398 protein-coding genes, 1 tRNA gene, 5 pseudogenes and 1 CRISPR repeat array (1 of these 405 cut by a window edge) are annotated in these 461,373 nt (G+C 39.6%); of the genes and pseudogenes, 201 read left to right on the forward strand and 203 right to left on the reverse strand.

Annotation, left to right across the window (positions count from 1 at the left end; all coding sequences use genetic code 11):
- A protein-coding gene (locus NMG86_RS18420) for an aldo/keto reductase (RefSeq protein WP_043939567.1) crosses the window boundary here: on the reverse strand, positions 1 to 948 show its 5' portion. It extends 51 nt beyond the left edge of the window; 948 of the gene's 999 nt are visible here — the first part of the coding sequence; the start codon lies at positions 946 to 948; its stop codon lies off the left edge, out of view.
- 253 nt (positions 949 to 1,201) lie between these two features.
- Between NMG86_RS18420 and aerA the strand changes: the two genes are divergently transcribed.
- The 9 genes from aerA to NMG86_RS18465 all read left to right on the forward strand — a co-directional run bounded on the left by aerA (position 1,202) and on the right by NMG86_RS18465 (position 21,855).
- Positions 1,202 to 5,446, forward strand: a complete 4,245-nt coding sequence (gene aerA, locus NMG86_RS18425; protein ID WP_026796214.1) for an aeruginoside biosynthesis non-ribosomal peptide synthetase/polyketide synthase AerA — start codon at positions 1,202 to 1,204, stop codon at positions 5,444 to 5,446.
- A gap of 175 nt (positions 5,447 to 5,621) precedes the next feature.
- Positions 5,622 to 10,382, forward strand: a complete 4,761-nt coding sequence (locus tag NMG86_RS18430; RefSeq protein WP_026796215.1) for a non-ribosomal peptide synthetase — start codon at positions 5,622 to 5,624, stop codon at positions 10,380 to 10,382.
- Between the two features lie 36 nt (positions 10,383 to 10,418).
- A complete protein-coding gene (locus NMG86_RS18435) occupies positions 10,419 to 11,285 on the forward strand; it encodes a hypothetical protein (RefSeq protein WP_051319629.1) in 867 nt (288 codons plus the stop codon).
- A gap of 40 nt (positions 11,286 to 11,325) precedes the next feature.
- On the forward strand, positions 11,326 to 13,536 hold the full coding sequence (gene aerC, locus NMG86_RS18440; RefSeq protein WP_026796216.1) for an aeruginoside biosynthesis protein AerC: 2,211 nt from the start codon (positions 11,326 to 11,328) through the stop codon (positions 13,534 to 13,536).
- 100 nt (positions 13,537 to 13,636) lie between these two features.
- A complete protein-coding gene (aerD, locus tag NMG86_RS18445) occupies positions 13,637 to 14,245 on the forward strand; it encodes an aeruginoside biosynthesis prephenate decarboxylase AerD (protein ID WP_026796163.1) in 609 nt (202 codons plus the stop codon).
- Positions 14,246 to 14,292: 47 nt separating this feature from the next.
- The gene (aerE, locus tag NMG86_RS18450) at positions 14,293 to 14,934 is read left to right on the forward strand and encodes an aeruginoside biosynthesis protein AerE (RefSeq protein WP_026796217.1); all 642 of its coding nucleotides are present in this window, start codon (positions 14,293 to 14,295) and stop codon (positions 14,932 to 14,934) included.
- A 28-nt stretch (positions 14,935 to 14,962) separates the two neighbouring features.
- Positions 14,963 to 15,757, forward strand: a complete 795-nt coding sequence (aerF, locus tag NMG86_RS18455; protein WP_026796218.1) for an aeruginoside biosynthesis putative reductase AerF — start codon at positions 14,963 to 14,965, stop codon at positions 15,755 to 15,757.
- 129 nt (positions 15,758 to 15,886) lie between these two features.
- A complete protein-coding gene (gene aerG / locus NMG86_RS18460) occupies positions 15,887 to 20,755 on the forward strand; it encodes an aeruginoside biosynthesis non-ribosomal peptide synthetase AerG (protein WP_052338533.1) in 4,869 nt (1,622 codons plus the stop codon).
- A gap of 131 nt (positions 20,756 to 20,886) precedes the next feature.
- A complete protein-coding gene (locus tag NMG86_RS18465) occupies positions 20,887 to 21,855 on the forward strand; it encodes an isopenicillin N synthase family dioxygenase (protein ID WP_026796219.1) in 969 nt (322 codons plus the stop codon).
- Between the two features lie 42 nt (positions 21,856 to 21,897).
- Here NMG86_RS18465 and aerI read toward each other — a convergent pair.
- Positions 21,898 to 23,157 (reverse strand): annotated as a pseudogene (gene aerI / locus NMG86_RS18470) (aeruginoside biosynthesis putative glycosyltransferase AerI).
- Between the two features lie 183 nt (positions 23,158 to 23,340).
- On the opposite strand from aerI, the gene NMG86_RS18475 reads away from it, so the two are divergent.
- From NMG86_RS18475 to NMG86_RS18500, 6 genes are all read left to right on the forward strand, one after another.
- On the forward strand, positions 23,341 to 24,468 hold the full coding sequence (locus NMG86_RS18475; RefSeq protein WP_026796220.1) for a sulfotransferase: 1,128 nt from the start codon (positions 23,341 to 23,343) through the stop codon (positions 24,466 to 24,468).
- Between the two features lie 63 nt (positions 24,469 to 24,531).
- Positions 24,532 to 25,692 carry an aldo/keto reductase gene (locus NMG86_RS18480; RefSeq protein ID WP_026796221.1) on the forward strand — a complete coding sequence of 387 codons (1,161 nt, stop codon included), beginning with the start codon at positions 24,532 to 24,534 and terminating at the stop codon, positions 25,690 to 25,692.
- 124 nt (positions 25,693 to 25,816) lie between these two features.
- Positions 25,817 to 27,811 carry an ABC transporter ATP-binding protein/permease gene (locus NMG86_RS18485; protein WP_026796222.1) on the forward strand — a complete coding sequence of 665 codons (1,995 nt, stop codon included), beginning with the start codon at positions 25,817 to 25,819 and terminating at the stop codon, positions 27,809 to 27,811.
- An 86-nt stretch (positions 27,812 to 27,897) separates the two neighbouring features.
- Positions 27,898 to 28,797, forward strand: coding sequence for a CoB--CoM heterodisulfide reductase iron-sulfur subunit B family protein (locus tag NMG86_RS18490; protein ID WP_373282708.1), 900 nt, complete (start codon positions 27,898 to 27,900; stop codon positions 28,795 to 28,797).
- A gap of 188 nt (positions 28,798 to 28,985) precedes the next feature.
- Entirely contained in the window at positions 28,986 to 29,231 is a 246-nt protein-coding gene (gene psaC, locus NMG86_RS18495) for a photosystem I iron-sulfur center protein PsaC (RefSeq protein ID WP_026785716.1), read from the forward strand.
- Positions 29,232 to 29,295: 64 nt separating this feature from the next.
- Positions 29,296 to 29,430: a hypothetical protein gene (locus tag NMG86_RS18500; protein ID WP_269147387.1), complete on the forward strand. Its 135-nt coding sequence runs from the start codon at positions 29,296 to 29,298 to the stop codon at positions 29,428 to 29,430.
- A gap of 652 nt (positions 29,431 to 30,082) precedes the next feature.
- Here the strand turns inward: NMG86_RS18500 and arsH are convergent.
- From arsH to NMG86_RS18525, 5 genes are all read right to left on the reverse strand, one after another.
- On the reverse strand, positions 30,083 to 30,736 hold the full coding sequence (arsH, locus tag NMG86_RS18505) for an arsenical resistance protein ArsH (RefSeq protein ID WP_026796223.1): 654 nt from the start codon (positions 30,734 to 30,736) through the stop codon (positions 30,083 to 30,085).
- Between the two features lie 155 nt (positions 30,737 to 30,891).
- Positions 30,892 to 31,287, reverse strand: a complete 396-nt coding sequence (arsC, locus tag NMG86_RS18510; RefSeq protein WP_026785714.1) for an arsenate reductase, glutathione/glutaredoxin type — start codon at positions 31,285 to 31,287, stop codon at positions 30,892 to 30,894.
- A gap of 58 nt (positions 31,288 to 31,345) precedes the next feature.
- A complete protein-coding gene (gene arsB / locus NMG86_RS18515) occupies positions 31,346 to 32,494 on the reverse strand; it encodes an ACR3 family arsenite efflux transporter (RefSeq protein WP_026796224.1) in 1,149 nt (382 codons plus the stop codon).
- 232 nt (positions 32,495 to 32,726) lie between these two features.
- Complete coding sequence (locus NMG86_RS18520; RefSeq protein ID WP_026796150.1) at positions 32,727 to 33,401, reverse strand: HAD-IA family hydrolase; 675 nt, start codon at positions 33,399 to 33,401, stop codon at positions 32,727 to 32,729.
- Positions 33,402 to 33,498: 97 nt separating this feature from the next.
- A complete protein-coding gene (locus NMG86_RS18525; protein WP_026785711.1) occupies positions 33,499 to 34,044 on the reverse strand; it encodes a hypothetical protein in 546 nt (181 codons plus the stop codon).
- A gap of 309 nt (positions 34,045 to 34,353) precedes the next feature.
- Between NMG86_RS18525 and NMG86_RS18530 the strand changes: the two genes are divergently transcribed.
- A complete protein-coding gene (locus NMG86_RS18530) occupies positions 34,354 to 34,569 on the forward strand; it encodes a DUF7219 family protein (protein WP_026785710.1) in 216 nt (71 codons plus the stop codon).
- A 93-nt stretch (positions 34,570 to 34,662) separates the two neighbouring features.
- Positions 34,663 to 35,625, forward strand: a complete 963-nt coding sequence (locus NMG86_RS18535; protein WP_026796225.1) for a CHAD domain-containing protein — start codon at positions 34,663 to 34,665, stop codon at positions 35,623 to 35,625.
- A gap of 79 nt (positions 35,626 to 35,704) precedes the next feature.
- On the opposite strand, the gene NMG86_RS18540 is transcribed toward NMG86_RS18535, so the two are convergent.
- The 8 genes from NMG86_RS18540 to NMG86_RS18575 all read right to left on the reverse strand — a co-directional run bounded on the left by NMG86_RS18540 (position 35,705) and on the right by NMG86_RS18575 (position 45,905).
- Positions 35,705 to 37,414 (reverse strand): DUF3352 domain-containing protein, encoded by a 1,710-nt coding sequence (locus NMG86_RS18540; RefSeq protein WP_043939101.1) that lies wholly within the window; start codon positions 37,412 to 37,414, stop codon positions 35,705 to 35,707.
- Positions 37,415 to 37,637: 223 nt separating this feature from the next.
- Positions 37,638 to 38,168, reverse strand: coding sequence for an REP-associated tyrosine transposase (locus tag NMG86_RS18545; protein ID WP_026785708.1), 531 nt, complete (start codon positions 38,166 to 38,168; stop codon positions 37,638 to 37,640).
- A 410-nt stretch (positions 38,169 to 38,578) separates the two neighbouring features.
- Positions 38,579 to 40,558, reverse strand: coding sequence for a bifunctional serine/threonine-protein kinase/formylglycine-generating enzyme family protein (locus NMG86_RS18550; protein WP_026796226.1), 1,980 nt, complete (start codon positions 40,556 to 40,558; stop codon positions 38,579 to 38,581).
- An 86-nt stretch (positions 40,559 to 40,644) separates the two neighbouring features.
- A complete protein-coding gene (gene corA / locus NMG86_RS18555) occupies positions 40,645 to 41,823 on the reverse strand; it encodes a magnesium/cobalt transporter CorA (RefSeq protein ID WP_026785706.1) in 1,179 nt (392 codons plus the stop codon).
- 105 nt (positions 41,824 to 41,928) lie between these two features.
- Complete coding sequence (locus tag NMG86_RS18560; RefSeq protein WP_026785705.1) at positions 41,929 to 42,393, reverse strand: nitrate reductase associated protein; 465 nt, start codon at positions 42,391 to 42,393, stop codon at positions 41,929 to 41,931.
- A gap of 151 nt (positions 42,394 to 42,544) precedes the next feature.
- The gene (locus tag NMG86_RS18565) at positions 42,545 to 43,612 is read right to left on the reverse strand and encodes an LOG family protein (protein WP_026796146.1); all 1,068 of its coding nucleotides are present in this window, start codon (positions 43,610 to 43,612) and stop codon (positions 42,545 to 42,547) included.
- Positions 43,613 to 43,829: 217 nt separating this feature from the next.
- Entirely contained in the window at positions 43,830 to 44,153 is a 324-nt protein-coding gene (gene trxA / locus NMG86_RS18570; RefSeq protein ID WP_026796145.1) for a thioredoxin, read from the reverse strand.
- Between the two features lie 588 nt (positions 44,154 to 44,741).
- A complete protein-coding gene (locus tag NMG86_RS18575; protein WP_026785702.1) occupies positions 44,742 to 45,905 on the reverse strand; it encodes a GuaB3 family IMP dehydrogenase-related protein in 1,164 nt (387 codons plus the stop codon).
- A 266-nt stretch (positions 45,906 to 46,171) separates the two neighbouring features.
- Here NMG86_RS18575 and NMG86_RS18580 point away from each other — a divergent pair, with 266 nt between their 5' ends.
- Both NMG86_RS18580 and NMG86_RS18585 read left to right on the forward strand, forming a co-directional pair.
- Positions 46,172 to 46,810, forward strand: a complete 639-nt coding sequence (locus NMG86_RS18580; RefSeq protein WP_026785701.1) for a peroxiredoxin — start codon at positions 46,172 to 46,174, stop codon at positions 46,808 to 46,810.
- Positions 46,811 to 46,921: 111 nt separating this feature from the next.
- Positions 46,922 to 47,905 (forward strand): cysteine synthase A, encoded by a 984-nt coding sequence (locus NMG86_RS18585; protein WP_026796227.1) that lies wholly within the window; start codon positions 46,922 to 46,924, stop codon positions 47,903 to 47,905.
- Between the two features lie 211 nt (positions 47,906 to 48,116).
- Here the strand turns inward: NMG86_RS18585 and rsgA are convergent, their stop codons facing one another.
- From rsgA to grpE, 5 genes are all read right to left on the reverse strand, one after another.
- On the reverse strand, positions 48,117 to 49,256 hold the full coding sequence (gene rsgA / locus NMG86_RS18590) for a small ribosomal subunit biogenesis GTPase RsgA (RefSeq protein ID WP_026785699.1): 1,140 nt from the start codon (positions 49,254 to 49,256) through the stop codon (positions 48,117 to 48,119).
- Positions 49,253 to 49,519 carry a sulfurtransferase TusA family protein gene (locus NMG86_RS18595; protein WP_026785698.1) on the reverse strand — a complete coding sequence of 89 codons (267 nt, stop codon included), beginning with the start codon at positions 49,517 to 49,519 and terminating at the stop codon, positions 49,253 to 49,255. Before NMG86_RS18595 ends, rsgA begins: the two co-directional genes overlap by 4 nt.
- A gap of 129 nt (positions 49,520 to 49,648) precedes the next feature.
- The gene (gene dnaJ / locus NMG86_RS18600; RefSeq protein ID WP_026796142.1) at positions 49,649 to 50,779 is read right to left on the reverse strand and encodes a molecular chaperone DnaJ; all 1,131 of its coding nucleotides are present in this window, start codon (positions 50,777 to 50,779) and stop codon (positions 49,649 to 49,651) included.
- Between the two features lie 18 nt (positions 50,780 to 50,797).
- Positions 50,798 to 52,867 (reverse strand): molecular chaperone DnaK, encoded by a 2,070-nt coding sequence (gene dnaK / locus NMG86_RS18605; RefSeq protein ID WP_026796228.1) that lies wholly within the window; start codon positions 52,865 to 52,867, stop codon positions 50,798 to 50,800.
- A gap of 225 nt (positions 52,868 to 53,092) precedes the next feature.
- Complete coding sequence (grpE, locus tag NMG86_RS18610) at positions 53,093 to 53,827, reverse strand: nucleotide exchange factor GrpE (protein ID WP_026796229.1); 735 nt, start codon at positions 53,825 to 53,827, stop codon at positions 53,093 to 53,095.
- A gap of 635 nt (positions 53,828 to 54,462) precedes the next feature.
- Between grpE and NMG86_RS18615 the strand changes: the two genes are divergently transcribed.
- The 5 genes from NMG86_RS18615 to NMG86_RS18635 all read left to right on the forward strand — a co-directional run bounded on the left by NMG86_RS18615 (position 54,463) and on the right by NMG86_RS18635 (position 61,065).
- Positions 54,463 to 55,557, forward strand: a complete 1,095-nt coding sequence (locus NMG86_RS18615; RefSeq protein WP_036832703.1) for an RRXRR domain-containing protein — start codon at positions 54,463 to 54,465, stop codon at positions 55,555 to 55,557.
- Between the two features lie 61 nt (positions 55,558 to 55,618).
- Positions 55,619 to 57,622 (forward strand): GspE/PulE family protein, encoded by a 2,004-nt coding sequence (locus tag NMG86_RS18620; protein ID WP_026785694.1) that lies wholly within the window; start codon positions 55,619 to 55,621, stop codon positions 57,620 to 57,622.
- A gap of 184 nt (positions 57,623 to 57,806) precedes the next feature.
- Positions 57,807 to 58,907, forward strand: a complete 1,101-nt coding sequence (locus NMG86_RS18625; RefSeq protein ID WP_036832404.1) for a type IV pilus twitching motility protein PilT — start codon at positions 57,807 to 57,809, stop codon at positions 58,905 to 58,907.
- Between the two features lie 233 nt (positions 58,908 to 59,140).
- On the forward strand, positions 59,141 to 60,274 hold the full coding sequence (locus tag NMG86_RS18630) for a type II secretion system F family protein (protein ID WP_026785692.1): 1,134 nt from the start codon (positions 59,141 to 59,143) through the stop codon (positions 60,272 to 60,274).
- 182 nt (positions 60,275 to 60,456) lie between these two features.
- Positions 60,457 to 61,065 carry a hypothetical protein gene (locus NMG86_RS18635; protein ID WP_026796230.1) on the forward strand — a complete coding sequence of 203 codons (609 nt, stop codon included), beginning with the start codon at positions 60,457 to 60,459 and terminating at the stop codon, positions 61,063 to 61,065.
- Positions 61,066 to 61,090: 25 nt separating this feature from the next.
- Here NMG86_RS18635 and NMG86_RS18640 read toward each other — a convergent pair whose 3' ends face one another.
- Positions 61,091 to 61,681 carry a DUF4126 domain-containing protein gene (locus NMG86_RS18640; RefSeq protein WP_026785690.1) on the reverse strand — a complete coding sequence of 197 codons (591 nt, stop codon included), beginning with the start codon at positions 61,679 to 61,681 and terminating at the stop codon, positions 61,091 to 61,093.
- Between the two features lie 264 nt (positions 61,682 to 61,945).
- Between NMG86_RS18640 and NMG86_RS18645 the strand changes: the two genes are divergently transcribed.
- From NMG86_RS18645 to NMG86_RS18655, 3 genes are all read left to right on the forward strand, one after another.
- Positions 61,946 to 63,946 carry an FAD-dependent oxidoreductase gene (locus tag NMG86_RS18645; protein WP_043939565.1) on the forward strand — a complete coding sequence of 667 codons (2,001 nt, stop codon included), beginning with the start codon at positions 61,946 to 61,948 and terminating at the stop codon, positions 63,944 to 63,946.
- 136 nt (positions 63,947 to 64,082) lie between these two features.
- Positions 64,083 to 64,745, forward strand: coding sequence for a vWA domain-containing protein (locus NMG86_RS18650; protein ID WP_026785688.1), 663 nt, complete (start codon positions 64,083 to 64,085; stop codon positions 64,743 to 64,745).
- 58 nt (positions 64,746 to 64,803) lie between these two features.
- Entirely contained in the window at positions 64,804 to 65,565 is a 762-nt protein-coding gene (locus tag NMG86_RS18655; RefSeq protein WP_026796232.1) for a PP2C family serine/threonine-protein phosphatase, read from the forward strand.
- Here NMG86_RS18655 and NMG86_RS18660 read toward each other — a convergent pair.
- Positions 65,562 to 66,302, reverse strand: coding sequence for a Uma2 family endonuclease (locus tag NMG86_RS18660; protein ID WP_026796233.1), 741 nt, complete (start codon positions 66,300 to 66,302; stop codon positions 65,562 to 65,564). The two genes, NMG86_RS18655 and NMG86_RS18660, sit on opposite strands and share 4 nt — an antisense overlap.
- A 185-nt stretch (positions 66,303 to 66,487) precedes the next feature.
- Here NMG86_RS18660 and NMG86_RS18665 point away from each other — a divergent pair, with 185 nt between their 5' ends.
- Positions 66,488 to 67,984 carry a UDP-N-acetylmuramoyl-L-alanyl-D-glutamate--2,6-diaminopimelate ligase gene (locus NMG86_RS18665; RefSeq protein WP_026785685.1) on the forward strand — a complete coding sequence of 499 codons (1,497 nt, stop codon included), beginning with the start codon at positions 66,488 to 66,490 and terminating at the stop codon, positions 67,982 to 67,984.
- A 197-nt stretch (positions 67,985 to 68,181) separates the two neighbouring features.
- On the opposite strand, the gene NMG86_RS18670 is transcribed toward NMG86_RS18665, so the two are convergent.
- The gene (locus tag NMG86_RS18670) at positions 68,182 to 68,991 is read right to left on the reverse strand and encodes a sulfite exporter TauE/SafE family protein (RefSeq protein ID WP_026785684.1); all 810 of its coding nucleotides are present in this window, start codon (positions 68,989 to 68,991) and stop codon (positions 68,182 to 68,184) included.
- 30 nt (positions 68,992 to 69,021) lie between these two features.
- On the opposite strand from NMG86_RS18670, the gene NMG86_RS18675 reads away from it, so the two are divergent.
- The 3 genes from NMG86_RS18675 to clpB all read left to right on the forward strand — a co-directional run bounded on the left by NMG86_RS18675 (position 69,022) and on the right by clpB (position 74,068).
- The gene (locus NMG86_RS18675; protein WP_026796234.1) at positions 69,022 to 70,506 is read left to right on the forward strand and encodes a mechanosensitive ion channel domain-containing protein; all 1,485 of its coding nucleotides are present in this window, start codon (positions 69,022 to 69,024) and stop codon (positions 70,504 to 70,506) included.
- 394 nt (positions 70,507 to 70,900) lie between these two features.
- Positions 70,901 to 71,086 (forward strand): hypothetical protein, encoded by a 186-nt coding sequence (locus tag NMG86_RS18680; protein ID WP_026785682.1) that lies wholly within the window; start codon positions 70,901 to 70,903, stop codon positions 71,084 to 71,086.
- 357 nt (positions 71,087 to 71,443) lie between these two features.
- Positions 71,444 to 74,068, forward strand: coding sequence for an ATP-dependent chaperone ClpB (gene clpB, locus NMG86_RS18685; RefSeq protein WP_026796129.1), 2,625 nt, complete (start codon positions 71,444 to 71,446; stop codon positions 74,066 to 74,068).
- A 127-nt stretch (positions 74,069 to 74,195) separates the two neighbouring features.
- On the opposite strand, the gene NMG86_RS18690 is transcribed toward clpB, so the two are convergent.
- Positions 74,196 to 74,459, reverse strand: a complete 264-nt coding sequence (locus NMG86_RS18690; RefSeq protein WP_026785680.1) for a ParE family toxin-like protein — start codon at positions 74,457 to 74,459, stop codon at positions 74,196 to 74,198.
- Complete coding sequence (locus NMG86_RS18695) at positions 74,456 to 74,707, reverse strand: hypothetical protein (protein ID WP_026785679.1); 252 nt, start codon at positions 74,705 to 74,707, stop codon at positions 74,456 to 74,458. Before NMG86_RS18695 ends, NMG86_RS18690 begins: the two co-directional genes overlap by 4 nt.
- Before the next feature lie 183 nt (positions 74,708 to 74,890).
- Here NMG86_RS18695 and NMG86_RS18700 point away from each other — a divergent pair, with 183 nt between their 5' ends.
- Positions 74,891 to 75,091 (forward strand): hypothetical protein, encoded by a 201-nt coding sequence (locus tag NMG86_RS18700; protein WP_026796235.1) that lies wholly within the window; start codon positions 74,891 to 74,893, stop codon positions 75,089 to 75,091.
- Between the two features lie 55 nt (positions 75,092 to 75,146).
- On the opposite strand, the gene NMG86_RS18705 is transcribed toward NMG86_RS18700, so the two are convergent.
- Complete coding sequence (locus NMG86_RS18705; protein ID WP_026796236.1) at positions 75,147 to 75,395, reverse strand: glycosyltransferase; 249 nt, start codon at positions 75,393 to 75,395, stop codon at positions 75,147 to 75,149.
- A gap of 234 nt (positions 75,396 to 75,629) precedes the next feature.
- On the opposite strand from NMG86_RS18705, the gene NMG86_RS18710 reads away from it, so the two are divergent.
- A complete protein-coding gene (locus NMG86_RS18710; RefSeq protein ID WP_026796237.1) occupies positions 75,630 to 76,421 on the forward strand; it encodes a VanW family protein in 792 nt (263 codons plus the stop codon).
- A gap of 4 nt (positions 76,422 to 76,425) precedes the next feature.
- Here NMG86_RS18710 and NMG86_RS18715 read toward each other — a convergent pair.
- The 5 genes and pseudogenes from NMG86_RS18715 to NMG86_RS18735 form a co-directional block, all read right to left on the reverse strand.
- Positions 76,426 to 76,557 (reverse strand): annotated as a pseudogene (locus NMG86_RS18715) (DUF1257 domain-containing protein); the annotation flags it as partial.
- A gap of 45 nt (positions 76,558 to 76,602) precedes the next feature.
- A complete protein-coding gene (locus tag NMG86_RS18720) occupies positions 76,603 to 77,100 on the reverse strand; it encodes a hypothetical protein (RefSeq protein WP_026785674.1) in 498 nt (165 codons plus the stop codon).
- 16 nt (positions 77,101 to 77,116) lie between these two features.
- A complete protein-coding gene (locus NMG86_RS18725) occupies positions 77,117 to 78,310 on the reverse strand; it encodes a CAAD domain-containing protein (protein WP_499103716.1) in 1,194 nt (397 codons plus the stop codon).
- A 20-nt stretch (positions 78,311 to 78,330) separates the two neighbouring features.
- A complete protein-coding gene (gene gltX / locus NMG86_RS18730) occupies positions 78,331 to 79,779 on the reverse strand; it encodes a glutamate--tRNA ligase (RefSeq protein WP_026796240.1) in 1,449 nt (482 codons plus the stop codon).
- A 112-nt stretch (positions 79,780 to 79,891) separates the two neighbouring features.
- On the reverse strand, positions 79,892 to 80,644 hold the full coding sequence (locus NMG86_RS18735) for a class I SAM-dependent methyltransferase (RefSeq protein WP_026796241.1): 753 nt from the start codon (positions 80,642 to 80,644) through the stop codon (positions 79,892 to 79,894).
- A 90-nt stretch (positions 80,645 to 80,734) separates the two neighbouring features.
- Here NMG86_RS18735 and NMG86_RS18740 point away from each other — a divergent pair, with 90 nt between their 5' ends.
- Together NMG86_RS18740 and NMG86_RS18745 are read left to right on the forward strand one after the other, a co-directional pair.
- The gene (locus NMG86_RS18740; RefSeq protein ID WP_026796242.1) at positions 80,735 to 81,061 is read left to right on the forward strand and encodes a nucleoside triphosphate pyrophosphohydrolase; all 327 of its coding nucleotides are present in this window, start codon (positions 80,735 to 80,737) and stop codon (positions 81,059 to 81,061) included.
- Positions 81,062 to 81,079: 18 nt separating this feature from the next.
- Positions 81,080 to 81,550: a DNA phosphorothioation-associated protein 4 gene (locus tag NMG86_RS18745; RefSeq protein ID WP_026796243.1), complete on the forward strand. Its 471-nt coding sequence runs from the start codon at positions 81,080 to 81,082 to the stop codon at positions 81,548 to 81,550.
- 187 nt (positions 81,551 to 81,737) lie between these two features.
- On the opposite strand, the gene NMG86_RS18750 is transcribed toward NMG86_RS18745, so the two are convergent.
- The 4 genes from NMG86_RS18750 to NMG86_RS18765 all read right to left on the reverse strand — a co-directional run bounded on the left by NMG86_RS18750 (position 81,738) and on the right by NMG86_RS18765 (position 85,837).
- On the reverse strand, positions 81,738 to 83,795 hold the full coding sequence (locus NMG86_RS18750; protein ID WP_026796244.1) for an elongation factor G: 2,058 nt from the start codon (positions 83,793 to 83,795) through the stop codon (positions 81,738 to 81,740).
- Between the two features lie 248 nt (positions 83,796 to 84,043).
- Positions 84,044 to 84,355, reverse strand: coding sequence for a glutaredoxin 3 (grxC, locus tag NMG86_RS18755; protein ID WP_026796245.1), 312 nt, complete (start codon positions 84,353 to 84,355; stop codon positions 84,044 to 84,046).
- Between the two features lie 83 nt (positions 84,356 to 84,438).
- Complete coding sequence (locus NMG86_RS18760; RefSeq protein WP_233422924.1) at positions 84,439 to 84,606, reverse strand: hypothetical protein; 168 nt, start codon at positions 84,604 to 84,606, stop codon at positions 84,439 to 84,441.
- A gap of 469 nt (positions 84,607 to 85,075) precedes the next feature.
- The gene (locus NMG86_RS18765) at positions 85,076 to 85,837 is read right to left on the reverse strand and encodes a PspA/IM30 family protein (RefSeq protein ID WP_026785664.1); all 762 of its coding nucleotides are present in this window, start codon (positions 85,835 to 85,837) and stop codon (positions 85,076 to 85,078) included.
- A 340-nt stretch (positions 85,838 to 86,177) separates the two neighbouring features.
- Between NMG86_RS18765 and NMG86_RS18770 the strand changes: the two genes are divergently transcribed.
- The 6 genes from NMG86_RS18770 to NMG86_RS18795 all read left to right on the forward strand — a co-directional run bounded on the left by NMG86_RS18770 (position 86,178) and on the right by NMG86_RS18795 (position 91,699).
- Positions 86,178 to 86,354: a hypothetical protein gene (locus NMG86_RS18770; RefSeq protein WP_158295776.1), complete on the forward strand. Its 177-nt coding sequence runs from the start codon at positions 86,178 to 86,180 to the stop codon at positions 86,352 to 86,354.
- Positions 86,355 to 86,362: 8 nt separating this feature from the next.
- Positions 86,363 to 86,488 (forward strand): hypothetical protein, encoded by a 126-nt coding sequence (locus tag NMG86_RS18775; RefSeq protein WP_264477046.1) that lies wholly within the window; start codon positions 86,363 to 86,365, stop codon positions 86,486 to 86,488.
- A 162-nt stretch (positions 86,489 to 86,650) separates the two neighbouring features.
- The gene (locus NMG86_RS18780) at positions 86,651 to 88,603 is read left to right on the forward strand and encodes an AMP-dependent synthetase/ligase (protein ID WP_026796246.1); all 1,953 of its coding nucleotides are present in this window, start codon (positions 86,651 to 86,653) and stop codon (positions 88,601 to 88,603) included.
- Positions 88,604 to 88,762: 159 nt separating this feature from the next.
- Positions 88,763 to 89,209, forward strand: a complete 447-nt coding sequence (locus NMG86_RS18785) for a YlqD family protein (RefSeq protein ID WP_026785661.1) — start codon at positions 88,763 to 88,765, stop codon at positions 89,207 to 89,209.
- Between the two features lie 88 nt (positions 89,210 to 89,297).
- Entirely contained in the window at positions 89,298 to 90,557 is a 1,260-nt protein-coding gene (locus NMG86_RS18790; protein ID WP_043939096.1) for a dihydrolipoamide acetyltransferase family protein, read from the forward strand.
- Positions 90,558 to 90,697: 140 nt separating this feature from the next.
- A complete protein-coding gene (locus NMG86_RS18795; RefSeq protein WP_026796248.1) occupies positions 90,698 to 91,699 on the forward strand; it encodes a zinc-dependent alcohol dehydrogenase family protein in 1,002 nt (333 codons plus the stop codon).
- 112 nt (positions 91,700 to 91,811) lie between these two features.
- Here the strand turns inward: NMG86_RS18795 and NMG86_RS18800 are convergent, their stop codons facing one another.
- The 3 genes from NMG86_RS18800 to mrdA all read right to left on the reverse strand — a co-directional run bounded on the left by NMG86_RS18800 (position 91,812) and on the right by mrdA (position 98,187).
- The gene (locus NMG86_RS18800; RefSeq protein WP_026785658.1) at positions 91,812 to 92,195 is read right to left on the reverse strand and encodes an aspartyl protease; all 384 of its coding nucleotides are present in this window, start codon (positions 92,193 to 92,195) and stop codon (positions 91,812 to 91,814) included.
- Entirely contained in the window at positions 92,192 to 92,515 is a 324-nt protein-coding gene (locus NMG86_RS18805; RefSeq protein ID WP_026785657.1) for a hypothetical protein, read from the reverse strand. The genes NMG86_RS18800 and NMG86_RS18805 overlap by 4 nt, the downstream gene beginning before the upstream one ends.
- Before the next feature lie 2,288 nt (positions 92,516 to 94,803).
- A CRISPR array of direct repeats spans positions 94,804 to 95,849; the repeat unit is 36 nt; unit sequence CTCCCTACTCGCTAGGGAAATTAATTGATTGGAAAC.
- Between the two features lie 529 nt (positions 95,850 to 96,378).
- Positions 96,379 to 98,187, reverse strand: a complete 1,809-nt coding sequence (gene mrdA / locus NMG86_RS18810; RefSeq protein WP_026785647.1) for a penicillin-binding protein 2 — start codon at positions 98,185 to 98,187, stop codon at positions 96,379 to 96,381.
- A 351-nt stretch (positions 98,188 to 98,538) separates the two neighbouring features.
- Between mrdA and cysE the strand changes: the two genes are divergently transcribed.
- Positions 98,539 to 99,354 carry a serine O-acetyltransferase gene (gene cysE / locus NMG86_RS18815; protein WP_026785646.1) on the forward strand — a complete coding sequence of 272 codons (816 nt, stop codon included), beginning with the start codon at positions 98,539 to 98,541 and terminating at the stop codon, positions 99,352 to 99,354.
- Here cysE and NMG86_RS18820 read toward each other — a convergent pair.
- Entirely contained in the window at positions 99,334 to 103,557 is a 4,224-nt protein-coding gene (locus NMG86_RS18820; RefSeq protein WP_026796249.1) for a response regulator, read from the reverse strand. The genes cysE and NMG86_RS18820 overlap by 21 nt on opposite strands.
- Before the next feature lie 295 nt (positions 103,558 to 103,852).
- On the opposite strand from NMG86_RS18820, the pseudogene NMG86_RS18825 reads away from it, so the two are divergent.
- A pseudogene (locus tag NMG86_RS18825) lies at positions 103,853 to 105,102 on the forward strand (RNA-guided endonuclease InsQ/TnpB family protein).
- A gap of 164 nt (positions 105,103 to 105,266) precedes the next feature.
- Here the strand turns inward: NMG86_RS18825 and NMG86_RS18830 are convergent.
- The 3 genes from NMG86_RS18830 to zds all read right to left on the reverse strand — a co-directional run bounded on the left by NMG86_RS18830 (position 105,267) and on the right by zds (position 107,806).
- Complete coding sequence (locus NMG86_RS18830; RefSeq protein WP_026796252.1) at positions 105,267 to 105,704, reverse strand: DUF4079 domain-containing protein; 438 nt, start codon at positions 105,702 to 105,704, stop codon at positions 105,267 to 105,269.
- 60 nt (positions 105,705 to 105,764) lie between these two features.
- Complete coding sequence (locus tag NMG86_RS18835) at positions 105,765 to 106,211, reverse strand: SRPBCC family protein (RefSeq protein ID WP_026796253.1); 447 nt, start codon at positions 106,209 to 106,211, stop codon at positions 105,765 to 105,767.
- 125 nt (positions 106,212 to 106,336) lie between these two features.
- Positions 106,337 to 107,806: a 9,9'-di-cis-zeta-carotene desaturase gene (zds, locus tag NMG86_RS18840; protein WP_026796254.1), complete on the reverse strand. Its 1,470-nt coding sequence runs from the start codon at positions 107,804 to 107,806 to the stop codon at positions 106,337 to 106,339.
- Positions 107,807 to 107,956: 150 nt separating this feature from the next.
- Here zds and NMG86_RS18845 point away from each other — a divergent pair, with 150 nt between their 5' ends.
- Entirely contained in the window at positions 107,957 to 109,153 is a 1,197-nt protein-coding gene (locus NMG86_RS18845; protein WP_026796255.1) for a M20 family metallopeptidase, read from the forward strand.
- A 231-nt stretch (positions 109,154 to 109,384) separates the two neighbouring features.
- Here the strand turns inward: NMG86_RS18845 and NMG86_RS18850 are convergent, their stop codons facing one another.
- Complete coding sequence (locus NMG86_RS18850) at positions 109,385 to 110,857, reverse strand: DASH family cryptochrome (RefSeq protein WP_026796093.1); 1,473 nt, start codon at positions 110,855 to 110,857, stop codon at positions 109,385 to 109,387.
- Positions 110,858 to 111,280: 423 nt separating this feature from the next.
- Here NMG86_RS18850 and NMG86_RS18855 point away from each other — a divergent pair, with 423 nt between their 5' ends.
- Positions 111,281 to 113,716 (forward strand): exonuclease domain-containing protein, encoded by a 2,436-nt coding sequence (locus NMG86_RS18855; RefSeq protein ID WP_026796256.1) that lies wholly within the window; start codon positions 111,281 to 111,283, stop codon positions 113,714 to 113,716.
- A 247-nt stretch (positions 113,717 to 113,963) separates the two neighbouring features.
- Here the strand turns inward: NMG86_RS18855 and glmS are convergent, their stop codons facing one another.
- Entirely contained in the window at positions 113,964 to 115,880 is a 1,917-nt protein-coding gene (glmS, locus tag NMG86_RS18860; protein WP_026796257.1) for a glutamine--fructose-6-phosphate transaminase (isomerizing), read from the reverse strand.
- Positions 115,881 to 116,552: 672 nt separating this feature from the next.
- Here glmS and NMG86_RS18865 point away from each other — a divergent pair.
- Positions 116,553 to 122,768 (forward strand): RHS repeat-associated core domain-containing protein, encoded by a 6,216-nt coding sequence (locus NMG86_RS18865; protein WP_043939631.1) that lies wholly within the window; start codon positions 116,553 to 116,555, stop codon positions 122,766 to 122,768.
- Between the two features lie 209 nt (positions 122,769 to 122,977).
- Here NMG86_RS18865 and NMG86_RS18870 read toward each other — a convergent pair whose 3' ends face one another.
- From NMG86_RS18870 to hemH, 3 genes are all read right to left on the reverse strand, one after another.
- Positions 122,978 to 123,403, reverse strand: coding sequence for a type II toxin-antitoxin system VapC family toxin (locus tag NMG86_RS18870; RefSeq protein WP_026785636.1), 426 nt, complete (start codon positions 123,401 to 123,403; stop codon positions 122,978 to 122,980).
- On the reverse strand, positions 123,400 to 123,636 hold the full coding sequence (locus NMG86_RS18875) for a type II toxin-antitoxin system Phd/YefM family antitoxin (protein ID WP_026785635.1): 237 nt from the start codon (positions 123,634 to 123,636) through the stop codon (positions 123,400 to 123,402). The genes NMG86_RS18870 and NMG86_RS18875 overlap by 4 nt, the downstream gene beginning before the upstream one ends.
- Before the next feature lie 221 nt (positions 123,637 to 123,857).
- Positions 123,858 to 125,021: a ferrochelatase gene (gene hemH, locus NMG86_RS18880; protein ID WP_026785634.1), complete on the reverse strand. Its 1,164-nt coding sequence runs from the start codon at positions 125,019 to 125,021 to the stop codon at positions 123,858 to 123,860.
- A 97-nt stretch (positions 125,022 to 125,118) separates the two neighbouring features.
- On the opposite strand from hemH, the gene NMG86_RS18885 reads away from it, so the two are divergent.
- Positions 125,119 to 125,748: a class I SAM-dependent methyltransferase gene (locus tag NMG86_RS18885; RefSeq protein ID WP_026785633.1), complete on the forward strand. Its 630-nt coding sequence runs from the start codon at positions 125,119 to 125,121 to the stop codon at positions 125,746 to 125,748.
- A gap of 51 nt (positions 125,749 to 125,799) precedes the next feature.
- On the opposite strand, the gene NMG86_RS18890 is transcribed toward NMG86_RS18885, so the two are convergent.
- From NMG86_RS18890 to NMG86_RS18925, 8 genes are all read right to left on the reverse strand, one after another.
- Complete coding sequence (locus NMG86_RS18890; protein WP_026785632.1) at positions 125,800 to 126,366, reverse strand: Uma2 family endonuclease; 567 nt, start codon at positions 126,364 to 126,366, stop codon at positions 125,800 to 125,802.
- Between the two features lie 58 nt (positions 126,367 to 126,424).
- Positions 126,425 to 127,003 (reverse strand): Uma2 family endonuclease, encoded by a 579-nt coding sequence (locus NMG86_RS18895; protein WP_026785631.1) that lies wholly within the window; start codon positions 127,001 to 127,003, stop codon positions 126,425 to 126,427.
- 169 nt (positions 127,004 to 127,172) lie between these two features.
- On the reverse strand, positions 127,173 to 129,656 hold the full coding sequence (glgP, locus tag NMG86_RS18900) for a glycogen/starch/alpha-glucan family phosphorylase (RefSeq protein ID WP_043939090.1): 2,484 nt from the start codon (positions 129,654 to 129,656) through the stop codon (positions 127,173 to 127,175).
- 112 nt (positions 129,657 to 129,768) lie between these two features.
- Positions 129,769 to 130,947: a transaldolase gene (locus NMG86_RS18905; RefSeq protein WP_026785630.1), complete on the reverse strand. Its 1,179-nt coding sequence runs from the start codon at positions 130,945 to 130,947 to the stop codon at positions 129,769 to 129,771.
- A gap of 200 nt (positions 130,948 to 131,147) precedes the next feature.
- Complete coding sequence (locus NMG86_RS18910) at positions 131,148 to 131,645, reverse strand: DUF1269 domain-containing protein (RefSeq protein WP_026796258.1); 498 nt, start codon at positions 131,643 to 131,645, stop codon at positions 131,148 to 131,150.
- Between the two features lie 202 nt (positions 131,646 to 131,847).
- Positions 131,848 to 132,864, reverse strand: a complete 1,017-nt coding sequence (locus NMG86_RS18915) for a DUF4435 domain-containing protein (RefSeq protein WP_026785628.1) — start codon at positions 132,862 to 132,864, stop codon at positions 131,848 to 131,850.
- Position 132,865: 1 nt separating this feature from the next.
- Entirely contained in the window at positions 132,866 to 134,287 is a 1,422-nt protein-coding gene (locus NMG86_RS18920; RefSeq protein ID WP_026785627.1) for an AAA family ATPase, read from the reverse strand.
- A gap of 262 nt (positions 134,288 to 134,549) precedes the next feature.
- Positions 134,550 to 136,958, reverse strand: a complete 2,409-nt coding sequence (locus NMG86_RS18925) for a phosphoketolase family protein (RefSeq protein ID WP_026796259.1) — start codon at positions 136,956 to 136,958, stop codon at positions 134,550 to 134,552.
- Between the two features lie 396 nt (positions 136,959 to 137,354).
- On the opposite strand from NMG86_RS18925, the gene NMG86_RS18930 reads away from it, so the two are divergent.
- Positions 137,355 to 137,993 carry a histidine phosphatase family protein gene (locus tag NMG86_RS18930; RefSeq protein ID WP_026785625.1) on the forward strand — a complete coding sequence of 213 codons (639 nt, stop codon included), beginning with the start codon at positions 137,355 to 137,357 and terminating at the stop codon, positions 137,991 to 137,993.
- A 43-nt stretch (positions 137,994 to 138,036) separates the two neighbouring features.
- The gene (locus NMG86_RS18935) at positions 138,037 to 139,263 is read left to right on the forward strand and encodes an acetate kinase (RefSeq protein WP_026796260.1); all 1,227 of its coding nucleotides are present in this window, start codon (positions 138,037 to 138,039) and stop codon (positions 139,261 to 139,263) included.
- Positions 139,264 to 139,292: 29 nt separating this feature from the next.
- Here NMG86_RS18935 and NMG86_RS18940 read toward each other — a convergent pair whose 3' ends face one another.
- Positions 139,293 to 143,657, reverse strand: a complete 4,365-nt coding sequence (locus NMG86_RS18940) for a non-ribosomal peptide synthetase (protein WP_026796261.1) — start codon at positions 143,655 to 143,657, stop codon at positions 139,293 to 139,295.
- A 439-nt stretch (positions 143,658 to 144,096) separates the two neighbouring features.
- On the opposite strand from NMG86_RS18940, the gene NMG86_RS18945 reads away from it, so the two are divergent.
- Positions 144,097 to 144,477, forward strand: a complete 381-nt coding sequence (locus NMG86_RS18945) for a diacylglycerol kinase (RefSeq protein ID WP_026796262.1) — start codon at positions 144,097 to 144,099, stop codon at positions 144,475 to 144,477.
- 113 nt (positions 144,478 to 144,590) lie between these two features.
- Here NMG86_RS18945 and NMG86_RS18950 read toward each other — a convergent pair whose 3' ends face one another.
- Positions 144,591 to 144,821, reverse strand: coding sequence for a photosystem II protein, Psb35-related (locus NMG86_RS18950; RefSeq protein WP_026796263.1), 231 nt, complete (start codon positions 144,819 to 144,821; stop codon positions 144,591 to 144,593).
- Between the two features lie 402 nt (positions 144,822 to 145,223).
- Between NMG86_RS18950 and pedR the strand changes: the two genes are divergently transcribed.
- The 4 genes from pedR (at position 145,224) to NMG86_RS18970 (ending at position 147,972) form a co-directional block, all read left to right on the forward strand.
- Positions 145,224 to 145,526, forward strand: coding sequence for a photosynthetic electron transport-dependent transcriptional regulator PedR (gene pedR, locus NMG86_RS18955; RefSeq protein WP_026785618.1), 303 nt, complete (start codon positions 145,224 to 145,226; stop codon positions 145,524 to 145,526).
- A gap of 24 nt (positions 145,527 to 145,550) precedes the next feature.
- Positions 145,551 to 145,862, forward strand: a complete 312-nt coding sequence (locus tag NMG86_RS18960) for a hypothetical protein (RefSeq protein WP_026785617.1) — start codon at positions 145,551 to 145,553, stop codon at positions 145,860 to 145,862.
- 18 nt (positions 145,863 to 145,880) lie between these two features.
- Positions 145,881 to 147,164 carry a histidine--tRNA ligase gene (gene hisS / locus NMG86_RS18965; RefSeq protein WP_026796264.1) on the forward strand — a complete coding sequence of 428 codons (1,284 nt, stop codon included), beginning with the start codon at positions 145,881 to 145,883 and terminating at the stop codon, positions 147,162 to 147,164.
- Between the two features lie 343 nt (positions 147,165 to 147,507).
- The gene (locus NMG86_RS18970) at positions 147,508 to 147,972 is read left to right on the forward strand and encodes an ABA4-like family protein (RefSeq protein ID WP_026796265.1); all 465 of its coding nucleotides are present in this window, start codon (positions 147,508 to 147,510) and stop codon (positions 147,970 to 147,972) included.
- Positions 147,973 to 148,136: 164 nt separating this feature from the next.
- Here NMG86_RS18970 and NMG86_RS18975 read toward each other — a convergent pair whose 3' ends face one another.
- The gene (locus NMG86_RS18975) at positions 148,137 to 149,117 is read right to left on the reverse strand and encodes an ABC transporter ATP-binding protein (RefSeq protein WP_026796266.1); all 981 of its coding nucleotides are present in this window, start codon (positions 149,115 to 149,117) and stop codon (positions 148,137 to 148,139) included.
- 221 nt (positions 149,118 to 149,338) lie between these two features.
- Here NMG86_RS18975 and NMG86_RS18980 point away from each other — a divergent pair, with 221 nt between their 5' ends.
- Entirely contained in the window at positions 149,339 to 150,205 is an 867-nt protein-coding gene (locus NMG86_RS18980; RefSeq protein ID WP_026796267.1) for a lysophospholipid acyltransferase family protein, read from the forward strand.
- A gap of 135 nt (positions 150,206 to 150,340) precedes the next feature.
- Here NMG86_RS18980 and NMG86_RS18985 read toward each other — a convergent pair whose 3' ends face one another.
- The 5 genes from NMG86_RS18985 to NMG86_RS19005 all read right to left on the reverse strand — a co-directional run bounded on the left by NMG86_RS18985 (position 150,341) and on the right by NMG86_RS19005 (position 155,284).
- A complete protein-coding gene (locus tag NMG86_RS18985; RefSeq protein WP_026796268.1) occupies positions 150,341 to 151,414 on the reverse strand; it encodes a WD40 repeat domain-containing protein in 1,074 nt (357 codons plus the stop codon).
- Entirely contained in the window at positions 151,411 to 152,382 is a 972-nt protein-coding gene (locus tag NMG86_RS18990; RefSeq protein WP_026785612.1) for a CobW family GTP-binding protein, read from the reverse strand. Before NMG86_RS18990 ends, NMG86_RS18985 begins: the two co-directional genes overlap by 4 nt.
- A gap of 145 nt (positions 152,383 to 152,527) precedes the next feature.
- Positions 152,528 to 153,367 carry a metal ABC transporter permease gene (locus NMG86_RS18995; RefSeq protein ID WP_026785611.1) on the reverse strand — a complete coding sequence of 280 codons (840 nt, stop codon included), beginning with the start codon at positions 153,365 to 153,367 and terminating at the stop codon, positions 152,528 to 152,530.
- A 12-nt stretch (positions 153,368 to 153,379) separates the two neighbouring features.
- Positions 153,380 to 154,144, reverse strand: a complete 765-nt coding sequence (locus NMG86_RS19000; protein WP_026796269.1) for a metal ABC transporter ATP-binding protein — start codon at positions 154,142 to 154,144, stop codon at positions 153,380 to 153,382.
- Positions 154,145 to 154,153: 9 nt separating this feature from the next.
- Entirely contained in the window at positions 154,154 to 155,284 is a 1,131-nt protein-coding gene (locus NMG86_RS19005) for a metal ABC transporter solute-binding protein, Zn/Mn family (protein WP_043936789.1), read from the reverse strand.
- 48 nt (positions 155,285 to 155,332) lie between these two features.
- On the opposite strand from NMG86_RS19005, the gene NMG86_RS19010 reads away from it, so the two are divergent.
- The gene (locus NMG86_RS19010) at positions 155,333 to 156,571 is read left to right on the forward strand and encodes a SidA/IucD/PvdA family monooxygenase (protein ID WP_026796270.1); all 1,239 of its coding nucleotides are present in this window, start codon (positions 155,333 to 155,335) and stop codon (positions 156,569 to 156,571) included.
- 212 nt (positions 156,572 to 156,783) lie between these two features.
- Here NMG86_RS19010 and NMG86_RS19015 read toward each other — a convergent pair whose 3' ends face one another.
- The 3 genes from NMG86_RS19015 to NMG86_RS19025 form a co-directional block, all read right to left on the reverse strand.
- The gene (locus NMG86_RS19015) at positions 156,784 to 159,420 is read right to left on the reverse strand and encodes a sensor histidine kinase (RefSeq protein ID WP_043939089.1); all 2,637 of its coding nucleotides are present in this window, start codon (positions 159,418 to 159,420) and stop codon (positions 156,784 to 156,786) included.
- Positions 159,421 to 159,533: 113 nt separating this feature from the next.
- A complete protein-coding gene (radA, locus tag NMG86_RS19020; protein WP_026796272.1) occupies positions 159,534 to 161,114 on the reverse strand; it encodes a DNA repair protein RadA in 1,581 nt (526 codons plus the stop codon).
- Positions 161,115 to 161,291: 177 nt separating this feature from the next.
- Complete coding sequence (locus NMG86_RS19025; protein ID WP_026796273.1) at positions 161,292 to 161,549, reverse strand: helix-turn-helix domain-containing protein; 258 nt, start codon at positions 161,547 to 161,549, stop codon at positions 161,292 to 161,294.
- A gap of 394 nt (positions 161,550 to 161,943) precedes the next feature.
- Here NMG86_RS19025 and NMG86_RS19030 point away from each other — a divergent pair, with 394 nt between their 5' ends.
- The 6 genes from NMG86_RS19030 (at position 161,944) to NMG86_RS19055 (ending at position 167,303) form a co-directional block, all read left to right on the forward strand.
- The gene (locus tag NMG86_RS19030; protein ID WP_498606935.1) at positions 161,944 to 163,107 is read left to right on the forward strand and encodes an RICIN domain-containing protein; all 1,164 of its coding nucleotides are present in this window, start codon (positions 161,944 to 161,946) and stop codon (positions 163,105 to 163,107) included.
- A gap of 63 nt (positions 163,108 to 163,170) precedes the next feature.
- Positions 163,171 to 164,343, forward strand: coding sequence for a C39 family peptidase (locus tag NMG86_RS19035; RefSeq protein WP_026796274.1), 1,173 nt, complete (start codon positions 163,171 to 163,173; stop codon positions 164,341 to 164,343).
- Between the two features lie 552 nt (positions 164,344 to 164,895).
- On the forward strand, positions 164,896 to 165,627 hold the full coding sequence (rpaB, locus tag NMG86_RS19040) for a response regulator transcription factor RpaB (RefSeq protein WP_026796275.1): 732 nt from the start codon (positions 164,896 to 164,898) through the stop codon (positions 165,625 to 165,627).
- 181 nt (positions 165,628 to 165,808) lie between these two features.
- Positions 165,809 to 166,474 carry a cofactor assembly of complex C subunit B gene (locus NMG86_RS19045; protein ID WP_026796276.1) on the forward strand — a complete coding sequence of 222 codons (666 nt, stop codon included), beginning with the start codon at positions 165,809 to 165,811 and terminating at the stop codon, positions 166,472 to 166,474.
- A gap of 108 nt (positions 166,475 to 166,582) precedes the next feature.
- Positions 166,583 to 166,996, forward strand: a complete 414-nt coding sequence (locus tag NMG86_RS19050; protein ID WP_043939085.1) for a hypothetical protein — start codon at positions 166,583 to 166,585, stop codon at positions 166,994 to 166,996.
- Positions 166,968 to 167,303: a hypothetical protein gene (locus NMG86_RS19055; RefSeq protein WP_026796277.1), complete on the forward strand. Its 336-nt coding sequence runs from the start codon at positions 166,968 to 166,970 to the stop codon at positions 167,301 to 167,303. Before NMG86_RS19050 ends, NMG86_RS19055 begins: the two co-directional genes overlap by 29 nt.
- A 202-nt stretch (positions 167,304 to 167,505) precedes the next feature.
- On the opposite strand, the gene rfbB is transcribed toward NMG86_RS19055, so the two are convergent.
- The gene (gene rfbB, locus NMG86_RS19060) at positions 167,506 to 168,609 is read right to left on the reverse strand and encodes a dTDP-glucose 4,6-dehydratase (RefSeq protein WP_026796278.1); all 1,104 of its coding nucleotides are present in this window, start codon (positions 168,607 to 168,609) and stop codon (positions 167,506 to 167,508) included.
- Between the two features lie 196 nt (positions 168,610 to 168,805).
- Here rfbB and NMG86_RS19065 point away from each other — a divergent pair, with 196 nt between their 5' ends.
- The 6 genes from NMG86_RS19065 (at position 168,806) to NMG86_RS19090 (ending at position 173,856) form a co-directional block, all read left to right on the forward strand.
- Complete coding sequence (locus tag NMG86_RS19065; protein ID WP_026785601.1) at positions 168,806 to 170,461, forward strand: CapA family protein; 1,656 nt, start codon at positions 168,806 to 168,808, stop codon at positions 170,459 to 170,461.
- Between the two features lie 84 nt (positions 170,462 to 170,545).
- Positions 170,546 to 170,980 (forward strand): hypothetical protein, encoded by a 435-nt coding sequence (locus NMG86_RS19070; protein WP_026785600.1) that lies wholly within the window; start codon positions 170,546 to 170,548, stop codon positions 170,978 to 170,980.
- 301 nt (positions 170,981 to 171,281) lie between these two features.
- Entirely contained in the window at positions 171,282 to 171,656 is a 375-nt protein-coding gene (rplU, locus tag NMG86_RS19075) for a 50S ribosomal protein L21 (RefSeq protein ID WP_026785599.1), read from the forward strand.
- A 54-nt stretch (positions 171,657 to 171,710) separates the two neighbouring features.
- On the forward strand, positions 171,711 to 171,995 hold the full coding sequence (gene rpmA / locus NMG86_RS19080; RefSeq protein WP_026785598.1) for a 50S ribosomal protein L27: 285 nt from the start codon (positions 171,711 to 171,713) through the stop codon (positions 171,993 to 171,995).
- Between the two features lie 349 nt (positions 171,996 to 172,344).
- Complete coding sequence (locus NMG86_RS19085) at positions 172,345 to 172,821, forward strand: GNAT family N-acetyltransferase (protein WP_026785597.1); 477 nt, start codon at positions 172,345 to 172,347, stop codon at positions 172,819 to 172,821.
- 108 nt (positions 172,822 to 172,929) lie between these two features.
- On the forward strand, positions 172,930 to 173,856 hold the full coding sequence (locus NMG86_RS19090; protein ID WP_026796279.1) for a class I SAM-dependent methyltransferase: 927 nt from the start codon (positions 172,930 to 172,932) through the stop codon (positions 173,854 to 173,856).
- 88 nt (positions 173,857 to 173,944) lie between these two features.
- Here NMG86_RS19090 and NMG86_RS19095 read toward each other — a convergent pair whose 3' ends face one another.
- From NMG86_RS19095 to NMG86_RS19110, 4 genes are all read right to left on the reverse strand, one after another.
- Positions 173,945 to 174,592 carry a Uma2 family endonuclease gene (locus tag NMG86_RS19095; protein WP_026796280.1) on the reverse strand — a complete coding sequence of 216 codons (648 nt, stop codon included), beginning with the start codon at positions 174,590 to 174,592 and terminating at the stop codon, positions 173,945 to 173,947.
- Positions 174,593 to 174,645: 53 nt separating this feature from the next.
- Complete coding sequence (locus tag NMG86_RS19100) at positions 174,646 to 175,302, reverse strand: Uma2 family endonuclease (protein ID WP_026796281.1); 657 nt, start codon at positions 175,300 to 175,302, stop codon at positions 174,646 to 174,648.
- Positions 175,303 to 175,371: 69 nt separating this feature from the next.
- Entirely contained in the window at positions 175,372 to 176,187 is an 816-nt protein-coding gene (locus NMG86_RS19105; RefSeq protein ID WP_026796282.1) for a circadian clock KaiB family protein, read from the reverse strand.
- A gap of 71 nt (positions 176,188 to 176,258) precedes the next feature.
- Positions 176,259 to 177,506, reverse strand: a complete 1,248-nt coding sequence (locus NMG86_RS19110; RefSeq protein WP_026796283.1) for a type IV pilus twitching motility protein PilT — start codon at positions 177,504 to 177,506, stop codon at positions 176,259 to 176,261.
- A gap of 218 nt (positions 177,507 to 177,724) precedes the next feature.
- Between NMG86_RS19110 and NMG86_RS19115 the strand changes: the two genes are divergently transcribed.
- The 3 genes from NMG86_RS19115 (at position 177,725) to NMG86_RS19125 (ending at position 181,261) form a co-directional block, all read left to right on the forward strand.
- The gene (locus NMG86_RS19115) at positions 177,725 to 179,134 is read left to right on the forward strand and encodes an amidase (protein ID WP_026796284.1); all 1,410 of its coding nucleotides are present in this window, start codon (positions 177,725 to 177,727) and stop codon (positions 179,132 to 179,134) included.
- A gap of 40 nt (positions 179,135 to 179,174) precedes the next feature.
- Positions 179,175 to 180,851: an alpha/beta hydrolase gene (locus tag NMG86_RS19120; protein ID WP_052331123.1), complete on the forward strand. Its 1,677-nt coding sequence runs from the start codon at positions 179,175 to 179,177 to the stop codon at positions 180,849 to 180,851.
- 182 nt (positions 180,852 to 181,033) lie between these two features.
- Positions 181,034 to 181,261, forward strand: coding sequence for a hypothetical protein (locus NMG86_RS19125; protein WP_026785589.1), 228 nt, complete (start codon positions 181,034 to 181,036; stop codon positions 181,259 to 181,261).
- Between the two features lie 41 nt (positions 181,262 to 181,302).
- On the opposite strand, the gene ilvC is transcribed toward NMG86_RS19125, so the two are convergent.
- The 3 genes from ilvC to NMG86_RS19140 all read right to left on the reverse strand — a co-directional run bounded on the left by ilvC (position 181,303) and on the right by NMG86_RS19140 (position 184,078).
- On the reverse strand, positions 181,303 to 182,298 hold the full coding sequence (gene ilvC / locus NMG86_RS19130) for a ketol-acid reductoisomerase (RefSeq protein WP_026795810.1): 996 nt from the start codon (positions 182,296 to 182,298) through the stop codon (positions 181,303 to 181,305).
- 122 nt (positions 182,299 to 182,420) lie between these two features.
- Positions 182,421 to 183,179 (reverse strand): CorA family divalent cation transporter, encoded by a 759-nt coding sequence (locus NMG86_RS19135; RefSeq protein WP_043939084.1) that lies wholly within the window; start codon positions 183,177 to 183,179, stop codon positions 182,421 to 182,423.
- A gap of 377 nt (positions 183,180 to 183,556) precedes the next feature.
- Positions 183,557 to 184,078, reverse strand: coding sequence for a hypothetical protein (locus NMG86_RS19140; protein WP_026785587.1), 522 nt, complete (start codon positions 184,076 to 184,078; stop codon positions 183,557 to 183,559).
- 162 nt (positions 184,079 to 184,240) lie between these two features.
- Between NMG86_RS19140 and NMG86_RS19145 the strand changes: the two genes are divergently transcribed.
- Positions 184,241 to 184,492: a DUF8620 family protein gene (locus NMG86_RS19145; RefSeq protein WP_026785586.1), complete on the forward strand. Its 252-nt coding sequence runs from the start codon at positions 184,241 to 184,243 to the stop codon at positions 184,490 to 184,492.
- A gap of 55 nt (positions 184,493 to 184,547) precedes the next feature.
- On the opposite strand, the gene gatB is transcribed toward NMG86_RS19145, so the two are convergent.
- The gene (gatB, locus tag NMG86_RS19150; RefSeq protein ID WP_026796286.1) at positions 184,548 to 186,032 is read right to left on the reverse strand and encodes an Asp-tRNA(Asn)/Glu-tRNA(Gln) amidotransferase subunit GatB; all 1,485 of its coding nucleotides are present in this window, start codon (positions 186,030 to 186,032) and stop codon (positions 184,548 to 184,550) included.
- 126 nt (positions 186,033 to 186,158) lie between these two features.
- On the opposite strand from gatB, the gene egtD reads away from it, so the two are divergent.
- Positions 186,159 to 187,187 (forward strand): L-histidine N(alpha)-methyltransferase, encoded by a 1,029-nt coding sequence (gene egtD, locus NMG86_RS19155; protein ID WP_026785584.1) that lies wholly within the window; start codon positions 186,159 to 186,161, stop codon positions 187,185 to 187,187.
- A gap of 52 nt (positions 187,188 to 187,239) precedes the next feature.
- Here the strand turns inward: egtD and NMG86_RS19160 are convergent, their stop codons facing one another.
- From NMG86_RS19160 to NMG86_RS19170, 3 genes are all read right to left on the reverse strand, one after another.
- Positions 187,240 to 188,544, reverse strand: a complete 1,305-nt coding sequence (locus NMG86_RS19160) for an LCP family protein (RefSeq protein ID WP_026785583.1) — start codon at positions 188,542 to 188,544, stop codon at positions 187,240 to 187,242.
- Positions 188,545 to 188,667: 123 nt separating this feature from the next.
- A complete protein-coding gene (locus tag NMG86_RS19165) occupies positions 188,668 to 189,351 on the reverse strand; it encodes a HEAT repeat domain-containing protein (protein WP_026785582.1) in 684 nt (227 codons plus the stop codon).
- A gap of 69 nt (positions 189,352 to 189,420) precedes the next feature.
- Positions 189,421 to 190,074 (reverse strand): methyltransferase domain-containing protein, encoded by a 654-nt coding sequence (locus tag NMG86_RS19170; protein ID WP_193372452.1) that lies wholly within the window; start codon positions 190,072 to 190,074, stop codon positions 189,421 to 189,423.
- Between the two features lie 103 nt (positions 190,075 to 190,177).
- Between NMG86_RS19170 and NMG86_RS19175 the strand changes: the two genes are divergently transcribed.
- The 3 genes from NMG86_RS19175 to NMG86_RS19185 all read left to right on the forward strand — a co-directional run bounded on the left by NMG86_RS19175 (position 190,178) and on the right by NMG86_RS19185 (position 194,504).
- The gene (locus NMG86_RS19175) at positions 190,178 to 192,007 is read left to right on the forward strand and encodes a CBS domain-containing protein (RefSeq protein ID WP_026796288.1); all 1,830 of its coding nucleotides are present in this window, start codon (positions 190,178 to 190,180) and stop codon (positions 192,005 to 192,007) included.
- A gap of 121 nt (positions 192,008 to 192,128) precedes the next feature.
- Entirely contained in the window at positions 192,129 to 193,142 is a 1,014-nt protein-coding gene (locus NMG86_RS19180) for a S66 peptidase family protein (protein WP_193372453.1), read from the forward strand.
- Between the two features lie 321 nt (positions 193,143 to 193,463).
- Positions 193,464 to 194,504 (forward strand): hypothetical protein, encoded by a 1,041-nt coding sequence (locus NMG86_RS19185; RefSeq protein WP_144018131.1) that lies wholly within the window; start codon positions 193,464 to 193,466, stop codon positions 194,502 to 194,504.
- A 162-nt stretch (positions 194,505 to 194,666) separates the two neighbouring features.
- On the opposite strand, the gene pheA is transcribed toward NMG86_RS19185, so the two are convergent.
- Complete coding sequence (pheA, locus tag NMG86_RS19190; RefSeq protein WP_026785578.1) at positions 194,667 to 195,509, reverse strand: prephenate dehydratase; 843 nt, start codon at positions 195,507 to 195,509, stop codon at positions 194,667 to 194,669.
- Positions 195,510 to 195,727: 218 nt separating this feature from the next.
- On the opposite strand from pheA, the gene NMG86_RS19195 reads away from it, so the two are divergent.
- Complete coding sequence (locus NMG86_RS19195; RefSeq protein ID WP_026785577.1) at positions 195,728 to 196,312, forward strand: DUF1997 domain-containing protein; 585 nt, start codon at positions 195,728 to 195,730, stop codon at positions 196,310 to 196,312.
- 18 nt (positions 196,313 to 196,330) lie between these two features.
- Positions 196,331 to 197,335, forward strand: coding sequence for a DUF4351 domain-containing protein (locus tag NMG86_RS19200; protein WP_026785576.1), 1,005 nt, complete (start codon positions 196,331 to 196,333; stop codon positions 197,333 to 197,335).
- A 2-nt stretch (positions 197,336 to 197,337) separates the two neighbouring features.
- Here the strand turns inward: NMG86_RS19200 and NMG86_RS19205 are convergent, their stop codons facing one another.
- Positions 197,338 to 197,943, reverse strand: a complete 606-nt coding sequence (locus NMG86_RS19205; protein ID WP_026785575.1) for a ribonuclease HII — start codon at positions 197,941 to 197,943, stop codon at positions 197,338 to 197,340.
- A 71-nt stretch (positions 197,944 to 198,014) separates the two neighbouring features.
- Between NMG86_RS19205 and bchH the strand changes: the two genes are divergently transcribed.
- The 3 genes from bchH (at position 198,015) to NMG86_RS19220 (ending at position 202,564) form a co-directional block, all read left to right on the forward strand.
- Positions 198,015 to 201,686, forward strand: a complete 3,672-nt coding sequence (gene bchH, locus NMG86_RS19210) for a magnesium chelatase subunit H (RefSeq protein WP_026796290.1) — start codon at positions 198,015 to 198,017, stop codon at positions 201,684 to 201,686.
- A gap of 140 nt (positions 201,687 to 201,826) precedes the next feature.
- A complete protein-coding gene (locus tag NMG86_RS19215; protein WP_026795819.1) occupies positions 201,827 to 202,168 on the forward strand; it encodes an ArsR/SmtB family transcription factor in 342 nt (113 codons plus the stop codon).
- 162 nt (positions 202,169 to 202,330) lie between these two features.
- Positions 202,331 to 202,564 carry a DUF7219 family protein gene (locus NMG86_RS19220; protein ID WP_036833641.1) on the forward strand — a complete coding sequence of 78 codons (234 nt, stop codon included), beginning with the start codon at positions 202,331 to 202,333 and terminating at the stop codon, positions 202,562 to 202,564.
- 309 nt (positions 202,565 to 202,873) lie between these two features.
- Here NMG86_RS19220 and NMG86_RS19225 read toward each other — a convergent pair whose 3' ends face one another.
- Both NMG86_RS19225 and rnhA read right to left on the reverse strand, forming a co-directional pair.
- The gene (locus NMG86_RS19225; protein ID WP_026795821.1) at positions 202,874 to 203,416 is read right to left on the reverse strand and encodes a Uma2 family endonuclease; all 543 of its coding nucleotides are present in this window, start codon (positions 203,414 to 203,416) and stop codon (positions 202,874 to 202,876) included.
- A gap of 99 nt (positions 203,417 to 203,515) precedes the next feature.
- Positions 203,516 to 203,998, reverse strand: coding sequence for a ribonuclease HI (gene rnhA, locus NMG86_RS19230; protein WP_026795822.1), 483 nt, complete (start codon positions 203,996 to 203,998; stop codon positions 203,516 to 203,518).
- A gap of 90 nt (positions 203,999 to 204,088) precedes the next feature.
- Between rnhA and NMG86_RS19235 the strand changes: the two genes are divergently transcribed.
- Positions 204,089 to 204,688 carry a chorismate lyase gene (locus NMG86_RS19235; RefSeq protein WP_227351486.1) on the forward strand — a complete coding sequence of 200 codons (600 nt, stop codon included), beginning with the start codon at positions 204,089 to 204,091 and terminating at the stop codon, positions 204,686 to 204,688.
- Between the two features lie 83 nt (positions 204,689 to 204,771).
- Here the strand turns inward: NMG86_RS19235 and cobJ are convergent, their stop codons facing one another.
- Genes cobJ through cobG form a run of 4 tightly spaced genes read right to left on the reverse strand, consistent with a single transcriptional unit; the run spans position 204,772 to position 209,062 of the window.
- A complete protein-coding gene (gene cobJ, locus NMG86_RS19240; protein ID WP_026795823.1) occupies positions 204,772 to 206,235 on the reverse strand; it encodes a precorrin-3B C(17)-methyltransferase in 1,464 nt (487 codons plus the stop codon).
- Positions 206,232 to 206,936, reverse strand: a complete 705-nt coding sequence (gene cobI / locus NMG86_RS19245) for a precorrin-2 C(20)-methyltransferase (protein ID WP_026795824.1) — start codon at positions 206,934 to 206,936, stop codon at positions 206,232 to 206,234. The genes cobJ and cobI overlap by 4 nt, the downstream gene beginning before the upstream one ends.
- Positions 206,933 to 207,562, reverse strand: a complete 630-nt coding sequence (locus NMG86_RS19250) for a precorrin-8X methylmutase (RefSeq protein ID WP_036833638.1) — start codon at positions 207,560 to 207,562, stop codon at positions 206,933 to 206,935. The genes cobI and NMG86_RS19250 overlap by 4 nt, the downstream gene beginning before the upstream one ends.
- Positions 207,563 to 207,586: 24 nt before the next feature.
- Positions 207,587 to 209,062, reverse strand: coding sequence for a precorrin-3B synthase (gene cobG / locus NMG86_RS19255; protein ID WP_237747541.1), 1,476 nt, complete (start codon positions 209,060 to 209,062; stop codon positions 207,587 to 207,589).
- A 217-nt stretch (positions 209,063 to 209,279) separates the two neighbouring features.
- Here cobG and NMG86_RS19260 point away from each other — a divergent pair, with 217 nt between their 5' ends.
- The gene (locus NMG86_RS19260; protein WP_026796292.1) at positions 209,280 to 210,509 is read left to right on the forward strand and encodes a bifunctional cobalt-precorrin-7 (C(5))-methyltransferase/cobalt-precorrin-6B (C(15))-methyltransferase; all 1,230 of its coding nucleotides are present in this window, start codon (positions 209,280 to 209,282) and stop codon (positions 210,507 to 210,509) included.
- 425 nt (positions 210,510 to 210,934) lie between these two features.
- Here the strand turns inward: NMG86_RS19260 and NMG86_RS19265 are convergent, their stop codons facing one another.
- Positions 210,935 to 211,687, reverse strand: a complete 753-nt coding sequence (locus tag NMG86_RS19265; protein WP_026796293.1) for a cobalt-precorrin-6A reductase — start codon at positions 211,685 to 211,687, stop codon at positions 210,935 to 210,937.
- Positions 211,688 to 212,325: 638 nt separating this feature from the next.
- On the opposite strand from NMG86_RS19265, the gene NMG86_RS19270 reads away from it, so the two are divergent.
- Both NMG86_RS19270 and NMG86_RS19275 read left to right on the forward strand, forming a co-directional pair.
- Positions 212,326 to 216,285 carry an EAL domain-containing protein gene (locus tag NMG86_RS19270; protein WP_026796294.1) on the forward strand — a complete coding sequence of 1,320 codons (3,960 nt, stop codon included), beginning with the start codon at positions 212,326 to 212,328 and terminating at the stop codon, positions 216,283 to 216,285.
- Positions 216,285 to 216,551: a glutaredoxin family protein gene (locus NMG86_RS19275; protein WP_026795832.1), complete on the forward strand. Its 267-nt coding sequence runs from the start codon at positions 216,285 to 216,287 to the stop codon at positions 216,549 to 216,551. Before NMG86_RS19270 ends, NMG86_RS19275 begins: the two co-directional genes overlap by 1 nt.
- A gap of 89 nt (positions 216,552 to 216,640) precedes the next feature.
- On the opposite strand, the gene hisB is transcribed toward NMG86_RS19275, so the two are convergent.
- Together hisB and fabI are read right to left on the reverse strand one after the other, a co-directional pair.
- A complete protein-coding gene (hisB, locus tag NMG86_RS19280) occupies positions 216,641 to 217,249 on the reverse strand; it encodes an imidazoleglycerol-phosphate dehydratase HisB (protein ID WP_026785558.1) in 609 nt (202 codons plus the stop codon).
- A gap of 267 nt (positions 217,250 to 217,516) precedes the next feature.
- Positions 217,517 to 218,293 carry an enoyl-ACP reductase FabI gene (gene fabI / locus NMG86_RS19285; protein WP_026785557.1) on the reverse strand — a complete coding sequence of 259 codons (777 nt, stop codon included), beginning with the start codon at positions 218,291 to 218,293 and terminating at the stop codon, positions 217,517 to 217,519.
- A gap of 178 nt (positions 218,294 to 218,471) precedes the next feature.
- Between fabI and ntcA the strand changes: the two genes are divergently transcribed.
- From ntcA to NMG86_RS19300, 3 genes are all read left to right on the forward strand, one after another.
- Positions 218,472 to 219,137, forward strand: a complete 666-nt coding sequence (gene ntcA, locus NMG86_RS19290) for a global nitrogen regulator NtcA (protein ID WP_026795833.1) — start codon at positions 218,472 to 218,474, stop codon at positions 219,135 to 219,137.
- Between the two features lie 163 nt (positions 219,138 to 219,300).
- The gene (locus tag NMG86_RS19295) at positions 219,301 to 220,926 is read left to right on the forward strand and encodes a DUF3084 family protein (RefSeq protein WP_071783161.1); all 1,626 of its coding nucleotides are present in this window, start codon (positions 219,301 to 219,303) and stop codon (positions 220,924 to 220,926) included.
- 1 nt (position 220,927) lies between these two features.
- Complete coding sequence (locus NMG86_RS19300) at positions 220,928 to 221,341, forward strand: pre-16S rRNA-processing nuclease YqgF (protein WP_026785555.1); 414 nt, start codon at positions 220,928 to 220,930, stop codon at positions 221,339 to 221,341.
- A 172-nt stretch (positions 221,342 to 221,513) separates the two neighbouring features.
- On the opposite strand, the gene NMG86_RS19305 is transcribed toward NMG86_RS19300, so the two are convergent.
- The 5 genes from NMG86_RS19305 to NMG86_RS19325 all read right to left on the reverse strand — a co-directional run bounded on the left by NMG86_RS19305 (position 221,514) and on the right by NMG86_RS19325 (position 223,353).
- The gene (locus NMG86_RS19305) at positions 221,514 to 221,705 is read right to left on the reverse strand and encodes a hypothetical protein (protein WP_036833336.1); all 192 of its coding nucleotides are present in this window, start codon (positions 221,703 to 221,705) and stop codon (positions 221,514 to 221,516) included.
- Positions 221,706 to 221,863: 158 nt separating this feature from the next.
- Entirely contained in the window at positions 221,864 to 222,208 is a 345-nt protein-coding gene (locus NMG86_RS19310; protein ID WP_026785554.1) for an immunity protein CdiI family protein, read from the reverse strand.
- A gap of 20 nt (positions 222,209 to 222,228) precedes the next feature.
- Entirely contained in the window at positions 222,229 to 222,609 is a 381-nt protein-coding gene (locus tag NMG86_RS19315) for a hypothetical protein (protein ID WP_026785553.1), read from the reverse strand.
- Between the two features lie 178 nt (positions 222,610 to 222,787).
- A complete protein-coding gene (locus NMG86_RS19320) occupies positions 222,788 to 223,078 on the reverse strand; it encodes a hypothetical protein (RefSeq protein WP_026785552.1) in 291 nt (96 codons plus the stop codon).
- A complete protein-coding gene (locus NMG86_RS19325) occupies positions 223,075 to 223,353 on the reverse strand; it encodes a hypothetical protein (RefSeq protein WP_026785551.1) in 279 nt (92 codons plus the stop codon). The genes NMG86_RS19320 and NMG86_RS19325 overlap by 4 nt, the downstream gene beginning before the upstream one ends.
- A 134-nt stretch (positions 223,354 to 223,487) precedes the next feature.
- Between NMG86_RS19325 and NMG86_RS19330 the strand changes: the two genes are divergently transcribed.
- The 3 genes from NMG86_RS19330 to NMG86_RS19340 all read left to right on the forward strand — a co-directional run bounded on the left by NMG86_RS19330 (position 223,488) and on the right by NMG86_RS19340 (position 224,368).
- Positions 223,488 to 223,646 carry a hypothetical protein gene (locus NMG86_RS19330; protein WP_193372454.1) on the forward strand — a complete coding sequence of 53 codons (159 nt, stop codon included), beginning with the start codon at positions 223,488 to 223,490 and terminating at the stop codon, positions 223,644 to 223,646.
- A 186-nt stretch (positions 223,647 to 223,832) separates the two neighbouring features.
- Complete coding sequence (locus tag NMG86_RS19335) at positions 223,833 to 224,177, forward strand: hypothetical protein (protein ID WP_026796295.1); 345 nt, start codon at positions 223,833 to 223,835, stop codon at positions 224,175 to 224,177.
- A complete protein-coding gene (locus NMG86_RS19340; protein WP_026785549.1) occupies positions 224,174 to 224,368 on the forward strand; it encodes a hypothetical protein in 195 nt (64 codons plus the stop codon). Before NMG86_RS19335 ends, NMG86_RS19340 begins: the two co-directional genes overlap by 4 nt.
- Before the next feature lie 288 nt (positions 224,369 to 224,656).
- On the opposite strand, the gene NMG86_RS19345 is transcribed toward NMG86_RS19340, so the two are convergent.
- Together NMG86_RS19345 and NMG86_RS19350 are read right to left on the reverse strand one after the other, a co-directional pair.
- Positions 224,657 to 226,138 (reverse strand): RDD family protein, encoded by a 1,482-nt coding sequence (locus tag NMG86_RS19345; RefSeq protein WP_026785548.1) that lies wholly within the window; start codon positions 226,136 to 226,138, stop codon positions 224,657 to 224,659.
- Positions 226,139 to 226,142: 4 nt separating this feature from the next.
- Entirely contained in the window at positions 226,143 to 227,561 is a 1,419-nt protein-coding gene (locus NMG86_RS19350) for a protein kinase domain-containing protein (protein WP_026785547.1), read from the reverse strand.
- A 257-nt stretch (positions 227,562 to 227,818) separates the two neighbouring features.
- On the opposite strand from NMG86_RS19350, the gene NMG86_RS19355 reads away from it, so the two are divergent.
- Positions 227,819 to 229,342: an NB-ARC domain-containing protein gene (locus tag NMG86_RS19355; protein WP_081695661.1), complete on the forward strand. Its 1,524-nt coding sequence runs from the start codon at positions 227,819 to 227,821 to the stop codon at positions 229,340 to 229,342.
- Positions 229,343 to 229,502: 160 nt separating this feature from the next.
- Here the strand turns inward: NMG86_RS19355 and NMG86_RS19360 are convergent, their stop codons facing one another.
- Both NMG86_RS19360 and petM read right to left on the reverse strand, forming a co-directional pair.
- The gene (locus NMG86_RS19360; protein WP_026788241.1) at positions 229,503 to 230,414 is read right to left on the reverse strand and encodes an IS5/IS1182 family transposase; all 912 of its coding nucleotides are present in this window, start codon (positions 230,412 to 230,414) and stop codon (positions 229,503 to 229,505) included.
- Between the two features lie 265 nt (positions 230,415 to 230,679).
- Positions 230,680 to 230,769, reverse strand: coding sequence for a cytochrome b6-f complex subunit PetM (gene petM / locus NMG86_RS19365; protein ID WP_071782609.1), 90 nt, complete (start codon positions 230,767 to 230,769; stop codon positions 230,680 to 230,682).
- Positions 230,770 to 230,854: 85 nt separating this feature from the next.
- Between petM and NMG86_RS19370 the strand changes: the two genes are divergently transcribed.
- From NMG86_RS19370 to NMG86_RS19380, 3 genes are all read left to right on the forward strand, one after another.
- A complete protein-coding gene (locus NMG86_RS19370; RefSeq protein ID WP_052338538.1) occupies positions 230,855 to 231,697 on the forward strand; it encodes an alpha/beta hydrolase in 843 nt (280 codons plus the stop codon).
- Positions 231,698 to 231,709: 12 nt separating this feature from the next.
- On the forward strand, positions 231,710 to 232,021 hold the full coding sequence (locus NMG86_RS19375) for a cupin domain-containing protein (protein WP_026785546.1): 312 nt from the start codon (positions 231,710 to 231,712) through the stop codon (positions 232,019 to 232,021).
- A 117-nt stretch (positions 232,022 to 232,138) separates the two neighbouring features.
- On the forward strand, positions 232,139 to 232,930 hold the full coding sequence (locus NMG86_RS19380) for a PHP domain-containing protein (RefSeq protein ID WP_026785545.1): 792 nt from the start codon (positions 232,139 to 232,141) through the stop codon (positions 232,928 to 232,930).
- Between the two features lie 128 nt (positions 232,931 to 233,058).
- Here NMG86_RS19380 and NMG86_RS19385 read toward each other — a convergent pair whose 3' ends face one another.
- The 6 genes from NMG86_RS19385 to NMG86_RS19410 form a co-directional block, all read right to left on the reverse strand.
- On the reverse strand, positions 233,059 to 234,498 hold the full coding sequence (locus tag NMG86_RS19385) for a sensor histidine kinase (protein ID WP_026785544.1): 1,440 nt from the start codon (positions 234,496 to 234,498) through the stop codon (positions 233,059 to 233,061).
- A 465-nt stretch (positions 234,499 to 234,963) separates the two neighbouring features.
- Positions 234,964 to 236,067, reverse strand: a complete 1,104-nt coding sequence (locus NMG86_RS19390; RefSeq protein ID WP_052338539.1) for a GGDEF domain-containing protein — start codon at positions 236,065 to 236,067, stop codon at positions 234,964 to 234,966.
- A 246-nt stretch (positions 236,068 to 236,313) separates the two neighbouring features.
- A complete protein-coding gene (locus NMG86_RS19395) occupies positions 236,314 to 237,348 on the reverse strand; it encodes a hypothetical protein (RefSeq protein WP_026785543.1) in 1,035 nt (344 codons plus the stop codon).
- A gap of 304 nt (positions 237,349 to 237,652) precedes the next feature.
- The gene (locus NMG86_RS19400) at positions 237,653 to 238,000 is read right to left on the reverse strand and encodes a type II toxin-antitoxin system PemK/MazF family toxin (protein WP_026785542.1); all 348 of its coding nucleotides are present in this window, start codon (positions 237,998 to 238,000) and stop codon (positions 237,653 to 237,655) included.
- Complete coding sequence (locus NMG86_RS19405; RefSeq protein ID WP_026785541.1) at positions 237,997 to 238,212, reverse strand: hypothetical protein; 216 nt, start codon at positions 238,210 to 238,212, stop codon at positions 237,997 to 237,999. Before NMG86_RS19405 ends, NMG86_RS19400 begins: the two co-directional genes overlap by 4 nt.
- A 179-nt stretch (positions 238,213 to 238,391) precedes the next feature.
- A complete protein-coding gene (locus NMG86_RS19410; protein ID WP_026785540.1) occupies positions 238,392 to 239,567 on the reverse strand; it encodes an aminotransferase class V-fold PLP-dependent enzyme in 1,176 nt (391 codons plus the stop codon).
- 119 nt (positions 239,568 to 239,686) lie between these two features.
- Between NMG86_RS19410 and NMG86_RS19415 the strand changes: the two genes are divergently transcribed.
- The 3 genes from NMG86_RS19415 to NMG86_RS19425 all read left to right on the forward strand — a co-directional run bounded on the left by NMG86_RS19415 (position 239,687) and on the right by NMG86_RS19425 (position 244,125).
- Complete coding sequence (locus NMG86_RS19415; RefSeq protein ID WP_026796297.1) at positions 239,687 to 241,234, forward strand: TM0106 family RecB-like putative nuclease; 1,548 nt, start codon at positions 239,687 to 239,689, stop codon at positions 241,232 to 241,234.
- Positions 241,235 to 241,315: 81 nt separating this feature from the next.
- Complete coding sequence (locus NMG86_RS19420) at positions 241,316 to 242,443, forward strand: esterase-like activity of phytase family protein (protein ID WP_026796298.1); 1,128 nt, start codon at positions 241,316 to 241,318, stop codon at positions 242,441 to 242,443.
- Between the two features lie 698 nt (positions 242,444 to 243,141).
- Positions 243,142 to 244,125: a GNAT family N-acetyltransferase gene (locus NMG86_RS19425; RefSeq protein ID WP_042153801.1), complete on the forward strand. Its 984-nt coding sequence runs from the start codon at positions 243,142 to 243,144 to the stop codon at positions 244,123 to 244,125.
- A gap of 70 nt (positions 244,126 to 244,195) precedes the next feature.
- On the opposite strand, the gene hslO is transcribed toward NMG86_RS19425, so the two are convergent.
- Positions 244,196 to 245,128: an Hsp33 family molecular chaperone HslO gene (gene hslO / locus NMG86_RS19430; RefSeq protein WP_026795847.1), complete on the reverse strand. Its 933-nt coding sequence runs from the start codon at positions 245,126 to 245,128 to the stop codon at positions 244,196 to 244,198.
- 175 nt (positions 245,129 to 245,303) lie between these two features.
- Here hslO and NMG86_RS19435 point away from each other — a divergent pair, with 175 nt between their 5' ends.
- From NMG86_RS19435 to NMG86_RS19445, 3 genes are all read left to right on the forward strand, one after another.
- The gene (locus NMG86_RS19435; RefSeq protein WP_051319731.1) at positions 245,304 to 245,570 is read left to right on the forward strand and encodes a hypothetical protein; all 267 of its coding nucleotides are present in this window, start codon (positions 245,304 to 245,306) and stop codon (positions 245,568 to 245,570) included.
- 6 nt (positions 245,571 to 245,576) lie between these two features.
- On the forward strand, positions 245,577 to 245,834 hold the full coding sequence (locus tag NMG86_RS19440) for a type II toxin-antitoxin system RelE family toxin (RefSeq protein WP_026785535.1): 258 nt from the start codon (positions 245,577 to 245,579) through the stop codon (positions 245,832 to 245,834).
- 79 nt (positions 245,835 to 245,913) lie between these two features.
- Positions 245,914 to 246,309 (forward strand): hypothetical protein, encoded by a 396-nt coding sequence (locus NMG86_RS19445; RefSeq protein ID WP_026785534.1) that lies wholly within the window; start codon positions 245,914 to 245,916, stop codon positions 246,307 to 246,309.
- A 44-nt stretch (positions 246,310 to 246,353) separates the two neighbouring features.
- Here the strand turns inward: NMG86_RS19445 and NMG86_RS19450 are convergent, their stop codons facing one another.
- The 3 genes from NMG86_RS19450 to NMG86_RS19460 all read right to left on the reverse strand — a co-directional run bounded on the left by NMG86_RS19450 (position 246,354) and on the right by NMG86_RS19460 (position 254,467).
- Positions 246,354 to 247,514 carry an AAA family ATPase gene (locus NMG86_RS19450; RefSeq protein ID WP_026796300.1) on the reverse strand — a complete coding sequence of 387 codons (1,161 nt, stop codon included), beginning with the start codon at positions 247,512 to 247,514 and terminating at the stop codon, positions 246,354 to 246,356.
- A gap of 106 nt (positions 247,515 to 247,620) precedes the next feature.
- Positions 247,621 to 251,307, reverse strand: coding sequence for a helicase-related protein (locus NMG86_RS19455; RefSeq protein WP_043939079.1), 3,687 nt, complete (start codon positions 251,305 to 251,307; stop codon positions 247,621 to 247,623).
- A 25-nt stretch (positions 251,308 to 251,332) separates the two neighbouring features.
- Positions 251,333 to 254,467, reverse strand: a complete 3,135-nt coding sequence (locus tag NMG86_RS19460; RefSeq protein WP_026796302.1) for a hypothetical protein — start codon at positions 254,465 to 254,467, stop codon at positions 251,333 to 251,335.
- Positions 254,468 to 254,517: 50 nt separating this feature from the next.
- On the opposite strand from NMG86_RS19460, the gene NMG86_RS19465 reads away from it, so the two are divergent.
- The 6 genes from NMG86_RS19465 to NMG86_RS19490 all read left to right on the forward strand — a co-directional run bounded on the left by NMG86_RS19465 (position 254,518) and on the right by NMG86_RS19490 (position 264,577).
- Positions 254,518 to 255,120, forward strand: a complete 603-nt coding sequence (locus NMG86_RS19465) for a Uma2 family endonuclease (protein WP_026796303.1) — start codon at positions 254,518 to 254,520, stop codon at positions 255,118 to 255,120.
- A gap of 51 nt (positions 255,121 to 255,171) precedes the next feature.
- Positions 255,172 to 256,206, forward strand: coding sequence for a dual-specificity RNA methyltransferase RlmN (gene rlmN / locus NMG86_RS19470; RefSeq protein ID WP_043939078.1), 1,035 nt, complete (start codon positions 255,172 to 255,174; stop codon positions 256,204 to 256,206).
- An 86-nt stretch (positions 256,207 to 256,292) separates the two neighbouring features.
- Positions 256,293 to 257,510, forward strand: a complete 1,218-nt coding sequence (locus NMG86_RS19475) for an amino acid ABC transporter permease (protein WP_026796305.1) — start codon at positions 256,293 to 256,295, stop codon at positions 257,508 to 257,510.
- 423 nt (positions 257,511 to 257,933) lie between these two features.
- On the forward strand, positions 257,934 to 258,731 hold the full coding sequence (locus NMG86_RS19480; RefSeq protein WP_026796306.1) for a Clp protease N-terminal domain-containing protein: 798 nt from the start codon (positions 257,934 to 257,936) through the stop codon (positions 258,729 to 258,731).
- A 61-nt stretch (positions 258,732 to 258,792) separates the two neighbouring features.
- Complete coding sequence (locus NMG86_RS19485) at positions 258,793 to 263,136, forward strand: serine/threonine-protein kinase (protein WP_026796307.1); 4,344 nt, start codon at positions 258,793 to 258,795, stop codon at positions 263,134 to 263,136.
- A gap of 100 nt (positions 263,137 to 263,236) precedes the next feature.
- Positions 263,237 to 264,577, forward strand: a complete 1,341-nt coding sequence (locus tag NMG86_RS19490) for a protein kinase domain-containing protein (protein ID WP_026796308.1) — start codon at positions 263,237 to 263,239, stop codon at positions 264,575 to 264,577.
- A gap of 99 nt (positions 264,578 to 264,676) precedes the next feature.
- Here the strand turns inward: NMG86_RS19490 and NMG86_RS19495 are convergent, their stop codons facing one another.
- Positions 264,677 to 264,922 carry a type II toxin-antitoxin system RelE/ParE family toxin gene (locus tag NMG86_RS19495; RefSeq protein ID WP_071783053.1) on the reverse strand — a complete coding sequence of 82 codons (246 nt, stop codon included), beginning with the start codon at positions 264,920 to 264,922 and terminating at the stop codon, positions 264,677 to 264,679.
- A gap of 294 nt (positions 264,923 to 265,216) precedes the next feature.
- Here NMG86_RS19495 and NMG86_RS19500 point away from each other — a divergent pair, with 294 nt between their 5' ends.
- Complete coding sequence (locus NMG86_RS19500) at positions 265,217 to 266,554, forward strand: CHASE3 domain-containing protein (protein WP_158442125.1); 1,338 nt, start codon at positions 265,217 to 265,219, stop codon at positions 266,552 to 266,554.
- Between the two features lie 219 nt (positions 266,555 to 266,773).
- Here NMG86_RS19500 and NMG86_RS19505 read toward each other — a convergent pair whose 3' ends face one another.
- Together NMG86_RS19505 and NMG86_RS19510 are read right to left on the reverse strand one after the other, a co-directional pair.
- Positions 266,774 to 271,579 (reverse strand): PAS domain S-box protein, encoded by a 4,806-nt coding sequence (locus NMG86_RS19505; RefSeq protein ID WP_052338540.1) that lies wholly within the window; start codon positions 271,577 to 271,579, stop codon positions 266,774 to 266,776.
- A gap of 17 nt (positions 271,580 to 271,596) precedes the next feature.
- Positions 271,597 to 272,679: a hybrid sensor histidine kinase/response regulator gene (locus NMG86_RS19510; RefSeq protein WP_026785520.1), complete on the reverse strand. Its 1,083-nt coding sequence runs from the start codon at positions 272,677 to 272,679 to the stop codon at positions 271,597 to 271,599.
- A gap of 462 nt (positions 272,680 to 273,141) precedes the next feature.
- Between NMG86_RS19510 and NMG86_RS19515 the strand changes: the two genes are divergently transcribed.
- The 6 genes from NMG86_RS19515 (at position 273,142) to fbp (ending at position 283,113) form a co-directional block, all read left to right on the forward strand.
- Positions 273,142 to 273,921 (forward strand): amino acid ABC transporter ATP-binding protein, encoded by a 780-nt coding sequence (locus NMG86_RS19515; RefSeq protein ID WP_026785519.1) that lies wholly within the window; start codon positions 273,142 to 273,144, stop codon positions 273,919 to 273,921.
- Positions 273,922 to 274,082: 161 nt separating this feature from the next.
- Entirely contained in the window at positions 274,083 to 275,609 is a 1,527-nt protein-coding gene (crtD, locus tag NMG86_RS19520) for a C-3',4' desaturase CrtD (RefSeq protein ID WP_026796310.1), read from the forward strand.
- A gap of 386 nt (positions 275,610 to 275,995) precedes the next feature.
- Entirely contained in the window at positions 275,996 to 280,306 is a 4,311-nt protein-coding gene (locus NMG86_RS19525) for a hypothetical protein (protein ID WP_026796311.1), read from the forward strand.
- Positions 280,307 to 280,473: 167 nt separating this feature from the next.
- On the forward strand, positions 280,474 to 280,836 hold the full coding sequence (locus NMG86_RS19530) for a rhodanese-like domain-containing protein (protein WP_026785516.1): 363 nt from the start codon (positions 280,474 to 280,476) through the stop codon (positions 280,834 to 280,836).
- A gap of 36 nt (positions 280,837 to 280,872) precedes the next feature.
- Complete coding sequence (locus NMG86_RS19535; protein ID WP_233423127.1) at positions 280,873 to 281,982, forward strand: fatty acid desaturase; 1,110 nt, start codon at positions 280,873 to 280,875, stop codon at positions 281,980 to 281,982.
- A 54-nt stretch (positions 281,983 to 282,036) separates the two neighbouring features.
- Positions 282,037 to 283,113: a class 1 fructose-bisphosphatase gene (gene fbp / locus NMG86_RS19540; RefSeq protein WP_026785514.1), complete on the forward strand. Its 1,077-nt coding sequence runs from the start codon at positions 282,037 to 282,039 to the stop codon at positions 283,111 to 283,113.
- Positions 283,114 to 283,125: 12 nt separating this feature from the next.
- Here fbp and NMG86_RS19545 read toward each other — a convergent pair whose 3' ends face one another.
- The 3 genes from NMG86_RS19545 to patR all read right to left on the reverse strand — a co-directional run bounded on the left by NMG86_RS19545 (position 283,126) and on the right by patR (position 287,448).
- Positions 283,126 to 284,115 (reverse strand): DnaJ C-terminal domain-containing protein, encoded by a 990-nt coding sequence (locus NMG86_RS19545; RefSeq protein ID WP_026795861.1) that lies wholly within the window; start codon positions 284,113 to 284,115, stop codon positions 283,126 to 283,128.
- A 79-nt stretch (positions 284,116 to 284,194) separates the two neighbouring features.
- Positions 284,195 to 286,222, reverse strand: a complete 2,028-nt coding sequence (dnaK, locus tag NMG86_RS19550; protein ID WP_026785512.1) for a molecular chaperone DnaK — start codon at positions 286,220 to 286,222, stop codon at positions 284,195 to 284,197.
- 170 nt (positions 286,223 to 286,392) lie between these two features.
- Positions 286,393 to 287,448: a heterocyst master regulator PatR gene (gene patR, locus NMG86_RS19555; protein ID WP_026796313.1), complete on the reverse strand. Its 1,056-nt coding sequence runs from the start codon at positions 287,446 to 287,448 to the stop codon at positions 286,393 to 286,395.
- Positions 287,449 to 288,000: 552 nt separating this feature from the next.
- Between patR and NMG86_RS19560 the strand changes: the two genes are divergently transcribed.
- Positions 288,001 to 288,771: a Uma2 family endonuclease gene (locus tag NMG86_RS19560; RefSeq protein WP_026796314.1), complete on the forward strand. Its 771-nt coding sequence runs from the start codon at positions 288,001 to 288,003 to the stop codon at positions 288,769 to 288,771.
- Positions 288,772 to 288,934: 163 nt separating this feature from the next.
- Positions 288,935 to 290,029, forward strand: coding sequence for a CAP domain-containing protein (locus NMG86_RS19565; RefSeq protein WP_026796315.1), 1,095 nt, complete (start codon positions 288,935 to 288,937; stop codon positions 290,027 to 290,029).
- 73 nt (positions 290,030 to 290,102) lie between these two features.
- Here NMG86_RS19565 and NMG86_RS19570 read toward each other — a convergent pair whose 3' ends face one another.
- Together NMG86_RS19570 and NMG86_RS19575 are read right to left on the reverse strand one after the other, a co-directional pair.
- A complete protein-coding gene (locus tag NMG86_RS19570) occupies positions 290,103 to 291,977 on the reverse strand; it encodes a tetratricopeptide repeat protein (RefSeq protein WP_026796316.1) in 1,875 nt (624 codons plus the stop codon).
- 96 nt (positions 291,978 to 292,073) lie between these two features.
- On the reverse strand, positions 292,074 to 292,835 hold the full coding sequence (locus NMG86_RS19575; protein ID WP_052338541.1) for a FecR family protein: 762 nt from the start codon (positions 292,833 to 292,835) through the stop codon (positions 292,074 to 292,076).
- A 136-nt stretch (positions 292,836 to 292,971) separates the two neighbouring features.
- On the opposite strand from NMG86_RS19575, the gene NMG86_RS19580 reads away from it, so the two are divergent.
- On the forward strand, positions 292,972 to 295,701 hold the full coding sequence (locus NMG86_RS19580) for a CHAT domain-containing protein (RefSeq protein ID WP_237747543.1): 2,730 nt from the start codon (positions 292,972 to 292,974) through the stop codon (positions 295,699 to 295,701).
- A gap of 60 nt (positions 295,702 to 295,761) precedes the next feature.
- Here NMG86_RS19580 and NMG86_RS19585 read toward each other — a convergent pair whose 3' ends face one another.
- Positions 295,762 to 296,139, reverse strand: a complete 378-nt coding sequence (locus NMG86_RS19585; protein ID WP_026796318.1) for a type II toxin-antitoxin system RelE/ParE family toxin — start codon at positions 296,137 to 296,139, stop codon at positions 295,762 to 295,764.
- Positions 296,129 to 296,374: a type II toxin-antitoxin system RelN family antitoxin gene (locus NMG86_RS19590; protein WP_026785504.1), complete on the reverse strand. Its 246-nt coding sequence runs from the start codon at positions 296,372 to 296,374 to the stop codon at positions 296,129 to 296,131. The genes NMG86_RS19585 and NMG86_RS19590 overlap by 11 nt, the downstream gene beginning before the upstream one ends.
- Positions 296,375 to 296,741: 367 nt before the next feature.
- On the opposite strand from NMG86_RS19590, the gene NMG86_RS19595 reads away from it, so the two are divergent.
- Together NMG86_RS19595 and NMG86_RS19600 are read left to right on the forward strand one after the other, a co-directional pair.
- Positions 296,742 to 297,521, forward strand: coding sequence for a DUF928 domain-containing protein (locus NMG86_RS19595; protein ID WP_026796319.1), 780 nt, complete (start codon positions 296,742 to 296,744; stop codon positions 297,519 to 297,521).
- Positions 297,522 to 297,553: 32 nt separating this feature from the next.
- Positions 297,554 to 299,818, forward strand: coding sequence for a CHASE2 domain-containing protein (locus tag NMG86_RS19600; protein WP_026796320.1), 2,265 nt, complete (start codon positions 297,554 to 297,556; stop codon positions 299,816 to 299,818).
- A gap of 79 nt (positions 299,819 to 299,897) precedes the next feature.
- Here the strand turns inward: NMG86_RS19600 and dusB are convergent, their stop codons facing one another.
- A complete protein-coding gene (gene dusB / locus NMG86_RS19605) occupies positions 299,898 to 300,905 on the reverse strand; it encodes a tRNA dihydrouridine synthase DusB (protein WP_026795872.1) in 1,008 nt (335 codons plus the stop codon).
- 78 nt (positions 300,906 to 300,983) lie between these two features.
- Here dusB and NMG86_RS19610 point away from each other — a divergent pair, with 78 nt between their 5' ends.
- Positions 300,984 to 301,268 (forward strand): hypothetical protein, encoded by a 285-nt coding sequence (locus tag NMG86_RS19610; protein ID WP_026796321.1) that lies wholly within the window; start codon positions 300,984 to 300,986, stop codon positions 301,266 to 301,268.
- A gap of 62 nt (positions 301,269 to 301,330) precedes the next feature.
- Here NMG86_RS19610 and NMG86_RS19615 read toward each other — a convergent pair whose 3' ends face one another.
- A complete protein-coding gene (locus NMG86_RS19615) occupies positions 301,331 to 302,701 on the reverse strand; it encodes an ion transporter (RefSeq protein WP_043939076.1) in 1,371 nt (456 codons plus the stop codon).
- Positions 302,702 to 302,796: 95 nt separating this feature from the next.
- On the opposite strand from NMG86_RS19615, the gene arsS reads away from it, so the two are divergent.
- Entirely contained in the window at positions 302,797 to 303,783 is a 987-nt protein-coding gene (gene arsS, locus NMG86_RS19620) for an arsenosugar biosynthesis radical SAM (seleno)protein ArsS (RefSeq protein ID WP_026795875.1), read from the forward strand.
- 138 nt (positions 303,784 to 303,921) lie between these two features.
- Positions 303,922 to 304,539, forward strand: a complete 618-nt coding sequence (locus NMG86_RS19625; protein ID WP_036833210.1) for a TVP38/TMEM64 family protein — start codon at positions 303,922 to 303,924, stop codon at positions 304,537 to 304,539.
- A 33-nt stretch (positions 304,540 to 304,572) separates the two neighbouring features.
- Here the strand turns inward: NMG86_RS19625 and NMG86_RS19630 are convergent, their stop codons facing one another.
- Positions 304,573 to 305,124 (reverse strand): DUF1269 domain-containing protein, encoded by a 552-nt coding sequence (locus tag NMG86_RS19630; protein WP_026796322.1) that lies wholly within the window; start codon positions 305,122 to 305,124, stop codon positions 304,573 to 304,575.
- Positions 305,125 to 305,310: 186 nt separating this feature from the next.
- Between NMG86_RS19630 and NMG86_RS19635 the strand changes: the two genes are divergently transcribed.
- Complete coding sequence (locus NMG86_RS19635; protein ID WP_026796323.1) at positions 305,311 to 306,402, forward strand: calcium/sodium antiporter; 1,092 nt, start codon at positions 305,311 to 305,313, stop codon at positions 306,400 to 306,402.
- Between the two features lie 124 nt (positions 306,403 to 306,526).
- Here the strand turns inward: NMG86_RS19635 and NMG86_RS19640 are convergent, their stop codons facing one another.
- The 4 genes from NMG86_RS19640 to NMG86_RS19655 all read right to left on the reverse strand — a co-directional run bounded on the left by NMG86_RS19640 (position 306,527) and on the right by NMG86_RS19655 (position 309,736).
- The gene (locus NMG86_RS19640) at positions 306,527 to 307,609 is read right to left on the reverse strand and encodes an ATP-dependent 6-phosphofructokinase (protein ID WP_026785494.1); all 1,083 of its coding nucleotides are present in this window, start codon (positions 307,607 to 307,609) and stop codon (positions 306,527 to 306,529) included.
- Between the two features lie 130 nt (positions 307,610 to 307,739).
- Positions 307,740 to 308,294, reverse strand: a complete 555-nt coding sequence (locus NMG86_RS19645) for a Uma2 family endonuclease (protein ID WP_026785493.1) — start codon at positions 308,292 to 308,294, stop codon at positions 307,740 to 307,742.
- Positions 308,295 to 308,348: 54 nt separating this feature from the next.
- Entirely contained in the window at positions 308,349 to 309,197 is an 849-nt protein-coding gene (locus NMG86_RS19650) for a DUF2726 domain-containing protein (RefSeq protein ID WP_052338542.1), read from the reverse strand.
- 341 nt (positions 309,198 to 309,538) lie between these two features.
- Entirely contained in the window at positions 309,539 to 309,736 is a 198-nt protein-coding gene (locus tag NMG86_RS19655; protein ID WP_193372455.1) for a hypothetical protein, read from the reverse strand.
- A gap of 213 nt (positions 309,737 to 309,949) precedes the next feature.
- Between NMG86_RS19655 and NMG86_RS19660 the strand changes: the two genes are divergently transcribed.
- From NMG86_RS19660 to NMG86_RS19680, 5 genes are all read left to right on the forward strand, one after another.
- Entirely contained in the window at positions 309,950 to 310,471 is a 522-nt protein-coding gene (locus NMG86_RS19660; RefSeq protein ID WP_043939074.1) for an FxLYD domain-containing protein, read from the forward strand.
- Between the two features lie 77 nt (positions 310,472 to 310,548).
- Entirely contained in the window at positions 310,549 to 311,616 is a 1,068-nt protein-coding gene (locus NMG86_RS19665; protein ID WP_026796326.1) for a M14 family metallopeptidase, read from the forward strand.
- Between the two features lie 57 nt (positions 311,617 to 311,673).
- Positions 311,674 to 311,976 (forward strand): ceramidase domain-containing protein, encoded by a 303-nt coding sequence (locus NMG86_RS19670; RefSeq protein ID WP_237157130.1) that lies wholly within the window; start codon positions 311,674 to 311,676, stop codon positions 311,974 to 311,976.
- A complete protein-coding gene (locus tag NMG86_RS19675) occupies positions 311,966 to 312,331 on the forward strand; it encodes a hypothetical protein (protein WP_237157129.1) in 366 nt (121 codons plus the stop codon). The genes NMG86_RS19670 and NMG86_RS19675 overlap by 11 nt, the downstream gene beginning before the upstream one ends.
- A gap of 130 nt (positions 312,332 to 312,461) precedes the next feature.
- Complete coding sequence (locus NMG86_RS19680) at positions 312,462 to 312,905, forward strand: retroviral-like aspartic protease family protein (protein WP_026785490.1); 444 nt, start codon at positions 312,462 to 312,464, stop codon at positions 312,903 to 312,905.
- A 121-nt stretch (positions 312,906 to 313,026) separates the two neighbouring features.
- Here the strand turns inward: NMG86_RS19680 and NMG86_RS19685 are convergent, their stop codons facing one another.
- Both NMG86_RS19685 and rimI read right to left on the reverse strand, forming a co-directional pair.
- Entirely contained in the window at positions 313,027 to 315,504 is a 2,478-nt protein-coding gene (locus NMG86_RS19685) for an ATP-dependent Clp protease ATP-binding subunit (RefSeq protein ID WP_026785489.1), read from the reverse strand.
- A gap of 396 nt (positions 315,505 to 315,900) precedes the next feature.
- Positions 315,901 to 316,518, reverse strand: a complete 618-nt coding sequence (gene rimI, locus NMG86_RS19690) for a ribosomal protein S18-alanine N-acetyltransferase (protein WP_026796327.1) — start codon at positions 316,516 to 316,518, stop codon at positions 315,901 to 315,903.
- Between the two features lie 460 nt (positions 316,519 to 316,978).
- On the opposite strand from rimI, the gene rsfS reads away from it, so the two are divergent.
- Positions 316,979 to 317,395: a ribosome silencing factor gene (rsfS, locus tag NMG86_RS19695; protein ID WP_026785487.1), complete on the forward strand. Its 417-nt coding sequence runs from the start codon at positions 316,979 to 316,981 to the stop codon at positions 317,393 to 317,395.
- Between the two features lie 15 nt (positions 317,396 to 317,410).
- On the opposite strand, the gene NMG86_RS19700 is transcribed toward rsfS, so the two are convergent.
- From NMG86_RS19700 to NMG86_RS19715, 4 genes are all read right to left on the reverse strand, one after another.
- Positions 317,411 to 317,668 carry a tetratricopeptide repeat protein gene (locus NMG86_RS19700; protein WP_081692402.1) on the reverse strand — a complete coding sequence of 86 codons (258 nt, stop codon included), beginning with the start codon at positions 317,666 to 317,668 and terminating at the stop codon, positions 317,411 to 317,413.
- A complete protein-coding gene (locus tag NMG86_RS19705; RefSeq protein WP_026796328.1) occupies positions 317,643 to 318,578 on the reverse strand; it encodes an NAD-dependent epimerase/dehydratase family protein in 936 nt (311 codons plus the stop codon). The genes NMG86_RS19700 and NMG86_RS19705 overlap by 26 nt, the downstream gene beginning before the upstream one ends.
- A 337-nt stretch (positions 318,579 to 318,915) precedes the next feature.
- Entirely contained in the window at positions 318,916 to 319,137 is a 222-nt protein-coding gene (locus NMG86_RS19710; RefSeq protein ID WP_026796329.1) for a hypothetical protein, read from the reverse strand.
- A 66-nt stretch (positions 319,138 to 319,203) separates the two neighbouring features.
- Positions 319,204 to 320,196, reverse strand: coding sequence for a ribose-phosphate pyrophosphokinase (locus NMG86_RS19715; RefSeq protein ID WP_026785484.1), 993 nt, complete (start codon positions 320,194 to 320,196; stop codon positions 319,204 to 319,206).
- A gap of 185 nt (positions 320,197 to 320,381) precedes the next feature.
- On the opposite strand from NMG86_RS19715, the gene NMG86_RS19720 reads away from it, so the two are divergent.
- The gene (locus NMG86_RS19720) at positions 320,382 to 322,373 is read left to right on the forward strand and encodes a serine/threonine-protein kinase (RefSeq protein WP_043936754.1); all 1,992 of its coding nucleotides are present in this window, start codon (positions 320,382 to 320,384) and stop codon (positions 322,371 to 322,373) included.
- On the opposite strand, the gene NMG86_RS19725 is transcribed toward NMG86_RS19720, so the two are convergent.
- The 5 genes from NMG86_RS19725 to NMG86_RS19745 all read right to left on the reverse strand — a co-directional run bounded on the left by NMG86_RS19725 (position 322,350) and on the right by NMG86_RS19745 (position 330,298).
- Positions 322,350 to 324,056: a response regulator gene (locus tag NMG86_RS19725; protein ID WP_026785483.1), complete on the reverse strand. Its 1,707-nt coding sequence runs from the start codon at positions 324,054 to 324,056 to the stop codon at positions 322,350 to 322,352. The two genes, NMG86_RS19720 and NMG86_RS19725, sit on opposite strands and share 24 nt — an antisense overlap.
- Before the next feature lie 113 nt (positions 324,057 to 324,169).
- A complete protein-coding gene (locus tag NMG86_RS19730) occupies positions 324,170 to 325,024 on the reverse strand; it encodes a response regulator transcription factor (RefSeq protein WP_499103717.1) in 855 nt (284 codons plus the stop codon).
- A 602-nt stretch (positions 325,025 to 325,626) separates the two neighbouring features.
- Positions 325,627 to 326,043 (reverse strand): response regulator, encoded by a 417-nt coding sequence (locus NMG86_RS19735; RefSeq protein ID WP_237157128.1) that lies wholly within the window; start codon positions 326,041 to 326,043, stop codon positions 325,627 to 325,629.
- Between the two features lie 390 nt (positions 326,044 to 326,433).
- A complete protein-coding gene (locus NMG86_RS19740; RefSeq protein ID WP_026785481.1) occupies positions 326,434 to 326,808 on the reverse strand; it encodes a response regulator in 375 nt (124 codons plus the stop codon).
- A 52-nt stretch (positions 326,809 to 326,860) separates the two neighbouring features.
- Positions 326,861 to 330,298, reverse strand: coding sequence for a PAS domain S-box protein (locus NMG86_RS19745; RefSeq protein ID WP_026796330.1), 3,438 nt, complete (start codon positions 330,296 to 330,298; stop codon positions 326,861 to 326,863).
- A 446-nt stretch (positions 330,299 to 330,744) separates the two neighbouring features.
- Between NMG86_RS19745 and NMG86_RS19750 the strand changes: the two genes are divergently transcribed.
- From NMG86_RS19750 to NMG86_RS19760, 3 genes are all read left to right on the forward strand, one after another.
- Positions 330,745 to 330,888, forward strand: coding sequence for a hypothetical protein (locus NMG86_RS19750; RefSeq protein WP_158295758.1), 144 nt, complete (start codon positions 330,745 to 330,747; stop codon positions 330,886 to 330,888).
- A 284-nt stretch (positions 330,889 to 331,172) separates the two neighbouring features.
- Entirely contained in the window at positions 331,173 to 333,323 is a 2,151-nt protein-coding gene (locus tag NMG86_RS19755; protein WP_026785480.1) for a polyribonucleotide nucleotidyltransferase, read from the forward strand.
- A 290-nt stretch (positions 333,324 to 333,613) separates the two neighbouring features.
- Positions 333,614 to 334,252, forward strand: coding sequence for a Uma2 family endonuclease (locus tag NMG86_RS19760; RefSeq protein ID WP_306439069.1), 639 nt, complete (start codon positions 333,614 to 333,616; stop codon positions 334,250 to 334,252).
- A 60-nt stretch (positions 334,253 to 334,312) separates the two neighbouring features.
- Here NMG86_RS19760 and NMG86_RS19765 read toward each other — a convergent pair whose 3' ends face one another.
- The 7 genes from NMG86_RS19765 to NMG86_RS19795 form a co-directional block, all read right to left on the reverse strand.
- The gene (locus NMG86_RS19765; RefSeq protein WP_026785478.1) at positions 334,313 to 335,923 is read right to left on the reverse strand and encodes a B12-binding domain-containing radical SAM protein; all 1,611 of its coding nucleotides are present in this window, start codon (positions 335,921 to 335,923) and stop codon (positions 334,313 to 334,315) included.
- A gap of 125 nt (positions 335,924 to 336,048) precedes the next feature.
- Positions 336,049 to 336,168, reverse strand: coding sequence for a photosystem II reaction center protein J (locus NMG86_RS19770; protein WP_071782612.1), 120 nt, complete (start codon positions 336,166 to 336,168; stop codon positions 336,049 to 336,051).
- 138 nt (positions 336,169 to 336,306) lie between these two features.
- The gene (gene psbL / locus NMG86_RS19775) at positions 336,307 to 336,426 is read right to left on the reverse strand and encodes a photosystem II reaction center protein PsbL (RefSeq protein WP_071782613.1); all 120 of its coding nucleotides are present in this window, start codon (positions 336,424 to 336,426) and stop codon (positions 336,307 to 336,309) included.
- A gap of 10 nt (positions 336,427 to 336,436) precedes the next feature.
- Positions 336,437 to 336,574: a cytochrome b559 subunit beta gene (psbF, locus tag NMG86_RS19780; protein ID WP_026785477.1), complete on the reverse strand. Its 138-nt coding sequence runs from the start codon at positions 336,572 to 336,574 to the stop codon at positions 336,437 to 336,439.
- Between the two features lie 21 nt (positions 336,575 to 336,595).
- Positions 336,596 to 336,844, reverse strand: coding sequence for a cytochrome b559 subunit alpha (gene psbE, locus NMG86_RS19785; protein WP_026785476.1), 249 nt, complete (start codon positions 336,842 to 336,844; stop codon positions 336,596 to 336,598).
- A 99-nt stretch (positions 336,845 to 336,943) separates the two neighbouring features.
- The gene (locus NMG86_RS19790; protein WP_026785475.1) at positions 336,944 to 337,951 is read right to left on the reverse strand and encodes a photosynthesis system II assembly factor Ycf48; all 1,008 of its coding nucleotides are present in this window, start codon (positions 337,949 to 337,951) and stop codon (positions 336,944 to 336,946) included.
- A 25-nt stretch (positions 337,952 to 337,976) separates the two neighbouring features.
- Positions 337,977 to 338,306: a rubredoxin gene (locus NMG86_RS19795; RefSeq protein WP_026785474.1), complete on the reverse strand. Its 330-nt coding sequence runs from the start codon at positions 338,304 to 338,306 to the stop codon at positions 337,977 to 337,979.
- Positions 338,307 to 338,510: 204 nt separating this feature from the next.
- Here NMG86_RS19795 and ndhC point away from each other — a divergent pair, with 204 nt between their 5' ends.
- From ndhC to NMG86_RS19820, 5 genes are all read left to right on the forward strand, one after another.
- Positions 338,511 to 338,873, forward strand: coding sequence for a photosynthetic/respiratory NAD(P)H-quinone oxidoreductase subunit C (gene ndhC, locus NMG86_RS19800; protein ID WP_026785473.1), 363 nt, complete (start codon positions 338,511 to 338,513; stop codon positions 338,871 to 338,873).
- 20 nt (positions 338,874 to 338,893) lie between these two features.
- Complete coding sequence (locus tag NMG86_RS19805; RefSeq protein ID WP_199918569.1) at positions 338,894 to 339,616, forward strand: NADH dehydrogenase subunit K; 723 nt, start codon at positions 338,894 to 338,896, stop codon at positions 339,614 to 339,616.
- Positions 339,609 to 340,112 carry an NAD(P)H-quinone oxidoreductase subunit J gene (locus NMG86_RS19810; RefSeq protein WP_026785471.1) on the forward strand — a complete coding sequence of 168 codons (504 nt, stop codon included), beginning with the start codon at positions 339,609 to 339,611 and terminating at the stop codon, positions 340,110 to 340,112. Before NMG86_RS19805 ends, NMG86_RS19810 begins: the two co-directional genes overlap by 8 nt.
- 230 nt (positions 340,113 to 340,342) lie before the next feature.
- Positions 340,343 to 341,923 carry an SdrD B-like domain-containing protein gene (locus NMG86_RS19815; RefSeq protein WP_026796331.1) on the forward strand — a complete coding sequence of 527 codons (1,581 nt, stop codon included), beginning with the start codon at positions 340,343 to 340,345 and terminating at the stop codon, positions 341,921 to 341,923.
- 254 nt (positions 341,924 to 342,177) lie between these two features.
- Positions 342,178 to 343,440: a M16 family metallopeptidase gene (locus tag NMG86_RS19820; RefSeq protein ID WP_026796332.1), complete on the forward strand. Its 1,263-nt coding sequence runs from the start codon at positions 342,178 to 342,180 to the stop codon at positions 343,438 to 343,440.
- A 51-nt stretch (positions 343,441 to 343,491) separates the two neighbouring features.
- Here the strand turns inward: NMG86_RS19820 and nuoK are convergent, their stop codons facing one another.
- The 9 genes from nuoK to sixA form a co-directional block, all read right to left on the reverse strand.
- Positions 343,492 to 343,803 carry an NADH-quinone oxidoreductase subunit NuoK gene (nuoK, locus tag NMG86_RS19825; RefSeq protein ID WP_026785468.1) on the reverse strand — a complete coding sequence of 104 codons (312 nt, stop codon included), beginning with the start codon at positions 343,801 to 343,803 and terminating at the stop codon, positions 343,492 to 343,494.
- A gap of 123 nt (positions 343,804 to 343,926) precedes the next feature.
- Positions 343,927 to 344,547, reverse strand: a complete 621-nt coding sequence (locus tag NMG86_RS19830; RefSeq protein WP_026785467.1) for an NADH-quinone oxidoreductase subunit J — start codon at positions 344,545 to 344,547, stop codon at positions 343,927 to 343,929.
- Positions 344,548 to 344,661: 114 nt separating this feature from the next.
- Positions 344,662 to 345,258: an NAD(P)H-quinone oxidoreductase subunit I gene (gene ndhI, locus NMG86_RS19835; protein ID WP_026785466.1), complete on the reverse strand. Its 597-nt coding sequence runs from the start codon at positions 345,256 to 345,258 to the stop codon at positions 344,662 to 344,664.
- Positions 345,259 to 345,404: 146 nt separating this feature from the next.
- A complete protein-coding gene (gene nuoH / locus NMG86_RS19840; RefSeq protein WP_026785465.1) occupies positions 345,405 to 346,523 on the reverse strand; it encodes an NADH-quinone oxidoreductase subunit NuoH in 1,119 nt (372 codons plus the stop codon).
- Positions 346,524 to 346,627: 104 nt separating this feature from the next.
- Entirely contained in the window at positions 346,628 to 347,845 is a 1,218-nt protein-coding gene (locus NMG86_RS19845; protein WP_498606983.1) for an RNA-guided endonuclease TnpB family protein, read from the reverse strand.
- Between the two features lie 209 nt (positions 347,846 to 348,054).
- Positions 348,055 to 348,240 carry a helix-turn-helix domain-containing protein gene (locus tag NMG86_RS19850; protein ID WP_071782614.1) on the reverse strand — a complete coding sequence of 62 codons (186 nt, stop codon included), beginning with the start codon at positions 348,238 to 348,240 and terminating at the stop codon, positions 348,055 to 348,057.
- 10 nt (positions 348,241 to 348,250) lie between these two features.
- On the reverse strand, positions 348,251 to 348,826 hold the full coding sequence (locus NMG86_RS19855) for an IS607 family transposase (protein WP_026798537.1): 576 nt from the start codon (positions 348,824 to 348,826) through the stop codon (positions 348,251 to 348,253).
- A gap of 116 nt (positions 348,827 to 348,942) precedes the next feature.
- Entirely contained in the window at positions 348,943 to 350,115 is a 1,173-nt protein-coding gene (locus NMG86_RS19860) for a citrate synthase (protein WP_026796334.1), read from the reverse strand.
- A gap of 120 nt (positions 350,116 to 350,235) precedes the next feature.
- Entirely contained in the window at positions 350,236 to 350,730 is a 495-nt protein-coding gene (sixA, locus tag NMG86_RS19865) for a phosphohistidine phosphatase SixA (protein ID WP_026796335.1), read from the reverse strand.
- A gap of 227 nt (positions 350,731 to 350,957) precedes the next feature.
- Between sixA and NMG86_RS19870 the strand changes: the two genes are divergently transcribed.
- The 6 genes from NMG86_RS19870 to NMG86_RS19895 all read left to right on the forward strand — a co-directional run bounded on the left by NMG86_RS19870 (position 350,958) and on the right by NMG86_RS19895 (position 357,120).
- Positions 350,958 to 351,956, forward strand: a complete 999-nt coding sequence (locus tag NMG86_RS19870; RefSeq protein WP_026798799.1) for a polysaccharide deacetylase family protein — start codon at positions 350,958 to 350,960, stop codon at positions 351,954 to 351,956.
- Positions 351,957 to 352,140: 184 nt separating this feature from the next.
- Positions 352,141 to 352,626: a molybdenum cofactor biosynthesis protein MoaE gene (locus NMG86_RS19875; protein WP_026796336.1), complete on the forward strand. Its 486-nt coding sequence runs from the start codon at positions 352,141 to 352,143 to the stop codon at positions 352,624 to 352,626.
- A gap of 107 nt (positions 352,627 to 352,733) precedes the next feature.
- Positions 352,734 to 353,342: a Uma2 family endonuclease gene (locus tag NMG86_RS19880; RefSeq protein WP_026795901.1), complete on the forward strand. Its 609-nt coding sequence runs from the start codon at positions 352,734 to 352,736 to the stop codon at positions 353,340 to 353,342.
- Positions 353,343 to 353,501: 159 nt separating this feature from the next.
- Positions 353,502 to 354,971, forward strand: a complete 1,470-nt coding sequence (locus tag NMG86_RS19885; protein WP_071783054.1) for a serine/threonine-protein kinase — start codon at positions 353,502 to 353,504, stop codon at positions 354,969 to 354,971.
- A 555-nt stretch (positions 354,972 to 355,526) separates the two neighbouring features.
- Positions 355,527 to 356,330, forward strand: coding sequence for a TPM domain-containing protein (locus tag NMG86_RS19890; RefSeq protein ID WP_026796339.1), 804 nt, complete (start codon positions 355,527 to 355,529; stop codon positions 356,328 to 356,330).
- A 163-nt stretch (positions 356,331 to 356,493) separates the two neighbouring features.
- Positions 356,494 to 357,120, forward strand: coding sequence for a precorrin-8X methylmutase (locus NMG86_RS19895; RefSeq protein ID WP_026796340.1), 627 nt, complete (start codon positions 356,494 to 356,496; stop codon positions 357,118 to 357,120).
- A gap of 407 nt (positions 357,121 to 357,527) precedes the next feature.
- On the opposite strand, the gene NMG86_RS19900 is transcribed toward NMG86_RS19895, so the two are convergent.
- Positions 357,528 to 358,271, reverse strand: coding sequence for a DUF8619 family protein (locus NMG86_RS19900; RefSeq protein ID WP_043939071.1), 744 nt, complete (start codon positions 358,269 to 358,271; stop codon positions 357,528 to 357,530).
- Positions 358,272 to 358,625: 354 nt separating this feature from the next.
- A complete protein-coding gene (gene dapB, locus NMG86_RS19905; RefSeq protein ID WP_026796341.1) occupies positions 358,626 to 359,453 on the reverse strand; it encodes a 4-hydroxy-tetrahydrodipicolinate reductase in 828 nt (275 codons plus the stop codon).
- Positions 359,454 to 359,580: 127 nt separating this feature from the next.
- Here dapB and NMG86_RS19910 point away from each other — a divergent pair, with 127 nt between their 5' ends.
- Positions 359,581 to 361,305 (forward strand): CHASE2 domain-containing protein, encoded by a 1,725-nt coding sequence (locus tag NMG86_RS19910; protein ID WP_237747545.1) that lies wholly within the window; start codon positions 359,581 to 359,583, stop codon positions 361,303 to 361,305.
- On the forward strand, positions 361,238 to 361,762 hold the full coding sequence (locus NMG86_RS19915) for an EAL domain-containing protein (RefSeq protein ID WP_237747546.1): 525 nt from the start codon (positions 361,238 to 361,240) through the stop codon (positions 361,760 to 361,762). The genes NMG86_RS19910 and NMG86_RS19915 overlap by 68 nt, the downstream gene beginning before the upstream one ends.
- 467 nt (positions 361,763 to 362,229) lie before the next feature.
- Here the strand turns inward: NMG86_RS19915 and NMG86_RS19920 are convergent, their stop codons facing one another.
- Positions 362,230 to 363,417, reverse strand: a complete 1,188-nt coding sequence (locus NMG86_RS19920) for an AAA family ATPase (RefSeq protein WP_026796342.1) — start codon at positions 363,415 to 363,417, stop codon at positions 362,230 to 362,232.
- A 179-nt stretch (positions 363,418 to 363,596) separates the two neighbouring features.
- Here NMG86_RS19920 and NMG86_RS19925 point away from each other — a divergent pair, with 179 nt between their 5' ends.
- Positions 363,597 to 364,247 (forward strand): DUF938 domain-containing protein, encoded by a 651-nt coding sequence (locus NMG86_RS19925; protein WP_026795907.1) that lies wholly within the window; start codon positions 363,597 to 363,599, stop codon positions 364,245 to 364,247.
- Between the two features lie 17 nt (positions 364,248 to 364,264).
- On the opposite strand, the gene NMG86_RS19930 is transcribed toward NMG86_RS19925, so the two are convergent.
- Positions 364,265 to 365,344: a helix-turn-helix domain-containing protein gene (locus NMG86_RS19930; RefSeq protein WP_043939635.1), complete on the reverse strand. Its 1,080-nt coding sequence runs from the start codon at positions 365,342 to 365,344 to the stop codon at positions 364,265 to 364,267.
- 484 nt (positions 365,345 to 365,828) lie between these two features.
- On the opposite strand from NMG86_RS19930, the gene NMG86_RS19935 reads away from it, so the two are divergent.
- From NMG86_RS19935 to NMG86_RS19950, 4 genes are all read left to right on the forward strand, one after another.
- Complete coding sequence (locus NMG86_RS19935; protein WP_026785449.1) at positions 365,829 to 366,131, forward strand: type II toxin-antitoxin system HigB family toxin; 303 nt, start codon at positions 365,829 to 365,831, stop codon at positions 366,129 to 366,131.
- A 116-nt stretch (positions 366,132 to 366,247) separates the two neighbouring features.
- On the forward strand, positions 366,248 to 366,658 hold the full coding sequence (locus NMG86_RS19940; RefSeq protein WP_026785448.1) for a helix-turn-helix domain-containing protein: 411 nt from the start codon (positions 366,248 to 366,250) through the stop codon (positions 366,656 to 366,658).
- A gap of 48 nt (positions 366,659 to 366,706) precedes the next feature.
- Complete coding sequence (locus NMG86_RS19945) at positions 366,707 to 366,925, forward strand: type II toxin-antitoxin system HicA family toxin (protein ID WP_026785447.1); 219 nt, start codon at positions 366,707 to 366,709, stop codon at positions 366,923 to 366,925.
- Positions 366,922 to 367,131: a type II toxin-antitoxin system HicB family antitoxin gene (locus NMG86_RS19950; protein ID WP_026785446.1), complete on the forward strand. Its 210-nt coding sequence runs from the start codon at positions 366,922 to 366,924 to the stop codon at positions 367,129 to 367,131. The genes NMG86_RS19945 and NMG86_RS19950 overlap by 4 nt, the downstream gene beginning before the upstream one ends.
- Positions 367,132 to 367,202: 71 nt before the next feature.
- Here the strand turns inward: NMG86_RS19950 and NMG86_RS19955 are convergent, their stop codons facing one another.
- A complete protein-coding gene (locus tag NMG86_RS19955; RefSeq protein ID WP_026785445.1) occupies positions 367,203 to 367,667 on the reverse strand; it encodes a DUF29 domain-containing protein in 465 nt (154 codons plus the stop codon).
- 124 nt (positions 367,668 to 367,791) lie between these two features.
- Between NMG86_RS19955 and bchI the strand changes: the two genes are divergently transcribed.
- From bchI to NMG86_RS19975, 4 genes are all read left to right on the forward strand, one after another.
- Positions 367,792 to 368,883: a magnesium chelatase ATPase subunit I gene (gene bchI / locus NMG86_RS19960; protein WP_026796343.1), complete on the forward strand. Its 1,092-nt coding sequence runs from the start codon at positions 367,792 to 367,794 to the stop codon at positions 368,881 to 368,883.
- Between the two features lie 55 nt (positions 368,884 to 368,938).
- Positions 368,939 to 369,457: a crossover junction endodeoxyribonuclease RuvC gene (gene ruvC / locus NMG86_RS19965; RefSeq protein ID WP_026796344.1), complete on the forward strand. Its 519-nt coding sequence runs from the start codon at positions 368,939 to 368,941 to the stop codon at positions 369,455 to 369,457.
- Between the two features lie 6 nt (positions 369,458 to 369,463).
- Complete coding sequence (locus NMG86_RS19970; protein WP_026785442.1) at positions 369,464 to 369,838, forward strand: hypothetical protein; 375 nt, start codon at positions 369,464 to 369,466, stop codon at positions 369,836 to 369,838.
- 86 nt (positions 369,839 to 369,924) lie between these two features.
- The gene (locus tag NMG86_RS19975; RefSeq protein WP_026796345.1) at positions 369,925 to 371,184 is read left to right on the forward strand and encodes an aspartate aminotransferase family protein; all 1,260 of its coding nucleotides are present in this window, start codon (positions 369,925 to 369,927) and stop codon (positions 371,182 to 371,184) included.
- 101 nt (positions 371,185 to 371,285) lie between these two features.
- Here NMG86_RS19975 and NMG86_RS19980 read toward each other — a convergent pair whose 3' ends face one another.
- Both NMG86_RS19980 and NMG86_RS19985 read right to left on the reverse strand, forming a co-directional pair.
- Positions 371,286 to 371,465 carry a hypothetical protein gene (locus NMG86_RS19980; RefSeq protein WP_026796346.1) on the reverse strand — a complete coding sequence of 60 codons (180 nt, stop codon included), beginning with the start codon at positions 371,463 to 371,465 and terminating at the stop codon, positions 371,286 to 371,288.
- Entirely contained in the window at positions 371,462 to 371,806 is a 345-nt protein-coding gene (locus tag NMG86_RS19985; RefSeq protein WP_026796347.1) for a hypothetical protein, read from the reverse strand. The genes NMG86_RS19980 and NMG86_RS19985 overlap by 4 nt, the downstream gene beginning before the upstream one ends.
- Before the next feature lie 158 nt (positions 371,807 to 371,964).
- On the opposite strand from NMG86_RS19985, the gene NMG86_RS19990 reads away from it, so the two are divergent.
- Positions 371,965 to 373,605, forward strand: coding sequence for a HAMP domain-containing protein (locus tag NMG86_RS19990; protein WP_499103718.1), 1,641 nt, complete (start codon positions 371,965 to 371,967; stop codon positions 373,603 to 373,605).
- A 123-nt stretch (positions 373,606 to 373,728) separates the two neighbouring features.
- Here NMG86_RS19990 and NMG86_RS19995 read toward each other — a convergent pair whose 3' ends face one another.
- On the reverse strand, positions 373,729 to 374,640 hold the full coding sequence (locus NMG86_RS19995) for an IS5/IS1182 family transposase (RefSeq protein WP_026788241.1): 912 nt from the start codon (positions 374,638 to 374,640) through the stop codon (positions 373,729 to 373,731).
- 62 nt (positions 374,641 to 374,702) lie between these two features.
- Between NMG86_RS19995 and NMG86_RS20000 the strand changes: the two genes are divergently transcribed.
- The 3 genes from NMG86_RS20000 to NMG86_RS20010 all read left to right on the forward strand — a co-directional run bounded on the left by NMG86_RS20000 (position 374,703) and on the right by NMG86_RS20010 (position 377,568).
- On the forward strand, positions 374,703 to 375,212 hold the full coding sequence (locus NMG86_RS20000) for an adenylate/guanylate cyclase domain-containing protein (protein ID WP_026796348.1): 510 nt from the start codon (positions 374,703 to 374,705) through the stop codon (positions 375,210 to 375,212).
- A 109-nt stretch (positions 375,213 to 375,321) separates the two neighbouring features.
- Positions 375,322 to 376,779: a mechanosensitive ion channel family protein gene (locus NMG86_RS20005; RefSeq protein WP_026796349.1), complete on the forward strand. Its 1,458-nt coding sequence runs from the start codon at positions 375,322 to 375,324 to the stop codon at positions 376,777 to 376,779.
- A 150-nt stretch (positions 376,780 to 376,929) separates the two neighbouring features.
- Positions 376,930 to 377,568, forward strand: a complete 639-nt coding sequence (locus NMG86_RS20010; protein ID WP_026796350.1) for a Uma2 family endonuclease — start codon at positions 376,930 to 376,932, stop codon at positions 377,566 to 377,568.
- 57 nt (positions 377,569 to 377,625) lie between these two features.
- Here the strand turns inward: NMG86_RS20010 and NMG86_RS20015 are convergent, their stop codons facing one another.
- Together NMG86_RS20015 and NMG86_RS20020 are read right to left on the reverse strand one after the other, a co-directional pair.
- A complete protein-coding gene (locus NMG86_RS20015; RefSeq protein ID WP_026785435.1) occupies positions 377,626 to 378,480 on the reverse strand; it encodes an NAD(P)-dependent oxidoreductase in 855 nt (284 codons plus the stop codon).
- A 48-nt stretch (positions 378,481 to 378,528) separates the two neighbouring features.
- A complete protein-coding gene (locus NMG86_RS20020) occupies positions 378,529 to 379,296 on the reverse strand; it encodes a proteasome-type protease (RefSeq protein WP_026796351.1) in 768 nt (255 codons plus the stop codon).
- Positions 379,297 to 379,720: 424 nt separating this feature from the next.
- Between NMG86_RS20020 and NMG86_RS20025 the strand changes: the two genes are divergently transcribed.
- From NMG86_RS20025 to mutT, 3 genes are all read left to right on the forward strand, one after another.
- Positions 379,721 to 380,680, forward strand: a complete 960-nt coding sequence (locus NMG86_RS20025; RefSeq protein WP_026785433.1) for an RNA polymerase sigma factor, RpoD/SigA family — start codon at positions 379,721 to 379,723, stop codon at positions 380,678 to 380,680.
- A gap of 146 nt (positions 380,681 to 380,826) precedes the next feature.
- On the forward strand, positions 380,827 to 381,168 hold the full coding sequence (locus NMG86_RS20030) for a DUF760 domain-containing protein (protein ID WP_026785432.1): 342 nt from the start codon (positions 380,827 to 380,829) through the stop codon (positions 381,166 to 381,168).
- A gap of 166 nt (positions 381,169 to 381,334) precedes the next feature.
- Positions 381,335 to 381,748, forward strand: a complete 414-nt coding sequence (gene mutT, locus NMG86_RS20035) for an 8-oxo-dGTP diphosphatase MutT (RefSeq protein WP_026796352.1) — start codon at positions 381,335 to 381,337, stop codon at positions 381,746 to 381,748.
- Between the two features lie 39 nt (positions 381,749 to 381,787).
- Here the strand turns inward: mutT and NMG86_RS20040 are convergent, their stop codons facing one another.
- A complete protein-coding gene (locus NMG86_RS20040) occupies positions 381,788 to 385,510 on the reverse strand; it encodes a PAS domain S-box protein (protein ID WP_052338546.1) in 3,723 nt (1,240 codons plus the stop codon).
- A 381-nt stretch (positions 385,511 to 385,891) separates the two neighbouring features.
- On the opposite strand from NMG86_RS20040, the gene NMG86_RS20045 reads away from it, so the two are divergent.
- Complete coding sequence (locus tag NMG86_RS20045) at positions 385,892 to 386,248, forward strand: response regulator (protein WP_087882095.1); 357 nt, start codon at positions 385,892 to 385,894, stop codon at positions 386,246 to 386,248.
- A 69-nt stretch (positions 386,249 to 386,317) separates the two neighbouring features.
- Here NMG86_RS20045 and NMG86_RS20050 read toward each other — a convergent pair whose 3' ends face one another.
- Positions 386,318 to 387,781: a bifunctional orotidine-5'-phosphate decarboxylase/orotate phosphoribosyltransferase gene (locus tag NMG86_RS20050; protein WP_026796354.1), complete on the reverse strand. Its 1,464-nt coding sequence runs from the start codon at positions 387,779 to 387,781 to the stop codon at positions 386,318 to 386,320.
- A gap of 186 nt (positions 387,782 to 387,967) precedes the next feature.
- Between NMG86_RS20050 and cax the strand changes: the two genes are divergently transcribed.
- From cax to argB, 5 genes are all read left to right on the forward strand, one after another.
- Positions 387,968 to 389,083 (forward strand): calcium/proton exchanger, encoded by a 1,116-nt coding sequence (gene cax, locus NMG86_RS20055; RefSeq protein WP_026785424.1) that lies wholly within the window; start codon positions 387,968 to 387,970, stop codon positions 389,081 to 389,083.
- A 193-nt stretch (positions 389,084 to 389,276) separates the two neighbouring features.
- Positions 389,277 to 390,317, forward strand: a complete 1,041-nt coding sequence (locus NMG86_RS20060; protein ID WP_071782882.1) for a rod shape-determining protein — start codon at positions 389,277 to 389,279, stop codon at positions 390,315 to 390,317.
- Between the two features lie 77 nt (positions 390,318 to 390,394).
- The gene (gene mreC, locus NMG86_RS20065) at positions 390,395 to 391,171 is read left to right on the forward strand and encodes a rod shape-determining protein MreC (protein WP_026785422.1); all 777 of its coding nucleotides are present in this window, start codon (positions 390,395 to 390,397) and stop codon (positions 391,169 to 391,171) included.
- Positions 391,172 to 391,199: 28 nt separating this feature from the next.
- On the forward strand, positions 391,200 to 391,739 hold the full coding sequence (gene mreD / locus NMG86_RS20070; RefSeq protein ID WP_026795927.1) for a rod shape-determining protein MreD: 540 nt from the start codon (positions 391,200 to 391,202) through the stop codon (positions 391,737 to 391,739).
- 79 nt (positions 391,740 to 391,818) lie between these two features.
- The gene (gene argB, locus NMG86_RS20075; protein WP_026795928.1) at positions 391,819 to 392,712 is read left to right on the forward strand and encodes an acetylglutamate kinase; all 894 of its coding nucleotides are present in this window, start codon (positions 391,819 to 391,821) and stop codon (positions 392,710 to 392,712) included.
- A 213-nt stretch (positions 392,713 to 392,925) separates the two neighbouring features.
- Here the strand turns inward: argB and NMG86_RS20080 are convergent, their stop codons facing one another.
- Entirely contained in the window at positions 392,926 to 394,353 is a 1,428-nt protein-coding gene (locus NMG86_RS20080; RefSeq protein ID WP_499075385.1) for an ATP-binding protein, read from the reverse strand.
- A gap of 174 nt (positions 394,354 to 394,527) precedes the next feature.
- Between NMG86_RS20080 and NMG86_RS20085 the strand changes: the two genes are divergently transcribed.
- The 3 genes from NMG86_RS20085 to NMG86_RS20095 all read left to right on the forward strand — a co-directional run bounded on the left by NMG86_RS20085 (position 394,528) and on the right by NMG86_RS20095 (position 396,034).
- The gene (locus NMG86_RS20085) at positions 394,528 to 395,118 is read left to right on the forward strand and encodes a hypothetical protein (RefSeq protein ID WP_026796356.1); all 591 of its coding nucleotides are present in this window, start codon (positions 394,528 to 394,530) and stop codon (positions 395,116 to 395,118) included.
- A gap of 297 nt (positions 395,119 to 395,415) precedes the next feature.
- The gene (locus NMG86_RS20090; protein ID WP_026796357.1) at positions 395,416 to 395,658 is read left to right on the forward strand and encodes a hypothetical protein; all 243 of its coding nucleotides are present in this window, start codon (positions 395,416 to 395,418) and stop codon (positions 395,656 to 395,658) included.
- Entirely contained in the window at positions 395,651 to 396,034 is a 384-nt protein-coding gene (locus NMG86_RS20095; protein ID WP_026796358.1) for a type II toxin-antitoxin system VapC family toxin, read from the forward strand. Before NMG86_RS20090 ends, NMG86_RS20095 begins: the two co-directional genes overlap by 8 nt.
- A gap of 95 nt (positions 396,035 to 396,129) precedes the next feature.
- Here the strand turns inward: NMG86_RS20095 and NMG86_RS20100 are convergent, their stop codons facing one another.
- Both NMG86_RS20100 and NMG86_RS20105 read right to left on the reverse strand, forming a co-directional pair.
- A complete protein-coding gene (locus tag NMG86_RS20100; protein WP_026796359.1) occupies positions 396,130 to 396,528 on the reverse strand; it encodes a type II toxin-antitoxin system VapC family toxin in 399 nt (132 codons plus the stop codon).
- Positions 396,525 to 396,782, reverse strand: coding sequence for a type II toxin-antitoxin system Phd/YefM family antitoxin (locus NMG86_RS20105; protein ID WP_043939069.1), 258 nt, complete (start codon positions 396,780 to 396,782; stop codon positions 396,525 to 396,527). The genes NMG86_RS20100 and NMG86_RS20105 overlap by 4 nt, the downstream gene beginning before the upstream one ends.
- A 181-nt stretch (positions 396,783 to 396,963) precedes the next feature.
- Here NMG86_RS20105 and NMG86_RS20110 point away from each other — a divergent pair, with 181 nt between their 5' ends.
- The 3 genes from NMG86_RS20110 to NMG86_RS20120 all read left to right on the forward strand — a co-directional run bounded on the left by NMG86_RS20110 (position 396,964) and on the right by NMG86_RS20120 (position 397,910).
- Entirely contained in the window at positions 396,964 to 397,212 is a 249-nt protein-coding gene (locus tag NMG86_RS20110; protein ID WP_036831938.1) for an AbrB/MazE/SpoVT family DNA-binding domain-containing protein, read from the forward strand.
- Between the two features lie 2 nt (positions 397,213 to 397,214).
- On the forward strand, positions 397,215 to 397,619 hold the full coding sequence (locus tag NMG86_RS20115) for a type II toxin-antitoxin system VapC family toxin (RefSeq protein ID WP_026785412.1): 405 nt from the start codon (positions 397,215 to 397,217) through the stop codon (positions 397,617 to 397,619).
- Positions 397,620 to 397,685: 66 nt separating this feature from the next.
- A complete protein-coding gene (locus tag NMG86_RS20120; protein ID WP_237747547.1) occupies positions 397,686 to 397,910 on the forward strand; it encodes a hypothetical protein in 225 nt (74 codons plus the stop codon).
- 6 nt (positions 397,911 to 397,916) lie between these two features.
- On the opposite strand, the gene NMG86_RS20125 is transcribed toward NMG86_RS20120, so the two are convergent.
- Both NMG86_RS20125 and NMG86_RS20130 read right to left on the reverse strand, forming a co-directional pair.
- On the reverse strand, positions 397,917 to 398,237 hold the full coding sequence (locus tag NMG86_RS20125; RefSeq protein ID WP_237157247.1) for a type II toxin-antitoxin system VapC family toxin: 321 nt from the start codon (positions 398,235 to 398,237) through the stop codon (positions 397,917 to 397,919).
- A complete protein-coding gene (locus NMG86_RS20130) occupies positions 398,234 to 398,509 on the reverse strand; it encodes a hypothetical protein (RefSeq protein WP_026785410.1) in 276 nt (91 codons plus the stop codon). The genes NMG86_RS20125 and NMG86_RS20130 overlap by 4 nt, the downstream gene beginning before the upstream one ends.
- Before the next feature lie 420 nt (positions 398,510 to 398,929).
- Here NMG86_RS20130 and vapB point away from each other — a divergent pair, with 420 nt between their 5' ends.
- Positions 398,930 to 399,151, forward strand: coding sequence for a type II toxin-antitoxin system VapB family antitoxin (vapB, locus tag NMG86_RS20135; protein ID WP_026785409.1), 222 nt, complete (start codon positions 398,930 to 398,932; stop codon positions 399,149 to 399,151).
- A 335-nt stretch (positions 399,152 to 399,486) separates the two neighbouring features.
- Here vapB and NMG86_RS20140 read toward each other — a convergent pair whose 3' ends face one another.
- From NMG86_RS20140 to NMG86_RS20175, 8 genes and pseudogenes are all read right to left on the reverse strand, one after another.
- Complete coding sequence (locus NMG86_RS20140) at positions 399,487 to 399,702, reverse strand: DUF2949 domain-containing protein (protein ID WP_036831945.1); 216 nt, start codon at positions 399,700 to 399,702, stop codon at positions 399,487 to 399,489.
- Between the two features lie 468 nt (positions 399,703 to 400,170).
- Complete coding sequence (locus tag NMG86_RS20145; RefSeq protein ID WP_233423139.1) at positions 400,171 to 400,722, reverse strand: DUF192 domain-containing protein; 552 nt, start codon at positions 400,720 to 400,722, stop codon at positions 400,171 to 400,173.
- A gap of 206 nt (positions 400,723 to 400,928) precedes the next feature.
- Positions 400,929 to 401,411, reverse strand: a pseudogene (gene nblR, locus NMG86_RS20150) (response regulator transcription factor NblR); the annotation flags it as partial.
- A gap of 140 nt (positions 401,412 to 401,551) precedes the next feature.
- Complete coding sequence (locus tag NMG86_RS20155) at positions 401,552 to 402,469, reverse strand: NAD(+) kinase (RefSeq protein ID WP_026785405.1); 918 nt, start codon at positions 402,467 to 402,469, stop codon at positions 401,552 to 401,554.
- A gap of 145 nt (positions 402,470 to 402,614) precedes the next feature.
- Complete coding sequence (locus NMG86_RS20160; protein ID WP_026785404.1) at positions 402,615 to 403,595, reverse strand: SDR family oxidoreductase; 981 nt, start codon at positions 403,593 to 403,595, stop codon at positions 402,615 to 402,617.
- 900 nt (positions 403,596 to 404,495) lie between these two features.
- Positions 404,496 to 404,972 (reverse strand): Tic20 family protein, encoded by a 477-nt coding sequence (locus NMG86_RS20165; protein WP_026796361.1) that lies wholly within the window; start codon positions 404,970 to 404,972, stop codon positions 404,496 to 404,498.
- Positions 404,973 to 405,098: 126 nt separating this feature from the next.
- Positions 405,099 to 405,296: a hypothetical protein gene (locus tag NMG86_RS20170; protein ID WP_026785402.1), complete on the reverse strand. Its 198-nt coding sequence runs from the start codon at positions 405,294 to 405,296 to the stop codon at positions 405,099 to 405,101.
- A gap of 420 nt (positions 405,297 to 405,716) precedes the next feature.
- Positions 405,717 to 406,982 (reverse strand): IS701 family transposase, encoded by a 1,266-nt coding sequence (locus NMG86_RS20175; RefSeq protein ID WP_026796362.1) that lies wholly within the window; start codon positions 406,980 to 406,982, stop codon positions 405,717 to 405,719.
- Between the two features lie 251 nt (positions 406,983 to 407,233).
- Here NMG86_RS20175 and glyA point away from each other — a divergent pair, with 251 nt between their 5' ends.
- Positions 407,234 to 408,517 carry a serine hydroxymethyltransferase gene (glyA, locus tag NMG86_RS20180; RefSeq protein WP_026796363.1) on the forward strand — a complete coding sequence of 428 codons (1,284 nt, stop codon included), beginning with the start codon at positions 407,234 to 407,236 and terminating at the stop codon, positions 408,515 to 408,517.
- Between the two features lie 115 nt (positions 408,518 to 408,632).
- Positions 408,633 to 409,328: a Uma2 family endonuclease gene (locus NMG86_RS20185; RefSeq protein WP_026796364.1), complete on the forward strand. Its 696-nt coding sequence runs from the start codon at positions 408,633 to 408,635 to the stop codon at positions 409,326 to 409,328.
- A gap of 43 nt (positions 409,329 to 409,371) precedes the next feature.
- Here the strand turns inward: NMG86_RS20185 and NMG86_RS20190 are convergent, their stop codons facing one another.
- The 4 genes from NMG86_RS20190 to nagA form a co-directional block, all read right to left on the reverse strand.
- Positions 409,372 to 410,247 carry an alpha/beta fold hydrolase gene (locus NMG86_RS20190; RefSeq protein ID WP_026796365.1) on the reverse strand — a complete coding sequence of 292 codons (876 nt, stop codon included), beginning with the start codon at positions 410,245 to 410,247 and terminating at the stop codon, positions 409,372 to 409,374.
- A 163-nt stretch (positions 410,248 to 410,410) separates the two neighbouring features.
- On the reverse strand, positions 410,411 to 410,761 hold the full coding sequence (locus NMG86_RS20195; protein WP_026796366.1) for a DUF1815 family protein: 351 nt from the start codon (positions 410,759 to 410,761) through the stop codon (positions 410,411 to 410,413).
- A 209-nt stretch (positions 410,762 to 410,970) separates the two neighbouring features.
- Positions 410,971 to 411,183, reverse strand: coding sequence for a DUF2839 domain-containing protein (locus NMG86_RS20200; protein WP_026785397.1), 213 nt, complete (start codon positions 411,181 to 411,183; stop codon positions 410,971 to 410,973).
- A 28-nt stretch (positions 411,184 to 411,211) separates the two neighbouring features.
- Positions 411,212 to 412,489 (reverse strand): N-acetylglucosamine-6-phosphate deacetylase, encoded by a 1,278-nt coding sequence (gene nagA / locus NMG86_RS20205; RefSeq protein ID WP_043939068.1) that lies wholly within the window; start codon positions 412,487 to 412,489, stop codon positions 411,212 to 411,214.
- A gap of 66 nt (positions 412,490 to 412,555) precedes the next feature.
- Between nagA and purE the strand changes: the two genes are divergently transcribed.
- The 3 genes from purE to NMG86_RS20220 all read left to right on the forward strand — a co-directional run bounded on the left by purE (position 412,556) and on the right by NMG86_RS20220 (position 414,343).
- On the forward strand, positions 412,556 to 413,035 hold the full coding sequence (gene purE, locus NMG86_RS20210; RefSeq protein ID WP_026796367.1) for a 5-(carboxyamino)imidazole ribonucleotide mutase: 480 nt from the start codon (positions 412,556 to 412,558) through the stop codon (positions 413,033 to 413,035).
- Positions 413,036 to 413,101: 66 nt separating this feature from the next.
- On the forward strand, positions 413,102 to 413,614 hold the full coding sequence (locus NMG86_RS20215; RefSeq protein WP_026795941.1) for a hypothetical protein: 513 nt from the start codon (positions 413,102 to 413,104) through the stop codon (positions 413,612 to 413,614).
- 117 nt (positions 413,615 to 413,731) lie between these two features.
- The gene (locus NMG86_RS20220; RefSeq protein ID WP_026785394.1) at positions 413,732 to 414,343 is read left to right on the forward strand and encodes a hypothetical protein; all 612 of its coding nucleotides are present in this window, start codon (positions 413,732 to 413,734) and stop codon (positions 414,341 to 414,343) included.
- Positions 414,344 to 414,370: 27 nt separating this feature from the next.
- Here NMG86_RS20220 and NMG86_RS20225 read toward each other — a convergent pair whose 3' ends face one another.
- The 3 genes from NMG86_RS20225 to NMG86_RS20235 all read right to left on the reverse strand — a co-directional run bounded on the left by NMG86_RS20225 (position 414,371) and on the right by NMG86_RS20235 (position 417,548).
- Positions 414,371 to 415,924 (reverse strand): radical SAM protein, encoded by a 1,554-nt coding sequence (locus tag NMG86_RS20225; RefSeq protein WP_026796368.1) that lies wholly within the window; start codon positions 415,922 to 415,924, stop codon positions 414,371 to 414,373.
- Between the two features lie 260 nt (positions 415,925 to 416,184).
- A complete protein-coding gene (locus NMG86_RS20230; RefSeq protein WP_043939066.1) occupies positions 416,185 to 416,886 on the reverse strand; it encodes a glycoside hydrolase family 24 protein in 702 nt (233 codons plus the stop codon).
- Positions 416,886 to 417,548: an NAD(P)H-binding protein gene (locus NMG86_RS20235; RefSeq protein WP_026796369.1), complete on the reverse strand. Its 663-nt coding sequence runs from the start codon at positions 417,546 to 417,548 to the stop codon at positions 416,886 to 416,888. The genes NMG86_RS20230 and NMG86_RS20235 overlap by 1 nt, the downstream gene beginning before the upstream one ends.
- Before the next feature lie 132 nt (positions 417,549 to 417,680).
- On the opposite strand from NMG86_RS20235, the gene NMG86_RS20240 reads away from it, so the two are divergent.
- The 7 genes from NMG86_RS20240 (at position 417,681) to NMG86_RS20270 (ending at position 425,902) form a co-directional block, all read left to right on the forward strand.
- Entirely contained in the window at positions 417,681 to 418,382 is a 702-nt protein-coding gene (locus NMG86_RS20240; RefSeq protein ID WP_026796370.1) for a DUF1997 domain-containing protein, read from the forward strand.
- Positions 418,383 to 418,830: 448 nt separating this feature from the next.
- Complete coding sequence (locus NMG86_RS20245) at positions 418,831 to 420,204, forward strand: CmpA/NrtA family ABC transporter substrate-binding protein (RefSeq protein ID WP_026796371.1); 1,374 nt, start codon at positions 418,831 to 418,833, stop codon at positions 420,202 to 420,204.
- 51 nt (positions 420,205 to 420,255) lie between these two features.
- Entirely contained in the window at positions 420,256 to 421,104 is an 849-nt protein-coding gene (gene ntrB, locus NMG86_RS20250) for a nitrate ABC transporter permease (protein WP_026785389.1), read from the forward strand.
- 58 nt (positions 421,105 to 421,162) lie between these two features.
- Positions 421,163 to 423,169 carry an ABC transporter ATP-binding/substrate-binding protein gene (locus NMG86_RS20255; protein ID WP_043939064.1) on the forward strand — a complete coding sequence of 669 codons (2,007 nt, stop codon included), beginning with the start codon at positions 421,163 to 421,165 and terminating at the stop codon, positions 423,167 to 423,169.
- Between the two features lie 69 nt (positions 423,170 to 423,238).
- Positions 423,239 to 424,093: a nitrate ABC transporter ATP-binding protein gene (locus NMG86_RS20260; RefSeq protein WP_026785387.1), complete on the forward strand. Its 855-nt coding sequence runs from the start codon at positions 423,239 to 423,241 to the stop codon at positions 424,091 to 424,093.
- A gap of 178 nt (positions 424,094 to 424,271) precedes the next feature.
- Positions 424,272 to 425,330, forward strand: a complete 1,059-nt coding sequence (locus tag NMG86_RS20265) for an IS630 family transposase (protein WP_042152127.1) — start codon at positions 424,272 to 424,274, stop codon at positions 425,328 to 425,330.
- Positions 425,331 to 425,353: 23 nt separating this feature from the next.
- A complete protein-coding gene (locus tag NMG86_RS20270) occupies positions 425,354 to 425,902 on the forward strand; it encodes a hypothetical protein (protein ID WP_026796375.1) in 549 nt (182 codons plus the stop codon).
- 210 nt (positions 425,903 to 426,112) lie between these two features.
- On the opposite strand, the gene NMG86_RS20275 is transcribed toward NMG86_RS20270, so the two are convergent.
- Positions 426,113 to 427,108, reverse strand: a complete 996-nt coding sequence (locus tag NMG86_RS20275; RefSeq protein WP_081694498.1) for a LysR family transcriptional regulator — start codon at positions 427,106 to 427,108, stop codon at positions 426,113 to 426,115.
- A 601-nt stretch (positions 427,109 to 427,709) separates the two neighbouring features.
- Between NMG86_RS20275 and NMG86_RS20280 the strand changes: the two genes are divergently transcribed.
- A tRNA-Gly gene (locus NMG86_RS20280) sits at positions 427,710 to 427,781 on the forward strand.
- 62 nt (positions 427,782 to 427,843) lie between these two features.
- On the opposite strand, the gene NMG86_RS20285 is transcribed toward NMG86_RS20280, so the two are convergent.
- The 3 genes from NMG86_RS20285 to NMG86_RS20295 form a co-directional block, all read right to left on the reverse strand.
- Positions 427,844 to 428,368 (reverse strand): cupredoxin domain-containing protein, encoded by a 525-nt coding sequence (locus NMG86_RS20285; RefSeq protein ID WP_026796376.1) that lies wholly within the window; start codon positions 428,366 to 428,368, stop codon positions 427,844 to 427,846.
- Between the two features lie 176 nt (positions 428,369 to 428,544).
- Positions 428,545 to 430,815 carry a heavy metal translocating P-type ATPase gene (locus NMG86_RS20290; protein ID WP_026796377.1) on the reverse strand — a complete coding sequence of 757 codons (2,271 nt, stop codon included), beginning with the start codon at positions 430,813 to 430,815 and terminating at the stop codon, positions 428,545 to 428,547.
- A 138-nt stretch (positions 430,816 to 430,953) separates the two neighbouring features.
- Positions 430,954 to 432,393, reverse strand: coding sequence for a sensor histidine kinase (locus NMG86_RS20295; RefSeq protein ID WP_026785381.1), 1,440 nt, complete (start codon positions 432,391 to 432,393; stop codon positions 430,954 to 430,956).
- A gap of 64 nt (positions 432,394 to 432,457) precedes the next feature.
- Between NMG86_RS20295 and NMG86_RS20300 the strand changes: the two genes are divergently transcribed.
- Complete coding sequence (locus NMG86_RS20300; RefSeq protein ID WP_026785380.1) at positions 432,458 to 433,033, forward strand: Uma2 family endonuclease; 576 nt, start codon at positions 432,458 to 432,460, stop codon at positions 433,031 to 433,033.
- Positions 433,034 to 433,135: 102 nt separating this feature from the next.
- On the opposite strand, the gene NMG86_RS20305 is transcribed toward NMG86_RS20300, so the two are convergent.
- The 5 genes and pseudogenes from NMG86_RS20305 to NMG86_RS20325 form a co-directional block, all read right to left on the reverse strand.
- Positions 433,136 to 433,933 carry a hypothetical protein gene (locus NMG86_RS20305; RefSeq protein ID WP_026798796.1) on the reverse strand — a complete coding sequence of 266 codons (798 nt, stop codon included), beginning with the start codon at positions 433,931 to 433,933 and terminating at the stop codon, positions 433,136 to 433,138.
- Positions 433,926 to 435,041 carry an AAA family ATPase gene (locus NMG86_RS20310; protein ID WP_026785378.1) on the reverse strand — a complete coding sequence of 372 codons (1,116 nt, stop codon included), beginning with the start codon at positions 435,039 to 435,041 and terminating at the stop codon, positions 433,926 to 433,928. The genes NMG86_RS20305 and NMG86_RS20310 overlap by 8 nt, the downstream gene beginning before the upstream one ends.
- Positions 435,038 to 436,120 carry a DUF262 domain-containing protein gene (locus NMG86_RS20315; RefSeq protein ID WP_043936740.1) on the reverse strand — a complete coding sequence of 361 codons (1,083 nt, stop codon included), beginning with the start codon at positions 436,118 to 436,120 and terminating at the stop codon, positions 435,038 to 435,040. Before NMG86_RS20315 ends, NMG86_RS20310 begins: the two co-directional genes overlap by 4 nt.
- Positions 436,121 to 436,128: 8 nt before the next feature.
- On the reverse strand, positions 436,129 to 436,296 hold the full coding sequence (locus NMG86_RS20320; RefSeq protein WP_071782617.1) for a type II toxin-antitoxin system HicB family antitoxin: 168 nt from the start codon (positions 436,294 to 436,296) through the stop codon (positions 436,129 to 436,131).
- Positions 436,297 to 436,379: 83 nt separating this feature from the next.
- A pseudogene (locus NMG86_RS20325) lies at positions 436,380 to 436,636 on the reverse strand (ferredoxin:protochlorophyllide reductase (ATP-dependent) subunit N); the annotation flags it as partial.
- A gap of 93 nt (positions 436,637 to 436,729) precedes the next feature.
- Between NMG86_RS20325 and NMG86_RS20330 the strand changes: the two are divergent.
- The 7 genes from NMG86_RS20330 (at position 436,730) to NMG86_RS20360 (ending at position 441,113) form a co-directional block, all read left to right on the forward strand.
- On the forward strand, positions 436,730 to 437,269 hold the full coding sequence (locus NMG86_RS20330) for a rhodanese-like domain-containing protein (protein WP_026785377.1): 540 nt from the start codon (positions 436,730 to 436,732) through the stop codon (positions 437,267 to 437,269).
- Between the two features lie 10 nt (positions 437,270 to 437,279).
- Complete coding sequence (locus NMG86_RS20335) at positions 437,280 to 439,001, forward strand: SulP family inorganic anion transporter (protein ID WP_043939062.1); 1,722 nt, start codon at positions 437,280 to 437,282, stop codon at positions 438,999 to 439,001.
- A gap of 87 nt (positions 439,002 to 439,088) precedes the next feature.
- Positions 439,089 to 439,562, forward strand: a complete 474-nt coding sequence (locus tag NMG86_RS20340; RefSeq protein ID WP_026785376.1) for a hypothetical protein — start codon at positions 439,089 to 439,091, stop codon at positions 439,560 to 439,562.
- A 225-nt stretch (positions 439,563 to 439,787) separates the two neighbouring features.
- Complete coding sequence (locus tag NMG86_RS20345) at positions 439,788 to 440,042, forward strand: type II toxin-antitoxin system Phd/YefM family antitoxin (RefSeq protein ID WP_026785375.1); 255 nt, start codon at positions 439,788 to 439,790, stop codon at positions 440,040 to 440,042.
- The gene (locus NMG86_RS20350) at positions 440,035 to 440,184 is read left to right on the forward strand and encodes a type II toxin-antitoxin system YoeB family toxin (protein WP_081693770.1); all 150 of its coding nucleotides are present in this window, start codon (positions 440,035 to 440,037) and stop codon (positions 440,182 to 440,184) included. The genes NMG86_RS20345 and NMG86_RS20350 overlap by 8 nt, the downstream gene beginning before the upstream one ends.
- A gap of 35 nt (positions 440,185 to 440,219) precedes the next feature.
- Positions 440,220 to 440,492, forward strand: coding sequence for a hypothetical protein (locus tag NMG86_RS20355; RefSeq protein ID WP_026785374.1), 273 nt, complete (start codon positions 440,220 to 440,222; stop codon positions 440,490 to 440,492).
- 219 nt (positions 440,493 to 440,711) lie between these two features.
- Positions 440,712 to 441,113, forward strand: coding sequence for a DUF4346 domain-containing protein (locus NMG86_RS20360; RefSeq protein WP_026785373.1), 402 nt, complete (start codon positions 440,712 to 440,714; stop codon positions 441,111 to 441,113).
- A 42-nt stretch (positions 441,114 to 441,155) separates the two neighbouring features.
- Here the strand turns inward: NMG86_RS20360 and psb30 are convergent, their stop codons facing one another.
- Positions 441,156 to 441,287 (reverse strand): photosystem II reaction center protein Ycf12/Psb30, encoded by a 132-nt coding sequence (psb30, locus tag NMG86_RS20365; protein ID WP_026796378.1) that lies wholly within the window; start codon positions 441,285 to 441,287, stop codon positions 441,156 to 441,158.
- A 276-nt stretch (positions 441,288 to 441,563) separates the two neighbouring features.
- On the opposite strand from psb30, the gene NMG86_RS20370 reads away from it, so the two are divergent.
- Positions 441,564 to 442,781, forward strand: coding sequence for a glycosyltransferase family 4 protein (locus tag NMG86_RS20370; protein WP_026796379.1), 1,218 nt, complete (start codon positions 441,564 to 441,566; stop codon positions 442,779 to 442,781).
- Between the two features lie 145 nt (positions 442,782 to 442,926).
- Here the strand turns inward: NMG86_RS20370 and NMG86_RS20375 are convergent, their stop codons facing one another.
- On the reverse strand, positions 442,927 to 444,702 hold the full coding sequence (locus NMG86_RS20375) for a hypothetical protein (RefSeq protein WP_026796380.1): 1,776 nt from the start codon (positions 444,700 to 444,702) through the stop codon (positions 442,927 to 442,929).
- Between the two features lie 3 nt (positions 444,703 to 444,705).
- A complete protein-coding gene (locus NMG86_RS20380) occupies positions 444,706 to 445,281 on the reverse strand; it encodes a hypothetical protein (RefSeq protein WP_026796381.1) in 576 nt (191 codons plus the stop codon).
- A gap of 329 nt (positions 445,282 to 445,610) precedes the next feature.
- Here NMG86_RS20380 and NMG86_RS20385 point away from each other — a divergent pair, with 329 nt between their 5' ends.
- Complete coding sequence (locus tag NMG86_RS20385) at positions 445,611 to 445,790, forward strand: hypothetical protein (protein WP_087882097.1); 180 nt, start codon at positions 445,611 to 445,613, stop codon at positions 445,788 to 445,790.
- Between the two features lie 34 nt (positions 445,791 to 445,824).
- Here NMG86_RS20385 and cobN read toward each other — a convergent pair whose 3' ends face one another.
- The 4 genes from cobN to NMG86_RS20405 form a co-directional block, all read right to left on the reverse strand.
- Positions 445,825 to 449,709 carry a cobaltochelatase subunit CobN gene (gene cobN, locus NMG86_RS20390; RefSeq protein WP_026796382.1) on the reverse strand — a complete coding sequence of 1,295 codons (3,885 nt, stop codon included), beginning with the start codon at positions 449,707 to 449,709 and terminating at the stop codon, positions 445,825 to 445,827.
- Positions 449,710 to 449,964: 255 nt separating this feature from the next.
- Entirely contained in the window at positions 449,965 to 452,508 is a 2,544-nt protein-coding gene (gene priA, locus NMG86_RS20395) for a primosomal protein N' (RefSeq protein WP_026796383.1), read from the reverse strand.
- A gap of 80 nt (positions 452,509 to 452,588) precedes the next feature.
- Positions 452,589 to 453,746, reverse strand: coding sequence for a nucleotidyltransferase family protein (locus NMG86_RS20400; RefSeq protein ID WP_026785366.1), 1,158 nt, complete (start codon positions 453,744 to 453,746; stop codon positions 452,589 to 452,591).
- Between the two features lie 217 nt (positions 453,747 to 453,963).
- Positions 453,964 to 454,809, reverse strand: coding sequence for a segregation/condensation protein A (locus NMG86_RS20405; protein ID WP_026785365.1), 846 nt, complete (start codon positions 454,807 to 454,809; stop codon positions 453,964 to 453,966).
- A 324-nt stretch (positions 454,810 to 455,133) separates the two neighbouring features.
- On the opposite strand from NMG86_RS20405, the gene NMG86_RS20410 reads away from it, so the two are divergent.
- From NMG86_RS20410 to NMG86_RS20420, 3 genes are all read left to right on the forward strand, one after another.
- Positions 455,134 to 455,688 carry a hypothetical protein gene (locus tag NMG86_RS20410; RefSeq protein WP_026785364.1) on the forward strand — a complete coding sequence of 185 codons (555 nt, stop codon included), beginning with the start codon at positions 455,134 to 455,136 and terminating at the stop codon, positions 455,686 to 455,688.
- 113 nt (positions 455,689 to 455,801) lie between these two features.
- Entirely contained in the window at positions 455,802 to 458,180 is a 2,379-nt protein-coding gene (gene pcrA, locus NMG86_RS20415) for a DNA helicase PcrA (RefSeq protein WP_026796384.1), read from the forward strand.
- Between the two features lie 238 nt (positions 458,181 to 458,418).
- Positions 458,419 to 459,834 (forward strand): M10 family metallopeptidase, encoded by a 1,416-nt coding sequence (locus NMG86_RS20420; protein ID WP_052338547.1) that lies wholly within the window; start codon positions 458,419 to 458,421, stop codon positions 459,832 to 459,834.
- A gap of 91 nt (positions 459,835 to 459,925) precedes the next feature.
- Here the strand turns inward: NMG86_RS20420 and NMG86_RS20425 are convergent, their stop codons facing one another.
- The 3 genes from NMG86_RS20425 to NMG86_RS20435 are packed head-to-tail and all read right to left on the reverse strand — an operon-like array spanning position 459,926 to position 461,276.
- Positions 459,926 to 460,267 carry a DUF5615 family PIN-like protein gene (locus tag NMG86_RS20425; RefSeq protein WP_026796385.1) on the reverse strand — a complete coding sequence of 114 codons (342 nt, stop codon included), beginning with the start codon at positions 460,265 to 460,267 and terminating at the stop codon, positions 459,926 to 459,928.
- 3 nt (positions 460,268 to 460,270) lie between these two features.
- Positions 460,271 to 460,597 carry a DUF433 domain-containing protein gene (locus NMG86_RS20430; RefSeq protein ID WP_026796386.1) on the reverse strand — a complete coding sequence of 109 codons (327 nt, stop codon included), beginning with the start codon at positions 460,595 to 460,597 and terminating at the stop codon, positions 460,271 to 460,273.
- Positions 460,598 to 460,655: 58 nt separating this feature from the next.
- Positions 460,656 to 461,276, reverse strand: a complete 621-nt coding sequence (locus NMG86_RS20435) for a tetratricopeptide repeat protein (protein WP_043939059.1) — start codon at positions 461,274 to 461,276, stop codon at positions 460,656 to 460,658.
- Between the last annotated feature and the right edge of the window lie 97 nt (positions 461,277 to 461,373).

Here is a 461,373-nt window from a genome sequence, read left to right on the forward strand (position 1 = left end):
TAACGGGGTTTGATCAAGTATTCCTTCCAGAGCTTCTGGAATTTGACCAACGGCCTTGGTCTGACCAATGGAGGCACTAGAAATCACGGATAGACCCAAACGGTGAGCCACTTCTAGGACAGGAAGCCATGTTCGTTTCACTTGTTGAGTGGGTTGAACCAATGCCTCTAGCATCGTGGCATTGAAAGGTAACTGAAGGAATTTGAAATGATCTGTCCCATTGGGGGCCACTTGAGATGCAATCGCTTTTGCCTTGGCTAAATCAAGATGGTTGGGGTGGGTTGGTGGGACTCGGAAGCCATCCCAAGTAGCTAACCCATAGCTACTAATTTTTCCTTGACTAACGGCTTTTTCTAATACTTCAAATGCCAGCATTAAACGGTGATAAAAAATTTCTGGCGAAACTTCAGATAATTGCATTTCAGGGTTATGAAGATAATAAATATCAATTGTTTCTACTCCCAAATTATCCAAACTGCGCTCCAGTTGATCCCAAATATATTCCGGGTGTAGGCAGTGACATTCTGCCACTAAATCCCCAGGTTTGATTGAAAATCTACTGTTTTCAATATATCGAGAATAAAACCAACTGATCCGATCTAAATCGGGAATAAAACCTCCTTTCGTACAAATAATTAATTCATCTCTGGAGACAACTTCATCCCGGATTAAAGCGCGTAAAGCATGGCTTAGACTCCATTCAGCGTGCATATAGCGATAATTAATTGCGGTATCAATCAAATTAATTCCATTTTTAACCGACTCGATAATTGCGTCGGTGACCCGATCATCTGTTCGGGAGTCTGCGGCACCTAAATAAGTACCAATACCTATCGAACTTACAACCCAATCATTGGCTTCTCGAAAATGAGCAGCAATACAGTCTTGGTGATGCCGTTCTCGATATTTTTGGGTTCCTGTTAAAGTCGCTTTACCTGAAATTTTCATACTGTTCTAGGTTAAATGGGCCAATAAACCTCTAAACACTTTTACGGAATCTTAACAAGTTTTTCCTACATCTCCATATTATAATTGACAAAGACAAAGACTAATACTCAAATCAAAACAATGCAATCTTTTTCTTTCTGTTTGTAATTAAGCTGTTCCATTTTATATGCTATCATAATAAACCAACAGGTTCAACCCTAAAAGCTCCTTTTTGAGAGGCTTTCAAAAAGTATATCCAGTTATTTTTTTAGGTATGACTACTAATCAACAAAATTCACAATTAAATTGCCAGAAAATCGCGGAAGTCTTGTTGTCAAATCCATTGGTAGAAGATTGCTATTTACTGGTACGGGATAGTGAATTAGTCGCTTATATCGTTTACTCTGGAACTGGGAATCCAGAACAATTATCCTCTGATGTGAAGTCAAAATTACCCGATCATCTCTTACCCACTTTCTATGTGCAAGTTTCTAATTTACCCTTAACAAATACTGGTTGTGTAGATGAGTTAGCCTTAAAAAATATAGAAATTATCGACGAAAATTTAGTAAATAATACCGAAAAAAAACTACAGTCTTTATCAGGAATTGAGCAAGTTGCTGTGGTCATTACTTCCCAAAAATACAAAAATCTCCCGCTACATCTATCGGAATTATTGCCATTAAAACAACCAGAAACAGTTGAGAAGCAAAATCAAGAAATCGAAACCCGGATCACTCTACCCATTCACGCTTCTAATGCTCAACAAGCTATTAGTCACGGACAACCTTTAGTAGAGTCTGTACTACAGCCAAAAACCTTGGGAGATATACTCCAGAAAACAGCCGAAAACTATCCGAATAGAGGAATTATCTATATTCAATCTAATGGTTCTCAGATATTTCAATCCTATCAACAATTATGGGAACAAGCCCAAAGAATACAAACAGGATTACAAAAGCTAGGTTTACAGAATCAAGATAAAGTCATTTTCCAATTATCGGAAAATTGTGACATCATTTCCGCATTTTGGGGATGTATTTTAGGGGGCTTTATTCCTGTGATTCTCTCAGTTCCACCCACCTACAAAGAGATTAATCATGAAATTAATAAAATTTGTCAGGTCTGGGAATTGTTAGAACATCCTCTAATTATCACGAATGAATCCCGACAACAAGACGTAAAAAAATTAGAAAAATGGCTATCTAATCAACCAATTAAACTGAGTTGTATTGAAGAATTAAAAACCTACTCCCCCGATCATCCCCATATTAGTCAACCTGATGATATAGCTTTTTTCAATCTGACATCAGGTAGCACGGGAATGTCTAAATGTATATCATTAACCCATAAAAATGTTATCTCTCGTGCGAGAGGAGCCAACATAATTTGTGAATATAATAACGACGATATTATCCTGAATTGGCTGCCTTTTGACCATATCGGGAGCATTTCTGAGTTGCATATTCGCTGTGTTGATTTAGGATGCCAAATGGTCTATGTTCAAACGGAATATATATTAGGTCGTCCTCTCAATTGGTTAGATTTAATTCATCAATACCGGATTACTCATAGTTGGGCTCCTAATTTTGCTTATAATCTGATCAATGAAGCTCTTAAAAAAGAACCCTCTCAGACTTGGAATTTAGACTCGATTAAATTCTTTTTAGTAGCTGGTGAAGCAGTTTCCGATCAAGTGGTCGGAGAATTTACTAATAAACTTCATAGCGAATATAAATTGAAAACAACGGCGATTCGTCCTGCTTTTGGGATGGCAGAAATGGGATCGGGAATTACTTATTATCAACCGACAATAGAACAGCCTTTACTCTTTCATACGGTTGATAAATATTCCTTGACTCATACTTTAAAAAGAGTCCATCCTGAACATCCCAATAGCACAACCTTTACGGATTTAGGATTACCTATTCCGGGCGTATCAATTAGAATTGTTGATCAAGAAAATTCCCTACTTCCAGAAGAAACGATTGGTCATTTACAAGTCAAAGGAGATCCAGTTTCACCGGGATATTATAAAAATCCAGAAGCAAATCAAGAAGCTTTCTTAAAAGATGGCTGGTTTAAGACAGGAGATTTAGGATTTATTAGCAACGGACATTTAGTGATTACAGGAAGAAGTAAAGAAACGATTATTATTAATGGGGTGAATTATTACAGTCACGAAATTGAAACAGTTGTTGAAGCTATTGAAGAAGTAGCAGCATCTTATACTGCCGCTTGTGCTGTTCATGATCCTAAGAGTAGTACAGATCAATTAGCTTTATTTTTTAGTGTAGAAATCGATCCCCAGGATTTACCTGAACTGCTGAAAAAGATTAGACGAAAAGTGATTAACAGTTTTGGCGTTAATCCCGAATATTTAATCCCCTTAAATAAAAACGAAATCCCCAAAACTTCTATCGGTAAAATTCAGCGATCGCAATTAACTAAACGTTTTGAAGCCGGGGAATTTAATCCTGTTCTTAAAGAGATAGATATTCTTTTAGAAAATGCGAATACTATTCCTGATTGGTTTTACCGGAAAGTTTGGAAGTCCAGATCTCCGGTTAATCTGAAGCCAGAACTTTCTAACAATTATACTTTAATTTTTTTGGATCAGTTAGGTTTAGGAGAATTTTTAGCTGCACAAATCCAAGCCAAAAACTTACCCTTTGTAACGGTTTTGGCGGGAGAAGAATTTTCTAAATTAAGTAACGATCGCTATACAATAAAACCAGGGGAAGCAGAACACTATCAACATTTAATGGCATCTTTAGCAGAGGAAAAAATTACTATTGGGAATATTATTCATCTCTGGACGTATCAAAAATATTCGGGAGAAATTGATAGTATAGAGCAGCTAGAAAAAGCACAAAATCTAGGAATCTATAGTTTATTGTTCCTCGTTCAAGCCCTAGCTAAAATTCACGATTTAAACCGAACAATTCAATTGTTATTTGTTTCTAGCCATAGCCAATTTGTTACTAAAGCTGATGAAATTGCTTATGAAAAATCTCCCGTTTTAGGACTGATTAAAAGCCTAGCTCAAGAAATTCCTTGGTTAAATAGTCGTCATCTCGATTTACCCATTGATAAAAATGAAATCAATGGGGCTGATCTTCTCCAAGAACTTTACGTTTTATCAAGGGAAAGAGAAATTGCCTATCGAGCAGGAAAGCGTTTTATTTCTGGCTTGAAAAAAGTCAATTTACCTGAACAACTTAAACAAGAATTACCCTTTAAACCAGGGGGAATTTATCTAATTACTGGGGGCTTAGGAGGAATAGGCATAAAAGTTGCTGAATATTTGCTTAAAAATTATCAGGCTCGGTTACTATTGATTGGAAAAACCGCTTTACCGGAAAAACATCTCTGGAATGATCATCTGAAAAAAGAAGATGAATTTTCCTTGAAAATCAAAAATTTACAAGCCTTAGAAAACCTGGGGGGAGAAGTAATTTACCAAGCGGTAGATGTTGCTAATTACACTCAAGTACAGCAAGCTGTAGACGAGGTGAAACAGCATTGGAAAGGAGAACTCGATGGAGTCATTCATCTAGCAGGAATCTATAAAAATTGTTTACTGCTGGACGAAACAAAACAAGGTTTAGCAGCCATTCTTCGTCCCAAAGTATTAGGCACTTGGATCTTACATCAACTGATCAAAGAATCTCAGGGAATTTTTATCAGTTTTTCATCCTTAGCTAGTTTTTTTGGAGGAGCAACTTTGGGTTCCTATGCGGCGGCAAATACTTTCCTAGAACATCTTAATAACTATCAAAAATCTAAAAATTTATTCCCCAGTTATTGTTATAGTTGGACAACTTGGAAAGAAACAGGAATTAGTAAAGGCTATCAGATGCAATATCTAACCCAATCTCAAGGGTATTACGATATGACAGTACAGCAAGGATTAGACTCATTTTTAGCGAGTTTATATCATAACCAAGGACAGTTAATGATCGGTTTAGATGGGAGCAATTCTAAAATTAAACGTTTTACATCTTTGTCTGAGGGATTACAGAAATTAACGGCTTATTACATCCCGAAATCACCTCCTAATCCGATTAATTTAGCCGATCATTTAACCCTAAAAGATCGATTTGGAACTCCCTATAACTGTTCATTGATTCCTAGACAATCCTTCCCTCTTACAGACCAGGGTGAAATTGATAAACAACAATTACTAAAGGAACTTCAGGGTCAAGAAAATAGCGAATGGATAGCGCCCAGAACTGAAGCAGAAAGTAAAGTTGCTCAAATTTGGCAAAATGTCCTTAACCTACCCCAAATCGGTATTCACGACAATTTCTTTGAACTCGGAGGACATTCATTGCTGGCGAGTCAAGTCATATCTCGTTTGCGGGATGTTTTCTCGTTGGAATTATCTTTACAGAGTTTATTAGAATACCCGACTGTGGCTAGTTTAACTCAAACCCTTGAGGTGCTTAATGTGGCAAAAAATAGTCACAGTGCTATTAGAGAAACCCAAGAAGATTACGAAGAAGGAGAATTATAAAAATATGTTGATTGAGGCTTTTTGGAGTTCGTTTCCTGTAGAATGTAAAGTTATATATATGTATTTGATATTTCTGATCAGGGATATGCTATAAACAATGACCAGAAAATAAACCCAAATCCAAAAAAACTAAACCGCTATTCACACAAACAGAAATTCAGGAAAAAGACACCGAATGAAAGTAGTAGAATTTTTATCTTACTTAAATAGTTTAGAGATCAAACTTTGGCTTGAGGAAGATAAGTTAAAATATCAGGCTCCCCAGGGAGTAATGACAGCCGAAATCAAGCAAGAAATCGGGACAAGAAAATCTGAAATTCTCGACTTTTTAAGCAGAGAAGCCCAACCATCCCCTAACTCTCCTGAATCAGTAATTATTCCCGTTTCACGGGATGAAGATTTACCCCTATCTTTTGCTCAACAGAGGATGTGGTTTCTCTATCAGATGGATAGTCAAAATCCTGCTTACAATGAGTGTCCAGCCATCCGTTTAACGGGAAACTTAAATATTGATATTTTGGAGCAGAGTCTCAACGCCATTATTCAACGTCATGAAATTTTGCGGACAACCTTTCCGATGGTAGAAGGAAAACCCATCCAGAAAATTGCTCCCTTCCTGAAGGTGAATTTGTTAAAAGTTGAGTTAAAAGACTTACCGATAGAAAAAGTAGAAGAAATCGTCGCTCAAGAACTACAAAAACCCTTCGATTTAACTCAATCTCCGTTGTTAAGATTTACTCTTTTTGATTTGGGATATGAAGATTATATTTTAGTTCCAGTTATTCATCATATTATTATTGATGGTTGGTCAAAAGGGATCTTATTTAAAGAATTATCTAGCTTTTATCAAGCATTATTATCAAATTCGACTGCTTCTTTACCCGAATTAACGATTCAGTATGCAGATTTTGCAGTTTGGCAAAGACAATGGTTACAAGGAGAAGTTTTAGCAAACCAGCTAAACTATTGGAAAAAACAATTAGCTGCTGCTCCCCCTTTATTAGAACTTCCCACAGACAAACCTCGTCCTCCCATCCCCAGTTTTCGAGGCTCTAGTATTTGCTTTAAAATCGACTCGGATGTAACAGAAAAACTGAAAAGTCTCAGTCAAAAATCAGGGGTTACTCTATTTATGACCTTACTGGCTACTTTAAACACTTTACTCTTTCGTTATAGCAGCCAAAAAGATATTCTGGTAGGAACTCCCACGGCGAACCGAAATCGACAAGAAATTGAACCCCTGATTGGTTTTTTTGTTAATACTTTAGTGATGCGAAATTCCCTAGAAGGGAATCTTTCTTTTTCAGAATTATTGCAACAAGTTCGCAATGTTGTCTTAGAATCTTATGCGAACCAAGATGTCCCTTTTGAGCAAGTCGTAGATGGCTTACAGATAGAACGGAGCTTGAGTTATAATCCCCTATTTCAAGTGATGTTTGCCCTACAAAATACCCCTCTAACAGCCTTAGATATACCGGGGTTAAGGGTGAAATCTATGGCGGTAGAAAACGTCAGAGTGAAATTTGATCTGACCTTAATTTTAGAAGAAATAGAGACAGATCAAGGAACTTATTTAGAAGGTTATTGGGAATATAATGGCGATCTATATACAGCCGAAAGAATCACCCGTTTGATGGGTCATTTCCAAACTTTATTAAAGGGAATTGTGAAAAATCCCCAGCAAAAAGTCGGGGAATTACCCTTACTGACTGACCCAGAAAAACAACAAATATTAGTGGAATGGAATCAAACTCAAGTCCCCTATCAGGATCATCAATGTATTCATCAGTTATTTGAAGAACAAGTTGCCAAAAATCCTGATGCTGTAGCGGTCATTTATGAACAGGAATGCCTCACCTATCAACAGTTAAATCAAAAAGCAAATCAACTCGCCCATTATCTGCAAAGTTTAGGGATTAAAACCGAGGAATTAGTAGGAGTTTGTGTAGAGCGATCGCCATTAATAATTATTGGTATTTTAGGAATTCTTAAAGCGGGTGCAGCTTATTTACCTCTTGATCCCAGCTATCCGCCAAACCGCTTAATTTATATGGTAGAAGATTCTGGCGTATCCGTAGTATTGACTCAAGAAAAGTTAGCCAATACGTTACAATTAGAAAATCTTCAAAAAGTTTACTTAGATCAAGATTGGCCGATCATCTCACAGCAAAGTTCAGATCCTCCTGTTAGTGAAACTCAGGCTAAAAATCTAGCTTATGTGATTTATACTTCGGGATCAACCGGAAAGCCAAAAGGGGTTTTACTTGCCCACAAAGGAGTCTGTAACTTAGCAACGCAACAAAGAAAAATTTTTAATATTAAAGCTCAGAGTCGGGTTTTGCAATTTGCTTCCTTTAGTTTCGATGCTTCCGTGTGGGAAATTTTTATGGCCCTGGGTTCTGGGGCAACCTTAGTCATGGGCGACAGTGATTCTTTGTTACCAGGAGAAAATTTACTAAATCTGTTAAAAAAACAAAAGATTACTATAGCAACATTGCCACCCTCAGCCTTAGCGGTCATGCCTACAGATGAATTACCAGATTTACAGAGTCTTATCGTAGCTGGGGAATCTTCATCGGCTGATTTATTAAAAAAATGGTGTCAGAATCGTCATGTATTTAATGCCTATGGGCCTACGGAATCGACGGTTTGTACGACCATCGCGTTAATTAAAGATCCCCAGGAAAAACCACCTATTGGAAAACCTCTGGGGAATTTTCAGGTTTATATTTTAGATCCTTGTTTGAATCCTGTTCCGATTGGAATTAATGGAGAATTATACATTGGTGGCGAAGGTTTAGCAAAGGGTTATCTGGGTCAGCCGGAGTTAACAAACTCTAAATTTATATCGAATCCTTTTAATGATGATCCAGCCTCCCGTTTGTACAAAACTGGGGATATAGTGCGCTATCTAGCAGATGGCAATATTGATTTTATGGGTCGTATTGATCATCAGATCAAAATCAGAGGTTTTAGAATTGAATTAGGAGAAATAGAAACTGTTCTCAGTCAGCATCCTCAAGTCCAGGAAGGAATCGTCATTGCCAGAGAAGATGAACTAGGGGTCAAGCGTTTGTCTGCTTATGTTATCCCAGTGACTCAACAATTAACCCGGCAAGAATTGCGCCAATTTTTGCAAGATAAGCTTCCCAATTATATGGTACCTGCTTTCTTGATGCTCTTAGACTCTTTTCCCCTGACTCCTAATGGAAAAGTAGATCGTCGTGCTTTACCGATACCGGAAATTGATCTCCATGAATTAGAAAATTATATTGCCCCCAGTACCGACACAGAAACAATCCTCGCTCAAATTTGGCAAAGTGTTTTGGGACGGGAAAGAATTAGTATTCATGACAACTTTTTTGAATTAGGGGGAGATTCAATTATTGGGATTCAAATTGTGGCTAAAGCCAATCAAGCCGGACTAGGAATTACCCCAAAACAGTTATTTAGCCATCAAACTATTGCCCAATTAGCAACAGTAACTGAGAAAGCTCCTGTCACTCAAATCATGCAGGATTTGGTTAGCGGTCAAGTTCCTTTAACGCCGATTCAACAGTGGTTTTTTGAGCAAAATTTACCCGAACTCCATCACTTTAATCAATCGGTATTCTTAGAAGTTCCGGCCCATCTACAGCCGGATTTATTAAAACCAGCCATTGCCAAATTACTGTATCATCATGATGCTTTACGTTTACGCTTTGTGCATAAACAAGGACAATGGCAACAGTATCACAGCGATGATTGGGAGTCTTTTGGTTTTGAAGTCATGGATTTATCCCCGATGTCTTCGGGTGAACAATTGACCACAATGGCAGAAATTTCAGAGGCTCAACAGCGCTCCCTAAATTTAGAAAAAGGCCCCTTAATTTCGGTGGTTTTCTTTCAATTAGGTGACGCAGGAAGATTGTTAATTATTATTCATCATCTAGTAGTCGATGGGGTTTCCTGGCGCATTTTCCTAGAAGATTTACTCACCAGTTACCACCAATTAGAAACCGGAAAACCTCTGGAATTACCCCTAAAAACTAGCTCCTTTAAACATTGGGCTGAGGAAATCCAAAATTATGCTCAAAACCCAGAACACAAGTCTTACTTAGATTACTGGTTAAAGCAGGATTTTCCCTCAATTCCCCATCTTCCCTTGGATTATCAAACTGATATCAAGTCTAATACCGTTGCTCATGCGAGAACGGTCTCTTTTACCCTGGGCGAAGAACAAACTCGCTTACTATTGCAGGATGTTCCTCAAGCATACAACACCCAAATTAATGATGTATTACTGACGGCTTTAGTACAAGCTTTTGCTCGTTGGACAGGGTTTTGTGATCTTGTTATTGACATTGAAGGTCATGGCAGGGAAAATGTAATCAACTCCCTGAGTTTGTCCCGAACTATTGGTTGGTTTACCAGTATTTTTCCTGTCATTTTGACTTTAAAAAATATTGACCATCCTGGTGAATGTCTCAAGTCAGTTAAAGAGCAATTACGACAAATTCCAAATCGGGGAGTTGATTATGGAATTGGATATTATCTTAACCCAGATTTAACCATTCAATCCCGTCTAAGAAGTTATCCGAAACCAGAAATCAGCTTTAATTATTTGGGGCAATTTACTCGCCCACAAATAGGTTCTGTTGACTGGAAATTTTCTAAAGAAGCGAGTGGTTCTATTCATAGTCCCTTGGGGCAACGTTGCCATTTAATTGCGATTAATGGACTCGTTGTTGATGGGAAACTAGAAATGGAATGGCAATATAGTGAGAATTTTCATCAAAAAACAACGATAGAAAATTTAGCTAATGCTTATCAAGAATCTTTAGAAATCCTAATTAACCATTGTTTATCAGGAGACGGAGGTTATACTCCATCGGATTTTCCCGATGCTGATCTCAATCAAGCAGAATTAGATGAACTGCTTTTGGAACTAGATTAAATCATTTCTGTACTCTAACTGGAGATTTAAGCCCTTATGTTGCCATCTATTGAAAGCCTCACTCAAAGCAAAAATGGATTACTCAAGCAAGACATTGTATGTCAGTCAATGGATAAAGATATATGTAATTCATTAGCCCTAGAAATTCCCTGTATTTCTTATCAAAGTATGAAGCGTTCTTCTCGAGTATTAAGAGAATTTGTACTCTATTATTTTCCGCTTTATAATCTTTCTTGGAGTGACTTTTTTAGATTTTATCCAATTTTAGGTTTTATGGAAGCGCTGGTTTATGAAACCGATGAAGAAGTTGAGCAAATCCAAGCAACAAATTGTCTACTAAAACAACATTCCCCTTGGAAAACCAAACAAGAAATGATTTTAGCAGTTTTAGAAAAATCTAATTTTAAACATCATCAAGTTGAAACCTATTTAGATAACTTAGGAGAATACTTTGAACTAGAAACCCATTTATTAATTTCTCCTGAGATCACTCATCAAGAGATTATGAAAGCTGCTCAATTACGCTCTTCTGACTATCGATTTTTACATTGTACATTGCTAAAAATGTTAGGACAAAACTTTCATGATGAAGAATTAAATGAAGAGTTAAGATTAATGTGGTCATTAGAAGTTTTAAATGATATCGAAGACGACATAGAATCTTATGAAAAAGATGTGGCTACCAAACATTATAATACTTACAGGATGTTTGTTAAAATTTATGGACAACAAGCTCCTTATTATCTCAAAAAAGAATTGGATTACTATGAACATTTATTCCATCAAGGGGTTGAAAAAATATCAGACAATCCCTTAAAATATAAAGGATTTAAAAAATCTTGGAACGCCTATCGTCTTGATCATCCTGTTCCCTTAATTCCCCAGCCAATTTTGGAAAATTAATTTTTCAACAGAAAACATCTTTAAACATACCTAAGAGCCAATGAATCACATTAAGATTAAGTCGGAAACCCTAAATAAACTGTTCATTAATATAGGACAACAGCAAGGAGAAATTGTTTATAGAGGGCGTAAACTTGCTCAAAAATCTCAAAAAAATTGGGATGAATTTATCACCACTTTACTAGAAGGAAAAGGAAACCCACAGATAGGGAAAGTCTATCAAGATTTATCTCTAGCTGTAGAACAGTATAATCAAGAAGGTCAAAACCCCGTTGCTTTTGAAGTTGTTTATCATTACTTTGTCGCTAAAATTATCCGTTTAATCAATCTTAATCCAGCAGATTTTCCTCATCAATGGTATCTAGCTTGTAAAACAGAAGATATTTCCCATCCAGGAGATTTTATTACTCTGAAACTGTTTCAAGAACCGCTAGTCATTGTCCATCAAGAAGACGGAACAATTGGATGTTTTCTTAATGTTTGTACTCACCGTCAATCTCCTGTTTTTGAAGGAAAAGGATGTGCGAGTCGTAATAAAAAAGTCCTTTGTCCCTATCATGGATGGGCGTTTGATTTAGACGGAAATTGTCAAAATGCCCCAGGAGCAAGTCGAGGGGAATTTGGCAGTAATTTTGACCTTAATCTATATGGGTTGCAAGAAATAGAAGTCAAGCAAGATGGGGAATATATTTTTGTCAAATTATTGCCAACCAAACCAGAAGAAAATGAGACAAAGAGAGATTATAATTCAGAAAATATCGGAGTAGCAATTGCCAACTTACTAGACCAAGTAAGTCCTGGTTATGCAGAAGGAAAAAGTGCTTCACTTCCTGAAGCTATTCGTCTCTGGCTAAAAATTGGTTATTTAGAAAAAGAGTTAACTTTTCTCGTAGCATCCCTTAATCATTCTCCAGGAATTATTTCTGAAGATGTTAATTATTCCCAAGAAACTGAATTATTGATTGAGTCTTTAGTTAGAGAACTTAAGCAAGCAATTTTGATGGTAGAGAATCAAGAGTTAACGGTCAATTTTGGGGAAATTTTAGAGCGTATTGGACTACCGCAAGAAATGGAAAAACCAACGAAATTTAATCCCTTTGAAGATTCAGAGTTAGGGGGAGAAAATGACTCAGAGGATGAACTAGCACAATTGAATACAGAACCTTTGCCTATTTGGATTTATGGGGATACAGCCCTATTTACCCTAGAAATTGACCATTTAATCGCTCCTACTTGGCAATTTGTCTGTCATATAAATGAAGTTCCCGAAGCAGGAAACTTCACTTGGTTAGATATTATTGGCGAGAGAGCTTATGTTATACGAACCAATGAAGGAGAATTATTTGCTGGAAGACTTAAACATCTAGATGAGCGCAATAATTCTCCTAATTTCAGTTTACCCAATTACGGATTAGAACCGATTGATATTGATATTTTTTATGGCTTTGTTTTTATTCGTTTCAGTTGGGAAGGAGCCAGACTCAAAGAACTTTGGTATCAAGCGGATTTACTAAAACCCTATAACCTCGAAGCCATGCAGCCTATTAATGGTCTTGGACGGTACGATATTAATGTCGAAGTTGACTATAAATTATTGTGGGAAAACTTTTTAGAAGACTACCATTTCCCCATGATGCACAAAGGCTTAACCCGTCGCTTTAAACTATCGAGTGATTGCGAAGGAATAAACGGGATGATTATTCCCATGAAAGACCCTCCATCTCCCTATTTAAACCCTACTGAACGCAAGTATTATGACTGTGCAAAAAGTTTAGGCAGACATTCTTGGGAACATGAAACCAAATTACAAGAAATAGCAGCACAAACCCAATCACTCCCAGAAACTTTGTGTTATTCTGCTTTTTGTTCCATGTCATCTCAAGAAGAGATGCCCATGCCCTTTTCTTTGAGTATCTTTCCTGAACACGTTCAAACATTTTCCATAGTGCCAGGAGGAGCTAGAGAAAGTCGTTTTCACGTCCGCAGTTATGCCCATCCAGTTGACCCAAATTCTCCCCATAGTCAAACCATAAAAGATGCCCAACTGGCTAATATTCAACTGTTGATTGAATCCTTACACGAAGACATTAGAGTTAACTATATTACCCAGGATAGTGTATCATCTATATTGTTTGAAAAAAAGGGAATATTTAGCATTGCCGAGTTGGATGTTGCTAAATTTCAACAAGCCATTCGTCTTAAATTACCTATGACCAAATTTCAAAATAGAACTTTCTTAGTAAATCATTAATCCCTTTTTATTCCCACAATTTTTCTGAACTTGAAATTGCTTTATTTTGTACAGGAAATGCTAATTTATCAACCCTTAAAAAATCTGGAGCCTTAAAACCATGTTAAAGTTTTCGATGGAATTTTGTTATCCCCAACCTGATGTAAAAACTTTAATCGTTGGCACTTTAGGGCCAAAAGAAACCAGTAGTGAACAGACCTTAAATTATCTGATTACTCAATGGCAAGCGGAACAAATTTCTGTTACCAGTCATTTATTTGATACCTTTACAGAGTTGAAAGAATCTTTGCTCCAAGATCAGGTGGATTTGGCTTTGGTTCCCCATGCTTATGAAAGAGTTAATGATTTTTATATGGAACCCAGTTTAAAACTAGGTTTTGTTTTTACCTATCCCACACCAGTTTATGGATTAGCCAAGCGCAAAAATGAAGAATTAGTTTGGGAAAATTGCACCCTAGTTACTCATCCCGCTCCCTTTCCTTTACTCCCTTATTTATTACCCGGCTACCCCAATCAAAAAAATATTAAAGTGGAGTTTGTTAATTCTACAAGTGCAGCCGCTATTCAAGTTAAGCAAGGGTTAGCCGATTTAGCAATCACCAATGAGAATGCTCTCAAAGAAAATGATTTAGAGTTTATTGCAGAATATGGGAAAATTGAGATGAGTTGGTCTATTTTTCATAAAAAAGGAACAGTCCATAGAGAATAAATAATTAAGAATTAATTTTTGAGAAAAACTTAATTAAGGAGATCAAAATGCCTACATTTTTCCCCGAAGGAAAAACAATTAATATCAATGGAGAAGTGGAGTTATTGGCATTCCAATGTCAGGATACAGTCGTCCAATTAGCCGCCATTGCACCAGGTGCTATTTTTCCCCTGCACCAACACACAGAAAGTCAAATCGGAATGATATTTAACGGCAATTTGGAAATGAATCTCAACGGGAATAAAACTGTTATTCAACCTTTAGATCATCTCTATGTTGCCGGGGCTAATGTTCTTCACGGTTCAGCTAATCTTTTGCATGAAACTATCTTAGGATTTGATGTCAAAAGAATCATCAACCCTCCCATACAAGGAGAAGATGAACCCACAATCCTGCGCGTGACTCCCAGTGAAAATCATGCCACTGGTTTAGTTTGTCAATCTGTGACTGGTTCTTGGTTTGAGATTATTATTACTCAGATTCCTCCAGGAAAAACAATCCCTAAACATCAGTCTAGTTGCCAAAAAATGGGAATTATTCTTAATGGAAAACTTGATGTTTATGTAGGGGGGGAAGAACAGCAACTAGCTTATGGTAATATTTACTATGCACCCCCTGAGATACCGCACGAAATATCTAATTTTACTGACGAAACAGTATCTTTACTTGATATTTTGATTACACAATAAATGTTTATACATTAGAGGACGAATAATTATGGATTTAGGATTAACAGGAAAAGTTGCTTTAGTAACAGGAGCTAGTGCAGGAATTGGTTTTGCTGTAGCCGAAAGATTAGCCGAAGAAGGCTGCCGATTAATAATTTGCGGTAGGAATGGTGAACAACTGGAGAAAGCCAGTCAATCTTTACTGAATTTTAATGTAGAAGTAATCCCTTTAATTGCCGATGTTCAAAACGAATCGGACTCGCAAAAGCTAGTAGAAAGATCCCTTAGTAAGTTGGGCAGAATTGATATTTTAATTAATAACTCAGAAGGGGCTAGTTTTTCTGGAGAATCAATAGAAGATATCTCAGATGCAGAATGGAGAGGCGTATTTGAAGGAAAATTAATGGGCTATATTCGCATGACTAACTTAGTTTTGCCTAGTATGAAAAATCAGCAATGGGGACGAATTATTAATATTATTGGAACATCAGGAAAAGAACCTTCTCCCCGTCTGATAAAATCAGGAGTTGCTAATGCCGGGTTAATTAACTTCACTAAAGCAGTCGCAACTGAAGTGGCTAAGTATAATGTTTTAGTGACTGCTATTAATCCGGGTATTATTGATACACCCAGACATCGACAATATTTAACGGTGAATGCTGAAAAACAAGGTGTAACCGTGGATAATATTCGAGCCGGAATTATGAATAATATTCCACTTCGTCGTATTGGTAATTCTGGTGAAGTAGCTAATTTAGTCGCTTTTTTATCGTCAGAATGTGCCAGCTATATCACAGGAATAACAATTCCGGTGGATGGAGGTTTATCTTCTGGAGCTTTCTAAGAAGACTTAGATAATTTATACAAATTTATGATCTAAGTATCTGTTTTAAATATCTTGACTCATAGTTCTAGTTATTCTCAAGTAATGAATTTAATTCTTCATCAAAAAAACAAACAATAAATTCAACTCATGGTTAACTCAAATAATTCCAATAAAAGCAAAGATATCGAAGCAATTTATCCCCTTTCTCCCACTCAGGAAGGGATGTTATTTCATACTCTCTACAACCCAGAATCTAATACTTATTTTGATCAATTTCAATTAACATTTCAGGGAGAACTAGATATTTCTGCTTTTGAAAAATCTTGGCAACAAATACTAGATAGACACACGATTTTACGAACCCAATTTATTTGGAAAAATCGTAAAAAGCCCCTTCAGATCGTGCGAAAAAAAGTTAAATTACCTTGGATTAATATAGACTGGAGATCCCTGTCTCAGAGCGATCAACAAACTCACCTGAATCGTTTCTTAGAGGAAGATAGACAACGAGGTGTTGAAACGGATAAAGCTCCTCTGATGCGATGTACCTTAATTCAATTAGAGAACCAAACTTATCAACTGATCTGGAGTTTTCATCACATCCTCTGTGATGGTTGGAGTTGGCCGATTCTTTTTCAAGAAATCTTCACCTTTTATGATGCGATTAAGCAAGGAAAAGAGTGTCATTTACCAACACCTCGCCCTTACCAAGACTATATTAATTGGTTACAACAGCAAGATATTTCCGCCTCAGAAACATTTTGGCGAAAAACCCTTCTGGGGTTTAGTATTCCGACTCCTTTAATTGGGGAACAAGCCCGCGAAAGGAATAATAAAACCTACAATATCCGCCAAATCAATCTATTAGCTAAAACCACCGCCAACTTAAAATCTTTTGTAGCTCAAAACCATTTGACTCTTTCTACTTTAGTACAAGCAGCTTGGGCGTTATTACTGAGTCGTTATAGCGGTGAGGAAGATATCGTTTTTGGAAGTGTTGTCTCTGGTCGTCACCCTAGTTTATCAGGAGTAGAATCAATGGTCGGGTTATTTATTAATACCCTACCTGCTAGGGTATTAATCCCAGAAACAACAGAATTATTACCCTGGTTACATCAATTACAAGAACAACACATTCAGCGAGAACAATATTCTTATACTCCACTGGTAGACATTCAAGGATGGAGTGAAATTCCCAGAAACGAGTCTTTATTTGAAAGCATTATCGCTTTTGAAAATTATCCTGCAACAGCAAATTTTTCCGAACTTCCTGGGGGAATAAAAATTAGTAATATTGAAGACATCGGACAAACTAATTATCCGCTTGTTTTGCGTGCTGTTCCGGGTCAAGAAATGGCATTAATCATCAATTACGAGGAAAATCGTTTTGATTTACCAACCATTGAACGGATGCTGGGTCATCTGCAAACTTTACTCGAAGAAATGGTGATTAATCCCCATCGTTTCCCTAAAGATTTACCGATTCTTACTGAATCAGAACGGGAAATGCTGTTAGAAGAATGGAACCATACTGAATCTTTATTTCCGATTAGCCAATGTATTCATCAATTATTTGAGGAACAGGTTGAAAAAACACCGAATGCAGTCGCAGTAGTCTATGAAAATCAACAGTTAACCTATCAACAGTTAAACCAAAAGGCGAATCAATTAGCACATTCTTTACAATGCTTAGGAGTTACACCCGATAGTTTAGTTGCGATATGTCTTGAACGATCTTTAGATATGGCTGTAGCAATTTTGGGGACTCTCAAGGCTGGAGGAGCTTGTGTTCCGATTGACACTAAATATCCAGAGGAACGAATTAATTTTATCCTGGCAGATAGTGGTACAAAAGTTGTGTTAACACAAAATTCTTGTGCTTCAATGCTGTCTCAAAATTTCTCCCATCATCTGCTGATATTAGAAGATAAATGGGATGATATTACTCAAGAATCCGATCAAAATATTACGATTGAAATCAATAATGATCATTTAGCTTATCTGATTTATACTTCCGGTTCCACAGGAGTTCCTAAAGGTGTTGCTGTCCCCCATCGCTCCCTCACCAATTTAGTTGAACACCATCGAGATCAAATGCTGACAGGAGGAGGTGTTCTTCAGTTTGCATCTTTTAGCTTTGATGTTAGCTATCACGAAATAGTTGCGGCTTGGTGTTTTGGAGGAACTTTATATATTGCTTCTGAAGATACCCGCCTAGATTTAGATAAATTAGTCAATTTACTTACAAATAATCCTATTGAAAAAGTTATTCTTCCTGTGACTTTGTGGCAGCAAATTGCCGAACTCTATGGAGCAAAACCCGATCTTTTTAAGAATTTAAAAGAGGCCATAACTGCTGGAGAACAACTGCAAATTACTCAACCGATGGTTGAAATGTTTAAAAGTTTAAAAAACTGCACCTTGTATAACTTTTATGGGCCTTCTGAAGCTGATTTAGTCACCGCTTATCGTTTTAGCCATCAACCTGAAGAATGGCCCCTTTATCCTCCCATTGGTAAACCGGCTGTTAATGTCAAAGTTTATTTATTAGATAGTAATTTCCAACCTGTTCCTTTAGGTAGTATAGGAGAGTTATATGTTAGTGGTGCGGGACTCGCTCGCGGTTATTTTAATTGCCCAGAGTTAACCAAAGAAAAATTTATTCCTAATCCTTTTCATCAAAATTCTTATTCATGTCTGTATAAAACTGGAGACTTAGCTCGTTATTTGTCAGATGGAAATATTGAGTTTTTAGGACGAATAGATGACCGGGTAAAAATCAGGGGTTATAGTATTGAATTAGGAGAATTAGAAGCGGTATTAAATAAACATCCCTTCCTAAGTCAAGCTGTGGTTAAAGTCTATGGGGAAAGTGCTAGAGAAAAATATTTATGTGCTTATTTTGTTCCCCTGCAATTACAAACAATTACTATTGAACAACTGCGTCACTTTCTCCAAGAACAACTTCCAGAATATATGATTCCTTCCGCCTTCGTCCCGATGGAATCTTTTCCCTTAACTTCTAATGGCAAAGTTGATCGGCGAAAACTCCCAAAACCCACAACTAGCAGACCCGAATTAAGTCAAATTTATGTCGCCCCATCCACTCCTACAGAAGAAATATTAACAGCCATCTGGCAAGATATTTTAGGATTAACTAAAATCGGGGTCAATGACAACTTCTTTACTGTAGGGGGGCATTCTTTATTCGCGACTCAAGTTATTGCGATGACCCGCAAAGCTTTTAATTTGGAATTGCCCATCAGAAGTCTATTTCAATCTCCTACTATTGCTGAATTAGCGAAAAAGATTGAGATCGGAAGTTATCAAGAATTAGAACAAGAAATTATTCCGATTACACGCCAAACCTCTGATTCTGAATTAGTACCAATTTCTTTAACTCAGTTAGAGCTTTGGTTTTTCAACCAATTTTATCCCGATAATTCTGTCTATAATCTACCCTTAATTTATCGAATTGAAGGCTCACTTAACGTTCCTGTACTAGAGCAAAGCTTAAAAGAAATTGTTAAACGTCATCAAACTTTGCGAACTAATTTTATTTGTATAGACGGACAAGTTTTCCAAAAAATTTCGTCTGAACCCCGTTTTGATTTTTCAATTATTGATCTCCAAGGGTTAAGTGAAATAGAACGGGAGCGAGAATCTGAACGATTAGCATCAGAAGAAATTGCTCGAATTTTTGACCTAAAACAAGGTTCATTATTCCGAAGTAAACTTATACAATTAGCTGAAAATGACTATCTGTTTATTGTTACTATGCACCATATTATTTCTGATGGTTGGTCTTTCGGTGTTTTGATTCGGGAATTAACCTTAATTTACGAAGCGTTTTCTGAGGGTAAACCTTCACCACTACCCCCTTTACCGATTCAATATTCCGATTTTGCCCTGTGGCAATGGCAATCTATAGAAGACAAATCATGGCAATCTCAGCTTGATTTCTGGAAGCAGCATATCGGCGTTAATCCACCGATTTTAAAATTCCCTACTGACCATCCAAGGCCCTCTAAGCTAACATTTAAGGAAGCCCATCATCCTATTACTATTTCCCCAGAATTAACTGATGCTTTAAAAAGATTAAGCCAGCAAGAAGGCGTAACTTTATATATGACTTTGTTAGCGACTTTTAAAGCACTCATCCTTTACTATACACAACAGGAAGACATCATTGTTGGTGGTATTATTGCCAATCGTAACAGACCTGAAACACAGGATTTAATTGGACTTTTTGTGCAGTTTCTCCCCTTGTATACAAATGTAGGAGGTAATCCCAATTTTCGAGAATTACTGCGTCGAGTTAAGGAGACGAGCTTAGGATTTTATGCTCATCAGGAAATTCCTTTTATCAAGTTAGTAGAAGAATTAAAACCTATCAGAGAACCTCAATATACTTTGTTTAATCAGGTGATATTTCTTTTCCAGAATACTCCGAAACAAGATTTAAAATTTGCCAATCTCACTCTAAAAGACCAGTTACTAAAAATATATACAGAAGCAGATACGGCAGAAAATGATTTAACTCTATCCCTCGAAGAAACTGATAACAGCATTGAAGGAATTATATCTTATAAAGTTAATTTATTTACTACTACAAGTATAGCTAAAATGGGAGAGCAGTTTATCAAAATTTTAGAAAATATTATTGTTAATCCCCAGGAAAAAATTATGGCTATTTCTCCTTTTTCTGAACAGGAACGTTACTCAATCAATAATTATCACTGGTCTTCACCAATTGAGGAAGTTAAATCAACTGACTTCATGAAACCACGTAATTTAACTGAAGAATCTTTGCTCAAGATTTGGCAAGAAGTGTTAAATTTAGAAGATATTAGCATTGATGATAACTTTTTTGAACTGGGAGGAACTTCTCAAAAAGTTCTTCAAGTCATAGATAAAGTTACTAAAAAATTTCCGATTGATTTACCCCTGCGTAACTTCTTTGCTAACCCAACCTTAGCCGATTTAGCAGCAACAATTGAGCATCATATCTTATAAATCTATCTTGATTCAGACAATAGACGGGTTATATTGACCGTCTATTTGGCTTTTAAAATCAGGATTATGAATTTTTATTTCAAAATATTGTTTTCTTAATCTTTACTGATAAATTAAATATTGAATTGAGAATGATTACCAAAGATATTGCCATGAATAAAATAGTTCCCGTAATTGATTTTCAGCCCTTTTTTGATGGTGACACAAAGGAAAAGGAAACTGTGGCCAAACAAATCTATGAAGCTTTTGATAAAGTTGGTTGTATATATCTAAAAAATTACGGTTTTTCCCCCGATTTAGTTAACAAAGCTTTTTCTCAATCTCAGGCTTTTTTTGCTCTACCAATAGAAGACAAACAAAAAATTGCCATGGGCAAGATGAACCCAGGATATGAGCAAGCACGAGATCAAGAGGGAAAAGATTTCAGAGAAGTATTTCATTATGGGTTAGAAAGAACTCCAGAGGAGATAAGTTCTGGTCGCTATCTGGCTACTGCTCCTAATCAATGGCCTGAAAATCTACCAGAATTTCGAGATACTTTTATCCAATTTTTCCAAGAATGTGAGAAAATGTCATGGAAGTTATTCCAAGCACTTGCTATTGCCTTAAAAGTACCGGAAACAGTTTTTACAGATGTAATTTCTGACAGAAATTGCTATTCGTTTTTAGCTCATTACCTACCCCTGACCGAACCTATAAAGCTAAACCAAACTCGCGCTAAACCTCATTATGGTTCAGGAACTTTTGGGTTAATATTCCAAGATGACGGTAAAGGTTTAGAAATCTGTCCTCTTGGTGAGGAATGGATTCCTGTTCCTCCAATTCCTGGTACGGTAGTAGTTATTATGGAAGATCTGATCCAAAGGTGGACAAATGATCGGCTTTATTCCACGCTGCATCAAGTTTCAATTCCAGAAGAAGACTTCTATAAGGCTCGTTCTAGGTACTCAATTGCCTTTAAGATAACTCCTAATAATGACACAGAAATTCGCTGTGTTGAAACTTGTGTCACCGAGGATAATCCTCTTAAATATCCTCCCATTTCCGTTGATGATTATTATAAAGAGTGGGACGCGAAACACGAAAATACTTATAAGTAGGTAGGCAGAATTAAACATCAAATATCATCGCAGTACCCTAATCTATTTAACAGTAGGATCACAAATTTTCTGAAACTCTACCAATAGAGTTTCACTAATTTGTTCCCAAGAAAACTTGTCAACAACTCTTTGGCGTCCAGCTTTTCCCATTTCTTGACTAAGATTTTCATCGGAAAGAAGGCGTAAAATTGCTTCAGCTAGAGCATCAGCGTTACTTCTTTCCACCAATAAACCCGTTTTTTCATCCTCGACAATTTCTGGAAAAGCACCGCTATAAGTAGCAATAACGGGTAATTCCATAGCCATCGCTTCCACTAAGGGAATTCCAAAAGGTTCATTCCACACAGAGGGAAAGATGAAAATGTCCGCATCTTGATAATGTTCAACTAAATCGAGTTGTTCAACCGGCCCAAAGAAACACACTGAATTAGCTGCATTGGGAGAAATAATTTGTCGCAGTTGATCACTATATTCTCCCTGGTAAAATGGAATGAGAGTTTGAACATAAGGATCTTCTGTATTGATCATTTGTATGGGTAATACGCCATATTTTCCTTCTGGCCCGATCAATTTAAGCTGTACTTGGGGATACTGCAAGATCACTTTGTTAAACGCTTCTAGTAAAATATGTAATCCTTTTTCGGGTGAAATTCTACCCACAAAAAGAAGAGTTTTTATCTCTTTCTTTTTATTTTTTTTGGCTTCATTATTAACAACAAAATGATTAATATCTACGCCATTAAAAATTGTTTAACAAGGAACATTAGGAAATCTTGTCCGAATTTGATTGGTAATATAGTCACTACATCCAATCACAAGATCCACCGCTTTTAATTTCCGTTCAATCATTTTAGGATCAAGTTGTGTTAACCACTCAGTCTGTAGAAAGATGACAATTTTTGCCTGTGGATTAAAAGCTCGAATTAGTGGGGAAACATGAAAGGCAAAGTTAATTTGAATAATATCACAATTCTGGGATTGCAAATCTTTTGCTATTTGCCAATAATATTTGAAGTCAGATAAAATTGAAGTAAAAAAAGGACGTTTTGCCGGAAAGATTTTCCAGTCATCTAGTACATATAATAAGCCTAATATTTTATCAATAAAGTTATTAGGAATCCTCCGATATGTAATTCCATCTTCTGAATATTCTAACTCTTGGTGATGAGCAGCTTTTGAACCATAGAAAATCAGATCATTGCCGCGAGCTAAACGAAGTGCTAACTGGTAACAGAGGATACCTGATCCAAATTTGGGAGGTTCAGCAAAAGTCCAAACATAATCAAAGAATGCTATTTTCATGTTTTTTGTTTAGTAATGATAACCGAATATCGTGTGATTTCATGCTAATATCACTATATTAGCTAATTACCTCCCGATCAAGAGCTTCCTTCTTTCTCAGATTTGATCAACTCTGATATTATTAGGGGTTGGCGTAAATGGGGATTTGATCTTTACACGATATCTTAACTTAAATCTATCACAATGCCAGCCAAATTTTTTAAAATCCAGAGCAAAAATAAACCCTATTTCTTAAGTATTCCTTCCCTAGATGATTTTCATTATCAAGAAGCAAATACGGTTGATATTAATATTATCTTAGAAAAGCCTAATATTAGTTTATATTGCCTTGATTTTTCCAGAAAATGGGCAATTTTTGTAGAAACTGATCCAGAGGTTGATATTGATCAATTTCCTTTTTTTTATCAAGCGCAATATGACCATGCAAAAAACCTAATTGCCATTACTTTTTCGGAATTATTAGAAATCGGAAAACAACTAGAAATCCCTGAAAATCTTGTAATTGTTTATTCAGTAGGACGCTGTGGATCAACCCTAGTTCATTCGGCATTTAATCAGCTAGAAAATACCCTAAGTCTTTCTGAACCAGGTGTCTATGATCAGCTTGTCATTATGCGTCAATGGGATGGAAGTAATGATGCTGAAATTAGTGAATTAATAGAAAGCTGTACCAAAATATTATGTACATCCTCACGATTAGATGATCATTCATATAGATGGGTGATTAAATTGAGAAGTTATGGAATTGAGATAGCAGATCTAATCTTTAAGCATTTTCCCAAAGCCAAAATTATTTTCTTATATCGGGATACTGAAACTTGGATGAAGTCTGTTTTTCGTGCATCTTTAGGAGAAATTCCTAATACAGTTGATTCTCTAAAAGCAATGCAAAATCAAGTCAGTCAAGTTAGTCCCCTAATTCATCAGGATGAACAGGATCAACCCTTATCTTATCTGCAAATTTTAACCTTAGCATGGTTATCAGTCATGGAAGGTTATTTGCGACTCCATCAACAAGGAGTTTTGGCTCTAGCGATTCGTTTTCAGGATTTGATAACAGCACCACAACAGACAATTATAGAGATATTAAAATACTGTGATATACCCACTACCAACCTAACCCAAATATTTGAAGTATTGCAGAAAGATTCACAAGCTGATACTATTTTATCAAAAGCCAATCTCAACAATCAACAAGTTAAGTTAACTCAAGAAGATTTAAAGGAGATCAGAGCAACTTTACAAGAACATTCAACCATCAAGACTTCTGATTTTATAGTCCCTAATACATTACAGCTAGGAGAATTTTGAATTCCACTTAGAAGCCCAAGAAATTACAATTAATTAGAATCCACTAATTTATAGCTAGATAAAATGAAATATCGTAGATTTGGACGTACAGAAATTCCCATGCCTATTTTTTCTTGCGGGGGTATGCGTTACATTTATGATGAGTTTAAAGAGTATCCTAAAGAACAAATTCCCCTGGATAATCAACAAAATTTAGAAGCGACCATCCGCCGCTCCCTAGAAATTGGTATTAATCACCATGAAACTGCTCGAATGTATGGCACATCTGAGATGCAGTTAGGGGAAATTTTGCCGAAACTACCCCGTCAAAAACTGATTATACAAACGAAAGTTACACCCCAATCTGATCCTCAACAATTTCGTCATTTATTTGAACAATCCTTAGCTTATTTAGGACTAGATTATGTTGACTTGTTGACGATACATGGTATTAATTACAAACCACAACTAGATGATACTATTCGTCCTGGCGGGTGTCTTGATGTGATTAAACAATTACAAATGGAGGGGAAAGTTCGCTTTAGGGGATTTTCTACCCATGGGCCGACAAACCTAATTATCAAAACCATTGAAACCGATCAATTTGATTATGTAAATCTGCATTGGTACTATATTAATCAATTCAATTGGTCAGCAATTGAAGCCGCCAATCGTTATGACATGGGGGTGTTTATTATTAGTCCTTCGGATAAAGGGGGAATGCTTTACAAACCGCCCCAAAAATTAGTAGACTTGTGCTATCCTCTGAGTCCGATGCTATTTAATGATCTGTTTTGTTTGAGCCATCCCCAAGTTCATACATTAAGTCTAGGTGCAGCCAAACCTTCGGATTTTGATGAACATTTAAAAGTGATTGAACTTTTAGAAAAAGCCGATGAAATTTTACCTCAAATTATAAATCGTTTGGAAACAGAAGCGATCGCTAAATTAGGCGAAAGTTGGTTTCATACTTGGAATCTTGGTTTACCTTCCTATCAAGAAACTCCTGGGGAAATCAATATTCCCGTGATCTTATGGTTAAGAAATTTAGCTTTAGCATACGATATGTTTGACTTTGCCAAAAGGCGTTACAATCACTTAAAAACTCGTGATCCCTGGTTTCCGGGTAATACGGCCGCAGGATTATCCGAATTTGACTTAGAGCCTGATCTAAAAAACAGTCCCCATCGAGATAAAATTGTCGCAATACTAGAAGATACCCATCAGCTATTAAATATTTCATAAACCATCTTTTTTTGTTTGCGTCAGTCTTGTCTTTTGGCAGAACATGGTATGCTTAATTATTATCTAACTCAATAGATAGGCATTAAAGATTATAACGTCCCTCCCGTAACATCAGGAAAACCCAATGAATGTTTCAGAAAAAAGCTCAGAGCATATCGATCTCAAAGAGGATATCAAAACTTTTAATAAATCTCTACAACAATTTTTAGGGTTTCTTCAAGTTTATTGGTATCCAAAAGAAACCCAGGATAGAGCCTTTTCAGAGATTATTCGCTCTTGGGGAATGATCTGTTTATTATTTTTATTATTGGTGGGAATCGTTGGTTTTAATGCTTTTAATAGCTTCGTTTTTAGAGACTTAATTGATTTTACTGAATCAAAAGATTTATCTAAATTAACTCATCTAGTAATAATTTATAGTATAGCCCTTGGGAGTATGACCCTATTAACAGGGTTTTCTAAATTTCTTAAAAAGATAATTGCACTCGATTGGTATCAATGGATCAACAATAATATTTTGAATCAATATTTTAAAAATCGGGCTTATTATCAAATTAATTTTAAAGAAAACATTAAAAATCCCGATCAACGTTTGGCTCAAGAAATTGAGCCGATCACTAAAACAACGATGAATTTTTTAACCACCTGCGTCGAAAAGTTCATGGAGATGATGGTTTTTATTGTCATTCTCTGGTCAATTTCTGAAACCATTTCTATTATCCTGATTATTTATACGATTCTTGGCAACATTCTGTCTACCTATATTACTCAACAATTAAATAAAATTAGCAAACAAGAATTAGAAATGGAAGCAAACTATAATTATGCCCTGACTCATGTTCGTAACCATGCAGAATCCATTGCTTTTTTTAGGGGCGAAGAAAAAGAATTAAATATTATTCAGCGAAAATTCAATCAGATGATTGAAATAGTTATTAATAGAGTTAATTGGGAAAGAAACCAAGATTTTTTTAACAGAGGCTTCCAATCCATTGTTCAAATATTTCCTTTCTTAATTGTCTCTCCCTTATATATTAGTGGTCAAATTGAGTTGGGAGAAGTCAACCAAGCCAGCTATTGTTGCTATTTCTTTTCAACGGCGTTATCCGTATTAGTAGAGGAATTTGGTAGGTCAGGTGAGTTTATCAATTATATTGAACGTTTAGATAGCTTTTCCCAAGCCTTAGAAGCCGTCGGGTACCAATCTAACCCGGTGAATACCATTAAAGTTATTGAAAACGATCATCTTGCTTTTGAGGATGTTACCTTACAAACACCAGACTTTACCAAAGTCATCGTCGAACATTTATCAGTTTCAGTTGAACCCGGTGAAGGTTTATTAATTGTAGGGCCAAGTGGTCGAGGGAAAAGTTCTCTTTTACGCGCCATTTCTGGGTTATGGAATACAGGTACAGGGGATTTAGTGCGACCTCCCCTAGATGACATCTTATTTTTACCGCAACGTCCTTATATCATTTTAGGAACCTTGCGCGAACAGCTAATTTATCCTCAGACAACAAATCCAATTAGTGATTCAGAATTAAAAGAAATCTTGCACCAAGTTAACCTACAAAATGTCCTGACTCGAATCGAAAATTTTGATGAGGAACTGCCTTGGGAAAGTATTTTATCTTTGGGAGAACAACAACGTCTCGCCTTTGCTCGACTGTTAGTTAATCATCCTAACTTCGTTATTTTAGATGAAGCTACCAGTGCTTTAGACTTAAAAAATGAGGATAATTTATATAAACAGTTACAAGAAACTGGTAAGACATTTATTAGTGTCGGACATCGGGAAAGTTTGTTTAATTATCATCAAAAAGTTTTAGAAATGTCAGAGGATTCTAGTTGGCGTTTAGTTGACATTAAAGACTATCCTGTGAGCGCAGTGTTCCCTCTTAATCCCAACAATACAAAAGTAAGTCTTGAAACCGTAGAAATTCTGTCAGAAATTGATCAGAAAAATCATTTTTCCCATCAAGAAATACAAAAATTAACCCGTTATAGCTTAAGTACCATCAAAAATAAAGCCAGTCGAGGTCAAACGATTGTTGCTGATGATGGTTTTACCTATCGTTATGACAAAACCCTCGATCAATTAAAATGGGTGAGAATTTAGCAACTCTGTCTTTGGGCGTGCTTTTAATTCTTAATTCTTAATTCCTCGCCATCGCTGTAAGTACATTCGTAGAGAAGGTTATTCCTATGCCATCCTTGAAATATGCCTATTTTCCTGGCTGTGTTGCCCAGGGAGCTTGTCGAGAACTGTATCAGTCTACGCAAGTTCTCACCCAAGCGTTAGGTATTGAACTAATTGAACTGAAAAAGGCATCTTGCTGCGGTTCAGGAACCTTCAAAGAAGATTCCCGACTGTTGGAAGATACGGTCAATGCCCGGAATATTGCCTTAGCAGAAGAACTAAATTTACCCTTACTGACCCATTGCAGCACCTGTCAGGGGGTAATTGGTCACGTTGACGAACGGTTAAAAGAATTTCAGGAAAATGATCCAGCCTATATTGAAAAAGTGAATGGGTTACTTAGCAAAGAAGGTTGTTCACCCTATCAAGGAACAACGGAAGTTAAACACCTGCTGTGGGCCTTAGTCGCCGATTATGGTTTAGCCGAAATTGAACTCCGAGTCCGTCGCAAACTATCGGGTTTGAAGTGTGCTGCCTTTTATGGTTGCTATCTCCTCCGTGCTCAAACCCATTTGCCCTATGATGACCCCCAGCAACCGGAATCCATGGAAAACCTGTTTCGGGCTGTAGGGGCAACTCCGGTCTATTATCGGGGGAGAACCCAATGCTGCGGTTGGCCTCTATCGAGTTACGCCACGGAATCCGCCTTTCAAATGGCTGGAAACCATATTCAAGAGGCAATTGATCACGGTGCAGATTGTCTGGTTACGCCCTGTCCCCTGTGTCATCTGAATTTAGATTCACGTCAACCGGAAGTGGAAAAAGTGATCGGTCGTCCCTTGGGTTTACCTGTCCTCCATCTTCCCCAATTAGTGGCCCTTGCCCTGGATATTGACCCCAAACAACTGGGTTTAGACCGCCATGTTGTTTCCACAAAGTCTGTGTTGGACAAAATTAGAGCCTGAACTGTGAACTGTTAAGGCGGGAAATATTACATTGTTTAAAGTTTTATCGCCTTATGTGTATTGGAAGTGAAACACTGGAGTATTGTGATGCAATATATGGGATGATCCCGCTCCTATTAAGCTGGACTTCTAACCTGTATTTAGGGCAGAACTTGTAACATTTTGATATCTACTGGAGAAATCATTCAATGTCTCATTCAGTCAAAATTTACGATACCTGTATCGGCTGTACTCAGTGCGTTCGCGCTTGCCCCACTGACGTCCTAGAGATGGTTCCCTGGGATGGTTGCAAGGCGGCTCAGGTAGCTTCCTCTCCCCGCACCGAAGATTGTGTCGGCTGCAAACGTTGTGAAACCGCCTGTCCTACGGATTTCTTGAGTATTCGGGTTTATCTCGGTGCTGAAACCACTCGTAGTATGGCTCTAGCCTACTAAACTCTGCCTGAAAGCGGGTGTTTATCTCGATCCATAATGTATTGCTTTCACCGGAAAGGATACAGTGGATTCAATCTTTACGGAGGGAGGAAATTCCACCCTCTTTTTTGTTGAGATGTTGACGGTTGACCGGGTTGGCACAGATATTGACAAAACCGATCACCAGGGACGGGTTTATAGCAACCGCCAAGGCAGTTAAGACACCAGACGGATCTTAGAACCCAGACGGTGAAGTATTTTCTCCCCTGTTCCCTCCCCCCCTAGCCCCCAGGGCTGTTTGGGGGGGCTGTTCCCTATTCCCTATTCCCTATTCCCTATTCCCTGCTATAAAAGTTTTACAAGTTCTCGACACAAAGCCCACCTCTTTCAAGGGTGGGATGTAGTGTCGCCACCTTTAGGTGGAGTCAAGATTTTAATATAATCCCTAAGAACTTCAGCCATTGATACAGATTGGCTTCCGGCATATATCTTCAACTTTTCGTACTCCCTATCAGTCATCCACATTGAAAATCGTTTTTCTCTTGACATGGCTTCTATTCCGGTATACGATTAGGAGTATAGCAGGATGTTCCTAGCTTGTCTAGTCGGATGTTCCGACAACCAAACAAGTTGTCAATAGCGAGAAAAAGGCAACCACTGTAACAACCTTAGTGAGCTATAGAGAACTACGCAAAATCCAATCAGAGATTGAGACCGTAATAGTCGTAGTTGCTAATTAGGGCGAGGTGTTTGGCAATCCTCAGAGTCCTCGTACTCTCCTCTAATGTTGCTGTGAAGCAACTCTGGAAACAGTAAGGAGGCAACTCCATGAATACTACTTAGGTAGGGCTAGATAGGAGAATCCCACGACTTTAGCGTAGCGTAGTCGTGGGAGTGTCAACAATATCAATCATCGTTTCCTGAACTCCTTTTTCTTTTCTTTCACTATAGCGATCGCTCAGATAATCTGTATGTCCTCTTAATAACAAAGTGAATTTGTAGAGTTCTTCCATCACGTCAACCACGCGATCTCGATAGGGAGAATCCTTCATCACCCCATCTTCATCGAACTCCTGATAGGCTTTAGCCACCGAAGACTGATTAGGAATCGTAAACATCCGCATCCAGCGCCCCAAAATTCGTAGGGTGTTAACCGCATTAAAAGACTGGGAACCGCCACAAACCTGCATCACGGCCAAAGTTCGGCCCTGGGTTGGTCTAATCGCCCCCATGGTCAGGGGAATCCAATCAATTTGATTTTTCATCACCCCACTAATTTGGCCATGGAGTTCTGGACTAGACCAGACTTGGCCCTCTGACCACAAACTCAATTCCCGTAACTCCTGAACTTTGGGGTGAGTATCCGGTACGCTTCCATAAATCGGCAATTCTCGTGGGTCAAAAAACCTGACTTCTGCACCAAAATCCTGAATAATTAGGGCTGCTTCTTCTGCTAATAAACGACTATAAGACCGTCCTCTTAAGGAGCCGTATAATAATAGAATTCGAGGTGGATGATTAGACATATATTAGGTAATGGGGATCACAGATTAAAGAGGATTTCACGGATTTCACGGATTTTAATCTGTGTAATCCTCTTAAATCCGTGATCAGGAATGGGTAATGGTAATAGCATTTCATATTACCCTAGCCAGGGAGGACGCTGGTAGTGCAAAAATTGTTAACTCAAACTATCAATTAACTTTTGAACTCTTGCTTTAATTTCATCTCTGACTCGATGAAAAGTTTCAATAGGTTGTCCATCGGGATCATCTAATTGCCAATCTTCAAACACTTCTTGCATTACCCAAGATTCAGGTAAGTTTACCCCACAACCGCATAAAGAAATCACTGCATCATAATCTTCTGCTTGGAAATCACTTAAAGGGTTAGAAGTTTGATTGGTAATATCAATTCCGATTTCATCCATGACTTGAATTGCCGTAGGATGCACCCGACTGGCTTCTAAACCAGAACTGGTGACGGCTATTTTTCCCGCCCCTAAAGTTCTAGCAAATCCTTCGGCCATTTGAGAACGGCAAGAATTTCTTTTGCAAACAAACATAACTTTTTTCATGTAAATCTCCAATGTTTAGAATAGCTAAATGATCTAAAAAATCAGGATATTTATTGATTTAACCCTTAAAACAACGCGGATCAAGTAAACTGGCTTTTTCTGGTTCTCTGGGGAACCAAAAAGCTGTTTTTTTACAAAGTTCAACTAACATTAACATTACTGGAACTTCAATTAATACCCCCACAACCGTTGCTAAAGCAGCACCCGAATTTAAACCAAATAAGGTTACGGCTGTTGCGATCGCTACTTCAAAATGATTACTCGCCCCAATTAAAGCCGCCGGAGCCGCATCTTCATAGGACATTTTCATTTTTAAAGCAATCAGATAGCTAATCAGAAAGATAAAATTGGTTTGGATAAATAAAGGAACTGCAATTAACAGAATATGAAAAGGATTGTTAACAATCAATTCCCCTTTAAAGGCAAATAGTAACACCAAAGTAATCAACAATGCCGAGATAGCAATTGGGCTTAAATAGTGCAGAAATTCCCGTTCAAACCAAGCCTTACCCTTGTTTTTAAAAATCCAATGGCGACTATACATTCCCGCCACTAAAGGTAATCCCACATAAATTATAACCGACAAAAAAATCGTTAGCCAAGGAACAGTTAAATCATTTGCTGCTAGTAACCAACGCCCTAACGGTGCATATAAAAATAACATCGCTAAGGAATTAACCGCCACCATCACTAAAGTATGACCTTGATTCCCATAACATAGATAACCCCACATCAAAACCATCGCGGTACAGGGAGCAATTCCTAATAAAATAGTTCCCGCAATATAGGAATTTGCCAAAGAAACTTCCTGTCCTCCGATCAGTTCTGTTCCAGTAATTAAAGGACGAAATAACCATCCCAAAAAGAACTGAGAAAACGCCACCATTGTAAAGGGTTTAATTAACCAATTTACAACTAAAGTTAGTAATACTGGTTTCGGGGCGTGGATAGCGTTTACAGCCTGGGTAAAATCAATTTTTACCATGATGGGATACATCATAAAAAACAGGCAAATGGCAATGGGAATTGAGATTTGATAGACGCTCATCGAGTCCAAAGTAACCGCAACTCCGGGGAATAAACGCCCTAAAATAATACCGCCAATAATACATAAAAACACCCAAACGGTTAGGTATTTTTCAAAAATACTTAGTTTACCCCCAGCTTGCACTGCTGATGGGTTAACTTGAGGTGAATTTCTACTCATTAAACCTCCTGAAAAATCAGTATTCTGCTTTGTGTCTTTGTGTCTTTGTGGTTAAATTAGGCCTTAATAGCCATCTAAATCATATCAAATTTTTTTGATATGTCAAGTTAAAAAAAGGTTAAGATTCTTTTAGATCATCTAAAAATGCTAAATTAGTCCGGTAAAGATTAGGGAAAATAGGAAAATTGCGATCGCTAATTTCCCCTTAAAAATCTCATCTTAGAATTATTAATTAAAACTTTGGTAACTGCCATAACTCCGGTTCAAATTCACTTAGAGAATTAAGAATTTGATCAGCTTCTTGATAAAGGGATTTATCCATATCCGACGAGGGAACTGCTATTACGGACATTCCCGCCGCCCGAGCCGCAGAAACCCCCGCCAAGGCATCTTCAAAGACTAAACAGTTTTCGGGATTTGCCCCTAAACGTTGTGCGACTAATAGGAAAATATCCGGTGCGGGTTTGCCATTTTTAAGTTCAGGATCATCTCCCCTAACAATAGATTGAAACAGGGAAAACCATTGTTGATGACTTTGGGTTTTTGCGGTAAAAGGGCGATTTCCTGAACTGGTTGCGATCGCTTGGGGAATATTATGAGCCGCCAGATGTTCCGTGAGAAAAACCGCTCCCTCTAAGGGCAAAACATGGGGATACAATTGATAAATAATGGCATCTTTTCGCTCTAAAAATTGTTCAACAGTTACTGACAATTCCAACTCCTGAATTAAGAGTTTAACGGAATCATGGGATTTTCTCCCCCTAACTTTACAACCGAGGGCATGATCAATAGTTTTGCCATAATAGTTGGCAACCATTTGATTAACTTTCGTATGAAGGGGTTCTGTATCTAACAGTAAACCGTCTAAATCGTAAATAACGTGGGTAATTTTGTTAAAATTTGGCATTGGTCAAGGAATAAAGCATTATAATTATTATGAATTAAATTGACTGATAAATCAAGAGATCAAAATTATCGGGAATCAAACCGAAAATCAATTGAGTCTAGGGTGTTAATTGCCAAGATTGATGACAAGTCCAAGATTGATCTAGGTGTCGCTGATAAAACCTTAATTCCCAGTCCGCTTGGGCGTAGGGATTAATTTGATTTTGAGCTAAATCTTGTAATTGTCGAGCGTGTTGGGGCTGAAATTCATAGGCTAAACTCAAATGGAGCCAAGTTTTTAATCGCAAGGCTTCTAAACGAGTTGCTGAATTGACTAATTGACTAAAATGAATCAATAACAATGGAATGCCTTGGGCTTGTAATTCCAAACCATACCAAGTGGCTTGAAATGTCATTTGAGTCACATTAATCTTTAAGGGAATCGCGGTTAATTGTGCGGTATTGTAAGCGGTTTCTATGGCTTGAATATATAGGTTAATTTGTGATTCTTGATCTTGAAAAAAGCCAGTTAAGGTACAATGGGGCATATAATTATGGGCAGCATTTGATCCGCACAATTTCAGACTTTCTTGATAAAAGGTTTCAATTTGTTCCGCTAATTCTCCCTGGGGACAAGCATAAACAATAAATTGACTGAGTGACATATAGCAGGAAATAGGGAGTACAGTATGGTTTTAACATGACAAATGTTTCCTTAAACAAATCTTAATAAGATCATCAGTATTTTACTAGATAAAGTTAGTTAAATTTAGGTAATCTTAGGATTAAATTTAATTTAATTTTTTAGAAAAAATAAAAATTCAAACAATAGTATTATTTTTTAAAGTAATTATAACTTTTGTAAAAAAATCTAATAATTGAATCCCTTGACTTTAATATCTTTTTGCTTTAAGATAGGATTTTAGTTTTAGAATGAACAGTATAACTAGAATTTGCAGAATTTGGATATAATTATGAGATCAACCCCAGATTTTTTTGATCAGACTCAGATTGATCATTGGGAAACTCAGATCCCTCCTGTATCTAATCAAGCTCAATTACAAGGGTTTGTGATTGATATTACCCAAATTTTTAGCTTAGAAACCCAAGGAACACTCTCTTCCAGACAAGCCTATAGCCAGATTAAGCAGTTAGTCACGGAATTACAAAACAGTGTGATTAATGACTAAACTCAATTTTATAACAATCTTAAATCCTCTGTAAAAACTATTTGGGATTGTTATAATAAGACGGTTATCAATTAGTATTTTTAGGTGCTTATAATGGAAACAACAATTAATCCTCAAACCCAGACTTTAGGATATTCGGCGGTACAAGCTATTCAGAAACACCTAGAAAAAGTTATTAGTCATGAATCTGAAGTTTTAAAAGATCATGATCCTGAAGAATTACATCAAATGCGGGTAGGAATGCGACGGTTAAGATCTGCGGTGGTTGGTTTTGCTCCAGTATTAAAATTACCTGAATCTGCCCAGGATGAAAAAATTGGTAGAATTGCCCGTCGTTTGGGAAAATTGCGAGATTTAGATGTTTTATTAGAAATATTACAAAATACTTACTATTCACAATTACCGCCATCGGAACAAGAAATTTTAGATAAAATATTAATAGATTGGATCAAACAACGTCACAAAGCTTTTCGAGTTGTGGAATGGAGTTTAGAACATAAAATATATCAAAACTTGAAAGAAGATTTGCAAGATTGGATAAAAGAACCTAGTTTTACGACTCTGGAAGCACTACCAATTAATGAAGTCTTACCGGATTTATTACTTCCCCAAATTAGTCATTTATTCCTGCATCCAGGTTGGCAAGTGGGAGTAACTCAAGATCCAGTTAATTCTGCTGAAATTACTTCAGAAACCTTAGAAATAATCTTAGATAAACAGGGAGAATCTTTGCACGATTTAAGAAAGCAAGCTAAGAAAGTCCGTTATCAAATGAGTTTGTTTAATGATTTTTATAGTCCTAAATATTCAACTTATTTAGAAGATATCAAAGCCATTCAAGAACATTTAGGAGATATTCAAGATAGTATGGTTTTGATGGAAAAAATAGCTGATAAAATCCCATCAAAAATTAGGTCTAAACTTCCAACTTTTATCAATCTTCTAGCGGAAAAACGCTATGAATCTTGGCAAAAATGGCAAGAACTTCAACAGCGTTATTTAAAGGCTGAAAATCGCCAGGAATTTCGCTTAGAATTACTGCATCCTGTGATCTAGGAGGGAATAATAAAACCGTCAAAGTCCCCCTTTTTAATGGGGATTTAGGGGGATCTAATCTCATGCTAAAACATAGTATTTAAGGTTCTTTTTTGGGAGTTGCAGTTGCAGGAAGTTGAGTGCTAGGGGTTTTAATTTTAACAAAAATATCATAACGGCTGGTGCGATCGCTTATAATTGCAGTAGTTAATCCAATTGATTGAATCGCATCAATCCATAACTTTTGACCCGGGGGAAGTTGAGGTAAGGATAGAGTTCTAACATTCGGATTAAATACCCGTTCAAGATTTATAAAAAAGTTGCCATTATTGGGGTTTAATCCCATTGGAACAGTTTGCTGAAATAGCGGATTAGCAGTGATTTGAGCTTGAGGTAAAGGTACAATTTGATCCGCCACCGCTCCCCCCAAAGTAACAAAAGCCACATCGGATTCTAACCAACCACGAGTTACCATAAATCCCCCAAAGGGAGACACCCATTGCACCGCCGATTGCTCCTTAACTTTAATTTCACTAACCTTAAATTTCTTATTCTTCATCACTTCATCTAACTGGGTTAAAGCCTTATCCGCCGCACTGCGATCGGAAACCTTCACCATTAATACTAACCCCGCCGTAAATCGTTCTAAAGCTCTAGGATTTGGATTAGCGGGAACTAAAGATAAAGAAAATTCCCCACCCATCCAATTAAGAACATCTTTTTCTAACTCCATCCCCGTCGCTGATTTAAAACTAGAACTCAAAACTTGAGGATTCAAGGGCGCTATCGGATTAGCATTTGCCCCTTGAGTATAATCTTCCCAAACCCGTTTTAAATTACTTCCAGAAACCATCATTAATGTATTTTCTGGAATCCGAGGTAGAATCTCTTGAGCTTTATTTTCAACGGTAAATTTTTTCTGACTATTCGGTTTTAACCAAGACACTCCCTTAAACCCAACTCCCTGAGATTCTAAACTAATATTAGTTGCTAATCCTTGATGCTGTTGTACCTGTTCTAAATTTTTATCAGGAATCGGATTAGGAGAACGATAGGAGGCAATTTTTGTGGCGACGGGAATATTTAGGTAAACTTGAGCAAAGGGATTAGTAGTTTTAATCGTCTCTAAATTAGCAGCATATCCAGGGGTTTTCGCTAAAGAATCTGAACCTCTATAAGTATCAATTACCCGTTCAGTTGCATTCGGATCGGTGGTGACAACTAAAAAATCTTGTCCCAGGACAGAAATCGAATAATTCTGTTTAGGATTTCCCTGGGTTTCAATAATATCAACCCCTCGATAGGAGCGCTGAGTAGTTTGGCCCTGTTGTAGTGTTCTCGGTCGTGATAATAATTCTTTAGCTTTGGTAGGGTTAGCAATAGGAAGCACCACCACCATCGTCTGTTGATTTAAGGAGGTGGAAGTATCAGAGTTAGGAGCAGTCCCAGAAATCAAGCTAGAATTAGGTAAAGAAGCGATCATTACTTCTTGACCGACCCAAGGCTGAATATCCTGTTGATAATTATAGCCATTGTCTGTAAATACCCGATTTTGCCAATTTTTGAGAATATCTTGCAACGCCGCTTGAGATTGAACCGTACCGTATTGGCTTAATTTATCCCATTGTTGGGGATTTGTGGAGAGGGATACAGCCACCATTGCTTCCTGGGGTACAACATTCGCACCCAGGGGAACACCTTCTAAAAATTTACGCGAAACTAAACCGTAGTAGGCTGCAATTCCACCTCCAACCAGCAGTGTCGCAACTCCCACAGTCAAAACTAGATTGGGTTTAATTTTTTGGATCATGAATAGCAAGGATGGCTCTAGCCTGTAAACAAAATGATTCGGTGTCGAGGGAGATTTTAACCCAGGGGGTTGCACTTTGCAAATTCCCTCGTCCCTCGTCCCTCGTTGCTAGGTTCTACCTAGCAATGCCTTCTTGCAGGCTCCGCCTGCTTCTTGACCGGAGGCAGAGCCTCCTGTTGGGGTTCCCTGGTGGAACCAGGGGAACCAGAGGTAGTGCTGTGGTTTATGAAATAATTTCGATGGGGATTAATCCCGGTAAATCTTGATAGTTTCGATAACTAGAATATCGCCAGTGTAGGGGATCGTCAATATAACCGCGTTTGACTGGATTGTTATGAATATAGTCTAATTTTTGCCATAACATTTCTTCTGTGAGAATGGCTTGAGGATGAAAGCCTTCTTGCCAAAGTTGATATTCTTGATCGGTTTTATGGGGAAGTTTAGCGGCTTTAAGTTGAGTTAAGAGGTGATGACTTTGATTTTGTTTTAATTGATCAATAATGGAACGAGCAGTAAAGGATTTAAAGGTTCTAATTTCTTTGGATAGGTTTTCGGCAGTGCCAATTAAATGCAGATGGTTTTCCATTAAAACATAGCTATGTAAAATTAAGCGGTGTTGGTCGTGTAAAAACTTTAAAGAATTAAGGATAATTTGAGCAAATTCTGGATGGCTGAAAATCGGAATCCAGTTAACCGTAGTACAGGTCACAAAATGGGGTCTGTCTTCTAATACTTTATAGCGGCTGCGTCCCATCTCTGTTTAATATTATTGAGAGTTTTCGGGTTGACTGATCTGAATTATATAACGACTTACCCTCGTCGCCTCCCTCCTTCCCCTCGTTGCTAGGTTCTACCTAGCAATGCCTTCTTACAGGCTCCGCCTGCTATTTTGTTTTCACTGAAGGCAGAGCCTCTATTATCGGTTCCCTGGTGGAACCAGGGGAACCAGGGAACGACTTCCCCTCGTTGCTAGGTTCTACCTAGCAATGCCTTCTTACAGGCTCCGCCTGCTATTTTGTTTTCACTGAAGGCAGAGCCTCTATTATCGGTTCCCTGGTGGAACCAGGGGAACCAGGTAAAAAAAAAGAAAGAAGGGTAAAGAAGAAAGAAGGGTAAAGGGCAAAAGGGCTAAAGAAAATAGGGCTAAAAGTCCTGCACAGCAACCTACGACGCACCTACAACCCAACAAACCCGAAAGCCGCCGTAGTTGTCGAAGTAGTCGGGGGTGACCCAGGTACGATTAGCAGAACGGCAGTAATCAGGAACGTCGACCCACGAACCGCCCCGCAGCACCCGGTATTGAGTATTTCCGCCCGACTCCCAAACACTGCCATCTGTCGGCGCACCATTATAATTATCATGCCAAGGGTCGGCGCACCATTCCCAAACGTTACCGTGCATATCGTATAATCCAAAGGCGTTGGGGGGAAAACTGCCGACAACGGTTGTCTTTCTTCGATAAATCCCTTTTGGCCCGGAGCCGTAGGTAGAGTTGCCGTTATAATTGACTAAATCGGTGGTGATGGTTTCACCGAAATAAAAGGGTGTGGTAGTTCCAGCACGACAGGCATATTCCCATTCTGCCTCACTGGGTAAACGATGGCTACGTCCGGTGAATTGAGAGAGGCGATCGCAAAATTCTACCGCTTCAAACCAAGTTACACTCTCAACAGGCAAGTTATCCCCTTTAAAACTGGAGGGGTCGGAATTCAGATCAATCTGACGTTTGGGTAAACCTGCTACCGCCCGCCATTGGGCTTGAGTCACGGCATATTGACCCATCAAAAAAGAGGCTATATTAACAGTACGTTGTGGCCCTTCATCGTTATCTCGTTCTAATTCACTGCTAGGGGAACCCATGAGGAATGTTCCGGCTGGAATTACGACTAAATCTAATATTATCCCATTGATATTTTCACTCAAAATTTGGGCTTGGGCTTGCCAACGCTTGTTGATTTGTCCCGTTGAGTTGACGGTTACGGTTTCAAAGCTAACGGTTTTGAAGGGACTGGGTGAGGGGGTTGGTGTCGGGGTTGGGGTTGGTGTCGGTGTCGGGGTTGGTGTCGGGGTTGGTTGGGGAGATATGGGGGTAGAAGTAGAGTTATTTTCAGGAGAAGAAATAATCAGTTTTTCCCCAGCTAATGCGACCAAAAATCCGATACCACTAAAAGCCGCAAATTGTAATATTGTTCGTCGGGTTGTGGTAGGGTCTGGAGTCAGTATTGTGCTAGGAGCGGGTGTTGGGGTGGGAGCGGGTGTTGGGTTGGGAGCGGGTGTTGGGATGGGAGTCGGTATTGGGGTGGGAGCAGGTGTTGGGGTGGGAAATAAGGTGGAAAGAGCTTCTAATGTTTCATCGGCATCTTGATAGCGCCCAGAAAAGTGATCCCGCACCATTTTATCTAAGAAATTCCCTAACTCATTACTAACTTGGGCTTGATTTCGCCAAAGGACTTCTCCGGTATTATAATCATGGGGCAAAGTCTCAGGTATTCTTCCCGTTAGGGCTTGTATTCCGACCATTCCAACGGCATAAATATCACTGGCGAGTTTGGGGTGTCCCTTCGCTTGTTCACCGGGCATATAACCCAGAGTTCCTATCGCAATGGTAAGGCTGGTTTGTCCTTGAGCATTGACAATTAAGGTTCCAAGTTCTTTAACTGCTCCAAAGTCAATTAGGATAATTTTACCATCACTACGCCGCATTAAATTAGCGGGTTTAATATCTCTATGGATGATATTTTGTCGATGAACAATAGCTAAAACTTCTAGGATATTTTTTAATAATTTAATAACAGCAGATTCAGTTAATGTTTTCCCTGGTGTGATTTCTTTGGTAAGATCATAGCCGTCAATAAATTGTTGAACAAAATAAAATTCTCCCTGTTCTTCAAAGTGGGCAAATAGTTTGGGAATGCGTTCATCTAAAAGACTCAGTTTATAGAGGGCATTGGCTTCTTTTTCAAATAGCCTTCGAGCAATTACTAATAGGGCGGGGGTGGGATTTTTGGGTTTAAGATGTTTGACGACGCAGTGGGGATGTCCGGGTAGGTCTAGGTCTTTAGCGAGGTAGGTTTCACCAAAACCTCCTCCTCCCAGGAATTGTATAATTTGATAACGGTTACGGAGGGTTCGACCTACTAGCATAATTGTGACTATCGTAGATTGTCCTGAGTTTGATTTTATAGCAATTTGTAGTCAGGCGTGAACGCCTGTTAGCCCTAAAGGGCTTACTACGTTATTTTATCTTGATCTTGAGGATCGGAAAGATTATTAAACCAACCGCGTTTCCAGAAGAAGAAAAATAACCCCAAAGCGATGAAAAACATCATTCCCAAACAGACAGGATAACCCCAATACCAATTAAGTTCGGGCATATTCCAAGGAGAATTTTCGGGGTTAAAATTCATTCCGTAGACCCCGGCCACAAAGGTTAGGGGAATAAAAATAGTTGAAATCACGGTGAGCAATTTCATAATTTCATTCATTTTGTTGCTCATCGTAGACATATAAATTCCCATCAAATCCGAGGATAATTCTCGATAGGTTTCTACCATATCCCGAACTAAAATAGTATGATCATAACAGTCTCGTAAATATATCCGAACTTCTGGACTAATTAAATCACTTCCATCTCTAATTAATACATTAATCGCTTCCCGTTGCGCCCAAATTGCCCGTCTTAGGGTAAATAAATCTCGGCGAATACTATAAATTTTAGCTAGATCTTTAGGTACAGGATTAAATACCACCTTGTCTTCTAAGTCTTCTAAAAGATCTCCATATTCTTCTAATACCGGGAAAAACCCATCAATAATTGCATCTAAAATCGCATAGGCTAAATAATCAGCCCCTTGTTTACGAATAATTCCTTGATTATAACGAATGCGATCGCGCACAGGTTGTAAACAATCATATTCCGCTTCTTCCTGCACCGTGAGTAAATAATTTTTCCCTAAAATAATACTAACCTGTTCTTTATGTAGGGGATCTTCTCCAGGTTTGATCATGATCATCCAGGCGACAATTACCAATTGCCCCTCATATTCTACTACTTTAGGCCGTTGGGGAACATTCACCACATCTTCTAAGGCAATCGGATGTAAATTAAATACCTGCGCCATCCGATCCCAAGTGTCCTGATTTCCTAATCCTAAAATATCTAACCAAGAAACAGAATGGGTATCTAAATAGGGTGCACATTCCTCCGGTGTTTTTAAGATTAAACGAGTTGCCATTTCGTCGCTATAATCAATTAACACCATTTCTGGAGGGGGATCATCCGCTTCCACATCTAATGTTCCCGGTGGTGTTCCCGGATCATCATAGAAATAATCTAAATTAGATTCATCTTCATCTTCATCAATGACAGAATCGAGGGGGGGCATTGTGGATTTTATACTATGTGCCATAAAAAAACGGCCCTGAAGTTTAATGAAATGGGTTTAGAAATCGCAAAACTAATCCTAGTTTAACCGATATGGTTCAAAAGGTAACTTAGTATTTAAAAAAAAACTCTATAGGTTTTTTTCTAAAAGTTTAAATTCTCTTAAAGCAGGTAAAAAGTTTTTGTTTTCATGGCTAGGACGGCTTAATTTTATTAAGGAAAATCGTTGTAAATGGCTTAAGTCTTGCCATTGTTTTAAGGTAATATTAACACCAATTTCTTCTAACTTTTGCTGTACTGCATCCGGTAATTTTGTTATTTCTAACCAAAGGGGGTGATCCTCAATCGGTAAATCCTTGAGGGGAATATTAGTATATTGTTCAGCTAATTCATACAGTAAACTCCGATAACCTGTAATTTCTTCCGGTGTATTAATTGAATTTTGGACTAACTGTTGACGATCCTCCTGACTAAATTTATTCCAATGTTCTAGTTTTAACTTCACCCCACAACTATCAAGTTTATACCGCACAACCATCGGAATACAATGCAAAGATTCAACAAAATCCTGTTCAAATTCAAACAAATTATTCATAAAGTAGTCCTATTTCCGATTTTAGCTCGTTTATTAAAGATTCTATATCTTCCCCAAAACCCATCACGGATTTAAGATGATTACGCAGATTAACACAGATTAAAATCCGTGAAATCCTCTTAAATCCGTGATCCCTATTACCCATTCCCTGCTATTTCTGCTCTGGATGAGCCGCTTCTGGGGAAGTAGCACCCATTTGATTAATTGTATAAATCATTTGATACAATCGCCCAACTCGACGTTGATTAAAATGGAAGGTTAAACGGGGTAATTCCTCTGTGTCGTCGCCAACTTCTTCCGGTAAGGCTTGAGTTTTTTCAATCTTACCTTTAGATAACATATCGTGAAACTCCGTATTTAGTTGTTCCACTTGTTGCTCAGATAATTCCGATTTTAACCGCATGACAAACTTATCTTTAACATGACGACTAGAATGATAGACTTGATAGAAACTGGCGATCGCTTCACAAGCAACAGACAAATCATCCGTAATTGTATAAAAACTGGGATCATCTGGTGAAATCAACCCCCGATTTAGCATTTGTTTATGAATAAATTGGTTGAGATCATACCAATAATCTCCCCCTGGACGATCCACCAAAATCAATGGGGCCGGGCCGAATTTTCCCGTCTGAATTAATGTTAAACATTCAAAGGTTTCATCTAAAGTTCCAAAACCCCCTGGAAACAGAGCCAAAGCATCACTTTCACGCAGAAAAAATAACTTGCGCGTGAAAAAATACTTGAACATAATCGCTTTTTTGTTTCCTTGAATATAAGGATTTGAAGCTTGTTCAAAAGGAAGCTGAATATTTAAACCAAAAGATAAATCCAGACCCGCACCCTCATTTCCCGCCTGCATAATACCACCTCCACCCCCGGTTAATACCATAAAACCTTGTTGGGTGACATATTTAGCAAAATCTGCCGCCATCCGATATTCTTGTGTGTCAGCAGAAATTCGAGCCGAACCAAAAATACAAATTTTGCGAACATGGCGATAGGGATAAAAAATTTGAAAACCCCGCTCTAAGTCCAATAAAGAAGCCGAAATAATTTTCCAGTCCAGGGTTTCAAATTCCTCTCCAGCCATCCGAACTAGACTAGAAAGCGATCGCGAAATCCATTTTTTATGCTTTAAATTCGGCAATTTATCCACCAACTGGATAATATCTGCTTGTAGAGAATCTACCGCTAAACTAATATCTGAGGAGTTCATAAAATTTATCACCTAAAACAAAGCGCCTTAGAGCCAAGGTTCCAAGACGCAATACCCGTGAATAATCAGCTTGAGGTTCAAGTATCACTTTCCTGGGAATCGAAAACCACTTTGATCAACTAACTCAAACTCACTCTTTTTTTAAGTCTGTTTTTAAGTTAAGTCATCAACCCCTGCAACAATGATTCAAGTGTTCTATTGGTTACTTTTAGGAGAATTAAATATACTTCTCCAAAGTAGTTGCTAAAGTCGTTTTAGGAATAGCACCTACAACCATATCCACCTTTTGACCATCTTTGAAAATCATCAGCGTTGGAATACTGCGAATTCCATACTGACTAGCAGTATTAGGATTTTCATCTGTATTCAGCTTGACTACTTTAAGTTTTCCAATATACTGGTCTGCAATTTCACTTACAACAGGTGCAACCATACGACAAGGCCCACACCAAGGAGCCCAAAAATCCACTAATACTGGGATCGGACTATCAAGCACATCGTCTTTAAAACTAGCATCAGTAACTGGTAAGGCGTTGGACATCCCTAGAAATCCTTATATATAAAAGACCCTATCAAATTCGACAGTCCCATTGGAAATACTTTAGTATTTCGTGATGGATTCTTGTATGACAGACGAGATTGGCATTGAGTTAAGGTTAAATTTAACTGGCTCCCGGCAATCACGTCCACAAGCATTTTAATCCTTCCGTCTACTGACCGTCTAAAAGTAGACAAAGGCACAGAGCAGCTAATTTCTCTCTGATTTTTGCTGGCTTTTTGTCTCCCTCACCCTGAAAAATTGGAGGTCTATACCCCGTCTTTTTAGGCCAGGTTGCTAACTCGGGCGTTATTTAGCATAACCCTATCCAATCTTACCGTAAAAGGATCTTCTCTTTTACGATTGTTGAGAGTGGAGATTGACAGCCGGTGCAATCGACTTTAATTGCTAGGATCAAGAAACCGCCCGAACAAAAGTCCAGGCGGAGTGTGGTGTGAGGAGTGAACGGAAACATACGTCTCCGCTTCTTCTATTGTGCCATTTTATTTCATATAATTCTAGGTTGGGTTGTAAGTTTTACAACGATTTAACAAGTTTTGTCAATAATTCTGAAACCCAACCCCGATTAATTTATTTGCCCATTCCCAACTGTTGGGCTTTTTGATAGACTTTTCCTTCGGTCAACAGTGAAGGCGCAATCACCACTTCCACCTGCTGCATCTCTTGAATGGTCTGAGCTCCCAGGGTTCCCATACTGGTTTTTAACGCCCCCAATAAATTATGAGTCCCGTCATCAAGTTGAGCCGGGCCACGCAAAATTTGTTCTAAAGTTCCCGTTGTCCCCACCCGAATCCGAGTTCCACGAGGTAACACCGGGCTAGGGGTCGCCATACCCCAATGATAGCCGCGTCCGGGTGCTTCTTTAGCCCGGGCAAAGGGGGAACCAATCATCACCCCATCAGCACCACAGGCGATACATTTACAGATATCTCCTCCGGTAATTAGGCCACCATCAGCAATAATTTCCACATAACGTCCGGTTTCTCGGTAATAATCATTCCGGGCGGCGGCACAGTCAGCCACGGCCGTTGCTTGGGGAACTCCCACCCCTAAAACCCCTCTGGAAGTACAGGCTGCACCTGGGCCAATCCCTACTAAAATTCCCGCCGCTCCCGCTTTAAGTAAATCTAGGGTGACATCATAGGTAACGCAGTTGCCCAAAATCACCGGAATCGGCATTTCTTGACAAAACTTAACTAAATCCAGAGGAATAACTGACTCTGGAGATAGGAATGTGGTTGATACCACCGTGGCTTGGACGAAAAATAAATCAGCCCCGGCCTCAGCCACCACCAAACCATATTTACTCGCTCCCACAGGGGTCGCACTCACCGCCGCAATTCCGCCTCCTGCCTTGATTTCCTGAATCCTTTGGATAATCAATTCCGGTTTAATCGGTTCTGCATATAATTCTTGCATTAGGGTGACAAACCCTTCTTTCCCAACTGAAGTGATGCGGTCTAAAATCGGTTCTGGGTCTTGATAGCGGGTGTGAATCCCTTCTAGGTTTAATACCCCCAATGCTCCCAATTTCGATAATTCCACAGCCATCCGCACATCAACTACCCCATCCATGGCACTGGCAATAATCGGAATTTCTCGTTGAATGCCACCAATTGTCCATGTTGTATCTGCTAAACCCGGGTCAAGGGTACGTTGTCCAGGGACTAACGCAATTTCATCAATGCCATAAGCTCTGCGGGCAACCTTGCCCCGACCAATTACAATATCCACTCTTGTATGTGTTCCCAAGACTCTATTTTTAATTAGACTATCATAATGGAGCCAAAGGACTGTCCCTAAGCATGGAATGGTTAGTGGGTAGTGGGTAGTGGGTAGTGGATTGATTACATTCTACTAATAATTGATTATATTTTTGATCTGACTGGATGGATTCTATCTGATATTTCTTGAATTTTTCTGATTACTCCTTAAATCCGATGGGGAAACTGGGGTATAATAAGAACACAGATTTTCATTGAACTTAGAGGATATTAACTATGACACTTCGACTTGGGGATACTGTCCCTAACTTTACTCAAGCCTCCTCTGAAGGGGACATCAGTTTTTATGATTGGGCTGGGGATAGCTGGGTGGTATTATTTTCTCACCCGGCCGACTATACTCCCGTTTGTACAACAGAATTGGGCACTGTTGCTAAGTTAAAACCCGAATTTGACAAACGCAATGTAAAAGTTATTGCTCTGAGTGTGGATGATGCCGAATCCCATAAAGGCTGGATTCAAGATATTAACGAAACCCAAAATACTGTGGTTAATTACCCTATTTTAGCGGATGGCGATCGCAAAGTATCCGAATTGTACGATATGATTCATCCCAATGCTAATGCGACCCTGACCGTGCGTAGTGTCTTCATCATTGACCCTAACAAAAAACTGCGTTTGAGCTTCACCTATCCCCCGAGCACCGGACGCAACTTTGATGAAATTCTGCGGGTAATTGATTCTCTGCAACTGACTGACCACTATAGCGTTGCTACTCCCGCCGACTGGAAAGATGGGGAAGATTGTGTAATTGTGCCCTCCCTGAAAGACCCTGAAGTCTTAAAAGAGAAGTTCCCCAAAGGTTATCAAGAAGTTAAACCCTATTTACGTCTGACTCCTCAACCCAATAAATAAACCCATCTTGAACAAAAAACTCGGTTTCACCAAGCCGGGTTTTTTGCATTAGTCCTGTTAATCCCTAAAATAAAAGAAACCCACTACTAAATTTTAACTAGGACGTTGCTCATGGACATCAAAAACGGTTTTATCGGCACAATTGGGAATACACCTTTAATTCGATTAAATAGTTTTAGTGATGAAACTGGCTGTGAAATTTTAGGGAAAGGAGAATTTTTAAATCCGGGGGGGTCTGTAAAAGATCGGGCGGCTTTATATATTATTAAAGATGCAGAAGAAAAAGGATTACTTAAACCCGGTGGAACCGTTGTAGAAGGAACCGCAGGCAATACTGGGATTGGATTAGCTCATATTTGTAATGCGAAAGGCTACAAATGTTTAATTATTATTCCCGATACTCAATCCTCGGAGAAAATGGAAGCATTAAGAACTTTAGGGGCAGAAGTTCGTCCGGTTCCTGCTGTTCCTTATAAAGACCCCAATAATTATGTAAAATTATCGGGACGTTTGGCTTCAGAAATGGAAAATGCAGTTTGGGCGAATCAATTTGATAATTTAGCTAATCGGATTGCCCATTATGAAACCACCGGGCCAGAAATTTGGCAACAAACCGATGGTAAAGTTGATGCTTGGGTGGCAGCAACGGGAACCGGAGGAACTTTTGCGGGAGTTTCGCTGTTTTTAAAAGAGAAGAATAATCGGATTAAAACCGTTGTTGCTGACCCGATGGGAAGTGGTTTATATAGTTATGTGAAAACCGGAGAAATTACCCCTCAAGGTAATTCGATCACAGAAGGTATTGGGAATAGTCGAATCACGGCAAATATGCAGGATGTTCTAATTGATGATGCGATTTTAGTCGATGATCAAGAAGCTGTACGGGTGGTTTATCAACTATTAAGAAAAGACGGATTATTTATGGGGGGTTCCGTTGGCATTAATGTGGCGGCGGCCGTAGCTTTAGCGAAAGAAATGGGCCCAGGTCATACCATTGTGACGGTTTTATGTGATGGAGGCGCTCGTTATCAATCTAAATTGTTTAATAAAGAATGGTTACAGGAACGGAATCTCTGGCCGAATAATTTAGATTAGAAAACCACCAGACTCCTAGAAATCGGGTTTCTGGAACAATCTTCACTTATAGCAGGGAACAGCCCCCCCAAACCCCCCGTGCACGGGGGGGAGGGAACACCGGGGGAAACACTTTACCGTCTGGGTTCCAATATCCGTCTGGTGTCTTAACTGCCTTGGCGGTTGCTATAACAGGACTTTTAAACACAACTCAAATAGGATTGCTATAGTGTTATTCATCATCCTTGAATTCTTCACATAAATCCTGTAAGGTTTGATGTTGAAAACGACGGGAAGAACGACGATATTTCTTACTTGCTAACTTAGGTTCTAATTGTTGTTTACCTCCTAATTTTGTTTTAGATTTCGTATTGGTTTCTATATCCGGTTGTTGTTTAATAGCTTCTTGATAGGCGATCGCAGCTTCTAAAAACTCCAAATAAATCGGATAACGTTCCCAGTCGCCCCGGACAATACAATTCGGTTCATCTCGATGGGAACAATCACTAAATTGACATTTTCCAGCACTAAAACGGTGTTTTGCTTCTGGGAAATAATCAACTAATTCTTCTGGATGACATTCTAATTCGGGTTGATTAAATCCCGGTGTATCGGCTAATAATCCCCCAGTTGGTAATTGAAATAATTCAACATGGCGAGTGGTATGTCTTCCCCGTCCTAACTTTCCTGAAACCGTAGCAACTCTGATATTAAGACTCGGAATTAATTGATTAATTAAACTGGATTTTCCTACACCAGAAGGGCCAGAAATTACTGTAGTTTTATCTTTAAGTTGATGAAGTAAAGTATTCTCGTTAAAGGTATTTTCAGCTTGAAAAAGAGATTTTTGAATCACTCTACGTTCAGAACTAACCGTATATTCCAAACCATTATTAACACTAATAAATAAAGGATGATATCCACAGTTTAACAAGCGATCGCGCCAAAATAATAACGCATCGGTCGAAACTAAATCGCACTTATTCAAACATAAACAGACCTCTAAACTCGTTGATTCCGCCTTGACTAAAAACCGACTCAAAGCCGTGATTTCTAACTCCGGTTCTGCGATCGCAAAAACCAATAAAATTTGATTCGCATTGGCAATCGGAGGACGACTCAGTTCCGTAATTCGGGGAAACACCCGAGCAATCGCCCCTCGTTTTCCCGACCAGTCAGGTTCCTCCACAACCACCCGATCCCCCACCATCACCTGCTGACCCATCTTTTTTAAAAGAGAACGACGGGTACATAATAACAGTCGTTGCGGGTCTAAAACCCCGTCGGATTCGAGTTGAACCTGATAGAAATTCGCTTGAACCGCGACAACAGTTCCCACCAGTTCCTTTATCAAGGGGTCATCGGTTGTCATTGAACAGATTTAGGAGTGAGTGGACAACGAACCTGAACCTCAAAAAACTCCCCACAATCTTTGATTTGTTCAATATCATATCCAGCCATCCTTAAACTATCAGGAACCTGTTCAATGGGTTCTCCCCCGTCCAACCAAACTTCCAAGAGCGAACCTGGTGTCATCTGTTCTAAGCGGAGTTTCGTCCGAACAAAATTCAAAGGACAAGGCGTTCCCCGCAAATCCAATTGAGCATTCGGCGTTAAAGTATCAATTTCTACCATAAAAATAATATCTCAAAACGATAAAAATGAGAAATTTCAAAACAATCCGAGAGCAGGGGATAAAATTTAGGCCAAAAGTTGGCGCATAGAGTATCAATTACCTCTCCTGCTCTCCCCACCCCTACTCCCCTACTTTTGGTGGAATAAGTTACCCAGAAACCCCTCAATTCCGCCCTTTCCCGTGCGATCACCTCGAATTTTGACCAATTGTTCCAGCAGTTCCCGTTCTTCCTGTGCCACCTTGGTAGGAATTTCCACCAGAATCGTGATTAAGTGATCCCCCCGACTCACGGGATTTCCCAGACGGGGAACCCCCTTATTTTCCAGGGTTAATACCGTTCCGGGTTGAGTTCCCGCCGGAATCGTTAACTTAGTAGGGCCATCAACGGTTTCCACCTCAAAATCAAACCCAAGGATTGCCTGAAGATAGCTAATTTTGACTTCCGATAGAATATTAATCCCATCCCGTTTAAATTTCGCATCAGGTGCAACTGACAGGAACACATATAAATCCCCCGGAGGCCCACTGCGTTTTCCCGCATCCCCCTCGTTCGCGACCCGTAGACGAGTACCATTATCCACCCCGGCCGGAACATTGATTTTTAGTTTCTTCGTGACTTCATTTAAACCCCGACCGCCACAGGTGGAACATTTATCCTCAATCATCTGTCCTGTGCCATTACAGTTCGGACAAACGGAAACCTGAGTAAAACTGCCAAAGGGAGTCCGAGTCGCCCGACGGACTTGACCACTTCCGCCACAGGTGGAACAGGTTTGGGGGCGAGTCCCCGGTTTTGCCCCGGTTCCGGTGCAGGTTTCACAGGTTTCTAAATGCTTAATTCGGATTTCCTTTTCTCCGCCAAAAATCGCTTCTTTGAACTCTAAACGCAGGTCTAAGCGTAGATCATCCCCCCGCGCCGGGCCAGTACGTTTACGCGCTTGGGTATTACCGCCTACCCCGCCGCCGAACCCACTGAAGAAGCTCTCAAAAATATCAGTAAACGGATCTGTAAAGTTGGGGTCAAAGCCAGCCGCACCACTAGATACCCCGGCTTCTCCAAACCGGTCATATCGCGCCCGTAACTCCGGTTCTTTTAGCACTTCGTAGGCACGACTAATTTCTTTAAACCGTTCTTCGCTGCCTGCTTCTTTATTCACATCGGGGTGATACTTGCGAGCTAGGCGACGATAGGCACGCTTAAGTTCTTCTGTATCTGCCTCACGGGAGACACCCAATATTTCATAATAATCGCCTGCCATAGAGTATTTTGCCTAAAATTATTCAGTGAATTGAGACGTAAAAGGATTGCCCGGATCGGTTGTTGGCTCTGGAACAGAAACAGGATCTATTCCAAAGGGGGTGTCGATGATACTGTTGTTCACGAGGGATAACCCGCTACTGGTATCATCTGTATCTTCCATGCCTTCTATATCTTCTGCATTTTCAGTTTCTTCTGCATCTTCTTGAGTGGCATCCAATTTTGAATCCTCAGAAGCGAAAGACGAAGACGGGGACGGGGACGGGGAAGAATTCTGGCCAGCTTGTTCATAAATGGCCGAACCCAAAGCATACAACATTTCTTGGAACGATTCCACCTGTTGTTTCATCTCCTCGTAGGAGATCTCGGCATTTGCCACCGCTTTTTTTAAGGCCGCAGCTTCTTGACGGACTCGTTCTTTGAGTTCATCGCTAATCTGGTTAGCATTTCCTTTCAGGGTTTCTTTACAATTATAGAATAGGGTTTCGGATTGATTTTTCAGATCGGCAACTAAACGCCGTTTTTCATCTTCATCGGCATAAACCTCTGCTTCTTGACGCATCCGTTCAATTTCCGCTTCGGTCAGTCCTCCCGTATTGCTAATTTCAATACTTTGTTCCTGTCCGGTTCCTTTATCCTGAGCCGAAACTTTGAGAATACCATTGGCATCGAGATCAAAGGCGACTTCAATTTGAGGAATACCCCGTTTAGCCGCCGGAATACCACTGAGGAGAAACTTGCCTAAACTTTTATTATCCTTTGCCATGGCCCGTTCTCCTTGGAGGACGTGAATTTCTACGGAGGACTGACCATCAACGGCTGTAGAAAACATTTGAGAACGGCTGGTCGGAATAGTAGTATTGCGTTCAATAATTTTAGTTGAGACTCCCCCTAGGGTTTCTAAACCCAAAGATAAAGGGGTAATATCTAATAACAATAAATCTTTCACTTCCCCGGCTAAGACCCCGGCTTGGATGGCGGCACCTAAAGCAACGGCTTCATCGGGGTTGACTGAACGATCTGGGGTGCGACCGCCAAAATAATCACTAATGGCTTGTTGCACCGCCGGAATTCGGGTAGACCCCCCGACTAAAATAATCCGATTAATTTGATTCGGTTGTAAACTCGCATCTTTGAGGGCTTGGGCCACGGGTTCAATGGTGCTGTCTACGAGATGTTTCACCAACCCTTCAAATTCCCCCCGACCGAGTTCTAGTTCCAAATGTTTAGGCCCGGAATCATCGGAGACAATAAACGGTAAATTAATTGAAGTGGTGTTCCTATTTGATAACTCAATTTTGGCTTTTTCGGCGGCTTCTCGTAACCTTTGCACCGCCATTTTTTCCGATGATAGGCTAATTCCTTCCTGGGTTTTGAATTTTTGGATCATCCATTGCACAAGACAGTTATCAAAATCATCCCCACCCAAGTGATTATTTCCGGCCGTTGATTTGACTTCAAAAATCCCGTCTCCGAGTTGCAAAATGGAGACATCAAAGGTACCACCTCCGAGGTCAAAAACCAAAATTTTCTGCTCTTGGTCTTGTTTATCTAACCCATAGGAGAGGGCGGCGGCCGTGGGTTCATTAATAATCCGCAGCACGTCTAACCCGGCAATGGTTCCGCCGTCCTTGGTGGCTTGTCTTTGAGCATCGGTAAAATAGGCGGGAACCGTAATTACTGCTTGGGTGACAGTTTCCCCTAAATAGGCTTCGGCATCTTCCTTCAGCTTTTGTAAGATCATCGCCGAGATTTCTTGCGGGGTATAAACTTGGTCGCGAATTTTCACATTCACGGTATCATCCTTGCCCTTAACACAGTTATAGGGAACCCGGGAACGCTCTTCTTCGGTATCTTCCCAACGACGCCCAATAAACCGCTTAATGCTGTAAACGGTATTTTCCGCATTGGTAACGACTTGTCGCTTGCCTAATTGACCGATGAGGCGATCGCCATACTTCCCAAATCCCACAATACTAGGAGTCGTTCGTCCTCCCTCAGAGTTGGAAATTACAATGGGTTGTCCCCCTTCTAAGACCGCCACACAACTATTTGTTGTCCCTAAGTCTATGCCAATGACTTTTCCCATAACTCCTCTTATTCAGTTATCAGTGATCAGTTATCAGTTATCAGTTAATAGTTGTCAGTTAATAGTTGTCAGTCATCAGTTATGATCAGTCAACAATTATGTTCAGTAACCAGTTATCAGTTATTATCGGTAAACAGTGATCAGTTAACAACTATTGTCGATCAATAACTAGGTATTAACTGTTAACTGTTAACTATTAACTATTAACTATTAACTGATAACTGATTAAGGGGTTTCTGCGTCAGCCGTTGATTCTTCTGTAGAATCAGTTTCAGGAGCGGTTGCAACCTTCACCATGGCATGACGTAATACCTTTTCTCCCAATTGATAACCGTGCATTAAATCCTCAATTACCGTTCCTTCTGGGTAGGCATCCGTAGGTTCTCGCATCACCGCTTCATGTAAATTCGGGTCAAAAGGCTCTCCCTCTGGACGCATTACCGCTACCCCAAGTTGTTTCAGGGAATCTACCATTAATTTATAAACCCCCTGGTAACTTTTGTGGATATTCATTTCCGCATCGGTTTGGGGTTTAATTTGAGATCTAGCCCGATCAAAGTTATCTACCACCTGAAGTAACGGCTTCAGGGTTGACCCTTTAATGGAAATTTCTAAATCCTCTTTTTCCTTTTGAGTCCGTTTGCGGAAGTTCTCAAAATCCGCAGCTAGACGGCGATATTGCCCCGTGATATCTTCTAGTTGAGCTTTCAAGGAAGCATTAACTTCTACTAAGGCCATAACTTCAGCAGGAAAGCCCTCCCCGCTTGATTCTATTTCCTGACCAAAGGTGGTTTCGGGGGTAGCAGTTGTGTCCGTCGCCACAGAAGTTTCGGAGCTTGATTCTGTCGCGGTTGTGGCATCATGTTCGAGATCACCAAAACTTTTCGCTTCCGATTCAGAGGTTGAATAGGATTGACCCGTTAGTTCATCAGGATTATTCGCGGTTGAATTAGATACCATAATCGTAATTTGTCCTTATTAATCATAAAAAATAAGCGCGAGATTTCCTAAACCTTCAAGATATTAGGAGCAACCTCACTCTTGATCATCATGGCGTAAACGTTACTTCAAAAATTTTAACTGAATTGGAGCCATTCATTCCATCTCTGAGGGAACACCACAACACCGCAACACCGCAACAGTAAGATTTGTGAGGAGAAGTTGCCTTAAATCAGAAGTTCTTCCATTGAGTTGCCTCAAACTATTAAATCTTAAAATACAACCCCGTGAGCGAGGAAAAGCTATTATCAAGAAATTGAGTCTAAAACCCCGTGTTTCTAGCACGGATTTGGATTAAGATAGAGATGGTTGAAATCCCCAAGGTGGGCGGTTGTGAAGCGGCTGGACAATTTAAAGATATATAACTTAAGTCTAGGCTTTCACCAACCCCGCCCTAAAGGTGCGGGGATTGTCTAAACCAATTTAGACAACGAAAGAGGTGAATACCGCAAAAGACATAGCTTGGTACACACTTCCGAATACTTCCCTAGTTCGGACTATCTGTAAGCCTTATTGGTAAAGGCGTGTTTGTCAAGCCAAGACATCTTAGCTGTGTTGCGGGAAGGGACGAGAACAAGTAATTGGGTTATACCAAAATGCGAATCCCAGTAGTAGCTCAAGACAACAAGCCATTAATGCCAACCACACCAGCGAGAGCTAGGAAGTGGATTGAGTCTGGAAAAGCAGTTAAACGCTGGTCAGATTGTGGGCAATTTTATCTCCAATTAACGGTTGAGCCGAGTGGATACACAACCCAAAATATTGTGATTGGGATTGACCCTGGCAAGAAATTCTCTGGGATCGGTGTTCAGTCAGCTAAGTTTACACTATATACGGCTCATCTAATTTTACCGTTTCAGACAGTCCGTGAGCGCATGGATACAAGACGATTAATGCGTCGAAGTCGTAGAGGAAGAAGAATCAACCGGAAGATTGAGTTTTCAAAACGCAATCATCGCCAAAAACGTTTTAGTAATCGTCGCCAAGGTAAACTGGCTCCATCAATTCGTGCTAATCGTCAATTGGAATTGAGAATAGTTTCTGAATTATTCAAAATCTACCCAGTTGCAGAAATTAGATACGAGTACATCAAAGCTGATATTGACTTAACCAGTGGACGTAAACAAGCAAAATCTGGTAAAGGCTTCTCGCCTGTAATGGTGGGACAAAAATGGATGTGTGGTCAACTGGAAAAGTTTGCAACCGTAGTTAAGATTGAAGGTTATCGAACCGCATCAACTCGTAAATACTTGGGGTTAAAAAAGAACAAAACAGACAAATCTAAGGCTGAATTTAATACTCATGCAGTTGATGGCGTAGCTATTGCAGCAACAGCTTTTGTGAAGTATCGCCAATATCATACAGCAAAAACTGATGGTGCTAATTGGTTTGGTAATGTTGTAATTACAACTGCCCAATTCCGAGTGATTCGCAGACCGCCTTTTTCTCGTCGCCAACTTCACTTAATGCTCCCAGCAAAAGGTGGAATGCGTCGTAAGTATGGGGGTTCTACGACTCGTCATGGATTCCGTAAAGGGGACTTGGTTAAATCTCCCAAGGGTGTTGGTTATGTGTCAGGAGACACCGAAAGACAAGTATCTGTCAGCGATGCTAATTGGAAACGGTTAGGGCAGATTGCTTCTAGTAAAGTACAGTTAATTCGCCGTTCCAACGGGTTGATTGTTACTTAGAAGATTGTGTAAAGCCGTCCTTCGCTTCGCTAAAGGACGGGGTTTCAAACCCAGTTTTTCGATGACTAATACATCCCAAAGACGCGCCTTGGTTGTTCAAAGCAATACTCCCTTTGGCAACAAATTAATTCAATCTGGTTATATTAATCCTGAGCAACTTCAGCAGGCTATAAAAACAGCCCGCCCCGGTCAGCCCCTAACGGAAATTTTGGAATCAATTACGGGTCAGCCTCTGCCCCCGGAGTTAGCCCGTCAGTACAAAAAACAACAGTTATTTGAACTGAGAATTGTTCATGGGGTCGAAGCTTATGATCCTGAAATTGAACCGATGACGACGGAAGAACTCGAAGTCATGCTGAAATTTCTGGAGACGAGTTTAGAAACCTGTAAACGCCATCGCTTTATTCCCCTACGCACAGTCGAAAGTGATCCATCTTCAGTTTTGATTGCGATGGTTGACCCCGATAACCTAACGGCTTTGGAGGAATTAAGAAACCAAATTCTGCGACCCAAAGCCCTGAAGTTACAACGGCGGGTGATTACCCATGAAGATTATGATCAAATCATTTCTGCCTACAGTAATGAAGATGTTAAACGCAAAGCCGTCGAAGCTGCCATTCGTGAGAAAGAGAAATTAGAATTTACCGCCGGGGATTTTGACACTACAGACCTCGAAGATGTGGGGGATGAAGGCGGTGGGATGGATTTGGCCGACGAAATCCAAGAATCTGAAACCGCCCCGGTGATCAAAGCGGTGAACGTGATTTTAGCCAAAGCTCTCTCGGAAGGGGTGTCTGATATTCACGTCGAACCCCAAGAACATGAGATGCGGATTCGGATGCGTCGAGATGGGGTGTTGGAGGAATATTATAAATTTCCTAAAAAGGTGATTCCAGCCATTACCTCCCGGTTTAAAATTCTAGCGGAAATGGATATTGCCGAACGCCGTCAAGCCCAGGATGGCCGGATTCGTCGGAAGTTCCGAGGACGGACGGTGGATTTCCGTGTTAATAGTCTCCCCAGTCGCTACGGGGAAAAAATTGTTTTGCGGATTTTGGATAGTTCCTCAACTCAATTAGGGTTAGATAAATTAATTACTGATCAAGAAACCTTGGCCTTAGTTCGGGAAACCGCTTCTCGACCCTTTGGGTTGATTTTGGTGACTGGGCCAACGGGTTCAGGAAAATCAACCTCCTTGTATTCGGTTTTAGCCGAACGCAACGATCCAGCGATTAATATTAGTACGGCCGAAGATCCGATTGAATATGCCTTACCCGGAATTACCCAGTGTCAGGTAATTCGAGAGAAAAATTTAACTTTTGCTAATATTTTACGGGCGTTTTTACGACAAGATCCCGATGTTTTATTGGTGGGGGAAACGCGAGATTTAGAAACGGCTAAGACTTCTATTGAAGCCGCCTTAACCGGACACTTAGTATTAACTACTTTACACACAAACGACGCGGCCGGGGCGATCGCCCGTTTGGATGAAATGGGGGTAGAACCTTTCATGGTGTCGGCGGCCTTATTAGGGATTCTGGCTCAACGTCTGATGCGTCGGGTTTGTGGCGAGTGTCGGGTTCCCTATACCCCCACCAGTGAAGAACTAGGTCGCTATGGGTTATCTACTTCCCAAGAAGTCGATATTACCTTTTATAAAGCCAATACCATTCCGATTGAACAACGCAAGCATCTGACGGATGGGGGTCAGTTGTGCAAAAAATGTAATGGACTGGGTTACAAAGGTCGGGTGGGGGTGTACGAATTCTTGAAGGTGACTGAAAGACTGCAAACCCTAATTACCAAAGGTGCGCCCACGGAACAAATTAAGGAAGCAGCCGTTGAAGAAGGGATGAAAACCATCTTAGCCTACAGTTTGCAGCTAGTCCGCGAAGGCTATACCACCTTTGAAGAAGTGGAGCGGGTGACGTTTACCGATTCTGGTTTAGAAGCTGAACTCAAAGCCAAACGGAAACAGGGCTTAACCTGTAAGAGTTGTGAAGCGGAATTGAAACCAGAATGGTTAGATTGTCCCTATTGCATGACTCCACGCTTTACCAGCTAAACATGGGGGAAAATTGCTATTTCCCAAAGGTTTCCTGTGGGGTTTAGAACGGTTTCGGTGCTTAGTAAAACACAACTATTGGGAATACTAGGAGAAATTCTTAATTTTCACAGGTTTTGGGTTAACAGCAGGTTAATACCAGAACCGAGCAAATCGTTACAACCTAATTTAAAGGAGAAAAATAATGGGATTAATGATTGAAGACGCTTTAGAGTCTTTAGTCGAGCAGGGGGGGTCTGATATTCATATTCAAGCAGGCGCACCTATCTTTTTCCGAATTAGTGGAAAACTGACCCCTCAGCCTCAATTTGGGGAAACTCTATCCCCCGAAGAAGTGCAAGCTCTGATTTATCAAATGCTGAATAATATGCAGCGCAAGCAGTTAGAGCAGGAGTGGGAATTAGACTGTGCTTATGGGGTACGGGGACTAGCACGATTCCGGGTGAATGTCTATCGAGAACGGGGTTGTTGGGCTGCGTGTTTACGAGCTTTAGCCTCTAAGATTCCCAATGCGGATAAATTAGGAGTTCCCCAGGTGATTCGGGATATGACCGAACGCCCGAGGGGGATGGTGTTGGTAACTGGTCAAACGGGTTCGGGTAAAACCACAACCATGGCGGCTTTGTTAGACTTAATTAATCGGACTCGCTCGGAGCACGTCCTCACGGTGGAAGATCCAATTGAATATGTGTTTCCTAACATTAAAAGTTTATTCCACCAACGACAAAAAGGAGAAGACACTAAGAGTTTTGCGAATGCCCTAAAAGCGGCATTACGGGAAGACCCCGATATTATTCTGGTTGGGGAAATGCGAGATTTAGAAACTATTGGTCTAGCGATTTCTGCCGCTGAAACAGGTCACTTAGTCTTTGGAACTCTGCACACGAACTCGGCGGCGGCGACGGTAGACCGGATGTTAGACGTATTCCCGCCGATTCAACAACCCCAAGTCCGATCTCAGTTATCAGGTTCACTGGTGGGGGTTTGTAGTCAAAACTTGGTTCCCGCTATTGGGGGTGGTCGTCGGGCTTGTATCGAAATTATGATGAATACTCCGGCTATGGCCAACTTAATTCGGGAGGGAAAAACCGCTCAAATTTACTCCCAAATTCAAATGGGAGGGAAATTGGGAATGCAAACGATGGAAATGGCTTTGGCGAAACTCTATACCGAGGGTCAAGTCACTTGGGAAGCGGCGATGAGTAAATCGTCTAAACCCGATGAATTGGAACGTTTAATTGGCCCGGCTCCCTCGGCAACTAAGGGACAAAAAGCCAGAGCTTAATCAGTTATAGCAGGGAACACCGGAACAGCCCCCCCAAACCCCCCGTGCACGGGGGCTAGGGGGGGAGGGAACGCCGGATCTGGGAACACCGGAACACCGCAAGAAAAGATTTCTCTGTTCAGGTTTGCTGCCTCAGTCTATGTCCTCCCAGACCAGGCGCAACTGCTATATCAGTTATCAGTTATCAGTTATCGGTTATCAGTAAAAAATTAATACTGAGTAGGTAAAAATATATGTCAAGCAGTGCAGTTCGGAGTCAAGTCAGAAACAGAGGTTTCGACTTTAAACGAATCGAAGAAAGTATTAGTATTGCCCTCGCAAGTATTACCGTTAAAGATTTGGCAATTTTTGCTCGTCAGTTTGCCTCAATGTTTAACGCCGGAATTTCGATGGCAAAATGTTTAAGTGTATTATGTGATCAATGTAGTAATGCGAAGTTAAAAAATGCCTTAACTTTTATTCGGGCTGATGTGGAAGAAGGGGTAGAACTTTCCTTGGCCATGAGAAAATTCCCCGATATTTTTGATCAGCTTTTTATTAGTATGGTCTCGGCGGGAGAAACTGGGGGGGTGTTAGATGAAGTCTTAGAAAGACTAGCAGTAATGATGGAAAAAAACCACAAAACTAACGCCGAAATTAAGTCAGCTATGTCCTATCCCAAAACCGTTGGCTTTATTGCCATTGCGATCTTTTTTGGGATGACAACTTTTTTACTCCCCACCTTTGCGAAAGTGTTTCAGGATATTGGGGCAACACTGCCAGTATTTACGCAGATTATGCTCAATATTAGTTCCTTTTGTCGAACTTGGCCCCCGATTCCGCAAGCTATTGTGATCGGGACTTTGGTAGGAATATTAACGATTTATAAAGCCGTTTATAAAACTCCTGCTGGCAGAATGTTTTTTGATAGGCTATTTTTAAAGTTACCAATTTTTGGCAACCTGATTCAAATTTCTGCTGTGGCGCGGTTTTGTACAATTTTCGGCAGTTTAACCCGATCTGGGGTTCCAATTATGAACTCTTTGCAAATTGTGGAAGAAGTGGCGGGAAATGCGGCGATCGCTTTATGTATTGCCAATGCCAGAGATTCTATTCAACAAGGAGGTTTAATTAGTTTAGCCTTACAGGAAGGAAATGTATTTCCCGGGTTGGCAATTCAAATGATTGCTATTGGGGAAGAATCCGGGGAACTTGATAAAATGTTAATGAAAGTCGGGGCGTTCTATGAAACGGAAGTGGAAGAAGCCGTAAAAGGACTTACCAGTATGTTAGAACCTTTGATGATTGTTTTGGTTGCCGGAATTGTCGGTTCAATTTTGTTATCTATGTATTTGCCCATGTTTTCAGTCTTTGAAAAAATGGGTTAAACACATTAAGAAGGGAACACCGGAATAGGCAACAGGCAACAGAAAAGACTTAAGAAGGGAATAGGCAACAGGCAACAGCCTTAATATTCCCTGTTCCGGTGTTCCCTCCCCCCCTAGCCCCCCGTGCACGGGCGGGGGCTGTTCCGGTGTTCGTAATTTCAAATTAATTTTTTATTCAGGTTATGTCTATTCAAAAATCTCATTATGAAGCGTTGCTGGCAGAATATAGTAATTGTGAATCCGCGATTACTTTACTTAAGCAACATCGTCCTTATTTTGAAATGGTTCCGAGTATTCGCCGTTCTGATGATAGTGTGATTACGATTCCCTTACCCATTGTGCGTTTACGTCAGGGAGTTTCCTATTCAGGACAACAGGGAATTAGTATTAAACCTGGGGATGCGGTGGGTTTACCCTGTGATATTGTGATTCTAATGTGTGATCCAGAATGGAAAGTTAAAATTGGGCCGGAAATTTTTATTTTTATTCATCGTCCCCAAGAAGAATTATCGGATTTATTAAGGCGCTGGCGATTAACTCAAGTCTTATTAGATCAAGATTATGAATGGATTATGCCGCATCATTATAAATACGTTGAGTCTCAAGAGGCAGAGGATCTTTATCCTTTATTTGTTTTATATCCCGACACATCCGAATCAATTAAACGGGGATTAATTGGGGCTAATTTACCATTTGTGATCCACTCCTTAGAGGAGATAATTGACAATTATGAATACCCAGATTTCGATAAAATCCCATTAGAAGAATATCAAGAATTTGGTGGAGAATGAGGATCAACTTTGACACTTCATATAATTAATCTGGTTCCCGTTTATAACGTCGGGGGTTGCGTTCTCCAGGGTGACTTTGTTTCCTGTACCAGCGATACCATTCCCCAGAAATCCGAATGGAAAGCCATAGTAATAATAATGCAATTAATCCCCCCTGTTTAGGGGCATCGAAGGCAAAAATTACTAAGAAAACACAAAGAATATCCTGTGCTAAAATCACCCATAGGGGCAAACCCCGTAGACGATAAAATAATCCTGTTTGCACTAATTGTAAAACCAGAGCCAGTAAACCCGCAACAATGGCAATAATCCAATATAAGCCTTGTTGAACGTTAGTTACTTTTGCGATCGCTAAACCCAAAATAGCACCCACAAAGGGGCTAAATAGTAATTGTATTATTTGTAAAATCCGTTGTCCTAGTATTTTTTTCGATGCAAAAATTTCAAATAATGACCAACTAACGAGAACCCCAACAACGACCTGTGGAGAAAATTGAGACAGAAAAGGTACACTCGACCATAAATCATTTCGCAATAAACCAATAACCAGTAACGGTAAAGCAATCCTTAATCCCGCCGCCGCCGAAGCCGATAGCACCGCTAGAAGTTCAATCATAAATCAAAGTTAGGAACAAAATATTTTATACCAAAAATCAAATAGGGGGTCTGAGCCTGGTTTAAAGGATGATCTTATATTCTATATACTAATTATAATTTGGTTAAAAATGGGGATTTTATTCCCTCTATTCAAGAAATTAAGGTTTTCTATCAAAATTTATGTGTTTATAAACTGGGTTAATTCTATTATGACATATCTATTCTAACTGGGAACTTTTTAAGTCATTAAATGTCTATAAAATTCGGAGCAAATAGCACTAAAATGATGTCCAAATTCCTGATGAGTTTAATCGTTAGTATCATCTCTTTAAATCCCAGTTTATCCCTGGCTTTAGCAACACCTCCTAGGATTGATCAAAAAGTAGAATGTGATCTATTAGTGGTTGGGGGCGGACTTGCGGGAAGTGCGGCTGCTTATGAAGGGTTACTAGCAGGAAAAACCGTTTGTTTAACCGAAATTACCGACTGGGTTGGGGGACAAATTTCTGCCCAGGGAACCTCCGCCCTTGATGAAAGACCGACCCAAAGATCCCTTTTATTTTATCCGAGAGGGTATTTAGAATTACGAGCAGAAATTGAAAAAAAATATGGGATGCTTAACCCGGGTGCTTGTTGGGTTAGTGAAGCCTGTTTTATGCCAGAAGCTGGGCATGAAATATTATTAAAAATGTTTAAAAAAGCCGAAAAAAAAGGTAAAGGAAAGTTACAGTGGTTTCCCAATACTGTGATTAAAGATATGACAATTGTTAATAATCAAATTACCGAAGCGATCGCAATTCAACATATTTCTGCCCCGGGACAACCTCAATTAAATACAAAACCTTTATCTACTATTATTGATGATGCTTATGAGTATGAAAATTCACCAAAATTGGATAAAACAATTATTAGATTTATTCCTAGACAAAAAGCTAATCAAGGAGCCGATTGGTATATTATTGAAGCAACAGAAACCGGAGAAATTATTGGCTTAACTAATATTCCCCATCAACTCGGAATTGATCCCCGTTCTTCTCAAGAACCAACGGCATCTAGTATTACAAAAGATCCCTATTGTACTCAAGGATTTACCTATACTTTTGCAATGGAGGCGACTAAAAATCCCCAAATTCATGAAAAACCCCCATTCTATGAACAATATGCTCCCTATTATAGTTATGAATTACCCCGATTAGCCGATTTTAATTTAGTTTATACCTATCGGCGAATTCATAGTATGAATCCCAAAGAAAAACGTTCAGCAAATCCCAGGGAATGGCCGATTTATCCTGGGGATATTGCTATGCAAAATTGGACATGGGGAAATGATTATCGACCCGGAACCTCGGCGGATAATTTAATTTTAAGCCCCGCCCAATTAGCCGAAACTGGTCAACTTGAACCCGGAGGATGGAAGGGAGGTTTAAGAACAGAAACCTTGCGAAAAGGGGAAGAAAATGCTCAAGGTTTTTTCTATTGGTTAGTAGCAGGAACTACAGACTCCCAACTCGGTGAAGGGGTTAAACAAAAATATCCGAATTATCGCTATTTATCGGGTTTAAATTCTCCGATGGGAACCGTTCATGGGTTATCAAAATATCCCTATATCCGAGAAGGGAGACGAATAATTGGTCGTCCTTCTTATGGTCAAAAAGACGGATTTAGGGTATCAGAAATTGATATTTCTCGAAATAACTTTCGTCAAAATTGGTATCCTGAAAATTTAACTCCAGAAACCTATAGACTGCTATGGTTAGAGTTAGGAGGGTTAAACAGTTTACCCGCTTTTTCAGGACAAAAAACCATTGCAGAAATTAAAGCCCGTTCTCGGTCTACAATTTATCCTGATACCGTCGGAATTGGTCATTATGCGATTGATTTTCACCCCTGTTTAACCCTAAGTCCCCCGGAAACTCCAGGGAATACAGAACGCGAAGGAGAACGTCGCGGACAAGGACAAGCTTACCCCTTTCAAATTCCTTTAAGGGCGATGATTCCGCAAAAAATTGATAATCTATTAGTAGCTGGAAAAAGTATCGCCACCAGTCATATTGCGGCGGCGGCTTATCGGGTTCATTCCTTTGAATGGTCTGTGGGGGCGGCGGCGGGAACTACCGCAGCATTTAGCTTAAAAACCGAGATTTTTCCCTATCAATTAGTCGATGATTTACCCTATCGGGAACCAATATTAGAGGAGTTACAACGGTTATTAGAAAGCAATAATAATCCGATTTTATTCCCAGAAACGTCAATTTTTAATCAGTCTTGGGAAGATTGGAAATAATTAATATAAATAAATCCATGTTGTTGGGCTTTAGCCCCAAAAATCTAGGGGCTAAAGCCCAACAACGAAGTTTAAGACAATTATTAGGATATAATGGTGCATATTCTATTGATTGTAAGCAGAACAGATCATAATTATGAGATTAGACGAAGCGGTTGAATTTGCAGAAAATCCTGAACCTCGGTGTCCCTGCGTGTTGTTATTGGATACTTCCGCATCAATGCAAGGAGTTCCCATTGACGCCTTAAACGATGGACTAATGGCGTTTAGAAACGATTTAATTCGGGATGAACTCGCTAAAAAAAGGGTGGAAGTGGCAATTATTTCCTTTGATAATCAAGTTAAAATTGTACAGGATTTCGTTACTGCTGATCAGTTTGAACCACCTTTATTAACCGCCCAAGGTCAAACTTTTATGGGAACTGCTATTAACCAATCTTTAGATTTAGTGGCGGCGAGAAAGTTAGAATATCGTAATAATGGTATTACCTATTATCGTCCTTGGGTATTTATGATTACCGATGGTGAACCTCAAGGAGAAAATGATCGCGTTACAGAAGAAGCAACTCGACGCATTCAAGAGGAAGAATTTAAAAAACAGGTGGCATTTTTTGCCGTTGGAGTTGAAGGGGCAAATCTGGATAAATTAGCTCAAATTGTCCAGAGAACTCCGTTAAAATTGCGGGGTTTAGACTTTAGAGAAATGTTTATTTGGTTATCTACAAGTATGCAAACCGTTTCCCATTCTAAAGTTGATGAACAGGTGGCTTTACCCCCGCCAGGATGGGGAAGTGTTTAAGCAATTATTCATAAGAAATAGGAGTTTTTTATCCGTAGTTAAACTATATAAAATTACAATGAATTTAATGGGTCATTGGCAAGTTGTTGCAGCATCTGTTACCGGAAAAAGTCATGAAAAACACAATATTCCCTGTCAGGATGCCCAAGGTTATAAACGGTTATCTAATAATCAATTAATTTTTGCCGTAGCTGATGGGGCGGGTTCGGCAAAATTAGCGGATTTGGGAGCGAATATTGCGGTTAAAATAGCGTTAGAGACTCTGGAAAAACAGATTAATTCTGTTGATATTAATGTCGTTTGGGAAGATTATTTAAAATTGGCTTTAAACGAAGCTTTAACTGCTATTCAAAACGAATCTGTTACCCAAGAAATAGAAGTTAGGGAATTAGCAACTACTTTAATTATCGGTATAGCTACACCGGAATTAGTCGCCGTTGCTCAAGTGGGAGATGGGGCGATGGTTGTGGAAGATAAAACCGGAAATATTCTGGAATTAACCATACCAACCAGGGGAGAATATCTGAATGAAACTGTATTTTTAATTGCTCCTAATGCTGTTGAAAATGCCCAATTTAACCTCTGGTTAGGACAACCAAAATATTTAGCTGCTTTTTCCGATGGTTTACAAATGTTGGCGTTAAAAATGCCAGAAGGAAAACCCCATCACCCGTTCTTTTCTCCTCTGTTTAAATTTGTAGAAACTATCACCGATGAAACCGATGCTCAAGAACAGTTAATGGGGTTTTTGCGATCGCCTCGGTTAACACAAAGAACCGATGATGATCTAACATTAATCTTAGCTAGTTTTAACCCTTAATCTAATTCATCTGGGTTAATTCCCATCTGTCGTAAACGTTCTGCTAACCGTTGACTACGTTCGGTTTCTTGTCTTAATAATATTTCCGTTTCCTCTGCTCGTTGGTGTTCAGTTTCTGCCCGTTGACGTTCGGTTTCTGCCCATTGAATTTCCTGCTCTAACTGTTGGTTAATTTCCACATAAGACAAGAATTTTGCCCCATCAGGGTGATAGATTTGTAGTGGGTGTTCTGAAACTTCAAAACGAATCCCCAACCGAGGACTAACGTAATTTTCAGAGATTTCAATTACATCTAATCCCCCATCCCCACGTTGCCAACCTTGGAATTGATAATTGTCGGGATTATAAATATAATATTCCTCAACTCCGTAGCGTTCATAAAACACTAATTTCCGTTCCATTTCCGACTTCGTATTACCCGGAGAAAGAATTTCAAAAACTACTTGTGGGGCAATTCCTTCTTCCTTCCATTGCATATAGGAACCCCGTTTTCCTTTCGGTCTTCCTAATACCACTAAAACATCCGGTGCATTCACAATATGGGGTTTTCCCTCCACCGGATACCAGAACAAATCCCCGGCTACAAATACATTAGGATCATTAGCAAATAACCATTCTAAATTCTGTTCAATTGCTACAATCCAATTAAATTGTTCGGTATTATTTGCCATGGGTTTGCCATCGGTTTCGGGATAGATAATTTCCGTTGGGTTAAGAGTTGCAGGTTGAGAAACCATAACTTTAATTAAAATAAAGGAAATGAGGATCGCGGATTTAAGAGGATTTCACGGATTTCACGGATTTTAATCTGTGTTAATCTGCGTAATCCGTTTAATCCGTGATGCGGATTTCACGGATTTTAATCTGTGTTAATCTGCATTAATCTATCATACTATCTACTAAATAACCTATGATGCAGCAGATGAAGCTTAAAGAGTTATTAGCAAAAGTTGGAATATCAATATCTTCCGAGTCTCACCCGGCTTTAGAACAAGAAGTTAAGGGGTTAACGACGAACTCCATCGCTTGTCAACCGGGGGATTTATTCTTAGGAATGCCCGGAACTCGGGTCGATGGCGGGGAATTTTGGCCCAGTGCGATCGCCTCCGGTGCGGTAGCCGCGATTATTTCCCCAGCCGCCATCGAAAAAACCCAAGACCGCATTACCGCCGAACATCCCTGTATTATTCCCAGCGATAATCTCACCCAAGTCTGCGCCCAAATTGCCACGGCTTTTTATGACCATCCGGCGGAAAAATTGCGCCTGGTAGGGGTGACAGGAACCAATGGGAAAACCACAACCACCCATTTGATTGAATTTATCCTCAGCAATAGTAACCATCCCACAGCCTTACTGGGAACCCTGTACGCCCGTTGGCCAGGATTCCAAGAAACGGCAACCCATACCACCCCCTTTTCCGTAGAATTACAGGGACAACTGGCCCAGGCCGTAGCCGCCGGATGTGAGTTTGGGGCGATGGAGGTGAGTTCCCATGCGTTAGACCAGGGACGGGTTCTCGGTTGTCCGTTTCAAGTGGCCGTGTTCACCAATTTGACCCAAGATCATTTGGACTATCACCCGACGATGGAGGATTATTTTGCCGCCAAAGCGTTATTATTTAGTCCCGAATATCTCAAAGGTCGAGCGATTATTAACGCCGATGACCCTTATGGCCAAAGGTTAATAGCCCAATTGGGGGATAGGGCTTGGAGTTATAGCACCAGTGACTCAACGGCTGACCTGTGGGCGGATCAACTTTCCTATCAACCGACAGGGGTTAAGGGTGTTCTCCATACTCCCCAAACAGAGGCGGAATTTTATTTACCTTTGGTCGGCCAATATAATTTATCTAACCTGTTAGCTGCTGTCGGGGCGGGGTTAAGTTTAGGATTAGATTTAACTACCATTGTCGAAAAAACTGCTCAGTTTGAGGGGGTTCCGGGGCGGATGGAAAGGGTACAAATTAGCCCTGATCAGGATATTAGCGTAATTGTGGATTATGCTCACACCCCCGATAGTTTGGAGAATTTACTGAAGGCGTCCCGTCCGTTTATTCCGGGTCGGATGATTTGTGTATTTGGTTGTGGGGGCGATCGCGATCGCACCAAACGGCCGAAAATGGGGAAAATTGGGGCAGAATTAGCTGATATTGCGGTTGTGACTTCAGATAATCCCCGGACGGAAGACCCGGAACAGATTTTAAAAGATGTTTTGGCTGGAATTCCTGACAGGATCAAACCGATTGTAATTGTAGATCGAGCTAAAGCAATTCATACTGCTATTCTGGAGGCTAAACCTGGAGATGGGGTATTAATTGCGGGAAAAGGTCACGAAGATTATCAAATTTTGGGAACTGAAAAAATCCATTTTGATGATCGAGAACAAGCCCGGAATGCTTTAGCTATTCGGATCAAGTAACACCATAAAAATCAACCGAGTCACTAGATGGTCATAAAATTTGTTCTTCTCGTTGTTGCGCTTGGGCGCTCTTAAGCAAGGGCTAAAACAGCGAAAACTAAATTTTAATCTAGCAAATAATTATGACCATCTACTCTCTATAAAACTGAGTTTTTGTGGTATTTTTCCAGAGTCCTGAAACACCCCTAAAGAGGTAACTACGAAGATAACCAGGCTTGTTTAAAGATATAAACTGAGATAATAATTAAAAATATTCTAAACATTAAAGTCACGGTTTGATCAGATAATTTTGGTAAAAATCTAGTGCTAATTTGCGCTCCTAATAATCCTCCTAAACCTAAAACAATTCCTGGAATCCATAATACATTTCCTTGCATTGCGTGTCCAATGCAAGCAGAAATAGCGGTAATCATAATCACGCCTAAACTGGTTTGAATAGCAACTTTAATGGTTTCTCCTAATAGTAATATTTGCAAAGGAACCATAATAATTCCTCCACCAACTCCAAATAATCCGGCTAAAATTCCGGCGGAACTTCCGGTTAAAATCCGAGCAAAAACGGGATTAAATGGAATATTATCCTCAGAATTAATAGTAGATTCAGAGATTTGTTGTTCCTCTAGTTGTTTTTTGTTTGCTGTTATTTGTTTACGAACTTCTACTAAATAAACATTTAATAATAATAAGCAGCCAAATAAAAATAATAATAATTTAGGGGTAAATATTCCCGCCAAAAACACCCCTATTTGTGCCGTTAATACCGAAGGAAATCCAATTCCAATTACTTTATTTAAACTCAGATATCCCATGCGCCAATTTTGAAAACTTCCAGAAATAGCCGTAATCACAATGGATAAACTACTTGTAGCCACCGCTTGAATAGGCGTATATCCTAATGCTAATAATAATGGAACTAAAACCGTCCCGCCCCCTATTCCTAAAAATCCTGCTAAAATTCCAGCAATTAATCCTCCACCTGCTAAAATAATTAATTGAAATGTAGTCATTTTGTTTTTTTGTAATAGATAACCATAATTATGACAATTATTCAGAAAATTATACAATTTCTATATACAATTTTCACCCAACCCATTAGAGTCGGTGAAATCACGATTTCGGTTAGTTTAATTATTACGGTAATTATATCACTATTAGTCGTCATTTTCTTCGCTAGATTAGTGACAAACTGGCTACGGGATAAATTATTGATCAAATGGGGATTTGATGAAGGAAGTCGAGAAGCGATCGCTACAATTTTTTATTATTTTATCATCTCATTAGGGTTTATTATTGTTCCTCAAGCCTGCGGTTTAGATATTCGATCTTTAGCGTTTTTAGCCGGGGGTTTAGGGATTGGAATTGGGTTAGGATTTCAAGGATTATTCCAGAATTTTGTCAGTGGATTAATCCTACTAATTGAACGTCCGGTAAAAGTAGGAGATTATATTGAAATTGATGATTTAGAAGGTAATATTAAAAAAATATCAATTCGCGCTACAACAATTTTAACCAATGATGGAATCTCAATTATTGTCCCCAATCAAAGTTTAGTTAATGCTAATATTATTAACTGGAGTTATGGAAATATTAATAGTAGAATTCATATTAAAGTTCCCGTAGCTTATGGAAGTGATCCGGTGTTAGTTACAGAAGTTTTATTAACCGTTGCTCGTCAAGAATCTAGGGTTTTATCCTATCCCGCTCCTCAAGTTTGGTTAAGAAATTTTGGAGATGATTGTATTAACTTTGAACTCTTAGTTTGGATTGATCAACCCAAAGCCAGACTTCCGATTCAAAGTGCTTTAAACTATATGATTGAAAATGCTTTTAAAAAAAACAATATTACTATTCCCCTCCCCCAAAGAGATTTCTGGATTAAAAACCCCGAAGCTCTAAGAATGATTTTCAATTCCCATCCAACTGCTGTTAATTCTGAGGTTGAAACCCAATCTTTTCCGATTCAAGCCATTGAAAATTCTCAAGGGTTAGAACTAGAATCTATCAATCATATATCCCTACGAGATTTATTGAGAAAAGTTGTTTATTTTGAACAGTTAACCGAACTGGAAATATTAGGATTAATTGAACAAGGTTATCGAGAAACCGTTGTTTCTGGAGCCTTTATTTTCCATGAAGGAGATCCAGGGGATGCGTTTCATATTATTCTTTCAGGTTCCGTAGAAATTCTATCAGAAAAACTCGATAAACAGATTAGAAATTTACAAGCGGGAGACTTCTTTGGGGAACTAGCTTTAATTATGGGAATCCCCCGCACGGCGGCGGCTAGAACCATAGAAACAACAATTTTATTTGTGGTAGATAGAAATGTATTTCATTATTTTTTATCTAAATATCCCCAAGTCGCGGATCAAATTGCAGAAAAATTAGTTGAACGCAAACAGGAATTAGTTGAACGTCAGCAACTATTAAGAGAAATGGGAGTATTAGGGGAAGAAGAAGATTTAGAGATCAATCCTCTGGTCTGGATCAGGGAGCGCATGAAATCACTATTTGGAATTTAAAAGTAAAAATAATATTAATTAATTTTTAGGCAATTTTATGGATACTTTCCCTATAGTGATATAGCAGGGAACAGCCCCCGCCCGTGCACGGGGGCTAGGGGGGGAGGGAACAGGGGGGAAAACACTTTACCGTCTGGGTTACAAGATCCGTCTGGTGTCTTAACTACCTTGGCGGTTACTATAAAAGAAGGATTACTTTTTGTTGCTCCATCAGATCAGTGAAATTACGCAAATTTGCGAAAAAGTGCGATCTTACCGAATTATTTTTCCGAATAAATACTGTTTTTTTTTCAAGAGAACCCTGATAGAATCAAGCCAAATCTGATGAACAGTAGTATTAATAAAATAACTTCCTACTGTTCATCAATATCCCCATTTTTGGTTAAAAATTTCCATGTTAAGACAATCTGATGTAGCTCGAATGTTAGGAGTTTCTCATCAACGGGTCTCTCAATTAAGACTTAGACGTCGTATTGAGTTTACCTGGAATCGGAACTTAAAAACCTGGGTCACAACGATCGCCGAAGTTGAATATTTTCTAGCCCGTCGAACCGAGCGTTCTACTATAATTAAAAATTAGGAACTATTCTTAATCTATAGCCGAAAATCGGGAATAATGGGATTGTCATAGCTTTTCAGCCCAAAAAAGTCTAAATTAGCTTAATAAGCTGAGAATATGTCCCAATTTCCCGATATTAATTTCCATTAAACCTTCAGATTTTAAGATTAACTGTTATATTTTTTTCTCTTGGTGAGACTTCCGAACACCTAACACCTAATTTTCGGTGAACCGTACTAAAAAAGTCGTGAAAATAAGATAAACTACTTTAATAGAGTTGGGTATAGTAAAAAAGTGTTATAGGAAATCTTTAACTTAGAACCTTCCTAATATTGTTAATTTTCGATCAATTAATTACCATTAAAGTAGAGGATAAATATGCAACCTACCGATCCGAATAAGTTTACAGAAAAAACCTGGGAAGCCTTAGCCCGGACTCCCGATCTGGTCAAACAATCCCAACAGCAACAAATTGAAACTGAACACTTGATGAAAGCGTTGCTGGAACAGGAAGGATTAACTAAAAATATCCTGAGTAAAGCGGGAATATCCGTTGGTCAGTTTCGAGAAAAAACTGATAGCTTTATTAATCGTCAACCTAAAATAACTGGGACAATTGCTAATGTTTATTTAGGTCGAAGTTTAGACACTCTGCTGGATAAAGCCGAAGCCTATCGTCAAGAATACAAAGATGAGTTTATTTCGGTTGAACATCTATTTTTAGCTTATCCTAAAGATGATCGCTTTGGCAAGGCTTTATTTCAAGAATTTCACTTAGATGAAACCAAACTCAAATCAATTATTACTCAAATCAGAGGAAACAATAAAGTGACTGATCAAACACCCGAAAACAAATATGAATCCCTAGAAAAATATGGTCGAGATTTAACCGAAGCCGCCCGCCAAGGAAAACTTGATCCGGTAATTGGACGAGATGATGAAATTCGTCGGACTATACAAATTTTAAGCCGCAGAACTAAAAATAATCCGGTATTAATTGGGGAGCCAGGTGTGGGTAAAACTGCGATCGCTGAAGGACTCGCCCAACGAATTATTGCTGGAGATGTGCCTCAATCTTTGCAAGAAAGACGGTTAATTGCCTTAGATATGGGGGCGTTAATTGCCGGGGCAAAATTCCGAGGGGAATTTGAAGAACGCCTAAAAGCAGTATTAAAAGAAGTTACCGATTCTAATGGAGCAATTATTCTATTTATTGATGAAATTCATACCGTTGTGGGGGCGGGTGCAACCCAAGGAGCGATGGATGCCGGGAACCTATTAAAACCTATGTTAGCCCGGGGAGAATTGCGCTGTATTGGGGCAACAACCCTAGACGAATATCGCAAGTATCTTGAAAAAGATCCCGCCTTAGAACGACGTTTTCAGCAGGTTTATGTTGATCAACCCACCGTTGAAGATACTATCTCAATTTTACGCGGATTAAAAGAACGTTATGAAGTGCATCATGGGGTAAAAATTTCCGATAGTGCCTTAGTCGCGGCGGCGGTCTTATCAACTCGATATATTAGCGATCGCTTTTTACCCGATAAAGCCATTGATTTAGTCGATGAATCTGCGGCTAAATTAAAGATGGAAATTACATCTAAACCAGAACAATTAGATGAAATTGATCGGCGAATTTTGCAATTAGAAATGGAACGTTTATCGCTCAAAAAAGAAAGCGATGCTGCATCTTTAGAACGTTTAGAACGGATAGAAACGGAATTAGGAACATTAAAACAAGAACAACAAAGCCTGAGTTCCCAATGGCAATCTGAGAAAAAAGTGATTACTGATATTCAATCCATCAAAGAAGAAATTGATCGGGTTAATATTGAAATTCAGCAAGCCGAACGTAACTATGATTTAAACCGAGCGGCGGAATTAAAATATGGGAAAATGGAAGAACTCAAGAAAAAACTTAAAGCCATAGAAGCCCAATTAGAGAATACTCAAATCAGTGGCAAAACCCTATTGCGGGAGGAAGTCACCGAAGCCGATATTGCGGAAATCATCTCAAAATGGACAGGGATTCCGATTAGTAAATTAGTCGAGTCAGAAATGCAAAAACTTCTAACTTTAGAAGATGAATTACATCACCGAGTTATCGGTCAAGATGAAGCAGTAACGGCCGTTGCTGATGCCATTCAACGGTCAAGAGCGGGGTTATCTGATCCCAACCGTCCCGTCGCCAGTTTCATCTTTCTCGGCCCCACAGGAGTCGGGAAAACGGAGTTAGCAAAAGCCTTAGCTTCCTATTTATTTGATACGGAAGAAGCGATGGTGCGAATTGATATGTCGGAATACATGGAAAAACACGCGGTTTCCCGTTTAATTGGGGCGCCTCCGGGGTATGTGGGATATGACGAAGGGGGGCAATTAACCGAAGCAATTCGTCGCCGTCCTTACACTGTAATTCTGTTTGATGAAATCGAAAAAGCCCATCCCGATGTGTTTAATATAATGTTGCAAATCCTTGATGATGGCAGGGTTACGGACGCACAGGGTCATACTGTTGATTTCAAAAATAGCATTATTATTATGACCAGTAATGTGGGATCACAGTATATTTTAGATGTGTCGGGTTCTGATTCCCAATATGAAGAAATGCGGAGTCGGGTATTAGAAGCAATGCGGGCAAGTTTCCGGCCGGAATTTCTGAACCGAATTGATGAAATGATCATTTTCCATGCCTTACAAAAATCGGAATTGCGACAAATTGTTTGTCTGCAAGTTGAACGTTTATCGAAACGTTTAGTCGAACGGAAAATGACGTTAAAATTATCGGATTCTGCCTTAGATTTCTTAGCAGAAGTCGGTTATGATCCGGTGTATGGTGCTCGGCCGTTAAAACGGGCAATTCAACGGGAATTAGAAACACCTATTGCTAAGGCAATTCTTCGCAGTGAATTTGTGAATGGGGATACAATTTTTGTGGATATCGAAAACGAACGATTAGTTTTTAAACGTTTACCCCTGGAATTGTTAACTGTTCAAGAGTGATAAATTGATCTTTTTTTCTTACCTCTTACCTGATCGGTAAGGGGTATTTTATATCTGTAAATAGAACAATAAACTAGGTTTCTAAAAAAAAATTGTCCAATATTTACTCTATTTCCTAATCTTGAATTTACCCAAAAAACTCCTCATATTGATCATGACTACCAATCCAAAACCATGTAACTGTATCCTCTTGTAAAATTCCAATCGCGCGATAACTTCGCGTAATTCTGACTGACCAAATATCCTCATCACGATTAATACACTTAAAGTGTAAAGAGGGATAAAAAGGATTATTTGACCATAAACGATACGCTTTCCTCGCTTCTTTACGAATGTTCAGTGGAAGGCGATGATATTCTGACCAAAAAGACGGTAAGGTAGCAGACCTCATAATTGCTCATAGTCCATTGGTTGTGCTTGTCCTTGAGCAATTTGTTGTTTTGCCAGTTTTGCTGCTGCGACTAACTTGCTTTGGTTTTTTTGAAAAGATTGATCCCACTGCAATTCATCTTCAAAATCGGCGTTTTTATTTTTTATATCTCTAATATATTTTCGTAAATGCTCAATAAGCTGTTGCTGTTGAGCATCTGTAAGAGATTCTATGATTTTAACAACTGTTGCTATATTTTCTCTTGACATTGTTGCTTCGGGTGGTACTCATTAATTAGAATATTTGGATTATAACACCCATTAACTTTGGAAAGAGAAACCGGGTTTCTGAACATCTGCATTGGTACAACGTTAGAGATTTAATCTATTCCCTATTGGATGAATAGTGGTATAATTAGCCATATTCCTAATTGCTGAATTTACTGTAAGTGTATGAGTAATTTGCAGGAGATTGAAAGTGCTGTCAGTCAATTAACGAAAGAGGAACTAGCCGCTTTCCGGGTGTGGTTTGCAGAATTTGATGCAGAAATATGGGATCGGCAATTTGAAGAAGATGTTACAGCAGGTCGGCTCGATGGGCTGGCTCAAAAAGCACTGCAACATCTACGGGAAGGACGTTGTACCGACCTGTGAAATATCGTGCAACCCCCGATTTCTGGTATTACTATCGACAGTTACCGAATGAGATTCAAGAAAAATAACGCCGCAATTTTCCTGATGAAATACCATGATAGGGAATACCAACTTGCTCGACCAGTTGTTTCTCAATACCTTGACTAGAGCCAATATATTCCACATTCCACCCTTCAGCTTCAAGGCTGGGAATCAGGGCGAGATTGGGGCTAACATGACCAGCAGTACCGCCGCCCGTGAGTACAATTTTGGGTTTCTGATTTTCTAAGTTCGATGGATATTTGGTCTGATTAGTTGCGCCCACGGGTTTCTAGCTACTTAGCGATTTGATGATGGCTTTCTAATATATAGCGCTATGCAGTGTCAAAGATAAAGATTGCAAGTTAAATTTGCGGGGCTACGCCTAAAAAACCAAAAAGCGTAAGGCGGTGCGGAGCGCTGCCTTACGCTAACAATGACTACAGCTATATTTAGGCGCTAAAAATAGATTTTTATGTAAAAATTAACTAACGAAATAAAAGCTCAGAACGCCCAAATTATGAACCAAATCTGGCAAGATTTCAAGAAACCCATCCGTAATAGTCTTAAATATGCCAAGGTTTTAGTCAAAGGATATCCATTCCATTATGCTAATCAGCAAAATCACGATCATCGCGATCGCTACTTGTACAAATGGACTGAGTTCAGTACGCCAATACCTGATCGTGGTACCTTTCAAATTCGGGCTAATCGGATTTGGAACTTGAAACTTGCTTCTCAAAAACTGAACTGCCTTGACATCAATCCACAAAAGATTTTCAGCTTTAGCGCTCGCATTGGTGAACCGACTAAAGCGAATGGATTTCGAGAGGCTCCAGTATTTGTCCGTGGTCAAGTGCTAACCGATGTGGGTGGAGGATTGTGCCTAATTGCTACTAATGTTTTCAATACTTTACTTTATGCAGGATGCGAGATTTTAGAACGACATTGCCATAGTATCGATGCCTATGGAGAATCAAGATTTTATGAATTAGGGCAAGATGCGGCGGTAGCGAATGGATATAAAGATTTAATCATTCGCAATCACAGTCAAATCCCTTTGCAACTGCGCTTTGAAGTATTAGAAAAAGAAGGCAAAGTTGAGTCTAGTCTTTGGGGTAATGCACCAAAACCTTGGCAAGTAAGAGTGGAATCGCAAATAGTTGAGCAGTTACATCCACCGGATTCTGAATATCTATCAGGTTGGATCGTCAAAACTTCGCGCTATATCAAAAGCGAATTAGATCAGTCTTCGATATGGCAACGTGATTATGAGGCTGTTAGCTGTTATCAGCCATGCATAAAGTCTTAAATTATTATCCCCAACGTCCAATCACAATCCTCACTGTGCCATCTTCTAAAATTTCCTGCTGCTCGATCGCAAAACCCTGTTGAGTGGCACTCTCTAAAACTGTTCTCGCCCCATATTGCTGCGCGATCGCCCCTAGTAATTTAAATACTTCTTTCTCCGGTGTTCCCCTTTCCTTTTCTAACTATTTTTTATCCGTAATTGAAATCACATAGGGGTGATAAGCATTAGTTTTATAAGACCCCACCCAAATTTCATATTTTCCCGATAACCATTGACCCTCAATATTAGGATTCATGTCCTTACCATCATCATTACACCAACTTCCCCCCGGCCCTCGAATCACTAAAACTGTATCTTCGCTACTTTGGACTTGAAGTTGTAAATAATCAAAAAAAGTGGTTAAAATTATCGTATGATCGGGTTTTTGATCCACATAACCTTGACAAGTTCCGGTTTCGGTTTGTTCTCGTCCGGTGATATCCTTGGCTAAAGTTGGCCCTCCACTTAATCCGCGAATCAGCAGGGGGTTAGGGCTGAATTGAGGACTGAGGGTAATATTTTCAAACATGGGGGTCGATGCGCCGTTAAACGGTTGAGCTTCAACTGAACGAGACAGTAATAACCCAACCGTCACCATCACAACGCCCAATGCTAAGTTTTTGAGAGTGGCATTAGTCATTGTTAGAACTATTTTATTATGATTTTTTACCCAGGATTTCTTCTTTGAGGGTATTAAAATCTGCACTGATTTCTTTACGATTATCTGCTTTGAGGAGATAACGATAAATAAACCAAGCTGAATATCCTAAACCAACGGTTTCAAAAGTGGGTTTAATTAGAGGAATTTCATTAATAATTTCTACTAATCCCACTAAAATCTTGAAGGTGATCAAGAAGGCAACAATTAAACCGACCGTGGTTAAAGGACGTTTGTAATCTTTAAAGAAACTTCCTAAATTTTCGGGAAGTTCGGATAAAAATGCGATAATTTCTTCTTTCATAGGTTGTACAGATTGGTTAACAGAATCATAGGAGAAAATCGTGGGAGAATCAATCACCACTTCAACTTTACTAGCACTGGTCGGTTCAGCATTGAATAAAATTTCCGTTGCTAAAGTATTAACCCATTTCGGTTGATCTTCAACTAAAGGTTCCGGTGTGGGTTCTTCGACGACAACGGCAGGTTTTTCCTCTACAAGAGGAGGTTCTTCTGCTATAGTTTGTTCCACAATCGGTTCCGGCGTGGGTTCTTCCTCAACTACGGGAGTTTCCACAATTACCACAGGTTCGGGTTCCGGCGTTTCTGCAACTACGGGAATTTCCACAATTGCCACAGGTTCGGGTTCCGGCGTTTCTGCAACTACGGGAGTTTCCACAATTGCCACAGGTTCGGGTTCCGGCGTTTCTGCAACTACGGGAGTTTCCACAATTGCCACAGGTTCGGGTTCCGGCGTTTCTGCAACTACGGGAGTTTCCACAATTGCCACAGGTTCGGGTTCCGGCGTTTCTGCAACTACGGGAATTTCCACAATTGCCACAGGTTCGGGTTCCGGCGTTTCTGCAACTACGGGAGTTTTCACAATTGCCACAGGTTCGGGTTCCGGCGTTTCTGCAACTACGGGAGTTTCCACAATTGCCACAGGTTCGGGTTCCGGCGTTTCCACAACAGGTTCTTCCACGATAATAGGTTCTTCTATGGGCAATTCCTCAGCTACTGGTTCTTCTACAACCAAAGGCGGTTCTGAAGATAGGGATGGGGAAGTATCAACTCCCGTTTCTTCCTCAGATTCTGATGTGGGAATTGGATCAACTGTAGACTTAGGTTTTTTAGATTGGGAAGAATTGCCTTTTGCATCGGATGATTTGCGAGATCTGGGAGAATTTGACATAATATCTGCCTCGTTAAATATTAACCCGGTAAAACAGTTTGAAAACGAATTAAATCAATCCCTTTTTGATGGAACAATAACCAAGATTCAATTAAATCAGGGCCGTGCATGGTTCCCATCAAAGCTGCTCTGAGCGATCGCATTACTAACCCTTTTTTGACGTTGGTTTCTTTCATCGCACTATTAATTATTGCTTTAGCAGCATCCGATGTTAAGGGTTGATCTCGTTGTTGGGTTATTTTATCCTGAATTGCCTGCACAATTGCGATCGCATTTTCCTGTTGCAATTGAGTGGTTGCTTCTTCGTCTAACTCAACGCTTTCGGTGAAAAATAATCGGCTCATTTCCACCGCATCTTTAAGAGTTGTTAAACTAGGGCCAATTAAAGCCGTAAGCTGTTCTAACCAAGATTGATCAGTATTAGAGTCAAATTGATAACCAGCTTCTTGCCAATAGGGAATTAATAACTGAGTTAATTCCGGTATCGGCATTTTATGAAGATATTGGCTATTAATCCAATTTAATTTATCCCAGTCAAACTTTGCCCCAGCTTTATTAACCCGGTCAAAACTAAAGTGTTTTGCTGCGGTTTCTAAGGTAAATAATTCTTCAGTAGCATCAGGTGGAGTCCAACCCAATAACGTCATATAATTGGTTAAGGCTTCTGGAATATATCCCATATTTCTAAAATCAGAAATCGAGGTCACACCATCCCGTTTGGATAATTTACGACCCTCAGCATTCAGAATTAAAGGAGTATGACCGAATTGGGGAATATTGGCATTTAATGCTTCATATAAAAGAATTTGTTTAGGCGTATTAGAAATATGATCTTCCCCTCGAATCACCTGGGTAATTTTCATATCAATATCATCAACAACCACCACAAAATTATACAGAGGTTGCCCAATTTCACCCCCACTAGAAGCCCGCGCAATCACCATATCGCCGCCCAAATCACCGCCCTTCCAAGTGACTTTTCCCCGGACTAAATCAGTCCAACTAATTTCTCGATTATCGTCTATTCTGAAGCGAATCACCGCTTGACGACCTTCGGCTTCAAAGGCGGCTTGCTGTTCGGGGGTAAGGTGACGATGGCGGTTATCATAGCGAGGGGCTTCATTTCTAGCCTTCTGCCCTTCTCGCATGGCATCTAGTTCTTCTGGGGTACAATAGCAACGATAGACTAAACCCTTCTCCATCAGCGTTTGAATGGCTTGACGATACAGGTCTAAACGCTCAGATTGATAAAATGGCCCTTCATCCCAGGTTAGACCTAACCAAGTTAACCCCGTGAGGATATTTTCCGTATATTCAGGGCGAGAGCGTTCTAAGTCGGTATCTTCAACCCGCAGGAGAAAAGTCCCCCCTTGATTGCGGGCAAATAACCAGTTAAATACAGCAGTTCTGGCAGTTCCTATATGTAAACTTCCGGTAGGACTTGGGGCAAGACGAACTCTAACAGTCATAACTTATATCAATTTTTAATTTAACATAGATCGTGAAAACGCACAGATATCGTCATCTTACCATTATTAAGTTCCCTCTCGGCAGGAATTTTTCTCTAAAGCAGGTTAATAGTCAAGGTTTTTCAAAGACTAAAAAATGTTGTTGGGGTAAAAAATCTTGAGTTTCTTTCCAGTTTAAACCCACGGCAGCCATTTCTTTTTTGACTTGTTTTTCTGACATTTTATGCAGTCCTTTAATTAAGATTAAAGGATTTTCTTGACGATATTCTAATAATACCACCCGTCCCCCTGGTTTTAAGGCTTTGACAATTCCTTGCATCATTTCTTGAGGATATTGAAATTCATGATAAGCATCAACCATTAGGGCTAAATCAAGGATTGATTCGGGTAAATTCGGGTGATCTACGGTTCCCAAAATTGGTTCAATATTTTCAATATTTTCTTGGGTTTTAACAAAATTTATTAGTGCCAACATTTCCGGTTGTACATCCACGGCTAAGACTTTTCCCTGGGGAACTAAAGGACTAATTCTAAAGGTAAAATATCCCGTTCCCGCCCCAATATCAGCGACAATATCGCTGGGTTTTAAATTTAAGGCTGCGATCGCTTGTTGGGGTTGTTCGGAGGTTTCTCGACGGGGACGTTCCAACCATCCGGCTCCCTCATGACCCATCACCTGAGCAATTTCTCTCCCAAGATAAAATTTTCCTATGCCGTCGGGACTGTGAAGGGTGCGGTATTCATAGACAGAATCAACCCTAGGTGGAGTTAAGGCGATACTGGGGTCGGGGTTGATACATCCGAGCAGAATCACGGCAATACTATAAAAAATGGGGAATAAATACCGACATAAAGATTTGATCATTGTTTACCGAAAAATTACAACTCTTGTTAAACTGGAAAAAACAGTACAAAATAAAAATCGGGTGCAATTATTTCATAGGAGAACTAGACCTTGCATCAAGAATATAACAAATTAGTGCGCGATCGCATCCCAGAACTGATTCAAAAATCAGGATCTCAGTATGATATTACAACGTTATCAGAAATCGAATATCGTCAAGCCTTAAAGGATAAACTGCTAGAAGAAGCCCAAGAAGTAGCTCAATCTTCACCTAATGAATTAGTACAAGAATTAGCGGATTTATTGGAAGTGATAGCAGCATTAATGGAAGCCCATGGAATTGAAGATGAACATATTTTGTTAGAACGGGATCATAAACGAGCCGAAAAGGGAGGATTTGAACATAAAATTAAATTACTCTGGACTGAATCTACTTAATTTTTACGCAGATTAATTATGGCTATTACAAGAATTAAGATTGCTAAAGATAAAGCAGAATTGGTGCGATCGCTCACAGAAATAGAAAGTAAAACCGGGCCATTTCAAACCTATGCTGATGTCATTGCTTTTGCGGCATTATTAGGAAAACGGCGCAAAAAACGGATTCCGATTGATGGGCTTTCTAAACGTGATCCTGGGCCGATTTCTATGGAAGTTTTTATTTCTCGGGGATATGATGCAATTATTAAATTAGTAGCGATTGCTGAAACCCAAAATATCAAACTTCTATCTCCGTTTCAACTAGAAGCGGAAGAAGAAAGAGCCTTAATTTTTGAAGAATATGCCAATGGGGGCTTAGAAATATTACGAGATGAATGTCGCGGGACGGTTGATTATTCAGATCAATTACTATTGATCTTAATGGCCGAACACGATCGCCCATCCCAAATAGAAGGCGAATTTGATTTAAGTCGTTTTCTGGGTTAAATTTTCCTGGGAATCCTAATATTGTATCCCAAAATAACCAGAGTTGCTTTTGGGGTACAACATTCCCATAATATCAAATACCAGTGAAAGAGAAGAAATAGAAATCTAGCGGTATTGGGAAAGTCTAAAAATATTAATTCAGGGGAAAATACCAATTTCTTGTAATTCCCCCGTTGACTATTACAACCTACGATTTCCCATTGCCATTAGCCGCCGCCAAAATCCGTTCCGTTAACTTTTCAGGAACTTCCTGTAAACGATCAAATTGCCAATTAAAATAACCTACTCCTAAAGTTAATGAACGCAATTCTACAATTAAATCCTGCATTTCCGCCTGGGGAATATAGGCAGAAATCTTATCCCATCCCTTCCAGTCCGACATCGGTTCAAAGCCTAAAATTTGCCCCCGTCGTCCAGTAATTAACTGAAACATTTGGGAAGTAAAATCACTCGGTGCACAAATTTCAACCGAAGTAATAGGTTCCAATAAAATTGGCTCACATTTCTCCATTCCCGACTGCATTGCTAACCGGGCAGCCTGTTTAAAAGCCTGTTCCGAACTATCAACTGCATGATAGGAACCATTAGTTAATGTCACCGCTATATCTACTACTGGAAACCCTAATGGCCCCTGGTTTAAATAGTCTCGAACTCCCGTTTCCACCCCCGGAATATATTGACGGGGAACCGAACCCCCAACAATAGTTTCCCCAAAATTAAACCCTTCCCCGCGAGGCTGAGGTTTAATATCTAAATACACATCCCCAAACTGTCCATGACCACCACTTTGATGTTTATAACGGCCGTGGGAATTAGTAGTTTTGCGAATCGTTTCTTTATAGGGAATACTCGGTAAATTAGTTACCATCGGTAAATTATATTTACGCCGTAACCGATCTAAACTTACTTGCAAATGAATTTGACCTTGACCCCATAAAATAATCTCGTGGGTATCACTATTTTGTTCCCAATTTAACGCCGGATCTTCATCTAACATTTTAGATAAAGCCGTACTAATTTTAACCTCATCTTTACGGTTTTCTGGAGTAATAGCCCAGCCATAAACCGCAGGAAGTAAAGCCGCTTTTGGTAAGGGATTTTTTAATTGATTTCCTTGAGTGGTTAAAGTATCTCCAGTTTGAATTCCTTCCATCCGTCCCAAAGCCACAATTTCCCCAGTTTTTGCTGTTTGTACGTTTTGGGTTTGTTGTCCGGTCATCCGATACATTCCCCCAGGTCGTACCCCATTTAATGTCATACCTTCGGTCAGTTCCCCCTGCCAAACCCGCACCAGGGAGAGCTTACCGCCTTGGGGGCTATAATAGGTTTTCAACACCTGGGCAATGGGCAACCCTTCCGAGGATTTTAGCCTCCGACGTTCTGCGGTAATATTCGGTTCTGGAGCTTCCCGAACTAAGGCATCCAACAGCACCCGCACCCCGTGATCTTGTTCAGCAACTCCTATTAATACCGGGACAATTAAATCCGCCCCCAATTCCATTTTTAAATCCTTAACAATTTCATCTTGAGGCGGTTCAATTTCTTCTAATAGTTCTTCTAATAAATGATCGTCAAAATTAGCTAACTCCTCTAACATTGCTTGACGGGCGAGGTGTTCAGCCTCTTTTAAGGATTCTGGAAAGGGGACTGGATCAGACGGAGCACCGGAATGATAATGATAGGCTTGTTCGGTAATTAAATCAATAAAACCGACCAATTGTTCCCCGTTACCAATGGGATATTGTTGGGGAATTACTGGACGGGTAGAAACTGATTTTAAGGCATTTAAGATTTCAGTAAAACTGTTAACGCAACGTTCTTCATCGGTACAAACCCGATCCATTTTATTAATAAAAACCAGATGGGGAATTTCCCAATCATCTAAGAATTTGAACAGAGGAGATAGGGTTAAAATCCGGCCGGGATCAGCTTCACAAACCACAATAGCTAATCCAGTACCGATTAAACCATTATAGGTTTCTTGGGCAAATTCTACAGAACCCGGACAGTCTAAAAAGGTAAAACGAATGCCACCATATTCGGTACTAGCGGCATTAACTTCTACACTCATATTTCGTTCTTTCGCTTCTGGAGAACTATCTCCAACCCGGTTAGTATCTTTTGCCGTTCCCTTGCGAGATGTGGCGGCCGTGACGGATAAAATACTCTCTAAAAGTGTGGTTTTTCCGCTTAAATAGGGGCCGACAAGGGCAACATTACGGAAGTTTGTTACAGTTTCTGACATATTTTTTCTCCACGAATATAAATTATAAATTCTGGTTTCTCAATTCGCCTACTCTAATAATTTAAAGAGTTTTTGCCACAATTTAACATCTGGTTAATCAAAAAAAACATTATGAATTTATTACAACTTTTGTAAATAAATATTAAGTTAATTAGGCTAAGGATTTAAAAAAGCCCGTTGTTGGGCTTTAGCCCTAATAAAGATTGGGCTTTAGCCCAACAACGGCCAAACAACGGCCAAACAAACTATTAAGCAGGTTCAGCTAATCGGGGTTCTAGTTTTCCTTCTCCATCTAATTGATAGAGATCATCACAACCCCCAATATGTTGATTATTAATAAAAATTTGGGGAACTGTGCGTCGTCCATTTGCCCTTTCTGCCATTTGATTTCGGGCGACATCATCCCCATCTATTTTATATTCTGTGAAATTAACCCCTTTCCACCATAATAATAATTTAGCCCGAATACAGTAGGGACAGGTCTGCCAAGTATAGATTTCGACGTTAGCTTGATTTCGTTCAGGATGGCGACCGAATAAAGCATTAAGAGCATCTAACATGATAAAATTCCTAGAGATCAACAATAGTTTATTTTAACTTAAACCTATTTCTATTTTTCGGGTAGCGATCGCTCAAACCCTAATTAAAAATTATAATTAAACCGTTTCAATTGAGCTTTCATTTTATTAATTAGCTTAAATTCTTTAAAAATTAATCCATAGTAATGCAAAGAAAATAAAATATTAATCACAAAGAAACCCAGGGTTAAAATAAATCTAAATACCGTAGAAAAATTGAATTCAGAAGTCATTGTAAAAACGGAAAAGATAATTGAGCAAAGCCCAAAACCCGCCGCAAAAGAACTAAGAATCAGTAAACGTACCTTAGCCATCATAAGTGAAACTTTATTAATAAGAATAAAATCCAGTCATATAGTTGATCCGTCACTAAGTATAAGTACCGGATCAAACTGATTATCACTATACAACTAAATTTCAAAGGATGACTGAAGGAATCGGAGTTTTTTCAAAATAGCAGTATTCCCCATTCCCTATTACCCATTCCCCATTACCTATTACCCATTACCTATTACCCATTCCCCATTACCTATTACCCATTACCCATTACCTATTACCCATTCCCCATTCCCCATTCCCCATTCCCCTATTTCCAGACAAGGGCTTTCCATCAACCTCTGGGAGTCAATGGTGACTGTAACACTCCGTTACCTTTGACCCCTGACAAAAAGCCCAAACCCTATAATATCTGGCAATTCCAGCTTACATTTTCTCCAACTCCTTTTTCAGCTTTTCTAACTCATCATCTACGGGAGCACTACTCGTCGCCGTTGTTTGTCCGGGGGGTAGGGACTGGGGAGCGGGGCTACCGGAAATCTGGGCTTTCAGGGCAGCTAATTCGTCATCCACATCACTTCCGGCTTCCAAAACTGCAAATTTGCTTTCAAAATCTGAACCCGTCAGTTCTCCAGCCGCTTGAGCACGTGATTCTAACTGCAACACTTTATCCTCCATGCGTTCAAAAGCTGAGGTCGCTCCACTGGGATTAATACCCCCCAATAAACCCTGTAACTGTTCATTGGCTTTGGCTGCTTGCGCCCGGGCTTTGAGCATATTTTTCTTGGTTTTGGCTTCAGAGATTTTGCTCTCTAACTGAATTAAATTGCGCTTGAGGCCATCCACCTGAGCTAATTGTTGATCCAGAGTCAATTTAATAGTATTAGCCGTTTCCGTGTAGCCTTTTTTGCGCTGTAAGGCTTCTCTGGCTAACCCTTCTTCCCCTTTTTGCAGGGCTAACTTGGCGCGAGACTCCCATTGGTTTGCTTGGGACTGAGCTTGATTATACTGTTGTTCACTGCGTTTTTGATTGGCGATCGCTTGGGCAACGGCCTGACGCAACTGCACCAGATCCTCCTGCATATCAATGACCGCCTGATCCAGAATCTTCTCTGGATCTTCGGCTTTGTTGACCAGATCATTCAAATTGGCTCTGACAAGACGGCTAATGCGATCAAATAATCCCATGACGCTGTTCTTCCTTTGACGGTGTACGGTTTTTGATTACCTCTATCTACAGTTTAACCAAATCGGAGCAAGAAGTCCCACCTCCTACTCGATAGGGAGTTGATTATAATTCAGATATGGTGATTTTCAGGAGGATAACTGTCCTGTTTGATAGCTGGAATAATCAACTTTTCTCCTTGTTGTTGATGGGATTGTAAGAATATCAAAGTCGGCATTTACTATAGCAATCCTAAATAGGTTGTAATATTATTAATACTGACATGAAATAGCTATAAGTATTATCCGGTGTTCCCTCCCCCCCTAGCCCTCCGTGCACGGAGGGCTAGGGGGGGCTGTTCCGGTGTTCCCTGCTATAACTGAGATCGGGGTAGCCCAAAATGCCGAACGAATTACCGAAGCCGCCACCAATGCCGCCATCTCCGCCGAACAGTTGGATCGCTCGATTCGTTCGATTAGCACCATCACCCAACAGGCAGATGAAATTACCCACGAAGTCATGCACAGTCCGAACAAGTAGCAATAGCCATGAGGGAACAGTCAAAAGCAATTCAACAGATGATCGAGGCGATTAAAAATATTACTCAGAAAATTAATTTAATTCGGAGTTCAAATGTTGAAGCCTCCATTGACTTAGCGATTCCTCATCCTTGAGATTGATGCCCATTCAACCCATGACAACCCTGCGATATCAATACTAATTATTCTCTGGAAGAATGGATAGCCAAAGCTGATAAACTGATGTATGAACATAAACATACTAAATACATCAGCAACTTGCATTGATTGGTTAACCCCTTTTCCCCCGAGGTTTTTATGATTCACTCAACTCACTGGCGTTCCCTCTATTCTTCTGTACAATCTGTTCCTGAAATCTGGCCAATTTTGGATCAAAATGTTGGTCAAATTATTGCTTTAGATGACCCCCACGGGAAACCCGAATTCCGTCTGAGCTATTCCCAACTATGGGAAAAAATTCAACAATTTGCCACGGGGTTACAAAACTTAGGCATAGAATCCACCACCAATAGTCTACCACCACGGATTGCTCTGTTTTCCGATGATAGCCCCCGTTGGATCATTGCGGATCAAGGGATCTTAACCGCCGGAGCCGCCGATGTGGTACGCGGGGCGACGGCTGACCCCTTAGAATTGGCTTATATTCTTAAAGATAGTGGGAGTACCGCCCTAGTTGTCGAAAACTTTTCCCTATTAAAAAAATTGCGATCGCAAATTGAAGATTTACCGATTCAATTTGTAATTTTATTATCGGATGAAACACCAAATTCCAGAGATTTACCGACTATTCCGGTATTGAATTTTAATCAATTAATTGAAACTGGAAAAAAAACAAGTCTCAAACCTTCTAAATCTCACCAAAACACCTTAGCTACCCTGCTCTATACTTCGGGAACAACCGGACAACCGAAAGGAGTAATGTTAACCCATAAAAACCTATTACATCAAATTAATGCCATTCCCGATGTGATTCAACCCGAACCCGGAGAAATATTTCTGAGTATTCTTCCCACTTGGCATACCTTCGGACGCACCGGACAATATTTTTGTTTATCCCAAGGGTGTACGGTTGTTTATACCAATATTCGCTATTTTAAACAGGATTTAAAGCAATTTAAACCCCATTATATGATTAGTGTGCCTCGAATTTGGGAAGCTATTCATGAAAGCGCCCAAAAACAATTTCGAGAACAGTCAGAACAGAAACAAAAAATTGTTGATCTCTGCTTTTCCTTGAGTGAAAAATACATTTTTGCCCGTCGTATTGCCCAGGGATTAACTTTAGATTTAAAGCCCGCTTCTGCTTCCGAAAAACTTCTGGCTCAGTTAAAAACTTGGGTATACGCTCCCTTTCAAATTATCGGCGATCGCTTAGTCTATCAAAAAGTGCGAGAAGCCACCGGAGGACAACTCAAATTTGCCATTAGTGGGGGTGGCTCCTTGGCTATGTACCTAGAAAATTTCTATGAAATCGTCGGAATTAAATTATTAGTCGGATATGGTTTGACCGAAACTTCCCCGGTATTAAGTGCCCGTCGGGAATGGCATAATTTACGCGGATCATCGGGAAAACCCATCCCAGAAACGGAACTTTGCATCGTTGACCCCGAAACCCGTCAAATTCTGCCATATTATCAAAAAGGATTAGTCTTAGCCCGGGGGCCCCAGGTGATGACCGGGTATTTTGAAAACCCCCAAGCGACGGCTAAAGCCATTAATGCCGAAGGTTGGTTTGATACCGGAGATTTAGGTTGGTTATCCCCGCAAAATGACTTAGTATTAACTGGTCGTGCTAAAGATACTATTGTTTTAACCAATGGCGAAAATATCGAACCCCAAGCCATTGAAGATGCCTGTTTACGCAGTCTCTATATTGATCAAATCATGTTAGTCGGTCAGGATCAAAAAAATTTAGGAGCATTAATTGTTCCGAATTTAGATACTTTAAAACAGTGGGCAATTCGACAAAATCTGACCCTGAAACTACCTGAAGAAACCGTCACCCAAACTCAGGAAATCACCCTAGAGAGTCCCATCATTCAAAACCTATTCAGGGAAGAACTCAACCGGGAAGTTAAAAACCGTCCAAGTTATCGAATTGATGATCGGATTGGCCAATTTCAGTTATTGGCAGAACCCTTTTCCATGGAAAACGGAATGTTAACCCAAACCTTGAAGGTCAAACGCCCCGTTGTAATGGAACATTACCGCGATATGATTAACGAAATGTATAAAACCGTCACCCGCTAACGATTGAGTTTCTCTGCTCCATGCCAAGTTAAATCGAAATGGTTAACTCACGGTGATTACCTTCCTAAACCTCTTTGTGATTGTGTAAGGGTGACATTTACGTTACCCCTACGTTGCGCGGGTGACGGCGAACTGATAACGGACACAACATAACCACTTATGGATAATCTCAAACAATTACTGTTGAAACGACCGATTAATGTGAAGGCGGTGGTCACAAACCGTTGGAAAGACGAAGCCCAACAGCAACTTCAAGTCCAAATCAATCAAATTGATAGTCAGTTGCAACAGTTAGAAATCCAAGGACAACGCATGGTGGCGGAAATTAAACGCCAAAGCCTGCAACCTCTTGGCCCGGATGCGATGCAAAAAATAGACAGTATCCAAGTTGAGGTGAATGAACGGAAAAGTCAACTCTTAGAGCAGAAAAATCAAAACTTGCAACAACTCCAACAGGTGCAAACCCTAGAACTAGAACAGGAAGTTGTTCAAGGACAAATTGAAAGTATTTTTACTGTGGTAGAAGGCGACAATTTGGTTACCAAAATGCAAGTAGAAATTCTTCTACGAGATGGTTTCATCGAAGAAATTCGCGGCGATATTTAAAGGGTTTCGGTTAACGGTCTTGTTTGGCGTTAACCGTTAACAGTCAACCCCTATTGATAACATTTGAACTCTATTTCTTTTAACGCTTATGGCCATTCATGAAGTTTTTATGCCCGCCCTGAGTTCCACCATGACCGAGGGTAAAATCGTTTCTTGGCAAAAATCCCCCGGTGATAAAATTGAAAAGGGCGAAACGGTCTTGATCGTTGAGTCCGATAAGGCGGATATGGATGTGGAATCCTTCTATGAAGGGTATCTGGCCACGATTATTACTCCGGCCGGAGAAGCTGCCCCCGTGGGGAATACCATTGCCTTAATTGCAGAAACCCAAGGGGAAATTGAACAGGCCAAACAGAAAGCCGCCTCTGCTACCCCTGCTACCCCCGCCGCCGTGGCTCAACCCGTTGCAGCTAGTCCCGTGGCGACGGCCGTTGTCGCAACCCCAACCCCTCCTAACAATGGCCGGATTATTGCCTCGCCTCGCGCCCGCAAATTGGCCAAGGAACTGAATTTAGATTTAGCAACCTTAACCGGAAGTGGGCCGAATGGTCGGATCATTGCGGAAGACGTGGAAACAGCATCGGGACGTCCGGCTGCGGTTCAGACTCCCTCCCAAATCCCGGCTCCGGCTGTTAGTAAGCCCATGACAGCCCCAACTCCAGCAACTGTTCCCTTGGGTCAAGTCGCCGCGATGAATACCCTCCAAAACGCCGTGGTCAGAAATATGACCGCGAGTTTATCGGTGCCGGTATTCCGGGTGGGATATACGATTACAACGGATGGGTTGGATCAGCTTTATAAACAACTGAAATCTAAGGGTGTCACCATGACGGCACTCTTAGCAAAAGCGGTGGCAATGACATTACAAAAACATCCGATTTTGAATGCCAGTTATGTAGAAAATGGGATTCAATATCGGGCGGGAATTAATATTGCGATCGCGGTGGCTATGCCCGATGGTGGTTTAATTACTCCGGTATTAAAAAATGCCGATCAAATTGATCTTTATTCCCTATCTCGGACTTGGAAAGATTTAGTTGAAAGGTCTAGGGCGAAACAGTTACAACCCGATGAATATAGCAGTGGAACCTTTACCCTCTCCAATTTAGGAATGTTTGGAGTCGATAAGTTTGATGCGATTTTACCTCCGGGTCAAGGTTCAATTTTAGCCATCGGTGCGTCCCGTCCCCAATTAGTGGTTTCTGCCGATGGTTCTATGGCGGTTAAACGTCAAATGCAAGTGAATATTACTTGTGATCACCGGATTATTTATGGGGCGGATGCGGCAACATTCTTACAAAGTTTAGCTAAATTGATTGAAACCAATGTTCAATCGTTGACTATGTAAATTCGTTGTTGGGCTAAAGCCCAAGAATATGGAGGGCTAAAGCCCAAGAATATGGAGGGCTAAAGCCCAACAACAGCCCAACAACAGCCCAACAACAGCCCAACAACAGCCCAACAACAAAACTTAATCATTGGTAAATTATGAAAGCAGTTCTCATGACAGAAGTTGGGGAACCAAATGTTTTACAACTTCAAGAAATACCCGATCCTCAAATTAAATCTGATACTGAGATTTTAGTCCGTTTAAAGGCGGCGGGAATTAATCCGGTTGATACCAAATTACGCAGTCGGGGTACTTTTTATCCCGATCAAATGCCCGCTATTTTGGGTTGTGATGGGGCGGGAATTGTAGAAGCCATCGGTTCAGAAGTTAAAAAATTTCAAGTCGGAGATGCGGTTTATTTTTGCAATGGGGGTTTGGGTGCAGAAGCGGGCAATTATGCGGAATTAGTTATTATTGATGAAAAATTTGCCAGTTTGAAACCCCAAAGTTTGAGTTTTGTGGAGGCGGCGGCGGCTCCTTTAGTTTTAATTACCGCTTGGGAAGCATTGTATGATCGGGGACGATTACAACCGGGACAAAAGGTGTTAATTCATGGCGGTGCGGGTGGGGTGGGTCATGTAGCGATTCAGTTAGCCCTATTACAAGGAGCAGAAGTTGCCACAACCGTTAGTTCTGCCGATACTGCGGCTTTGGTGCAGGAGTTGGGGGCAGATTTAGTAATTAATTATAAAGAAAATAATTTTGTCGATCAAATATTAGAATGGACGGGGGGAGAAGGAGTTGATTTAGCTTTTGATACTATTGGCGATGGGGTTTTTTATCAAACAGTTTTTGCGGTTAAAAATTATGGGGATTTGGTAACTATTTTAGAACCCGATCCGAAATTAGGAAATTTGAAAGAGGCTCGGTTACGGAATTTAAGAATTAGTTTAGAGTTGATGTTAACGCCGATGTTACAAGCTCGGATTCATGATCAATTGGATCAAACTAAAATTCTGCAACAATGCGCCCGATTAATTGATGAAGGGAAATTAAAAATATTAGTCAATAAAACTTTTCCCTTAGCATCAGCATCGGAAGCTCATCAACTATTAGAAGCCGGAGGAATGAAGGGTAAATTAGTCTTAACAATAGAATAATTGAGATAAACAGTAGAGACTGAGGATATGAATTGCACAATATAAATCTCCGTTCCTATCCTCTGTCTAATTTTAATTGATAATAAACGCAGAAACTAAGTTCGATAATCTTTCACATAGAATTTACCATATCTAATGTCAAAATACCCCTATATTTATTGACAACTAACTCCATCATTTCTAGCCATTGAGAACCTATTAAAATTTCAGGCAGTTCATCGCCAACATGAACTGGGATAATAAATTCTTTTCCATCCAGAATCACTTTGCCTTCATAGATATCAAAAAACTCATCTCCCGGCGCTGTCTGCATCTCGACTTGGGGAGCAATTAAAGACCATTGTAAGGCTTGTAGGTCTTGAGAATTAATCGCCAGCCAACCTGTGGTAAAACCAGTGTCGAACAACACTTCTACTGGAAAGGATTCACCATGAGTTGCAATTAATTCAATTTCAAAGAATAACTGCCCATTTTCACCAAATGTGCCTGCGATCATATCATGCCACAGGTTCCTCTTTCATTGAGACGAAATGCGGTCATTTTAATATCTTGTTCGCCATAAATCTCGCGTATTTTTTCAATTAACTTGGGTAATTGGGGTGCAATTAAATAATCTTCACTATCAGGTTCGATAGCAATGAAATAATTATAATATTCATCTATTAATTGGGGGCGTAGTCTTTCAAATATCGCTCGGCAACGCAGACCTAATTGAGTTCTTTCTGCTTTGCGTTTTGCTAATTCTTCGGGGGGGATGGTATTTGCTTTTGAGATTCTACCCCGTCTTACTTGTCGCTTCTCTGATAAGTTATTCATGTTTTTGATAAAGTAAATTCCACTATAGCAATCCTAAATCAGTTGTAATATTTCCATCTATCTCGACCCCTCCCAACCCTCCCCTTAGTAAGGGGAGGGCTAGGGTGGGGTTCTATATTCTGATCGCAAATCATTTAAGATTGCTATATGTTTTATTATAGCTAATAAATATTATTTTGTTAAGTTAGGGATGGGAGAGTTGCGATCGCTTGTACCTTGTTATTAAAGGGATGGAAAAAGGGCGATCGCGCTTTGAAATTGGGGGATGGGAGAGGCGCGATCGCCTATTTAGAGTTTGCTGAAAAAAGATGAAAAGCCTAGAGAGTCGGGAGGAGGAGAGGGCAGAAAGGGATAATGGTGCAAGGAATTAGTGTATATAGCAAGAGGCAATAGGGAATAGGCAATCTCGCTATAGGTAAATACTTACTGTAAGCAGCTTTTAGCTTTCAAGAATGTCCTAATAGATGTGGCGACTGCTATAGCAATCTTAAATGATTTGCGATCAGAATATAGAACCCCACCCTAGCCCTCCCCTTACTAAGGGGAGGGTTGGGAGGGGTCGAGATAGATGGAAATATTACAACTGATTTAGGATTGCTATATAAATCATTCTGTTCCTTTTCTGTTACTTTTTCAGCAAGCCCTATTTCTACACCTAACTATATTTAACCACTAAAGCTCTAGTAAAAACTGGGGCTTTTTTTTGTGCGATCGGATTGAATTAATTTTCCTAGCGAGTGGGGAAAGTAAGTTTGTTTGAGTTTTAAAAGGGTGTTTTTGGAGTTTTTCAAAAGTTGAAAAGTTAGAGATTTTGTCGCTACGGAAGTCTCTAATTTTTTCCTATTTGCGGAGTCGAGTGGAGTCGAAGCCTTTTCGATTTCCGCATTAATAAAAGACTTCGACTAATTTTGTCTTAACTACCTATTTCTAGGTAATGACAAAGGAATTTGCCGTAACCCCGGCTGGGGAATTGCCTTTACTGCTAGAGCGTCAGGCTGGGGACAGTATTCTTGCGGTAGAGGTGTCCCCCAAAGTTAGATTACTCGAAATCTACTCTTTTTGTCAACAGTTACCTCTCACATTAATAAAAAACTTCGACTAATTTTGTCTTCACGTTTCCAATCAATTAATTTCCCTAGCGAGTAGGGAGCCTGTTGCGATTCCGGTTGAAGTGGTGATCGAGGTCGAGTTTCCAATCAATTAATTTCCCTAGCGAGTAGGGAGTTACAACAAAGGAATCTCTAAATGACAAGTGAAACAAGTTTCCAATCAATTAATTTCCCTAGCGAGTAGGGAGACGAGACTTTCAAACTGTGTGGCATAGTGGACATACTACTGAAAAACTGTTTCCAATCAATTAATTTCCCTAGCGAGTAGGGAGGCACAAAAAGGATGTTTGAACATAATGATTTCCTCTGGTAGGTTTCCAATCAATTAATTTCCCTAGCGAGTAGGGAGGTATGACGACAGACTTGAACTTGTCATGGAGCATCCAAAGCTGTTTCCAATCAATTAATTTCCCTAACGAGTAGGGAGTTAAACATTACTTTACAGGAAAAGGAATTGATAAGGGTCTTGTTTCCAATCAATTAATTTCCCTAACGAGTAGGGAGTGTAGGAAATTTGACGGACACAGTGAAAAACTGCGAGTTTCCAATCAATTAATTTCCCTAACGAGTAGGGAGACCAAACAATTCACAGCCGAAACCGTTGAAATCCTCCACTGTTTCCAATCAATTAATTTCCCTAACGAGTAGGGAGAATTCTATTTCTGCTATTGATGCAGAGATTCTACTTGATGTTTCCAATCAATTAATTTCCCTAACGAGTAGGGAGCCTTTCCTCGCAAAGTTAATGGATAAAGAGTTAGCTAGTTTGTTTCCAATCAATTAATTTCCCTAACGAGTAGGGAGTAGTACCAAGGACGTTTATATAGTTCGTAACTTTGTGTGTTTCCAATCAATTAATTTCCCTAACGAGTAGGGAGGTAAGGCTAGATAACTAGCCTTACTTTAAGAGTTTCCAATCAATTAATTTCCCTAACGAGTAGGGAGTCCTCCACCTAATCGGTGGAAACCTGCTTTAGCTGCTCTTGCGTTTCCAATCAATTAATTTCCCTAACGAGTAGGGAGTTATTATCTAAAGGCTTCAACAATAAAGTATATGCAGTTTCCAATCAATTAATTTCCCTAACGAGTAGGGAGTGTCAGATATTGTAAGATCAATCCGTGCAGAATTGAATCTAGGGAGCAAAGTTATTGATTGCTACCTGTTCCCCAATGGCGAGACTCCCTACTCGCTAGGGAAATTAATTGATTGGAAACTTATTAATTTCGTCATAGGGGTTTTGAACTTTCGACCGGACTCCCTACTCGCTAGGGAAATTAATTGATTGGAAACAGGAAGGAAGACACTGACCAGGAATCAGTTCAATCTTAGCTCCCTACTCGCTAGGGAAATTAATTGATTGGAAACACATTAAATGGAACTCTGTCAAGAAACTTTCTCGACTCTCCTATCCTCCCTACTCGCTAGGGAAATTAATTGATTGGAAACCCCGCCCCGTAGACACCCTGAGACATGGCTCGGAATGCTCCCTACTCGCTAGGGAAATTAATTGATTGGAAACCTCGGTTTAAATCAGGAGACATCAAAACTTCGATTTCAACACCCTCCCTACTCGCTAGGGAAATTAATTGATTGGAAACTGGCGGTCACCATGTCTAATTTAGACATAATCTTAGAGGTACTCCCTACTCGCTAGGGAAATTAATTGATTGGAAACACTGAGTACCATCAGAGGATTCACACCAGTGTCAAGTGCAGCAACTCCCTACTCGCTAGGGAAATTAATTGATTGGAAACTGGATTGCTCATTGACTTAACAGCATCAATAAGCACTGCTGAACTCCCTACTCGCTAGGGAAATTAATTGATTGGAAACTTCCGGCTAACAGGTGCATCAAATCATTGGCTAATCTCCCTACTCGCTAGGGAAATTAATTGATTGGAAACCATTGATAATCAAGCCAACTTTCAAAGCATTCATCTTGATAATTTTTCTCCCTACTCGCTAGGGAAATTAATTGATTGGAAACGGGAGAGTAAACTTAACAGCACCTTTGAGAAAGGAAGGACCATCCTCCCTACTCGCTAGGGAAATTAATTGATTGGAAACAGTTCATACACACATGAAACTATATCCTAATCAGCCAATGGGCTCCCTACTCGCTAGGGAAATTAATTGATTGGAAACAGTAAAGGAATGTGAGACTTGTTAGGCGGAATTCCCCTCCCTCTCCCTACTCGCTAGGGAAATTAATTGATTGGAAACTCAGAATAAAAACACTATAAGAAGGATTAAACCCCTTCTTATTTTCTTTACTCCCTACTCGCTAGGGAAATTAGAAGATGCGCTGAAGCGCAACAACTACCTCCTAGGGAAATTAATTCATTAGAAACATTAGATTATTGTAAAAATCCTCATTGATTGGAAACGTCAACCTAATTCGTAATTCGTAATTCGTAATTCATACTCGCTAGGAAAATTAATTGATTCCGATCGCACTAAAAAAAAGCCCCAGTTTTTACTAGGGCTTTAGTGGTTATAGCAGTCGCCAGACCTATTAGGACAAAGAGTGATGCAGCAAAGCTAGACGGTGAAGTCTTTTTATCCGGTGTTCCCTCCCCCCCTAGCCCCCCGTGCACGGGGGGCTAGGGGGGGCTGTTCCCTGCTATAAATATGGTTAGGTGTAGAAATAGGGCTTGCTGAAAAAAGATGAAAAGCCGAGAAAGTCTGGAGGAGGAGAGGGCAGAAAGGGATAATGGTGCAAGGAATTAGTGACAAAAAGTTAATTCAGATTTTATTGACCTTTGCCTCCAGATTTGCTTTTAGCAAAATAAGTCTGAAACATTGCCTTAGCAATAGGAGCGGCGGATTTAGATCCATAACCCCCATTTTCCACCACGACCGCGATCGCAATTTCTGGATTTTGGGCGGGGCCAAAAGCCACATATAGGGAGTGATCGGTTTGTCCCGATACCTCCGAAGTTCCGGTTTTACCCCCCGTCAGAGGAATTGAACCATCATTCATCCCTTGACCCGTCCCGTACTCAACCACAGAAATGAGTCCATCCTTAATCACCTGAATCGCTTCGGGTTTCAGTCCCGTCGGTTCCGGTTTAGCTGCCGGGGTCTGGGTCAAATCCGCCAAAAGATGGGGTTTAACCCGATATCCACCATTAGCGATCGCGGCTACCATCACCGCCAACTCCAATGGAGTTGCTAATACAGTCCCTTGACCAATCGACATGGTGACCGTATCCCCTAAATACCAAGGTTCCCCATAGGTTTTTTCCTTATCCTCTGGGGTGGGGATAAATCCCTCTGAGCCTTCGGGCAACCCTAAAAGTTTTAAACTGTTGTTCTCAATCCCTAAACGTTTCCCCCACTCGGCGATCGCTTCCGGGCCTACAGCCATCCCCAATTGATAATAAAACGTATTACTACTAAAGGCGAGGGCATCTCTAAAACCAATCACCCCGTAACCCCCACTATGTTCGTTAAAGGTAATTCCCCCCACCGTAATCGAAGGGTATGTACCAATCACTGAGTCTGGACTAAATTTACCCGAACCCATAGCCGCGGCTGAGGAGACAATTTTGAAGGTACTCCCCGGTGGATATCCTTGCAAAGCGCGATTTAAAAACGGATCATCTCCATTTTGGAGTTCTTCCCATTGTTTTTGGCTAATGGGTTTAGTAAAAATATTGGGATCAAATCGGGGACTACTGGCCATAGCCAGAATTTCTCCGGTTTTGGCATTTAAGGCCACCGCTGCCCCCCGACGATCTCCCAGGGCGGCTTCGGCGGTTTTTTGTAAATCTAAATCGAGGGTTAATCTCACATTTTCTCCCCCTTTAGATTCGTTATCGCCCAATTCCCGTAATTCTTGGTTCATGCTATTGACTTCAATCAAGCGGGAACCCCAAACCCCTGAGAGTTTCTGATTGGCTTGGGCTTCAATCCCTAACTGTCCCACAACCATCCCCATCGGCCATTGCGGGTGTTTTTTCAAATCCTCGGCGGTGGCTTCACCAATATAACCAAGGATCTGTGAAGCTAAGTTTCCTTCGGGGTAATAACGGTTAGATTCGCTTCTGACTTCCACGCCGGGTAAGGATTTTTCTCCTAACCAAATAAAGGCTTGGGGGGTCAAAAACTGACTAATTCTGACGGAGGCTCCAGATTGATATCCAACTTTTTCAATCGAGGCTAAAATTCGTTCAGGAGTTATATTAATGATTGGACTGAGGATTTTGGCAATTTTTTCCCATTCCTGGGGGGTATGTTCATTCGGCCAAACATATAAAGCCTGGGTGAGACGATTGGCGGCTAATTGTTTATCATTGCGGTCTAAAATATAACCCCGATTTGAGGGAATCGGAATCATGCGAATCCGGTTTTGATCGGCTCGATCTCGGTTCTTCTGACCATCTACCACTTGCAGTTGCACTAACCGAAAAGAATGCACACCCATGGCTAGAGTTGTGAGTAACATTAAAAAAACCGCACGATAGAGGGGACGAATTTCTCGTTTTTGATTGGCTCGCCAGGAAATTTCTGTTTGACGATCATCCCGATTCCGACCCCAAGAATAATTAGTTTCCATAATTCTCCAAATTTTAAAATAGATTGTTATTGTGGGTTGACTTTAACCCTAGTTTAATCTTCCAAGCACCAAGAGAGTAGGACTAATAGTACGACTAAACTGATCGAATTGGGTAAGTGTAGTCCTGTAATCACATCAATGATAGAGAAAATTCCTTCCTCCATGACCAGAACTGCCAAAAACATAATTAAAAAAGTGAATATTAACAGCATATTAATTAGGAAAACTTATCTTGCAAGGGTCAATTCGGAAATCCGAACCTGAAAAGAATACATTGTACATCCGATCAAAATACCGTCATCCCCTAAAATGGGAGTAGTAGTCTGTATAACAATAACGGGTTATTAATCAATGCTCAAGACCCTTCAACATGACTTCAGCATTATCTTTGAACGTGATCCTGCTGCTCGCAACTGGTTAGAAGTTATCTTCTGCTATCCCGGTCTTCAGGCTTTATTATTCCACCGCCTAGCACACGGGTTATATGGTTTTGGGCTTCCCTTTATCCCCCGTCTAATTTCCCATCTGGCTCGGTTTCTGACGGGAATCGAAATTCATCCTGGGGCTGTGATTGGTAAGGGCGTATTCATCGATCATGGTATGGGAGTTGTGATTGGTGAGACGGCTATTTTAGGGGATTTTTGCCTGATTTATCAAGGCGTCACCCTGGGAGGCACAGGAAAAGAAAGCGGTAAACGCCATCCCACCCTGGGGGAAAATGTGGTGGTCGGCGCCGGAGCCAAGGTTTTAGGTAATATTCAATTGGGGGAGAATGTTCGGATTGGGGCCGGATCGGTGGTTCTGCGGGATGTTCCTGCTAATTGTACCGTGGTCGGGATTCCGGGTAGGATTGTCTATCGCTCTGGGGTGCGGATTGATCCCCTCGAACATGGCAGTCTCCCTGACTCGGAGGCGCAGGTGATTCGGATGTTAGTAGATCGGATTGAACTATTGGAACAACAAGTACAGTCCCTACAACAGCAATCCTCTGTGGCTCAAAATCAACTCGAAGCGGCTCTGAAATTAGAATACTGTCCCAACCCCGATAGGTTATCGGTTCAGGAACAAACCACCCATTATGGTCAGGAATACTCGGTTTCGACGGCTACCCATTGTCGGATAAAAGATAGAACTATTCAACAATTTTTAGATGGTGCTGGGATTTAATTCTTGTTGTAGTGCGGTTTTAACTTGCTCAAATTCAGTTTGAATTTGGGCATATATTTTTTCGGCTTCAGATTGAGATAGGGGATTTTGAGTTTGATTACATTGACGGGCTAGGGTTTCTAATTTTTGACAGTATTCCGATAATCCAAAAGCACCGAGGGTTCCACTAATAGATTTTAAAGAATGGGCCGCAGGTTGTAAAGTCTCAGCGTCTATTTTGTCGATGGCTTTGGCAATATTTTCTAACAGTTCGGGGGCGGTATCAAAGTAAATTTCAATTACTTCTTCTAGGGCTTCTACCTCTCGTAATCCTTGTAAAACTTTAGCATCTAAAATCAGTGGATTTAAAGTTGAATTTGAGGGGTTATAGGGGGTAAATTCAGTATCTAAATTTGGGGTTGGGTTGACTAGGGGCTGACATTTACTTAAAACATTGATCAATTGTTCTATGCGAATTGGTTTACTAATATAGTCATCCATACCCGCACTAATACATTCATTGCGATCGCTTTCCATTGCATTGGCGGTTACTGCTATAATTCTCGGTCGCATCGGTTGAGATTTCTCGGAATTGCCATATAGTTTTTGAATCTGACGAGACGCTTCTAACCCATCCATTTCGGGCATTTGCATATCCATTAAAATCACATCATAGGGTTGACGACGCAAGGCTTCTAAGACTTCAAAACCATTCCCGGCCACATCTGCCCGATATCCCATTCGTTGTAAAATTTGTAATGCTACTTTTTGATTAACTAGATGATCTTCTGCTAATAGAATTCTCAGGGGTAATTTTTCAGCTAGTAAAGGAATATCCTGGGATGATCGCAATGTTCCGCGATTTCGACTGTGTAAATAGGTTTGACTCTGGACATGAACTTCTAAAGGTTCCTTTCCTAAAATATTAATTAAAACGTTATAAAGCTGGGATTGTTTAATTGGTTTATTTAAACAAGCTGCGATCTCCATAGATTTAGATTTACTTAATTTTTCTCCTCCCACAGATGTTAATAAAATTAAGGGTAACTTTTTATGGGAAGGTAATTGACGAATTTGTTTGGCTAAAGTTAACCCGTCCATCAATGCCATTTCCATTTCAATAATTGCAATATCAAATTGTTTATGCTGCAACCATTCCAGTGCCTTAACCCCATTTCTAACTGTTCGGCTGGACATTCCCCAGGCTTGAGTTTGTAGCTTTAACATTTGTCTACTGCTGGCATTATCATCGACAATTAATAACCGTTTTCCAGCTAATTTATTCAGGGTTGACCATTCAGGAGATAAATTAGAACAGGACTCAGTAATAACGCTAAAATAAAAGGTTGAACCCTGACGATTTTGTTTAATTTTTTCGGTTTTATGCTCATCTTCATCTAACAGACAAAAGGAATCTAATGATTGTTCAAGTTTGAAATTTACCGGGGGATCTCCCGCAGTCGCCCCTTGACTTTCTACCCACATCTTGCCTCCCATGAGTTCCGCCAATCGTTTACTAATCGCTAATCCTAAACCTGTGCCACCATATTGACGATTAATTGAAGAATCTACCTGACTAAAAGATTGAAAAAGTCGATCCATTCTATTAGCGGGAATCCCTATTCCCGTATCTTGAACAGCAAATTTAATTTCATATAAAGAACAGGATATTGAAGAATTTATAGAACTTTCTTTCTCGGGTTGTTTTTCCCTAATTTTACTAGAATAAATATTAGAATCATTGAGTTTTTCGGCTGTAACGGATACAACGACTTCTCCATTGTCTGTAAACTTCACCGCATTACTTAAAAGATTAACTAAAACTTGACGTAATCTCGCCATATCCCCAATAATTTGGGTAGGTATACAAGGATCAATTAAATATGCTAAATCCAGGTTTTTACTGGCTGCTTTAGTGATCAATAAATCTAAGGATTCTTCAATACAAGTTCTTAAATAAAAGGGATGATTTTCTAAATCTAGTTTTCCCGATTCAATTTTAGAAAAATCTAAAATATCATTAATTAAAGAGAGTAAAGCATCACTACTACTGCGAATGGTTTCCACAAAATCCTGCTGCATGGGAGTTAGGGCAGTATCTAATAATAATCCTGTCATCCCAATCACCGCATTCATCGGAGTCCGAATTTCATGACTCATAGTAGCTAAAAATTCACTTTTTGCCCGGGTTGCTGCTAAGGCTTGATCCCTTGCCTTGGCTAAAGCACTAGCGGTTTCTTGACGTTCAATTTCACTGCCAATCCATTGTGCCATTAATTTTAATAAATCTCGATCTACGGCTTGAAACGGCTCTGATAAGGCTTGAGAACTCCAAAAACAGAGGGTTCCATAAACCTCTGCATCTACAATTACTGGAGTCCCCATATAGGCTGCAATGGGGAAAATATTATGGGCGGGACAAAAGGGCAAACCAGAAAATTTTATTGATTCAAAATAAAGGGGTTGTTTGGCGTTAATTGTGACTTGACAAAAGGTATCTTCTAGTTTATAAATTTGTCCGGTTTGAATAGATTGATCGGGGGCAATTACGGCTCTTATTTTATAAGAATAACTATCTTCTTGACCATCTTCTTTTGAGATAATATCATTGATTTTAACCTCGGATAAAATGCCATATTCTAACCCAAATTTAGTACAGCCCAATTCTAAAATTGCTTGTAGTCGAGTTTCAAAGGTGAAGTCCTGAGAAGAAGTAATTTGATATAGGGTTCTAATGGAAGATTCACTATCTTGTAGTTGTTGTTCCCGTTGTTTCCGTTCGGTAATATCTCGGGATACCCCAATAATTTCATACACACTTCCGGTGGTGGCATCTCGAATGGAACTACTGGTGGTTTCAAACCAAATATAATCGCCGTTTTTGTGACAAATTCTATATTCAATTGTGTAGATAACATTTTGTTGTAAAATGATTTTATAGGCTTTAATAATTACATCTAAATCATCGGGATAGATAAAACGGGGTAACTGATTTCCGATTAATTCTTCCGGTTCATATCCTAATAAACTACGACAGGCCGGAGACGCATATAAAAATACTCCTTCGGGAGAATGACGGGTAATCATATCCGTTGAATTTTCCGCCATTAATCTATAGCGTTGCTCACTTTCTTGACCTTGAACTTGGGCATCTGCTAGGGCTTGCAACATTCCATTAATTGCTTCGGCTAAACTTGATAATTCATCCTTACCCGTCGCCTCAATTCTCAAACTCAAATTTCCCGTTTCCCGAATTTCATTCACAGAATTATTCAGATGGGTGAGTCGAGAAAGCACTAATTTTTCTAACAATAATAGGGTGATGCCTCCAAAAATCAACCCAACCACTAATAAAAATAAGGTGAAATAGGCTAAGGTTGTCTGACCTTGTTGATAAATAGGACGACGAACTTGAACTTGTAACAGTAATTTGGGTTTCCCATAAATATCTGCTATAGTGGCGGATGCGATCGCTGTTTCTATACTCAAAGATTGCAACTGAATAGCATTAGGATCAATAATTGTTTCAGTATAGGGTTGCAGTTGCGGAGACAATAGAATCGGACTACTAGCCATTTCTTCAACAATAGGATTCAAACTCAAAGACTGTTGGCTAATTTCCTGTAATCTTTGAATTTCTGAGGGGTCAAGATAACGTCCTAAAATCAAGACTCCTCGACTGGGCCCCGATGCGGAACTGGTCAAAATTGGCCGTGAAACAATCAGTAATGGATTTTCTGGTAAAACAATAATTCCTTGACGGGCAACGGGAGTTAAATCGGGTTGTTTGAGACTGGCTAAAAGGGGACTATTTAAGGCAAGATGGGGGGAAAGACTTGGGGGAATCGGTGTTTCCTGATGGCGTTGGGAATCAAATCCTTTACTAAAAACAATTTTACCTTGAGAATTAATCAGAATCAATAAATTGAGTCGGAGGTCGGCAAAGGTAGTATCAACTAAATTAGAAGCAATATATTGATAGTTGTGAACATCAATAAAGCTATAGGTATCATCCCATTTTGCTTGATCCTGAGCAATTAAGTCTAAACTATCTAAATCATCATTAATCGCATTTAAAGCCTGAATAATATCTTGACGGACATACTGACTTTCCAATTGACTAAAATCATGCACTAACAGTAAGGAGGCACTAATATACATTGCCACGATTAACCCAATCAGGGCTGCACCAATAATCATCAGTGTTTTTTTTCGCAATTTCATGGCGTGTGACCTTAAACGTGCTATTTGGTAGGAAACGAGGTTGTATTTACACCCACTTTCTCAAAACTATGATCCTGTACAACCGTAGAGTTCCTCAATCGGCAGTTACAATCCTTGCAACTGCTAAATGGGAATCCCACCTCCATCAATTCTATCTTTATAAGAAAAGTCTGGGAGATTGAAAACTCAGTGGCTTTAGACCACCAGATGAAAAGCGACCCAGGGGAATTTATTCCCCGTGAATATTCTCATGATTTATGTTAACATAGTATTAGGTCGAAAACAGGAAATTTTTATGATAGTTCTGGAATACAAGTGTAAAGGCAAACCCAATCAATATAAAGCGATTGATGAAGCAATTCGCACCACCCAATTCATTCGCAATAAAGCGATTCGGTATTGGATGGATAATTCAAGAGAATTAAAAATTGATAGATTTGCACTCAACAAATATTCCACAACTCTCAGGAATCAATTCCCCTTTGTTGCCAACCTAAATTCAATGGCAGTCCAATCCGCCGCCGAGCGAGGATGGACTGCCATTAGTCGTTTTTACGACAATTGTAAGAAAAAGATTTCCGGTAAAAAAGGATATCCCAAATTCCAAAAAGATTGTCGTTCCGTTGAATATAAAACATCGGGATGGAAATTACACCCAACTAAAAGACAGATTACCTTTACCGATAAAAATGCCCCCCCCTAGCCCCCCCGTGCACGGGGGGTTTGGGGGGGGGTAAAGTTAAATTGTTGGGGAAATGGGATATCCAAACATACAATGTTAAAGATATTAAACGGGTGCGTTTAATTCGTCGTGCCGATGGATATTACGCACAATTTTGTCTGAATATTAATGTCACCGATATTCAACCCAAAACCGGAAAGGAAATAGGACTTGATGTTGGTATTGAGTCGTTTTACACAGACTCCAATGGATATCAAGAAGTTAATCCTAAGTTTTTGAGAAAAGCGGAGCAATCCATTAAAAAGTCTCAGAAACGGATCTATAAAAAAGTTAAGGGTTCATCGGGGAGACGGAAAGCTAGGAAAGTTTACAGTAAAAAACATTTGAAAGTAAGTAGACAACGGAATGAACACGCCAAGATAACGGCGCGTAACGTATGCACATCAAACGATGTAGTGGTCTATGAAGATTTAAGTGTTAGAAATTTAGTTAAAAACCATTGTTTGGCTAAATCAATTAGTGATGCCAGTTGGTATTTGTTTCGGAAATGGATAGAATATTTTGCAGCTAAGTTTGATAAGTTAGCAATTCCTGTTGCACCCCATTACACTTCCCAAAAATGTTCTAATTGTGGGGTAATAGTGAAAAAATCTCTATCAACCCGCACCCATATTTGTACTTGTGGATGTGAGTTGCATAGAGATACAAATGCCGCAATTAATATTCTTAATCTTGGTCAACAAGCTAGGGGAGGGCATCTCCAAAGTAACGCTAATGGACTAGAAACCTCTACTCCTCTTGATAAAAATCTGGTCGAGCAAGTGTCTAGGTTGAAGTTAGAATCTCAGTGTCTTCAGACCTGAGAGTGTCAATCTATCTTGCTTTTTGAAGTTCGTAGAGATAGGTCATTGGCGGTCTAAACAGAGGTTAAGGTTAAGAATAGTATTTTACTCCTAATTTGATTGATTTGTGTTGAAAAAATATAATTTTAATCTATTGATCACCAGATTTTGTATGAATAATTACATCAAGGTAAATATTTCTGAACAATTACCCACCCGGATAAAGAAACCGCAGTAAAAGCAAAAAATAAACCCATATTTATGCCAAGATGAAGGGGGCGCGCCCAGGTATTTTTAGGATTAATTTGGGTAGCACTCCAAGCCGATCCTAATACTAAACTTACCACAATTAATCCGGCACCTAGATGAATTGAATGCCCTAAACTCCCGTAATATCCAAGAGTACCCACTAAGCCAACGGTTAGTAAAATTAGGACTAAACTCACCATTACCCCACCTATAAGGTAATGAAAAGTTCTGAGTCCGTTAAGTCGAGGTTGTTGATTTTTTCGGGAATATAGCATCCATCCTCCTGTCATCGCTAACAATACATAAGCGAAGACAGAAAATCCCATCGACCAAGCCGCAATTTTCCATAACCACAAAAATGAGGGTAAATTCATAACACGGATTTTAACGGATTAAAGGGATTTGACGGATAAAGATTTTAACGGATGTTAATTTCAAGAATTACCATAATATTCTATGGCATAATCCTTAAACCGTTCTAAATCTTTTTGTAGGGTTGACTCCACTACTCCACCCAAAAATAAATTATCCATCAGTTGTCCTAAAATCCCAGGAATGGCATAAGAAACAGTTAATTTAACAATACTACTCCCATGACGATCATAAAACCTAATTGCTCCCCGATTCGGTAAACCATCTACTGATTCCCATTGAATAATTTGATTAGGAATTTGTTTTAAAATCCTTGATAACCAACTAAATTCCAAATTACCTGTGGCTAATTTCCAACGGGATAAATCAGGATTATCTTCTAAAATTTTAACTGAATCAATCCATTTCATCCAACGGGGCATTTGTTCCAAATCCGACCACAAAATCCAAGAGATATCAATGGGAACCGGAACTTCAACTTGCACACTATGTTCTAACCAATCAGCCATAATATTTACAAATTTATAAAGATTTTACCTAATTGAATTTGTAGTATTGCTATACAATGTGAATCCTAAATAATAATTAGCCAAAATCATAAATTTCAGGCTAATTATTAAGATAAAATCCTCAATTATCCAGCAACAACAGGGGAAGGTTTAAGATCGGAAAAGCTAGTTTCTAATATAGCCTTAGCCGCCTGTCGTCCTGAAATAGTTGCCCCTTCCATACTATCAATATAATCCTGTTGTGTGTAACTTCCGGCTAAAAAGAAATTAGCAACAGGAGTTTTTTGGGCCGGACGATAGGCGTCCATTCCAGGGGATTCTCGATATAAAGATTGAGCTAATTTAACCACACTATACCAGGTCATATTCAATTCCCTGGAACTAGGAAATAAATTATGAACTTGTTTTAAAACGTGCTGGGCAATTTCCTGATTATTTTGTTTAATAAAAGGATCTCCAGGGGTTAAAACTAACTGTAATAAAGATCCTTGTCCTTCTCGATAATAGTCCGCCGGACTGGATAAAGCTAAGTCAGAAAAACAGGAAAAATCCGCATCGGCTGTATATAATAAATTATCAATTCCGGCGGCTTCTTTAAGTTGTTGACGTTTTTGGGGATCATTTAATTCCGTCACCCAACCATCAAACCGCAGTTGTACCGTTGCCACGGGAACCGCTTCTAACTTATAAATATTGTCAAACTCCGACCATTTTCGCCAAGCGGTGGGAATCATTTTTTGTACCCCCGGAATATCCCCGGCGAAAACATAGGCATCGGCAATAATTGTTTCTTCAGTTTCTCCTTTGGCGACTACCATTCCCGTCAGATAAGTTTTACCTTCTATTTCTGAAAACTGTATTTCTCGAACTCGACGCCGGGTATGAATTTTCACACCTCTTTGTTCCAAATAATTCACAATAGGTTTATGCAAATATTCCGCCGGAGATCCTGTCAACATTCGCAACATAGATGCCTCTGTTTTGGTGGCAAAAAATAGGAAAATCGTTAACATACACCGAGCGGAAATATTCTCAGTATCAATAAATCCCAAGGCATAGGCAATCGGGTTCCACATCCGTTTTAGACTACCTTCAGAACCGCCATGACTGCGAAACCAGTCCGCAAAACTAACTCTATCTAACTCGCGGATAGTCCTCATCGCTCCTTTAAAGTCTACCAACCCTTGAACAATCGGGCTAGTCCCCAAAGCGATCGCATTTTGTAATTTATCAATCACCGAGAGTTGGGATGTGGTGAAAAACGCCTTCAACCCGTTAAAAGGCGCCCCGGTAATGAAGCGAAAGTCTAAACTGCCAGTTTTCCCCCCGGTATTGATAAAAATGTGGGTATGGTCTTTTAACCCAAGGTTGTCAATCGCCCCCACCTTTCTCATCAGTTCAAATAAGTTATAGTAGCAGCCAAAAAAGACGTGCAACCCCATTTCAATATGGTTGCCTTCCGGGTCTATCCAACTGCTAACTTTACCCCCGACAAAGGGACGGGATTCAAAAATCTCTACTTCGTGTCCGGCATCCACTAGGTCAATTGCCGTAGCCATGCCCGCTAAACCTGCTCCTGCGATCGCAACCCGCATTTGTTAGACTGCCCTTTATCTTAAGCGTTTGTTTACAGATTGTAACAAAAAGCGGGAATATTAAAAAGAGGGAGGTTGGGAGGGATCAATTCCTGGCAACTTCACACAGAATTAATATGAGTCTAGTTATCAATAACTTCAATAGATTATATGCTGGAAAAAATTAAAGATATTGCCACAACCTTAGCCCCTAGGTTAATTGAGATTCGTCGCCATATTCATGCCCATCCAGAACTCAGTGGTCAAGAATATCAAACCTCAGCTTATGTCGCCGGGGTTTTATCCTCCTGTGGGATTAAGGTACAAGAAGGTGTGGGGACAACGGGAGTCGTGGGAGAATTCAAGGGAAATACTACCAACCCCCGTTGGTTTGCTATTCGCACCGATATGGACGCTCTACCCATGACCGAATTAACCGGGTTAGAGTATGCCTCTCGACAGATGGGAGTGATGCACGCTTGCGGACATGACTTGCACACCACGTTAGGGTTAGGAACAGCGATGGTTTTATCTCATTTAGGTCAGAATTTTCCGGGCAAAGTGAGGTTTTTGTTTCAACCGGCGGAAGAAATTGCTAAAGGGGCAACCTGGATGGTACATGATAACGTCATGGAGGACGTGGCAGCGATTTTGGGGGTTCATGTCTTCCCCAGTATTCCCGCCGGATGTGTGGGACTGCGACAGGGGGCGTTAACGGCGGCGGCGGATGATTTGGAATTAACGATTATCGGAGAGTCGGGTCACGGGGCGCGACCCCATGAAGCTAAGGATGCGATTTGGATCGCGGCCCAGGTAATTACCATGTTACAACAGGCGATTAGTCGCACTCAAAACCCTTTAAGACCTGTGGTTTTATCCATTGGTCAAATTGTAGGCGGACGGGCACCTAATATTATTGCGGATCAGGTTAAACTATTAGGAACGGTGCGATCGCTTCATCCTGAAACCTACGCATCTTTACCGGGTTGGATAGAACAAATTGTTGCTAATATTTGCCAAATGTACGGGGCAAATTATGAGTTAAATTATCGTCGAGGTGTTCCCTCGGTGCAGAATGATCCGATGTTAACTAAAATTGTCGAAGAAAGTGTTAGAGAAGCATTTGGGTCTGGTGCGGTTTTGAATTTACCCGAACCCTCTTTAGGTGCAGAGGATTTTTCTGTCTATTTAGATTATGCACCCGGCATGATGTTTCGCTTAGGTGTCGGACACAAAAATAAACATAATTATCCCTTACATCATCCTAAGTTTGAAATTGATGAATCGGCAATTATTATGGGGGTGGTAACTTTAGCCTATTCTGCCTATAAATTTTGTCAAAAACAATTAGCAACGGAGAAGAATTAATCAATCGCAAAAATATCCGTTACCCAGTTATAGCAACCGCCAAGGCAGTTAGGACACCAGACGGATCTTGGAACCCAGACGGTGAAGTGATTTCCCCCGGTGTTCCCTCCCCCCCCCTAGCCTGCCGTGCACGGGAGGTTGGGGGGACTGTTCCCTGATCCGGCGTTCCCTCCCCCCCTAGCCCCCCGTGCACGGGGGGTTGGGGAGGCTGTTCCCTGCTATAAAATTCAGCTAACCTAAGTTTTTTCTAACCGCAGTTTCATAAATCAATTGATTCACTTTAACCGATTGTTCTAAATCAACCATGGGTTGAGGATAGTCAACGCCTAAAATTACCCTAAAGCGTTTTTGTTCAACGGGCAATAATTTCCAAGGTTGATGAACTTTTGACGGGGGTAAATCCTTTAATTCCGGCAGCCAATGTTTAATATAATCCCCATTGGGGTCATAATCTTGGGATTGTTTGAGAATATTAAAATAGCGAAATCCTCTGGCATCATTTCCCACTCCAGCGTTATAATTCCAGTTACCCCAATTGCTACACACATCATAATCAATTAACAAAGATTCAAACCATTCTGCCCCTCTTTGCCAATTAATTCCTAAATTTTTGGTGAGGAAACTGGCTACATTTTGCCGCCCTCGGTTTGACATAAATCCTGTTGTTAATAATTCCCGCATATTCGCATCTACTAAGGGAAAACCTGTGATTCCCCGTTGCCATTGTTCAAACTGTTTTGGATTGTCTTTCCAAGGAATAGAAATTCCTTGTAGACCCTGGGGATAAAATATTTTATTCCCATGTTTTAAAGCAATAAATTTAAAATAATCTCGCCATAATAATTCAAAAATTAACCAGTAAGTTGAATCGTTTTTTACCCGTTCTTTTTCGTAGGTTTGAACTGTATTATAAATTAGTCGGGGAGACAAACAACCTAATGCTAACCATGGGGAAAACTTAGAAGAATAATTTGCTCCTAACATTCCATTGCGGGTTTCTTTATAATTTTTGAGACAATCCTGTTCCCAAATATAATTTTTTAAACGGTCTAATCCTGCGGTTTCTCCACCTTGAAATTTCATCACTGACCGAGAATCAAAAACAGGTGTTTCTAAACCTAAATCTTGAATATTGGGTAAGTTTCCTGTTTCTATTTCAGGTAAATGGGGTAATTGTTTAGGAGAAGTAAAAAGACTATTGATAATTGATTGAGATTCAACTTGCTTTCTAAATTGAGTAAAAATTTCTGGAAGTTGAGGAATAGAAAAGGGTAAATCTGTTATAGAATAAAGTGTTGCACCCCAATAGGATTTAACCACAACTCCTAAAGCAGCTAAGGCAGTTTTTAAATTTTGTTCTATGCTTAATTCCTCGGAAGTGGCTTCTTGATAATAATAGACTGCATCAATATTGAGGATTTTAACTAATTCAGGAATAATTATTTCTGGCTTCCCTAGACGAAGGATTAAATCACTTCCTAACTTTCTGAAAGATTGACGTAAATCCGCAACGCTTTCCAATAAAAATTGAGTGCGAAATGCTCCCGTTTTGGGGAATCCATAGGAGGTTTGAGTAAACTGTCGAGGGTCAAAACAATACACAGGAATAATCTGTGCTTGAGTGTTTAATGCTGAGGATAAGGGTTGATGGTCATGTAGTCGTAAATCGTTTCGATACCAGATTAAAATTCGTTTTGGGGTCACAATGATTAGCCGTCTAAAGGGTTAAGTTCGTTTTAGTAGTCCGTCTGTTAGTCTAACTCACGGATTTACAAAACGTTACACTTAATCCATTTTAGCCGAATTCTCCAGGGGTTTGACAACTAACCAGCGTCCCGTTTTCGGGTCGCGGTAACTATTGTAGGGGTTAGAGCGCAATGGTTTGGGATAAACTTTCATAATCACCCTTCAAGTCCTTAACGGTTGAAAAAATAGAGATCAACTCAATAATTTAATTATTCCGTATTTTCCCGGTTAAATCAGGGACGCTCATCTCTAAAATTCTGTGATGATAACGTTCAATTTGAGTGACAATGAACATAGAAGCAAGCGAGAGCAGTCTAGGGGATCTTGTGATCTCGATCATTTAATTCTACGTTTACAGATTATTTATTCTCATTAATTGCTATGAAAACTAAAAAAAACTTTATTGTTATTGATACGGAAGGACAACCGATTTTAAGAGAATTAGCGATTGTTAATGATCAAGGAGAATTAATTTATGAAGCCTTTGTGGAAAATCATCCCCAAAGTCCTAAAATTGCCCATCTGACTAAACCGTTAAAATTACTTTTAACAGAATTTCTGGAAATTGCTCAATCTCAAATTATTATTTGTCATTATGCTCAACATGATATTGAAATCTTGCGAAATTCATTTAAAGCGGTGGGAATTTCTGCCCCTCAATTAGATTTTCAGTGTAGTTTTGAACTAGCTCAACGCTATTTACCGCAATTAAATAGTCATTCTTTAGAGGCTTTAAGTAAACATCTAAGACTTAAATTAGAGGGTCAATTTTTTATCAAAGATTCTGCCCATAGAGCTAAATATGATGCGTCATTTACCTATCAACTTTATAAACATATTGTGAATGAATTTCTTAAAAAAGAATTAAAAACCCAACCCAACCCTTTTGGAAACAGTCGTGTTGATACTCCCTTTCAGGATCACCCGGATTTTAGAGGGATTTTTGCCGAAGAATGCGATCGCTTAAAAGCTATTTTAGGGGATATTAAATTAGACTTCAATCATCAAACCAAAGGAGCAATTGTGATTGGGGAACCCGGGTCAGGAAAAACCCATCTAATGATGCGATTAGCCAAGGATTTATTAACTAAAAATAGATTATTATTTATCCGCCAACCCAATAATCCTGATACGGTTTTATTCCATACCTATAGTCGAATTTTAGAATCCTTAATCCAAATTGTTCCAAATAGTATTCATACTCAAATTGAGTATTTATTGGCTAATAGTTTTTCGGAAATTATTAAATCTACTGATAACTATTTTACCTCAAAAACCCAAAAAGACGAAAAGATATTACAACTGATTCAAGGGGGAAATTTAAAGCTATTTACCGACTTATCCCAAGCAGAAACCAAAACAAAACGGGAATTTTGGCAACATATTGAAAAACGGGCTTTGGAGTGGTGGAATAATAACTTTTCCGCCGCGGGTTACGCCCCTAAATTTTTACAAGGAATTGTGAAATTTTGTGGCTATACCGACTTTAACCGTCGTCAAATTATTACCCAATGGTTAGCAATGAATAATCTCCCTCAAGAAGAATTAGACCGGGTGGGTTTACCCTCCTGGGAAGATGAATTGAGCCGGGAGGAAGCATCTTTAGAAGCATTGAAGGTTTTGGGGTGTTTATCCCTCTTAGATGAACCTTTAATCATTGTTTTTGATCAGTTGGAGGGATTAGGATTAAAACACAATGAACGATTATTACACTGTTTTGGAACCGCGATTAAAGAGATTTTTACCCATGTTCCGAATAGTTTAATTATTTTAAACCTATTTCCTGATCGCTGGCAACAATTTAAACAGGTTTTTGATGGGTCAATTATTGATCGGGTATCCCAGTCCCAAGTGTTTCTTAATCGTCCTTCCAATCAAGAGTTAAAACAGTTATTGAATTTAAAATTACAAGGGTTAGATGTCACCCTAGATGATTTATTTGAAGTGGATGAAATTACTGCAATTTTAAATCATATTTCTATTCGGACAGTCTTAAATGTGGCGGCGGATTATTACCGCTATAAAGTCGATGGAATCCCTCTCCCAAAACATCAACTAATTCCAGTGTTACAAACCGATGAAAGTGATGTAGAAAGACGGTTAAAAAAGTTGGAAATTGAACTGGAACAAATGAAACAGGGAATGACTCAAATTGCGAAAATTTTTGGTGAGAAAAATCAGCAAAATTTAGAAATATTTAATGGGGAATTATTTGGATTTGTCCCCTCCTTTGATTCTGCGGCTAAACGTCAACTCAAAAATTATTTAAAGGCGCAACAAATTTGTTTAGAAGCTAATTTATCCAAGCCTAAAATTTTAACCGATAGTGATGATTTAGGTAAATTAATCACAATTTTAGAATCCTTAATGTTAGTGATTTCTCCCTTGAGTTTTGATATTTTACGTTTAGGAAAACGAGTCATTCCTGAACATTTAATTATTCAAACTCAAACCCATAGTTTTGTGGTGGGATTTTTACATTTAGGTGGAGCACCCTTTTTCCATCGGATGAAAAACTGGAATGAATTATTGGTTTTGAAACCCAATTTTAAATTTATTCTATGTCGAGATCAGAGCGATTATCCGATTAGTGGTGAGAAAAGTCTATTTGAGCTAGAAAAACTTCAACATTCTAAAAATGGAAAACTAATGCTTTGGAATCCAGACCATAGAGTTTTATTTGAGTTGTTTTATCAAATGATCCTAGATATTCAAAATTATGATTTAGAGATCAAGTTTGAGGAGGCTATGGAGTTTATTTTATCAGAATATCAGGATTATTGGCTATTTCAAAATATTACCAGAGATTTGAGTTAAAAACTATATCGCGGTACGGAACAGGGAATAGCCCCCCAAACCCCCCGTGCACGGGGGGCTAGGGGGGGGAGGGAATAGGGAATAGGGAATAGGACTTACGCACCAAAACTGGTTTCTGAACGAGAAATCACCGATTTCATCCGCAAAGTCAGGGCTAGAAACCCGGTTTCTTTGTTCTTGTCCGTAAGTCCTGTCTCCGTCAATCCGTTGATTTCGTTTTTATATCCCCAGATGATTCACTACACCCTTATTCAACCGTTACCGACTTGGCTAAATTCCGAGGTTGATCAACATCTAAACCCCGTCGTGCTGCAATATAATAAGCTAATAATTGCAGGGGAATTACGGTTAGAATCGGGGATAAAATTTCATCAACGATTGGAACAGCTAGAACATCATCAAAGGTTTCCTTAGCTTCGAGTTCTTCTATCGGTATCACCCCAATTAAACGGGCATCTCGCGCCTTAGCTTCTTGAGCATTAGAAATTACTTTTTCATACACATTTCCCGGCATGGCGATCGCCACTACGGGCACTTTTTCATCTAACAAAGCAATGGGGCCATGTTTCATTTCTCCCGCCGGATATCCCTCCGCATGAATGTAACTAATTTCTTTTAATTTTAATGCTCCTTCTAAAGCAATTGGAAAATTAATTCCGCGTCCTAAAAAGATAAAATCTTGGGTTTCATTAAAATCAGAGGCTAACTCCTCAATATATTTTTCTTGACTCTGTAATAACTGTTCCATTTGAGCCGGAAGTTGTCGTAAATCCTTGATAATTTCGAGTAACCGAGATTCGGGCAAACTTTGACGATGCCAAGCAATATCTAAAGCCAATAAATAAAAGGCAACTAATTGAGCGACAAAGGTTTTGGTTGCAGCCACCCCAATTTCAATTCCGGCTCTGGTATCAATAATATGGGGAACTAATTGGGCTAAAGAACTTTCAGGACGGTTGGTAATTCCTAATAGTTTAGGCGCGTATTTTGCCGGGGAATTTATCCGCCGTTGCTGTTCCATTGCCAAGGAAGCTAAGGTATCGGCCGTTTCTCCCGACTGTGTAACTCCAATTGTTAAAGTATGGGGTCGCAGGGGGATCGGTGCGTAACGAGCCTCAGAAGCATACTGTACCACCGTAGGAATATTTGCGATTTGTTCTAACAAATATTTCCCGACTAAACTGGCGTGCCAACTGGTTCCACAGGCTAGAATTTCAATTTGTTCTAAATCTTGATACCAGCTTGAAGGAACACTTAAATGAATTGGTGAAGGTCGTTTTTTGGCTTTAGATTTTTCAGTGGTTTTTTCCGGTTCTAGTTCCAATTCTGGATCTAAATAGGCTTGCAAACAATCCCGAACAACTCCCGGTTGTTCATGGATTTCCTTTAACATAAAATGTTTAAAAGCGTGCTTCTCAACTAAAGTCGGACTCAAATTAAGAATCCGAGGAACTTTATGTAAACGTTCTCCCGCAAAACTATAAACCTCTACACCTAAATGCGTTAAACGAGCCATTTCCCCATTTTCTAAACTTAAAATTGCTTGGGTATAGGGAACTAAAGCCGGGGTGTCGGAAGCACAGAAAAATTCTCCTTGACCTAAACCAATTGATAAAGGAGCTTGTTGACGAGCCACAATTAATTCATTGGGAGAATCTGCACATAAAACCGCGATCGCAAAGGCTCCTTCTAAACGATTAACAGTTTGACGCACAGCCTCTAAAAAAGATATTTTTTCAGAAGTTTGAGTTGCTAAAAAATCAGCAATTAAATGGGGAATTACTTCCGTATCCGTATCGGATTTAAACTCATAACCTTTGGCTTTTAATTCTTCTCGTAATTCCCGATAATTTTCCACAATCCCATTTTGAACAACGGCTACCCCTTCTTTCGGATCGAGGTGCGGATGGGCATTCCGTTCTTCCGGTTTGCCATGGGTTGCCCAGCGTGTATGACCAATCCCAATACTAGAGGGCATCTCAACATGGGCTAATTTTTCCCGAAGGTTATGGAGCTTTCCCTTAGCTCTAATAGAATGAATATTCCCTTCCCAAATTGTTGCTAAACCCGCCGAATCATAACCCCGATATTCCAGTTTTTCTAACCCGGACATGAGAATTTCACTGGCAACTCGAGTCCCAATATAACCAACAATTCCACACATGAATTAAAAACTCCTGTTTCAACGGGTCTTGTCTCGAATATTAATCCTAGTTTATCTTATCTTAGGCCCTGGTATAATGTTTGGCGATTAATTCTCTAACCAAAGGTAATAACTCCAAAGGAATTGGGCGGGTTTAGGGAGATAATTACTAATAATTAAAGACCCCCTACGGTCGAATTGTTAATCATTGTCAAATGCGATCGCATTTTTTTCACAAACTGTAGGGGCGGGTTCCGCAACAATATTCAATACTAACCCATAACCCATCTAAACCCGCCCTCTTAGAAGCGATCGCCCTTTATGATAAACAATCAACTTGATAGATGTAACAATTTCTTCATTATCTATTGCATAACAGGGAATTAATTAATAGGAATTGAAACAGAGTCTATTCCCCTTGGTGTCGGGATTTAGACCTGTTGATTCACCTTTTGTCACTTTATTCCAACAAAATTGTCACTTTTTAGCAACTTTTTTCTTGAGTCGGTGGTATGATCAAAGTTGTTCTACAGACCGTTCAACTTTTGGACATCGCACCGAGTCTTTCGCTAAAAGATACCCATGCTGTGGGGATGTTTTCAGACAAAGGCGAGGTTTACAATCTGCAACTAACCAAGAAATCGGGTTTTTCTCCAAATTGACAACAATTAGCTTTTTTGAGGAGATCGAAACATGGCTAACACGAACAACAACATACAAGTATCCATTAATGCCCCCCGTGGCATCCGCCCTAACAAAATAGGCGAGGTGACAGTAACATACACCAATGTGGGTCAAACAGATGCCGTTGCTCCTTTAATTTCATTGTCAGCTACAGGAGCGCAATTACAGTCAGCTAGTGGCGCATTTGCGGAAAACGTACAGTTTTTAGGCATCAACAACCAAGGTGCTGCGGGTATTTTGCAGCCGGGAGCTAGTAGTAGTTTTAAAGTATCTTTTCAACCAACGGGAGAGGCTAATACTGATATTAACTTTAGTGCCGGGGTTGTAGCAGAAAATGCGCCGATTGATTGGAATAGCATCAAAAATGATGTTCGTCCTGATAGCGTCCCCGCCGATGCTTGGGATGCGATCTGGAATAATTTTACAGGTTCAGTTGGCAATACAGCAGGTCAATATCAGGCAGTTCTAGCTGATAACGCTACCCATCTCAGTCAGTTAGGCGACTATAGTAATGATGTTTCTCGGTTGCTGGTATTTGAACTAGAACAAGCTGGCAACTATGGAAGCATAGCTCAACGCTACAATCTGGGTTTCCTCGGTCGCGGTTCGGCGTTTCCTTTTGACATTACAGCAACAGAAAATAGTGATGGCACTGTAACAGTTAACTCCTCTGGTAGTTTACGATTATTTCGCAAGCAAGCCGATGGAACTTATTTGAACCAACCCGGAGATAAGGCAACTTTAACTAAGGTAGGAAATACATTTCAACTGCGGGGACAAGCGGGTGGTTTCGTTGCCTTTCGACCCGATGGCAAGTTGGATTTTATTGAAGATACTAACAGCAATCGCATCACGGCGACTTACACGGGAAACCAGTTAACTCGGATTGATTCTACTAACGGCGACAACCTCAGTTTGAGCTACAATGATCAAGGTCGAATTAGCCAAGTTGTTGACCAAGCGGGGAGAACCACAACCTACAGCTATGACCCCACTGGTGAACTACTTCTCAGTATCACAGATCCTCAAGGCACAACTAGCTATACCTATAACGCGGCTAAAGCTCTTACCTCTGTGACTTTTGCCGATGGTACGCAAACATTATATGACTATGATGCTCAAGGACGGGTTATCAAACAAAGTCTGAATGGTGGTGCTCAGGCGATTACTTTTGAGTATGATTCTGCGGGTGGAGTCACGGCGAGTGATGCAACAGGAGCTAAGACAAAATTACTTTTAAATGATCTGGGTCAAATTGGTCAGTTACAAGATGCTCTCGGTCGTAACTTACAGTTTAAATATGATGGCGATGGCAACCTAATTCAGCAGATTGCACCAGGGAATATTAGCTCTAATTTTACCTACGATCAGCAGGGTAATCTCCTTAATCAAGTTGACCCCCTTGGCAATTCAGTTGATTTTACTTACGATCCTACCTTTAACCAAGTGCAGAGCGTCAGCGACCAGCGCGGTAATGTGACTGGTTACAACTACGATGATAAAGGGAATCTGGTAAAAATCGAGTATGTTCCCAGCAGCGATGAGCAGTTAAATTACCCTATTGGTAATTTAAACGGTTTAGTCAGCAATCGTACTTTTGGACGGCTGGATAGTTTAAGCAACAGCACTGGCACGAATCCAACTGTTAGTTACTACGATAAAAATGGCAAGCTAATAACGAGCAAAGTTGCCTATACTAACGAGAGCATTAAAGAGCAGTTCAATTACGATCCGCAGGGAAATTTAGTTAAGTATGTCAACCGTCGCGGTCAGGGGATTGAATACACTTATGATGACCGAGAACGGCTGATCAAACAGACTAACCCTGATGGTTCCCAAATCAATTTTACTTACGACCAACGTGACAATCTGATTTCTACTACTGATGCAAAAGGTACGATTAGTCAAGAGTTTGACTCTGCTGACCGACTGACAAAAATTACTTACCCCAATGGTCGGTTTTTGCAGTACACCTACGATGCGGCAGGTCGTCGCACCCGCATGGTGGATCAAGATGGTTTTGCGGTTAACTATGGTTATGATTCACTCGGGAGATTGGCGGGACTGACTGATAGCAATGGTCAAAAAATTGCTGGTTATACCTATGACAATTTAGGTCGTTTGAGTCGGGAAGATAACGGCAATGGCACTTACACCACTTATGGTTATGATGCGGCTGAGCAACTGCTAAATATCGTCAACTACGCACCTAACGCTTCAGTTAATTCGCGTTTTGACTATACTTATGACCAGCTAGGTCAGCTTACCAGCATGACGACGTTGGATGGAATTTCTAAGTATGGGTACGATGCCAATGGTCAGCTAATTTCTGTTACTTTGCCGGATAATCGAACCATTCAATATCAATACGATGCTGCGGGAAACCGGATTGCTGTTACTGATAATGGAGTTGCTACGTCTTATGAAACGAACAGTTTGAATCAGTACACGGCGGTAGGGAAGGGAAACTACACTTATGATGCTGATGGGAATCTGATTTCTAAGACTGAGGGGGGTAAGACTTCGACTTACACTTATGATGTTGAGAATCGTCTAGTGGGTGTTGTTACGCCTGATGGGATTTGGAGTTATGACTATGATGCTTTTGGCAACCGCATTGCCAGCACTCACAACGGTCAACGGACTGAATATTTACTCGATCCAAGTAGTTTTGGCAATGTGGTGGGTGAGTACAGCAATGGTAATTTAATTGCTCGTTATACTCATGGATTCGGTCTGGAAAGTCGCGTTGATGCTACTAATACGACAGCTTATTATGATTTTGATGCGATCGGTTCAACGGCAGGACTGACAGGAGGAAATGGCAGCTATGTTAACCGTTATAGCTATTTGCCTTTTGGTGAAGATTTAAACAAAGTTGAGGCAGTTTCTAACCCCTTTGAGTTTGTTGGGCAGTTTGGGGTAATGGATGAAGAAAATGGTCTTGATTTTGCACGGGCAAGGTACTACAGAGCATCAGAAGGTCGGTTTATTAACCCCGATCCAATCGGAATAGTTGGAGGATTAAATCTCTATAATTATGTTGATAACGATCCTTTAAATAACATCGATCCTAGTGGTTTTGGACTAGTTAAATTGTACAAGCTATTTAAGCGTATAAACGGAAGTCTTGAATTCACTGGCAAAACATTAAAGAGAAAACAAGCTGTTCAACTAGGACAACGCTTAACAAAAAATGGAGGAGGGGGAGACTTTCATCTAGAAGGGCCAGGCAACACAAAAAAATTAACTCGTGACATTAGTGGTAGTCGGAAACCTGTCTCTCACCGAGAAAATGATCTTGGTCATCCTGCTCACGACCATCCAGTTTATACCGACAAAGGTAAAGAAGTTACAAAAAGAGTTAAAAAAGCAGGTCTTCACATTCAAAAAGCTGCAAGTGTGATAGGTCTGTTAACTTTTGCTAATGCTGCTCAAGCTGCTGATCCAGACAATATCGCACTCGAACTTGGAGCAGAATTTTTAGATTTCTTCAACCCGTTTTCAGATATAGAATCAGCATTAGATCTGACATCAGACATATTAGCATATCTAGAAAAAAGAGGGCTATTTGAAAAATTAAGTGATGCTTTCACCAAACGATTCCCACCCCCTCCACCCCACCCAGAAAACAGCGCCAGTACCTACAACGACCCCCGCATAGTAACTTTCGACAAACAATATCACGACTTCCAAGCCGCCGGAGAATTTACCTTAATCGAGTCAACAAGTGGCGACCTAAAAATCCAAGTTCGACAACAACCTGTTGACAACAACCCGCAGAGTAATGTTTCCGACAACACCGCCGTAAGTACAATTATCGGTGGAAAACGCATCGGAATTTACCTAGATCGAGGACTTGTCGTAGATGGAGTTCCCACCGAAATACCCGACCTTGATTCCCTCGCTGTCGGAGATGGTCGCATCTACCGCGAAGGCAAAACTTATACTGTTGTTTATCCCACAGGAGATCAACTCGTTGCTAAGGTGAAACCCACTCGCGTCAACATTGATGTTTTCCTCACCAAAGAAAGAGAAGGTAAAATTACCGGACTACTCGGCAACTTGAACAAAAACCCCAAAGATGACCTGATTAAGCGCGACGGAACTGTATTGACAGAACCCGTTGCTACCAGTCAACTTTACGGCGAATATGCTGATAGCTGGCGAGTCAATCAAGCAGAATCCTTATTCGACTACAAACCAGGGGAAAACACCAACACCTTTACCCTGCAAAATTACCCCCGCCAGAAAGTTAAAATCTCCGACTTAAACCCCGCCGATGTTGCCAAAGCTGAACAACTAATAGGCGATAGTATTACCAATCCCACGATTCGGGAAGCTACTATTATTGATTTAGTTCTCACCAATTTTGACCCTGAGATTCTTGAAGCTGCCATCAATGCTCCATCCCCAGAAAGTTCTGTAATTATTGGAGTTGACCTGGAAGCAAAAGCTGATTTTATCAGTACCTTTGCTAATACCCCCGTTAAAATTAATCCCCTCAGTAACGATATCGTCACCATCGGGATTCCCCTATCATTAACTGGGTATGATCAAACCAGCGCTAAAGGCGGCACGATTCAACTCGATAATAACGGTACTCCCGACGATAAAACCGATGATCAACTAACCTATACTCCCCCGACTAATTTTATCGGTGTGGATACTATTAATTATACCATTGCTGATGATCAAAAAACCGCAACAGGAACCATCACCGTTGCTGTTCCTGCCATAAACCTTAACGCTCTTAATGGTAACAATGGTTTTACTGTAACAGGTGCAGCAGGGAACTTTGCTGGCAGTTCTCTCAGTAATATTGGAGACTTCAACGGTGATACCATTGATGACTTTATTGTGGGAGGATTTGCAGCCGATCCTAATAATATTAATGCCACAGGGGAAAGTTATGTTGTCTTTGGAACAAATCAAGGATTTCCAGCTAACTTTGACCTGTCTACCCTGAATGGTACAAATGGGTTTATTATTGAAGGATTTGAAGCCGAAAGTTTTAGTGGCGGTGCAGTTAGTTCGGCGGGAGATATTAATGGAGATGGGCTAAAAGATCTAATCATTGGTGCTTTTGCCTCAGATTCCAATAGTCTCAATAATTCCGGTCGAACCTATGTTGTTTTAGGTTCAAATCAACCCTTCTCAACTCGATTTAATCTAGCTAATCTAAATGGTAATAACGGCTTTGTGATTAACAGTAATCAAGCTTTAGATTATTCTGGTCTTGCCGTCAGTAGTGCCGGAGATTTCAACAATGATGGGTTAGATGATTTAGCCGTTGCTGCCCCGGCTGGAATTAATACCTTTTTGGGTAAAGTTTATCTTGTCTACGGTCGTCTTAACGGTTTTCCTCCCGCCTTCAACCCAACCGATTTGCAATGGGACGACGGTATCGTAATTAATCATAATAACGGATTAGCAGGAACCACCGTTAGTAACGCAGGGGATATCAACGGAGATCAAATAGATGATTTAATTATCGGTGCAGAACAAGGCTCACTTGAAGGCAATCCTAAAGGGGGAGAAACCTACGTTTTGTTTGGCAAAGATGGAGGATATCAAAACGGATTTTCTCTATCAAACTTAGACGGAACTAATGGATTTACTATCAAAGGTGATGGCTATTCTGTCTCATCGGTTAGCGGTGCAGGAGATATTAATGCTGATGGTTTAGAAGATATTATTATCGGTGTTTCTCAATCTCCAGGTAACAATCAAACTAATGCTGGAAAAGCTTATGTTGTATTTGGAACTCAAGCCGGATTTACTCAACAACTAGACCTGTTTACCCTGAATGGAAATAACGGATTTGTGATTAATGGAGTAGAACCGGATGAATTATTAGGAGGTTCAGTTAAAGGCGCAGGAGATATCAATGGAGACAAGATTGATGATCTTATCATTGGTGCTTCAGGAGCCACTGCAAATGGAATTAAAAGTGCCGGAAAAACCTATGTGGTTTTTGGTAGTCAGAAAGGATTTCCTGCTAGTTTAAATAGTTCAGACTTGAACGGTGAAAAGGGCTTTTTCTTAAATGGAACTGCCGAAAATGAATTATCAGGCGTTGCTGTTAGCAGTGCCGGGGATATTAACAAAGATAGCGTTAACGATATCCTCATCGGCGCACCCGGCAGTTTATTTGATAATACCATAGGCAAGAGTTATGTTGTTTTTGGAAATTCCACCTTTGGTAATCAAGCCATAATCTGATAGAAACAGACAGGATCATAATCTTTCAAATCGTAGGGGCGGGTTCTGTAATAATATTCAATTCTTATCAATAACCTTGCTAAACCCGCCCTCTTAAAAGCGATCGCCCTTCCGATTTAGAAAGGCGATCGCTATTTTTGAAGGCGAGGATCGTTGAAGCGATCGCATTTTTACTATTAACCTGTATTCAAACAATAAAAGTGATCCCGCTAAAGTCTTAAAATTAGGATTGGAACTCCTAATACCTTGGCACTCGCCGCTAAACCTTCATCTGCTGTTATTAGAGAAATTTCATAAGAAAATGCGATCGCTAAATGCAAAGCATCCAAAGTTCGTAAAGGAATATCAAATCTACTGATCCAATCACGCGCTAATTTATAATGAACAGTTTCAACCGTTAAATAATGATAAAAACCATCGTCTAAATCCGATTGGAAATGGGCTGAAATTGTTCTTGCATCCCCCTGAGAAATCTCTCCCATTCGCACCCGTCGAGAGAGTGCCGAAAATAATTCAACTTCTACTAATTGACTCAATGCGGGTTCTGGTTCATTGCTTAATAAATCGTCTATTATTTCGCTGAGTGCTTCTGGCCAGTAAAAAGCAGCTAACACGCTCGTATCTAAATAAATCAATACCGTTCTCCTTCTCTGGCTTGAATAATTGTCACCCTCAACGATTCACCTGTCAAGAGTACAGAGTCTCGAAATCTTTTTCTTTGGAATACCCATTCTTGTCTTGTTTTTGGTGGAACAAGTCTAGCAACTTCTCTACTCCCATCAACTAAGATGATTTCTTCACCTTGAGCTACTCTTTCTAAGAGAGCTTTCAAGTTGTCTCCTAAGTTTTCAACACTAATTTTTAACATTATGCTCTCCAAAGCGTGATCTAAGCTATAAGTAGGGCCAGGTTCCGCAACAAGATTCAATTCTCACCCATAATATTCCTAAATGCGATCGCACAGCCCTATCAAGATATTTCATCAGATAAGGCAAGAACTCGATCATGGTGATTATTCTTAAACTAAGGCGGTTGCTATAGATAAACTATCAACCGCCAACCCACAACAGCCAAACGCCAAAACCCCGTTTACAGCAACCCAATGAAATGTAAGGGGCCTTGTCCGGTCATAATTTCTATTAATATGCCGATCATTCCTAACATGGCTAACCGACCATTCCAAACTTCGGCGGTGGTGGTGAGTCCCCATTCCCAACTTTCTTGAGGATACATCTTGGTTTTTTTGCCGGGGTGTGCGACATCGGAGAACTTAATATTAGGAGCATTTAAGGCTTCTATAACCATTTCTGCTAAATCATTAATAAACACCGGATGGGTATTTAATGCCGGAACTCGATTGAATTTTTCAATCCCAGCTTCTTCAGCCAGTTCTCGATATTCCATATCAATTTCTTCTAAAGTTTCGATATGTTCAGATACAAAACTAATCGGAACCACGACTAATTCTTTAACGCCTTCTTTGGCTAATTCAAGAATAACTTCATCCGTATAAGGTTTCAACCATTCCACGGGGCCAACTCGACTTTGATAGGCGAGAACATGGGGGTTAGGACGGTTTAAGGTCTGCATAATTGCCGCCGTACAGCCTTCAATTTCATCCCGATAGGGATCTCCAGCTTCTTCGACATAACTAACCGGAACACCGTGGGCACTAAAGAAAATTTGCACCTGTTCAGGATGATCACAATGTTCAATTTCCTGCTCAATTAATTCCGTCATTGCTTGTAAATAACCCGGACGATTATACCAAGAAGGAATTACTGTATAATCAATTTTTTGTAAACTGGGATCTTGTTCCCAAAGTTTTTCTAAAACTCGAAAACTAGAACCACTGGTACTAATTGAAAATTGCGGATATAAAGGTAAAATAACTAATTCTTCGATTTGATCCCGTTTGATTTTGGCCACCGCTTCTTCAGTAAATGGGTTCCAATAGCGCATCCCCACATACACCCGGATATCGTGACCTTTTTCCTGTAAAGACCCTTGTAAGGCAATGGCTTGTTCTTCCGTAATTCGCCGCAGGGGAGAACCGCCCCCGATCGCCTTATAATTTTCCTGGGACTTCTGATAGCGCAAAGTTGAAATCATCCAAGCCAGAGGTTTTTGCATCCAAGCAAAGGGCAAACGGATAATTTCTGGGTCTGAAAATAGATTGTACAAAAAGGGGCGAACATCTTGCAGTTGCTCTGGCCCGCCCAGATTTAGCAGTAAGACTCCGACTCGTCCCATAGCGGATACTTCCTATCCTAAGATTTGTTAACTATCTTAACAATATATTGTCCTTGTGGGTTAGTCGATCTTTTAATTTATAAAAATTGTTCTTAACATGGCAACTATTCTCAGAAGTTTAAGTTACCGCTATCAATGGCTCTATGATACCATTTCCCGACTGGCAGCCTTGAGCGTGGGCGGTGAACATCGGTTTCGGAAGTTACCCTTAACGGGGTTAACCCTGACACCGGAAACTAAAGTTCTGGACTTATGCTGTGGGAGTGGACAAGCAACGGCGGTTTTAGTGGAATATTCCCAGGATGTCACGGGCTTAGATGGGTCTCCGTTGTCCCTCAAACGCGCCCAGAGGAATGTTCCTCAAGCAAAATATGTTGAAGCCTTTGCGGAAAATATGCCCTTTGCCGATAACAGCTTTGACCTGGTGCACACCAGCGCCGCCCTGCACGAAATGAACCCCGAACAGTTGCAGCAAATTCTTAATGAGGTTTACCGCGTTCTGAAACCGGGAGGGATTTTTACCCTGGTTGATTTCCATTCCCCAACTAATCCGATATTTTGGCCGGGGGTAGCCATGTTTCTCTGGTTATTTGAAACGGAAACGGCTTGGCAATTGTTAGAAACAGATTTGGTTCAATTATTATCACAAATTGGCTTTAATGTCAATCTCCCTAAACTTTATGCTGGAGGAAGTTTACAAGTAATTCATGGGGTTAAACCTGTATAGAAATACAAGGAGAAATAGGGTTGATGTGGCAATTGCTATAAATAACAAAATTTATACCTGAAAAACCTGTTTAGATGTCAACTTTAATTCAGGAAAAAGTAAAGACTTAATTTCCTGTTCACCTGTAAATTCTGTAACTTCATAAAAACCAGAAACTAATAATAAAACCGAGATTTTTTCTGTTTTTGGGTCAATAATCCAATATTCAGGAATTTCTCTAACCGCATATTCAGAACGCTTATAACGGTAATCATCATCAGAATTACCCGGACTAACAATTTCTACTGCTAAAAGGGGAGGTGCTTCCAAAACGGCGGCGGACATTTTTCGGAGTTCTTGACATTGACTTTCTGATAAAATGACTAAATCAGGAATCCTTGATTTCTTTTTAGCTGTTCTTACTCCTACTGTACCAGGCATTACTTTCCACTGCTGTTTAATGTTGTCAATTTCTTGTTCTAAAATCTTAAAGATAAAATGTAAGATCAAAGCATGAAAACCACTGGCAGTAGGCATAAGTTTTAATTCTCCATTAACTAATTCATATTTGTTATCCGTGCCATCGTCATAAGCTAAATATTCTTCAAAGGAATAGGTTTTAGTTAATAATTGAACCATTTTGAATAGACTCCTATGGTTATTTTAAGGTGAATTTGGTAGTCAATAAGCAAAACAATCAAAAAATAGGTAAGTTTAAAATAAATTCTGGTAAGACATTTTCTCCTGATAAAGTTGTGGGTAGTTTGACGATTTCAAGAGCTTGATTAGGACGATATATTTCTACTTGTTGTTCTTGGGGATTAATTAACCAACCTAAGCGCAAACCACTGTTAAGATATTCCTGCATTTTTGCTTGGAGTTGGGTTAGGGAGTCAGTGCGAGAACGCAATTCCATCACAAAATCAGGACATATTGGGGGAAATTTTTCTTGTTCTTCTGCTGTTAGTAATTCCCAACGTTCCTTAGCCACCCAAGCCACATCAGGAGAGCGATCGCCACCATTAGGTAAGCGAAATATAGTAGAAGAACTAAAAACTTTCCCTAGTTGAGTTTGACGATTCCAAAACCAAAGTTCGCCGTTTAAATCTGATTCTCGATTACCACTGACTCCACCAACAGGGGGCATAATTACTAATTCTCCTTTGACAGTTCGTTCGAGTTGCCAATTTTCATTATCTTGGCAAAGTTGATAAAATTGCTCGTTGCTGAAGGTGACATTTTTAAAACTTAAAATGATGGGTTCTGAAGTAATCATTTTTCCCTCCTAATACTGAGGATATACAATAGTAGTTTTCAAGGCGGTGTTAAGTCAAGTTTTTGCAATAATTTTTAACAAAATATTACCTATAATTTATGACCAATAAATTAACTTAATCTCATCTTTGTTAAAATATCCTCTAGCAAGCCCTTAAATTGATATTATCCTAAACTGGATTAATATTCCAAACATTTTGACAATAGGCTTGGACAATTCCATCAGAGGAAAAACGACCTAAACGGGCGACAGTTAAAATAGACATTCTCGTCCAGGTTTCCCAATCTCGATAGGTTTGGCTGATTTTATCTTGACAATCCATATAGGATTTATAGTCAGCAAAAACCATATATTCATCGTGATATAATAGGGCATCAATTAAGGTTTTAAACAGATTCGGATCGCCTTGGGAAAAATAACCCGACGCTATTTGATCAATACTTTCTCGTAGGCTTTCATTTTCATGATAATAACTCCAAGGATTATAACCTTTAGCTTTTAAAACTTCAATTTCAGCTAAACTTAATCCAAAATTAAAGAAATTTTCTGCTCCCACTGCATGGCGTAATTCTTCACTAGCTCCATCTACAATTCCTAATGTTAAGGCTCCATTAAAAGCAGGTTTCAAAATTGCAATTCCCCCGGCTTTTTTCCCAGCCATTGCTAAATGTTCGGAGACATCGGCGGCGGGATAGATATATTGACTTAAAGTTTGATTAACATTCGGAATAAATACAACTTTTAAGCGATCGCCAACCACCGGATCGGAATTAATCACTTCACCCACCGCATGAATTAATTTAATCATTAATTTCCCCATCACATAACCGGGGGCGGTTTTCCCTGCAAAAATAAAGGTTTGGGGAACATAATCTTGATCGGGATTTTTCCGAATTCGATTGTAGAGGGTAATAATTTTTAAAATATTCAAATGTTGACGTTTATATTCTTGAATTCGTTCAATTTGAATATCAAAAATAGAATCAGGATTTACCGTAATCCCACAATTTTGTTGAATATAACTAGCCAGGTTTCGTTTATTTTCCTGTTTAATATTTCGCCAAGCTAAACGAAATTCTACCTGATCTAATTCTGATTCTAAACGATGCAAATCCGCAAAATTTTTAATCCAGCTATTGCCAATTTTATAGGTAATTAATTCGGCCAAAGGGGGATTGGCTAAAACCAACCAACGCCGAGGGGTAATACCACTACTAATTGCTCTAAATTTTTCCGGTGTTAATTCATAAAAATCAGGAATAATTGATTGTTTTAAACCTTCGGTTTGCCAGAGAGAAATTCCATTAATCGCATAACTTCCAATACAAGCTAAATGAGTCATTCTAACATATCTTTCTCCGGTTTCATCAATCAAAGAAAGTCGAGATAATTTATTAAAATCCCCCGGATATTGACTGCGAACTCCAATTAACAATCGATTATTAATTTCATAGATAATTTCTAGGTGACGGGGTAATAAACTTCCTAATAATCCCACAGACCATTTTTCCTGAACTTCCGGTAATAAAGTTGGGTTAAGATAGGTAAAGGTTTGTCTAGTAATAGACCAGGATTTTTCCCATTCTAAGCTATATTCATCAACAAATAATCGCATTAATTCTGCGATCGCGATCGCACTAGCCGTATCATGGAGTTGAATAGAATAGTGTTGATGAAATGTCTCTAAATTTTCTCCAGTTGCCAGATGATTCCGAATCATATCTTGGAGAGAACAGGAGACAAAAAAGAATTGTTGTTCTAAACGCAGTTGTTTTTGTTGAATTTTTTCATCATGGGGATATAATACTTTTGTGAGTAATTCAACGAATGGTTTTCCCTGAACAATTCCATAATAATCCCCAATATTAAAATCCTGAGAATTATAGGAAACAATCGGTTCTGCTTTCCATAATATTAAGGTATTAACAGTATGACTTTGATAACCGGAAATCGGTGTATGATATGGAACTCCTTTGATGCAACGCTGGGGAATCCAACGCACCCGATAGCGTTCTTTTTGGTCATAATAGGCTTCCGTATAACCCCCTAGCTGCACATTTACCGTAGCCTCGGGACGGGCAATTTCCCAGGGATTTCCATACCGCAACCATTTATCAATCTTTTCGACTTGCCAACCGTGATAAATTTCTTGATCAAAACTACCAAATTCATAACGAATTCCATAGGCAATAGCGGGCAGATTCAAGGTAGACAGAGAATCTAATTCATCAATAGGTAATTGGGCAACATTTCCATAGCCTAAACTGGGTTCTATTTCTTGATCAATTAAGTCTTGTAAGTTTAAGTTAAAGGCTTCTAGGGATTGTTTTAAAGGTTCCCATAAATTAAAATTGATCAGATGATTAGCTAAATGAGATCCTAAAGCATATTCAGTAGAAAAATAGCAAATTTGTTTAACTTTATTTTGGGAATAATTTTGAGTTGTTTTCACCCAGGAGGGCATTAAAAACTGTCGAATAGTATAGGCTAATGCTTGATATAATTCTTGGGGGGTTGCGGTGGTGGGTAATTGACCTTGAAGATAGAGCAAGTTAGTTGTAAACTCTCGTTGTAAATCCTCTAAAGCGGGTGCTGTTTCAGAATAATCAGCCATTAGAGAGTTGAAAATAGAATCGGGAATTAATGGACTCATATTAGTATAATTATTACCCGTGAGGGGAGAGATTGTTTAACTTGAATAAACATACAGTAGAGAGAGACGCGCCGTGGCACGCCTCTACAGTTTTTCCTCAAGTTTTGGGTATTTAAACCGGGGCTAAATTGAAGGATACCCCCAACCCGGCGGCCATTTCTTCGGCGGTAATTTGACCATCATTATCTTGATCGAGGGCATCAAATACGGCGTCTGTTCCTGACCATTCTTCCCGGGTAATATAGCCATCGCCATCTAAATCATAGGCGCGGAAAATATCTTCAGCCGCGTGACTAATTACTTCTTCTCCTTCTAAACGAGCTAGACGTTCAGCTAAGAATTTTTCTAGGGCTTCTAAGGCCTTGGAAAACCCTTTAATTCCTTCTTCTAATTTTTCCGAAGCCATCGGATCTTCGGCGTGCATTCGGTTAAAGGTATCTTGATCAATGGAGATTTTTTCTAGGTCTAAACTGGCGGCGGTTTCGGGATTGAGTTTGCGGGGAAGGTCGCCAATTGTTGATTGTAATTCTTCTAAGAGGGCGGGAGAAATTGTTAATAAATCACATCCGGCTAACTCGGTAATTTCCCCAATATTACGGAAACTTGCCCCCATCACTTCTGTTTGATAGCCAAATTTTTTATAATAGTTATAAATTTGGGTGACGGATAAAACGCCGGGGTCTTCTGCGGGGTGGTAGGAATCTCGTCCAGTGTCTTTTTTGTACCAATCTAAAATCCGGCCGACAAAGGGAGAAATTAAGGTCGCTCCAGCTTCTGCACAGGCGATCGCTTGATGAATGCCAAATAATAGGGTTAAATTACAATGAATCCCATCTTTTTCTAGGACTTCGGCTGCTTTAATCCCTTCCCAAGTTGAGGCAATTTTAATTAAAATGCGATCGCGGGAAATCCCAGCCGCTTCGTATTGCTCAATAATATAACGACCTTTAGCAATGGTGGTTTCCGTATCATAAGATAACCGAGCATCGACTTCCGTGGAGACGCGCCCGGGAATAATGGCTAATATTTTTAATCCAAAAGCAACGGCTAACCTTTCAAAAGCTAAATTTGCCACTTCAGCAGGCGTTGCACTCCCTCCCAAATCCTGACGAGCTTTTTTGAGGGTATCATCCACAATACTTTCATATTGGGGCATTTGGGCAGCGGCAGTAATTAAGGATGGGTTGGTGGTTGCATCTCTGGGGGTATACATCTCAATGGCTTGGATATCTCCGGTATCCGCCACGACAACGGTGATTTCCCGTAGTTGTTCGAGTAGAGTTTGTCCCATTGTTTTCCGTCCTCTATTTAGGTCGCTAATCACAACAGAGTATAGCAAATTTAATTAATCAACAGTCTAAATATTTACTAATTACTGATGACTGAAAAATGGGTGCGTCACCCAGCGGCCACACACCCATCAAAATTTTTTGATAATTCTACCTATTAACCCTGGAATTTAATCCGATCAAATGGGATTAAAAAATTGAATTAAACGGACACGCCTCGGGTACTCAGAACTTCTTGTAGTTGAGCTTCTTCATCTTTAGTTAAAGAAGTTCTTAACACTGTTCCACCATAGGGGGCGATTTCTTCTAAGACTTTATCGGGGGTGACTTTCCGCACTAATACAAAGAGGGCAGAGGTTTTCGGTTGTAAGGTTTCCCCTAGGGATTTCATGAATTTATCATCCACCCCAATATCACTTAAAGCACCACTGGCGGCTCCAGCAGCGGCTCCCACGGCTGCACCCAACAGGGGGCTAAGGAATAATGTCCCAATTAATAAACCCCAAAATCCGCCACTGACTGCACCCGCAGTGGTTAAATCAACGGCTTGCTTGAGTTTGATTTTTCCTTCGGCATTTTTGACGATCACCGCCGCGTCTTCTAATTCGATTAAATGTTCTTTTTGTAATTTAATCAAAGTCAGACGGACTTCTTCGGCTTTGTATTCGTCATCGTAGGCGATCGCAATTAAGTCACTCATTGTAAATGAATCATAAAATTTTACCTTAGAATTCTATCACAAAATTAGATTCGGTGTCTCATTCAGAAATTCTTCAATAACTTCGTTAATATCAAAACCATCGATTTTTTTACCTTAACCAGAAGCATTTTCTGCGCCTAAAGGGGCAAGAAAATGTCCAAGTACCATTAGTTCAATATAACTCTCATTAAATGAGAACTAACTAATTCAGTTCATTAGCTAATTTTTCCTTGATTTTTTGCATCTGTTTATTGTCAAAATTACTATCAACAACCAGACACTTAAAACTGTCATTCAATTTGGTTGGAATATTTTGTTTTGCATAATTATTTTCAATTCGTTTGATTGTGTCTTCAATAACCTCCTTTGATGCTTGGCTTAGAGTCTGTTTTATCTCATCTATTTTTAAATCTTTTAATATTTCAATCAGTTTGACCATAAAGGGTTCAACAAATTTTTCTAATACACCATGTCCATAGCAAAATTCTAAAATTTCTTCTTCATCTATCAAATATTGTTCGGTTAACCGTTTTTTTATTGCAGGAATATCATTCTCAACGGTTGAGTTATACCAAATTTCACCCATTTGACTTTTAATAGTTTGTAATTTACTATCCACTCTATCTCTAATACTTTGATATAAAATACTCTCATCTCCAATATAATCAAATTGAGTACCTTCAAAACTCAAGATTTTTTCAAATTCTGTATTATTTATCAGATGATCAAATTCATTGCATTTAATTTCTTTGAAGTATAACCACAAGTAAAATATAAGAGAAATGTTGCGAGAAATATTTTCAAATAAACTCTTAAAATCATAGCTTTTTATTCTTAAATCCTTGCATATTTCATTTAATGATATATGATTACACTGGAAATTTTCTTTGCTATGAACAAAAGTATGGTAAATATACTCAGCAATATACCAAGCATTATTTTCGTACAAATATTCACAATCACTATCAACACAAATAATAAATTTTTTATCAACAAAATTTTTAAACTTTTTCAAAATATCTTTTCCTCGTGTCCCTTTTGGCGTGGGATTCGGGAAATCAATTTTATCTTTTAAATTCGGTTTGACATTTTCAATAATACACTCCCAAAATCTTTCATCATAAATATCTTCAACCAATACAGAAAGATCACACCCTATGTGAAAGGCATCCGCTTTCATTCTTTCAGCAATATCTTTATAATTCTGATCTTTAATCATGTTACCTTTTAAAATTTAATTTATTTAAGTAAATATCATTGGTTTTTACTCCATAATAGTTTCGCACTTCTTCAAGTGATTTAATTTCATTCGTATTTTTTGCTTTCCCAAGCAAGGTGCTGAAAGTTATAATATCAGGATACAATTGCAGTTTTTCGTTGGCACTTACATTTTGAATAAGTTCAAGACCTTCTTTAACTGTACTAACTTTTTTAATTAAAGTGTTAAGTGTTATATCATTAGGCTTCACATGAGATAATTGAGTATAAGTTTCTGCTTCCATTAAATCAAAAATATATTTTGCATCTGCATAACTATTGAGTTTTGAGATCAGAGTAGTAAATGTTATTACATCTGGGTAAATCTGATTTTCTTGAAGAAAACTCAACAATTTAACACATTCATCTTTTGTAAAAGAAGTATATGTATTGATTTGGCGATTAAATTGATAAAGTTTAGCTAAGGGACTTCCTGAAAAACTTGTAAAATCACTTTTTACTTTTTGTACACGCCCTTCTAATTGTGTAGTTTTTTCTGTAATTGTAGGACTTTCTATTGCTGAATCCAAAGTTGATTTAATTTCTTCAATTCTTGTGATTTTTTCAATCCAGCCTTGATAATAAATAGTTGGTGAATGGCTCGCTATAATAATTTGACAATTTGGATTGATTTGTCTTATGTGTTCAATCAAACTCCTTTGCCAATCAATATGCAATGATATTTCTGGCTCGTCCATTAATAAAATATATTTTTTTCTGTCTTGAAGTAATGTTTTTAATAAGATAATCAGTATCTGTTTCTCGCCAGATGACAGATTTTCCGGTAAAATTGGTGTTTGAATACCTGGTTTTAGAAAGTGAAATTCCTTCTCATCAAAAATTTTTTCGGTATCGCTGAATAGTTTAGTTAGGATATCAATAAATATTTTCTTTGGCTCATAAATATCTTTAATTCTATCTAATTTATTTCGTCTTGTTTCATCATCATTTTCTTTAAATGCTTCTTCAACTTGATTTGATAAATCTCTTTGGTAAGTAACAAATTCTTGTTTTAACTTATCAATTTGGTGATCAAGTAATGTGATATTTGGATTTAAACTTTTTTCAACTACATCAAAAGTGCTAACCCATGTTGTATTCAATTTGTATTCACTACCTTCCCTCAGCCCTGTTATACTTCTATTTTCACTATCAATTTTGATAACAACATCATTTTCTAACTCAATGATCATCTCATCTATAGGATCAAATAACCTAAAATTTAATTTACTGTCTTCAATTGGCAATACGGCTTCGTTAAGCATTTTTAGTATTGTTGATTTCCCTGAACCATTTTTGCCAATCAAAACATTTACGTCTTTATTAAGTATCCATGAAAAATCTTTTCCCCACAAATTTTTAATTTCAATTTTTCGTATATACATAATCTTTTTGTGTTTATGAGAGTATTTAAAATTTTGCTAAAAAATTGTTGTCACAACTTAGATTGTATAAAATGTCCTTATATTCCGTATATTAAACAATACATTACAGCAGATTACCATACAAAGTCAAGCGAACGGACAATCTAGGTTTTAGCAGAACTTAATATTCAATCCCCCTAACCCTCGCTTAAAAAGTGGGATTTAGGGGGATCTAATCTAGGATGTAATCAGGAGTTCTAGGGTTAAATTAACCCTCAGAAACTTAAAACGGCCATTTCCAGTCAACTATTTCATCTTTGTCAATGCCATGTTCATGGGCATAATTGACATTTTCGATGATCGCATTTTTCATCCGTTCCCGGACATAGGCCGCCGCCGAACCCAATTTAGGCACTCGGTCAATTACATCTATAACCAGGTTAAAACGGTCAACTTGGTTATTAATTGCCAACTCTAAAGGAGTATTAATATTCCCCTTCTCTTTATAGCCTCTGACGTGCATATTCGCGTGATTTTTCCGACGATAGGCTAACTTGTGAATTAACCAAGGATAGCCATGGAAATTAAAGATAATTGGTTTATCTGTCGTAAACAAACTATCAAAATCTCGGTCGGATAAACCGTGGGGATGTTCCGTATCGGGTTGTAACTTAAATAAATCCACCACGTTGACAAATCGAACTTTTAGATCTGGAATTTCTTCGCGTAAAATTGCCGTAGCTGCGAGAGATTCCATCGTCGCCACATCACCACAACCCGCCATAATTACATCAGGAATATCAGGATCTTTTCCACAGTCATCACTGCTGGCCCATTCCCAAATTCCAATCCCTTTTGTACAATGTTTAATGGCTTCATCCATTGTCAAAAATTGCAGATGTTTCTGTTTATCTGCCACAATCACATTGATATAATTGGTACTCTTTAAACAATGGTCGGCAACGGATAATAAACAGTTAGCATCGGGTGGTAAATAAATCCGGGTGACACTGGCACTTTTATTTGTTACCACATCTAAAAAGCCCGGGTCTTGATGACTAAACCCGTTATGATCTTGACGCCAAACCGTTGAAGATAGGAGAATATTCAAAGAAGAAATTGGCGATCGCCAAGACACTTCATTTCGGCAAATATCCAACCATTTCGCGTGTTGGTTGAACATCGAATCAATCACGTGAGCAAAGGCTTCATAAGTATGGAAAAATCCATGACGTCCGGTGAGTAAATAGCCTTCTAACCATCCTTCTAAGGTATGCTCACTCAGGATTTCCATCACCCGGCCATCGGTTGCCAGTTCACTCCCATCTAAATCCTCTGGTAAAAAGTCCCCCATCCAGGTTTTTTTACTGACCTCATATATCGCATTTAAGCGATTAGAAGCCGTTTCATCGGGGCCAAATACGCGGAAATTTTGCAGATTATTTCGCATCACATCCCGGAGGAATTTTCCTAGGGGGTTGGTATTTTCCACCTCGGACTTACCGGGGTATTCCACAGGCACACCATAGTCCCGAAAGTCCGACAATCGCAGGTCTTTACGCAGCACACCCCCGTTTGCATGGGGGCTGGCACTCATTCGTTTTGTACCTTTGGGGGCCAAATCCTTCAGTTCAGGAATTAAACGGCCATTGGCATCAAACAGTTCTTCGGGCTTATAACTCCGCATCCAATCTTCTAATAACTTGAGATGGGTGGGGTTGGTGGTGACATCAGCCATCGGCACTTGGTGCGACCGCCAAAAACCTTCAACTTTATGGCCATTGACCTCCGTTGGGCCAGTCCAGCCTTTGGGACTCCGCAATACAATCATCGGCCACAGGGGACGTTTAGCAATTCCCGTTGACCGGGCTTCAGCTTGAATGGCTTTAATTTCAGAAATGGCTGTTTCCAGGATATCTGCCATTTTTTGGTGCATCAATGCGGGGTCACACCCTTCGACAAAATAGGGTTTATAGCCATAACCTTTAAATAAGGCTTCCAATTCTTCATGGCTAATCCGCGATAAAATAGTGGGGTTAGCGATTTTGTAGCCATTCAAATGCAGAACAGGCAATACGGCCCCATCCCGAATCGGGTTCAGAAATTTGTTAGAATGCCAAGCAGTTGCTAAAGCTCCGGTTTCAGCTTCTCCGTCTCCCACTACACAAACGGAGATTAAGCCGGGGTTATCAAATACAGAACCGTAGGCGTGGGATAAACTATATCCTAACTCGCCCCCTTCATGGATGGAACCGGGGGTTTCTGGGGTACAGTGGCTCCCAATACCACCAGGAAACGAGAACTGTTTAAAGAATTTTTGCATCCCCTCGGCGTCTTCGCTGATATTGGGGTAAATTTCTGAATAGGTTCCTTCTAAGTAAACCGGGCCTAATACCCCGGGTGCACCGTGACCTGGGCCAGCTAGATAAATCATATCCAGGTCGTATTTTTTAATCAGTCGGTTGAGGTGAATGTAGATAAAGCTCAACCCGGGACTGGAACCCCAATGTCCTAACAGCCGATGTTTGACATCTGAGGGCTTTAGGGATTCTTTTAACAAAGGATTTTCTCGTAAATAAATCATGCCAACGGCTAGATAATTACAAGCTCGCCAGTAGGCATCAATCTTACGCAGTTCATCCTCACTCAGAGGGTTACTCGTCTCCATGGGTCTATCTGGTGCAGATACCATAAGTCCTGACTGTTATAAAGGTTTTTAGTTTTTCAAGAATTGAGATCATTAAGATATCGTTAAACTGCTGTTTGCTGTTTGAACGATACCCTCATGTCAAAATTGCTTTAAATGATAGCACGGCTTTTTGAATTTAGAGATATTATATTTTTATTCTTCCTATTTTTTTAATATTTGCTCCCAGATCGAAAATATTAATAGAAGATTAAGATTAAATTATAAAAAGTTAAGGACTTTTTGAGAATCTGATATGTTAAGCTAACTGAAAATTAAACTACCCCCCTTTTTTATGCAAAAGAGATCCCTCGCTTAATAAGCGGGGAACTTGAACTCAAAGTCCCCCTTAAAAAGGGGGATTTAGGGGGTTAGGATGAATTCTATTGTTTTATCAAAATTATGACTGTTAAATTGTATTTTCTACGACATGGAGAAACCACCTATAGTCAACAAGGGGGTTATTGTGGAAATTTAGATCCCGAATTAACCGAAAATGGCTTAAAAATGGCCGAGCAATTTGCCCAATCTTATCAGAATTTACCTTGGACGGCTGTATTTATTAGTCCGATGAAACGAACTATTGCAACAGCTAACCCGTTGTGTGATGTAGTGGGTTTAGAAATGCAATTTCGAGAAGGTTTAAAAGAAATTGCCTATGGAGAATGGGAAGGAAAACTTCCCCAAACCGTTAATGAAAATTACCATGATGATTATGTTAGATGGTTAACTGATCCGGGTTGGAATGCACCGACGGGAGGGGAAAAAGGAATTGATATTGTTCGCCGTTCTTCCCAGGTGATTCAAGAAATTGAAGAACGTTATCCATCGGGTAATATTCTAATTGTATCCCATAAAGCCACGATTAGAATTATGTTATGTGAATTATTAGGAATTGATATTGGTAGATTTCGCGATCGCATTGCTATGCCGACGGGGGCTGTTAGTATAGTAGAATTATCTTCTCGCGGGCCGTTATTACATACTTTAGCGGATCGTTGTCATTTAGATGAAACTTTACGGTCTTCTATTGGGACTTAGAACACAAATTTAATTTCTCTGTTAATTCTACTTAACTTATCCTATGAAAATCTTAGTATTAAATGCGGGTTCAAGTTCTCAAAAAAGTTGTCTGTATGAAATTAAAGAACCAGCATTACCAGACTATCCCTTACATCCGATTTGGGAAGCCAATATTGATTGGACAGCTTCAAAAGAATTAGGTTTGATGACCGTAAAAACTCCAGGGGTAAAACAAGAATATCCCTTAGATTTAAAGTCTAAACAAGATGCGATCGCTCAATTATTTAATACCCTAATTTCAGGGGAAACCAAAGTATTAAATGATTTGTCAGAAATTACAATAGTTGGTCATCGAGTTGTCCATGGGGGTTCAGACTATTCAGAAGCAACATTAATTGATCAAAAGGTAAAGTCAATAATTCGAGATTTAATTCCCCTCGCTCCCAGTCATAACCCCGCCCATTTAGAAGGAATTGAAGCCGTAGAAACCCTATTAGGAAATGTTCCCCAAATCGCGGTTTTTGATACGGCATTCCATCGAACTATACCCGATTATGCCACGGTTTATCCCATTCCCTATCAATATTTTCAAGATGGAATCAAACGCTATGGATTTCATGGAACTAGCCATAAATATTGCGCTCAAAAAACTGCGAAAATTCTAGGAAAACCCTTAGAATTATTAAAATTAATTACCTGTCATTTAGGGAATGGCTGTTCCTTAGTCGCTATTAAAGATGGAATTAGTATTAATACAACCATGGGATTTACCCCACTAGAAGGATTAATGATGGGAACCAGAAGCGGTTCTATTGATCCATCAATTGTATTATATTTAATCAGTCAATATAAATATGATATTCAGCAAATTAATCAAATTTTAAATAAAGAATCTGGGTTAAAAGGTATTGTTGGGGAGTCGGGCGATCTGCGATATGTGTTAACAGAAATGAACGCCGGAAATGCTCAAGCTAAACTGGCTTTTGAGATGTATATTCATCGCTTAAAAATGGGAATTGGCCAAATGTTAGCTAATTTAGGCGGTTTAGATGCCTTAGTTTTTACCGCCGGAGTCGGAGAACACGCCGAAAAAGTTCGAGAAGTTGCTTGTCAAGGATGGGAGTTTTTAGGCTTAAAATTAGACTTAGAAAAAAATGCCTCTCAGCCTGTTGATCAAGAAGTTTCAACAGCAGATTCAAAGGTTAAAATATTAGTAGTTCATACGGAAGAAGATTGGGCGATCGCCACTGAATGTTGGCATATTTTTAATTCTTATGCACAACAATAAGGGGTTAGGGAGACATAGAGGCGACCTACTCACTCAGGAAAAACAATAGCCATGTCAGGATGGGCGACAACTTGTTGGATCAGAGCTTGATAATCAGCTAAAAATTGATTTATCCGCTCTTTTTTGAATAATTGCGATTGATATTTAAGCTGGATCATGTAGTGAGTTTTGGGTTCAGATTCATCTGCTACTGGCAATAGTTTTGTGCGAATTACAAAAGACAGATCAAAAAAGTTGACCACCATCGACGAAGCATAGCCAGATTCTTCATGGGCGTATCGTTCCGATTTTAGCTCATAAAGTTCAAAAGGCTGTTCCCATGTAATCATATTAATTTGAATCCGACAAAGAGGATGAGGAAGAAAGTCTCTATGGGGATAGGCTTCGCGGGCTAACTGTTCAAAAGGTACATATTGATACTTATAAGCATCCGATGTGATACGGCGCACTTTTTGCAACAATTCTCGAAAGGTTGTCGGTTGTTTTCCTAATTCAATTTGTAATAATAAGTAATTAGTGAAATCTCCAACTACGCCGTTAAAATTAGTCGCTGGTCTCATTGTATTCGGTGTAACAACGGCTAACTGGCGATTACCACTATAACGATATAACAACAGATAAAAGCAACTGAGATAACCCATAAATAAGGTAGTATGCTCTTTTTGAGTCAACTGCTTTAAGCCATCACTCAATGGTAGGGGCAAAATTTGACGAATTTGCTCAGTTTTGAAGCTCCGAACCGTTGGAGTCGGATAATCTTGGGGTAGGATAGGAGTATCGGTAACAGTCTCTAAACGGGGCAACCAATAAGCACGATGTTGCTCTAATAGAGTAGTGGGGAGATGACGTTGCCAGTAAGCATAATCGACATATTGAGATGATAAAGGGGGAAGGGATGGTTCTTTGCCCAACACCAGATCACGATACACTATATTCAATTCATTGAATAGTAAACGTTTAGCTCGACCATCCACCATAATATGATGAAAGACAATTAACACAAGATATTCATTTGTAGCTATTTGTAGTAAAGCGACTCTTACGGGTGGTTCTTGAGTAAGATCAAAGGTTTGATAGAGAAATATAATGATATAATCTCCAATGGTTTGTTGATCTGACAATTGCTTAATCTGAAAATCAATTGATATCTGTGGTTCGATAGATTGAAACAACCGATCATCTTTCCACAAAAGTCGGGTGCGAAGTGCGGCATGACGTTGGACTAAGTAAGCGAAACTCTGTTGTAATGCCTCTATATTGAGTGTTCCTTGCAACCGATAAACAGACGGTAAATGATAAGGTAATGTAGCTGCACTTGACTCAAGCCATTTCATCACCCTTTCTTGGGCATAAGTTGCCGGAGCATAAGTTACTGAAGTTGTTACATAGTTGTTGGTATAGGTAATAATATTGCTTTGTAATCCATCAATATAAGTCCCTAAAACCTCAATAGTAGGATACTCAAATAGTATTGTCGGTAATAGATGGATGTCAGATAATTTTGCCAGGTTAAGGACAATATAAGTCGCCATTAGAGAGTCTCCCCCCAATTCAAAGAAATTATCTGTAATACCAACTTTTTCCCGCAATACATCTTCCCATAAACTGACTAATAAAGATTCGGTTTCGGTTTGTGGCGGTACATATTCCCGCTTAGAAAAGTTAGGTCTGGGTAAGGAATGACGGTCTATTTTTCCGTTCACGGTCAACGGAAAAGCCTCTAACTGAACAAATATATTCAATTTTACTCGGTTTACCAAGCGTTCATTGACATAAACTTGCAACAGCGATAAATCTAGCCCCTCTTGACCGACAATATAGGCTACTAAATACTGTTTTTCCCCCTCTTCAATCAATTTTACCGCCGCTTCTTTAACGAATGGGTATTTTAACAAAATCCCCTCAAGTTCATCCAACTCAATGCGAAACCCGCGCACATTAACTTGATTATCCCGTCTTCCTAAAATTTCCACATCTCCATTAGGCAAATATCGGCCGATATCACCCGTTTTGTAAATGCGATCGCCTGGATTTTCTGTGTAAGGATTAGTAATAAAACGCTGCTGAGTTAAAACAGAATTATCTAAATAACCTTGGGAAAGATAAGGGGTGCGGACAGTTATTTCCCCTTTTTCACCGATTTTAACTAATTGATTATTGTCATCTAATAATAAAATTTGGACATCATCTATACCTTGTCCTATGGGCGCGATCGCAGATGTCATTTTCTGCGGTGATAGGATATAGTAGCTCATCGCTTGAGGTGTTTCTGTTGTCCCATAGAAATTGACGCAACTCAAATTAACTGTCAATTTTTGCAACTGACTGACTAGGGAATTGGGCAATTTGTCCCCACCAAAAAAGAGATAGCGCAAATCAGGTAGAGGCTTATTTGTAATGGTGAGTAGTTGTCCTGTGGGGGGTGTAAGATGGGCAACAGATATTTTATTGACTCGCATCCATTCCCCTAAATTTAAACTGATTGAGGATTCATCCAAGGGGTTGGGCACATACAAGGTTGCTCCTAATGATAATGGAGTAAAAATATCTCTTAATAAAATATCATGGGCAATACTGGCTAAATTACTAAAACGATCCTCTTTAGTCAAGCCAAATGTGCGAATTTGCCACTCAATAAAATGGGTAACGGGGCTATGAGTACCCACAACGCCATTAGGGATACCTGTAGAGCCAGATGTAAAAACGATATAAGCCAATTGCTCAGGAGTTATAATCCGATTGGGATTCGTTATCGAATACTGACCTAAAATTTCCTCTGCTTGGTAAAGTTGTTGTGGTAAATCAAGTTGTACTTTAGGTGCAATTTCCTGTAAGGCTTCTGGTAACTCCCCAGCAACTTCCAAACAGATCAACGCTTTTGGGTCACTTAATTGACAATACCTCAATAATTGTGTCACAGGATAGAGTTTATTTAAAACCATAAAAGCAGCACCCGCTTTGAGGATTCCTAGCAAAGCAACTACCAAAAACGGTGACAATGACGCATAAATAACCACTAATTTTCCCTCTAGTTGATGTTCCAGAAGGTAATGGGCAATTCGATTACTTAATTCGTTTAATTGTTGATAGGTGAAGGTGATGTCAGCACCAACAAGGGCTAATTTTTCGGGTACTCTTTCTACTTGTTGCTCAAAAGACTCATGTATCGCACCAAACCAGCGAAAAGGCAGATTTTGTGTAGGATTTGGTAAAAAAACTGGTCTTTGTGTCTCGTTATCTTCGTCTTTCGCTGTCGAAACAACGGTTTTTTGATGAGAGAAGTAGTGGGTTTGCTCAAAATTGACTTGGGAAATTTGATGTTGAGCTAGGGTTTCGTAATTAATCTCAACTCCTATACCCGCACCTGTTGGCACAGCTACGGTTGAATCTTGTTTGTTTCGCACAAAAGATTCATCTTGAAGCCATGAATTGCCGAGACTATAAACGTCAATATCGTTTGCTAGGGTAAAATTGGCTTTAGTCGCCAAATGTAGGTTGACAATCCGCCCAATTGGTGTTTCAAACATACCTCCACACCACATTTGCCAACCCGATGTCTCCATCAGATCGTGAATTTCCAGAGCATGGCGCAACCCTCCGACTCTGCCAACTTTCATATTAACAATGCGCCCGGCTTGTAAAGCGATCGCTCGCCTTGCTTGTTCAACAGAATAAAGGCTTTCATCTAAACAAATCGGCGTATTAATGATCTCCTGTAACGAAGCATGATCAATAATATCGTCGTGTGCTAAGGGCTGTTCTATCATCAGCAAATTAAATAAATCTAACTCCTGAAATAATGGAGTATCTGCCAGGGTATAAGCACTATTAGCATCAACCATTAATTGAATATTTGGATAATACTCTCGAATCGCTCCCACAGGTTCAATATCCCATCCCGGCTTGATTTTAATTTTGATTCGCTTATAGCCATTCTGCAATCTTGTAGCTACTTGATCCAATAAAGTTGGTATATCCTTTTGAATCCCCATACTAGATCCGATCTCAACTTTAGTTTTTACACCACCAATCATCTGAGAAAGAGAGACATTCTGTGATTTAGCCAATAAATCCCACAACGCATTTTCAAGGGCTGCTTTTGCCATGAAATGCCCTCGAATTGAGCTAAAATCTGGCAAATCATCAACAGTCTCAAGATCAGATTGCATCACAATGGGAATCAAAAAATCCTCCAAGATATGCCTTGCGGTTTTCACCGTTTCATAAGAATATGAAGGATGTTCAGAGGCGACACATTCCCCCCAACCTACTAAACCTTGACTATGAACAGAGATTAAAATACAATTTTTGTGGGTATTTACGCCATAACTGGTTTTAAAAAAAGTTGGCAACTTTTGTTTGATTTGATAGAGTCTGATCTTTTCAATTTTCATGACTGTAGTTTGGACTAAATGACAACTCAATTTTAGACTAACTTGCAATCTTAATCTAAATCTCAAGAATTGCGTCCTCGTCCTGATGTTCCTGATGGAGTGTGGGAACGTTTGTGGGGAAGTTTAAAAACGGATAACGTTGAATTAACCGATGAAGATGTAGAAAGGTTAAAATATTAGTAGTTCATACGAAAGAATATTGGGCGATCGCCACTGAATGTTGGCATATTTTTAATTCCTATACACAACAATAAATTATCGGAACGGTTTCTGAATAAAATTTGATTCTCAACTAATCGACAAAAGCTTTATATTTGAGTAGTGCTTACCCACACAGAGATCGAGCATTATGAAAATGAGCATATTCCTGAACTTCAAGACTGAAGTTAATGGCGGAGGTTTATTCTCAGGAGTCTTTCAGTAATTTTGATTAATATTTATGAGTAAAAAATTTCGTCCACCCGGCTATCATCCGATCCGAAAGTTTAAAGTTATCTTATCAGGACTCTATTTTGCAGTCGTGTCTGATTTTAGCGTTGCCTATAAGATGATTTTATCTATCTTTGTATTAGGTCTTTGCTTTGTTTTTCGTGAATGGATAGATTTTACTCTGATTCTGTTAGGAACAGGACTGATGCTCACTGCTGAATTGTTTAATAGCTGCATCGAAGCCCTATGCGATTTTATGCAAGAACAGCTAGATGAACGCATTCGGATAATTAAAGATATTGCCGCCGCCGCCGCCGGAATTAGTATTTTGGTTTGGGCTACTATTTTAATTATCGAACTGAGTCATATCTGGAACTCATTGAAACGTTAATTTGAACCCGGTTTCTACTTAATTCTTACAAAAAATACCCCTTCAATTTTCCACTAATTGAGGGGGTAAAAACGTTACTTATTTTTTGTCTTTTTAGCTTGAGGTTTAGAAAATTAATTACTTAAATGATTGCTGGCGTAAGCATCCAAACTATAGGCGGGGACGCGAACAGCGTAGTCAGTTTCTTGGCCAGTGACGGACTGGGCAATTTGCTCGAAGGAGGCAGAATTCCAGTTCCGTTGGTGAATGGGTTTGGTTTGTTCACCCAGGAAGTAAGCCTGAGTCCCAATCAGAGCAGCAGCAACCCAACCGACGATAAATAAAGAGATTAAAACGGTAAACATATTATTTTTCTCCTAAGCTGACTTAGTTTGTTCTTTATGTAAACGATTGTAACAGATAGTTAAAAAATATTGCAATAGCTTGACAAATTTTTTTTGGCGTGTTTACCGTACCTGTTCTTGAGGGGCAGGGGAGCAGGGGGAGCAGGGGGAGTGGGGCGTCCTTCCTCGCGAAGAAGCAACAACCAAGAAGTAACGGTTGACAGTCAATGGTTAAGTACAGCCGAAATCAAGAAAAATTAACAAAAAAGTGATAAGCATTTCTGCTAAATTTGACATATACCAGTTATGTCTTGTAAACCCAGAGTTAATTAGAAATTCCTGAGTTTGATCAAATAAAGGATATTGTTGACGGGTTCCCTTTAGAATAATAAATAGGTAGTTATGCAGAAATTGGAAGCTAATATGACGGAAAGCAATTCTCGCAGACCTGTTTCTCTCTCAGATAGAGAAGTGCAAGTTGTAGAGTTAGTGGCTAGTGGATTAACCAATCAAGAAATTTCAGAAAAACTGGAAATTAGTAAGCGTACCGTTGACAATCATATTAGTAACATTCTGACAAAAACTGCCACCGATAACCGAGTTTCATTAGTGCGTTGGGCGTTGCAATGGGGCAAGGTTTGTCTGGATGATATTAATTGCTGTTCTCTACCAGTTGTGACCACTGAGGATGAAACAGAAGTGATCATTTCTTCTTCAGTAGAATAGCAGAAAAAAATAGGTTAATTTTGAATGCAAACAGTTAAACAAAAACAAAAACTTCGCTATCAATTTCGCTGTCCGAAACTTCCCTTAACCGTTTATCGGGAAGTTGCTGCCCATTTACGACAGGTGGAAGGAGTGGACACGGGGTTAATTCCAACTCAGATTAGTCCCGATCAAATCCCGCCAGAATTTGATTATACCCAAAGTCAAGTGGGTAGTTTATGGATTGAATATGATCACAGCCAAAATCCAGAAATTCGTGAACAGATTGATCAAATTTTGGCGTATTATAACGATCGTTATGGCGTCTGGGAAACAATCGATCCGCCACAGGACTAACGATTAATTGAGAAACCAATGGAACTAATTAAAGCATTACGAGGAACACGGGATATTCTGCCTGATGAAATAGGATATTGGCAATGGGTTGAATCTATTGCTAGGGATGTTTTATTTAAGGCAAATTATCAAGAAATTCGCACCCCAATTTTTGAACAAACGGCTTTATTTGAACGGGGTATCGGGGAAGCGACGGATGTTGTCGGGAAAGAAATGTATACCTTTGTTGACCGAGGTGAACGCTCTGTTACCCTGCGTCCAGAGGGAACAGCCGGAGTCGTTCGCAGCTTGATTGAAAACAAACTCCACGCCACATCTGGGGCGCAACGGTTATGGTATACTGGGCCGATGTTTCGTTATGAAAGACCCCAAGCCGGACGTCAACGACAGTTTCATCAAATTGGGGTTGAGGTGTTAGGAAGTCGGGATGCTAGGGCTGATGTGGAAGTGATTGCGATCGCCACAAATTTATTAAAAACCTTGGGATTAAAGAATTTAAACCTTAACTTAAATTCCGTCGGAAATTCAAGCGATCGCCAAGCCTATCGTCAAGCTTTAGTTGATTATTTAAGCCAATATAAAGAGGAATTAGATCCAGATTCTCAAGATCGTTTATCTCGAAATCCCTTAAGAATTTTAGATAGTAAAGATCAACGAACGCAGGAAATTGTTCAGAATGCTCCAAGTATTTTAGAGTATTTAGGAGAAGATTCTCGCGCTCATTTTGAACAAGTTAAACAGCTATTAACGGCGTTAGAAATTCCCTACAGTTTGAACCCTCAATTAGTGCGAGGTTTAGATTATTATACCCATACGGCGTTTGAGATTATTTCTGATGATTTAGGCGCTCAAGCTACGGTTTGTGGGGGCGGTCGTTATGATGGTTTAGTCCAAGAATTAGGGGGGCCAGAAACTCCGGCCGTCGGTTGGGCGATCGGGTTAGAAAGGTTAGTGATTCTGTTACAACAATTGAACTCTCTTTCTGGTTCTACCTTAGATTTTTATATCGTTTCTAAGGGCAATTTAGCCGAATCTCAGGCTTTAATTCTAGCTCAAAAATTGCGTACCAATGGCTTTGCGGTAGAACTAGATTTAAGTGGAAGTGCCTTCGGTAAACAGTTTAAACGGGCTGACCGCAGTGGTGCTGTCGCTTGTTTAGTATTAGGAGATGCGGAAGCCGAACAGCAAACTCTGAAGTTAAAATGGTTAAAAACCGGAGAAGAAACAACCCTTAACCAATCGGATTTATTTGATGAAATCGATCAATTTCGCCAACAAATCCAATCTTTAAAAAAAACCTAATCCCTCGTTCCAATGCTCTGCATTGGAATGCTATATTGAGGCTCTGCCTCATCATAAATCAAAAATTATCGAATGGTGCGTGTTGCATAAAGCCTACGCACCCGATAGTGGGGTAAAAAATACCTCTTAACCTCCGGCGGCAAAGCTTCCCATAATAATAATAGATAGGGCTAAACCTGGGAACAATAAAATCAATAACAGAAACAGATCGTGAGCATTCATAGCAAAAAGTCAGCTAGATTAACTTGCCCGTAGCATAACATGAATTTCCCGAAAGTGGCTGAAATTTTAAAAATATTTTAGAATAGGAATATTTTAACCCTTGATCTGAGAAATTCTGACCATGACTATTGCAACTGATCAAATTTTTAACGTCGCCAATATTTTTGTCCTTCCCTTTTGGGCATTAATAATTATTTTGCCTAACTGGGGAGTTACCCGAAAAGTCATGGAGTCCTATTTTCCCTTTGTGTTGTTAGCCTGCGTTTATTTATACCTGTTTGTTAGTAGTATTACTCCCGAAAATGCCGCCGCTTTATCTAATCCCAAATTATCAGATATTGCCCATTTCTTTGCCGATGAAAACGCCGCAGCAACGGGATGGATTCACTTTTTGGTTATGGATTTATTTGTCGGACGTTGGATTTATTGGGATGGACAAAAAACCGGAATTTGGACTACCCATTCCCTAGCCTTTTGTTTATTTGCCGGGCCGTTAGGATTATTGTCCCATATCCTAACCACTTGGATTAGTAAATTATTTTTCTCTCAGTCTTCCTCTGAAATTAACCCCGTATCCAATTCTTAATATTATAATAAAAGTATTAGAAGGGAACGGGGAATAGGTAATAGGTAATGGGGAATAGGTAATGGGGAACAGATTTTTTCAAATTTAACCCTGACTGTAGGGGTAATTCATGAATTACCCCCTACCACGACCGATTTAGGATTGCTATAGTTTAAATATTACCTTTAACCACTGGCATGAATCCCCCTTTCTTTTAACTTTTGCATAAAAAATTCTTCTAGGGTTAATCGAGATAAATTCAAACTCAATAGTTGAGCATTCATTTCTTTTAATACCACAAAAAAGGCTTCAGGATCACCCTTTAAATGTCCCTTCCAATAATCTTGATCCCTTTCTAAATCAGATATGCAATTTTGCAGAATATTAATATCTCCGCCTTTTCCTTTAACAATATAAGTTTGAGTTGTTCCCAATAAATCATCCAAAGAACCCATGCTAATTAATTCACCTTCTGCTAAAATAGCAATGCGATCGCAAATTTTTTCCACATCCGATAAAACATGACTATTAAAAAAAACCGTTTTATTTTGTGCTTTTAAAGATAAGATAATTTCCCGAATTTGATACCGTCCCATCGGGTCAAGTCCTGACATCGGTTCATCTAAAAATACCACTTCTGGATTATTAATTAAAGCTTGCGCCATTCCTACCCGTTGTAACATTCCCTTAGAATATTGGCGCATTTGTTTTTTAATGGCGGCGGTTTTTGCTAATCCGACTAAATCTAATAATTGGGGAATGCGTTGACGTTGAATAGATTTCGGAATTTGAAATAGTCCGGCGGCAAATTCTAAAAATTCCCATCCGGTGAGATGATCATAAAAATAGGGATTTTCTGGTAAATAGCCTACTCGCTGTTTAATGTGGCGATCGCCAATTGGTTTACCTAATAAGATAGCCGATCCTGATGTTGGGCGAACAATGCCTAATAAGGTTTTTAATAATGTGGTTTTCCCTGCCCCATTTTGTCCTAACAAACCAAAGGTTTCTCCCGCATAAATGCTTAAAGTACAGCTTTTTAAGGATTCAATCTTTTGATTCATCCAAAAACCCGTGCGATAAAATTTTCCCAAATTCTGGGTTGCCACCACCGGGTTTAACGAAGACATTGAAGCTGAATCTTTGACCTCGATAGCCCAATTCATAAGCGTTACGGATTAGATACAATATTTAAGCGGTTATATTCTATTTTAATACAACAGAAGAAATTCGTAGTAAGCCCTTTAGGGCTATTCTGAGGGCTAAAGCCCTCACTACGAGAGAAAATCTTTTTGCCCATTGCCCATTCCCTGCTTTTTTGTGGTTTAATTAAGATCAAATTTCCTCAAAACCAGAGTATCTTGACGGAGGCAAAGTTTACCGTTCCGTGATTTTAAACCCCTTCTTCAACAGTAATCCATCTCCCAACCCAAAGGAGAATCCCCGTTTCACCGGTTGGTCATTACAGGATCGTGATCCTGAATATATCCGATCCCTGATGCCGTTTTTGGGTTGGTTCTATGACCATTATTTTCAAGTCCAAACCTCCGGCTGGGAGAATCTCCCGCCCCAAAATAAGATGTTGTTGGTGGGTTCCCATAATGGGGGTTTAGCCGCACCAGATATGTTTATGGGGTTGTACGCTTGGTGTCGTCAGTTCGGAACTGAAAGATTACTCTATGGACTGATGCACCCGAAAGTCTGGCAGGTGGCCCCAGAAGTCGCGACATCGGCGGTGCGTTGTGGAGCCGTTATCGCCCATCCCCGCATGGGAATGACAGCATTGCGACAGGATGCGACGGTTTTAGTCTATCCGGGGGGCGGTGAGGATGTATTTCGGCCCCATGCGTTACGCAATCAAATTCATTTCGCCGGTCGCAAAGGGTTTATTAAGTTAGCCCTGCGGGAGAAAGCCCCAATTGTTCCAGTGATTTCATCGGGTGCCCATGATACCCTAATTGTGTTAACAGATATTTATGACTGGGTAAAACAACTCCATCAGTTAGGAATGCCTTGGTTATTAGGTCTTGACCCAGAGGTATTTCCGATTTATTTGGGATTACCTTGGGGGTTAGGAATTGGGCCTTTACCGAATTTTCCCCTTCCGGCTAAAATCAGGATTCACATTTGTCCAGCGATTGAGTTTGAACGCTATGGACGGGACGCAGCCAATGACCGGGAGTATGTAGATATTTGTTATCAACAAGTGAAAACAGCAATGCAACAGCAACTGGATGATTTAGTCACGCAGTGAAATTCCCTTTCGCAACTATAATTTAGTACAGTTATCAATGATAATTTCTAATTACAGAGGTGAACTGATGACTGGTACAGACGTGCCATCGCGCGTCTCTACTTAGGGCTTGCTGAAAAAGTAACAGAAAAGTGTTCATCGCCTACCAAAACCCTGACCCCGCTCATGAAGTGACCACACGAGTAACTCACCATTAAGTCCTCCGGCGGCAAGATTATGTCCTTGGGGATGCCAGGTGAGGCAGGAGAAGCCATTGGGCGCTCCTTTTAGAGATTGAATCAGGCGAGTCCCTCGATGCCAAAGGGCAACCCAACCATCTTCTGCTGCTGATGCCAGTAAAAGTGAGTTAGGCTGAAAGGCGATCGCCTGTACTGTCGAAGAATGATTCCCTAACATCTGGCTTGCCCAACCTATCTGCTCATCTTGATCGCGTTCCCATACTACGACAGCAGATCCACTAGAGGAGGCTAACATTGGCACGCCAATGCTAGTGGGCATTTGTGACCATGCTAGTTGCCGTACTTTACCAGGAAAGCCACGCATAACCCAGGGATAGGGATTATCCAACTCTCTGACCGCGAGCGTGTTATCTAAATTGCCTGCTGCGATGAATTTATTATTAGGCGACCAAGCGATCGCCACTGTCGCAGAGGGAATTTCTAACACCTCTGGGTCTTCGTCCCAGTCAGTCGCATCCCAGATTCTAGCTCCTTGATAGCCACTCAGTGCGAGATACTTGCCATCGCTGCGCCAGTCTAGATCTAGCACTGTTGAGGATTCAAAGTTGAGCGTTGTTACCACTTCACAGGTGTCTGCATCCCAGATTTGAACGTATTTGCCTAAACTAAAAGCAAGTTGATGAGTTATTTGACTCCAGCAGAGGCACTCAACCCAAACAGATTTGTTTTTTAGGGTAGTGATTAGTTCTGGTACCTCTGACTGAAGCGACCAGATTTTAACCTGTCCATCCTGCCCTCCAATTGCCAGAAATTGCCCATCGTGCGAGAACGCCAAGCAGTCTACAGATTGCCCAGTTTCACCTTGTAGAGAAGTTGCCCCAAAGGTTGGGGCTGCAAATAACGATACTTCGCCGGCCGCAGAACTAGCCGCCAGATTGCTACGATCAGGCGACCACGCGATCGCCGTGACATAATCTGACAAGCCACCTCGCCAGGTTTCTTTGAATTCTAGTTTTGTTTTTGTTTTCATATCAGGCACGCTTTAAACCCTGCTTTTAGCTGTGCTTCATCTAAATTGCGACCAATAAAAACCAATTCGTTTTTGCGGGTTTCATTTGGCTTCCAGGGGCGATCCGGTCTGCCATCAAACAGCATATGCACACCCTGAAATACAAAGCGGTTATTCTCACCCTCAATGTTGAGAATGCCCTTCATACGGAAGATATCGGCTCCTTGATTCCTCAGTATTTCTTCAATCCAGTTATTGATCTTATTGAAATTCAGCACCCCAGAAGAGGCGATCGCCACTGACCCCACAGTTTGATCGTGTTCGTGGGCATCTTCACCTAAGAAATTGGGGTCAATCTCCAGGGCGCGGCTTAAATCAAAAGCTCTCACCCCCAGAATGCTGTCCATCTCTACCTGAGCATCTTGTGTGCGGTAAATCTTTGCCATTGCATTCATTGAGCGGATGCGCTGTTCTAACGCCTCCAGTTCTTCAGGTGTAACCAGATCCTGTTTGTTGAGCAAAATCACATCCGCAAAGGCAAGTTGCTCAATGGCTTCATCCGCATCCCAGTGTTGGTGAATGTGTTTAGCATCTACGACTGTGACTACAGCATCCAGGCTAGTTTGCGATCGCACATCTTCATCCATAAAGAAAGTTTGGATCACAGGTGCGGGGTCTGCTAGTCCGGTGGTTTCAATCACCAAATGGTCGAACTTGTTGCGCCGCTTCATCAGGTTGCTAATGATGCGGATTAAGTCACCGCGCACCGTACAGCAAATGCAGCCGTTATTCATTTCAAAAATTTCTTCGTCAGCATCAATCACCAACTGATTGTCGATGCCCACTTCCCCATACTCATTGACGATCACCGCAACCTTTTTGCCATGCTCATAAGTAAGGATGCGATTGAGGAGTGTTGTTTTCCCTGCCCCCAGATAGCCAGTCAGGACAGTCACAGGGATGGAACTTGGGATATCGGCAGCAACCATACGCCATACCTCTACTTGTAAGAATAATAATCATTCTCAATTATATACGGAAAAGCAAGATGTGAGGAATTTGATCAAGGCTGCTCTTGAAGACCCCATGCAGCAACTTTGTGTAGAGACGTTGTTGAGACATAAATATCTAAATTCAGTGAGCCAGTGAATTAAAACGAGGTAAAGTCATGGCAACTATAAAAATAGTTAATTGTGTTGTCACAATACTGGGGCCAGATGGCAAATTAAACCAGGCTGAAACCACCATTCCCAATACAGCACTCACTGCTCCTATTGCTGCTGATAGCAATACATAACTTGTAAATGTGCGACTTAGTAGCCGTGCAGCACAAGCTGGAATTACTACAAACGCACTGACTAGCAATACACCGATCGCCTTAATCGAGATTCCGACTACTAGCGATAACAACACAATAAATACTGTGCGATGAGTTGATACTGGAATTCCACGAGCGATCGCTAAGGGTTCATGCAAAGTCAGTAACATTTGTGTTCGCAACGTCAATCCAAGCAACACAATGCAGATGATTAACAATACTGCACTAAAAACTAAATCTAGCTCTTGAACGGCTAAAATATCACCAAACAAAAGATTATTTAGTCCACCTTTGTATTGTCCGACAAAGCTGAGGGTAATGATGGCGATCGCTAATGATGATGAATAGATAATATTGAGCAACGCATCTGTCCATAGACGAGTGCGTTCTAGCAGGTAAGACACCGCTAAGGCAAAAATCACAGAAAATGGCAGTAGAACCACAGAGGAATTGAGTCCTAATAAAAATCCGATGCTGATGCCTAACAAGGCAGAATGTCCTAGTGCATCACTGAAGAAAGATAACTGTCGTAAAATCGTAAAACTTCCTAAAAGCCCACCCATTATCCCTGTAAGAATGCCGCCGATAAATGCCCGTTGCATAAAAGGCAGTTGAAACAGTTCAATGACGCGAGTGATTTCTGATGGGAAAGACATGGAGATGGCAAATTAATGATGATGTTTATATCGAACAAATTCTGTTCCGTAGGCAGCAGAAAGATTGTCAGGAGACAGAGCCACACCTGGAGTTCCCTGACACAGCAATGTACGATTTAGACAGAGGACGCGATCGCACTGTCGTCGCACCATATCCAAGTCGTGAGAAATTTGCAAAATAGCCCAACCTTGCTCCTGCTTGAGTTGATACAGCAGTAGATAAAACTCTGATTCTCCGCGCACATCTAAGCCAGCAGAGGCTTCATCAAGAATTAACAATCGGCGCGGGTGAACGAGGCAGTATGCCAGTAAAACTCGCTTCATTTCACCGCCGGAAAGTCCACTAATTAATTGATCTCCCAGGTGTGCCGCCTCAACCCTTGCTAATGCCTCTCGCACAGCATAGCGGCGTTTTCTGTGGTTTGCCCAAGGTAATTGAAACCTCAAAGAGTCCCACCCCAAACCTACCAGTTCTTCTACCGTTATAGGAATGCGGCGATCGAACAGAAAGTTTTGGGGCAGATAAGCGATTTGTTGACGGATGCTGGGTGGCAGAAACCCTTTGGGACTTAGGGGTTGCCCTAGTATAAATACATTACCTGCTTGTCGAGGTAAAATTCCCAGAATGGCTTGCACCAGCGTAGTTTTGCCCGCGCCATTAGGCCCGACAAGCGCAGTGTCTATACCTGCTGACAAAGAAAACGATACATTCTCCACTGCTGCGGTTGTTTCCCGATAAACAGTCAGGCGTTCAACTGCAAGTACAATTTCTTTCATGTAAACCTCCTAAAACCTTACCCAAACTTGCTGTGGCACAACCGCAACAGGCTGTAGTGTCTGTATGGGCACGAAGGATTGAGTTGATTGTCCAGTGAACGCCGTCACCAGAGTTTTGACATTTTTCCGCATTGTGGTGATGTAATAATCGGGTTGCAACGCCTCGTTTCCCCCAGTTTCCATCGGGTCAAACGTGCTAACCCGCACATTCAAATCTTTTGCCAATCCTGCAAAGGCATCTTTTCCACTCTGGGGTTCCGTCAGCAAGGTTTTTAAATTGCTCGCCTTGACGGTATCCATGACCCGTTTTACGTCATTGGGAGATGGGTTTCCTTCTGGCAGATCAACCAGAAATTTGGCTTTTAAGTTGTAGCTGGCAGCAAAGTATGGCGCAAAGTCGTGGTAGGCAACAAATGTCTTACCTGCAAAGGGTTGCAGCATTTTAGTGGTTTCCCCATCTAAGTCTCGCAAGCGCTGAATATAAGCGGTGGCATTAGCAGTATAAATCTCTTTCCCACTAGAATCGGCTGCAATTAGCCCATCTCGAATGTTTTCTACCTGTTGAATTGCCCGTTTCGGATCGATCCAGATATGAGGGTTGAATTCTCCATGAGTATGTTTGGCTTCTTCCTGCTTCTCGCCTGATTCATGTCCATGATCGTGTCCCTCAATAGTTTCAGTGGCGATCGTCTGTACTCCTTGGCTGGAATCAATCACTTTCAAGTTGGCATTTTCAGCGTTCTTAATCAGGTTGTCTAAAAATTCCTCCATCCCTAGACCGTTTTGAACTAAAACATCGGCTTTAGCCAGTTTCTGTACATCTTCTGGCTTTGCCTGATAGTCATGGGGACCTACATTTGTCGGTAGTAGTTGAATAACTTGTGCGCGATCGCCCGCTACTGCTTTGGTAAATTGTGTGATGGGCAAGAAGGTTGTTACCACCTGCAACTCATCTGCTGTTGCTGCCGTTTGAGAAGCATTGGAATTATTTGAGGGGGCATTAGCTGTACAACTTCCTAAACCGAGTGCGATCGCCGACACGACTACAACGGATAATTGACGAACAATTTTACTAGGCTGACTGGATGACACAGCCTTAGCAGTTGGATTTTCCAATATAGGAGATTCAGGTGCTAACATAAAATAAAATGAGAATGATTATCATTCGTTTATTTTATAACACAAGCTGTGAAAAATGATTCTCTACCAGAATTCATAGACATTGCGATTGTGGGAGCGGGTCCTCATGCCCTAGCACTGGTAGCCCACTTACTGCAAAAGAAAAAGTCGATGCGAGGACGTTTCCTAGTTTTCGACCCCAGTGGCACTTGGATGAGTCAATGGAATCATCAGTTTGCCGCCTTAGAAATTCCTCATCTCAGGTCGCCTGCGGTACACCAGCCCGATCCCGATCCTCATGCACTTCGCACCTTTGCGGCCTCCCGCCCTAACGAATTATTTCCGCCCTACGATTTGCCCGGAACTCGGTTGTTTCAAAATTTTTGTCAGGAAGTGATTCGTCGTTCTGCGTTACAGAGTTGTGTGTATTCGGCTGCTGTTGTGCGGGTGGAACCGTTAAACAATCATCGTCGTCCCCGATTTTGTCTAGAATTATCCAATGGTCAAACAATTGTCGCCCGTAGAGTTGTTATAGCTAACGGGGGTGGAAAACCTCATATCCCAGATTGGGTCGGGAAAATTCCCCAGAATTACCCACCTGAGCGCCTGCTGCATTCTCATGCTATTGACTTAAGAAACTTAACACTTGAGGGTGAAAAAGTTCTGATTATTGGAGGTGGGTTAACCAGTGGACATTTAGCAGTTGGTGCGATTCAACGAGGCGCACAGGTTTTACTCATGTCACGACGAACCATATACGAGAAGTTGTTTGATGCTGACCCAGGTTGGCTTGGCCCTAAATACCTCAAAAATTTCTGGGCAGAACCAAATTTACAGATTCGCTATTCTATGATTCAGCAAGCACGCAATGGTGGCTCGATGACTCCTGCTATGCTGACTCAACTACGGCGTTTAGAACGTGATCGGCGTGTTGTGTTTTATGAGCAGTGTCAGGTGTCTAAAGCCCAATGGAATGGTGATAGCTGGCAGATTTTTTGTGATCATCCAGCTATACATGAGTGCATTCACCATCAGAATATCGATCGCATTTGGTTAGCGACCGGAAACCAAATAGATGCGACAAACCATCCCTTGCTTAAAAATGTTCTAGATATTTATCCCACCGAGATTGTGAACGGATTACCTGTTGTGGATGAATACCTGCGCTGGCCTTGTTGTGAGCTATTTGTTATGGGTGGTTTAGCCGCATTGCGGGTGGGACCAACGGCACGAAATCTATCAGGTGCAAGGATGGCGAGCGATCGTATTGTTCGAGCACTGACAAAATCCAGTATTTCACGGGTATAATTTTGTCAGCATCAGGGTCACTGCTCGATCTGCTCATAAAGTTTACTCATAATCTCAGTGAGCAGGTCGATATATTCAACGGTAACAACATTTTTACCGACTCATGCAAGGTTTTTGCCCTATTTTACAACCATCCCTTACACCTGATTCATTTTTTCTTGTCTTCTCCTCCCGTCTGTTCTGGCTTTTCGCCTTTTTTCAGCAAGCCCTACTTATTCGGGTAAACAACGCAGAATTTTAGGAAGTTTCATCGTGAAGGTAGACCCTTTTCCCAACTCACTCGTAACCGATAAATCTCCTCCCATCATTTGGCATAATTTTTGAGTAATAGTTAACCCTAAACCCGTACCTCCATAACGACGAGTTGTGGTTTCATCCGCTTGAGTAAAGGGACTAAAAACCGTTGCTAACTGTTTAGGACTCATGCCAATTCCAGTATCTATCACCTGAAAAATAATCACCGTTGAACAGCTTTTGGGAACATCAGGAAGACAACAAGCACTATTCGTTATTTCTTCATCATTAACCGTGATAAATTCTGGATCTAAGATCAAATCAATATTCTGATTAGACCCGTCTCCTCCTGCTTGCCAAACTTTCAGAATCACTTTCCCCTGTTCTGTAAATTTGCAGGCATTACTCAGAAGATTTAATAAACATTGACGAACTTTAGTTAAGTCGGTGTGCATCAAGTCTATACCTTCTTCCGCCTCTAGGATAAACTGATTAGAATTCTTATCCGCAGCAGGAGCAACAGTAGTTTCCACTTCCCAAAGTAGGGTAGCAATTTTAAAGGTTTCTAAATGAAAATTCATCCGACCCGCTTCAATTTTAGAGAAATCTAAAATTTCGCTAATCAAAGTTAATAAATGTTGTCCCGCTACATAAATATTTTTTAAATCTCCGGCCAATTCATCTTGATGTAACTCTTGGGCATCTTCTATTAATAATTCACTATAACCTAAAATTGCATTCAGGGGAGTTCTTAATTCATGGCTCATATTAGCTAAAAATAAACTTTTAGCATGGTTAGCAGTTTCGGCGGCTTCCTTCGCCATCTTTAATTCTTCCGCTTGTTTACGCTCCGTAATATCATTAGCCATCATCAATAAACAACCAATTCCCCCTAAATCAATTAATTCAATAGACACCAACCAACTTCTAATAATTCCTGATTTTTGGCGAATTTTTAACTCAATATTACCAATTTGATTTTGACTTTTTAATTGTTTTTTAAGTTGCAGATGTTGTTGAGAATCAACCCACAGATTCAGTTGTTCTGGAGTGTGATTTAGTACCTGCTCTCGCTCCCAACCAATTTGACGTAAAAAACTATCATTAACATCTAAAAATAGTTCATCTACCAGAGTCATAATACTAATTCCAATCGGACTAGCACTAAAGGTTTTTGAGAATCTTTCTTCACTAGCCCGTAAAGCAATTTCTGCCTTTTTCCGGTCTGTAATATCTTGAATTGTGCTAGTAATATGACTCCCGGTAATTACCGCCTGTTCAAAAACAATCCGCTCCTCACCGGAGGCTAATTTTAACCGATAATCAATACAATAAGGTTTTTGTTGAAATAAGGCTTGATCAAGGTAATTTTGGACATAACTGCGGTCTTCTGGGTGAACAAATTCCAAAAATTGGGGAAAACTCGGTTTCACATACTTAGCGGTTGTGTCTAAAATCCGATAGAGTTCATCCGACCAAAATAATTCATAGCTGCTAATTTTCAGATCCCAATGACCCAACTTAGCAATCCGTTGAGCATTTGCTAAACTGGTTTCACTGTTTCTGAGGCGAGTTTCTGCTTGTTGGCGTTCTGTCACCGTGGCGGCCAAAACTAACCCCGTAATTGCCATAATCAGGATAAAGGCTTGTAGAGAAAAAATTTGAGGGGTATCCGTACTACGACTAATAAACGGCCCACTTCCCCGTACTACTCCCCAAACTGCAAAACTAGCCGTGATCAAATGACCAATAGCCGTTCCCCGTTGACCAAATCGTAAGGAAGCCCAAACAAAAAACGGAAAAGGCAGATATTCCAGGGGAAAACCGATAAATGCCGACCGAGTTCGAGAACAAAATACAAACCAATTTAGGCCCAATAACAGGAACAACCAAACCCCAACTTCTAACTGACGTAACCAAAAATCCCCAGGAGAGCGTTCAGAAAGGCGTAATCTAGTTGTACCCAGGGATAAACTTTGGGATAAGGCGTTGAGAAAAGACCAGACCGGGGAAGCAGGAGTTTGATAGCGATAGTAATACCGTTGAAATTCGCTACCCCAGGTTAATAATACTGGGGTGATAACTAATACCCCAGTAGCACTTCCTAACCACCCACCAATCCAAATTTGGGTAAAATCTTCCCAAGGTAGCCAACCACTCAAACAAGCTGTGAGGATAGTAAGAGTGGGATTAATCAGCGTAGCAATCATTCCCGCTAAAATAATTAGTCCCAGAACATCTTTGAGGTGTTTGAGTTGGGGAGAAAAGTCAATGCGATGGAGTAATTTACTAACTAAACAGGCTTGTAACGTCACACCACAACTAGACAATACCCCAATAAACAGAGGCATTTGGTCAGTGGCAATTAGGGAAAAAAACGCCCCCAGGGTAATTGCTGGCCAATATTGATAACCACACAACAGAATAATTCCTTGGGCGACTCCCGCATTCGGCCAGAATAGGGCTTGGGTGGAACCCAAGATTAAATATTCAACCGTCACCTTGCCAACTATCCAATAAAATACTGCTATGAAACTAACTATAACTAAGTATCGGCTAGTTTTGACCTGAGTGCGTTTAAGGAATTTCATTTTGGTTGTGAGTAAGCTGATCATAAATATTAGTAGTAGGAATTATTTTTGATTACCACTTAAGTCTTAATTTCTGTATATATACTAATAGTTCACTCTTGAAATTAGATGCTTTTCTTGATTTAATTGGCCTGCGATCAGAATTCATCATTCATGGTTGGAGGTTGGGCGGGGATGGAAGCAATAATCGCATCAATCACCTTACTTACCGGAATAATTTGTAACCCTAAATCCGCCGGACTCTGACCTTTAGGGATAATCGCCCGTTTAAATCCCAGTTTGGCCGCCTCCCTTAACCGTAATTCCAATTGAGACACCGGGCGCACCTGTCCCCCTAAACCGATTTCCCCAATTAAAATCGTCCGAGGGTCAACTACCCGGTCGCGGAAACTCGCTACAATTGCAATCGCTATCCCTAAGTCTGCCGCAGGTTCTTCAACTTTTAAACCCCCCACCGACGCCACATAAGCATCCAATTTAGACAGGGGAATCCCTACCCGTTTTTCCAAAACCGCTAGAATTTGTAATAATCGGCCACTATCTACCCCAGTTGTCGCCCGTCGCGCCGAACCGTAACTGGCTGGACTAACTAAGGCTTGAATTTCCACCACAATCGGCCGAGTTCCTTCTAAAGCTACCACCGTTGAGGTTCCAGGGGAAAAGTCATCTCGATTTCCTAAAAATAATTCTGAGGGATTAGAAACTTCTTTTAATCCATGGGCGACCATTTCAAACACCCCGATTTCATGGGTGGCGCCAAAACGGTTTTTCATCGAACGTAATAAGCGATGGGAAGCAAAGCGATCGCCTTCAAAATATAATACCGTATCAACTAAATGTTCTAACACCCGCGGCCCGGCAATGCCCCCATCTTTGGTGACATGACCGACAATTAATAGGGTAATATTTTCCCGTTTAGCTACTTGCATTAAGGCGGAAGTACATTCACGCACCTGCGCCACCGAACCCGGTGCAGAGGTCAGACTGGAGAAAAAAACCGTCTGAATACTATCAATTACTGCTAACTGCGGTTTTAGGGATTCTAACTCTCTTAAAATCACTTCTAAATCAGTTTCAGGAAGTAAATATAGGTCTTGTTCGGTGATGGGAGTAGCCGCAGATTCTACCTTGGGGTGACGATTTTTAAGTTGTTCGGTAAAGGGATCTGCTGTTGGGGTTGGGGGATGTTGATTACCATTTTCTGGCTTGGTTTCGGTTTCGGTTTCGGTTTCGGTTTCGCTATCGGTAGCAACTTCTAAACGTTGCGATCGCAATTTTACCTGTTGTCCCGATTCTTCCGCCGAGACATATAACACCCGCTTGGTGTGGGAGAGAATATGGGCGACTTGTAATAACAGGGTAGACTTACCAATTCCGGGTTCACCGCCAATTAATACCAAAGAACCCGGCACAATACCACCGCCCAACACCCGATCTAATTCTGCATAACCCGATGGCATTCGAGATTGGGATTGATCAGAAATTTGGGATAATAGAAAAGAAGCACGAGGTTGTCCGGGTTTAGTGGCGGACGGTAGACCCTCTGGGTTTTCTCCCGGGAGGTGACTCCAACTAAAGCGTTGGGAAGGCGTAGGCGCGGGTTGTTCAACTTGTTCTTCTAGGGAATTCCAGGCATGACAAGCGGAGCATCTGCCAAAATATTGAGGAAATTCGGCGCCACATTCGTGACAAACATAAAGGGTGCGAGACTTTGCCATTGTTTACCTAGAATAGTAGAGGGCGATCGCTCCTGATAATCCAACCTGCTGCTTTCATTAATGATACAGGCGATCGCGTTTGTGTCAGTTGGATAAAGAAAGGGCGATCGCACCACTCAGCTTGATTTGTGCGTTTATATTGTTATTAATTTTGCTATTTGGTAGTGCGATATTTACTTATACCTGTTGTGCTTTTCGTCGCAGAACTGACTGAACGTTACTCTTGGTGACTTTTTCTCCGCATACCCGACTGAGAACTTGCCATAACTGAAAGCCAACGAACTTAATGTATTCGGCGTCATAACCAGCGCTTTTGGCAATCTCTGGATAAGAGCGTCCTTCCCAAGTCTGCCGCAATACCAATATGTGAACATCGTTGAGATGCTCTTGTTTGTGAACTGAGTCTAAGAAAAGAACTGCTTCTTCAATAGTCATTTATTTTAATAAAGATTTAACAACTACACCCTACTGGGACGAGCTAGAAGTTTCCGTACCCAAATCTGAAATATTAGAGCGATTATACCTAAATAATTGCTAGAATTGGCATCCAGAATATAACTATTTATAACTTTTTATCACAGACGCAACAAGCTTGTCCGGGTTATCACTGAATCACGGTAGATTCAACCAGTGAATTTCAATGATTAAATAAAAGACGATGAAATACAGAAATATTGCCTCAGCGCTTCTTTTTAGCGCTTTATCTTTCTACTCAATTAATGCAGCGGTTGCCCAAACATCTGGTATTCCATCTCCTATTGATGGTCAACCTATTACCGATGGACCGACAAGTTTCAATTTAGGCTTTGAAGATGACGATCGCATTCCGATGAGAAGTAATGCCTTCCCTTGGAGTGCTATTGGACGAGTTCAAATAGACAATGGTGGACACTGCACCGGAGCCTTGATAGGCAGAGATTTAGTATTGACAAACGCTCATTGTATTTGGGTAGAGGGGCAACGCAGAGGTATCACTTTTGCTCCGAACTACAGAAACGGTCAATCTCCTGAAACAGTAAGGGGAATCCCTTACAGGTGGGGAACAGATAATCCGAACAAAAACCGAAGGGCTGACTGGGCAATAATTCGATTGGAACGACCAATTGGCGATCGTTATGGTTGGTTTGGCTACCAGTCTCTCAACTACCAACAGCTACAGGGTAGAACAGTGACCTACGCTGGGTACTCAACCTTTGGAGATGAAGAGCGTCAGGAGTTCATCAATGGTGAAACGGCACAAGTACATATCGGATGTCGAGTTCGTGACGTTTTTGCCAATGATGGTGTTATTCACACTGACTGTGATAACGGTCGAGGTGGTTCAGGTGGTCCAATTTTCATTTGGCAGAACAAGCAACCAATCATCGTTGGCATCAATGCTGCTGAGTATCGAGGAGAATCAAAGGTAAGTTTTTTTACTCAAAATTACACTCCTGGAGAAGGAAATGTAGGTGTTCCTACTCTTACATTTTCGGAAGATATTCTACAAGCTCGTTCTATACCAGCTTCTCCGCCAGTTGCAGGATATGACCATATACTAAATAAAGTGTCCAATCTCTGCTTAGGAGTCATGGGAGTAGATGGTCATGGGCCTGGGGTAAGGGTTGAGGTTTACCACTGTAACCCTGGTGGTGGTGATGCTGGGAATGACAATCAATGGACAATTAAGGATTTAGGAAATGGATATAGTCACATCATAAATAAGGTTTCTGGTTTGTGCTTAGGAGTCTTAGGAGTAGATGGTCATGGGCCTGGGGTAAGGGTTGAGGTTTACCACTGTAACCCTGGTGGTGGTGATGCTGGGAATGACAATCAATGGACAATTAAGGATTTAGGAAATGGATATAGTCACATCATAAATAAGGTTTCTGGTTTGTGCTTAGGAGTCTTAGGAGTAGATGGTCATGGGCCTGGGGTACCAGTCGAAGTTTTTCACTGCAACCCAGGTAGTGGTGATGATGGGAGTGACAATCAATGGACATTAGGAAAATAGGCTCTTAGTGGCATCGATCCGAGAAAGGCTTGACGATTCAAAAATTCTTATTAGGTAGTAAAGATGAAAAAAAAATCATTAAAGACTATTATTAAATTTACCCAGTGTTTGACTACCTTAAGTTTAACAACAGTGTTAAGCGTGTCAGGTGTAAATACTTTTCCGTTTGCATCTACATCATCTCTATTTCATGGCTCTAAAGCTGAAGCCGCAGTTACTATCCGAGATGATTATGTTTGGCTAGATATGCCACAAACAGGCAATCAAGATGATAACTGGAGTTGTGGCCCAACTTCTGCGGCAAGATTAATTAATTTTTATGGTCATAATGTTAATCGTGATACGTTAGTAAACGCGATTAACCGTGATTTTGTTATCCCCCCTTCTTTTAAGGTTCCTGACCCAACATGGGATAAGCCATGGGGAACTAGAAGAGTAGATATTCGTACAGGAACAACTCCCCACGCACTTCGAGATGTGATGAAAAAATGGGAGGGTGATAATGTTAAGTTGGAGAGAAAAGCTGATTTTAATAACCTTGTTGGTTTATTGCGTCAAGGTAAACCAGTACTTGCTCTTCTTCGTGTTGATTCTACTGAGATTTTGGGAACAACTTGGCCTGTAATGCACTGGGTTGTTGTCAATGGTTTTTCTGCCTCAGAACAGAAGATTTACTTTACAGAAACCGGTGATGGGGAAACTTACGAATATTCCTATGGTGATTTTCAATCAAAGTGGGATTGGCGAGTAGGTACGGGATTGGCAAGTGAAGCACTCCATAAAAATGGAGTTTACTCAAAAACGATGATTTGGGTAGATCGTGTTCCTAGTGAAGTACTAGCTTCTAACCAACCAGATATGCCCAGTGATATATCAGTCAGCCTGGGTAATGGAAAAGTTATCAACTATTTTGAGAGTAATGGAACAGGTACTTTGGCTCGCCAGGATAGTGGAGAAATTCTTCAGCGATATTCTGGTTGGCATACGAGTTGGGATCAGATTGTTGCTATCAGAACAGATATGGTTCTCTTCTACGATCGTGAGGCTGGAAAAGGTGAGATATACCGCATCGAGCCTCAAGGAAACTTAACATTCCTTTATCGTTACGATGGTTGGCGCAAAACTTGGAGCAATATCTCAAGTTTAGGAAACAGTAGAGTTAGATTCGTGGATGATAATAATCATTCAGAAATTTACTCGGTTAACGATGATGGAGTCTTTTTTGATGCTAACTAGGCGATCGCTCTTTTAAGTTGGTATGGCGAAGTGCGAGCGCTTCTTGGTTATCTGGAATAAGAGGAGATGTAAACGCTGCAATTAACATCAAGGTCGCCGGAGGACTTTCGGAGACTTTAAACGGACGGGGAGATTGTCTAAGATCTAAACACTTAGGTTGTGATCGGCGAAGCGTCAACCCGTCAAACTTTCAGCAATTATCAATTTTTGATCTGTTGAAGTAGTTGGAATCCCCTGCGTTCTACCCATGGGCAGGATGTCAACTGGACGTGAGATCCCGATGGCTAGTTAGGTACAATTAGGGATCTGCTGAGGATTCTATTAATGATAAGGGAAAAAAATCAATACATTTTTCAAAGTAAACTTAACATAAGTTTAGATTGGTCGAGTGCACTCGCACCAGCCGCGAGTTGATGTCGTCGGTTATAAGCCTTACTAAAAGGGGATCAGTGTAGGTATATCCTAGAAATCCCCTAGATTCAAAGGGTGCGAGTCTTACTGTTGTTCTATCAAAACTGTAACTTAATCCAACTAAGGGAGCGTTGAAATCCATTGGAAAATCATAAAGAAAAAATTTTGGTGGTTGATGATGAGGCCAGTATCCGCCGGATTTTAGAAACTCGCCTTTCCATGATTGGTTACGAGGTCGTAACCGCAGCCGATGGAGAAGAAGCCTTAGATATCTTCCGCAAAACTAACCCTGATTTAGTGGTTTTGGATGTGATGATGCCCAAATTAGACGGGTATGGCGTCTGTCAGGAGTTACGCAAGGAATCCGATATTCCTATTATCATGTTAACAGCATTGGGGGATGTGGCGGATAGGATTACGGGGCTAGAGTTAGGGGCGGATGATTATGTGGTTAAACCCTTCTCTCCCAAGGAGCTTGAAGCTAGAATTCGCTCGGTATTACGCCGCATTGATAAAAATGGAACTTCGGGTATTCCCAGTTCCGGTGTCATTCAGGTTAGTAATATTAGAATTGATACTAACAAACGACAGGTTTACAAGGGAGATGAACGCATCCGTTTAACCGGGATGGAATTTAGTTTATTAGAACTCTTAGTTAGTCGTTCTGGTGAACCTTTTTCTCGTTCTGAAATTTTACAAGAAGTTTGGGGATATACCCCAGAACGTCATGTTGATACCAGGGTGGTGGATGTTCATATTTCTCGCCTCCGCGCCAAGTTAGAAGATGATCCGAGTAATCCCGAATTAATCTTAACCGCAAGAGGAACAGGCTATCTTTTCCAACGGATTATTGAACCGGGAGAAGTCGGCTAAAAACAGGATTCTGCTCCCCCTAAATCCCCCTTAAAAAAGGGGGACTTTAATTTTTAAATTACCTATTCCCGATCACGGATTTAAAAGGATTTCACGGATTTTAATCTGTGTTAATCTGCGTAATTCTCTTAAATCCGCGATCCCTATTCCCCACTATATTTTGAAAAATTAAAATAGAATCATGGCAAAATCAGATCGAAATCAGATATTAAGATTACTGCCTATTTTTGCGGGTAGTTTGGGTGGGGTACTCCTCCTAATCAATCGGCTCTTGACCCCCGAATTATTTAACTCTCAAGCCCGTTCCGATGCCTTGGGGGTGATTTTAAGTGCGGTGTTGATTTTAACGGGGTTATTGTGGCAACAAATTCAACCAAAATCACCGGATGCTGTGGATTTAATCGGAGAACAAGGCTTTGAATTAAAACCGGATTTACCGGAATTAGTTCAAGCGGAATTAGCCTGGGCTTCTCATTTATTATTAACTAATACCGTCACCCGTTCTATTGTAGTTTATTATCAGGGGGAAGTGTTATTAAGGCGAGGAGTATTAGGAAATAATCCTGATGTTAAACCTGGGCCAATTTTACAACGGGTGATAGACAAACAGAAACCGATTTATTTAGTGAATTTAGCCTTATATCCGGGTAGAATTGAATTTGATTATTTACCCGAAAATACCCAGGGTGTAATTTGTCAACCCCTTGGGAATTACGGCGTTTTAATTCTGGGTGCTAATGCTCCTCGGAGTTATACCCAACAGGATGAAAATTGGGTCGCGGGGATAGGAGATAAGTTAACTTATACATTATCTAATCTCCTCAATCAATCTTCAATTCTGACCTGATGGCGGGGTTATTCAGTCGCACACAAAAATAAAACCGATATCGGTCTATTTTAAGATAATATTGTTAACAATTCTGGATAACCGAATGTTAGTTTGGGAGTTGAGGTCATGGAAATTATATTTGAGTCTACGGAACAATTTGAGGCGGATTTAAAGAACCATAGTGAAGCGGAACATGATATTATTGTACAACAACTTCATGAATATTCTGCCTTATTATTAGAAGATAAAAGGGATCAAGAAAGAAAAATCCATCAGTTTCATCAATTTGATGGCTTAGAGGATTATGGGTCATCTCTCTATTCTTTTATTGTTAATTATTACCTACGAGTGATTTTAACAATTGATGATGATCCTTTATTTGATCGGATAATTATTACTTTATTTAGAGTAGTTGATAGTCAGTTTGTGGCTGAAATTTATCAACAAGTTGGAGAATCAATTTATCAGTCTTTCTTACCCACCAAACCCTTAACGGAGATCAAATCAAATCATGTTACAGTCGCCACCATCACTCATTGATGAACGCGGGATTATTCGCCAAGCTCTAAAACTGCTTCCTTTGCAATTACGAGGTCGATTTTTGGAGGTTTTAGCCGAACTTCAAGACGAATCTTGCTATCGCCATCAACGGTTTTATAAAACCAAACTCAAACGCATTAAGGGGACACAAATTCCCCTTTATTGTGCAAAAATTGATGATGCCGAAAACTGGAAACTCTATGTATCTTATCAAGAGGGCAAATTGTATTTAGAGAATATTATTCATCCTATTCCTAAAGCCAATAAAGATAGTTTAGATATCATTGCCGAATTGAATGATTTTTAGGAGGGAACAGGTAATAGGTAATAGGTAATAGGTAATAGGTAATAGGAAGGAGGATTGATATTTCACCGTCTAGGTTTGATGATCAATCTTTGTCCTAACTGTTAGGCGCGACGGCTAATAAGTGAACTATTACCCATTACCCATTACCCGTTACCCGTTACCCGTTACCCGTTACCCGTTACCCATTAACCATTACCTATCTTTAAGACGGGTAGACCTGTCGATAATAGGCTTGATATTCTTCTGATAATAAGGGTTCCCACCAAGTCCGGTGAGTTAAATACCAGCCAATAGTTTGACGTAACCCTTCTTCAACAGTTACTAACGGAGCCCAGCCTAATTCCGTTTTAATTTTAGTCGCATCAATGGCATATCTTCGATCATGTCCAGCCCTATCTTTAACAAAGGTAATTAATTGCTTAGAAGGTTTTACGGGTAAATGGACAGCCAATTCATCCATAATCCGACATAACATTTTAACTAAATCAATATTCTTAACTTCATTATTTCCCCCAATATTATAAGTTTCCCCAATTCTTCCGTTATGAATTACCGCATCTAAAGCCCGACAATGATCTAAAACATACAACCAATCTCGCACATTTTCACCATCGCCATAAACTGGAAGGGGTTTTCCTAATAAAGCGTTAATACACATTAACGGAATTAGTTTTTCAGGATAATGATAGGGGCCATAATTATTAGAACAATTAGTAATAATTGTCGGCATTCCATAGGTATGATAATAGGCCCTGGCTAGATGATCACTGCCCGCTTTTGAGGCAGAATAGGGACTATTAGGAGTATAAGGAGTCTGTTCAGTAAAAGCATGATCATTCGGGCCCAGACTTCCATAAACTTCATCGGTAGAAACGTGCAGAAACCGATAATGTTCCGGTTGACCCTGGGCTATCCAATATTGACGGAAGGCTTCTAAAAGAGTAAATGTGCCGACTACATTGGTTTGTACAAAAGCACCGGGGCCAATAATTGACCGATCAACGTGGGATTCTGCGGCAAAATGGGCAATAGTATTGATCTGTTCTTCTTTTAATAAACTATCAATTAAAGGGCGATCGCAAATATCCCCTTGCACAAATCGAAAATTAGGGTTATGTTCCAAACTAACAATATTTTGCAGATTTCCCGCATAGGTCAAAGCATCTAAAACCACAATCCGGTCATCGGGATAGGCACTAAACCAATGATGCACAAAGTTTGAGCCAATAAACCCCGCCCCCCCCGTAATCAGAATGCAATGGGGTGAGCGATTGCTCGTGTTATCGTAACTATACTGAACGGCCAAGGTTATATCCTCCCAATATCTGCCTATAAAAATAATACTGAAAATTCTATTTCAAGCCCTGATCCGATAAACTCTTGATCATTGTACTCGTTGCAGTGGCTGACTAAGGGAAATTGTGCCAAAAAACATAAAGTTGATATTGACCCTAAAATACCAGTTAATCATAAGATATTAAAGTGGCTGTGAGGAAAGCGGAGTGAGTGACTATCAGACTATCGCCTTGGCAAAAACTGGCGATCCCAAAGCGATCGCAATTTTAATCAATCAAGCGTTACAATCTAAGGGCGTGAGCGCAAAGGTGACTCGTCAAGACCACCATCTCCAGGTTGTTTTGGTGTCTGAGCAACTTCCTGATGCTCAAGGGAGTGTTCGGGTTGTCCAAAATGGGTTAATGCGGTTACAATCCCCTGTGATTGGGTCGGTGACAATTTCGGGAATCTGTCGCGGCAAAAAAAAATCCGGCTGGACACAAACTCTAGTCTTGCGGGAATTTATCCCAGAACCTCCAAAACCTCCAAAACCTCCAAAACCTCCAAAAAATCAGCAGATAGGGTTATCCTTTCCGAAAGTGACCTTTCCTGCCCTAAAAGTTACCCTTCCTAAACCTCAAGTTTCTATTTCTAAGCCTTGGTTAATTGTGGGTTCTGTTAGTTTAATGGTTTTGCCCCTATCGGGAATTCTATTTAATCAAAATCAAGAAAAAATTAATACTTTTTTAACGGAAATCCCCCAAGCAATATCTTCAAGTTTAGCTCAAATTCCCGCCTTTTCTTTTTCAGCAGAAAACATTACCACACCTAACCCAACTTCCACAACCGCAACCCTAAAAAATCTCAATCAAGTATCTCAATTAGCTCTAAAAACCCTAGAAAATCCCATTAGTCCAGATTTAAGAATTACCATTCGCGCCGTCGGTGATATTATTCCTGGGACGAATTACCCTTCTAATAAATTACCTGCTAATAAAGCCGCTTTATTTTCGGGAGTTAAATCGGAATTGAAAGGGGATATTGTGTTTGGAAATTTTGAAAGCACTTTAACTAAATATCCTAATAGTGCAAAAAATATCGGTCGCGGGTTAGTCTTTGCTTTTCGGACTCCTCCCGAATATACGACTTTACTTAAGGATGCGGGGTTTAATATTTTAAGTGTGGCTAATAATCATTCTTTTGATTTTTTTGAAACCGGGTTTAAAGATACGATTAAAAATATTAATAAGCTAGGGATGAAGGCTGTAGGAGAAAAGGGAAAAATTGTTTATGATGAAGTTAAAGGGGTAAAAACAGCTTATATTGCTTTTAGTAATTATGATTATCATAATAATTTAAGCGAGATTGAAGCAGGGAAAAAATTAGTGGCACAAGCTCAAAAAAATGCCGATTTTGTGGTTATTTCTTTTCATGGTGGGGCGGAGGGAACTGGAGCTTTAAATGTGAGGAATAAAACGGAATATTTCTATGGGGAAAATCGCGGAAATTTGGTTCTCTTTACCCATAGTATGATTGATGCTGGGGCTGATTTAATATTGGGACATGGCCCCCATGTTCCCAGGGCTTTGGAGTTATATAAAGGAAAATTAATTGCTTATTCTCTTGGTAATTTTATGGGATATCGAACTTTATCAACCAGTGGGGAGTTAGGATATTCTTTGATTTTGGAAGCAAAAGTTAATCCTCAAGGAGATTTTATTGAGGGTAAAATTATTCCTGTCCAGTTAGACTCCCAAGGGATTCCCAATTTAGATAATCGTGATAAAAGTATTAATTTAATTCGGAATCTTACCGAAAAAGACTTTCCTAAAACCCCTTTAAAAATTGATAATAATGGCCAGATTTTGATCAAAAAACCTTAGTAGAGACGTGCCATGGCGCGTCTCTACGGATTTCTGCTATACTATGTAACGAATTGTAAAAAAACATCCATTTTTGTCATTGATATGATTTCTGAACCTCTTGTCGTTTCCCCGATTTATATTGTTGTTGTTACTTCAACGGTCTTAGCCGTGTTATGGGGTATCATTTTTAAAGATATGTTGGAATATCGGGTTGATCTCTGGAGTGATAGCCCGCAACCCTCAACTTCTATTAATTATAAAACCCCCAATTTAATTATTGCTTATTTGGGGATGACCCTATTAATTCTAGTCTCCGTCAGTTCTAGTTTAGCCGTCTTTATCGGCGTCTATTGGATTGCGGGAGTTATGGGTTTAGTGGTTGTAATTCCAACTGCATTATTAATTTGGTTTCAACTGGGTTCAATGCTAAAGTTATTAGCCACAAAAGGCTACGCAGCCATTGATATTGATACCCTATTTACTGAGCAATCTTCTGAACAAATACAGAATCCAACTGTTAGTAAAAGTGAAAGTTAATTAATTTTCTCTAATTGTTGTTGAAGGTTGGGGGAAGCCCTGAAGGGCTTACTACGGTTGGGGGAAGCCCTGAAGGGCTTACTACGATTGGGGACTTGAAGCCCTGAAGGGCTTACTACGGTTTGGGACTTGACAGAAATACCACTCATCAACGATAATAGGAGATTGTGTCTAAACCTTGCTCGGAACAGGTGCAGACATGGCAAAGGCTCAAAACAGGGGAAAGTGAATTGGCTCTTGAGAGGGTGAAAACACTTTGAACCGTTGAGCTACCTGTACGGCAACCTTAACCCAAAATTACATGACTTACGCAATTATTGAAACAGGCGGTAAACAAATCAAAGTAGAACCCGGTCGTTTCTACGATATTGAACTGTTACCCGTCGATGAAAATGAATCCGTTATCATTGATAAAGTTCTGTTAGTCAATCATGATGGTGAAGTTCAAATTGGCCAGCCCTTAGTGAATGGGGCTACCGTGGAAGGGACTGTACTGCGCCATCTGCGGGGACGCAAAATCATCGTTTATAAAATGCGTCCGAAAAAGAAAACCCGCAAAAAACAAGGTCATCGTCAAGAAATTACCCGTTTGATGATTGAATCTATTAGTCTAAATGGGTCTGTGGTGGCGAAGCGGGAAGAAGAACCCGCAGAACCTGCAACAACAGAAGCATAAAATTAGATTGTGATTGAATATCTGAAATACTGATCATTTAATTAGGAGAATAAAATGGCTCATAAGAAAGGTACGGGTAGCACTCGTAACGGTCGCGATTCTAACGCCCAGCGCTTGGGTGTCAAACGTTTTGGCGGTCAAGCGGTACGCGCTGGTAATATTTTAGTGCGTCAACGGGGTTGCAAATTCCACCCGGGTAATAACGTGGGTATCGGAAGTGATGATACTTTATTTGCTAAAGTTGATGGTGTGGTTTGCTTTGAACGTAAAGGCAAAACCCGCAAAAAAATTAGTGTTTATCCTGTGATTGAAGCTGAACCTGTGGCTGTTGAAGCTTAATTAATAAAAACCTGGTTTTATTGAATTCTGAAGCGGGCTAATATAGCCCGTTTTTTATAATATAGAACCCCTCCCTAGTCCTCCCATTAGTAAGGGGAGGGTTGGGAGGGGTCAAGAAAAATATCAATATCATAACTCATTTAGGATTGCTATAGTTGAATCTCATCACTCTTGAAAAAGAGAAGTATTTTTTGGGATTTTGTTAAATTCGCCACACAATTAACAGACTCTAATATGTTAAATATTACAGTGTTTCAGTTCATACAACTGAATTAGTTAAAATTTCATATTCTCTCAACAGTCATGGGCATTTATTAGTTGCTCAAAATAATTTAAAGGGTTATTATCTATGAAAAACATCTCACCGGATAACCATCATATTCTCTTTGATGATTGTCGTTCAAAGGTTGATTTAAACCAACTTCAAACCCTATTTAAAATTGCTGCATTTTGGGCAAAAGATCGCAGCCCAGAAGACCTAAAAATTGCAATTGAAAATAGCGAGCCTGTAGTTACAGTTTGGGATTATGAACAAATGATTGGGTTTGCTAGAGCCACCTCCGATGGTATTTATCGAGCTAGTATTTGGGATGTGGTGATTCATCCGAATTATCAAGGGAGTGGATTAGGTCGAAAATTAGTTCAAACGGTATTAAGTCATCCTAAAATGTGTCGAGTTGAACGAATTTATTTGATGACAACCCATCAACAAAAATTTTATGAACGCATTGGGTTTGAATATAATTCAACGACCACAATGGTTCTTAATAATCAACCCTTAGAAATTAATAGTCAAAAAATAGAATTAACCACTGTTAGTCCTTGAGCTTGGTCGGGGCGAGGTCTTCTCGCCCTAACCGGACTCGCAGGTGACAAAAACCCCTGACCATGAAACACTAGAAAATTGAATATTCACCCATCAGATATCAAACCCATGACAGTCAGCACAACCTCGGAACCGGAATTGATGTCCCGCGTGATTAATGGGATTTTAGCGATTAAACCCCTCAGTAATTTTGCTAAACACCAAGCCCGACAAATGATGATTAAACGGGCCGAAGCCATGGGAGTTCCTTGGCGACAACAGACCCAAACTTTATTATCACGGAATTGGGATGCGGAATTAACCCAAGTCCAAAACCCCAATCTGCAATATCCTGATTATTATGTGACTTCCTTCCACGCTTATGAGAAAGGAAATCTAAGTTGGCAAGCCGCCGTGGAAGTGGAGGTGGCCGCATACTCGGTTCATGCTAAAATCTGGCCAGAAGCCGGGGCGAAGGGGGATGCCAAACTCCGCCAGAGTTATCATGATCTTTTAAAAGCTCAATTACCTACTCCTCCCCAGGATATTGTGGATTTGGGATGTAGCGTCGGGATGAGTACCTTCGCCCTACAAGAAATCTATCCAGAAGCGAAGATGACAGGTGTAGATTTATCGCCCTATTTTTTAGCGATCGCAACTTATAATACACAAAAACAATCTAACTTGAAATATACCCCAAAATGGGTTCATGCGAAAGCCGAATCAACGGGTTTACCTAGTGGCTCTTTTGACTTAATTTCCCTGTGTTTAATTTGTCACGAATTACCCCAATCTCCCACCCGTGAAATCTTGCAAGAAGCACGGCGGCTATTGCGTCCGGAGGGTCATCTAGCAATTATGGATATGAACCCGAAATCGGAAATGTTCAAGAAAATGCCCCCCTATATTTTCACCTTGTTAAAAAGTACAGAACCCTATTTAGATGAATATTTCACCTTAGACATAGAACAAGCTATTATAGATGCCGGATTTCAACGTCCTACGGTTAATTTTAATAGCCCTCGTCACCGAACTATTATTGCCTCGGTTGGGTAGCTTTAAGATCATTAATCACAACAAATCCTGTCGAGTTGCTCAAATTCCTCTGTTCCCAAGTGGCAATTTCCCTAGAAAATAGTTAACTCTATTCTGAAATTTTTTCTTGAATTAATGATCTAAATTCCTTTTCCGCTTCAATTTCATCCTGTTGGGCTTTTGCTAAGAAATGATATAAATATTCCTTTTCAACTCCAGGAAAAGTAGGACTGCGATCGCGCTCTTGATAGGTCTTTTCTTGCAGTTGGTAAATCCGCCATTCTTGACCATTATAACTCCAAAATTCAGGAACTCCCATGGCTGCATACAGGCACTTTTTATCAATATCGGTGTGGGTAATATCGACTTCTACCACGAGATCCGGGGCGGGATCTTCAGCTAAATTGACTTTACGCCCCGCTACTTTCGCCTGATTTTGAATATAGTAAGCATTATCCGGTTCAGCCCCTCGATCTAAGTCTTCTCGAGTTAGAGTTGTGGATCTCATGGATTTGAGCTTCATGCCCATTTCTCCTACTAGAATACGGATAAATAAACCTATCAATTCACTAGCAAATTCATGACTTTCTAAAGGCATACTAATTTCAAGAATTCCATGATCATAAGTTAGACGGGCGGCTCGACTTTCGGGTAAGGCGCCGAGAATTTGTTGATATCCTTGCCAAGTTAAACCTCGCAGGGTGACGCGCTTTTCGCCCACAGGTGAGGAGTGAATTTGAGGTGCGGTAGCTACCATATTATTAGGCTTGGGATTAATTTTGTGTATTGTTATTATAAACAAGATTCAAATTAAAGTGATTTTTTGGCAATTTTTTCTTGAATTAATGATCTAAATTCTTTTTCTGCTTCAATTTCATCCTGTTGGGCTTTTGCTAAGAAATTATATAAATATTCTTTTTTAACCCCAGGAAAAGTAGGACTGCGATCGCACTCTTGATAGGTCTTTTCTTGTAGTTGGTAAATCCGCCATTCTTGACCATTATAACTCCAAAATTCAGGCACATCTATGGCTGCATACAGGCGATTTTTGTCAATATCAGTGTGAGTAATATCGACTTCTACTACGAGATCCGGGGCGGGATCTTCAGCTAAATTGACTGTACGCCCCGCTACTTTCGCCTGATTTTGAATATAGTAAGCATTATCCGGTTCAGCCCCTCGATCTAAGTCTTCTCGATTCAAGGTGGTCGATCCCATAGTTTTAATCTTCATACCCATCTCAAATATGAGAATGATGATAAAACGTTCAATCAGTCGCAGGGCAAATTCATGACTTTCTAAAGGCATACTAATTTCAAGAATTCCATGATCATAAGTTAGACGGGCGGCTCGACTTTCGGGTAAGGCGTGAAGAATTTGTTGATATCCTTGCCAGGTTAAGCCTCGCAGGGTGACGCGCTTTTCGCCCACAAGTGATTGTTGAATTGGGGGTGCGGTAGCTACCATATTATTAGGTTTAGGATTGATTTTGTGTATTATTATTATAATTCATATTAAGTGTAGGATAGAAACCCCTTAAAATTCATCGGGAAAGTCATCCGCAGGATTTCCTAATAATTTAAGAATAGTCTCAACATTATTTAACTCTCCAACAATTCGACGGACGGGTTTCGGCCAGACTTTAATTAAGGTGGGGGTAGCGGAAATTTGGTCGGCTTCTGCTAAGTCGGGATGTTTTAAAACATCAATCACTTTTAAAGTGTAAGGATGACTAATCGAACCTTCTAAAAGTTGATGTAGGGTTTTTAGGGTTTTTTCTGTCACCAGACTATGACCGGAGACAAATAACCGTAAAATATAGCCTTTAGTTTGATTCAGTTCGGGTTGAGGAGACAAATTGAGTGTAACAGTATAAGGTTGGGGTTCCGACAGGTTTTCGGTACTTGGGAAATCATGACTCAAATTGTTTTTTTTGACCTGAACAATTAGATCATGATTTTCCCACAATTTGGGAAACTGCTCATAGTAAGTCGCAATAATTAAAGGGTTACAAACTTCTTCGGAATTTTTTATAGGTTGCCAAACTAAATCCCCTGTATCAAACAGGGTATTTAATAAGGTTTGGTATTGCAGAACTGGGGGATAGGCTTCTGCAGAAAACTGAATCTCCTGGGTTTGGGGGTTGACCCATTGATCATAGGTAGCGGTATAGCAAGGAATTAAAAAATGAGGTGGTTCAGGTAAACTCAGGAATTCTTGTAAATAAATACAAAGATCAGAATGCCAACGACGCTGTTTATTCGGATCGATACAATAGACTAAATCTCCCCCAGGGGTGAATAAAGCGATCGCTTTAAATGAATGATTGACCGTAGATTGAAATAAATTCAAGGTATCATTCCATTTGTAGGTAAACGGTAATAGACTAATAACTGATGACTAATGACTGATGACTGATCTTATTAGACTCGCCCGCGCAACATTTGGCTCATCTCGTTGGGGAAGGGAGATACATCTAAACAAATCTCCTCAGTAATTCGTCCTTCTTGGTAGAGATTATAAAGAGATTTGTTCATAGTCGTCATCCCTTCATAGGTATCTTTAAGCATAATTTGGTTGATGTCTTCAAACTTGTCTTTCACGATATATTCCTTAATCACATCGGTATTGATCAGAACATCGTGAAAAGCCGCCCGTTTACCATCGGTGGTTTTACATAATAATTGAGCAATAATTGCCACCAAAGATTCGGAAATAGAGACTTTAATCGAAGATTGTTCCTCGGCGGTAAACATATCTAAAATCCGAGTTATGGTTTTTACCGCACTATTAGTGTGTAAGGTTCCAGAGACTAAGTGACCTGTTTGCGCTGCTTTTAAGGCGATTTGCATTGATTCTTTATCCCGAATTTCTCCCACAAGTAAGACATCGGGGTCTTGACGCAAAGCTCCTTTAAGGGCATTAAAAAACTTCAAGGTATGACGTCCGACTTCTCGGTGTTTAATCAGGGATTTTTTACTTTCGTGAACAAATTCTACCGGGTCTTCAATAGTAATAATATTATAGGCATAGTTCCGGTTCATGTAGTCAATCATTGCCGCTAGGGTAGTAGACTTACCCGAACCCGTCGGCCCAGTAACTAAAATTAATCCTTTGTGGTAGTTACAGATTTTTTTAAATACCTCTGGTAACTTCAACTGTTCCAAAGTCAAAATCGACGAACCAATTAACCGCAGCACCAATGAAGGGCCATTGAGAGCGTCAAAAATGCTAATCCGAATTCGGACAAAACCTAAATCCGCCGCGCCGTCAAAGTCTAAGTTTTCTTGAAATTGCTGAATTTCCTCATCGCTTAATATCTCCATCAACCAACTCATAAAGGTATTCAAGTCGGTGTTCGGCCAATCTAAAGGTACAATATCCCCCCGTTTACGCAAACGCGGTGGCTCATTCACCCCTAAGTGAACGTCCGAAGCTCCCTCCTCATTAGCTAGTTTGACAATATCCACTAATGTAGGATTTCCGGGGCTAGGGCCCTTGTTTCTGGGTGCGACCATCACCCTGGTTGTCGCCACCGTAGCCTGAGCAGGTGCAGAAAGAGCCGTAGCAACGGTCGCGCCTGGAGGTGGAGGTGCTTTGGGTGCGGGTGGACGAGGTGGAACGCCTGGTACTGGCGGACGAGGAACAGGTGGACGCTCTGATTGTGTCATATCCCGTGACCTTGAATAGAAACAATTAATTCTAGCTGAAATATTAAAATCCCATATTCCTAGTTTACCCCCCAATCCTCTATTGCAGCAAAGAATATTCACAAAAGTTTGATCGTGACAGTGTTTCGGCTCTATTCTTGTTGGTTTTTTCCTTAATAATGATAAACTTCAACCAGAATCAATGGTTGTTTATCAATAGTTTAATTGAGTTAATAATTATGAATTCAGTGGATTTAGCTTTTACTTCTGCCTTAGAACAAGCCCAATTAATTCGCACCAAAGTTATCTCGCCTTTAGAGTTAGTTAATTTTTATTTAGATCGAATTCAACGGTTAAATCCTCTGTTGGGTTGTTATTTTACCGTGATGGCGGATAGGGCTTTAATATTGGCTAAAACCCAAACGGAACAATTATTCCAGATTTCAGATATTAACAATTTACCGCCTTTTTTTGGAGTGCCAATTTCGATTAAAGATTTAAACCCCGTTGCTGGAATTGCTTGTACTCACGGTTCCCGGGCTTTAGTTGATAGAATTGCCACCTATGATGATGGAGTGGTGAGCCGAATTCGTCAAGCCGGATTTAATATTTTAGGGAAAACAGCGACCTCAGAAATCGGTTCCCTACCCTATACCGAACCCGATGGCTTTCCTCCTGCGCGTAACCCTTGGAATTTAGACTACACCCCCGGAGGTTCCAGTGGAGGGGCTGCGGCGGCTGTTGCAGCTGGGTTGTCCCCTGTCGCCCATGGGTCGGATGGTGGGGGGTCGGTGCGAGGCCCCGCTTTTTGTTGTGGTTTGGTGGGGATTAAACCGACTCGGGGGCGAGTTTCCCATGCTCCGGTGGGGGACTTCCAAAGTGGGATTTCTACCGATGGCCCCCTAGCCCGTACCGTGGCCGATGCCGCGGCTTTACTTGATATTATGTCGGGATATATTTTGGGTGATCCCTATTGGATAAGCGATCCGAATCCTTCGTTTTTAGCAGCAACCCAACAACCTCCAAAGTCTTTAAAAATTGCGATCGCAACTTCTATTTTACCCGGCAGTTTACTCTCCCCGGAATGTGAACAAGCCTTGACAAATACCGTGAATCTCCTTGAACAATTGGGTCATCAAATCGAACCGATTAACCTCGATTTTAGTGATATTCTGGAACCGTTTATTGCGGTTTGGAAATCGGGAGTAGCCGCGGCCGGAATTCCCCAGGAGTATTTAGGCTCAGTGAATCAATGGTTAATGTCAAGCGAAATTACCGCCGGACAATATTTGCAAGCGGTATCTAAAATGCAGGTCGGCGGTCGTCAAATTGTGGCAACCTTAAGCCCCTTTGATGTGGTGGTTTTACCCACCTATACGCACCCAGCAATTCGGGTGGGAGAATATGCCCAACTTTCGCCTTCTGAAACCTTACAACGGATTACGGAATGGATTTCTCCCTGTCCCGGGTTTAATGTTAGTGGCCAACCGGCGATCGCAATTCCCACCGGATTTACCCCAGAAGGTTTACCCCTGGGGGTGCAGTTAGTGGGAAAACCTGCCTCGGAAGCCACTTTAATCGCTTTAGCTGCCCAACTTGAAGCGGCACAACCTTTTTCCCACCACCGCCCCCCGATGGCGATCGGATAATTCGATGCTAAACTTTTGGGATTGTTTAACCTAGATTATTATGGTTCAAATTCCACTTTCTGCTTCTGCACAGCGCGTCAAACGCCAGTGGAAAAAATTGTTGTTTCCCCTGAGTCTTTTCGCAACTACTATTTTAAGTGGTTTTCCTGTGTTTACCCTTCCCCTTCGGGCGGCGGAATCCGTTGTGATTAGACAGGGATTTATTTATGCGACGGTTTCGGTCAAAGACTTAAAAGAATTTGCGGAAACGGGGAAAGTTCCCGTGGGGTTATTAGGTTATTTTAGCTTTTTAAAGCCCGAACAAAAGCAACAGGCTTTAGGAGCTTTAAATATTAAAATTAAAATCAAGGATGAAACCGTTGAAGAAATTGTTAATAGTCAAGTGGGAACTAGATTATTAACTGATATTGATACGATTATTTCTGCGGACAAATCCCAAGGAGGAGTCGCCATTAAAACAGCGATTATATCTTCAGCTAAATCTGAACAAGGGTTATCAGTTATTAATTTTTTAGAAAACTATCCTTTACCGACCATTGAGATTGATCTTCCTCGCTCCTTTGCGGTTTTAACACGATTAAATCAAGGATTTTGGCAAACTCAAAGGTTACTTTTAGAAGTCTTACCTAAACTACCCAGTGACATACCTCAAGCTCCAAAAATTCCCCTTGATCCGAGTCAACCCGGGCCAGGAAAAGTGGAAATTACTCGCATAGAATTATTCGATAAACAACGCGATCGCAATATTCCCGTTTATATTTATTCCTCCTCAACCGCTACACCCGATAAACCTTTAATTCTTTATTCTCACGGTCGGGGTTCAGATTATCAAGAATTACGCTATTTAATGGAACATTTAGCCTCCCATGGCTATACTGTTATTGTTCCTGAACATCCTGGGAGTAATGCGACTTTTGTAAATAAAAATTTGTTTTTATCTCCTACAGAAGTTATCGAACGTCCCCAAGATTTGATTTTTACCTTAAATGAATTAGAAAAATTAAATCTTAGTGATCCCAGATTTAAAGGTAAATTTAATACTAATAATACTTTAGTATTTGGATATTCTTTTGGAGGAGCAACGGCTTTAGCTTTAGCTGGGGGAGAGTTCCAAATTGATCAATTAAGGAAAAATTGTGATCAGAGTTTTATCACCTTTAGTTTAGGAAAAGCCACCCAATGTTTAGCCGCAGAACTCCCGAATGATCGCTATCGGTTTAGTGATCCGCGAATTAAACGGGCGATAGCCTTTGCCCCCACTGCTTCGGTTATATTTGGAAAAACAGGATTAAATCAAGTTCAAGTTCCCACTGTAATTTTAACACAATCATCCGATAAAGTTACTCCTGCTTTACCCGAACAAATTGCTATTTTTCCCCAAATTCCCACGGAAAAATTATTATTAGGGGTGGTCGGTGCAACCCATTTAAGCGTTAGAGATCCTGGAACTATTGGGGATCAAAGCTGGATTCCTGTAACTCCCATTTCCGGCGGTGAAGTCATCGGAGATGCCTCAAAAGATGTTAAGAATTACGCTAAAACTATTGTTTTAGCAACCGCAGCCCAACTAACTCCCGAAGCCGAAAAATATCAGGTATTCCTGACTCCAGAATATTATCGATATATCTCAACTCCTGCTTTTCCCGTGCGTTTAATTAAGGATATTCCCCCGGAAACTCAAGTTTTCATTGAGGAACTATTAAAAACTCAGTATTAACGGGTATAATTGTAATTAAGTTGAAAAACTCCGTTGTTGCGCTTGAGCGCACTCTTATTAGGGTGTTATGGCCTTAGCAGCAACAATTAAGGGATTTCTTGATATTGATTGATTTAGATGTACAAACCTTTCAAGTCTGATTACAATAAAATCCCATAATATCTCTATCTTAAAAATCGCTTATGACTCCTAAAAAAATTCTGGGCTGGGGCGCCGTTGCCTTAATTGTTCTGTTTATTTCCTCTGGTGATACGTTCAAATTTTTACCCAAACCCGCCAGAGAAGCGAGTAAAACCAGTCGTCAATTTGTTGTGGGTTTATGGCCGAAATGGTTAAAGCCTAAAGATACTAACGAAGAACGAGAGAAGGAAATTCAAAAACTTGATCAGCCAGGTCAGGGGACAAAATAGCCATGGCGTAGAGACGTGCCATGGCACGTCTCTACACAGCACTAATCCTTCTTCATCCAACTAAACATAGCGCGTAAGTCTTTACCCACTTCTTCGATGGGATGTTCGGCTTCTTGACGACGCATGGCGATGAAACCGGGTTTTCCAGCTTGATTTTCTAAGACAAAATCTCTAGCAAATTGACCGGACTGAATTTCGCTGAGAATTTTCCGCATTTCGGCGCGGGTTTCGTCGGTAACAATCCGAGGGCCGCGGGTATAATCTCCATATTCAGCCGTATTAGAAATACTATCGCGCATTTTGGCTAAACCGCCTTCCACGACTAAATCTACGATTAATTTAACTTCGTGTAAACATTCAAAATAAGCCAATTCCGGTTGATAACCCGCTTCAACTAAGGTTTCAAATCCAGCTTTAATTAAAGCACTCAAACCGCCACATAAAACCGCCTGTTCACCAAATAGGTCGGTTTCGGTTTCTTCACGGAATGTAGTTTCTAAAACGCCACCGCGTGTGCCACCAATACCTTTAGCATAGGCCATTGCCCGGTCACGGGCCTGTCCAGAGGCATCTTGATATACTGCAAATAGGGCGGGAACTCCTTGGCCCTGTTCGTAGGTGCGACGGACTAAATGCCCTGGGCCTTTGGGTGCTACCATCACCACATCGACATTAGAAGGGGGGACAACTTGACCAAAGTGAATATTAAAACCATGGGCAAATGCTAAGGTTTTGCCTTCGGTTAAATAGGGTTCAATTTCGTTTTTATAAACAGTTTTTTGTACTTCATCAGGTAGCAGAATCATAATGAAATCAGCAGCCTTCGCCGCGTCTTCCACACTATGCACGGTTAAACCTGCGTCTTTGGCTTTGATAGCTGATTTACTGCCAGGATATAGCCCGACAATTACATTCAAGCCACTATCTTTTAAATTCAGGGCATGGGCATGACCTTGGGAGCCATAACCAATAATTGCAATAGTTTTGTCCGCCAAAATATCTAAATTGGCATCGGCATCATAATACATTCGAGCCATCTGGCTTCTCCTTTGGTGCTTATTGCTTGTGTATACAAAACTTCCATCTTATCATAAAAACTGATCGCAAGCGGTAACACCATTCTGGGATCACAGTCAGGGGTTGGTGTGGGAACATCGGTCTAATCTGGCAATCCTCGTTTTAAATCTATTGCTAATTTATTAAAACTTAATTTAGAAATTCTTCCGGTCAGCACCCATTGTCTGACTATTAATCCTAACCAGATTCCTGCTAAAGAAATCACCCAAAATATTAGGATAGATTGGGATTCAAGACCACTGGTTAAATTCATTCCAAACACACAGGAAATCGCCGTTAGAGGTAAGAAAATTGAGGCTAAAGTATTAAGACGATGGGCGGCTTTAGTTGCGGATTCTGTTTCTTTAGCAACTTTGAAATCCAGGGCATTTTTTGTGTTAATATAAAGGATGCCTAAAGTGCGTTCAATTTCATAGGCCCCATCTCTGAAATCAATTAAATCTCGATCTTGAGGGATGGCTTCTCTGGCCGTTTGTAAGGTAGCGTGCAGGTTTTCTATTGCTAACTGTAGGGGGGTAATCGCTTCTAAGAGTATAAAATAATCTTCGGCAGTTTTAGCAATTTTATAGAATTGATTTAATTCTTCTTCGGCTGAATTATACTCTTTAATATGATTGGTTAATTGTTGCAGTGCCACACCGCCCTTACTACATTCCCAACGACCATCGGGTTTTCGCCAAAACAATACGGCATCTCGATCGCGATCGCCTGTTTCTGGAGCTTTGTGTAATACTAATAATAAATGATCTTCTGCTACAATTGCCCGTTGTTTACCAAAACTTTTTTGACCTAAGCGATTAGAAATTGTGACGGGAAGATTCCAAGTTAGAGGTAATTTCATAAAGAAAAGAGGTAATAGGGATCACGGATTTAAGAGGATTTCACGGATTTCACGGATTTTAATCTGCGTTAATCTGCGTAATCCGTTTAATCCGTGATGCGGATTTAAGAGGATTTCACGGATTTTAATCTGTGTTAATCTGCGTAATCCGTTTAATCCGTGATGCGGATTTAAGAGGATTTCACGGATTTTAATCTGCGTTAATCTGCGTAATCCGTTTAATCCGTGATGCGGATTTAAGAGGATTTCACGGATTTTAATCTGCGTTAATCTGCGTAATCCGTTTAATCCGTGATGCGGATTTAAGAGGATTTCACGGATTTTAATCTGCGTTAATCTGCGTAATCCGTTTAAATCCGTGATAGGTAATTTGCAAGTTATTTTTTATCTTTTTTTCCCTGAGAATTATCTGGTTTTGGTTCGGGTTCAGAAGACTTTAATGCTTCATCTAAAATGGCTCTAGCTTCTTCTGCTTTGCCCCTGGCTTCTCGATATCTAAGATTAGAAACAGCGAAATTTTTTAATACCTTAAAGCCGTCTTTTAAATCGGTGATTTCTTCCACCGTCACTGGTTGATCTGTGAACAGAATATCAATAGATTCTCGCACTTTTAGGGCTTCTTCTTTTGATTCCATCACCTTCAATTTCAAAGAAGCCAAATTACTCAGAATTTGCACCGCCTCGGAAATGGCATCTTCTTCTTCTAAGGGACTATCATCGGGTTCTTTAACTTCGATAAACTGTTGGGGACTAAAGCCTTCTTCTAATTCCGTTGGTAGTTTCCCAGTATCCATCAATTCCATCAGTTTGTCCATCGCTTTCTCCCGGGCTTGAGATGAATCTTTGCCTCGGACAGTAAGAACGATTTCGGGACTTTGAGCTAGGGTGTAGCGAACCATATTAACACAGACTGCCTACTATAACTGCTAGGATCTATTGTAACAAAGATTAGGTTAAGTTTGTCTACAAATTTTGAGTTAATATTTGCAAAAAAATCCCGCTAACCCTTAAAATATAATCAAGATCAAATAGATTGACATAATTTTTATTGAGTTTGAACTATGAAAGAACAGTTGATTAAATGGTTAAATCTAGTTTTAGTGGCAAATGTTTTTTTTGTATTATTCAGTTTTTTTTGGTTAGTCGTTGCGGTTTTAGGCAATTCTTTTAAACTCAATCTGGGTTTGGATTTATGGTATAAACTTTGGGAACCTGTATTTACTCCAGCGATTGGAATTTTAATGGGCGGGGCGATTTTGAGTTGGGTAATTAGTAAGGTTAACCAATTATTTTTTAGTCCTAAATCTGATTAATCTTACAATTCAGGTTGGGTTTATAATTCGTAAAACCTAACCTGAATAAATTTATTTATTTTTTGAGTTTTTCTCCTAATAGTTGATTCGTGAGTTTAGGGTCAGCCCGTCCTCCGGTTTTTTTCATAATTTGACCAACAAAAAATCCTTGGAGTTTGGTTTTTCCGGCGTGATATTGTTCTAATTCCTTGGGATTTTCTACCAAAACTTGATCAATAATTTCTGCTAATGCTTTAGGATCGGATAATTGAATTAATCCTTTTATTTCAACTAATGCTTTAGGAGATCCGCCTTGAGTTAACAATTCTGGTAATAAATCCTTAGCAATTTTACCGCTAATTGTTCCAGATTCAATTAAACCAATTAATTCCGCTAATCCTTCCGGTTTTAAAGCGACTTCAGTAACACTGCATTTTTCATTTTTGAGATGGGCCGTAATATCACCAATAATCCAATTTACCGCTTGTTTAATATTAGCTCCGGCGGCAATTGTGGCTTCAAAATATTCAGAAATCGGGTGATCATCCGTTAATATACGAGTATCGTAGGGGGATAATCCTAATTCTGATTCATAGCGATGACGTTTTTCTACTGGAAGTTCAGGTAATTGAGATTTCCAGGTTTTGAGTTGTTCAGCAGATACTTGAATCGGTGGAAGATCGGGTTCAGGAAAATAGCGATAATCGCTTGCTCCTTCTTTTTTTCGCATACTAATTGTCCGTTGACTTCCTTCTTCCCATAACCGGGTTTCTTGAACAATTTTTTCCCGGGTTTCAATTGCCTTAATTTGCCGTTCGATTTCATGATCAATCGCCCGTTGGATCGCACTAAAAGAGTTCATATTTTTGATTTCAACTTTAGTTCCGAACTCTTTTTGTCCCACCGGACGCACGGAAATATTCACATCACATCGTAGCGAACCTTCCTGCATATTGCCATCACTCACGCCCAAATAACGCACAATTCGACGCACTTCTTGGGCATATTCGGCGGCTTCTTGTCCCGAACGAATATCGGGTTCAGAGACAATTTCAGCTAAAGCAATTCCCGCCCGATTATAATCAACCATAGAATAGGTGGAACCGGAAAGGCGATCGCTTCCGCCATGGACTAATTTTCCGGCATCTTCTTCAATATGTAAGCGAGTAATTCCAATAGTTTTGCGAGTTGCACTGCCATCTTCATCGACAATTTCTATTTCTAAATGACCATTTATGGCAATGGGTAAATCATATTGAGAAATTTGATAATTTTTAGGCAAATCAGGATAAAAATATTGTTTGCGATCAAATTTACTGTAAGGAGCAATTGCACAATTCAGGGCTAACCCGGCTTTTACGGCATATTCTAAGACTTTTTCATTTAATACCGGGAGGACACCGGGTAATCCCATACAAATCGGATCAATATTCATATTAGGATCAGCCCCAAATTTCGTGGAAGAATTCGAGAAAATCTTGGTTTCGGTATTCAATTGACAATGGGTTTCTAACCCAATAATCGCTTCGTACTCCGTTTTAACATTTGCAGTAGCAGTCATAGACATCCATCAGAATTTTTTCAACAACTATCCTCTATTGTATCGCAATCTTAAACAAATTGTAATATTTTATCCAAACAAGACACAGTATGATGTCTATCTTAAGCTGAATTTGTATGTTTGATCATGGTAATTTCTAATTCTACCGTCTTATCACCAGACAAGTACACGAGGGTTAGCCCTCGGTTAAAGATTGACACTTTTCGAGAAAAATGTCCCGTTGCTGCGGGAGATGATGTGATTAATGGGTTAACCCAAACCCCAAAAACCTTACCACCTAAATATTTTTATGATGATCGAGGATCATTATTGTTTGAAAAAATTTGTGAGTTACCCGAATATTATGTAACCCGCACAGAAGCAAAGATTTTACAAGATTATGCCTCAGAAATTGCCAATTTAACAGGCTATTGCGAACTTGTAGAATTAGGAAGTGGGAGTTCTACAAAAACTCGAATTCTATTAGACGCTTATCAAGAATTAGGTCATCCACTTCATTATTTACCCATTGATATTAGTGGCGGAATTTTAGAAGAAAGTGCCTATAATCTGCTCAAAGATTACCCGAAGCTGAATATTCATGGAATTGTTAGCACCTATGAGACAGCTTTAAAACATCTCAATCCTTCCCCCTTACCTGCTCGAATGATTGGGTTTATTGGCAGTAGCTTGGGAAATTTGAAACCGGAAGAATGCCATGTTTTCTTTTCCCATATTGTCGAAGCTTTGCAACCTGGAGATTATTTTTTATTGGGGGTTGATTTACACAAATCTAAATCAATTTTAGAACCCGCTTATGATGATAGTCAAGGGGTAACGGCGGCATTCAACTTGAATATGTTACGACATTTAAACCATCTGTTTGAAGGGAATTTTAACTTAGAGCAATTTGAACATTTGGCATTTTACAATCAAACCGAACATCAAATTGAAATGCACTTAAAAAGTTTGCGATCGCAAACTGTTGAACTCAAAAAGCTCAATTTAGCCATTGAATTTACCCAAGGAGAAACTATTCATACGGAAATCTCTCGCAAGTTTGAACTGGAAAAAATTCAAGCGGAATTAGAGGATTTAGGCTTAGTTTCCATCAAGAATTGGACGGACGAAAATCAATGGTTTGGTTTGATTTTGTGTCAATTACAAACCGTTTAAGATAGGGTAATTTCAGGGGAGAATTGAATTTAAAAATCTCCCTTGGATAATTTTATTTGATCCAATCTTCTCCAACTCTAATAGTTAAATCCGACCCCATATCACCCGTTGCTGAGGATTTAAGCTCACCTAAACCGAGGTTTTTTTGCATCAGTTTAGCTGCCCCTAAATCTCCGCCTTGAATAATAATTTCTGTTTTTAGTTGTTGAGTTCTTTCAATCGGGGCTAAATAAACTTGATTAAACCCTTGATTATATAGAAAATCTAGCATTTTCTCCGCTGCTTTGGGATTACTAGAAGTATTTTGAATTGCAATTTTTAAATCCTTAGATAAAGTTTCATAAGCAGAAGGTTCGTAGGCACTTTTTAAGGTATATCCGGTGGAATCTAACCGAAAATATTGATACATGACCCGATCGCGTCCCCGTTCATCCACTAACCAGTAACTACTATTAGAATATTCCTCCGAACTAGAACGACCGGGTAACATTACCATTTTAAAATTTTGAGATTCCAGATTTAACCCAAAATTAACTAAGGTTAAAATTTCTTCAAAACTTAAATTAGTATCAATATATTTTTGCATAATCCGAATAATTTCAGGAACACGGGGTAAAACCGTCGGATCTTTCAGTCGAACTAAAATTGCTTCCATTAAGGCTTGTTGACGCTGTACCCGCCCTAAATCTCCATAACCATCGCCTCGAAACCGCACAAATTGATCCGCTTGTTCACCATTAATAGTTTGCCAACCGGGAGCCAAATTAATCTCTAATTTTTGAGTTTTATCCTGATAAGACATAGGTTGAGGAATATATACTTCCACTCCTCCTAAAAAATTAACTAATTCTCGAAAAGCACCACTACTCACCCGCACATAACGGTTAATTTCAACTTTATTTAAAATAGTTTGAACCACTTCCTTTGCTAATTTAGGGCCACCCCAATAGTTAGCTTCATTAATTTTTCCCGTACCATAACCTGGAATTTGGACTTGAGTATCTCGGGGAATAGATAACAAACTAACTGATTTATCTTGAGGTTGAAAATTGACAAATAAAACCGTATCACTACGACCTTTAAATAGATCGGGAGAGGAGGTAGAACTGTGGGGACTTCCATCAATTCCCAGGACTAAAATATTAACCGGACGAGACAAACTATATTTAAACCGATGTTGCCAGAGTCCATCTAAAATATTTGATTCTGGCTCAGTAAAATCAAATTTTTCAGGAGCTAATAAAGCAGTCACCGCGCCTAAAATTGCCGAGGTACTAGCTAAGAATAAAACAATAAAACTAAAAAATAATAGTTGCAGAATCTTAGGCTTTTTGCGAGAAGGGAAGGGAGAAGTCATGATGATTTAAGGATAGCTTTTATTTAAACCCAGAAACTAGAATCCTATCGTCTAACAGTTGGGTTAATTTGTCAAGACAATTGCATCATCTTTGATATTCTCCATTCCCTGTTAATCAAATCTTTAAACTTGCAATCCCGCTTCCCGTAGCCGCTCAATGGAAATCTTGGCGGATTCAGAGACTTGAGAATGACTATCTTTGGCTAAATAATTTAGCGCAGAAAGGCTTTTAGGTGTGACTAAATTCCCCAGAGCTTCTGCTAAACGTTGCCGCACTAACCAATCTTCCGCTTGAGCAAATCGCAGAATTTTATCAACCGATTCCACATCTTTAATTTCTCCGATCGCAGCAATTGCAGCTTGATGTAAAATCACTTCATCACTTTCTAATGCAGCCAATAAAACATCCCGAGCCCTAATATCTTTGAGGTTTCCGAGGGACACCGCCGCACTAAATCTAACTAGCCAATCTGTATCCTCATAAAAAGCTCTAACTAAAGGTTCAAATGCCCGAATATCTCCCAAATAACCCAAGGCACCTGCTGCATCGGCTCTCGCCCCATAATCAGGGTCATTTTCTAATATTTTTACCAACAGGAAATAGCATTCTTCTGTAGGTTTAATTCCCAGGGCAAAAATTGCCATTGATCGCACTTGTAAACTTTCATCATTGAGCACTCTTTTAATTAAAGGAACAGCATCTTCTGGAGGAACATTTCGCAAAGAAGCTAAGGCTAATAGACGATCTCGTAAATTTTTGCTATCTAGCTGATCGGCAATATTTTCTAAATTCAACGGTTGACTCATTTGTAAATCAGGTTTAACTAAATCTTTACTTATTATAGCCAGGTTAGAAAAAATTTGCAGAATTAATTGCTAAAGTTTTTGATGTGCCATAAGATGTCCCCAATGTTCTTCTCCTTGACGGCTGGGGGTTGATTCAGTCACCGGATGCAGGGAAACAATCTGAAATTTCCCTTGAAAATACTGTCGAATTTCCGCCGGAGTAATCCCAAAAGGTGGCCCTCCGGCACGGGAATGGGTAAAAAACAACCCGAATAATTGCCCATTGGGTTTCATAATTGACTCAACTAAATTGACATAATTAGGGCGTTGATCTGGGGAAATTGCACAAAAACAAGTATGTTCAATTACATAATCAAACTGTCCTAAAAACTCCTGGGGTAAGTCAAAAATATCCTGTTGTAAAAATTGCGCTGAAGTGGGTAAATATTTTCCTACTCCCTTTAAAATTGACGATTTATTGATTAATAATTGTTGATATTCTAATGCGTCTTGAATCGCAGAATCCGCAAAATCAAACCCAATAACCTCAAAACCATAACTGGCAAATAATAGGGCATCATAGCCCCTTCCACAGCCTAAAACCGCCGTTTTTCCCGGGGGTGGAGCCTCAGAAGATTGCAAAAACCTAACAAATGGCGAGGCGGGTTCTCCTAAGTCCCAGCCTGTAGTTCCCTGTTGATAACGTTCTTCCCAAAAATTTCCTTTATTAACGGATACAATCATAACCATCCTATTGTTGAATTAAGTTAAACTAATTACAGACTTGCTGATTTTTTAATGTTAAAAATTTATTGGATCTTCCTACGAACCTTTTTAGAGTATTGTTATGGAATTTTACCAGTCTGTGCGTTATTCATCTGCTTTAGAACAAGCCATTGATCGGAATCCATTTATTGTAACACCAGAAACCTGTTTAGCGGATGTGATTAAAATACTGGGTCAATCTCAGAATCATTGTCTTTTAAACTCTGGTAGTTCTTTAATAGAAGAATCTCGGGCAAGCTGTGTTTTGGTTATTAATCAAGACTCGGAAGAAATTACTCCGGTACTTCCCGATGAACAGCCTCAGATGGCTTCGGTTGTAGGAATAATCACGGAACGAGATATTGTTCAGTTAATAGCAACAGAAATTTTAGATCCTGCTAGAAAAAAAACTCTCAATATAATCAGAGTCGCTGAAATTATGTCTCCTATTTCTGTTAGTTTAACAGAATCTGATGATCAAGATGTTTTTACGGCTTTATCTTTATTTCGACAACATCAAATTCTACATTTACCTGTTTTAGATAGTCGGGGACAATTGGTAGGAGTGATTACTCCAGAAAGAATTTGTCGGGTTTTACAACCTGCTAATATTTTAAGATTACGACGAGTCGGAGATGAAATGATTACCCAAGTGATTACGGCTCCAGTCACAACATCCGTATTAAGTTTAGCCCAAATGATGACGGCTAATCAAGCGAGTTATGTAGTTATTTTTCAAGCCGGAACCGAGAAAAAATTAACCCCCATTGGATTAGTTACAGAACAGGATATTGTGGATGCGCAATTTTTAGAATTAAATTTAAAGGTTATTACTGCAATAACAGTAATGAAAAATTTATCCTTTTATTTAAAAACTAATGATTCTTTATGGATGGCACATCAAGAAATGCAAAAGCAACAGGTACAACGGTTAGTAGTCTGTGGTGATGAAGGAGAGTTATTAGGAATAATTACACAGGTTAGTTTATTAAGAATGCTTGACCCGACGGAAATGTATCGGGTAGTTAAACAACTTCAGCAATCGGTAAATCAACTACAAACGGAAAAATTAGAACTGTTAAAAAGCCGGAATGCTGAACTAGAAAAACAAGTTGAAGAACGCACGTCTAAGGTTAAAGAACTGCAACAGTTAAATATTCTCAAAGATGATTTTTTGAGTACGGTTTCTCATGAACTTCGTACTCCTTTAGCAAATATGAAAATGGCGATTTATATGTTAAAAATTGCCCCCAACTCAGAGCGAAGTCCAAAATATTTAGAAATATTAGAATCGGAATGTCTGCGAGAAACTAATTTAATTAATGATTTATTAGATTTGCAACGTTTAGAATCTTCCGCCACACCTATTCCCCTGGAAAATTTAGATTTATTAGAATGGTTACCTAATATTATTAATCCCTTTTACTCTCGCACCAAAGAACGGAATCAGGTTCTAAATGTAGAGTATTATCCCTATTTACAACCTATTAGAACTAACCCCAATAGTTTAGAAAGAGTTCTAGCCGAATTGTTAAATAATGCCTGTAAATATACACCCAATAGAGGAGAAATTTTCTTGAAAATCCATTATCGTTCTGTATCTAATTGGCTAGAATTAACTTCAACAGCTAAAAATAAGCGTAAAACAAAGAAACAGAATATTTCTTTACCTTCTCCCTCCATTTCTGACCCCTTACAAATTGTGATTCGCAACCCAGCCGAAATTCCAGAACAAGAACTTCCCCGAATCTTTGAGAAGTTTTATCGGATTCCGAATGCTGACCCATGGAAACAGGGAGGAACGGGGTTAGGATTAGCTTTAGTTCAAAAATTAGTGGCACAATTAAACGGGACAATTCAAGTGGAAAGCAACCAAAATCTTACCACTTTTATGATTGAATTTCCTTGTTAAGTTCAATTATTATTGAGCGAGTACAGACAAACCCTAAATGTAGGGGTAATTCATGAATTACCCCTACTATTGATAGCGGTGATGCGTAAGTCATGTGATAACTGACAACTGATAACTGATTATGAATCGTCGTGATTTTTTAACTGGATTAACTTTAACAGGAATTGCCACTCAGTTTCCTGTTTTTGCTCAATCTTCATCGGCTCAAAGGTTACTGAAACCACCTGCTTTAAAACCAGGAGATACGGTGGGGTTAGTGACTCCCGCCAGCCCTATTTTAAAAGAACATTTAAAGTGGATTCAACTACAATTAGGACAACAGGATCTTGTCGTTAAAGTTGCTCCCCATGTCATGAGTGAATATGGCTATTTAGCCGGAACCGATCAACAACGAGCATCAGACATTAATCAAATGTTTGCTGACCCTAATATTAAGGGAATTATTGCTACGGGTGGCGGTTGGGGAAGTAGTAGAATTTTACCCTTATTAGATTATGATTTAATTCGTAAAAACCCTAAAATTTTTCTCGGTTATAGTGATATTACCGCTTTATTATTAGGATTATATAGTCAAACCGGATTAGTAACATTTCATGGATTATTAGGAACTTCCCTCTGGAATCCCTATTCGGTAAGTTGGCTGAAAAAAATCCTATTTGAAGGACAAGCCGTAACCTTTCAAAATCCCGCCAGTGTTCGGGTTGAAACCATTTATCCGGGTCAAGCCCAAGGGAGATTAATCGGAGGAAATTTATCGGTTTTATCTGCTTTAGTCGGTTCTAAATATTTACCCAATTGGCAGGATAAAATCCTATTTGTAGAAGATATTGGCGAGGATATTTACCGAGTTGATCGAATGTTAACCCATTTGAAATTAGCCGGAATTTTAGATCAAATTTCCGGGTTTATTTTTAGTCAATGTACCGCCTGCACTAAAGGCGAGGGAAATGAACCATCTTTAACCTTATCCCAGGTATTAACGGATTTAATTCAACCGTTAGGAATTCCGGCTTGGTATGGTTCGATGATCGGTCATATTCGAGATCAGTTTACTATTCCTTTAGGAATAGAAGTAAAAATTGATACGCAACTAGGAACAATTTTAATGCTAGAAAATGCTGTAATTTCACGATAATATAGAATAAGAATGTATTAATTATTACAGCCAATTAGAAATACACAATGATCTTAAATTTTGGTTAAATTTCTTGGATAAGAATACTGAGTTTTGTATCTGAAAATACCAGATTTTAACAAAAATTTAATAAATTTAAAATCTTTCAAAAAAGTATAGAAAGTCTTTATAAAAGATTTCGTAAATTTTCGGTTAAGTTGATTACACTTGGGACAGACTTGAAACCGTAGAATTGGGTTAATTACAATTATCACAATTCTACTTTTGCTAATCTATTCCTAAATCCTCTGATGAACCTAGCTGCTAAGGAACTAAACTTTTATGATGTTCTCCCAATCTCAAGCAAAACTAGACTCTGTATCTAGTTCCGTTGATAGAACTGAAATGACACGGATGGCGGTGCAATGGGCGCAGAAATACTATGCCAAAGCTGCTGCTAATAGCCCGCGCACTTCCAATCATTTCTTTTTAGAAAATCATGAAGTTGATGTCACCGAATTTGATCAAGATCGTTCTCGGACTGTTGCAGACTTAATGAAGAATCTAAGCCTATTAGGAACCCTGGCTTGGAACAAAGTAGGAACCATTTTAGGGATTGACTGGAATCGTTATCCCATGAATAAACTGCATTTACAGGACACAGATACGCTGATTCAAGATGTGTCTAATTTATATCATCAAGCCTTAGAAGTTTTTGCTCAATATGAATACCCCTTCCGTTTATCCGTCTCTCTAGGGAAAGAGACAGTAAAACTGCGTCGAAAATACTCCCAAATTGAACCCTTAATGTTGGTTTTAGTCCAGTTGCAATTCCACTACATGGGTCGAATGTTGTTAGAATGGATGTCAATGAAAGAAAGAACAGTTTTCTTTCTTTACTTCAAAACTTTGGAGGATTATTTATACTCTCCCCTAGGGGAAGTTAATGATTTAGCTGGAAAACATTTATCGGATTCTCCTGCTTTAATTGCAGTTCAACAATTACTCCCCATCTTCACAACTATTGCCCATCAAGTTTACCGTCAAGTACAGGATTTGAATCCTGGCTATCGCAGTATTAGCGGGAATCTCAAAAATCATATCCTGCAATACTCAAGTACCCGTGATATTGAGTTATTTCAGATTTATCTATGTTGGTGTGTCTTAGAGAATAGTTTACGTCCCATACAACGGGAATTATTCCCCATGTGTGTGATTTTATATCCTCGACTCCATATCAGTTGGAAATTAATTCAGGATATGTTAGATGCCATGTCAGATGAATTGGAAAAGCGGTTACTACCTGAAAATTTTGCTGTCTTTTCTCCCTATCTTCATGTGTTATCAGAAATATTTTCTGATCAAGTAGTACAGTCTGTATAGCGGGGAACAGGGAACAGCCCTGCCCGTGCACGGGGGGCTAGAGGGGGAGGGATCTGGGGGGAAATACTTCACCGTCTGGGTTCTAAGATCCGTCTGGTGTCCTAACTGCCTTGGCGGTTGCTATAATTACCAGAAAAAGATGATCAATTTTCCGAATCAAAATTAATCCAGATTTAATAGGGTGTAACTGCCAAAAACTTTCAAGGTTTCGGTAAAGGTTTTTAATTCAGCTAGAGCTAATTGTACGGAAGGTTGATCACTATCTGCTTCTAAATCCATAAAAAATAGATAATCTCCCAGTGAGCGCTTGCTAGGACGGGATTCAATTCGACTTAAATTAATCCCCCTATCGGCAAAAATTGCTAAAGGTTTTGCCAATGCACCCGGAACATTTGCCGGAACACTAAAGCCTAAAGATGTATATTTTCCCGATCCTGAAGGTTGTAAACTAACTACCAAAAACTTGGTACAATTATCGGGATAATCATTAATAGGATGGGCAAGAACAGGTAATTGATAAAGTTCTGCTGCTCTTAAAGATGCGATCGCGGCTGCATGGGATTCATCTCTGACATATTGTAAGGCTTCTGTAGTTGAATTTTTGGCAATTAATGGCACATCAGAAAGATGTTTTTCTAACCATCCTTGACACTGAGCTAGGGCTTGAGGATGGGAATAAACTACTTGAATATTAGCAAAATCTTTAGCTTGAGAAATCAACGCATGGGCAATCGGAAGAATTAACGCCTGTTGAATTTGAAGACAGCCAATTTGCCATAATGTATCTAGGGTCATAGTAACACTACCCTCAATGGAATTTTCAACAGGAACTACCCCAATATTTGCATCTCCTTTGGCAACTGTCCATAAAGTTTGACTAATACTTGAACAGGGGCATAACATCGCTTCTTCCCCAGTTTTTTGGGTAAGATATTGAGCATAAGCTAAGGCGGCGGCTTCTGCATAAGTCCCCGATGGGCCAAGATGGGCAATAGAAACAGTCATAATTTTAGTTCCGTAGATAATAAATGGATAGAAAGGGACGTTACAATTATTTATATTATTCTCATCAACGTTACCCTTATGATCAAGCGACTACCTATTTTTCAGGGAGTACAGGTCATTATTCTTGATCGGTGACTCTTGATTGATGAAAATAGTTTGAATAATTCTTAAATTATATTAAGATAAGTCAAAATTAGTAGACTTTTATAACTTTCTATATGTATACCCACTTTCAAGCCTCCCAAACCGTTGAAATGGCTGTACCGGAGCCAACTTTAATTCACCATTATCTGCGTCAACCGAAACGCTTGGTTAAAGCAATAGTTGATCCGACCCGTTTAGATGCCTTAACAGAGGATATTTACCGCTTAAAAATGCGTCCTTTGCAGTTTATGATGTTTAGTTTACAACCAACGGTAGACTTGAAACTATGGATACATTCCGATGGTACTCTCAACTTAAAATCTGTCGGGTGTGAAATTCGCGGAATTGAATATATTAATCAACGGTTTTCACTAGATTTAGTTGGAAAATTATATCCGGTTGAATTGCAAGGAATTACCTATTTAAAAGGTCAATCTGATTTAAAAGTTAAAGTCGAACTTCCCCCGCCCTTATGGTTAACACCGCAACCAATTTTAGAAACAACTGGAAACGGACTATTAAAAAGTGTGTTAATGACCGTTAGACACCGATTAGTTCATAATTTATTATCGGATTATGCCCATTGGTCTGCGGAACAATTAGGGGTTTTAGTTCCACAAACGCCATCTGTTATTCAGGTTTCCAGTGCTGAATGTTAGGGGTTAAATTAGATTAAAATGACTGAAAATTTAGAACGGGTAATTGAACATGATCGATTATTTAAAGAGTTAATTTCGACGTTTTTTTGGGAATTTTTAGAGTTATTTTTTCCCGATCTGATTCCCTATATTGATCAATCCTCTATTACCTTTTTACCCCAAGAGGTATTTATTGATATTACATCGGGGAATCGTCGAGAGGTCGATCTATTAGCAAAAGTTCGGTTTCGAGAACAGGAAAGTTTTTTCCTCATCCATACCGAAACTCAATCCTACGCTCAAGCGGATTTTGCCCGGCGGATGTTCCATTATTTTGCTAGACTAGATGAAAAATATGCACTTCCGGTTTATCCGATCGCATTATTTTCTTTCGATACCCCCCAACGTCTGGAACCCAATAACTATCAAGTTGAATTTCCCGACCGGAAGGTATTAGAATTTAGCTATGCAGCGATCCAACTAAATCGTTTAAACTGGCGGGATTTTTTACGTCAGCAAAATCCGGTGGCGGCTGCATTAATGGCTAAAATGAGAATAGAACCCCAGGATCGACCCCAAGTTAAAGCGGAGTGTTTACGCTTGTTAGTAACATTACGGTTAAATCCAGCTAGAAATCAATTAATTTCGGGGTTTATTGACTCCTATTTGCGCTTAAATTCTAGCGAAGAAGTCGTTTTTACCGAAGAACTAAATCGCTTAGGACTAATTCAGGAGGAAAGATTTATGGAAATTGTTACAAGTTGGATGGAACAGGGAATTGAGCGAGGAATTGAACAAGGAATTGAACGAGGAATTGAACAAGGAATTGAACGAGGAATTGAACGAGGAATTGAACGAGGAATTGAACGAGAAATAACATTTATTTTGCGTTTACTAAATCGTCGTTTAGGAACAATTAACCACGAAATTCAAGAACAAATCCGCAGTCTTCCGATTGAATTAGTTGAGGAACTAGGAGAAGCATTATTAGATTTTGAAATGGAGTCAGATTTGTTAAATTGGTTAGCTGAAAATTGTTCCTAATTTTATAAAGGTAAGGATAATTGACAACACCCGAAAGATTGACGATGTTGGCAAGTAATACCATACTCTTGTATCGCTTGACGGTGTTTTGCGGTTCCGTAACCTTTATTTTGCTTTAAATCATATTCAGGATATTTTTTAGCTAAACGGGTGATTAATTCATCTCGCCAAACTTTTGCGACAATACTAGCGGCTGCAATTGCAATAGATGTACTATCTCCTTTAATAATAGTTTGTTGCGGAATTAATAGTTTTGGAATCTTTTGATTTCCGTCAATTAAACAGAGTTCTGGTTCAGGATTTAACCTGATAATTGCTCGTTTCATCGCTAATAATGTCGCTTGTAAAATATTAAAGCGATCAATTTCTTTAACGGTCGCCCAACCGATTTTACAATCAATTGCGATCGCTTTAATTTCAATCGCTAACCGAGAACGAACCCCTGGAGTTAATTTTTTACTATCTTTAACTCCAGCGTTAGTTAATTGAGCAATACTATCCTCCGACAAAATCACCGCCGCCGCCACCACAGGGCCAAATAAAGCCCCCCGACCCACTTCATCCACTCCCGCAATTAAAATAGAAGTTGAAGAATTATATTCTGTCATTTAAGTTTAATTTAGAATTGCTATATAATTATACATAATAGATGAAAACCAATATTTTAAAAATAGAGTTTATGAAAAAAATTGTTTTAATTGCTGGGTTTGAGTCTTTTAATGCTGAGTTATATCGTACAGCAGCAAAGTTAGCCAGCGCTCGTTGTCCAGAATTAGAGATTTGTGTATTTAGCGATCGCGCTATTTCAAATCAACCGGATATCCTCGCCACCGCCCTAGAAAATGCCGATGTATTTTTTGCCAGTTTAGTATTTGATTATGATCAAGTATTATGGTTACGAGAAAGAGTACAAAATATTCCCATTCGTTTAGTTTTTGAATCCGCTTTAGAATTAATGAGTTTAACCCAAATTGGAGCCTTTAAAATTGGGGATAAACCTAAAGGAATGCCCAAACCCGTACAGTTTATTCTGAGTAAATTTTCTAGTGGGAAAGAAGAAGATAAACTTGCTGGTTATATTAGTTTTCTGAAAACTGGGCCAAAATTATTAAAATTTATCCCCGTTCAAAAAGTTCAAGACCTCCGTAACTGGTTAATTATTTATGGGTATTGGAATGCGGGAGGTACAGAAAATGTCGCAGCAATGTTTTGGACAATTGCTACTAATTATTTAGGGTTAACCGTTGGCGAAATTCCCCCTCCACTAGAAACCCCTAATATGGGATTATTACACCCCGATTATAACGGTTATTTTGAATCACCAAAAGCCTATTTAGATTGGTATAAAACCCAATATCCTAATGCAATTAATAATCCCGTTGTGGGAATATTACTTTATCGTAAGCACGTTATTACTAAACAAACTTATATCCCCCAATTAATTCATTATTTTCAACAGGAAAATTTAATCCCTTTACCAATTTTTATTAATGGCGTTGAAGGTCATGTTGCTGTTAGAGATTGGATGACAACAACGGATGAATTTAACAACAGACAACAGGGAAATATTCAAACCCTATCCTTATCAAAAGAGGCTGTAATAGTTGATGCGATTGTTTCTACCATTGGATTTCCTTTAGTTGGAGGGCCAGCCGGATCGATGGAAGCCGGACGACAAGTTGAAATTGCTAAACAAATTTTAACGATAAAAAATATTCCCTATTTTATCGCTGCACCTTTATTAATTCAAGATTTGTTATCATGGACTCGTCAAGGAATTGGCGGTTTACAAAGTGTGGTTTTATATGCTTTACCTGAACTCGATGGCGCTATTGATACCGTACCTTTAGGGGGTTTAGTTGGAGAAGATATTTATTTAATTCCTGAACGAGTTAAACGTTTAACTGGACGGGTAAAAAGTTGGATTCAACTGCGACAAACACCGCCAGAAAAGCGAAAAATTGCGATTATTTTATATGGATTTCCCCCTGGATATGGAGCCACAGGAACCGCCGCTTTATTAAATGTACCCCAGAGTTTATTAAAGGTTTTACAAGCCTTAAAAGCTCAAGGATACACCGTTGGAGAGCTACCTGAAACGGGGGAGGTATTAATTCAAAAAGTTAAAATAGCCGATGAGAAATTAGAAGCTCAACAGAACTTTATTTTTGCAGAAAATTCTGTTATTTCTAATCAAGTTAATGTCAATAAATTAGAGAAATGGTTAGGATATTTACAAAGAAGTCGGATTAAAAAACAATGGAAATCCTTAACAGAAACCGGGATTAAAACCTTTGGAGAGGATTATCATATTGGTGGAATTCAATTAGGAAATATTTGGGTAGGAGTGCAACCGCCTTTAGGTTTATCCGGTGATCCCATGCGGTTAATGTTTGAAAGAGATTTAACCCCCCATCCTCAATATGTGGCTTTTTATCAATGGTTACAAAAGGAATTTCAAGCCGATGCTATTGTTCATTTTGGGATGCACGGCACGGTGGAATGGTTGCCCGGATCACCATTAGGAAATACGGGCTATTCTTGGTCAGATATTTTATTAGGAAACTTACCAAATTTATATCTTTATGCAGCTAATAACCCCTCGGAATCAATGTTAGCAAAACGTCGAGGTTATGGGGTATTAATTTCCTATAATGTTCCTCCTTATGGTCGGGCGGGACTGTATAAAAAATTAGTATCTCTACGGGAATTAATTGCCGAATATCGAGAAGATCCGAAGAAAAATTCTACCCTTCAAGAATCAATTAGTCAGCAAATTGTTGATATGGGTTTAGAGGTAGATTGTCCTTTTCAAGAGGGCAAAAAATTAGGCATTGCTTTTACAAATGAAAACGCCCGATTATTTAGTGTGGAAGTTCTCTATAACTATTTTATCAAAATTTATGATTATTTACAAGTCTTAGAACAGCGTTTATTTTCATCGGGATTACATACCTTTGGAGAGAATCCAACAGAAGAAGAATTAACCACTTATTTGAATGCTTATTCCACCGAATCAATGAATCAGTTAACCACGGAAACCGAGACTCAAATTCGAGACTTATTATTACAAACATCCGATGAATTAACCAATTTATTAAAAGGACTAAACGGGGAATATATCCCCCCAGCACCGGGCGGGGATTTACTCAGAGATGGGCCAGGAGTTCTGCCCACCGGACGCAATATTCATGCCTTAGATCCCTATCGAATGCCCTCGGCGGCGGCTTATTTGAGAGGAAAAGAAATTGCTCAAAAAATCATCAATCAACAGTTAGCAGAAACCGGAAATTATCCTGAAACTGTTGCGGTAATGTTATGGGGTTTAGATGCAATTAAAACCCGTGGAGAGTCGTTAGGAATTATCTTAGAATTAGTGGGGGCCGAACCAATTAAAGAAGGAACCGGGCGAATTGTGCGTTATGAATTACAACCTTTAGAACAGGTCGGACATCCTCGAATTGATATATTAGCAAATTTATCAGGAATTTTTAGAGATAGTTTTGCTAATATTATCGAATTATTAGATGATTTATTTGTGCGGGCGGCTGATGCGGAAGAATCCGAGGAGCAAAACTTTATTAGAAAACACGCTTTGAAGTTGCGATCGCAAGGAGTAGAAAACCCATCCGCCCGTTTATTTTCCAACCCATCGGGGGATTTTGGATCATTAGTTAATGATCAAATTGTTGATGGTAATTGGGAATCAGGAGACGAATTAGCAGACACTTGGAAAGGAAGAAATGTATTTAGTTATGGACGCAAAGATCAAGGAAAAGCTAGACCGGAAGTGATGACACAATTATTAAAAACAATGGATAATATTGTTCAAGAAATTGATTCCGTAGAATATGGATTAACCGATATTCAAGAATATTATGCCAATACGGGCGGATTAAAACGGGCGGCAGAAAAACAAAAAGGTCAAAAAGTGAAAGCCAGTTTTATCGAAAGTTTTTCTAAAGATACCACTCCCCGACAGTTAGAAGACCTATTAAGAATTGAATATCGGACTAAATTATTAAACCCAAAATGGGCAGCAGCAATGGTGAATCAAGGAAGTGGTGGGGCCTATGAAATTTCTCAACGAATGACAGCATTAATAGGTTGGGGAGGAACAACAAATTTCCAAGAAAATTGGGTTTATGATCAAGCATCTAAAACCTATGCTTTAGATGAAAAAATGGCAACCCAATTAAGACAAGCCAACCCGGAAGCCTTTCGCAATATTGTCGGTCGAATGTTAGAAGCGAATGGTCGGGGATTTTGGCAAACCGATACTGAAACTTTAGAGAAATTAAAATCTTTGTATGAGTTAACAGAAGCAGACTTAGAAGGAGTAACACTTTAATCTTTATTCCTTTCTTAGTGTCTTAGTACCTTTGTGTTTACTTTGTTTTTTTAAATAAAATAAATTTTGGTTTGCCCTTTACAGATCACAAAAATAAAATGATAAGCTAGATCTATTAACCTCGATTTAGGAGAGCTTTGATGGTGGCAAACGATGTAATAGAGATTTCTGCGGTTACTGCCGTCAAAACCTTTCTGGCTGGGTTTCATGCCCTATCTGACCCCCTGCGTTTGCAGGTCATCAATCTGTTACGAGAAAAAGAGTTATGTGTTTGTGAACTTTGCGAACAGTTAGCCGTCAATCAGTCTAAGCTATCTTTTCACTTAAAAATTTTGAAGGAAGCCGGATTATTGGAAAGTCGGCAAGAGGGACGTTGGATTTACTATCGTCTAAACCTCAGCCAGTTTGGAGTTCTGGAAGCCTATTTAGCCAACTATCACCATTCGAGTCCCATTTTAACCTCTCATCAGGATTGTGATTAAGAGAGGTTGTATACTTGTTAATAGAATTGTATTCTTTTTAACAAATACTGGATGGAATTGATCGGGCTATAATTAAAGTATCAAGATATACTTTATTAGCCGATTCAGAATTTGGCATTCTATGTAAAAATAAACAATCATGTAAATTGGAGTCTGAAACTGATGACCAACCTAAGTTCCTTTTATTCTGGCTCTCGTTATCGGGGCAATGGCAAACCTGAGAATATCCTGTTTAATGCTAATTTGCAGGAATTTGCTCAAAAGGTAGACTTTATTGTTGGCTTGCAAACAGGGGGAAAACTTTCACCAGAAGAATCTTATGTACAAATCGAAACCTTGTGGGAAAAACTTCGAGAGAGCAAACAACATTTGGGAATTGACAAAAAAGCCGGATAATAGTCTGAATATAGAATCACTAAAATAAAGGGCGCAGATAAACTGTACCCTTTATTTTTAGGCTGGATTTTGGCAGAGTTATTTCTATTTTTGTAAAACAATATGTTTAATCGTCATTCCGGTTTTCTCCACCAATTGTCCATCCACCCACTCTTGATGCTCGGGGGGATTCGCCATAAAATCTTCTAGGGAAAAGGTTTCAGTTTCGGTTAAAACTGTACTGTATTCCTCTGGTAATGTAATCCCTTTCTGGAGGAGGCTAGTAATAAACGAACCTTAAGTTTGTGGACAAGAAACATTATAGCTCAACTAACCAAATAATTCATCAATAGTAATCCTAAATCCTAATAAAACAATTTGTGTATTAATAATATCACCAGCTTTAAACGCCAAGGTTTGATTTTCAGTAATAATTAAAATGCGATGATTCTCAGGAAAAACCAACCACACTTCTCGACAACCGGACTCTAAATATTCACTAGCTTTAGCAAATAAATCCTCCGCCGCATCACTGGGAGAAGCAATTTCAGCTAGGAGTGGAGGACTTTGGGGTAATGTGGGAAACTCCCCAAATTCTGTCAGTAATTCTGGCGTGAGATAGGAAACATCAGGACGTCGCCCTTGTTTTAAGGTGCGACAGGGAAGTTCAACCATTGTTTCTCCTCCCTGTCCCGACTCATTGATATAATTTCTCCAGTAAAAGTCTAATCTCGATTGAATCCTACTATGTTTGATTGTCATTCCGGTTGTCTCCAGTAGTTGTCCGTCCACCCACTCTTGATGTTCGGGGGGATTCGCCATAAAATCTTCTAGGGAAAAGGTTTCTGTTTCGGTTAAAGTTGCGATCGCCATATTCATTGATTCGCCTTTGCAGGACTGACAAATATTATTATATCAAATCTGGATATAATGTCATCCTATCCCGATCTAATTCAATCTAAATTAACGAAATTAATTCTCTTGGGAATAACCCAAATCTGGGAGTAAATCCGGTTGATGTGAAGCCTTGACAGCCAAGCGATCGCAACATTCATTTTCTTCATCTCCCGAATGACCTTTAACCCAAAGAAATTGAACTTGATGTTGTTCGGATATAGTGAGTAATCTTTCCCACAAATCAGGATTTTTAGCCGATTCTTTTTGACTACGTTGCCAATTATTTTTCTGCCATTTCTTCGCCCATCCTTTATTCATGGCATCAACTAAATAGCGAGAATCCGTATATAAATTAACAGCACAAGGAAACTTTAAGGCTTCTAATCCTATAATAGCCGCGATTAATTCCATGCGATTATTAGTAGTAAGTTGATATCCCCCTGATAATTCCTTGCGGTGAGGGCCAAACATCAACACCACGCCATATCCTCCTGGCCCTGGATTCCCACTACAAGCTCCATCGGTATAAATTGTAACTTTTTTTAAATTGTCGTTCATAATCCCATACTCAAAACCTGATACCTGACACCCGTTGCGCTATCATAGACAAATGACGTTAAGTTTTGTTGCATACCCTTGACTGCCAGTATTAGAAAACTCGAACCCGTTACTCAACCAACTGCTTGGCATCGTCTTAGGTGTCAGTGGCAGGGGGATGAAGCCATTGTGAAACAAGGACTACCCCATAGTCAACTGTCTCCCCCCTGGCAAATTTTAATGCTAGGGGATGGTTCTCCAACTCGACATCTACAATTATTAACTGGGGAACCCACAGAGGTCGATGTGATTGATATGTCAGCCATTGGTCTGAGTACGGATAACGCCCCAGAACAGATTTTAGCCGTTCCTGGCCCCCGTGTCCGCCGTCAAGTCTGGTTAAGAACCGCATCAGGACAACGGTTAGCCTACGCGACATCCTGGTGGGAAGCCAGTCATGTTGATGAATATTTACAAAATCGGTCTTTACCTATTTGGGCAAGTTTGGCACGGTTGCGAACGGAACTGTATCGAGATGTGCAAGGAATTTATTATGGGGATAGCAAAGCCTTAGAATTAGCCTTTGGAGAATCGGGGCCGTTTTGGGGACGTCATTATTTATTCTGGCATCATGGCAAACCCTTAACCCTAATTTATGAAGTCTTTTCTCCCTATTTAACTCAATATTTAGGAAAAACCGGAGAGGTTTAAATATTCTTTATTTCCTCAGAATAGCGATAAGGTTTTCTCGAAAAAATAAGTTTATCCTTGAACCAGATTAAAAAACCTATTTTCTAATAGTGACGCGGGGTATAAACCCATTGTTTTTTATCTCCTTGCTGAATAATTCGAGTTTTACTCGATCCGATTAAAATTACCGTTCGCATATCGGCATCTTCAACGGTTAATTCTGCTAGGAATTTGATCGTTACGGTCTGCCCTTTGCGTCCTAAATTATGGGCTAAAATAATAGGGGTTTGGGGCGATCGCCACTTTAATAAAATCTCTTTAGCCTGGGAAAGTTGCCAAGTCCGATCCTTAGAAACTGGGTTATAAAATGCGATCGCTAAATCCGCTTTTGCCGCCAACTCAATTCGCCCAGCAATTGTTTCCCAAGATTTGAGAATATCAGATAAGGAAATCGCACAAAAATCATGGCCTAACGGGGCTCCCACACTGGCGGCCGCCGCTTGCATAGCTGAAATCCCAGGACATACCTGAATATCTAGGTTTTCCCATTCCGGTTTTGCCTTTTTTTCTAATACCTCAAACACCGCCGATGCCATAGCATAAATCCCCGGATCACCGGAAGAAACTAACACCACCGACGCACCACCGGAGGCTAAATCTAAAGCTATTTCCGCCCGATCTAATTCCACCCGATTATCCGATTCATGGCGAATAATTTCCGGTTTCCGTAGGGATTCTACTAAATCTAAATAGGTTTTATAACCCACCCAATCCGTTGCGGTTTCCAGCACCTCTCGCACTTCTGGAGACATCCAACGGGCTGCACCCGGCCCCGTTCCCACAATCGCTAACTTGCCAGGATTTAGCCCGGTTTCTGGCGGGGAAATAGGGCTTTCTTCCCCTAGGGTAGTTCGGTAGAAATCCTTTGAGTTGCCCTGATCCAAGAGATAAACCAAACAATTTAAACTCGGTTTTGCTAATTCTAAATTATTATGATCTCGAATCTCAATAGTTAATTTTCCCTCGGCTGAAAAGGGTAACTGACTATTTTCTAACCAGTCGGCTTCACCAATTAATTTTACTGTTTCCCCCGCTAACAAATCGGAAATAAAAGTTTTAGCATCATCGGGATTAACTAATTGATAACCCGCCGGGGGAGATAATAATGTGGTTTTAAATCTAATCTCGCCACTGGTGGTAATTGCCGGGGAAATTTGCAGCGCGATCGCAATTTGACGAGCTAAATCATTAACACCTTGTAAACCGCCCAATAAAGGGACTACAGCACTACCATCTTCCGCGATCGCTAATACCGGAGGTTCGGTATTTTTATTAATTAATAAAGGAGCAATTGTCCGAATCAATATTCCCGCCGCACAAACTCCAATTATCGGTGTTCCAGTTTGGTAGAATTGTCGTACCGTTTCCCCAAAATTATTATAGGTTAAATCCGCCGATTGGGTACGATTAATTAAACCATAAATCATCCCTGAACCGATGCTCTCTTGAATTTTCCGAGCAACTTTTATGCTGGTTTCTGTTAGAATAATAATAGCGGGTGGTTTCATTGCGGTTGGGTGGTACTCGGAACTAAAATTAATGACCAATAGGTGACGGCTTCAGGATCAACTTCAGTAATCGGAATAATTTTCTGATTTGGTAAAGTAGCTCTTTCGATATAAAGGGCGCGATTTAATAATCCTAATTCCGCCAAAATATCCCGAACTTTCGCAAAATGTCGGCCTAATTTAATAATAGCCGCGGCATCAACTTGGGAAAGGCGATCGCGCAATATTTCCGCTTCCAATGTCCCAGGCATAATACTAAAAACATCATTTCGATAGGTGATCGGCACGCCCAACATAGCTGCGCTGGCCATCACCGAAGAAATTCCGGGGACAACTTCAATCGCAAACCGCCCAGCTAGGCGATTCAAGATATACATAAAACTGCCATACAGCATCGGATCGCCCACACAGAGCACCGCCACATCTCGCCCCAAACTCAACTGTTCGGCAATCTTTTCGGCCGCGATATCATAATAGGGTTGGGAACTGCGCTCCACACTGAAGGGCAGGGGCATGGGAATTTCAATCTGATCGGGGCGAATAAAATCGGCCACGATCGCCCTGGCCAAAACCTTGCCATTTTCTAAGGTCGGATAGGCAATTACCGGGACAGTGGTTAGTATCCGGTGGGCCTTGAGGGTGAGTAATTCGGGATCTCCGGGGCCAATACCCAATCCATAAAGTCGTCCTAATGGGCTCATAATTCGTTTTCCTTTGCTAAGGCGTTGACTGCTGCTGCTGCGATCGCACTTCCCCCCCGCCTCCCGTGCAGGGTGATAAAGGGAACACCGCGACTATGGGCTGCTAATTCGGCTTTTGATTCTTCTGCCCCTACAAACCCCACGGGAAAACCTAAAATTAGGGCGGGTTTTGCTATGCCCAAATCTAGTAATTCTAGTAAGTGAAATAAGGCAGTTGGGGCATTCCCAATGGCAACTACAGCCCCGGCCAAATCCGGTCGCCATAATTCCAAAGCCGCGGCTGATCTGGTATTATTAATTTGACGGGCTATTTCAGGAACCTCTGGGTGATTCAGGGTGCAAATAATTGAGTTATTTTGAGGTAATCTCTTGCGGGTAATCCCATTCGCAACCATCTGAGAATCACAAAGAATTTTAGCACCTTTTGTAAGGGCATCCCGTCCGATTTTTACCGCATTGGATGAGGCTTCTAAATCCTGAACAATATCGGTCATTCCACAGGAATGAATTAAACGTACCGCTACATGAGCTAAATCCTCCGATAGATTTTCTAAGGGAGTTTCAGCGCGAATCATCGCAAAGGATTTTCTATAAATATCATCACCATTTCGCAAATAGTCCAGCATATTAATTGTTTGATATTTAAAAAATTATTCTGGTTTAGTTTTATTGATATCAACACAAACTTTTTTAATTAATGGAAGAATATCAACCAGTTTTCCCTCACCAACTTGATAGTTTAACGAGTCTTGACCCTTGCCAATATAAACTTGATAACCCTCAACTTTTTTGCCATTTTGTTCAATTATTGTTCCTAAAAGTGTAATTTCTGCCGGACTCGGTTGGGCGCATAATTTATCACAACCGGTCAAATGAATATTCACGGGGGAATTCAGCGTTAACTGTTCCTTGAGATCATCTGCTAATATTAAAGCATGGATTTGAGTTTCAGTTGCAGCCGCCGCACATCCAGGTTTGCCCGCACAGGCAACAATTCCCGCATCGACTAAACAATTTGATAATCCAAATGGGGCGAGTTTGGGTAATAATTCGGGTATTTTTTGATTGGGAATATCGGGAATTAAAATAGTCTGCCAAGGAGTTAAGCGTAACTGACCACTCCCAAAAGTTTCCGATATTTCTACTAATTCCAAGAGTTGATCAGCACTCAATTTTCCTAATTTCAAGGATAAACCCAGATAGGATAATCCGGCTTGTTTTTGGGGATGAATTCCTAAATGGGCATAGGGTTGGCTGGGTAAGGGATTTAAAGTTTTTAAAACCGTCTTTTCTGGATCAAAAATTAGATTTAAAGGATACTCTAACTCAGCCTTAACTGCTTCGAGATAATTTTCTACACCCCAATCTTTAAGTAAGTGTTTCATCCGGGGCTTTTTGCCCGTTTGGGATGGATTTTGTTGAACATAATTAATATAAACTTTAACCAGCGCAGCCACCACAGATAAACAGTTTTCTGGCTTAATTAATATTGAAGTATGAGATAAATTTTTATCACCTCCAATGGCTAACTGGAAGTAAAGATCGGAGGTTGAATTTATAGGATCATCAATAGCAATTGCTAAGAGTTGAATTTCATTATAACGGTGTTCCCAAGCTATCGGTGAGCGAGTTCCAATTCCCACTTTCCCCCCGCCATCAATGCCAATACTAAATTTAGGACTAAGTTCAATAATTGAGGGATGATTTTGAATAAAATAATCTAATTTTTGAACCAATGGACGAGTATCAATTAATTCTTGACTATCAATTCCGGCGGTGGGACTAGCCATAATATTCCGCAGATGATCTATTCGAGGATCAAATGCAGCTAACCCTAAATTTTGTAAGGTCTGCAAAACTTCCAAACTGGGGGAAGTTTGTACCCCCCGAATTTGCAAATTACCTCGATTTGTGACTTGTAGGGTTTCACTTCCCCATGCTTTAAGTAATTGGGCGATCAATTTTCCCTGTTTACTATTCAGCCATCCCCCAGGGGTGCGGATGCGAATTAAAAACCCATCTTGGGCGGGAGTCCCATAAAATAACCCCGGACAAACATTTGCTTTAACTAACCAATTCACAATTATTTTTTTCTCCATGCGACGCAGAGAATTAGTTAGAAACAAGGGTTTTTTTAATATTACTTAAAAACCGTATTTCTATCCAATCTTGAACCGCTTGAAATTGGCATTCTGACTCGCAAGAGAAAAGCTGAATAGGTAAAATCCAATTATTTTTTCCTTGATTACAGTTGCGGCACAGTAACGGAATCTCACCGGACTTTCCCAACAACAAGCTAGGAAATTATACCATAGACTATAGTTGACAATAATTTTTTTAATTATGAGCGATCAGGATCAGCAGTATCCATGGCTATCAATTATAGGCATAGGGGACAATGGACTAGAGGACTTAACCTCTGTAGGGCGGAGTCTCCTCTCCCTTGCCTCCGTAATTGTTGGAGGGGAACGTCATTTAGCCATGCTAACCGCAGAAGATAAGCGAGAAAAACTTCTCTGGACTTCTCCAATTGAAGATTCAATTAATCAGATTATTCGCCGTCGCGGTCAAGCTGTTTGTGTTTTATCCAGTGGTGATCCGATGTCTTATGGCATTGGCGTTACCCTGACTCGTCACATTCCGATCAACGAAATAACGATTATTCCCTCTCCGTCTACCTTTAGCCTCGCCTGTAGTCGTTTGGGTTGGTCGCTCACGGAGGTAGAAACATTAAGTTTATGTGGTCGCCCGCCAGCTTTGTTAAATGCGGTACTTTATCCGAGGGCTAAATTATTGGTGCTCAGTGCTAATCGACAGACTCCCACCATCGTCGCCCAACTCCTAACCCAACAGGGCTTTGGGGAGAGTCAGATGGTGGTATTGGAACATCTAGGGGGAACCAGAGAACGCCGAATTGAGGGGACTGCCTGCGGTTGGAATGCCACGGATATCGCGGATTTGAATGCGATCGCGATTACCTGTATTTCCTCCCAACCCGTTCCCCTCCCCCCTCGTCTCCCCGGACTGCCCGATTTTACCTATCGCCATGACGGACAATTAACTAAAAGAGAAGTGCGAGCGATTACCCTGGCGGCCCTAGCTCCCCTACCCGGACAACTGCTGTGGGATGTGGGGGCGGGTTGCGGCTCCATTGGGATTGAGTGGATGCGGAGCGATCGCCGTTGCCAAAGTATTGCGATCGAACAGCACCCCACCCGATTACAATATATTGCTGATAATGCAACGGCTTTGGGAACTCCCCACCTCAAAATTGTGGCGGGAAAAGCGCCGATCGCTCTCCAAGATTTACCCCAACCCAATGCTATTTTTATTGGCGGCGGAATTACAGTCCCCGAACTCCTAGAAACCTGTTGGCAAGCATTACCATCGGGCGGTCGTTTGGTTGCTAATGCTGTCACCGTAGAAAGCGAATTAATGATGTTTCAGTGGTATAGTCAATTAGGGGGAGAACTGATCCGCATTGGGATTCAAAGGGCTGAACCTGTAGGCAAATTTTTAGGCTGGAAAGCCATGGCTCCCGTAACTCAATGGGTTGTTTTAAAACCTTATTAACATCTTTTTGGTTTGTTCTTTTAATTAACTGAAGAAAATGTTATAATTATCTTAAATTGTAAGTACCTAAACAAAATTAATTACAAATCCTCTACCCTGTTCCTTGTTCCCTTTATTTCAGTGATTACTAAACCCATTATTGGAGAAACTTGTCATCAGGTTACATTTAGTTATGGGGATGAATTGCGGCTAGATTTTGGTGAAATGTCTGCCTATAATCACCTTAAATTGAAACATTTACGCAAAGGAAGTTGGCAATTTTGTACAAGGGCAACATCTTGGATTTTCCAGCAAGGAGATCAAGTTTTAACTTCTAAGTTACAAGTTAATATAGATGCAGAAATAGATACTGTCAAAAAACTTTTGCAGCAATTGGAAAACAAAGAATTGATTAATCTTGTAAATGATAATTTCATTGAGTCTGATTATTGGTTTTTTACCCAGGAGATCACACTTTCTAAATCCGTAACGATCTCTCCTTCAGGAACCGGGGGACGTTGCACCATTACTACCGTAATTCCTAACTCCCGGGCGGCAATAATTTTGGGATATGTGGCATCACCCCCGCTATTTTTACTAACAATTGCCCCAATTTTATGTTCTTGTAAAAGCGATCGCTCCGACTCCAAAGAAAAGGGCCCCCGTTGCAAAATTAACTGTCCGGGGGGGATGGGTAAATTCGGTTCAGGAGGGTCAATCATTCGCATCAAAAACCAGATATTTTTTACATAGGAATAGGTGGGAAGTTCTTGCCGACCAATAGTAAGAAATATGCGTTCAGCTAACCCGGGTAAAGTCTTGGCGGCAGCTTGATTTGTGTTTACCTCAATCCAATCATCTCCTAATACTGGTTTCCAAGGGGGACGAATTAGCATTAATCGGGGGATACCAGATTTAGAGGCGGCTTGAGCAGCATTAAAGGAAATTTGAGCGGCAAAGGGATGGGTAGCATCAATTAACAGATCAATGTGTTCTTGGCTTAGATAATCTGCTAATCCAGCCACTCCCCCAAACCCTCCGATCCGAAAAGAAACCGGGTTAGTTTGAGTCACGGGTTGTTGGGTTCGACCAGCTAAAGAAGCGATCGCCTCCACACCAGAAATTTGATTAATTTGAGTTGCTATTGCTACCGCTTCGGTGGTTCCTCCCAAAATCAAGACTCTTTTTTTATGATTCATCGAAAATTGCCAAAACAGATTTAATCAGTAATTATTAATTGTATTATTAATGTAGTTTTATTGTAATAATAAATAATATCCTATCCATTATATCATTATCAGAGGCAATTTGTCAAGTTATAATCAAGAATATTTTTACATAGTTAAACTTAGTATATAAGTCAATAATAAATAAATAATTATTATCAAATTTTAAAAAAAGAGTGCTGATTTTAGGGATAGAGTGAAAATTATGATAGCTGTAATCCATGTTTTGAACCAGCCAAAAGCCCTTAATCAGATTGATCCCCTTGCAGATCAATCCGATCCTACTCGAATTCGAGTCAGTTGCTCTCCGATAACAGATTGGGTAAACTCTATTATAATATTGATAATATTCTTTTTTAGAAAATAAATATCCTTGTCTTGAGGATATTCCCTATGACATCAATTTTTTTCCTAAACTGACATCCATCGAAAATCTCTGTAGGGGGTTTATTAACCTTTTTTTAATTTTTATTAAAAAATGTCAAAATTTGAGGGTGATGATTGTAAAATGTATAGGGAGGGACAAACAGAAAACTCTTGGTGTGTCAAACACTCTGCAAAAAGTACGATAACTACGAGTAATCGGATAGACAATGCACAGAACCTAGTTGATGCTCAACAAACACGGGACACAGGCAGATCAAGACCAACTTTATCCTATTGCATCCATTGATCAGGAATGGGACATAGATGGGAATCAAGAAGTTGGATTACTAGATAGCCCCATACTGATTCAGATGATTGCAGACCTACTGCAAGTTGCCTTGATTGTCAGTCATAGGGGTGATGGTCGGGTTTTTTATTGTAATTCTCGCTTCCAAAATACCTTTGGATTGCCTCCCTCGGAAATGTCGGACTTTGCTGAATCTGATATCTTTGCTGATTCCACGGATAGAGAAATTCTGCTGGAGAAATTGCAAGAACAGAATTCCATACAACAACCTCTACAAGTAAAACGGTTAGATGGAACGCTCTGGTGGACATTAGTATCCATGCGTTTACTAACAGTAAATGGGGAAAAGTTAATCCTGTCCACCTACTCCGAACTCCTTCCCAATCCACCTACTCAACCCTTACCAACAGAAGAATTTCCCAGCTTGGCCCGGTTAGACCCGCTTTTAGCCACCTTGCAGTCTAAGATTAGTCAGCAAGCCATGGTTGCTTACCTCGGTCAACAGGCTCTAATTCATTCTGACCTATCAGCTTTAATAGATGAAGCGGTCTGTGTTGTAGCAAAAACCCTGGATGTAGAATACTGTAAACTTTTGGAACTGATGCCCGGAGGTCATGCTTTTTGGTTGAGGGCGGGGGTCGGTTGGCAAAAGGGACTGGTCGGCAATGCTCGGGTAAGTGCCCATATTAACTCCCAGGCCGGGTATACCTTACTCAAGAATGAAACCATTGTGGTAGATGATTTACGGGTGGAAACTCGATTTTCTGGAACTCCCCTGCTACATAATCATCGGGTGATTAGTGGTATGAGTATGGTTATTGCCCGTTGGGGACAGGATTCGGGCTTGAGCAAAACCCAGGTAGATTCTCCACCCATCCCACCCCCCATGTACGGGGGGCAGGGGGGGTGGGGGGTTTTAAGTGTTCATAGCACTCGCCATCGTCAATTTACCCCAGAAGATGCACATTTTTTAGAAGCGATCGCGAATGTCTTAGGGGCAGCGATTGAAAGTCATCGCGCCCAAGGACGTTTACAATTGATGGAACGAGCTATTAATAGTAGTAGTAATGGGATTGTGATTACCGATGCCACCCAACCGGATAATCCGATTATTTTTGTGAATAATGGGTTTGAACGAATTACGGGATATAGCAGGGAAGATATTTTAGGAAAAAATTGTCGATTTTTACAAGGGAATAATTCCCAAGATGCGGCCGTTAATGAACTTCGTCATGCTATTGCAGAAGGAAAAGAATGTCATGTCGAACTCCAGAATTATCGTAAAGATGGTGCGTTTTTTTGGAATGAACTTTCCATTGCTCCGGTCTATAGTCCTAAAGGATATTTAACTCATTTTATTGGGATTCAAGCAGATATAACTAAACGCAAACAATCGGAACAAGCCTTAGTTTTAAAATCCCAAGCCTTAGCTCAGTTTAGTTCTAATCTCAAACATTTGCATCGGATTACAACCTATAATCATCAAAACTTAGATGAACTATTTCGAGATTATCTCGAAGTTGGATGTGAAATTTTTCAATTATCAATTGGTTTCATCAGCAGACTAGAAAACAATCATATTATTATTGATACTGTTCATTCGGATTTAGATTTAATTCAGCCCGGTATGATATTGCCTTTTGAAGAAAGCTACTGTTGTCAAGTCATTCAGACCCAGATGACTCAAGTTCATACCCAAATCGGGCAAAATCCCCAATTCAATCAACTCCAATGCTATCAAAGGTTTCATCTACAAACCTGTTTAGGAACTCCGATTTTGGTAAATGGTGAAATTTATGGAACCTTAGCTTTTGCTTCTTTAGAGGTTAAAACCGCAGATTACAAATCCTATGAACTGGAAATTTTAGAGTTAATGGCTCAAAGTATTGGTAGATTTATTGCTGCTAATCAAACAGAAAAACAACGACTAAAAGCCGAATTAGCTCTGCGAGAAAGTGAAGAACGCTATCGCCGTTTAGTTGAATTATCTCCTGAAACTATTGCAATTCATAATGGAGAACAATTAATTTATATTAATATGGCTGGAGCCAAATTATTAGGAGCAAATCGCCCTCAAGATTTGATTGGCCGCTCTATCTTTGATTTTCTTCCTCCTGATCATTTTAATTCCATTAATAATCCACTTCAAGATCATAACAATGAAGAGGAAACTCGGTCGTTAATAGAACAAAAATTAACTCGGTTAAATGGAGAAGTAATTGATGTAGAAATTGTGGGAATTCCAGCTACCTATCAAGGTCAATCTGCGATTCAAATTATTATTCGAGATATTACCGAACGCAAACAATTTGAAGCCCAACTCATGTATGAAGCCTTACATGATGCCCTGACCCAATTACCGAATCGGAGCTTTTTCAATGAACGTTTGGCTCAAGCATTAAAACGATCAAAACAAGAACCCAATTATCAGTTTGCTATTTTATTTTTAGACCTAGATCGATTTAAAGTGGTTAATGATAGTTTAGGACATCTCATGGGAGATCAACTGTTAATTGAAATTTCCCATCGTCTTTTAAATTGTGTCAGTGCCTTAGATACCGTTGCCCGTTTAGGTGGAGATGAATTTACAATCTTGATTAATCGGGTTCAAAAAATCAGCGATGCAACCAGTATGGCGGAGAAAATTCACTATGAATTAACCCAACCTTTTTATATCCAAGGACATGAAATTTTTACGACCGTTAGTATTGGAATTGTTCCCAGTCGAGGTCATTATCTACCATCGGAAAATAATAGTCAAATCCATCAGTGTTTATTGTATAATAACCCGGATGATTTTTTACGAGATGCTGATATTGCGATGTATCGGGCTAAGGCAAAAGGCAAAGCTCGATATGAAGTTTTTGATTTAAGTATACATAGTCAAACCCTGTCTATATTGCAGCTAGAAACGGATTTACGGCAAGCTATTTATGGACGCATGATAATTGACAAACCACAAAAATCAGAGTTATCAAATCTCCTTGAAAGTCATGATTCAACGGCCTTAAAAACTACAGAATACTTATTAGAAAGCTCCGGTGATCAACCCACAAATATTAAGGGTTTTAAAGTCTATTATCAACCAATTGTTTCTTTATTCAGTGGTAGAATTACTGGCTTTGAAGCTCTAGTCCGTTGGTTCCATCCCACCCGGGGGTTAGTATCACCTGTAGAGTTTATTCCTGTTGCTGAAGAAACCGGATTAATTATTCCCCTAGGGGCTTGGGTTTTACGAGAAGCCTGTCAGCAATTGCAAGTTTGGAAACAACAATTAACCCAAAAATTTAGTTCTATTCAAACTGCCTCTACAGAAGACATTTATCCTGAAAAACAACGGTCTCATTGTGATATTTATCCCTTGACAATGAGTGTGAATCTCTCAAGTAAACAGCTTTGTCAAGTTAATCTCTTAGAACAAATTGATCAAATCTTATCTGAGACAGGTTGTAATCCTAGTGATTTAAAACTAGAAATTACCGAAAGTGTGATTATGGAAGATTTATCCACTTCGTTTATGATTCTAGCTCAAATCAAATCTAGGAAAATTCATCTATCAATTGATGATTTTGGCACGGGGTATTCATCTTTGAGTTATTTACATCAATTCCCCTTAAATAGTTTAAAAATTGATCGTTCATTTATTAGCCCTTTAGATCAGAAAAGTAGTGTCTTTCAAGGAAAAAAAAGCCAGCCTTTACAAATTGTCAAAGCTATTATTTCTTTAGCGCAAAATTTAGATTTAGATGTTGTGGCTGAAGGGATAGAAACCCGGGAACAAAGGAGAATTTTACAGGAGTTGGGTTGTCCATTCGGACAGGGTTATTTATTTGCTAAACCCCTAGAAGCTGAACAAGCAACCAAACTATTACTATCGGAGGCTAAAGAAATCTCATGATCACACTGATTTTATACAGTAAACCGGGCTGTCATTTATGCGAAGGACTGCAAGAAAAATTGGAGAAAATTCAAGCATCATCCCAAACATTAGGAAAATTTCAATTAGAAATTCGAGACATTACTACCCGGGAAGATTGGTTTGAAGCCTATCAATATTCTATTCCTGTCCTGTTTAAATCCGGTGAACCAGACGAACCTATTCCCCGTCCTTCACCTCGAATGTCGGTTATACAGTTGGAACAAATGTTACAGAAGTATTTGTAGGTAAAAAAGTTCATTGTTGCGCTGAGATCACTCTGGGTAGATGCGCTAAAGCGCAACAACGAGGCTGTTACTTTATTTATGAGAAAAAATTACAAAACCCCTTTGGAACTGGGGATAGTATTTGCCCGACGAGAATCAATTTCAACTGCCATTCTTAGGGCTCTAGCAAAGGCTTTAAACCCGGCTTCAATAATATGATGGGAATTGATTCCATCTAACTGACGTAAATGCAATGTTAGTTGACTATTATTAACAATAGCTACAAAAAATTCTCGCACTAATTGAGTATCATAGGTTCCCACTCGTTGGGTCGGAATTTCTAAACCATAAGTCAGGTGAGGACGACCGGAAAAATCTAAGGCCACTTGGACTAAGGCTTCATCTAAAGGGGCAATAAAATGACCAAACCGGACAATTCCTTTGCGATCGCCTAATGCTTTAGCTAAAGCCAAACCTAATGTAATTCCCACATCTTCATTGGTATGGTGATCATCAATTTCAATATCTCCGGTGGCTTGAATTTCTAAATCAATTAAGCCATGGGACGAAATTTGATGCAACATATGATCTAAAAATGGAACTCCTGTAGAAACCTTACAGATTCCTGTTCCATCTAAATTAACAGTTACATTAACCTCCGTTTCCCCCGTTTTTCGGTGTACCGTTGCAATTCTAGGAAGCATATTTAAATCAGTCATCAGTCATCAGTTATCAGTTATCAGTTAATAGTTTTCAGTTGTCAGTTAACAGTTAATAGTTAACAGTTTTTAGTTAACAATTATCAGTTATCAATTATCAGTTATCAGTTAACAGTTTTTAGTTAACAGTTGTCATTCAACAGTTATCAGTCATCAGTCATCAGTCATCAGTTATTAGTTATTAGTTAATAAGCTAACAGTTGATTAACTCTTAAACTGACAACTCTTAAACTGATAACTGTTAACTGTTAACTGATGACTGATTAATTACATTCCCATGATGCAATAACCCGAATCGACATACAGAATTTGGCCTGTAATGCCGCTGGATAAATCGCTACTCAGGAAAGCCGCTGCATTACCGACTTCCGTTTGAGTCACCGTCCGTTTTAGGGGGGCGATTTCTTCGACGTGATGAATCATGTCTAAAATCCCACCCACGGCCGAAGATGCCAAAGTCCGAATCGGGCCAGCCGAAATGCCATTCACCCGAACTCCCAATGGCCCCAATTCCGCCGCCAGGTAACGAACATTCATTTCCAAGGCTGCTTTAGCAATTCCCATGACATTGTAATTAGGAATCACCCGCACCCCACCCAGATAGGTCAGGGTAATAATGCTACCCCCTTGGGTCATCAAAGGTTTAGCAGCCCCACTCAGTTGAACTAGAGAATAGGCACTAATATCTAGGGCGCGAGTAAATCCAGCCCTGGATACATTGCTAAAGTCCCCAGACAGTTCCTCCTTTCCCGCGAAGGCCAGACAATGGATCAGAATATCAATTCGTCCCCATTGGTCACGGATGGCCGTAAATAACTCCTCGATTTGAGTATCATTCTGGACATCACAGGGCAGAAACAAACTAGGGTTAAGGGGTTCAACCAATTCTTGCACCTTTTTTTCAAAACGACCTTTCTCATCAGGAAGGTAGGTGATTCCAAGATTAGCTCCAGCTTGGTGAAGTTGTTGGGCAATGCCCCACGCAATGGAGCGATTATTGGCAATGCCGGTAACAAGTGCGTTTTTTCCGTTCAAATTCAGCATAATAGATTATTCTATAAGTAATTGGTATCCTAATCAAAGCCATGGATTTGCCGATTTCTACCGGGGATAAAACATTGATCAGACAATCATCCGTCGATTAAACAGATAAATGATGCAATTAGCGTAAACTGAAATACGGAAGATATATTAGAGCATTATTAGTGCAAGGGATCGGGTTGTGACGTATGATAGACCGTTAGCAGAAGTGTTCCGCAGTATCGGCGGAGGGGCGTTCCCTCCTGTCGTGGAAAGCTTTGAACGGAGTAAGACGATCTTCTTTCCCGGCGATCCGGCGGAGCGCGTCTATGTTCTGATCAAAGGGGCGGTGAAATTGTCCAGAGTCTATGAAGCTGGAGAAGAAATTACCGTCGCTTTACTTCGAGAAAATAGTGTATTTGGTGTTTTATCGTTAATTACAGGTCATCGGTCAGATCGGTTTTATCATGCCGTTGCCTTTACCTCTGTAGAATTACTCTCAGTTCCGATTGAACAGGTGGAGAAAGCCCTGAAAAGCGATCCCGAACTGCCGATGGTGATGTTGCGCGGATTATCGTCTCGGATTTTACAAACAGAGATGATGATTGAAACCTTAGCTCACCGAGATATGGGATCGAGATTAGTTAGTTTTCTCCTGATTCTTTGTCGAGATTTTGGCGTACCGGGTAGAGACGGAATTCGGATTGATTTGAAACTTTCCCATCAGGCGATCGCAGAAGCGATTGGTTCCACGCGAGTTACCGTTACCCGTTTATTAGGAGATTTACGACAAAAAAACATGATCTCAATTTATAAGAAAAAGATCACAGTCCATAATCCCGTTACCCTAGGTCAACAATTTACTTAATCTACGGTTAGGTTTCCTAGATTAACCTAGAAAAGATCTAGGAAACTTGCTGTTAGATATAATTAGAGAAAATTGAGCAAACTGCATTAACTAGATTATTAAGTTTTTAGATTCTCAGGTTGTAAAATTCTGAGTTTCCACTCTCCCAGACTTTTCTTACTTTATGACCGCAGGAATTATCCTGGTTATATCCATCTTAGTTTTGGGTGGCGTGATTGCGACGGTTAGCGATCGCCTGGGAACTAAAGTTGGAAAAGCCAGGCTGAGTTTGTTTAATCTTCGCCCCCGCAACACTGCTATGGTTGTGACTATTTTAACTGGCAGTGTGCTTTCGGCATTGACCTTGGGGATTTTATTTGCTTCAAGTAAACCCCTGCGTCGGGGTGTGTTTCAAATTGATCAAATTCAAAGTAGATTGAATGATGCTCGGAAGGATTTAACTCGGACGGAAGATGAAAAAAGGCGAGTAGAAAAGGATTTAACCAGAGCCAAAACGGAAATTAACACCGCTATGGCACAGTTAAATATGATTAATCAATCCCTACAAACGGCTCAATCTCAAGCTGTCAAAACAGCAGAAGAATTAGAAAAAACTCAGAATCAATTAGGAGATCTTCGGAAACAACTACAAGATATTCAAATAGAAAGAAAAGCAACGGAAGCCGAACTTAAAAATAGAGAAAATCGACTTCAAGAGGTATTTAAACAAAAAAAAAGTTTACAATTAGAAATTCAAAAACTCAGAACTGAACGTCAAAATTTGATTCGGCAACAAGAACAGGTCAAAGCTCAAATTCAAAATCGCGATCGGGAAATTGTGAAACGGGATCAGGAAATTGGCAAACGAGATCAAGAAATGAAACAGCAGGATCAAGAACTTGAACAACAGGAGCAACAGATCAAAGAACAGGATCAAATTATTGCTAAACGGGAATCTCGGTTGGAAGAATTGGAAACAGAACAGAAAAAATTAGAACAGCAAAAACAAGTTTTAAGTCAACAGGTTGAACTGATTGGACGGGATTTTCAATTATTACGAGAAGGAAGTGTTGTTTTAGAACGAGGACAGGTTTTATCTAGCAGTTTAGTCAGAATTAGTGATCCAAAAACTGCAATTCAGGCGGTTAATACCCTTTTAAAAGAAGCGAATAATTATGCCGTTGAGTCTATACAATTGGGCAATATAAAAGCGGGTCAAGTTCAAGTAATTCAAATTACAAAAGTAGAGGTTGAAGATTTAATTAATCAAATTGATGATGGTCGAGATTATGTGGTACAAGTGATTTCGGCTGCTAATTATTTAGTTGGGGAAACGAAAGTATCGGTTTTTACTAAAGCTGAACCGAATCGATTATTATTTACAACAGGGGAAATTATTGCAGGAACAACGTTAAATCCTTCTATTTTATCTGATGATCAATTGAGAAAGCAAATGCAACAACTTTTAGATGCGTCCAGTTTTCGGGCGCGTTTTGTTGGAGTTGTGGGTGGAACAGTCCAAATTGGGAATGATAGAATGGATACATTAATTCGTTTTTTCCAACAAGTTCAAGAACATAATCAACCCTTGGAAATTCAAGCCATTGCTGCTGAAGATGCCTATACTATTGGGCCATTGCGACTGGATTTATTGGCGCTTCGCAATGGAAAAGTGATCTTTAGTACCCGACGACAACAGGAACAGCCTAATAATTCTAATCCACTAGAAAATCCATCCACCCAGAGACAGAATAATATAGGATATCCAGATTCTCAATCTAATTATACTCAATATGATGATAAAAAATAAAATGATTTTAGGGTTTGATCCCGGTCGAGAAAAATGTGGAATTGCGGTGATGGGTGACGGTTCCCAGTTATATTATCATGAGGTGATTTTATCGCCGGATGTTCCTAAAATTATTGAATCTTTGTGTCAACAATTTACTATTGAAACGGTGGTAATGGGAGATCAAACCACTTCAAAAATGTGGAAACAAAAACTAACTGAAATTTTGCCAGAATCCCTTTCTATTATTCAAGTGAATGAACGATATTCTACCTTAGAAGCGCGCGATCGCTATTGGCAAATTTATCCCCCTAAAGGTTTAACTCGTTTAATTCCCAAAGGAATGCGAACCCCACCTCGTCCGATTGATGATATTGTGGCGATCGTGTTAATTGAACGATATTTGAATCAGTCATCACTCATCAGTCATCAGTAGAAACGTGCTATGGCGCTTCTCTAGCAGTTATCAGTTTTGAATTGATTCAGGACTTACGCAATTTTCTATGCGTAGCGTAGCTCTGTATAGAAAATTGCGTTTTCACGCTCGGAGGTTATTGATTGGGTGGGGGGTTTTATCAAGATGTTTGCCACCCACCGAGCAATGCTCACTATTCCAGTGCGGAGTCAATTTCACTAGATGCTTGTCTATAAGATTCTTCTAGGTCTTGGTTTTGCAATAATTCTAAGGCTAATTCAATTACTTGGGAAGGCGATTGGCATCCCTTGGTAATTTTGTAGCTTTCAATAAATTTTACTAGCGATGTTGGTAAGGAAATTAAAATTTCTTTAGCTTGCGCCATCTTAGTAGTTAGTAGTTACAAATACTGTTATTTAATTATAGCATCAGTTGTCAAAAGAGTAAATTTTAGGATGAAAGACGATCGCGCTTTTTGGAGAAAGGGGGGCAATATCGAAGATTTTCCTACAGGTTGTGCCAATTGCGTAAGTCTTGATATAATTAGGCACTAACCATTAATTCATCTGGGTTATTTATAACTTTTCGCAATTTTTGACTAAAGTAACGCACTTCATAATTAGGAGCCAATTCTTCTCGTAACTGATGCCATAAATCAACTCCTTCTCGTTCAAATTTTTCAGCTTCTTCAACAGTTGCAAAACCTGATGAAGCTGGATCGTCCCACTTCAAAATTTGATCGTAGGTGGCAGCCCATTTTTCCAAACGCTTGATTGTCTTTTTACTCAAGGGTAATAATGCGGGATTGATATCTCCAATATTATCAGGATCGAGTCCCCACAAAGAGTACGAGCAATAATCTGGCATTAACTTGATGTTGATTGTCATTTGATTTCTCCTTTTTTCAGTTATTGTGAAGTAGAGCGAGGATTGGCACAGACTATATAACCATTACTACCTACTGTAACAGCAATTAACTGAGTTTTGCCATTAAAGATAATTTGATAAATAGGGCAATTGGGTTTTTGATAACCTACTACAGTCCCCTGAATAACGGCTAGGAAGACTGCATCGGGAACCTCGGCTTCATAAATTCCTTTTTCGGCAAATTCATCTTTGTGATTTTCTAATATATGTTGCAGTCCAGAACTAGCATTTCCCCTTTCTAAGAAAACTATTTTGCCATTAGGGAGTTGGGATATTCGCAAAATTTCTTCAGGTGTATGTTTAATTCCAGCTTTTCTAAGTTCAGCAATGAGAGTATTTTTTTCGTCGGATAGGTTTGTCAATGTTTATGGCTTTAGTCAATAATAATAGCTGAGGTTAATGGTAGCATAGTTAGAGATGTAAGGGTTGTATAGAAATTTTTAAATCGCAAATGGATACGGATAGATGAAGTGCGATCTCGCTTTTTGGGGAAAGAGCGATCGCACTTCTTAATATTACTATTCCGGTAGCAATCGCACTTTAAGGATGAGGTGTAATTCCAATAACTGTGATTACACCTTTGTCCGGGCCATAATACCAAAAAACTCGAAACGCTGCTGGGGTTTTGTTTTCGACGTAAGCCTCAAATATTTCTTCTTGATTAGGGCCTGATAATGTGTCGTATTTATGAGTTTTCAAGCTGGGATGGCGTAAATTAGTGGCCATTAATCCAAGTGTTTTCAGCACTTTATTGTATTTTTTGGCATCGAGTTCTTGAAGATTAATTAAGCTATCTCTAGCTGATGAAGAAAATTCTATCCGAAAATTCATTCCTCTTCAATCTCCAAATCAGCATATTCAGAAAAGTCACCCAAGTCATGTACTTCACCTTTAGCTGCTTGGGCGAGGCCGCACTTGACTGAGGCTAATGCTTGGGGGTTTTGCCACAACCACTGTTCGCAATCAGGTATGTTGGTTATTGGGTCTAATAAAATTTGTCCGGCTTCGTTGATGAGAACGCGATACTCTGTTGACTTGGGTTCGAGGTTTAAACTGAGGCATCCTTGTGGATCTGTGCTGATTAAGTTTTTCAGAATCCAAAACATATCTTTCAGCTATTATAAAGTTAGGTAAAACTCCCTGGGATAGAGTTTTACTCAATTGTAACACATTAGATTTTGAGCAAGAATATTATGCACCTGGAGTTACAGCTACGCCTCATTCATTGTTACTATTTTTGATGGAACAGCGAGTGCTAAAACCGGCGGATTTGGTGGGAATTATTGGCGATGAAGCCGGAGTTTATGAATTGGTTAATGGCCAGCGAGATATCAGCAAAGAGCAGGCCTTGATTCTGGGTAGTTTTTTTTATGTGGAGCCGAGTTTGTTTACTAATTAATAGCTTTTTAACGGCAAATTTACGCAGATAGAAATGGATGGAGCAAAGGCGATACCTTTGGCTGGCAAAGCCTATGCGCTTTTTTAACCACAAATAGAGATGGATGGGGAAAGGGCGATACTTGTCAAAAAATTGTACTATTTTATGTTAAATTTCAATTGTAATAACTTATAAAATAGTGTAATTATGGCTAATTTACCATCAAGAACAACTGAAACTATCAATCAATTAAAACAGCAGGCGTTAGACATTGTTAATGAAGCTTCAGCCTTGGAATTAACTATTTTTGAGCTATTTGGAGAGACAGAGGTAACGATTCCGGCACTAGATGAAATGAAAAGTGCCGCCGAAGATGCTGAATCTTCCTACTCTCAACTGTCTAATATCCAGCTTCAAATTGCCAAAGCTCAACATCAGGCCTCTCCTGATATGCTACAATTACTAGAACGAGCTATAGCACGAACCCAAGCAAGGATTCCGGCGTTGGAGCGTAGTATTAAAGAAGTTAAAATGGAATATAACTTGCCATGAATAAACAACCCCATATCCCCGATCCAGAAACATCTAAACGCTTGCTTGCTAACCTCCGCCGCTCTCGGATGGAGGTTCAAGAAGTGAATTTAGAATTAGGAGAAATTAATGCGATGCTGGCAGAACAGCTTCGCGAACAAAGATTGAAGCGAGTCAGGCGATCGCTCAATAACTCAACAGCAGAGTTGTAAAATTATTAACAAAAGTAGCCAAAAGTTTATGGAGCGCGATCGCGCTTTTTTAACAACAGATCGACGTGGATGAATAAAGGGCGATCGCGCTTTTTGGGAAAAGGCGATCGCTAATATTACTATGATGGAACTATGGGTAACTTTCCTACAGCATCATCCTATCTGAGTGATTGGATCGTTCAAAGGAATAGTAAATAAGGCATTTTTCACAATATCTGGCTGCGTGTTGATGACGACACCAAAGATGTTTGTATAGACACCAAAAATTTCATCTGATCACATTTATTATTACTGTACCGGGGATTGTTGTTGATTCAATTCTTCCTGGGTGACACAACAATCAAGACTAACTTTAACTGATAGATTTTCTTCCCCACGATTAATATCAAAATTTAGAGGAAAGTACAACAATGAAGAAGTAATCCTAAGCTGAACATCAGAAGCACGAGCAACATTTGTTCCATCTATACTCTGAATAATATCTCCTTGTCGTAGGTCGGCTTTAGCTGCTGGTGAATCTTCGTTAACCTCAGTAATTATAACACCTGTATCTTGAGTAATGGAAAAAGGTAAACTCCCATTCTGATTAATTTCATCTCGAAGTTGAGACGAAAGTTCAGTCATTTTAATTCCTATGCGGGGATAACCCAAAAAAGTAGGGTTAACAGGAAATTCCATTACTGAGCCATCAGAATTCACTGAAATATTTCGGAATGTGACTGGGTTTTCTTTTTCGGGGCGTACAGCAATCAGAAAATTATCAGGTTGATAAGTCTCACTAGGTTTGTCAGTATCAATATCTGTAGGATCTTGACCCACTATTACTAACCCTTTATATGATTGCCGAAGTTTCATTGTTTGCCCAATGTTTTTAATTCCACCCTGACCATCGGGCAGACGAACTACCATAAATCCTGAATCTCCATTAATAGATAGAATAGCCTGATGCTGAGTCGCACCAACAGCAAACTCTAAGCCCCAAACGCCATTTGTTTGAGACTCAACCCCAGGTGGAGGTGAAATTAGTTCTCCCAGTCCAGTATTATTTTCTGTAGGTTCAGGAGTAGGCGTAGGTGCAGGTGTAGGTTCGGGTGTGGGTTCGGGTGTAGGTGCGGGTGTTGATGAATTTATAGTTTCTGGCTCTTTAACCAGATTTGAGTTTTTGGGAACCTGTGAAAAAATTCCTTTGGATATTAGAACTGCAATTGCCAATCCAGCTAGCGGTTTCCACGAAATTGAGCTAGACTGACCTCGACCATTAACAATGTAACATCTAGCTATAATATCATGAAGTGCTTGCTTTTCTGGTGTATATCCTACCATCAAGTAGCCAACAATAAAAACTAATAATCCTATAACAACAAGGGCTATAGATAGATAATAATAAGGAGAATCTGATGCTGCTGTACTGGGTGTCATAACAACCATCAAGGTAGCCGCTATCCAAAATACAAAACAAGCTGACTTAGCGAAATATCTTGCTGTAGCTTTGCCAAAGGAAATCTTATTTCCCTGAAGATTAGTAACAATAATACCCACAACTCTCTTTCCAAGAGTTCCCTGCATTGAAGAACTTTCGAGGAGAGCGAAATAAATCCAACCTATTATCTGCATCAAAATGAGATACATAGCTAGTTCGGTATTTGGCTGTTGCAATTTTGATGGTGAGCGACCAACAATTATAAAACCAATGAAACTCAAAATAATTCCATCTATTAATAAAGCAGCAAATCTTTTCTCAAATCCTGCATAGCCAGTTGTCCTAGTCATTTGATTATTTCCTAATTACTAAACAGTCAGATAATTGATCATGGAGAGTTCTTCTTTTCTGGGTAAATCCCCCCATTAAGAAACCCATAAATATAAGCAAGTATGAGATTAGTTTACTGCAATGTCTTTTTGTGCCTTGCTCAAAAGAAATCTGATTTCCACTTAAATCTGTAACAATAATTCCCACTGCCATCTTGCCAAGAGTTGCTTGCAGAAAAGAACTTTCCATGACTGGACAGTACAGAAATCCAAGTACGACATACCAAGTAATCCAACCCACTAAAGTAGTAGTGCCACCAAACATTACCGCATTAATCAGAAGACTGCCGAAAGCTAAAATAGAGACATCAAACAAATATGCAACCAGTCGGCGTCCGAAGTCTGCTGGTTGTAATATGGGTGGTGGTTGTTGGTATGGTGGTTGTTGGTATGGCGGTTGTGAGGGTGGTGGTTGTGGGGGTGGCGGTTGTTGGTATGGTGGTGGTTGGTATGGCGGTTGTGGGGGTGGCGGTTGTTGGTATGGTGGCGGTTGTTGTTGTTGGTATGGCGGTGGTGGTTGTTGTTGGTATGGCGGTGGTAAGAAAGGTTTGGTTTGTAGTAACTGATGAACAGCTTGCAGCGCTTCTGAAGCCGATTGATAGCGTTCTTGATATCTGAAACGTACCATTTTTTCTAAAATATTGGCAAAGTCATCGCTGACTTGTACTCTATTTCGCCAGACAATTTCCGAATTATTACGATTAGCAAGTTGCATCGGAGATAAACCTGTGATAGCTTCAATCCCAATCATTCCCACTGCATAAATGTCGCTACAGAATAAAGGTTGTCCTCCTAATTGTTCAACAGGCATATAACCGGGCTTACCAACGACAGAATTTATAACCACTTGCCCCTGTGTATTAAATACTTGGGTACTGATTTCTTTGACCGCTCCAAAGTCGATGATTACAATCTTTTTATCTGAATATCTGATCATCAAGTTCTCTGGCGTAATATCGCGGTGAATCACTCCTTTTTGATGAACAAACTCCAAAACTTCTAAAATGTCTCTCAAGAGGTAAGAGACATCATGTTCATGCAATTGTTTACCCGGATAGATGTCTTTACGAAGATTGTTACCCTTGACAAATTCTTGGACTAAGAAAAATTCTTGATTTTCTAGGAAGTAAGCTAAAAGCCTCGGAATTTGATCGTGTTGTCCTAATGTTTTCAGTGTTTTAGCTTCTTTTTCAAATGCCTCTTGCACCCACTTCCAAACAGACTGTTGCTGTTGTGGCTTGAGTCTTTTAACAACGCAGGGTTCATTGAAATAGTTGGCGTCTTCAGCTAAAAATGTTTCCCCAATACCACCCTCTCCCAGTTCGCCTGTGATGTGATAGCGTCCGTTCTGAAGTTTTGTTCCAACAAGACTTGCTCTGAACATAAAAGTTTTAGGACTTTTGCTAGGAAATGGCTTAACAAGCCCACAGTGCCAGCTTTGATATCAGCAGGACTGACGGACAAAGGCAGTCTGATCCTTTGATAATAATCCCGAATCCCTACACTGTCTCGGCTCAATGGCTCACCATTTGGCTCAATATAAAAGGCTCTTTTGACTCATTTAGATCATTTGGCTCATCTTTCGGCTCTCCAACCTGAGCTATAATTAAATTTGATCGCAATTGTGCTAAAGGACTAACAATGGCAGGTTTGCTCAGGGCGTCTGAAGAAGGGCTAAAAATCATTGACATGGTAAGGCGCAATCTCGGATGGAATAAAACTGAGGATACTTGGTGTCTCGCTGCTTTAGTTTCAACAGCTACTTTAAAGCGGTTTTGGGCGAGAATAGGAATTAGACGAGAGAACTTTATCAATATTTGCAAAGCAGTAGAAATAGAAAACTGGGAATACATAGCTGAAGGTTACAAAATTAAGAAAACAGAACCACTTTTAGCCGCCGCGATCGCAGATATCCCCCTAGACTCTGAAAACGATAAAAACTTACCCATCCCTGAAAATTTACCCCCCGTGAGAAATTGGGTAAATCGCACAAAAGAACTTGACATCTTAAAAGCTACTATTGTTAACTCAGATATCACAGCCATCTCAATTGTCGGCTTACCAGGTATCGGAAAAACCTCTCTCATTAGCCAACTAATTCGCCAATTACACACAGAAAATACCTGCTTTACCGCCGTCGTTTGGCAATCATTAGAATCGGCAACAGGCAAAGCACCCCCCTTTAATCGCATAATTGACTCCCTGCTATTTACCCTCTCCAACGGCGACATTACTGCTGAAAATGACTGTGGCAAAAAAACTGAAAATCTGCTCAAAATCCTCAGAGAAAAACCTTGCTTGCTCGTTTTCGATCGCGCTGACACACTTTTGAAAACCGGAGAGGCAAAAGCTGCTGGTTATTTCGCCGACAATTGTGCCGAATATGCTTGGTTATTCAAACAACTATTAGAAACAGAACATCAAAGCAAAATCCTATTCACCAGTCGCGAAAGTTTAGCGGAATTACCGCCAACTCTTACCCGTGAAATCCAGCTAAATGGACTCAATCAAGATGCAGCAATTAGCCTATTACAATCTTTTAATCTAACTGGGAATGAAGAAGAATTAGCCGAATTATCAGCACGCTATCAAGGATATCCTAAAGCCTTGCAATTGGTAGCCGTCTTGATTCGAGATCATGCTGAATTTCAAGGAAATGTAGGGAAATTTTTGCAGGATAGAGACTGGTTATTAATCCGAGATATTGAAAAGTTAATTGATGAAATGATAGCGCGTCTTAGTGAAATAGAGCAAACTTGTCTGGGCCGAATTTCTGTCTATCAAACTTCAGAATATCCCCTATCTTTTGCTGCAATTGCTACTCAAATGCCAGAAGTGAGTAAATATGAACTCAAAGAAAATATTATCCTGGCTCTCAAGCGTCGACAATTGCTATATTATGATTACCAACGCGAATCCTATCAATTGCATCCCCTAGTCCAAGAAAAAGGCGATCGCTTGTTAAATCAAAACCCTGAAAATGTTAGCATAGCCCATCATCAAGCCTATAATTATTATATCAGTATTCCGCTCAAACCTAAATCTGAATGGCAAAATATTGAGGATATTAAACCACTAATCAGAGCGCACTATCATGCGTCTCAGGCAGAAGATTTAGACGCAGCAAAGGCGATAATTGCTGAAGTGTGCGAGGTTATTGATTAGATATCTCCGAAAATCCCCAAATGCCATCTATCGCTAATTTTTGAACCTCTAGCACTCCTGTGCCGGGTTCTCCCAAAGTAACGGATTTATAGGCTTTTTCAGTTACATTAATAATAATTAATGAATTTTATCTCTGATATTCAATCATTTTTTACAAGAATTATGGGCAATTCTTAGATGATAATACAATCGCTCCTATTCGCCATCTTATTAGTCCACATACTGTCAAGATTACTGCTTCATAATTTTCCCTCTTTAACCGAAATCTTTCTGAAGCAACTCGATAAATTTTTATCAGTCTTATTAAATGTTCGACTACAATCCTTTGTTTGGCTTTTAACCGATTTTCTTCTCGATGTTCAAGCGATATTTCTTGATTTCTCGGTTTCTTATGTGGTGTATTAATTGCTGTTTCCCCTACATAAGCTTTATCCCCTCTGTATTTTTGATTGTTCCCCAATTCCTCGCTTCTTTCTCTCCACAATTTTAGATCGCTTGTTGCTCCGGTATAACCCACTACTACATCCACTATTTCTTTCCCATTTGGCATGACAATCACTTGATTTTTAAACGTATGTGTTTTTTTCTTTCCTGAGTAATATTTTTTCTGCTCTTCATTGTCTGTTGGTCTTTGCATGGGCTGTTCATAGCTATCTACTATTAACTCAAATTCCAGCAGAATTTTTTCTACCCACTCCCAATCACTCTCGTTTTTTTTTACTTGCTCAACTAAACTCGCTGGTAGTAATTCTCTGAAGATTTTTATCCAGTTATGGAAAATATCATTCGCTGTTGATTCACTCACTTCAAACTGTAACCCTAACATTTGAAATGTGGGCATCTGATGCAGATAAATTAGAGTTAGTAATATTTGTTCATCCACAGATAATTTCTGGCGACGACCCCCACCTGCTTTAATCAACCTGATTTTAGTTTTTTCTTGTTCCTGTCGTTTTTCTTGTTCTAATAACTCCGCAGCTTGAATGAGTTCTATCAACTGTTCATATTCCATCCCTAATAGCCTTTTTGCTTGCTGGGGATTCTTGTCCAGATACTCTCTTAAGTTACTCATCTCTTATTGGGGTAAAATCCAATTTTACCATCTTGCTATCCTTCCCAATTTATATTTTGGAGATGTCTATTGGGTGGGAGGTTTTATCAAGACATTTTCCACCCACCGAACAATGCTCACTATTCCAGTTAGACTGTTAACTGTTGCAGATTCAGAGGAAACAGAGGAAACAAACGTACAAGCCAAAGACCAAGAAAAATAAAGGAACATAAAAGTTTGATCCCTGCACCCCTGCTCCTGCCTCCAGTTCTCCCTATTCCCCGCCTTAGATTTTCAGTAACAGAAAGCCACCCCCCAAACCCAAAAGAATCAGAGAGAAGCACAGGAACGCGGTTGAGAAAATTTCGCCAGTCATGTATTACAACTCCATTTATGATAGTTAAGGTTTATTGTATCGGATTGTTGTCCCCTGATCACGGCCTCAAAGCCTAACTAAATTTATGTCCAATTTTGCTGACCTCGGACGTTTCTTATTTGAAGGAATCGAAGTTTTCCCCAATATTCCCTATCGTCAGATTAATGATATTGTGGTATATCTGGACATCTATAAACCTCGGAACCTAAAAAGAGTAAATAAAACTTTGGTTGCGGTTCATGGAGGCGGTTGGATATCGGGAAGCAAAGAGGAAGTCCTGCCCCAACTATTCCCGTTTTTGACTCAAGGATGGTCGATTGTTAATGTTGAGTATCGTTTAGGGAATGTGGCTTTAGCTCCGGCGGCAGTTGAAGATATTAGGTATGCTTTGCGTTGGGTCTTTTCCCATGGTTCTGAATATCAATTTGATCTAAATAAAATTGTAGTTATTGGCGGTTCATCTGGGGGACATTTAGCAACTTTATGCAGTATTTTACCCAATGCGGCTGGATTTGATTTATTGACAGAAACGGCTGATGATAAAAATCTACCTGAATTAAAAGTTGCAGCGATTATTAATCTATTTGGGATTATGGATGTTAATGATGTTTTATTTGGAGTTAACCGCCAAGATTATGCTCTAATGTGGTTTGGTCAACAACCTAATATTCAGGAATTAGCTACTAAAATTTCCCCGATTAATTATGTTCGCCCAGGGTTATCTCCAATTTTAACCATTCATGGTGATCAAGATGGGTTAGTTCCCCACCAACAAGCGGTTAAACTCCATCTAAAGCTAGATGAATTAGGTGTATCTAATCAATTATTAACTATACCAGGGGCAGGTCATGGGGGATTTTCTCCAGAACAAGCCCATTTACTCTATCAAACCATTCAGGATTTTTTACAAACCCATAAAATTTGGTAAAAGGATTTAACAATGACTCAAAATATCTTAAATTTAAAGGATAAAATTCAATATTCGGACGCTGGGATTTTCAGTTCAGTGCTTTGGAAAAATGAAATTTGCCAATATACCCTATTTTGTTTAGCAAAAGGAACAGATATTTCTGAACATACCTCTAGTCGAAATGCAACGGTTCAGGTATTAGAAGGAGCAGGAATTTTAACCTTAAATGGGGAAGATATTAGATTAGAACCAGGAATTTTTATTGTCATGGATGCTAATGCCCCCCATGCCTTAAAAGCAGAGTCTAATTTAGCATTTTTATTGACATTATCTACGCCATAATCTTAAAATTATGGTATAGCGGGAAGTAGGAAAAGAAACGTTCTGGCGGATTAATTCCAATTCGGGATTCTTAGGACTATACTTTAAGCAAGGAATCCCTTGGAGATTGATTAACCGATGTTAGAACTACACTGTCATACCACTTACTCCGATGGTCAACTGACTCCAACGGAACTGGTAAAGGTCGCCGCCGCCGCCGGAATTAAAGCATTAGCAATTACAGATCATGATACTTTATCCGGTTGGGAAGAAGCATTTCAGGCGGCGCAATTCTATGATATAGAAATTGTCCCAGGTGTGGAATTATCAACAGTTTATAACGAAAGATCATTACATATTTTAGGGTTTTATCCTGATAGAAATAAATTAGAAAATCCTCTTAAAGAACGTTTAAATGGACGCAAAAATAGAGCCAATGAAATCATAGCAAAACTGGCTGAACTTGGTTATCCAATTGAGTTAGAACCCATGGGGGAAGGAATGGCGGTGGCGCGTCCTCATATTGCCATGGCGATGTTAAAAGCGGGTTATGTTAAGTCTACTAAAGAAGCTTTTGATCGCTGGTTAGGAGAACATAAACCCGCATTTGTTCAGTATGACAGATTTTCGAGTATTGATGGGATTAAATTATTAAAATCCTGTGGTGCAATTCCCGTTTGGGCTCATCCTTATTTATATCAAGGGGGAAAGATTGAAACGGTTTTTCAAGAATTATTAGAAGCTGGATTAATGGGGTTAGAAGTTTATCATCCCCATCATAGTTTATCACAAATTCAACGGTTAGAAAAACTTTGTGAAGAACATAATCTATTAAAAACGGGAGGGAGTGATTATCATGGAATCGGAGAAATAAATCAGTTTAATTTACCTCTGAGTTTATTAGAGACCCTGAAACAATCAGTTAAGTAGTTGCACAAAATAAATTACCTAGTTGAGAGAGGGAACAGCCCCCCAAACCCCCCGTGCACGGGGGGCTAGGGGGGGAGGGAACAGGGTAGAGGATGTGTAATTAATTTTGTTTAGGTACTTATCAGTTTTTAAAGAATTGGGAGTAAAATCTCAAATTCCGTCCCCACCCCTAAATTAGAAATAAAGTTCAGTTGACCCCCATGTTTTTCGCTAATAATTTGGTAGCTAATAGCTAATCCTAATCCAGTTCCTTTTCCGGCGGGTTTAGTTGTAAAAAAAGTATCAAAAATTTGAGTTTGAATTTCTTGGGGAATGCCCATTCCATTATCCCGAATAGAAATTGATAGCCATTCTGATTCCACATCAATATCAAAAATATCTTGCTCAACTAAAGATAAGGATTTTTGGTCACTTGGTAAACAATATAATAACCGATTTCCTTGAGAAAATTGGGCTAACTGCGCCGGATATATTTGATCTTGAGATAGAATTTTAACCTGGGTATTAATCTCAATTTTTGGGAATTGTTGACCGTTTTCTTCCCTTTCTTCTAAGGCATCAATAGCATTAGAAATTAGGTTCATAAACACTTGACTCAGTTGCCCAGAATAACACTTGAGTAAAGGAATATCACCATAGTTTTTAACAACTTCAATTCCATGTTTTAGACGATTTTTTAAAATTAATAATGTTCCATCCAGACAATCATGGATATTAATTTCTCGCCGTTGACTACCATCCATGTGAGAAAAACTATGCAAACTATTAACCAGTTGACTCAGACGTTCTGAACTGACTAAAATACTTTTAACTGCTTCTCCTAAGTCTTGTTGTAAAAATTCAAAATCAATTTCAGCTTTAACATCATCAATTGCAGGACAAGGTTTTTCGATATTTTCTTCATAGGTTTGAATCAACTTGATTAAATCTTGATAATAATTTAAGAGACAGCTAGAATTTCCTAAAATACAACTGACAGGATTTCGGATTTCATGGGCAACTCCAGCGACCATTTTTCCTAAACTGGCTAATTTCTCAGTTTGAATTAATTGAGATTGAGTCTGTTGACGTAATAATTCAGTTGCTAATTGATGAATAGAAGATTGAGCAACTAATAACTGTTGAATATCGAGAAGTTGATGCTGGTTTTCTGTTAACTGAACGATAATTGGTTCATATAATAATTCAGGCGATCGCTTGACAACTCGATGGGCTGCTTCTACAATTAACGTATCTCCTGATAAAACCAATAATTGGCTTTGAGCAAACCTTTGTAATGAACGAATAGAACGTTGTAAAAACAATTCTCGTCCATAGGGACGACTTAAACATTCTAAAAATATTCGTCGAGAAATCATCCCACTAAACCGACCATTTTGAGTTAGCATCACCCCAGGAATCAGGGGATTTTCTTCTAACTTTTGAGTCAGAATTATCCCAGGTTGGTTGATATCAACTTGATCATCATACAAAGATAAATCTTTAAGGGTTGACTCTAAATTTAATTGATTAATGGATGAAAAAGGAAGCATTAAGGATGACGTTTTCATAGAGTAAGTATTGAGCATAATTATGCCAAAATAAATAGATTGTGAAGTTTAATTGACCGGATAGCTGTTAGTGCATCTAAATTACCTATTCAAAAACCGTCAAATCCTTGTAATTCATTCATAAGTACCTAAACAAAATTAATTACACATCATCTACCCTGTTCCCTCCCCCCCTAGCCCCCCGTGCACGGGGGGTTTGGGGGGGCTGTTCCCTCTCTCAACTAGGTAATTTATTTTGTGCAACTACTTATTAATAACTGGGGTAGTGTCTTTCAAGTGCTTAACAGCTTAAAGGATACCGTTTCACCCTGAAAAGTCTTGATTCTATTTTATTCTATAATTTATAATTTGAAGCAAAATTTTAAATTTAACCTATTATTAATCTGTTTACCTATTGTTAAACTTATTTGGGATAGATACTCCTATCAACCAAAATAAAGGCTGAAAAAAATAGAGAATAACTTCGTGATTTTAGCTGTTTTCCTAGGAATTTTTAAATAGAACTGGGGGATTTGTTACCCAAAGATAGGGATGTTTGAAACTCGAACAAACCACCCGATCTCGTCCTTGATTTTTTGCTTGATATAAGGCTTGATCCGCTAGAACAATTAAATCTCCGGGTGTTTTAATCGTTTTCATAGTTTCTGGATTTCCAAATTCTGCGGTAGCAATTCCTAAACTTAGGGTGATATAGGAACTGACCAAAGAACTTTTATGATCAATTTGAAGGGATTTGAGATTATCTCGAATTTTTTCAGCGATTTTAATCGCTTGTTCTTGATCAATTTTGGGTAAAATAACGACAAATTCTTCCCCACCATATCGAGCTACTAAACCCTGTTCTGATGTCAAAGTTTGAGCGATGACTTGAGCTACTTGTTTAAGACAATCATCTCCAGCTTGATGTCCGTAGGTATCATTATAGCCTTTGAAGTAATCGACATCAATAAAAATCAGAGACAGGGAAAATTTAGTAGATTTCAGTTCTGACCATTGTTGATCAAAATATTGGTCGAAAAAACGACGGTTAGGGACTTTAGTTAGTCCATCTAAGCTGGCTTGGATTTGTAATTCTTCATATAATTTGTGGAGAACTTGATTCGATAATTGATGAATTTTGGACTGAGCCAGTAACAGTTGGTACATATCAATTAGTCGATAAATCTGGGGGGAAAGTTCAACCACAATAGGTTCATAAACTGAATCGGGTAAGCGCTGTAAAGCCGTTTGAGTGGCTTCTAAAATTGGTGTAAAACCTGATAGGATTAAAATGTCTTTTTTTTTCCAGCGATATAATACTTTTAAAGGACGCTTTAGAAACAGTTCAATACTATAGGGACGGCTTAACCTTTCTAAAAATCGCTGTCGAGAAATCATCCCCAAAAAATTGTTATTTTCCGTTAAAATCACCCCGGGTAATAAAGGGTTAGAGTTGAAAAAATTAGCCACAACTTCTCCAATTTCCGAAGTATCTACCTGACAATCATATAAACATTGATCTTGCAGGGTTGATGATAGATTAGAATAGGAAATAGCAGTAGAACTCGGGAACAGGTTGTATAGCTCAAATCCGTTGCAACTTAGCATACAATTTTGATGATGTTTATAAAGAGATGATCCTGTAACAGATTCAGGTTTCCAGAATCTTACATCAGATCGGTTATCCTCTATAATAGCTAAGTTTTTGATTTAATATTTTACCCTGGTGGGGATAAATTATTACAGAACCCGCCTCTACGGTTTCAATATTTTGCCATTCCGTAGAGGCGGGTTTAGAAAGATTATTTGTAGATAATAAATTGTTGCAGTGTTGCGGAACCCACCCCTACGGTTTTAATCATTATCCGATAGAATTTGTAAGCGAATTCTGCCCTCGCTACCATCGCCTAATTGCACTTCAATAATTTGACCTGCTAACTGTTCTAAACAGCCTAAAAGCGATCGCAAATGGGGGGTACTTGCCCCCGTATCTACATATAATCTATCAGCTAAACTGCCAACTCGTTTCCAACTACTATGGAGTTTAACCATCGTTTGTTCGAGGACAGTGGCTTGTTTAACTAAATCAGAAGCCGTATTTAAACATCCCACCCGCAACGCTTCTTCTAACGCCATTTCCATATCTACAGAAGACTGATTTAAGGCTTGAACTTGACCCGCCGCATCCAAATATTTTGATAAATTTTTCGCTTCCGATGTTAACTGTTTAATCGTATCAACATCAGGATTTTCGATCATTTCCCGTTTTAATTCCGTAATATGTGCTTCGGGTAATTTTTCCATTTCCCGCACTAATGGCGCTAAATAACGAGGCGGCATAGCCCCCTCCGTGGCTTTTTCCCGAATGCTATCAGGAATTAAATCGGAACTCATCGCCGTCCATTCATCATTAAGTTGTCGAACTTCACGGCGAGTAATGCGATCGCCGTTACAAGCCGCATCACTAACCATTTGTTGCACTTCTGCGGGTGCTTTTGCCGTTTCTATAAACGCCCTTTTACTAAAATTATTAATTGCATCGGGGTTAAGATGACCTTGAAGTAATAGGGCATCAGCACTATTAGCTAATTCAATTAAAGCATAGGCTTGACTTTTGCTAATTTCCCGTTCTTTTAACCAATTTAAAAAGCCTGTACCCCGTCCTTCGCCGCCTTTTTTTTCTCGATCTCGGACAACTCTTAATATTCTGCCGCGCCAGATTTCGGTTTGCAAGTCGAAGCGATCGCAAACTTTCCAAGCGACATCAATTTGCTGTTCAAAATCCAATTCAGTAATTTCCGCTTCTGGATCAGGGAGTTCAAAATGCAGATCCTGAAATTCTGCTAAAACCTGGATCAGTTCATCGGGGATTTGGGGACTGTCGGCCATTGGACGCACGTTGGGTTGGGAGACTGCGGGATCATTATTGCACAATTCGGGAACCTCTGGAGTCATTCTGCGGGTGCTGTGTCCAGTTTGGATGAGCTATCATCGTTAATGATGTACAATTGTTTAATTCTTGTTCTAGCGATTTTAGGCGAGATTAACGATAGGTACTTGCCATTTCGAGCTATTATTTTTGTTAATCTTTTTTTAGAGTTTATGCCCAGAAGTAAAAAACGTTCTTCTTCTTGGGAGTGTTCCTCATCCCAAAAGAAACCCGGTTTCTTTGGTCATCCGTAAGACTAATATTCTATAACCCTAAACAATAACGAATTGCTGTCTCAATTTCTACCATTTTAGTTTCAGAAATTCGTCCCGATGGAGAATCAGGAAAACGAGTTTTATCTAAAGAACGGATTTGAAAACATAAAAAAACAGTCTCTATTGGCAATCCACTTTCTGAAGAAGAAACACGCACATTAGTGGGAAAATCACGGGTGATATTTTCACCCTTTGTGCCTACAATTACAGTAATAACTAAGGGTAGTTGGTTAATAGAATCAATTGATAAAATTAACACAGGTCTTTGTCCTGCTTGTTCTCGTCCCTGAACAGGATTAAGATTAACAAAATAAATCTCGCCTCTTCGAATGGTCATAAATCACTTAAACCATCCATTTCAGTAATTTTAAATTCCTGTTCTATTTGCTGAATCTCAGCTTGAATGAATGGATCGTTTGCCATTGCTTCTAGTTGTGTTGTTAAGTTAGAAACACTGATTTCTATTTCTTGATCTCCATAAGTGGCTTTTAATCTTTCTAAAAAGCTCTGATCGAGTTCACTAGCTTTTAAACGATAGGTAGTTACCATTTTGAGTTATTATTTTTGTTCAAGTTGATTTTTGGGCTGACTTTGGCTTCTATTATAACTTATCATCCGCAACTGAATCGCCCCAAAAGTCAGAAACCGGGTTTCTATCAATATCTAGTTTTCCCCAACAGTCTTTAAGCAGAAACCCGGTTTCTTTGATAGTGACGCACCCTGGAGGTTTAAGAAACAGCAATAAACTGGTTAATGGCGTCTATAAGTTGATCAATTTCTGAGGAGAGGGTAAAGTAATGAACACAAGCTCTAACGCAATTAGGATCGAGGAGAGTTCTCAGGAAAATGCCTTGATTTTCTAAAGTATTGACTAAGGATTTATGGGATTTTCCATTAGTGAGTTGAAAGGAAACTAAACCCGCTTCCGGGGGAGAGGTTTTTAAACATTGAATTTGAGGAATTTCTGATAATTTTTGCCATAAATATTGACTATTTTGACAAATTTGTTGATAACGTTCTATTGCCGTTCCCCATTGATGATGGAGAGCGATCGCATGGCGTAAAGCCGCATATAATGGATAGGCGGAAGTTGCCACTTCATAGCGTTTTCCATCCGGTGTCCAAGAGATAGGTTTTCCCTGTTCATCACCGATAATACTGCGCCATCCGATAAAGGTTGGGGATAATTCTGATCGAGATTGGGTACTAACATATAACCCCCCTAATCCATCTGGCCCACAAAACCATTTATGACCCGTAAAGGCATAAAAATCAACCCCGGTTTCTGTTAAGTTGAGGGGTAAAACTCCTACGGATTGAGCCGCATCTACTAATACTTTTGTGTTATAATTATTGTGGCAAAGATTAACAATTTCTGTCAAGGGCAATACTTGACCCGTATTCCATAAAATATGACTGATCACTAATAGACGAGTATGGGGTTTTAAATATTCAGAAATCATCCCTACGGGATCGCTTTGGTTTAAGGTTTCTCTTAAGGGAAAAAATGAAACTTCCAGATGAAAACGACGTTGAATTTCTTGAATAATTGCTAAAATTCCTGGGTGTTCACAATCGGAAATTAACAGATGATCTCCGGGTTGCCAATCAATTCCCCAGAGGGCAATATTACAGCCTACAGTAACATTTTCGGTGAAGGTGAGGGTTTCCGGTGAGATTCCTAATTCCGTAGCCAGTAAATGACGAGTTAATTGGGTTTCTTGGTTTTGCCATTGGTTGACTTTCCCCGAAAAAGGGCCATGGGATTGCATATATTTATACCCTTCAAAAATAGCATCCATGGATATTTGTGCTAATGGCCCTTGTCCGCCATAATTAAAATAGGCTTTATTGGTTAAAGCGGGAAACTGTTGGCGATGGGTTTTTAGGGAAGAAATTGTCATAATATTGAAGGTTAGTTATTTTTCGTTAAGTAGAGACGTTCCATGGAACGTCTCTACTCTAATTAGTTTAATCTGAATAGGATATCTGATGTACAATTAATCATTGACACTAAAGAATCATGTTAATCACCGATAAACAACTGTTACTTTATCAACGCTGTCAGAGGCGGGCATTTTTAGACCGTTATGGCGATATTTCTCAACAAGATCCTCCCAGTGATTTTTTACTGAAATTGATCCGCGATAGTTCGGCTTATCAGAAATATATTTTATCTCAATATCCCTATTCTAAACTGAGTTATTTTTTTGGAAATTGGGACTTAGGCGCGAAACAAACCATAGAGTTAATGCAGCAAGGAGTTGAGCGAATTTATCAAGGGATTTTGTTAAAAATAGAGGTAATTAATCAATCTGAAATTTTAGGGAATAGGGATAATTTATCAGAATCTAATCAAATAATTGAAATTAAATTACTTAGTAGTCCTGAATTATTAGTGAAACAACCTGGATTTTCTAAATTTGGTGATTGGGTTTATGTTTCTCAAGATATTAAATTAGGAAAACGTCCTAAACTTGATTATCAAATTATTTCTGCGTTTCATGCTTATTTATTAGCAGATATTCAAGGAATACAGCCGGAAACAAGTTGGTTGATTTTACGCGGTAAAGCGCCTTATTCAGTTGATTTAGAACAACGTCTTCCGAAAATGCACGATGTTTTAAATAATTATTTAAACATGGTTTTATCTCGTCAAGAACCGGAGGTTTTTATTGCTAGACAAAAATGTAATTTATGTCAATGGCATAGTTATTGTTTGGATGTGGCGCGATCGCAAAATCATATTTCTTTAATTCCAGGGGTGACTCCAACTCGTTATTTGCGGTTACAAGAAATTAATTTAACCACTGTTCAAACCTTAGCTAAAGCCACCCCAGAACAATTAGAAGTTTATCCCGAATTTGCTGAAGGAATTGCCTTACAAATTATTAAGCAAGCTGAGTCAAATTCAGATAATAAAGCCATTAAACGTTGGGAAGAATTTATCAGTTTTGAAAAACATTTTAATTCTAGCGAATGGATTAAAAATTTTCAAGACAATTATCAAAATAAATTAAAAAAATTTCCCGTTGAAATTTATTTTGATATTGAAGCCCAACCAGAATTAAACTTGGATTATCTTCATGGAATATTGGTCATCGATCACCGTTCAAATCAACAAAAATTTTATCCATTTTTAGCAGAAAATCAGACCCAAGAAGAATTAATTTGGAAACAGTTTTTAGAATTGGTTTGGATGTATCCTATCGCCCCTATTTTTCATTTTTGTGACTATGAACCTAAGACCATTAAAAGATTAGCTATGGTCTATCATACCCCTGATTATTTGTGGAAACCTGTATTAAACCGATTTATTGATCTTCATGCTAAAATGATAGAAACTGTGACCCTTCCGGTGGAAAGTTATGCCCTGAAACCCGTGGCGAAATGGCTGGGGTTTGAATGGCGTGATCCGACAGCTAATGGTGCTCAATCTGTTTGTTGGTACGAACAATGGTTAAAAACAGGCGATCGCAGTTTATTAGATGCCATTGTTCAATATAATGAGGATGACTGTCGGGCTACATTTCATATTAAAGAATGGTTAACGGAATTTCTTAATGATTAGATTTAGTTTTTTAGTTTGGTTTAGATATTGATTTTATAACCCTTAGATTATCTCGCAAAAATCAAAGTATAGGTCAATTAAATGCGAATTTTTTTATCAATTTTTGAGGTAATTTTAATCTTGACTTTATTTTTTATCTTCAGCACTTCTAGTGTGGCAATTTCAACGATTATTGACTTTATGGGACAAGCTAATTTACCCACAGGATTACTCTATAATAATACAGAAGTCGGCGGTTTATCAGGAATTACCTATAACCCTGAACAACAGGTTTACTACGCCATATCCGATGACTCCAGCAATAAAAATAAAGCTCGATTTTACACCCTGAATATTGATTTAAGTTCCGGTTCCCTCCCAGAAACAGAGGTAAGTGTAATTGGTGTGACTCAGTTATTAACAGAAACCGGAGAAACCTTTACTAAAGATAGTCTTGATCCTGAAGGAATTGCTTTTTCTGGAAATAGTGTCTTTATTGCTTCGGAAGGGAATTTTTATGGGAATATTCTAGATTTTATTAAGGAGTTTTCTTTGCAGGGTAAACTATTACGTTCTTTACCTATTCCTGAGAAATTTAGAGATAAAAATTGGAGTAAAAATCAAGGGGTTCGTTCTAATTTATCCTTAGAAAGTTTAACCATAACGCCCGATAAAAACTATTTGTTTACAGCTAGTGAAAATGCCTTAATTCAGGATGGAGAAATAGCGAATTTAGATCGGGGAACTCCTAGTCGAATTTTGCGATATAATTTACAAACCAATCAACCTGATCGAGAGTTTTTATATTTTACCGATCCCTTGGCTAATTCTTCTTTTATTGCAGAACAGTATGATAGACAGGGTTTAGTTGATTTATTGGCAATTGATCAGGAGCATTTAATTAGTTTAGAACGGTCTTTTTCCTTGGGTTTAGGATATACGATTAAATTATTTTTAGTTAATTTAGAACAAGCGGATAATATTCAAGAATTGGAGAGTATAAAACTAGCAAATTCAGAAATTGTACCCGCAGAAAAAACGTTATTACTCAATTTAAACAGTTTAAATATTTTGATCGATAATATTGAAGGATTAACTTGGGGTTCTCCCTTACCCGAAGGTGGGCGATCGCTAATTCTAATTAGTGATAATAACTTTATGAGTTTACAAACCACCCAGATTATCGCATTAAGAATTAATCCCAACGTAGTAAGCCCTTCAGGGCTTTGAGGCGTCAACGCCTCACTACAAGATTTGAGGCGTCAACGCCTCACTACAAGCTTTGAGGCGTAAACGCCTCACTACAAAAGCATAACCAAAGTTTAACCTGGGAAACCTTGACAACCGATTGGGGTAATAAGCTATGATTGAGATACAAATACCTGTACTCAGTCTCTCGCTCTCAAATGGAATCATCCAGCCTGTCTTTGTCGGGTCTCAGAGGAGAGCAAAATCAAACCTCATTGGGGGTGAAATTCTTCTTTACCTAGCGGGACAACACTTTTTTAGTCTAATTATCGCGACTTTTGTATCGGGTTTGGTGACTTTCCAAGGGCCAGTGGTCGAACTGGCAACACCCATTTAACCTGTATATAAAGTTGATTAAGAGAACAAAATTTAATTAATTTATTAACCCATTTTTATGAGTGTCTAACTCGATAAAACCTGACTATTACTGTGTTACCCACACAGGGCAGAGTTTTATCATCAGAATTAATTTTTAACCCTAGAACTATATCAATTGAAGTCGGTAAACCTCAATATTGAGATGTTTCCAGCGACACTTAGGTTTAGTTTAAAACTTTCCGTTATTAATATTAATGGAAAAGAATCAAAGGTTGTATTCCTACAACAACCTCAAGTTTTTGCTACAAATTTTTCAGTTCAAGATTAAGTCAAAATCCTCCGAATATTCGGAACAGTTGATTATGAATACCTTAATGATTAAATCCTACGAAGGTCAAAAAGATTGGTCGGCGATCGCTAATTTATTTAAAGCCTGTCAAACCGTTGATCATCTTAGCGAAGATGAAAGTTTAGCCGACTTAAAATTAGGTCTATCTTCTCCTAATGTTAATCCCCAACAAGATATCCGTCTGTGGACAGACACAGAGGATCAACTTTTAGGGTTAATTGGCATTGAACCCCTAGCCTCTAAACTGGTAATTGATGGATATTTTGGTCTATATATTCATCCGAGTATCCGATCTAGCAATTTAGGAAAAGAAATGTTGCGCTGGTGTGAAACTCGCCTGCGAGAAATCGGACAACAAAAACAACAAATGGTACAACTACGAACCTATACTTTAGAAAATCAAAGCCAACAAAATCAACTCCTGAAAAAACAAGGATTTAAAGTTGATCGTCAGTTTATTACCATGGCGAAATCCTTAGAATCTCCCTTATCTATTCCCCAACTTCCTTCGGATTTTAGGTTATCTCATATTCAAGGAAAACAAGATATTTCGGCTTGGGTAGATTTATTTAATGAGTCCTTTATTGACCATTGGGATCATCATGAATTAACCCTGGAACAAGCCCAATATTGGCACAATCAACCCAACTATCAACCGGAATTAGATTTAGTTACCATTGCCCCCAATGGCAACTTTGCAGCCTTCTGTAAATGTCAGTTAAATTCTGATCAAATCGGTTGGATCGAATGGTTAGGAACCCGACGAGGATTTCGGAAATTAGGCCTAGGAAAAGCTATGCTTTTTTCCGGTTTATCCCAACTCCAAAAAGCCGGAGCAACTACCGCAAAACTGAGCGTAGATGCCGATAGTTTGACCGGAGCAACTAAACTCTATGAATCCGTTGGTTTTCAACCCGTAGCCAATTGGTTATCCTGGGTTAAACCATTATCCCGTCAAAATCTCAGCCAACTTTTCCCCCAACAAGCCACGGCTTAAATCAGCTATAAAATAAGTAGTAGAGACGTTGCATGGAACGTCTCTACCGGAGAATGTGTAGGAAACATTTTTAAAATAAAATCGAATTTTTCCGCACTTCTTCCGGTTCTGGTTTTATGCGTAAATCTTCAATCAGTTGGTGGAGATGATCGGAATTAGCCTGATACATTTCCCCGCAAAATTCACATTTTGCTTCCGCACCGTTATCTTTTTCAATCATATCTTGAAGTTCTTCCGTCCCGAACATTTTTAAAGCCCCTAATACCCGTTCAAAAGAACAACTACAATCAAAGCGAACTAATTGAGATTCGGGTAAAATTACTAATCCTATATCTCCTAATAATTCTTGCAAAATATCCGGTAAGGTTTTATTGGCTCTCAATAAAGGAGTAAACCCAGATAAACTAGCAACCCGGGATTCTAATTTAGTAATTAATTCTTCATCCGTTGCGGCTTTTGGTAATACTTGTAATAATAAACCCCCCGCCGCTTGCACTCCTTGTTTATCAACAAATACCCCTAAGATTAAAGCCGAAGGTGTCTGTTCAGAATTAGCTAAATAGTTAGTAATATCATCACCAATTTCACCAGAAACTAATTCAACTGTGCTGGTATAGGGATAGCCATAACCCACATCTCGCACCACTCGCACATAACCATTCTGGCCCACAGCCCCACCGACATCCAATTTGCCCTGGGAATTGGGCGGTAATTCCACATCGGGGTTGCCCACATAACCCCGGACAGTCCCATTTAACCCCGCATCCACCAAAACCCCATCCAATGGCCCATCGCCGTTGATGCGGATATTGACTCTGGATGTGGCCCGTTTCATACTCGATACCAAGAGCAACCCGGCGGCCATGGTGCGTCCTAGGGCTGCGGTTGCCACATAGGAGAGTTTGTGTCGTTGTCTGGCTTCTTCCGTCAAACGGGTGGTAATCACGCCTACAGCCCGAATTCCGCCCTCTGCCGCCGTTGCCCGAATCAGTTGATCTGCCATGCTTACAATTTTTAACAATTTGTACCTGCTCCCATTTTAATTTTTTCTGGGATCAGGTGTTAGGGGTCAGTCAAAATTGATTTTGATTTGATATAATAAATGATAATAATTGCGTCAGTTGTGACCAGCAAAACCGTTAAATCTATAATTACAGATAATTTAGACCCAAATTATTATGAGTCAAAAAATTAGTAATTCCTTTCCCAGTTGTGATCCGTTAATTCTCAATGATGAAGTTTGGTTAGGGGTTCAGTCTGTTGCAGAAAGTTTAGAAGTTTCTGTTCCTGAACTTTTAGAAAAAATTAGTTCCCAGCAATTGATTGTGATTGAAGTGGAAAAATTGGAAGACTTGTTAGATACAATTGATGGATTAGAGGGACTATTATCAGCAGAAACAGAAGGAACCGTTTCTTGGGAAGATATTAAAGCCGGACTGGATTAAGTGTCGATGTACAGAATACAGTTTTCTAAAAAAGCCCAGCGTCAATTCAAGGCTTTGCCTCAACTTGTTCAAGAACAGCTTCAACCCAAAATTGACGCTTTATCAATTAATCCTAGACCTTTTGGGATAAAAGCCTTACAAGGAAGAAAAGGATTGTTACGTTTACGAGCAGGCGATTATAGAATCATTTATCAAATTGAAGATGACCTTCTCATTGTTCTAATTGTTGAAGTAGGTCATAGACGGGAAGTGTATAGAAACTAAAATTTTTGATCTAATTACCCAGATTTTTCATAACCAATGTTACAATAAAAAAACATACCGTTATTAAAGTAAAATTATTATGCTTGGTACGTTTCAACACAGTAGCCTCCGTATTGAAGTCAACGCCAAAGAAGCTGATATTCGAGATAGTTTATTACGTCCGAGTCAGTTGCAAAAATGGTTATGGCCCCAACAGTTTAACCCCGGACTTCCTGAACAATTCCAACCAGGATTAACCTTTACCACTTCCCTTGGCCCGGTGACAATTCAACATTATGTTGATGTCAGCCAACCTAATTGTTTAAGACTATTATTAAGTCAGGGAATTGATGGATTTCATGAGTGGTATTGGGGAGAAGGTTGGGTACAATCTCGTTTAGAAGGGATTTCTATATTACCTTTGAATTTAGGTCAAACTCTCAATTTAATTCGGTTACGCGAGTTTTTAGTTAATAAGAATAAGCCCCAAACTTAGTTGGAGTCCTTCAGTAATTAATCCAAAAGTAAAAGTAGTCATAACTAAAAATTTTTAGGTAGTCCCCCAATATAACCGCGTAAAAATGCTTCTGATAATCTCACAGGTTCCTGTCCCTCCAGAGGTTTTGGAGATAAAATCCTTCTGGCTTTAGTATAACCTAATTGATTACGGGAAATTACAAAAAGTCTTTGCTCATCATCCTCCAAATCTAATCCATCTAAGATAGCAGGATTATGAGTGGTAAAAATAACTTGTCGCTCATATTTTTTTGCTAACTGTACGAATTCTTGAACCAATCTACGTACCAATTTAAAGTTTAGGGAAGTATCAATATCATTGACTGCAAAAAATTTAGGGGTATTATCACTGATAAACAGGCAAAAATAGAATAGTAAAAATAAAAATCCTTCATTAGAACTATTTTGATCCAAGTATTTTTGTTTTCCTGAAAAGTATCGATCAGCTATTTTAATAGTTTTTTCATTCGGCGATAATTCATCAGGAATACTGAAATCCTTAAACCAATCTATAAGCTGCATTTTTTCTTTTATCTCTTGAATTTTTTCTTGATTTTTTTCTGCATTTAAAACCGTTAATAGTTTCAATAATCCTTCTCCATGAATTCCCAAAGGTTGGATTTGACCTTCTTCTTTAAAAATTCGTAAACTTGAGTTCTCTGGAGAAAAAATCAAAAAGTTTTTTAAAGTTAAATTATCAGGATTTTCGATAATATACCGTTTTACGCTTTGTTGAACAAAATCTGCTTCTGATAAACTTGAAAAAATATCGGTATTTTGTTCATAAGCTAGATAAATTCCCTCGCTCATCCTCTCAATTTCAGGGATTTCCTTTGAAATTTCAGAAATCTTACTAACCCAACTAGAGTAGGGTTTACCATCATGTTGTAAATTATAGGTAATAATCTTATCGTTTTGAAACTGGAAAGATGTTTCAATTTCTTTGTTAAGATCATCAGAATTAAAAGCGGATCGCATGAATTGAGGTTCCGTTATTCTAATTCCTCTGGATGCTAAAAACTCATGATCGAGTTTATCACTTGCTGCGGCTGAACTTAATGCGATCGCTTCCAAAATATTCGTTTTTCCACAACCATTTTCACCAATCAAAACCGTTACCCTTCCCAGTGGAAGTTTCAATTGATCAATGGATTTAAAGTTTTTAATAGTAATTTGTTGAATCATGGTTATCTTACTGTTTCGGATTTAAAGGGTTTGTGAAAAATTGATTGTTAGCATTTCTTGGAGAAAGTTCGATTTTTAATCGTTATATCATAAGTCTTTGGGATTGTCAATCACTTTGAGACAAAATTAAGTTTAAAATATTCATTTCTTTAGAGTGAAACAGTTGATTTTCATTAAATAAATTTTTACCCAGTTTGTCCATCGAGTTAGTATTAAAAACCACATAGGGAAGATTTTTATAATTACCATCAGCAGGTAGAATATTATCCGCAGAAGCGAGAAAATAAACTAAGCGTCTTAAAATATCCTGAAAGGATGGAGGTAACAATTTGTGATCGCTTAAAAAATACTCCTCTAATTCGGTAAAAGTTAAAAAAGTTTGAATGGGAAACGCATAATAGCGATCGCAACTTTTAGAAGTTTGTATTACTTGTTGCGATCGCTCTTTAACCTCCCCTAAACTGTAGACTAATTCCAAAGCAGAAGCAACCAGTGTCTTAATTTGTTTGGGGTAATTTCCCTTTGCTAAACCCCAGAGTTGTTGAAGAAAATCGCTATTTTCTAAAGTAAAAATCCGAGATAAATCAATATAATTAATTTCCCTAACCGTTTTTTCTGATAACGGAATAATCAATAAACTTCCGCGCACATAGGTTTTTTCTAATGGGGGAAGATCCAAAAATTGATCTAAACTTTTTTCCAATTTAGATAAAATTTCCCATCCCAAAGATAAATAAGAAACTTCCTGTTGAGTTTTAGAGGTGACAGGAGGACGATAAATTTCTATTTTTTGAGCAGATAATAAATTTAATAACCGTTGGGAAATCTCCTTTAAGCGTTGATCTTGACGACGCTTTTTAGACTCTTTTTGGACTTCCTGATATAGAGTTACCATTGACCCTAAAAAACTATCTCCTCCTTGTTTAATCGACTTTCCCCCAATCGGAATCATTACATAACTTTGAAATCCAATTTGACCCAATCCCACAATTCGAGTCATAATTGATGCTTTTAAAATAATCAGAATATTCAACGCACTTAAACAGGATTCTTGTAAAGAAATTTTGGCTAATTCCTGAGATTGTGCTGGAGATAAAGGGTGATTATCTTGATCAACTTTAGGGGTAAAATAGATTGCTTTATCCGATAGATAAAACTTAATGAATTTTTCCCCTTGATCTAAATTTCCCCCGCGACCTCTATAGATAACTTGAATAATTTCCATTAAATTTTGTTCGATTTGAAACCCTGGAATTTCTACTAAAATATATCGGGTATTCGGGAAGGATAAACCGCGAGATGCGGAAGCAGTCATAAAAATGACATTAACGCTATCCTTATATTTTTGAATGTTGGCGATTTCATCCTCGGAAAGACTCGCATGAATTTCTAAATAATCTTTTTTTACTTCAAACGTAGGGAGTTGCTTCGCAATTAGATCTATTAGTTTTTTGAGTTTATCCTTATTTTGAATATAGACAATAATTTGACCTTGATTTTGATTTAACCGTTGCAAAATATCGGTTTTAATCCTATCGATCATTTGATTAATTAACGTTGAATCATCTTCGTTATTCTCTTGGTCATTTACTGAGTGAATCAAAACCTGATAATCTATTGTTAATTGGGAAGCGGGATAGGAATTTGCATTAATTAAAGTTGCTGGGTATTGATTTAAAAATTTAAACTGATCCACCCATAAACACTGTTGTTGGGTTTCGGAAACCTGTCGAACAAAAATTTTATCTGCTTGGACGTTTTGATCGGATAAATGACTTTCAACAACATCTTTTAGGGTTAAAGAAGCATCCGCAGTAATCACTTTAATATTAAACCCATAATCAGGATTTAATAAGTCGTATTCTTCGATAAAAGTTTTAATTCCATGTAAAAAAGCAACCCCTTCTGATGATCCGGTAATTTCATCAATCATAATAAAAATATTTCTCAACCGTTGCGATAATGCTTTGATTTTTTCAGGAATGACACGACGGGTAGAAGAATTATAAACACTGCTAAAAATTCGTTTTAAATGTTTTAAGGTATTTCCTGATCTTGTTTCTTTTAACGCTTGAATTGATGCGGTCGCAATAATATTATTAGGAAATTGATCGGGATGAATAAAACAAGTATGAATTGCTTCCGATAAACTCGCTAAAACTCCCGCTTGATTTCGCGGTTTTACTTCTAAAACTTCTTCGGAATTTCGCCCAAATCGTTGAGAGGATTTATACTGATAATCTCGCTCTAAACTAGCATTTAAAAACTTAACTTTTCCGATTTGTACATCTTCGGAAAATAGATGATAATAAGATTCAACCGCACAACCGCCTTTTTGATCATTTAAAATTATCGCATTGGTATTTAAACAAATAATGTGATCTTTTAATTTATGGGTAACAGGGTCGCAAAATTTTTCGATAATATCCCGATTTACTTGAATCCGAGGACTGACATAAAATAATAGTGTTCCTGCTTCTAAATGCTGTAAAATATAGTTAGCAATAGCTGTGGTTTTACCAATTCCTGGGTTTCCAGTTAGGAATAAATAGGGGATTTTGGGGTCGGAGAGCGATCGCTGAATTAACTCAGCATGAGCATCTCTTAGAGATAAGTTTGGTTGGGTTAAATTAAGCGATCGCTGTAAGGTTTCAGGAATATTATCAGCAGTATTAAAAAAGTCTGATTCCCCAACTTTTAAGACTTCTTGATGAGCAATAGAGGTAATTTGATTAGGTTGTGCTTCAATAATTTTTCTAACAAAATCACCAGCATTTTTAAAACTTTTTGACCCATTACTTTTGATCACATTCAAAACCTTTAGTCGGTTTTCTTTAATATTGACTTCTACTTTACCTCGGTAGATATCATAACAAGTTTTTAAAATCTTTAATGATGATTCTGAATTCAGAGAAATTCCATTAATCAGGCGATCGCTATATCCAAAACAGTTAAATTTTACGATATCACTAGATTTTAAATAACGACTTTGTAACAAAAAATTATAAAAACTCCAAGCATAACTACAAGATTGAACAACTTTTACCCCTTCTTTATCTTTGGTCGAAAAAGCAGAAAAATATTGGTATAACTTTTGAGAAAAAACCTGATAGTTATTTTTCTCTCCCATATCAATTTCTAACCCACAAAATTGAGATTTTGAGCGAATATAATTCAACTCTTTTTTTAATAAATTTTTCAGAGTATCAATATTTTTAATATCCTGAATCGCATAGATCGCAGAAGTAGTAAAAGTTGATAAATCTACCACTAAAATTCGATATTGATCACGATAGCGAGTCAATAATAACGTATCTGCTCTTAAAAACTCTCCTGTGCGTTTATAGTGAATAATATCAACATTATTAAACCCTTGAGTTTCTAAAACATCTCGATAAGCATCATTTTCAGTCTTTTCGATCAGATTAAGACAGTTATCATTATAAAAATCGCACTGAAAATAGACAATCTCAATTTCTCGATCATATTTCCATCCCGTTGCTTCCCTATATTCTCGAATAAAAGTCACCCCGGAAGTCCAACCTTTTTGCAAAAACAATTTCACCCAAGTCGAAATCGTTTGGCGATCTGATCGATCAAAATAATGATTTTCATTCGCTAATTTTTCACTAATTTTATATAGATAAATCTGACTTAGGGGAGTGACATAAATATCCTGATAGGATTGTTTAAATTGTCTTTGTTTAAAATAGGTTAAAATTCCTAAATTAAACCCAATTTCAAAGATTCGACCTAATTGTATTCCGAGTTGTATTCCCAATGAAGATTTCATTGATTATTCCTCAATTATTGATAGTTTATGAATCATAGATCGCACTTCTAACAACGGTTAAAAATGCTAAAGTATTAAAATTAATATTTTTGGGGGAGTAAGTAAAGTTTGAAAGTGTTCCTAATCCTTGATCTCCGATGAGTTTACTATAAGGATTTAATTTTAAGACGATATTAGTATTTTTATTATAGCTTTTTTCATAACGGGAAAAATGAAACAAGAGAATATAGTTTAAAATCGTTTTTTGGAGAGGAGAAGAATCATCTAATAATCCTGAAATCACATCTCTTGTATGTTCATCATCATACATATTTAACAGGGTGCTATAGCAAACTACACTATTAAAAAAGGTTCGGTTTTGATCAACCGTAACTCCGGTAAACAAATTTAAAAATACTTTAGTCCTTTGACTGGGATCATTAGAGAGTTTTTTCAATTCTTCTACATCGGGAATATAGAAAGATTCTTGATTTTTAGTTTTTAAATTCAAAGCAGGATAGGTATCCATAAAAATCGGATAAAGTTTGAGATCAGATTTTCCATCTTTGAGGTATTTAATCACCGTTTCCGACATAAAAAATAGGGAATCTGGGTCAGATTCTGAGCGAATTAATCCTAAACGTCTACTGTAGGGTGCTTTCGCAACATATAAGAAGTGTCGGTATCCTTTTTCTTCATATAATTTAGTGATTTCATCTCGAATTACGGTTGGTTGTTGATACAATTGTTCATGCTTTTCGTTACTAGAAAAGGTTTTAAAGTTATTGATTTGAATGACATCGGGTTTATCGGTATCTGTTTCAATTAAAACAATCTCACCGTAAATATTAGAAATTCGTTGGTTTTTATCCGGTTCATTCCAAACCGCATCACTCACCCAACTGGAAACAACAACAATTGCTAATTTATCTAATTGTGGTTTAAAATCACTATTAAATTTAAACCGTTTGGGAAGTAGGGAATAGAGGGAAGATAAAGCATTTCTAACTCGATAGTTAAAACCTTTATCCTCCCTATTCTTAGTATTTAATCCCTGATCATTTGCTAAACAATCTCGTCTTAAAATATGTGCTAAAGATCGAGTTAAAGTCCTTAAATATTTCTCATCTTCGCTATCATCAATAGTACTTTGTACATGAAATCGTAAGATAGGAATAAACAAATTTTGGTCTTTGAGGGGATTTTGACAAACGCTAATACACAAATAGGTTAATAAACTAAAGACTTGGCGATAAATTCTTGCTTCAGGAGATTGATTATCTTTAAATATAGTTGCTCTCAGCTTGGTAATATTATAATAAATTGCTATTAGTTTTTTCTCTTTAAAATGTTCCTCGTATAGAGAAAGAGGTTTGAATTTTTCGCCTGGTTTTTTTATGTCTTCAGCGTTTAATTCTCGGATCGGATAAAACACCACAGGTAGTGCTTTAATCCCATCAATATTATACCTGAGAGCAAATTTCTGTTCTTCCTCTACGGTAAAATAACGAACATCATCAAAGGTAAAAGTTACTTCTAAAGATGCTAAAGAGTCTTGACTTAGTTGATTTTCTCCGACTTTTAAATAAGCTAATGCTTCCCTCGCTGATGAGCGTGAACGACTGGTATCATCATCTTCTAGGTTAATTTTAAAAAAGTTTTGACTATTAATAATATCTATCGGTTTTTGGTGAAGAATATCCTTGTGTAAACGCAATTTAACTGTTTTTTGTTCATAATTTAAAACTGTTTTTTGGATTAAAAAATCTTTCAAAAATGATTTTAAACGATTGACTTTGCGATTGACTTCCCAAGCAGAATCAGCAATTTTATTTTTGATGGTCGATAAGAGTTGAGTAATTGCTTCTGGGTTGGTTTGATTGGACTGAAAACCTCTTAAAACTTCCTGTTCAAATTGAACAATAGGGTTATATTCTTCGTCGGGTGTGTTTCCTGTTTCATCAATCGCAAAAATCAGATAATACAAACAAACGTTTTTTAAAACTCTAGTTTTAAAACTTTTTGCTTTGTTAGAATTTTGTAAATCTTCTCGATGTCGCGGACTGGTGGGATCGATTTCTGCGATATGATAATCTAAGGAAGATTTTTCATTATAAGCACTAACTGAACCATTCAGCTTTAAACGGATTCCCAAATTAAATTCTTTGAAATTATTACTATTGCGGTTATAACTTTCACCAATTACTCCTTCATAATTAGGAATAATGGGTAAACTATCAAACGCATCGGATTGAGAAAATACGGTTCTGAGATTAACGGTTTCTCCTAAATAAGTAATGTCATAATGGGCGTTATCTAAATTGGGATCATTGATATATTCAATCACTATTTTTAAGCGATTAATTAAGGTTTGTAATAGCATTAAATCAGGAGAATTTGCGTTAGAATGAGTTTTTTGCCATCCTTTTTTGAGATACTCTAAATAGTCGATTTTCAGATCGCGTAAAAGACGAGGTAACGCTTCTTGATCGATAATGCTTCTGAGGTTATTTAAACTAGAGTCGGGTCGATCTGATAGTTCATTCAATAACCCATTGAGATCCTGTCTTTCTGATGAATTTTCATCGGTAATAGTATTAATATGATGTCGAATATATGCGCATAAATTGTCTTGAAAATCTGCTAATCCTGTAAACCGAATATTAAAATGATGTGCTTTAATATTTGCATGACTTCCACTGCTACGATTGGGGGTAAAACTATTTTCAAGGGTTAGGCGTTTGGAGGTAAATGGGGGTTGTTTGCTAAAATCATAGTTGAAGGGAAGGGAATCTTTTTCCTGATTAAATTCTCCCAAATCGCTACAAATCTTAACTAGGATATTTTCAGGAGATTCGGGTTGACAAGCTAGATTTAATTTTTCTTTTAATAACTGTTGAATTTGTCTAATTTTATCACAGAATTTAGCAGTATCTTCAAAATTAACGGTGGCGGCGCGAATTCCAGTGGTTTGGGTTAAGGGATTGAGGGTTTTATTTTCAGTTGCTATTTTATAGGCGAAATCATAAGCACGAATTAGGAGACGATTTCGATCGGGAGAAAGTTGAAAAATAGGGGTAGTTGTTGTTTTAAGTTCTTTTAGAATAGCATCTAATAAGGGAATATAATCTAATTTGGGAAGGGAATCGAAGGTTTCTTGTAGAATATGTTGATCAGTCATTGTCAAAATATGTCATAATTGTATGAGTCATATCCATATTACAATCTTTTATGGTAACTGTAAAGTCTGAATTAACCACAAAACCCCTAAACCTAGCTGAATATCTCAATTACAACGATGGTACAGATACTTGCTATGAACTGGTTAACGGAGAACTAATTCCCATGAGTTTAGGAACAGGAAAACACGGAGAAATTGCTGATTTTCTTAACAGCGTGTTTCGAGCAGAAATCCAACGCAATCAACAAGCGTGGGTTTCTAAACAAATGATTATTGGTATTCAATCTCCCCGTGGGGGAAGATGGGATACAGTTAGAATTCCTGATGTTGTTATTTTACCACTAGAACAATGGCGAGAATTACAAAATAAAGAAGCGGTGATTACACTGAATCAACCCGTACCTTTATTAATTGTTGAAGTGGTGAGTGAGTCTACTAAACGAACGGATTACCGCGCCAAAAAAGCGGAATATAGTGTTTTGGAAATTTCTGAATATTGGATAGTTGATCCTTTGGAAAATCAAGTCACAATTCTGACATTAGTTGATGAATGGTATGATAGCTTGGAGTTTACTGGAGGTGCTCAAATTCAATCAAAAACTTTTCCTAATCTGGAACTAACAGCCGAACAAATATTACAAGATCAGATATAATATCTGATCTATTTCTGTCTAATTTTCCTATACTGGTTATTATTAACTGTTATGATTACTACTACAAACTCCGCATCAATTCCCCTACTAGGGTTATCTTTAGAACAACTCACCGACTGGGTAAAACAGCAGGGACAACCTGCTTATCGAGGGAAGCAATTATATGATTGGATTTATCACAAAGGCGCAAAATCCCTAGGGGAAATTACGGTATTTTCTAAACAATGGCGGGAGACAGTTGGGGATGTTAATATTGGTCGTTCTAGTATTCATTATAAAGCGATCGCTCCTGATAAAACCATTAAATATTTATTAAAATTAGCCGATGGTCAAATTATTGAAGCGGTGGGAATTCCTAGCGAAAAACGCTTAACGGTTTGTGTTTCTTCCCAAGTTGGTTGTCCGATGGGGTGTGATTTTTGTGCGACGGGAAAAGGCGGCTTTACTCGCAATTTAGAACCCCATGAAATTATAGACCAAGTGTTAACAGTCCAAGAGGATTTCCAACGACGAGTTAGTAATATTGTATTTATGGGAATGGGAGAACCTTTATTAAATACAGAAAACGTGATTGCGGCGATTAAATCCTTGAATCAAGATGTGGGAATTGGACAACGAATGATCACCGTTTCTACGGTTGGTTTACGGGGAAAAATTCGGGAATTTGCAGAATATGATTTACAAGTAACTTTAGCCGTGAGTTTACACGCTTCCTATCAAAATATTAGAGAAGAATTAATTCCCAGCGCCAAAAATTATCCCCTATCCCAATTATTTGCAGAATGTCGAGAGTATGTTAAATTAACGGGAAGAAGAATTAGTTTTGAATATGTCCTTTTAGCGGGATTAAATGATTTACCCGAACACGCTATAGAATTAGCAAGTCAGTTAAGAGGATTTCAAAGTCATGTTAATTTGATTCCCTATAATCCGATTCACGAAGTCGATTATAAACGACCGAATACCCAAGGAATTAATGATTTTATGGATATATTAAAAGAGCGTAAAATTGCTGTGAGTGTGAGATATTCCAGGGGTTTAGAAGCGGATGCAGCTTGTGGACAATTACGCGCTTCTCAGGCTTAGATTTTCAAGAGTATATTTTTATTATAGTGGTATATTTTCCCCTATACCGCTATAATAAAAACCCAAAATACAAGATCTAATATACAATGAATTCTATACAATCCCCGCCCAGCCATCAACCGCCTGAAACCATTGCTTTAAGCACAAAGGAATGGTTACAAAAAAACTTATTTAATACTTGGTATAATATCCTAATTACGATTGGAATTGGTTCCCTGTTATTATCAATGCTAACGGGGTTTATCTCTTGGGCTTTTACTACTGCTAAATGGGCTGTAATTCCGGCTAACTTACCCCTATATTTTGTCGGACGTTTTCCCTCGGATCAATATTGGCGATTGTGGATAATGTTAGGAATGATTGCGATTTTTTCTGGGATAACCTGGGGATTTTTAGCTAGAAATACTAGAATTTTATTTAGTAAAAATATCTTAATTGGGATTAGTTTAATCGGAATTTTAGCGGTTATTACTCCCACTCCAATAGTTTTTCGTCTGCTATTAATTGTGATGCTATTATTATTGGTAGCGGGTGCTTGGGGGGGTAAAACCATTGGAAATACTCAACCAAAACTGGGAGAGTGGTTGCCATTTTCTTGGTTTTTATTACTATTAATTTGTGTTTGGTTGATTGGCGGTGGACTGGGATTAAAAGTAGTCGAAACCAACTTATGGGGAGGACTGATGTTGACATTATTGATGTCAATTATTAGTATTTTATTATGTTTTCCCATCGGAATATTATTAGCATTAGGACGACAAAGTAGTTTACCTGTAATCAGAATTTTATCAACGGTTTATATTGAAGTAATTCGAGGATTACCCTTAATTACTATTCTATTTATGGGTCAAATTTTACTGCCTTTATTTCTCCCCGAAGGAGCGCGACCCGATCGCATTTTACGCGCTATTATTGGATTAACTATGTTTAGTTCAGCCTATTTAGCGGAGAACATCCGAGGAGGGTTACAAGGTATTCCCAGAGGTCAAACTGAAGCCGCCAAAGCATTGGGATTAAATACACCTTTAACGGTGAGTTTAATTGTTTTACCCCAGGCCTTAAAAGTGGCAATTCCTTCAATTGTCGGTCAGTTTATTAGCCTATTCCAAGATACAACCTTACTGTCAATTGTGGGATTAATGGAATTATTAGGAATGAGTCGATCTATTTTAGCCAACCCTAAGTTTTTAGGACGTCATTTAGAGGTTTATATTTTCGTTGGGATTTTGTATTGGGTGTTTTGTTATGGGATGTCGATAGCTAGTCAAAAATTAGAACAACAATTGAATACGGAGCATAAATAAATAAATAAACCCTTTTTGTTTGGGGTGAATAGAATAGAATAGTTTTGGGCGAATAGTTTTGGGCAAATAGAATTCGCGGCTACACAAACAAAGTCCGCCTGCGCGGACTAAATGATCATGCAGGTAATTCAAGCATATTTTGTATTTTATCCTTCTTTTTTTGGGTTAGATAATAATTCTTGTAAAACGGGAGTTTCTGAGTCCAATTTATTTGGGTTTAGTTGGTTTAGAGTCGTAAGTCTATTCTATACTTTTGCGATCGCGCAAACGATTAAACCATTGATCAAAAGGTATTTTTCCATCGGATGCAACATAACGCCTAATTTCCTTGGGTTGTGTTTCCATACTTTTGTTAGATTTGCAGATAGCTTGAGCAAGTATTCTATAATTTAGAGTAGGATTAAATCTCTATTAATATTAGTTATGACAGAACTATCTAAAAGTTTAACTCTGACTTGGGAAATTGCGGCTCAAGAGGCAATACAGTCCGGTGCTGAAGAAATTAGCCCCAGTCATTTACTGCTGGGTTTGTGTAAACTGTGCGATCGCCCCATTCCTGAACTTGAAGCAGAAATTCAGGGACTTGTCCAGAGATTGCATGATGTTGATCCCAAACAGTTACGCCGTCAGTTGCGATCGCTCATAATCAACCCCAACCCCGTCACCCATCCTCGCTCAGAAATCCATCGTAGCGAAGAATCCAAACAAGCTTTTCAACGGGCGGCGGAAATTGCTGAAAGTAAGGAAAATAACCTCGTCTTACCTGAATATCTCTTACAAGCTATCCTAGAGCCGATTAATTCCCCTCTAGCTGATAATCTAGATCAATTAGGGCTACCGGATTTGTATGAACAAATATTTCGCGGTGAGATTGATAACGATGATCGCCTTCGTCGGGAAGCGGTGAGATCGGTATTAAAGCAAATTGGTAAGTCGGACGTAGAATTACAAGATTTGCTGATATCGCACCCAACTTCTAATCCTTCTGATGCTTTAGAAATATTGCAAAAAAGTGGAGACTATAATCCCCAAATTAGGGAAAAAATACATCAAGCTGGGATACGCGCATTAGAAGAATTAACACAAAGTCCCAAGGTACACAAGATAATTACCGAGATAAGCATAGATGCACTAATTGTAGTGTTTGCACCTTTAGGTATTGCTGTAAAAGCAATTAAGATTTTGTTAGAGAAATCAGAATTAAAGGATAACGATAGATAGACAAAAAAAATAGAGCAATTGACCATTAGTTAATTATTTCTCACTTACCCCAACTCTAACCATGTTTGAGCCAGAATTAGAAAATGCACCATCTACACCCAACTTATACAGTGGGCTATCAGTAGATTTATCGGCTCTCCAACAAGCTGAAGCAAACGTTCCTGATCAGTGGCAGGTGGGTCAGTCGATAGTTGACTTGTACAATGTTGAGGCTGATATTGGTCAAGGTGGTTTTGGTCAAGTTTATAAAGTTCTGCACACAGGTTGGAATATTAGTCTAGCGGTCAAGACTCCTAAAGTAGACAAACTAACAGAAAAGGAAGTCGAAAACTTTATCCGAGAGGCAGAAACTTGGGTAAAACTGGGGTTACATCCCCATATTGTCACCTGCTTTTATGTTCGCAAATTGGGCAAAAGTCCCCGCGTGTTTGCCGAATTTGTGGGTGGAGGAAGTCTACACGATTGGATTTACAGCAAAGATGGAGAAATTCCTAGACTTTATCAGGGGGGACAGGCGGAGTCATTCAGGCGAATTTTGGATATAGCAATTCAGTTTGCTTGGGGATTGCATTACTCCCACGAACAGGGGTTAATTCATCAAGATGTGAAGCCTGGTAATACGATGATGACTGCTGATGGCACAGTCAAGGTGACGGATTTTGGTTTGGCAAGGGGAAAACCTGTTGTAGTGAGTGTAACAGAAGCATTACCAGACCAAACCTTACAGGTAGATGGTAGTGGTAGTACGCCAGCCTATCGTTCTCCAGAACAAGCTAACGGTTCTATTTTAACTCGCCGGACTGATTTATACAGTTGGGCGTTGTCAGTTTTGGAAATGTTTAAAGGAGGAAGGCGATGGGATAATGTGGGAGTTAAAGTTGCTTATGCCCGTGAGTTCTACATCATCGAAAGCGAACCACTGCAAGAGAATACGCCACCTTTGCCGCAAAGTGTAGCCGAACTGCTGTGGGTGTGTTTACGAGAAGACTCAGAGCGTCGTCCTCGGACAATGCTGGATGTGGCAAATACACTGAAAGCCATTTATCAGCAGGAAACGGGTGAAGTCTACCCCCGTCCTGAGCCAGAAACAGGTAAAGACATTGCCGATAGCCTCAATAACCGTGCTGTATCGCTGTTGGATTTGGGACAGGTAGAAGAAGCGATGCACCTGTGGGATAAGGCGTTAGAGGTGAACCCACTGCATCCCGAATCGACCTACAATCGGGGTTTGATTTTGTGGAGAGGGTGCCGAATTACAGATGATATTTTAGTCAAGGATTTGGAGAAAGTACGGGATGCAAATTTTGGGAATTGGAATGCTCATTATTTGTTGGCTTTGGTGCATTTAGAGCGGAATAATTGCAAGGCGGCGATTAATTCTTTGAATCAGATTTCAAAGGATAAAATCCAGGAGTCGGAAGTACAAGAAGCCTTAGCAGTAGCACAAGAGAGATTAGCTAACTCGAATCGTCTCAAAAATGCCTTTCAAGGTAATCCAGAATTTTCTGTGCCAATATGGGAAGTAGACATAAGTTCTGATAATCAATTTGTTCTTTGCGTACCTAATTATTTGGGGACTATGTATCTGTACACAAATACAGGCTTATTAGATAGCAGAGTTGGGGAAAGATTTAAAGATACAATCGGCAAAGCTTTTATTTTAAATATAGAAACAGGAACTTTACATCGATCTGTTGGTAATCAAACATTACATCAATTGAGTTTATTCGGATGTCTCAGCCCAGATGATAAGTGTGTCTTATTAAGCCAAGATAGTAGTTTATGCCAAAATTCCAATTTAGAGTTGTGGGATATCAAAAATAATTTTTTCCCTCTAATCACATTTAAAAATCACAATTCAGATATCAAATCAGAATCTATTAGTTCATATATCAAATCAGTATCTATTAGTGGTGATGGCAAGTATGTGATATCAGTCAGTAAGGAAAATGTTAAATTATGGAATTTCCAAACAGCTAGTCTGGTAGATACTTTAGAAATTGGCTGTGATTCAGGCTGTCTAAGCCAAGATAGCCGCTATATTTTATTAGGAACTAATGACCACACTCTCAAGCTCTGGGATATTGAAATAGGGGAGTCCGTCAAGACTTTTGAAGGACATGAGTCTTGTATTAGCTCAGTCGCCCTAAGTTTAGATAATAAATTAGCTTTATCTGGTAGTTGGGATGGAACACTAAAGTTGTGGGACATCGACACAGGCCGTTGTTTGCTGACTTTTATAGGGCATAATGACAATGTTCAATCAGTTTGTATTAGTTCAGATAGTCAGTTTGTATTATCTGGAAGTAGTGACAACACAATAAGACTATGGAATTTACCCACAGGACGCTGTTTACACACTTTCAGTGGACATACAGAAGTTGTTATGTCTGTAGACTTGACCTCAGATGATCAATTAGCTGTTTCCGGTAGTTGGGATGGGCAACTTGGAGTCTGGCAAATCAACGGTAAGATAAACCTACTTGCCCCAATTAGATTGACTAAAATAATTGACACTAAAACCATTATTACAATTAATAAACTTTATGAAGAAACATTTAAACAAGCTGAAAACGCATTATCTAGGGGAGATACTTTAGAATTTGCTCAACATTTGAGAAAACTTCGTAATTTACCCGATCATGGTAGCAGTCAAAAAGTATTTCAAGCTTGGACTATTCTCTATAAACATTTTCCTCGCAAGACATTTTTAAGAGGATGGGAAATAGCTAATTTGTTAGGTTCAAATTCTATAGTTACTTCTGTTTACCTAACACCTGACGGGCAATATGCTCTATCTGCTAGTCGTGATGATAAAATAAGACTTTGGGATTTAAATACTGGTAAGATTATTCGAGTCTTTGAGGAACATAGTGATTCTGTAAATTCAATTTGCTTAAACTCAAATGGTAAGTATGTTTTATCGGGAAGTGATGATAAAACATTAAAATTCTGGAGTGTGGAAACGGGAGAATGTTTGCAAACTTTTGAAGGTCACACTGACTCTGTAACGTCAGTATGTATTACATCAGATAGTCAATATGTTATTTCTGGAAGTAAAGATTGGACATTTAGACTATGGGAGGTTTCTACAGGTCGCTGTCTCCGTGTTCATAAAGGACATAAAAATGAGGTTTATGCAGTCTGTCTCAGCCCTGATGATCGATATGTTGTATCAGCTAGGGGGCAACTAAAAATTTGGGATGTCGCAACAGGTAATCATGTAGCTACCTTGTTTGGACATATTCCAGCAAATGTAACCTCAATTTGTATAAGTTTGAACAGGAAATATCTTCTTTCTGGAGGTGAAGACGATGTAGTAAGATTTTGGGATTTACAAACAAACCATTGCCGTGAATTTAGAGGTCACAAAAATTCAGTCACAGCAGTTTGTCTAAGTTCTGATAGTCGATTTGCTCTTTCTGGAAGTAAAGATAGAACAATCAAGTTGTGGGACACAGAAACAGGTAAATGTGTACATACATTTGAGGGGCATTCTGAAACGGTAACATCAATTTACTTGAGTTCTGATGGTCGTTTGATTTTATCTGGAAGCGCAGATAAGACTTTGAAACTTTTGGTCTTAGATTGGGAATTAGAAGAGCGTCAGCCTGGGGACTCTGATGACGAATCTTGGGTGTACTTAACAACTTTCCTGAAAAAGAAAGTTCCCTATTCAGCTAGTTTAGCAAAAGATCAAAATCTTTCAGAAGAAGAAATAGTATTAGCACTGACTCGTAAAGGAACTCCAAAATGGACAGAAACAGATTTGCGAGAATTATTCAATATATTGGGGTGTGCTGGATATGGATGGCTTCAGCCTAAATCTGTATTGGAAAAGCTGGAATTTGTCTCACAAATTTGGTTAGAGTTTCAAGTTTTAGAAGAAATTGAAGATCGAAATCACAGAAAAACTATCAAAGCTAGATTGAGACTATTACGTCTAATAGGCTCTTTTATATTAATGCTAATTTTGAAATTCATTTTTACAATAACCTTACCTATAGCATTTGGGATCGCTCTTGTTTTTCACTTGGCAAGTCCTTTTCTATGGAAATTGCTTAATTTAATATTACATAAGATATTTTGTTTTGTTAAATTAATCTTAAAACTACGAATGGAACAGACTACATTTCCTTATTTTTGCGTAAGCTTCTTTATTACACTTCAAAATCTAGGAGTCTTATGGTTGATATTTTTAAGCTTGCCATCAGTATTTGTTTCTATGTTGTTGAGTGCATTTGTATCGGACAGGCTGAAAGATCAGGATAAGCCTTTTTTCTACGTCTTATCTATTTTAGTTTTCTCAATTACTAAATTATTTTTCAATAATCTCATCCTTTCTTTTTGGCTGACACCATTTTTGTCATTAGCGATACTTGGGAAAATTGGTAAAAAATACTAAGTAAACCCTTGTATTTAAATTGATTGAACTGTTTTAAGCATCAACGAAAATTGTCGAATATTATATACTCGGTATCTTAGTTAATGCCGTAACCTAGCCAATGGAAGCCCAAGTCATCTTTGAAGTCACCTCTGGTAGTCTCCAGGGACAAAAATTTGTCTTTGACAATATCATCACAACCCTTGTGGGTCGTCACCCTGACTGCTACCCCAAATTACCCGAAGACGATACAACTGTTTCTCGCTACCATTGCGTCCTCGATATTAACCCCCTAACCCAACCACCACAGGTCAGAATTCGGGACGATGGAAGTTGCACAGGGACTTATCTCAACGGCCAAAAAATTGGCCAACGTTCAGCTACTCAAACCCCTGAAGAAAGTTGCCAAAATAACTATCCATTTCATCCTCTCAAAACAGGTGATGAAATTTGCATCGGTAAAACAACCCTGCGGGTTAGTATTGAAATTCTCAGTAATGAATTCAATGCTAGTCCATTTATCATTTCGTCACCCAGCCAAGCTTTCTTCAATTCACCCCCACAAATTCCGGGTTATATTATTAGCAAAGAATTAGGACGGGGTGGGTTTGGTGTAGTCTATTTAGCTGATGATGAAAAAACAGAAAAACCTATCGCATTGAAAGTAATTCGCCCCCAGAAACAAGCGGATGAAAATGCCCGAAAAAAGTTTCTCAGGGAAATCAAAGTTAGCCAGTATTTTAACCATCCCCATATAGTTCAGGTACTCGATGCTGGAGAAGTCGAAGATTTGTTATTTCTGGCTCTCGAATTTTGTCCCTATGGCACAGTAAATGACTTGCTCAAACAATATCAATATCGCTTACCTCTTGACTTGGCTTTGCATATTATCCATCAAATTTTGGATGGGTTAGACTATGCTCATAATCTGGAACTATCTCCTAAACAACTCCCTGATGGTACTATTAAACCGATTAAAGGTATCGTTCACCGTGACCTTAAACCCGGGAATATTCTCTGTGTTTCAGAAGGCGAAAAACCAACGGTTAAGATAGCAGATTTTGGCTTGGCAAAGGCATTTGATTTGGCAGGTTTGAATAGTGATACTTGTACACCCGATAATTCTAATTCAGAAAATCCCTCGGTTTCTGGAACATACGTTTTTATGTGTAGACAGCAAGTATTAGATTTTAAATATGCCAAACCAGAGGTCGATGTTTGGGCTGTGGTGGCTTGTCTTTACAATATGCTTACAGGTTTGTACCCGCGTAACTTTTCTAAAGGTGAAAATTTCTTGAAAGTGGTATTAAATAGCCAGCCGATTCCTATTCGCAAGCGGAATACTTTAGTTCCCAAGCCTCTAGCAGAAGTCATTGATTTAGCACTAATTGATCAACACAATCTCTACTTCAGAACTGCTGCCGAGTTACAGCAAGCGTTACAGCCCACATTCCGCAGATAGGGGTCAAATTTTCCACTAATTATAAAAAATAGGAACCCATTCCAATTTTTCGGTGAACTTCCGAGGCTTTACCTATCAAATTATATAGCTAGTTTACCGCTATTTAACTAAACATAAATAATTGCTATTTTTTAATAGAAATAGAATTCCATAATCAATTTTTAATTCATAAACGCCCTCTCCTATAAAACGACAATCTCCTAAATTTCCGAGTTGTAATTTTTTGAGTCGTAAGTCTATTCTATACTGAGCTTGGCGATCGCGCAAACGATTAAACCATTGATCAAAAGGTATTTTTCCATCGGATACAACATAACGCCTAATTTCCTTGGGTTGTGTTTCCATACTTTTGTTACATTTGCAGATATCTCTAGCAAGGATTCTATAATTTAGAATGGGATTAAACCTCTATTAATGTTAGTCACATACAGAAAACTTCCCCATAATCACTGAATTTATTATAAAGTCGATGAAGTTATTCAGAAGGCAAACATTCAGGTTATGCAAATTAGTCAAGAATTTCAAAAAAGCCGGTGGAAACTTGGGCTAGTTATTCCGATAAGTTTAGGAGCTATTGCTCTCCTGAATTTAATACTGAGTCTGATTTTTTACCTTAACAGTCAAGCTGTAGTCAAAACAATGAATTGGGTTAACCATACCAATGAAGTCAAGATGCGTATAAGATCATTAGAAAAGTTTTTAGTCGATGCTGAGACTGGACAGAGGGGGTTTATTTTCACAGGTGAGGAAGAATTTTTGGAATCCTATACTGATGGACTTAAAAATCAAGAATCCGTGAAAATAGAATTAAAAAACTTGATTTCAGATCATCCAGAACAACTGCAAAGATTAGCTCAAATAGAGTTATTAATCAAGGATAAATTTGATGAATTAGCTATGACGATTAACCTCAAACGGAGTGGTAAGGAGCAAGAGTTAAGAAACCTTGTTCTCTCAGACAAAGGAAAAAAAATAATGGATGAACTCAGGGTCAAACTTATTGAAATGTACAAAGTCGAAAATCAGCTACTCGAAGATCGACAAAAAGAATTGCAACAGGCAGAACAACTTTCCAGGATTGCCATATTTACCGGAACTATTATTATCCTAGGACTAATTGGTATCAGCATTCGGTTTATTCAACAAGAAATAATACAGCCAATCGAGAGAATCTCCCTTGATATTACCAGTAGCTCCTCCCAGATTGCCACCACCATCGAAGAACAAGAAAGAATCACCTATCAACAATCAATCTCAGTCAATCAAACCACCGCTACGGTCAATGAATTAGCAACATCATCTAGGCAAATGGCAAATCAAGCAGAAACCACCTCTGCCAGTGGCAATCAAGTATTATCATTGACCAAAGAAGGCTACCAAGCAGTAGAACTCTCTGTACAAGGAATTGCTACCCTAAAAACCAATTCCGAGAGAATTGTTCAGCAAACCCAAGACTTAGAAAAACAGACCATTGAAATCGGCACAATCTCAAATTTAGTCAGCAGTATTGCCATGCAGACGAATCTCCTGGCGTTAAATGCAGCCATTGAAGCTGTACGGGCAGGGGAACAGGGTAAGGGATTTGGTGTTGTGGCTTCAGAGATCCGTAAACTAGCAGATCAGAGCAAACACTCTGCTTACCAAATTAATGTTCTTGTACAAGAGATTAAAAATTCCATTAATTCAACGATTAAAGTAACAACAGAAGGAACTCACACAGTCAACGAAATCATGCAAATGGCTGAAACAACGGTCTTAACTTTTGACAAAGTATCATCTTCTGTTAATAATATGGTCTTAAATTCACAGCAAATCGCCATGAATATTAACCAACAAGATATCGCTATTCAGCAGATTGTTGAGGTGATCAACATGATTAATCAAGGGGCAGGGGAGACGGCTGCTGGGATTAGTCAAACTAAAATTAGCACTCAACAACTCAATCAAGTAGCAAAAATCCTCACGGATTTAATGTAACTAATATTCCATCCCTGAATGTTTCCTACAAATACTTGTTCGGGTGGCTAATCACTTCTTTCTATCCCCAATTCGTAATATTTCTCAACGAGGTAAACAGATAAGTACCTAAACAAAATTAATTACACATCTTCTACCCTGTTCCCTCCCCCCCCCAGCCCTGCCGTGCACGGGGGGTTTGGGGGGGCTGTTCCGGTGTTCCCTGCTATAACACATTGATTAGTTTTTCCCTTGGGCTAATATTTGTTGAATTGTACTTGTGAGTTGACTGAGTTTAACAGGTTTAGTCAAATAGTCATTAGCACCTGCTTCTAAGCATTTTTGTTTATCGCTGGTCATTGCTAAGGCTGTGAGGGCAATAATAGGTATATTAGCTAGTTTGAGATCGCTGTCCTCACGAATCCGTTGAATTGCTTCTAAACCATCCATAACAGGCATCTGAATATCCATTAAAATTAAATCTGGCCTGTGTAATTTAGCCTGATCAATTGCCTCTTGACCATTTTCCGCTAAGATGATTTGGTATCCTTTTGCCTTCAGATAACGAGAAATCGTAATAATATTAGCTTCATGATCTTCTGCTAACAGAATTATAGGAAATTTTTCTGAGACTTGGGTTGTAGAATTTGGGTCTAAATTGACTGCGGTTTCCTGGGAAGATTGAGGAGATTTTAATAGTAAATCTTGACAAGGAAGACGGAAGGCAAAACAACTACCGAGATCAATTGTACTCTTAACTTTTACCTCCCCACCGTGCATTTCCACAATTTTTTTGACCAGGGTAAGTCCCAAACCTGTCCCCATATATTGACGATTTAAAGCACTATCAATTTGCACAAAGGGTTGAAACAGTTTAGCGAGATTTTCATGAGCAATACCAATACCCGTATCGGTGACGGCAAAACTAATATAGTGATTGCTTAAAGCGGTTTCCGTTGAAGATTCAAGTTTAACGGTTAAGGAGACTCCACCGCCTTCGGGAGTAAATTTAATCGCATTATTCAGTAAGTTAATTAAAACTTGACGGATGCGCCGTTCATCTATTAATAAATTAGGCAGATAAGGGGAAATTTCGGTCTGAATTGAAATGCGTTTTTTTAGGGCCTGTTGTTTAATAAAGATCAAACTTGACTCGCACAATTCTGTTATAGGGGTAGGGGTGCAGTTGAGTTCAATTTTGCCCGATTCAATTTTAGCAACATCGAGAATATCATTAATTAATGCCAGGAGATGAGTCCCACTTTTTTCAATAGTTTGTACTGACTGATGTTGTTTTTGATTCAGGGGGCCAAATATTTCCTCCTGCATGGCTTCAGACATTCCTAAAATAGCATTTAAGGGAGTTCGTAATTCATGGCTCATATTAGCAAGAAACTCATCTTTCATGCGGGTCGCCCGGGCTAGTTCCAGATTGGTTTGTTGCAGTTGGGCTTCGTATTGTTTGCGATCGCTAATATCCGATAAAATTCCTTGACGACCAATTATTGTTCCTTGTTCATTTTTAATTGCCGTCGCACTAATTCTCACCCACACATAATGACCATCTCGGTGAAGATGTCGAATTTCAAGATTATGGGCTGTTTCCCCGCCTAGGATATATTGGTGATTATTTTTAATCAGGATTTCCAAATCATCAGGATGAACCAGATCCACAAAGGATTTACCGATCCATTCACTCGGTTTCCAACCAAAAAGCGTCTCGAATTGGGGGGAAAGGTAGGTATATAAGCCATCAAGATCAAAAGACCAAATTACATCATTTGCTCCTTCTACCAGTCCTCGGAATTGAGCTTCACTCTTAGCTAATTCAGCTTCAATTTTCTTGCGATCGCTAATATCAAAGCGAATCCCTAGATACTGAAACGGTTTTCCCTGGCTATCTAAAAAGGGGACAATGGTACTGTCTACCCAATATAAATCCCCTTTCCTAGTTCGATTGCAAATTTCACCCCGCCAAACCTTACCCTGGATAATCGTGCGCCACAATTGTTTAAAAAAGTCAGAAGGATGGTAGCCAGAATTAATCAAGCGATGGGTTTTTCCGATCAGTTCATCACGGGAATAACCTGAAATTTCACAGAAACGATCATTGACGTAAATAATTACTCCTTTGGTATCAGTAATAGAGACAATGGCAGATTGATCTAAGCCCTGTTTAAAGGCAGATAATTCTTGAAGTAACTTTTGCCGTTCCAGTTCTACTTCTTTACGTTGGCTAATATCTTTAGCAATGGCTAAAAAGCCAATAATTTGCTGATTAATATCCTTGAGGGCATTGATAGATAGGGATACCGGAAAGTCAGAACCATCTTTGCGAATATAAATCCATTCTTGATCATTGATTATGCCTCCTTTACAGAGTGCAATAAAAACTTCAAAGCTTTGCTCAATGGGACGATTAATCTTTTGGGAAAGGATTTCAGCGTAAATTTTCAATTCTTTGCGATCGTGGATTCTTGTGAGGGTGACTTTACCAATAACCTCCTCTGCACGATAACCGAGCATTTTTTCTGCCCCAGCATTAAAGGTCTGAATCACGCCTTGAAGATCGGTGGAAATAATAGAATAATCAGCCCCATCGAGAATAGCTTTTTGAAGAATATTGAGGTTTATGACTTCCTTAGTCTGTTGTCGCACCAGGCTTTCCAGGGAAAGGTTAAATTCTTCTAATGATGATTGTGCCTGGCGTAGCTCTTGATTCCGTTGTTCCAGAGCTTCCGTTACCCTGAGTCTTTCTATTTCTGCCTCGGCTCTGGTGGCAAAAACCCGTAAAATATCAATGATATTGACTAGATTGGATGAATTTTTGAGGGTATTATTCCAGATCGCAATATAGCCCAGAGACTCCCCGGATTGATTTTGTAGGGCAAGACCCAGATCACTTTTAGCATAAAGTTCTTCAAAATCTTCATTGACATGATCAGCTTGAAATTGGTGATTTGAGAAATCGACTAACTTACAAAAGACCCCGTTACGCAATTCTGTAATTACAATCCGATCAAGTTCAAAGGCTTTGCTAATATGTTCAGCCATAGCTGGGAAAAAGTCTTCTCCGGTGACGGCGGATGTACCTTCAATCAAGTTTTCCAGAATGTCAGAATCCTGTTTACGTTGAGTAATATCGGTAGCCGTGCCCACATAACCAATGATTTCCCCGTTAATATCACGTTCTACGATCGCCTGTCCAAATACCCAAGTGATTAAACCATCGGGACGTTGATAGCGGTATTCTAACTGAAAGGGACGATTTTCATGAACGACAAAATACCACTCCGAGACGATTTTGTCTCGATCCTGGGGATGTATGGCTTGAGTCCAACCCCCACCGATGGCTTCCGAGGGGGTGAGTCCGGTCATGGAACACCAAGATGTATTCACATAAATGCAGTTTCCCTCGGTATCGGTACGAAAAATCCCAACGGGAACAGCAGCAGCCAGGGTAATATAGCGATTTTGACTCTCAATCAGGGCGGCTTCGATTTTGCGTTTTTCTGCCAGTTCGGTTTCGATTTGTTGGTAAGCGGTGGCTTGTTGAATTGCGATCGCCACTTGGGTAGCCAGTTGTTGTAACAGGGTAATTTCTTCTGTTGACCATTGGCGCGGCCCATTGCTTTCGGAAGCAACTAACAATCCCCACAGGGTTTGTCCTAGCAGAATCGGAACAATAATTTTTGCCCGAATTTGCAAGTTTTCTAGGCTCTGACGATGGCAGTCGGTCATGGGAGTGGTGTAGATATCTGGCACTACCCGAACCCGTCCGTGAGTATAGACATCGATCCAATCCGAAAAACAGGGATCAGTAGTCTGTGTTCCTAGATCATAAAAATCTTGACTGCTGCTGGCTTCTGCTGCAACGATTACATGGGTATCGGTTTGCAATTGCCAAATCACTGTCCGATCACAATTGAGGTGAGATCGGATTTGTTCCACCGTTGTCTTCAGAATCTCTGACAAATTCAGAGAGGAACGAATTTGAGTGGCAAGATTAGTGATTAACTCCTCTTGTTTGGCTTTTGCCTTGAGGATAGCCGTTCTTTCTTCGACTTGACGTTCTAATTCTAAATTCCGATGGGTTAAAAGTTCTATTTTCTCCGCTTCTAACTGTGATACCTTCTGTTCTAAAACTTCGGCTAATTTGTATAATTCCAGGGGGTTGAGGGCTTGTAAAATACTGGTCTGGGTGATAATTCCCAGCAGTTCACCCTTCTCACCCGTTACCACCAAGTGCCGAATCAAATGTTGTTCCATTATCTGTTGCACTACCCAGAGAGAATCATCTTTTCTGACTGGGAAAACCGATATATTCATCACCTGATCGGCCATACAGGTTTCTAAATCAAGGTTTAATGCCTGACACTGGACTAAATCTCGCTCAGTTACAAAGCCAATGGGGATAAATAGGCTATCTTGTTCTTGTACAATCACCACGGAACTGACACGATGCTTTGCCATCAATTCGGCGATCTGTAATATGGGACTATTGGGAGACACGGACACAACGTTCGCAATCATCACTTCTGCGACCAGACGTAACCGCAATAAATCTGTCGGACGGGATGTTTGTCTTAGGGTTTCGTGGGTGAGCAGTCCAACTATTTGATCTTGGTCGTTGAGAATGGGTAAATGGCGAATCCGGCGCTGTTTGAGCAGGTTAATCACAAAAAACAAATCCGTAAAAGCCGACTCATAGAGGGTGACAACTGGATGGGCCATGACCTCCCGGACGAGCAGACTCTCTAAGGAGCGTTTCTCGGTACTCAGGCGTACCACATCTCTCTCGGTGAAAATGCCTAATAATTTCTGATTCTCAGCAATTAGGACACAACTTGACCGAGCTTCAAGGTGTAATTCCTCTGGTCGGTTATTGCCGATGGTGGACGTCGAACAAACTGTATGCAGTCCACTCATTTGTGCGATCGCATCCCTAACGGTCGTATCCGGTGCAATAATCAGGGGATTACGCACGATGGCAGATGTTAGTTCCGTTTGGGTGATAGCACTTGCCGATGTCAACGATGTCAACATGATCTGAATCAGGCTAGTTAGGTAATATTATTGGGGAAGGTAATTTCAAAAATTGCTCCTTGGGGTTGATTATTTTCCACCCTAATTGTGCCACCATGAGCTTCGACAATCATTTTACAAAAAGCTAATCCCAATCCGATTTGAGAGACACCTTGCATCAGAGTCCCAATTTCATATTTCTCGAAAATACATTGTTTTAAATTATCGGGTACGCCTTGCCCATAATCAGCTATTTTAATTTTTGTCCCTCCTTCGGGGAGATGTTCAGCACTGATGATAATCTGACTTTCTTGGGGAGAGAACTTAATAGAATTAGAGAGTAAATTATCTAAAACTCGCTGACACATCGCTTGATCTATCTTAATCGTGCCATCAAAATCAGGAATTTGGGTGATGATTTCAATCTTTTTTTGAGAGGCGTTAAATTCAAAATCTTTAACCAATTCCCGCAGCATATTTCCCAGATTAACTGGGCTGAGATTGAGAGCAATTTTACCCGATTCTATCCTCGCCATCAGCAATAAATCATCAATTAAGCCTGATAACTTTTGCCCTGATAATTTTATTGTAACTATTTTCTCTTGTTTTGCCTCTGGTGATAGCTTGGGATGGGTCAACATCTCCAATCCTAACAAGATCCCAGCTAGGGGATTTCTAAGATCATGAACTAACATCTTGACCAGATCTTCTCGCAATTTCAGCAGGGTTTGTAGATTGTCGTATTGTTGCTTAATCCGCAGCATCGAATGAACTCTAGCGCGAAGTTCCAGACCATTAACGGGTTTGCTCAAAAAATCATCAGCACCGGCACTTAAACATAGAGCCAGGTCTTCTTTCTCCGTTAATGCCGTCACCATAATAATCGGAATTGACTGCCATTGGGGATTGGCTTTAATCCGGGAGCAAACCTCAATCCCGTCCATTTCTGGCATCATCACATCTAATAAAATTAGATCCAGTGGGATGATTTCTAGGGATTCGAGGGCTTCCTGTCCACTAGAAGCATAGTGTAACTCATAATTCTGACTGCTTAACAGTGATTCCAGGACATCAAAATTACGAGGTTGATCATCGACCACTAAAATAGAAGGCTGATTCAATTGTGGTTCCCTTAAGCACTTAACATACTCTTAATTTTGACATCCTCACCGACCTGAAGGTACGGTGATTCTTCACCACGCCACTTGTTTAAGGAGGTCGCTGAACGGGGTTGACGCTTCACAGACTGTCGCTACTCTTTGAGTAGTCTTACACTGTCTCCACGTCCGTTTAAAGTGTCAGAATGCCCTTCCGCCACTTCAAGAAAAGATTTAATTTTGAGTGCGTTCAAGGGTGGACTGATACCATTGCCTTACTTCCGCTTCCCCTTTCTCATCGTCAACCCCGCAGGACTTTCAACCTTGTTATTTGTTTCGGAGTATCTTTGATAGGGTGGGTTTTTTCACACCAACTTAATTTTAGCACAAAGCCGTCCTAGAAGGACGGGGTTTTAAACCCAAATCTTCGATAATAATGTATAGAACAATGAATCTACTGCTGAATACTAACCCCAATTTAAAGCCATGACACAAATACAACCTAATACCAACCCCAGTTCATCATCAATGTCAGATACTGCTATTATTGCTACCGATGTACATAAATGGTATGGCAATAATTTCCACGCCCTTAGAGGGGTTAGCCTTTCGGTGAAACGGGGGGAAGTGGTGGTGATTATGGGGCCTTCTGGTTCGGGAAAATCGACTTTTATTCGCACATTTAATGCCTTAGAAGAATTTCAACAGGGTAGTATTGTCATAGATGGAATTAATTTATCCCATGATTTAAAAGATATTGAAGAAATTCGCAAAGAAGTGGGAATGGTATTTCAACAGTTTAATTTATTTCCCCATTTAAGTATTTTACAAAATGTTACTTTAGCTCCGATTTGGGTCAGACGTTGGCCGAAGGCAAAAGCCGAAGAAGTAGCTTTACAATTATTAGAAAGAGTCGGGATTTTAGAACAGGCAAAAAAATATCCTGGTCAATTATCTGGCGGCCAACAACAACGAGTTGCGATTGCTAGAGCCTTAGCAATGCAGCCTAAAATTATGTTATTTGATGAACCTACTTCTGCTTTAGACCCTGAAATGGTGCGGGAAGTTTTAGACGTGATGCGAACTTTAGCCGAGTCGGGAATGACGATGGTTTGTGTTACCCATGAAGTCGGATTTGCGCGGGAAGTTGCCGATAGAATTGTGTTAATGGCCGATGGAATTTTAGTCGAAGAAGCAACCCCAGAAGAATTTTTTACCAATCCTCAAGAAGAACGAACTCAAAAGTTTCTGTCTCAAATTCTTTAATGTATTAAAATATAGCAATCCTAAATCAGTTGTAATATTTCCATCTATCTCGACCCCTCCCAACCCTCCCCTTACTAAGGGGAGGGCTAGGGTGGGGTTCTATATTCTGATCGCAAATCATTTAAGATTGCTATATATTAAGTAACTAGGGATCTACTAAGGTGAACACAGAACGAGTGATCGTGATTGGGGCTGGAATTGGGGGATTAACCGCCGGGGCATTGTTGGCCCATCGAGGATATTCGGTTTTAATCTTCGACCAAGGAATTGTCCCAGGAGGGTGTGCTTCTACCTTTCAACGTCGGGGGTTTACCTTTGATGTCGGAGCGACTCAGGTAGCCGGACTCGAACCGGGTGGGATTCATCACCGTATTTTCAAGGAGTTAGGAATTGAATTACCCGCCGCGACTCCCTGTGATCCCGCTTGTGCCGTTTTTTTACCCGAAGAAACTGAACCGATTCAGGTGTGGCGAGATCCCCAAAAATGGCAACAGGAAAGACAGCGACAATTTCCCGGGAGTGAACCCTTTTGGCAGTTAATGACTACCCTATTTCATGCTAGTTGGCGGTTTCAATCCCGTGATCCCGTGCTCCCTCCTGGGAATTTATGGGATCTGTGGCAATTGATCCAAGCGGTTCGCCCCGATACCTTGATTACCCTGCCTTTTACCCTGATGACCGTGGCTGATGCCCTACGGTTGTATAATTTAGACGGTGATCGGCGGCTGAAAACCTTTTTAGATCTGCAACTGAAGTTATATTCTCAGGTAGACACCGAGGAAACGGCCTTATTGTACGCGGCAACGGCTTTGGGAGTTTCTCAGGAACCGCAGGGTTTATCTCATCTTCAAGGAAGTATGCAGGTATTAAGCGATCGCCTAGTCCAAGCCCTAGAACGAGATGGGGGTAAACTGTTAATGCGGCATACCGTTGACGCCATTGAAACAGAACCGGATCAAGCGATCGCCGTGAAAATTAGGAATCAAAAAACCGGGGAAATTATTCATGAAACCGCCGATCTTATGGTAGCTAATATTACCCCACAAAACTTAATTAAATTGTTAGATAAAAACCACAAAAATCATCGGCAATTTTCAATTTTATTACCTCTCTATCAACGACGAATTAAGCAACTTCCTCCGGCGTCGGGAGCATTTGTGATCTATTTAGGAGTACAAGCGATCGCCATACCCCCAGAATGCCCGCCCCATCTACAATTCCTCTATGATCAAGGGGCTATTGGTGAAAATAATTCTCTTTTCGTTTCCGTAAGTCACCCCGGAGATGGACGCGCCCCCGCCGGACAAGCCACGATTATCGCTTCAAGTTTTACTGAAACCCAACAATGGTGGGATTCTCAGGACTATCAAGGTTTAAAACAACAATATATGGACAAGGCGATCGCCCGTTTAGGGTCTTACTTTCACCTAACTCCAGAAACTATTCTCCATCAAGAAGCCGCCACACCTCGCACCTTTGAACGCTATACCGCACGGGATCAAGGAGTTGTTGGCGGAGTCGGTCAACGGGTTTCCACTTTTGGGCCCTTTGGTTTGGGGAATCGTACCCCGATCAAAAATCTTTGGTTAGTAGGAGATTCTACCCATCCTGGAGAGGGAACAGCCGGAGTTTCCTATTCGGCTTTAACCGTTGTTCGTCAAATTGAATTGACCCAAAAATCTGTCTAAGAATGACAGAGAGATTCATAACTAAAAAAGTAATAGTAATTGCCGTTTCGGAACTATGAGCTAGTTTCTTCATAAGATGATGTGTTCGGTTGCTCCTCTTTTCGGTACATTTCCTCGACTCCTGCAAGGTTTTTGGGCTATTGTACACTAATTTCTTGCACCATTATCCCTTTCTGCCCTTTCCTCCTCCCGACTCTCTCGGCTTTTTATCTTTTTTCAGCAAGCCCTAATTACCGGGGATATGAACAGTTTTGGACGGGTATTTATTGGAACTGGGGGAAATGGATTCATTTATGGGGAACCTAAACCTTGATTTGATATTTTCCCGTTAAATAACGCAAAATGACTTTATGCGACATCAATGAAATTGTGTCAAAATCGAAGTCATGCTAATCTACACGACCCCGACATTCGACGCACAAGCGAAACAGCAAGGCATCCAGAGTCAGGTGGCGGAATTACTCGTCATCCTCAAGACTCAAGGCACAGTGGCGGTACAGGCGCTGTTTGAGTGGAATTATCCCTACCTAAAGCGACCCGTGCGGAACTTGCGTTTACTAGGAAAAATTCTCTGGGTAAATAATGACCCGATTTTATGTTTATTAGCGGTTCTTCCCCGGGGAGGAAACGAGTATGAGGCATTTCTGAGAAATCCAGATGACTACGGAATTAGTCATCTGGATTCGTTAATTGATTCCAAAGAATTAGAAAATAGTATTAATGCCCAACGGGAAGAACAAAAATCCTTTCGCCGTCGCCCCACTTTACCCGAAGATTTACGTCAAATTTGGTTAAAAGGGCCAGATTGGATTAAAAATACCACCGATGCGGTGATTTGTGAAAGTGAAATTTGGGTAACACAATTTAAACAACCAGACACTCAACTGCAATGGCGGACTTATTATGACATTGTGGATAGTTTGGTGGAGAAAAAATCAGGAATTGAAACCACAACAACTGACTTTTTAGGAATTGAAATTGCCGGACAACCGGAGCAAAATCGTTATATTATTTATAGTTGGATTCTCACCTCCGATACTCCTAACCGTAGCGTTTTATTTTTACTTTCTACCTTTAATCATTATCCCACTTCCCAGGATATTCTGGAAGTCGGTCAAATCACTCGTCTGTTTAATTCTAATCCAGGAGAAACTAATGGGGAAGCATCCTCAAAAAACCCTAACCCAACTAACGTTTTAGCCCAGGAATTAAGTTTAGAAGATTTAGCCCGTTATACCCGACGTTCCTATCCCGATTATTTATTAGGAGATTCAGAAATCTGGTTAGAAATTGAGCAGGAATTTGGGATTAATTGGGCTTTATCAATGGAGGAAGAAAAAATTCTCCATGAGTTATCTACCCCGGAAATTAGCCATAGTTCCCTACCAGTTTTTATTAATGGACGGGCGGGGAGTGGTAAATCAACCATGTTATTTTATTTGTTTGCCGATTATTGTTATCGCTATCAAAAATATTATTTACAACATCGTCAACGATTAAACTCGGTTCCCCATCCTTTATTTTTAACCTATAATGAACAATTATTAGGAAAAGCCAGAGAAGGGGTAAAAAAACTGCTCAAAAGTCACCATAAATTTTTATTAGAAACCGATGGACAGGTAAACAAACCTTCGATTGATATTTGTTTTAAATCCTTTCAACAATTTTTATTAAGTTTACTTCCCCCAGAAGAAAGCGATAAATTTGATCCCGATAAATATATTAATTTTCATGATTTTAGACAACGGTGCAGCCGTCGATATAGTCGTTATTCCCCCGAACTTTGTTGGCATATTATTAGAACATTTATTAAAGGTTATACCCTAACCGGACAAAATGAAGGGTATATGACCCCCGATGATTATGAAGAAATTCCCCGACGAGAACGCAGTTTATCTTTTGATATTTTCCAAGCAATTTATAAGCAAGTTTGGCCTTGGTATTATCAATTAACCACTCGCGAGGGCTATTGGGATGATCAAGATTTAATTAGAAAAGTCTTACAATTCAGTGGGGATAATTTACCCGTTTATACGGCTATTTTTTGCGATGAAGCCCAGGATTTTACCAGTTTAGAACTGCGCTTAATTATGCAGTTATCTATATTTTCCCATTGTGATTTATACCCCCCGGTTTGGTGTTTACCCTTTGCCTTTGCGGGTGATCCATTTCAGACCCTAAACCCCACGGGATTTCGCTGGGAAAGTGTTAAGGCGACCTTTTTTGATCAAGTTATTGCTGCCCTTGACCCGACCCGACAACTTAATTTATCCATGACTTTTTATGAGCTTGAATCTAATTATAGATCAAGTCCTTCTATTGTGAAAGTCACGAATTTAATTCATCTATGGAGACATATTTTATTCAAAATTCAAGAGTTAAGACCCCAGGAGTCTTGGCAATCTTATATGGAGTCTCCAACCCCGCAAAAGTTTATCTTTGAACAGAATAATTTTTCCGCAGAATCCTTGAAACAACATATTCAGAAATCCCCGATTTTTATTGTTCCCTGTGAAGCGGGAGGGGAGTTAGACTATATTAGACTAGATGAATTTTTATCTCCTTTATTTCCCGATGCCACGGAAGAACATCCCCCTAAGAATATTTTAAGTGCAATTCAAGCAAAAGGATTAGAATTTCCCTTAGTTATTTTATATAAATTTGGGGATCAATTTGCTAAGGAATTTAATCAAAAACCTTTAATTGATTATGTGCAAGGGACGGGGAATCATCCCTTAGAATTGGAATACTTTTTTAATAAACTTTATGTTGCAGCTAGTCGTGGAATGTCGGATTTAATAATTATTGATACAGAAATTGGCGATCGCTGTTTATGGCAATATGCGACGGTTGGAATATTAGCAGAAACCTCATCATTCAACTATCATGAATATTGGTTAAATCAAGTTAAAAAACCGGAGCATTGGCAAACTTATATTGGGGGAGTCCGTTGGGGGGATAATTTAGATGAATTACAACGGGATAACCGCGCCTCCCAAGCTCAAAAATTTGAAGAAAATGGTCGAAATCAAAAAAATGCCGCCGACCTCCGACGGGCGAAACAATTTTATCGAGAATTAGGATATTTAGAAAAAGCTGATTTATGTGAAGCCTTTGCTTTAAAATTCGATAAACGCTTTCGAGAAGCGGGGCGTTTATTCCTAAAAAGAGGTCAGGAATTAGAGGCTTGGGAGTGTTTCTGGGATGGGATGTGTTGGCAAGCTTTAGCGGAATGGTATCATCAATTTCCCCAGAAAAAATCTTTGGAACAACCTTTAGTAGAATTCATGGCTCAAACCTCAAAAACCTTACCGAATATTCGACAATTTACTCATTTTTTAGAGGAGAGTTTGAGTAGTCAAATGATTAAGGAAAACCGCTTAGTCAAGGCTTGGAAATCGGCGGTACAGGATTATAGTCGTCAAGTTAGAATATTAATGCGGGAAAAAATCCTAGACCCTGAAGAATGGCAACGGTTTGGAGAGGTTTTAGAGGGATTAGATGAAGCTAAATATAATGGGGTTTTGGAATTAGGAGGAGATTGTTATTATCGGGCTAAAAACCTACGCCGGGCTGTTCGATGTTGGCAGGAAAGCGGGGCAAATCAAAAGCGAGAATATTATCTGGCTCAAGCTGAATTATCTGGATTTCCTGAAGGTTTACCCTATTTGGAAAAAGCCTTAGATTTTGAACGAATTATTGTGGAATGGGAGAAATCTGGGAAGTCAGGAAATCAACAATGGATTAAACATTTAGATTGTTTAGGACGGGCTTTAGAACGACAAAATCGCCTGCGAGATTGGATTAATTATTTAATTAGAATTAAACGTTGGATTGATGCGATCGCTGCGATCGAAAAATGTGGTAAACTAGAGGCGATTCTATTTAGGTTTGAACTAATCCGCCAAATTTCCCGTTCTAATTTAACCCCTGAACAAGCCCGAGATTTTCGGGGTCGCTATTTAGCTTTAATTGAAAAAGCCCTATCGGTCTCCAACTGGCGACAAAAGTTAGCGGTCGTTGAGGTAGGAATTGCTTTAGAAAAAATTGGGGAATTAGTCCCAACTCTCAAATTTTATGAACGATTTTTTAATAGTAATGAACCTCCTTTAAAACAGTTTGCTCAAGAACGCTGGTTAGCAACCAAACTCAAACAAAAAGAATATTCCCTAGTCGCCGAACCCATTCGGGCGCAGGAAATTCAACAAGATATTACTCGCCGGGCGAAGGAATGGAACATCGACCCTGCCACCCTCAATTCCGACCCTCCCCGGGTCGATTTAATCGAAAATCACAAATTACTCCAACTCTCGCCCCCAGACCCCTCCCAGGCGAATCCTGACCCCATGGATGATCAGGTTCAAGGTCTACCCCCCGGCACAAAAATCCGCCTTTTAGGGCCAGAAGCCGATGGCTTTAGTTTCCAAATTGGTCATATTCAAGTCAAACGAGCCAAACGGAATAATATTTTATGGGTACTTTTGACGGATATTTATAGTTCTAAAGCCCTACAAATTGATGTCGATGGAATACAAGGAAAAGTCAGAATTGGAGAATTAATGTTAGAAGTGGCGGACGGTCATCAACTTTCTTTTAATAGTATCACGGGAGATTATCGAGGCACGGTTTTCTATCGAGATGAACAGCCCAGGGTAGAGTTGCATATTCGGGGAATTTCTAGTATTATCTCCCTTTGAATCAGTCATCAGTGTAGAGACGTGCCATGGCGCGTCTGTAACAGTTATCAGTTTTAGAGTAATTAGTTTTAGAGGCAGGTTGATTTGTGATTTGGGTGATTAATACGGATATGATAGAGCCCTGAAGGGCTCACTACGAATTTGATTCAAATATTAGGTACATTTTTATGTCAGAACAATTTTTTACACAAGCGATTCCAGAAATTAGTGTTAAACAATTAGAAAATTTACTTAAAACAGTTCCCGAAACTGATCTTCAGTTAATTGATGTGCGGGAACCTCAAGAAATTGAAATGGCAAAAATAGAAGGATTTATTAACTATCCTTTAAGTCAATATAGTGCATGGTCAGATCAAATTTTAGTTCAACTTGACCCGCACCAAGAAACCCTAATTCTGTGTCATCATGGCATGAGATCAGCCCAAATGTGTCAATGGTTGATTCAGAAAGGTTTCACCCAGGTAAAAAATATTAATGGGGGAATTGATGCTTATTCAGTTTTGGTTGATTCCCAAATTCCTCGATATTAAACTCATCGGAAAAACATCCATATTATTTCAACAATAATGATAGAAACCCAAATCAAAAAGTCAGATTTTGTTCTTTCTCCCTACATGAAAAGTAATAATTTATGGGGAACTTATCAAATCTTAAATACCGTTATTCCCTATCTGTTCTTATGGATTTTAGCAGTTAAAGCCGCGGCTATTTCCCTATGGTTGCTACCACCGATTATGGTGTTAATGATCCTGTTTTCAGTCCGTTGTTTTTCCCTAATGCACGATTGCGGACATTACTCCCTATTTAGTTCAAAAAAGGTGAATCGAGTCGTGGGTTTTATGTTTGGTGTCATCAACGCCATCCCCCAATATCCCTGGTCAAGAGGACACGCCTATCACCACAAAACCAATGGGGATTGGGAACGTTATCGTGGCCCCTCGGCTTTGATTTCTACACAGGAATTTGCTAAACTGAGTCCATCGGATCAAGGGTGGTATGAAGTTCTTAGACATCCATTAATGATTTTCCCAGGAGGTTTTTTCTACCTAGCAATTAAACCCAGATTAGCATTAATTCTAGGAACCTATGGTTTTTTTGTTCATGTTTTAACTTCCTTAAAACAATATCCTAATATTAGTTTCAGGCAGCGTTTCTCATCCTATAAATCCAGAAATTGGTATACTACGGGTGAATTTTGGGATCTACTTTTTAACAATATTTGTGTGGTTGGGGGCTGGATTATCCTCAGTAATTATCTGGGATGGGGGTTCTTCTGGACAGTGTATTCAATCACCCTAACCTGTTCGGCGGCGTTGTTTATTTGTGTGTTTTTTGTACAACATAACTTTGAGGGTTCCTACGCCCACAAAACCGAAGGTTGGGATTATTTACGAGGTGCAATTGAGGGCAGTAGTTATCTGGAATTACCCCCAATTTTAAAATGGTTTTCCGCCGATATTGGCTATCATAATATCCATCATCTTTGTGAAAGAATCCCCAATTATAACCTCGAAGTTTGTCATAATCAGAATATACATTTACTCGCCGGGGTAAAAACCCTGAGAATTTCAGATATTCCTGATTGTTTTAAGTTTATCCTCTGGGATTCTGACGCTAACCGTCTAGTCTCAATCCGCTCATTTCGTCAAGCTGCTGCTTTAGATTCTAAAAACTAAATAGCACCAGTGATTAACTCAGTTTAAATCCCCTTAATATGGAGACTCTTGATTATGGTAGATCAATCTGTTCAATCTAATTTTTCCGATGCTATTGATCAAGGATATTACTTAGATCGAGATTGCACAACTTTATCCCGTCATGTTCTCCAACAACTCCATAGTTTTTCCCATGATGCTCAGGATATTAGCGCCTTAATGAATCGCATCGGATTGGCGGGAAAACTCATCGCCCGTCGCCTATCTCAGTCGGGTTTAGTAGATGATGCGTTAGGGTTTACCGGGGCCGTAAACGTGCAGGGAGAGTCCGTACAACAGATGGATGTTTATTCCAATTCCGTGTTTATTTCGGTGTTCAAACAAAGCGGTTTAGTCTGTCGTTTGGCATCGGAAGAAATGGAAAAACCCTTTTATATTCCCGAAAACTGCCCAATTGGACGCTATACTTTACTCTATGATCCCCTCGATGGTTCATCCAATTTAGATACTAACTTAAATGTCGGATCAATATTTGCGATTCGTCAACAGGAAGGTAATGATGAAGATGGGAAAGCGGTTGATTTATTGCAAAGTGGACGCAAACAAATTGCCGCCGGATATATTCTTTATGGGCCCAGTACGATGCTAGTTTATTCCATTGGAACAGGGGTTCATGCGTTTATTCTTGACCCTAGTTTGGGAGAATTTATTCTAGCAAATGAAAATATTAAAATTCCCAATCATGGGCCGATTTATAGTGTGAATGAAGGTAATTTTTGGCAGTGGGATGAATCCATTCGAGATTATGCTCGTTATGTCCATCGTCATGAAGGATATACAGCCCGTTATAGTGGGGCTTTAGTGGGAGATGTTCACCGAATTTTATATCAAGGCGGTGTGTTTTTATATCCTGGGACTGTTAAGAAACCAGAGGGAAAATTACGGTTATTATATGAGTCTGCACCCATGGCATTTTTAATTGAACAAGCTGGAGGAATGGCTTCAACTGGAACCCAAGAAATATTAGATGTAATTCCAGAAAAACTGCATCAACGCACCCCTTTAATTATTGGTAGTAAAGAGGATGTGATGTTAGTTAAATCATTCATTGAAGATCGTAAACGCAGGGAACAAGAAGGGGGTCTTGAGTGAATTTGAATTCTATTAAAATCTTAAATTTTGACGGGGTTTAAAGGTTTCAATTTGACGTAATTGTTCATATAATTCTCGTTCTTGGGGAGTAATGGTTTTAGGGAGAACCACTTGAATTTCAATTAATTGGTCTCCCCTTTCTCCTTGAGGATTCGGATAACCTTTATTTGCTAATCGTAACCGTTGACCAGAAACAACTCCCAAAGGTAAACGCATTTTAACTAAACCATCTAAAGTCGGAATATCAATTTCTCCTCCTAATATAGCTTCCGTGGGAGTGACTGGAATTTGACAATAAATTTCTGATTTTTCTACTCTAAAAAAGGGATGGGGAGTAATATTAATTTTTAAAAATAAATCCCCGCCATTCACACCTTGATTTTTTAATCTAATTTGTTGACCCTTAACCATTCCGGGCGGTAAATCCACTTCTAAAGACCGTCCATCCTCTAAACGAATTCGTTCTTTCCCTCCGGTATAGGCTTTTTCTAAAGGTAAGGTTAATCGCGCCTCAATATCCCGTTTTGTTTCCCTAGGAGTCGGTTTATAAACTGCTTTTGTTCGAGGAGAATTATAGGGGTCAGCCGCCGTCATTTGAGCCGCCTTCGGGTCAACAGTTCGGACTTCTCGCCGCCGTCCTAATAATTGGTCAACAAAGGTATCAAAATCCGAAAAATCTTCATAATCTACATCTTCAGTTTGAGAAATTGTCCGACGACTTCCCCAATTTTTGATTCCTGAAAAAGCATTTTTTTGCCAATCTTGAAACCCTTTTTGTTTCCAAAATTGACTATAATCATCATATTGCGCTCGTTTTTCAGGATCGGATAGAATATTATAGGCTTCGCCAATATCTTTAAAGGTTTCTTCCGCTTCCTTATCCCCAGGATTTAAGTCGGGGTGATATTGTCTCGCTAGTCTACGATAAACCTTCTTAATTTCATCGACAGATGCTTCACGGGAAACCCCTAAAATTTGATAATAATTCCGAAAATTTTGCATAAGTTAAATTTGGGTTAAAGGGTTGATTTTTAAGTTTGCAGAAATCAGGTTTCTCAAATAAACCCGGTTTCTGGGTTTGTTACAACCAATCATCATCATCCCAATTATCCGTTTGAGAATAGCGACGGGAACGGGATACACCGCTACCACCGCCTAAACTACTACCATTATTACTACGTTGGTCATAACGGGGATAACTGCGAGTTTGAGGTTCGTAGGGGTCAACGCGACGTTTTTCACCGGAAAAAGTTCGGCGAATTGAACCGAATAAATCATCTTCATCGTCCTCCGTCACAAAAGCTGAAACTTCCCGATTTAACTCATATAAAGCGTCCTGTAAATCCACACTAATTTGATCAATTCCTCGATCATCATCCCGTTCTAAACTATCTCTTAAAGAGCGAATTAAGGTTTCAATTCTTGACCGTTGACGTTGGGCAAATTGCATTCCGTAATCTAGGGCTACTTCCCTTAATTGTCGTTCAGCTTGATAAGTTAACGCTTGGGCGCGGTTGCGTTTTTCGACTTTTTCTCGTTGTAAACGGTCAACTTCTGCATATTTTTCCGCATCCTTAATCATGCGATTAACTTCATCTTGAGACAGGGTAGAAGCTCCCTGAATAATCACACTTTGTTCCCGTCCAGTGGTTTTATCTAAAGCGGTAACTTGTAGAATCCCATTTGCATCAATATCAAGCGCCACTTGAACTTGCGGAACCCCCCGCGGCGCCGGGGGAATTCCAGTTAATTTAAACCGTCCTAAAGACTTATTATCAACGGCTAATTCTCGTTCTCCTTGTACGATATGAACTTCTACCAAAGTTTGGTTATTTTCAGATGTTGAAAAAATATCAGAACGCCTTACGGGAATTGTGGTATTACGGGGAATTAATTTTTTCATCACCCCCCCAATAGTTTCTAATCCTAACGATAAGGGAGTCACATCTAATAATAAAATATCCCGCACATCTCCAGCTAAAATTCCCGCTTGAATAGCCGCACCAACGGCCACAACTTCATCAGGATTAACCCCTTGATTCGGTTCTAAATCAATTAAACTTCTCACTAATTGTTGCACCATTGGCATTCGGGTAGAACCACCAACTAAGATCACATCATCAATATCATTAGAGGTTAATCCAGCATCGGCTAAAGCCTGTTTTACTGGACGGCGTAACCGTTGAATTAAATCTCCACATAACCCCTCAAATTCCCCTCTAGTTAGGCGGATTTCCAAGTGTTTAGGGCCGTCTTCTGTGGCTGCAATAAAGGGTAAATTAATATCAGTAACTCCCACCCCAGAAAGCTCTATTTTGGCTTTTTCGGCGGCTTCTGTTAACCGTTGTAAAGATTGGCGATCGCGTCTTAAATCCACCGCTTCTTCTGATAGAAATTGTTCTGCTAACCAATCAACAATTTTCTGATCAAAATCCGTTCCGCCCAGTTGGGTATCCCCACAGGTAGATTTAACTTCAAATACCCCTTCCCCGACCTCTAAAATTGAGACATCAAAGGTTCCACCGCCTAAATCAAAGACTAAAATAGTCCCATAATCTTGCCGTTCCAAACCATAAGCTAAAGAAGCCGCCGTCGGTTCATTTAATATGCGTTTAACGTCTAATCCGGCAATGCGTCCGGCATCTCTGGTAGCTTGTCTTTGAGAATCATTAAAATAGGCAGGAACCGTAATTACAGCCCCGGTAATTTCTTCCCCCAAATACCGAGTCGCTTCTTCGACTAATTTTTTTAAGATCATTGCTGAAAGTTCCTCCGGGGCAAAATCCTTATTTACCCGGGGACATTTGATCCGAATATTATCGGTTTCATCCCGTCGCATCGTGTAGGGAACCCGTTTTGAGGCAGCAGTGAGATCAGAATAGCGACAACCCATCAGTCGTTTGACCCCATAAAAGGTATTTTGGGGATTCAAAACCGCTTGTCGTCTAGCCATCTGTCCCACGATGCGTTCTCCTTCTTTGGTAAACCCAACGACGGAGGGAGTGGTTCGCATCCCTTCAGAGTTAGCAATCACAACGGGTTTTCCGCCCTCCATGACCGCAACCACGGAGTTCGTTGTTCCCAAGTCAATGCCGACTACTTTGCCCATGCGTTGCTTATCTCCTTGTCTATATGGTTTCCGGCTAGATCACTCCTATTCTATCGTGTTGTAACGCATTGTAACGTCTGACCTCGGCGGTGAAACCCAAAGGGGTAATAGAATTGATCCTCTCAGACCTGAAGCCTGTCCTGATGAAAACTGATAACTGATAACTGATTTTAGCTTTCTTCCTCAGAAGATTTCCGTTTTAACGGTTTAGCAATCGGTTCTCGACGCGCCGGAGGTGGCGCCTCATCCGATGAGAATTTAGGCTTATAGGGAGAATGAGATCCAGTGTTAAACTGACCTTGACCGGATGGTCTTCTGGGGCCACCTTTCGAGAAAGGAGGTCGGCGTTTTTTAGTCGGAATCATGCCAATATCATGGCTTTCTTGGATGACTAAATAATCTTCTTTTAACTGAACGTGCAAATCCCAGAAATGACCGATGGCTCTCATCCCAGCAATTCCTATCAGTTTCAGTTTAAAAAACTTAGGTTTATCATTATCTTTGCGGGGAGCTTGGCGAATTTTAACAATCACATACTTTTCAACTTCTTGAGATTGATAAACAACCTCACCTCGAATAGAAAAATAGCCCTGCTGAACATTCACTAAATCACCGGTTTTATCCTCTGATACTGCTAATTGAGTTTCAGAAGTAACGTCGGTAGAATCCTTGGTTCTCAGGGTTTGAGGTTCCCAAACCCCCATAATTTGAACGTGCAGATTATCTTCTTCTTGGCGGGTACGGGGATAAACCACCCAAATATGATCTTGATCTAAGTCAATATGTTTTTTCACTAAACTCATGACTCGACCCAATAACACCGCATCAAGCAGTTTCCCTTCACTGGTTAGTAAGGTTCCCTGGGTAAACTGATCCGCAGAAGCAATATATCGGCCATGAACTAATCCAATGGCTCGATATTGACGGGCTTCGCTGGGGGGCGGAATCGGACGATGCCAGAGTCGCTCGAACGAGTCGAGGGCATCTGGCTCTAATTCTGCGGTTTGATCTATTTGATCCGGTTCAGACGTGCTAGGGCTGGTCTGGGGCGTATCTTCTGGGGTTTCCGGCGTTTCTGGGGTTTCTGGCGTTTCTATAGTTACACTTTCACTTTCGTTCGGTGTATCAATGGAAACATCTTGAGACTTATGCACGGCTGGCTCACTAGCTGGAGTTGAGCTTGAAGAACGTTTGGATCGAGAGGAACGATTTGGAGAAGGACTCATAACACCTCTTAGCGGAGACACATCCCTTATGGGAGCAAGGACACGGCGAGTAAAAACCCTTTTTCTTTAAAAATTGATCCAGGGCTTTATACTAAACTTAAGTCAAGAATCAACAGTATCAGGACATTTCAACATTTGCACCCTTTCTTGAGAAGGAGGCAACGGTTGCGATCAAGATTGATATGGGTTAACTTGCTTATAACATAAGTCTGGGAGCTTAAAAACTCAGTGTCTTCAGACCTGAGAGTGTCAATGTACTGAATCCCCATCCGGATTGGATAAACCCAGGAGTTTCTACAGTTAGAGTCCATAGGAGCGTTACCACTCCTACCTCTGTTTCAGAATATGGCATTATTTTTGCCTCACACCGCTCCTTGATCACTCCATCCTTATTATAGATCTGACAGGACTTACGCAAGCACGCCATATATTAGGATGCCAAAAGTAGGCGATCGCATACCAATGATAATAGCAATCGCCCCAAGAAGTTATGATTATTTATTTAAAAATAAACCCAAAAGAATCAAAATTAACCGGATTTTAAATACTGCTATGACAACAACCTTTCCCACCGAACAACCCACAACTCACTTACCTGACCATACAGAACTCCCCGACTCAGACGGTACATTTGTGAAAAATTTTCAAGAACATCCTCAAAGTATTTTACTCACCGATTCTATTAACCCGGTTCTGCAAAAAATTCATCCCGATGGATACTATTGTATTGGTCAAGATAGTGGGATTTATTGGCGCATAACTGACCCACCCCAACGGGGAGCAGAAGCACCAGATTGGTTTTATGTTGCTAATGTTCCCCCTAGTTTAAACGGTCAAATGCGACGTTCCTATGTGCTTTGGCAGGAATATGTTGCCCCTTTAATTATTTTAGAATTTGTCTCTGGAGATGGTTCAGAAGAACGGGATAAAACCTCTTTATGGACGGCGGAATCAGAAGGTAAAAAACCGGGTAAATTCTGGGTTTATGAGCAAGTCATTCATCCGGCGTTTTATGGGATTTATGAAGTGCAAAAATCCAGTATTGAAGTGTATCATTTGGTTGAAAATCACTTTCAACCTTTGCCAAAAAATGAACGAGGACACTATCCTATTGCTTGTCTAGGTGTTGAATTAGGAATTTGGCAAGGTGAATATCAAAATGTAGAATTGCCTTGGTTGCGCTGGTGGGATAGTGCCGGGAATTTGTTATTAACAGGAAATGAACGGGCAGAAATGGAAGCTCAACGGGCAGAAATGGAAGCTCAACGGGCGGAACGTTTAGCCGCGCAATTACGAGCATTAGGAGTTACACCCGAAGATTGAGCATTTTTGTGAAAAAAACTGTAGGGGTTTACTATCTAAACCCCTGCAATACAAAAAATTATATATAAAAATAATACAAAAATTAACTACCTATAAAAAATAATTTGATATAATCAAAGTTAAGGATTTTACTGTTGTATAAAGTTTTATAAATAGTATAACCATGGCTTTAATTCCAGATTCTTCTATTGGCGCTTTAGTCGGGAATAACTCATCTGAATTAATTTCCCTATTCCCAGGACAGTTATCCAACTATCCCGGCGGGGTGTTAGGACTCGATGGGAATGATACTGTATTCGGTCTCGGTGATAATGAGTTGATTTTAGGGAACACAGGTTTTGACCAGTTATGGGGTGGGGAGGGTTCCGATACCCTATTTGGTGGTAAGGATGGGGATATCCTTGAGGGAGAAGCGGGGAATGATGTCCTGTTTGGCAACCTAGACGCCGATACTCTTTTTGGGGGCGAGGGGTTTGATAGTTTATTTGGGGGGAAAGGCGATGATGTCTTAAACGGTGAAGGGGGAAATGATACCTTATCAGGGGACTTAGGGGCTGATACCCTCACCGGAGGCATTGGTCAGGATGTGTTTTTGCTACAACAACAAGGTCAAGGACGGGACTGGATTAGGGATTTTGAACGGAATATTGATTTGATTCAACTGCCTAATAACGTCGGCGAAGTGCAAGTCCAAGCGGTAGGAAGTAATCAAACTCGCCTGGTTGTCAGTGCTACTAACGAAGAACTCGCCCTTTTGGATGGGATTGTACCATCGGACTTACAGGCGAGTGATTTCATCGGTCAGGGATTTACTTTGAAAAAAGATAATGTCTCTCCTCCTCCCTCTGACTTTGTGCAACAGGTCTTAAACTTAACTAATGATTTCCGCAGTCAAAATGGTTTACGTCCCCTAACTCTGAACACTAAGTTAAATGCAGCCGCCCAGGAACAAAGTCAAGGTATGGCGCAGCAAGACTTTTTTAACCACATCGGCTTAGATGGTTCCACCCCCGCAACCCGCGCCCAAAACCAGGGATACAGTTTTTCTTTTATCGGCGAAAATATTGGTGCCGGGTATCAAACCCCTGGGGAAGTAGTTCAGGGATGGATTGATAGTCCGGGGCACCGGGAAAACTTGCTTAACCCCAATTACGCTGAAATTGGCATTGGCTATTTCTATTTAGAAAATGATACGGGGTTTGAAAATTGGAACCACTATTGGACACAGGTATTTGGGACAGTAATGGGTAATGGGTAATTACGAATTACGAATTACGAATTACGAATTACGAATTACGAAGGGGTAATTTATGAATTGCCTTTACCATCAATTACAGGCGCTTTAATAATATTCCTGTTTGCCAATAATAGGCTTCTTGTTTAACCGCCAAAACTTGGAAAAAGGGTTTCCATTTTTCCCGGAAAGAATTCACGTCATAGAAAACCAAAGACCGGGTATCCCGTCCTAGGGTAAACATGGCAAAATCTTGATTAATATATTCAAAATAGTTCTGAATACAGGCTTGTTTTTGTTCTGGAGGCCAGACATTATTATTAGAAAGCCATAATTCAGGAGATTCTTTGATTTTATCAAAAATATAACTTTCTTGAATTGTAATAAAAGCTAGTCCTCCGGGTTTTAAAATCCGACGCAGTTCTAACAGCCAAGCATCGGCTAAATCGTCAATATGGGTGAAGACTGAACCCGCATAAATCAAATCAAAATAGCGGTCTTCAAAGGGTAAATGGGGTAGGGTTGTTCCAACAAAAAAATGAAAGGGGGGACTCATATTTTGTTGACACCAAGCAATACAATCGGCACTAATATCGGTTCCCCAAATTTCACAAATTTCTGATAAATCGGCTAACTCTCGAAGAATGCGTCCCGATGCACAACCAAAATCTAAAATTCGGCTTCCGGTTTTGAGGAAATATCCACACTCTCGCAATATACTTAACATGACTTGAACTTGCGTTTTTCCTGAGTTGAGATAATATTCGTCATTCTCTACAAAAACTAACCTTAAATCTTCAGGAGGAAGGGGAAATTGCCATTTTCCAGTTTGGGGATTTTTGCCTAAAGTCGTGGGTTTAGATAAGGAGTATGAGGGATATTGTCCCGATTTTGGATAATATTTTAACCAATCAATTGGTTCGAGTTGATGGGGGGATGGGGTAGAATCAATCTCGATATTTTCATCTAATTTTTGTTTCGCTAAACTATAATCTGGATTCAGTTTTAAAGCAGTTTCAAAACAAGGAATAGCATCGGATTTTTGTTGTAAATTTAGATAGGCTAAACCTAAGTTATAATAGCAGGAAGGTTCGGTGGAATTTAGTTCTAAAGCTTTTTGATAGACGGAAATAGCGTCTTGCCATTGCTGCAATTGAATAAACCCATCCCCTAAATTTTTATAAGACCAAAAGAAATCCGATTTAATTTGATTAGCTGTGGTATAAACTTTAATGGCTTCTTGCCATCTTTCCAAATTAAATAGAGAATCGGCTAAATTAATATAACACCAGAAAAAACTCGGATCAATAGAAATTGCTTGCTGACAAATGGGAATAGCTTCTTCCCATCTTTCTAAATGAATTAATACTTTGCCTAAACTAGCATACGACCAAAAAAAGTCGGGTTTTAATTCAATCGCACGGCGATAAATAGGAATAACAGTTTCCCATTGTTCTAAAGTGGTTAATGCTTCTGCTAATTTTTGATAAACTCCCCAAAAGTTCGGGTCTAATTCAATCGCTTTTTGATAAATAGGAACCGCTTTTTCTAATTGGTGAGTTTGGGTTAAACATTCCCCTAAACCATTACAAGCCCAAAAACAATTGGGGTCGAGTTGAATCGCTTTTTCATAAATCGGAATCGCAGCTTCCCAGCGCTGTAATTTAATTAAGGCTTCTCCTAAATTATTATAGGCCCAGAAATCATTAGGACTTAATTCAATTACATTTTGATAGGCTGTAATTGCTTGTTCAAATTCTTGGGTTTTCAGGGAAAGATTGCCAATTTTTTGATATCCTAAGAGAAATTTAGGTTCAAGATTAATTAGTTTTTGGTAACAAGCGATCGCTTCGGTAAAATTCTCACTTTCTTGAAATTTAATCGCCTGTTGATATAATTCCGTAATCAGGTCAGCATAGGGATGAGTTGATTCAGTCATAATCAGACTATCTTCTGGATTAGATGGGGTCATGTTTTTCAGCACAGTTGTTTACCATTATAGATTCTATCATTTTCATCATCATCTTCATAACCCAGATTTAAAGGAGGAGGTTCATAGCTCCAACTTTTAGAAAGGTAAACGTGGAATTGGAGGAGTTGGAATTGACGGGGTGGGAATCCCATTTTGAGAACAGGTAAACCCAGGTAAAAGACGGGAACAAACAGAAGATAATGCTCCTTCTGGAGTAACGGGAATATTAAAACCCGTGAATAATTTACCTAATAAAATGGAGCTAATTTCTTCCGATGTCATGGAAAAAACTTGACTTAAAATTCCTTGTAAAATAGGTAGTTTTTGTCCTTCAGTTATCTTGATAGGTTCGCCAGTTTGATCGGCAAGAGTTACTTCTACAGTCCCTTCTAAAACCTTAATATCACCAGTCTTCCCATCGGTAGTTTCTAGGATATAAATTGTTCCTTGAACACCAACAGTAAACCCAGCAATACATCCATTAATGGGGCCACTAACTAAGATTTTTCCCTGTTGAATTTCGACACATTGACCGACGGTAATCTGGGAATTTGTATCCATTCTTCCCGACGCCCCATTATTAAATATAACTCCAGCGCGAGAGTCTTTTGTTACTACAACTTGTCCAAATTCTGCTTTATCTTCTACCTTAGCTTGATTCTCTTGAATAAAAACTTGATCTCCATCAATAATTTCTTGAATGATGGCAAGATCAATTTGGGCAAGAGTTGGTAGTTGAAAGAGTCCCAGACTCAAAATCAGAAACAATCCGGCGATGAAATTTATTAGATTTCGTTTCCGATTACGAGGAGGTTGTAACCCAATAATTGATGTATAAAAAACAGGAATAGTGAACATAAGTTAAGCAGAAAATGAGAAACTTTCAACGATCAGAAACTCTTGATTACGGATTAGGTTAAAATAATCTGTATAATTAATCGTAAACCTTTAATAACCTTATCCTCAAGATTTGATTTTAACTAGGAATTGACTCATGATACACATTAATATACGCAAAAATCAATTTTTTGGGATTTGGTTTTGCCTCCTAATTCTGGGGTCTTTTTGGGTTTCAGGAATTGTTGTCCCAGCGATGGCAGGGGAAGGACAATCCGCAGAAATGATCAATTCTAATTCTAAGGCGGAAGATATTTTTAATCAAGGGATGACACGCTATCGAGAAGGGACAGTTGCGGGGTTTCGGGGGGCGATTCAAAAGTGGGAAGCAGGGTTACGTCTGTGGCGAGAAGCTAATAACCCTCAGCAAGAATTGATCACTCAAAATTTTTTATGTTCTGTTTATAGTAATTTAGGAGAATATTCCCAGGCGATTAATTGTTATAATCAATTACTGGTTTTAACTCAAACTCTGGAAGATCTGCAAACCCAAGGCACAACCTTAATTTCTATTGCTAAGATTTATAGTCAATTAGGGGAGTATCAAAAAGCCTTAGATACTCTCAATCAAACTTTTCCTTTATGGCAAAAAACTAATTTTAAAACCGGAGAGATTGCCACTTTAAATGAGATGGCTTTGATTTATTTTAATTTAGGGGAATTTCAACAAGCTCTTAATTATTATAATCAAGCCTTGGCGGGGGTTAAGTCTTTAGGAAATCCGACTAATGTGGCGGCAATTTTAAATAATATTGCCCAGGTAGAATCGGAATTAAATCAGTTTGAAATTGCCCTAAAACATAATCAACAAGCGTTAGGTTTATGGGAAGAAGTGATTAATAAATTTGGAGATAGTACGGCGATTAATGTACAGCGAGGCAAAGGAGCAACTTTAAATAATATTGGATTTATTTATGCCAATTTGAACCAATTAGATTCAGCTTTAGAAACCTATAATCAAGCCTTAAATTTATGGCAAAAAATAGGCGATCGCACCGGAGAAGCCAGCACCTTAAATAATATCGGGTTTATTTATTTTCAACAAAATAAGTTAGATCAGTCTTTAGAATTATATCATCAATCTTTAAAAATTCGTCAGGAAATTGGCGATCGCCCAAAAGAAGCCCTATCTCGGTATCGAGTGGCAACAGTTGAACGAAAACAGGGTAATTTTGCCGATGCGATCGCTCAAATGGAAACGGCTTTAACTATTATTGAAGATTTACGAACCCAGATTAATAATCAAGATTTAAGATCTTCTTTTTTAGCATCTAAACAGGATTATTACCAATTCTATATTGATTTATTAATGCAACTGAATCAACAACAACCCAATCAAGGATGGGATGGAAAAGCCTTACAAATTAGTGAACGAGCAAAAGCTAGATCCCTATTAGATATTTTAGCTGAAGCTCAAGGAGAAGTTACCTCTGGAGTTGACCCAAAACTGTTAACTCAAAAACAAACCTTAAAACAAAAATTATCGATCTTAGAAGCACAGCGAGTTAAACTTTTAAGTCAGTCCCATACCGATAAACAGAAACAGGAACTTAACCAAGAAATTGAAAACTTACTCCAAGAATATAGCCAAGTATTAGATAATATTCAGGTAAATAATCCCCATTATGCCGCCCTAACTCAACCCCAACCCTTAACTTTAACTGGGATTCAAAAGTTATTAGATGACCAGACAGTTTTATTAGAATATTCTCTTGGCAAAGAACGTAGTTATTTATGGGCGGTAACTCCTACCTCGATCAAAAGTTATGAATTACCCTCGGAAGAAACTATTAAAACAGCCGTTAAAACCTTTAGAGATAATCTAATTTTCCCCAGTAAAAGAGTCAGGCGATCGCTCTACGAAGAAACTGGAAAAGCCTTGATTCAAATTGCTTTTCCCTTAATCCCATCCTTAAAAAATAAACGATTATTGATTGTCGCCGATGGAGCATTACAATATGTTCCTTTTGCCGCCCTTCCCGAACCCGAAACACCTGGGGAGAGCGAGGTTATTCCTTTAATTATTAATCATGAATTATTAACCCTACCTTCGGCTTCAGTTTTGGGAATTATCCGGGCAGAAAATCAAAATCGGAAACCCTCAGATAAACTCTTAGCTGTATTAGCTGATCCCGTATTTGCTCCCACAGATGAGCGCTTAAAATCTGTTGTTTTTCAAGGGATTAAAGCCCTTCCGCCAGATTTAGAACGTTCCGCCAGAGAATCGGGAATTTTATTTGATCGTTTGCCCTTTACCCAAGAAGAAGCAACCCAAATTTTAGCCTTAGTTCCTGAAGAATATCGTTTACAAGAAGTGGGCTTTAATGCTAGTCGAGAAAACGCAACAAATCCCCAATTAAGTCAATACCGTTTTGTGCATTTTGCCACCCATGGTTTACTCAATAGTGAAAATCCTCAATTATCAGGTTTAGTTTTTTCTTTAGTTAATCAAAATGGAGAATCTCAGAATGGATTTTTACGACTTTATGATATTTTTAACTTAAATTTACCTGTAGAATTAGTCGTATTAAGTGCTTGTGAAACCGGATTGGGTCAGGATATCAAAGGAGAGGGATTAGTAGGTTTAACCAGAGGATTTATGTATGCGGGAGCAAGTCGAGTGGTAGTGAGTTTATGGAAAGTTGATGACCAATCAACGGCCGAATTAATGGTTAAATTTTATCAAGGAATATTAGGGGAAGGATTAGCTCCTGGGGCGGCTTTACGACAAGCTCAAATTCAGATGCAAAACGATTTGGAATGGGTACCTCCCTACTATTGGTCAGGGTTTACTTTACAAGGAGAATGGCGAGGAATTCAATATTAAATCTATCTATGATATGGTCATTATTATGGAATAGCCAACAGAAATTAGATCGGGACAAGATTAGTCAGAATTATTTTCTATTTGACTTTGTTGCTCGTATTGCTCAATTACATTTTCAATGATTTTATTACTAACATCTGATAAATTTGATTTAGAATAAATGGTGGCTAGAATTATATTTTGTTCGGTTTTTAGATAATAAATGACGCGATAACCACTACTTTTTCCTTTTTGAATATTGCTATTTTTGAGACGAACTTTGAATACTTGATATTTAACGCCTACTATTCTATCACCAGGGGTTTGACCTGATTGAAGTTGCTCGATTAAGGGTTGAATATCGGTACGAATTGAACGATAGGATTTAGCAAGTTCTCGCAAATCCCTTTTAAAGCGATGAGTTAGAGAAATTTCGATGGGTAAGGGTTCACTCTGCATCAATACCCTCCCACATTTCTGAAACAGAAATCGTCTGCCCTGTTAATGCTTCCTGCAACCCTTGCTGAATCCCTTCTATAACAATTTCGGTTGGGGTTTCATCAGGGTCTGGTTCGTCTTCATCGGACAGTAATAGAATAATCCGAACACGCTGTGGTTTGGTTACTTCTAGCAATTTATCAAGTGTAAGTTCCCCATTTTCATTAATTGTGGCTGTGGTTTCAATTGCTTTCATGGTAGGTGATGAAGTTGTTTAAATAAAGCTAGTTCAATATTTATTTGAGTTCAGAAATCTAATCTTTATACAACCTCCTCGGTAATCTTTTAGGTGTCTTTTTTAAAATAATACTGCTTAGAATAGCTTATCATATCTTTGATTAATTGTTGATTAAGGCCCATCCCAGATTCCGCAGGTCTGTGTGATAGTAGCAATATTGATTCCCTCTTGGCAACTTCTGAAGTAATTAAACAGTCTTGGAGGAGTAAGTGCCCGTCATTTGCTAATTTGGTGTGGAAACTCACCATACGGAATATAGATTTTTTGATCGAGATAGTGCATCTTAGTGATCATTATAATGGATATTTTAAAGAGGCATAATCCCATGGTTATCAAGTCTGTTGGTTCTTTGAGTCTGATTCTAGGCATTCTGTTGCCGACTGGCGCAAGTCTAGCGATTATGGCTTCACAGGGGAATAATCCGGTTAATGTTCCCATGCAAATCAGTTTAAACTTTCCCCCCGCACCCGATGGAGACGGGCCAGTGAGTACGGCTGGGGGAGGAACCCGAGGGGGTGAAACCCTTTCTGTCAGCGAATGTGGCCTTGGGAATACAAAAATGACCGCCTTAGTCCCCAGTCAGAAGACCTTAACGGTTTCTGCCCGTCCCACATTTTTTGTTTATGTTCCTGAATCTAAGGTAAAAACGGGTGAATTTGTTCTGATTAATAAAGAGGGCAAAGATGTTTACAAAACAGTCGTGCAACTTCCTTTAAAACCAAGTATTTTGCAAATTCAACTCCCCGAAAATGTAACTTTAGAAACTGGAAGTCAATATAAATGGAGTTTTTCTATTACCTGTGAAAATGATGGACAGGAATTTGTTGATACCTTAAAGGTTTCTATTCAGCGAAATGAACTCAATCCTATATTCAAAAATGAAATAGAAAAAGCTCAAAGTCCATTAAAAAAAGCCGAACTTTATGCTCGGGAAAACCTCTGGCAAGATACCTTAATGATCATGGCTCAGATGCGAAATACTGAACCGGAATTATGGAAAGAACTTCTGACATCTATTAAGATTAATCAACAGATTGCCGAAGCTCCCTTTGCACCAGAAACAACGGTGAGTAATTCTGATCATCAATCTAAATCTACACCCTAGAAAGGTAAAGCATATATTCTAAAATAAGCTTAATGAGGGCAAAAATCAGACAATTAGTGTGGGAGTGGCGCGGTGTTTGGATTACAACCCCAGTCATGGCAGGTTTAGTAATTCTACTGCGTTTTTCTGGGATTTTACAGTCCTGGGAATGGGCAGTTTATGACCAATATATGCGTCTACGTCCCCCGGAACCTAGGGATAAAAGAATTGCGATTGTCGGGTTAGATGAAGCCGATATGAAATATATTGGCCAAGGTTATGTACCCGACCAAATTTATGCTCAATTAATCGAGAAATTAGTAGCCATGAAACCGACAGTTATTGGCTTAGACATTTATCGAGATTTACCCTTTGAACCCGGTCATAAACAGTTAATTAAAATCTTAGCAGAAACTCCCAATTTACTAGGAATTGAAAAAGTTGTAGGGGATAAATCCTTAGAATCCGTTGCCGCCCCTCCAATTTTGAAAGAAAAAAATCGAGTAGCAGCTAATGATTTAATTTTAGATGAAGATAATATTATTCGGCGGGCGTTATTACTTATTAATAATACTCAGGGACAACCTTCCTACAGTTTAGGATTGTTTTTGGCAATGTTTTATTTAGATGCTCAAGGAATATCTCCAGAAATAGTCCCAGGAACTAATAATTGGTGGAAATTTAAAGATACTATTTTTAAACCATTGTCTAAAAATGATGGGGGCTATGTAAGGGCTGATGCTGGAGGATATCAAATATTTTTAAATTATCGGGGATATAATCGCAGTTTTGAGATTGTTTCTTTTCAGGATATTTTAACCGATAAACTTCCTAAAGATTGGGGAAAAAATCGAATTATTTTAATCGGTTCCGTTGGGGAAAGTTTCAAAGATTTAATGTCCACTCCCTATACCTTGTCAGCAAACCAACGCATGGCGGGGGTGGAAGTTCATACCCATATTGCCAGTCAAATTATTAGTGCAGCCTTAGATAGTCGTCCGTTAATTAAGACGTTACCCGATACTTTAGAATGGATTTGGATATTTATTTGGTCAGCAGCAGGAGCAATTTTAACCTGGAAATTTCGGGCAACGTCTAAAGTACAATTATTAATTATTCGACAGGTTTTTATTTCAATTTTATCCACGACAATTTTACTGGGAAGTACCTATATTTTATTTATTCAAGGATGGTGGATTCCGGTGGTTCCTCCCTTTTTAGCTTTAGCGGGTTCAGCCATCGCCATTACCGCTTATATTGCCCGTTCCGCTTCGGATATTAGGAATATTTTTGGACGTTATTTGAGTGCTGAAATTGTCTCTAATTTATTAGAAAGACCCGAAGGTTTAAAACTCGGAGGAGAACGCCGAAAAATCACCATTTTAACCTCGGATTTACGCGGATTTACGGCTCTTTCAGAACGTTTACAACCTGAAGAAGTAGTTAAAATTTTAAACTTTTATTTGTCCTGTATGGCCGATGTGATTACTACCTATCAAGGAACTATTGATGAGTTTATGGGGGATGGAATTTTAGTTTTATTTGGAGCTCCTACTTTACGGGAAGATGATGTTCAACGGGCGATTGCTTGTGCGGTAGCCATGCAATTAGCTATGCAGAAGGTGAATGAACAATTAGAAAAGTGGAATTTATCTCCTTTAGACATGGGAATTGGAATTAATACGGGGGAAGTTGTGGTAGGAAATATTGGGTCAGAAAAACGCACAAAATATGGAGTTGTAGGAAGTCAAGTTAATTTGACCTATCGGATTGAATCCTATACAACTGGAGGACAAATTTTAATCTCTGAAATGACATTAAATCAAGCGGGTCGGAATTTGATTAAGATTGAAAATCAAAAATTAGTTCAGCCCAAGGGAGTCAAAAAGTCTATTACTATTTATGAAGTCGGGGGGATTTTAGGTAACTATAATCTATTTATTTCTAAACAAGAACAGCATTTTTATCCAATTCCAACTCCTATTTTATTACAATATTTTATTTTAGAAGGAAAACATATCAGCGACAGTATTTTAATGGCAAGTTTAGTGGAATTATCGGAAAAAGGAGGTTTAATTGTTACGGAGGCGAATAATCATATTATTCCTGGGGCTTTAGCAAATTTAAAACTTAATATTAAATTAAAATCAGAACAATGGAGTGATGATATTTATGCAAAAGTCCTAGAAAAATCGGCGAAACCGGGAGCTTTTTATGTGGGGTTTACGGCTAAACCTCCAGAGGTAGAACAATATCTGAATCAACTTTATCAAACGATTAATGTGTTAAAAGTTGACCCCCATAGCCCCCCTAGTTAATGCAGGGCTGTTTCAAACCCAAGTCAAAGATTGAAACGTATCAACACTATTCTAAAGTTTTCTAGGCAAAAAAACTGTTCTAGGATAACTGATTTATTGCATCATCTAATAATTCCCATCCTTGAGCAACGGTTTCAATTCTGGCCAAATGATCCCGTAATTCATGCGCCCCAGGAAACCCTTTAGCATACCAGGTTAAATGTTTTCGAGATTGATAAATTCCCCGTTCACCCTTATATTCCCACAACGCTTGGAGGTGTTCTTTTGCACATTGCAACCGTTCAATTACGGAGGGAAGGGTTTTAAATTCTCCGGTTTTCAAAAAATAGTCAATTTCTCCAACTAAAAACGGATAACCCAGAGTTCCTCGTGAACACATTACCCCATCAGCGCCCGTTTCTTGTAAACATTGAATCGCCGTTTCTACGGAAAAAATATCGCCATTGGCAATCACTGGAATCCTTAACTGTTCCTTAACCTGTCGAATCCAGTCCCATTTTGCCTGACCGTGATAACCTTGGGCGCGGGTGCGGGCGTGAATGGTGATCATTTTTGCCCCCGCATCCTGCATTCTACGGGCAAAATCTAAAATTGTGATTTCTTCATCACTCCAACCAATCCGGGTTTTTACGGTGACGGGCACATCCACGGCCGCCACCACTGACCGAATAATAGTTTCTGCCATTTCCGGTTGTCGCAATAACGAAGAACCGCCCCCATTTTTCGTAATTTTATTAACAGGACAACCCATATTAATATCAATAGTATCGGCTCCTTCTTGAACGGCTTTTTGGGCGGCTTCGGCTAAAAAATCGGGGCGACAATCGAATAATTGAATACTAATTGGGCGTTCCTTGGGGTCAACTTCCATGATTTTTGGAAGTCCCCGAACATGACAGACTTCGCTGGCGTGAACCATTTCGGTGTACATCATGGAGTCGGGGGCGTAGCGACGCACTAAGCGCCGAAAGACCAAATCTGTGACACCGGATAGGGGGGATTGGAGGACACGACTGTTGACTTCTACAGTACCAATTTTTAGGGGTGTGGATAAACGTTGTTTCAATTCTGGGGAAAGAACAATCATGGTTAAAAGGGAACAAAGTAAGTCCGAGTATCTCTATAATAGAATGAGTTAACGGTTTAAATCATTTTGGATTTTATTATGAATTTTCCCTCAAATAATCCTGACCCGTTTCATCAAAATGGCAACGCGAATAAATTGCACTTTCCCCAACCCGAACCGAGTGAAGTTTCTGAAGAAATTGAAGATGTTGAAGCCAAAAAACATGACCCTAGAACCTTAGAAATTATTCAACGTTCGTTTATTATTTTAACGGTGATTGGGTTGGTTTTTGGGGTGTTTATGGCGGCGGGGGTTTTGTATTTGATGCAGAGATTTAATATTACTGGTCGTCCGGCACAATTGGAACAGCCGATTAATAGATAAATCATCAGTGATTAGCATTTTTTCTCTAATTTCGGGCTAATCACTGGATTAATTTAGGATAATTAATCTCTAACTTGATATCGTTTTTCGGCAATTTCTTTAACTTTTTCTGAAAATTGTGGATAATTTTCTAAAACTTTATTAAAGTCTTCTTTATATAAAACAAATAACTCACAATAAGTTAAGGTTTTCACTGAAGCCGTGCGACGACTATCATAAAGTAAGGCAATTTCACCAAAAAATGAACCCGCCACCATGACGGTATAAACTTTTCCGGTTTTTTCAGAAAAGGCTTGTAATTGTCCTCGTTTGACAAAGTACATTTCATGGCCAATTTGTTCTTCTCGAATTACATAGTCATTAGGGGGTAAAATTCTCGGTTTTAATTTAATTACTAAATCTTCAATAAAACAGGGTTCAGCGTCCTGGAAAATAGGAACTTTTTCTAATAGTTCTTGATAGAGATAGCAATAGATTTGTGTTTTAATAGAGTGAGGAAGTTCATCTAATAATTCAAAATCTAGGGATATATCTCGATTATATTCCCACATATATTGGTAATAGTCTAAGACATTTTTTTGTAAAGAGCGGGGGATTTTTCTTTCCCACATATAGGATTGAACTTGACCTAATTTATCTCGAAATCGGTTTTTACTTGCATCTAAATTAGAAATTATTGCTGCTACATTCCCAATGATGAAAGCATACAGTGATACACCCAAAAACATCACTGTAAATGTAAAGATAAGTTCGATATTATTTTTAGGCGTAATATCACCATAACCTACGGTTGTTAAAGTTGTGATTGACCAATATAAGGAATGTAAATATTGTGTTGTTGTATTTTCTAAATACAGATCATTAATTTGTAGCCAAGATTTTCCTGATTGTCCAGTTATATTCCCAATAAAAAACCACAAACAGGCTATCCAATGGTCAATTAGAAATACAATAATTAATAATTCAATCATCCGAATAACGGCAGAATTAAAATAAACATTATTATCCCATTTTCTAAATATCAAGAAACATTGAGGAAACCTTAAAAATCTAGGTATTCTAGCTAAACTTATTAAAATTAGAGAGGTATTTGGTAAAAATAAATATATCAAAATATCTATCGGTAAACTCGCTAATATATTAGATTTAAAATCCGTATTTCGATAATAATAGCTGATTTTTTGTTTATCTTTAATGACTTCTCCCTCATCAATATAGCCAACATGAAATCTCAAAAAAATATCTGCAATTAAAATAAAATCTGCTAGACAATCTATTAGAAACCAAAAATCAAAAATTATGGCATGAAACGCCATACGAAAGGGAATAACAAAACAATTATATAGGGTGACAAAAACCAGTAAGGCTTCCCAAACAGTCAAGGATTTTGATTCCGGGTGTAAAGACGGGATACGAGACAGGAAAGATAACATTGAAATAATAAATTTAATCTTTAATAAAATTATATCGCTATTTTTATGCTAAAATTAGCACAAGCTAAATATTACAGTTAATCCAAATTTAACTCATGATTCAAACAACGCTGACCTCGTTTTCACAAAAACTCGGTTTTCCCCTCACAAAACAACCGATTACAATATTACAAATTAATTTAGGAAAACGCTGTAATCTAGCTTGTAACCATTGTCATGTCGAAGCTGGGCCAAAACGTACCGAAGAACTGAACCCTGAGATTAGTTTACAATTAATTGAATTAATTAATCGGTTTCCCCAAATTCAAACGGTAGATTTAACCGGAGGGGCACCAGAAATGAATTATGGATTTAAACCTTTAGTAGAAGCAGCAAGAAAAAGCAAAAAACAAGTAATTGTTAGGTCTAATTTAACCCTTTATTTTGTCCCAGGTTATGAAGATATCCCCGAATATTGTGCAGATAATCAATTAAGAATTGTTGCATCTTTGCCTTGTTATTTAGAAAATAATGTAGATAAAATGCGAGGGAAAGGAGTATATCAGGATTCAATTCAAGCTATTCAATGGTTAAACCGTTTGGGCTATGGTAAAACACCGGAATTAATCTTAGACTTAGTTTATAATCCCGCCCTACCAACCTCCGAAAAGTTCACCTTACCGCCGGAACAATCTCAACTTGAAAAGGCGTATAAAGATTATTTAAAACAACAGTTTGATATCAATTTTAATCAACTATTAACGATTACAAATTTACCCATCGGGCGCACAAAGTCTTATTTACAGCAGAAAAAATTAGAATCTTCCTATTTAGAATTTTTAGAATCTAATTATAATCCCGAAACAGTGTCTAATTTAATGTGTCGTCATCAATTATCTATTGATTATCAAGGTTATATTTATGATTGTGATTTTAACCAAATGGAAAATATTCCCGCCCGCAATGCTTCAGGAAAAATCTTAACGGTCAGTGATTTATTAGATGCTAATAATTTAGATTTAATTGAAACGGTAAAAACAGCTTCCTATTGTTATGGATGTACCGCCGGATGTGGTTCTAGTTGTGGGGGATCTTTAGTTTGAAATTATAGCAGTTAGTGTTCTAATTTTAACATAGTTAAGCCTAATTTAACCACAAAGACACAAAGACACAAAGAAGATAAAGAAGTTGTCAAAACTAACCTGCTCAGGGCTATAATTTTAAATACTTGGGAGAATAAAATGGGCGTTCAAGACTTATTAAAAAATCTCTTAGATTGGGTGGCAAATTTGGGCTTTTGGGGGCCAGCAGCATTTATTATTATCTACAATTTAGCTACAATATTATTTGTCCCTGGTTCTCTATTAACCTTGGGTGCGGGAGTTGTTTTTGGGGTATTTTGGGGTTCAATTTATGTTTCTATTGGTTCAGTAATTGGAGCTACCTTTGCTTTTTTAATTGGACGATATTTTGCCAGGGATTGGGTTGCTAAGAAACTAGAAAATCACGAGCAATTTAAAGCTATTGATCAAGCGGTGGGTCAAGAGGGATGGAAAATTGTGGGTTTAACTCGTCTTTCTCCAATATTTCCATTTAATTTACTTAATTATGCTTTTGGACTAACGAATGTTTCTTTAAAAGATTATTTTTTAGCTTCTTGGATTGGGATGTTACCCGGTACAATTTTATATGTTTATGTGGGATCTTTAATCGGAAGTTTAGCCCAGTTAGGAATGGGGGAGCGATCGCGTACCTCGGTAGAATGGTTATTCTATGGAATGGGGTTAATCGTAACGGTAATCGTTACAATTTATATCACTAAAATTGCCCAAAATGCTCTAAATCAAAAAATTAAATAGGTGGAAGTTTCCACCTATTTTTACTTAGATTAATTAGGCTTCTGGTGGTGTAGATTCGGCATCAACATTGAGAGTTTTTGCTGTTGTTTCCAGTTGAGAAGCAATATCAGATTTAATCGAACGTTTATACAATTTTCCGGCATACTCATCTAAAGTTTCCGTTAACTTATCTACCCAAGTATGCTCAACTAAGGCAATAATAGCTGAACTTCCAGGGGTTAAAGATTCAGAAAGTTCTTTCAGATCTTCTTGAGGAAATCCCAAATCAATAAAATGAGTAATTAAGGCTCCAACTCCCGCCCCACCTGCGGTTAAAGCAATTATTCCTAACGCTCCAATCGGGTTGAATAGGGCAATTAATCCCGCCGTAATTCCGCCAATAATTGCTCCACCTTTAGCATCGGTATCTCCGGTTTCACTAATGGCAACTTTCCCTTTTTCATTTTTAACCATAACCGCAGCATTGACAATAGAAATAATCCCTTGTATTTGCAATTCCTTGAGTTCTTTTAGAACTTCTTTGGCTTTTTCTTGCTCAGGGTAAGCAACAACAACTAAAGTTGTTAAATCTTCCGAATAAGTCATGTTTTATTCCTCAAAATTTATGGTTTACACAAATTAGGTCTATACGGATCGCAATCCTAATTCCCTCCACCTTACCACAACCCCAATAACAAAGTCGATTAAAACCATGATAAATTAACAAAAGGAGTTGTGATATTTCATTGTAAACAAAAAGACCAAACTTTAACGGTTAAGGATTTTTATTGTATGAGCTTGAGCGTGATTTTGTTACTGATAGCGGGTTTAGTCTTACTGGTTTTGGGTGCGGAACTATTAGTCCGTGGAGCTTCAACCATTGCTTCAATTTTGGGAATTCCTTCCTTACTTGTGGGCCTAACAATTGTTGCTTACGGAACCAGTTCTCCAGAAATGTCAGTTAGTATTCAATCGAGTTTAGCAGGTCAAGCGGATATCGCCTTGGGAAATGTTGTCGGGAGTAATATTTTTAATGTGTTAATCATATTAGGAATTTCGGCTTTAATTGCTCCTTTAATGGTAGCTAATCAGTTAATTCGGTTAGATGTTCCGATTATGATTGGGGTGTCTGTTTTGACCTTAATGTTTGGCAGTGATGGTACAATTAGTCGGGTTGATGGAACGATTTTATTTATTGGGGCAATTGTTTATACTCTGTTTTTAATTTATGAAGCCAAGAAACAAAAAAATGATGAATCAAACGAAAATGAATCCCGGAGTAAGATTGAAAATACTCCAAAAAACTGGATCATTAATATTGGCTTAATTATTGTCGGATTAGTCTTGCTTGTTCAAGGATCTAATTGGCTAGTTGAAAGTTCAATTTCCATCGCTAGAGCCATTGGAGTCAGTGAATTAGTCATCGGATTAACTATTGTAGCCGCAGGAACTTCCCTGCCAGAATTAGCCAGTTCTGTTGTGGCTACGATTAAAGGAGAACGGGATATTGCTGTGGGTAATGTCATCGGTAGCAATATTTTTAATATCCTGGCAGTTTTAGGACTCTCCTCTGCTATTTCCCCAGCCGGAATCAATGTTTCTACTGCGGCTTTAAATTTTGATATTCCAGTTATGATTGCAGTGGCAATTTCCTGTTTCCCGATTTTTTATACGGGCAAATCTATTGACCGTTGGGAAGGTATACTTTTCTTAGCCTATTATTTTGCCTACGCTACCTATTTAATTCTCGATTCTTCAAAACATTCTCAACTTCCCATGTTTAATTTGGTGATGATCGGTTTTGTAATTCCAATTACAATTATTACTTTAATTGTCACCACAGTCCGCAGCTATCAAACCAAACGCAAACGTTTAAACTCTTAAGCATACCTAACTCCCCTTTTCTGCTAGGGGAGAGATTATTATCTGTAAACAAATAAAACAGCCTGATTATTGGGTCTTAACTTAAGAAGATAAAGACGCGCTAGAGCACGTCTTTACAACAGAATTAATTCCCTAAACAAATCCCCATACTTTGGGCCGTTTCTACTAAAATATCATCAGCATTAACAGCCCGATATTGAGCGATCGCATCCAAAATCGGAATACTCGATACATTCCGATCTCGCCAAACGACAACCCGATCATAATTCTCCTCAAGAATCAAATCCACCGCCGCCACTCCAAAAGCAGAAGCGATAATTCGATCAATGGGTGAAGGAGTTCCCCCCCGTTGAATATGACCGAGAACAGTAACCCGCGTTTCTGCACCACTGCGATCGCAAATTTCATCGGCCAGATATTGTCCAATGCCCCCTAAACGAGCTTGTCCCATACGATTAATCATCGTCACAGGTTCTCCCGTTTCCGTTTTAACCGCCTCTGCAACAACAACTAAACAATAGTTTTTCCCTTGTTTTTGTCGTTCTGCAATATGCTGACAAATGCTATCCAAACTATAAGGAATTTCAGGAATCAGAATAATATCCGCACCGCCAGCAATTCCCGCATGGAGGGCAATATGTCCCGCATCTCGGCCCATGACTTCTAAAATCATCACGCGACTGTGACTAGCGGCGGTAAAATGCAGGCGATCTAATGCTTCAGTGACGATATCAACGGCGGTACTAAACCCAATAGATAAATCCGTGCTACCCACGTCATTATCAATGGTTTTAGGAATCCCAATTAAGTTGATATTTCCCTGTTGGGCAATGCGTCGCAAAATCGCTAAACTGCCATCTCCACCGATACCAATTAAAGCATTCAGTCCTAAGAGATTATAGCCTTCGATAATCTCCTCGGAGCGATCCAACAAACTTCCATCCGGCATCGGAAAGGCAAAGGGATCACCCTTATTGGTGGTTCCCAAAATTGTCCCCCCGGCGGTGAGAATATTATCAACTTTATCAATAGTCAGAGGAACACTGTTAACAGGACGAGTCATTAACCCTTGGGTGGCTTCTCGAATACCGAAGACTTCCCACCCCAAGATTCCTGCCGCCCGATAAACCACAGCCCGAATTGCTGCGTTTAAACCTGCACAGTCCCCCCCACTGGTTAAAATACCAATGCGTTTGTGTTCTACCATGTTTGGCGAATTCTGGATTTACAGATGCAAATTTTAGATTACATCCGATTGGCAAATGATTGACAAATCTTTGCTCATCTTTAATATTTTAATCAGGAATCGGCAGGCAGAATAACCGGATATACGCGGATCAATCTGCTGAAATCATGGCTTCAATGGGAATCTGGATATCTGGAAATGCTAGGGGTGTAACTTCACCTTCGGTTAAGGTGATTTTGGAGCCATATTCGCTATCCCTGGGGTCACGATAAATAATTAGTTCCCGGCGCTGTAAGTTAACTAACCAATATTCGGAGATTCCCGCTTCCGCGTAGATCTGATATTTAACAGTAGAGTCTTTTTCTAAGCTGGAGTTGGAGTATTCTATCACCCAGAAAATATTCTCAGGATAGGGATGATGACTGAGATATTCCCGCCCCAAACGTTCCACAATAGCGATATCAGGTTCGGGTTCGGAGTCATTGGCAAGGGTAATGGGTTTAGCTGGGCTGACTAAAGCGCGATCGCCAAGTATCCGCATGAGGTACTCGCCAGCAGTTCGACTATAGTAGGCGTGGGGTTCTCCTTCTGGGGACATTTGAACAATTTCTCCATGTAGTAGTTCAACGGGGCGCTCGTCGAGTAGACCCATTTCGACAATGCGGTGATAGTCGTCTAGTTTCCATTTTGCGATCGATATAGTCATCTTCATCAACAATTAGGAGTGGGTATTTTTAAGATAGCGGATTTAAGTTCCCTATTATACTATCTCTTTTATCAATTTCATAAATTCGCTCCTTCCTTGATTATCTGATATTTTTCTAATTCTATAAAGTTTTTGTCCTGCTAAACCAAAAATCTTGTCTTTATAATTGTCCCTTTTTTGTTGTTCAAATGAATCATGATAAGAGCTATCTAACTCGAAGAATTTAGTCGGTTTATAGTTATTATGCTGATCGAATACTACACAATCAATAATTCCTCTAAAGAAAAAACTTCTCTCCTCTTGAGATAAACCGTTCTTAATTTTTTCAAAGTCAATAACGCAACTTAGTGCAACGTTCGGATAAACAACGAACATCTGAAATACCTCTCTAACCCCCATAAAAAACTCAATCTCTTGATTTGACTTGAAAAGACTTGTCGTGCAGTTAACACTGGCTATATCTCTATTCTGTGTAACCCTGATTTGGTTGCTTTGGGAATGCTCTAAAATTTTTGGCAATGACTCTTGATGAATGTTTATAATTTCAGCACATATCTCATGTTTAGGGCAAAGTTTAGCATATTCATATGCTTTTTCCCCAAATCCTTGTTTGCTGTATATTTTCACTAATTCAACAACAATTCTGCAAGATCTATCCTCAGATAATTTATAAATTCTACCTTTGTCAAGTAAAAGAATATTTTCTAAAACGGATTGAATATTATCGTTTTCAATACCTTTGTCTAACTCCTCAAAAAATTCATCTTCAAATGTCTTGACTGCTCTCATTACTAATTCATCTGAGGATGCAGCTTTAGAATACTGATAAACAAGTTCTAGCAATTCAGACCATTGCTTGTGAAACGTTAGTTTATAAATACGCTCGTAGTCAATATTGGTCACTATGTATTTTTTCCTAAAATTAAAAGATGACAGAATTATTTTAACAAAATTAAGTACCTAGTCAAAATTAATTACTCATTCTCAAATCCAAAAAGATTTATTTAGCAAGGGTTACAGCGAAAGCGACTAGGTAAACAATTTTGTGCGGGTACTTATAGAGCTATCTTTATCAACAATCTTGACTTGGGTATTCATAACATAGCGGATTAGGGTGCGATGCGATCCAGGCAAATACAATGATTTTGCTCTATTAATGATATTTAAAAAACATTAGTTGTTACAAAAGTAAGCTAAAGAAAGATAAATGAGATTGGTATTATAACCTTGCAGTACATGAATTATTAGCTATTAGCTATCAAAATAGGTTTGAAATCTAATATTTTTTGCGATTTAACAACAAAACCAAGGTTGTTCGGTATCTTTGACAAGCTGATTGGAATCTGCTGGAGTGGGACATCTATTATCTTTATTTCTCCCTTTGCAATATGCTGTGGGCCAGCAAAAAGTGCGCCAAGCAAAATAATACGATTAACACCCATGTATGTATTTCCTCGGGCATCAGTGTAACCACCCTGATTAAAGACTAGCACTGGACTTCCCCTATTTTAAACCCTGTATATGTTAATCTGTGCCAAGATTGTAATATTTCAGGCTAAAAATTTGTTCATCTTGACTTCCCTCGGTGAATTCTTGGGAAGATTCGACCTTTACCCTATTAATTAGAATAATACTCTGATTCAGGAGATTTAATTATGCCACTTGATTTGCCTTTGGTTTTAGTATTTGTGATGATTGCAGGGCTTACACCTGCCTTAAAAACGATTTCAAATCCTCCTATTTCTCCATCAGATTCATTCCAATATCCTCCATCTGTAATCCTATCTCAAAACTCGGAATTGACCGTCAGTGATGTTAAATTAGTGAGATTTGGAGAGAAACCAGTAATTCGTTATTCGATTGAGGGAAAAGTTAAAAATAATAGTTCAACACCGATACGATCACTAAAAGTTGTTTATCAAGAATATCAACAACAAAATGATCAATTAGTTGAAATAGAAGCCGGGGAAGCAACGGTTAATCCCACGGAACTAAAACCGGGAGAAACCGGGATATTTGGTCGAGTTGTCAAGAATCCATCGGAAGTTATTTTAATTGAAAGTATTGTTGCTATGGGTCAGAAAAAAATAACCATTAACCAATGCTATGCCAATAATTTGGAACGTCGAGAAATGTGTCGTAGACAATTGAATCCTCAAGCAGTTTATCCTTTATAAAAAAATATTTGGATCTACCTTACTTGGGTTAATAAATTGAGCTTATTTGGTAAATTAGTGGGCAATGAGGAAAATTTATGACCGATTCAAATGCCTTTTCACCTAACTACATAACTGCACGAGAACGATTTAGAGCAGCATCTTCATCTTTAGGTTATTCTCATACTGCTTATCCTATTAATCAGGTCAGTCCAAAGGGTGAAGAATTAACCATTGATGTTGCAATTAGTAGTGCTGAGAAATTCAAACGAGTTGTAGTTATCTCTAGTGGTTTGCATGGCGTAGAAGGCTTTCTAGGTTCTGCAATACAACTAATTTTGTTAGAGAAACTTAAATCGATTCCATTGTTACCAGCAGATACTAAACTTGTCCTAATTCATGCTCTAAACCCCTATGGTTTTGCATGGCGAAGACGTTGGAATGAAAATAATATAGATTTAAACCGTAATTTTTTGTTGTCTGGAAAAGTTTTTGAGGGCAGTCCTCAAGACTATTCTAAATTTAATTCTTTTCTCAACCCAACCTCTCCTCCATCACTATTTGAACCCTATTTAATTAAGGCTATCTGGCTTATTTTCAGATATGGAATGACCAGTTTAAAAAATACTCTCCCGGTAGGACAATATGATTTTCCCAAGGGTCTTTTTTGGGGAGGTCATGCTCCATCCAAAACTCAAGAGATTTTAGCAACTAATCTACCTCTATGGATTAATAATGCTCCAGAGGTAATGCACATTGACTTTCACACTGGGTTAGGAGCTTGGGGGACTTATAAACTCTTTCCTAGAGCATCAAAATCGTCTGACCAATTAGTTAAACGATTTGGAGCGGACGCAATACAATATCTGAGTTCAGAGAGTGTATCATACGAAATTCGTGGGGGTTTGGGAGCGTGGTGTCAAAGCCTTTTACCTGATAGCAACTATGAATGTCTGACAGCAGAGTTTGGCACATACTCACTCATTCAAGTCCTAAAGGCATTGCGGGCTGAAAATCGGGCTTATTTCTGGGGTAAACCGCACCAGAATTATGAATGGACAAAACACCAATTGCTAGAAATGTTTGCACCTGAATCTCCAAAGTGGCGAGAGCAATGTTTAACTCAGGGAATTGATATTTGTAAACAAGCTTTGATGAATGAATAGGACTTGCTCTTACTCTCTTTTTTGATTCATCAAGATAAGCTATTGAGGAAGTTAGTTATGGATTATATTGATTTGTACTGTGAACGTTTGGCTCCAGGTTTAACAGGTGAACCTCTCAATGCTTTGTCAAATGTTGCTTTTTTTATTGCAGCTTTGGCTATCTTAAATTTAGCCCGTCATCAACAAAAGATTGCAACTGAAATTTGGCTGCTCATAGGATTAATGCTTGCTATTGGAACCGGAAGTACCCTATTTCATACCTTTGCCACTCAATGGTCAAATAGGCTTGATGTTATACCTATTCTTTTGTTTCAACTGTGCTTTCTCTGGCTATACACTCGTCGAAATTTTGAGAATTAAACCCTTATTTACAGGGATTTTAATTGCTGGATTTGTATTAGCCAGCCAATGGAGTCAACAATTTTTTCATCTTCTCAATGGTTCCTTATCCTATGCTCCAGCATTGCTAATTTTAGGCAGCTTAGGAATTTATCACTATCAACAACAAAAGCAAGAACCGTTAATTTTATTAGCAGCAACAGGGGTTTTATTTGTGGCTTTGTTTTTCCGTACCCTGGACAAAACAATCTGTCCTGAGTTTCCCTTGGGAACTCATTTTCTCTGGCATCTGTTGAATGGTGTTGTGCTGTACTTATCCACACGAGGATTGATTTTGAACTGGGTAAAAACCGAAGATTGTAAAGTAGTTATGTAACGAATCAGGTAATCCTTCAGAAACAGCCTGACGGATCAAGAAACCCAGTTTCTTGATCCCACGCGATCGCCTTCAAAAGAAGTTACAATTAAAAGACGCAACAACTCCAACTCTTAAGTAGGAGACAAATATGCAAATCCAAAGCAACATTGAAATGGGAAAAGTTTTCGCCACTCTAACAATTACTAACCGCGCCGACCAAATTCGAGCAGAAGATGGGACAATTTTACTAGAGCAAATTCGCTCAATCACCCTCAAAAATGTATTAGTAGACACGGGTGCAACTACCCTATGTTTACCACAAGATGCGATCGCCAAATTGGGACTAAAACTCCTAAAAGAAGTGGACGTAGCCACCGCTATGGGTATTGGTAAAGCCAGAATTTTCCAAGATGCCAAAATATCAATGTTTGAGCGGGAAGGAACCTTCGAGTGCTTAGAATTACCAGGAGGTAAAGATGCTCTTTTAGGAGTCATACCTTTAGAAGCTTTGGGGTTAGAAATCGACTTACAAAATCAAACCTTAAAGGCGTTACCCATCAGTCCAACAGAAACTTATTTAACAATTTTGTAGCAGAAGAAGGAGGAAGCAATTAAGAACGTCCTAACATCGAAGATTGGGCTAAAGCCCAACAACAAAAAAAGCCCCTCGATTGTTGGGCGAGGGGTTTAAGAAAAGATATAATTAAAATCAATTAAGACTCAGCGCCTTGGGGTAACAATTCCCGACTGGTGCGACTTTGGGACACCACCACTTGAGCGTTTTCATCGATATCGACAACAGCAGTATCCCCTTCTTTGATCCGTCCAGACAGAATTTCTTCTGCTAAACTATCTTCGAGTAACCGCATAATGGCTCGACGCAGAGGACGCGCCCCGTAACTGGGGTTGTAGCCTTCCTCCACTAACCGCTCTTTGAACTTGTCCGTCACTTCCAAGGTAATGCCTTTTTCGAGCAAGCGTCCGAAGACTTCTTTTAACAGGATCACGGCAATTTCCTTGACTTCTTCCTTATTCAACTGACGGAAGACAATAATTTCATCCAAACGGTTGAGGAACTCAGGACGGAAATATTGTTTGAGTTCTTCATTAACCAAGTTGCGAATACGGTTATATTGGGCATCGTTTTGGTTTTCCGAGAACTCAAACCCTAAACCACCGCCACCTTTTTCGATCACCTTCGATCCAATATTAGACGTCATAATGATCAAGGTATTCTTGAAGTCCACCGTCCGACCTTTAGCATCGGTCAAACGACCATCTTCTAAGATTTGCAGCAACATATTGAAGACGTCGGGGTGGGCTTTTTCGATTTCATCAAATAGCACCACCGTATAGGGACGCCGACGCACCGCTTCGGTGAGTTGTCCGCCTTCGTTGTATCCCACATAGCCTGGAGGCGACCCAATTAACTTGGAAACGGTGTGACGTTCCATGTATTCGGACATATCTAAGCGCACCATCGCGTCTTCTGACCCGAAGAAATAGGCTGCTAAGGCTTTGGTTAATTCGGTTTTACCCACCCCAGTCGGCCCAGAGAAGATAAAACTAGCGATCGGTCGGTTGGGGTTCTTCAGACCGACCCGGGCGCGACGAATGGCACGAGAAACGGCTTTAACGGCTTCATCCTGACCAATTAAACGTTGGTGCAGGGTTCCTTCCATATTCAGCAGTTTCTCGGACTCAGACTCGGTGAGTTTGTTCACCGGAACTCCTGTCCAACTAGCCACAATTTGGGCGATGTCTTCTTCGGTGACAACGGGGCTATCGTCTTCGCTGCGGGTAGTTTCGGCTTTCTTGGTTTGACTAATAGTCCGAATTTGAGCCTTAATTTCCATTTCCCGATCGCGCAATTCTCCCGCCCGGTCAAAGTCTTGGGAACGCACCGCCTCGTCTTTTTCTTTAAGAACTTGGCGCAGTTCTTTGTCCAATTCTTTGGCCGCCGGAGGCAGTTGGGAATTGATTAAACGCACCCGGGAACCCGCTTCATCCATTAAGTCAATAGCTTTATCGGGTAAATAGCGATCGCTAATATAACGATCCGACAGTTTAGCCGCCGCTTCGAGGGCCTCATTGGAAATTTTCAGTTTATGGTGTTGCTCATAACGTTCGCGCAACCCAAACAGAATTTCAATGGTTTCGGAAACCGAAGGTTCACCCACCATCACGGGTTGGAACCGACGTTCGAGGGCCGCATCCCGTTCAATGTGTTTGCGGTATTCATCTAAGGTCGTCGCCCCGATGCACTGCAACTCGCCCCGGGCTAAGGCGGGTTTGAGGATATTAGCCGCATCGATCGCACCTTCGGCCGCCCCCGCCCCGATCAGGGTGTGGACTTCATCTATAACCAGGATGACGTTACCCGCAGTGCGGATTTCATCCATGATTTTTTTCAACCGTTCTTCAAATTCCCCTCGATATTTGGTTCCGGCGACCAGTAACCCAATATCTAAGGTGACAACCCGTTTATCCTCTAAAATATCGGGAATATCGTTCGTGGCAATGCGTTGGGCCAAGCCTTCGGCGATCGCAGTTTTACCAACACCCGGTTCCCCAATTAACACTGGGTTATTTTTGGTACGCCGACCGAGAATTTGGATCACCCGTTCGATTTCTTTTTGACGACCGACCACCGGATCGAGTTTACCTTCGGCGGCCATTTGGGTTAAATTTGATCCAAACTCATCTAAAGTTGGGGTCTTGGTGCGACTGCTACTACCTCCGGCGGCAACTTCAGCCGTTTCACCCAACATCCGAATTACTTGAGTCCGAACTTTCGAGAGGTCAACCCCAAGATTTTCTAAGACTCTGGCGGCGACGCCTTCCCCTTCCCGGATCAGACCGAGAAGTAGGTGTTCCGTGCCAATATAGTTATGTCCCAGTTGCCGGGCTTCTTCCAAGGACAGTTCTAGGACTCTTTTGGCGCGAGGGGTAAAAGGAATTTCGACGGCGACAAACCCCGAACCTCGACCAATGATTTTTTCCACCTCGATCCTGGCATCTTTGAGATTGACTCCCATTGATTTCAGGACTTTGGCTGCAACGCCTGTCCCTTCGCCGATCAGACCCAGGAGGATCTGTTCAGTTCCCACGAAGTTATGCCCCAGGCGACGTGCTTCCTCCTGGGCTAACATGATGACTTTAATGGCTTTTTCTGTGAAGCGTTCAAACATGGCTAATTCCCATCACCTGTTGCTTACCCGTTACGCTAATTTTAGCGTGAGACTTCTAACTTCGGAAAAATTAAAAAGTTGACTCAAAAACGAAAGGGTTCATTTTTGGACTTTAATTTCTCGCTGAATCCGTTTCTAGGTCGGCGTTGTCAGGTTTTGCTTCCAATCGGAATTGTTTTCCCCATTGGCGTTGACCTACAACTTGCCCTAGAGAGTTCTGTAAACTACCCACAGGGATCAAGATTTCAATAGGTACAGCCTACCCTAAATTTAATTTTGATTCTGTATAGAGGTTGTCTCTCTAATAGCCTCAACTGTGTTGAGGCTAAGGATTACTTTCGATTTTAATTGATTTATTGATGGATTCTAGCACATTGATTTCAGAACCGTAGTAGCTTAGATCGGGTTTGTAAGCTCCGTGGTTAACTTTAAACAAATTTCTTGATACCAGTGATACAGAATTTTGGGAAAATGAGGATGATGGAGATCCCCTCGCCACAAAATTAGGGCATCTTCTCCGGTATCTTGATAATATCCTTTACGACGTCCTGCTTCTTTAAAGCCAAATTTCTTATATAAATTAATCGCAGGTTGATTAGAAACTTTCACCTCTAGGGTGGCTCGTTCTAGTTTACGTTTCCAAGCCGATACTAATAATTGAAATAATAACGCCTGACCTAAACCTTTGCCTTGATATTCTGGATCAATCGCTAAAATAGTAATATGAGCTTCCTCTAATATTGCCCACAAACAACCAATTCCGATTAATTCATTCCCTGAATTTCCTCCATGATTTAATTCTATTTTAGGTAATTGAAACTCTTCTTTTTTATGTTCACTATTCCCTATTTCTTGTTCCGGTTTCCAGATAATTAAATCACTATTCGGACTATCTATTTCCCGTTGATAACCGTCTTTTGTCCAAAGTCCCCCTAAACACCGTTGATCGAGTTCCACCACAGCAGAAAGTTGATTTTCTGTTAACGGTTTTAGTTCTAAATATTGTTTTCCCATTTAAACGAACATCTTCTAACTAACCTTCTATTCTATTGTAACGCATTGAATAACTAGAGATTATGATCGAATAGTAATTTCATACTTGGATTAAAACGGATAACAAGATCTGAATATTCCATTAACTCAAATATTTTTTTTAAATTAAGATTTAAAACCCTTTGCCCATAGTAAACTACTGCCCAATTAGTCACCGTATAAAGATATTTGAGAGATTGAAAACGAGCGTGTCTTTAGACCTGAGAGTGTCAACCGACTCCTATTGGGTTTTTTCCTAAAACTGAATCTTCCAAAATCGAAAATAATGATTACAATAATCACTATATAGCAATCCTATTTGAGTTATAGGAATAAATGGGCCTGAAACCCAGGCACAGCAAGGAGCCAATATTAGAACCTATTTAGGATTGCTATATCTTGATTTGATTGTTACCCTTGATTTATGAGGAAAAAAAACTGAATGGTTGATCATACCCAAACCCAATATGCTTCTAAGCAAATGATATCTGGCGCTAATGTTGATGAGCATACCAGTCGGGAAACTGCCCTAGTCGCAGCCCGAGCCGCAGATGACCGGAAAGCAGATAATATTCTGGTTCTGTGTGTGTCAGAAGTCTCTTATTTAGCGGATTATTTTGTAATTGTAACCGGTTTTTCCCAAGCTCAACTCCGGGGAATTTCTCAAGCGATTTCAGACCAAGTAGAAATAGAATTAGAACGACTTCCCCTGAGAGTCGAAGGCCAAGGCGAGGGCAACTGGGTTTTAATGGATTATGGTGATGTGATTGTCCATATTTTGTTACCTGAAGGACGGGATTTCTATAAATTAGAGGCATTCTGGGGTCACGCCGAGCGAGTCAATTGGCAATCGGATTAATTAAACTCTAAAATCCTATTGAGAAGAAGCATCATCCGTCTGACTCGTAGGATTTATTTGACTATTCAATGCTTGAATTTCTTTTTCTACCTTTTCTTTCGCTTCCTTTGCTGCTGGATAATCTGGACGATATTGTAAGGCTTTTTGATATGAAGAAATAGCCTCTTGGTAATGCTTTAAGTTCCCTAAAGCATTACCGCGACGGTACAAAGAGTTCCCTCGATAGCTTCTTTTACCCTGTCTTGTTTTAACGATTAGCGATAATTTCATCATCCGTTGAAAAATCAACTTCTGTTTGATCTAAACCTCGGGCTAAATAATCATTTTCAAAGGCATCTTTTAAACCGGAAATTAAATCAAATTCGGGTTTCCAGTTTAAATCTTGGATAGCTTTATGCACATCAGCAAAAAAGTGTTGAACTCGCATCGGAAATGCTTTACGTTTGCCAAAATCAAACTGTTTAGGATCGTAATGAATCAGTTGAATTGTATCCAATGATTTCCCCGCAGCCATAGCACAGGCCTTAGCTAAACCATCGAAGGTAACATAACGTTCTCCTGAGATATTATATACCTGACCAATAGCGTTTTGATTCCCTAAAACCGCGGCCATTGCGGTGGCTAAATCCTTGACATGACCTAACTGGGTAAGGTGAAATCCATTCCCCGGAATCGGAATTGGACGACCCGCCACAATCCGATCAAAAAACCACGATTCTAAGGGATTATAATTTAATGGCCCATAAATATAGGTAGGGCGAATTGATGTCCAGGGTAAATTTTGGGCTTGCAAATAACTCTCGGTTTCGTATTTACCTAAATGACGACTTTTCGGGTCAGTTGCATCCCCTTCAATATGGGGCATTTGATCGGATTTTAAATACACTCCCGCCGAACTCATATAAATAAAATGTTGTACCCGATCTTTAAATAAATCTGCGAGGGGTTTTGTATCATTTAGTTCTCGTCCATTATTATCAAAAATGGCATCAAATTGTTCGTTAGCAAGTTTTTCTTGAATTTGGTTGGCATCGGTGCGATCGCCATGAATTTGTTTAATTCCTTCAACGGGTGCAGGTTTTTTACCACGATTAAATAGAACAACTTCATGCCCTTGTTCAACTAATATTTTAGTTAAATAAACCCCGATAAATCGGGTTCCACCCATGATTAAAATTCGCATTTTTATCTCCTAAAAAATTTCAATAATTCCATAGAGGCGTGAACGCCTCACTACGAAAAAAATTCCGGTCTAAAACCAACAATTAATAAATATAAATTGCCCCGGTATTTTGAATATTAATTGCATTATCTCCGGCAACACCAGCCGCCGTTTTTACGGTGACATTAACCTGATTATTTTGCACATCAATTCTATAATCCAGAACGGCGGCTCTAGCGATAGAATTAATGACAATATCAGAATTAACCGGAACATTATTAATTGTAAATTGGCCCCCTGGAGCAATTTGAGTATTCGTTTTTCCGGTAGTTAATCCCGTTTCTAAATTATATCCGGTTTAATTCGTAATAGTAACAGTTATCGGTTGATTAGGATTAATTCTGGCTACGGGTTGCCAAGCCCCAGGGGTATAGGTTTGGGCGGGAGTTCCCTGAATTACGGGTACTGGAATATCAATTGGATCTTGAGCTTGAACGGAGGACAGGGATAAAAAAATAATCCCCATACCGAAACAACCTGTTAACAAAAAAGGATGGAAAGGATTAGGGAATTTGATCATGGATTTCACCGAGCATAACTGATCACTGATTACTGATCACTGATTACTGATCATGCGGATACTTAATTAACGGAACATACTGCTCACAGAGCTATCTTCATGTATCCGCCAAATCGTTTCACCGACCAAATTAGCAACAGATAAAACTTTTAACTGTTCAAACTGTTTCTCAGGTACGATCGGAATTGTATTAGTCACAATGACTTCCTCAAGTAACCCACTCGATAGACGTTCGATGGCAGGGGGAGAGAAGACCGCATGGGTGGCGCAGGCGTAGACTTGACGCGCTCCTTCTCGACGGAGTAAACGAGCGCCTTCACAAATCGTTCCAGCCGTGTCAATCATGTCATCGACTAAAACGGCGGTTTTACCCTTAACATCACCAATTACATTCAGAACTTCGGCGACATTATGGGCTTGACGGCGTTTATCAATAATCGCTAGGGGTGCGTCATTGAGTTTTTTAGCAAAAGCTCTAGCCCTGGCGACTCCACCGACATCAGGGGAAACAACCACGAGATCGGGTAACTGTTTGCTGATCAGGTAATCCAAAATTACCGGAGAACCATAGACATGATCAACCGGAATGTCGAAATACCCTTGAATCTGGGCTGAGTGTAAATCCATGGCCAGAATCCGACTAGCACCCGCTTCAGTAATCAAGTTGGCCACTAATTTTGCGGTGATTGACTCACGACCTGCGGTTTTGCGATCGGCTCTAGCATATCCGTAATAAGGGATAACGGCTGTAATTTGACGGGCAGAAGCCCGTTTACAGGCGTCAATCATGATCAATAACTCCATTAGGTTGTCATTGACCGGATAACAGCAGGGTTGAATCAAATAAACATCACAGCCTCGAATGGACTCTTGAATCTGGATGTAAATTTCTCCATCAGCGAATCGCTTACGAACCATTGGCCCTAAGTCAATTCCTAAATAACGGCTTACCTCTAGGGAAAGAGGAATATTTGCCGACCCCGAAAATAGTCGTAACCGACCATGATCAGCAACCAATGGCTCAGAATAAGGAAGGGGCAATATAGCAGAACGGATCACAGCTAACCCTCACAGTTCATTCACAGTTCATTTGTCACAATTTTATCATGAATTTATCGGTAATCGGTAATCCATAATCGGTAGTCTGTTATCAGTGTTAACCTTGAGGATTGTGCCTAAGCCTTATAATATAAGGAATTAATTTTTTATTAGTGGTTTTCCCCAATACTCATCTCCATTTACGCATGACTCAAACTGCTATTCCCGTTGGAACAATTCTGCAAAACCGTTACCGCTTGATTAGCATTTTAGGTCAGGGGGGTTTTGGTCGTACCTATTTAGCTGAAGATCAAGGAAGGTTTAACGAGCGCTGCGCCCTGAAGGAATTTATTCCTGTCCAAACCGGAACCTACGCCCTACAAAAGTCCCAAGAACTATTCCGCAGGGAAGCGCAAATTCTCTACCAAATTCGTCATGCTCAAATCCCACAATTTGGAGCGGTTTTTGAAGAAAACCAACGGTTATTTTTAGTTCAAGATTATGTGGAGGGCAAAACTTATCACGCCCTATTAATGGAGCGAAAAAATACCACTTCGGGTTTTCCCAAAACCTTTACAGAGGCAGAAATTGTGCTGTTTTTAAGGCAAATGTTGCCGATTTTAGCTCATATTCATAATTTAGGAATTATTCATCGAGATATTTCTCCTGATAATATTATTTTACGTTATCAAGATCAACTCCCGATATTAATTGATTTTGGGGTGGTGATTGAATTAGCTACCCGAATTAATACCCCTGATTTAACCTTACCTCCGGCGACTCGGGTGGGAAAATTAGGTTATGCACCTTTTGAACAAATTCAAACCGGACAGGCGTTTCCCAGTAGTGATTTATATGCTTTAGCGGTGACGGCAATTGTTTTATTAACCGGGCAAGAACCCCAATATTTATTAGATCAAACGACTTTATCTTGGAATTGGCGACCCTATACTCAGGTTAGTTCTAATTTTGCTCAAATTATTGATAAAATGTTAAGTCGGCAACCGAGCGATCGCTATCAATCGGCCCCAGAAGTTGAACAAGCCCTACAAACCCTAAATCAGCCGTTGAATTTTCCCCCGACACAGCAAAATCAACCGCGTCCGACTCCTGTACCGACTCCCCAAACTTCTAACCCCGATTTTTCTCAACTTCCCACCCTGGCGGTAGGACGGCCGTTAGTAACTCCACAGGTAAAACAGCGAGCCCAGAATAATCATAGTCCTGTGGTTCCCAACAATCCCCAACTTCCTGACCCTGATGTTTTGGGATCTCAACCTATCTGGGAAAAACCCGCAACGATAATCGTGGTGGGTGTTTTGGTCGCTTGTTTAGCGGCTTGGGGTTCCTGGGCTTTAGTAAAAGGATTGCTTAAAGCCAATGATCGTTCCCCTGATGATAAGTCTTCCCAGGTGAATCCGCCCAGCGCGAGTCCGTCTATTCCCTTACCCGGAATACCATTACCAAACTTGACACCGCCTCCGAATTTACCATCCCCGCTTCCGACAACGACTCCAGCAGGGGTGCCAACATCCTCCACAGAACGCCTAAATTTGGCTGTTGATGAGTTACAGGTGTTTAAGGGTAATCTCAAGGCGAATCAAACTATTAATTATGTGGTTCCTGCGGAAGCGGGACAACAGTTTTATGCGTCTGTCAGTGGAGATGGAGTGTTATTAACGTTGGTTGGCCCAGATCAACAACTAATTGATCAAGCCGCATCGGTATCTTTATGGAAGGGAACTCTCCCTTTAAGCGGGGATTATACGGTGATTCTCAAGGCTATCCCTGGACTACCCGAAAGCAACTATAAGTTAGAACTGACTTTAATTAATACCCTTTCCCCGATTATTCCCCCGGAACCCGCACCTGAACCCATTCCCTCTGCTGAACCTGAACCGATACCTCAACCAACTTTTGCACCTGAACCTGAACCGATACCTCAGCCAACTTTTGCACCAGCACCCCAACCCACACCACAACCCACACCACAACCCACACCCCAACCCACACCACAGCCCACACCACAGCCCACACCCCAACCCACGCCCGAACCTACACCCGAACCTACTCCACAACCTACACCCGAACCTACTCCGATTCGCGCACCCGAACCTACCCCGGAACCAACCTTAGAACCAAGTCCCACCCCGGAACCTGCCAAGGAAGGAACCCTAGCACCGAGTCCCGTTCAGTGAAACTGAATCTAAACCTACCTGACCCGATATCAATACTCGATTTCGTCCCATTGCCTTAGCTTGGTATAGGGCGGCATCGGCTGCTACATAAAGTTCCTGCAATTTAGTACAATTCCGAGAATACTCAACAACTCCCGCGCTAAAAGTAACCCGAAATGTCTCGTAATTCGCACCAGTAAACTCCTGCTGACACCAGGTTTCCAGAAAGTTAGTCAGTCGCTTTGCCCCCTGCTCTTGGGTTATACCATATAGACCTAAAACAAATTCCTCGCCACCCCAACGAGCTACGATATCTTTAGGTCGAAAAAACTGCTTTAAGTATCTTCCAAAAAGCTCAAGAACTCTATCTCCTGTTTCGTGGCCGTGTTGATCGTTGATGTGCTTAAAGTGGTCTAAGTCCAGAATCATAAAACATAAAGGCTGATTTTGGCACTCTGCCAGATGTATTAATTTCTCTAGTTCTAAGATGGATTTGCGCCGAGTCGCAGTCCCTGTTAGTTCATCAATGTCGGCAAATCGGTGTAGAGTTCGGATTCGTTCTAGGCGGTTTAGGATACGAGCCATCAGTTCTGGCCCAACAATCGGTTTCTGGACGTAATCATCTGCACCGACAGCAAACACCTGATGTACAATATCAGCATCTTTATGACCGGAGAGAAACAGCACAGGCAAATCACTCCAGCGCGGATCGCTGCGAACAACCTGACAGAGTTCAATGCCACTAAAACCAGGCATCTCTATATCTAAAATCAGCAGGTCAGGTACAATGGTGGCTAAGGTTTGCCAAAATTGCTGGGGGTCTGCCAAGGTTTCGACCTGAAAGCCCCAAGGTGTCAGCAGATTATATAAGGCTGCCAGTATGTAGAGATCGTCATCTACAATTAGAATTTTGGCTTCTGGTTTCTGGGTGCGGTTGAGTTCCTGAGTCGCCGCTTTGACAATTGCTTCCGGGCTAATCGGTTTTTCTAAAAAGATATTTCCGCCCAAACGCGCTACTTCTACCCGATCTCTTAATTCATTCTTTGCTGTCAGGACTAATACGGGAATGCTGGGAGCTTGTTGTGCTAGTTCCGCCAGTAGGGTCAGCCCGTTTTCCTGGCTGTGGGAAAAGGCGAGGTCTAAAACGATAATATCAGGTAAATGAGACGAAATTGATCTTTTTGCCGTTGTCAGGTCTGTTACCACTTCCACATGAAAACCCCAAGCGTTCGCTTCGAGTTTGATCTGTTCAGTCAACAGGACATCATCATCGACAACCAGCAACCGACCTGACCCAATCTTGAAATTGGGAGTTGTCGCCGTTGTAGATGGTTTATCTTCCACAGCTTGCTTGAGACGGATCACCAATTCTTCAAGCTGCCGAGCCTGATATTTACCCAAAGGCTCTAATTTGAGCAACTGTTCGATCTGTCGCGCTACCTCTGAACCTTTCGGTACGCCCAAGGAACCCAGTGAGCCAATTAAGCGATGAGTTTCTGCTTTAACAGAGGCTTGTAGTTCCTGATCCAGAGTTCCGGTAGTGAGTTGGGCGATCGCTTGCTCGAATAGCGCCATCCGTGCTTCCCAACTTTGTTTAAATTGGCCCCATACCTGTTGCAATACTTCCTGCAATGCGGCTTGAGCTTGCTGCTTGTCGGGGGTCGGGACGGGAACTGGATGTGGTAATGTCTCTATGGGTTCCATCTCCTGTCCAAACTTCCTTGGAAAAGGGGAATCTTCCTGATTTTCTGTATCTAATTCTTTTTCTATTCCTCCCCCTCTTGGTAAGGGGGGGACAGAGGGGGGGGCAGATATTTCTAATCCTGGGGAATACCCCCCGGCTCCCTCTTGGTAATGGGTGGATGAGATATTTCTAATCCTGGGGAATACCCCCCCGGCTCCCTCTTGGTAATGGGTGGATGAGATATTTCTAATCCTGGGGAATACCCCCCCCGGTCCCCCCTTGGTAATGGGGGGAGAGAGGGATCATTTTTTTCGGTTGGTACTTTCAGCCGATAGCCAAATCCGTAGACAGTATCAATTAAATTTGTACTAATTCCGGCCGCTTTGAGCTTCTGGCGCAAACCCTTGATTTGGGTGGAAACCGCATCTTCTTGAGGAAATTCGCCACTGGGCCAGATGTGATCTAGGATGGCACTCCGGCTGAATATCCGCAGGGGATTTCGCAGGAAAAGCTCTAATATGCCGTACTCTTTCGGGGTCAGGTGTAAAAGATTTCCTTGATAAGTCACTTGGTAAGCATCTGGGTGTAGTTGAAGATTTTCCCAGGTCAACACCGTTTTTAAGGTAGAATTGCCCCGTCGCAATAAGGCCTGAATCCGAGCAATTAATTCTGATAGTTCGTAGGGCTTGGTCAGATAATCATCGGCTCCGGCCTCTAAACCCCTAACCCTGTCGGTAATGTTTTCCTTTGCACTTAATAGTAAAATCGGTATTTGTAAGCCGAGCGATCGCAATTGGCGACAAAGACTAATTCCATCCAGATTAGGAAGAATAATATCCAACAGAAGTAGATCGTAGTGAATGGCTTGAACCAGTTCCAAACCCATACTACCATCCGCCACTGTCTCAACAGTGTAGTGATAGGTCGTGAGTTCTTGTGCTAGGATCTTAGCTGTCGTCTGATCATCTTCTACTAGCAGAATTTTCATGAACTGACTCCTTTTTTTTCCCTCAATGAGCCTCAAAGTTTACAATTGATTGAAAACCAAAGTTTTTTGTTTAGCATTATTAACTTTAATCACGCTACTGTAATGACTCAGGTGGGTGGCTGTTTCTAATGATTTACCTAGAATAATATCATAATTTGGTATTTATTGATAACAATATCAGCAATAACAGTAGATTTATCTGGAGCGAATGTGCTTAACTAAAGTATCAGAGCAACAAGGGCAATTAGGAATCAGCATTTTATGATCTTTTCACTCCTTAAAATAGAGAATCGGAATTTGCATAGGTTGTTTTTATGAAGAACTATAACAATCCTAAATAGGTGCTATAGGAAATTCCTATACTTTAAAGATTAGGATAGAAAGTTGAGGAAACTTTGAGGGAAATTTTTTTTTGAGTTTTCTGTAAAACCTTTCAACCCCAAAACCCATTACTGATCACGGATTAAACGGATTACACGGATTACAAGGATTACACCCTATTGAATCACCTTAATTCTCTAAGAGGGGATGAAGAGGACTAAGTGGATTAAGTGGACTAAATCCGTGAAATCCGTGAAATCCTCTTAAATCCGTGATCCCCATTACCCATTACTTTGGGTTTCCGTGTTCCAGCCGAGAGCGTTGGCGATTTGGGGAACTAGAGTCATAGAATTAAAAGGTTTAGCGATCGCACCCTTGACTCCGAGCTCCTGAAACTTTTGCGGTTCAGTCAAACTCTTTCTGGCGGTTAAAAATACCACTGGGATAGACTGAGTGACGGAATTAGCTTGTAGCTTTTTCAATAGAACCAAACCATCCATTTCTGGCATCATTAGATCGAGTAGGATGGCATCAGGTTGCTCAGAAACTGCTTTAGATAAACCTTCTTGACCGGAAGCTGCCAATAACACATCCCAACCCCCTAGTGATTCCAGACAAGCTTTCACAATTTGTCGGACGTGGGTTTCGTCATCAATAAATAAAATTCGTTTAGTCTTAATATCCATTATGGTAATCATGTTTGCTACACTCCCTGCTATAGCCACAAAAGCCATCAGGTTCAACTGAATTCAGCCTAGTGAAATCATTACGGCATAAATGTAAAACAACAAATTGAGGAAATGCGGGGGGTAAATTAACAGTTATAAAATCCAATAAGATATCCAGCGATTGAAATCGTGGCTACACAAACGAAGTCCGCCTACGCGGACTATTAACCTTCTTTAATCAAGAGTTCGTTCTTCGATTAACCTCCTTTGATCAAGGGGTTTTAAACCCGCGCAGGCGGGTTTTGTTTGTGTAGCCACGGTTTCAACCGATGGATCACTATTAACTATTAACTATTAACTATTAACCTCTTTTGATCAAGGGTTTTGTTTGTGTAGCAACGGTTTCAACCGATGGATCACCTACCATCCCAGGGTGGAAGCAACTTGCTCCGCCAATGTCAAAGGGTCAAAGGGTTTAGAAATCACTCCAACAACACCGATTTTCGCAAATTGGTCTAAGTCAGTGGACTGTACCTTAGCAGTGAACAAAATCACAGGAATTGCTTGAGTTGCTAAATCTGTTTGTAATACACCGAACAGCGTGAGTCCGTCCATGTCGGGCATCATTACATCTAATAAGATGGCATCTAGCTGTTGAGTTTGGGCGATATTAAGTCCTTCTCTGGCGGATAAAGCGGTTAGTGTTTCCCAACCTCCTAAGTGTTCCAGACAAGCCTGAATCACGGTACAGAGATTAATTTCGTCATCAATCACCAGAATGCGTTTTTCTGGCATCAGCAGTAGTTGTAGTTAAAGGTATATAACTAAAATAGCATTGATAGCGGGGCTAATCGAGAAGTTTTGGCAAGGTAAAATAGAAGCTACTGCCCTCTCCGACAATGCTTTCCACCCAGAGTTTGCCGCCGTGTTGTTGGACGATGCTTTTAGAGATGGCTAAACCCAAACCCGTCCCTCCTTTTTGGCGGGAATCTGAGGCATCGACCTGCTGAAATCGTCCAAAGATAGTTTCTAACTGATCGGCCGGAATACCCCGTCCTTGGTCTTTGACTTCAAATAAAATCTGGTCAGCCTGGTCTTGGATACTCAGGGTAACTGTAGTTTCCGGGGGTGAAAATTTAATTGCATTACTAACTAGATTAACTAGAGTTTGAATAATCCGATCATGATCTACAAAAACTTGAACAGAAGTTGGTTCAACCAATAGCAATATCTGACTTTCTTCGGCCAAAGATTGCACGGTTTCAACAGACTGTTCCATTAGTGTTACCAGATCACACCATTGCTTGACTAAATTAACTTTCTGTGAATCTAGGCGCTCTAAATCGAGAATGTCATTAACTAAACGCACTAAGCGTTCGGTATCGTGAACAGCAATGTCTAACATCTTTTGAGCCGATTCCGGTTGGTTTTTGAAGACCCCCGCAGCAAGTAATCCTAGAGAGCCGCGAATTGAGGTCATCGGTGTTCGCAGTTCGTGACTGACAATGGAGATAAACTCACTTTTCATTGTTTCAATCGCTCGACGTTCAGTGATATCCTCCACTGTTCCGACGTGACCGATTAATTGGCTGATAGTCTTAGATAGGGGAGATATTCTCATCTGAGCAAAACGAAGGGTTCTGTCTTGATGGAGATAGCGAACCTCCGCCGAGAATTCCCGTTGCGAGGATAGGGTTTGTGACCATTGCTCAATTAACCCCTCTCGATCTTCTGGGTGAACGAACTCTAACCAACCCTCTCCCAAGGCTTGGTCAAAGGTGTAGCCACAGATAGCCTGACATCTGGGATTGGTATAAGTACAGCGTCCCTGGGCATCCATGCGGAAGATACCGATGGGAGAGTTCTCACTTAAAGAGCGAAATTCGGCTTCACTTTGTTGTAAGGCAGTTTGAGAGCTTAAGAGTGCGTGAGTTCGTTGTTGAACTCGAATTTCTAACTCCTGATTCAGTTGCTGTAAATTGGCTTCAGCTTGTTTGCGTTCTGTAATATCTCGCTGCACTGCTACCCAATTGGTATAGCAGCCTTTTTCATCGGCAACGGGTACAATACTGAGTTCTACCCAGAAAGGGGAGCCATCTTTACGATAATTGATCAGGTCAACTTGCAGGGGTTGCCAGTTTTGCAGGGCTGTGTGAAGTCGAGCTAAAACTGTCTTGTCTGTTTTTTCGCCTTGTAAAATTCGTGGGGTTTTACCTAAAACTTCTTCTAGGGTGTAGCCCGTCATGCGGGTAAAAGCAGGATTGACGTAAATAATCCGAGGGCTAATCAGATCGATTTCGGTAATTACGATGGAATCATTAGTGGAGATGACAACGGATTCTAACAGGCGGAGTTGGGCTTCTCTGGCTTTGCGATCGCTAATTTCTACCACAGTCCCCAGCATCCGCACCGGATTACCATCGCTGTCATAGAAAAATTTGCCCTTGGCCTCAATCCAATGGATACTACCATCAGGCCAAACTACTCGGAATTGATGCTGATAATCCTGTCTTTCCAGGCGTGCTTGCTCTACGGCTAAAAGAATTGCTGCTCGGTCTTCTGGATAAATACAAGATTCAAACGTTTCAAAAGTGCCATCAAAGCTTCCAGGTTCCAACCCAAATATTTTTTCATGATCGCTTGACCAAATCATCTGATTCGTCAGCAAATCAAAATCCCAAATTCCCATTTTTACTGCTGACAAAGCTAAGGTTAATTGTTGATTAACTTTGGCAAGTTCATCGGCTTTGCGTAACACAATTCCGACAATCGCACTTCTGAGTTCTAAAGCTATGTCAATTTCACATTGCTGCCAAGGTAAGGACTTAAATCTAACTGTTTCTTGCCACAAATCAAAGGATTTACGCGGGGTTAGACGCTGATTTCCATTCTGTTCAACTTCAACGGGCTTATTCGGATTACCTGCCCAGTTTACCGTTTGAATAACTTCAGGACGAAACCACAAAACATAATGCTTTTGTATATTATCTATAGGTAGCACCAGCACCCCACTACCAACTTGTTTAAATTTCTCAGCGACTGGATATAGTTTGGGTAAAGAATCTGTATAAAAAATATCTTGCTTAATTGTTTTTGTGAACCAATTTATTAATTCTTGAATATCAGCTAATTCAGGAGTTTGACCAATCAGGGTTAAATTTTCATCAGTAAAAATGGCTGCTCCTTGAGCACCTACTAAGTCTAATAAGTTAGTTTTCTCCTTGAGTAAACCGTCTAAAAAACTATCTTCTTGGGAAATCGCTTCGACAAACTTAGACTGAATTGAGTTTAATTTTATTCGATAATCTAAGGTTTCATTGTCTTCTTTATAAGTCAGTTTTAAAGCCATGACTTTTCCTAAAAGTTCGCAAGCAGTACGGATTTCGTAGGGAATATATTTCGGTGACTGATGATGACAAGCAATTAATCCCCAGAGTTGTTGATTCCGAATTAACGAAATTGTCATTGTAGCTCCAACGCCCATATCCATAGTTTTGAGATACTCAATATGTATGGGAGAAACACTTCTTAAAACACTAAAACTGAGATCAATGGGCTGGTTTGTAACTGGATTATTAACAGGAATTAGTTCTACGGGTTGGTAATTTATATCAGGAATTAACCTAAGTAAATTTAGCTTATATAATTCCCTTGCTTGCAGGGGAATGTCTGAAGCTGGATAGTGTAAACCCAGATAAGGAACCAATTCTTCTAATTTATCTTCAGCGATGACCATCCCCGATTCTTCTGCGTCAAATTGATAGATCATCACTCGGTCAAATCCTGTCAGTTTCCGCACTTCTTTGACAATTACTTGACATAGTTCATTCAAAGTGAAGGTTTTTTGAATTTTGGCAATCGGTGTTTGAACTAAATGATATAGACTCCAAAAATCACTAAATTCTTTTGAGGTAACTGGTTCTAATTCCATAATTAGCAATCCATTAGAACGATGAAAAATACCATCAAAGAAAAGTTTTCCTTTTGGAGTATTAATAGATAATTTGAGCGGATTAATTGTTCCCAGTTCTTCAGCTAATTTTTTCTGAATTTCCTCAATTAGTCGTGGTTTGAGAATTTTCTTTAATTTCTTTCCTAAGATTTCTTGCGGGTGAATACCGAGAATCTGAAAAATATTATTGCTAACTTGTAATATTTCTAGCTGAGGTTCTTGCAAAACAAAAAGAATTCCGTGACTCTGAATCAATCCGGGGATGTGAATTGGTTCTCGATCACAGTTAGTTAAATCTACTGTTTGTGGGAATGGAGGATTTGTTTGATTCATGTTCGGATTCTGGCTTAGGAAATTAGCGATCGCAACTTGCTGAAGTGCTACTTATACTATCGGTAGATGTTTATAGAATAAATTTTATTCTTCTAATATAACAGGTTCTATGGGGAAATTATAACTGTGTAATATTTTCAGGACTTACGCAAATTTGGGGATGTAACCCTAAATGTAGGGGTAATTCATGAATTACCCCTACATTTGATAGCGGTGATGCGTAAGTTCTGATTTTATTTGTTAAGTGGTTACTGGAGAGAATTGTGAACAAGACTTTATTAATTGCTGGAACTGATACTAATGTTGGTAAAACCCTATTGAAAACGGCGTTAATTTCCTATTGGTAAACCTATTATTCTTCTCGAAATTTAGGGGGTTTTAAACCGATGTAAACGGGAATTGGAGAAGGGAAAAATAGTCGATTTAAAGTTAGTTTAGTCGCAGTTATGTCAGTTACAACGGAGTCGGGATTTTGTATTAATAGAAGGGTTCGGTGTGCGTTAGGTGCGATCGCCCAGGCGGTGGCTAATGTGGCTTTAGCTCGACAAAGGGGGGGTATTTTTGAAAGGTTAGAACACGGAATTATTTGATCGAGAGGGTCAGCAACTATAATAAAAAATTGAACTTAGGTTTCTAAAACACAAAGATCAGTCAAAATCAACCTCAATCGGTGAGGTCGGATGAGATTGAAGATCAGAAACCTCAGTCCAACTTTAAAATTCCCTCTGTTGCTAGTGAAATCGCGACTAGAAAACTGTTAACTGTTCATGACCAAGGGTTGATTGCGAGGGTTTACTACTCCCTACCCGTGCTCATCACCGTGTTACGATGGCGACAGAGAGAGAATAGTGGAAGAAGAAGGAAGATAAAATACATGGAAGAGATCATTAAGTCGATATCCTTTGATGGAAGGGATATTCGACTCAAAATAGGTTTACTTGCGCCACAGGCAGGTGGAGCCGTATTAATCGAGTCTGGAGATACATCAGTTCTAGTGACTGCGACTCGCGCCGAAGGTAGACCCGGATTGGACTTTCTGCCCTTGTTGGTGGACTATGAGGAGCGACTGTACGCGGGGGGAAGAATTCCAGGGGGATTCTTACGCCGGGAAGGTCGTCCACCCGATCGCGTTACCTTAACCAGTCGTTTGATTGACCGTCCCTTACGTCCTCTGATTCCCCATTGGTTGCGGGATGATATTCAGGTTGTGGCCACAACCCTGTCGATGGATGAACAAGTACCCCCGGATGTTTTAGCGGTGACGGGTGCTTCTGTAGCGGTGATCTTGGCAAGAATTCCCTTTTTTGGCCCGATGGCTGCGGTACGAGTTGGGTTAGTCGGAGATGACTTTATTATCAATCCGACTTACCGGGAAGTCAAAAATGGGGATTTGGATTTAGTCGTGGCGGGTTCCCCTGATGGCGTGGTGATGGTGGAAGCGGGTGCGAACCAACTACCGGAACAGGATATTATCGAAGCGATCGACTTTGGTTATGAAGCGGTTTGTGATTTAATCAAGGCCCAAGAGGAATTAATGCGGGACTTGGGAATTGAAATTAAACCACAGGAGCCACCAGAGGGAAATCTAGGGTTAATCCAGTTTGTCCGCGATCGCGTCACTCTCCCGGTTAAACAGGTTCTCAAACAACATGATCTGGATAAAACCGCCCGGGATGCCAACCTAGATAAAATCAAGGCAAGTGAGGTGATTGCTCCGATTGAAGCTCTAGCCACAGATGATCCACTCCGGGTGGCGGTGGCTGAGGATTCTAAGTTGGTGAGTCAGATTTTCAAGGACATCACCAAAACCTTGATGCGTCAGCAAATTGTTGAAGATAGCGTGCGGGTGGATGGTCGTAGCTTGGATCAGGTGCGTCCGGTATCTTGTAAGGTCAGTTGTTTACCAAAACGGGTACATGGTAGCGGTTTGTTTAATCGCGGTTTAACTCAAGTGTTGTCAATTGCCACTTTAGGGACGCCCGGAGATGCTCAGGATTTGGATGACTTGCATCCCCAGGAAGAAAAACGCTATATGCACCACTACAATTTTCCCCCTTATTCGGTTGGGGAAACTAAACCCATGCGATCGCCTGGACGTCGGGAAATTGGTCATGGAGCTTTAGCGGAACGGGCCTTAGTTCCGGTATTACCTTCTAAGGATCAGTTCCCCTATGTGATTCGGGTGGTTTCAGAGGTCTTATCTTCTAACGGTTCAACTTCTATGGGTTCGGTCTGTGGATCGACTCTGGCGTTGATGGATGCCGGGGTGCCGATTTCTAAACCCGTGAGTGGGGCGGCGATGGGATTAATTAAAGAAGGGGAAGAAGTTCGGATTCTCACTGATATCCAAGGAATCGAGGACTTTTTAGGAGATATGGATTTCAAGGTGGCGGGGACAGATACCGGAGTCACTGCCCTACAAATGGATATGAAAATCACCGGGTTGCCGATGAAGACGGTGGCGGATGCCATTCATCAAGCTAAACCAGCCCGACTGCATATCCTAGAAAAAATGTTGGAGGTAATTGGCAAACCTCGTTCGGATTTGTCTCCCTACGCTCCTCGGTTATTAACCTTAAAAATCGATCCCGATTTGATTGGTTTGGTGATTGGGCCTGGAGGGAAAACCATTAAGGGGATTACCGAAGAAACCGGAGTCAAAATTGATATTGATGATGATGGTACGGTGACAATTGCTTCCACCGATAGCGAAAATGCGGCTCGCGCCTATCAAATCATTCAAGGCATGACTCGCAAACTGAATACCGGGGATGTGTATGTGGGCCGAATTACTCGGATTATCCCGATTGGGGCATTTGTGGAATTACTTCCTGGTAAGGAAGGGATGATTCATATTTCCCAGTTAGCAGATTATCGGGTTCCTCGGGTTGAGGATGAAGTCTCCGTCGGGGATGAAGTGATTGTCAAAGTTCGGGAAATTGACAGCAAAGGTCGGATTAATCTTACCCGTCTGAATATTCACCCCGATGAAGCTGCGGCTGCACGGGCGGCAGGGGCGAAATAGGTTAGGGGGAATGGGTAATGGATCTGTGTTTTTATCCTAGACTAGATCCCCCTAAATTCCCCTGAAAAAGCAGCATATTTTACAAAATTGGGGATTCGATTTGACTCTCCAATTAATTCCTCAAATTGAACCTGATGTACAAGAAATTGACACTCCCACCCCTACGCTACGCTAAAGGGGTGGGATTCTCGTATCTAGCCCAATCAAATAAAGACAGGTAATTATATTGATTTTTTTGATTATTAACAATAGAATCATGAACACGGATGGAAAAACGTGCTAAATAATCTTTGCTTAATTGTCCAATCGCTCTTGCTATTACTGAATTAGTTATTATTGAAATTATGATTCAAATTGAAGATAAACCCCAAATTCAATCTCTCTCCCTAGAGGAATTTTTAACCCAACCGGAAACCAAACCCGCCCAAGAATATATTAACGGAGTTGTTTATCAAAAACCCATGCCTAAAGGAAAACATAGTCGCCTTCAAAAATGTCTGATTGATTCTATTAGCCAAGTCGCTGAAACTCAACAGTTAGCCTGTGCTTTCCCTGAATTACGCTGTAGTTTTGGCGGGCGTTCTATTATTCCTGATATTGTTGTATTAGAATGGCAAAATATCCCCCTAGATGCACAAGGGGAAATCGCTAATGATGTTAATATTTACCCAGATTGGAAAATTGAAATCCTATCCCCAGACCAAAATACAACCCGTGTGATTAATAATATTTTATTCTGTTTAAAACATCAAACACAATTAGGTTGGTTAATTGACCCCCAGGAAAGATTAGTATTAGTATTTAAACCTAAACAACAACCCGAAGTATTTGAAGGAGAACAAATTTTACCAGTTTTAGATATATTAAAAGATTACCAATTATCGGTTAATAAATTATTCAGTTGGTTAACTTTTTCAGTCAAGAAGTAACCACAAAGGCACAAAGACACTAAGAAATAGATAGGGGGTGATAAAGTTCCTGGGTTTTGCTTATGACCCCGATAGAGAATCTGCGAGGTGTTTTTTTAGGGTGGCGACGGGTAAGGGGCCTTGCAGATGTTCCCAAGGTAAGACTTGATCTAAATCCCAATTTTGGTTAACATAATATTCCATAGTCGGTAATTTTCCCCGTAATTCTTTGAAGGCGCGACGATAACTTCCTAGAGATTCTCCATAGTTTCTAACTAATTCTAATAGATGGGAAAGACGGCGATCGCCCCTAGAAAGTAGCGCTTGAATTACTGACCATTTATAACTTTCTGGTCTAAAATCTATCCCATTTGATTTTAACTGTTTTTCTAATAATTTTAGTCTTTTTTCGGCATCGGGATTCACCCCAAACCATTGAAACGGAGTATGGGATTTGGGCACAAAGGTACTACAACCCAAGGTTAATCTAAAGCCTGGGGCAGATTTTTTTAAGGCTTTCATTAGGTCTACGGTGGCTTGTACATCCTCTAATTCTTCCCCTGGTATCCCCACCATCCCATAGATTTTCATACCCTGTAAACCGCCATTTTTAGCGTTAATAATTGCTTGCAGAATTTCCTCGTTTTCTAATTTTTTATTAATAATTTTTCGCAGGCGATCGCTACCACTTTCAACGGCAATTGTCAAGGTGCGAGTCTCTCTTTTTGCTAAGGTTTTTGCTAGTTTTTCGGTAACGGTATTTGTTCTAACTGAAGCAATACTTAACCGCACATCATCATATTTCGGTTGGGTTAAATAGTTCAATAATTGATCAAATTCGGGATGTTGTGTTACCGACGCCCCTAATAAACCTAAGCGTCTTGTTACTTGTAGTCCCTTTTCAATTGCTGGAATTAATGAGGCTTCTAAACTAGCAGTTCTAAAGGGTAAAGTTAAATAACTGGCTAAACAAAAACGGCACATTTCAGGACAACTACGAACCACTTCTACCATATAAATATTCTCCCAAGCGGCTTTTTCTGTTACGACCGTTGAAGCGGATAGAATATTGCTTCGATAGGTTTGTTTTTGAACTTGGGAAGGAATACTAGAATCTAGGGGTTTAATCTCTTGAATTTCACCGTCTAAACTGTGATAAGATACTTGATATAAACTGGGAATATAAATTCCAGGGATTTGTGCTAAATGTCTTAATTGAGTTGGGCGAGATTCATGACGCACCTGTTGATAAGCATCTATAAAATTGCCTAATAAATTTTCCCCATCACCGAGTAAAATAATATCAAAAAAATCGGCAAATGGTTCTGGGTTGGCAGTTAATACCGGGCCACCTCCAAAAATTAAGGGGTATTTTTCGGTTCTTTGAATTGAACGTAAAGGAATATTTAAGAATTCTAAACGCTCAAAAATATTGACATAATCAAGTTCCCAAGAAAAGGAAAAACCCACCAGTTCAGGATGTTGGGGTAAAGGTTCGTGTAAATCGGTAAATAGACGACTGACTTCTACATCTGAACGCATCGCTAAAGTTGCCCAAACCAGTTGATAACCTAAACTGGTAATCCCAACGGTATATTCATTTGGAAAGGCAAAAATAATTGGAATAGCATCTAAATTAGAGGGTGTCGGAGTAAAAAGTAAACGTTCAGCATCAAAGACAGAATCAGTCATCAGTTATCAGTCATCAGTCATCAGTTAACAGTTAACAGTTTAAGAGTTAACAGTTAACAGTTTAATATTCAACAGTTGAGTTGTTGGCTATTAACTGTTAACTGATAACTGATTAGACATCGTTCTTAGAAGGAAGAACCTATACCAACATAGGAACCATAGAAAAACAAACCAACTACCACTAAAACGCCAGTTCCGGCAACAGTGGCGACTAACCACAAAGGAAGTCTACCTGATTGCAACACAGTTATTACCTCGTTAATTCAAAGTTTAATTGACAAGGGATTTTAGATTTTGGATATGAGATTTAGGATAAATATTTTGTAAAAAAATACGTTTCCGATTGGCAAGATCCAAAATTGTTAAATCGAGAAAAAATCCAGTTAGTTAAAGAAATAACTGGAGAACAAAATACCCACAACAAAAACCAACAGCAAACCTAAATAGAGTGAAGTTCTGTTCAACTCCACAGGTTGGCGATTAGGATTATTACTGCGATCCATAGTTAGTCTCCTATCGTTGAATAAATTGCATAGCCGCGATCGCACCTAAGAAAAAAACCGTAGGTACTGCTAAAGTATGAATTGCTAACCAACGAACACTAAAAATCGGATAACTTATGGGTTCATTGGAACTGCCACCCGTTGCCATTTTATTAAACTCCTATGTCAACTATTTACTTGAAAAGTCGCTAATTTGTTTTTTGCTATTCAGGCGATCGCTTACAATCGGAAGTTCCTGCCGTTGTTGAGTAAAATACTCATCGGGGCGAGGAGTGCCAAAGGTATCGTAAGCCAGACCCGTGCTGATAAATAGCCAACCCGCAACAAATAAAGCCGGAATAGTAATACTGTGAATTACCCAATACCGGATACTGGTAATAATATCCCCAAAAGGACGCTCTCCAGTTGTACCTGACATCGTTAAATCTCCTCAAGGAAAAGTTAAATACTCAAATCTAATGATACGGGAGCAGGGAATGTGGAACAAGCCTACTCCATAGATTTCCTCAGAATCGGTTTAAGCCGTTTGTGGGGTAGAACCCTGATAACGGAGTAAAGCACCCCGTTGACCCAGGACATAACCCTGTTCCGAGTCCAGGAACTTGATTTTGTAAAGGTTAGAAGGGACGTTTTGCACTTCCACGTCTTTTTGCCAAGTTTTACCCCCGTCCAAACTACAGAGGAGGTTTCCACTGCCACCACTAACCCAAATTTCTTCAGGAGTGCGATAGGCCAAATCCAAAAATCCCCAACTGGTTGAATATTCAGGGTTAATGGGTTCACCCCACTCAGTAGCATTTTCCGGGTCAGTAAATCGCAATTCACCCCCACGAGCAATCATCCAGAGGCGGCCATTCTGACCAAAACCAATTTTCTCTAATCGCTTAGAACTAAAACGATTATGGGGTTCCCAGGCTTGAGATCCGGGTTCCCAAGTCGAGTAAAAATTGCCCTTCGCCGAAACGCTAATATAGCGACCCTCCTCAGAGCGAGATAAATTTCTGACAAAACCCACCGCATCTTCAACCAGGGCTGTCCAACTTTTCCCGCCGTCTTCGGTTTGGTAAATTGCGCCCAAATCCGTAGTCATTTCAGCACTATTGGGACTCAGAGCTTCAATACTATAGGGAGATCCAGGTAACTTAGCATTCAGAAGAATCCGATCCCAAGTTTGACCTTCATTGGTCGTGTGCAGCAGAATCGAGGGAAGTCCTACAATCCACCCCTCAGCACCGTTAAAGCTGATGGAGTTGAAGCGAACCTTTTCCTCACCTAAATCCAGTTGTTTCACATCCCAATGGTCACCGCCATCAGTTGTTTCCAGTAGCGTAGCGTCACTCCCCACAACCCAACCCCGTTGGGGATTAGTTCCGGTAAAGGCAATATCAGCTAAATCGGCTTGGGTTCCCGTAGAAACCACTTCCCAGGGATTGTAACTGAGTTGGGGTAAGTAGCGACAGCTAACACAGATAAGAGCAACTGTCAATACTATAACGATTTTTTGCAAAAATTTAACAATGTGCATCAGATTCAAAGAAATTTGAACTCCCTCAACTTAAGCCATACAAACTCATAAAAAACAAAAATCCTAGGGCCAAGGCCCCAAAAATTAGAAGATTCTTCTGTTCAGCAGTCAAGGTATTGACCCCCAAACCAAAGCCTTTATTTTCCTCAAACCCCGATGGGTTTTCCTGAGAACCAATATTGATAAACTGGCTTGAAGGCGCACCACAAACCGGACAACGCCATTTTTTGGGCAGATCGGTAAAGGCCGTTCCCGCAGAAACCTTAGAACTCCCTTTCGTCGGCTCATAGACATAGCCACAAGCCCTACACTCATGGCGATCAAGGACTGTAACTTCAGTGGCCGGATCACTCATAACTTCAACACCGGATGAGTTTGGGATTATTAAAATAACTATTAAATAATATTACAAAATTTGAGCAAATCACGGAAACTTTCTGAGTGGGGAAGCCCTGTCTAAGTTTAAATTTAAGAATCCCCGTGAGATCGAAGATTAAGGGTGGGAGTATGTCAAAATGTAAAAAATCAGTTACAAACCCAGAACGGTCAGTAATTTATTGTGTTTGTTCTTAGTGGCTACGAATACTTTTTAGGCTTCCTAATCTTATGCAGCCTAGTTCCCATCCTGGCTTTGACAGCTTCCAAGGTTTTAGGGCCTAAAAGCCGTCGTGGTGTCCGTCATACCACCTACGAGTCAGGAAACGAACCCATTGGAGGAGCATGGATTCAATTCAACATCCGATACTATATGTTCGCCTTGGTGTTTGTCATTTTTGACGTTGAAACCGTGTTTCTCTACCCTTGGGCCGTTGTCTTCCACAATTTGGGACTCTTGGCTTTTATTGAAGCCTTAATTTTTATTTCCATTCTTGTCATTGCACTGGTTTACGCCTGGCGTAAAGGTGCTTTGGAATGGTCATAGACAGTGATAGTGATACAACCATGACTCAAAACGTTTCACCCGACATGGAAAAAATTATTAATCCGGTTGAGCGACCCCAAGTGACTCAGGAACTCTCGGAAAACTTGATCCTGACCACGGTAGATGATCTTTACAACTGGGCAAAGCTCTCTAGCCTATGGCCACTGTTGTACGGGACAGCCTGTTGTTTTATTGAATTTGCAGGTTTAATTGGTTCTCGGTTTGACTTTGACCGTTTTGGTCTGGTTCCCCGGTCTAGCCCTCGACAGGCGGATTTACTGATTACCGCCGGAACTATTACCATGAAATACGCCCCGATTTTGGTGCGTCTGTACGACCAAATGCCCGAACCCAAGTATGTGATTGCTATGGGAGCTTGTACAGTGACCGGGGGGATGTTTAGTATGGACTCTCCCTCGGCGGTGCGGGGCGTGGATAAATTAATTCCTGTGGATGTTTATATTCCCGGGTGTCCCCCCCGTCCTGAAGCGATTATTGATGCGGTGATCAAACTGCGGAAAAAAGTAGCCAATGATTCCCTACAGGAGCGGGCCAATCTCCAACAAACCCACCGTTATTACACCCGCCCCCACAATCTGAAACCGGTGGAACCGATTTTAACAGGTCAATATTTGATGACACAATCCCGTCAGGTTCCCCCCAAGGAATTAACCGAAGCCATGGGTGGGGCAGTTCCCCCCGCTTTAATGGCTGAACCTGCCCAGGAGGAAAAACGTGGATAATTCTGAAGCCCCCTTAGTCGAAGTCGGGAAAGTCTCCCAGTGGTTGAGTGAAAATGGTTTTGAGCAAGAATCCCTAGGCCCTAATGCCATGGGGGTAGAAATGATTAAAGTTGATCGAGACTACTTGATTCCCCTTGCCACTGCCCTGTATGCTTATGGTTTTAACTGCTTACGTTGTCAATGTGCTTATGATGCTGGCCCTGGAGATGCCCTCGTCAGCGTTTATCATTTAGTTAAGATTGATGATGATGTGGAACAACCGCAGGAAATCTGCGTCAAGGTCTTTGTCCCACGGGGTGACCCTAGAGTCCCTTCAGTCTACTGGATATGGAAAGCAGCCGATTTTCAGGAGCGAGAATCCTACGATATGTATGGTATCGTCTACGAAGGTCATCCTAATCTGAAACGGATTTTAATGCCTGAAGATTGGGTGGGTTGGCCTTTAAGAAAAGATTATATCTCTCCTGATTTCCATGAGTTGCAAGATGCCTATTAATGGCAACCCGTAATTCAATCTGGCGATCAAAATTGCCAGATCTCTAGGAAGTCTGATATAGTTGCCTACGATAATGTAGAATTCATATCTTGCTTGGACTGGATACACCCTAGTGATTCCGATTAAGGGTTGTAGTTGAAGGTTGAGCAAGGAGTTCTGCCCTAAGTCAAACGGAATCAGTCTAAGTTTTCGATGCGTTTCGCAATTCACTCTGGTGGAGGAGTCAAATCGTGAGTACACTCAACGGTAAAACATTTAATGATATTAATCGCAACGGCATCTTTGATGCTGGAGACGTGGCACTTCCGGGTGTCACAGTCTTTTTAGATAGCAACGGCAATGGTTTACCCGACACTGCTGAAAAGATTGCTGCCACTGACGTTAACGGTCTTTATTCGTTTCCTAATCTCGCTGCGGGAAGTTACCTAGTTGCATCAACGGTTTCCCCTGGTTTGACCCGGACAACTCCATTATCGGCTGTTCCCCTGACGGGAGCCCCTGCTGAGGTAGCTACATTTAATATTGTAAATACGGCGGCAGTTGTTATCCCTCCTATTGTTCCGTCTTTGACTGGCAACATTAATGGGGCTGTCTTTGTAGATAACAATCTACTGGGTCTCTACGCCTATGACGATAAGGGCAACGTTATTGCCAATCCCAATGGGTTTTCCCCTCAGACTCAGGTATACGATCCCTTAGTGGATGCCACGTTACCCAGGGTTCCAGTCTACATTGACCTCAATAACGATGGTTTCCTGAATGCTAACGAACCCAGAACCTTGAGCAATGAAGCTGGGTTCTATAACTTTAATGCTTTACCTGCTGGCTCCTACCTGTTGAGAATTGCTCAAACTGCTGATAAGGTAGATGGAGCTCTCTCGATTCTGGGTGATTTACAAACAACCAATACTCCCTTAGTTGTTGATGTCTTTGCTGGCTCAACTATCAACAAAGCGGATTTGGGAGTTGTGGTTCCCAATAGTGTTTACGGTAAAGTCATTAATGACCGAAATGGTAATGGCGTCCCAGAAGCCAACGAACCCGGAATTAACGGCATTACTGTCTTTCTTGACTCTAACGGAAATAATGTCTTTGACTTGGGCGAAAAGTCTACGGTCAGTGGTATTGATGGGGCTTATATTATCAAAGGCTTAAATACCAACGTTGGTCAGGAATCTAACGCCACCTTGGCTCAAAACCCCTATCTCGCCTACCAACTTTTAAATGATCCTCTGTCCGTCGCCAAGACCTTCCCGGTGACTTCACTTCCCCCAACCACCGCCTACGTTAGAACGTCACCGTCGCCCGGAGCCACCATTAATGCTCCTGTGATTCCAGGCGGTTCGGCTCAGGCCAACTTCCTGTATACTTTTGCTCAGACACCGACAGCGGTGCTGCGTGATAGCATTACTGGATTTGTTTTCAATGATTTAAACTCGGATGGGATTGTGCAACCGGGTGAACCCAACAAAGCCGGAGTCCAAGTCTATCTTGACTTCAACAACAACGCCAAACGGGATAATGATACTTCTTTGGTTGAGCCGGCTTCTGTTACCGATGCGTCTGGTTCCTTTGGCTTCTTTAACCTGACCACCCCGGGCGACTACATTGTACGGACAACAGGGAATTTCCCGACCACTGCAATTCCTAATGTCATCTTAGGCTCGGGTCAAGCAGCCCAACTGGCTATCGGTGTGTCTAGTGTTAAACCGACCCCTGCTATCAATGAAAAAACTTTGGTTCCTGTTCCTGGAGTCCAAGTTGTTGCCCAAAACGCCTTCTTTCCTAATACTGGATTCCCAGTCGTTTAAATTTAGTGATTGATTGATACATCGATCAGTTTAATTAATCTTCATCCTAGGGAAGCACTAATTCTTAGAATTAGCTTTTTCTCTAGGGTGATATTTTTTGACCGCAAAAATAGAAACGCAGCTTTAAACATTCTGCAAAAAGGATTAATTAGCGTGGGGCACACGCCAATTTGTATCAAGGTACTCAGATTTTCTCTACTACTGCTGATTAATTTGAAGTAGGCTACATTAAGTGGAGTTTAACTTAAAATAATTTGTCTCAAGTTTTGACAACTTCAACGTTTCCCGCCAAAACTTTTAAGCTAAACAATGGTTTAACGGTGATTCATCAACAGATGACCGCTACTCCGGTAGTGGTTGTGGATGTTTGGGTTAGGGCGGGTGCCATTTACGAACCGGATATGTGGTCAGGGATGGCGCATTTTTTAGAGCACATGATTTTTAAAGGCACAGATTGGATTGGGCCGGGGATGTTCGATCAAGTGATTGAAAGTTGCGGCGGTGTCGCTAATGCTGCTACCAGTCACGATTATGCCCATTTTTATATTACAACCGCCGTTCAGTATTTAGAGGAAACCTTAAACGCCCTGGGGGAGTTGCTGCTCCATGCCACTATTCCCGATGGTGAGTTTAATCGAGAACGGGATGTAGTTTTAGAGGAAATTCGTCAGGCTCAAGATGATCCCGATTGGCTGAGTTTCCAGGTTTTAATGGAAACGGTGTATGAACGTCACCCCTACAGTCGTTCGGTTTTGGGAACAGAAGCAAAATTAATGGCGCGAGCGCCCCATGAAATGCGACGGTTTCATCGATGTCGCTACCAACCGGAAAATATGGCTGTGGTGATTATTGGAGATGTAGAAGAACAACAAGCTCTGGATATGATTAGTCAGGCTTTTAGTAACTTTTTACCCCCAACTACTTACACCCATCTTTATGAAGTGGTGCAACCTCAAATTCGGGGAATTCATCGTCGGGAACTGCGTTTACCTTATGTTGAAGAAGCCCGTTTAACCTTAGCTTGGACAGGCCCAGGAGTGGAACAATTAAGACAAGCCTATGGACTCGATTTGCTTTCTTCGGTGGTTGCTTCAGGAAGAACCTCTCGATTAGTCCAAAAATTGCGGGAAAAATTGCAACTTGTCCATGATATTTGTAGTGACTTTTCCTTACAACAAGAGTCTAGTTTGTTTACGATTAGTGCTTTATTAGAACCTAAAAATTTAGAGAAAGTAGAAGCCCTGATTTGTGAAGAAGTTAATCAGTTAATGAACCAGCCAATTTCAGAACCAGAATTAAGGAGAAGTCAAAGGTTTCTCTGTAATGACTATGCCTTTTCAACGGAAACCCCAGGACAATTAGCGGGGCTATATGGATATTATTTTACTGTCGCAGAACCGGAGATATCGGTAACTTATCCGGCTCAAATACAATCCTTTGAACCTTTAGAATTGCAAGCTATTTTGAAGGAATTGCTAAACTTAGAAAATTATGCGGTGATGGTGGTTCAACCCTAGGATTTAAAGATTAACATATTGATTCTGTTGATCCTTAAATCCTAATTGGGTTTACCACTTTAACAGATTAAATTCTTCCATGTCTATGGTATCCCGGTTGCGATAAATAGCCAGAACAATGGCTAAACCTACAGCCGCTTCCGCCGCAGCTACGGTAATCACAAAAACAGTGAAGACTTGACCCCTAATATTGGCGGAATCTAAGAAGTTAGAAAATGCCATGAGGTTCAAGTTGACCGCATTCAATAATAATTCAATCGACATCAAAACTCGAACGGCATTACGACTGGTAATTAATCCATAGATTCCAATACAAAAAAGAGCCGCTGCTATTAACAAAAAATACTCCAGTTGTAATTGCATAAATCTCTATTGTTCTCCAATTTTATTGTAGTTCAAAATTAAGGAATAGGGAATAGGGAACAGGTAATAGGTAATAGGTAATAGGTAATAGAAAGAGTTTGCCTCCCTTGCTCCCCTACTTCCCTACTCCCCCTTTTGAGGGCGATCGCTTGCCACGGAAATCAACTCACGAGGACGTTCCTGTAAGGTTAAAACCGGAGGTTCACTTTTTTGGGTGGGTAAAATATCAGAAATATAATCTCGACGAGCAAGAATAATCGCCCCCACCATTGCCATTAATAAAAACACCGAGGCTAACTCAAAAGGTAACAGGAAATCACTAAAAAAGTGTTGCCCAATTAATGTAACTGAACCGCCCACGGGTTCAACAATCGGAGTAATTAACCAAGAAGTCGATAAGACCATGGTTCCTAAGAGGGCAAATAATCCCACACAGACAATGGCGGTTGCACCCTTCCGCAGCCAGTTTAGAGGCAGTTCTTTAAAGGTTTCTCTCTTGTTAACCAACATAATCCCGAATAGGATCAGAACATTCACCGAACCCACATAAATTAAAACCTGGGCGGCGGCGACAAAATCAGCATTCAGGAGAATATACAATCCAGCAATACTAATAAATGAACCCCCGAGTAAAAACGCAGAATAGACGATATTTTTGAGCAGCACCACACCTAAAGCTGTCCCAATCATCATCACGGCTAATAAGCCAAAAGCAACAATTTGAACCCCTTCCGCTAAATTCACAATTCTATCCTTATCAGTAATCAGTTTAATCAGTTTAATCAGTTATCAGTCATCAGTTATCAGTCATCAGTTTAATCAGTGGGCCAGACGTGCCACGGCGCGTCTGTACCAGCGTTACTCCTGATTGCCTTTTGACTTTTGTTCAATAATGGATTCTGGGCGTAACCCGGGTCGAACTGCCGTTTCCGGTAAATCATGGGGGTCAATTTCCCCGGCGGGTAAATAAGCGAACTCTCGCAACGGTGTGACCATTGGATCATTGGTCACCTTATAGGGTAAACGTCCTAGGGCTACGCTGTCATAGTTCAATTCATGACGGTCATAGGCCGCTAATTCATATTCCTCCGTCATCGAGAGGCAATTGGTGGGGCAGTATTCCACACAGTTTCCACAGAAAATACAGACCCCAAAATCAATACTGTAGTGTTTAAGCTGCTTTTTCTTGGTTTCCTTGTTATAGTCCCAATCCACAACGGGTAAATTGATCGGACAAACGCGAACACAAACCTCGCAGGAAATACATTTATCAAATTCAAAATGAATCCGCCCCCGAAACCGTTCAGAAGGAATTAATTTTTCATAGGGGTACTGAACGGTAATGGGGCGACGACGCATATGATCAAACGTAACCCCAAGCCCCTGGCCGATATACTTTGCAGATTGAAAGGTTTCCTTCGCGTAATCGGTAACTTGGTTCAGAAACTTGAGCATGATGTCTCCCTCTAACAGTTATCAGTAAACAGTAATTAGTTATCAGTAAAGATTTAAGTGATCTGCAATCAGTATTTCAGACTCAGTTGGTAATCAGTAGCTTTCAAATTAAAATCTTACACTGATAACTGATTACTGATTTGGCTTTATCCGCCAAAAGCAACGGGAAAAGCCAACTTGAGTGCGGCCGTTAATAGTAGATTGACTAAGCCAACGGGTAATAGGAATTTCCAGCCTAGATTTAATAATTGGTCAATCCGAACCCGAGGTAATGTCCAGCGCAGTAAAACCGCCGTAAACACTAACAGATAAGCCTTTAAAACGGTCATGGTGATGCCCAACATCGCCAAAATGACTTGTAACCAGGGTGTAGTTTCACTGACTCCTAAGAGCGGAGCCACCATATCAACCGGAATCGGGAAATCCCAACCCCCCAGGTATAAGACTGCCACGATTAGAGCGGACAATACCAAGTTGACATAAGAGGCCAAATAATACAGAGCAAACTTCATCCCCGAATATTCAGTCTGATAACCGGCAACCAGTTCTTCCTCAGCTTCAGGTAAGTCAAAGGGCAAGCGTTCACACTCGGCCAGGGCTGCAATCCAGAAAATCATGAACCCCACGGGTTGACGCCAGATATTCCAACCTAGAATCCCATAGCCAGATTGCTGATTCACGATATCCAAGGTACTCATACTATTGGACATCATGACCACGGCTAAAACTGCTAAAGCCAGGGGAATTTCATAGCTAATGGATTGGGCGACGGCCCGTAACCCTCCTAATAAAGAATATTTATTATTAGAGGCATAACCGGACATTAATAACCCAATCGGTTGAATACTTGAAAGGGCAATCCAGAGAAAAATAGCGGTACTTAGATCCGTAATCACCATGTTTTGTCCAAAGGGGACAATTAAATAGGACAAAAACACGGGAATGGAGACAATAACCGGCCCCAAGGTAAATAACCAGGGGTCTGCATTAAAGGGAATAGTATCTTCTTTGAACAGTAATTTCAAACCATCAGCTAAAGGGGCTAAGATTCCCATTGGCCCCATATACTCAGGGCCAATGCGTTGTTGTGCTGCGGCGGAAATTTTCCTTTCTAGCCATACCGTTCCTAAAACACCAACAGTTGCAGATACAATCATTAATCCCATGGGCAGAGGGAGCCAAAACAATTTGGCCATCTCTAAGGATAGGCCCAGACCTGTGAGGCCTTCTACAAAACTTGCTTGTAAATCAATTCCTGGGTTCATGGAATCAGTAATCAGTAATCAGTAATCAGTCATCAGTCATCAGTCATCAGTCATCATTGTAGAACTGATCACTAATTTTTTGCCTTGACACTCCCACCCCTACGCTACGCTAAAGGGGTGGGATTCTCGTATCTAGCCCAATCAAATAAAGACAGTTGAATATACTCTTTTTGATTGTTTTTCACCGAGTTCGGGGGTGCGCCAAACACCCCATAATTTAAACCGGATGAATCCATTACAGAAGCATCTCTCTTTAGGTTTAAATCACAAGCGAAACCATCCCATTGAGACAGATTTCGTGCAGCATTAAAATCAGAATTGTGGTAGTGACCATTAGGGCAATTAAAATCATGCCGATTTCTTTTGCCAATAACACCGCAAGTTGAGCAAGATTTAGAGGTGTATGGTGCAGGTCTTTTGATTAACTTCAATCCTTTAAGAGCTAACTTATAATTAAGTTTCTGCTCCAAAGAATAATAAGACCAACTATGTCGAGATTGACCAGAATCAGAACGAGATTTCTGGCTCTGTTTCATGGTTTTACGACATCCTTCCAAATCCTCTATAACAATATCGGCGTTATGGTATTGGGCAAAACGAACAATTCGGCGACTGACTGTATGGTTAATAGCTTCCATCCATCGTTGCTCTTTTTTGTTCCATTTCTTTAAAGCTCGAAACTTTTTAGCTTCTTGAAGTTGTTGCCTTCTTTGTTGAAAATAACGTCTTCGATGCTTAACACTTTGACCATTAAAGAACTTGCCGAAACCTTCTTTTGGTGCAACTACCGCTAAATTATTCTGCCCTCGGTCACATCCTAATGTTTTCTCTGTCTCAACTTCTGGAACATCCTCAGTAATTGACAGATAGGCATACCACTTATTTCGATGTTTAATCAATTTAAAAGAACCCCCTTGAATTGTTTCCTCTAACAATCCATCTAAAACGGGTTGCCAATGAGGAGATGCTACTTCAATGGGGATTCTTTTTTCACCTTTGAGGGTCGGGAAGCTAATTGAATAGGTACTCCCTTTTTGAGTTAATTTCCAATTTTGATTGTTAACTTCTACAGGAAGAACTTTATATTGCTTGGTTTTACGACCCGTTGGGGATGTGGTATGTCGAATAACTTGATTGACCAGAGCAGATTTTAACTCGGACATGATTTTAGCTGTTGTCATTTTTCGCCGTTCTTTAATTGGCAATGACAACAGCTTATTAGCAATCTGCGTGTTTTCTTCCGTCATTTGCTCAAACATTTGAGCTTGACAACGGTTGAGTTTTGCGAATTTTAATTTAATCGTCCGAGTTACTTTGATCATGGAAAATATGATAACATAAATATCTAATAACTGGGTACAAATTAATTGGTAGATGACGGCACTTAAAAGTGCCTGCGTCGCGTTTCATCCCACGGCTGAAGCCAGTGGGCTTTCACGCTCCCACCCTGGCTTTGTAAACCAGTATAGCGTTTGAATGCCGATACTTTTTTGCTAACGTTTGCTAACAAATACATAAGTTAAGAATTGTCTTAACCAAGGCGTATCAAGATGGCTATTGATTTAATTTGATAAGGGAAGGGTTTAGCCCATTCAGGTAATCCGTTTAAGATTCCTGTTTTAATCGCCATCCAGTTGGCTTTTGTGTCAGGTTGCTGCAAATATTTAATGGTTTCGTTGTAGACAAATCTACTAACTCCAAACCATTGTTTGAGCAATTTTTTTTGTTCAGGGTTTAGGTAGATTCGGATCTTCTTTGATTTTTTTGCTGTAGCTTCTGAGTCCGTGCATCCGACAAGAAAAGACACCAAGGATGGAGAGAAGATCGGCTGTGAGTTCGGTTTCTGGGCAGTATATAGGATTTTCGAGAACCACGATGTTTCCACCGTTTTGTTCTGCCATAAACTCGAATAATTGAAATCCGAATCGACATAATCTGTCTCTACAGGCAACAACAATTGTGAGCTTATCTCCTCGCATAAGTCTGACCAGTAACCCTTGCAATCCTTTCCTTTTGAAGTTAAGTCCTGAACCGATATCTCGGACAATTTCTGCATCTGGGTAGATTGATTGCATATAGGAGACTTGTCTATCGAGGTCATCTCGCTGTTTTGTTGAACTAACTCGGCAGTAGCAAACAGTGGTAGCGACCACTGTATCTCTGATGTAGGATTCGACATCGTAGAGTCTTTGTCCTGCGGGGTTTTTGATGCTTTTGATCTTCCCTTCATCAGCGTATTTTCTCAACGTATTGGGATGCAGACCCAGAAATTCGACCGCTTTTCTGAGTGGTATGTATGCCATGTATTAAACTATAACATACATTAGTATCTGTTAACAAAACCTATACTGTTGAATAACCCTCAAAACTTTAGCCTGATAGCCTGAACATTCCCTCTGAATAAGGCGATCAAACTGGTTTACAGAGTTTCTCCTTCTAGGTTAATCGCGCAGTCGCGTTCATGAATGGGAACATAGGTTTCATTATGGGAACCAGTATAAATTTGAGTCGGACGGAAGATGCGGTTTTTGGTAATTTGTTCTTTCCAGTGGGCTAACCAACCTGAAACCCGGGCGATCGCAAAAATCGGGGTAAATAGATCGGAGGGAATATTTAACTTGCGGTAAACCAAACCGGAATAGAAATCAACGTTAGGATAAATGCCTTTTTCCCCTAAACGATCAGCCACAACTCGTTCTAATTCCAAAGCAATTTCATAATATTCATCATGGCCAAACCTTTCAAATAGCTGTTCTCCTAGTTGTTGCAAAATCGTAGCCCGGGGATCTTTAACTTTATAAACCCGATGTCCAAATCCCATGATTTTAGATTTGGTCGCAATCAAATTATCCACGTAGGAGCCAACATTTTCCACAGAACCAATTTCCTCTAACATCGTCAAAACTTCCTCATTCGCCCCCCCATGTAATGGCCCAGCTAAGGTTCCGACCGCCGAAGCTACTACCGCATAGGGATCGGTGAGGGTAGAAGCGGTTACCATGGCGGAGAATGTAGAAGCGTTAATAGTATGTTCCGCATGAAGGGTGAGACAAACATCAAAGACCCGGGCGGCGATCGGATCGGGTTCCCGCTCATTTAACATATAGAGAAAGTTGGCGGAATAATCCAAATCATCCCGGGGCTGTACGGGATCGTTACCCTTTCGCATCAATTGGAAAGCTGCAACCATGGTGGGAATTTTAGCCAGTAACCGGACAACGGCTTCTCGAATATATTCGGGATTATCTAAAGCCCGACGAGAATAGAATAGTCCTAAAGCTGCCGCCGAAGTTTGTAAGGCGTCCATGGGATGTCCAGATTCGGGAAAGCATTTCATCATGTCCCGAATTCGATATTTAATCCGTCGATGATAGCGAATTTCATGTTCAAAGTCTGCTAATTCATCTTTGGTGGGGAGTTTTCCCCAGATCAGTAAATAGGAGGTTTCCAGAAAGGTACTCTGGTTCGCCAGTTGTTCAATCCCAATTCCTCGGTACTCTAAAATGCCTTTTTGTCCATCAACGTAGCTAACACTGGACAAGGTAGCCGGAACACCCTCAAGACCGGGCTTGAATTCACTAATGGCAGTCATAGAAGTTTATGTATGTGTGTGGATATTTATCAAGCTACATTACCAGAGCAATTGATAGTGTTTTCGTTTTGACAGGATTTTGTTATCTCTTTCTGACACTGATGAATCACCCTTGGCTCTTTAACTTAACAAAAATTTGGGGGGAGTTAACCAGAACAGTTGACTATTCCCGATGGGGTTAGTGACGGGCAGGTTAATTCCCATAATTCCGGCTTTTTTGACTATTAGGGAGGCTTTCGGCTGTCCCCAAATTAATAATTCTGCCCAATATCCTAAATCGGGTTGATGTCCCACTAAGGCTAAACTTTTACCCCCTGTTAACTGCCAAGTTTTGTACCAAGAGATCCAATCCTCAATTTTGCCATCGGGAGCTAAGGGGGCAAATTCCTCTAGGTTAGAAGATAATCCTACGGCTTTGAGAATGTCTGCGGTTTGGCGGGCGCGAATCAAGGGACTGGTGAGAATTTGATCAAATTGTAAGTTAAGTTGTTTCAAGCGATTGGCCACTTGGCGGGTTTTGCGATCGCCTTCTTGGGTTAAAGGGCGTTGATCATCATTTTGATATGTTCCCCGTTCTGCGGCAATGCCATGACGAATCAAATATAAATTAGTCATAGGAAAAAAATATATTTCTGTTGATAGCTTTATGTACTAAGATTTTAAAGGTTTTATCTTTAAACCTTTGAAAATTAGTTAGGTTAAATCTTTCGTCTTTGTCTTGACTTTTTATTGAAACTATGCGTCTATAAATGCTGATCTCAAAGTTAGATCGGTGCATATTTTCAGGTGCAGCTTAATCCCTCTCAGTTCTACAATTCATTTCGGTGTGAAGGAGTAATCTCGTGGCTCAGTATAGTCCTATCCTACGACAACAAAAAATCGCCCTCTTTGCTCTTGTAGCGGCGACTACAAGTTTTGTGATGGGTGTGATATTACCATTTAATCTGCGTGTTGAACGAGTAAGTAAACAGGGTATTACTGCGATTTCTTCACAACCCCAAAAGAGAATTTCTCAAGGGGCCCAAAAAGCTCAAGATACTGCTACGGTGCGGACAACTCCTGCGGTGGTATCCAGATCGGACTTAAATCCGAAAGATGCTATCTCCCAAGGTGTGGAGAACCTGGAAAAGAACTTAGCAGAACTAGAAACCCAACGCTTTACCTATACCATTCCTGAACAATTCCAAGGGAAAACCGTTAAAGAAGTGAGTCTTCCTGGGGAACAAAAAGTAATTGCGTTTACCTTTGATGATGGCCCCTGGCCTAAGAGTACCCGACAAGTTTTAGATATTCTCAAAGATAATAATATTAAAGCTACTTTCTTTTGGGTGGGTTATGCTCTCAAAAATCAGAAAGATATTGGCAAGGAAGTAGTTAACGAAGGTCATGTTATTGCTAACCATACCTGGAGTCATCGCTACCAAAAATATAGTCCCGCCGGAGCCGCAGAGGAAATTGAAAGCAACAATAAATTAATTGAAGAAGTAACCGGGGTTGAAAGTCCCTTATTTCGACCGCCGGGGGGAGTTTTGGATAATGGGTTACTGGATTATGCGTTTAAGCAGAATCATGTGAATATCTTATGGTCAGTGGATTCTCAGGACTGGAAAGCTTCATCGGACAAAATTATTGATAATGTTTTAAAACAGGCTAAATCCGGTGGCATTATTTTAATGCACGATGGGGGAGGAAATCGTTCAGCAACGGTAAAAGCATTACCCATTGTAATCAAAAAACTCAAAGAGCAGGGTTATACTTTTGTCACGGTTCCTGAATTATTAAAACTCGCGGATCAAAAACCCGTTGAACCATCTCAACCGAACGATAGCAGTCAACCTTAAATCTATCATTAATCTAGGATTAGTGACACCGGGAAGTTATGATCAATTATCGGTTGTCACTAACCTTAGAATATTGTTAGGTTCGTAGGGGCGGGTTCATCGAGATTTAGGTGATTAACAAATATCTCACACCAAGCCGCCCGTACAGGTTAATTTATTAATTTGGGAGTTTAAGGTTGTGATTATTTCTGATAATTTAGAGACAGATTTAACATTCAATTTATCTCCGTTTCAAGATAGTTTTTCAATTACAATTGCACCTCTTTTATTAGAGGAAATTTATACTTTAGCCGATGATAGTAGAAATGGGGCTATTGTGGTGATGAGTGGAATGGTGAGAAATCAAACCAATGGTCAACCCGTAGAATCCTTAGAATATCAAGCCTATCAACCGATGGCGATAAAAGTCTTTGAAAAAATTGCCACAGATATCCGCGCTTCTTGGTTAAATGTGACCCGTGTAGTCATTCATCATCGTATTGGACGGTTAAGAATTGGTGAAATTAGTGTTTTAATTGCGGTGGGTTGTCCTCACCGTCGAGAAGCCTTTGAAGCCTGTCAATATGCTATTGATACTTTAAAGCATAATGCACCGATTTGGAAAAAAGAACATTGGAAAGATGGTTCAAGTAGTTGGGTAAGTATTGGGTCTTGTGAAACTAATTGTTAATTTCGATAGCAGGGAACACCGGAACAGCCCCCCAAACCCCCCGTGCACGGGGGGCTAGGGGGGGAGGGAACACGGAACAGACAGGAAAAGTTCAAGAGGAACAAAGAATGTTAACTGAGTTAATTCAAGAATTAGAACAGGATCATCAAGACTTACATGAACAAGACATTTACTTGCTTATAAATGGGGTGAGTTGGCAATATTATGAGACTTTAATTGATAAACTTGGTAATCAAGGATCATTGCGACTAACCTACTGGAATGGAGTATTAGAAATTGTGTCTCCGAGTCGTCGTCATGAAGGGATTAAAAAAAGAATTGCCACCTTATTAGAAGTTTATTTTGAAGAAAGGAATATAGAATATTTTCCATTAGGTTCTACTACCCTACGTCTTCAAGAACAACGGGGAGGTAGTGAACCCGATGAAAGTTATTGTATTATAACAGAAAAAGAAATTCCTGATTTAGTTATCGAGGTAATTTTAACCAGTGGCGGAGTCAATAAACTAGAAATTTATCAACGGTTAAATGTTCCTGAAGTTTGGTTTTGGCAAAATAACCAACTTTCAATTTATGGTTTACAGAACCAACATTATCAAAAAATTGATCAGAGTTTGTTACTTCCAGAATTAGATTTGGAACTTTTACAACAATTCATTTTATATCCTCAACAATTAGCTGCTATTCAAACTTTTCGTCAACAACTTCGCAGGTAATTTGGAGGTGTGGGGGCTCAGAAACCTAGTTTCTCAACTCATCTTTCTGTTATTAACAAAAGTTATTGCAGAAACCCGGTTTCTGGGATTTCTTGGTACAAGCTGAACCACTTACGGCTATAATTAAATCAGCATTGTCATCTATCCCTAGGCTTAAACATGAGTAAGTGCCTTAACCCCGATTGTTTACAAACCAACTCTAAAACAACTTTTTGTCAAAAGTGTGGTTCTAAATTACTGTTAACAGATCGATATCGGGCTTTAGAAATATTAGGACAAGGGGGTTTTGGTCGAACGTTTCTAGCGGTTGATGAGCATAAACCTTCTCAGCCCTATTGTGTAATTAAACAATTTTTACCGCAAGCTCAAGGTACGAATAATCAAGAAAAAGCGGGAGAACTTTTTAAACACGAAGCCATACAATTAGAACATTTAGGCAAACATCAACAAATTCCTGAATTATTCGCCTATTTAATCCAAGATAACCGTCAATATCTAGTTCAAGAATATATTGAAGGACAAAATTTAGCTCAAGAATTAGCTCAAACCGGGGCATTTTCAGAAGATAAAATCATTAATTTGTTAGGAGATTTATTACCTGTTTTAGCATTTATTCATCAAAAACTGGTAATTCATCGAGATATTAAACCGGAAAATATTATTAGAAGAAAGATCGATAATAAATTATTTTTAGTGGATTTTGGAGCAGCTAAAGCGGCGACTATAACGGCGTTAGCGGTGACAGGAACAGTTATTGGTTCTGCCCAATATACTGCACCTGAACAAGCGATGGGAAAACCAACTTTTGCTAGTGATTTATATAGTTTAGGGGTAACTTGTATTCATTTATTAACTAATATTGAGCCGTTTGATTTATTTGATGTCAGTGAAAGTGATTGGGTGTGGCGAGATTATTTAAAGGTTAAAATCAATAATACTTTGGGTCAAGTCTTAGATAAACTCTTACAACAGGGAACAAGAAAACGTTTTCAAACTGCTCAAGAAGTCTTAGAAGCATTACAATTAACCGTTAAACCGATATCACCACCAAAACTAAAATTTACACCGCAACCAACAGTCAAACCAGCAGTCAAACCAACACCCCAATTTACACCCCAACCGGATATAGAATTAAAGTCAGCTAAAGGTGTTAATTATCGTCAATTAGAACAACTTTTAAAAGCCGGAAGTTGGAAAGAAGCTGACGAAGAAACTGATAAAAAAATGTGTGAAGTCGCAGGGAGAACAAAGGAAGGATATTTAACGGAAGAAGATATTGATAATTTTCCCTGTGAGGATTTACGAACTATTGACCAACTTTGGGTAAAATATAGCAATGGACGCTTCGGCTTTTCGGTACAGAAGCGCATCTATCAAAGTCTGGGAGGAACCCGGAGTTATGATCGTAAAGTCTGGTCAGCGTTTGGTGATCAGGTGGGTTGGCGTGTAGGAGGTGGCTGGTTGTATTACAAAGATCTAAATTTTAATCAGACAGCACCAAGTGGCCAACTCCCTTCTGTAAGTGGGGGAATTTGGTTTGGGGATGTGGGTTTGGGTTTTGTGTTTGTGTTATATGATTGTGGGGAGTTGGTTGGGGGAGTATCTCTTCTCTCGCGTCGAGACTTGTAGACTGTAACATATAAGGCTTTTAACCCGACAGCGTAGGGGCGGGTTCGCCGAGATTTTTGTTAATAATAATTAACCTAAATAAACCCGCCCAACCCCATAATAGGAATCAATATAAACCCGGTTTTATTAACGTTAAATTTTGGTGGTGTGGGGCGGGTTTATCAAGATTATTTGTCAGATTTGAAAGATTTTGTCGAACCCGCCCCTACGGGTTTTATTTTAATAATTGGGTCAGAAACCGGGTTTCTTAACTAAGATTTCTGTTCATAGCAAAGGTGATGGTAGAAACCCGGTTTCTTTCTTGGCTCTATGTACACGGGTCAGAAACCGGGTTTCTTAATTGAGATTTCTGTTTATAGCAAAGGTGATGGTAGAAACCCGGTTTCTTTCTTGGCGACGGGTGAAATTTTGCTTCCGCCTCTGGCCCGTATCTGGTCGCTGAGTGCCAATTCTGTGGTAAAGTTAAAAATTGTAAAGAAATATGAGAGTCTGATGATCTCTCGGTTAACAAAAAACCAATATTGTCCACACTTATAAACATTTATAGGATCTCCCATGCAACAGAATTGGCCTAATAGATTGCTTCTCTCTATTGCTATATTAGCTATAACCCTCTCCACCTGGGCAATTACCCCGGTTGCTCATGCGTTTAATAATCCCGACTTACTTCCTGAGATTCAAACTCCGGTGATTGACCTGGCGGGAATTTTCACCGATGTCCAGGAAAATATCTTAGCCAAGGATATAGAAAACTTTGAAACCGAAACGGGTTGGAAAGTTAGGGTATTAACTCAATTTGACCAAACCCCCGGTCGCGCTGTTAAGGAGTATTGGGGACTGGATGATAAAAGCGTTTTGGTCGTAGCCGATGAACGGGGGGGAAATATCCTCAACTTTAGCGTCGGTCGTCAGGTTTACCCGTTTCTGTCTCGGACATTCTGGGTAGAGTTACAAACTCGCTTCGGAAATCAATATTTTGTTAGAGACAATGGGGAAGACCAATCAATTATTCAATCTATTGATACTATTCAAGGCTGTTTAATTCAAGGCGGTTGTCGGGTAGTTCCCGGGCTTCCTCAAGAACAATGGATTTTAACTTTAATTACTTCTGTTATCGGTGGCCTAATTTGTGGCGTGGCGAGTATTCCCCGCAAGTCGGGACAATTGATTTCCTGGCAGTGGGCGTTAATTTTCTCGCCTCTGTGGGGAATTTTATTTATTGCCTTCGGAATTGGCCCGGTAATTTCTCGTACCCAAGAATGGCTTCCCCTTGTCCGTAATATTTCGGGCTTTTTAATTGGTTTCTTGGTAGCCTATCTGACTCCATTATTAAATCAGTCCTCCTCCCAGGAAGGTTAAGCAGAATGAGGAAAGTCGGTGGCATTTAATGGAGTCTGACCGATTTTCCCTCACTTTTTTGGAAATCACCGCAACAACCTGATACACTGGATAAGTTGTAATCTGGTTGTGCTAGGTAAATTCTACTTATCCCCAGAACTTCAGTAATAATCGGCGAGTCACAATGGAATGGCATATTACGGATGCCCAGAGTTTAGGAATTATTGATGGTGAAATTGGCGATCATGTCTTTTCGCCAGCCGAATATGAAATTGTGCGTCGGGTTATTTATGCGACGGCGGATTTTGAATATAAGAGTTTAGTGCGGTTTTCTGACCAAGCTTTACAAGGTGGGGCGGCGGCCTTAGCTGCCCGGACAACGATTGTGGTGGATGTGCCTATGGTACAAGTCGGGATTACTCCTCGGATTCTTTCGACTTTTGCTAATCCGGTTTATTGTTCTATGGAGGCGGTAACTCGACCCCAAAGGGAAAAAACTCGCTCGGCTTGGGGAATTGAGACGTTAGCAAGGCGCTATCCCGAGGCTATTTTTGTGATTGGTCAGGAACAAACAGCCCTTTCTGGGATAGTCGATTTAATTGAGGCGGAGGAAATTAAGCCCGCTTTGGTGATTGCGACGCCTTCGGGTTTTGTCGGGGCTGATGTGGCTAAGTCTCGTTTGAATGATTCGATGGTTCCCCATATTCGGATTGGTGGACGCAAGGGGAGTGCGGTAGTAGCCGTGGCTTTGGTTGATGCTTTGGTTGATCTGGCTTGGCAAGCCTATGGTCGAGAAGGGAATGGGAGTTAATCAACTCATTTAACCACAAAGACACGAAGGGGTGACAAATACTAAGTTATTGGTTAGCCCTTATCATATTTTAGTGTTTTTGTCAAGGGTAGCCCGGGAAGGGTGAAATTTTAAAAGTTTGCTATGGGGTGTTATTAGGGGTGATTTTTGGGGGTTTTATTGATATTTAGGGTTTTTATAGGCTTTGTGGCTTTTAATTTGGGGTAGGGGTATAGAAATACCAACTTTAGTCTATTTGCTAAAACTCTAACATTCGCTGAAAGTATTGTCAAGTGGTGGGCTTAATAGAAGTTTTTCTCATTAATCGGGCTTTTGTGAAGAATTGTGAAATGGGGATATTTTTGAATTTTAAAATTATTCGGTTGTAGGTATTAGATTATTTAATGTATTGGGGATGGATTTTGAGGTTAAGGTTGATCATCATCATAAACTTGATCATAACCGTTTGCGGGTTGATAGCGTTCAATAGCGGAAGTTTGGGGAGATGGAGGTGCTTTTTTAGGACGTCGGGACTGGAAACGATGACTAATTTCTCTGAAAATATCTCGACGGACGTAGGGATAGTCACTAATCCAAAGGTTTTGACTGGGAATATAGATATCGGAAACTTCATTAATTTCGCTTAAATCATCTAAATAAGACATCACAATCATTTGGGCAACTTGACCCCGACGTAAGCGTTTGTGATTACGATTTAGGGGGGCTTGAATTAAGGTGGTAAACCCGCTAGAGTCTCCGATTTCTACATTAATTCTTCTTTCCAGGTTTTCAATAATAATTAGTTCTCCGCGCTGATTTACAGATTCCTGTTGTTCGGTGACGGCTTCACTAATATAAAAATCCAGAATTTTTCCCTGTAAAAATCCAGCATAGGGATATTTTCGATATTTAATATTCCGCCAACTGGCTTCCCAAACGGGCATCCATAACCAATATAAGGAGGAGCTAATTCCGGCGATTAATATTAGGATTCTTAGGGTATCTCCTTCTACGGTATATTCCAGAAAAATCCAAATTGCTAAACAGACCGCAGAAATTAATAGACGTTTTAAAAAATCCCTGGGTTTTCCCCAACAATACTTATATTGTTCTCCCGTCGCCACGGCGGGAATTAAGTTTTCAAAAGTTTGACGAGTTATGGGAACAAGCATTTTTGTTTAATTACCAATTATGAATAGGGATCACGGATTTAAGAGGATTTCACGGATTTCACGGATTTTAATCTGTGTTAATCAGCGTCATCTGCTTAAATCCGTGTTCAAATTTTAATCTGTGTTAATCAGCGTAATCCGCTTAAATCCGTGTTCAGATTTTAATCTGTGTTAATCAGCGTAATCTGCTTAAATCCGTGTTCAGATTTTAATCTGTGTTAATCAGCGTAATCCGCTTAAATCAGTGTTCAGATTTTAATCTGTGTTAATCAGCGTAATCTGCTTAAATCCGTGTTCAGATTTTAATCTGTGTTAATCAGCGTAATCTGCTTAAATCCGTGATCCTATTGCCAATTATAAGATTTTTTCTAATCCATAAACCAAGGTTTTCAGGGCTAAGACTTTGCGAATCGCTAGTAGAACTCCGGGCATATAACAGGAGCGATCGCTAGTATCATGACGCAGGGTATAAATTTGACCCGCAGCCCCAAAAATTACCTCTTGATGGGCAATTAATCCAGGTAAACGAATACTATGAATTCTAATTCCTTCTCCGGCTTCGGCGCCTCTAGCCCCGGTGATTTTTTCGGTTTCTGTAACTAGGGGAGAATTATAGGTTTTGCCTAATTCTGCTAATAATTGCGCCGTTTGAATTGCAGTACCACTGGGAGCATCGGCTTTTTGATTATGATGTAATTCGATAATTTCAACATGATCAAAATAGCGAGACGCGGTGATTGCTGCTTGTTGTAATAATACCATGCCAATGGAAAAATTAGGAATCAGCAAACACCCCATACTGGCTTTATCGGCAAATTCGGCTAAGTCTTGAATTTGAGCCGGACTTAACCCCGTAGTTCCCACAACTGGACGCACGCCGTAGGCGATCGCAGCCCGAATATTGTCGTAAACTGAATCAGGATGGGTGAAATCTACCATCACCCCGGGCTGTTTTTCCTGGGCAGCCATGGCTAACATTCCCTCTCGGTCATTGGTAATCGGAACTTCCAATGGTTCAATTCCGACCAAAGTTCCCGCATCCTGTTCTTGATAAGCCAGGTTATGATCAATTGCCCCTAACAAGGTCATATCGGGAGATGCGGCGACCGCTTTAATCACTTCGCGGCCCATTTTTCCGCCAGCGCCATTAACAATTACAGGAATTGGAAGGGAATTAGTCATAATAAATTAAATAGATCTAAGTCAAAATTTCCAGTCACAGAAAAGATTTCGCGTAAATTATACCTAGAAGGGGCATTTAATTAAAATCATGCCCGGTATTTCGGTATTTGTATTTTACCTTAAATTCATGTTTTCTCGAAAGTTGCGTTTTCCCAAAACTTGGATATCTTCAGCGATGGCTAGAGATGAGGGAAAGGTCTTACCTTCCTTAGTCCGGTTATCCCCAGCCTTATTGACCAGTTTAATGGTTACGGTGTTTGTGGTCGGATGTCAAAAATTAGGCTGGTTAAAGCCGTTAGAATTAAGAATGTTTGATGCTTTAATTTGTTTGCGGTCTACTGCTGAACCTGATCCTAACTTATTAATTGTTGCTATTACTGAAGATGATATCCAATCTCAAAAACAATGGCCTTTGACGGATCAAGTTTTGGCAGAGGTTTTTGCTAAACTCCAACAACATCAGTCCCTGGTAATTGGCTTGGATTTATACCGAGATTTACCCCTAGAACCCGGGGTTGCCCAATTATCACAGCAGTTAAAAGCAGATAATGTTATTGTAATTACCAAAATCGGAAATTCTAAAAATCCCAGTGTGTCACCTCCTCCGGGAATTTCTCCTGAGCAGATTGGATTTAATGATTTAGTATTAGACCCGGATGGAGTGGTGCGTCGCCAGTTATTATTTGCTAGTGATCAAGATGATCAAACGATCTTTGCTTTTTCTTTACAACTAGCATTAGCTTACTTGAAAGCTCAGGGAATTGAGCCTAAAAATAATAGCCGATATCCTCAATATATGGAACTGGGAAAAACTATATTTTTCCCGTTAAAATCTGGAGATGGAGGTTATGCCAATATTGATGACCGAGGATACCAAATTCTTCTGAACTATCGCACTCCAGAAATTGCTAGAATTGTCAGTATAGGAGAGGTTTTATCAAATCAAGTTGACCCAAAATGGATTAAAAATAAAATTGTTTTAATTGGCACAACTGCTCCGAGTATTCCCGATGTTTTCTTAACCCCCTATAGTATTAAAGCTGGGGATGATTTTAAAATGCCTGGGGTACTAATTCATGCTCAAATGGTGAGTCAGATTATTAATGCTACCCTAATTTATAAATCTCCTAATCTATTATCCCAAGTTTTATATCCTTCAGATTTATTTAGGTTTGCGCCTCAATTTTTAGAAGTATTTTGGATAGGAATTTGGGCAATAGTAGGGGGGATATTGATCTGGGTAATTTCCCATCCTCTGAAGCAAGGTTTAGCTTTAATTATCGGGATTTTGGGTTTATTGGGAACTGGCTACGGGCTGTTTTTATTAAATATTTGGGTTCCTATTATTGCTCCTATTTTTTCCTTATTTTTGTCAGGAATAGGGGTAATTGGTTATAAACAAATTCATAATTCTTTACATGATATTTTGACCGGATTACCTAACCGTATTTTATTTTTAGATCGAGTGGGATGGGCAATTGCAAATACAAAAAATGATCAATCTCAATGTGCAGTTATGTTTTTGAATATTGATCGATTTAAGCGAATTAATGATAGTTTAGGATATGAAGCGGGAAATAAATTATTAATTGAGATTGTCCAAAGAATTAAATATTGTTTGAGAAATAAAGATATTATTGCTAGGTTGGGAGGGGATGAATTTGCGATTTTAATTGAACATTTAAAACCCCCTGAAAATGCCACTTTTGTCGCTAATCGAATTCAAAATACTCTCCTTTCTCCTTTTAACTTGAGTAATCATGATATTTTTATGACTTTAAGTATTGGAATTGCTTTCAGTCAGACAGTTTTTTCAGCCGGATTTAGTCGAACAAATTCAAGAGATTATTAAAACTTCAGGGATTAACCCCAATGGGTTAAGATTAGAAATTACAGAAAGTGTGTTAATGGATGATGTGGAGGCTACAATTTATCTATTAAAGCAGTTAAAATCCCTAGGGTTAAAATTGAGTATTGATGATTTTGGGACGGGGTTTTCTTCCTTAAGTTATTTACCTAGATTTCCCATTGATACACTTAAAATTGATCGGTCTTTTGTCGGACAAATAGAAGCAGATGAAGCGGGAGAAAATTTAGCCATTGTCCGCACGATTATTCGGTTAGCTCATGCGTTAAATAAAGAGGTAATTGCTGAAGGGGTAGAAACCGCCTATCAACTGGCACAATTGCGTTCTTTGGGGTGTGAATATGCTCAAGGTTATTTCTTTCTTAAACCTGTTCCTCCAGACATTGTAACGGCCTTTGTTGAGTCTAATCCTCAATGGGATAGCAACAGCCAAGACAGTTAGAACGCTACGCTAGATGCGATCGCTTTATAGCAGTTTCCCCAACTCGATCACATACTTTTTTGCAATCTAATAATTTAGGTTTATGATAATATTTTGTATGCCTTGAATAAAAACTTTAAAACTTTTAGATTTATTATCGGTCTCCAAATCGCCTAAAAACCAAGATTCTAGCTCATGACAAATAATCCTAATCATTGGGTTATTTTGTCCAGCAGTTTGACAAATTTGTAATAATTCGGCTTTAAGTTTTTGGCAATCATGAGAATCTTGATCATGAACTATGATAAATTGAGTATGGGGGCTGGTTTTGAAAGCTCTAATTTTAATAGCAATAGATTTAGCTAAGTCTTGTTTACCTTGATGAGCAATACAAATAAAGGAAATTTGCTCAGGTATGATTTTGGGTAAGATTTATTCTAAAACATTTTTTATAGAAGGTTCTTCTAATAAAAAAATCAAGTCATAACTCATGCAGGTGCAACCCCTTTAAACCAACCTTGATTCCATAAATAGCCAGGTAAATCCCCTTCTTCTACTAATTTTCTGAGGATTTCGTGATCTGAGGCTTTAGACATTTTAGTGATCCCTTTTTCTTTGATTAGCCAAAATATACTGTCTAAAGAAACTGCATTTAAAAAGTCAGGGGAATGGGTAGAAACAAAAACTTGTCCTCCTCTATTTGCATAACTAGCAAATTCTTCAGCAAGTTCGGTTAAAAGATTTGGATATAACTGGTTTTCTGGTTCTTCAACACAAAGTAAAGGGTGAGGTTTAGGATCAAAAAGCAAAATTAAATAGGCAAACATTTTCATTGTGCCATCAGATACATAACGATCAATAAATGGATCTTTAAATGCTTCATCTTGAAATTTTAAAATTAATCGCCCGTCTTCTGTGTCTTTTGCTTCCACTGTAGAAATACCGGGGATTCTTTCTTTTATTCTGGTTAATATGGTTTGGAAAATCTCAGGATGTTCTCGATATAAATATTGTGCAACAACCGCTATATTATCGCCTGTGGGAGAAAGATGTTCAGCATAAAGTGCATCTTTACTACCCCTTGATAGGCTAATATGGAAGTCGGAAACGTGCCAATTTTCGATTAGGGAGCGAAAAGCAGTAGCGGCTTTAAAACGTTGAAATTGTCCTAATCCTTTAATTGCTAAAATATCATTGGATTCTAGTTGTTGTTCTTCTCTTTTTAATTCTTCATCTGCTTGACTAAAATTTTCTTCATTGGTAATCGCATAACCTTTACCTTTACTAAAATCAAGGAAGTGATAGGGAGAGCCATATTCACCCCGTTTATAACGCAATATTTCTCTTTTGATCACGGCTTTTTGATTTTCTTGTCCCATAATCAATATATAAGTAACAAGTCGTTTTTTACCTAAAATATCCATCTGAAATTGTAGCTCTATTTCTATATCTTCTTTTTCTTTGCCTCTGGTAATAACTTCCTTGTAACCGCCTCGAATTTGGAGAGCTTGACGAATGTTATTTTTTAAAGCATCTCGCAAAAAACCAAAAATATCAAACAGAGTTGATTTCCCAGTACCATTAGCACCAATTAATACACAAAAAGCGGGAATATTATCTACTCTCAAATTTTCAAAAACTCGATAGTTTTTGACTCTGATACTGGTAATTTGCATAATTATATTTTACAAGTAAATTGACTAATAGTGATCTATTATATATTATTCCCCATTCCTCATCTTTACCAAATTGTTATGCGATCGCTCTCATTTCGCCAAAGATGACTTCGGTGACTCCTACTATATAATTCATTTAGACTTGCTATAAGCTGCATTACCCATTACCAATTAATAAAATGAATCATCTCAACGATGCTCGTCAATATGCCCCAGCAACAGAAAGGAATCAACAACCGATTTTAGAGGTATTAAAACGGGTACTTCCAGTTAATGGGACGGTATTAGAAATAGCCAGTGGTACGGGACAACACGCGGTATTTTTTGCCCCTGAGTTGAAACCGAGAAAATGGTTGCCATCGGAAGTTAATCCGCTTTTGCAAGCTAGTATTTTAGCTTGGGAAACCTATTTTCCTGCTGATAATTTATTTCCTCCTTTAGAATTAGATGTACATAAATCCGTTTGGTCAGTCGAAAATCCCGATTTAAAATTGCCCTTTTGCTTACAGGAATTTCCGATTACTGCCATTGTTAATATTAATATGATTCATATTTCCCCTTGGTCAGCTTGCCTAAAATTAATTGCAGGTGCAAATCGAATTTTACCATCAGGAGGAATTTTATATTTATACGGCCCCTATAAACAAAATGGCAAACACACCGCACCAAGTAATCAAGATTTTGATACCTCTTTACGGTTATCTAATCCAGAATGGGGCGTGAGAAATTTAGAAGAAGTTGTTGCAATTGCGGAATTAGAAAATTTCCGGTTAGTGGAAGTAATACCGATGCCAGCTAATAATTTATCCTTGATTTTTCAGAAAATATAGGATATAATTAAGTATAATTAAGTGATCGCATTATTCATCATTTCAGGAGGAGAAAAATCTAAGCCAATCTCAACTTCACTGGTTTTTGACTGTCTTCCGGGTATGGGATTTGTTTGTTCTTGATGGCGAGATTGGGGAGTTTTTTGTTCCAATAAATTTTGGATATCGGGGGGGAGAGTTACATCGGGAACATTTTGTTGAGATAACCAAGCAACTCCCCCCATAGAACCTGCTAAAATAGCCGCATAACCTAAATATAAATGGGCTGAATTGAGATAAAATTCTGAATCTACATCAACCTTAGAAGCAGACTTTCCTAGTTGTTGATTAAATTCCAAACAAGGAAAAGATGATGCCATTTTTCCCCCTTCTAATCCCAAAGCATTCGCCGCCCGATAAATAAACCCGCGAATATAAACATCTTCCGGTAAAGCCTCAAGTTTTCCCTCTTCTAAAGCCTCTAAATGATGCAAAGGAACCAAAGTAAAATAGTGCATTTGCTGTAATGTAAGACTATAGAATTCTCTAGCTTGACGCAATTCTATCCCAATTTCTTGTAAATAAATTTTTTGTTTTTCATGAATTTGCTGATTGATTTCTGCTTGATTCGGACGTTGATTTTTAGTTTTAGTTTTAGTTTTAGGAATATTATCTGATCCAGAAATAGTCGAAGTTTGTTCCGAAGATTCTACCGTTAAATCCGGTGCTTGATATCCCGCAACTAACCCCAGGGGAGAAACTACAACAGTTTGAACTTCTGTAGGAGTAGAAATATCTTGATTATTCGAGGGAATAGCAGTTACAGAAATAGAATGATTAGCAGAAGCAGACATCGTAGAAATAATAGTTGTTTCTTGTTTAGCCATTTGCTTTAAAGACAATTGAATCGCTTCTCGTCCCACAGCTTTAATCACAATTTCAGCTTTACTTGCCGCCTGTCCTAACATTTTTTGTAAACTTTTTAAAGCAATATTATAGACTTCACTACAATATAATTCCGCCTCAATTTGACGCACCAGGGAGCGTAAACCTTCAGGAGAGACTTCTACTGTTGTCGGTGCTGTCACACCAAAACCATTAACCGGATTTAGTTCCATAATTTATACCCCGCCTCCATACCAGCTATCTAAGTCATTTCTTCTATGGTTTGGTTGTGATTCCGGATGCGGAGGTTGTGAAAAAATCTTTTTTATCAAGATGTTTGAGTATTTTTTAACTGGATATGTAAAAATAAAAGTTAACATAACTCTCCCAAGTTTGCAACTTTTATTGAAGAAATATTGACAAATATCTAAAAATCTGGTTTACCGCCTCTTACCAATCACTTCCATAAGGTGCGTCAGTAACGAGCAGGGACTCTACGAGGTTGAAATCTTTGCCAGTCAGGGTTTTCGGCGTTTTCTGAAAAAACTTCAAGATCAAGGTTGCAGATTTATTCGCATTTTGCTAAGATTATTTTATTGATTAACAAACAAAACAACAAGGAGTCCTTGATATGAAAAAAATTTGTTTAAGAGGTTCTCCTAATGCACATTATTTCAAAATCCAAACTTAAACCGTTTTGGACAAAATACCCTAATAATGCACATTATTGCCAAATCCAAACTTAAACCATTTTGGATAAAATACCCTAAAGCTGAAACCAGTTTAAAAAGTTGGTATAAAATTACTGAAAAAGCTGACTGGAAAACCACTGCTGATGTGTGTTTAACATTCAGAACTGTAGATTTTGTAGGTAACTTTACGGTTTTTGATATTGGTGGCAATAAATATCGCCTAATTGCTTATATAGATTATGAATATAGGAAACTCTTTATTCGTCAGATTCTCACTCATGGAGAATATGATCAAGACAAATGGAAACAAGATAAATGGTATCAGTAAGCTAAAACTCTCATGCAAAAGTATGTTTTGTTGATGTTAAGCACTGATTAGGTAATAGAAATAGGGCAAACTCAGCCCTATTTCTATCAAAATTTCAAGTTTACACTCATTTAAAAATGTTAGTTTCTAATGGTTACATTGAATTACTCACAAATTTTCCTCCGCGTCCTATAACGTCTGAGGAAGAATTAGAATTGACTCAAAATATGATTGATCAATTATTAGATCAGGGGAAACTGAGTCAAGATGAAAAAGACTATTTGAATGTGTTAGGTGCTTTAGTTTATGAATATGAACAACAGCAAGAACCCATTCCTGATATTTATGGAGTAGAATTGCTCAAGAGTTTAATCGAAGATAATGAATTACGTCAAAAAGACTTAGTTTCAATTTTTAAAACTGAATCCATCGTCTCGGATATTTTAAACGGAAAACGAGAACTAACGAAACGACATATTGAAGAATTAGCTAAATTTTTTCATGTTTCTACTGCTGTTTTCTTCCCTAGAAATTCAATTAGGAAGTAGATGAAAATTTTGGGTTAAGGAAATTGTCTGAAGGAGGAAAATAAATTCGTGCCAAAGAAAATTCGAGAAATAAAAGCTATGCTACTTAAAGCGGGATTTTTATATCGTTCCGGTAAAGGAAGTCATACTGTATGGAATCATTCTTTATTAGAATATGGTCTAACTATTTCTGGGAAAGATGGAAGTGATGCAGATCGTTATCAAGAACGAGATGTTAGAAATGCACTTAGAGATTTAAAACAGTTACAACAGGAGGATGAACAATGAACTCTCAATATAGTATTTTAATTCAATGGTCAGACGAAGATCAAAAATATGTGGTGAGTTTACCTGAATTTGGGCCTTATGCTCATACTCATGGGGAAACCTACGAAGAAGCCTTAAAAAATGGTCAGGAAGTATTAGAACTTTTAATTGAAGATTATCAGGCGAGAGGAAAAGAACTTCCTAAGCCTTTAACAATTCAAGTCTAGTTAATCTTCATATTTTTCATGTTTCTCCGGCGGTTTTCTTCCCTAGAAACTCGGTTTATTAGTTAGGGATTTTAACCATAAAAATCTTCATCTAAAATTTGTTCAAGTGAAAATGGACAAATCTGAGGATATTCTTCTTGATTAGGAATACGAACCCCAAATTGAGCACGTTTTCCTTCTTTAATCGCTAACCGACGACCATCAATATAAGCCGTTTCCAGGGCAGTTTTTAAATAAGATTTTAAAGAAGGAGTTTGTTGCAATTGCTTTTGAACACGCTGACGATGTTCATCAACGGAATTATACCAACTTCCCTTGATCATTTCCGGTGCATCTTTTTGAACCCTTAGCTTGAGTAAATGCGCCAGCAAAACCATCAAATTACTTTCTAGGCGATTTTTTTCCGATTTTCCCAACTCGGTTAACTCCTCAACTAAATGTTCCATATCCACAGCAGCAAAATTGCCTTGTTCTAACTGTTCAATTGTTTGCTGAAGCCAAAGTTGAAAATCTTTTTCATAGAGATGTTTAAGCATTTTTCCAACCCTTTAAAGTTAATTCAAGAACCAATGACAGCAGGCGGTTGACGGATGATTGAACCCATTGTCCCCCAAATGTGTAAAAATAAATTACGGTAATATTGGAAATTGAGAGTAAATTGTGATTTCAACTGTCGTCACGCCAAAAGATACACAAACAACGGTCAACCTGTCTCGTCGTCCTGTTTTTCCCTTCACCGCAATTGTCGGCCAGGAAGAAATGAAACTGGCTTTAATTTTAAATACTATCGATCCTAAAATCGGTGGTGTGATGATTATGGGCGATCGGGGGACGGGAAAATCCACCACTATCCGCGCCCTAGCGGACTTACTACCCGAAATTGAAGTCATCGCCGATGACCCCTTCAATAGCCATCCCACCGATGCAGACTTGATGAGTGATAACGTCCGCGAACGTCTGAGTCAACATCAGGATATTCCCGTATCTCGGAAAAAAGTCCCGATGGTAGATTTGCCTTTGGGGGCCACGGAAGACCGGGTTTGTGGTACAATTGATATTGAAAAAGCCCTATCTGAAGGGGTGAAAGCCTTTGAACCTGGACTTTTAGCCAAAGCAAATCGGGGGATTTTGTATGTGGATGAAGTCAACCTCCTCGATGATCACTTAGTTGATGTCTTGTTAGACTCGGCGGCCAGTGGTTGGAATACCGTGGAAAGGGAGGGAATTTCTATTCGTCACCCGGCGCGGTTTGTGTTAGTAGGTTCGGGAAATCCCGAAGAAGGAGAGTTACGTCCGCAATTATTAGATCGGTTTGGAATGCACGCCGAAATTAGAACCGTAAAAGAACCGAATTTACGAGTTAAAATTGTTGAAGAAAGAACCGCTTTTGATCAAAATCCTGAAGTTTTTTTAGAAAAGCATATTAACGACCAACACCAATTACAACATAAACTTGTAGAAGCTCAAACCCTTCTTGCTTCTGTAGAAATTGATTATGATTTACGAGTTAAAATTTCTCAAGTTTGTTCGGAATTAGATGTGGATGGTTTACGCGGAGATATTGTTAGTAACCGAGCGGCAAAAGCCTTAGCTGCTTTTGAACAACGAACGGAAGTAACCGTCGATGATATTCAACGGGTGATTACTTTATGTTTGCGTCATCGTTTACGCAAAGATCCTTTGGAAACAATTGATTCTGGTTTCAAAGTTCAGAAGGTTTTCCGTCAAGTTTTTGGTTTACCTGATGCCTAGTTAGTGATTGACAAAAAATGGTGCGTGGGCTGCTGGCTGACGCACCTTAAATTTTATGAAAAAAATAATTTTAGGTTTTGATCCGGGTTTGGCAATATTAGGATTTGGAGCAATAGAGTGTGAAATTGATGATCAAACTCAAAAACAAAAATCTGTTTCTATGATTGATTTTGGAGTAATTAAAACCCCACCTAAAACCGAATTAGGCAAGCGTTTATGTATTATTTATGAGGATTTAAACCAGTTATTAACCCATATAAAACCCGATTTGGCTATTGTGGAAAAACTGTTTTTTTATCGCATGGCAAATACCATTGCTGTTGCTCAAGCAAAAGGAGTGTTATTATTGGTTTTGGCTCAACACCAGATTCCGTTAATTGAGTTTACTCCAGGTCAAGTTAAAAAGGCTTTAACGGGACATGGCAATGCGGACAAATATCAAGTTCAAGAAGCTGTTGCTAGGGAACTGAATTTAACAGAAATTCCTAGACCTGATGATGCTGCGGATGCTTTAGCCACCGCATTAACAGCTTGGTTTGATCCTGATATAATTTTTCAGTATGAATTAATTTGATAATTTATGATAATCCTAACTTCTCAAGAAATCGCTCAATTTCGCTCGCAATTAGCTGAATATTCCGTTGCTTTAGAAGCCTTAGATAGAATTGAAAATTGTGAAGGAGATCTCGAAGATGCCGCCATTGAAATGGCAATTTATGTGGGTCAGTCGCCCGATACTTCGGAAAATTGGTTAGATGGTTTAGCCAAACGATATCGAGTGAGTTTGTGCAATAAAGACCTGCGGGAAGAATTAATTCAAGGCAATATTAAAGCCATGGTAGAATCTCTAATTGCTGAAAATCAATGTCCAGCCCTATTAATTACTCCGGTTGTCATTTATGCGGTGAAATCGGGAATTGAGCAATTTTGTCAACCTTTAGAATATAAATTATAGGGATTTGGTAACAAAACCAACCCCGGAAACGAAGATTTTACCCTAAAATTTAGAAATCAAACACAAACCGAATTTAGGAGTAATTTATGAGCCCAGAAACCTTAGTCAAAGAAGCGCCTGTTACCAGCGATTTTAGTATTGATGACTTTAATTCCCATGTCATGAATACCTACGCCCGTTTTCCCATTGCCTTAGAGCGGGGAGAAGGGTGTCGGGTTTGGGATACCAATGGCAAAGAATACTTAGATTTTGTGGCGGGAATTGCCACTTGTACCCTGGGACACGCCCATCCAGTGTTAATTGAAGCGGTCACCAAACAAATTAAAACCTTGCACCATGTTTCTAATTTATATTATGTTCCCGTGCAAGGAGAATTAGCGAAATGGTTAACAGATCATTCCTGTGCAGATAAGGCTTTTTTCTGTAATTCTGGAGCGGAAGCTAACGAAGGAGCGATTAAATTAGCCCGGAAATATGCCCATGATAAATTAAATATTGAAGATCCGGTTATTATTACCGCCCACGCCAGTTTTCATGGTCGAACTTTAGCTACAATTACTGCTACTGGACAACCTAAATATCAAAAAGGTTTTAGTCCTTTAGTGCCAGGTTTTGTTTATGTTCCTTATAATGATATTGATGCTTTAGAATTAACAATTGCTGAAGTCGATAAAGATGGGCGACGGGTTGCAGCTATTATGTTAGAAGCCTTGCAAGGAGAAGGCGGTGTCCGTCCTGGAGATATGGCATATTTCCAACGAATTCGGCAAATTTGCGATCAAAAAGGCATTCTTTTAATCTTAGATGAAGTTCAGGTTGGCATGGGTCGCAGTGGTAAATTATGGGGTTATGAAAACTTAGGAATTGAACCGGATATTTTTACCTCCGCGAAGGGTTTGGGCGGTGGTATTCCCATCGGGGCGATGATGTGTAAAGCTTTCTGTGATGTTTTTGAACCTGGAAGTCATGCCTCTACCTTTGGCGGAAATCCTTTTGTTTGTGCTGTGGCGTTGGCTGTTTGTCAAACTTTAGAAAGAGAAAATATTCTGGAAAATGTACAGAAACGGGGTGAACAACTTCGCAGTAAATTAACAGAAATTGCTGAAAAATATCCTGATTTAATTGCTGATGTCCGAGGCTGGGGTTTAATTAATGGTTTGGAATTAAAAGAGGATGTGGAATTAACTTCTCCCCAGGTCGTAAAAGTAGTAATGGAAGCGGGTTTATTATTAGTTCCGGCTGGCCCGAAAGTGTTACGTTTTGTGCCACCTTTAATTGTGACTGAGGAAGAAGTTAATTTGGCGTTACAAGCAGTTGAAAATGCCTTAAAACAGTTAACGGCTTAATTTCACTAAATTCCCTATTCTTCTTTCTTTGACCGAGAGAAGGTAGGGAAAATCAAATCATATTTGACAGTTTTCTGAAATAGTTATGGCTAAATATTTAATCAATTCTTAGTTTTTTTTGAACGATAACGATACAGAGCAGAAGCATTCATTTGGATTTCTAACTGGGAAATAAGATTATCCAAAATAGAAATCCCTGCATCTGCTCGTTGGCAAACTTCCTGAATTTTAACAGATGTTTGTTTAACTTTTTGTAAATCGGGTTGATGTTTTTTAGTCATGGCAAATTAAAGTTACTCCTTTCTTCTCTAATTGTAGCTTGTGCTCTGGCTATTGTGACTATTGCGTCCTCAATAGAACGAGTCAGCGGCTCCAGCATAGCAGAATTAGGAATCGGCTGTGATTCAGCCATTCTGACCATCAGGGTATAAAATCGGGAATAGTAGGTATTTGCCCTTTGCCGAATATTATCGAGATCTTCTAAGGCGATAAGAGTGGTTTCCGTGTCAGAATAGGTTTCCATGATTACAAAACTGGTTTCTGTGGCATGGTTAATAACCACTAATAACTGCCTTTGTAATTCTAAAACCGTTGTTGTAAGTTCTAGGGGAAGTGCAACCATTGATAATTAGGAAAGTAACAATCAAGATATGTCAGCTTTAATTATGACATATTGTGTTCTGAATTTTTAAGTTATACTCCATTGGGAGGTAAACTTTATCCTAATCTTTTTTAATTATGCGATCGCTCACCTCTGTCAGTATCAAATCCAAATTGATCATGATGCTGCTAGCCGTCAGCAGTTGTTCAATTTTAGTAACTGCTTATTTAGGGTATCGGAGTGGAAAATTAAATCTAACACACCGAGTCTTTAATCAGTTAACGAGTGTTCGCGCTTCCAAAGCTTACCAAATTGAATCCTACTTTAAAAATATTCGCAATCATACCCAAACCTTGAGCGAAGATCCAGCAATAATCGCGGCGATGCAAGAATTTGCAACGGCTTATCCTCAACTCCAAACTATTAATATTACACAGAGTTTTGACCCCAAGTTAATCGCTTACTACCGTGACAAATTTCTTCCCCGCCTCACCCAAACTGAAGAAGGTTCACCGATTTTAGAATCCTATCTACCCAAAACAATCGCTTCGCGCTATTTACAATATTATTATATTGCTGATAATCCCCATCCCGTGGGTAAAAAAGAGGCCTTAGATTATGCCAAAGATGGGAGCGAATATAGCAAAATTCATGCTCGCTATCACCCTATTTTTCGCAATATTATTCAGAAGTTTGGTTATTACGATATGTTCCTGATTGATCCCCAAGGAAATATCGTTTATACCGTTTTCAAAGAAACTGATTTTACAACTAATTTGGAAAACGGCCCCTATCAAAATACTAATCTCGCTGATCTATTTCAGAAGGTAAAAGAAGCACAATCAAAGGACTATGCCACAATAATTGATTTTCAAGCTTATGCTCCTTCCTATGGCGCTCCAGCCGCATTTATCGCGGCTCCTATTTTGAATCAATCTGAGCTAATTGGGGTGTTAGCTTTTCAACTTCCAGTTAATGAAATTAATCATGTGATGACGGGTAATCAGCATTGGGAAAGCGATGGTTTAGGTCAAACCGGAGAAACTTATTTAGTCGGACGAGATACCTTAATGCGTTCCATTTCCAGGTTTTTAGTACAAGATCCAAAAGGCTATGCTAAAGCTTTGAGATCCCTAGGAATGAGTGAGGCAGAAATCAACCGAATCAATCAATATGGTACGTCTATTTTACAACAATATGTGAGGACAGAAGCCGTTGCTGATGCGTTAAATGGTAAGCAAGGAACTCGAACTATTAGAGACTATCGAAACATTCCGGTTTTGAGTTCCTTTGCACCCCTTCGCATTGATGGATTAGACTGGGTGATTTTATCAGAAATAGATATATCAGAAGCTTATGCTCCGATTTATTCCTTTCGGAACCAAATTCTAATTTCAGCGACATTACTAATGTTAGTAATAACATTAATAGCCATGGTTTTAGCTAATTTATTTGTAAACCCGATCAATCAACTGATTAAGGGAACCCGCAAAATTTCCGCAGGACAACTTGATGCAATCGTACCTTTAGAAACAGAAGATGAATTTGGAGAATTAGCAAAATCCTTCAATAAAATTGTACGGAGTTTACAGGATCAAACCTTACTGGTAGAACAAAAAAATCAGGAAAATGAAGAATTATTGTTAAGTCTTTTTCCTACTTCAGTAGCAAAACGGTTTCAACGAGGAAACAAAGATATGGCTGAAGAACTATCAAATGTTGCTGTTTTGTTCTCCGATTTAACCGGATTTTCTAAACTATCTAGCTCCTTAAGTGCCAATAGATATCTCCGAAAATCCCCAAATGCCATCTATCGCTAATTTTTGAACCTCTAGCACTCCTGTGCCGGGTTCTCCCAAAGTAACGGATTTATAGGCTTTTTCAGTTACATTAATAATAATTAATGAATTTTATCTCTGATATTCAATCATTTTTTACAAGAATTATGGGCAATTCTTAGATGATAATACAATCGCTCCTATTCGCCATCTTATTAGTCCACATACTGTCAAGATTACTGCTTCATAATTTTCCCTCTTTAACCGAAATCTTTCTGAAGCAACTCGATAAATTTTTATCAGTCTTATTAAATGTTCGACTACAATCCTTTGTTTGGCTTTTAACCGATTTTCTTCTCGATGTTCAAGCGATATTTCTTGATTTCTCGGTTTCTTATGTGGTGTATTAATTGCTGTTTCCCCTACATAAGCTTTATCCCCTCTGTATTTTTGATTGTTCCCCAATTCCTCGCTTCTTTCTCTCCACAATTTTAGATCGCTTGTTGCTCCGGTATAACCCACTACTACATCCACTATTTCTTTCCCATTTGGCATGACAATCACTTGATTTTTAAACGTATGTGTTTTTTTCTTTCCTGAGTAATATTTTTTCTGCTCTTCATTGTCTGTTGGTCTTTGCATGGGCTGTTCATAGCTATCTACTATTAACTCAAATTCCAGCAGAATTTTTTCTACCCACTCCCAATCACTCTCGTTTTTTTTTACTTGCTCAACTAAACTCGCTGGTAGTAATTCTCTGAAGATTTTTATCCAGTTATGGAAAATATCATTCGCTGTTGATTCACTCACTTCAAACTGTAACCCTAACATTTGAAATGTGGGCATCTGATGCAGATAAATTAGAGTTAGTAATATTTGTTCATCCACAGATAATTTCTGGCGACGACCCCCACCTGCTTTAATCAACCTGATTTTAGTTTTTTCTTGTTCCTGTCGTTTTTCTTGTTCTAATAACTCCGCAGCTTGAATGAGTTCTATCAACTGTTCATATTCCATCCCTAATAGCCTTTTTGCTTGCTGGGGATTCTTGTCCAGATACTCTCTTAAGTTACTCATCTCTTATTGGGGTAAAATCCAATTTTACCATCTTGCTATCCTTCCCAATTTATATTTTGGAGATGTCTAATGAATCCGTCGCCATTTTAAATGATTTATTCACCGCATTTGATGAAGTTGCTGAACGGTATGGGATGGAAAAAATTAAAACAATTGGAGATAGTTATTTAGCCGTTTGTGGGCTTTCAATTCCTTATCTTGATCACGATAAACGCGCCCTTGATGTTGCCTTAGAAATTTTGATTGTTGTACGCCGATTTAGTCATGAACGGGGATTATCCTTGAATATTTCAATTGGTATTAACGCTGGGGATATTATTGCGGGAATTGTGGGTCGAAATCGCTGTATTTTTGATGTTTGGGGTGATACGATTAACCTGGCTACAGCCCTGAAAAATGCCTGTCCACCCGGCAGAATTTTAGTATCTCAGACCGTTTATCGTCGGCTTCAGGATCTTTATCAGTTTGAGCCAATATCGGAGAAAGAAGTTAATGGTAAACCTAAATTGAATGGGTGGTTATTGAAAAGTAAACACTCACCGATTGAAGTTGAGAGCTTGGGAATTTTATGAATAAGTTTATAGACATTTTAAACCGAATCTTGAAAGCTGAAAGCTAGACCGTACACCTGTCTTTTCCTCCGGTTTTCCCTATTCCCTGTCCCCTGTTCCCTGCTATACAATGAACTCTACAATTATTCAAAGTAATTTATTTATTTGGTCAATTACCCTTGCGGTTGGGTTTCCTTTTTTGATTATCGTTCTGGGGGAAATTATCCATCGATTAAAAAAACGGGGTAAACCTCTAGCAACCACTTTACAGGTAGTGCGAAATTTGGTTTTACCTGTGCTTGTGTTCTTGCTGTTTATGCAGTATGTTCTCAAACTTGATCATAATAGCAATTTAATCAGAACAGTGCAAACGTTGTTGTGGATTTTCGTGATTCATGCTGCACTTTCTCTACTGAATGTTATCTTGTTTGAACAAGCAGAAGCTGATACTTGGCGAGCTAGATTTCCTAAACTTCTGATTGATCTTTCTCGACTATTTTTGATTTTGGTGGGAACTGCGATCGCATTGTCAAGTGTTTGGAATGCAGATCTGGCAGGTTTAGCAACCGCATTGGGGGTTAGTTCTATCGTCATTGCTTTAGCCCTTCAAGATACATTGGGCAGTATTATGTCAGGAATTGCACTGCTATTTGAGCGTCCATTTACCGTTGGAGATTGGTTAAAAGTAGGAGATACGGTCGGACAAGTTATTGATATTAATTGGCGTGCAGTGCGCCTACAAACCTTTGATCGGGAAATGATTGTAATTCCCCATAAAGTGATTGGTGGAGAAACCATTCATAATTTTAGCCAACCCTTACGCCTTCATGGAGAACGGATTCAAATTGGGTTTTCCTATAATGATCCACCGAATTTAGCCAAACAAGTTTTAAAAAGCACAGCCCTTTCAACTCAGGGAATTTTAAGCGAACCCGAACCGCAGATTTTTACCCTTTCTTATGATGATTCTAGTGTAACTTATGAGGTAAAATTTTTTATTGAAAACTATAGCGAATTGGAAAAAATTCGGGATCGGTTTATGACTCGAATTTGGTATGCAGCCCAACGCAATAATTTAAAAATTCCCTTTCCAATTCGGACGTTATATCATGTTCGTGGATCGAATTCTCCAGGAGAAGATCCTTCTAAGAAATTTGCTGAAAGCCTACAATCAATTCCGGTATTTGTGCCTCTCAAAAAAGAACAAACTAACCTAGATAACCTCTCTCAAGGGGTTATGCTTCATCACTTTGGTACAGGGGAAAAAGTAATTCAGCAAGGCTATCCAGGTAACGATCTCTATATTATTATTTCAGGAAAAGCCCTTTTAACAATCCCGGATGCGTGGGGAACTGAATGCGAAGTATTGTCACTGAAAGCAGGAGAATTTTTTGGGGAAATGGCTCTTTTTTCTGGTGAACCTAGTACGGTTTCTGTAACTGCTATTGAAGATCTCGAAGTGATGATCTTTTCTTCGATTATTGTTAATCAAATGATTGAACGTCAACCGAGTTTTGCTCGTGAGATTGGTCAAATTTTAGAAGTTCGGAGAAAGGCAATTCAGGCAGTAAAACAGTCCAGTGTTTAATTGAATGGAGGCTAAATTCTATCCGTCATCCTTAGCAGACCCGCGCTCAAAATGGTGTTGATGACATTAGATGCTCAATCCCCTTACAATTTCTGCCCTTGCCTCATAATTGATTTGAGGTTATCCTAAATAGATGGAGGTAAACCCGCAATGATTACAAAAACTTTACTTTTACCTGAACAACGCACGGTTTTAAATCAAGTCAGTTGGCAAACATTTATTAATTTATTGGACGATTTAGGGGATAACCGCGTCATTCGTTTATATTATGATCAAGGAGTATTAGAAATTATGACTCCATTAGGAGAACATGAAAATAATAATCGGTTTATTGAGTGTTTAATTGGTGTGATTGCAGATGAATTAAACTTAAATCTTAAAAGATTTGGGTCTTTGACGTTAAAACGAGAAGAATTATTAAAAGGTGCAGAACCCGATTCTTGTTATTATTTAGAAAATGAACCCTTAGTCAGACATAAACAGAATATTAATTTAGAATCAGACCCGCCTCCTGATTTAGTTTTAGAAATTGATATTACTAGCAGTTCTTTAGATAAACAAACGATTTATGCTGCTTTTGAAATTCCCGAATTATGGCGTTATAATGGTCAGAAATTAGAGGTTTTTGTTTTAGATAAAACAACTCAATCCTATCAGAACTCAATTCAAAGTTTACATTTTCCTTGGCTACCTTTAGAAGTTATTCCCCAATATATTCGTCAAAGTTTAAGGGATGGGGAAACCGCAACCTTAAAATCTTTTAGAACTTGGGTTAGAAAGTTGACCTAAGTAGTTCAAAAATCATCTAAACTTACTTATATTTACATAGCCCATCCCACGGGTTTATCAGGGTTTAATGGTGGTAAATAAGGCGGAATAATCGTCATCTAGTTTTCCGAGTTTTTGTGTAGCTTCTAATATTGCTCGAACCCCTTCTAAAGAACTCACATTTAACCCCATTGATTTCGCTTCTTGTAAAAACAAATTCGTGTCTTTTAATAAATGTTTAGTAGGAAAATTGGGATTTTGATAATTTTCTTCTAACATCCGTTGTAATTTTTTATCAAAGGTAGGAGCATATAACGCACTCTTGCGTAAAATCTCCATAAAGAGTTCGATATCAACTCCTTGACCTTGAACAAAATTTAAACTCAGGGCGAAGGCGGTTGTCAGGGAAGCAATTAACTGATTTAAGGCTAATTTTAACGCCGATGCACTACCAACTTCCCCAATATATTTGGGTTCCCCTAGGGGTTGTAAGACATGAAACCACTGTTTAAATTGGGCTTCCGTGGAACCGACCATAATTTGTAATTTCCCCGATTTTGCTTCAGGAATACTCCCTAAAACCGGTGCTTCTAAATAATTTCCCCCAGCTTTAATAATTTCTTTTTGGATATTTTTACTCTCCGTTGGGGAAATTGTTCCCATAGAAATAATTGTTTTTCCTGATAAAAATGATTCAGATTCTGAACGGAACAAAACCGACTCAATCGCCTCTTGATTAGTTAACATTAACAGAATACAATCACTAGCAGTGATTAAACCTTGGGGAGTTCCCGCTACTGTTGCTCCGGCTTCTCTTAACGGTTCTACTTTGGATGTTGTGCGGTTATAAACAATAACTTTAAATCCCATTTCCAGAATTTTGAGGGCGATGGGTAATCCCATTAACCCAGTTCCAATAACTCCAATTTTCATGTTAACTCCGATAGAATAATAGGGCTATAATTCAAAGAATACGATAATCTAATCAATTAAAACATCTTCCGAAAAATCACTCCCTCGGTGTTGCCAATCAATATCAGGAATCTCATTAAATCCTTGTTTAAGACATTCTTCCCAAACTTTACGAATTTTGGCTAAATAGGGATCACCTAAACGCAGTTTCAGAAAATTTTTGATTTCTAAACTATCTTTTTCATACAAAACTAAATTAATCGGTGGCCCCACAGAAATATTAGATTTCATTGTAGAATCAATCGAAAGTAAGGCACATTTAGCCGCCGCTTCTAAATGGGTACGGAAACTGAGGGTACGATCTAAAATCGGTTTGCCATATTTGGTTTCTCCGATTTGTAAAAAAGGGGTTTCTTTGGTGGCATGAATAAAATTACCTTGGCTGTAAATCAAAAATAAGCAAGGTTCTTGTTCTTTAATTTGACCACTTAATAACATAGAGCATTTGGGTTCAATCCCGTCTTTTTTCAGCCAATGCTCATCAATTTCTTGAACTTTTCTGAGTTTTGTACCAATATATCGAGCCACTTCATACATGGAGGGAAGACTATGTAAATTAACATCTTCCTGACTTTTAATATCCCGATCTAATTCGCTCACAATGCCTTGGGTAACGGAAAGATTTCCGGCGGTACATAATAAAATAACCCGATCGCCAGGTTTGGAAAAATCAAATAATTTACGATAGGTAGAAATATGATCAACCCCGGCATTTGTGCGGGAGTCCGAAGCCATCACGAAGCCCGTATCCGTAATAATTCCTAAACAATAAGTCATAAATGCAGTTGAAACAAAATTAGCAGATTGCCAAACACTAGATCATAGACTTCTGGGATAGAAACTGTCAACCGACATCAACTGTTAAGGGAACATGAAGATTTTGTTTTGTATGATGCAATCAAAAAAACCGTTACAGGCTACCCTCCTAGGAATATAGTGTTTGGCCCTTGGAGATTCACTCCCTGGGGGGGATAGTCAGTTATTTTAAGAAATGTTAAACTTCTTAACATATAATGTAGTTATGTTAAGACTGTAACGGCAAATTAGCGTTATAGAGCTTAAACATTGGAAAAACCCCCAGGTCGTAACACCTAGGCTAACCGTCCATACTTGATGACGAAAGATCTAGTTTTTCGTGCTTCAAGTAGGGGCTTGACGTATCAAACCTTTATAGGTTAAGGTATCCAGCCGGAGATGAGCCATGAAATTTGCTAAAACCTCAGACACAGACTCTGTACGCGCTTATCTACGAGAAATTGGTCGCGTTCCCTTGCTAACCCATGAGCAAGAAATTGTCTATGGTAAACAAGTTCAACACTTGAATCTCGTTCAAAATCAGTGGGAAGATCTAGCGACCTGTTTAGGTCGAGCGCCTAGTCCCGCAGAATGGGCGGAGGCGGCCGGACTATCGGAAGCGGAATTAGAACGGGTACTCGAACGAGGCCAAAGTGCGAAACGCAAAATGGTGGAGGCGAACTTGCGTTTAGTGGTATCCGTTGCTAAAAAATATATTAAGCGGAATGTGGACTTACTGGACTTAATTCAAGAAGGCACCATTGGGATGCAGCGTGGCGTTGAAAAATTTGATCCCACTAAAGGATATCGTTTTTCCACCTATGCCTACTGGTGGATTCGTCAGGCGATTACCCGAGCGATCGCCGAAAAAGGCCGCACAATTCGTCTCCCGATTCATATTACCGAAAAACTCAACAAAATCAAAAAAGCCCAACGTCAGTTAGCTCAAGAGTTGGGACGGGCTGCGACCATGGCAGAATTAGCCGTGGAATTAGAACTCACCCCGCGACAAATTCGGGAATATTTAGAACGTGCCCGTCTACCCCTGTCCCTGGATCTGCGGGTGGGTGATAATCAAGATACGGAGTTAGGAGATCTTTTAGAAGATACGGGAACTTCTCCAGAGGATTTTGCCTTACAATCTTCTCTACGCAGCGATTTAGAATTAATGATGGCTGACCTAACCGAACAACAGCGTCAGGTATTATCCCTGCGATTTGGTTTAGAAGATGGGCAAAGTTTAACCTTGGCTAAAATTGGCGATCGGCTGAATATTAGTCGAGAGCGGGTTCGACAAATTGAAAGGGAAGCCTTAACAAAATTGCGAAAACGGAAACAAGATATTAACGACTATATGGCCAGTTAAATCATTGTTCTAGGGGGGATAACACATCCTCAAAGAGTAGGGATGTTTTCTGAAAACGTCTCTACATCCTGCTAAATTAGAATGTAGGGATCAACATTTGATTCAGATTGAGATCAACTGAAACTCTTGTATAAGGGGGAAGAAAGATGAACGACAGATCTAACCGAAATTCAAAATTTTTTCAGGAAGAAACGGGGGAAATGGGGAACCTCTTGTGGCAATATGTACAGTCAATGAGTCCTGATACCGTTTCCCAACTGTCGAAACCGAATTCTTCGGAAGTCTTCCAAGTCATGGAACGAAATATTATCGGACTATTGGGCAATTTACCCTCGGAACATTTTGGAATTACGGTAACAACCAGTCGTGAACATTTAGGACGACTCTTAGCGTCTGCGATGATTAGTGGCTATTTTCTTCGCAACGCCGAACAGAGAATGGCATTTGAACGATCTGTCCCAGGTATTGAAAAAGCCCCTCAAGAATAGTTATTGTCCTTGATCCCGTGCCATTCCATGAATACAAAATGTTTCAAATTTTGGCAAGCTGAATCTTGAGTTTGCGAAAGTTTTGTGTTGTTCATAAGATCATGATGGGAGTGTGGAAACTCAGTGTCTTCAGACCTGAGAGTGTCAAGTAAATTATTATCTTCCTATGCTTCAAATATCTTCTCCCTTAGCCCATAAAATTATTGGTGTTGGTGTAATTTGGAATCATCAAAAACAAATTTTAATTGATAAACGACCTGCCAAGGATTTATTGGGAGGACTGTGGGAATTTCCAGGGGGAAAACTGGAGGCGGGAGAAACCCTAGAAGATTGTATTAAACGGGAAATTCAAGAAGAATTAGCGATTGAAATAGAAGTCGAAGATCATTTAATTACTATTGAACACACCTATACCGATTTTAAAGTAACTTTAAATGTCTATCACTGTCGTTATTTGGGGGGAGAACCCCAGCCTTTAGAATGTGATGAAATTCGCTGGGTCACTTTAGATGAAATTAATCAATTTCCCTTTCCTAAAGCCAATGAAAAAATTATTGCCGCCTTGAGAAATAATCCCTAAATCAAAGTTAATCAATAAATCAACCCGACATTATGGAGATTACTGATTCTGCTCTTTTTGGAATATGGGAATAGAAACTTGAAATGCGGTAAAATTATCTTGATCTCGGTAACAGAGAATTTCTCCTAGATGTTGTTCTACCACAATTTTATAACTAATTGATAACCCTAAACCTGTTCCTTTGCCCACCGGTTTTGTGGTAAAAAATGGGTCAAAAAGCCTATTTTTTACCTTATCTTCAATGCCAGGGCCGTTATCTCGAATCGTAATTCTAACCTGTTCTAAAGGGGGTAATTTCCCCTTATGTTCTTTCAAATTCGGATGAATGATCTCTGTAGTAATTTTAATGATTCGAGGTTCGGACTGATTATCTAAGGCATCAATTGCATTCCCAATCAGATTCATAAACACTTGATTTAACTGTCCGGCATAACATTCAACCTTGGGTAACTTGCCATATTCCTTGATTAACTCAATCCCACCGGATGATCCTTTGGGTTTTAAGCGATTTTGTAAGATTAATAATGTACTATCAATACCATCATGAATATTGACAGGCTTCATTTCAGCTTCATCTAATCGTGAGAAACTTCTCAAAGACACTACAATTTGACGAATCCGATCGGCTCCCATTTCCATTGAAGATAGAATTTTTGGTAAATCTTCTGATAAAAACTCTAATTCAATTTCTTCAGCTTTAGCTTGAAGGGCGGGAGTCGGAATCGGATAAATTTCTTGATACAATTCCAACAATTCTAAAATATCTTGAGTATATTCCTTGGCATAGGTGAGATTCCCATAAATAAAATTAACCGGATTATTAATTTCATGGGCAACTCCCGCCACCATTTGTCCTAAACTCGACATTTTTTCACTTTGAATTAATTGAGATTCCTTCTGTTTTAAATCCTGTAGGGCTTCACTCAGATGAAAGGCTTGGGTTTGGGCTGCTAAGGCCGCCGCCCGGGTTTGGGCATATAATTCCGCCTGGTCAATGGCGATCGCTAACTGATCCACCACCGCCCGTACAAGCTCCACCTCACTGTCCCGCCAGGGTCGATATTCCCCATAATGATTACAAACCACAGCCCCCCGTTGACCCGATCGGGTTTCCAAGGGTAATAATAAGAAGGAAAAAATCCCCGTCGCTTGTAAAAACCGACAGGTTGATTCATCTAAAGCCTTTGTGGTGTGAATATTATCAATTTTAATCGTCTGGGCCATCCGAATTTTTTCGGCTAACAGAGGGATTTGTTCCGGGGGATAGTCCTGCAAACCATTGGATAAATCGGGATTTAGGGATTCGTGGGTGACGGCGAAACTGGGTTGTTGATTGGGTTGAATGTGCATATACCAGAGGAAATGACATTGATCCACCTGCAATAAGGCCCGAATTTCACTCACGGCCGTCCCCAAAATCGTATCAATATCTAAGGAATCCCGAATCTGACTCGCCAACCGAAATAATAACCCTTCCCGGCGACTTTGCAGTTCTTCCCGCGCCTTCACCCGATCAATCCCAACGGCCAGAGCATTTGCCACCCATCCCAAAACCCCCCGAGCTTCATCATTGAGGGTGGAGTGGCTACAAATTGCCATTAACCCCACTAGACGACCTTCCACCACCAAGGGAAAATCAAAGGTGAGATTTTTCATTAGGGGTAGGGGGTACGGAATCGAACAGGTTAAAACATCGGTTTCGGTAATATTATGTTCATGAACAGTTAATCCGGCATTGGCTTGGAGTTCTAATTGATTGCTATTAAGATTTAATGTCCAAATTCCCACCCCAGCCACATCGGGATACTGGGCGATCGCTTGTATACAACGGCCTAGAATCCTGGCAATCGACCCCCCATGTCCCAGGGCTGTTCCCACTTCTGCTTCCAATTGAGAAAGCCTTGATCGCTCTAATAATAGGGTTTCAGCTTGTTTTCGTTCGGTAATATTCCGCGAAACCGCAATAATTTCATCAATGTCTTGTGAGTTCTGATTTCTCAAGCCATGACAGGTACTTTCAAACCAGATATATTCTCCATTGTGACATCGAATTCGGTAACTCAAGGTATAAATATCTTGACTATTTCTTAATAGCAAATATTTCTCTTGAGTCCCTGCCAAATCCTCGGTATGAATCAAGTCATAGACCGATTTCCCGATCAATTCTTCCGGTTGGTATCCCAATAATTGCTGACTGGCCGGAGAAGCATATAAATAAGTGCCATCGTTGCTATGTCGAGAAATTAAATCCGTCGCATGATCAGCCAAAAGTCGATAACGGGCCTCACTTTCGCGCAAAGCATCCTCAGACTGTTTGCGTTGGGTAATATCGGTTTGAATTCCGATAAAATGGGTTAAACTTCCTTCTCGATCGCGCACCGGAGAAATCGACAGTTCATTCCAGAAGTAATTGCCATCTTTACGATAATTTTTTAGGGTAACGCTACAATCAGTATTTTGGGCGATCGCATCCCGAAGACGAGCTAATTCCTTTGGATCAGTATCCTCACCCTGAAGCATCCGACAATTGCGTCCTAAAACCTCCTCCTGAGAATAGCCGGTTAATTTTTCAAAGGCAGGATTACAGTAGATAATCGGACAATCGGTGGCGGCAAAATCGCTAATCACAATTCCGCTAGGACTTTCAGTAATCGCCCTTTCCAGCAATTCCATCCGCACTTCGGACTGTCGGCGTTCGGTAATATCAATTCCCGTAGCAATCACATATTTGATCAGGCCATTCGCCTGAAATAAAGCCGTATTTGACCAAGTAATCCAATGACGTTGGCCATTAGGTTTAACCCATTCGGTTTCCCAAGCATTTAAACGGGTATGATTGGGGATTAGAGGAACCGAATTTTGAGTTTTCACTGATTTGGGAGGTTCGTCAAACTCAATCATCATCCCTCCAGAATGCGGTTGACTACCAGAATCCAAGGGTAATAGGTTGACCCCCAACTCATCAAAGGTTTTTCCTTCGACTTCCTCGGCGGAATATCCCGTCAGTTGTTCACAGGTTCGATTAAACCGAATAATTCGACCATCGGGATCAAGGACAATCACTAAGGCACTAACTGTGTCGAGAACAGCGCAAACAAAGTCTCTTTCTTGACGAACTACTTCCCAGACTTGCTTGCGTTCATTAATAATATCTTCGAGTTGACTAAGTTTGGTTTTGGAGTGAATCAGTTGACGGTGTAAATTAATTTGGCTAATAATTTGATTATTGAGAGCTTGTAACGCCTTAATGGTTTCCGGTGATAACTTCCGGGGCTGATAATCCATAATCGACAGCATCCCCACCATTAAATTATCAGTCGTGATTAAAGGAATACCCAGATAAAACCGAATGCCATGATCCTGTTTAACTAAAGGTTGGCTAGAAAACCGTTGATCATCCCAGGTATCGGGGATGATAATTGGTTCTGGGGATAGTTTTAAGGTAGAGTTAGAGGAGTTTGGGGTTAAGGAATGATCGGGATCTTCTTGATCCTCCCTTAACGACTGAAATTGACACTGCAAGTAGATAATAAACTCGCAGAAATTCAAGTAGGGATGTATTTTTTCCGTTAAACCCACCTGGGATTTCAACCACTGATGGCTGACATCCATAAAGGTAATTAAAGCAATCGGCGTCTGGGCTAGATGGGACGCTAAGTGAGTCAAATCATCAAAGGGAATTTCAGCAAACCTGTGGATGACCTGAGAAAGATTATTGCCCTCTGGGCTGAACATGGTTTGACCTAAAAATCTTGCATTCATGATCGGTAATTACCATACAAAGGGAGTGGCTAGATATCAGCAACCGGGTATTTAGCTTTTTGGGATGAGATGTTCGCATTAACTGAGGGGTCAAGGGTTAGTCGCTAACACCTCAACACCTTAACACCTCAACACCCCAACTGTTACCCGACATCTGATTTTTGTTTGACTCGCCTTAGCTGTATGACATTGTTTGTCCAAACGTCCTGATCTCACACAACTTTTTTAATCTACTTTAATCTTAACAAAGAAAGATCCAATTTTTCGCGATTAGATCAATCAGAAACACCGAAAACAGATTTGATCAAATTTCTTAATCATTATTCGGCTTAAAAGTATAGAATTGTTGATATTAAAACGAACGAATACTTTTCAACTATAATGAAAATAATAGATAGTCGGACTCAGATCCAACAATCAAGGCTATTTTTTATAGGTTTGATTACAGACGCTTTATCCACAATTTACCATGAAGCTGTTTCGGTTTTACTTCTGGATGTGGCTATGCCGGGAATTGATGGCCTAGAACTCTGTCGCACCGTTCGTAGTATTCCTCAGTTTCAGAATTTGCCTATTATTATGTTAACATCAAGGGACGGTGCTTTTGATAAGGTTCAAGGCCGTCTAGCGGGCGCGAGTGAATATCTCACTAAACCCTTTGATGCTCAAAAGTTATCGGAAGTTGTTAGTCAAGTTTTGCAATTACAGCAAATTAATCCTCAAGGTTATCCCCACTAAACACTAAAAAAAGAGGAATATCTAGTAATATTATTTTTCCCATGACCCATTACCCATGACCCATTACCCTTAAAAAAAGTTAAACTGTTCCTCGGTAATTCGGTTTGATTCATACAAGGTTTCGGCGATTTCGGAAAGGGTTAATACCGCATGGGCTTGATAATTATTATCCTTTAATTTTTCTTTAACTCCGCCTTCGTGATCAATTAAAACCACAATATCATTAACTTTTAATCCCGCAGATTGTAGCTTTTGGGCTCCTTGAATCACACTATTTCCCGTAATTAAAATATCATCTACCACCACAATAGTTTCCCCAGGTTGAAAATGTCCTTCAATTAATCGCCCCGCACCATAGGCTTTAACTTCTTTTCGCGGAAAGATCATCGGGCGTTGTAACCTTAAAGATAACCCGGTTGCTGTTGGTAAAGAACCATAGGGGATACCCGCAATTCGATCAAAACTTAGGGTTTCTAAAATATCCCCATAAGCACCAACAATTTGATGAAAAATTTGGGGAGTTGAAATAATCCGTCTCAAGTCAATATAATAGGGGAAAGTTTCTCCCGATGATTGAACATGATCTCCAAAAATAATACAGCCAATATCATACAATTGTAAAATCAAATCTCGATGGGGTTGATGTCTTAAAAAACAAACATCGGGCAACCATAAATCACAGGTAGGATTTCCTTGGATTACCTGTTGTCGTTCTGTGTTAATTTGATCTCTTAACTGTTTGATTTCGGTTTTTATGGTTTGTTTTTCTAATAATTGAGGGGGAATAGGTATTAATAAGCGATCGCCATTTAAACTTAATCCTGCGGCTAAAATTGGGGTTAAATCTTCTAAATCCATTAAATCATTTTCTTCGGCTATATCCCCCTCTAATAAGATAAATTGTTCCGGTGCAGCTTGACGAATTTTTGCTAACATATCCGGTACCATTCCCACTAATAATCCCAATTGTTCAGGAGTTCCCCAGGTTTGAGATACCTTAACTAATTCCAAATATAACGGTTGCTGAGATTGAGGATATTCTTGAATAATAGAAGCCGAAGGATTAGCCGTGGCACAGGAAATAAAAACCGCTTGATCAGGATAAACTAAAAAGGGTGCAACTTGATCTAATCCGGCATAAGGAGTTAAGGTACAAGCGCCAACCTTTAAGTCTTCAAAGACAAAACGAGCAAAAACCGTACTCGAATTCAAATCACTATGTTTAGCATCTAAAATAATCGGAATATTAGGCGGAATTAATTTTATGGTTTTTTCTAATAATTTTAAACCAGGTATCCCCCATCCCAAATAAAACCCTAAAGAGAGTTTATAGGCACAGACAAATTCCGAAGTTTCTCGAATAATAAAACCTAGCCATTCCTGCCATTGTTCAATAATATCAGCATCATTGTCATCAATTCCCCCACAATTAAACCCGGCAAAAATATGGCTATCGGGATCGGGTTCTAGGGCAACATAAAGTAAACTATTTTGTTGTTCAATGGCGGTCAATAATTGATTAAAAAAGTTCATTTTAAAAGTTAAATATTAATGGTTGATAGGGATTACAGATATTAATTCTAGTCCTAAGCTCTGGCAAGTCCAGTTCAAAAAATTAATATTTGTCGATCTAGTCTTGTCGTGACAACAGGTTCTATGATAAATTCTACCGCTAATAACTGATAACTGATAACTGGTAACTTATTACTGATTACTGAAATGTTGAATACTAAAACCATACTCTCAGCCCTGTTAATTTTTGTGCCGATTTCGATTGCGGGTCACTTTTTGGAGTGGGGATCAACTATTGTATTTGTCACCTCAGCGTTAGCGATTATTCCCTTAGCGGGTTGGATGGGAACTGCAACTGAAGAAATTGCCGTTGTCCTGGGCCCGAATTTAGGGGGGTTGTTAAATGCCACCTTTGGGAATGCAACGGAATTGATTATTGGAGTTGTCGCCCTGAATGCTGGATTAATTGATGTGGTCAAATCCAGTTTAGTCGGGTCAATTATAGGAAACCTCCTATTAGTTATGGGTTTATCCATGTTCTTAGGGGGTTTACGCTTCAAAGAACAAAAATTCCAGCCCGTGATTGCCCGTTTGAATGCCTCCGCTATGAATTTAGCCATAATTGCTATTTTAGTACCAACGGCAGTAGATGTTACCTCCATTGGCATTGAGGAATCCACTATGCAAACCCTCTCAGCGGCGGTGGCGGTGGTTTTAATTACGGTTTATGTTCTTACCCTGCTGTTTTCGATGAAAACCCACTCCTATTTATATGATGTGGGAGTGGCGGAAAACGATGAAGACGGCGTAATTACCCCAGAAGAAGCCGGACATGAGGCAGAAAAGGTGAATTTAAAGCTGTGGATTGGGGTTTTGTTATTGGCTACCTTAACTGTCGCCTTCGAGTCGGAATTATTAGTCGGGACTTTAGAGGAAGCTACCTCTAGTCTAGGACTAACAGCATTATTTACCGGGGTAATTTTAGTTCCGATTATTGGTAACGCCGCCGAACACGCCACCGCCGTTACCGTGGCTATGAAAAATAAAATGGATTTATCCGTATCCGTCGCTTTAGGTTCGAGTTTACAAATTGCCTTATTTGTGGCCCCTGTGTTAGTTTTAGCCGGATGGATATTAGGCCAACCGATGGATTTGAATTTTAACCCCTTTGAATTAATCGCCGTTGCCGTGTCTGTGTTAATTGCTAATTCCGTCAGTTCCGATGGCCGTTCTGACTGGTTGGAGGGGGTTTTACTCTTGGCTGCTTATACTGTTTTGGGTATTGCGTTTTACTTCCATCCGATTATTGAGGGTATTGGTTGATTATCGCTGATCCGGTCTTCTATCCCACGAACTAAACTATGATCCTGAAAACCGATGGCTAGAAATTTTGGGTTGAAGTTCTCAGCCGTGATGACTAGACGCACAACCCAAAACATAATACAATCTACATCGGTTAGTCGCCCTTAAGGACACTCCGAAAGGATTGCTGTTAATTTTTTATAGGGAAAGAATAGTGGGTCTTTTTAGTCGTTTTTCGCAGGACATGGGCATTGACCTAGGGACTGCTAACACTTTGATTTATGTACCGGGTAAGGGCATTGTACTACAAGAACCCTCGGTTGTCGCTATTGACAGACTAGAAAAAGTCCCGTTGGCGGTGGGAGAGGAAGCCAAAAAAATGTTAGGCCGCACTCCCGAAAATGTAGTGGTACTGAGACCTCTGCGGGATGGGGCGATTGCAGATTTTGATGCAGCCGAACAAATGCTCAAACATTTTATTCGGCGGGTGAATCAGGGAAAAACCCTGATTGCTCCTCGAATTGTGATTGGAATTCCCAGTGGAGTCACTGGAGTAGAACGCCGGGCGGTGATTGAAGCGGCTTCTCAAGCCGGGGCGCGGGACGTGCGACTAATTGATGAACCTGTGGCCGCGGCGATTGGTGCAGGTTTACCCGTTTCGGAAGCGACGGGAAATATGATTGTGGATATTGGGGGCGGTACTACAGAAGTCGCGGTGCTGAGTTTACAGGGAACGGTATTGAGCGAGTCCGTGCGGGTGGCTGGAGATGAACTCAACGATGCGATCATTTTGTATATGAAAAAAGTTCATAACTTAGTGATTGGAGAACAAACGGCTGAGGATATCAAAATTAAGATGGGTTCAGCTTACCCGAATCCGGCCGCCGATGAAGAAATGATTATGGAAGTACGGGGGATTCATTTATTATCTGGTTTACCTCGCACCGTTACCATTAAATCCACGGAAGTGCGCGAAAGTATGGTTGAACCTTTATCGGTTATTATTGATTCGGTCAAACGCACTTTAGAACGCACTCCTCCAGAACTGGCTGCGGATATCATTGACCGGGGAATTATGTTGGCGGGTGGAGGAGCCTTACTCAAGGGTATTGATGCCTTAATTAGCCACGAAACCGGAATTATTACCCATATTGCGGCTGACCCTCTGTGTTGTGTGGTATTGGGCACAGGTCGGGTATTAGAAAATTTCAAACAGTTAGAACGGGTTTTTACCGGGGGTTCCCGAAATCTGTAACAATTGATAATTGGTAATTGACCCTGAAAAAAACAATTATCAATTATTAATTATTTTCACAGTTAATTTTAATCGGTATGCAAACACGCAGTTGGTGGAGTCGCAGTCGGAATCAATTTTTTTTACTGGGTTTGGCAATTTTAGCCGCTTGGTTAGTGCGACAAACTCAAGGGGCTGCTTTATATGAAATGTATTATTGGGTAACTCGTCCGTTTCATTTATCGACATCAACAGTAATGGAACAGGAAAAAATTGTTCGACAAATTGATCCTCGAATTAATCAGTTAGAAGCTCAAATTCAAGAACTGAAAAACCAAAATCAAAAGTTTCAGGATATTTTAAATTATGTCGCTTCTAAAAAACACGGTAAGGGAATTGTGGCTCCTGTGATTGGTCGCAGTGCTGATTCTTGGTGGAAACAAATTATTATTGGTCGTGGGAGTCAGCAGGGGGTTCGGAATCAGGATTTAGTGGTGGCTCCTGGGGGATTAATTGGACGGGTGATGAGCGTGACACCTAGTACCAGTAAGGTGATGCTTTTGAGTGATCCGATGAGTCGGATTGCGGTGACAATTAGTCGCAGTCGCAATATGGGATTTCTCAAGGGAAATTCGACCGAACAAGGAATCATGGAATTTTTTGAAAGTGATCCTAAAGTCAAGGTGGGAGATGTGGTTGTTACTTCTAGTTATAGCCAGCTTGTCCCTGAAGGTTTGCCCATTGGTAAAGTCGTTTCTGTAGATATGAATAAAGCCCCATCCCCCGAAGCAATTGTTGAGTTTTTTGCTTCTGTTTCTTCTGTGGAATGGGTGATTATTTATCCGAATCAAAAACCAGTCAACAGTAGTCAGTAATCAGTGATCAGTAATCCGTACAATAAATATGTTTTTTCAGCCTTATCAAGTTTTAAATTTGATGATTACCATTATTTCTTTAATGGTTTGTATTTGGTTATCCTTGGTTCGGATTCCTGGGTTAGAACTCTTTGGAATTACCCCGAATTGGGTGTTAATTTGGCTGGTGACTTGGAGTATTAAACGATCTTTTTTACAGGCTATGGTTGGGGGTTTATGCTGTGGGTTGATTTTAGATGGATTAACAGTTTCTTCTCCTTCCCATGTTATTTCCTTGGTGATTGTTAGTCTTTTAACCGTAGTGATATATAAACGAATTATTAAAAAAATTCAAGAGGATTTTATTTCCGTCGCTGTGATTGTTTTTGGAATGGCGATTTTGGTAGAAGCTATCCGAGGCTTTCAATTGAACAGTTTTGGATATTCGGCTATAGATGAATTATTCCGATATCAACAACGGGTAGCACTGTCCACAGCAATTTTGAGTAGTTTGTGGGCTCCTGTCATCTATCTGCCGCTTAATCGCTGGTGGGCATTTCTGGAAACCTCAAATCAACTAAAATCTTAGGGGCGGGTTTGGTGGAGAGTTGGGTTAATTCACAAAGATCTCACGGAACTCGCTTCTACACGCTCTCAACGAAACTTATATGCTTAAACATAGCGATTTTGACCAAACAGATACAGCAGTTCGCGCTAAAATTCTCAGTGAAGCTCTCCCCTATATTCAAAAGTTTTCTAATCGCACGATTGTGGTGAAATATGGGGGGGCTGCGATGAAAGATAGTAGCCTTAAAGATAAGGTGATGCAGGATATTGTGTTACTATCTTTTGTCGGAATTCGGGTGGTGGTGGTTCATGGCGGTGGCCCAGAAATTAATAGTTGGTTGATTAAATTGGGAATTGAGCCTCAATTTAAAAATGGGTTGCGAGTTACTGATGCTGCAACGATGGATGTGGTGGAAATGGTGTTAGTGGGTCGGGTGAATAAGGAAATTGTTTCTCTGATTAACCAGGCGGGAGGGGAAGCTGTTGGCTTATGTGGCAAGGATGCTAATTTAATTAAAGCTCGTCCCGAAGGTCAAGCCGATATTGGTTTTGTAGGAGAAGTCAGTAGTGTCAATACTAAACTTTTAGAGTCTTTGGTGAGTAGTGGTTATATTCCCGTAGTTTCTAGTGTGGCAACGGATGAAGATGGACAGGCTTATAACATGAATGCCGATACGGTCGCCGGGGAAATTGCGGCCGCCTTGGGTGCTGAAAAGTTAATTCTGTTAACAGATACGGCCGGAATTTTGGAGGATTATCATAATCCTGATACCTTAATTGCCCAAGTTAATATTCAGGAAGCCCGACAATTAATTGATCAAGGAATTGTTTCTGGGGGTATGATTCCTAAAGTTAATTGTTGTGTCAGAAGTTTAGCCCAAGGTGTGCGGGCTGCTCATATTTTAGATGGTCGTGTTCCCCATGCTTTATTACAAGAAGTCTTCACTGATTCAGGTATAGGCACTATGATTGTCGCTTCTGAATTTATGCGGTAAAGATTCACCGATAGTTTTCACCCGATAAGCTGTTGAGTCTCTATGTTACGTGATCCGGCTCAACGCTGTCGCATGGCTCAAGCGATCGCCCAAGGGATTCTGCTATACATGATAGAGAGTAACTGAAATATCGAGCGATCGCCCAGAGACTCAAAATAGTACCCAATTGGTGAGAAGTATCCGGCAACAATATTGGCATCCGTAATAAATTATTTATACCTGGTTATTTAGACTTTCTATATATTGCTTAATTAAAGGTAAAACAGTATAAAAATTTCCTTGTTGTTCGATTAAACAACGTTTTAATAAAGATTGTAGAGCATTAATTAAATCCGATGAATTAATTTTACTATTTTCTAACAATTTAACTAAATTAACCGGATGGTTTTCCTTTGCCAATGAAGAAAGCACTTGTTTTTCTATTTCCGATAAGCGATCGCACTGTTGCTGTAAACTATCTTTAATATCTTCAGGTAACAATAGAGTATTATTAATTAATACCTCAATTTCACATTCTCCCAAATCCTGCATCAAATTTGCTATACTCTTTAACCAGAAAGGATTGCCTTGATAGCGTTGAATAATTGTATCCCGGTGATCAATTTCCGTTAACCCATTATCTCTGAATATTTCCCGCGCAGCTACAATATCCAAACCCGTCAGTCGTAAAGTCCGAATTAGAGAATTTTCGCTTTTAACTTCAGTTATAATTCTAGGTTGTTCCCAACCAATTAACACAACACAACTTTGATGAGATAATTCTTTGATTTGTTTAAATAAAGTGCGATAATCTTCATATCCAGACTTATACTTTCCGACCAATTCCCCACTAATAAAAAGATTTTGAATATTATCTAAAATAACTAAACACCGATACTTTTGCAAATATTTAATTAGAGGTAAAAATTTATGATTATTTGCAGATAAATCCAACTGTTCAGACTGAGAAATTATCCGAATCAAATTACTTTGAAATTCGCCTAAAGTCGTCAATGAGTCAAAATCACACCAAATTACATACTCAAATTCATCCTTAATTTGTTGAACCAATTGCACCGTTAACGCTGTTTTACCAATACCACTAATACCCGTAATTGCAATCAAGCGACAGCGTTGTTGTAAAATCCAATTTGTCAAGGTTGATAATTCAGGGATGCGATTATAAAAAGCACCCAAATCAGGCATTTCGCTTAAATCATTATGCAGAGTTTCAATTGATTCTGACTGAGAAATATTCTCATTTTGCTGATGTGGGTTTGGTGTATCTGGCGGATGTCTACTTTCTCCACAAATATTAAAACTACCACTAACTACGACATCTTGTGCAAAGTTAAAAAGATTAGCATTTTGTAACCTCTCCATTGCAGATTTAAAATTAGATTTATTAACATCTTCCCCTAACTCTTTTGCAAGAATTTTCCATAATTTTGATCCCGCATTCCTAACGTTACTTCCAGAACAATCAAAATCCTTAGCAATTTGTTTGTATGTCTCATGTTGTAGAGTTCCCCGCAATACCGCTTCCTCTAAATCATCAAGATGCCTACCAGTTTTAGCAAACACTATATCATCAGCCACTTTTAACATTTCTTTAAGGTTCATTTGGGCTAGGATATGGGAGAGTTTTGTGCATTGTAGCATACATGGGCTGATTTTTTTAGACAATTTTGTATATTTTTGTATAAAACTAGATTTTAAGAAGACAAGGGTTGGTAAAAATTGTTGACAAAACAGGATATTTTTGGGCTAGACAAAACTTCGATTTTTAAGAAATAATAAAGACAGTATTCAAATATCAAACTAGGAATTACAAATATGAGTTTTGAAGATATCGCCCGTCAAGCTGTTGAAAAAGCTTTTGAACAGGGTACGGAGACTGTTGTAGAAAAAACTACGGGTATTGATGGAAATACAGTCAAAACAGTCAAAGCAGTTGCAGAAACTGGTGCTGCGGTAGGTGCGGCTGCCAGTGCAGCTACGGGGTTGACTGTTGCAGCAACTTCAGGAGCAGGAATTACTTCGGGTTTAGCTGCCGCAGGTAGCGTGGTTGGTGGTGGGATGGCTGTTGGGCCTGCGGTATTAGCAGCAGGCCCAGCTTATCTTGGGGCAAAAATAATGAATGAAACTTTGTTCAAAGACCAACCTGACTTATCTGAGGAGGAGAATGGAGCTCGTGCAGCGGCAAGAACAGCTACAAATATTGGGGCTGCTGCTGGTATAGCTGGTGCTGGTTTGGTAACCGTAGCTGGTGGTGCTTCTGGTGCTGCAATTATGGGTACTCTTGCAGGTATCGGTGGTGTTGTTGGGGGAGGTGCAATTGCTGGTACTGCCATCGTTGCTGCTGCACCTGTTGCTGCTGCTGCTGCTATTGGATACGGAGTATATAAACTTTTTGGAGGTAAATAGAAAAATCGTTAGCTTATTTCTACCTATTTAAGTCATAACAAAAAAAGTTGAGTTTCCTAGCGTTAACTCAATTTTTTTTACTTATATTCTTATCCATTGCTACAATCATTATACGGGAGTGCGATCGCCTTCTTAAAAAAAGCGGGATCGCACTTTCTTTTAATAATTGTAGGGAGAGCGATCGCAGTCTGACAAGAAAGATTGATGAGACTGCCCTTGCTTGTAATTTGGATTGTTAGTCATTTTTGGGATCTTTATAATTATAATTAATAGTTAAATTAATGAGTAGAGTTAACGATGCGAACTATTGGATTAAAGGTAACGATAACAAGCAATGGCAAGTTGTTAGTCGATTCTCCTGTAGATATACCAGTGGGTCAGTATAATGCCGTTCTCGTTATAGAAGATCAACCCATTTCGGATCAGGCTCAAACCTCCGTCCAAAAGGCTCAAGCTCTTTTCAGGCAATATATTCCTGCTAGTAGAAAACTCTCGGAGGAGTTGATTCAGGAGCGGAGATTGGAGGCGACAGGTGAGTGAAGTTGTTTTAGATGCCTCTGCTGTTTTAGCTTTACTGAATCAAGAAACGGGTAGCGAAGAAATTTCGCGGTTTATTGGAAATGCTGCTATCAGTACCGTCAACTTGTCTGAAGTGATAGCAAAGTTAGCGGAAGCAGGAATAAATGAAAACATCATTCAGCAGATTCTATCCAATCTAAATCTTGAGGTTATAGCTTTTGATCAAGAACAAGCATTAAAGTCGGGAATGCTGCGACCAAAAACTAAATCAATTGGGCTTTCATTTGGTGATCGCGCTTGTCTAGCGTTAGGGATTTCTCTTAATCAACCTGTTCTGACAACTGATAGATTGTGGAGCAATCTTAGCCTTGCAGTTGAAGTCCGAGTGGTGCGTTAGATTGAAGCGAAGTAATTAGAATATTCAGTTAATCGGTGTAGTTTTAATTGTAGGGAGAGCGATCGCCTTCTTAAAAAAGGAGCAGCTATCTAAGATTAATTAGCAGCCCAAAGAACGGAAATATCGCTGTATTGCTTGAATATTGAATCAGCACTCACCAGCGTCATATTCTCAATTTGAGCCTGAGCAATCAACATTCGATCAAAGGGATCTCGATGATGTAATGGTAAAGCAGATGATCGCAGTGCATGAGGTGCTGTGATTTCCAAATATCGCATATCTAACTGCACCATACGACTAGAAATGTAGGTATCTATTGGCTCTGGCAATGGTAATTTTCTGATCGCAACTTTGATCCCAATTTCCCAAACACTAGCAACAGAAAACCATAATTCATTACTTTCATCGGCAATCTGTGCGATCACTTCCTGATTTAATCGCTCAGGTTGGGCAAACCACCACAACCAGCATTGGGTATCCAACAATAATTTCACTGTTCATTTCCTTCAAATGCTGCCAAAATTTCTTGGGGTAACGGTTCATTAAAGTCGTCTGGTATGATAAATTTACCTTGATCTTGCCCTAAACTCGCCCGTCGATTGGATGAAGGACGAAACGGAATTAACTTCGCGATCGCCACCCCTTGATTGGAAATAATAATTTCTTCTCCAAGTTCTACACGAGACAATAACTCAGAGAGATTTTTTTTGAAGTTGTTGGGTAAGTTTTCAATCTGAAGTTTAGCCATGACGATCCCAGAATTACTTAATTTATTATATCACCAGTTTCCATCATATCAATGTGATCATTGTAGGGAGAGCGATCGCCTTCTTAAAATAAAGAGCGATCGCACTTTCTTGTAATAATTGTAGGGAGAGCGATTGCTTAAGATATAATCAAAACAACCCATCTAAGAAAATAGCTCAATCATGAAAACACAACTTAATCAAGAGGGACAGATTACTATACCTCCTGAAATTCGTGAGCGTTTAGAACTGAAACAGGGAGATGAATTCCTATTAATTGTTACCGGAAATGAAATTAAGTTACAACCGATTCAAAGAAAATGCCTGAGTGAATTTCGAGGAGTTTTACCAGCTACTCAACCTTATTCGGGTAAAACAACTATACGCCAAGCTGTAGCTCAATCTTTAGCTCAGAAATCTAATCAGTCATAATCATGAGTAATTATTGGGTAGATGCCAATATTTTATTAAGGTTCATTACCAATGATCCCCTCAATCTCGCTGAACGGTCTGCTAGATTTTTACAGAAAGCTGAACAAGGGGAAATTACACTCAAGGTATCTTCAATTGTTGTGGCTGAAGTGGTTTGGGTATTAATTTCTTTTTATGGTTATTCTCGACAACAAGTTGCAGATGTTTTGATAGGTTTGTTAACATCAGAGGGTATTATTCTTGAATCTAGTGAGCAAGTAATAGCAGCCCTTGATAGTATGGCGACAGCAAATGTTGATTTTGTTGATGCTTATCTTGCAGAAGTGGCTCGTAAAGAAAATGAGTCTGTTGCTTCTTTTGATCGAGATTTCAAACGTTTAGATATACGTTATATAGAGCCAGATTAATTAATTTTTGATTGGATTCATGGGAATGAGTTAGTCTATTATACCACCAATTTCTATCATGACAACGTGATCATCACAAGAAAGTGCGATCGCATTCTTGAAAAAGGAGCGATCGCACTTTCTTGTAATAATTGTAGGGAAAGCGATCGCATTTCATCATATCAATGTGATCATTTTAGAGAAAAAGTTGTAAAAAGTCTCACATCAAACCTGCTACCTGTCAAAGAATTTACTAACCGTTCATCCAGAGTTAGCAACGGTGCTTTAACTTGTTCTGAAAGTGCTACATAACAGCCATCATAAGTAAGCTGTAATTCCATAGTCCAAACCAATTTGAACAGCATTACTGATTAGATCTTTTGTTGAAATGACTTGAAATCGTAGTGCTTTTAAGTCACTTAAATCGGCTTTAACCTGTTCAGCCGTGTAGAGGTTAGCGCGTACATACTTCCAGAGAACATTAGCACATTCAATATAAAAAAGATCAGGTACAAAAAACTCAACAGAAGGATCATCAAGATGAGTAAATAGTTGATTAACTTTAGAGGTCAATAGATCAGCAACAAATAACTTAATACAAATATTTGTATCAATTATGCAGCGTAAACTAACGGTCATCTATTGCGATCCTCTTGAATTAAAATAGTGCTATCTGTTAATCCAAAATCCCTGGGGTTAACTCTCGGACGATTACGAATTATTTGTAGAATTGCTGACATGGGTTGGTTCTCTTGCGTCCGATTTATCATTACTTTGTCAGGATCAAATGATAAGGATTGCGTCAACAGATGAATAACTGCCTCATTAAGAGTAAAATTTTTCTCTGAGGCTAGACACTCAATCTGACTATATAGTTCATCAGGCAAGTTTTCAATCTGAAGTTTAGCCATGGCGATTCCAGAATTACTTAATTTATTATATCACCAGTTTCCATCATATCAATGTGATCATTGTAGGGAGAGCGATCGCCTTCTTAAAATAAAGAGCGATCGCGCTTAGGCAAAGATTTCTGGTAAACTGTAGCGCATATATAAATCAAACAGCCTACACTTGTGGAAATAATTCCAAACAAAGCCTTAGTAGTTCGTGGCGGTCGTAATCACACCAACGATTCCTAACCCATCACAATCATCATCCTAAATCGAGTAAAAACATGAGTTATCCCAGAATCTTTGCAGACTTTCATAATGCTGATGAACAGAGTCGCCTTCGCCTAAATTGTGTTGGTACAATTGAAGATTTGAGTCGCCTTTTCAATGTAATTATGGTATAATAATTAAAGATAATCTTGCTAATATTGCATAATAATCATGACTATTGATATAGAGATTTTTCAAACCGTCGTCAAGATGCCGGAATCTTTAAAAAAAGAGATATTGGATTATGCACAATATCTACTTGAGAAACACGCCAAAAGTGGATCATCTCAAGAAAAACTTGAAGAACTTCATGGTTATGGAAGTTGGGTTGGTCAGATATTTATGTCTGATGATTTCGATCAACCACTCGATGATCTAAAGGAATATATGTAACATGACATTTCTTTTGATACAAGGCTTTCCGCCTCGTTTACCAGGCTCGATAGTAATAATATGGCGATAGCTCATGGCAAAGGTAAATTTAGCGTTTCTACAGTAAGTTTAGCCTAATTTCTGATGCTAGCGGGGCGTGAGGGTTGGCTGTTGGCGGGATAGATAATCACTAATGGTTGCCCGTCATGGATAACAGTTAGAGGGGTTTTGGTACGTTCAACCTCTATCAATAGAGTTTGCAAGGTTTGGGGTAATTCAGTTGTAGTAATTTGTGTCATTTTCTGTTACTTATTCAGCAAGCCCTACTTATAATTTTGTTCTTAAAAATCGAGATTTTAAGCCGTTTCTAACCAGTCAAAAATTCTATCTAACTGCTCTAAGGTAACTAAACCGTATTGCAACAAAGTCATAGATACGGGACTGGGATCTTGATATTTATGTTGAGAGTTCGTGGGATGATTGGCTCTTTCTGCCATGGCAATTGAATCCGCAGATAGGGATAATTCTTCCTGCAGAAAGTGAATAAACCGAGAGTATTTACTGGGTGTCATTCTAACACTCACCTCCTAATTTAATATTGATCTAAGGGTTAACAAAAAATTTTTCTGATAAAATTGGCTAATTGCCTTTTTTTATAGATTGATATACTGAAACAGATGAAGCTATCAAAATTAATCCGTCGCTAGACAGAACAGTTTCCTTGTCAAAACAGAGAAGTAGCGGAACTCTAAAATTTAGAGTCACAGTTTCACGGTTATTTAACCCTAGCTTGTTCAATACGCGCGAACTTGACTCAAAATTAGCCCTGACAACCAATGATCGTCGTGGATCAATTTTCTTTGCCCGCTTGCTTCTCCTCACACCTAAGAAGAATAAATCAACTGTATAGGGTTAACTGCCTTTACGCTGAACAGTGTTCGAATAAACAGATTAACAAATTTATTTGCTATGGTGTAGACCTTAACATTAAAGTTTTAACAAATTACATGAATTTTTGTAAAGTTATTTCAACTTAAAGCTCATGGCTGAGAATTCAGAAAGCTGATCGGTATGCGATCGCCCACTTTTACACCCAATTCCTGAGATCGTCCGCCCCGTAATTCAATCACCTGATTCACCGGAACATCAGGGCCATAGGTAGGACAAGGTTCCTGTTCACAAGGGAGAGCATTAACCTGAATGGCTTTCACCACGTCATCGCGCAGAAAAATCATATCCAGGGGGATTTTACAGTTTTTCATCCAAAACCCCACAACCCGAGGTTGAGCAAAGGGAAATAACATTCCCCGATCATCGGCTACATTGGTTCTATACATTAAACCTAATGCTTGTTGCTGAGGGGTTCGAGCCACTTCAAGCTGAATAACCTGGCTGCCAATTTTAGCCTTCGCCGTAATCGGTAACATTTGACCCCGATTCTCTTGGGTGATTATAGGAGATTGAGAAACCGAAGTTCCTAAACCTACAGATTGTGCTATTGAAACCGATGATAACAAAGGTGAACAGCTAACTAATAATATACCGAGCGCCCCAAAACCCATGGAAACTAAGGCTTTGGGTATAGAAGCCAAGATCAAACCAGTCCTAAATCCGACTAACAGTTCAAGGTTCAAGGTTGTCAAAAAATTTGTATCCCCAGCGACAAAAGATTGTACAGCATCTTAGACAATTTTGATCACTGATTTAAGAGGATTACGCAGATTAACACAGATTACCCATTACACAATTCTTAAAACCCATTACCCATTACCCAAAACCTATTACCCATTACCTATCATTACCCATCTCTGAGAACATACCCCACCCCTCTAACCGTTTGAATTAGGCGTTTTTCGCCTTCGTCTTCAATTTTGAGTCGCAAATAACGAATGTAAACTTCTATAACGTTAGACTCTCCCAGGAAGTCGTAACCCCAGACATTCTCTAAAATTTGTTCCCGGGTTAAGACTTCTCGCGGATGTTCCATCAAATATTTGAGTAACTCATACTCTTTCATTGTTAGATCAATTGTTCTACTATTGCGGAGTGCCCTTCTGGTGGCCAAATCCAAGACTAACTCCCCAAAGCGTAACTGTTCGTTAGTATTAGTTCCTGGTTGCAAATATAGATTGACCCGTTCCAAAAAACTTTCCGTCCGATAGGGTTTTAAACAATAGTCATCTGCCCCCGACTCTAAACAAGCAATGCGGTCTTCGATCGCATCTTTTGCCATTAAAATTAACACAGGTATCCGGCTACCTAAATCACGTAAATGACTACAAGCTGCTCTAACCCCAACTTATTCATCTATTTATTTTGTTTTGATCAAAAAAATTAAAACTATTTTAACACTTTCCGTTAACTATTAAGGTGTTAGTGCGTGCTAACAGACTTCCGCCCTGCCTCCTCTGTCTCCCCCGGCTACGGTAATTCAACAGAAGTCGGTTTGGCAATATGAGGTAGTCCCCAGCCTAATTTTTCTCGGAGAACTTGAAAAAATTCGGGGGGTTGAAGCCGAATAAATTTGGCATGATAGGGCGATCGCTTAACTTTCACCTGATATTCTGGAAGGACATAACAGCCTCCATTTCCATCCACTACCATCACCAACTGATTCGGACTAGCCGGATAAATGATTACAGGTTCAGTTTCCCCATAAATCAGAGCCCGAGAAGCCAAAGAATGGGGACAGATGGGAAGTAACTGTAACACTTCCACCCCGGGTGTTACCACGGCTCCTCCGGCTGATAAACAATAGGCCGTTGAACCCGTAGGAGTGGAAATAATCACCCCGTCCGCCGCAATATCCACCGGAGCATGACGACCGATTTTAATTTCAAAATGACACATACAGGTCATGGGTTCCCGGTGTAACACCATTTCATTCAAACACAAAGCTTCCCACAGCACTTGTTCTGACTGACATACCTCCACCGCAATCATAGTCCGGTTTTCAACAATATAGTTTCCGTCGATCACTTGTTCCAAGACCGAAGGCAATTGATTCAGGTAGGTTTCGGTTAAAAATCCCATGTGACCCGTATTCACCGCCAATAGAGGAATACCGTGAGGTGCCAGTTGACGAGAGGCGGAGAGAACCGTACCATCCCCACCTAGAACAATGGCAAACATCATCTCCTGATCAAAATCAGGCGGGGCCAGCTTATCCATAGGAATGCGGTGTAAAGGATTTGGCCCAGTAGCATAGCCCAAGATGCCCCCGGTTCCGGGTGCAGTGCAAACCTTCAATCCCCGCCCTATCAGCTTATCTTTGATCTCGGTCGCAGCACGACAAGCGGTGGGTTTGGAGTCATTATAAATAATTCCTACTTTTGGCACGAGAAGTCTTGTTAAAATTGGGTTTAAATAGCCTAACAGCAACTAATTCGTCTATCTCAGAACTGGGATTGCCACCCCAATTCTGATCAGACATACAATTGAGCGATGGTTAAAGCATACTCTGTCTTTGGGCGATTGTGTCCAGTTAGAGGGGCTTGAAGGGATTGCTTCTCTGTTTACGTTTTTTCAGCTTTTCCTGTTCATATTCTAATTCTTTAAGTTTCTTCATAATCCGACTAAAGTATTCCTGCATATAAGTCTCTAAGCTGCTGATTTCCTTGGGGTCGATGCCAAAAACTTGATAGGTTTCATCCATCGACGCTTGCAAGGGTTGACCATTGGCTAAAACCTCAGCAAAGGCTAGACGGTCAGAGACATTCCAACTCCACTGAAACCAACGGGTTACTTGCCGGAATAGACGCAGGACTTGTGTAGGGGTGCGAGTAATTTTAGCTTCTTTACCCGAAAGCCTTTCACATAAACGAATAATCTCCTCGGCTGTCCAGGCTTTAGAGCCGACGATGGGAAAACTTCTATTCTCAGTTTCAGCAACGGATAGGGCTTTAACCGCAAATTTAGCGATATCGATGGTGTCCATATAGGCAACGGGTGAACTTAACCCAGGTACCAAAACCGCTTGTTTATCTAAAATTGGAATCGCATATTGACCAATTAACCCTTGAAAAAATCCACAGGGCTTTAAAATTGTGTAATTTAAACCGGACTCGGCTAAAAATAGTTCGGTACAGCGCTTGATTTCTAATAGTGGCACTTGGGGATATTTCTCGGCATCCAAAAAGGAAAAGAAGATAAATTTTTCCACTCCTGCTTCCTTGGCCGCTTGAATCAGAGAGACTTTCCCTTTCCAGTCTATTTGTTTAATTCCTAATGAATCCGTAGGACGGGCTGTTGCTGCGTCAATCACGGCCGTTACTCCTTCTAGGGCAGATTTTAAGGTTTCTGGTTCACACAAGTCCCCAGGAACCAATTCCGCCCCCCATTCTTTTAAAAACGCTGCCCTGCGGTAACTGCGTGCTAAACAACGCACGGTATAACCCTCGTCAATAGCGCGTCGCACCACCTGTCTTCCCAATGTGCCAGTCCCACCAACAATTAATAAGGTCATGAATATGAGTCTGAAGATTAAAGTTTGTTAAGTATGCTATCAAATATTCTCTCATTTTTTTACAAAACTTAACAAAAATCCGAGGGCCAACCCTGTAGATCCCAGATATCACCCCAGACTCTGAAAACAATAAAAACTTTTTCTGATTGCGGCGTTGCGACAAAATCGTTCCAACCCAAAACAACAGCACCCAAAGCTCATTTCCCTAGTGATTTCCCCTCCTATGTTGGATGATGTGGAGTTGCTACTAAGGTCGAAGCCTAGTTGCATTGCTCCCTTTACCATGATTAGGGGAAGTGTAAGGATCTAATGATAGGTACTGTTGTTTGTATTCTACAAGACAGATTGTATTGACTTTTAACAGAGTAACTAACCTCCTAGTTAAGCTAAGGAATTTCCTCGTTTATAATCCGTAAGTTTGGAGTTGTATACTTGTTAAAAACGAAGCTACATTGCTCCCATTTGGTTCACTAGAGGAAATATCAGCAACTAAAGAAAGAGTTACTGCGGAAGACGACAGACGTTAGATGAAACAGTTTAGTTAACCTCCTAATTTCACTTAACTCGGACGCTCAAGAAAACGTGTTTCGGGCCTCCTATAATCGAGATTTTACCGTTTGAACATCGTTTACTGATCTGTCAGAGAAGCTCTTTTTGGCTCCTGTATATAGAATAAACATTCCCCCTATAAATTGCAAGTGAAATCCATTAAAGTTAATCATTTGATCAATCAACACTCTCGCAATTGTAAACTTAGGTAACAGAGACTTTTCGATTAAATCAGCATCTAATCTTGATATGTAGGGGATGACACTTGTTCAGACTGTTAGCACATCTAGCCCAATTTTATTCTTTGTTGAAATAGATGGAATCCCCGCCCGTTTTACCGAGGGGTGGATGTCAACGCACCTGCATATAGACTGCATCGGAAATCGTGGGAATTTCTGCATATTTTCCCGACAAAGATTGAATTACAGAATAGAAAAATACCGCCAACAGTCCCAAGAATATCATGTTGTAGAGGGTTTCACCGACAAATCCTTGTAAAAGAACACTGCCAAATACCTGGAATAGTAACGTGCATAAAATTAGAACAATGTCAATCAAAATGGCTTGCATGGTATTAAATCGAATGAAATGGGGAATATTTTCATTACGAACCACTAACATATATAAACCGATAAACACAATAAATCCAGCAAAAGGAATGTATTGATAAAGGAACATTAAAGGAATAACAGGCAATGTAATAATTTGTAAAACTGGAAACTGTTGGAATAAAAAGCGTCCAAAGGGCAACCCATTCATTAAAGGTAATAGATAGGGTAATGCGGCAAAAATGCGATCGCGTACTGTCGTGGTTCCGCGCCAAGTCATAACCAATTCTCCTGAGTATCTCTTAAACTCAGGATAGCGCAGTCCTAGAGATTGGGGTTAGATGTTCGCAAGAAAAACCCAGAAGGAGTGCAAGTACCCCCTCGCTGATCACCAAGAACCAATATATTATTGGATATTGGCAATACGGAAACCCATCTGACATTCATACTGACTCGGTTGATTGTCAATGCAGGGACGAACCAAATGTCCACAGGACAAATGGCCTCCTCTCCAACGCGGTTGACCGCTTTGATCGGCTAATAAACATCCCTGACAAACTTGTTGAGAAGCAAGTATCTGGTTATCCATCAAAATGACTAGCATAATGATTCCTCCGACAGACGCCCAATTATACTTTTATTGTAATCCCACAGTTATCGGGGATTCGGCTAATTGACACTCTCAGGTCTGAAGACACTGAGATTCTGCGGACAGAATTAGTTTAATCTAATTCTCGCTACGACTGCCGCATATCGTCTACTGAGTTGATTAGGTAAGAAACCCGATCTTCCCGATACTTTTACTTTTGAACTAAAACACTTTCACCAAGCCATCACTAAGCCAAGTTGCGGTACGCTCTGCAATCTGCCATTGTTTACTCCTTGCTTGTCATACTGCCGTTAGAATTAAATCTAACCGTTGTTTCAGGGGAGTCGGGATTTCTCCGATACTAGAATGCTTCAACACGCAGATGTTTATTGTTCTTACTTGTGTTTTTTGATTCTAGTGGGACTTAAACAAAAATCAAGCCCAAATCAAGCCTAAACTTGCTTTGTAGGCTGCAAATACATCCCTATTATTCTGGAGCCACTCCACAAATCGAAAGGAAATCGCTGTGCGGAAGGCTTCAAGGGCATCAGCAAATGTGTTTAAAGGTTTGTTAGCCCATCGACGTCTTAACCCTCCAGTTAAACTATGCCAGAGAATAAAAGTATAGGCACAAAATACCAAAATCCAATGTCTGATTAGACTTCTTTTATCTCGGACTTGATATTCTTTCAGCCCCAACCAACCCTTAGCTTCCCTGTAAAAAACTTCTATCCAATTTCTTTGTGAATAGGTCGTTACTATCCATTCTCCTGTGGCTTTTGATGCCTCAACATTAGTCATTAAATAATCAATATCACTGGCTTGGTCGAAAGTGGCAGCATTCATGACGATGGCTATTACTTTCTTCCCTGCATACTTTGATAATTCAATTTCTTTTGTTGCTACCCACACAGTTCTGGGTTTTTCTAGTTGGAGTTGAATTTCACTAAAAGCTCCTTGGGGCAACGATTTGGCTAAATTATCTAATCGAGTTTCCTCTGTTTTATCTTCCCCCTTTTTGAGGATTACCTTTCGATTCTTGGCGACTCCCCCTATATATTTTAATCTTTTTTTCTCTAACTCTTGTAAAAAATTTGTGTTATTTCCATACCCGGCATCTGTTAGCACAATTCCCGGTTGATATCCTCTCTCTAAGCTCCTTTCTATTAATTCTAATGCTATTTCCGGTTTCTTTTTAAATTCCGGGTCAGCTTTTCCTGACGGTAATGACTCGGCTTTTTGATATAATTCTATATCTAATGGTAGGCTTTTTTTGCCATCGTATAGATGGCTCGTTACTGCTACGATTCCATTGTCGGTTTTTCCGATTTCTCCGATGTATTGTCGTCCCACTCCATCAGTAAAGTTCCCGCTTTTTCGATGTCCTGAATCATCAATAATTAGGGCAAATCCCCGACTAATCTGGGTTTGCTTACACTGATTCATCACCTCCAGGCGACGCTGATTCAGTTTCATTGCTAACCAGGGAGCTTCGGTTAAAAAGTGGTGTAATCGGTGGTAAGCTACTCCTACGGAGTTATTCGCCATTTGCGACAGGTTTTTTCGCTCACTTTCTCCCAATAATCCCCCTAAATAGTTCCTAAATTCCCGTTTTTGGGCAAGATGACCAAATATATCGTCAAATCTTTGACACCATCGGTCAAAGCAGGGGGGCATCGCTGCCGGGGTTGTCTCTTTCATTCGTTATTCTTGAATGTTATGTGCTTGCTACATAATCATTATCATCTATTTCTTCCCTTATTTTTGTTTAAGTCCCACTAGCACATCTTTTAATATTTCAAGGGGAATAAATTCCCTTGCGTCGCGTTTCCTCTCAGGTCTGAAGACACTGAGTTTCCACTCTCCCAAATTTGTCTTATGATAGAAAATCAGGAATAATCCTAATCCGTTTAAATCGGTAATCAAATTGTGTAATTAAGAGGAATTTTATTGTGAGTCAGACTAACTTAGAAATCTTATCTGAAACTGATCCGGTGATTGCTGATCTGATTCAGCATGAACTCTGTCGTCAACGGGAACACCTAGAATTAATTGCCAGTGAAAATTTTACCTCGGCGGCGGTCATGGCGGCCCAGGGGTCGGTTCTCACCAATAAATACGCCGAAGGACTTCCCAAAAAACGCTATTATGGCGGTTGTGAATTTGTTGATGGCATCGAACAATTAGCCATTGAACGCGCCAAACAACTGTTCGGGGCCGCGAGTGCCAATGTTCAGCCCCATTCTGGAGCCCAAGCTAACTTTGCCGTGTTCTTGGCTATGCTCAAACCCGGTGACACGATCATGGGAATGGACTTATCCCATGGGGGACATTTAACTCATGGTTCCCCGGTCAATGTTTCCGGTAAATGGTTTAAGGCTTGCCATTACGGAGTTAGCCCGGAAACCGAACAACTTGACTATGACTTAATTTTAGAACTGGCTAAACAGCATAAACCTCAAATGCTGATTTGCGGTTATTCTGCCTATTCTCGGATTATTGATTTTGAGAAATTCCGCGCCATCGCCGATGAAGTCGGTGCTTACTTAATGGCTGATATTGCCCATATTGCTGGGTTAGTGGCAACGGGACACCATCCTAACCCTATCCCCTATTGTGATGTTGTCACCACCACTACTCACAAAACCTTGAGAGGGCCAAGGGGGGGATTGATTCTCAGCCGAGATGCCGAACTGGGCAAAAAATTAGATAAGGCTGTTTTCCCAGGGTCTCAAGGTGGCCCCCTAGAGCACGTTATTGCAGGCAAAGCCGTTGCCTTTGGGGAAGCCCTCAAACCCGAGTTTTCGACCTATTCTGGTCAAGTGATTGCCAATGCTAAAGCCTTAGCGACTCAGTTACAAAACCGAGGCTTAAAAATTGTTTCCGGTGGTACGGATAATCATTTGATGTTAGTGGATTTACGTTCTGTCAATATGACGGGTAAACGGGCGGATCAACTGGTTAGTGAAGTGAATATTACGGCGAATAAAAATACGGTTCCCTTTGATCCCGAATCTCCTTTTGTCACCAGTGGTTTACGGTTGGGATCTCCGGCCATGACCACCCGGGGGATGGGAGAAACGGAATTTATCGAAATTGGGAATATTATCGCCGACCGTCTGTTAAACCCCGAAGATGAAGGTATCGGCGAAGCCTGTCGTCAACGGGTGGCGAATTTGTGCGATCGCTTTCCCCTCTATCCCCATCTGAGTTTGAAAGTTCCAGCCTTAGCCTAGTGGGATTTAGATAGATCTATTAATTGATATTCCCCGCTCTAAGGAGACGGGGATTTTTGAAAATCTCATAACTGATTTAATTGGTTATAATATTAACCAAAATCCCTTTAAGATTATGGTTATAGAACTTAAATCGGCAATTTCCACAGAAATTATCTATCCAGAAACTGATGGCAAACCGATGGCAAATAATACCGAACAATTTCGCTGGATTGTCGTCATTGAACAGAATTTAGAAGGGTTATTTGCTGATGATCCTGATGTATTTATTGCCGGGGATTTATTCTGGTATCCGGTACAGGGAAAACCTCATATTGTGAATGCACCGGATGTATTAACGGTATTGGGAAGACCGAAAGGAAAACGGGGTTCCTATAAACAATGGGAAGAAGATAATATTCCTCCCCAAGTCGTCTTTGAAATTCTTTCCCCTGGAAATACTCAGAATGAGATGGATCGAAAATTGGTGTTTTACGATCGCTATGGTGTGGAAGAATATTATATTTATAATCCTGACGGTAATCATTTCAAAGGTTGGCTTAGAAATGATGAGGGATTAGATTTGATAGAAACCCTGGACAATTGGGTGAGTCCCAGTTTAGGAATTCGCTTTGATTTATCCGCAGAAGAACTACAAATCTATCATCCCAATGGTGATAAATTTGTCTCTTATGTTGAAATTATGCAACGGTTAGATGCGGAAAAAAAACGGTCAGAAATAGCTGAAACTGCTTTAGAATCAGAACAACAGCGATCGCAATTATTAGCAGAACGATTAAGAGAAATGGGAATTAATCCCGATGAATTGTAGGATTTAAACCCAATTACCCCCCCAAACCCCCGTACACGGGGGGCTAAGGTCTTAAAAAATTTAACAATTCTCGATTTACAGTTTGGGGAACTTCCTGTTGTATCCAGTGACCACAATCGGAGATTAATTCTAGTTTAAACGGGGCCGCAATTAATCTATCTAAACCTTCCGTTAGATGATAACTTAAAAATGAGTCTTCCTTTCCCCATAAAACTAAAGTAGGAGATAAAACTTTTACCGGGGTTTTTGTCAAATTTAATAACCAAGTCGGCGGCCAAAACAAATGACGATAATAACTCATCGCTGCTCTTAATACCCCGGGTTTTTCTAAAGCTGCTTCATAAATTTGAGTTTCTTCGGTACTAAAAGCACCCTTACGGATAGCGTGTTCTCGCAACGCATTAGTAATAAATTCTTTTAAATTTTGTTGGATTAACCATTCGGGAATCCCCGGAACTTGAAAGGCAAAAATAAACCAACTGCGACGAACTTGATCTAAATTACTAACTAATTCTTGCACAAAACGATAAGGGGGAGGAGCGTTTAGAATCGCCAAACGATTTAGAGATTCGGGAAACTTCTGGGCAAAATGCCAAGCAATTAATCCCCCCCAATCATGCCCAACAATATGAGCCTTAACATAGCCTAATCGTTGAATCAAGCCTTGAATATCAGCTACTAGGGTGTCTAAATCATAGCCACTATCCGGCTTATCAGAATCATTATAACCCCGTAAATCAGGTACAACAACTTTAAAATGACGAGCCAAGGCCGGAATTTGATAGCGCCAAGCGTACCAAAATTCAGGAAATCCATGTAGAAGTATGACGAGTTCACCCTCGCCTTGGGTAACCGTGTGTAAACGAATGTTATTCGTTTCTACAAACAGATGTTGCCAATCAGATTCTAATGTCACCATAAACTCCAATATAACACTCACAAGCGCCTAGGCTAACGTCTTAGAGAATTTCCTCAACGGATTGGAGCAATGTTAAACAGTTGCTCGGTGATTTCAGATTACCACCGACGGGGGTTAACTCCATCAACTTCATTAGGTCTGTCAAGGGGCAATTCCGCATCTTCTAAACACGCTGGGCAAGTTTGGGACTCGTAAGATGGGGAGAAGGTATTCCTCTGTAAATGACCAAATTAGCCAACTCCTGCAATTGTTGAATGGCCTCAGCACCCTCTAATTTCATGAGTTCCCGGTCATCACGCATTTCCGTCCAGGTAATTCCATAGTCTGATACCAGAAAACGAATCAAATGACTTTCGCCCAAACTGACCATAAAGGAGGCGCTATTCATCTGACCGCCGCAGGTATAGCAGGAAGCGAGATACCCCTGTCTTTCTAGCACCGTAGCTAGAGCTTGGAGGTTCATCACCAAGTCCTGAACGAATTTGCGGTGTTGTTCTGCAATTCTGAGAAACATAATTCTCCTCCTATCACCACACCTGGGATTATTTACAAAATGTAGCATAATCTTAAAGTTATGGTGCTGAAATATTAATCTTAGTCTGATCAGCCTAAATTGAAAAGATCACCCTATTTACCCACCCCAGTGCCAAAATAGAGACTGTTTTGCAGGTTAACCAAAACCCTCAGTTGAGAAGTTCCAGGTACAGAAACTTTCCCTCAACCTCAATCAATTTGCCACCACCCAAATCCAGGGCCGATAAATCGAATCGTAACCCAAACAAAAACCAGTAAACCAATCCCTAGCCAACTGGCTTTAGTCGTAATTTCTATGAATTTTCGACTTTGGTTTTTAGTGAGGGGAAACCAAGGGACAAATTTTTCGTCTTGGCCATAACTTTCTCCCATAGAATCTTTTCGGCGTTTTGCTTCACCCATATTTGTATATAAAAGTTAACGGTAGGACTCATTTACTCAATTTTATTTGATCTGTTGGCAAGTTGACGATTATTCCTTGATCGATCACAAATGGTAATAGTCGCTCCCAATTTAAGGTAACAGTTTCAGAGGCTGGATCAAGTTTCCACCGCAAAAGCTGACTGGCGGATTCACCGATGGGGGAAAATAGACCCAGGGCTTGCCTTGGGGCAATAGTAGCGTATGCGATCGCCTCTCCCAAATCACAACAATTCCACTTAACTAAATTTTCTACCCCTACAAATAAAGGTAAGGTGGTTCCAGATAAAGTCCCATCGGCTAAACGGGCGGAACCTTCTTTCACCTCAATTTGTCGTTCATCCCAAGGATAAACCCCATCCGGTAGTCCCAAAGGTGCTAAGGCATCACTCACCAAAAACAGGGGAATTAAATCTGTGGCTTCGTTGGGTTGGTTAATTCCCGACATCCGTAACAGCAAATTAACCATTAGGGGAGAAATGTGCTGTCCATCGGCAATAAAGCCCGATTGTACCTGGTTATTAACTAAAGCCGCCCCTAATAAACCCGGTTCTCGATGGTGCAGACTGGGCATGGCATTGAAAGCATGAGTTACCATCCTTGCCCCCAGGTTAAAAGCTCTTTCTGCCTGCTCTGCTGTAGCCTGGGAGTGACCTAAACTAACAATTATTCCTAAATTTGTCAAATAGGGAATTACCGTATCTGTGGGGTCTAATTCCGGGGCTAGGGTAATGATTTTTACGACGTCTGCATAGTCCCCTAGAACCCGTTGCACCTGCTCCAAAGCTAGGGGTAATAAATGCTCTTGAGGATGGGCACCCCGTTTACTGGAATTGAGAAATGGCCCTTCCAGATGTACCCCTAAAATTTTAGCGGTGGGTTTGTTCTGGGGAATGGTTTGGATAAATTCCGCTATGGTGGAGAGCGATCGCTGAATTTTATCAATTGAAGTGGTGACAATAGTGGGCATAAACCCATCAATGCCCTGTGCCCATAAATACTGGCAAATTTCGGTCAACTTGGAAAAATATTTCGGTTCTAAATCGGGAAAAGCTAATCCTAATGCCCCATTAATTTGTAAATCTATTCCTCCCAAAGATAGCCAATCTCCCTGCAAATCTATTTGTTGAATTGCTGCGGTTGATCTGGGTTGAGATAAACCTGCCATTGGTTCAATTCCAGAGATTTTACCCTGACGAATTAAAACTTGTTGTAAATTTTGTGTTCTGGGGAGACGGACATTGATAATATCGAAGTTAACGGCGTCTGGCTGTGGTGTTGTGATCATGAGGAATAGTTGGCTTTGAACTCTACATTATTATCGACTAACTCTACTCCTGTGGTTGGGATTATTATGGGGAGTGATTCAGATTTACCCACAATGGCGGCGGCGATCGCGGTTTGTGAAGAATTTAATATCCCCCATGAAGTTGCTATTGTTTCCGCCCACCGTACCCCGGAAAGGATGTTTGAATATGCTAAAACCGCCCATTTGCGAGGATTAAAAGTGGTTATTGCCGGAGCCGGAGGAGCCGCCCATTTACCGGGGATGGTGGCATCTTTAACCCCTTTACCTGTAATTGGGGTTCCAGTAACAACTCGCACCTTACAGGGGGTTGATTCTCTGTATTCTATTGTACAAATGCCTGGAGGAATTCCGGTGGCAACGGTGGCAATTGGTAATGCTAAAAATGCGGGTTTATTAGCAGTACAAATCCTAGCCAGTCATGATCCTGAACTCTTGCAAAAAGTTCAAGACTATCGGGAAAATCTTAAACAATCTGTTCTGGAAAAACAGGAGCGTTTGGATCAAGTTGGCTATAGTGAATATTAGGTGTAAAGTCGGAGATCTGCGAGCAGTGATATTGAGAACTAACAAAAAAAATAGGATAAAAAAATTATGACAACCCTTTGGCAGTCTAGTAACAATCACCCCGATAATGCAACCCATCTGGATATCATTCGTCAGTGGTGGGCATCCTTACAAGGTCAGGAAATTCACTGGCAACAACGTTTAATTCCTGCCGATGGGGATTATTTGAGTGGTTTAGATTGGCAACCCCAACGTTTTGATGAAACCTTTACGATAAAAAAACCAGAAATTCGCGGAATCACACTCTATTATTTTAAACCAGAACTACCCCAAGAACTGAGTATTACTCCCCATAAATTAAAACTTGATTCTCAACAACAACAACTGTATATTTTCCCCCAATCTCAACAGCAAGTGGTGATTCGAGTCGAAGGTTATAAACCTCCTTATCAAATCATAGAATTAACCGATCCCGATTTGGCTGTTGGCAAAGATGGAATGATTTTATTTCGGGATCATCAACAGTTAATGGATGTTAAAATTAAACTGAGTTCCGATCGGCTAAAGTTATTAAAATCCAAACTTAATTCTACTGAATAATCAGTCTTTAAGGGATTCACCTTGACGATCAGTTCCTTGACATCCTAGAGACGGATGCACTACCATATCCTCAATTACATCCCATCCCATAAATAATGTAAATTTAGGACGTTTCTGATGTCAAAAATCTACAGTACAGAGGAACTGATCCAAATCTTAAATCAGGAGCGCCAAGCTTGCCTGAAGGGGGAGCGTTTGAATTTAATGGCGACTCCGGCGGTGGGAAATCCCGTAGTTGACTGTTTTTTGAAACCAGAGGGAATTCAAAAGTTTACAGCCTATCAAAATTTTAAGGCAACGATTCACCAATACCAACAAGAACATCAAGTTTCTGGAATTGTTTGGCGGGAAATTATTGTTAGGGGAAAAACCCTACAATTTCCGTTTGTGAATGAACAATTAATTGCCTTACCCTATGATTTAGAACAGTTAAAAGCAGCAAAAATTAAATTATTGGCATTCTGGGATGATGTAACCGCCGGGATGGATTTATATTTAAGTTTAAATAGTGGTAAGGATTATCGTCAAATTTGCGTAGAAGAAGTCGATGCTATTATTCAACGCACGGAATGGGCTTGTATTTGGAAGTGGGAGAAATCGAGTTTTTTAGAAATGTTATTACAATTAGGTTGGGGACAACCCTCAGAATCGGGTGATCGCAGGGGATGGCCCCAGTCAGGGAGCGAAAATATTCATGCTGTTAAGCCTGGTCAACATCCGATTTGTTAAATCTGAAGTTGCCCAAAAGGGCGGTGTTTAGTTCAAATTCGCCAACACAACCTTTGAGTCGTCGGAGGAAGCGTCACTAACCATCCCTGAATATTCTCCGTTATAGTTGGTAAATTCAGACGGAGATCTCCGAATCTTAGATAGGCGAATTTGCCAATCGGAAACCTGCTCGTAGCTAAGGTGATTAGTATTGGAAGTAGTTGTCCATACTCCCCAAAGACAGGTATCTTCAAACTGTAGCAGTCCTGACTTCCGTAAGTTATAAGATTGCGGAGTTCCGGGCAAGGGAATAATGCTGTAGCAGGAAGTCTGAAATTCCAATTGCGGGTTAATTTCTACCAGTTCATCCACCAGTTCTGTGATTGCTTCCTCAAGACGTAACAAATCCTCATGGTCATCATCGGGTAGCCCGATAATGATGCCATAAGCAATCACAGGTACACCAGTTCGGACTACAGATTTCATCAACGTACAATGTTCTTGCCAAGGCAACAACTTCTTGTAAGCTTCTCGTCCAAAAACGGGACGTTCAGCCGGGATATAAGCCAAAGGGCAACCGACTTTGCCATCCCAGCCAAACAGTGCTTCAATCATTTCTTCGTCAGGTCTGAGGTCGCTGCTTTCGTAGTTACGCCCAGCGCCGAGAGTTGTTTTCCTCAGTTCCAAACCATTCGGCCACATGAGTGTTATTCCCATCTCCCTCGCACCATTGGTAATGTCGAGGATCTCTTGTCGCCCATCAGGAAAGAGTCCACGGGCGAGGAATTGATCGGAACCGATATTAATCGAACGCGCCCCCGCTTCTTTCTGAATCGCCAACCATTTCAGGGCCGTTTCTGGGGTCATTCTCCGAAAGCCAGTGCCGTAGGTGGGTGTCATGCAAAAATCGCAGGTGCGATCGCAACCAATGTCAGCTACCAAAGAACCGACTGGCACAGTTCCCTGGACATTGGGCAGTGTCCCTAAACACTCCCGCGCCACATCCACCGATGGTAGTGCCCACTCCTCTGGACTTTTGGCTTTATTCTTCCTGGCATACTGTTTACCATTTGCGAGAATGACACCCGTGAGTTCTTCTCGTGGAGTTTTTCCGAGTACATAGTCAAAAATAGCCCAATTCGCTGCCCCGGATTTATCCTGAACGACTGCTGCTGCGCCAGCCTTCAAGTAGTGGTGCGGTTCAGCGAAAGCATCCGACCCGCCAACGACAATGGGACGACCTCCCTTAGCCAGATGCTCAATCACCATACAAGTGACTTGACGATCTTGGGAGAAATTAACTGTAATTCCCCAAGCATCGAAGGCCTGGGGATCTAGGGTGGCAATTTTGCCCCCGACGTAAGTTTTCCGCAGGGTTATCCCTTTCCAGACAATCTCCCCAAATTCTTCACTATAATTATCATCTCTGAGGTTGACTAATCGGGCATCAAATCCTCCTGCTTGCAAGTCAGGTATCAAAACTTGCTTGCTGATTAAGGAACGATGTCTATATAAAGAAGTCCAATTTTTGCCTTCTGCATCGTAGAGTCCGGTTGCTGGAGGTTCAATCAGTCCAATTGTGGGATACTTGTTAGCTACCATAGTTCAGGGTGGGGAATATGGGATCAGAAAATTCGATGGCTCGCGATCGCCTACCGCATCCAGGAAGCCGATCGCAAATCTTTGGCGATAGGACAAGTCAGTGAGCCACTTTTTCAGAATATCAGAGGATAGGACAATTGGGCTATTTGTTTTTGAGTCTTGTCACTATTTTCTTTGACGAAATTCTTTAAATTTTTCTAACTCCTGAATTTTGGGTTGAGTTCCTACTCCTACAGGTCGGCTAGCCTGATATATAATTGTTAAGGAGGCATTTTAAATAACTTACCATTTTCGTGATTAAGTTCATTTTGCAAAATCTTTTCATAAATTTCGGGCAAAGAATCTGTGACGAGATTATCTTCAATTCCATAGCCCAAACTTGTCCAGGTTCCTGATAATAATTCTAACACCTGATCAACTTTTTCTTCGCGTAATAATTGGGAAATATTAACCCCCCAAAATTTATCATCTAATAACCAACGATAAACCACCGTATCTTGATATTCTGGTTCAAAACTATAGGGAAGCCAAAACCAAAATTGAGCGGGTTTTGGATGATAGCGTTCGGCTTTTTCATCCCAGGTAGTTTTTAACATTTGATAGCGTCCGGCGGCGGTGCTACATTTGCCTTGATTTGGGCCGACCATAATCCGCATACATTGGTCAGGATGGCTATGTAAACTAGAGACATATTTTCCCCCATATAAAACATGATAGGGGTCAGAATAACTGGACTCACTGGCGGAAATAGTTCGCATCAATGCCCGAATATAAGGATCTCCGCCCCGCATAACTAAAGGTAGCCATTGTGCTTCTACCTGTTGATCAATTGACGGTTCAAAATCCGATTTTCCCTGGCAACTTCTGACGCCAATAAAGGTTAACGTCAATAGCAGTAAACCACTCCAGAATAGCCGTTTACGGCGATTAATGTTCTGTCTTTTTCTTTGATAATGTTCCATCAATCACTTACACTGGCAAATAGTTGTTCTAAGGGCTGTTGTTGAGCCTCTGGATTAGCTACAATTTCAATAATTTTATTCCGTGAAGTTGGAATAAATAATGCTTCTACACAAACTTGAGCCACTTTTGTTCGGGGAATACTACCTTCAAATAGGGTATCGGCCGACTGCATAACTAAATTATAATTATTGTCCTCATTTTTTAACCCGCCCGGACGAACAATGGTATAATATAAACCACTATTTTGAAGATATTCTTCTGCTTGTTTTTTCCACAAAAGAATCAGCCAAAATAAATTTAACGGGTGAAAAAATTGGGAGACACACAGGGAAGTAACTAAAACAAAATGTTCAATTCCCTGGGATTTTGCCACATCAACTAAATTTTTTGTTCCTTGACAATCGACTTGATAGGGCCCAGTAAAATCAAAACTGGGTCTGGCGCCTGTTGCACACAATACAACCGTACAATCACTCAAAGCCGAGGCTAAACTGTAAGTATTTAAAACATCTCCGACCACCAGTTCCACGTCGGTCGGTAAAATTTGTTGAGCAGTTTCAATATTCCGAACCAAAGCCTTAACCGGAATTTCCCGCTTGACTAATTCGGTGATAATTCGCCGTCCCGTTTCCCCCGTTGCCCCTGCGACAAATGCTTTCATGCTGTTAAAGGTTTTTCAGTAAGTGTCAAGTTTTGCCAAGTAACATCAAAAGTTACGTATATTTATCATAGCGGTTCACGACAATACAAGGCATTCTGGAAATAGGAAAAAACCCTCGCAGGAGAACATATTATGCCGTCCGATATCTCTGAACCTCAACCGTCAAGAGCATCATCTGAGTTTGTTGATGATTCTGTTGCTCTCCCAAACCCCGAAGAAAGTAATCAAGAGCAAGATTCTCAGGAGTTAATCTGGTTTCACAGCGATTTTGAAGACTGCATGGAAATGTTCGCGCCTTTGGATACGGTGGCTGAATATTTGGGTCAACATAGCGGCTGGTTTTGTCGGTGTGCGTTACCAATGAAAACCGAACCCATGGGAAATAATGCCTATGATTTATTAGTTGGAAGGTTTGGAGCCTTGGGTTATCGAGTGGAAGCGCGGATTGGATTAGAATTAGTCCCACCGGATGCAGAGGGGATTTATCGGATTCGGACGGTTCCCATCCCCGATTATAAGGCTCCTGGTTATGAGGTGGATTTTAAATCAACGATGACATTAATAGAATTACCTACAGCCGAATTTTGTGCCGAACGAGGTATTAAATTAACTGAATGTCCGACTCAAATTACCGGGGCGAAATGGCATCTGGATTTGGCTGTCGGGGTACAAATTCCTAAGTTTATTCGTTCTAAATCAGAAGGGTTAATTCAAAAAACCGGGGATACCCTACTAAAAAATATTGTTAAACAGGTTTCCCGGCGTCTTTCGGCTAAAACTCAACAGGATTTTCATAGCAGTTTGGGGATTCCTTTCCCAAAATATCGCGGTTAATACCCTAGCGAGCACCGAACACTCGCACTGCTGTTTAGGATAAGCGGATACAACTATATAAGACACCCCTGGCGGGTTTTAGAATAAACGATGAATGATAAGCAAAACTTGATCACTCCTATTTAATAAAAAACTGTATTTGGCACTAAAAGCTATTGCCAGTCTATAGATATAATGCTACTTTAGTATTTATAGACGCTATGGAACGACTTAACTAAAAATCAAGTCCTAACCCAAGTCACCCTGACCCCAGGGTAATGTTTTATCTATAGGACTTACGCAGAAACCGAGTTTCTGAACGAGAAATCACCGATTTCATCCGCAAAATCAGGGCTAGAAACCCGGTTTCTTTGGTCTTGTGCGTAAGTCCTGAATAATTTAACTACTACAAAATTTTTTTTGTAAGTAGCAACCTATTTTTTCAACAGACAGGTTGTTAGGAGGTTTAATGTCTGAATTTTCAAAAGGTTATTCTCGGAGAAAATTTTTAATTACCGCCGGATTTTCGGCAGCTAGTACCGTCTTTTTAAAAGGCTGTTTGGGCAACCCACCCGAACCCACTGGTAATACTGGAAGTTCTCCGGCGACAACACAAGTTCCGGCAGTTAATATTAGTCCAGAACAAGCCCCAGAAGTGACAGCAATTAAACTAGGTTTTATTCCCATTGTGGAATCTGCCCCCTTAATTATTGCCAAAGAAAAAGGCTTTTTTGCTAAGTATGGAATGAGCAATGTTGAGGTATCCAAACAGGCAAACTGGGCCTCAGCACGGGATAACGTTACCATTGGCTCAAGTGGGGGAGGAATTGATGGTGGACAGTGGCAAATGCCCATGCCGCATTTATTGACAGAAGGCATTATTACCGGGGGCAAAAAAGTCCCTATGTATGTCTTAGCTCAATTAAATACAAATGGCAATGGTGTTGCTATTGCTAATACCCATTTAGGGAAAGGAATAGGCTTAGATATTAAAGGCGCTGCCGAATATATTCGCAGTCTTCCAAATACCACAGGACGCAAATTTAAAGCAGCTTATACATTCCCAAATGTTAACCAAGATTTTTGGATTCGCTATTGGTTAGCTGCGGGTGGAATCAACCCAGATGTCGATATTGATTTGATAGCAGTTCCTCCCGCAGAAACGGTGCAGGGAATGCGAAATGGAACGATGGATGCCTTTAGTACAGGAGACCCTTGGCCCTATCGAATTGTTAGTGATAACATCGGTTTCATGTCCTGTTTAACCACGGAAGTTTGGCCGTTTCATCCTGAAGAATATTTAGCCATTCGTGCTGACTGGGTTGATAAACATCCCAAGGCAACAAAAGCTATATTAAAAGGCTTAATGGAAGCCCAACAATGGTGTGATAAACCGGAAAACAGAGCCGAATTAATCACGATAGTTTCTGGACGGAATTATTTTAATGTGCCTGAAGCAGTTCTGACTGGCCCCTTCCAAGGAAACTATCAGATGGGAGATGGAAAACCTCCAATTCAAGACTTTAATAAAGGGCCGTTATATTGGAAAGATCCAATTGGTAGTGTTTCCTATCCCTATAAAAGCCATGATTTATGGTTTTTAACTGAAACTATCCGTTGGGGTTTCCATAATGGTCAAATTAAAGATATTGCCCAAGCAAAAGCCATTGTTGATAAGGTAAACCGTGAGGATATTTGGCGAGAAGCTGCCAAAGAAGCCGGGTTTACTGCTGATATTCCCGCTTCGACTTCAAGAGGTGTGGAAAAGTTCTTTGATGGAATTACTTTTGATCCGGCAAATCCAGAAGCCTATCTTCAAAGTTTAACCATCAAAAAAGTCTAGAAATCATATACAGACGCGCCATGGCACGTCTCTACATAAGGAGTTTGAAAAATGACAAGTACCGCTAAAAGAAAAACCAACGGAAATAGCTTTGTTGACAATGTGGCTGAATATTGGAAAAAGAATTCACAAGATATTATTCTTCCCTTAATGGGAACTTTGGGTTTTTTAGTAGTTTGGCAACTTTTCTCCCTCTCAGGACTTACCCGTTTACCAGGGCCATTAAGTGTCGTGACTAATGAACAAACCCGAACTTTATTAATGTATCCTTTTTATGATCGAGGAGGATTAGATAAAGGCTTATTTTGGCAAACTTTAGCCAGTTTAGGACGGGTGGCTCAAGGCTATTCAATTGCTGCTATTGTTGGCATTAGTGTGGGGGTTTTAGTGGGAACAAATCCGATTTTAGATAAAGCATTAGATCCCCTATTTCAGTTTTTAAGAATGGTGGCTCCTTTAGCCTGGGTTCCGATTGCCTTAGTCGCCTTTCAACAAAACCAACCCGCAGCGATTTTCGTGATTTTTATTACTTCCGTTTGGCCGATTTTAATTAATACTAAAGAAGGCGTTAAACAGATTCCCGATGATTATAATAACGTTGCCAAAGTCTTGCAATTATCTCGCAAAGAATATTACTTAAATATTCTATTCCCTTCCGCCTTACCTTACATTTTCACCGGATTAAGAATTGCCGTAGGTTTAGCTTGGTTAGCAATTATCGCTGCTGAAATCGTGATGTCCGGTATCGTGGGAATTGGTTTCTTTATCTGGGATGCTTACCAACAAAACTACATCAGTGACATTATTTTAGCCGTGGTTTATATCGGTGCAGTCGGTTTAATTTTAGATCGAGGTATTGGTTACATTCAACAATTAATTGTCCCGGGTGAAAAAAAGTAAACTAAGGTGCACTCATCGCAGCCCACGCACTGTCAACCATTAATCAGGAGTTAATATCATGGAAAAACCATTAATAGAAGTCGAACAAATTGATAAAGTCTTTAACTTAACCGGAGGAGGTCAATATGTTGCCCTCAAAGGAATTGACCTACAAATACAAAAAGGTGAATTTGTCACCCTAATTGGACACTCTGGCTGTGGAAAATCAACCCTATTAAACATGGTAGCCGGGTTAGATTTACCATCAGAAGGAATTGTCACCATTGAAGGTCAAAAAATTACCCAACCAGGGCCAGATAGAATGGTAGTATTTCAAAACTATTCTTTATTACCCTGGCGAACAGTCCGAGAAAATATTGCTTTAGCAGTTGATTCCGTGATGAAAGGATTACCCCTAGCAGGACGAAAAAATATCATTGAAAGCCATATTGATATGGTAGGATTACGCCCAGCCGTAGACAAATATCCTGCCCAATTATCAGGAGGAATGAAACAACGAGTTGCGATCGCCCGCGCCCTAGCATTACGACCCAAATTATTATTATTAGATGAACCTTTTGGGGCTTTAGATGCCTTGACACGGGGTAATCTTCAAGAACAATTAATGAAGATTTGCCAAGACAATCAAATTAGTGCCTTAATGGTGACACATGATGTCGATGAAGCCGTGTTACTGTCTGACAGAATTGTGATGTTAACTAACGGCCCGGAATCAAAAATCGGACAGATTTTAGATGTAGATATTCCTCGCCCCCGCCAACGGATGCAAGTGGTAGAACATCCCAGTTATTATCGCTTGCGGAGTGAAATGATTTATTTCCTCAATCAACAAAAACTGATCAAAAAAATGCGGGCGAAAAAGAATAAAGTTATTGCCCGTCATGGCCTAGAAAAAATTAATTTAGAACTCGGTTTTGTTCCCCTCACCGCCTGCGCCCCCCTGGCCGTGGCTAAGGAATTGGGATTTTTTGAAAAACACGGCCTCGATGAAATCAATCTTGTCCGAGAAACCAGTTGGCGTGGCATCAGTGATGGCATCGCCGGAGGCTATTTAGACGCGGCTCAGATGCCCTCTGGGATGCCTTTATGGATGACTTTGGGAGGGGATGACACCCAACCCGTAACGGTGATTACAGCCCTGACCATGACCCGCAACGGTAACGCCATTACCCTCGCCCGTCGCTTCTATGACCAAGGGATTTATACCCTGGCCGACTTCAAACGAATGTTGTTACAATCCCCTGGACAACAGCATCGCATGGGGGTAGTTCATCCTAGTTCCATGCACAACCTGTTACTGCGCTATTGGTTAGCGTCGGGAGGTATTGACCCCGACCATGATGTGGAACTATTGACCATTCCTCCGGCCCAAATGGTGGTAGACCTACAGGCTGGCACTATTGATGGGTTCTGTGTCGGGGAACCCTGGAACCTGCGGGCAATGATGGAGGATGTCGGGTTTACGGTGGCCACGGATTTAGAAATCTGGCCCGGACACCCAGGGAAAGTTTTAGGAGTGCGGGAAGACTGGGCGAAGGCCTATCCTAATACCCATATTGCCTTGGTCAAATCACTATTAGAGGCTTCAGCTTATTGCGCTGACCCGGAAAATGCCCCTGAAATTCAGCAGATTTTAGCTCAACGTCAATATCTGGGAACTCGCCCCGAATATATTCAGTTAGCTGATCCCAATGATATTGCTTGCAACATGGATGAACCCATGCGTCAATATGCCCATCATCAATTTTTTGGCGATGGAGTCAACCGTCCCAGTCGCACCGAACAGCTTTGGCATATTGTTCAAATGGCCCGTTGGGGACATACGCCTTTCCCCCGTAACTGGGTGGAAATTTTAGAACGGTTATGTGCGGTGGGTGCTTTTAGTACCGCAGCCCGGGAATTAGGACTTTCTGAAATTAGTTATAGTCGGGGTGCTATTCAATTATTTGATGGTACAAAATTTGATACAGAAGATCCTATTGGTTATCTGAATAGTTTGAAGATTAAACGGGATTTTACTGTTACTGAAGTTGTATTAGATTCTCCTGGGATTAAAGTAGCTTAATTCAACAAAACAGAGACGCGCCATGGCTCGTCTCTACCAATGAAATTTAAAATTTAGGAAATATCAACCATGACTACTGCCAAAATTTCTGCGTCTACCTTTGGTAAAAAGTTTACTAAAACATCCCCAGGGACAACTGAACCTTATTTAGTCTTTGATCAGGTTTCTAAGGTTTATCCCACTGCTAAAGAGCCGTATATAGTTTTAAAAGATGTAAATTTAACAATTAATCAGGGTGAATTCATTTGTGTGATCGGACATTCCGGCTGTGGAAAGTCTACTTTATTAAATATGGTTTCGGGGTTTAATATTCCTTCTCAGGGAAAAGTAACATTGCGTTCAAAACCTATTTTGAAACCTGGCCCCGACCGGATGGTGGTCTTTCAAAACTATGCTTTACTTCCTTGGCGCACGGTGTTTGAAAATGTCTATTTAGCGGTTAATGCGGTTCATCCTAATAAGTCAAAGGTCGAAAAAAATGCTATTGTTCGAGATCATTTAGCCCTGGTGGGATTATTAGAAGCGGCTGAGAAAAAACCCCCTCAGATTTCGGGAGGAATGAAACAACGGGCTGCTATTGCTCGGGCTTTAGCTATTCGTCCAGAAGTATTAATTTTAGATGAACCCTTTGGGGCTTTGGATGCAATTACAAAGGAAGAATTGCAGGAAGAATTATTGAAAATCTGGAATGATCATCGCTGTACGGTGTTAATGATTACCCATGATATTGATGAAGCATTATTCCTGGCTGATCGATTAGTTATGATGACAAATGGCCCTTCAGCAACCATTGGAGAAATCCTAGAAATTCCCTTTGAACGTCCCCGCGATCGCACTCAAATTATGGAAGATCCCGAATATTATAACCTCAGAAATTATGCCCTCGATTTCCTCTATCGTCGTTTTGCCCATGATGATGAATAAATAATTGTTGACAAAAAAACAAAAAAGATATAGCATATCGAGGGGAAGACGAAGAAGCCAGAAACAAATTTCGTCTCTCAACACTAAACACAATCAGTAATAGGGATATAGCAGTCCTAAATCATTATCAAGAGCATGATATAATGATATACACTACTTGATTATGACAATAAAAATTATGAATGACTTACAACAGGCAGAAAAAGAGCGGAACAAAGAAATAGCTGAATTAGAAATTTTAATTGAGAGTAATCTTTCGGCAAGAGAACTAAAACGAGCAATAGCTGTCAGGATGGCACTCACCGGTAAAATTTACCGTGAAATCAGCCAAATTTTAGGTGTAAGCGAATTTTTTGTTGGGCATTGGAAAAAAGTTTTTAAAGTCAAAGGAATCGCTGGATTAAAACTAGGATATAAAGGCTCAAAAGGGTATTTAAGTATTCAAGAAAAAACAGAAGTAATTGAGTGGTTAAAGAATAAAAAGTATTGGGATTTAGATGAATTAGTTACTTATGTGGATCAAGAATTTGGGGTAATATATAAATCGAAACAAAGCTACTATAAACTTTTTGACCAGGCAAATATTAGTTGGAAGAAGTCTCAAAAGGTGAATCCAAAATTTAACGAAGAGCAAGTAAAAAAAAAGAGAGAAGAAATTAATGAGATGTTATCAAAACAAAAGGCTGGCATAGAATCGGGGGAAGTAATAGTATTTTTTTTAGATGAATGTCATCTACTTCATGGAGATGTTAATGGCTACGTTTGGGGTCAATCAAATCTAAGAATTGAAGTTCCAATTACCAATGAAAAAGAGCGACAAACTTATTTTGGAGCACTGAATTATCAAAGCAAAAGATTCCATGTTAAAAGTTACCCATCTGGGGATGGAAAATCAACAATTGAATTTATAAAATACTTACAAAACCAATATAAAAACAAGAGAATTATCTTAATTTGGGATGGAGCGAGCTATCATAGATTTGGAGAATTTAGAGAATTTTTATCAGAAATAAATGGTGATAAAGAACCTGATGATTTTTTAATTACTTGTATTTTATTTGCTCCTAATGCTCCGCAACAAAATCCGGTTGAAGATATTTGGTTACAAGCGAAAAACTTTTTGAGGAAGTATTGGTATTTATGCAGGTCGTTTAAGATTATCAAATTTTTGTTCGAGTTTTTTACTAAGGAACATAAATTTGATTTTCCCAAAATTCATCAGTATACTTATATATAGAAAATCATTTAGGATTGCTATATATGACAAAGGTAAGAATTGAATTAGTTGACGTTTATTGTGGAGATACCGAAGATGTCACAGGTGCTGATGATTTTTATTTAGTCGGTGCTTTGGTCGGAGGCGGACAAACAAAAGCAATTCTAACGCGCCCTATCAAAATTAATGATAAGCAAAGAAAAACATTTCGTCCCGATGACTCCGTTTTATTTGATGGCGAAATCCCAGAAGGACAAACCATCAAAGGAGGACTAAAGGCTTATGACGAAGATGCTGCAAAAGACTGGGCTCAACACGGCACTAAAGTTCAGGAGATCAGCCGTAATGTTTCAAGTGCTTTAGCAGGAGTCGGCCCAGAAGGAGTGATGGCGGGCAAGATCCTTGGAATCGCTACAGCTGCGTCGGGCATTCTCTCTAGTTTGGATCGAGATGACTTACTGGGTGCTACCGAATTAGAAATTTCCTCCATTGGGCCATCTCTTGAAGAGCGAGAGTGGAAAATGAGTAAGAAAGGAGGCGGCGGTTGGTCTACCTGGGATTACTCCTTGCGCTATCGGATTAGCCGTTCTTAAAAAATAGTAAGTCGGGTGCGTTCATTGTCATCGAATGCACCTGCTCAACTATCCGATTTCAGTATCGTGTAGAGACGTTGCATACAACGTCTCTACGTGGGGTTTAGGGATTATCTATAGCACCGATTTAAGGATAGAATGTTAAATCATAAATAAGACCCTATTCTCAATTTCTCCAGATAGAGCAATCTTTCCCGACCCCCTATATTGCTATATTCTTAAATTATTAATCCCCGCTCCCATTTTCACTAAATTTTCATGACCATTGTTTGCAGAGCGTTGCTGATTTAAGGTGATTGTTTCTAAGGTAGGAACATGATTACTATTTTCTAATAAAAATTTTAAAAATGTTTCTGCAATAATAGATATTTGCTTTCCTTCTAAATGGGTGACATACCAACGCAAATGAATCGGGAAATGCTGCACATCTAAAATAGCAAGTTCTCCCATGAGTTGTTCTGCAATTAAAGTATGTTTAGATAAAACTGAAATTCCTAATCCACCAGCAATTCCTTGTTTAATTGCCTCATTACTGCCTAATTCCAACCGAACTTTTACATCAATTTTATAACGATCAAAAAGATTTTGAATCGCCTGTCGGGTTCCTGAACCTTGTTCTCGCATAATAAAAGGTTCTCCCATTAAAGATTTAATTGGAATATTTTTTTCTCCCACCAAAGGATGATCCTGTCTAGCCACCACTACTAAAGGATTATCTAAAAAAGGTTGACTGGATAAAGCAATATCTTCAGGAGGTTGACTCAGAATATACAAATCATCCTCATTATCTTGCATTCGTTGAATTAAAGTGGCATGATTGGTGACTTGCAAGGCAATATCAATCCCCGGATATTGTTGACAAAAATAACCTAATAATCGAGGGACAAAATATTTAGCTGTTGAAACTACTCCTAACCGTAACCGTCCTTGTTTTGTTCCTTTTAATGCTGCTATCTGCATTTCTAAATTATCCAACTGTTCAAAAATATTCTGACAGGTAGATAATAAAGATTCCCCGGCTTCGGTAAGATAGAGTTGTTTGCCAATTTGTTCAAATAACGGTAAACCCACGGTCTGAGTCAGTTGTTTAACTTGGGTGGAGACCGTTGGCTGGGTAATCATCATTTCTTCGGCGGCTTTAGTAAAGCTACGATGACGGGCCACCGCCTCAAATACCTTTAATTGGTGTAATGTTGCCTGCATCAAAATTCTATATCCTCCTTTTACCCAATATTTGATAATTTTCGGGATTTTTATCATAGATTGACATCTATAATTTTATATTATTACATATAATTTTACCAATATCATCAACTCAGATCAAATAATTCTGTAAAACCCCATAAATCAAGGGATTGAGATTATATGAGATTGAATTATAGCAATGATTTGATTGATCAATACTAGAACCAAGAACACCGAAATCAGCAAATCAAAAGGGGTAGACCTGACAACCCTCAATTCATCTCTAGAGCTTTCTAGCGAGGTTTCTGACGGCGTTGCAATTCAGAGATCAAAATTTTTCTGTTAGGTTTTGGGATCACAGGGGGAGTAGTGGTAGTCTTGTTCATTAATGAAAATCAATAATAAATCAATAAACAATAGCCAAAAAACAATAATACTTCCCATCAATAGTAGTAGATGCTCAAAAACCTATGGTTAGTGATCTTTCCTAATCGATCTTCAGTCCTCCTAACCCGTTATCCTAGTATTGCTGTTCGCGGGTTTTCGTTTTTTCTGGATTTTGGGTATTGAAAATTGGGAAAATTGGGTTATAATCGTTAGTGACTGAAAATAAAACCCAGTCGCGGACGTAATTCAGTGGTAGAATGTCAGCTTCCCATGCTGAACGTCGTGGGTTCGAGTCCCATCGTCCGCTTCACTCTAATCATCTTACTTTCGACTGGGTAAATTCATGAATTAGCCCTAATGTTGTTCCGTTTAAATAGCGTTTAAATGCTGAACCTCTAAAACTCCCCGGATCATATTCATCCCACAACTAAAGGTATATTCTCCAGATTCTTCAGGAAGAAACTCAATGGTTGTAGTTTGATTCATCGGTAAATCTTGAGCAATATTAAAGTCAGGAAACAACACTTTATCTAAGCAATGACTAGGATCTTTACGAATGAAGTTCAGACGGACTTTTTTACCCAATTGAACAGTAATGTGGTTAGGTTGATAGCCTCCATCCACTAAAATATCTAATTCTTGAGCATCTTGATTGATTGTTGCTTTTTTGGCTTTAGATTTACTCAATAAAAACCACCAAAGTTCTAAGCCAATTAAGGCTAATCCCCCCGCAGTAACCACCATTTTAGTTAATAAGGGCTGTTCAATTGTCCGCAATTGATTATTGGCGGGTTCTGTATGGGCTTCCATTGACCGAACTGGGGCACAATTCCCAATTAAAATAGATAGAAAAATTCCGCTCAATTGTAATCCGATTTTTAGTTTTTTGTTCATGATTTGATCTCCTGATTATAATAATACTCAAACCCAGAGGGTGAGATTTTTTCTTCCCTATTCCCTCCCCCCCTAGCCTGCCGTACACGGGGAGTTTGGGGGGGCTATTCCCTATTCCCTCCCCCCCTAGCCCCCCGTACACGGGGGGTTTGGGGGGGCTATTCCCTATTTAGAAATTAATCCAGCTTAAACTGACGTAATCTTAACGCATTAGTAACAACAGAAATTGAACTTAATGCCATGGCTCCTCCGGCAATAATTGGATTCAGTAACCAACCCGTTAAAGGGTATAAAATTCCAGATGCAATAGGGATTCCAGCCGAGTTATAGATAAAGGCAAAAAACAGGTTTTGGCGAATATTATTCATCGTAGCTTTGCTAAGTTTAATAGCAGTAACTATCCCGATTAAATCCCCTGAAATTAAGGTAATATCACTAGCAGCGATCGCCACATCTGTCCCAGTTCCAATCGCAATTCCCACATCCGCTTGAGCTAAAGCCGGAGCATCATTAATTCCATCCCCCACCATCGCTACAATTTGATCCTGTTTTTTTTGCCCTTTCCGTTCATTTTGTAAGGATTTAATCATATTCGCTTTTTGGTCGGGACGGACTTCTGCAAATACCCGTTTAATTCCCACTTCCGAGGCGATCGCTTCGGCGGTTTTTTGATTATCTCCTGTTAACATAACTACCTCTAAACCCATTTTTTGTAACGCTTGAATTGCCGTTTTAGAAGTTGCTTTTAGAGCATCAGAAATCGCAAATAACCCTTCTATTTCTCCATCTAATGCTATCCAAGCAGTTGTTTTTCCTTCCGCTTCCCAACTCGATTGATACTGTTGTAAAGGTTCGGTTTTAATTCCTAATTCTTCCATCCAGCGAGAGGTGCCAATTTGTACCAATTGATCTGAAATATAACCTTGAACTCCCATTCCCCCCAAGGCTTGAAAATTATTAATTTCAGGTAAGGGAAAATTAACTCCTTGAGTTTTAGCATATTCAACAATTGCTTCTGCTAAGGGATGTTCCGATTGCTGTTCAATTGCTGCGGCTAATTTTAATAACTTCAATTCATGATCGTTATTCGTTCCTCCGACGGTTATATAGTGGGTTACGGTTGGTTTTCCGGCGGTTAAAGTTCCAGTTTTATCTAATACAATCGTTTGGATTTTGTGGGCTAATTCCAGACTATCTGCTCCTTTAATTAAAATCCCATTTTCTGCCCCTAAACCCGTTCCAACCATCACAGAAGTCGGTGTAGCTAATCCTAATGCACAGGGACAAGCAATAATTAAAACTCCTACGGTAGTGGTAATGGCTAAAGTGATATTTCCGGTTAAATTAAACCAGAGAATAAAAGTAGCGATCGCGATCGCAATTACAGCCGGAACAAACCAACCCGTCACCTGATCTGCTAATTTTTGAATTGGTGCTTTTGACCCCTGCGCCTGTTGAACTAACTGCACAATTTGGGCTAATACCGTATCTTTTCCCACCCGTGAAGCTCGAAATTTAAAACTTCCAGTTTTATTAATTGTAGCTCCAATTACCTCATCCCCAGGATGTTTTTCAACGGGAATACTTTCCCCCGTCACCATCCCTTCATCAACGGTAGAATTACCTTCAATTACTTCTCCATCAACGGTGATTTTTTCCCCAGGACGTACTCGAATAATATCCCCCAAATTAACAGTTTCAATCGGAATATCAATTTCTTCTCCAGACCGAATTACCCGGGCTGTTTTAGCTTGTAATCCCATTAATTTTTTAATCGCATCGGAGGTTTTTCCTCTGGCTTTATTTTCTAATAATTGACCTAGTAAAATCAAGGTAATAATCATAACCGCAGATTCATAATAAACATCCGCCGATAACCCTTGATTTAGGAAAAATTGCGGGAAAAAGGTAACAAAAATAGAATATAAATAAGCCGATCCTGTTCCCACAGCAATTAAGGTATTCATATCCGCCTGATGACGTTTTAATCCTTTCCAAGCTCCCATAAAAAAGGATTGACCCGACCAAAATAGAATCGGTGTTGTTAGGATTAATTGTAACCAAGGGTTGTGCATCCATGGGGGAATAAAAGGTAAATTCAAACCCGTCATCATCGGTAATCCTCCAATGACTAAAAACCCACTGACAATGGCACTTATTAAAACCTTTTGGGTTAATTTTTGTTCAATTTTTCGGTTTTCTTTTTCACTATCTTGGAGATCAGATGTTGTATCTTCTATGGGTTTAGCCGTATATCCCGCATCCGTAACCGCCTGTTGAATTTTCTCAATATTAGTTTGATCTGGATCAAATTCAACTGTTGCTTGTTCCGCCCCAAAATTAACATGACAAATCCCAACCCCATCCACATTTTGAATCGCTGTTTCTATAGTATTGGCGCAGGAGGCGCACCCCATTCCTTTTAATCGTAAATAGCTTGTTTTCATGGTTTAAACTCCATTTTGAGTTCAGTTTGGTGGTGCGTGTCCTCGGTTTGGACACCCCACAATGTTGTTGATTTTTATTCTAAAGTCTCCTCTCAACTGGAGTGTCAAGGGGGAATGGAAAATTAAATTTCTAATCGCCTACAACCCGCTAGAATGCAGGGGTAAGAGGACTGTAGCGGTTGTTCCTTGGTTAATTTGGCTGTCTAAATCAATTTGACCGTGATGGTTTTCCACAATAGCTTGGGCGATCGCCAAACCCAAACCAGACCCCCCACTATTGCGATGAGTTCGAGAGGGATCAACCCGATAAAAACGGTCAAAAATATTAGGTAATGCTTCAGTTGGAATCCCAATTCCTGTGTCTTTTATTATAACTTGTAATCCTTCAAATTTCAAGAGGGAATTTGATTTTTCCCAAGATTCTGTCATTTTTCCTAATGCAGCTTGTCGCTTGGGTTTGGTTATAGATTTTAATTCAATTTTAATCTCACCCCCAGAAGGAGTATACTGTACGGAATTACTAACTAAATTAGTAAATAATCGCACTAATTGATCCCAATCCCCCTCTAAATTAAAGGGTTCATTTTCCTGGGAATAATTACTATCTGAATTGAGAATAATATCCTCAATATCCTCAATAAAATTTAAGGAAAGTTGGATTCCTTGTTGAGTTGCGATCGCTGTTTGTTCTTCCACTACTTCCATTAATAACCCATCCAAAGGAAGGGAAATAAATTGAGGTTTAATAATCCCGCTATCCTGTCTAGCTAAAAACAATAAATCATCCACTAACCGACCTAAACGGCGGGTAATTCGTTCAATAACTTGCAAGTGTTGTTGTTCTGAACTAGATAAATTAGGTTCTGCTAAAGCCACTTGTACATTAGTTTGAATCATCGCAATCGGACTTCTTAATTCATGGGAAGCATCGGCGGTAAATTGTTTTAAACGTTGGTAAGAATCCCGCACAGGTTCCATGGCTAAACCCGATAAAAACCAGCCAATAGTAGCCACACCAATTAACATTAAAATAGTTCCTAAAGTCAAATCAAAAATTAACTGCTGAATGGGTTTTGTCACTTCAAACCAAGGATGACTGACTCGCAAATAGCCTAATACTTGTCGTCCGATTTCCACCCGATCTGTAACTTGTCTTAAAATCGTTTCTGAAACATTATTATCTTCAGAAATATGTACCGTTTCCCCACTGTGCTTAGGATCAACTGGAATATCTAATACTTGAGAAAAGGTAGACCATAATAATTCACCCGTAGGACTAAACCATTCAATATCAATATGATCATCTTCAACGTTATTCAAATTATTTCTAAAACTGGCTTCAACATTGACTTGAAATTGACCTGCTAAAACCGCCGGAGACATGGCTGGAGGCGTCGTTACGGGTTCAATTACCAAAGAACGTTCTACCACCTCCACAACGTGATTTAAGGTATCATCAATCCGTTCAATTAAGGTATTTCGCACATAGAAATAAAACCCACTCGCAAATAGTAATAATAAAATAGCGGTAACTGCGGTATACCAAATTGCTAACCGTCGTCGAGTTGCTTGAAACATAAGTTAAAAAAATTTGCTAATCTATAAATAGGTTACAATTCTATTTTAGGATAGGGAAAATACAATGATTTTACAAGTTGAACAAAAAAACGTCTATTCTCTGGAAGAATACCTCAATTTTGAAGTTAATTCTCCAGAACGCCACGAATATATTGAAGGTGAAATTAGACCTATGACCGGTGGAACTCCCAATCATAATCAAATTACTGGTAATCTCTACGCGACGCTGAATTTTGCCCTCAAGCGTCAACCCTATCGCGTATTTGTTACCGATCAACGTCTTTGGATTCCTGAAAAACGCCTCTATACCTATCCTGATATTATGGTAATTCAGGGTGATATTCAACTCCAAGAAGGGAGAAAAGATACAATTACAAATCCATTAATTCTTGTAGAAGTATTATCCGCATCAACTAGAAACTACGACAAAGACGAAAAATTTGCCGCCTATCGTACCCTTCCCACTTTTCAAGAATATATTTTGATTGATCAATATAATATTCAGATTGAACACTATTATAAAACCGATCAGAAACACTGGATATTTATGGAGTATAATAATAGCAATGAAACCTTAGTGCTTAACTCGATATCTTTTGAAATTGCCGTTGCTGATATTTATGATAAAGTAGAGTTTTAATCCTAAATCCGATCTAAACTTGCTTACGACGTAGGAATAAAACATGATTTCAGTTATTAATTACCGAGTTTCAATTATACTATATTTAATCTAATTTATGGTTTATAGTTTCATCTTTTTAAGAACGGGATTAGGAACATCATCCCGTTCAATAGGATATCCGTGATAACCATCAACATTATCCGGTTGAAATTCATAAAACTTACCATTTTTATACCCATAAAACTTTTTCCCATACAACCAATTATTACGGTAGCTTTCATTCAAGACTTCTTGAGCTTCTGCATCACTTAAATCCATCAATGTTCCTTTCACTCCTCGTTCACCTTGCTTACGATGTTTAGGGCTGGGGATATATTTAGGTAGTAACTTTTTAGCTTGACTAACATAGTTCAAATTAGTAATTTCTATTAAATGGTATTTCCCATCTGTAGTAAATTTAATTTTAAGAGATTCTTTTGAGAAAGCAGGAGCTTTTGGTAAACTGATAATTTTGCTCATGATATGATCATAAATTTGGAAATATACAACACCTGCTAAAGAACTTTTAGAAACATCTTTTTCCTTGAATTCACATTTAAAAAAAGGAATTTCTTCTCTTTTTAATTTGTCCTCAAGTTCGCGATCAATAAAAGGGCCTTTCCGAGTTATTTGTAAAAACAGGCTAAATTGATTATTTTTATTTTTTTTCCTCTCTAAGTTTTGTTTGTTCCGCAACCATTCTGCTACTGTTAAATTTGGTGAAATTTGACAAGCCCAAAAATTACTATGTATTCTAACTGGAATTCCTTTATAAATTTTATCAAATTCTTCAATTATTTCAAATACAGCAGTCATCAGGTTATCTGCTTCATCATAATTATTTTCTGCTTGTCCAAGAAATGAAAGTTCATTAATCACGACGTACATTATAAGTTAGCTCCATTAAGTCATTTTCACGTTGATCAAAAAAGCCTTCGGGCCATTCATCAATCCGCCCGTCTTGATCTATATTAGGAGATATTATTTCTGTTAACATTTTTCCTTGTATTTTTTCCCGTTTAAAATAGTGAATTTGTACTTCTTTAGAATTGATTTCACCATGTTTAACAGCTAAACAAATTCCATCCAAAACATGATCACTATGGGTTTCTACAACAATTTGAATCCCACAACTTGCTGCAATTCCTAAAAGTTCACCCATTTGAGATTGTCCTTTAGGATGCAGATGAGATTCTGGATTTTCAACAATAATTAAAGTTTCGGGTTCAGCAGCCAGAATTGCTACTAAAATAGGTAAAGTATATGTGACTCCAAAACCCACATTAAAGGGACTATAACCTCTACTTTCTTTAAAAGAATATATAAGTCTTACACGCTGGGTTTGTAAGTTTGGTTCAGTTTTGATTGAAATGCCAGGGCTTATTTCTCCCATCCAAGCATCAACTTGATCTTTTAAACTGAGTGATTTTGCTTTAGGATGAATTAATTTTTTATTGTGAATATCTTTATTTCCAAAAGCGTCTAAAAAATGAGTTGCATACTCTCCATTTATTCCAAGTTGTTTTTTTTGAATCACATCAACCTCTGACATTGGGTATGATATTTGAGGCCCAATTCGTTCTGCTTTTAAGTAATAAAATTTTTTATCATTAAAAAGGCGGGATTTATAAATTTTATCATCAACTTTTTCTGATGCTATCTTTAAAACATCTAATTCTTTAGCATAATTAAAGCACCAAATTCCTTTATGTTCATTTTCTAAATCTATTTCAAATCCAATTAATTCATCTTCTGCATACTCAAAAAGTGCGTCTTGTCCTGTGCCAATATATACTTGTTCATCATTTAAAATTAAACCCTTGTTAGGGAGAAAATCTCTCTGATATGAACGACGTAACAGCATCAAAGCTTGTAAAACAGAAGATTTTCCTGTACTATTTAAACCTGATAATAAGGTCAAAGGTTTAAAAGAGATGCTTTGATCTTGAAAAGATTTAAAATTGATTAGCCGTAAATTTTTAATCATTTCAAAACTTCCTTAATAATTGTTTCAATATGGGCTAAACGTTTTTTGACACTTTCTTTATTTCCCGTACTTCTATAAATTATAGCATCAAATTCACCGTTTTGTTTTCTATTTAAAAGATTATGATATAAATTATTTTTACAATGAGCTAAAATTTGTATAGCATGATCATCTAATCGATCTAAGTTAACAGACCAAGCCTCAAATAGAGCTTTATTGATAGGATACCGTCTTTTCCGCTCAGGTGACTTGGGTTTACGAAAAGCATCTTTACCAAATATCTGAAAAGCTGCATCCATCGCTCGTTCAAAACGCTGTCTTAGTAATTCAATTTCTTGCTCACTCATTTGGTTTATCTGAGCCATTTTGTCATTTAAAAAAACATCATAATCTTTAAAATTATATTCAAAAGCATGATTATCTGTTAAGGCTAAAAAGCGTAAAATACACTCTTGAGCTAACATTCTTCTATCTTTTAAACCCTTATCAGTAGCGTTTTTGAAAGACTGTGATTTTGCTAGATCTGTCAATAAATCCCTCGCCTTATCTTTGCTTTTTGCATAACGCATTTCCTGTGAAGACAAAGGAGAACCACCTCGATTAATTCGCTTATATAAGCTAAAAATAACATCTTTAGATGTTCCTCTTAAGATTAAAAATATAGTTAATTCTGTTTCTCTAATTCGTCGCCTTAAATAATTAGGAATATCAGAAGATTTTGCTCCATTAAGCTGATCTAAAAATTCCAATTTTTTTAATTCCAAGGTTTCTTCTATTAAAAATTCTTTAAAAGTGGTTAACCGTTGTATTCCATCAATAACAAACCATTCTTCTTCATTTGTTGCATCAATATAAAAAGCTGGAATTGGAAAACGAATTAAAACAGATTCGATTAATCTACTTTTAGCTACTTGAGTCCAAATTCCTTGATTTCTTTGAAACTCTGGAGCTAAATTCAGTTGATTATTTTCCAATCTCGTTAGCAGTTGCTGAACCGTCATCGGTCGAGTTGAAACACTAATAGAATCAGGATCAAAAAACTCTGAAATTGTTAGTTCATCATCTGAGTTGAATAACATAATAATTATTAGTAAAAATTTTCAAATTCTAGGCGAAGTTCGATCGCATCTTGAATCCTTGACCTAAGCTCATCAAGGGATTTTACTTGTGTATGACAACCTTTAAAAGTAGGAACTGAAGCCACAAAATAACCATCAGAATCTTTATCAATCAGTACATTAAATTCTTTAATCATTTTCTAACCTCTAGTAAACCAAAATAGTGGCAAGTCTTACCTTGCCCCTATAATCCTATATCTATTTTAGCTAATTTTGTCAATTAAACCTTCGCATCTTCCTTAACTAACTTATCCCAACCTAAATCCTTGAGACTGTTATTCCGACGTAACGGCTGAGTTACTAACTCCAGAATATCCCGTGCATTTGGGCAAAGGTGAATTCTACCGACCATTTCGTATTAATACCACGGGCTTCTAAGGGGTTAGCATGAGCCATTGCGGTAATCACTAAATTCGGTTTTAACTCATAAATTCGTTGAATTTGATTGTAATTATCCGGTTTTTCCACAATAGTAGGTACGCAATTGCGTAAGTCCTGATTCTATTAAAATGTTGTATGATAGAATAGTTAGGGTTAATCCAAATTACTTAATTAATCAAATCTAAAAATATGGTTAAATCTCTTGGCGATCGCTTACAGTCCATTGATTCTGAAACCTTAAAACAATGGCTAGATCAAGATAAAATTACTTTAATTGATGTTCGAGAACCTTCTGAACACGCTGGGGAATATATTGCCGGATCAATTCTAGTGCCTTTATCTACTTTTGATCCTAAAAATGTACCATCGGATTCCTCTAAACCCGTGGTTTTGTATTGTCAAACCAGTAACCGCAGTGGACAAGCGGCACAAAAATTATTGGCTTCGGGATTTGAACAGGTGAGCCACCTACAGGGGGGATTGAATACTTGGAAACAAGCGGGATATCCAACAGTTATTAATAAAAATGCTCCTATTAGTATCATGCGGCAGGTGCAAATTGTTGCCGGGTCATTGATTTTAACCGGGACTTTATTGGGGGCATTTGTTTCTCCGAATTTCCTATTTTTAAGTGGCTTTGTCGGAGCCGGATTACTATTTGCCGGAATTAGTAATACCTGTGCGATGGCAATGTTATTGGCAAAATTACCCTATAATCAGCGTGCGTAATTGAGGAAAAATGCGGGAATATTTTCCGATTTTAGATTGGGGATTAAATTACAAACGAGACGATTTAACCGGAGATTTAACCGCCGGAATTATTGTGGCGAGTTTATTAATTCCCCAGGGAATGGCCTATGCAATACTGGCAGGTTTACCCCCAGAAGTGGGACTCTATGCCAGTATTTTTCCTCAGATTGTTTATGGGTTTTTGGGAACAGCTTCCATGCTATCTGTAGCTCCGGTGGCGGTGGATTCTTTAATGGTAGCAACGGCCGTTAGTGCGATCGCAACCGAAAACACACCGGAATATTGGGGGTATGCTTTAACCTTAGCCTTAATGGTAGGAGTTATTGAACTCTTGATCGGGATTTTCCGGTTAGGATTTATAGCTAATTTCCTTAGTCAAGCGGTAATTTCTGGGTTTATTAGTGCGGCGGCGATTTTGATTGGATTTAGTCAAGTTAAGCATTTATTGGGAATTAAAATTCCTCAGACTGAATCATTTTTTACTACAGTTATTTATATTATTAAAGAAAGTCCTAATCTAAATCTAGTAACTTTTAGTTTAGGAATTATTAGTCTAGCATTATTATTATATTTTAATCGCGGCTTAGGAAAACATCTTAAATCCCAAGGAATTCAGGAATCTCTGATTATACCGATCACGAAAAGTGCCCCTTTAATGGTAGTGATCGGTAGTTCAATATTAGTGGGATTATTACATTTAGATCAATTATTTGGAGTTAAAGTGATCGGAGAAATTCCTAAAGGGTTTCCACCTTTTACTATACCTAATTTTGATTTAAACCAAATTCAATTATTAGGAACTTCTGCCTTAGCTATTAGTTTTGTTGGCTTTATGGAAGCCTTTTCTGTCGGTCAATTTTTAGCTAGTAAAAAACGCAAAAAGGTTGAAGCAAATCAAGAATTAATTGCTTTGGGAGCCTCAAATATAACGGCTGCATTCACCGGAGGTTATCCGATCACAGGAGGGTTAAGTCGTTCTGTGGTTAACTTCTCCGCCGGAGCAAATACAGCCTTAGCCTCAATCATTACGGCGTTATTTTTGATGTTAACAGTTTTGTTTTTTACTCCTTTATTTTATTATTTACCGCAAACAAGTTTAGCTGCAATTATTTTAGTCGCCGTTGGCAACTTACTCGATTTTGCCACTCTTAAACGGTTATGGAATTATAATAAACTCGATGGAATTACTTGGGTTAGTACCTTTATTGCGGTGTTGCTAACAAGTGCAGAACAGGGAATTATTTTGGGAGTATTAATTTCTCTAGTTTTATATTTATCACGAACCAGTAAACCCCATATTGCTGTTTTAGGACGGGTGGAAAATACGGAACATTTTCGCAATATTTTACGACATCCGGTAACGACTAGCCCCCATATTTTGGCGATAAGAATTGATGAAAGTTTGTATTTTGTAAATACTAAATATTTAGAAGATTATTTATTAAAACTGGTAACAGAACAGAAAGAAGTCGAATATTTACTGTTAGTTTGTAGTGGGATTAACTCGATTGATGGCAGTGCTTTAGAAACCCTACAACGTCTGATAGAAGATTTACACCAGATGAAAATTGAGTTTTATCTTTCTGAGGTCAAAGGCCCAATTTTTGATCAATTAGAAAAGGTGGGATTTGTGGATAAATTGGGACGCGATCGCATTTTTTTAAGCACCGATCAAGCAATAAAAGAATTATCTCAACGGGTTTCCCTTTAACCCTTAATTGATTTGATAGTGGCATTCCCTGTTCTTTCTGACCTAAACATGGGATGATTTAACTATCTTGTGTTGAAAAGGATGCTGATGCACGATTCTACTGTAAAACCGATCACCCGTAATTTTTCACTGCTTGTGCCCGTACCTGAAATTCATTTGCTTTCCGGTCAGGATGTTTGTGAACAGGAAGGAAAAGTAGCGTTTGGGAGTCAAGATTTTGAAGTTTTTCGTAAACTTGACCAAGACCGAAATGATCGGGTCGTTAAGGTTTTTATCTATGCAACTTTGCAAGACAATCGTTCCTTTATTCCTAAAGTAACCTGGCAAGCCTTATACATTGGTCATTTAGACTCGCGCCGAGGTCGCCATCCCCAAGGGATGAAATACCGTCCAGCTACGGCGGCAACTGATGCTCCAAATTTTGCGATTTTTTGGGAAGTCACCGACCTCAAACCCTTAGATGTTCCCCTGAATATTTCTAACTTTAAAGCGGTTGGTAAAAAAGAAGTCTTTCAATCTCGATTTATTCCAGAAAAACCGTTAATCATTCAATATTTTTAAGATATCTATAAATTTGGTATAAATTTTTCATGAGGTTAATTAGACGTTTAGATTTACAACCCATTTGATCATCTCAAGCACAAACGACTCGATTGGGTAATATATGAATCGGCTTTTTTAACTCTGGCATTATTTAAACACTCTGCCATTAGTGCGATCGCGCAACCACTATTAATCAAAATCCACTACAATTAACTTGTGCTCATAGTCGTACAAGTAACAGCAATGAAAGTAGTAACGTTTAGCGAAGCGAAAAGCCAATTAAAAACGGTGTTAGATCGGGTAGTTGAAGATGCTGACTACACCATAATTACCAGACGCGATGCTGATCATGCAGTAGTCATGTCCCTTGATTATTTTAATGGTTTACTGGAAACGGTTCATTTATTAAAGTCGCCAGCCAACGCTGCTCATTTAGAACGTTCCATTGCCCAATATAGGCAGGGGAAAGCTCTTGAACATCAGTTGATAGATGAGTAACCGCATATTGGCTTGGACTGACGAGGCTTGGGACAATTATATTTACTGGCAAAATCAGGATCGAAAGACTCTCAAAAAAATTAATAAAATTATCAAAATTTGCCCACCTTACCCCTCTATTTCAAGAAAATTTATTCTATAATCTTACTAAGAAGAAATTTCAGAGAAAGAAATCAAATGACTAAATTAATACAAGAAACCTTTGAGCAAATTTCACGGCTTCCTGAAGAGCAACAAAATACTCTTGCAATATATCTACAGAAGCATCTGGATGAATTTTTACAAAAAGCTGAGAAAGAAAAGCGGATTGAAGAAGAAACTTATACGATTAATGATTTCAACGAGGAAACACAACAAGCAATCAAGAATATCGAAGAACAACAAAACTTAACAGTTTGCAATAATAAAAATGAGCTTTATAATGAATTAGGTATTTTGCGTAAGTCCTGATATCCACAAATTATGTATAAATTTTTCATGAGGTCTATTAAATATTCTCGCTTTCACAAGATATTGTAGGGGCGGGTTTAGTTTAGGGGCGGGTTTAGTTGGTTTTGGGGTGAGTTTTCTAGGTTGACTCGAACCCGCCCCTACGGGGTTTGATGAAAATTTAGGCGGAAAATGAGATAAACTATAGACAGCTTAATTTATCATTTCATTAACAATACCGTGTCTCCTCGACCTACAACTACTGCTAACACCAAAGCACTCGCCGCTTTAGACGATCAGCTTTCTAATCGTTTTATTCATCTTGATCCGGCGGGATATTTTATTGTTTATATTGATCGAGAAGCGAGATTAATTTATGCCGAACACTATACCAATGCTATCAATGAAAAAGGATTAGCTGTTGATCCTGAAACCGGAGAACCTTTCCCTTGTACTGGGAGTTTAAAGCGCGAACCTACGGCTATTTTTACTGGAAAAACCGCTAAGGAATTAGGGATTAAAATTACTGAAGAAACCCAACCCTGTCCTATTAGTTGTTTAGATCATGCGTTGTATCTGGGACGGGAATTTGTGCGGGCGGAAATCGCCCTAATTTCTGGGTCTGATTATATTCAAGATTAAAATTAGCTAGAGACGTTGCCACCAACGTCTCCATCCTCTTGATTAGAGATCGCCGCCACGAAAAGCTAGTAAGATAATGACTGCCGGGCCAGCAACCACAATCAGACCTAACATTGTCAACTGTGCAATAAGCTCAAAGTTGATATTGCTCAAAAAACTTGTAATTGCGTCCATTATTCCTCCAAATTTAACGGGTGTAAATATTGACTGTTTGTAAAAATCAACAGTTGATCTTACCAGGCGATCGCACCTTCATTTTAATATTTTTCACAAAACGCAATACAATGACCGGGATATTGAACCCAAAAGCAGTAATCCGGTTTCCTATTCCCTGCGATATAGGATGAAGTGACCGATCTAAGATATAAGGACTAATCTAAGGACAGAACGCGGTAATCGTGGTAAAGTCATGCTCATCAAACCCATTTTAATAAATTCCAAATCACTTGAATGCACATTGCTTGGCTTGGAAAAAAATCACCCTTTTGCGGTAACGTTACCTATTCCCGGGAAATCACTAACGCCCTGTTAGACCGGGGCCATCGAGTCAGCTTTCTGCACTTTGCTCAGGAAGGAACGAACGACCGCAACCCAGAATGGCAACTGGAAAACGGTAACTGGAAAATCTCTACCGAGGACAAAAATGGCAAGGTGACACCCTTTCCCATGACTCAGGAGGTGTCTTTACCCTGTCTGTATAAGTCTCAAGTCTATACAATTCCCACCCTCAGTTCTAGTAAAGTCTTAACCAAATCCCTAAAACGGTTGAAACCCGATTTGGTTCATGCGTCCCTGACTCTTTCACCGTTGGATTTTGTCTTACCTGAAATTTGTGCAGAACTGAATATCCCCCTGGTGGCGACCTTTCATACGCCCTTCTACCACAAATTGCGGAATTTCCAATCGGGGACACAACATTTAACCTATCAAATTTACGCGCCTTTTTTAGCAAACTATGACCGTGTGATTGTCTTTTCCCAAGTCCAACGGGAGATGTTAAACCGTCTAGGAGTCGAAAAACACAGGGTAGCGGTGATTCCTAATGGAGTCGATGGGTCGAAATATTCTCCTGGGCCATCGAGCTTTAAGGAGGAATTAGGGGCGGAACGGGTTTTTGTTTATCAAGGCCGTTTGGCTACGGAAAAGAACGTAGAGTCACTACTCAAAGCCTGGAAGAAGTCGGACATGGGGCCAGGTTGTCTATTGGTCATCGTTGGTGATGGGCCATTAGCCCCCTCTCTCCAGGCCTCCTATGGGCCAGAAGATGGGATTATCTGGTTTGGGTTCATCGGGGATGAAGACCGACGGATTGAAATTTTGCGGGGGGCGGATGTTTTTGTTTTACCGTCGATGGTGGAGGGGTTATCGATCTCGTTATTAGAGGCGATGTCCTGCGGTACGGCTTGCGTGGCGACGGATGCGGGGGCGGATGGGGAAGTGATGGAAGGCGGCGCGGGAATTATTATGAAGACCGAGGGCGTGACTTCCCAACTACGAACTCTGTTACCGCTATTGCGAGATCATCCTGAAATGATCCCCCTGGTGGGTCAAAAAGCCCGTCAACGGGTTTTAGAACGCTATACCCTGAGTCAAAATATCACTCAGTTGGAACATCTCTATCGAGATTTGTTACAAGAACGGCGTTTGGAATTTAGCCACGTTGTTTAATCTGTAGGGGTGGGGTTCTCCCGCCCTTGCTCATTTATCAGTGTAAGAGTTAATAGCATTGGTGTTATGCGATCGCACGCAATCAAAAACTAATCGCCACCTTTAGGGATGGAGTTTCGTAGATAATATTTCTATTAGCTTCCGCTTATGTACTGGGTGCTTTCATAAGGAAGCAAATCTCTCCCTCATCAACCTTTTTTTGTAGTTTTCGCTTGGCATTTTGAGTCAATTTTAAATCAGTGGCTAGTTCATCCAAATTTTTATAAAATTTACTCATTCTAAGTTGCATCAACTTATCGATTTTTGTTTCTCTCATTCTAGTTCCGTGAAAAGCATTAACGATTAAATCTTTTTCAGCAGTATTAATATCCACACATTTAGTAGGAATGGGTGGAGTAATTACCTTTAAATCTTTTTCAGCAGTATTAATATCCACACATTTAGTAGGAATGGGTGGAGTAATTACCTTATCAGACTGTATAAAACAGATGTTTTTAAGCTCTAGTTTTCGCTGCAAAAGAGAAGGAGACGAAGGAGCAATTATAAAGGCAAGATCAGGTGGTGTACCATCAGTAGTTAAAGGTCTAAATTTCACATCTTCCAACCATTGATTAAAAGTTTCTAGATGACTACTTAAAAGTTCATAGTTTTTCGCTTCGCCAAAGGCTCTAGCAACACAGGTATTGTTGTGATCTAATTGTATATAACAATCGAAAGCGTGACCTTGAAGTACAGTTGTCGTGGAAACTGAAGATAAAGTATATGATTTGTTTTTGAGATGGGTTTGCCACTTATGCTCACATTGCGCTTTTACTAAATCACGTGCATTTCCTTCAAAACCTTTTTCAGATTCTTCTCTAAAATGCTTTTCATGTATCTCTAGAACTGCTGTCGCGTATTCTTTACAAAAGCTTCTCAAGTTTTGAGCCGGATTCAACGGTATATTCTGGATTTCCTGCCATGCTTGAGAAAAATTTTTATATCCTTTAAAAGCTCCTTCTATACGTGCATCAATTTTAGCTCTGATCATTTCAAATTCATTTCCGTATCCTTTGTTTAGATTAATAACTGAATTTCCAACGAGGCTTTCTATCACAGAATCTTCATTAATGAAACTCTCTATATTATTTGATGTTCCAACAAGATAAATCAGAAGACGAATTTTTGAACGAAATTGTTGAGATGCTCTCTTAATTAAAGCTTTTATAAGAGATCTTGTTTCCTGAAGCTCATTAGGATAGTTTTGCAATGAATCTAATTCATCAATTAAGTAGGCAAAAGTAAATCGTGGTTCTATCCTTGATATTTGATTAATTACTTCAAAAAAGAATTCTTCAAAAACCACTTCAATTTTAGCAAAGTAGCTACTAAACTTAGAACGAAAGGGCATGAACTTAGTTGCTGATGTTAATTGGGCAACTTCAGATTGCTCTAGATAATCATTGAGTATGTTCCTTGCTATATCTTTGATTTGTTGAGATGAACTATTCAATAATTCCCAAAAAGTTTGAGCTAGAATGTAACAATACAATTTTACAGTAAAACCCTGATTTCCACCTGTCATCAGTAAATCAGAGAGTTGAAAACGGCGGGCAACAGAAAAACTTTCGTAAGTTAATTTAGCCTTAGTTAATTCGTGTAAATAAGTGAGCAAAGAAGTTTTACCACTTCCTACTAAAGCTGCAACAAATCTAAAAGTAAAATATCCGTCATCGAAAGTATGCCGAAGATCGTCTTCAAGTAGTTCAGTAATATTACTAATTGGTCTTCCAGATAAACTTGGTGCAGTAGATCCCTCACCTGTTGAGCCTGGAAGTCTAACAACACGCTCAATCCAAATATCTTCAATAAATCCTTCACCTGCTTTAACTCTTTGAAGGAAGTCTTTGATAAATTTCTTTTTTCCGGCATCTTCAGGCATATTTTATTCCACCCATTGAATTAATTCCTGACCTTTTTCATCTACAGCAAAAATGTTACCGTTTGACTTAAGCAAATCAAAATATTGACTTAATTTTTTTGGTGAAATAGGGTTTATTTCCATAAACTCATCGCAAATTTCTTTGCTATGAATAGCAACGACACCCCTGAGTTCCTGCTTCTGCCTCACTTTAAGGTAAAGCATTTTGAATTTCTCCAGAAATTCATCAAAACTCATTTGATCAAAAGAATTAACTTGAGAATGAAAATTAGCAGCCTGTTTAATACAAATCAATAAAGTGTTTAATACTTTAGGCCCTTTAACAGAACTAAATTCGTAATCGGTAGTAGCTAAATTAGTGACAAGAGCTTGTAAACCTTGCTCGGTCACGTAAAAACGCCCTTTACTCGCTTGCTTAATTAGTTCCTGTGTTTGTAAGGCATCATAGATTTGATCTGCTTTCTCCTTCCACTCCCTCGCCAAATAGGACTTGACCGTGCCTTTTGTTACCGTATCTTTTGCGGTATATGCACGGGCATAAAGTAGATAGATGAGTTGCTCTGTAGTAAGTTTAGCCATATTGTCCTCTCTATGCCGAATTTTAACTCAACATGATCGCTATACGAATCCAAAGGCTCATGCGATATCATCAGCATCTTGTCCTCGTTCTGCCTGCTATTGTACTGCCAAAGAAAGACTCTGTGTAGTAAAAGCAAGGATAAGCCCGTCAGCCATAGTGTCTAGCCCATTAGCTTAATGTGGGATGCAAGGAAAGGTTGCTGGTTAAAATGTAATTGTACTAGAAGGCATAGCTAGGGAAGATCGTGTTTAAATAAAACTGATGTTATTGATTCTAACATAGAATTGTTGATACATTTTCCTATCTTTTACTAAGAGTAACAATTTTTATGAATTCTAAAAAAGCTTTTGAGTCAATAACTTTGCCTAACAAACCCCCCAACAACATCTTAAAACACAAAGCAACGAGTACAGTCGGTCGCGGAAAAGTCGTTAAACTAGATGCAAGTCCAAGCTTTTCTCAATGGAGTGATGAATTTGTTACATGGAACTATCGAGCCGTACATTAACTCACTAATTAATCCATTTATTGATTTTTCATTCCTAAGTTTTCCCTTCAATTATTCCCTCGGCTTCATGAACAATTGCCCTCAACTGTTCAATCATATTTTGACTCGCTGTTTGCCAGAATTGGCGTTGATGGGCTTCTAATAATCTTTCTGCCATATCGCGTAACGCCCAAGGATTTTTTTCTTGAATAAATTGTTGTACTTTCTGATCGAAAATATAAGCATTTGCCACCCCTTCATACATGAAATCTTCAACACAATTGGCGGTAACATCATAGGCGAATAAAAAATCAACGGTTGCTGATAGCTCAAAAGCTCCTTTATAGCCATGTCGCATGACTCCAGCTATCCATTTAGGGTTAATAACCCGGGAACGATATACCTGAGAAATTTCTTCTTTTAAAAGTTTAACTTTTGGGTTTTCAGGAATAGCATTATCTCCGAAATAAATCTGAGGATTCTCTCCCGTCAAGGTTCTAACCGCAACGGTCATTCCTCCTTGAAATTGATAATAGTCATCGGAATCTAATAAATCATGTTCTCGGTTATCTTGATTTTGCAGAACAATTTGCATATTTTCTAACCGATTTTGAAAGGCTTCTGACGCAGAAATTCCCTGTTGATAGCCAGAATTTGTGCTGGTATAAGCGTAACTACTCCAGTTAATATAGGCCGTTGCTAAATCTTGATCTGTTTGCCAGTTTTGGGATTCAATTAATCCTTGTAAACCTGCCCCATAAGCGCCGGGTTTAGACCCAAAAATTCTCAAGCGCGATCGCAAATTTGCCTGTTCAATTGTTAACCCTTCTTGCATCCAAAATTGGGTTTCCTGTTGAACTTTGGCGGCTAAAGGATTTTGATCTTCAGTTTCATCTAAATTAGAAACAGCAATTACCGCCTGATCAAATAGATCAATTAAATTGGGAAAAGCATCTCTAAAAAAACCTGAAATCCTTAGTGTAACATCCACCCGGGGACGACCTAAAATAGAAACTGGTAATATTTCAAAATCAACTACTCGCCGCGAAGGATAATCCCAAACAGGTTTTACGCCTAATAATGCTAAGGCTTCCGCGATATCATCTCCCCCAGTTCGCATTGTTGAAGTTCCCCAAACTGATAATCCTAAAGTGCGGGGATATTCGCCATTTTCTTGGGTATAACGTTCAATTAATACAGATGCGGCTAATTCCCCAACTCTCCAAGCAGTTTCTGTAGGAATAGCCCGAATATCAACGGAATAAAAATTACGTCCGGTGGGTAAAACATCGGGTTTTCCTCTTGTTGGCGCCCCCGATGCACCACTCTTGATAAATCGACCGTCTAAACCTTTTAATAGATTGGTAATTTCTTCGGAAGTTCTCAATAAATTGGGTAATAATTTATTCTGAATCCAGTTTAATTCCCTTTGGATTAATTCTGTAGATTTGACCCCCCCTAACCCCCCCTTGGTAATGGGGGGAACTGGAATTGTTATTAAAAACTCTTGTTCCCCCACTTGGCAAGGGGGGGCTAGGGGGGGTAATTCTTCAACAAAAGTAGAAGTTAAAAACTCTTGTTCCCCCACTTGGCAAGGGGGGGTTAGGGGGGGTAATTCTTCAATTAAATTAATCGCATATTCTTCAATAACTGCCACCCCATCCCCAACAGTTCGACAGAATTGATGATTAATAGTTTGATTAATAATTTCCCCATAATCTGATGTTAAAGGATCAAAGTCTAACTGCCAATCTTCTGCGATCGCGCGAGTTAAACCCAATCGTTTATTGTCAGGATGACGAGCGATCGAAATAATTAAATCCCTTAATTGTTCACCCTGGGGACATTGCCCAAAAATATGTAATCCATCCCGAATTTGTGCCTCTTTTAACTCACATAAATAGCGATCTAATTCACTAAAGATAGAACCTTGATCCTTTAAAACTGCCTGTTTATTAAGTTTGGGTAAACCCAATTCTTCCTCTAAATTTTCCTGTTGAATTAACTGAATAATTCTTTCTGAAATTAACGATAACCGCGAGGGATCTAAACTTTGAGCTTGATAATATTCATCCATTAACCCTTCTAACTGTTGTAATGATCCATATAATTCCGCACGGGTTAAAGGAGGGGTTAAATGGTCTAAAATTACCGCTTGAGAACGACGTTTAGCTTGGGTTCCCTCCCCTGGATCATTAACAATAAATGGATAAAAATTCGGCAATGCACCTAACGCTATTTCAGGATAACAGTTTTCTGATAATCCTACACTTTTACCCGGCAACCATTCCAAATTCCCATGTTTTCCTAAATGAATAATTGCATCGGCTTGAAATTGCGATCGCAACCAATAATAAAACGCCAAATAATCCGGTGTGGGTTCTAAATCCGGGGCATGATAATTTAAGTTAGGATCAAGATCATAGCCCCGAGAAGGTTGTATCCCGATAAAAATATTTCCCCGTTGAATCCCTGAAATAGCAAAGCCTTTAGCGGTCTTTTGTTCCTCTTGAAAATGATCTTTCCATCGGTTATTAATAGCAGTTTGAATGGCTAGGGGTAAGGTTAAAAAATAGTCTTGATAGTCTGCAAAGGATAAACTTTGATCAATAGATCGCAACTCCCAACCTTCCGGGTCATTGGTAATTCCTGATGTTAATTGATCAATTAATTCTTCTCCGGTTTCAGGAGAATTTTCTAGGAAATATCCCGCTTCTTCTAAGGCTTTTAGAATTTCAATACAACTGGCTGGCGTATCCAAACCCACTCCATTTCCTAAGCGTCCATCTCGACAGGGATAGTTAGCTAAAATAATCGCAATGTTTCGTTTTGATGGGGGTTTCTGTTGTAAATTAATCCAATTTTTGGCTAACTCGGCGACAAATTTAATCCGATTTTGCACCGCCACATATCTAACAACATTGGTTTCTAAGGTAGGATGCCAATTTTCAATAGCTTTAAAAGAAATCACCCGACTAATAATTCGTCCATCCACTTCGGGTAACGCGACATTCATCGCAATATCCCTGGGGGAAAGTCCCATAAAATTATTTTCCCATTGTTCTAAACTTCCCCCACTTAAAATTACTTGTAATACTGGAATATCCAAGGAAAATAATGGGGGTTGACTACTATCTTCTGAAGTCGAAGAAATCGAAAAACTGGTGGTATTAATTAATAATTGAATATTAGAATTAAAATAGTTTAAAACTTCCGTTTGTATGTCGGGATCTCGTAGAGAAGAAACAAAAATAGGAATAGGTTTTAACTGATATTCAACTAATGCTTGACATAAAGAATCAATCGGATCTAAATTTCCAGATAAGTAATGAGCGCGATAAAATAGAATCCCCACCCCAGCGCTATAATCATCGGATTTTGCCGATTGATTCCACTGATAATAACCCACTTTTGGAATCGTAACTGGCGGAATAATCGGATAATTTTTATTAAAAATATGATTGCCAATTAATAACAGAGCATTGGCAAAATTATCAACTCCGGCTTCAGTTAAATATCGCCAAACTTGATCAACAATTGATAACGATACCGTTGAATGACTAATTAAGTCAGGGTCGGGACGATCTTCACCCGGAAGGATAATTAATTGAGTTTTAGTTTTAGCAAAAATGTCTTGTAAAACTTCTAATCCATACGACCAATAGGAACGTCCTCCTAACAGTCTTAAAATAATAACTTGGGCTTTTTCTAAAACAGTTTCTGCGTAGGTATCAATGGTTAATTGTTGTTGTAATTGTAATAAATTAGTTACCCGCAACGCCGGAAAATCAGCCGGAAGTTTGGATACCACCGTGGCCAAGGTTTGAATATCCGTATCCGCCGCCGTTAAAAAAATAATTGGTGCGGGGGTTTGTTCAATAAAAATCACTCCGTCTGTATCGGGGTTCCATCCGCCGGGTGTGGCTGCAATTCTGTGCATTTTAATTCAAAAAATAGGTTTAATTTCAGGTCTCTAAAATTATAAATTCTAATAATTTATATTCTCATTCTAACGGATTTGTTCAATACAATTTGACATGGATTAGTTGACAAAATTTTAAATTTACATAATTGACTTAAATTCTGTCCTATTATATTATATCATGATTGGAGTGAAAAAGAGTATATATTTCTTTAACTGTTCCAGCTAATTCCTTACAGGATATACCCATTTAGATGGCTCAGTCTTAATCCTTTACAAATGTAGAGGGTCAATATCGATATTAATATAGACAGAACCAGAATTAAACTCATAAAATTTAGGTAAAATCATAGAAGAATCTTGAGTAGTTTTAATTAAAATTTGCCACCGATAACGATTAGCAACCCTAAGAATCGGAGCCGGAGCCGGGCCCAATAATTCAAAGTCAGAATTAGGATTATTTTCTAATAAAAATTCTGCTAATCTTTGGGCGGTTTGTTCAACATCTTGCTGATTAAAACTACTTAAACGTAATAATATTAAACGACCATAGGGGGGATAATTTAACTCCTGTCGCTGTTGTAATTCCGTAGCAACAAAAGACTCATAATCATGACGTTGTACCGCTTGAATCACCGGATGTTCGGGGGTATAGGTTTGTAAAATTACTCGCCCAGGATCATTCCCTCGCCCCGCCCGTCCTGCGACTTGGACTAAGGTTTGAAAAGCCCGTTCACTGGCGCGATAATCTGATAAATGTAATAACCCATCTGCTGATACAATTCCGACTAAACTAACGGACTCTAAATCTAATCCTTTAGTTAACATTTGAGTTCCGACTAATAAATCCGCTTCGCCATTAGCGAACTGAGTTAATAGGGTGCGATGGGCATTTTTTCGGGAGGTAGTATCACTATCAAACCGAATACATTTTAACTCAGGAAATAACCGATTTAATTCTTCTGTAACCCGTTGAGTTCCACTGCCAAAATGTTTAAAATAAGGAGATTCACACTCAGGACAACGTTGGGGATAGAGTTGACTATAATTACAATAATGGCATCTTAAAAGTTGGGCGGCGTCGGGATGTTCATGATGATAAGCTAAGGAAACATCACAATGGGGACATTCCATCACATAACCGCAACTACGACAGGAAACAAAGGTACTATGTCCCCGACGATGAATAAATAATATTCCTTGTTGACGAGTTTCTTTTAATTGATGTAGGGCGGTTTGTAAATCATAACTAAAAATAGATCGATTTCCTTGACGCAATTCTTGACGCATATCGACTATTTTTATAGGCGGCATTGGTCGCGCTTGAATACGTTCGGGAAGGGATAAATAAAACCGATTTTGTTGGTTTTTTTGTTTAATTTCTAACCAACTTTCTAAGGAGGGAGTTGCTGATCCTAAAATTAAGGGACAATTTTCTAATTCCGCCCGCCATTGGGCAACTTTTCGGGCATGATAACAGGGAGAAGGTTGATCTTGTTTGAAACTGCTATCATGTTCTTCATCTAAAATAATTAATCCTAATTTCGGTAAAGGTGCGAAAATAGCTGAACGAGTTCCAATAATAATTTGGGGTAAACCGAGGGTCATATTCCGCCAAGTATCATAACGTTCTCCCTCGGAAAGAGCGCTATGATAGACAAAGACTTGTTCGCCAAAACGGGCGCGAAATCGGTCAGTTAATTGGGGAGTTAAGCCAATTTCAGGAACTAATATTAAGGCTGATTTTCCTTGAGTTAGAATGGGTGCGATCGCTTGTAAATAAACCTCTGTTTTTCCTGAACCTGTAACCCCGTGTAATAATACTTGAGCATAACTGGATAAACTGTTAATTGCTTGTAAAGATTCCGTTTGATATTGATTTAATATTTTAGGCTGATCGGAGGTTTGAAAAATACCTTGTTCCTGTCTTAAAACTTCCCTTTCAGTAATTACAATACAGCCTTTTTCGGCTAAAGTTTTTAACAGACTAGAACTGGTACTACAAATTTTAATTAAATCATTAAACCATAGTTCTCCTCCTTGTTGCTTGAGAACTTTAATCACAAGAATTAAAACTTCCTGTTGACGAGAGGTTAAATCTAAAGGAACAATATCATCAACTAACGTAACCGCCTGTTTTAATTTGGGACGGGGAGGACTAGGGGGTTCTAAATAACTTTCGATCCATTTTCTTTGTAATAAATCTTTTAAACCCCGTTGGGGATTAATCACATTTTGTTTTAAATATTTCCAAGTAAAATCTCCGGTAACTGAAGATTGTAAGATTTTTAAGATAGAAGCAGCAGCCGGATTTAAAAATAATTGAGCATCCTTTGGGAGTGTTTCAGGAATTAAACGGATACGACGTTGACTTTTTCCTAATAATCCTGGGGGTAACGCCGTCCGAATAACTTGAATTAAGGGAGTTTGATAATAATTAGAAACTTGCTGTAATAGTTGCCAATAGGTTGAAGGGAAGAAACCATTACAAATAATATCTTCAACAGCTTTAACTCTACTTTCCGGTAAATCAGAAGGAACTTGATCCATCAACCGGATCACAATTCCTCCTAATTGTTGATTCCCAAAGGGAACACTAACAATATCTCCAGGTTTGACAATTAAATCTTGAGGAACGCGATAAGTAAATAGTTTTTGTTCCTCTTGTTCTTCCGTATTAAAACCATAAGGAACATCAACTAATACTTCAATAAACCATTCTGAACTAAAAGCAGAATTATCCGAATCATTCTGATAGTAAGATGCACCAGGTTCGGCAACAATAAACTTAGATTGATCGCAAGTCAAAGAAGACATCAGTAGTTTTTGTTGAGGATTAATATTGAGAAGGGTGGCGGGTAACGGAGCCGGAAAACCGAACACCGACACCGCTTAGATTAAGTATTACCTAATAAATCAACGATCGCTTGTCGTTCAGAAGATTGGTTATGAAAAACTTGACGGGTATCCGTAATCAACCAATCCAGGGCTGCCGCTTGGACATCAATAGAAGCCCCCAGCTTGTCCACACAATAGCGCCCAAATACCAATTTATCAACTAAACGCACTCCCGGCCCCAAACGGGAATATTCAAAAATCACACTATTGTCCACATAGGCATCGCTGCAAACCCAGCAATTCGGGCCAATCATTGTCGGGCCAATAATCGTCGCTCCGTCTTCAATTCGAGTCATCCCCCCAATATAAACCGGGCCTTGGATATTAACTTTATCCCAATTCACCGCTACATTCAGCCCCGTATATATGCCAGGGCGCACCTGTTGACCAGGGATAGAAACATTTTTAATATATCCTAACAGCACACTGCGAATTGCTTGCCAATAGTCAGGGACTTTCCCAATATCCACCCATTCAAAATCCATAGAAATCCCATAAAATGGGGCTCCAATTTCAACTAAATGGGGAAATAATTCACTACCAATATCATATTCACACCCGGAAGGAATATATTTAAAAATCTCTGGCTCAAAAATATAAATCCCCGTATTAATATCTGTACTGAGGGCTTCATTCACCGAGGGTTTTTCTTGGAAGGCTTTAATCCGGCCTGTTTCATCAGTTACCACAACTCCATAACTAGAAACTTGCTCTTTAGGAACAGATTTCATCACAATGGTGGCAATGGCTCCCTTTTCTCTATGCCATTTTACGGCTGCGGCTAAATCTAAATCAATTAACGCATCGCCACATAAAACCACAAAAGTATCATCAAAAAAGGGATTAAAGTCTTGAATTCTTTTCATCCCTCCCGCCGAACCTAATGCTTCTCCAATTAAATTTCCGTCTTCAATTCGTCCTTCAAAAGAATAGGCAATATGAACGCCAAACTTTTGACCATCACGAAAATAGTTTTCAATTTCATTAGCTAAATGACTGACATTGACCATAATTTGATCAAAACCGTGTGTTCGTAGTAATTCCACCAAAAATTCCATCACCGGTTTTTGCAGGATCGGAATTAAAGGTTTAGGAATGGTATAAGTAATTGGACGGATACGAGTTCCTTTTCCAGCCGCCAGAATCATGGCTTTCATATTCACTTCCTCACAACCCTAAGCTATGTTTAAAATTATCCACTCAAATTCAACTGACTAATCAGAATCGCTAAATGCCTTGTATGCACCAAGCACTGATACAGCATAACTGCTCTATTCTACAATCTGAGTTTTGAGTCTATTCATCAATTAATAGCCTATCAAGGTTCATGTTGCTTAATCCGTAGGATTCCAGAAAACTTCAACTTACACGATTTCAAGACTTTGTAGGTGGTTCTGTTAAAGAACGAACCTTCAGGTCTTGGTAAAATTCCTCTTGAGCGAGTTCCACTTTAGATTGGGCCGATAATAATAATAATGCCCAAAACACCCCCACCCGATCATGATTGGGGCCATGCTGAATCGGGGTTTCTTCCGGGGACGGAGCCTGTTCCGGTTGCTTCATCTCCAACCACAGACCTAGTAACTGCTCCAAATCAAACCATTCTGGAATCTGTTGTGATCCTGAATTCAAAAGCTGTTCGACCTGTGCCGCCATTTCAACTAAATTTTCTTGATGGGCTAATTCAGCGATCGCCTTGGCGGTAGTGGCTCTGCTTTTAGCGTTGTTGGCGCGGGGACGGGGACGGGCTTTTTGGGCGGCAATGGTATCGGCCATCAGTTGCAACTGTTCAATCAGTTCTTGCAACGTCACTTGCCGTTTTTGGGGAATTTTGGCAACAGCCCGCCGCCGGATTTGTTTTTCCAGTTGTTGGGGGCGTTGAATCCCATTTCCCTCATCTTCAGGGTCTAGGAATTCTTCCCCTTCCATGGGGCCAGCATTCGGGTCGAGGATTTCCGTCGCCATTAAACTATCAGCCTTGAGCAAGACTAACATCGAGGCATACAAAAACGCCTGACCCGACTGGGACAACTCGGCAAAATTGTTGCTCGAGCTTGATTCCTCTGGGGGGGTTAGTTTACTCAAATAACGATCAATTACGTCAATGACCTGCACATCCCAAGGATCAATTTCTCCCCGTTGTGCCAAGTCAATCAGGAGCGCAATCCCCTCTGAGAGAGCCGTTAACGCATCTTGAGGGGTGGCAAGGGGTGGGGGAATGGGTTCGATGGGTTTAGGGCTATAAATTGCGGAATCGCCTGAAATCACTGAAGGTTCAAAGCTCAGTAGTTCGCTGAATATCTAAATTATTGTAGACTAAAACCTTTGTTTCTTAACAATACGATCTGCTCAATCAGTTGTTTTTTGATAAACTGGGTTTTAGATTAATGTCAGGGATTGAAAAAATCGAACCCTGAAAACATTTATTTGAACTGATCTACCCAAAAACCCCCACCTTAGACGAAGTGCAACCTGCGGAGAATAATGGCGGACTGTGTATTGATGTTCCACAATTTATGAGTAAAAAATCCAAGAGTTTAAAATATGCCTAGAGTAAGTTCACAATTATCCGATCTTCAGTGGGTCAAGCAAGTCCATGATTTCTTAATTGAAGTCGCCCGCGCTTCTTTGGCAGATACTCCTAAATTACCTGATAGTGTTTCCACTCAAGCCTTACCTTTAGCCCAAAAAGCCCAGAATATTCAGCAAAAAGTTGCCAAAACAGGTTGGCAATCTGAAAAAAGCCAATGGATTGAACAGGTGCGTCAACTATTACTAGAATTGTCTCGGGTTGCTTTAGGAGAACGTCCTAAACTCCCTGAAAATATTGCTCAACGGGCCCTAACCTTGGCAGAAACAGCCCAGGATATTCACGAAGACTCAGCCGATTCTGGAGAAGATGATGATTCAGAGGAGGGTCGGTACGAGACAGACAATTCCTCTGAGGAGGCCTCAGTTAATGATTTATTTAAGCATCTAAAAGACCGTTTAACCACGGAACAGCAAACTGCTAATGGGACTGGAGATGCCCAGTGGCAGCAATTGTTAACCTTACTGGATATGGTTCACCAGACCTATAACAGAATTCAAAAATCCTAATCTATTCCGACTCTGTTGAGGGTATATCCTATTTGTTTCGGTGTTCAGTGTGTCCGCGACCCCCGGCTACGGATAAAATAGAAGTTGATTCAATTCCCGTGTTTTCTGTAGCCATGACTCAAACAATTGATTTCCTTAGCCATCTAAATACCTGCCAACGTCAGGCGGTGGAACATTTTTGTGGCCCGATGCTGGTGGTGGCGGGGGCAGGTTCGGGTAAAACACGGGCTTTAACCTATCGCATCGCTAATTTAATTCGCAGTCATCGGGTTCATCCTGAGAACATTTTGGCGGTGACTTTTACTAATAAAGCTGCCAAGGAAATTAAAGAACGGGTTGAGTTAATTTTTGCTCAACAACAGGCAGAACTCGAATTTGGAAAACCCTTATCAGCTTTAGCTGCCGATGAACAAACTCGCTTGAAATCAAAGGTTTATCGCAGTATTAGCAAACATCTTTGGATGGGAACCTTCCATAGTTTATGCGCTCGGATTCTAAGATATGATATTAATAAATATCAAGACGAAAGTGGCAGAAAGTGGGATAAGAATTTCTCCATCTTTGATGAAGATGATGCCCAAAAGTTAGTTAAGCATATTGTTCTCAAAGATATGAATTTAGATGATAAGAAATTTGAACCTAAAAAAATTAGATATTCTATTAGTAATGCTAAAAACCTAGGGTTTTCGCCTCAACAATATGCCAGGGAAAATCCTGATTATTATGGTAGAGTCGTATCGGAAGTTTATAGTTCCTATCAATCTCAATTAGCTTCAAATAATGCCTTAGATTTTGATGATTTAATTAGAGTCACCGTTGATTTACTCAGTCAAAATGAGCAAATATTAGCCTATTGGCATCAAAAATTCTGCCATATTTTAGTAGACGAATATCAAGATACTAACCGCACTCAATATAATTTAATTCGGTTATTAGTTACGAATGGGGAAAACCCCAGAACCATTAAAAATTGGCAAAATCGTTCTATTTTTGTGGTGGGAGATGTGGATCAATCTATTTATTCATTTCGGATGGCAGACTATAAAATATTGTTAGAATTTCAACAGGATTTTGGCGATCGCCTCCCCGATGATGATACTCGTACTATGATTAAACTGGAGGAAAATTATCGCTCCCGGGAAAATATTTTACAAGTAGCAAATCATCTGATTCAACAAAATACCGAACGCATTGATAAAATCCTCCGTCCCACCCGAGGAGAAGGGCTACCAATTTATTGTTATCGAGCAGATGATGAAGTAGATGAAGCCAAATTTATTCTATCACAAATTCAAGAAATTAGTCAACAAAATCCCGAATTAGATTATGGTGCGTTTGCCATTTTATATCGAACCAACGCCCAATCTCGCGCCCTAGAAGATGTGTTATTAAGAAATAATATTCCCTATACCGTTGTCGGGGGATTAAGGTTCTATGACCGCAAAGAAATCAAGGATTCTATCTCTTATTTACGAGTAATTGCTAACCCGGCCGATAGTATTAGTTTACTTAGAATTATTAATGTTCCCCGTCGAGGTATTGGTAAAACCACTATTGATGGGTTATTCAATGCGTCTAAACAGTTAGGAATACCCCTTTGGGAAGTGCTTAGTGATGAAGATTCTGTTAATACCATAGCCGGACGTTCAGCAAAATCCGTAAATCAATTTGCCCAAACTATTAAAACTTGGCAAGAACGCCTAGAAGACCATTCCGCCATGCAAATTTTAGAAGGAATTTTACAGGATGCGGGTTATATTCAAGACTTGAAAAATGAAGGAACAGATGAAGCCGAAAACCGCTTAGAAAATATTAAAGAATTGACGAATGCCGTCTCCCAATTTCAAGAGGAATATGAGGATAATACCCTGGGTGGATTTTTAGCCAGTGCCTCCTTAGCTTCCGATTTAGATAACTTAAAAGAAGGACAACAAGCGGTTTCCTTATTAACCCTCCATGCAGCGAAAGGATTAGAATTTCCCATCGTCTTTTTAGTCGGTTTAGAACAGGGACTTTTCCCCAATTATCGCAGTTTAAATGATCCCTTATCTATTGAAGAAGAACGACGTTTATGTTATGTTGGGATTACTCGCGCCCAGGAACAATTATTTTTAACCCATGCTTGTCAACGGCGGTTATGGGGGACTTTAGAATCCTGTATCCCCTCAATGTTTTTACAGGAATTACCCGAAGGATTAATTCATAGTTATACTCCTCCCATTCAACCCAAAACAACTAAAAATAAAAATAAGGGAATTAAACAAGAGTCAAAATCACCAACTGAGATTAAACAACCTGCCAAAAGTGACAAATTAGAATCGAATGTTAAGGACTGGAAAGTTGGGGATAAAGTCTTTCATCGTACCTTTGGGATTGGAGAAGTAACCCACATTTTCTCAAATAAAGATAAAATGTCTTTAGCGATTAAATTTGGCAGTCTCAGTCCTAAAATTCTTGACCCAAATACTGTTCCCTTACAACGTTTCAAATAATCCCGTTGTTGCACTTGTTGTTGCACTTGTTGTTGCGCTTCAGCGCAATCTATTGTCAAAGTATAATAACGGAGAAGATGTGCTAAAGCACAACAACGGGTGGAGTTAAAGCTCAACAAAGAATTTAACTTTTTGATGAACAACGGCTAAATTCCACATATAATCATCTTTGATTAATATTTTGGATAATCATAAACAAGAATAGGATATAATGACAAAGAATACAATCCTATTATTTATGATACCAACAAATGATGTGAGAATTGATGCCCTTGTGGGTAGTAATCCCGATAATCCAGGGCAACCGTTGAAATGGAATGTTATACCTGGGGGAACCCTAACCTATAGTTTTGTGACCAATGCAGAAGCAAGCACTTACGAAACAGCACTTGATGAAACCGGAATTCAACAAGTTGATGAAGGAACAAAGAATCAAGTTCGTCAAATCATGCAGACCGTTTATGGTACTGTTCTACCCATAAACTTTGTCGAAGATTCATTCGGGCAAGGTAATATTCGGATTATGTTGGGGGATATAACAAGTATTCCTGATGCTGGTGCTTATGCTCTTGGAGATTTAGCTGACCCAAATGGTTTTCAGGCTGTAGTTTTGAAAAAGGGAGAAGAATTTAACTTTGGGAATGACCCCGGTACCTATGAATATTCAGTCCTGATTCATGAACTAGGTCATGCACTGGGTTTAGAACATCCTGGTAATTACAGTGCGGGAGAAAAAAATCCGACTCCACCTCCACCCGGGCGAGTATTCTTACCCTTTGAACAGGACAATTCTCGAAATACGGTTATGTCCTATAATCCGGGTAGCGCCACAGCAGGGGACGCAGGAGCACCGGAACCTCAAACCCTAATGCCATTCGATATTTTAGCCTTGCAGTTTTTGTATGGGGTTAAGAATAATAATACTGGTAATGATGTTTATACCTTCAATGATACGAACTTTAAACAGGTTGCCACAATTTGGGATAGTGGTGGTATTGATACCGTTGATTTTTCGGGTTTATCTGCGGATGAAGTCTATACCTTGCGGTTAGCTCCTGGGCTACCTTTTACCACCCAAGCCGCCCTCAAGGGATTAGACTATAACTTAAAACCCTCCCAAGGAGCACCAGAGGGAGCGACCTATAAAACAGATACCTTTGGAACTTATACCTCCTTTACAACCGAAATTGAAAACTTAATTGGAACCGCAGGTCAAGATGAAATTCTAGGCAACCGTTTTAACAATAGTATTCAATCAGGAAATGGAAATGATACGGTTTATGGTGGAAAAGGGGGCGATATTCTCGATGGGGGTGTAGGAAGCGATACTATTTATGCTGGTCGAGAAGCCGATCAAATCAATGGCGGTGAAGGTGATGATATTATTTCCGGTGATCGGGATAATGATACGATTACCGGAGGTGGAGGCAATGATCGCTTTATTCTCGCCCCGGGTTTGGGAACCGATACTATTACAGATTTTATTCAAGGTTCCGATGAATTGGCTTTATCAGGAGGGTTAACCTTTGCACAATTAGCCATTGTTCCCCAAGCCGGAGGAAGCGCCGTTCAAATTTCTGGAACTGGGGAAATTATCGCGGTTTTATCGGGTACAACCGTAGCACTAGGAGCCTCTGATTTTACCTTAGCTTAAAAACTAAAGCTCAACACCAAATTTTATTTTTTGATGAACAACGGCTAAATTCCACATATAGCAGGGAATAGAAAACTGGTAACTTGGTTAATTATTGCTGCGGACGAATGATTCTAATTAACTTACCTTGGAGATTTCCTTCATCAGAAATAGCTTCATTAATGCGTGTAGCTTGTCTTTCGGTATTTAAGTCTTCTTTGCAAATAATAATTCCAAAATGATCAGGGTGCGCTCGGTGCAATTGTCTAAAATCATCCCAATTTCGCGTTAAAATAGCACGCTCATTTCTGACAGCATAAGCAAGAACATCCTGATCAGGAATTCCTAATCCCGAATTTCCCGCTTCTTCAGTGGTAAGCACATCGTGACCAGCGAGACGCAATAATTTAACAATTGGTAATGGAAAATTTTCATCCGCATATAGACGATCCATTTTTCAATCTTCCTCATTTCTGCAAATAGCTGCCTCAATTTCTTCTGAATGAGTATCAGCATAAGTCCAAGCATTGACTAAATCCTCTGCTTTCAAGTGAGGGAAATCTTGTAAAATTCGAGCATCAGAAGCACCATTACGACGATAATTGATCAATGACCAAACGGGGATACGAGTGTTAGCAATTCTAGCATCGCCACCGCATACCCCAGAAGTTTTTTCAATTCCTTGCCAAACATTACTTAAACTTTGAACGAGCAATTGAATCGCCTGTGCTTTTTCTGTTAGACTTAATGCTAGAAGTTGAGGTTCTAAGTCTTTTAGTGTCATGTTACTGCCTCCTTTTTCATCATCAACAGCAATGTTTCTCTAATTATAATAGATAACCCTAAAGCTCAACACCAAATTTTATTTTTTGATGAACAACGGCTAAATTCCACATATAATCCTCAATTTCATATTCAGTTGCAGCTTGATTAATATAGGTTTTAGCCAGTTCTATATTTTGTTCAGCTTCATAATATAATCCTAAGTAAAGATGACTATAAAAATTCCCTGATTTTCCTTGTTTTTCTCCGATTTTTAATAAATCTTCCGGGGTACAATTACCGACAAATAATTCATAAACACTTCTCAAAACCGGACGCGGATCATTTTTAACCGGAAGTAGGGTATTTTTAGCAGCTTCAACTCCTTGAAATTGGGCAATACATAAATATCGCCAAACCGTTTCTTCAACGTCTTGGGAATTAACGGTTAAATCAATTTCAAATTGTTCAGCACCGAGTTGATATTGTTCTGTATAATAATAGGATAATCCCCGTTGCCACAAATAGGGTTTAATGCTAGAATCCAACTTTTCTGCGTGATCAAAGTCTTGGATAGATTCAGCAATTTTCCCTAATTTAAAATAAACCATTCCCCGTTGAATATATCCCCGAATATCATCAGGATGGGAATGAAAATATTTAGTCCAGTAGTTGAGTTGTTGTTCTAAGGAAAGAGGCATATTTGATATTGTTGTTGCGCTTAAGCGCAATCTATTATAACAGAGAAGATGCGCTTAAGCGCAACAACGGGTGGAGCTAAAGCTCGACAAAGAATTA

Source organism: Planktothrix rubescens CCAP 1459/22, assembly GCA_904830895.1.
In the GTDB taxonomy this organism is placed as follows: Bacteria; Cyanobacteriota; Cyanobacteriia; order Cyanobacteriales; family Microcoleaceae; genus Planktothrix; species Planktothrix agardhii.

What these genes read in the sequence shown, in the direction of transcription:
- aerA (WP_026796214.1), top strand. Translation starts at nt 1,202, where the DNA reads ATGACTACTAATCAACAAAATTCACAATTAAATTGCCAGAAAATCGCG.
- NMG86_RS18430 (WP_026796215.1), top strand. Translation starts at nt 5,622, where the DNA reads ATGAAAGTAGTAGAATTTTTATCTTACTTAAATAGTTTAGAGATCAAA.
- NMG86_RS18435 (WP_051319629.1), top strand. Translation starts at nt 10,419, where the DNA reads ATGTTGCCATCTATTGAAAGCCTCACTCAAAGCAAAAATGGATTACTC.
- aerC (WP_026796216.1), top strand. Translation starts at nt 11,326, where the DNA reads ATGAATCACATTAAGATTAAGTCGGAAACCCTAAATAAACTGTTCATT.
- aerD (WP_026796163.1), top strand. Translation starts at nt 13,637, where the DNA reads ATGTTAAAGTTTTCGATGGAATTTTGTTATCCCCAACCTGATGTAAAA.
- aerE (WP_026796217.1), top strand. Translation starts at nt 14,293, where the DNA reads ATGCCTACATTTTTCCCCGAAGGAAAAACAATTAATATCAATGGAGAA.
- aerF (WP_026796218.1), top strand. Translation starts at nt 14,963, where the DNA reads ATGGATTTAGGATTAACAGGAAAAGTTGCTTTAGTAACAGGAGCTAGT.
- aerG (WP_052338533.1), top strand. Translation starts at nt 15,887, where the DNA reads ATGGTTAACTCAAATAATTCCAATAAAAGCAAAGATATCGAAGCAATT.
- NMG86_RS18465 (WP_026796219.1), top strand. Translation starts at nt 20,887, where the DNA reads ATGATTACCAAAGATATTGCCATGAATAAAATAGTTCCCGTAATTGAT.
- NMG86_RS18475 (WP_026796220.1), top strand. Translation starts at nt 23,341, where the DNA reads ATGCCAGCCAAATTTTTTAAAATCCAGAGCAAAAATAAACCCTATTTC.
- NMG86_RS18480 (WP_026796221.1), top strand. Translation starts at nt 24,532, where the DNA reads ATGAAATATCGTAGATTTGGACGTACAGAAATTCCCATGCCTATTTTT.
- NMG86_RS18485 (WP_026796222.1), top strand. Translation starts at nt 25,817, where the DNA reads ATGAATGTTTCAGAAAAAAGCTCAGAGCATATCGATCTCAAAGAGGAT.
- NMG86_RS18490 (WP_373282708.1), top strand. Translation starts at nt 27,898, where the DNA reads ATGCCATCCTTGAAATATGCCTATTTTCCTGGCTGTGTTGCCCAGGGA.
- psaC (WP_026785716.1), top strand. Translation starts at nt 28,986, where the DNA reads ATGTCTCATTCAGTCAAAATTTACGATACCTGTATCGGCTGTACTCAG.
- arsH (WP_026796223.1), bottom strand. Translation starts at nt 30,736, where the DNA reads ATGTCTAATCATCCACCTCGAATTCTATTATTATACGGCTCCTTAAGA.
- arsC (WP_026785714.1), bottom strand. Translation starts at nt 31,287, where the DNA reads ATGAAAAAAGTTATGTTTGTTTGCAAAAGAAATTCTTGCCGTTCTCAA.
- arsB (WP_026796224.1), bottom strand. Translation starts at nt 32,494, where the DNA reads ATGAGTAGAAATTCACCTCAAGTTAACCCATCAGCAGTGCAAGCTGGG.
- NMG86_RS18520 (WP_026796150.1), bottom strand. Translation starts at nt 33,401, where the DNA reads ATGCCAAATTTTAACAAAATTACCCACGTTATTTACGATTTAGACGGT.
- NMG86_RS18525 (WP_026785711.1), bottom strand. Translation starts at nt 34,044, where the DNA reads ATGTCACTCAGTCAATTTATTGTTTATGCTTGTCCCCAGGGAGAATTA.
- NMG86_RS18530 (WP_026785710.1), top strand. Translation starts at nt 34,354, where the DNA reads ATGAGATCAACCCCAGATTTTTTTGATCAGACTCAGATTGATCATTGG.
- NMG86_RS18535 (WP_026796225.1), top strand. Translation starts at nt 34,663, where the DNA reads ATGGAAACAACAATTAATCCTCAAACCCAGACTTTAGGATATTCGGCG.
- NMG86_RS18540 (WP_043939101.1), bottom strand. Translation starts at nt 37,414, where the DNA reads ATGATCCAAAAAATTAAACCCAATCTAGTTTTGACTGTGGGAGTTGCG.
- NMG86_RS18545 (WP_026785708.1), bottom strand. Translation starts at nt 38,168, where the DNA reads ATGGGACGCAGCCGCTATAAAGTATTAGAAGACAGACCCCATTTTGTG.
- NMG86_RS18550 (WP_026796226.1), bottom strand. Translation starts at nt 40,558, where the DNA reads ATGCTAGTAGGTCGAACCCTCCGTAACCGTTATCAAATTATACAATTC.
- corA (WP_026785706.1), bottom strand. Translation starts at nt 41,823, where the DNA reads ATGGCACATAGTATAAAATCCACAATGCCCCCCCTCGATTCTGTCATT.
- NMG86_RS18560 (WP_026785705.1), bottom strand. Translation starts at nt 42,393, where the DNA reads ATGAATAATTTGTTTGAATTTGAACAGGATTTTGTTGAATCTTTGCAT.
- NMG86_RS18565 (WP_026796146.1), bottom strand. Translation starts at nt 43,612, where the DNA reads ATGAACTCCTCAGATATTAGTTTAGCGGTAGATTCTCTACAAGCAGAT.
- trxA (WP_026796145.1), bottom strand. Translation starts at nt 44,153, where the DNA reads ATGTCCAACGCCTTACCAGTTACTGATGCTAGTTTTAAAGACGATGTG.
- NMG86_RS18580 (WP_026785701.1), top strand. Translation starts at nt 46,172, where the DNA reads ATGACACTTCGACTTGGGGATACTGTCCCTAACTTTACTCAAGCCTCC.
- NMG86_RS18585 (WP_026796227.1), top strand. Translation starts at nt 46,922, where the DNA reads ATGGACATCAAAAACGGTTTTATCGGCACAATTGGGAATACACCTTTA.
- rsgA (WP_026785699.1), bottom strand. Translation starts at nt 49,256, where the DNA reads ATGACAACCGATGACCCCTTGATAAAGGAACTGGTGGGAACTGTTGTC.
- NMG86_RS18595 (WP_026785698.1), bottom strand. Translation starts at nt 49,519, where the DNA reads ATGGTAGAAATTGATACTTTAACGCCGAATGCTCAATTGGATTTGCGG.
- dnaJ (WP_026796142.1), bottom strand. Translation starts at nt 50,779, where the DNA reads ATGGCAGGCGATTATTATGAAATATTGGGTGTCTCCCGTGAGGCAGAT.
- dnaK (WP_026796228.1), bottom strand. Translation starts at nt 52,867, where the DNA reads ATGGGAAAAGTCATTGGCATAGACTTAGGGACAACAAATAGTTGTGTG.
- grpE (WP_026796229.1), bottom strand. Translation starts at nt 53,827, where the DNA reads ATGGTATCTAATTCAACCGCGAATAATCCTGATGAACTAACGGGTCAA.
- NMG86_RS18615 (WP_036832703.1), top strand. Translation starts at nt 54,463, where the DNA reads ATGCGAATCCCAGTAGTAGCTCAAGACAACAAGCCATTAATGCCAACC.
- NMG86_RS18620 (WP_026785694.1), top strand. Translation starts at nt 55,619, where the DNA reads ATGACTAATACATCCCAAAGACGCGCCTTGGTTGTTCAAAGCAATACT.
- NMG86_RS18625 (WP_036832404.1), top strand. Translation starts at nt 57,807, where the DNA reads ATGGGATTAATGATTGAAGACGCTTTAGAGTCTTTAGTCGAGCAGGGG.
- NMG86_RS18630 (WP_026785692.1), top strand. Translation starts at nt 59,141, where the DNA reads ATGTCAAGCAGTGCAGTTCGGAGTCAAGTCAGAAACAGAGGTTTCGAC.
- NMG86_RS18635 (WP_026796230.1), top strand. Translation starts at nt 60,457, where the DNA reads ATGTCTATTCAAAAATCTCATTATGAAGCGTTGCTGGCAGAATATAGT.
- NMG86_RS18640 (WP_026785690.1), bottom strand. Translation starts at nt 61,681, where the DNA reads ATGATTGAACTTCTAGCGGTGCTATCGGCTTCGGCGGCGGCGGGATTA.
- NMG86_RS18645 (WP_043939565.1), top strand. Translation starts at nt 61,946, where the DNA reads ATGATGTCCAAATTCCTGATGAGTTTAATCGTTAGTATCATCTCTTTA.
- NMG86_RS18650 (WP_026785688.1), top strand. Translation starts at nt 64,083, where the DNA reads ATGAGATTAGACGAAGCGGTTGAATTTGCAGAAAATCCTGAACCTCGG.
- NMG86_RS18655 (WP_026796232.1), top strand. Translation starts at nt 64,804, where the DNA reads ATGAATTTAATGGGTCATTGGCAAGTTGTTGCAGCATCTGTTACCGGA.
- NMG86_RS18660 (WP_026796233.1), bottom strand. Translation starts at nt 66,302, where the DNA reads ATGGTTTCTCAACCTGCAACTCTTAACCCAACGGAAATTATCTATCCC.
- NMG86_RS18665 (WP_026785685.1), top strand. Translation starts at nt 66,488, where the DNA reads ATGAAGCTTAAAGAGTTATTAGCAAAAGTTGGAATATCAATATCTTCC.
- NMG86_RS18670 (WP_026785684.1), bottom strand. Translation starts at nt 68,991, where the DNA reads ATGACTACATTTCAATTAATTATTTTAGCAGGTGGAGGATTAATTGCT.
- NMG86_RS18675 (WP_026796234.1), top strand. Translation starts at nt 69,022, where the DNA reads ATGACAATTATTCAGAAAATTATACAATTTCTATATACAATTTTCACC.
- NMG86_RS18680 (WP_026785682.1), top strand. Translation starts at nt 70,901, where the DNA reads ATGTTAAGACAATCTGATGTAGCTCGAATGTTAGGAGTTTCTCATCAA.
- clpB (WP_026796129.1), top strand. Translation starts at nt 71,444, where the DNA reads ATGCAACCTACCGATCCGAATAAGTTTACAGAAAAAACCTGGGAAGCC.
- NMG86_RS18690 (WP_026785680.1), bottom strand. Translation starts at nt 74,459, where the DNA reads ATGAGGTCTGCTACCTTACCGTCTTTTTGGTCAGAATATCATCGCCTT.
- NMG86_RS18695 (WP_026785679.1), bottom strand. Translation starts at nt 74,707, where the DNA reads ATGTCAAGAGAAAATATAGCAACAGTTGTTAAAATCATAGAATCTCTT.
- NMG86_RS18700 (WP_026796235.1), top strand. Translation starts at nt 74,891, where the DNA reads ATGAGTAATTTGCAGGAGATTGAAAGTGCTGTCAGTCAATTAACGAAA.
- NMG86_RS18710 (WP_026796237.1), top strand. Translation starts at nt 75,630, where the DNA reads ATGAACCAAATCTGGCAAGATTTCAAGAAACCCATCCGTAATAGTCTT.
- NMG86_RS18720 (WP_026785674.1), bottom strand. Translation starts at nt 77,100, where the DNA reads ATGACTAATGCCACTCTCAAAAACTTAGCATTGGGCGTTGTGATGGTG.
- NMG86_RS18725 (WP_499103716.1), bottom strand. Translation starts at nt 78,310, where the DNA reads ATGTCAAATTCTCCCAGATCTCGCAAATCATCCGATGCAAAAGGCAAT.
- gltX (WP_026796240.1), bottom strand. Translation starts at nt 79,779, where the DNA reads ATGACTGTTAGAGTTCGTCTTGCCCCAAGTCCTACCGGAAGTTTACAT.
- NMG86_RS18735 (WP_026796241.1), bottom strand. Translation starts at nt 80,644, where the DNA reads ATGATCAAATCTTTATGTCGGTATTTATTCCCCATTTTTTATAGTATT.
- NMG86_RS18745 (WP_026796243.1), top strand. Translation starts at nt 81,080, where the DNA reads ATGGCTATTACAAGAATTAAGATTGCTAAAGATAAAGCAGAATTGGTG.
- NMG86_RS18750 (WP_026796244.1), bottom strand. Translation starts at nt 83,795, where the DNA reads ATGTCAGAAACTGTAACAAACTTCCGTAATGTTGCCCTTGTCGGCCCC.
- grxC (WP_026796245.1), bottom strand. Translation starts at nt 84,355, where the DNA reads ATGTTAGATGCTCTTAATGCTTTATTCGGTCGCCATCCTGAACGAAAT.
- NMG86_RS18760 (WP_233422924.1), bottom strand. Translation starts at nt 84,606, where the DNA reads ATGACTTCTGAATTCAATTTTTCTACGGTATTTAGATTTATTTTAACC.
- NMG86_RS18765 (WP_026785664.1), bottom strand. Translation starts at nt 85,837, where the DNA reads ATGGGATTATTTGATCGCATTAGCCGTCTTGTCAGAGCCAATTTGAAT.
- NMG86_RS18775 (WP_264477046.1), top strand. Translation starts at nt 86,363, where the DNA reads ATGAGGGAACAGTCAAAAGCAATTCAACAGATGATCGAGGCGATTAAA.
- NMG86_RS18780 (WP_026796246.1), top strand. Translation starts at nt 86,651, where the DNA reads ATGATTCACTCAACTCACTGGCGTTCCCTCTATTCTTCTGTACAATCT.
- NMG86_RS18785 (WP_026785661.1), top strand. Translation starts at nt 88,763, where the DNA reads ATGGATAATCTCAAACAATTACTGTTGAAACGACCGATTAATGTGAAG.
- NMG86_RS18790 (WP_043939096.1), top strand. Translation starts at nt 89,298, where the DNA reads ATGGCCATTCATGAAGTTTTTATGCCCGCCCTGAGTTCCACCATGACC.
- NMG86_RS18795 (WP_026796248.1), top strand. Translation starts at nt 90,698, where the DNA reads ATGAAAGCAGTTCTCATGACAGAAGTTGGGGAACCAAATGTTTTACAA.
- NMG86_RS18800 (WP_026785658.1), bottom strand. Translation starts at nt 92,195, where the DNA reads ATGATCGCAGGCACATTTGGTGAAAATGGGCAGTTATTCTTTGAAATT.
- NMG86_RS18805 (WP_026785657.1), bottom strand. Translation starts at nt 92,515, where the DNA reads ATGAATAACTTATCAGAGAAGCGACAAGTAAGACGGGGTAGAATCTCA.
- mrdA (WP_026785647.1), bottom strand. Translation starts at nt 98,187, where the DNA reads ATGGAAACTAATTATTCTTGGGGTCGGAATCGGGATGATCGTCAAACA.
- cysE (WP_026785646.1), top strand. Translation starts at nt 98,539, where the DNA reads ATGCTCAAGACCCTTCAACATGACTTCAGCATTATCTTTGAACGTGAT.
- NMG86_RS18820 (WP_026796249.1), bottom strand. Translation starts at nt 103,557, where the DNA reads ATGAAATTGCGAAAAAAAACACTGATGATTATTGGTGCAGCCCTGATT.
- NMG86_RS18830 (WP_026796252.1), bottom strand. Translation starts at nt 105,704, where the DNA reads ATGAATTTACCCTCATTTTTGTGGTTATGGAAAATTGCGGCTTGGTCG.
- NMG86_RS18835 (WP_026796253.1), bottom strand. Translation starts at nt 106,211, where the DNA reads ATGGCTGATTGGTTAGAACATAGTGTGCAAGTTGAAGTTCCGGTTCCC.
- zds (WP_026796254.1), bottom strand. Translation starts at nt 107,806, where the DNA reads ATGCGGGTTGCGATCGCAGGAGCAGGTTTAGCGGGCATGGCTACGGCA.
- NMG86_RS18845 (WP_026796255.1), top strand. Translation starts at nt 107,957, where the DNA reads ATGCTGGAAAAAATTAAAGATATTGCCACAACCTTAGCCCCTAGGTTA.
- NMG86_RS18855 (WP_026796256.1), top strand. Translation starts at nt 111,281, where the DNA reads ATGAAAACTAAAAAAAACTTTATTGTTATTGATACGGAAGGACAACCG.
- glmS (WP_026796257.1), bottom strand. Translation starts at nt 115,880, where the DNA reads ATGTGTGGAATTGTTGGTTATATTGGGACTCGAGTTGCCAGTGAAATT.
- NMG86_RS18865 (WP_043939631.1), top strand. Translation starts at nt 116,553, where the DNA reads ATGGCTAACACGAACAACAACATACAAGTATCCATTAATGCCCCCCGT.
- NMG86_RS18875 (WP_026785635.1), bottom strand. Translation starts at nt 123,636, where the DNA reads ATGTTAAAAATTAGTGTTGAAAACTTAGGAGACAACTTGAAAGCTCTC.
- hemH (WP_026785634.1), bottom strand. Translation starts at nt 125,021, where the DNA reads ATGGGACGAGTCGGAGTCTTACTGCTAAATCTGGGCGGGCCAGAGCAA.
- NMG86_RS18885 (WP_026785633.1), top strand. Translation starts at nt 125,119, where the DNA reads ATGGCAACTATTCTCAGAAGTTTAAGTTACCGCTATCAATGGCTCTAT.
- NMG86_RS18890 (WP_026785632.1), bottom strand. Translation starts at nt 126,366, where the DNA reads ATGGTTCAATTATTAACTAAAACCTATTCCTTTGAAGAATATTTAGCT.
- NMG86_RS18895 (WP_026785631.1), bottom strand. Translation starts at nt 127,003, where the DNA reads ATGATTACTTCAGAACCCATCATTTTAAGTTTTAAAAATGTCACCTTC.
- glgP (WP_043939090.1), bottom strand. Translation starts at nt 129,656, where the DNA reads ATGAGTCCATTAATTCCCGATTCTATTTTCAACTCTCTAATGGCTGAT.
- NMG86_RS18905 (WP_026785630.1), bottom strand. Translation starts at nt 130,947, where the DNA reads ATGGGACAAACTCTACTCGAACAACTACGGGAAATCACCGTTGTCGTG.
- NMG86_RS18910 (WP_026796258.1), bottom strand. Translation starts at nt 131,645, where the DNA reads ATGAGTGACTTAATTGCGATCGCCTACGATGACGAATACAAAGCCGAA.
- NMG86_RS18915 (WP_026785628.1), bottom strand. Translation starts at nt 132,864, where the DNA reads ATGATTAAAGATCAGAATTATAAAGATATTGCTGAAAGAATGAAAGCG.
- NMG86_RS18920 (WP_026785627.1), bottom strand. Translation starts at nt 134,287, where the DNA reads ATGTATATACGAAAAATTGAAATTAAAAATTTGTGGGGAAAAGATTTT.
- NMG86_RS18925 (WP_026796259.1), bottom strand. Translation starts at nt 136,958, where the DNA reads ATGGTATCTGCACCAGATAGACCCATGGAGACGAGTAACCCTCTGAGT.
- NMG86_RS18930 (WP_026785625.1), top strand. Translation starts at nt 137,355, where the DNA reads ATGACTGTTAAATTGTATTTTCTACGACATGGAGAAACCACCTATAGT.
- NMG86_RS18935 (WP_026796260.1), top strand. Translation starts at nt 138,037, where the DNA reads ATGAAAATCTTAGTATTAAATGCGGGTTCAAGTTCTCAAAAAAGTTGT.
- NMG86_RS18940 (WP_026796261.1), bottom strand. Translation starts at nt 143,657, where the DNA reads ATGAAAATTGAAAAGATCAGACTCTATCAAATCAAACAAAAGTTGCCA.
- NMG86_RS18945 (WP_026796262.1), top strand. Translation starts at nt 144,097, where the DNA reads ATGAGTAAAAAATTTCGTCCACCCGGCTATCATCCGATCCGAAAGTTT.
- NMG86_RS18950 (WP_026796263.1), bottom strand. Translation starts at nt 144,821, where the DNA reads ATGTTTACCGTTTTAATCTCTTTATTTATCGTCGGTTGGGTTGCTGCT.
- pedR (WP_026785618.1), top strand. Translation starts at nt 145,224, where the DNA reads ATGACGGAAAGCAATTCTCGCAGACCTGTTTCTCTCTCAGATAGAGAA.
- NMG86_RS18960 (WP_026785617.1), top strand. Translation starts at nt 145,551, where the DNA reads ATGCAAACAGTTAAACAAAAACAAAAACTTCGCTATCAATTTCGCTGT.
- hisS (WP_026796264.1), top strand. Translation starts at nt 145,881, where the DNA reads ATGGAACTAATTAAAGCATTACGAGGAACACGGGATATTCTGCCTGAT.
- NMG86_RS18970 (WP_026796265.1), top strand. Translation starts at nt 147,508, where the DNA reads ATGACTATTGCAACTGATCAAATTTTTAACGTCGCCAATATTTTTGTC.
- NMG86_RS18975 (WP_026796266.1), bottom strand. Translation starts at nt 149,117, where the DNA reads ATGAATTGGGCTATCGAGGTCAAAGATTCAGCTTCAATGTCTTCGTTA.
- NMG86_RS18985 (WP_026796268.1), bottom strand. Translation starts at nt 151,414, where the DNA reads ATGAAAACAAAAACAAAACTAGAATTCAAAGAAACCTGGCGAGGTGGC.
- NMG86_RS18990 (WP_026785612.1), bottom strand. Translation starts at nt 152,382, where the DNA reads ATGGTTGCTGCCGATATCCCAAGTTCCATCCCTGTGACTGTCCTGACT.
- NMG86_RS18995 (WP_026785611.1), bottom strand. Translation starts at nt 153,367, where the DNA reads ATGTCTTTCCCATCAGAAATCACTCGCGTCATTGAACTGTTTCAACTG.
- NMG86_RS19000 (WP_026796269.1), bottom strand. Translation starts at nt 154,144, where the DNA reads ATGAAAGAAATTGTACTTGCAGTTGAACGCCTGACTGTTTATCGGGAA.
- NMG86_RS19005 (WP_043936789.1), bottom strand. Translation starts at nt 155,284, where the DNA reads ATGTTAGCACCTGAATCTCCTATATTGGAAAATCCAACTGCTAAGGCT.
- NMG86_RS19015 (WP_043939089.1), bottom strand. Translation starts at nt 159,420, where the DNA reads ATGATCAGCTTACTCACAACCAAAATGAAATTCCTTAAACGCACTCAG.
- radA (WP_026796272.1), bottom strand. Translation starts at nt 161,114, where the DNA reads ATGGCAAAGTCTCGCACCCTTTATGTTTGTCACGAATGTGGCGCCGAA.
- NMG86_RS19025 (WP_026796273.1), bottom strand. Translation starts at nt 161,549, where the DNA reads ATGACTATTGAAGAAGCAGTTCTTTTCTTAGACTCAGTTCACAAACAA.
- NMG86_RS19030 (WP_498606935.1), top strand. Translation starts at nt 161,944, where the DNA reads ATGAGAAGTAATGCCTTCCCTTGGAGTGCTATTGGACGAGTTCAAATA.
- NMG86_RS19035 (WP_026796274.1), top strand. Translation starts at nt 163,171, where the DNA reads ATGAAAAAAAAATCATTAAAGACTATTATTAAATTTACCCAGTGTTTG.
- NMG86_RS19045 (WP_026796276.1), top strand. Translation starts at nt 165,809, where the DNA reads ATGGCAAAATCAGATCGAAATCAGATATTAAGATTACTGCCTATTTTT.
- NMG86_RS19050 (WP_043939085.1), top strand. Translation starts at nt 166,583, where the DNA reads ATGGAAATTATATTTGAGTCTACGGAACAATTTGAGGCGGATTTAAAG.
- NMG86_RS19055 (WP_026796277.1), top strand. Translation starts at nt 166,968, where the DNA reads ATGTTACAGTCGCCACCATCACTCATTGATGAACGCGGGATTATTCGC.
- NMG86_RS19070 (WP_026785600.1), top strand. Translation starts at nt 170,546, where the DNA reads ATGATTTCTGAACCTCTTGTCGTTTCCCCGATTTATATTGTTGTTGTT.
- rplU (WP_026785599.1), top strand. Translation starts at nt 171,282, where the DNA reads ATGACTTACGCAATTATTGAAACAGGCGGTAAACAAATCAAAGTAGAA.
- rpmA (WP_026785598.1), top strand. Translation starts at nt 171,711, where the DNA reads ATGGCTCATAAGAAAGGTACGGGTAGCACTCGTAACGGTCGCGATTCT.
- NMG86_RS19085 (WP_026785597.1), top strand. Translation starts at nt 172,345, where the DNA reads ATGAAAAACATCTCACCGGATAACCATCATATTCTCTTTGATGATTGT.
- NMG86_RS19090 (WP_026796279.1), top strand. Translation starts at nt 172,930, where the DNA reads ATGACAGTCAGCACAACCTCGGAACCGGAATTGATGTCCCGCGTGATT.
- NMG86_RS19095 (WP_026796280.1), bottom strand. Translation starts at nt 174,592, where the DNA reads ATGGTAGCTACCGCACCTCAAATTCACTCCTCACCTGTGGGCGAAAAG.
- NMG86_RS19100 (WP_026796281.1), bottom strand. Translation starts at nt 175,302, where the DNA reads ATGGTAGCTACCGCACCCCCAATTCAACAATCACTTGTGGGCGAAAAG.
- NMG86_RS19110 (WP_026796283.1), bottom strand. Translation starts at nt 177,506, where the DNA reads ATGACACAATCAGAGCGTCCACCTGTTCCTCGTCCGCCAGTACCAGGC.
- NMG86_RS19115 (WP_026796284.1), top strand. Translation starts at nt 177,725, where the DNA reads ATGAATTCAGTGGATTTAGCTTTTACTTCTGCCTTAGAACAAGCCCAA.
- NMG86_RS19120 (WP_052331123.1), top strand. Translation starts at nt 179,175, where the DNA reads ATGGTTCAAATTCCACTTTCTGCTTCTGCACAGCGCGTCAAACGCCAG.
- NMG86_RS19125 (WP_026785589.1), top strand. Translation starts at nt 181,034, where the DNA reads ATGACTCCTAAAAAAATTCTGGGCTGGGGCGCCGTTGCCTTAATTGTT.
- ilvC (WP_026795810.1), bottom strand. Translation starts at nt 182,298, where the DNA reads ATGGCTCGAATGTATTATGATGCCGATGCCAATTTAGATATTTTGGCG.
- NMG86_RS19135 (WP_043939084.1), bottom strand. Translation starts at nt 183,179, where the DNA reads ATGAAATTACCTCTAACTTGGAATCTTCCCGTCACAATTTCTAATCGC.
- NMG86_RS19140 (WP_026785587.1), bottom strand. Translation starts at nt 184,078, where the DNA reads ATGGTTCGCTACACCCTAGCTCAAAGTCCCGAAATCGTTCTTACTGTC.
- NMG86_RS19145 (WP_026785586.1), top strand. Translation starts at nt 184,241, where the DNA reads ATGAAAGAACAGTTGATTAAATGGTTAAATCTAGTTTTAGTGGCAAAT.
- gatB (WP_026796286.1), bottom strand. Translation starts at nt 186,032, where the DNA reads ATGACTGCTACTGCAAATGTTAAAACGGAGTACGAAGCGATTATTGGG.
- egtD (WP_026785584.1), top strand. Translation starts at nt 186,159, where the DNA reads ATGGTAATTTCTAATTCTACCGTCTTATCACCAGACAAGTACACGAGG.
- NMG86_RS19160 (WP_026785583.1), bottom strand. Translation starts at nt 188,544, where the DNA reads ATGACTTCTCCCTTCCCTTCTCGCAAAAAGCCTAAGATTCTGCAACTA.
- NMG86_RS19165 (WP_026785582.1), bottom strand. Translation starts at nt 189,351, where the DNA reads ATGAGTCAACCGTTGAATTTAGAAAATATTGCCGATCAGCTAGATAGC.
- NMG86_RS19170 (WP_193372452.1), bottom strand. Translation starts at nt 190,074, where the DNA reads ATGATTGTATCCGTTAATAAAGGAAATTTTTGGGAAGAACGTTATCAA.
- NMG86_RS19175 (WP_026796288.1), top strand. Translation starts at nt 190,178, where the DNA reads ATGGAATTTTACCAGTCTGTGCGTTATTCATCTGCTTTAGAACAAGCC.
- NMG86_RS19180 (WP_193372453.1), top strand. Translation starts at nt 192,129, where the DNA reads ATGAATCGTCGTGATTTTTTAACTGGATTAACTTTAACAGGAATTGCC.
- NMG86_RS19185 (WP_144018131.1), top strand. Translation starts at nt 193,464, where the DNA reads ATGATGTTCTCCCAATCTCAAGCAAAACTAGACTCTGTATCTAGTTCC.
- pheA (WP_026785578.1), bottom strand. Translation starts at nt 195,509, where the DNA reads ATGACTGTTTCTATTGCCCATCTTGGCCCATCGGGGACTTATGCAGAA.
- NMG86_RS19195 (WP_026785577.1), top strand. Translation starts at nt 195,728, where the DNA reads ATGTATACCCACTTTCAAGCCTCCCAAACCGTTGAAATGGCTGTACCG.
- NMG86_RS19200 (WP_026785576.1), top strand. Translation starts at nt 196,331, where the DNA reads ATGACTGAAAATTTAGAACGGGTAATTGAACATGATCGATTATTTAAA.
- NMG86_RS19205 (WP_026785575.1), bottom strand. Translation starts at nt 197,943, where the DNA reads ATGACAGAATATAATTCTTCAACTTCTATTTTAATTGCGGGAGTGGAT.
- bchH (WP_026796290.1), top strand. Translation starts at nt 198,015, where the DNA reads ATGAAAAAAATTGTTTTAATTGCTGGGTTTGAGTCTTTTAATGCTGAG.
- NMG86_RS19215 (WP_026795819.1), top strand. Translation starts at nt 201,827, where the DNA reads ATGGTGGCAAACGATGTAATAGAGATTTCTGCGGTTACTGCCGTCAAA.
- NMG86_RS19220 (WP_036833641.1), top strand. Translation starts at nt 202,331, where the DNA reads ATGACCAACCTAAGTTCCTTTTATTCTGGCTCTCGTTATCGGGGCAAT.
- NMG86_RS19225 (WP_026795821.1), bottom strand. Translation starts at nt 203,416, where the DNA reads ATGGCGATCGCAACTTTAACCGAAACAGAAACCTTTTCCCTAGAAGAT.
- rnhA (WP_026795822.1), bottom strand. Translation starts at nt 203,998, where the DNA reads ATGAACGACAATTTAAAAAAAGTTACAATTTATACCGATGGAGCTTGT.
- cobJ (WP_026795823.1), bottom strand. Translation starts at nt 206,235, where the DNA reads ATGAAACCACCCGCTATTATTATTCTAACAGAAACCAGCATAAAAGTT.
- cobI (WP_026795824.1), bottom strand. Translation starts at nt 206,936, where the DNA reads ATGAGCCCATTAGGACGACTTTATGGATTGGGTATTGGCCCCGGAGAT.
- NMG86_RS19250 (WP_036833638.1), bottom strand. Translation starts at nt 207,562, where the DNA reads ATGCTGGACTATTTGCGAAATGGTGATGATATTTATAGAAAATCCTTT.
- NMG86_RS19260 (WP_026796292.1), top strand. Translation starts at nt 209,280, where the DNA reads ATGAGCGATCAGGATCAGCAGTATCCATGGCTATCAATTATAGGCATA.
- NMG86_RS19265 (WP_026796293.1), bottom strand. Translation starts at nt 211,687, where the DNA reads ATGAATCATAAAAAAAGAGTCTTGATTTTGGGAGGAACCACCGAAGCG.
- NMG86_RS19270 (WP_026796294.1), top strand. Translation starts at nt 212,326, where the DNA reads ATGCTCAACAAACACGGGACACAGGCAGATCAAGACCAACTTTATCCT.
- hisB (WP_026785558.1), bottom strand. Translation starts at nt 217,249, where the DNA reads ATGACTGATTTAAATATGCTTCCTAGAATTGCAACGGTACACCGAAAA.
- fabI (WP_026785557.1), bottom strand. Translation starts at nt 218,293, where the DNA reads ATGCTGAATTTGAACGGAAAAAACGCACTTGTTACCGGCATTGCCAAT.
- NMG86_RS19295 (WP_071783161.1), top strand. Translation starts at nt 219,301, where the DNA reads ATGACCGCAGGAATTATCCTGGTTATATCCATCTTAGTTTTGGGTGGC.
- NMG86_RS19300 (WP_026785555.1), top strand. Translation starts at nt 220,928, where the DNA reads ATGATTTTAGGGTTTGATCCCGGTCGAGAAAAATGTGGAATTGCGGTG.
- NMG86_RS19305 (WP_036833336.1), bottom strand. Translation starts at nt 221,705, where the DNA reads ATGGCGCAAGCTAAAGAAATTTTAATTTCCTTACCAACATCGCTAGTA.
- NMG86_RS19310 (WP_026785554.1), bottom strand. Translation starts at nt 222,208, where the DNA reads ATGACAATCAACATCAAGTTAATGCCAGATTATTGCTCGTACTCTTTG.
- NMG86_RS19320 (WP_026785552.1), bottom strand. Translation starts at nt 223,078, where the DNA reads ATGAATTTTCGGATAGAATTTTCTTCATCAGCTAGAGATAGCTTAATT.
- NMG86_RS19325 (WP_026785551.1), bottom strand. Translation starts at nt 223,353, where the DNA reads ATGTTTTGGATTCTGAAAAACTTAATCAGCACAGATCCACAAGGATGC.
- NMG86_RS19330 (WP_193372454.1), top strand. Translation starts at nt 223,488, where the DNA reads ATGGAACAGCGAGTGCTAAAACCGGCGGATTTGGTGGGAATTATTGGC.
- NMG86_RS19335 (WP_026796295.1), top strand. Translation starts at nt 223,833, where the DNA reads ATGGCTAATTTACCATCAAGAACAACTGAAACTATCAATCAATTAAAA.
- NMG86_RS19340 (WP_026785549.1), top strand. Translation starts at nt 224,174, where the DNA reads ATGAATAAACAACCCCATATCCCCGATCCAGAAACATCTAAACGCTTG.
- NMG86_RS19345 (WP_026785548.1), bottom strand. Translation starts at nt 226,138, where the DNA reads ATGACTAGGACAACTGGCTATGCAGGATTTGAGAAAAGATTTGCTGCT.
- NMG86_RS19350 (WP_026785547.1), bottom strand. Translation starts at nt 227,561, where the DNA reads ATGTTCAGAGCAAGTCTTGTTGGAACAAAACTTCAGAACGGACGCTAT.
- NMG86_RS19355 (WP_081695661.1), top strand. Translation starts at nt 227,819, where the DNA reads ATGGCAGGTTTGCTCAGGGCGTCTGAAGAAGGGCTAAAAATCATTGAC.
- NMG86_RS19360 (WP_026788241.1), bottom strand. Translation starts at nt 230,414, where the DNA reads ATGAGTAACTTAAGAGAGTATCTGGACAAGAATCCCCAGCAAGCAAAA.
- petM (WP_071782609.1), bottom strand. Translation starts at nt 230,769, where the DNA reads ATGACTGGCGAAATTTTCTCAACCGCGTTCCTGTGCTTCTCTCTGATT.
- NMG86_RS19370 (WP_052338538.1), top strand. Translation starts at nt 230,855, where the DNA reads ATGTCCAATTTTGCTGACCTCGGACGTTTCTTATTTGAAGGAATCGAA.
- NMG86_RS19375 (WP_026785546.1), top strand. Translation starts at nt 231,710, where the DNA reads ATGACTCAAAATATCTTAAATTTAAAGGATAAAATTCAATATTCGGAC.
- NMG86_RS19380 (WP_026785545.1), top strand. Translation starts at nt 232,139, where the DNA reads ATGTTAGAACTACACTGTCATACCACTTACTCCGATGGTCAACTGACT.
- NMG86_RS19385 (WP_026785544.1), bottom strand. Translation starts at nt 234,498, where the DNA reads ATGCTCAATACTTACTCTATGAAAACGTCATCCTTAATGCTTCCTTTT.
- NMG86_RS19390 (WP_052338539.1), bottom strand. Translation starts at nt 236,067, where the DNA reads ATGCTAAGTTGCAACGGATTTGAGCTATACAACCTGTTCCCGAGTTCT.
- NMG86_RS19395 (WP_026785543.1), bottom strand. Translation starts at nt 237,348, where the DNA reads ATGGCCGACAGTCCCCAAATCCCCGATGAACTGATCCAGGTTTTAGCA.
- NMG86_RS19400 (WP_026785542.1), bottom strand. Translation starts at nt 238,000, where the DNA reads ATGACCATTCGAAGAGGCGAGATTTATTTTGTTAATCTTAATCCTGTT.
- NMG86_RS19405 (WP_026785541.1), bottom strand. Translation starts at nt 238,212, where the DNA reads ATGGTAACTACCTATCGTTTAAAAGCTAGTGAACTCGATCAGAGCTTT.
- NMG86_RS19410 (WP_026785540.1), bottom strand. Translation starts at nt 239,567, where the DNA reads ATGACAATTTCTTCCCTAAAAACCCATCGCCAACAGTTTCCCGCTTTA.
- NMG86_RS19415 (WP_026796297.1), top strand. Translation starts at nt 239,687, where the DNA reads ATGTTAATCACCGATAAACAACTGTTACTTTATCAACGCTGTCAGAGG.
- NMG86_RS19420 (WP_026796298.1), top strand. Translation starts at nt 241,316, where the DNA reads ATGCGAATTTTTTTATCAATTTTTGAGGTAATTTTAATCTTGACTTTA.
- NMG86_RS19425 (WP_042153801.1), top strand. Translation starts at nt 243,142, where the DNA reads ATGAATACCTTAATGATTAAATCCTACGAAGGTCAAAAAGATTGGTCG.
- hslO (WP_026795847.1), bottom strand. Translation starts at nt 245,128, where the DNA reads ATGGCAGATCAACTGATTCGGGCAACGGCGGCAGAGGGCGGAATTCGG.
- NMG86_RS19435 (WP_051319731.1), top strand. Translation starts at nt 245,304, where the DNA reads ATGAGTCAAAAAATTAGTAATTCCTTTCCCAGTTGTGATCCGTTAATT.
- NMG86_RS19440 (WP_026785535.1), top strand. Translation starts at nt 245,577, where the DNA reads ATGTACAGAATACAGTTTTCTAAAAAAGCCCAGCGTCAATTCAAGGCT.
- NMG86_RS19445 (WP_026785534.1), top strand. Translation starts at nt 245,914, where the DNA reads ATGCTTGGTACGTTTCAACACAGTAGCCTCCGTATTGAAGTCAACGCC.
- NMG86_RS19450 (WP_026796300.1), bottom strand. Translation starts at nt 247,514, where the DNA reads ATGATTCAACAAATTACTATTAAAAACTTTAAATCCATTGATCAATTG.
- NMG86_RS19455 (WP_043939079.1), bottom strand. Translation starts at nt 251,307, where the DNA reads ATGAAATCTTCATTGGGAATACAACTCGGAATACAATTAGGTCGAATC.
- NMG86_RS19460 (WP_026796302.1), bottom strand. Translation starts at nt 254,467, where the DNA reads ATGACTGATCAACATATTCTACAAGAAACCTTCGATTCCCTTCCCAAA.
- NMG86_RS19465 (WP_026796303.1), top strand. Translation starts at nt 254,518, where the DNA reads ATGGTAACTGTAAAGTCTGAATTAACCACAAAACCCCTAAACCTAGCT.
- rlmN (WP_043939078.1), top strand. Translation starts at nt 255,172, where the DNA reads ATGATTACTACTACAAACTCCGCATCAATTCCCCTACTAGGGTTATCT.
- NMG86_RS19475 (WP_026796305.1), top strand. Translation starts at nt 256,293, where the DNA reads ATGAATTCTATACAATCCCCGCCCAGCCATCAACCGCCTGAAACCATT.
- NMG86_RS19480 (WP_026796306.1), top strand. Translation starts at nt 257,934, where the DNA reads ATGACAGAACTATCTAAAAGTTTAACTCTGACTTGGGAAATTGCGGCT.
- NMG86_RS19485 (WP_026796307.1), top strand. Translation starts at nt 258,793, where the DNA reads ATGTTTGAGCCAGAATTAGAAAATGCACCATCTACACCCAACTTATAC.
- NMG86_RS19490 (WP_026796308.1), top strand. Translation starts at nt 263,237, where the DNA reads ATGGAAGCCCAAGTCATCTTTGAAGTCACCTCTGGTAGTCTCCAGGGA.
- NMG86_RS19495 (WP_071783053.1), bottom strand. Translation starts at nt 264,922, where the DNA reads ATGGAAACACAACCCAAGGAAATTAGGCGTTATGTTGTATCCGATGGA.
- NMG86_RS19500 (WP_158442125.1), top strand. Translation starts at nt 265,217, where the DNA reads ATGAATTGGGTTAACCATACCAATGAAGTCAAGATGCGTATAAGATCA.
- NMG86_RS19505 (WP_052338540.1), bottom strand. Translation starts at nt 271,579, where the DNA reads ATGTTGACATCGTTGACATCGGCAAGTGCTATCACCCAAACGGAACTA.
- NMG86_RS19515 (WP_026785519.1), top strand. Translation starts at nt 273,142, where the DNA reads ATGACACAAATACAACCTAATACCAACCCCAGTTCATCATCAATGTCA.
- NMG86_RS19525 (WP_026796311.1), top strand. Translation starts at nt 275,996, where the DNA reads ATGCTAATCTACACGACCCCGACATTCGACGCACAAGCGAAACAGCAA.
- NMG86_RS19530 (WP_026785516.1), top strand. Translation starts at nt 280,474, where the DNA reads ATGTCAGAACAATTTTTTACACAAGCGATTCCAGAAATTAGTGTTAAA.
- NMG86_RS19535 (WP_233423127.1), top strand. Translation starts at nt 280,873, where the DNA reads ATGATAGAAACCCAAATCAAAAAGTCAGATTTTGTTCTTTCTCCCTAC.
- fbp (WP_026785514.1), top strand. Translation starts at nt 282,037, where the DNA reads ATGGTAGATCAATCTGTTCAATCTAATTTTTCCGATGCTATTGATCAA.
- NMG86_RS19545 (WP_026795861.1), bottom strand. Translation starts at nt 284,115, where the DNA reads ATGCAAAATTTTCGGAATTATTATCAAATTTTAGGGGTTTCCCGTGAA.
- dnaK (WP_026785512.1), bottom strand. Translation starts at nt 286,222, where the DNA reads ATGGGCAAAGTAGTCGGCATTGACTTGGGAACAACGAACTCCGTGGTT.
- patR (WP_026796313.1), bottom strand. Translation starts at nt 287,448, where the DNA reads ATGAGTCCTTCTCCAAATCGTTCCTCTCGATCCAAACGTTCTTCAAGC.
- NMG86_RS19560 (WP_026796314.1), top strand. Translation starts at nt 288,001, where the DNA reads ATGACAACAACCTTTCCCACCGAACAACCCACAACTCACTTACCTGAC.
- NMG86_RS19565 (WP_026796315.1), top strand. Translation starts at nt 288,935, where the DNA reads ATGGCTTTAATTCCAGATTCTTCTATTGGCGCTTTAGTCGGGAATAAC.
- NMG86_RS19570 (WP_026796316.1), bottom strand. Translation starts at nt 291,977, where the DNA reads ATGACCCCATCTAATCCAGAAGATAGTCTGATTATGACTGAATCAACT.
- NMG86_RS19575 (WP_052338541.1), bottom strand. Translation starts at nt 292,835, where the DNA reads ATGTTCACTATTCCTGTTTTTTATACATCAATTATTGGGTTACAACCT.
- NMG86_RS19580 (WP_237747543.1), top strand. Translation starts at nt 292,972, where the DNA reads ATGATACACATTAATATACGCAAAAATCAATTTTTTGGGATTTGGTTT.
- NMG86_RS19585 (WP_026796318.1), bottom strand. Translation starts at nt 296,139, where the DNA reads ATGCAGAGTGAACCCTTACCCATCGAAATTTCTCTAACTCATCGCTTT.
- NMG86_RS19590 (WP_026785504.1), bottom strand. Translation starts at nt 296,374, where the DNA reads ATGAAAGCAATTGAAACCACAGCCACAATTAATGAAAATGGGGAACTT.
- NMG86_RS19595 (WP_026796319.1), top strand. Translation starts at nt 296,742, where the DNA reads ATGGTTATCAAGTCTGTTGGTTCTTTGAGTCTGATTCTAGGCATTCTG.
- NMG86_RS19600 (WP_026796320.1), top strand. Translation starts at nt 297,554, where the DNA reads ATGAGGGCAAAAATCAGACAATTAGTGTGGGAGTGGCGCGGTGTTTGG.
- dusB (WP_026795872.1), bottom strand. Translation starts at nt 300,905, where the DNA reads ATGATTGTTCTTTCCCCAGAATTGAAACAACGTTTATCCACACCCCTA.
- NMG86_RS19610 (WP_026796321.1), top strand. Translation starts at nt 300,984, where the DNA reads ATGAATTTTCCCTCAAATAATCCTGACCCGTTTCATCAAAATGGCAAC.
- NMG86_RS19615 (WP_043939076.1), bottom strand. Translation starts at nt 302,701, where the DNA reads ATGTTATCTTTCCTGTCTCGTATCCCGTCTTTACACCCGGAATCAAAA.
- arsS (WP_026795875.1), top strand. Translation starts at nt 302,797, where the DNA reads ATGATTCAAACAACGCTGACCTCGTTTTCACAAAAACTCGGTTTTCCC.
- NMG86_RS19625 (WP_036833210.1), top strand. Translation starts at nt 303,922, where the DNA reads ATGGGCGTTCAAGACTTATTAAAAAATCTCTTAGATTGGGTGGCAAAT.
- NMG86_RS19630 (WP_026796322.1), bottom strand. Translation starts at nt 305,124, where the DNA reads ATGACTTATTCGGAAGATTTAACAACTTTAGTTGTTGTTGCTTACCCT.
- NMG86_RS19635 (WP_026796323.1), top strand. Translation starts at nt 305,311, where the DNA reads ATGAGCTTGAGCGTGATTTTGTTACTGATAGCGGGTTTAGTCTTACTG.
- NMG86_RS19640 (WP_026785494.1), bottom strand. Translation starts at nt 307,609, where the DNA reads ATGGTAGAACACAAACGCATTGGTATTTTAACCAGTGGGGGGGACTGT.
- NMG86_RS19645 (WP_026785493.1), bottom strand. Translation starts at nt 308,294, where the DNA reads ATGACTATATCGATCGCAAAATGGAAACTAGACGACTATCACCGCATT.
- NMG86_RS19655 (WP_193372455.1), bottom strand. Translation starts at nt 309,736, where the DNA reads ATGGGTGTTAATCGTATTATTTTGCTTGGCGCACTTTTTGCTGGCCCA.
- NMG86_RS19660 (WP_043939074.1), top strand. Translation starts at nt 309,950, where the DNA reads ATGCCACTTGATTTGCCTTTGGTTTTAGTATTTGTGATGATTGCAGGG.
- NMG86_RS19665 (WP_026796326.1), top strand. Translation starts at nt 310,549, where the DNA reads ATGACCGATTCAAATGCCTTTTCACCTAACTACATAACTGCACGAGAA.
- NMG86_RS19670 (WP_237157130.1), top strand. Translation starts at nt 311,674, where the DNA reads ATGGATTATATTGATTTGTACTGTGAACGTTTGGCTCCAGGTTTAACA.
- NMG86_RS19680 (WP_026785490.1), top strand. Translation starts at nt 312,462, where the DNA reads ATGCAAATCCAAAGCAACATTGAAATGGGAAAAGTTTTCGCCACTCTA.
- NMG86_RS19685 (WP_026785489.1), bottom strand. Translation starts at nt 315,504, where the DNA reads ATGTTTGAACGCTTCACAGAAAAAGCCATTAAAGTCATCATGTTAGCC.
- rimI (WP_026796327.1), bottom strand. Translation starts at nt 316,518, where the DNA reads ATGGGAAAACAATATTTAGAACTAAAACCGTTAACAGAAAATCAACTT.
- rsfS (WP_026785487.1), top strand. Translation starts at nt 316,979, where the DNA reads ATGGTTGATCATACCCAAACCCAATATGCTTCTAAGCAAATGATATCT.
- NMG86_RS19700 (WP_081692402.1), bottom strand. Translation starts at nt 317,668, where the DNA reads ATGATGAAATTATCGCTAATCGTTAAAACAAGACAGGGTAAAAGAAGC.
- NMG86_RS19705 (WP_026796328.1), bottom strand. Translation starts at nt 318,578, where the DNA reads ATGCGAATTTTAATCATGGGTGGAACCCGATTTATCGGGGTTTATTTA.
- NMG86_RS19710 (WP_026796329.1), bottom strand. Translation starts at nt 319,137, where the DNA reads ATGATCAAATTCCCTAATCCTTTCCATCCTTTTTTGTTAACAGGTTGT.
- NMG86_RS19720 (WP_043936754.1), top strand. Translation starts at nt 320,382, where the DNA reads ATGACTCAAACTGCTATTCCCGTTGGAACAATTCTGCAAAACCGTTAC.
- NMG86_RS19725 (WP_026785483.1), bottom strand. Translation starts at nt 324,056, where the DNA reads ATGGAACCCATAGAGACATTACCACATCCAGTTCCCGTCCCGACCCCC.
- NMG86_RS19730 (WP_499103717.1), bottom strand. Translation starts at nt 325,024, where the DNA reads ATGAAAATTCTGCTAGTAGAAGATGATCAGACGACAGCTAAGATCCTA.
- NMG86_RS19735 (WP_237157128.1), bottom strand. Translation starts at nt 326,043, where the DNA reads ATGATTACCATAATGGATATTAAGACTAAACGAATTTTATTTATTGAT.
- NMG86_RS19740 (WP_026785481.1), bottom strand. Translation starts at nt 326,808, where the DNA reads ATGCCAGAAAAACGCATTCTGGTGATTGATGACGAAATTAATCTCTGT.
- NMG86_RS19745 (WP_026796330.1), bottom strand. Translation starts at nt 330,298, where the DNA reads ATGAATCAAACAAATCCTCCATTCCCACAAACAGTAGATTTAACTAAC.
- NMG86_RS19750 (WP_158295758.1), top strand. Translation starts at nt 330,745, where the DNA reads ATGTCAGTTACAACGGAGTCGGGATTTTGTATTAATAGAAGGGTTCGG.
- NMG86_RS19755 (WP_026785480.1), top strand. Translation starts at nt 331,173, where the DNA reads ATGGAAGAGATCATTAAGTCGATATCCTTTGATGGAAGGGATATTCGA.
- NMG86_RS19765 (WP_026785478.1), bottom strand. Translation starts at nt 335,923, where the DNA reads ATGACTGATTCTGTCTTTGATGCTGAACGTTTACTTTTTACTCCGACA.
- psbL (WP_071782613.1), bottom strand. Translation starts at nt 336,426, where the DNA reads ATGGATCGCAGTAATAATCCTAATCGCCAACCTGTGGAGTTGAACAGA.
- psbF (WP_026785477.1), bottom strand. Translation starts at nt 336,574, where the DNA reads ATGGCAACGGGTGGCAGTTCCAATGAACCCATAAGTTATCCGATTTTT.
- psbE (WP_026785476.1), bottom strand. Translation starts at nt 336,844, where the DNA reads ATGTCAGGTACAACTGGAGAGCGTCCTTTTGGGGATATTATTACCAGT.
- NMG86_RS19790 (WP_026785475.1), bottom strand. Translation starts at nt 337,951, where the DNA reads ATGCACATTGTTAAATTTTTGCAAAAAATCGTTATAGTATTGACAGTT.
- NMG86_RS19795 (WP_026785474.1), bottom strand. Translation starts at nt 338,306, where the DNA reads ATGAGTGATCCGGCCACTGAAGTTACAGTCCTTGATCGCCATGAGTGT.
- NMG86_RS19805 (WP_199918569.1), top strand. Translation starts at nt 338,894, where the DNA reads ATGACTCAAAACGTTTCACCCGACATGGAAAAAATTATTAATCCGGTT.
- nuoK (WP_026785468.1), bottom strand. Translation starts at nt 343,803, where the DNA reads ATGCAATTACAACTGGAGTATTTTTTGTTAATAGCAGCGGCTCTTTTT.
- ndhI (WP_026785466.1), bottom strand. Translation starts at nt 345,258, where the DNA reads ATGCTCAAGTTTCTGAACCAAGTTACCGATTACGCGAAGGAAACCTTT.
- nuoH (WP_026785465.1), bottom strand. Translation starts at nt 346,523, where the DNA reads ATGAACCCAGGAATTGATTTACAAGCAAGTTTTGTAGAAGGCCTCACA.
- NMG86_RS19845 (WP_498606983.1), bottom strand. Translation starts at nt 347,845, where the DNA reads ATGATCAAAGTAACTCGGACGATTAAATTAAAATTCGCAAAACTCAAC.
- NMG86_RS19855 (WP_026798537.1), bottom strand. Translation starts at nt 348,826, where the DNA reads ATGGCATACATACCACTCAGAAAAGCGGTCGAATTTCTGGGTCTGCAT.
- NMG86_RS19860 (WP_026796334.1), bottom strand. Translation starts at nt 350,115, where the DNA reads ATGACTGCCATTAGTGAATTCAAGCCCGGTCTTGAGGGTGTTCCGGCT.
- sixA (WP_026796335.1), bottom strand. Translation starts at nt 350,730, where the DNA reads ATGACTAATTTATATTTGATTCGTCATGGCATTGCCGCAGAACGGGGA.
- NMG86_RS19880 (WP_026795901.1), top strand. Translation starts at nt 352,734, where the DNA reads ATGTTAACTGAGTTAATTCAAGAATTAGAACAGGATCATCAAGACTTA.
- NMG86_RS19885 (WP_071783054.1), top strand. Translation starts at nt 353,502, where the DNA reads ATGAGTAAGTGCCTTAACCCCGATTGTTTACAAACCAACTCTAAAACA.
- NMG86_RS19890 (WP_026796339.1), top strand. Translation starts at nt 355,527, where the DNA reads ATGCAACAGAATTGGCCTAATAGATTGCTTCTCTCTATTGCTATATTA.
- NMG86_RS19895 (WP_026796340.1), top strand. Translation starts at nt 356,494, where the DNA reads ATGGAATGGCATATTACGGATGCCCAGAGTTTAGGAATTATTGATGGT.
- NMG86_RS19900 (WP_043939071.1), bottom strand. Translation starts at nt 358,271, where the DNA reads ATGCTTGTTCCCATAACTCGTCAAACTTTTGAAAACTTAATTCCCGCC.
- dapB (WP_026796341.1), bottom strand. Translation starts at nt 359,453, where the DNA reads ATGACTAATTCCCTTCCAATTCCTGTAATTGTTAATGGCGCTGGCGGA.
- NMG86_RS19910 (WP_237747545.1), top strand. Translation starts at nt 359,581, where the DNA reads ATGTTTTCTCGAAAGTTGCGTTTTCCCAAAACTTGGATATCTTCAGCG.
- NMG86_RS19920 (WP_026796342.1), bottom strand. Translation starts at nt 363,417, where the DNA reads ATGCAAATTACCAGTATCAGAGTCAAAAACTATCGAGTTTTTGAAAAT.
- NMG86_RS19925 (WP_026795907.1), top strand. Translation starts at nt 363,597, where the DNA reads ATGAATCATCTCAACGATGCTCGTCAATATGCCCCAGCAACAGAAAGG.
- NMG86_RS19930 (WP_043939635.1), bottom strand. Translation starts at nt 365,344, where the DNA reads ATGGAACTAAATCCGGTTAATGGTTTTGGTGTGACAGCACCGACAACA.
- NMG86_RS19935 (WP_026785449.1), top strand. Translation starts at nt 365,829, where the DNA reads ATGCACATTATTGCCAAATCCAAACTTAAACCATTTTGGATAAAATAC.
- NMG86_RS19940 (WP_026785448.1), top strand. Translation starts at nt 366,248, where the DNA reads ATGTTAGTTTCTAATGGTTACATTGAATTACTCACAAATTTTCCTCCG.
- NMG86_RS19950 (WP_026785446.1), top strand. Translation starts at nt 366,922, where the DNA reads ATGAACTCTCAATATAGTATTTTAATTCAATGGTCAGACGAAGATCAA.
- NMG86_RS19955 (WP_026785445.1), bottom strand. Translation starts at nt 367,667, where the DNA reads ATGCTTAAACATCTCTATGAAAAAGATTTTCAACTTTGGCTTCAGCAA.
- ruvC (WP_026796344.1), top strand. Translation starts at nt 368,939, where the DNA reads ATGAAAAAAATAATTTTAGGTTTTGATCCGGGTTTGGCAATATTAGGA.
- NMG86_RS19970 (WP_026785442.1), top strand. Translation starts at nt 369,464, where the DNA reads ATGATAATCCTAACTTCTCAAGAAATCGCTCAATTTCGCTCGCAATTA.
- NMG86_RS19975 (WP_026796345.1), top strand. Translation starts at nt 369,925, where the DNA reads ATGAGCCCAGAAACCTTAGTCAAAGAAGCGCCTGTTACCAGCGATTTT.
- NMG86_RS19980 (WP_026796346.1), bottom strand. Translation starts at nt 371,465, where the DNA reads ATGACTAAAAAACATCAACCCGATTTACAAAAAGTTAAACAAACATCT.
- NMG86_RS19985 (WP_026796347.1), bottom strand. Translation starts at nt 371,806, where the DNA reads ATGGTTGCACTTCCCCTAGAACTTACAACAACGGTTTTAGAATTACAA.
- NMG86_RS19990 (WP_499103718.1), top strand. Translation starts at nt 371,965, where the DNA reads ATGATGCTGCTAGCCGTCAGCAGTTGTTCAATTTTAGTAACTGCTTAT.
- NMG86_RS19995 (WP_026788241.1), bottom strand. Translation starts at nt 374,640, where the DNA reads ATGAGTAACTTAAGAGAGTATCTGGACAAGAATCCCCAGCAAGCAAAA.
- NMG86_RS20000 (WP_026796348.1), top strand. Translation starts at nt 374,703, where the DNA reads ATGTCTAATGAATCCGTCGCCATTTTAAATGATTTATTCACCGCATTT.
- NMG86_RS20005 (WP_026796349.1), top strand. Translation starts at nt 375,322, where the DNA reads ATGAACTCTACAATTATTCAAAGTAATTTATTTATTTGGTCAATTACC.
- NMG86_RS20010 (WP_026796350.1), top strand. Translation starts at nt 376,930, where the DNA reads ATGATTACAAAAACTTTACTTTTACCTGAACAACGCACGGTTTTAAAT.
- NMG86_RS20015 (WP_026785435.1), bottom strand. Translation starts at nt 378,480, where the DNA reads ATGAAAATTGGAGTTATTGGAACTGGGTTAATGGGATTACCCATCGCC.
- NMG86_RS20020 (WP_026796351.1), bottom strand. Translation starts at nt 379,296, where the DNA reads ATGACTTATTGTTTAGGAATTATTACGGATACGGGCTTCGTGATGGCT.
- NMG86_RS20025 (WP_026785433.1), top strand. Translation starts at nt 379,721, where the DNA reads ATGAAATTTGCTAAAACCTCAGACACAGACTCTGTACGCGCTTATCTA.
- NMG86_RS20030 (WP_026785432.1), top strand. Translation starts at nt 380,827, where the DNA reads ATGAACGACAGATCTAACCGAAATTCAAAATTTTTTCAGGAAGAAACG.
- mutT (WP_026796352.1), top strand. Translation starts at nt 381,335, where the DNA reads ATGCTTCAAATATCTTCTCCCTTAGCCCATAAAATTATTGGTGTTGGT.
- NMG86_RS20040 (WP_052338546.1), bottom strand. Translation starts at nt 385,510, where the DNA reads ATGAATGCAAGATTTTTAGGTCAAACCATGTTCAGCCCAGAGGGCAAT.
- NMG86_RS20045 (WP_087882095.1), top strand. Translation starts at nt 385,892, where the DNA reads ATGAAAATAATAGATAGTCGGACTCAGATCCAACAATCAAGGCTATTT.
- NMG86_RS20050 (WP_026796354.1), bottom strand. Translation starts at nt 387,781, where the DNA reads ATGAACTTTTTTAATCAATTATTGACCGCCATTGAACAACAAAATAGT.
- cax (WP_026785424.1), top strand. Translation starts at nt 387,968, where the DNA reads ATGTTGAATACTAAAACCATACTCTCAGCCCTGTTAATTTTTGTGCCG.
- mreC (WP_026785422.1), top strand. Translation starts at nt 390,395, where the DNA reads ATGCAAACACGCAGTTGGTGGAGTCGCAGTCGGAATCAATTTTTTTTA.
- mreD (WP_026795927.1), top strand. Translation starts at nt 391,200, where the DNA reads ATGTTTTTTCAGCCTTATCAAGTTTTAAATTTGATGATTACCATTATT.
- argB (WP_026795928.1), top strand. Translation starts at nt 391,819, where the DNA reads ATGCTTAAACATAGCGATTTTGACCAAACAGATACAGCAGTTCGCGCT.
- NMG86_RS20080 (WP_499075385.1), bottom strand. Translation starts at nt 394,353, where the DNA reads ATGCTACAATGCACAAAACTCTCCCATATCCTAGCCCAAATGAACCTT.
- NMG86_RS20085 (WP_026796356.1), top strand. Translation starts at nt 394,528, where the DNA reads ATGAGTTTTGAAGATATCGCCCGTCAAGCTGTTGAAAAAGCTTTTGAA.
- NMG86_RS20090 (WP_026796357.1), top strand. Translation starts at nt 395,416, where the DNA reads ATGCGAACTATTGGATTAAAGGTAACGATAACAAGCAATGGCAAGTTG.
- NMG86_RS20105 (WP_043939069.1), bottom strand. Translation starts at nt 396,782, where the DNA reads ATGGCTAAACTTCAGATTGAAAACTTACCCAACAACTTCAAAAAAAAT.
- NMG86_RS20110 (WP_036831938.1), top strand. Translation starts at nt 396,964, where the DNA reads ATGAAAACACAACTTAATCAAGAGGGACAGATTACTATACCTCCTGAA.
- NMG86_RS20115 (WP_026785412.1), top strand. Translation starts at nt 397,215, where the DNA reads ATGAGTAATTATTGGGTAGATGCCAATATTTTATTAAGGTTCATTACC.
- NMG86_RS20125 (WP_237157247.1), bottom strand. Translation starts at nt 398,237, where the DNA reads ATGACCGTTAGTTTACGCTGCATAATTGATACAAATATTTGTATTAAG.
- NMG86_RS20130 (WP_026785410.1), bottom strand. Translation starts at nt 398,509, where the DNA reads ATGGCTAAACTTCAGATTGAAAACTTGCCTGATGAACTATATAGTCAG.
- vapB (WP_026785409.1), top strand. Translation starts at nt 398,930, where the DNA reads ATGACTATTGATATAGAGATTTTTCAAACCGTCGTCAAGATGCCGGAA.
- NMG86_RS20140 (WP_036831945.1), bottom strand. Translation starts at nt 399,702, where the DNA reads ATGACACCCAGTAAATACTCTCGGTTTATTCACTTTCTGCAGGAAGAA.
- NMG86_RS20160 (WP_026785404.1), bottom strand. Translation starts at nt 403,595, where the DNA reads ATGACCTTATTAATTGTTGGTGGGACTGGCACATTGGGAAGACAGGTG.
- NMG86_RS20165 (WP_026796361.1), bottom strand. Translation starts at nt 404,972, where the DNA reads ATGACTTGGCGCGGAACCACGACAGTACGCGATCGCATTTTTGCCGCA.
- NMG86_RS20170 (WP_026785402.1), bottom strand. Translation starts at nt 405,296, where the DNA reads ATGCTAGTCATTTTGATGGATAACCAGATACTTGCTTCTCAACAAGTT.
- NMG86_RS20175 (WP_026796362.1), bottom strand. Translation starts at nt 406,982, where the DNA reads ATGAAAGAGACAACCCCGGCAGCGATGCCCCCCTGCTTTGACCGATGG.
- NMG86_RS20185 (WP_026796364.1), top strand. Translation starts at nt 408,633, where the DNA reads ATGGTTATAGAACTTAAATCGGCAATTTCCACAGAAATTATCTATCCA.
- NMG86_RS20190 (WP_026796365.1), bottom strand. Translation starts at nt 410,247, where the DNA reads ATGGTGACATTAGAATCTGATTGGCAACATCTGTTTGTAGAAACGAAT.
- NMG86_RS20195 (WP_026796366.1), bottom strand. Translation starts at nt 410,761, where the DNA reads ATGTTTCTCAGAATTGCAGAACAACACCGCAAATTCGTTCAGGACTTG.
- NMG86_RS20200 (WP_026785397.1), bottom strand. Translation starts at nt 411,183, where the DNA reads ATGGGTGAAGCAAAACGCCGAAAAGATTCTATGGGAGAAAGTTATGGC.
- nagA (WP_043939068.1), bottom strand. Translation starts at nt 412,489, where the DNA reads ATGATCACAACACCACAGCCAGACGCCGTTAACTTCGATATTATCAAT.
- purE (WP_026796367.1), top strand. Translation starts at nt 412,556, where the DNA reads ATGGGGAGTGATTCAGATTTACCCACAATGGCGGCGGCGATCGCGGTT.
- NMG86_RS20215 (WP_026795941.1), top strand. Translation starts at nt 413,102, where the DNA reads ATGACAACCCTTTGGCAGTCTAGTAACAATCACCCCGATAATGCAACC.
- NMG86_RS20220 (WP_026785394.1), top strand. Translation starts at nt 413,732, where the DNA reads ATGTCAAAAATCTACAGTACAGAGGAACTGATCCAAATCTTAAATCAG.
- NMG86_RS20225 (WP_026796368.1), bottom strand. Translation starts at nt 415,924, where the DNA reads ATGGTAGCTAACAAGTATCCCACAATTGGACTGATTGAACCTCCAGCA.
- NMG86_RS20230 (WP_043939066.1), bottom strand. Translation starts at nt 416,886, where the DNA reads ATGGAACATTATCAAAGAAAAAGACAGAACATTAATCGCCGTAAACGG.
- NMG86_RS20235 (WP_026796369.1), bottom strand. Translation starts at nt 417,548, where the DNA reads ATGAAAGCATTTGTCGCAGGGGCAACGGGGGAAACGGGACGGCGAATT.
- NMG86_RS20240 (WP_026796370.1), top strand. Translation starts at nt 417,681, where the DNA reads ATGCCGTCCGATATCTCTGAACCTCAACCGTCAAGAGCATCATCTGAG.
- NMG86_RS20245 (WP_026796371.1), top strand. Translation starts at nt 418,831, where the DNA reads ATGTCTGAATTTTCAAAAGGTTATTCTCGGAGAAAATTTTTAATTACC.
- ntrB (WP_026785389.1), top strand. Translation starts at nt 420,256, where the DNA reads ATGACAAGTACCGCTAAAAGAAAAACCAACGGAAATAGCTTTGTTGAC.
- NMG86_RS20255 (WP_043939064.1), top strand. Translation starts at nt 421,163, where the DNA reads ATGGAAAAACCATTAATAGAAGTCGAACAAATTGATAAAGTCTTTAAC.
- NMG86_RS20260 (WP_026785387.1), top strand. Translation starts at nt 423,239, where the DNA reads ATGACTACTGCCAAAATTTCTGCGTCTACCTTTGGTAAAAAGTTTACT.
- NMG86_RS20265 (WP_042152127.1), top strand. Translation starts at nt 424,272, where the DNA reads ATGAATGACTTACAACAGGCAGAAAAAGAGCGGAACAAAGAAATAGCT.
- NMG86_RS20270 (WP_026796375.1), top strand. Translation starts at nt 425,354, where the DNA reads ATGACAAAGGTAAGAATTGAATTAGTTGACGTTTATTGTGGAGATACC.
- NMG86_RS20285 (WP_026796376.1), bottom strand. Translation starts at nt 428,368, where the DNA reads ATGAACAAAAAACTAAAAATCGGATTACAATTGAGCGGAATTTTTCTA.
- NMG86_RS20290 (WP_026796377.1), bottom strand. Translation starts at nt 430,815, where the DNA reads ATGAAAACAAGCTATTTACGATTAAAAGGAATGGGGTGCGCCTCCTGC.
- NMG86_RS20295 (WP_026785381.1), bottom strand. Translation starts at nt 432,393, where the DNA reads ATGTTTCAAGCAACTCGACGACGGTTAGCAATTTGGTATACCGCAGTT.
- NMG86_RS20300 (WP_026785380.1), top strand. Translation starts at nt 432,458, where the DNA reads ATGATTTTACAAGTTGAACAAAAAAACGTCTATTCTCTGGAAGAATAC.
- NMG86_RS20310 (WP_026785378.1), bottom strand. Translation starts at nt 435,041, where the DNA reads ATGATTAAAAATTTACGGCTAATCAATTTTAAATCTTTTCAAGATCAA.
- NMG86_RS20315 (WP_043936740.1), bottom strand. Translation starts at nt 436,120, where the DNA reads ATGTTATTCAACTCAGATGATGAACTAACAATTTCAGAGTTTTTTGAT.
- NMG86_RS20320 (WP_071782617.1), bottom strand. Translation starts at nt 436,296, where the DNA reads ATGATTAAAGAATTTAATGTACTGATTGATAAAGATTCTGATGGTTAT.
- NMG86_RS20330 (WP_026785377.1), top strand. Translation starts at nt 436,730, where the DNA reads ATGGTTAAATCTCTTGGCGATCGCTTACAGTCCATTGATTCTGAAACC.
- NMG86_RS20335 (WP_043939062.1), top strand. Translation starts at nt 437,280, where the DNA reads ATGCGGGAATATTTTCCGATTTTAGATTGGGGATTAAATTACAAACGA.
- NMG86_RS20340 (WP_026785376.1), top strand. Translation starts at nt 439,089, where the DNA reads ATGCACGATTCTACTGTAAAACCGATCACCCGTAATTTTTCACTGCTT.
- NMG86_RS20345 (WP_026785375.1), top strand. Translation starts at nt 439,788, where the DNA reads ATGAAAGTAGTAACGTTTAGCGAAGCGAAAAGCCAATTAAAAACGGTG.
- NMG86_RS20350 (WP_081693770.1), top strand. Translation starts at nt 440,035, where the DNA reads ATGAGTAACCGCATATTGGCTTGGACTGACGAGGCTTGGGACAATTAT.
- NMG86_RS20355 (WP_026785374.1), top strand. Translation starts at nt 440,220, where the DNA reads ATGACTAAATTAATACAAGAAACCTTTGAGCAAATTTCACGGCTTCCT.
- psb30 (WP_026796378.1), bottom strand. Translation starts at nt 441,287, where the DNA reads ATGGACGCAATTACAAGTTTTTTGAGCAATATCAACTTTGAGCTTATT.
- NMG86_RS20370 (WP_026796379.1), top strand. Translation starts at nt 441,564, where the DNA reads ATGCACATTGCTTGGCTTGGAAAAAAATCACCCTTTTGCGGTAACGTT.
- NMG86_RS20375 (WP_026796380.1), bottom strand. Translation starts at nt 444,702, where the DNA reads ATGCCTGAAGATGCCGGAAAAAAGAAATTTATCAAAGACTTCCTTCAA.
- NMG86_RS20380 (WP_026796381.1), bottom strand. Translation starts at nt 445,281, where the DNA reads ATGGCTAAACTTACTACAGAGCAACTCATCTATCTACTTTATGCCCGT.
- NMG86_RS20385 (WP_087882097.1), top strand. Translation starts at nt 445,611, where the DNA reads ATGAATTCTAAAAAAGCTTTTGAGTCAATAACTTTGCCTAACAAACCC.
- cobN (WP_026796382.1), bottom strand. Translation starts at nt 449,709, where the DNA reads ATGCACAGAATTGCAGCCACACCCGGCGGATGGAACCCCGATACAGAC.
- priA (WP_026796383.1), bottom strand. Translation starts at nt 452,508, where the DNA reads ATGTCTTCTTTGACTTGCGATCAATCTAAGTTTATTGTTGCCGAACCT.
- NMG86_RS20400 (WP_026785366.1), bottom strand. Translation starts at nt 453,746, where the DNA reads ATGAAAGCCATGATTCTGGCGGCTGGAAAAGGAACTCGTATCCGTCCA.
- NMG86_RS20410 (WP_026785364.1), top strand. Translation starts at nt 455,134, where the DNA reads ATGCCTAGAGTAAGTTCACAATTATCCGATCTTCAGTGGGTCAAGCAA.
- pcrA (WP_026796384.1), top strand. Translation starts at nt 455,802, where the DNA reads ATGACTCAAACAATTGATTTCCTTAGCCATCTAAATACCTGCCAACGT.
- NMG86_RS20420 (WP_052338547.1), top strand. Translation starts at nt 458,419, where the DNA reads ATGATACCAACAAATGATGTGAGAATTGATGCCCTTGTGGGTAGTAAT.
- NMG86_RS20425 (WP_026796385.1), bottom strand. Translation starts at nt 460,267, where the DNA reads ATGGATCGTCTATATGCGGATGAAAATTTTCCATTACCAATTGTTAAA.
- NMG86_RS20430 (WP_026796386.1), bottom strand. Translation starts at nt 460,597, where the DNA reads ATGACACTAAAAGACTTAGAACCTCAACTTCTAGCATTAAGTCTAACA.
- NMG86_RS20435 (WP_043939059.1), bottom strand. Translation starts at nt 461,276, where the DNA reads ATGCCTCTTTCCTTAGAACAACAACTCAACTACTGGACTAAATATTTT.